At 71.9% G+C, this 451,028-nt stretch carries 427 protein-coding genes, 6 tRNA genes, 10 pseudogenes and 3 riboswitches (1 of these 446 cut by a window edge); of the genes and pseudogenes, 248 read left to right on the top strand and 195 right to left on the bottom strand.

Features of this window, described 5'->3' with window-relative positions; translation table 11 throughout:
- Both GA0074692_RS24700 and GA0074692_RS24695 read left to right on the top strand, forming a co-directional pair.
- On the top strand, positions 1-726 hold the 3' portion of the coding sequence (locus GA0074692_RS24700) for a C40 family peptidase (protein WP_091654040.1). It extends 291 nt beyond the left edge of the window; the window shows 726 of its 1,017 coding nt (coding positions 292-1,017); its start codon lies off the left edge, out of view; it ends in the stop codon at positions 724-726.
- Between the two features lie 310 nt (positions 727-1,036).
- Positions 1,037-1,168: riboswitch (cyclic di-AMP (ydaO/yuaA leader) on the top strand.
- Positions 1,169-1,310: 142 nt separating this feature from the next.
- A complete protein-coding gene (locus GA0074692_RS24695) occupies positions 1,311-2,222 on the top strand; it encodes a C40 family peptidase (RefSeq protein WP_245730441.1) in 912 nt (303 codons plus the stop codon).
- A gap of 121 nt (positions 2,223-2,343) precedes the next feature.
- Here GA0074692_RS24695 and dcd read toward each other — a convergent pair whose 3' ends face one another.
- On the bottom strand, positions 2,344-2,922 hold the full coding sequence (gene dcd, locus GA0074692_RS24690) for a dCTP deaminase (protein WP_091648060.1): 579 nt from the start codon (positions 2,920-2,922) through the stop codon (positions 2,344-2,346).
- A gap of 90 nt (positions 2,923-3,012) precedes the next feature.
- On the opposite strand from dcd, the gene GA0074692_RS24685 reads away from it, so the two are divergent.
- Positions 3,013-3,573, top strand: a complete 561-nt coding sequence (locus GA0074692_RS24685; protein ID WP_091648058.1) for a pyridoxamine 5'-phosphate oxidase family protein — start codon at positions 3,013-3,015, stop codon at positions 3,571-3,573.
- Positions 3,574-3,636: 63 nt separating this feature from the next.
- Here GA0074692_RS24685 and GA0074692_RS24680 read toward each other — a convergent pair whose 3' ends face one another.
- The gene (locus GA0074692_RS24680; RefSeq protein ID WP_091648056.1) at positions 3,637-4,617 is read right to left on the bottom strand and encodes a zinc metalloprotease; all 981 of its coding nucleotides are present in this window, start codon (positions 4,615-4,617) and stop codon (positions 3,637-3,639) included.
- A gap of 255 nt (positions 4,618-4,872) precedes the next feature.
- On the opposite strand from GA0074692_RS24680, the gene GA0074692_RS24675 reads away from it, so the two are divergent.
- A tRNA-Gly gene (locus GA0074692_RS24675) sits at positions 4,873-4,946 on the top strand.
- Positions 4,947-5,363: 417 nt separating this feature from the next.
- The gene (locus GA0074692_RS24670) at positions 5,364-5,807 is read left to right on the top strand and encodes a hypothetical protein (RefSeq protein ID WP_091648053.1); all 444 of its coding nucleotides are present in this window, start codon (positions 5,364-5,366) and stop codon (positions 5,805-5,807) included.
- Here GA0074692_RS24670 and GA0074692_RS24665 read toward each other — a convergent pair.
- Positions 5,797-6,573 (bottom strand): glycosyltransferase family 2 protein, encoded by a 777-nt coding sequence (locus tag GA0074692_RS24665; protein WP_245730440.1) that lies wholly within the window; start codon positions 6,571-6,573, stop codon positions 5,797-5,799. The two genes, GA0074692_RS24670 and GA0074692_RS24665, sit on opposite strands and share 11 nt — an antisense overlap.
- Before the next feature lie 173 nt (positions 6,574-6,746).
- On the opposite strand from GA0074692_RS24665, the gene GA0074692_RS24660 reads away from it, so the two are divergent.
- Entirely contained in the window at positions 6,747-7,100 is a 354-nt protein-coding gene (locus GA0074692_RS24660) for a hypothetical protein (protein ID WP_091648046.1), read from the top strand.
- An 85-nt stretch (positions 7,101-7,185) separates the two neighbouring features.
- On the opposite strand, the gene GA0074692_RS24655 is transcribed toward GA0074692_RS24660, so the two are convergent.
- Entirely contained in the window at positions 7,186-9,174 is a 1,989-nt protein-coding gene (locus GA0074692_RS24655; protein WP_176738567.1) for a cell wall-binding repeat-containing protein, read from the bottom strand.
- A 368-nt stretch (positions 9,175-9,542) separates the two neighbouring features.
- On the opposite strand from GA0074692_RS24655, the gene GA0074692_RS24650 reads away from it, so the two are divergent.
- From GA0074692_RS24650 to GA0074692_RS24640, 3 genes are all read left to right on the top strand, one after another.
- Positions 9,543-11,558 (top strand): cell wall-binding repeat-containing protein, encoded by a 2,016-nt coding sequence (locus GA0074692_RS24650; RefSeq protein WP_141725400.1) that lies wholly within the window; start codon positions 9,543-9,545, stop codon positions 11,556-11,558.
- 186 nt (positions 11,559-11,744) lie between these two features.
- The gene (locus GA0074692_RS24645) at positions 11,745-13,661 is read left to right on the top strand and encodes a cell wall-binding repeat-containing protein (protein WP_091648039.1); all 1,917 of its coding nucleotides are present in this window, start codon (positions 11,745-11,747) and stop codon (positions 13,659-13,661) included.
- A gap of 207 nt (positions 13,662-13,868) precedes the next feature.
- Positions 13,869-14,753 (top strand): LLM class flavin-dependent oxidoreductase, encoded by an 885-nt coding sequence (locus tag GA0074692_RS24640; RefSeq protein WP_245730439.1) that lies wholly within the window; start codon positions 13,869-13,871, stop codon positions 14,751-14,753.
- 84 nt (positions 14,754-14,837) lie between these two features.
- Here GA0074692_RS24640 and GA0074692_RS24635 read toward each other — a convergent pair whose 3' ends face one another.
- Positions 14,838-15,269, bottom strand: coding sequence for an ASCH domain-containing protein (locus GA0074692_RS24635; RefSeq protein ID WP_091648037.1), 432 nt, complete (start codon positions 15,267-15,269; stop codon positions 14,838-14,840).
- Between the two features lie 106 nt (positions 15,270-15,375).
- Positions 15,376-15,927, bottom strand: coding sequence for a phosphoribosyltransferase family protein (locus GA0074692_RS24630; protein ID WP_091648034.1), 552 nt, complete (start codon positions 15,925-15,927; stop codon positions 15,376-15,378).
- Positions 15,928-16,101: 174 nt separating this feature from the next.
- Between GA0074692_RS24630 and GA0074692_RS24625 the strand changes: the two genes are divergently transcribed.
- From GA0074692_RS24625 to GA0074692_RS24610, 4 genes are all read left to right on the top strand, one after another.
- Entirely contained in the window at positions 16,102-16,737 is a 636-nt protein-coding gene (locus GA0074692_RS24625; protein ID WP_091648032.1) for a septal ring lytic transglycosylase RlpA family protein, read from the top strand.
- Between the two features lie 95 nt (positions 16,738-16,832).
- Complete coding sequence (locus GA0074692_RS24620) at positions 16,833-17,960, top strand: PP2C family protein-serine/threonine phosphatase (protein ID WP_091648029.1); 1,128 nt, start codon at positions 16,833-16,835, stop codon at positions 17,958-17,960.
- 115 nt (positions 17,961-18,075) lie between these two features.
- Positions 18,076-19,932: an acyl-CoA dehydrogenase gene (locus GA0074692_RS24615; protein WP_091654036.1), complete on the top strand. Its 1,857-nt coding sequence runs from the start codon at positions 18,076-18,078 to the stop codon at positions 19,930-19,932.
- 246 nt (positions 19,933-20,178) lie between these two features.
- On the top strand, positions 20,179-20,448 hold the full coding sequence (locus GA0074692_RS24610) for a DUF6458 family protein (RefSeq protein WP_091648026.1): 270 nt from the start codon (positions 20,179-20,181) through the stop codon (positions 20,446-20,448).
- 92 nt (positions 20,449-20,540) lie between these two features.
- On the opposite strand, the gene GA0074692_RS24605 is transcribed toward GA0074692_RS24610, so the two are convergent.
- Positions 20,541-21,077 carry a SixA phosphatase family protein gene (locus GA0074692_RS24605; RefSeq protein ID WP_091648024.1) on the bottom strand — a complete coding sequence of 179 codons (537 nt, stop codon included), beginning with the start codon at positions 21,075-21,077 and terminating at the stop codon, positions 20,541-20,543.
- 118 nt (positions 21,078-21,195) lie between these two features.
- On the opposite strand from GA0074692_RS24605, the gene GA0074692_RS24600 reads away from it, so the two are divergent.
- Positions 21,196-21,474: a DUF6458 family protein gene (locus tag GA0074692_RS24600; protein WP_091654033.1), complete on the top strand. Its 279-nt coding sequence runs from the start codon at positions 21,196-21,198 to the stop codon at positions 21,472-21,474.
- A 118-nt stretch (positions 21,475-21,592) separates the two neighbouring features.
- Here the strand turns inward: GA0074692_RS24600 and trhA are convergent, their stop codons facing one another.
- Positions 21,593-22,270, bottom strand: a complete 678-nt coding sequence (gene trhA, locus GA0074692_RS24595) for a PAQR family membrane homeostasis protein TrhA (RefSeq protein ID WP_091648022.1) — start codon at positions 22,268-22,270, stop codon at positions 21,593-21,595.
- Positions 22,271-22,370: 100 nt separating this feature from the next.
- Between trhA and GA0074692_RS24590 the strand changes: the two genes are divergently transcribed.
- The 3 genes from GA0074692_RS24590 to GA0074692_RS24580 are packed head-to-tail and all read left to right on the top strand — an operon-like array spanning position 22,371 to position 24,710.
- On the top strand, positions 22,371-23,129 hold the full coding sequence (locus tag GA0074692_RS24590; RefSeq protein WP_091648019.1) for a 5-oxoprolinase subunit B family protein: 759 nt from the start codon (positions 22,371-22,373) through the stop codon (positions 23,127-23,129).
- Positions 23,126-23,974, top strand: a complete 849-nt coding sequence (locus GA0074692_RS24585) for a 5-oxoprolinase subunit C family protein (RefSeq protein ID WP_091648016.1) — start codon at positions 23,126-23,128, stop codon at positions 23,972-23,974. Before GA0074692_RS24590 ends, GA0074692_RS24585 begins: the two co-directional genes overlap by 4 nt.
- The gene (locus GA0074692_RS24580) at positions 23,958-24,710 is read left to right on the top strand and encodes a LamB/YcsF family protein (RefSeq protein WP_091648013.1); all 753 of its coding nucleotides are present in this window, start codon (positions 23,958-23,960) and stop codon (positions 24,708-24,710) included. Before GA0074692_RS24585 ends, GA0074692_RS24580 begins: the two co-directional genes overlap by 17 nt.
- 79 nt (positions 24,711-24,789) lie before the next feature.
- On the opposite strand, the gene GA0074692_RS24575 is transcribed toward GA0074692_RS24580, so the two are convergent.
- The gene (locus GA0074692_RS24575; RefSeq protein ID WP_091648011.1) at positions 24,790-26,628 is read right to left on the bottom strand and encodes an NHL domain-containing thioredoxin family protein; all 1,839 of its coding nucleotides are present in this window, start codon (positions 26,626-26,628) and stop codon (positions 24,790-24,792) included.
- Positions 26,629-27,143: 515 nt separating this feature from the next.
- Between GA0074692_RS24575 and GA0074692_RS34225 the strand changes: the two genes are divergently transcribed.
- The 3 genes and pseudogenes from GA0074692_RS34225 (at position 27,144) to GA0074692_RS34965 (ending at position 27,961) form a co-directional block, all read left to right on the top strand.
- Positions 27,144-27,362, top strand: coding sequence for a hypothetical protein (locus tag GA0074692_RS34225; RefSeq protein WP_141725399.1), 219 nt, complete (start codon positions 27,144-27,146; stop codon positions 27,360-27,362).
- Positions 27,363-27,542: 180 nt separating this feature from the next.
- Positions 27,543-27,635 (top strand): annotated as a pseudogene (gene thyX, locus GA0074692_RS34220) (FAD-dependent thymidylate synthase); the annotation flags it as partial.
- Positions 27,636-27,808: 173 nt separating this feature from the next.
- A complete protein-coding gene (locus GA0074692_RS34965; RefSeq protein ID WP_176738566.1) occupies positions 27,809-27,961 on the top strand; it encodes a hypothetical protein in 153 nt (50 codons plus the stop codon).
- A gap of 275 nt (positions 27,962-28,236) precedes the next feature.
- On the opposite strand, the gene GA0074692_RS24570 is transcribed toward GA0074692_RS34965, so the two are convergent.
- Both GA0074692_RS24570 and GA0074692_RS24565 read right to left on the bottom strand, forming a co-directional pair.
- A complete protein-coding gene (locus tag GA0074692_RS24570) occupies positions 28,237-28,482 on the bottom strand; it encodes a hypothetical protein (protein ID WP_091648009.1) in 246 nt (81 codons plus the stop codon).
- Between the two features lie 26 nt (positions 28,483-28,508).
- On the bottom strand, positions 28,509-28,886 hold the full coding sequence (locus GA0074692_RS24565) for a hypothetical protein (protein WP_091648007.1): 378 nt from the start codon (positions 28,884-28,886) through the stop codon (positions 28,509-28,511).
- 54 nt (positions 28,887-28,940) lie between these two features.
- Between GA0074692_RS24565 and GA0074692_RS34215 the strand changes: the two genes are divergently transcribed.
- Complete coding sequence (locus tag GA0074692_RS34215) at positions 28,941-29,924, top strand: hypothetical protein (protein ID WP_141725398.1); 984 nt, start codon at positions 28,941-28,943, stop codon at positions 29,922-29,924.
- A gap of 1,098 nt (positions 29,925-31,022) precedes the next feature.
- On the opposite strand, the gene GA0074692_RS24555 is transcribed toward GA0074692_RS34215, so the two are convergent.
- Together GA0074692_RS24555 and GA0074692_RS24550 are read right to left on the bottom strand one after the other, a co-directional pair.
- Complete coding sequence (locus tag GA0074692_RS24555; RefSeq protein WP_091648002.1) at positions 31,023-31,631, bottom strand: hypothetical protein; 609 nt, start codon at positions 31,629-31,631, stop codon at positions 31,023-31,025.
- A complete protein-coding gene (locus GA0074692_RS24550) occupies positions 31,628-31,879 on the bottom strand; it encodes a flavin reductase (RefSeq protein ID WP_176738565.1) in 252 nt (83 codons plus the stop codon). The genes GA0074692_RS24555 and GA0074692_RS24550 overlap by 4 nt, the downstream gene beginning before the upstream one ends.
- A gap of 457 nt (positions 31,880-32,336) precedes the next feature.
- Here GA0074692_RS24550 and GA0074692_RS24545 point away from each other — a divergent pair, with 457 nt between their 5' ends.
- From GA0074692_RS24545 to GA0074692_RS24530, 4 genes are all read left to right on the top strand, one after another.
- Positions 32,337-33,134 (top strand): helix-turn-helix domain-containing protein, encoded by a 798-nt coding sequence (locus GA0074692_RS24545; protein ID WP_091647999.1) that lies wholly within the window; start codon positions 32,337-32,339, stop codon positions 33,132-33,134.
- Positions 33,125-33,316 carry a DUF397 domain-containing protein gene (locus GA0074692_RS24540; protein ID WP_091647996.1) on the top strand — a complete coding sequence of 64 codons (192 nt, stop codon included), beginning with the start codon at positions 33,125-33,127 and terminating at the stop codon, positions 33,314-33,316. The genes GA0074692_RS24545 and GA0074692_RS24540 overlap by 10 nt, the downstream gene beginning before the upstream one ends.
- A 157-nt stretch (positions 33,317-33,473) precedes the next feature.
- On the top strand, positions 33,474-33,764 hold the full coding sequence (locus GA0074692_RS24535; RefSeq protein ID WP_091654028.1) for a hypothetical protein: 291 nt from the start codon (positions 33,474-33,476) through the stop codon (positions 33,762-33,764).
- 50 nt (positions 33,765-33,814) lie between these two features.
- Positions 33,815-36,745: a tetratricopeptide repeat protein gene (locus GA0074692_RS24530; RefSeq protein ID WP_091647994.1), complete on the top strand. Its 2,931-nt coding sequence runs from the start codon at positions 33,815-33,817 to the stop codon at positions 36,743-36,745.
- A 93-nt stretch (positions 36,746-36,838) separates the two neighbouring features.
- Here the strand turns inward: GA0074692_RS24530 and GA0074692_RS24525 are convergent, their stop codons facing one another.
- From GA0074692_RS24525 to GA0074692_RS34955, 6 genes are all read right to left on the bottom strand, one after another.
- A complete protein-coding gene (locus tag GA0074692_RS24525; protein ID WP_141725397.1) occupies positions 36,839-38,368 on the bottom strand; it encodes an LppU/SCO3897 family protein in 1,530 nt (509 codons plus the stop codon).
- Positions 38,369-39,866: 1,498 nt separating this feature from the next.
- Complete coding sequence (locus GA0074692_RS34960; RefSeq protein WP_176738564.1) at positions 39,867-40,010, bottom strand: hypothetical protein; 144 nt, start codon at positions 40,008-40,010, stop codon at positions 39,867-39,869.
- Between the two features lie 216 nt (positions 40,011-40,226).
- Positions 40,227-41,729 (bottom strand): dihydrolipoamide acetyltransferase family protein, encoded by a 1,503-nt coding sequence (locus GA0074692_RS24520; protein WP_091647990.1) that lies wholly within the window; start codon positions 41,727-41,729, stop codon positions 40,227-40,229.
- Between the two features lie 5 nt (positions 41,730-41,734).
- Complete coding sequence (locus tag GA0074692_RS24515; RefSeq protein ID WP_091647989.1) at positions 41,735-42,724, bottom strand: alpha-ketoacid dehydrogenase subunit beta; 990 nt, start codon at positions 42,722-42,724, stop codon at positions 41,735-41,737.
- Entirely contained in the window at positions 42,724-43,905 is a 1,182-nt protein-coding gene (pdhA, locus tag GA0074692_RS24510; protein ID WP_091647986.1) for a pyruvate dehydrogenase (acetyl-transferring) E1 component subunit alpha, read from the bottom strand. The genes GA0074692_RS24515 and pdhA overlap by 1 nt, the downstream gene beginning before the upstream one ends.
- 637 nt (positions 43,906-44,542) lie before the next feature.
- Positions 44,543-45,016, bottom strand: coding sequence for a hypothetical protein (locus tag GA0074692_RS34955; RefSeq protein WP_091647983.1), 474 nt, complete (start codon positions 45,014-45,016; stop codon positions 44,543-44,545).
- Between the two features lie 169 nt (positions 45,017-45,185).
- Between GA0074692_RS34955 and GA0074692_RS24500 the strand changes: the two genes are divergently transcribed.
- A complete protein-coding gene (locus GA0074692_RS24500) occupies positions 45,186-45,776 on the top strand; it encodes a phosphatase PAP2 family protein (RefSeq protein WP_091654026.1) in 591 nt (196 codons plus the stop codon).
- A gap of 58 nt (positions 45,777-45,834) precedes the next feature.
- Here GA0074692_RS24500 and GA0074692_RS24495 read toward each other — a convergent pair whose 3' ends face one another.
- The gene (locus GA0074692_RS24495; protein ID WP_091647980.1) at positions 45,835-46,521 is read right to left on the bottom strand and encodes an NUDIX hydrolase; all 687 of its coding nucleotides are present in this window, start codon (positions 46,519-46,521) and stop codon (positions 45,835-45,837) included.
- 72 nt (positions 46,522-46,593) lie between these two features.
- On the opposite strand from GA0074692_RS24495, the gene GA0074692_RS24490 reads away from it, so the two are divergent.
- Together GA0074692_RS24490 and GA0074692_RS24485 are read left to right on the top strand one after the other, a co-directional pair.
- On the top strand, positions 46,594-47,655 hold the full coding sequence (locus GA0074692_RS24490) for an SPFH domain-containing protein (protein WP_091647978.1): 1,062 nt from the start codon (positions 46,594-46,596) through the stop codon (positions 47,653-47,655).
- Complete coding sequence (locus GA0074692_RS24485) at positions 47,652-48,569, top strand: hypothetical protein (protein ID WP_091647976.1); 918 nt, start codon at positions 47,652-47,654, stop codon at positions 48,567-48,569. The genes GA0074692_RS24490 and GA0074692_RS24485 overlap by 4 nt, the downstream gene beginning before the upstream one ends.
- 106 nt (positions 48,570-48,675) lie before the next feature.
- On the opposite strand, the gene GA0074692_RS24480 is transcribed toward GA0074692_RS24485, so the two are convergent.
- From GA0074692_RS24480 to GA0074692_RS24470, 3 genes are all read right to left on the bottom strand, one after another.
- On the bottom strand, positions 48,676-49,887 hold the full coding sequence (locus GA0074692_RS24480) for a hypothetical protein (RefSeq protein WP_091647972.1): 1,212 nt from the start codon (positions 49,885-49,887) through the stop codon (positions 48,676-48,678).
- A 113-nt stretch (positions 49,888-50,000) separates the two neighbouring features.
- Positions 50,001-51,689, bottom strand: coding sequence for a GTPase (locus tag GA0074692_RS24475; RefSeq protein WP_091647969.1), 1,689 nt, complete (start codon positions 51,687-51,689; stop codon positions 50,001-50,003).
- The gene (locus GA0074692_RS24470; RefSeq protein ID WP_091647967.1) at positions 51,686-53,488 is read right to left on the bottom strand and encodes a GTPase domain-containing protein; all 1,803 of its coding nucleotides are present in this window, start codon (positions 53,486-53,488) and stop codon (positions 51,686-51,688) included. The genes GA0074692_RS24475 and GA0074692_RS24470 overlap by 4 nt, the downstream gene beginning before the upstream one ends.
- Before the next feature lie 196 nt (positions 53,489-53,684).
- On the opposite strand from GA0074692_RS24470, the gene dnaK reads away from it, so the two are divergent.
- From dnaK to GA0074692_RS24445, 5 genes are all read left to right on the top strand, one after another.
- Complete coding sequence (gene dnaK, locus GA0074692_RS24465) at positions 53,685-55,541, top strand: molecular chaperone DnaK (RefSeq protein ID WP_091647965.1); 1,857 nt, start codon at positions 53,685-53,687, stop codon at positions 55,539-55,541.
- 45 nt (positions 55,542-55,586) lie between these two features.
- Entirely contained in the window at positions 55,587-56,252 is a 666-nt protein-coding gene (gene grpE, locus GA0074692_RS24460) for a nucleotide exchange factor GrpE (RefSeq protein WP_091647962.1), read from the top strand.
- Positions 56,253-56,337: 85 nt separating this feature from the next.
- A complete protein-coding gene (dnaJ, locus tag GA0074692_RS24455; protein ID WP_091647960.1) occupies positions 56,338-57,516 on the top strand; it encodes a molecular chaperone DnaJ in 1,179 nt (392 codons plus the stop codon).
- Positions 57,517-57,552: 36 nt separating this feature from the next.
- Positions 57,553-57,987, top strand: coding sequence for a heat shock protein transcriptional repressor HspR (locus GA0074692_RS24450; protein ID WP_091647957.1), 435 nt, complete (start codon positions 57,553-57,555; stop codon positions 57,985-57,987).
- Between the two features lie 157 nt (positions 57,988-58,144).
- Entirely contained in the window at positions 58,145-58,459 is a 315-nt protein-coding gene (locus GA0074692_RS24445) for a hypothetical protein (protein WP_091647954.1), read from the top strand.
- A gap of 155 nt (positions 58,460-58,614) precedes the next feature.
- Here GA0074692_RS24445 and GA0074692_RS24440 read toward each other — a convergent pair whose 3' ends face one another.
- From GA0074692_RS24440 to GA0074692_RS24430, 3 genes are all read right to left on the bottom strand, one after another.
- Positions 58,615-59,040 (bottom strand): hypothetical protein, encoded by a 426-nt coding sequence (locus GA0074692_RS24440; protein WP_091647952.1) that lies wholly within the window; start codon positions 59,038-59,040, stop codon positions 58,615-58,617.
- A gap of 255 nt (positions 59,041-59,295) precedes the next feature.
- Positions 59,296-60,501, bottom strand: coding sequence for a cation:proton antiporter (locus GA0074692_RS24435; protein WP_091647949.1), 1,206 nt, complete (start codon positions 60,499-60,501; stop codon positions 59,296-59,298).
- 7 nt (positions 60,502-60,508) lie between these two features.
- Positions 60,509-61,009, bottom strand: a complete 501-nt coding sequence (locus GA0074692_RS24430; protein ID WP_091654023.1) for a cation:proton antiporter regulatory subunit — start codon at positions 61,007-61,009, stop codon at positions 60,509-60,511.
- Between the two features lie 35 nt (positions 61,010-61,044).
- Between GA0074692_RS24430 and GA0074692_RS24425 the strand changes: the two genes are divergently transcribed.
- From GA0074692_RS24425 to GA0074692_RS24360, 14 genes are all read left to right on the top strand, one after another.
- Positions 61,045-62,142: a beta propeller repeat protein gene (locus tag GA0074692_RS24425; protein ID WP_141725396.1), complete on the top strand. Its 1,098-nt coding sequence runs from the start codon at positions 61,045-61,047 to the stop codon at positions 62,140-62,142.
- Between the two features lie 99 nt (positions 62,143-62,241).
- Positions 62,242-64,833, top strand: a complete 2,592-nt coding sequence (clpB, locus tag GA0074692_RS24420) for an ATP-dependent chaperone ClpB (RefSeq protein ID WP_091647944.1) — start codon at positions 62,242-62,244, stop codon at positions 64,831-64,833.
- A 130-nt stretch (positions 64,834-64,963) separates the two neighbouring features.
- Positions 64,964-65,902 carry a hypothetical protein gene (locus GA0074692_RS34950; protein ID WP_176738563.1) on the top strand — a complete coding sequence of 313 codons (939 nt, stop codon included), beginning with the start codon at positions 64,964-64,966 and terminating at the stop codon, positions 65,900-65,902.
- Between the two features lie 86 nt (positions 65,903-65,988).
- On the top strand, positions 65,989-66,618 hold the full coding sequence (locus GA0074692_RS24410) for a DUF4178 domain-containing protein (RefSeq protein WP_091654021.1): 630 nt from the start codon (positions 65,989-65,991) through the stop codon (positions 66,616-66,618).
- Between the two features lie 2 nt (positions 66,619-66,620).
- Complete coding sequence (locus GA0074692_RS24405; RefSeq protein WP_091647942.1) at positions 66,621-67,157, top strand: DUF2617 family protein; 537 nt, start codon at positions 66,621-66,623, stop codon at positions 67,155-67,157.
- Positions 67,154-67,579 (top strand): DUF4247 domain-containing protein, encoded by a 426-nt coding sequence (locus GA0074692_RS24400; protein WP_091647940.1) that lies wholly within the window; start codon positions 67,154-67,156, stop codon positions 67,577-67,579. Before GA0074692_RS24405 ends, GA0074692_RS24400 begins: the two co-directional genes overlap by 4 nt.
- An 83-nt stretch (positions 67,580-67,662) precedes the next feature.
- Positions 67,663-68,085 (top strand): DUF350 domain-containing protein, encoded by a 423-nt coding sequence (locus GA0074692_RS24395; RefSeq protein ID WP_091647938.1) that lies wholly within the window; start codon positions 67,663-67,665, stop codon positions 68,083-68,085.
- Positions 68,085-68,858, top strand: a complete 774-nt coding sequence (locus GA0074692_RS24390) for a hypothetical protein (protein WP_091647936.1) — start codon at positions 68,085-68,087, stop codon at positions 68,856-68,858. Before GA0074692_RS24395 ends, GA0074692_RS24390 begins: the two co-directional genes overlap by 1 nt.
- Entirely contained in the window at positions 68,855-70,423 is a 1,569-nt protein-coding gene (locus tag GA0074692_RS24385; protein ID WP_091647934.1) for a polyamine aminopropyltransferase, read from the top strand. The genes GA0074692_RS24390 and GA0074692_RS24385 overlap by 4 nt, the downstream gene beginning before the upstream one ends.
- A gap of 88 nt (positions 70,424-70,511) precedes the next feature.
- Positions 70,512-71,567 (top strand): hypothetical protein, encoded by a 1,056-nt coding sequence (locus GA0074692_RS24380; RefSeq protein WP_425413356.1) that lies wholly within the window; start codon positions 70,512-70,514, stop codon positions 71,565-71,567.
- 73 nt (positions 71,568-71,640) lie between these two features.
- Positions 71,641-72,252: a hypothetical protein gene (locus GA0074692_RS24375; protein WP_091647932.1), complete on the top strand. Its 612-nt coding sequence runs from the start codon at positions 71,641-71,643 to the stop codon at positions 72,250-72,252.
- 10 nt (positions 72,253-72,262) lie between these two features.
- Positions 72,263-73,087: an SDR family NAD(P)-dependent oxidoreductase gene (locus GA0074692_RS24370; protein ID WP_091647929.1), complete on the top strand. Its 825-nt coding sequence runs from the start codon at positions 72,263-72,265 to the stop codon at positions 73,085-73,087.
- A 165-nt stretch (positions 73,088-73,252) separates the two neighbouring features.
- On the top strand, positions 73,253-73,792 hold the full coding sequence (gene pyrE, locus GA0074692_RS24365; protein ID WP_091654016.1) for an orotate phosphoribosyltransferase: 540 nt from the start codon (positions 73,253-73,255) through the stop codon (positions 73,790-73,792).
- 56 nt (positions 73,793-73,848) lie between these two features.
- Positions 73,849-74,226, top strand: coding sequence for an ArsR/SmtB family transcription factor (locus GA0074692_RS24360; protein WP_076468717.1), 378 nt, complete (start codon positions 73,849-73,851; stop codon positions 74,224-74,226).
- 1,389 nt (positions 74,227-75,615) lie between these two features.
- On the opposite strand, the pseudogene GA0074692_RS35440 reads toward GA0074692_RS24360, so the two are convergent.
- The 3 genes and pseudogenes from GA0074692_RS35440 to GA0074692_RS24345 all read right to left on the bottom strand — a co-directional run.
- Positions 75,616-76,317, bottom strand: a pseudogene (locus GA0074692_RS35440) (DedA family protein); the annotation flags it as partial.
- 307 nt (positions 76,318-76,624) lie between these two features.
- Positions 76,625-78,187 carry an LPXTG cell wall anchor domain-containing protein gene (locus GA0074692_RS24350; RefSeq protein ID WP_091647925.1) on the bottom strand — a complete coding sequence of 521 codons (1,563 nt, stop codon included), beginning with the start codon at positions 78,185-78,187 and terminating at the stop codon, positions 76,625-76,627.
- Between the two features lie 160 nt (positions 78,188-78,347).
- Positions 78,348-78,560 carry a hypothetical protein gene (locus GA0074692_RS24345; RefSeq protein ID WP_091647922.1) on the bottom strand — a complete coding sequence of 71 codons (213 nt, stop codon included), beginning with the start codon at positions 78,558-78,560 and terminating at the stop codon, positions 78,348-78,350.
- A gap of 216 nt (positions 78,561-78,776) precedes the next feature.
- Here GA0074692_RS24345 and GA0074692_RS24340 point away from each other — a divergent pair, with 216 nt between their 5' ends.
- Both GA0074692_RS24340 and fbaA read left to right on the top strand, forming a co-directional pair.
- Positions 78,777-79,148, top strand: a complete 372-nt coding sequence (locus tag GA0074692_RS24340; protein ID WP_091647919.1) for a phage holin family protein — start codon at positions 78,777-78,779, stop codon at positions 79,146-79,148.
- A 248-nt stretch (positions 79,149-79,396) separates the two neighbouring features.
- Entirely contained in the window at positions 79,397-80,422 is a 1,026-nt protein-coding gene (gene fbaA, locus GA0074692_RS24335; protein WP_091647917.1) for a class II fructose-bisphosphate aldolase, read from the top strand.
- A gap of 84 nt (positions 80,423-80,506) precedes the next feature.
- Here fbaA and GA0074692_RS24330 read toward each other — a convergent pair whose 3' ends face one another.
- The gene (locus GA0074692_RS24330; RefSeq protein ID WP_176738562.1) at positions 80,507-81,724 is read right to left on the bottom strand and encodes an SLOG cluster 4 domain-containing protein; all 1,218 of its coding nucleotides are present in this window, start codon (positions 81,722-81,724) and stop codon (positions 80,507-80,509) included.
- Positions 81,725-81,971: 247 nt separating this feature from the next.
- On the opposite strand from GA0074692_RS24330, the gene GA0074692_RS24325 reads away from it, so the two are divergent.
- On the top strand, positions 81,972-82,400 hold the full coding sequence (locus GA0074692_RS24325; RefSeq protein WP_091647915.1) for a DUF3151 domain-containing protein: 429 nt from the start codon (positions 81,972-81,974) through the stop codon (positions 82,398-82,400).
- Positions 82,401-82,570: 170 nt separating this feature from the next.
- Here the strand turns inward: GA0074692_RS24325 and GA0074692_RS24320 are convergent, their stop codons facing one another.
- The gene (locus tag GA0074692_RS24320) at positions 82,571-84,754 is read right to left on the bottom strand and encodes a MinD/ParA family ATP-binding protein (RefSeq protein ID WP_425413399.1); all 2,184 of its coding nucleotides are present in this window, start codon (positions 84,752-84,754) and stop codon (positions 82,571-82,573) included.
- Between the two features lie 495 nt (positions 84,755-85,249).
- A pseudogene (locus GA0074692_RS24315) lies at positions 85,250-86,244 on the bottom strand (diacylglycerol kinase family protein).
- 125 nt (positions 86,245-86,369) lie between these two features.
- On the opposite strand from GA0074692_RS24315, the gene GA0074692_RS24310 reads away from it, so the two are divergent.
- Complete coding sequence (locus GA0074692_RS24310) at positions 86,370-87,659, top strand: adenylosuccinate synthase (RefSeq protein ID WP_091654011.1); 1,290 nt, start codon at positions 86,370-86,372, stop codon at positions 87,657-87,659.
- Positions 87,660-87,770: 111 nt separating this feature from the next.
- On the top strand, positions 87,771-89,027 hold the full coding sequence (purD, locus tag GA0074692_RS24305; protein ID WP_091647913.1) for a phosphoribosylamine--glycine ligase: 1,257 nt from the start codon (positions 87,771-87,773) through the stop codon (positions 89,025-89,027).
- 19 nt (positions 89,028-89,046) lie between these two features.
- Here the strand turns inward: purD and GA0074692_RS24300 are convergent, their stop codons facing one another.
- From GA0074692_RS24300 to GA0074692_RS24290, 3 genes are all read right to left on the bottom strand, one after another.
- Positions 89,047-90,585 (bottom strand): N,N-dimethylformamidase beta subunit family domain-containing protein, encoded by a 1,539-nt coding sequence (locus GA0074692_RS24300; protein WP_091647911.1) that lies wholly within the window; start codon positions 90,583-90,585, stop codon positions 89,047-89,049.
- Between the two features lie 184 nt (positions 90,586-90,769).
- Entirely contained in the window at positions 90,770-91,123 is a 354-nt protein-coding gene (locus GA0074692_RS24295) for an acyl-CoA dehydrogenase family protein (protein ID WP_281199007.1), read from the bottom strand.
- Between the two features lies 1 nt (position 91,124).
- Positions 91,125-91,577, bottom strand: coding sequence for an SCP2 sterol-binding domain-containing protein (locus GA0074692_RS24290; protein ID WP_091647908.1), 453 nt, complete (start codon positions 91,575-91,577; stop codon positions 91,125-91,127).
- A 120-nt stretch (positions 91,578-91,697) separates the two neighbouring features.
- Here GA0074692_RS24290 and GA0074692_RS24285 point away from each other — a divergent pair, with 120 nt between their 5' ends.
- Together GA0074692_RS24285 and GA0074692_RS34945 are read left to right on the top strand one after the other, a co-directional pair.
- Positions 91,698-92,336, top strand: coding sequence for a TetR/AcrR family transcriptional regulator (locus GA0074692_RS24285; protein WP_176738561.1), 639 nt, complete (start codon positions 91,698-91,700; stop codon positions 92,334-92,336).
- 106 nt (positions 92,337-92,442) lie between these two features.
- The gene (locus GA0074692_RS34945; protein ID WP_091647903.1) at positions 92,443-93,714 is read left to right on the top strand and encodes a hypothetical protein; all 1,272 of its coding nucleotides are present in this window, start codon (positions 92,443-92,445) and stop codon (positions 93,712-93,714) included.
- On the opposite strand, the gene GA0074692_RS24275 is transcribed toward GA0074692_RS34945, so the two are convergent.
- From GA0074692_RS24275 to GA0074692_RS24250, 6 genes are all read right to left on the bottom strand, one after another.
- Positions 93,673-95,016 carry an adenylosuccinate synthetase gene (locus GA0074692_RS24275; RefSeq protein ID WP_091647901.1) on the bottom strand — a complete coding sequence of 448 codons (1,344 nt, stop codon included), beginning with the start codon at positions 95,014-95,016 and terminating at the stop codon, positions 93,673-93,675. The genes GA0074692_RS34945 and GA0074692_RS24275 overlap by 42 nt on opposite strands.
- Positions 95,013-96,020 (bottom strand): hypothetical protein, encoded by a 1,008-nt coding sequence (locus GA0074692_RS24270; RefSeq protein ID WP_091647898.1) that lies wholly within the window; start codon positions 96,018-96,020, stop codon positions 95,013-95,015. Before GA0074692_RS24270 ends, GA0074692_RS24275 begins: the two co-directional genes overlap by 4 nt.
- A 10-nt stretch (positions 96,021-96,030) precedes the next feature.
- Entirely contained in the window at positions 96,031-97,014 is a 984-nt protein-coding gene (locus tag GA0074692_RS24265) for a protein kinase family protein (protein ID WP_091647896.1), read from the bottom strand.
- Complete coding sequence (locus GA0074692_RS24260; protein WP_091647893.1) at positions 97,011-97,763, bottom strand: NUDIX hydrolase; 753 nt, start codon at positions 97,761-97,763, stop codon at positions 97,011-97,013. The genes GA0074692_RS24265 and GA0074692_RS24260 overlap by 4 nt, the downstream gene beginning before the upstream one ends.
- 95 nt (positions 97,764-97,858) lie before the next feature.
- The gene (locus tag GA0074692_RS24255) at positions 97,859-98,680 is read right to left on the bottom strand and encodes a MaoC/PaaZ C-terminal domain-containing protein (RefSeq protein WP_245730745.1); all 822 of its coding nucleotides are present in this window, start codon (positions 98,678-98,680) and stop codon (positions 97,859-97,861) included.
- Positions 98,681-98,913: 233 nt separating this feature from the next.
- Positions 98,914-100,320: a 3-oxoacyl-ACP reductase gene (locus GA0074692_RS24250; RefSeq protein WP_091647891.1), complete on the bottom strand. Its 1,407-nt coding sequence runs from the start codon at positions 100,318-100,320 to the stop codon at positions 98,914-98,916.
- 55 nt (positions 100,321-100,375) lie between these two features.
- Between GA0074692_RS24250 and GA0074692_RS24245 the strand changes: the two genes are divergently transcribed.
- From GA0074692_RS24245 to GA0074692_RS24225, 5 genes are all read left to right on the top strand, one after another.
- Positions 100,376-101,668: an acetyl-CoA C-acetyltransferase gene (locus tag GA0074692_RS24245; RefSeq protein ID WP_091647888.1), complete on the top strand. Its 1,293-nt coding sequence runs from the start codon at positions 100,376-100,378 to the stop codon at positions 101,666-101,668.
- Between the two features lie 220 nt (positions 101,669-101,888).
- Entirely contained in the window at positions 101,889-102,722 is an 834-nt protein-coding gene (locus GA0074692_RS24240; protein ID WP_091647886.1) for a glycohydrolase toxin TNT-related protein, read from the top strand.
- 31 nt (positions 102,723-102,753) lie between these two features.
- Positions 102,754-103,002 carry a hypothetical protein gene (locus GA0074692_RS24235; RefSeq protein ID WP_091647884.1) on the top strand — a complete coding sequence of 83 codons (249 nt, stop codon included), beginning with the start codon at positions 102,754-102,756 and terminating at the stop codon, positions 103,000-103,002.
- 126 nt (positions 103,003-103,128) lie between these two features.
- Positions 103,129-103,647, top strand: a complete 519-nt coding sequence (locus tag GA0074692_RS24230) for a SigE family RNA polymerase sigma factor (RefSeq protein ID WP_091647882.1) — start codon at positions 103,129-103,131, stop codon at positions 103,645-103,647.
- A complete protein-coding gene (locus GA0074692_RS24225; RefSeq protein ID WP_091647880.1) occupies positions 103,644-104,867 on the top strand; it encodes a hypothetical protein in 1,224 nt (407 codons plus the stop codon). Before GA0074692_RS24230 ends, GA0074692_RS24225 begins: the two co-directional genes overlap by 4 nt.
- A gap of 67 nt (positions 104,868-104,934) precedes the next feature.
- On the opposite strand, the gene GA0074692_RS24220 is transcribed toward GA0074692_RS24225, so the two are convergent.
- The gene (locus tag GA0074692_RS24220; protein WP_245730438.1) at positions 104,935-105,408 is read right to left on the bottom strand and encodes a hypothetical protein; all 474 of its coding nucleotides are present in this window, start codon (positions 105,406-105,408) and stop codon (positions 104,935-104,937) included.
- Positions 105,409-105,488: 80 nt separating this feature from the next.
- A complete protein-coding gene (locus GA0074692_RS24215; protein ID WP_091647877.1) occupies positions 105,489-105,842 on the bottom strand; it encodes a hypothetical protein in 354 nt (117 codons plus the stop codon).
- 418 nt (positions 105,843-106,260) lie between these two features.
- Between GA0074692_RS24215 and GA0074692_RS24210 the strand changes: the two genes are divergently transcribed.
- Both GA0074692_RS24210 and GA0074692_RS24205 read left to right on the top strand, forming a co-directional pair.
- Positions 106,261-106,794 carry a UTRA domain-containing protein gene (locus GA0074692_RS24210; RefSeq protein WP_091647875.1) on the top strand — a complete coding sequence of 178 codons (534 nt, stop codon included), beginning with the start codon at positions 106,261-106,263 and terminating at the stop codon, positions 106,792-106,794.
- A gap of 12 nt (positions 106,795-106,806) precedes the next feature.
- Entirely contained in the window at positions 106,807-107,538 is a 732-nt protein-coding gene (locus GA0074692_RS24205) for a GntR family transcriptional regulator (RefSeq protein WP_091647872.1), read from the top strand.
- Between the two features lie 206 nt (positions 107,539-107,744).
- On the opposite strand, the gene GA0074692_RS24200 is transcribed toward GA0074692_RS24205, so the two are convergent.
- Positions 107,745-108,614: an AraC family transcriptional regulator gene (locus tag GA0074692_RS24200; RefSeq protein WP_091647870.1), complete on the bottom strand. Its 870-nt coding sequence runs from the start codon at positions 108,612-108,614 to the stop codon at positions 107,745-107,747.
- Positions 108,615-108,863: 249 nt separating this feature from the next.
- On the opposite strand from GA0074692_RS24200, the gene GA0074692_RS24195 reads away from it, so the two are divergent.
- The 3 genes from GA0074692_RS24195 to GA0074692_RS24185 all read left to right on the top strand — a co-directional run bounded on the left by GA0074692_RS24195 (position 108,864) and on the right by GA0074692_RS24185 (position 110,729).
- Complete coding sequence (locus GA0074692_RS24195; RefSeq protein ID WP_091647868.1) at positions 108,864-109,334, top strand: GNAT family N-acetyltransferase; 471 nt, start codon at positions 108,864-108,866, stop codon at positions 109,332-109,334.
- Positions 109,335-109,396: 62 nt separating this feature from the next.
- The gene (locus GA0074692_RS24190; protein WP_091647865.1) at positions 109,397-109,933 is read left to right on the top strand and encodes a VOC family protein; all 537 of its coding nucleotides are present in this window, start codon (positions 109,397-109,399) and stop codon (positions 109,931-109,933) included.
- Positions 109,926-110,729, top strand: a complete 804-nt coding sequence (locus GA0074692_RS24185) for a MerR family transcriptional regulator (protein ID WP_091647863.1) — start codon at positions 109,926-109,928, stop codon at positions 110,727-110,729. The genes GA0074692_RS24190 and GA0074692_RS24185 overlap by 8 nt, the downstream gene beginning before the upstream one ends.
- 64 nt (positions 110,730-110,793) lie before the next feature.
- Here the strand turns inward: GA0074692_RS24185 and GA0074692_RS34940 are convergent, their stop codons facing one another.
- Genes GA0074692_RS34940 through GA0074692_RS24170 form a run of 3 tightly spaced genes read right to left on the bottom strand, consistent with a single transcriptional unit; the run spans position 110,794 to position 112,979 of the window.
- Positions 110,794-111,996, bottom strand: coding sequence for an MAB_1171c family putative transporter (locus GA0074692_RS34940; protein ID WP_091647860.1), 1,203 nt, complete (start codon positions 111,994-111,996; stop codon positions 110,794-110,796).
- A gap of 3 nt (positions 111,997-111,999) precedes the next feature.
- Positions 112,000-112,518 carry an ImmA/IrrE family metallo-endopeptidase gene (locus tag GA0074692_RS24175; RefSeq protein ID WP_091647857.1) on the bottom strand — a complete coding sequence of 173 codons (519 nt, stop codon included), beginning with the start codon at positions 112,516-112,518 and terminating at the stop codon, positions 112,000-112,002.
- Positions 112,515-112,979 carry a helix-turn-helix domain-containing protein gene (locus GA0074692_RS24170; RefSeq protein ID WP_091647855.1) on the bottom strand — a complete coding sequence of 155 codons (465 nt, stop codon included), beginning with the start codon at positions 112,977-112,979 and terminating at the stop codon, positions 112,515-112,517. The genes GA0074692_RS24175 and GA0074692_RS24170 overlap by 4 nt, the downstream gene beginning before the upstream one ends.
- Before the next feature lie 470 nt (positions 112,980-113,449).
- On the opposite strand from GA0074692_RS24170, the gene purB reads away from it, so the two are divergent.
- Complete coding sequence (gene purB / locus GA0074692_RS24165) at positions 113,450-114,874, top strand: adenylosuccinate lyase (RefSeq protein WP_091647853.1); 1,425 nt, start codon at positions 113,450-113,452, stop codon at positions 114,872-114,874.
- Positions 114,875-114,959: 85 nt separating this feature from the next.
- Here purB and GA0074692_RS24160 read toward each other — a convergent pair.
- Positions 114,960-115,482, bottom strand: a pseudogene (locus GA0074692_RS24160) (YbjQ family protein).
- A gap of 88 nt (positions 115,483-115,570) precedes the next feature.
- The gene (locus GA0074692_RS24155; protein WP_091647851.1) at positions 115,571-116,257 is read right to left on the bottom strand and encodes a S1 family peptidase; all 687 of its coding nucleotides are present in this window, start codon (positions 116,255-116,257) and stop codon (positions 115,571-115,573) included.
- 365 nt (positions 116,258-116,622) lie between these two features.
- Here GA0074692_RS24155 and purS point away from each other — a divergent pair, with 365 nt between their 5' ends.
- The 4 genes from purS (at position 116,623) to GA0074692_RS24135 (ending at position 121,219) form a co-directional block, all read left to right on the top strand.
- The gene (purS, locus tag GA0074692_RS24150; protein ID WP_091647849.1) at positions 116,623-116,886 is read left to right on the top strand and encodes a phosphoribosylformylglycinamidine synthase subunit PurS; all 264 of its coding nucleotides are present in this window, start codon (positions 116,623-116,625) and stop codon (positions 116,884-116,886) included.
- Entirely contained in the window at positions 116,883-117,566 is a 684-nt protein-coding gene (gene purQ, locus GA0074692_RS24145) for a phosphoribosylformylglycinamidine synthase subunit PurQ (protein ID WP_091647848.1), read from the top strand. The genes purS and purQ overlap by 4 nt, the downstream gene beginning before the upstream one ends.
- Before the next feature lie 73 nt (positions 117,567-117,639).
- Positions 117,640-120,444, top strand: coding sequence for a phosphoribosylformylglycinamidine synthase subunit PurL (gene purL, locus GA0074692_RS24140; protein WP_091647846.1), 2,805 nt, complete (start codon positions 117,640-117,642; stop codon positions 120,442-120,444).
- Between the two features lie 4 nt (positions 120,445-120,448).
- Positions 120,449-121,219, top strand: a complete 771-nt coding sequence (locus GA0074692_RS24135; protein WP_091647844.1) for a 2-phosphosulfolactate phosphatase — start codon at positions 120,449-120,451, stop codon at positions 121,217-121,219.
- Between the two features lie 95 nt (positions 121,220-121,314).
- Here the strand turns inward: GA0074692_RS24135 and GA0074692_RS24130 are convergent, their stop codons facing one another.
- Positions 121,315-123,447: a carboxypeptidase regulatory-like domain-containing protein gene (locus tag GA0074692_RS24130; RefSeq protein WP_091647842.1), complete on the bottom strand. Its 2,133-nt coding sequence runs from the start codon at positions 123,445-123,447 to the stop codon at positions 121,315-121,317.
- Positions 123,448-123,550: 103 nt separating this feature from the next.
- Here GA0074692_RS24130 and GA0074692_RS24125 point away from each other — a divergent pair, with 103 nt between their 5' ends.
- From GA0074692_RS24125 to amcA, 5 genes and pseudogenes are all read left to right on the top strand, one after another.
- Complete coding sequence (locus GA0074692_RS24125) at positions 123,551-123,913, top strand: sterol carrier family protein (protein WP_091647840.1); 363 nt, start codon at positions 123,551-123,553, stop codon at positions 123,911-123,913.
- A 157-nt stretch (positions 123,914-124,070) separates the two neighbouring features.
- Positions 124,071-125,636 (top strand): amidophosphoribosyltransferase, encoded by a 1,566-nt coding sequence (gene purF / locus GA0074692_RS24120; RefSeq protein WP_091647837.1) that lies wholly within the window; start codon positions 124,071-124,073, stop codon positions 125,634-125,636.
- Between the two features lie 94 nt (positions 125,637-125,730).
- Positions 125,731-126,887, top strand: a pseudogene (gene purM / locus GA0074692_RS24115) (phosphoribosylformylglycinamidine cyclo-ligase).
- A 130-nt stretch (positions 126,888-127,017) separates the two neighbouring features.
- The gene (gene amcB, locus GA0074692_RS24110) at positions 127,018-128,121 is read left to right on the top strand and encodes a cyclophane-forming radical SAM peptide maturase AmcB (protein ID WP_342672871.1); all 1,104 of its coding nucleotides are present in this window, start codon (positions 127,018-127,020) and stop codon (positions 128,119-128,121) included.
- Positions 128,090-128,326 carry a multiple cyclophane-containing RiPP AmcA gene (gene amcA / locus GA0074692_RS24105; protein WP_091647831.1) on the top strand — a complete coding sequence of 79 codons (237 nt, stop codon included), beginning with the start codon at positions 128,090-128,092 and terminating at the stop codon, positions 128,324-128,326. Before amcB ends, amcA begins: the two co-directional genes overlap by 32 nt.
- Before the next feature lie 145 nt (positions 128,327-128,471).
- Here the strand turns inward: amcA and GA0074692_RS24100 are convergent, their stop codons facing one another.
- On the bottom strand, positions 128,472-128,687 hold the full coding sequence (locus GA0074692_RS24100) for a DUF3073 domain-containing protein (protein ID WP_091647829.1): 216 nt from the start codon (positions 128,685-128,687) through the stop codon (positions 128,472-128,474).
- Positions 128,688-129,085: 398 nt separating this feature from the next.
- Positions 129,086-130,168, bottom strand: coding sequence for a Glu/Leu/Phe/Val family dehydrogenase (locus GA0074692_RS24095; RefSeq protein WP_091647826.1), 1,083 nt, complete (start codon positions 130,166-130,168; stop codon positions 129,086-129,088).
- A gap of 174 nt (positions 130,169-130,342) precedes the next feature.
- On the opposite strand from GA0074692_RS24095, the gene GA0074692_RS24090 reads away from it, so the two are divergent.
- Together GA0074692_RS24090 and GA0074692_RS24085 are read left to right on the top strand one after the other, a co-directional pair.
- On the top strand, positions 130,343-131,182 hold the full coding sequence (locus GA0074692_RS24090) for a DUF8083 family protein (RefSeq protein ID WP_091647823.1): 840 nt from the start codon (positions 130,343-130,345) through the stop codon (positions 131,180-131,182).
- A 252-nt stretch (positions 131,183-131,434) separates the two neighbouring features.
- Positions 131,435-131,644: a BldC family transcriptional regulator gene (locus GA0074692_RS24085; protein WP_007073996.1), complete on the top strand. Its 210-nt coding sequence runs from the start codon at positions 131,435-131,437 to the stop codon at positions 131,642-131,644.
- A gap of 246 nt (positions 131,645-131,890) precedes the next feature.
- On the opposite strand, the gene GA0074692_RS24080 is transcribed toward GA0074692_RS24085, so the two are convergent.
- A complete protein-coding gene (locus GA0074692_RS24080) occupies positions 131,891-132,268 on the bottom strand; it encodes a PPOX class F420-dependent oxidoreductase (RefSeq protein ID WP_091647821.1) in 378 nt (125 codons plus the stop codon).
- Between the two features lie 54 nt (positions 132,269-132,322).
- On the opposite strand from GA0074692_RS24080, the gene GA0074692_RS24075 reads away from it, so the two are divergent.
- The gene (locus GA0074692_RS24075; protein ID WP_091647819.1) at positions 132,323-133,102 is read left to right on the top strand and encodes a class I SAM-dependent methyltransferase; all 780 of its coding nucleotides are present in this window, start codon (positions 132,323-132,325) and stop codon (positions 133,100-133,102) included.
- 60 nt (positions 133,103-133,162) lie between these two features.
- Here the strand turns inward: GA0074692_RS24075 and GA0074692_RS24070 are convergent, their stop codons facing one another.
- Complete coding sequence (locus GA0074692_RS24070) at positions 133,163-133,444, bottom strand: hypothetical protein (RefSeq protein WP_091647816.1); 282 nt, start codon at positions 133,442-133,444, stop codon at positions 133,163-133,165.
- Between the two features lie 91 nt (positions 133,445-133,535).
- On the opposite strand from GA0074692_RS24070, the gene GA0074692_RS24065 reads away from it, so the two are divergent.
- Together GA0074692_RS24065 and GA0074692_RS24060 are read left to right on the top strand one after the other, a co-directional pair.
- Positions 133,536-134,393, top strand: coding sequence for a 3-hydroxyacyl-CoA dehydrogenase family protein (locus tag GA0074692_RS24065; RefSeq protein ID WP_091647813.1), 858 nt, complete (start codon positions 133,536-133,538; stop codon positions 134,391-134,393).
- Positions 134,394-134,517: 124 nt separating this feature from the next.
- Positions 134,518-135,225, top strand: coding sequence for an enoyl-CoA hydratase/isomerase family protein (locus GA0074692_RS24060; RefSeq protein ID WP_091647811.1), 708 nt, complete (start codon positions 134,518-134,520; stop codon positions 135,223-135,225).
- Positions 135,226-135,258: 33 nt separating this feature from the next.
- Here the strand turns inward: GA0074692_RS24060 and GA0074692_RS24055 are convergent, their stop codons facing one another.
- Complete coding sequence (locus GA0074692_RS24055) at positions 135,259-136,599, bottom strand: ABC transporter substrate-binding protein (protein ID WP_091647809.1); 1,341 nt, start codon at positions 136,597-136,599, stop codon at positions 135,259-135,261.
- Between the two features lie 185 nt (positions 136,600-136,784).
- Here GA0074692_RS24055 and GA0074692_RS24050 point away from each other — a divergent pair, with 185 nt between their 5' ends.
- Positions 136,785-137,189 carry a hypothetical protein gene (locus tag GA0074692_RS24050; protein ID WP_091647807.1) on the top strand — a complete coding sequence of 135 codons (405 nt, stop codon included), beginning with the start codon at positions 136,785-136,787 and terminating at the stop codon, positions 137,187-137,189.
- Here the strand turns inward: GA0074692_RS24050 and GA0074692_RS24045 are convergent.
- Entirely contained in the window at positions 137,183-137,593 is a 411-nt protein-coding gene (locus GA0074692_RS24045) for a hypothetical protein (RefSeq protein ID WP_091647805.1), read from the bottom strand. The genes GA0074692_RS24050 and GA0074692_RS24045 overlap by 7 nt on opposite strands.
- 179 nt (positions 137,594-137,772) lie before the next feature.
- Here GA0074692_RS24045 and GA0074692_RS24040 point away from each other — a divergent pair, with 179 nt between their 5' ends.
- On the top strand, positions 137,773-138,477 hold the full coding sequence (locus GA0074692_RS24040) for a DUF2786 domain-containing protein (protein ID WP_091647803.1): 705 nt from the start codon (positions 137,773-137,775) through the stop codon (positions 138,475-138,477).
- Between the two features lie 148 nt (positions 138,478-138,625).
- Here GA0074692_RS24040 and GA0074692_RS24035 read toward each other — a convergent pair whose 3' ends face one another.
- The gene (locus GA0074692_RS24035; protein WP_091647801.1) at positions 138,626-139,144 is read right to left on the bottom strand and encodes an SRPBCC family protein; all 519 of its coding nucleotides are present in this window, start codon (positions 139,142-139,144) and stop codon (positions 138,626-138,628) included.
- A 328-nt stretch (positions 139,145-139,472) separates the two neighbouring features.
- Between GA0074692_RS24035 and GA0074692_RS24030 the strand changes: the two genes are divergently transcribed.
- Both GA0074692_RS24030 and GA0074692_RS24025 read left to right on the top strand, forming a co-directional pair.
- Positions 139,473-139,793, top strand: a complete 321-nt coding sequence (locus tag GA0074692_RS24030) for a DMT family transporter (RefSeq protein ID WP_091654005.1) — start codon at positions 139,473-139,475, stop codon at positions 139,791-139,793.
- 48 nt (positions 139,794-139,841) lie between these two features.
- Entirely contained in the window at positions 139,842-140,168 is a 327-nt protein-coding gene (locus GA0074692_RS24025; RefSeq protein ID WP_091647799.1) for a hypothetical protein, read from the top strand.
- A 158-nt stretch (positions 140,169-140,326) separates the two neighbouring features.
- Here GA0074692_RS24025 and GA0074692_RS24020 read toward each other — a convergent pair whose 3' ends face one another.
- The gene (locus tag GA0074692_RS24020; protein ID WP_176738560.1) at positions 140,327-141,856 is read right to left on the bottom strand and encodes an alpha/beta hydrolase-fold protein; all 1,530 of its coding nucleotides are present in this window, start codon (positions 141,854-141,856) and stop codon (positions 140,327-140,329) included.
- A gap of 401 nt (positions 141,857-142,257) precedes the next feature.
- Between GA0074692_RS24020 and GA0074692_RS24015 the strand changes: the two genes are divergently transcribed.
- A complete protein-coding gene (locus GA0074692_RS24015; RefSeq protein ID WP_091647795.1) occupies positions 142,258-143,013 on the top strand; it encodes a FadR/GntR family transcriptional regulator in 756 nt (251 codons plus the stop codon).
- Positions 143,014-143,046: 33 nt separating this feature from the next.
- Positions 143,047-143,373: a hypothetical protein gene (locus GA0074692_RS24010; RefSeq protein WP_091647793.1), complete on the top strand. Its 327-nt coding sequence runs from the start codon at positions 143,047-143,049 to the stop codon at positions 143,371-143,373.
- A gap of 171 nt (positions 143,374-143,544) precedes the next feature.
- Here the strand turns inward: GA0074692_RS24010 and GA0074692_RS24005 are convergent, their stop codons facing one another.
- From GA0074692_RS24005 to crtI, 10 genes are all read right to left on the bottom strand, one after another.
- Entirely contained in the window at positions 143,545-143,835 is a 291-nt protein-coding gene (locus GA0074692_RS24005) for a hypothetical protein (RefSeq protein ID WP_091647791.1), read from the bottom strand.
- Positions 143,836-144,146: 311 nt separating this feature from the next.
- Positions 144,147-145,067 carry an RNA-guided endonuclease TnpB family protein gene (locus tag GA0074692_RS24000; RefSeq protein WP_281199135.1) on the bottom strand — a complete coding sequence of 307 codons (921 nt, stop codon included), beginning with the start codon at positions 145,065-145,067 and terminating at the stop codon, positions 144,147-144,149.
- A gap of 180 nt (positions 145,068-145,247) precedes the next feature.
- A complete protein-coding gene (locus GA0074692_RS23995) occupies positions 145,248-145,787 on the bottom strand; it encodes an NUDIX hydrolase (protein WP_091647786.1) in 540 nt (179 codons plus the stop codon).
- A gap of 131 nt (positions 145,788-145,918) precedes the next feature.
- Positions 145,919-145,992: transfer RNA gene (locus tag GA0074692_RS23990), tRNA-Phe, on the bottom strand.
- 62 nt (positions 145,993-146,054) lie between these two features.
- Positions 146,055-146,131: transfer RNA gene (locus GA0074692_RS23985), tRNA-Asp, on the bottom strand.
- A gap of 32 nt (positions 146,132-146,163) precedes the next feature.
- Positions 146,164-146,236: transfer RNA gene (locus tag GA0074692_RS23980), tRNA-Glu, on the bottom strand.
- A gap of 142 nt (positions 146,237-146,378) precedes the next feature.
- Positions 146,379-147,182, bottom strand: coding sequence for a polysaccharide deacetylase family protein (locus GA0074692_RS23975; RefSeq protein ID WP_091647784.1), 804 nt, complete (start codon positions 147,180-147,182; stop codon positions 146,379-146,381).
- Between the two features lie 38 nt (positions 147,183-147,220).
- Positions 147,221-148,189 (bottom strand): MerR family transcriptional regulator, encoded by a 969-nt coding sequence (locus tag GA0074692_RS23970; RefSeq protein ID WP_091647781.1) that lies wholly within the window; start codon positions 148,187-148,189, stop codon positions 147,221-147,223.
- On the bottom strand, positions 148,179-148,808 hold the full coding sequence (gene idi, locus GA0074692_RS23965) for an isopentenyl-diphosphate Delta-isomerase (RefSeq protein ID WP_091647778.1): 630 nt from the start codon (positions 148,806-148,808) through the stop codon (positions 148,179-148,181). Before idi ends, GA0074692_RS23970 begins: the two co-directional genes overlap by 11 nt.
- Positions 148,795-150,288 carry a phytoene desaturase family protein gene (gene crtI, locus GA0074692_RS23960; RefSeq protein WP_091654004.1) on the bottom strand — a complete coding sequence of 498 codons (1,494 nt, stop codon included), beginning with the start codon at positions 150,286-150,288 and terminating at the stop codon, positions 148,795-148,797. The genes idi and crtI overlap by 14 nt, the downstream gene beginning before the upstream one ends.
- 123 nt (positions 150,289-150,411) lie before the next feature.
- Here crtI and GA0074692_RS23955 point away from each other — a divergent pair, with 123 nt between their 5' ends.
- On the top strand, positions 150,412-151,350 hold the full coding sequence (locus tag GA0074692_RS23955) for a phytoene/squalene synthase family protein (protein ID WP_091647776.1): 939 nt from the start codon (positions 150,412-150,414) through the stop codon (positions 151,348-151,350).
- Between the two features lie 138 nt (positions 151,351-151,488).
- On the opposite strand, the gene GA0074692_RS23950 is transcribed toward GA0074692_RS23955, so the two are convergent.
- The 3 genes from GA0074692_RS23950 to GA0074692_RS23940 all read right to left on the bottom strand — a co-directional run bounded on the left by GA0074692_RS23950 (position 151,489) and on the right by GA0074692_RS23940 (position 153,248).
- Entirely contained in the window at positions 151,489-152,574 is a 1,086-nt protein-coding gene (locus tag GA0074692_RS23950; RefSeq protein ID WP_091647773.1) for a serine hydrolase domain-containing protein, read from the bottom strand.
- 78 nt (positions 152,575-152,652) lie between these two features.
- On the bottom strand, positions 152,653-152,946 hold the full coding sequence (locus GA0074692_RS23945; protein ID WP_091647771.1) for a hypothetical protein: 294 nt from the start codon (positions 152,944-152,946) through the stop codon (positions 152,653-152,655).
- A complete protein-coding gene (locus GA0074692_RS23940) occupies positions 152,943-153,248 on the bottom strand; it encodes a DivIVA domain-containing protein (RefSeq protein ID WP_091647769.1) in 306 nt (101 codons plus the stop codon). The genes GA0074692_RS23945 and GA0074692_RS23940 overlap by 4 nt, the downstream gene beginning before the upstream one ends.
- Before the next feature lie 381 nt (positions 153,249-153,629).
- Between GA0074692_RS23940 and GA0074692_RS23935 the strand changes: the two genes are divergently transcribed.
- A complete protein-coding gene (locus GA0074692_RS23935; protein ID WP_091647766.1) occupies positions 153,630-153,854 on the top strand; it encodes a winged helix-turn-helix domain-containing protein in 225 nt (74 codons plus the stop codon).
- Between the two features lie 118 nt (positions 153,855-153,972).
- Here GA0074692_RS23935 and GA0074692_RS23930 read toward each other — a convergent pair whose 3' ends face one another.
- A complete protein-coding gene (locus GA0074692_RS23930; protein WP_091647764.1) occupies positions 153,973-154,698 on the bottom strand; it encodes a DUF3800 domain-containing protein in 726 nt (241 codons plus the stop codon).
- 98 nt (positions 154,699-154,796) lie between these two features.
- Between GA0074692_RS23930 and GA0074692_RS23925 the strand changes: the two genes are divergently transcribed.
- Positions 154,797-156,323, top strand: a complete 1,527-nt coding sequence (locus GA0074692_RS23925) for a dihydrolipoyl dehydrogenase family protein (RefSeq protein ID WP_245730436.1) — start codon at positions 154,797-154,799, stop codon at positions 156,321-156,323.
- Between the two features lie 56 nt (positions 156,324-156,379).
- Here GA0074692_RS23925 and GA0074692_RS23920 read toward each other — a convergent pair whose 3' ends face one another.
- Together GA0074692_RS23920 and GA0074692_RS23915 are read right to left on the bottom strand one after the other, a co-directional pair.
- Positions 156,380-157,147: a crotonase/enoyl-CoA hydratase family protein gene (locus GA0074692_RS23920; RefSeq protein WP_091647759.1), complete on the bottom strand. Its 768-nt coding sequence runs from the start codon at positions 157,145-157,147 to the stop codon at positions 156,380-156,382.
- A 141-nt stretch (positions 157,148-157,288) separates the two neighbouring features.
- Positions 157,289-158,200, bottom strand: coding sequence for an EamA family transporter (locus tag GA0074692_RS23915; RefSeq protein ID WP_176738558.1), 912 nt, complete (start codon positions 158,198-158,200; stop codon positions 157,289-157,291).
- A gap of 72 nt (positions 158,201-158,272) precedes the next feature.
- A riboswitch (cobalamin riboswitch) is annotated at positions 158,273-158,468 on the top strand.
- A gap of 37 nt (positions 158,469-158,505) precedes the next feature.
- Between GA0074692_RS23915 and bluB the strand changes: the two genes are divergently transcribed.
- Together bluB and GA0074692_RS23905 are read left to right on the top strand one after the other, a co-directional pair.
- Positions 158,506-159,132, top strand: a complete 627-nt coding sequence (bluB, locus tag GA0074692_RS23910) for a 5,6-dimethylbenzimidazole synthase (RefSeq protein ID WP_091647754.1) — start codon at positions 158,506-158,508, stop codon at positions 159,130-159,132.
- 135 nt (positions 159,133-159,267) lie between these two features.
- A complete protein-coding gene (locus tag GA0074692_RS23905; RefSeq protein ID WP_091647752.1) occupies positions 159,268-160,122 on the top strand; it encodes a Rieske (2Fe-2S) protein in 855 nt (284 codons plus the stop codon).
- Between the two features lie 27 nt (positions 160,123-160,149).
- Here the strand turns inward: GA0074692_RS23905 and GA0074692_RS23900 are convergent, their stop codons facing one another.
- From GA0074692_RS23900 to GA0074692_RS23845, 12 genes are all read right to left on the bottom strand, one after another.
- Entirely contained in the window at positions 160,150-161,238 is a 1,089-nt protein-coding gene (locus GA0074692_RS23900) for a LysM peptidoglycan-binding domain-containing protein (protein WP_091647750.1), read from the bottom strand.
- A gap of 15 nt (positions 161,239-161,253) precedes the next feature.
- On the bottom strand, positions 161,254-161,622 hold the full coding sequence (locus GA0074692_RS23895) for a translin family protein (RefSeq protein ID WP_091647747.1): 369 nt from the start codon (positions 161,620-161,622) through the stop codon (positions 161,254-161,256).
- A gap of 140 nt (positions 161,623-161,762) precedes the next feature.
- Entirely contained in the window at positions 161,763-162,251 is a 489-nt protein-coding gene (locus GA0074692_RS23890; RefSeq protein ID WP_091647745.1) for a TadE/TadG family type IV pilus assembly protein, read from the bottom strand.
- A complete protein-coding gene (locus GA0074692_RS23885) occupies positions 162,248-162,691 on the bottom strand; it encodes a TadE family protein (RefSeq protein WP_176738557.1) in 444 nt (147 codons plus the stop codon). The genes GA0074692_RS23890 and GA0074692_RS23885 overlap by 4 nt, the downstream gene beginning before the upstream one ends.
- A 17-nt stretch (positions 162,692-162,708) precedes the next feature.
- Positions 162,709-162,900, bottom strand: a complete 192-nt coding sequence (locus GA0074692_RS23880; protein ID WP_091647741.1) for a hypothetical protein — start codon at positions 162,898-162,900, stop codon at positions 162,709-162,711.
- 20 nt (positions 162,901-162,920) lie between these two features.
- Entirely contained in the window at positions 162,921-163,793 is an 873-nt protein-coding gene (locus GA0074692_RS23875) for a type II secretion system F family protein (RefSeq protein WP_091654002.1), read from the bottom strand.
- On the bottom strand, positions 163,793-164,692 hold the full coding sequence (locus GA0074692_RS23870) for a type II secretion system F family protein (RefSeq protein WP_091654000.1): 900 nt from the start codon (positions 164,690-164,692) through the stop codon (positions 163,793-163,795). The genes GA0074692_RS23875 and GA0074692_RS23870 overlap by 1 nt, the downstream gene beginning before the upstream one ends.
- 100 nt (positions 164,693-164,792) lie before the next feature.
- On the bottom strand, positions 164,793-166,409 hold the full coding sequence (locus tag GA0074692_RS23865) for a TadA family conjugal transfer-associated ATPase (RefSeq protein ID WP_091647738.1): 1,617 nt from the start codon (positions 166,407-166,409) through the stop codon (positions 164,793-164,795).
- Positions 166,399-167,199, bottom strand: coding sequence for a CpaE/TadZ family protein (locus tag GA0074692_RS23860; protein WP_091647735.1), 801 nt, complete (start codon positions 167,197-167,199; stop codon positions 166,399-166,401). The genes GA0074692_RS23865 and GA0074692_RS23860 overlap by 11 nt, the downstream gene beginning before the upstream one ends.
- A gap of 2 nt (positions 167,200-167,201) precedes the next feature.
- On the bottom strand, positions 167,202-167,783 hold the full coding sequence (locus GA0074692_RS23855) for an SAF domain-containing protein (RefSeq protein WP_091653999.1): 582 nt from the start codon (positions 167,781-167,783) through the stop codon (positions 167,202-167,204).
- A gap of 74 nt (positions 167,784-167,857) precedes the next feature.
- Complete coding sequence (locus tag GA0074692_RS23850; protein WP_091653997.1) at positions 167,858-168,793, bottom strand: hypothetical protein; 936 nt, start codon at positions 168,791-168,793, stop codon at positions 167,858-167,860.
- A 56-nt stretch (positions 168,794-168,849) separates the two neighbouring features.
- On the bottom strand, positions 168,850-169,416 hold the full coding sequence (locus tag GA0074692_RS23845) for a hypothetical protein (protein WP_091647733.1): 567 nt from the start codon (positions 169,414-169,416) through the stop codon (positions 168,850-168,852).
- A gap of 540 nt (positions 169,417-169,956) precedes the next feature.
- On the opposite strand from GA0074692_RS23845, the gene GA0074692_RS23840 reads away from it, so the two are divergent.
- Complete coding sequence (locus GA0074692_RS23840; RefSeq protein ID WP_425413398.1) at positions 169,957-170,733, top strand: prepilin peptidase; 777 nt, start codon at positions 169,957-169,959, stop codon at positions 170,731-170,733.
- A 97-nt stretch (positions 170,734-170,830) separates the two neighbouring features.
- On the opposite strand, the gene GA0074692_RS23835 is transcribed toward GA0074692_RS23840, so the two are convergent.
- Entirely contained in the window at positions 170,831-171,469 is a 639-nt protein-coding gene (locus tag GA0074692_RS23835; RefSeq protein ID WP_091647729.1) for a phosphatase PAP2 family protein, read from the bottom strand.
- 156 nt (positions 171,470-171,625) lie between these two features.
- On the opposite strand from GA0074692_RS23835, the gene GA0074692_RS23830 reads away from it, so the two are divergent.
- Positions 171,626-172,918, top strand: a complete 1,293-nt coding sequence (locus tag GA0074692_RS23830; protein WP_091647726.1) for a glycoside hydrolase family 65 protein — start codon at positions 171,626-171,628, stop codon at positions 172,916-172,918.
- Here the strand turns inward: GA0074692_RS23830 and GA0074692_RS23825 are convergent.
- The 3 genes from GA0074692_RS23825 to GA0074692_RS23815 form a co-directional block, all read right to left on the bottom strand.
- Complete coding sequence (locus GA0074692_RS23825) at positions 172,828-173,862, bottom strand: hypothetical protein (RefSeq protein ID WP_091647724.1); 1,035 nt, start codon at positions 173,860-173,862, stop codon at positions 172,828-172,830. The genes GA0074692_RS23830 and GA0074692_RS23825 overlap by 91 nt on opposite strands.
- Positions 173,862-174,131 (bottom strand): hypothetical protein, encoded by a 270-nt coding sequence (locus GA0074692_RS23820; protein WP_091647722.1) that lies wholly within the window; start codon positions 174,129-174,131, stop codon positions 173,862-173,864. The genes GA0074692_RS23825 and GA0074692_RS23820 overlap by 1 nt, the downstream gene beginning before the upstream one ends.
- A gap of 114 nt (positions 174,132-174,245) precedes the next feature.
- On the bottom strand, positions 174,246-175,208 hold the full coding sequence (locus GA0074692_RS23815) for an L-threonylcarbamoyladenylate synthase (RefSeq protein WP_091653996.1): 963 nt from the start codon (positions 175,206-175,208) through the stop codon (positions 174,246-174,248).
- 151 nt (positions 175,209-175,359) lie between these two features.
- On the opposite strand from GA0074692_RS23815, the gene GA0074692_RS23810 reads away from it, so the two are divergent.
- The 3 genes from GA0074692_RS23810 to helR all read left to right on the top strand — a co-directional run bounded on the left by GA0074692_RS23810 (position 175,360) and on the right by helR (position 178,782).
- Positions 175,360-175,617, top strand: a complete 258-nt coding sequence (locus GA0074692_RS23810; RefSeq protein WP_091647719.1) for a type II toxin-antitoxin system Phd/YefM family antitoxin — start codon at positions 175,360-175,362, stop codon at positions 175,615-175,617.
- The gene (locus GA0074692_RS23805; protein ID WP_091647717.1) at positions 175,614-175,988 is read left to right on the top strand and encodes a type II toxin-antitoxin system VapC family toxin; all 375 of its coding nucleotides are present in this window, start codon (positions 175,614-175,616) and stop codon (positions 175,986-175,988) included. Before GA0074692_RS23810 ends, GA0074692_RS23805 begins: the two co-directional genes overlap by 4 nt.
- Before the next feature lie 649 nt (positions 175,989-176,637).
- A complete protein-coding gene (helR, locus tag GA0074692_RS23800; RefSeq protein ID WP_218106804.1) occupies positions 176,638-178,782 on the top strand; it encodes an RNA polymerase recycling motor ATPase HelR in 2,145 nt (714 codons plus the stop codon).
- 130 nt (positions 178,783-178,912) lie between these two features.
- On the opposite strand, the gene GA0074692_RS23795 is transcribed toward helR, so the two are convergent.
- Positions 178,913-180,109 (bottom strand): hypothetical protein, encoded by a 1,197-nt coding sequence (locus GA0074692_RS23795; RefSeq protein ID WP_141725394.1) that lies wholly within the window; start codon positions 180,107-180,109, stop codon positions 178,913-178,915.
- A 351-nt stretch (positions 180,110-180,460) separates the two neighbouring features.
- Between GA0074692_RS23795 and GA0074692_RS23790 the strand changes: the two genes are divergently transcribed.
- Positions 180,461-181,891 (top strand): 3' terminal RNA ribose 2'-O-methyltransferase Hen1, encoded by a 1,431-nt coding sequence (locus GA0074692_RS23790; protein ID WP_091653994.1) that lies wholly within the window; start codon positions 180,461-180,463, stop codon positions 181,889-181,891.
- Positions 181,888-184,470 (top strand): polynucleotide kinase-phosphatase, encoded by a 2,583-nt coding sequence (locus tag GA0074692_RS23785; RefSeq protein ID WP_091647711.1) that lies wholly within the window; start codon positions 181,888-181,890, stop codon positions 184,468-184,470. Before GA0074692_RS23790 ends, GA0074692_RS23785 begins: the two co-directional genes overlap by 4 nt.
- Before the next feature lie 74 nt (positions 184,471-184,544).
- Here the strand turns inward: GA0074692_RS23785 and GA0074692_RS23780 are convergent, their stop codons facing one another.
- Positions 184,545-185,381, bottom strand: coding sequence for an SCO4651 family lipoprotein (locus GA0074692_RS23780; protein ID WP_091647709.1), 837 nt, complete (start codon positions 185,379-185,381; stop codon positions 184,545-184,547).
- Between the two features lie 200 nt (positions 185,382-185,581).
- Here GA0074692_RS23780 and GA0074692_RS23775 point away from each other — a divergent pair, with 200 nt between their 5' ends.
- Complete coding sequence (locus GA0074692_RS23775) at positions 185,582-187,633, top strand: prolyl oligopeptidase family serine peptidase (RefSeq protein ID WP_091647706.1); 2,052 nt, start codon at positions 185,582-185,584, stop codon at positions 187,631-187,633.
- On the opposite strand, the gene GA0074692_RS23770 is transcribed toward GA0074692_RS23775, so the two are convergent.
- The gene (locus tag GA0074692_RS23770; protein WP_091647704.1) at positions 187,611-188,756 is read right to left on the bottom strand and encodes an RNA polymerase sigma factor; all 1,146 of its coding nucleotides are present in this window, start codon (positions 188,754-188,756) and stop codon (positions 187,611-187,613) included. The two genes, GA0074692_RS23775 and GA0074692_RS23770, sit on opposite strands and share 23 nt — an antisense overlap.
- A complete protein-coding gene (locus tag GA0074692_RS23765) occupies positions 188,749-189,171 on the bottom strand; it encodes a YciI family protein (protein ID WP_091647701.1) in 423 nt (140 codons plus the stop codon). Before GA0074692_RS23765 ends, GA0074692_RS23770 begins: the two co-directional genes overlap by 8 nt.
- Before the next feature lie 353 nt (positions 189,172-189,524).
- Between GA0074692_RS23765 and GA0074692_RS23760 the strand changes: the two genes are divergently transcribed.
- Together GA0074692_RS23760 and GA0074692_RS23755 are read left to right on the top strand one after the other, a co-directional pair.
- The gene (locus GA0074692_RS23760) at positions 189,525-189,806 is read left to right on the top strand and encodes a hypothetical protein (RefSeq protein ID WP_091647698.1); all 282 of its coding nucleotides are present in this window, start codon (positions 189,525-189,527) and stop codon (positions 189,804-189,806) included.
- Positions 189,803-190,213 carry a hypothetical protein gene (locus GA0074692_RS23755; protein WP_091647696.1) on the top strand — a complete coding sequence of 137 codons (411 nt, stop codon included), beginning with the start codon at positions 189,803-189,805 and terminating at the stop codon, positions 190,211-190,213. Before GA0074692_RS23760 ends, GA0074692_RS23755 begins: the two co-directional genes overlap by 4 nt.
- A gap of 322 nt (positions 190,214-190,535) precedes the next feature.
- On the opposite strand, the gene GA0074692_RS23750 is transcribed toward GA0074692_RS23755, so the two are convergent.
- Positions 190,536-190,607 (bottom strand) — tRNA-Lys (locus tag GA0074692_RS23750).
- Positions 190,608-190,726: 119 nt separating this feature from the next.
- On the opposite strand from GA0074692_RS23750, the gene GA0074692_RS23745 reads away from it, so the two are divergent.
- Both GA0074692_RS23745 and GA0074692_RS23740 read left to right on the top strand, forming a co-directional pair.
- Entirely contained in the window at positions 190,727-191,029 is a 303-nt protein-coding gene (locus tag GA0074692_RS23745; protein WP_091653993.1) for a hypothetical protein, read from the top strand.
- 118 nt (positions 191,030-191,147) lie between these two features.
- Positions 191,148-192,230 carry an NAD-dependent epimerase/dehydratase family protein gene (locus GA0074692_RS23740; RefSeq protein ID WP_091647693.1) on the top strand — a complete coding sequence of 361 codons (1,083 nt, stop codon included), beginning with the start codon at positions 191,148-191,150 and terminating at the stop codon, positions 192,228-192,230.
- Positions 192,231-192,368: 138 nt separating this feature from the next.
- On the opposite strand, the gene GA0074692_RS23735 is transcribed toward GA0074692_RS23740, so the two are convergent.
- Together GA0074692_RS23735 and GA0074692_RS23730 are read right to left on the bottom strand one after the other, a co-directional pair.
- Positions 192,369-193,118, bottom strand: coding sequence for a ZIP family metal transporter (locus GA0074692_RS23735; RefSeq protein WP_091653992.1), 750 nt, complete (start codon positions 193,116-193,118; stop codon positions 192,369-192,371).
- A 73-nt stretch (positions 193,119-193,191) separates the two neighbouring features.
- Positions 193,192-194,391 (bottom strand): GNAT family N-acetyltransferase, encoded by a 1,200-nt coding sequence (locus GA0074692_RS23730; protein ID WP_091647690.1) that lies wholly within the window; start codon positions 194,389-194,391, stop codon positions 193,192-193,194.
- 136 nt (positions 194,392-194,527) lie between these two features.
- On the opposite strand from GA0074692_RS23730, the gene GA0074692_RS35435 reads away from it, so the two are divergent.
- Positions 194,528-195,223: a TetR family transcriptional regulator gene (locus GA0074692_RS35435; RefSeq protein ID WP_218106705.1), complete on the top strand. Its 696-nt coding sequence runs from the start codon at positions 194,528-194,530 to the stop codon at positions 195,221-195,223.
- A 2-nt stretch (positions 195,224-195,225) separates the two neighbouring features.
- On the top strand, positions 195,226-196,047 hold the full coding sequence (locus tag GA0074692_RS23720) for a VC0807 family protein (protein ID WP_091647685.1): 822 nt from the start codon (positions 195,226-195,228) through the stop codon (positions 196,045-196,047).
- On the opposite strand, the gene GA0074692_RS23715 is transcribed toward GA0074692_RS23720, so the two are convergent.
- On the bottom strand, positions 196,034-196,753 hold the full coding sequence (locus GA0074692_RS23715; RefSeq protein ID WP_091647682.1) for a PP2C family protein-serine/threonine phosphatase: 720 nt from the start codon (positions 196,751-196,753) through the stop codon (positions 196,034-196,036). The two genes, GA0074692_RS23720 and GA0074692_RS23715, sit on opposite strands and share 14 nt — an antisense overlap.
- Before the next feature lie 86 nt (positions 196,754-196,839).
- Complete coding sequence (locus GA0074692_RS23710; protein ID WP_091647680.1) at positions 196,840-197,424, bottom strand: helix-turn-helix domain-containing protein; 585 nt, start codon at positions 197,422-197,424, stop codon at positions 196,840-196,842.
- 59 nt (positions 197,425-197,483) lie between these two features.
- On the opposite strand from GA0074692_RS23710, the gene GA0074692_RS23705 reads away from it, so the two are divergent.
- Entirely contained in the window at positions 197,484-198,695 is a 1,212-nt protein-coding gene (locus tag GA0074692_RS23705; protein WP_091647678.1) for a benzoate/H(+) symporter BenE family transporter, read from the top strand.
- 14 nt (positions 198,696-198,709) lie between these two features.
- Here GA0074692_RS23705 and GA0074692_RS23700 read toward each other — a convergent pair whose 3' ends face one another.
- The 4 genes from GA0074692_RS23700 to GA0074692_RS23685 form a co-directional block, all read right to left on the bottom strand.
- Positions 198,710-199,075 carry a hypothetical protein gene (locus tag GA0074692_RS23700; RefSeq protein WP_091647676.1) on the bottom strand — a complete coding sequence of 122 codons (366 nt, stop codon included), beginning with the start codon at positions 199,073-199,075 and terminating at the stop codon, positions 198,710-198,712.
- Positions 199,076-199,226: 151 nt separating this feature from the next.
- On the bottom strand, positions 199,227-199,460 hold the full coding sequence (locus GA0074692_RS23695) for a hypothetical protein (RefSeq protein ID WP_091647667.1): 234 nt from the start codon (positions 199,458-199,460) through the stop codon (positions 199,227-199,229).
- A gap of 79 nt (positions 199,461-199,539) precedes the next feature.
- Positions 199,540-200,013 carry a large conductance mechanosensitive channel protein MscL gene (gene mscL / locus GA0074692_RS23690; protein WP_091647665.1) on the bottom strand — a complete coding sequence of 158 codons (474 nt, stop codon included), beginning with the start codon at positions 200,011-200,013 and terminating at the stop codon, positions 199,540-199,542.
- A gap of 39 nt (positions 200,014-200,052) precedes the next feature.
- Entirely contained in the window at positions 200,053-200,733 is a 681-nt protein-coding gene (locus GA0074692_RS23685) for a FadR/GntR family transcriptional regulator (RefSeq protein WP_091647663.1), read from the bottom strand.
- A 49-nt stretch (positions 200,734-200,782) separates the two neighbouring features.
- On the opposite strand from GA0074692_RS23685, the gene GA0074692_RS23680 reads away from it, so the two are divergent.
- Positions 200,783-202,126 carry a CynX/NimT family MFS transporter gene (locus tag GA0074692_RS23680; protein ID WP_091647661.1) on the top strand — a complete coding sequence of 448 codons (1,344 nt, stop codon included), beginning with the start codon at positions 200,783-200,785 and terminating at the stop codon, positions 202,124-202,126.
- A gap of 19 nt (positions 202,127-202,145) precedes the next feature.
- Here GA0074692_RS23680 and GA0074692_RS23675 read toward each other — a convergent pair whose 3' ends face one another.
- Positions 202,146-202,499: an STAS domain-containing protein gene (locus GA0074692_RS23675; RefSeq protein WP_091647659.1), complete on the bottom strand. Its 354-nt coding sequence runs from the start codon at positions 202,497-202,499 to the stop codon at positions 202,146-202,148.
- A 163-nt stretch (positions 202,500-202,662) separates the two neighbouring features.
- Here GA0074692_RS23675 and GA0074692_RS23670 point away from each other — a divergent pair, with 163 nt between their 5' ends.
- From GA0074692_RS23670 to GA0074692_RS23630, 9 genes are all read left to right on the top strand, one after another.
- On the top strand, positions 202,663-203,535 hold the full coding sequence (locus tag GA0074692_RS23670; protein WP_091647657.1) for an STAS domain-containing protein: 873 nt from the start codon (positions 202,663-202,665) through the stop codon (positions 203,533-203,535).
- Positions 203,535-203,942 carry an STAS domain-containing protein gene (locus GA0074692_RS23665; protein WP_091647655.1) on the top strand — a complete coding sequence of 136 codons (408 nt, stop codon included), beginning with the start codon at positions 203,535-203,537 and terminating at the stop codon, positions 203,940-203,942. The genes GA0074692_RS23670 and GA0074692_RS23665 overlap by 1 nt, the downstream gene beginning before the upstream one ends.
- Positions 203,939-204,358: an ATP-binding protein gene (locus tag GA0074692_RS23660; protein ID WP_091647653.1), complete on the top strand. Its 420-nt coding sequence runs from the start codon at positions 203,939-203,941 to the stop codon at positions 204,356-204,358. The genes GA0074692_RS23665 and GA0074692_RS23660 overlap by 4 nt, the downstream gene beginning before the upstream one ends.
- Positions 204,355-205,365, top strand: coding sequence for a SpoIIE family protein phosphatase (locus GA0074692_RS23655; protein WP_091653990.1), 1,011 nt, complete (start codon positions 204,355-204,357; stop codon positions 205,363-205,365). Before GA0074692_RS23660 ends, GA0074692_RS23655 begins: the two co-directional genes overlap by 4 nt.
- Positions 205,362-206,708: a sensor histidine kinase gene (locus tag GA0074692_RS23650; protein ID WP_091647651.1), complete on the top strand. Its 1,347-nt coding sequence runs from the start codon at positions 205,362-205,364 to the stop codon at positions 206,706-206,708. Before GA0074692_RS23655 ends, GA0074692_RS23650 begins: the two co-directional genes overlap by 4 nt.
- A gap of 2 nt (positions 206,709-206,710) precedes the next feature.
- The gene (locus tag GA0074692_RS23645; RefSeq protein ID WP_091653989.1) at positions 206,711-208,249 is read left to right on the top strand and encodes a SpoIIE family protein phosphatase; all 1,539 of its coding nucleotides are present in this window, start codon (positions 206,711-206,713) and stop codon (positions 208,247-208,249) included.
- Between the two features lie 28 nt (positions 208,250-208,277).
- Complete coding sequence (locus GA0074692_RS23640; protein ID WP_091647649.1) at positions 208,278-208,850, top strand: TIGR03086 family metal-binding protein; 573 nt, start codon at positions 208,278-208,280, stop codon at positions 208,848-208,850.
- A gap of 191 nt (positions 208,851-209,041) precedes the next feature.
- A complete protein-coding gene (locus GA0074692_RS23635) occupies positions 209,042-209,467 on the top strand; it encodes a hypothetical protein (protein ID WP_091647647.1) in 426 nt (141 codons plus the stop codon).
- A gap of 4 nt (positions 209,468-209,471) precedes the next feature.
- Positions 209,472-211,616 carry a bifunctional polysaccharide deacetylase/glycosyltransferase family 2 protein gene (locus GA0074692_RS23630; RefSeq protein ID WP_091647644.1) on the top strand — a complete coding sequence of 715 codons (2,145 nt, stop codon included), beginning with the start codon at positions 209,472-209,474 and terminating at the stop codon, positions 211,614-211,616.
- A gap of 126 nt (positions 211,617-211,742) precedes the next feature.
- On the opposite strand, the gene GA0074692_RS23625 is transcribed toward GA0074692_RS23630, so the two are convergent.
- Complete coding sequence (locus GA0074692_RS23625; RefSeq protein ID WP_091647642.1) at positions 211,743-213,839, bottom strand: S9 family peptidase; 2,097 nt, start codon at positions 213,837-213,839, stop codon at positions 211,743-211,745.
- A 93-nt stretch (positions 213,840-213,932) separates the two neighbouring features.
- On the opposite strand from GA0074692_RS23625, the gene GA0074692_RS23620 reads away from it, so the two are divergent.
- Complete coding sequence (locus GA0074692_RS23620) at positions 213,933-215,441, top strand: FAD-binding protein (protein WP_091647640.1); 1,509 nt, start codon at positions 213,933-213,935, stop codon at positions 215,439-215,441.
- Between the two features lie 109 nt (positions 215,442-215,550).
- On the opposite strand, the gene GA0074692_RS23615 is transcribed toward GA0074692_RS23620, so the two are convergent.
- Positions 215,551-217,635: a SpoIIE family protein phosphatase gene (locus tag GA0074692_RS23615; RefSeq protein ID WP_091647638.1), complete on the bottom strand. Its 2,085-nt coding sequence runs from the start codon at positions 217,633-217,635 to the stop codon at positions 215,551-215,553.
- A gap of 274 nt (positions 217,636-217,909) precedes the next feature.
- Here GA0074692_RS23615 and GA0074692_RS23610 point away from each other — a divergent pair.
- Both GA0074692_RS23610 and GA0074692_RS23605 read left to right on the top strand, forming a co-directional pair.
- Positions 217,910-222,279 (top strand): annotated as a pseudogene (locus GA0074692_RS23610) (HAMP domain-containing protein).
- Positions 222,276-222,830 (top strand): response regulator, encoded by a 555-nt coding sequence (locus GA0074692_RS23605; RefSeq protein ID WP_091647636.1) that lies wholly within the window; start codon positions 222,276-222,278, stop codon positions 222,828-222,830. Before GA0074692_RS23610 ends, GA0074692_RS23605 begins: the two are co-directional and overlap by 4 nt.
- A gap of 126 nt (positions 222,831-222,956) precedes the next feature.
- Here the strand turns inward: GA0074692_RS23605 and GA0074692_RS23600 are convergent, their stop codons facing one another.
- Complete coding sequence (locus GA0074692_RS23600) at positions 222,957-223,292, bottom strand: STAS domain-containing protein (RefSeq protein ID WP_091647633.1); 336 nt, start codon at positions 223,290-223,292, stop codon at positions 222,957-222,959.
- A 151-nt stretch (positions 223,293-223,443) separates the two neighbouring features.
- Between GA0074692_RS23600 and hemL the strand changes: the two genes are divergently transcribed.
- The 6 genes from hemL to ccsB are packed head-to-tail and all read left to right on the top strand — an operon-like array spanning position 223,444 to position 229,645.
- On the top strand, positions 223,444-224,781 hold the full coding sequence (gene hemL, locus GA0074692_RS23595; protein ID WP_091647631.1) for a glutamate-1-semialdehyde 2,1-aminomutase: 1,338 nt from the start codon (positions 223,444-223,446) through the stop codon (positions 224,779-224,781).
- Between the two features lie 20 nt (positions 224,782-224,801).
- Positions 224,802-225,437: a histidine phosphatase family protein gene (locus GA0074692_RS23590; RefSeq protein ID WP_176738734.1), complete on the top strand. Its 636-nt coding sequence runs from the start codon at positions 224,802-224,804 to the stop codon at positions 225,435-225,437.
- Positions 225,437-225,997 carry a TlpA family protein disulfide reductase gene (locus tag GA0074692_RS23585; protein WP_091647627.1) on the top strand — a complete coding sequence of 187 codons (561 nt, stop codon included), beginning with the start codon at positions 225,437-225,439 and terminating at the stop codon, positions 225,995-225,997. Before GA0074692_RS23590 ends, GA0074692_RS23585 begins: the two co-directional genes overlap by 1 nt.
- Complete coding sequence (locus tag GA0074692_RS23580; protein WP_091647625.1) at positions 225,997-226,917, top strand: cytochrome c biogenesis CcdA family protein; 921 nt, start codon at positions 225,997-225,999, stop codon at positions 226,915-226,917. The genes GA0074692_RS23585 and GA0074692_RS23580 overlap by 1 nt, the downstream gene beginning before the upstream one ends.
- Complete coding sequence (gene resB / locus GA0074692_RS23575; RefSeq protein WP_091647623.1) at positions 226,917-228,659, top strand: cytochrome c biogenesis protein ResB; 1,743 nt, start codon at positions 226,917-226,919, stop codon at positions 228,657-228,659. Before GA0074692_RS23580 ends, resB begins: the two co-directional genes overlap by 1 nt.
- The gene (gene ccsB / locus GA0074692_RS23570; RefSeq protein ID WP_091647621.1) at positions 228,659-229,645 is read left to right on the top strand and encodes a c-type cytochrome biogenesis protein CcsB; all 987 of its coding nucleotides are present in this window, start codon (positions 228,659-228,661) and stop codon (positions 229,643-229,645) included. Before resB ends, ccsB begins: the two co-directional genes overlap by 1 nt.
- Before the next feature lie 65 nt (positions 229,646-229,710).
- On the opposite strand, the gene GA0074692_RS23565 is transcribed toward ccsB, so the two are convergent.
- Complete coding sequence (locus tag GA0074692_RS23565) at positions 229,711-231,066, bottom strand: hypothetical protein (RefSeq protein ID WP_141725393.1); 1,356 nt, start codon at positions 231,064-231,066, stop codon at positions 229,711-229,713.
- A 133-nt stretch (positions 231,067-231,199) separates the two neighbouring features.
- Here GA0074692_RS23565 and GA0074692_RS23560 point away from each other — a divergent pair, with 133 nt between their 5' ends.
- Positions 231,200-231,919, top strand: a complete 720-nt coding sequence (locus tag GA0074692_RS23560) for a M23 family metallopeptidase (RefSeq protein ID WP_091647616.1) — start codon at positions 231,200-231,202, stop codon at positions 231,917-231,919.
- 93 nt (positions 231,920-232,012) lie between these two features.
- Here the strand turns inward: GA0074692_RS23560 and GA0074692_RS23555 are convergent, their stop codons facing one another.
- The 3 genes from GA0074692_RS23555 to GA0074692_RS23545 form a co-directional block, all read right to left on the bottom strand.
- Positions 232,013-232,234, bottom strand: coding sequence for a hypothetical protein (locus GA0074692_RS23555; RefSeq protein ID WP_088981123.1), 222 nt, complete (start codon positions 232,232-232,234; stop codon positions 232,013-232,015).
- 186 nt (positions 232,235-232,420) lie between these two features.
- A complete protein-coding gene (locus tag GA0074692_RS23550) occupies positions 232,421-233,113 on the bottom strand; it encodes a hypothetical protein (RefSeq protein ID WP_141725392.1) in 693 nt (230 codons plus the stop codon).
- Between the two features lie 127 nt (positions 233,114-233,240).
- Positions 233,241-233,462, bottom strand: coding sequence for a helix-turn-helix transcriptional regulator (locus tag GA0074692_RS23545; protein WP_245730435.1), 222 nt, complete (start codon positions 233,460-233,462; stop codon positions 233,241-233,243).
- A 487-nt stretch (positions 233,463-233,949) separates the two neighbouring features.
- On the opposite strand from GA0074692_RS23545, the gene GA0074692_RS36170 reads away from it, so the two are divergent.
- From GA0074692_RS36170 to mqnP, 3 genes are all read left to right on the top strand, one after another.
- On the top strand, positions 233,950-234,228 hold the full coding sequence (locus GA0074692_RS36170; RefSeq protein ID WP_425413397.1) for a hypothetical protein: 279 nt from the start codon (positions 233,950-233,952) through the stop codon (positions 234,226-234,228).
- 158 nt (positions 234,229-234,386) lie between these two features.
- Positions 234,387-235,850: a menaquinone biosynthesis decarboxylase gene (locus tag GA0074692_RS23535; RefSeq protein WP_091647610.1), complete on the top strand. Its 1,464-nt coding sequence runs from the start codon at positions 234,387-234,389 to the stop codon at positions 235,848-235,850.
- Positions 235,847-236,749 carry a menaquinone biosynthesis prenyltransferase MqnP gene (mqnP, locus tag GA0074692_RS23530; RefSeq protein ID WP_091647608.1) on the top strand — a complete coding sequence of 301 codons (903 nt, stop codon included), beginning with the start codon at positions 235,847-235,849 and terminating at the stop codon, positions 236,747-236,749. Before GA0074692_RS23535 ends, mqnP begins: the two co-directional genes overlap by 4 nt.
- Positions 236,750-236,761: 12 nt before the next feature.
- On the opposite strand, the gene GA0074692_RS23525 is transcribed toward mqnP, so the two are convergent.
- Positions 236,762-237,736 carry a terpene synthase family protein gene (locus tag GA0074692_RS23525; RefSeq protein ID WP_245730434.1) on the bottom strand — a complete coding sequence of 325 codons (975 nt, stop codon included), beginning with the start codon at positions 237,734-237,736 and terminating at the stop codon, positions 236,762-236,764.
- Between the two features lie 102 nt (positions 237,737-237,838).
- Between GA0074692_RS23525 and GA0074692_RS23520 the strand changes: the two genes are divergently transcribed.
- Positions 237,839-238,468: a UbiX family flavin prenyltransferase gene (locus tag GA0074692_RS23520; RefSeq protein WP_091647603.1), complete on the top strand. Its 630-nt coding sequence runs from the start codon at positions 237,839-237,841 to the stop codon at positions 238,466-238,468.
- Positions 238,469-238,489: 21 nt separating this feature from the next.
- On the opposite strand, the gene GA0074692_RS23515 is transcribed toward GA0074692_RS23520, so the two are convergent.
- On the bottom strand, positions 238,490-238,759 hold the full coding sequence (locus GA0074692_RS23515) for a BldC family transcriptional regulator (RefSeq protein WP_091647601.1): 270 nt from the start codon (positions 238,757-238,759) through the stop codon (positions 238,490-238,492).
- A 240-nt stretch (positions 238,760-238,999) separates the two neighbouring features.
- On the opposite strand from GA0074692_RS23515, the gene GA0074692_RS23510 reads away from it, so the two are divergent.
- The 4 genes from GA0074692_RS23510 to GA0074692_RS23495 all read left to right on the top strand — a co-directional run bounded on the left by GA0074692_RS23510 (position 239,000) and on the right by GA0074692_RS23495 (position 242,169).
- Positions 239,000-239,452 (top strand): Lrp/AsnC family transcriptional regulator, encoded by a 453-nt coding sequence (locus GA0074692_RS23510; RefSeq protein WP_091647598.1) that lies wholly within the window; start codon positions 239,000-239,002, stop codon positions 239,450-239,452.
- Complete coding sequence (locus GA0074692_RS23505) at positions 239,449-240,273, top strand: SDR family NAD(P)-dependent oxidoreductase (protein ID WP_091653987.1); 825 nt, start codon at positions 239,449-239,451, stop codon at positions 240,271-240,273. The genes GA0074692_RS23510 and GA0074692_RS23505 overlap by 4 nt, the downstream gene beginning before the upstream one ends.
- A gap of 43 nt (positions 240,274-240,316) precedes the next feature.
- The gene (cds1, locus tag GA0074692_RS23500; RefSeq protein ID WP_091647596.1) at positions 240,317-241,411 is read left to right on the top strand and encodes an L-cysteine desulfhydrase Cds1; all 1,095 of its coding nucleotides are present in this window, start codon (positions 240,317-240,319) and stop codon (positions 241,409-241,411) included.
- Positions 241,412-241,524: 113 nt separating this feature from the next.
- Positions 241,525-242,169, top strand: coding sequence for a dihydrofolate reductase family protein (locus tag GA0074692_RS23495; protein WP_091647593.1), 645 nt, complete (start codon positions 241,525-241,527; stop codon positions 242,167-242,169).
- 57 nt (positions 242,170-242,226) lie between these two features.
- Here the strand turns inward: GA0074692_RS23495 and GA0074692_RS23490 are convergent, their stop codons facing one another.
- From GA0074692_RS23490 to GA0074692_RS23475, 4 genes are all read right to left on the bottom strand, one after another.
- Positions 242,227-242,853, bottom strand: coding sequence for a putative glycolipid-binding domain-containing protein (locus GA0074692_RS23490; protein WP_245730433.1), 627 nt, complete (start codon positions 242,851-242,853; stop codon positions 242,227-242,229).
- A gap of 131 nt (positions 242,854-242,984) precedes the next feature.
- Complete coding sequence (locus tag GA0074692_RS23485) at positions 242,985-244,718, bottom strand: DEAD/DEAH box helicase (RefSeq protein WP_425413355.1); 1,734 nt, start codon at positions 244,716-244,718, stop codon at positions 242,985-242,987.
- 227 nt (positions 244,719-244,945) lie between these two features.
- Positions 244,946-246,397 (bottom strand): hypothetical protein, encoded by a 1,452-nt coding sequence (locus tag GA0074692_RS36165; protein WP_091647591.1) that lies wholly within the window; start codon positions 246,395-246,397, stop codon positions 244,946-244,948.
- A 107-nt stretch (positions 246,398-246,504) separates the two neighbouring features.
- On the bottom strand, positions 246,505-248,064 hold the full coding sequence (locus GA0074692_RS23475; RefSeq protein ID WP_091647589.1) for a C40 family peptidase: 1,560 nt from the start codon (positions 248,062-248,064) through the stop codon (positions 246,505-246,507).
- 233 nt (positions 248,065-248,297) lie between these two features.
- Here GA0074692_RS23475 and mqnE point away from each other — a divergent pair, with 233 nt between their 5' ends.
- The 3 genes from mqnE to GA0074692_RS23460 all read left to right on the top strand — a co-directional run bounded on the left by mqnE (position 248,298) and on the right by GA0074692_RS23460 (position 250,356).
- Positions 248,298-249,467: an aminofutalosine synthase MqnE gene (mqnE, locus tag GA0074692_RS23470; RefSeq protein WP_091647587.1), complete on the top strand. Its 1,170-nt coding sequence runs from the start codon at positions 248,298-248,300 to the stop codon at positions 249,465-249,467.
- Positions 249,468-249,525: 58 nt separating this feature from the next.
- The gene (locus GA0074692_RS23465; protein ID WP_091647585.1) at positions 249,526-249,954 is read left to right on the top strand and encodes a hypothetical protein; all 429 of its coding nucleotides are present in this window, start codon (positions 249,526-249,528) and stop codon (positions 249,952-249,954) included.
- A gap of 96 nt (positions 249,955-250,050) precedes the next feature.
- Positions 250,051-250,356, top strand: coding sequence for a DUF4229 domain-containing protein (locus GA0074692_RS23460; RefSeq protein ID WP_091647582.1), 306 nt, complete (start codon positions 250,051-250,053; stop codon positions 250,354-250,356).
- 52 nt (positions 250,357-250,408) lie between these two features.
- Here GA0074692_RS23460 and GA0074692_RS36160 read toward each other — a convergent pair whose 3' ends face one another.
- Both GA0074692_RS36160 and GA0074692_RS36155 read right to left on the bottom strand, forming a co-directional pair.
- Positions 250,409-251,215, bottom strand: coding sequence for a C39 family peptidase (locus GA0074692_RS36160; protein ID WP_245730432.1), 807 nt, complete (start codon positions 251,213-251,215; stop codon positions 250,409-250,411).
- Complete coding sequence (locus tag GA0074692_RS36155) at positions 251,176-251,754, bottom strand: hypothetical protein (protein ID WP_245730431.1); 579 nt, start codon at positions 251,752-251,754, stop codon at positions 251,176-251,178. Before GA0074692_RS36155 ends, GA0074692_RS36160 begins: the two co-directional genes overlap by 40 nt.
- A gap of 214 nt (positions 251,755-251,968) precedes the next feature.
- Here GA0074692_RS36155 and GA0074692_RS23450 point away from each other — a divergent pair, with 214 nt between their 5' ends.
- The 4 genes from GA0074692_RS23450 to GA0074692_RS23435 all read left to right on the top strand — a co-directional run bounded on the left by GA0074692_RS23450 (position 251,969) and on the right by GA0074692_RS23435 (position 256,941).
- Entirely contained in the window at positions 251,969-253,669 is a 1,701-nt protein-coding gene (locus GA0074692_RS23450; RefSeq protein WP_091647579.1) for a M14 family metallopeptidase, read from the top strand.
- Positions 253,670-253,964: 295 nt separating this feature from the next.
- Entirely contained in the window at positions 253,965-254,903 is a 939-nt protein-coding gene (locus GA0074692_RS23445; RefSeq protein ID WP_091647576.1) for an ABC transporter substrate-binding protein, read from the top strand.
- Between the two features lie 32 nt (positions 254,904-254,935).
- On the top strand, positions 254,936-256,066 hold the full coding sequence (locus tag GA0074692_RS23440; protein WP_091647573.1) for a FecCD family ABC transporter permease: 1,131 nt from the start codon (positions 254,936-254,938) through the stop codon (positions 256,064-256,066).
- A gap of 56 nt (positions 256,067-256,122) precedes the next feature.
- A complete protein-coding gene (locus GA0074692_RS23435) occupies positions 256,123-256,941 on the top strand; it encodes an ABC transporter ATP-binding protein (RefSeq protein ID WP_141725485.1) in 819 nt (272 codons plus the stop codon).
- Between the two features lie 64 nt (positions 256,942-257,005).
- On the opposite strand, the gene GA0074692_RS23430 is transcribed toward GA0074692_RS23435, so the two are convergent.
- Positions 257,006-257,773, bottom strand: a complete 768-nt coding sequence (locus tag GA0074692_RS23430) for a VOC family protein (protein WP_091647571.1) — start codon at positions 257,771-257,773, stop codon at positions 257,006-257,008.
- A 117-nt stretch (positions 257,774-257,890) separates the two neighbouring features.
- Positions 257,891-259,960 carry a HelD family protein gene (locus GA0074692_RS23425; protein WP_091647569.1) on the bottom strand — a complete coding sequence of 690 codons (2,070 nt, stop codon included), beginning with the start codon at positions 259,958-259,960 and terminating at the stop codon, positions 257,891-257,893.
- A gap of 253 nt (positions 259,961-260,213) precedes the next feature.
- On the opposite strand from GA0074692_RS23425, the gene GA0074692_RS23420 reads away from it, so the two are divergent.
- Both GA0074692_RS23420 and GA0074692_RS23415 read left to right on the top strand, forming a co-directional pair.
- A complete protein-coding gene (locus GA0074692_RS23420) occupies positions 260,214-261,509 on the top strand; it encodes an MFS transporter (RefSeq protein ID WP_091647567.1) in 1,296 nt (431 codons plus the stop codon).
- Between the two features lie 33 nt (positions 261,510-261,542).
- Positions 261,543-262,394 (top strand): menaquinone biosynthetic enzyme MqnA/MqnD family protein, encoded by an 852-nt coding sequence (locus GA0074692_RS23415; RefSeq protein WP_091647565.1) that lies wholly within the window; start codon positions 261,543-261,545, stop codon positions 262,392-262,394.
- 166 nt (positions 262,395-262,560) lie between these two features.
- On the opposite strand, the gene GA0074692_RS23410 is transcribed toward GA0074692_RS23415, so the two are convergent.
- Complete coding sequence (locus GA0074692_RS23410) at positions 262,561-263,520, bottom strand: serine hydrolase (protein WP_091647563.1); 960 nt, start codon at positions 263,518-263,520, stop codon at positions 262,561-262,563.
- Positions 263,520-264,452 carry a hypothetical protein gene (locus tag GA0074692_RS23405; RefSeq protein ID WP_091647561.1) on the bottom strand — a complete coding sequence of 311 codons (933 nt, stop codon included), beginning with the start codon at positions 264,450-264,452 and terminating at the stop codon, positions 263,520-263,522. Before GA0074692_RS23405 ends, GA0074692_RS23410 begins: the two co-directional genes overlap by 1 nt.
- Positions 264,453-264,820: 368 nt before the next feature.
- Here GA0074692_RS23405 and paaA point away from each other — a divergent pair, with 368 nt between their 5' ends.
- Genes paaA through paaE form a run of 5 tightly spaced genes read left to right on the top strand, consistent with a single transcriptional unit; the run spans position 264,821 to position 268,568 of the window.
- Positions 264,821-265,891, top strand: coding sequence for a 1,2-phenylacetyl-CoA epoxidase subunit PaaA (paaA, locus tag GA0074692_RS23400; RefSeq protein WP_091647559.1), 1,071 nt, complete (start codon positions 264,821-264,823; stop codon positions 265,889-265,891).
- The gene (paaB, locus tag GA0074692_RS23395; protein WP_091647556.1) at positions 265,888-266,175 is read left to right on the top strand and encodes a 1,2-phenylacetyl-CoA epoxidase subunit PaaB; all 288 of its coding nucleotides are present in this window, start codon (positions 265,888-265,890) and stop codon (positions 266,173-266,175) included. The genes paaA and paaB overlap by 4 nt, the downstream gene beginning before the upstream one ends.
- Positions 266,172-266,924, top strand: coding sequence for a 1,2-phenylacetyl-CoA epoxidase subunit PaaC (paaC, locus tag GA0074692_RS23390; RefSeq protein ID WP_091647551.1), 753 nt, complete (start codon positions 266,172-266,174; stop codon positions 266,922-266,924). The genes paaB and paaC overlap by 4 nt, the downstream gene beginning before the upstream one ends.
- Positions 266,925-266,979: 55 nt before the next feature.
- Positions 266,980-267,453 carry a 1,2-phenylacetyl-CoA epoxidase subunit PaaD gene (paaD, locus tag GA0074692_RS23385; protein WP_091647548.1) on the top strand — a complete coding sequence of 158 codons (474 nt, stop codon included), beginning with the start codon at positions 266,980-266,982 and terminating at the stop codon, positions 267,451-267,453.
- Positions 267,450-268,568, top strand: a complete 1,119-nt coding sequence (gene paaE / locus GA0074692_RS23380; protein ID WP_091647546.1) for a 1,2-phenylacetyl-CoA epoxidase subunit PaaE — start codon at positions 267,450-267,452, stop codon at positions 268,566-268,568. The genes paaD and paaE overlap by 4 nt, the downstream gene beginning before the upstream one ends.
- Before the next feature lie 26 nt (positions 268,569-268,594).
- On the opposite strand, the gene GA0074692_RS23375 is transcribed toward paaE, so the two are convergent.
- Positions 268,595-269,467: a DUF559 domain-containing protein gene (locus tag GA0074692_RS23375; protein ID WP_245730429.1), complete on the bottom strand. Its 873-nt coding sequence runs from the start codon at positions 269,465-269,467 to the stop codon at positions 268,595-268,597.
- 191 nt (positions 269,468-269,658) lie between these two features.
- On the bottom strand, positions 269,659-270,561 hold the full coding sequence (locus tag GA0074692_RS23370; protein ID WP_176738556.1) for an ATP-grasp domain-containing protein: 903 nt from the start codon (positions 270,559-270,561) through the stop codon (positions 269,659-269,661).
- A 378-nt stretch (positions 270,562-270,939) separates the two neighbouring features.
- Between GA0074692_RS23370 and mqnC the strand changes: the two genes are divergently transcribed.
- The 20 genes from mqnC to GA0074692_RS23270 all read left to right on the top strand — a co-directional run bounded on the left by mqnC (position 270,940) and on the right by GA0074692_RS23270 (position 293,986).
- Positions 270,940-272,130, top strand: a complete 1,191-nt coding sequence (gene mqnC, locus GA0074692_RS23365) for a cyclic dehypoxanthinyl futalosine synthase (RefSeq protein WP_091647543.1) — start codon at positions 270,940-270,942, stop codon at positions 272,128-272,130.
- A 434-nt stretch (positions 272,131-272,564) separates the two neighbouring features.
- Entirely contained in the window at positions 272,565-273,779 is a 1,215-nt protein-coding gene (locus GA0074692_RS23360; protein WP_091647540.1) for a cell wall anchor protein, read from the top strand.
- A gap of 77 nt (positions 273,780-273,856) precedes the next feature.
- The gene (locus GA0074692_RS23355; RefSeq protein WP_091647538.1) at positions 273,857-274,567 is read left to right on the top strand and encodes a demethylmenaquinone methyltransferase; all 711 of its coding nucleotides are present in this window, start codon (positions 273,857-273,859) and stop codon (positions 274,565-274,567) included.
- Between the two features lie 60 nt (positions 274,568-274,627).
- On the top strand, positions 274,628-274,858 hold the full coding sequence (locus tag GA0074692_RS23350; RefSeq protein ID WP_091647536.1) for a hypothetical protein: 231 nt from the start codon (positions 274,628-274,630) through the stop codon (positions 274,856-274,858).
- Positions 274,859-274,994: 136 nt separating this feature from the next.
- Positions 274,995-276,269 carry a geranylgeranyl reductase family protein gene (locus GA0074692_RS23345; RefSeq protein WP_091647534.1) on the top strand — a complete coding sequence of 425 codons (1,275 nt, stop codon included), beginning with the start codon at positions 274,995-274,997 and terminating at the stop codon, positions 276,267-276,269.
- A gap of 90 nt (positions 276,270-276,359) precedes the next feature.
- Complete coding sequence (locus GA0074692_RS23340) at positions 276,360-276,725, top strand: NADH-quinone oxidoreductase subunit A (RefSeq protein ID WP_091647531.1); 366 nt, start codon at positions 276,360-276,362, stop codon at positions 276,723-276,725.
- Positions 276,726-276,737: 12 nt separating this feature from the next.
- Positions 276,738-277,415, top strand: coding sequence for a NuoB/complex I 20 kDa subunit family protein (locus GA0074692_RS23335; protein ID WP_091647528.1), 678 nt, complete (start codon positions 276,738-276,740; stop codon positions 277,413-277,415).
- On the top strand, positions 277,412-278,149 hold the full coding sequence (locus GA0074692_RS23330; RefSeq protein ID WP_091647526.1) for an NADH-quinone oxidoreductase subunit C: 738 nt from the start codon (positions 277,412-277,414) through the stop codon (positions 278,147-278,149). The genes GA0074692_RS23335 and GA0074692_RS23330 overlap by 4 nt, the downstream gene beginning before the upstream one ends.
- Positions 278,146-279,471 carry an NADH-quinone oxidoreductase subunit D gene (locus tag GA0074692_RS23325; RefSeq protein WP_091647523.1) on the top strand — a complete coding sequence of 442 codons (1,326 nt, stop codon included), beginning with the start codon at positions 278,146-278,148 and terminating at the stop codon, positions 279,469-279,471. Before GA0074692_RS23330 ends, GA0074692_RS23325 begins: the two co-directional genes overlap by 4 nt.
- Positions 279,468-280,571, top strand: coding sequence for an NADH-quinone oxidoreductase subunit NuoE (gene nuoE / locus GA0074692_RS23320; RefSeq protein WP_091647520.1), 1,104 nt, complete (start codon positions 279,468-279,470; stop codon positions 280,569-280,571). The genes GA0074692_RS23325 and nuoE overlap by 4 nt, the downstream gene beginning before the upstream one ends.
- Entirely contained in the window at positions 280,568-281,884 is a 1,317-nt protein-coding gene (nuoF, locus tag GA0074692_RS23315) for an NADH-quinone oxidoreductase subunit NuoF (protein ID WP_091647519.1), read from the top strand. The genes nuoE and nuoF overlap by 4 nt, the downstream gene beginning before the upstream one ends.
- Entirely contained in the window at positions 281,884-284,382 is a 2,499-nt protein-coding gene (locus tag GA0074692_RS23310; RefSeq protein ID WP_091647517.1) for an NADH-quinone oxidoreductase subunit G, read from the top strand. Before nuoF ends, GA0074692_RS23310 begins: the two co-directional genes overlap by 1 nt.
- Positions 284,379-285,734, top strand: a complete 1,356-nt coding sequence (nuoH, locus tag GA0074692_RS23305; protein WP_091647515.1) for an NADH-quinone oxidoreductase subunit NuoH — start codon at positions 284,379-284,381, stop codon at positions 285,732-285,734. Before GA0074692_RS23310 ends, nuoH begins: the two co-directional genes overlap by 4 nt.
- Position 285,735: 1 nt before the next feature.
- The gene (gene nuoI / locus GA0074692_RS23300; RefSeq protein WP_091647512.1) at positions 285,736-286,386 is read left to right on the top strand and encodes an NADH-quinone oxidoreductase subunit NuoI; all 651 of its coding nucleotides are present in this window, start codon (positions 285,736-285,738) and stop codon (positions 286,384-286,386) included.
- Positions 286,383-287,153: an NADH-quinone oxidoreductase subunit J gene (locus GA0074692_RS23295; protein ID WP_091647510.1), complete on the top strand. Its 771-nt coding sequence runs from the start codon at positions 286,383-286,385 to the stop codon at positions 287,151-287,153. Before nuoI ends, GA0074692_RS23295 begins: the two co-directional genes overlap by 4 nt.
- Before the next feature lie 118 nt (positions 287,154-287,271).
- Entirely contained in the window at positions 287,272-287,571 is a 300-nt protein-coding gene (gene nuoK, locus GA0074692_RS23290; protein WP_091647508.1) for an NADH-quinone oxidoreductase subunit NuoK, read from the top strand.
- Between the two features lie 13 nt (positions 287,572-287,584).
- A complete protein-coding gene (gene nuoL, locus GA0074692_RS23285; protein WP_091647506.1) occupies positions 287,585-289,510 on the top strand; it encodes an NADH-quinone oxidoreductase subunit L in 1,926 nt (641 codons plus the stop codon).
- Positions 289,511-289,574: 64 nt separating this feature from the next.
- Positions 289,575-291,107, top strand: a complete 1,533-nt coding sequence (locus GA0074692_RS23280) for an NADH-quinone oxidoreductase subunit M (protein ID WP_091647504.1) — start codon at positions 289,575-289,577, stop codon at positions 291,105-291,107.
- Entirely contained in the window at positions 291,104-292,660 is a 1,557-nt protein-coding gene (gene nuoN, locus GA0074692_RS23275; RefSeq protein WP_091647502.1) for an NADH-quinone oxidoreductase subunit NuoN, read from the top strand. Before GA0074692_RS23280 ends, nuoN begins: the two co-directional genes overlap by 4 nt.
- Positions 292,661-292,900: 240 nt before the next feature.
- Positions 292,901-293,986 carry a polyprenyl synthetase family protein gene (locus GA0074692_RS23270; protein WP_091647500.1) on the top strand — a complete coding sequence of 362 codons (1,086 nt, stop codon included), beginning with the start codon at positions 292,901-292,903 and terminating at the stop codon, positions 293,984-293,986.
- Positions 293,987-294,058: 72 nt separating this feature from the next.
- On the opposite strand, the gene GA0074692_RS23265 is transcribed toward GA0074692_RS23270, so the two are convergent.
- The gene (locus tag GA0074692_RS23265; protein WP_091653977.1) at positions 294,059-295,261 is read right to left on the bottom strand and encodes an MFS transporter; all 1,203 of its coding nucleotides are present in this window, start codon (positions 295,259-295,261) and stop codon (positions 294,059-294,061) included.
- Positions 295,262-295,446: 185 nt separating this feature from the next.
- On the opposite strand from GA0074692_RS23265, the gene GA0074692_RS23260 reads away from it, so the two are divergent.
- Positions 295,447-296,229: an IclR family transcriptional regulator gene (locus GA0074692_RS23260; protein ID WP_091647498.1), complete on the top strand. Its 783-nt coding sequence runs from the start codon at positions 295,447-295,449 to the stop codon at positions 296,227-296,229.
- Positions 296,230-296,385: 156 nt separating this feature from the next.
- Here the strand turns inward: GA0074692_RS23260 and GA0074692_RS23255 are convergent, their stop codons facing one another.
- Positions 296,386-298,500, bottom strand: coding sequence for a PhoX family protein (locus tag GA0074692_RS23255; RefSeq protein WP_091647496.1), 2,115 nt, complete (start codon positions 298,498-298,500; stop codon positions 296,386-296,388).
- A gap of 224 nt (positions 298,501-298,724) precedes the next feature.
- Here GA0074692_RS23255 and GA0074692_RS23250 point away from each other — a divergent pair, with 224 nt between their 5' ends.
- Positions 298,725-299,219: a sigma-70 family RNA polymerase sigma factor gene (locus tag GA0074692_RS23250; RefSeq protein WP_245730738.1), complete on the top strand. Its 495-nt coding sequence runs from the start codon at positions 298,725-298,727 to the stop codon at positions 299,217-299,219.
- Positions 299,216-299,899, top strand: a complete 684-nt coding sequence (locus GA0074692_RS23245) for an anti-sigma factor family protein (RefSeq protein ID WP_091647490.1) — start codon at positions 299,216-299,218, stop codon at positions 299,897-299,899. Before GA0074692_RS23250 ends, GA0074692_RS23245 begins: the two co-directional genes overlap by 4 nt.
- A gap of 122 nt (positions 299,900-300,021) precedes the next feature.
- Here the strand turns inward: GA0074692_RS23245 and rarD are convergent.
- The 4 genes and pseudogenes from rarD to eccE all read right to left on the bottom strand — a co-directional run.
- Positions 300,022-300,942 (bottom strand): annotated as a pseudogene (gene rarD / locus GA0074692_RS23240) (EamA family transporter RarD); the annotation flags it as partial.
- Complete coding sequence (locus GA0074692_RS23235; protein ID WP_091653976.1) at positions 300,939-301,382, bottom strand: GNAT family N-acetyltransferase; 444 nt, start codon at positions 301,380-301,382, stop codon at positions 300,939-300,941. The pseudogene rarD and the gene GA0074692_RS23235, both read right to left, overlap by 4 nt.
- A 74-nt stretch (positions 301,383-301,456) precedes the next feature.
- Positions 301,457-301,834: a phage holin family protein gene (locus GA0074692_RS23230; RefSeq protein WP_091653975.1), complete on the bottom strand. Its 378-nt coding sequence runs from the start codon at positions 301,832-301,834 to the stop codon at positions 301,457-301,459.
- 52 nt (positions 301,835-301,886) lie between these two features.
- Complete coding sequence (eccE, locus tag GA0074692_RS23225) at positions 301,887-303,797, bottom strand: type VII secretion protein EccE (protein WP_091647485.1); 1,911 nt, start codon at positions 303,795-303,797, stop codon at positions 301,887-301,889.
- Positions 303,798-304,031: 234 nt separating this feature from the next.
- Here eccE and GA0074692_RS23220 point away from each other — a divergent pair, with 234 nt between their 5' ends.
- Both GA0074692_RS23220 and GA0074692_RS23215 read left to right on the top strand, forming a co-directional pair.
- A complete protein-coding gene (locus GA0074692_RS23220; protein WP_091647484.1) occupies positions 304,032-304,349 on the top strand; it encodes a WXG100 family type VII secretion target in 318 nt (105 codons plus the stop codon).
- A 24-nt stretch (positions 304,350-304,373) separates the two neighbouring features.
- Entirely contained in the window at positions 304,374-304,667 is a 294-nt protein-coding gene (locus GA0074692_RS23215; RefSeq protein WP_091647482.1) for a WXG100 family type VII secretion target, read from the top strand.
- Between the two features lie 51 nt (positions 304,668-304,718).
- Here the strand turns inward: GA0074692_RS23215 and mycP are convergent, their stop codons facing one another.
- Entirely contained in the window at positions 304,719-305,909 is a 1,191-nt protein-coding gene (mycP, locus tag GA0074692_RS23210; RefSeq protein ID WP_091647480.1) for a type VII secretion-associated serine protease mycosin, read from the bottom strand.
- A gap of 151 nt (positions 305,910-306,060) precedes the next feature.
- On the opposite strand from mycP, the gene GA0074692_RS23205 reads away from it, so the two are divergent.
- Both GA0074692_RS23205 and GA0074692_RS23200 read left to right on the top strand, forming a co-directional pair.
- Positions 306,061-309,096 (top strand): SseB family protein, encoded by a 3,036-nt coding sequence (locus GA0074692_RS23205; protein WP_091653973.1) that lies wholly within the window; start codon positions 306,061-306,063, stop codon positions 309,094-309,096.
- A complete protein-coding gene (locus GA0074692_RS23200; RefSeq protein WP_091647477.1) occupies positions 309,093-309,458 on the top strand; it encodes a hypothetical protein in 366 nt (121 codons plus the stop codon). Before GA0074692_RS23205 ends, GA0074692_RS23200 begins: the two co-directional genes overlap by 4 nt.
- A 46-nt stretch (positions 309,459-309,504) precedes the next feature.
- Here GA0074692_RS23200 and GA0074692_RS23195 read toward each other — a convergent pair whose 3' ends face one another.
- From GA0074692_RS23195 to acs, 5 genes are all read right to left on the bottom strand, one after another.
- The gene (locus GA0074692_RS23195; protein WP_091647474.1) at positions 309,505-310,437 is read right to left on the bottom strand and encodes an alpha/beta fold hydrolase; all 933 of its coding nucleotides are present in this window, start codon (positions 310,435-310,437) and stop codon (positions 309,505-309,507) included.
- Positions 310,438-310,558: 121 nt separating this feature from the next.
- Positions 310,559-312,946, bottom strand: a complete 2,388-nt coding sequence (locus tag GA0074692_RS23190) for an immune inhibitor A domain-containing protein (RefSeq protein WP_091647471.1) — start codon at positions 312,944-312,946, stop codon at positions 310,559-310,561.
- Positions 312,947-313,202: 256 nt separating this feature from the next.
- Entirely contained in the window at positions 313,203-315,509 is a 2,307-nt protein-coding gene (locus tag GA0074692_RS23185; RefSeq protein ID WP_245730428.1) for an immune inhibitor A domain-containing protein, read from the bottom strand.
- Between the two features lie 392 nt (positions 315,510-315,901).
- Positions 315,902-318,694, bottom strand: a complete 2,793-nt coding sequence (locus GA0074692_RS23180; protein WP_091647466.1) for an immune inhibitor A domain-containing protein — start codon at positions 318,692-318,694, stop codon at positions 315,902-315,904.
- Between the two features lie 359 nt (positions 318,695-319,053).
- On the bottom strand, positions 319,054-321,018 hold the full coding sequence (acs, locus tag GA0074692_RS23175; protein ID WP_091647464.1) for an acetate--CoA ligase: 1,965 nt from the start codon (positions 321,016-321,018) through the stop codon (positions 319,054-319,056).
- 313 nt (positions 321,019-321,331) lie between these two features.
- Here acs and GA0074692_RS23170 point away from each other — a divergent pair, with 313 nt between their 5' ends.
- Positions 321,332-322,078, top strand: coding sequence for a Fic family protein (locus tag GA0074692_RS23170; protein WP_091647462.1), 747 nt, complete (start codon positions 321,332-321,334; stop codon positions 322,076-322,078).
- Positions 322,079-322,158: 80 nt separating this feature from the next.
- On the opposite strand, the gene GA0074692_RS23165 is transcribed toward GA0074692_RS23170, so the two are convergent.
- From GA0074692_RS23165 to GA0074692_RS23135, 7 genes are all read right to left on the bottom strand, one after another.
- Positions 322,159-322,791, bottom strand: a complete 633-nt coding sequence (locus GA0074692_RS23165) for a TetR/AcrR family transcriptional regulator (protein ID WP_091647460.1) — start codon at positions 322,789-322,791, stop codon at positions 322,159-322,161.
- The gene (locus GA0074692_RS23160; RefSeq protein ID WP_091647459.1) at positions 322,686-324,053 is read right to left on the bottom strand and encodes a methyltransferase; all 1,368 of its coding nucleotides are present in this window, start codon (positions 324,051-324,053) and stop codon (positions 322,686-322,688) included. The genes GA0074692_RS23165 and GA0074692_RS23160 overlap by 106 nt, the downstream gene beginning before the upstream one ends.
- A complete protein-coding gene (locus GA0074692_RS23155; protein ID WP_091647457.1) occupies positions 324,050-324,952 on the bottom strand; it encodes a hypothetical protein in 903 nt (300 codons plus the stop codon). Before GA0074692_RS23155 ends, GA0074692_RS23160 begins: the two co-directional genes overlap by 4 nt.
- 150 nt (positions 324,953-325,102) lie before the next feature.
- Complete coding sequence (locus GA0074692_RS23150) at positions 325,103-325,906, bottom strand: HAD family hydrolase (protein WP_091647455.1); 804 nt, start codon at positions 325,904-325,906, stop codon at positions 325,103-325,105.
- 407 nt (positions 325,907-326,313) lie between these two features.
- Positions 326,314-326,847 carry a hypothetical protein gene (locus GA0074692_RS23145; protein ID WP_141725391.1) on the bottom strand — a complete coding sequence of 178 codons (534 nt, stop codon included), beginning with the start codon at positions 326,845-326,847 and terminating at the stop codon, positions 326,314-326,316.
- 524 nt (positions 326,848-327,371) lie between these two features.
- On the bottom strand, positions 327,372-328,142 hold the full coding sequence (locus GA0074692_RS23140; protein WP_245730427.1) for an SDR family oxidoreductase: 771 nt from the start codon (positions 328,140-328,142) through the stop codon (positions 327,372-327,374).
- 111 nt (positions 328,143-328,253) lie between these two features.
- The gene (locus GA0074692_RS23135; protein ID WP_091647447.1) at positions 328,254-328,727 is read right to left on the bottom strand and encodes a DUF4279 domain-containing protein; all 474 of its coding nucleotides are present in this window, start codon (positions 328,725-328,727) and stop codon (positions 328,254-328,256) included.
- A gap of 167 nt (positions 328,728-328,894) precedes the next feature.
- Here GA0074692_RS23135 and GA0074692_RS23130 point away from each other — a divergent pair, with 167 nt between their 5' ends.
- Entirely contained in the window at positions 328,895-329,173 is a 279-nt protein-coding gene (locus GA0074692_RS23130; RefSeq protein ID WP_091647445.1) for a hypothetical protein, read from the top strand.
- A 15-nt stretch (positions 329,174-329,188) separates the two neighbouring features.
- Here GA0074692_RS23130 and GA0074692_RS23125 read toward each other — a convergent pair whose 3' ends face one another.
- The gene (locus tag GA0074692_RS23125; RefSeq protein WP_091653970.1) at positions 329,189-330,232 is read right to left on the bottom strand and encodes a sigma-70 family RNA polymerase sigma factor; all 1,044 of its coding nucleotides are present in this window, start codon (positions 330,230-330,232) and stop codon (positions 329,189-329,191) included.
- 82 nt (positions 330,233-330,314) lie between these two features.
- On the opposite strand from GA0074692_RS23125, the gene GA0074692_RS23120 reads away from it, so the two are divergent.
- The gene (locus GA0074692_RS23120) at positions 330,315-331,148 is read left to right on the top strand and encodes an alpha/beta fold hydrolase (protein WP_091647443.1); all 834 of its coding nucleotides are present in this window, start codon (positions 330,315-330,317) and stop codon (positions 331,146-331,148) included.
- Positions 331,149-331,250: 102 nt separating this feature from the next.
- Here the strand turns inward: GA0074692_RS23120 and GA0074692_RS23115 are convergent, their stop codons facing one another.
- Entirely contained in the window at positions 331,251-331,895 is a 645-nt protein-coding gene (locus GA0074692_RS23115) for a hypothetical protein (protein WP_141725390.1), read from the bottom strand.
- 285 nt (positions 331,896-332,180) lie between these two features.
- Between GA0074692_RS23115 and ssd the strand changes: the two genes are divergently transcribed.
- From ssd to GA0074692_RS23080, 7 genes are all read left to right on the top strand, one after another.
- Positions 332,181-333,281 (top strand): septum site-determining protein Ssd, encoded by a 1,101-nt coding sequence (gene ssd / locus GA0074692_RS23110; protein WP_091653967.1) that lies wholly within the window; start codon positions 332,181-332,183, stop codon positions 333,279-333,281.
- Entirely contained in the window at positions 333,278-334,528 is a 1,251-nt protein-coding gene (locus GA0074692_RS23105) for a TadA family conjugal transfer-associated ATPase (protein ID WP_091647438.1), read from the top strand. Before ssd ends, GA0074692_RS23105 begins: the two co-directional genes overlap by 4 nt.
- Entirely contained in the window at positions 334,525-335,547 is a 1,023-nt protein-coding gene (locus GA0074692_RS23100; RefSeq protein ID WP_091653965.1) for a type II secretion system F family protein, read from the top strand. Before GA0074692_RS23105 ends, GA0074692_RS23100 begins: the two co-directional genes overlap by 4 nt.
- Positions 335,548-335,720: 173 nt before the next feature.
- Positions 335,721-336,362, top strand: coding sequence for a type II secretion system F family protein (locus GA0074692_RS23095; RefSeq protein WP_245730736.1), 642 nt, complete (start codon positions 335,721-335,723; stop codon positions 336,360-336,362).
- Positions 336,363-336,398: 36 nt separating this feature from the next.
- A complete protein-coding gene (locus GA0074692_RS23090) occupies positions 336,399-336,554 on the top strand; it encodes a DUF4244 domain-containing protein (RefSeq protein WP_172900371.1) in 156 nt (51 codons plus the stop codon).
- A gap of 86 nt (positions 336,555-336,640) precedes the next feature.
- Positions 336,641-337,009, top strand: coding sequence for a TadE family type IV pilus minor pilin (locus tag GA0074692_RS23085; RefSeq protein WP_091653962.1), 369 nt, complete (start codon positions 336,641-336,643; stop codon positions 337,007-337,009).
- Positions 337,006-337,407 (top strand): Rv3654c family TadE-like protein, encoded by a 402-nt coding sequence (locus GA0074692_RS23080; RefSeq protein WP_091647433.1) that lies wholly within the window; start codon positions 337,006-337,008, stop codon positions 337,405-337,407. The genes GA0074692_RS23085 and GA0074692_RS23080 overlap by 4 nt, the downstream gene beginning before the upstream one ends.
- A 74-nt stretch (positions 337,408-337,481) precedes the next feature.
- Here GA0074692_RS23080 and GA0074692_RS23075 read toward each other — a convergent pair whose 3' ends face one another.
- The 3 genes from GA0074692_RS23075 to GA0074692_RS23065 all read right to left on the bottom strand — a co-directional run bounded on the left by GA0074692_RS23075 (position 337,482) and on the right by GA0074692_RS23065 (position 341,048).
- The gene (locus tag GA0074692_RS23075; protein ID WP_091647431.1) at positions 337,482-337,676 is read right to left on the bottom strand and encodes a DUF397 domain-containing protein; all 195 of its coding nucleotides are present in this window, start codon (positions 337,674-337,676) and stop codon (positions 337,482-337,484) included.
- A gap of 221 nt (positions 337,677-337,897) precedes the next feature.
- Complete coding sequence (locus GA0074692_RS23070; protein ID WP_091647429.1) at positions 337,898-338,476, bottom strand: LURP-one-related family protein; 579 nt, start codon at positions 338,474-338,476, stop codon at positions 337,898-337,900.
- 112 nt (positions 338,477-338,588) lie between these two features.
- Complete coding sequence (locus GA0074692_RS23065) at positions 338,589-341,048, bottom strand: DEAD/DEAH box helicase (RefSeq protein WP_141725389.1); 2,460 nt, start codon at positions 341,046-341,048, stop codon at positions 338,589-338,591.
- A 141-nt stretch (positions 341,049-341,189) separates the two neighbouring features.
- Here GA0074692_RS23065 and GA0074692_RS23060 point away from each other — a divergent pair, with 141 nt between their 5' ends.
- The 6 genes from GA0074692_RS23060 (at position 341,190) to topA (ending at position 349,330) form a co-directional block, all read left to right on the top strand.
- Positions 341,190-341,546, top strand: a complete 357-nt coding sequence (locus tag GA0074692_RS23060) for an STAS domain-containing protein (RefSeq protein WP_091647426.1) — start codon at positions 341,190-341,192, stop codon at positions 341,544-341,546.
- The gene (locus tag GA0074692_RS23055) at positions 341,546-341,980 is read left to right on the top strand and encodes an ATP-binding protein (protein ID WP_176738729.1); all 435 of its coding nucleotides are present in this window, start codon (positions 341,546-341,548) and stop codon (positions 341,978-341,980) included. The genes GA0074692_RS23060 and GA0074692_RS23055 overlap by 1 nt, the downstream gene beginning before the upstream one ends.
- A 386-nt stretch (positions 341,981-342,366) precedes the next feature.
- Positions 342,367-344,727, top strand: coding sequence for a sodium-translocating pyrophosphatase (locus GA0074692_RS23050; RefSeq protein ID WP_091647421.1), 2,361 nt, complete (start codon positions 342,367-342,369; stop codon positions 344,725-344,727).
- A 135-nt stretch (positions 344,728-344,862) separates the two neighbouring features.
- Positions 344,863-345,405, top strand: a complete 543-nt coding sequence (locus GA0074692_RS23045) for a hypothetical protein (protein WP_091647419.1) — start codon at positions 344,863-344,865, stop codon at positions 345,403-345,405.
- The gene (locus GA0074692_RS23040; protein WP_091647416.1) at positions 345,396-346,064 is read left to right on the top strand and encodes a hypothetical protein; all 669 of its coding nucleotides are present in this window, start codon (positions 345,396-345,398) and stop codon (positions 346,062-346,064) included. Before GA0074692_RS23045 ends, GA0074692_RS23040 begins: the two co-directional genes overlap by 10 nt.
- A 473-nt stretch (positions 346,065-346,537) precedes the next feature.
- The gene (gene topA, locus GA0074692_RS23035; protein ID WP_091647415.1) at positions 346,538-349,330 is read left to right on the top strand and encodes a type I DNA topoisomerase; all 2,793 of its coding nucleotides are present in this window, start codon (positions 346,538-346,540) and stop codon (positions 349,328-349,330) included.
- A gap of 92 nt (positions 349,331-349,422) precedes the next feature.
- On the opposite strand, the gene GA0074692_RS23030 is transcribed toward topA, so the two are convergent.
- Positions 349,423-350,739, bottom strand: coding sequence for a D-arabinono-1,4-lactone oxidase (locus GA0074692_RS23030; RefSeq protein WP_091647413.1), 1,317 nt, complete (start codon positions 350,737-350,739; stop codon positions 349,423-349,425).
- Between the two features lie 219 nt (positions 350,740-350,958).
- On the opposite strand from GA0074692_RS23030, the pseudogene GA0074692_RS23025 reads away from it, so the two are divergent.
- Positions 350,959-351,516: pseudogene (locus GA0074692_RS23025) on the top strand (TetR/AcrR family transcriptional regulator); the annotation flags it as partial.
- Between the two features lie 227 nt (positions 351,517-351,743).
- Here GA0074692_RS23025 and GA0074692_RS23020 read toward each other — a convergent pair.
- On the bottom strand, positions 351,744-352,952 hold the full coding sequence (locus tag GA0074692_RS23020; protein WP_091647411.1) for an amino acid deaminase/aldolase: 1,209 nt from the start codon (positions 352,950-352,952) through the stop codon (positions 351,744-351,746).
- A 308-nt stretch (positions 352,953-353,260) separates the two neighbouring features.
- Between GA0074692_RS23020 and tmk the strand changes: the two genes are divergently transcribed.
- From tmk to GA0074692_RS22990, 6 genes are all read left to right on the top strand, one after another.
- The gene (tmk, locus tag GA0074692_RS23015) at positions 353,261-355,324 is read left to right on the top strand and encodes a dTMP kinase (RefSeq protein ID WP_091653960.1); all 2,064 of its coding nucleotides are present in this window, start codon (positions 353,261-353,263) and stop codon (positions 355,322-355,324) included.
- Entirely contained in the window at positions 355,324-356,604 is a 1,281-nt protein-coding gene (locus tag GA0074692_RS23010) for a DNA polymerase III subunit delta' (RefSeq protein WP_091647408.1), read from the top strand. Before tmk ends, GA0074692_RS23010 begins: the two co-directional genes overlap by 1 nt.
- 129 nt (positions 356,605-356,733) lie before the next feature.
- Positions 356,734-357,063, top strand: a complete 330-nt coding sequence (locus GA0074692_RS23005) for a YbaB/EbfC family nucleoid-associated protein (RefSeq protein WP_091647405.1) — start codon at positions 356,734-356,736, stop codon at positions 357,061-357,063.
- Position 357,064: 1 nt separating this feature from the next.
- Positions 357,065-357,691, top strand: a complete 627-nt coding sequence (locus GA0074692_RS37035; protein WP_425413354.1) for a hypothetical protein — start codon at positions 357,065-357,067, stop codon at positions 357,689-357,691.
- On the top strand, positions 357,691-358,410 hold the full coding sequence (locus GA0074692_RS22995; protein WP_091647402.1) for a hypothetical protein: 720 nt from the start codon (positions 357,691-357,693) through the stop codon (positions 358,408-358,410). Before GA0074692_RS37035 ends, GA0074692_RS22995 begins: the two co-directional genes overlap by 1 nt.
- 176 nt (positions 358,411-358,586) lie before the next feature.
- The gene (locus GA0074692_RS22990) at positions 358,587-359,426 is read left to right on the top strand and encodes a PSP1 domain-containing protein (RefSeq protein ID WP_091647399.1); all 840 of its coding nucleotides are present in this window, start codon (positions 358,587-358,589) and stop codon (positions 359,424-359,426) included.
- 58 nt (positions 359,427-359,484) lie between these two features.
- On the opposite strand, the gene GA0074692_RS22985 is transcribed toward GA0074692_RS22990, so the two are convergent.
- Positions 359,485-361,224: a metallophosphoesterase family protein gene (locus tag GA0074692_RS22985; RefSeq protein WP_091647397.1), complete on the bottom strand. Its 1,740-nt coding sequence runs from the start codon at positions 361,222-361,224 to the stop codon at positions 359,485-359,487.
- A 250-nt stretch (positions 361,225-361,474) separates the two neighbouring features.
- On the opposite strand from GA0074692_RS22985, the gene GA0074692_RS22980 reads away from it, so the two are divergent.
- Positions 361,475-361,548: transfer RNA gene (locus GA0074692_RS22980), tRNA-Thr, on the top strand.
- 17 nt (positions 361,549-361,565) lie between these two features.
- Here the strand turns inward: GA0074692_RS22980 and GA0074692_RS22975 are convergent.
- Entirely contained in the window at positions 361,566-361,811 is a 246-nt protein-coding gene (locus tag GA0074692_RS22975) for a hypothetical protein (RefSeq protein ID WP_141725387.1), read from the bottom strand.
- Between the two features lie 41 nt (positions 361,812-361,852).
- On the opposite strand from GA0074692_RS22975, the gene GA0074692_RS22970 reads away from it, so the two are divergent.
- The 4 genes from GA0074692_RS22970 to GA0074692_RS22955 all read left to right on the top strand — a co-directional run bounded on the left by GA0074692_RS22970 (position 361,853) and on the right by GA0074692_RS22955 (position 364,338).
- Entirely contained in the window at positions 361,853-362,365 is a 513-nt protein-coding gene (locus tag GA0074692_RS22970) for a DinB family protein (RefSeq protein ID WP_091647392.1), read from the top strand.
- Positions 362,366-362,501: 136 nt separating this feature from the next.
- Complete coding sequence (locus GA0074692_RS22965; protein WP_091653957.1) at positions 362,502-362,837, top strand: PadR family transcriptional regulator; 336 nt, start codon at positions 362,502-362,504, stop codon at positions 362,835-362,837.
- Entirely contained in the window at positions 362,834-363,652 is an 819-nt protein-coding gene (locus GA0074692_RS22960) for an ABC transporter ATP-binding protein (protein ID WP_091647389.1), read from the top strand. Before GA0074692_RS22965 ends, GA0074692_RS22960 begins: the two co-directional genes overlap by 4 nt.
- Positions 363,649-364,338: a hypothetical protein gene (locus GA0074692_RS22955; RefSeq protein WP_245730426.1), complete on the top strand. Its 690-nt coding sequence runs from the start codon at positions 363,649-363,651 to the stop codon at positions 364,336-364,338. The genes GA0074692_RS22960 and GA0074692_RS22955 overlap by 4 nt, the downstream gene beginning before the upstream one ends.
- Here GA0074692_RS22955 and GA0074692_RS22950 read toward each other — a convergent pair.
- Positions 364,335-365,018 (bottom strand): GNAT family N-acetyltransferase, encoded by a 684-nt coding sequence (locus GA0074692_RS22950; RefSeq protein ID WP_091647387.1) that lies wholly within the window; start codon positions 365,016-365,018, stop codon positions 364,335-364,337. The genes GA0074692_RS22955 and GA0074692_RS22950 overlap by 4 nt on opposite strands.
- A gap of 194 nt (positions 365,019-365,212) precedes the next feature.
- Between GA0074692_RS22950 and GA0074692_RS37030 the strand changes: the two are divergent.
- Together GA0074692_RS37030 and GA0074692_RS36150 are read left to right on the top strand one after the other, a co-directional pair.
- A pseudogene (locus tag GA0074692_RS37030) lies at positions 365,213-365,503 on the top strand (alcohol dehydrogenase catalytic domain-containing protein); the annotation flags it as partial.
- A 347-nt stretch (positions 365,504-365,850) separates the two neighbouring features.
- The gene (locus GA0074692_RS36150; protein WP_245730425.1) at positions 365,851-366,192 is read left to right on the top strand and encodes an MDR/zinc-dependent alcohol dehydrogenase-like family protein; all 342 of its coding nucleotides are present in this window, start codon (positions 365,851-365,853) and stop codon (positions 366,190-366,192) included.
- 56 nt (positions 366,193-366,248) lie between these two features.
- Here GA0074692_RS36150 and GA0074692_RS22940 read toward each other — a convergent pair whose 3' ends face one another.
- A complete protein-coding gene (locus GA0074692_RS22940; RefSeq protein ID WP_141725386.1) occupies positions 366,249-366,890 on the bottom strand; it encodes a hypothetical protein in 642 nt (213 codons plus the stop codon).
- Positions 366,891-367,022: 132 nt separating this feature from the next.
- On the opposite strand from GA0074692_RS22940, the gene GA0074692_RS22935 reads away from it, so the two are divergent.
- Positions 367,023-367,352 carry a nucleoside triphosphate pyrophosphohydrolase family protein gene (locus GA0074692_RS22935; protein WP_091647383.1) on the top strand — a complete coding sequence of 110 codons (330 nt, stop codon included), beginning with the start codon at positions 367,023-367,025 and terminating at the stop codon, positions 367,350-367,352.
- A gap of 39 nt (positions 367,353-367,391) precedes the next feature.
- On the top strand, positions 367,392-368,036 hold the full coding sequence (locus tag GA0074692_RS22930) for a GNAT family N-acetyltransferase (RefSeq protein WP_091647381.1): 645 nt from the start codon (positions 367,392-367,394) through the stop codon (positions 368,034-368,036).
- Between the two features lie 17 nt (positions 368,037-368,053).
- Here the strand turns inward: GA0074692_RS22930 and GA0074692_RS22925 are convergent, their stop codons facing one another.
- On the bottom strand, positions 368,054-368,893 hold the full coding sequence (locus GA0074692_RS22925) for a class I SAM-dependent methyltransferase (RefSeq protein WP_091647379.1): 840 nt from the start codon (positions 368,891-368,893) through the stop codon (positions 368,054-368,056).
- Positions 368,894-368,995: 102 nt separating this feature from the next.
- Positions 368,996-369,196 (bottom strand): GntR family transcriptional regulator, encoded by a 201-nt coding sequence (locus GA0074692_RS22920; RefSeq protein WP_091647376.1) that lies wholly within the window; start codon positions 369,194-369,196, stop codon positions 368,996-368,998.
- A 565-nt stretch (positions 369,197-369,761) separates the two neighbouring features.
- Here GA0074692_RS22920 and GA0074692_RS22915 point away from each other — a divergent pair.
- Positions 369,762-370,055, top strand: coding sequence for a hypothetical protein (locus GA0074692_RS22915; RefSeq protein ID WP_091647372.1), 294 nt, complete (start codon positions 369,762-369,764; stop codon positions 370,053-370,055).
- A gap of 12 nt (positions 370,056-370,067) precedes the next feature.
- Here the strand turns inward: GA0074692_RS22915 and GA0074692_RS22910 are convergent, their stop codons facing one another.
- A complete protein-coding gene (locus GA0074692_RS22910; RefSeq protein ID WP_091647370.1) occupies positions 370,068-370,685 on the bottom strand; it encodes a pyridoxamine 5'-phosphate oxidase family protein in 618 nt (205 codons plus the stop codon).
- 170 nt (positions 370,686-370,855) lie between these two features.
- Here GA0074692_RS22910 and GA0074692_RS22905 point away from each other — a divergent pair, with 170 nt between their 5' ends.
- From GA0074692_RS22905 to GA0074692_RS22895, 3 genes are all read left to right on the top strand, one after another.
- Positions 370,856-371,362 carry a DUF2231 domain-containing protein gene (locus GA0074692_RS22905; protein ID WP_091647368.1) on the top strand — a complete coding sequence of 169 codons (507 nt, stop codon included), beginning with the start codon at positions 370,856-370,858 and terminating at the stop codon, positions 371,360-371,362.
- Positions 371,363-371,440: 78 nt separating this feature from the next.
- On the top strand, positions 371,441-372,085 hold the full coding sequence (locus GA0074692_RS22900) for an Hsp20/alpha crystallin family protein (RefSeq protein WP_091647366.1): 645 nt from the start codon (positions 371,441-371,443) through the stop codon (positions 372,083-372,085).
- 9 nt (positions 372,086-372,094) lie between these two features.
- Entirely contained in the window at positions 372,095-373,192 is a 1,098-nt protein-coding gene (locus tag GA0074692_RS22895; RefSeq protein WP_425413353.1) for a glycosyltransferase family 9 protein, read from the top strand.
- Positions 373,193-373,309: 117 nt separating this feature from the next.
- Here the strand turns inward: GA0074692_RS22895 and GA0074692_RS22890 are convergent, their stop codons facing one another.
- Positions 373,310-374,134, bottom strand: coding sequence for a glycosyltransferase family 2 protein (locus GA0074692_RS22890; protein ID WP_245730734.1), 825 nt, complete (start codon positions 374,132-374,134; stop codon positions 373,310-373,312).
- A 215-nt stretch (positions 374,135-374,349) separates the two neighbouring features.
- A complete protein-coding gene (rfaE2, locus tag GA0074692_RS22885; protein WP_091647362.1) occupies positions 374,350-376,419 on the bottom strand; it encodes a D-glycero-beta-D-manno-heptose 1-phosphate adenylyltransferase in 2,070 nt (689 codons plus the stop codon).
- A 186-nt stretch (positions 376,420-376,605) separates the two neighbouring features.
- On the opposite strand from rfaE2, the gene GA0074692_RS22880 reads away from it, so the two are divergent.
- Entirely contained in the window at positions 376,606-377,148 is a 543-nt protein-coding gene (locus tag GA0074692_RS22880) for a type 1 glutamine amidotransferase domain-containing protein (RefSeq protein ID WP_091647359.1), read from the top strand.
- Positions 377,149-377,176: 28 nt separating this feature from the next.
- Here the strand turns inward: GA0074692_RS22880 and GA0074692_RS22875 are convergent, their stop codons facing one another.
- Positions 377,177-378,475, bottom strand: a complete 1,299-nt coding sequence (locus tag GA0074692_RS22875) for an MFS transporter (RefSeq protein ID WP_245730424.1) — start codon at positions 378,473-378,475, stop codon at positions 377,177-377,179.
- 143 nt (positions 378,476-378,618) lie between these two features.
- Between GA0074692_RS22875 and GA0074692_RS22870 the strand changes: the two genes are divergently transcribed.
- Positions 378,619-379,506: a hypothetical protein gene (locus GA0074692_RS22870; protein ID WP_091647356.1), complete on the top strand. Its 888-nt coding sequence runs from the start codon at positions 378,619-378,621 to the stop codon at positions 379,504-379,506.
- 37 nt (positions 379,507-379,543) lie between these two features.
- Here GA0074692_RS22870 and GA0074692_RS22865 read toward each other — a convergent pair whose 3' ends face one another.
- Positions 379,544-380,035 carry an NUDIX domain-containing protein gene (locus tag GA0074692_RS22865; protein WP_091647354.1) on the bottom strand — a complete coding sequence of 164 codons (492 nt, stop codon included), beginning with the start codon at positions 380,033-380,035 and terminating at the stop codon, positions 379,544-379,546.
- 69 nt (positions 380,036-380,104) lie between these two features.
- Here GA0074692_RS22865 and GA0074692_RS22860 point away from each other — a divergent pair, with 69 nt between their 5' ends.
- The gene (locus tag GA0074692_RS22860) at positions 380,105-381,736 is read left to right on the top strand and encodes a fatty acid--CoA ligase (protein WP_176738728.1); all 1,632 of its coding nucleotides are present in this window, start codon (positions 380,105-380,107) and stop codon (positions 381,734-381,736) included.
- Positions 381,737-381,942: 206 nt separating this feature from the next.
- Here the strand turns inward: GA0074692_RS22860 and GA0074692_RS22855 are convergent, their stop codons facing one another.
- The 4 genes from GA0074692_RS22855 to GA0074692_RS22840 form a co-directional block, all read right to left on the bottom strand.
- On the bottom strand, positions 381,943-382,956 hold the full coding sequence (locus tag GA0074692_RS22855) for an NADPH:quinone reductase (protein WP_091647350.1): 1,014 nt from the start codon (positions 382,954-382,956) through the stop codon (positions 381,943-381,945).
- Between the two features lie 185 nt (positions 382,957-383,141).
- The gene (locus GA0074692_RS22850) at positions 383,142-383,789 is read right to left on the bottom strand and encodes an HAD family hydrolase (protein ID WP_091647348.1); all 648 of its coding nucleotides are present in this window, start codon (positions 383,787-383,789) and stop codon (positions 383,142-383,144) included.
- A 137-nt stretch (positions 383,790-383,926) separates the two neighbouring features.
- The gene (locus tag GA0074692_RS22845) at positions 383,927-384,751 is read right to left on the bottom strand and encodes an SCO6745 family protein (RefSeq protein ID WP_091653949.1); all 825 of its coding nucleotides are present in this window, start codon (positions 384,749-384,751) and stop codon (positions 383,927-383,929) included.
- A gap of 307 nt (positions 384,752-385,058) precedes the next feature.
- Positions 385,059-385,709, bottom strand: a complete 651-nt coding sequence (locus GA0074692_RS22840; protein WP_091647345.1) for an FKBP-type peptidyl-prolyl cis-trans isomerase — start codon at positions 385,707-385,709, stop codon at positions 385,059-385,061.
- Positions 385,710-385,870: 161 nt separating this feature from the next.
- On the opposite strand from GA0074692_RS22840, the gene GA0074692_RS22835 reads away from it, so the two are divergent.
- Positions 385,871-386,263 (top strand): PPOX class F420-dependent oxidoreductase, encoded by a 393-nt coding sequence (locus GA0074692_RS22835; RefSeq protein ID WP_091647342.1) that lies wholly within the window; start codon positions 385,871-385,873, stop codon positions 386,261-386,263.
- Positions 386,264-386,276: 13 nt separating this feature from the next.
- Here GA0074692_RS22835 and ku read toward each other — a convergent pair whose 3' ends face one another.
- The gene (gene ku, locus GA0074692_RS22830; protein WP_091647339.1) at positions 386,277-387,350 is read right to left on the bottom strand and encodes a non-homologous end joining protein Ku; all 1,074 of its coding nucleotides are present in this window, start codon (positions 387,348-387,350) and stop codon (positions 386,277-386,279) included.
- A gap of 114 nt (positions 387,351-387,464) precedes the next feature.
- Here ku and ligD point away from each other — a divergent pair, with 114 nt between their 5' ends.
- Together ligD and GA0074692_RS22815 are read left to right on the top strand one after the other, a co-directional pair.
- Entirely contained in the window at positions 387,465-389,288 is a 1,824-nt protein-coding gene (gene ligD, locus GA0074692_RS36145) for a DNA ligase D (RefSeq protein ID WP_245730732.1), read from the top strand.
- A 79-nt stretch (positions 389,289-389,367) separates the two neighbouring features.
- Positions 389,368-391,350, top strand: a complete 1,983-nt coding sequence (locus GA0074692_RS22815; RefSeq protein WP_091647334.1) for a family 43 glycosylhydrolase — start codon at positions 389,368-389,370, stop codon at positions 391,348-391,350.
- A 187-nt stretch (positions 391,351-391,537) separates the two neighbouring features.
- Here the strand turns inward: GA0074692_RS22815 and GA0074692_RS22810 are convergent, their stop codons facing one another.
- Positions 391,538-392,539, bottom strand: a complete 1,002-nt coding sequence (locus GA0074692_RS22810) for a 3-oxoacyl-ACP synthase III family protein (RefSeq protein ID WP_091647332.1) — start codon at positions 392,537-392,539, stop codon at positions 391,538-391,540.
- 256 nt (positions 392,540-392,795) lie between these two features.
- A complete protein-coding gene (gene map, locus GA0074692_RS22805; protein ID WP_091647329.1) occupies positions 392,796-393,614 on the bottom strand; it encodes a type I methionyl aminopeptidase in 819 nt (272 codons plus the stop codon).
- 90 nt (positions 393,615-393,704) lie between these two features.
- On the opposite strand from map, the gene GA0074692_RS22800 reads away from it, so the two are divergent.
- Positions 393,705-393,971 (top strand): helix-turn-helix domain-containing protein, encoded by a 267-nt coding sequence (locus GA0074692_RS22800; RefSeq protein WP_091647326.1) that lies wholly within the window; start codon positions 393,705-393,707, stop codon positions 393,969-393,971.
- Positions 393,972-394,011: 40 nt separating this feature from the next.
- Here the strand turns inward: GA0074692_RS22800 and GA0074692_RS22795 are convergent, their stop codons facing one another.
- Positions 394,012-395,691 carry a DNA repair helicase XPB gene (locus GA0074692_RS22795; protein ID WP_091647323.1) on the bottom strand — a complete coding sequence of 560 codons (1,680 nt, stop codon included), beginning with the start codon at positions 395,689-395,691 and terminating at the stop codon, positions 394,012-394,014.
- 190 nt (positions 395,692-395,881) lie between these two features.
- On the opposite strand from GA0074692_RS22795, the gene GA0074692_RS22790 reads away from it, so the two are divergent.
- Both GA0074692_RS22790 and GA0074692_RS22785 read left to right on the top strand, forming a co-directional pair.
- Positions 395,882-396,757 carry a L,D-transpeptidase family protein gene (locus GA0074692_RS22790; protein ID WP_091647320.1) on the top strand — a complete coding sequence of 292 codons (876 nt, stop codon included), beginning with the start codon at positions 395,882-395,884 and terminating at the stop codon, positions 396,755-396,757.
- A gap of 87 nt (positions 396,758-396,844) precedes the next feature.
- Entirely contained in the window at positions 396,845-397,150 is a 306-nt protein-coding gene (locus GA0074692_RS22785; protein ID WP_425413352.1) for a hypothetical protein, read from the top strand.
- A gap of 72 nt (positions 397,151-397,222) precedes the next feature.
- Here the strand turns inward: GA0074692_RS22785 and GA0074692_RS22780 are convergent, their stop codons facing one another.
- Complete coding sequence (locus GA0074692_RS22780) at positions 397,223-399,694, bottom strand: helicase-associated domain-containing protein (protein ID WP_091647318.1); 2,472 nt, start codon at positions 399,692-399,694, stop codon at positions 397,223-397,225.
- Between the two features lie 84 nt (positions 399,695-399,778).
- Here GA0074692_RS22780 and GA0074692_RS22775 point away from each other — a divergent pair, with 84 nt between their 5' ends.
- Both GA0074692_RS22775 and GA0074692_RS22770 read left to right on the top strand, forming a co-directional pair.
- Positions 399,779-400,393: an HAD family hydrolase gene (locus GA0074692_RS22775; protein ID WP_091647316.1), complete on the top strand. Its 615-nt coding sequence runs from the start codon at positions 399,779-399,781 to the stop codon at positions 400,391-400,393.
- Between the two features lie 36 nt (positions 400,394-400,429).
- A complete protein-coding gene (locus GA0074692_RS22770; protein WP_088980993.1) occupies positions 400,430-400,816 on the top strand; it encodes a cold-shock protein in 387 nt (128 codons plus the stop codon).
- Here GA0074692_RS22770 and GA0074692_RS22765 read toward each other — a convergent pair.
- The 6 genes from GA0074692_RS22765 to GA0074692_RS22740 all read right to left on the bottom strand — a co-directional run bounded on the left by GA0074692_RS22765 (position 400,777) and on the right by GA0074692_RS22740 (position 406,563).
- Positions 400,777-401,727 (bottom strand): 1,4-dihydroxy-6-naphtoate synthase, encoded by a 951-nt coding sequence (locus GA0074692_RS22765; RefSeq protein WP_091647314.1) that lies wholly within the window; start codon positions 401,725-401,727, stop codon positions 400,777-400,779. The genes GA0074692_RS22770 and GA0074692_RS22765 overlap by 40 nt on opposite strands.
- A gap of 127 nt (positions 401,728-401,854) precedes the next feature.
- Positions 401,855-402,283 (bottom strand): hypothetical protein, encoded by a 429-nt coding sequence (locus GA0074692_RS22760; RefSeq protein ID WP_091647312.1) that lies wholly within the window; start codon positions 402,281-402,283, stop codon positions 401,855-401,857.
- Entirely contained in the window at positions 402,280-403,146 is an 867-nt protein-coding gene (locus tag GA0074692_RS22755; protein ID WP_176738555.1) for a peptidyl-prolyl cis-trans isomerase, read from the bottom strand. The genes GA0074692_RS22760 and GA0074692_RS22755 overlap by 4 nt, the downstream gene beginning before the upstream one ends.
- 19 nt (positions 403,147-403,165) lie before the next feature.
- A complete protein-coding gene (locus GA0074692_RS34935; protein WP_091647308.1) occupies positions 403,166-403,996 on the bottom strand; it encodes a DUF8213 domain-containing protein in 831 nt (276 codons plus the stop codon).
- Between the two features lie 303 nt (positions 403,997-404,299).
- Complete coding sequence (locus GA0074692_RS22745) at positions 404,300-404,971, bottom strand: futalosine hydrolase (protein ID WP_091647305.1); 672 nt, start codon at positions 404,969-404,971, stop codon at positions 404,300-404,302.
- Positions 404,968-406,563: an MFS transporter gene (locus GA0074692_RS22740; protein WP_091647303.1), complete on the bottom strand. Its 1,596-nt coding sequence runs from the start codon at positions 406,561-406,563 to the stop codon at positions 404,968-404,970. Before GA0074692_RS22740 ends, GA0074692_RS22745 begins: the two co-directional genes overlap by 4 nt.
- Here GA0074692_RS22740 and GA0074692_RS22735 point away from each other — a divergent pair.
- A complete protein-coding gene (locus GA0074692_RS22735) occupies positions 406,562-407,488 on the top strand; it encodes a DUF3027 domain-containing protein (RefSeq protein WP_425413351.1) in 927 nt (308 codons plus the stop codon). The two genes, GA0074692_RS22740 and GA0074692_RS22735, sit on opposite strands and share 2 nt — an antisense overlap.
- Before the next feature lie 126 nt (positions 407,489-407,614).
- On the opposite strand, the gene GA0074692_RS22730 is transcribed toward GA0074692_RS22735, so the two are convergent.
- Positions 407,615-407,863 carry a DUF2530 domain-containing protein gene (locus GA0074692_RS22730; RefSeq protein ID WP_091647297.1) on the bottom strand — a complete coding sequence of 83 codons (249 nt, stop codon included), beginning with the start codon at positions 407,861-407,863 and terminating at the stop codon, positions 407,615-407,617.
- 91 nt (positions 407,864-407,954) lie between these two features.
- Between GA0074692_RS22730 and GA0074692_RS22725 the strand changes: the two genes are divergently transcribed.
- The 5 genes from GA0074692_RS22725 (at position 407,955) to thpR (ending at position 412,547) form a co-directional block, all read left to right on the top strand.
- Positions 407,955-409,433 (top strand): NCS2 family permease, encoded by a 1,479-nt coding sequence (locus tag GA0074692_RS22725; RefSeq protein ID WP_091647295.1) that lies wholly within the window; start codon positions 407,955-407,957, stop codon positions 409,431-409,433.
- A 116-nt stretch (positions 409,434-409,549) separates the two neighbouring features.
- Entirely contained in the window at positions 409,550-409,999 is a 450-nt protein-coding gene (locus GA0074692_RS22720; RefSeq protein WP_176738554.1) for a MarR family winged helix-turn-helix transcriptional regulator, read from the top strand.
- Between the two features lie 61 nt (positions 410,000-410,060).
- Positions 410,061-411,347, top strand: a complete 1,287-nt coding sequence (locus GA0074692_RS22715; RefSeq protein ID WP_091647289.1) for an MFS transporter — start codon at positions 410,061-410,063, stop codon at positions 411,345-411,347.
- Positions 411,348-411,460: 113 nt separating this feature from the next.
- The gene (locus tag GA0074692_RS22710; RefSeq protein ID WP_091647286.1) at positions 411,461-411,970 is read left to right on the top strand and encodes a hypothetical protein; all 510 of its coding nucleotides are present in this window, start codon (positions 411,461-411,463) and stop codon (positions 411,968-411,970) included.
- Between the two features lie 13 nt (positions 411,971-411,983).
- Positions 411,984-412,547, top strand: a complete 564-nt coding sequence (gene thpR, locus GA0074692_RS22705; RefSeq protein ID WP_091647284.1) for an RNA 2',3'-cyclic phosphodiesterase — start codon at positions 411,984-411,986, stop codon at positions 412,545-412,547.
- A gap of 181 nt (positions 412,548-412,728) precedes the next feature.
- Here the strand turns inward: thpR and GA0074692_RS22700 are convergent, their stop codons facing one another.
- The 4 genes from GA0074692_RS22700 to GA0074692_RS22685 all read right to left on the bottom strand — a co-directional run bounded on the left by GA0074692_RS22700 (position 412,729) and on the right by GA0074692_RS22685 (position 417,557).
- The gene (locus tag GA0074692_RS22700) at positions 412,729-413,715 is read right to left on the bottom strand and encodes an aldo/keto reductase (RefSeq protein ID WP_091647282.1); all 987 of its coding nucleotides are present in this window, start codon (positions 413,713-413,715) and stop codon (positions 412,729-412,731) included.
- 85 nt (positions 413,716-413,800) lie between these two features.
- Entirely contained in the window at positions 413,801-414,874 is a 1,074-nt protein-coding gene (gene sepH / locus GA0074692_RS22695) for a septation protein SepH (protein ID WP_091647280.1), read from the bottom strand.
- A gap of 184 nt (positions 414,875-415,058) precedes the next feature.
- On the bottom strand, positions 415,059-416,186 hold the full coding sequence (gene serC / locus GA0074692_RS22690; RefSeq protein ID WP_091647277.1) for a phosphoserine transaminase: 1,128 nt from the start codon (positions 416,184-416,186) through the stop codon (positions 415,059-415,061).
- Between the two features lie 264 nt (positions 416,187-416,450).
- Entirely contained in the window at positions 416,451-417,557 is a 1,107-nt protein-coding gene (locus GA0074692_RS22685; protein WP_091647275.1) for a citrate synthase 2, read from the bottom strand.
- A gap of 247 nt (positions 417,558-417,804) precedes the next feature.
- Between GA0074692_RS22685 and pdxH the strand changes: the two genes are divergently transcribed.
- The 6 genes from pdxH to GA0074692_RS22655 all read left to right on the top strand — a co-directional run bounded on the left by pdxH (position 417,805) and on the right by GA0074692_RS22655 (position 423,267).
- The gene (pdxH, locus tag GA0074692_RS22680) at positions 417,805-418,464 is read left to right on the top strand and encodes a pyridoxamine 5'-phosphate oxidase (RefSeq protein ID WP_091647273.1); all 660 of its coding nucleotides are present in this window, start codon (positions 417,805-417,807) and stop codon (positions 418,462-418,464) included.
- A gap of 167 nt (positions 418,465-418,631) precedes the next feature.
- A complete protein-coding gene (locus GA0074692_RS22675) occupies positions 418,632-419,939 on the top strand; it encodes an MFS transporter (RefSeq protein ID WP_091653944.1) in 1,308 nt (435 codons plus the stop codon).
- 67 nt (positions 419,940-420,006) lie between these two features.
- Entirely contained in the window at positions 420,007-420,936 is a 930-nt protein-coding gene (locus tag GA0074692_RS22670; RefSeq protein ID WP_091647271.1) for an aldose 1-epimerase family protein, read from the top strand.
- Between the two features lie 26 nt (positions 420,937-420,962).
- Positions 420,963-421,604, top strand: a complete 642-nt coding sequence (locus tag GA0074692_RS22665) for a nitroreductase family protein (protein WP_091647269.1) — start codon at positions 420,963-420,965, stop codon at positions 421,602-421,604.
- 148 nt (positions 421,605-421,752) lie between these two features.
- Complete coding sequence (locus GA0074692_RS22660) at positions 421,753-422,058, top strand: type II toxin-antitoxin system VapB family antitoxin (protein WP_091647267.1); 306 nt, start codon at positions 421,753-421,755, stop codon at positions 422,056-422,058.
- A gap of 42 nt (positions 422,059-422,100) precedes the next feature.
- Positions 422,101-423,267 carry an acyl-CoA dehydrogenase family protein gene (locus GA0074692_RS22655; protein WP_091647265.1) on the top strand — a complete coding sequence of 389 codons (1,167 nt, stop codon included), beginning with the start codon at positions 422,101-422,103 and terminating at the stop codon, positions 423,265-423,267.
- Between the two features lie 142 nt (positions 423,268-423,409).
- Here GA0074692_RS22655 and GA0074692_RS22650 read toward each other — a convergent pair whose 3' ends face one another.
- Entirely contained in the window at positions 423,410-424,045 is a 636-nt protein-coding gene (locus GA0074692_RS22650; protein ID WP_091647262.1) for an FMN-dependent NADH-azoreductase, read from the bottom strand.
- 103 nt (positions 424,046-424,148) lie between these two features.
- On the opposite strand from GA0074692_RS22650, the gene GA0074692_RS22645 reads away from it, so the two are divergent.
- On the top strand, positions 424,149-424,637 hold the full coding sequence (locus GA0074692_RS22645) for a MarR family winged helix-turn-helix transcriptional regulator (RefSeq protein WP_091647260.1): 489 nt from the start codon (positions 424,149-424,151) through the stop codon (positions 424,635-424,637).
- A gap of 154 nt (positions 424,638-424,791) precedes the next feature.
- Complete coding sequence (locus tag GA0074692_RS22640; protein WP_091647257.1) at positions 424,792-425,553, top strand: DUF4230 domain-containing protein; 762 nt, start codon at positions 424,792-424,794, stop codon at positions 425,551-425,553.
- A gap of 188 nt (positions 425,554-425,741) precedes the next feature.
- Here GA0074692_RS22640 and GA0074692_RS22635 read toward each other — a convergent pair whose 3' ends face one another.
- Positions 425,742-425,945, bottom strand: coding sequence for a PspC domain-containing protein (locus tag GA0074692_RS22635; RefSeq protein WP_091647255.1), 204 nt, complete (start codon positions 425,943-425,945; stop codon positions 425,742-425,744).
- 266 nt (positions 425,946-426,211) lie between these two features.
- Between GA0074692_RS22635 and GA0074692_RS22630 the strand changes: the two genes are divergently transcribed.
- The 10 genes and pseudogenes from GA0074692_RS22630 (at position 426,212) to GA0074692_RS22585 (ending at position 440,042) form a co-directional block, all read left to right on the top strand.
- A complete protein-coding gene (locus GA0074692_RS22630) occupies positions 426,212-427,582 on the top strand; it encodes an L-serine ammonia-lyase (RefSeq protein ID WP_091653942.1) in 1,371 nt (456 codons plus the stop codon).
- 78 nt (positions 427,583-427,660) lie between these two features.
- Positions 427,661-428,488 (top strand): ABC transporter permease, encoded by an 828-nt coding sequence (locus GA0074692_RS22625; protein ID WP_091647252.1) that lies wholly within the window; start codon positions 427,661-427,663, stop codon positions 428,486-428,488.
- Positions 428,489-428,509: 21 nt separating this feature from the next.
- Positions 428,510-429,244 carry an ABC transporter ATP-binding protein gene (locus tag GA0074692_RS22620; RefSeq protein ID WP_091653940.1) on the top strand — a complete coding sequence of 245 codons (735 nt, stop codon included), beginning with the start codon at positions 428,510-428,512 and terminating at the stop codon, positions 429,242-429,244.
- The gene (locus GA0074692_RS22615) at positions 429,241-431,247 is read left to right on the top strand and encodes a DUF5941 domain-containing protein (protein WP_091647249.1); all 2,007 of its coding nucleotides are present in this window, start codon (positions 429,241-429,243) and stop codon (positions 431,245-431,247) included. The genes GA0074692_RS22620 and GA0074692_RS22615 overlap by 4 nt, the downstream gene beginning before the upstream one ends.
- Before the next feature lie 37 nt (positions 431,248-431,284).
- Positions 431,285-433,516: a bifunctional glycosyltransferase/CDP-glycerol:glycerophosphate glycerophosphotransferase gene (locus tag GA0074692_RS22610; protein ID WP_091647247.1), complete on the top strand. Its 2,232-nt coding sequence runs from the start codon at positions 431,285-431,287 to the stop codon at positions 433,514-433,516.
- A gap of 154 nt (positions 433,517-433,670) precedes the next feature.
- On the top strand, positions 433,671-434,978 hold the full coding sequence (locus tag GA0074692_RS22605) for an ABC transporter ATP-binding protein (protein WP_091647245.1): 1,308 nt from the start codon (positions 433,671-433,673) through the stop codon (positions 434,976-434,978).
- A gap of 153 nt (positions 434,979-435,131) precedes the next feature.
- Positions 435,132-435,596: a DUF4442 domain-containing protein gene (locus GA0074692_RS22600; RefSeq protein ID WP_091647242.1), complete on the top strand. Its 465-nt coding sequence runs from the start codon at positions 435,132-435,134 to the stop codon at positions 435,594-435,596.
- A 57-nt stretch (positions 435,597-435,653) separates the two neighbouring features.
- Positions 435,654-436,409: a beta-phosphoglucomutase family hydrolase gene (locus tag GA0074692_RS22595; RefSeq protein ID WP_176738553.1), complete on the top strand. Its 756-nt coding sequence runs from the start codon at positions 435,654-435,656 to the stop codon at positions 436,407-436,409.
- Positions 436,406-438,777: pseudogene (locus tag GA0074692_RS22590) on the top strand (glycoside hydrolase family 65 protein). Before GA0074692_RS22595 ends, GA0074692_RS22590 begins: the two are co-directional and overlap by 4 nt.
- Before the next feature lie 674 nt (positions 438,778-439,451).
- Complete coding sequence (locus tag GA0074692_RS22585) at positions 439,452-440,042, top strand: dienelactone hydrolase family protein (RefSeq protein ID WP_245730730.1); 591 nt, start codon at positions 439,452-439,454, stop codon at positions 440,040-440,042.
- Between the two features lie 22 nt (positions 440,043-440,064).
- Here the strand turns inward: GA0074692_RS22585 and GA0074692_RS22580 are convergent, their stop codons facing one another.
- Positions 440,065-441,201, bottom strand: a complete 1,137-nt coding sequence (locus tag GA0074692_RS22580; protein ID WP_245730423.1) for an AI-2E family transporter — start codon at positions 441,199-441,201, stop codon at positions 440,065-440,067.
- Between the two features lie 131 nt (positions 441,202-441,332).
- Here GA0074692_RS22580 and GA0074692_RS22575 point away from each other — a divergent pair, with 131 nt between their 5' ends.
- Positions 441,333-441,515, top strand: coding sequence for an antitoxin (locus GA0074692_RS22575; RefSeq protein ID WP_091647236.1), 183 nt, complete (start codon positions 441,333-441,335; stop codon positions 441,513-441,515).
- Positions 441,516-441,636: 121 nt separating this feature from the next.
- Complete coding sequence (locus GA0074692_RS22570) at positions 441,637-441,864, top strand: ferredoxin (RefSeq protein WP_091647234.1); 228 nt, start codon at positions 441,637-441,639, stop codon at positions 441,862-441,864.
- Positions 441,865-441,886: 22 nt separating this feature from the next.
- On the opposite strand, the gene GA0074692_RS22565 is transcribed toward GA0074692_RS22570, so the two are convergent.
- The 6 genes from GA0074692_RS22565 to GA0074692_RS22540 all read right to left on the bottom strand — a co-directional run bounded on the left by GA0074692_RS22565 (position 441,887) and on the right by GA0074692_RS22540 (position 446,397).
- Entirely contained in the window at positions 441,887-442,495 is a 609-nt protein-coding gene (locus GA0074692_RS22565; protein WP_091647231.1) for a hemerythrin domain-containing protein, read from the bottom strand.
- Between the two features lie 282 nt (positions 442,496-442,777).
- Positions 442,778-443,260 (bottom strand): C39 family peptidase, encoded by a 483-nt coding sequence (locus GA0074692_RS37025; protein ID WP_141725484.1) that lies wholly within the window; start codon positions 443,258-443,260, stop codon positions 442,778-442,780.
- A gap of 525 nt (positions 443,261-443,785) precedes the next feature.
- Positions 443,786-444,205, bottom strand: coding sequence for a pyridoxamine 5'-phosphate oxidase family protein (locus GA0074692_RS22555; RefSeq protein WP_091647229.1), 420 nt, complete (start codon positions 444,203-444,205; stop codon positions 443,786-443,788).
- A gap of 270 nt (positions 444,206-444,475) precedes the next feature.
- Positions 444,476-445,261, bottom strand: coding sequence for a hypothetical protein (locus GA0074692_RS22550; protein WP_176738551.1), 786 nt, complete (start codon positions 445,259-445,261; stop codon positions 444,476-444,478).
- Between the two features lie 151 nt (positions 445,262-445,412).
- Entirely contained in the window at positions 445,413-445,787 is a 375-nt protein-coding gene (locus GA0074692_RS22545; RefSeq protein ID WP_091647226.1) for a hypothetical protein, read from the bottom strand.
- A gap of 256 nt (positions 445,788-446,043) precedes the next feature.
- Entirely contained in the window at positions 446,044-446,397 is a 354-nt protein-coding gene (locus tag GA0074692_RS22540) for a helix-turn-helix transcriptional regulator (RefSeq protein ID WP_091647223.1), read from the bottom strand.
- Between the two features lie 167 nt (positions 446,398-446,564).
- Here GA0074692_RS22540 and GA0074692_RS22535 point away from each other — a divergent pair, with 167 nt between their 5' ends.
- Positions 446,565-447,248, top strand: coding sequence for a carbonic anhydrase (locus GA0074692_RS22535; RefSeq protein ID WP_091647220.1), 684 nt, complete (start codon positions 446,565-446,567; stop codon positions 447,246-447,248).
- An 87-nt stretch (positions 447,249-447,335) separates the two neighbouring features.
- Here the strand turns inward: GA0074692_RS22535 and GA0074692_RS22530 are convergent, their stop codons facing one another.
- From GA0074692_RS22530 to GA0074692_RS22515, 4 genes are all read right to left on the bottom strand, one after another.
- Positions 447,336-448,346: a coiled-coil domain-containing protein gene (locus GA0074692_RS22530; protein ID WP_091647218.1), complete on the bottom strand. Its 1,011-nt coding sequence runs from the start codon at positions 448,344-448,346 to the stop codon at positions 447,336-447,338.
- Between the two features lie 3 nt (positions 448,347-448,349).
- A riboswitch (cyclic di-AMP (ydaO/yuaA leader) is annotated at positions 448,350-448,480 on the bottom strand.
- 165 nt (positions 448,481-448,645) lie between these two features.
- Positions 448,646-449,962 carry a YibE/F family protein gene (locus GA0074692_RS22525; protein ID WP_091647216.1) on the bottom strand — a complete coding sequence of 439 codons (1,317 nt, stop codon included), beginning with the start codon at positions 449,960-449,962 and terminating at the stop codon, positions 448,646-448,648.
- A gap of 99 nt (positions 449,963-450,061) precedes the next feature.
- Positions 450,062-450,295, bottom strand: a complete 234-nt coding sequence (locus GA0074692_RS22520) for a hypothetical protein (protein ID WP_091647213.1) — start codon at positions 450,293-450,295, stop codon at positions 450,062-450,064.
- Positions 450,296-450,297: 2 nt separating this feature from the next.
- Positions 450,298-450,816: a hypothetical protein gene (locus GA0074692_RS22515; protein WP_141725383.1), complete on the bottom strand. Its 519-nt coding sequence runs from the start codon at positions 450,814-450,816 to the stop codon at positions 450,298-450,300.
- Between the last annotated feature and the right edge of the window lie 212 nt (positions 450,817-451,028).

The raw sequence follows: 451,028 nt of genomic DNA, 5'->3' as shown, positions 1-451,028 counted from the left end.
CCGCTCGCGCTGCAGAGCGACATGGCCATGAACCGGATCGGTGCCCTGGCCGCCCGGCACTACATGACCGGCCCGTCCCAGGAGATCGGCGCGCTGCTGGTCAGCGCCAAGCCGGGCACCCTGGGCGAGCAGATGGGCATGCTCGACCGGCTCGCCGCCCACCAGCGCAGGGAACTCCAGGGCGTGGTGGCGATCCGGACCAAGTACGAGACCGAGAAGCAGAAGCTGGACACCATCATCACCAGCCAGGTCAAGCAGGAGAAGGACCTGGCGGCGAAGAAGACGAAGATCGACACCGAGATCAAGCGGCTGCGGGCGTCCATGCCGAAGACGGCGGTCAGCGCTCCCGGCTGTCCGCTGATCAAGGGCGTGATCAGCAGCGCCGCCAACACCGCGATCAGGACGGCCTGCGCCCAGGTCGGTGACCCGTACGTCTGGGGCGCCACCGGGCCGAACTCGTTCGACTGCTCCGGGCTCACCCAGTACGCCTACAAGGCCGCGGGTATCCACCTGACCCACTTCACCGGCGCGCAGTGGCGCGAGACCAAGGCGATCAGCCGCTCCGAGGCACGTCCCGGCGACCTGGTCTTCTTCTTCAGCGACCTGCACCACGTCGGCCTCTACCTGGGCAACGGCATCATGGTGCACGCCCCCCGTGCCGGTAAGCCGGTGCAGGTGGCCAGCATCAGCCACATGCCGGTCGCGGGCTTCCGCCGCCCCTACTGACCACACCTGACGAAGGAGCCCCGGCCGACGGCCGGGGCTCCTTCGTGCTGGGCCAATGTCGCCGGTCGCGATGCTGCTGCCGGTAGCTCCGTAGACGCCGGTGAACGACCGAGCCTCACTGTGGTTACTGTCGGAAATCGGCAGGTGGCACTGCGGCGAACCGTGTTGCGGACCGGTGACGCTCGTCTCTAGCCTCGGCACTTGCCGAGTCGGTGACAGGTCCGCCATTCCGAGGCGGAAACGGCTCGACACCGCCGAGTCGCCCGACGACACGTCGCCACGACAGAAACCACGACGGCGCGTCGCCACAACAGGAACATCGCCACAACAGAGCGAGCCGGGGAACCACCAGCACCATCGGGGTGAATCCGTACCCAAGGTAGGGCGCTCCCTTCCCGCCCGAACCCGTCAGCTAACCCGGTAGGCGGTCCCAGGAAGAAGGAGCAAGGAGCCCGGTGGCACACCATGCCCCGCGGCCACCGTCCGTCCGGCCGGCCCCGGCTGCCCGGACGACGGCTGCGCCGCGTCCATGTTGGTCCCGCTTCACCACCGTCGTCACCGTCCTCGTCGGAGCCGCCGTCATCGTGACGAGCGGGGCCGGCGTGGCCCACGCCGAACCCTCGGTCGCCGAGATCGAACGCCAGATCGACCGGGAGTGGAACGCCCTCGAACCGGTCATCGAACAGCACAACGCCACCCGACAGGCGCTCGCCGACAAGCGGGGACAGGCAGCAGCGTTGGCCGCCCGCATCGAGCCGCTACGACGCGAGATCGACCGAGCCATGACCAAGGTCGACGGAATCGCGGTACGGGCGTACAAGGGGGAGAACGCCTCCGCCCTCAACGCCATGCTGGCCAACCCGTCGCCGGCCGCCGTCGTCCAGCAGCTCGAACTCCTCGACCAGTTCGCCCGTCGGCAGCAGGCCGACATCCGGCACGTGGTCGAGCTGCGAAACCAGCTCACTGCCCGCAAGGACCCGCTGGACCGGCTGATCGTCCAACTCGGCCAGGTCGACCGCCAGTTGGACGCGAAGCGACAGCAGATCGACGCCACCATCGCCCGGCTCCAGAAAGCACGCCTGAAGGCGTACGGCACCGGTGGCGGCACCAGCCTGCGGCCCGCCCCCTGCCCGGCCGCCTACCCCGGCGGCGCCGCCGGCCGGGCGGTCAGCTTCGCCTGCGCGCAGATCGGCAAGCCCTACGTCTGGGGAGCCGAAGGGCCCAACGCGTACGACTGCTCCGGGCTCATGCTTGCCGCCTGGGCGCGGGCCGGGGTCGCCCTGCCGCACAACGCCGCCCAGCAGCGACGGGTGACCGCCCAGGTCGGCCGGAGCGAGCTACGCCCCGGTGACCTCGTCTTCTACTACTCCGATCTGCACCACGTCGGCATGTACGTCGGCGACGGCTGGGTGGTGCACGCCTCTCGGGCCGGCGTCCCGGTACGGATGAAACGCGCCGACGACGGCCCGGTGCACAGCTACGGTCGCCCCGGCTGAGCTGGTAGCAGGGGTCCCCTGTTACCGCTTTATGCGTAGCAGGGGACCCCTGCAGGCACCCGGCGAAGCCGAGCGCACACCACCACGGCAGGGCGAGTGTTACCGGAGAGGATGGGCCGGGTCAGCGGGTGGGCCAGGTGCGCCAGTTCCGCCAGGCCCGGCTCGGGGTGGGCCCGCGCTGCCCCTGGTAACGGGAACCGTAGACAGCGGAGCCGTACGGATGCTCGGCCGGCGAAGAGAGCCGGAAGATGCAGAGCTGGCCGATCTTCATGCCGGGCCAGAGCGTGATCGGCAGGTTGGCCACGTTGGAGAGTTCCAGCGTCACGTGGCCGGAGAAGCCCGGGTCGATGAAACCGGCGGTGGAGTGGGTGAGCAGGCCGAGCCGGCCCAGGCTCGACTTGCCCTCCAGTCGGCCCGCGAGCTGGTCGCCCAGCGAGATCACCTCGAGCGTGGAGGCGAGCACGAACTCGCCGGGGTGCAGCACGAAGGGCTCCCCCTCGGGCACCTCCACCAACGAGGTGAGATCGTCCTGCTGTTGCGCCGGGTCGATGTGGGTGTAGAGGTGGTTGTTGAAGACCCGGAAGAGCCGGTCCAGGCGTACGTCGATGCTGGAGGGCTGGACCAGGCTCGCGTCGAACGGCTCCAGCGCCAGCGTGCCAGTCTTGATCTCGCTGACGAGGTCCCGATCGGAGAGCAGCATCGCACCACCATAGCGAGCGGTGCGGAATCACCGGCGGGTGACCAGCGCGTCGGGATGCTCTTTCGTACGCTTGTTCGATAGGATGTCGGCATGGCTTCCTGGTCCGAGTTCGCCGCCGACGAGCCCCGACTCGCCGACGCGATCCGCCTTCTCATGCAGCAGTACGGCCCGGGCTTCGGCTACCTGGCCACGGTCCGGGCCGACGGTGGTCCCCGGGTCCACCCGGTCTCCCCGGTGATCACCGACGAGGGTCTCTTCTGCTTCGTCGTCGACTCGCCCAAGCGGCGCGACCTGGAACGCGACGGGCGCTACGCCCTGCACTCCTTCCCGCCTGAGGAGAGCGACGACGAGGCGTACGTGGCCGGGCACGCCCGCCCGGTCACCGACCAGGCCCGGGTGGCCCGGCTGGCGGAGAGCTTCCGGGCCGAGTCCCGGGCCGACTGGCGGTTGTTCGAGTTCACCGTCGACGTGGCCATGCTCGCCCGGCACCAGCGGGGCGGCATGGGCGACCTCGGCGTCGGGCACGGCCGACCGGCGGTGCAGGTCTGGCTGGATCCACGGGCGAGCGATCCCTCGGCGGCCGGGCACCCGGGCGTACCGGAGCGGCGGGCGGGGCGGCGTCGTCATGCCGCGCACCGGGCCGCCGCCTGATTCGGGAAACGCCGAGGCCGGCTCCGTGGGACGGAGCCGGCCTCGGTCGGTGTTCGGTGGGCGTCAGACGCGGTAGGCGTTCCACGCGGTCAGCATGCGGCTGGCCTGCCCAGGGGTGAACTGGTACATACACGAGTCCCACGTGTAGTCCATGAAGTTGGTGATCGGGTCCGCGCCGGGGGCGGTGCAGCTGTCCCGGCCGGTCGGGCAATTGAACGCCGGCGTCGCCTCCGCCGGAGTGTCCGAGACGCTGTCGCCGGAGCCGGAGCAGCCACCCTGGAAGGTGTGGTAGAGGTTCAGCCAGTGGCCGACCTCGTGGGTGCCGGTGTCACCCAGGTTGTAGTTGGTGGCCAGGCCGCCCGGCAGCGACTCGCTCAGCACGACGACGCCGTCCATGGTGCTGAGCCGGCGGGTCGGGAAGGTCGCCCAGCCGAGCAGGTCGTCGGTCAGCTCGCCGAGGTAGATGTTCAGGGTGCCCTTGCCGCCCTCACGGAGCGAGGTCTTCATCGACCGCTCCGCCGAGGAGCCCTGCTCGATCGGGTACCAGGCAGCGTTGGTGACCCGGTTGATCTTCTGCAGCTGGAAGGCGAACGCGGTGGCCGCGCCACCGGTCGAGCCGCTGAAGGACTGGTTCAGCACGCTGATCTGCGAGTTGATCATCGAGTCCGGGATGTTGCCCCCGGCGCGGGTGCTGTCCCGCTGGATCACGTGCACCACGACCGGAATCGTGATCGAGGCGTTGGCCACCATCCCCTGGTTCAGGTTGGCCTGCTTGCCCCGGGCGGCCAGCACGGCGGCGAGGTCCGCCTCGCGCTCACGGATCTGCTTGGCGGTCAGCTCGTTCGGCTCGTGCTTGGCGACGCCGCCCAGCTTGATCTTGGAGTGGGAGTGGGTGTCAGCCGGCTCGACACAGGCCTCGTCCGCGTGGTCGGCGTGAGCCGCCGCCGGCGCGACGCCGACCGCCGCCGTGCTGAGCAGCAGGGCGAGGGTCGTGGTTGCAACACCGGCGACACGCCGGGTCAGCAGATTGGGACGAAGTCCCATGTATCCACCTCTTTCTGCCGGTGTGACAGATGATGTGTCACCCCGTGCCTGACAACGTGTGGCAGACGTTACATCCGATCGACACATTTGAGAATGGCCATGTGTTGCCGGGCGGTAACGTTTTGGTACGTCAGGCCGGCTCTGCGTCCACCGTCGGCTTCCGACCCGCGCGTACGGTACGGCGACCCGGCGCCGGGCGGAAGGCGGGGTACCTTGGTGCGGACGGCGAGCCACTCAGGTACAGTGGTGCCGCCTGCGGGTGTAGTTCAATGGCAGAACATCAGCTTCCCAAGCTGACAGTGCGGGTTCGATTCCCGTCACCCGCTCCACCACGAAGGCCCTGGTCAGGACGCAAGTCCCCACCAGGGCCTTCGATGTATCCGGTGCCCGTGATCCGATCGACGCCGAGGGGCGGCTTGTTTGGGTCGTAGTCGGGGCTGAGTAGCCCGCTCGTAGCCGCGCCGGCCCGCCCGAGCACGTCAGGTGCCCGCAGTTCTCCGTGCAGACCGGCCCATCACGGCGGTGGCCACCGCGGCCGCTGCGTACGCCAACAGCACCGCCAGAATCCTCCAGCCGATCCCTACCGCCTCGACGCTGGAGGCCAAGGCCATAACGGCAGCCAGGCCGACGGCAGAGACGAGCCAAGGTCACGGCAGCCGGCTCATGAGCGCGACGACGGCGCCAAGCGCACGTCGAGAGCGAAGCGCGATCGCGGTATCCAGCGCGGCACGGGGTATAAGTGCACCATGTCGGACAAAAAGCAGGTGGGCGCGGTGGACGAGGAGCATTCTCGTCCGGCCGGTCTCGATGACACCACTGTTGAGGCCCTGGGTGAGCTGAGCAAGGCGCTGGAGACGATTCACCGGGTGCGGGGTCACCTCTACTCGGCTCACCAGCTGGTGGGCGGGGCGGATCTGACCCTTGATCGGGTGGTGAAGCTTCTGCGGGATGCGGGACACGACGAGGTCGCCGACCGGGTGGAGCACGAGTTGTTGGGGCGGAACGTCCTCCCAGGCCGGTGGACGTTCCAAATCGTGGAGGAGTTCGATGACGGCTACTACGCGGCGTTCCAGGAGATCGAGCGGGACGCGCGGGAGAAGCTGGCCGGTGGTCGCCGGCACATCTACGAGGCGGAGATGAAGGAACGTCGGCGTACCCACGGGTTGCCGGGGCACGAGGCTACGCCGTAGTGGTGGCCGGGAGTCCGTCGGGAAGCATCGAGGCCAGAGCCAACGCCCTGGCTTCGATGATTTTCATGCGTCCGTGGTACCCGACGGGTTCGCGGTGTACGGCCTGACTGGTGACCTGACCAGGCCATTTGCGGTAGAGCAGTCCGTGTTCGCGGGTCAAGTAGCCGTCGCTGACCGCGTTCGCGGCCAGGAGTAGGCCGGTGTCTTCGGATGCCGGTAGCGCCATCCAGCCGCCGAGGGCGAAGAGCAGGTCGCGTCGGAGGCAGAGGGTCGCGGGGTGGACCTGCGCGCGGTAGTCGTTCGCCCGCCAGAAGGCGAGGACATCACCGCGGCCGATGATCCCGCCGTCGGGGTCCTTGTCCCATCCGAGGGTGGACCCGTCCGGCATCAGGTCCAGGACGCGGGACGTGGCCCAGCCGATGTGCGGGTGTGCGGTGAACGCGGCGATGTCCCGCGCGAGGGCACCTGGGGTCAACTGGTCGTCGGCGTCGAGGACTTTGACGAGTTCACCGGTGACACGGGCAAGAGCGGAGGTGCGGGCGACACCCGGCCCGCCGGGGCGACCTGAGCCGAGGCTGATCCTCGGGTCATCGGGCAGGACGTCGACGAGCGCGCCGGTCTGGCCGTCCTCTTGGACCAGCCACTGCCAGTCCCAGCCGTCGGGCATCTCCTGCCCGGCCAGGGATTCGTACGCGACCGGCAGATACTCGATGCTGGGTGCGTGGACCGGGGTGATGACCGAGACGAGCTGCATCCCACGTTCCACCGCTTCAGTGTGCTCCGGCACCGAAGTGATCGTGACTCCGTCCGCACCTGTCCGACAGGCCAACCATCAGCGTCACGCTGTACACCCACGGGTGGCTGCCGAATGCGATGGTGTCGTTGGGTGAGCCGTCGGTACGTTCGGCCCTTACCAGAATTCCGAGCGATGAGGTCGACATGAGCAGCGGTGACGGCACGACGGTGCTGTGGCGTCCGACCGGGCCGGAAGAGTTGGCTCTCGTACGCGAGTCGGGGTGGCGTCGCTGGCCCCCGCGGCTGCCGGACCAGCCGATCTTCTACCCGGTCCTCAACGAGGATTACGCGGTCATGATCGCCCGGGACTGGAACGTACCGGCATCCGGTGCCGGCTACGTCACCCGCTTCCGCGTCGACTCCGAGTTCGTGAGCCGCTATCCCGTGCAGCAGGTCGGCGGGCAGACCATTCTCGAACTGTGGGTCCCGGCCGAGGAGTTGGACGAGTTCAACGAGCACATCGTGGGACTGATCGAAGTCGTCCACGAGTTCCATTAGCAGAGCCAAGACTTACCGCGCGCTTCGCCAACAGCACAGGGGCCCCGCCGGTTGGCAGGGCCCCTGTGGCTGATGTGGCGTGGCGTTACTTCTTCAGCCGCTCCTTGGCCGCCTTGACGGCCGCCTCCAGCTCGGCCCGGGTACGCGGACCGTCGACCGCGCCCGCGGTCGCCCGCTTGCTGGACGCCGCCGTCGTGGCGGCGGTGCCGCGGTAGACGTCGGTGACGTTGAACTGCGCGGTGAAGTTGGTGGGGCCGCTGATGATCGCGCCCAGGCCCTGCGCCTGGACCGCGTTGACCACCGGCTCCGAGCCGAAGACCAGGCCGGTGTGCACCGAGCCGCTCGTCTCGTCACCGAGGTACCACGGCTCGAAGCCGAAGTAGTTGGCGGTGCCCTGGGTCAGGATCAGCGGACCGTCGAGCGAGGCCATGAGCGCGCCGCCGGCCAGGGCGTCCGGCCAGTTCATGCCGGTGGCGAGCCCGATGTGGTTCTGCCCGCCGAAGAACGCCCACGCGGTGTACAGGGCCGTCTCGAAGCGGCTGGAGCCGTAGAGCGGCACCGAATCGTACGGCTCGGTCGCAGTCGCGCCCTGGAGGCCGATGCCGACCACCAGCGATGAAGTCGGCAGCGCGTCGAGGTAGCTCTTGGTGGACACCGGCAGGCGGTTGTCGTTGGTCAGCACGACCACCGCGGACGTCCCCTTGCCCGGCAGGTTCTGCGCCCCGGCGGCGGCACCGGCCGACAGGGCGTCCGGGAAGTTCATCCCGGTGGCCGCGAGCACGTAGTCGGGCGTCGGGTCGATGGCGTTGGCGATGGCCACCGACGTCGAGAAGCGGTCGGTGCCGGCGAGCCGGACCGTGTTGAAGCCGAGCGCCTCGACCTGCTGCTCCACCTCTGCCGAGATCGCGCCCGCCGCGCTGCCCAGCAGGTAGACAGTCTTGCCGGGGGCGAGGATGCGCTTGATCTCGTCGGCGGCCAGCGGGTCGAGGGTGGTGCGCGGGGTCATCAGCAGCGGACCCTGCTTGGCGGCGGCGAGCGCCGAGCCGCCGAGCGCGTCGGCGAAGGTGTCCGAGCGGGACAACACCACGGACTCGGCCGTGGCCCGCTTGTCGCCAGCGACACCGACGGTGGCCCAGTGCGAGCGGGCGATGGCGGCGGCGGTGCTGAACCGGTTACTGCCGGCGAGCCGGACCACCCGGTCCCGGTTGCGCGGCTGCACGTCCGGCTTTCCGACGAGCCCGACGTTGACCGGCGGGTTCGGCTGGCTGCCGTCGGCCAGCGCGGTGGCGGCCTCGAGGCCCTTGCGGAAGGCCAGGGCGTTGCCGGTCGGGTACCAGACCGGATCGCTGTGGCTGGCCGTGCTGTTGGTGACCTGGACGAGATTTCCGCCCGAGGTGTTGGAGACCCAGATTTCGCTGTCTCGGACGAAGGCCACCTTCGTGCCGTCCGGCGACAGCGTCGGGCTGGCGGCGTTCGTGGTGATTCGGGTGTACGTGCTGCCGTCCAGGAAGCCGATCTCCGGCGTGCCGGTGGGGTTGCCGTTGCCGTCGTCGGCCTGCCGCTGCACCACGATCCGCTGGCTGCCGTTCGTGTCGGGCTGACTGTAGTGGTGGCCGTCGTTCGGCGAGCGGCGGACGACGTCCCAACCGTAGGTGCTGACGGTCTCCTCGATGCTCCACAGGTCGCCGGGCGACTTGGTGGCCCACACCACGGTGGAACCGTCACCGACCCATTCGGGGTCGGCCCGATGCACGCCCGGCTCCGGTTCGGCGATGGGGTAGATGCTCTCGCCGTCATTCCAGCGGATGGTGGCGATGGCTCCGCCGTCGGCGACGAAGACCGCCCGGCTGCCGTCCGGCGACCAGGCGGCGTCCGTGATCGTGAACTCCTCGCTACCGACCAGCGAGCCGGTGGGGGAGAAGATGTGACCGGTGCCGTTGCTGACGGTGAGCAGGTGGGTGGGGGCCGCGTGGGTGGCGTGCGCCGTGCCTGCACCGCCGAAGAGGGTGGTGGCGCCGATGGCGAGCACGGTCGCGGTGACTGCGGATCGACGCGAAAAACTGGTTCGGGGCAAGAAGGCTCCTCGAAGATGGTGTGCCGCGCGAAGACGACGCCGGCGGCGGGGCCGGTCAGCAGCGGCGCAGCCCACTGTAGATGAGCCCTACGACAGCGTGCTGACCAGGACGGGTCGAGCCCGCCGGTCCCCGGTCACCTGTTTGGCCCGGGATGCGGATCCGGTCGGGCGGAAGGTACGACCGACACCGAACGGACGTCGTGTTTGGTTAGCCTTTCGGTCAGATCGTGTCATCGGTGGTGCCCCGGGGCAGCGCGAACGCGGAAACATCCATAAGGTTCTGCACAGCAGCGCCGCCCCGCGCCGGATCAGCCGGCGAGCGGGTGTACCCACCACGGCGCACGTCAATTCTTTAGCGGGGAGTCTCCTTGCCAGCATTCTTTCGCAGGTCCGTCGCGCTCGCGTCGGCCCTCGCGGTGGGTTCCAGTGCCCTGGTGGCCGGCGGAACGGGTGCCGCCGCCAGCCTGCCGGGCAGCAACAATGTCCTGACCACCAGCAACGGTGGTACCTCGATCGCCGTCTTCAACTCGTCGCAGACCGTGGTGCACAGCCCGGTTCCGGAGGCGATGAAGGAGGTGAGCTGGTCGCCGGACGGCAGCATGGCGTCGTACGTCGACCCGGACAACGGCATCAGCATGGTCCGCTGGAACGGGTTCAGCGCCTGGTACCAGGTCCCGCCCACGCCCAACGTGGTCCGGAGCAGCCCCGTCTGGCGGGGCACCGGCGGCAGCGTCGTCTGGGCCGAGAAGCCGAGCGGCGCCCCGTGGCGGATCCGGTACACCACCAGCACCTCCGGCGTCGACTTCGGCGCGCAGCTCTCGCCTGCGGACGGAAAGCACTACCGGAACCCGGACACCGGCCCCGACCTGCGGGTGGTGTTCCAGCGTCAGGACGACAACGGCGGTCAGCCCGGCGGGGTGCCGGCCGTGCTCCTCTACGACCCGTCGAAGCCGCAGGCCGAGCGGATCACCGTCATCGACGACAATGGCTCGAACCCGGCGTTCTCGCCGGACGGCACGAAGGTGGCCTTCGTCCGGAACGGTCAGATCGTCGTCTCCGACCTGGCCGGTGAGAACGAGGTCGTGGTCACCTCCAACGCCGCTGCGCACGACCACCCGACCTGGTCGCCCGACGGCAGGACGATCGCCTTCCGCCAGGGCAGCGGGGTGGCGCAGGCAGCGGCCGACGGCTCGCAGGCCGCCCTGCCCACCGTGGTCACCAGCAGCGGTAACGGGATTCCCGCGTACCGGCCGCAGAACAAGGACCGGGCGGCCCGGCTGGCCGGCACCAACCGGTTCACCACGGCCGTCCGGGTGTCCCAGTCGCACTGGAAGACCACTACCGACGCGGCGGACCGACGCGAGCAGGCCAGCTCGGTGGTGCTGTCCCGGTCGGACACCTTCGCCGACGCGCTGAGCGGTTCGGCGTTGGCCGCGGCAAAGCGGGGTCCGTTGCTGATGACGCAGCCGACCATCCTGGACGTGGACACCAGCACGGAGATCCAGCGGGTGCTCGCCCCCGGCGGCACGGTGTACCTGCTCGGCAGCCCCGGCGCCATCTCCACCGGTGTCGAGGACGCCGTCCGCGCGCTCGGGTTCACCGTCAAGCGGGTGGCCGGTCAGGACCGGTTCAGCACGTCGGTGGCGATCGCCAAGGAGATCGACCCGACGCCGGACCTGGTGCTGCTGTCGACCGGCATGAACTTCCCGGACGCGCTCGCGGCCGGGGCTGCGGCCGGTTCGTACAACACCCCGGGCTCCACCACCTCGGCGGTGGTACTGCTCACCAACGAGTCCGTGATGCCGGCGTCCACCAAGGCGTTCCTGGACACCCTGCCGGCGAACGACCGCACCATCTTCGGTATCGGCCGGTTCGCCACCCAGGCCGCGACCAGGTACGACGCGGACGCCGTGCCGGTCTGGGGCAACAACCGGTACGAGACCGCCGCCATCACCGGCTGGACGTTCTTCGGCGGCCAGCACTACGCCGGAATCGCCACCGGCCTCAACTGGCCGGACGCGCTCTCCGGCGGTGCGCTGATGGCGGTGCTCAACGGTCCGCTGCTGCTGACCCCGGGCACCGCCCCCGACCTGGGTCTGGACGCGGAGATCGCGCTGGACTTCGCCAGCGGCTCGATCCGTACCGCGCTGGTCTTCGGGTCCGCGCCGGTGGTCAGTGACCGGCAGCTCCAGCAGGCCGGCCAGTGGATCAGCGGCCCGCTCGGCGCGTCGGTGGTGGTCAACCCGACCGACGTGGGGCTCACCGCCCGTACCGGTGCGGAGTCCCGCGCGGCGGCCACCGCAGGGCAGCCGTCCGTGCGTACGCCGGAGGAGGCCGCGGCCGCGGCCCGCTCGCTGCCCAAGCGGCTGGGCACCGCCGGCTGATCGATCGGTCGTGACGGCGAGGGGCCCGGTCCGCTGGACCGGGCCCCTCGTCATTCCTGGCGTCGGTGTTGGTCACCTGCCGGAGAGGGGGCAGCGGATCAACAACCGACTCTCTATCGTGATTTCGCCGCGGCGGCCGGACCGGATCGGCCGGTCCCCTGGTCGCGCACTCTCGGGGGTTCTCGCGTGTCTTTCTCTCCAACTGTCCGTGGCCCGCTGGCGTTCGCCTCGACCCTCGTCCTCGGCGTCGGTGTCCTCGTCGGCGCCGGGCCCGCCGGGGCCAGCCTGCCCGGTCTCGGCAACGTCCTGAGCACCAGCGACGGCGGGACGTCGATCCGGTTCTACTTCAACCCCGGTTGGCCCGCCAGCTATGAGCACGACGACCCCGTACGGCACGCCTCCTGGTCGCCGGACGGCAGTGTCGCGGCCTACGTCGACCCGAGGGGCGGCATCGCCACTCTCCGGTTCACCGGTGAGGGCTACTTCCCCCGATTCCTGCCCGCCGGGAACGCCCTCCGGGAGAGCCCGACCTGGCAGGGGGACGGCGCCAACCTGTACTGGGCGCAGAAGCCGGCCGGCGAGCCCTGGCAGATCCGTACCGCGCCCAGCACGGCGTTCAGCGGCGACCGACAGGTCACCCCGGACGACGGCTCGCACTACCGCAACCCGGACGCCGGACCGGACCACCGGGTGGTGTTCCAACGCCAGGCGGACGACGGCACGGGCCAGCCGACCGGCCCGTCCAGCGTGGTGCTCTACGACCCGGCGAAGCCGGCAGCCGAGCGGATCACCGAGGTCGACCCGTACGGCAGCAACCCGGCGTTCTCGCCGGACGGCACGAAGGTGGCGTTCATCCGGGCCGGGCAGATCGTCGTTTCCGACCTGAGCGGGGCCAGTGAGCGCGCGGTGACCCGCAACAGCTACGTGTACGACAACCCGACGTGGTCGCCGGACGGCCAGACCATCGCCGCCAACATGGACGGAATCGGCGTGGTCACCGCCGCCGCCGACGGGTCCCAGTACGCAGCCCCGCCCCTGGTGGCCCGCGACAACGGGGTGCCGGCGTACCAACCACGTCGCTACGACCGGGTCGTCCGGCTCACCGGAGAGACCCGGTTCAGCACCGCCGCCGCGGTCTCCCAGTCCCACTGGCGTACCGCCGCGGACGCGTCGGATCAGCGGGAGCGGGCGGGCGCGGTGGTGTTGTCGCGGTCGGACACGTTCGCGGACGCGTTGGGTGGTTCGGCGCTGGCGGCGGCGAAGCGGGGCCCGCTGCTGATGACGCCGCCGACGAGTCTGGACGCGGACACCCGGACGGAGCTGCTGCGGGTGTTGGCGCCGGGTGGGACGGTGTACCTGCTGGGTAGCCCGGGCGCGATCTCCACGGGTGTGGAGAGTGCGGTTCAGGCGCTCGGATTCACGGTCAAGCGGCTGGCCGGGGCCGACCGGTTCGGCACCTCGGTCGCCATCGCGAAGGAGATCGACCCGACGCCCGCCAAGGTGCTCCTGGCGACCGGGATGGACTTCCCGGACGCGCTCGCCGCCGGGGCCGCCGCCGGGTCGCTCAACCGGTCGGGCGGCACCGGGTCCGCGGTGGTGCTGCTCACCAACGACGACGTCCTGCCCACGGCGACCCGGAACTTCCTGGACACCCTGCCCGCACAGGAGCGCACGATCTACGGCGTCGGCCGGTTCGCCGCCCAGGCCGCGACCGGGTACGACCCCGGCGCCGAGCGCCTGATCGGCCCGGACCGGTACGGCACGGCGTACCGCGTCGCCGAGGCGTTCTTCGCCGGCCCGACCCACGTGGGGCTCGCCACCGGTGTGGACTGGCCGGACGCGCTCGCCGGCGGTGCGCTGGTCGGCGCGCTCGGCGGCCCGCTGATGCTCACCCCGGGCACCGCCACGGACCTGGACGACGCGGCCGCCCAGACGTTGATCGGGGCGAGCGGCAGCGTTCGCGAGGTGCTGGTCTTCGGCTCTCCGGCGGTGGTCCACGAGCGGCAGCGCGCCCGCGCCGGGCAACTCGTCAGCGGTCCCATCGGCTACGTCACCGTCATCAACGCGACCGACGTGCGGGCGACCTCGGCAGTCCGGCCGTAGCTCCGGTCGTGGTGCGAATCCTCACGAGAGGCCGAACTGCACCGGGCCGACAGGTCCGCTGAGCGAAGAACCAACCTGCGGGGCCCGGTCGGATCGGCTGGGCCCCGCGTCGTACTTTCGGACGGGTCGACCGGCGGACTGGCCGCGCGGATCGACGGACCGGCCGCGCCGACCGACGGACCAGGCGAAAATCGCAGGCCGTAGGGTGTGATCATGCGTATCGGTATCGTGATTCTCCCCGACCAGCGCTGGTCCGAGGCACAGCGGCGCTGGCGGCAGGCGGAGGATTGGGGTTTCGACCACGCCTGGACGTACGACCACCTCGGGTGGCGGGAACTGGTCAACGGACCGTGGTTCGACTCGATGTCGACGCTGACGGCCGCCGCCCTGGTGACCTCCCGGATCCGGCTCGGCACCCTGGTCGCGTCGCCCAACTTCCGGCATCCGGCCGCCTTCGCCCGGCAGGTGACCACCCTGGACGACATCTCCAACGGCCGGCTGCTGCTCGGCATCGGCGCGGGGGGCATCGGGTTCGACGCCACCGTGCTCGGCGGGGACACCCTGCCCCCGCGTCATCGGGTGGACCGGTTCGGCGAGTTCACCGAACTGCTCGACCTGGTGCTCCGCCAGGACGGGGTGACCTGGCGCGGCGAGTGGTTCTCCGTCGTCGACGCCCGGAACAATCCCGGCTGTGTCCAGGTCCCGAGGGTGCCGTTCGTGGTCGCCGCCAACGGTCCCCGCTCGATGCGGCTGGTCGCCCGCTTCGGGCAGGGCTGGGTCACCACCGGCGCCGGTGGTGACGACCTGGCGGGCTGGTGGGATTCGGTGGCGGCGCTCTCCGCCCGATTGGACGCGACGCTGGACGAGGCCGGCCGTGATCCGGCCACCCTCGACCGGTATCTGTTGCTGGACGCCGCCCCGGTCTTCTCGCTGACCAGCGCGACCTTCTTCGCCGACGCGATCGAGCGGGCCGCCCGGCTCGGGTTCACCGACGTGGTGACCCACTGGCCCCGGCTGAGTAGTTGGTACGCCGGTGACGAGAACGTGCTCGCCGAGGTCGCGGAGCGTCTGCCCGAACTGCGCCGGGTCTGAAACCGCCGGCCGGCCGCCTCGTCGGGAGTGCCGGTCGGGGTCGGCCTTCCCTGGGTCGGCGGCCGGTCGGGAGCGGAGCGGCGGTCAGGTCCCCAGGTCGCCGGTGTCGGTGCCGCCCGCCCCGGCCGACACCAGCCGCATCCGGACGCAGACGACGGACGTGTCGTCGGTGACCGTGCTGCCCTCCCGGGCCCAGAAGTTGCGGTGACCCGTACGCCACTCGTCGAGGTCCCGGTCGCCCTCCCCTTCCGAGCGGGCGAAGTCCCAGGTCACGTCCGCGAAGCGGACCACCTCCACGCCGGTCACCTCGACCACGCCGACCAGCCGGTCGTGGTCGTCGACCAGGGCCAACCGTTCGCCGACGTACTCGAGTTCCTCGCCCTCCTCGGCGTACTCGCTGAGCAGTCCGGCCGTCGCGGTCTTCACCCCGGACAGCACGAGGGTGTTCAGTCTGCTCCGCATCTCGCCGGGCGTGCCGAGGGAGAGAGTGCGCAGGTCACCGATCCGAGGCCACATTCCGCCGAGGCTACGCGGCCGGCCGTCGGTCGTCGCCGGATTTCCCGCCGCCCCGGTCTGCCCCGGTCCGCCCCGGGCCGGGCCGGGCCAGCAGGGTCCGGTCTGGTCAGGGGTCGAGGCGGTCGGCGTCGAGCAGGGCCCGGACCCGTAGTTCGGCGCGTACCTGCGCCGGGCAGTCGGCGACCACCACGGCGCTGCCGAGCGGCTCCGCCCCCCGGGCCGCGCAGAGCTGGTAGAGCGCCCGGACCTGGGCGCCGGTGGCGAGCCAGTCGTCGACCACCAGCACCCGGTCGCCGGGTCCGAGGTGCCGGTCCCGGACGCCGAGGGTGACCCGGCGGCCCCGGAAGTCGGGTGCGCTCTGCGCCCAGGTGGTCGGGCCGACCGGCCGCCGTCCGTCCTCGGGCTTGTGCGCCGGGACGAACCCGACCCCGAGCGCGGTCGCCGCGAGCGGCCCGAGGAGCAGCCCGGTGACAGCGGGCGAGACCACCACGGTGGGGGCACCGGCGCGGAACGGGGCCACCAGCGCCGGCCCGATCTCGGCGAGGACGTACGGGTCGCGCCACCAGCCGGAGACGTCGCTGACCAGGTGGCTGCTCTCCGGGCCGGGGTCCGACCAGCGGAAGAGGTCGGCGAGGCGCTTGCTCAGCTCGGTGGGCATCCGCCCATCCTGCCCGCCGCTGCCAAGACCCGACCCGCCGAGCCACCCCGGGTCGGACGATCGGCTACACGTATGCCCGCAAATCACAACATATGCCTATGAGCAGGTTGACTTCGGAAGTGCTCCTCTCGATACGGTCCGAGACGTTTTGTTGCTAGCGGAAAGGACGGGTCGATGACCGGCAGGCACATTCGGGCCAGGATGTTCTCCTCGCCCGCCGGGATCGCGGCCACCGCCGCCGTCGCCGTCGCGGTGGCCGTCGGCGGTACGGTCGGCGCGGTGCACCTGACCTCGGCGACCTCGGACACCGCCCGCCCGGGGCCGGTTGTCGCGACGCCGGACCCGCTGCCGTCGGAGAGCGTCGCCCCGCCGTCAGCCGCTGGCACCGGCTCGCCGAGTGCGACGGCCAGCCCGGTACCCAGCCGTTCGACGGCAGCCTCCCGGAGCAAGCCCCGGGTGACGTCGACGCCGGCGAAGCGGGCCACCGCGAAGCCCACCACGGCGAAGCCGGCCGGCCCGAAGGTGGTCGACAGCGGCTCCTGCGGCGCGTCGTTCTACGCCGAGGGGCAAATGACCGCGAACGGCGAGACCTTCAATCCGGAGGCGATGACCGCCGCGCACAAGACGCTGCCGTTCGGCACCCGGGTACGGGTGACCAACCCGGCCACCGGTGCCTCGGTGACCGTACGGATCAACGACCGGGGCCCGTACATCGACGGCCGTTGTATCGATCTGTCCCGGGCGGCGTTCCGGGCAATCGCCTCGCTCGGCCTCGGCCACCTCACCGTCTCGTACGAGGTGCTCGGCTGAGCCGAGACGCGTATCGGCTGGTCATGGGGGTACGGGTGGACAGAACCGGCTCGGACGACGGGTCAACGTCATGCGCTGGTCAACCTCCATAGGGCATGCTGTGCTGCGTACGCACGCATCCCTTCCAGCGGCTTCGTAACCCGCTGAGCCCCGGATCCCGCGCCGGTCTCGGCGCGGCCCTCGTCCTGCTCGGTTTTCTCTCGGCGGTCGAGGCGGCCGACGGCAGCGGGGCGCACTACCTGGCGCTGATGGCCGCCGCCCCGGCCATCGCGGCGATCTTCGCCAGTTGGCGGGTGGTGGTCGGGGTAGGCGGGACGGCCACCGTCGCGGCGGTCGCCTTCGCGTTCTCCGAGCCGGCCGCCTCACTGGGCACTGCGACCAGCGTCGCCACGATCGTGCTGGTCACCGCGCTCGTGGCCGTCGGTGCCGGGGCGCGGCAGCGGCAGACCGAGCAGATCGCCGAGTTGTCGAAGCTGGCGTCGGTCGCCCAACAGGCGGTGCTGCGACCGATCGGCCCGCAGGTCGGGACGCTGGCCGTGGCCGCCCGCTACATCTCCTCCACCGCCACCGCGGAAATCGGCGGCGACCTGTACGAGGCGATCAACACCCCGTACGGCGTCCGCATGATCATCGGCGACGTACGGGGCAAGGGCCTGGACGCGGTCCGGCTGGCGAGCATCGTGCTCGGCTCGTACCGGCATGTCGCCCACGAACGGGCCGACCTGCGCGCGGTCGTCTCGGACCTGGACCGGGCGGTGGCCCGCAGCGTCGGCGACGAGGACTTCGTCACCGCCGCCCTGGTCGAGGAGCGGGGCGGGACGCTCACCATCGTCAACTGCGGGCACCCGCCGCCGCTGTTGCTGCGTCGGGGCTGCGTGATCCCGCTCGAACCGCCGGCCCCCGCGCCCCCGCTCGGGTTCATGCCGGTGGTGCAGCCCCGGGTGGAGCGACTGGAACCGGGGGACCGGCTGCTGCTCTTCACCGACGGCCTTGGTGAGGCGCGTCGGGATGGAGAGTTCTTTCCCACCGCCGACCGGGCCTGGCGGTTGCTCGGGCACGGGACGGTGGCCGACGGCCTGGCCTCGCTGGAGACCGCCCTGGTCGAGTGGGTGTACGGCCGACTCGACGACGACATCGCCCTGGTGCTGATGGAGTACGCGGGCCCGCGCAGCGAGGCCACCGTGGCCGTGCCGAGTTGGGAAGTGGGCACCACCGAGGGCTGAATGCCCGGTGTGTGGCCGCTGTCACTTTCATCAGTGGCTTGTCGCTGCCTACCCGCGAGTAATACAGTCGGAGTTACTGATCGGTAACACCTGTCCGGAAGCGGGGCCAGTGACCATGACCCACTACAAGAGCAACCTGCGGGATCTCGAGTTCAACCTGTTCGAGGTCTTCGGGGCGGACCGGGTATTCGGCCAGGAGCCGTTCTCGGAACTCGATGGCGACACGGCGCGCGACATTCTCGCCGAGGTGGACCGTCTCGCCCGCCAGGATCTGGCCGCCAGCTACACCGACAGCGACCGTAAGCCGCCGGTCTTCGACCCGGCCACCCACACCGCGCCCCTGCCCGAGTCGTTCAGGAAGTCGTACCAGGCGTTCATGGACTCCGAGTTCTGGCGGCTGGAGCTCCCGCCGGAGCTGGACGGCAGCAACGCGCCGCGGACGCTCGTGTGGTCCCTCGCCGAGCTGGTCCTCGGGGCCCACGCCGCCATCTGGATGTACGCCTCCGGGCCGTCCTTCGCGCATGTCCTGCACGTCGAGGGCACCGAGCAGCAGAAGAAGTGGGCCAAGCTCTTCGTCGACAAGCAGTGGGGCTCCACGATGGTGCTCACCGAGCCGGACGCCGGCTCGGACGTGGGAGCCGGCCGCGCCCGGGCCATCCCGCAGCCGGACGGCTCCTGGCACATCGAGGGTGTCAAGCGCTTCATCACCGCAGGTGAGCACGACCTGAGCGAGAACATCATCCACTATGTGCTGGCCCGACCGGTCGGGGTTGAGGGGGTCGGTGGCCCGGGTACCAAGGGCCTCTCCCTCTTCGTGGTGCCCAAGTACCACTTCGACGAGGAGACCGGCGAGCTGGGCGAGCGCAACGGCGTCTTCGCCACCAACGTCGAGCACAAGATGGGTCTGAAGGTCTCCAACACCTGCGAGATGACCTTCGGCGAGCACGGCATCCCGGCCAAGGGCTGGCTGCTGGGCGAGAAGCACGAGGGCATCCGGCAGATGTTCATGATCATCGAGAACGCCCGGATGATGGTCGGCACCAAGGCCATCGCCACCCTCTCCACCGGTTACCTGAACGCTCTGGAGTACGCCAAGAGCCGGGTGCAGGGCGCCGACCTGATCCAGATGGCCGACAAGACCGCGCCTCGGGTCACCATCACCCACCACCCGGACGTCCGCCGGTCGCTGATGCTCCAGAAGTCGTACGCCGAGGGCCTGCGCGCCCTGGTCTGCTACACCGCCTCCTGGCAGGACAAGGCCACCGTCGCCGAGGCGACCGGTGACGAGGCGGCGACGGAGACCGCGAGGCGGGTCAACGACTTGCTCCTGCCGCTGGTCAAGGGGGTCGGCTCCGAGCGGGCGTACGAGCTGCTCGGCCACGAGTCCCTACAGACCTTCGGCGGCTCCGGCTTCCTCCAGGACTACCCGGTCGAGCAGTACGTCCGAGACTCCAAGATCGACACCCTGTACGAGGGCACCACCGCCATCCAGAGCCTCGACCTCTTCTTCCGGAAGATCGTCCGGGACAACGGCCAGGCGCTGCTGACCGTCTCGGCCGAAATCCAGGAGTTCATCGCCAGCGAGGGCGGCAACGGCCAGCTCAAGGAGGAGCGCCTGGCCCTCGGCAAGGCGCTCGCCGAGTTGCAGAACATCCTCGGCGTGCTGACCGGCTGGCTGGGCGAGGTGCAGGCCGGTGAGTCCCGCGCCCTGTACAAGGTGGGCCTGAGCAGCCGCCGGTTGCTGTTGGCGGCCGGCGACGTGGTGGTCGGCTGGCTGCTCCAGCGGCAGGCGGACGTGGCGCTGCGGGCGCTGGCCGGCGAGGTCTCCGCCACCGACCGGGCCTTCTACACCGGCAAGGTGGCGGCGGCGAAGTTCTTCGCCCGCGAGGTGCTCCCGCGCATCGGCGCCGACCGGCGCATCATCGAGAACACCGACCTCGACCTGATGGACCTCCCGGAGGAGGCGTTCTGACCCGGATGTCCTGATCCTGCCCCGGCGGCCGGCACGCGTACCCGCGCGCCGGCCGCCACTGTTTGCCGGTGATCGTGGTGCCGAACGGCCCTCCCGGGGGCCCTCCGCCACCACGATCACGTGCACGATCACGCCGGTGGGGTAGCGGCTGGCATCGCGGGTATGCGTGCCGGACCATCGTCCGGGTACGCGACGGTGTCCGGCAGCAAAGGCCCAGAGCCACCGCACGTGGGGAGTGCAGCGCACATGGGCATTGGTAGCGGCATCTTTCTCATCGCCCTCGGGGCGATCCTGACGTTCGCCGTACGGGCCAACGTCTGGTGGGTCGACCTGCGTGCCGTCGGGTGGGTGTTCATCCTCGCCGGCCTCGCCGTCCTGCTCACCACGCTCTGGTTCTGGCAGGACCGGCGGAAGCGGGCGCGGACCCTCATCGTGGAGGAGAACCGCCTCTCCCATCCGACCGCGATGATGCCTCCGCCGCCCGACCCCCCACCGCCGACCTCACCACCCTCCTGACGCTGACCGCCGACGACCTTCGTCGAGGGCGACGACGTGGCACCGGGCTCAGGGGCGCGGCCCGGCGCCCGTGGGGCAGGCGGAGTCCGGGCTCAGGCGCGGGCGGTGTGGTGGGCGGTGACCGGTGCGGGGGTGGCGCCGAGGTCGGCCCAGGCGTCGGTGACCCGGTGCACCACGACACCGCTGGTCCGCAGTCCCTCCCGGTCCGCACCGATCCGGTCGAGGACGATCGACAGCAACGAGATGCCCGGGTTGTGGGCGACCAGCAGGACCGTGCCGGCGTCCGGCTCGGTGGCCCGGAGCACGTCCAGCAGGTCACCGGTCTCCGCCGCGTACACGGCTGACTCGTAACGGACCCGGGGCGCCGCGCCGGCCGGGCCGCTCTCGGCCGGCGCGCTGGCCATCCCGGTCTCCGCCGCGTGCCAGGTCTCCCGGGTACGCCGCGCGGGCGAGCAGACCACCACGTCGGGCAGGAAGCCGTGCCGGGCCAGCCACGCGCCGGCCGCGGTGGCGTCCGCGTGTCCGCGTTCCGTCAACGCACGTTCCCGGTCGGCGACGCCCTCCGGGCGTTCCGCCTTTCCGTGCCGGAGCAGTACGAGGGTGCGTTCAGCGAGGTGACCGTCCGTCATCACTACAGCTTGCCTGATTGGCGATCTTGGCGCTCGGGTAAGTCCGTGTGTGCCGCAACCTCATCCAGTGGCCGCGGCGGTAACCGAACGCCAGCAGAACGCCAAGGAGGGCGACACGATGGGCATCGGCAGCAGCATCTTCCTCATCGCGCTGGGCGCGATCCTCGCATTCGCGGTTGACGCCAACCTGGGTTGGCTCAGCCTGAACACCGTCGGCTGGGTGCTGATGATCGCCGGCGTGGTCGGACTGATCATGACCGCCTACTTCTGGAACACTCGTCGCCGTACCGTCGTCGCGCCGCGCGAGCGCGTCGTCGAGGAGCACGTGGTGCCGACGCGGGACGACCGCGTGGTCCAGGAGTACCGCGAGGTGCGTCGCCCCGGTCACCAGGTCTGACAGCCGCTCACCCGGGGGCTTTGCGCACGGCGCGAAGCCCCCGGAGCACGTCCGCTTGGGTGGTTGCAGGGGACCCCTGCTCGGCAAAAAGTGGTAACAGGGGACCCCTGCTACCACCTCAGGCGAAGAGCGCGAAGTAGATCGCGACGTGGTGGCAGATGGCCGCGACCAACGTGCAGGCGTGGAAGAACTCGTGGTGCCCGAAGACGGTCGGCCACGGGTTGGGTCGGCGGAGCGCGTAGCAGACCGCGCCGACGCTGTAGATCGCCCCGCCGACGGCCAGCAGCACCAGGGCGGTCACCCCGCCCCGGTGGAGGATGTCCGGGAGGATGGCCACGGAGACCCAGCCGAGCGCCAGGTAGAGCGGGGCGGAGACCCAGCGTGGCGCGTGCGGCCAGACCACCTTCAGCGCCACCCCACCCAGCGCCCCACCCCAGACCAGGGCGAGCATGATCGCCGCTGCACGGTCGCCGAGCAGCAGCAGACAGAACGGCGTGTACGTGCCGGCGATGAACACGAAGATCATCGAGTGGTCCATCCGGCGCATGACCTGGTAGCCCCGCTTCGACCAGACCCGCCGGTGGTAGAGCGCGCTGGTGCCGAAGAGTCCGCACACGGTGACGCTGTAGACCAGGCAGCTCAACAGCGGAGCCCACCCCGGACGGGTGGCCGCGATCGAGCAGAGGACGACGCCGCAGACCACGGCCACGAAGAACGCGTACGTGTGCAACCAGCCGCGCATCCGTGGCTTGCCGATGTCGACCGGCCGGAGCCGTACCTTCGTCGAGGTGGTCACGACCTCAGGTTACGGCACCGTAGGTTACTTCTAGGTAGTGCAGTTCGTCACGCCACGCCGAAGCATGCGTGAACACCCCCTCGTCGGCCAGGATGACCGCATGCGGATCCGCCCCGTCGGCGCGCACGCGCTGCTGCTCGACTGCGCCGAGCCCGACCCCGACCTCGACCCCGACGCAGGCGCGGAGCCCGAGCCTGGCACTCACGCAGGCTCCGAGCCCGAGCCCGAGCCTGGCACCGGCGCAGGTGCCGAGCCCGAACCCGGCACCTGTGCAGGCTCCGGCGCCGGGACGGACCCGGCCGGACAGGTCGAGGCGTGGCGGGCCGAACTGTGGCGACGCCGGGAAGCCGGTGAGCTGACCGCCGTCGAGATCGTGCCGGCCGCCACCACCGTCCTGCTCGACGGCGTACCCGACCCGGCGGCGACCGCCGCCCGGATCGCCGGCTGGACCCCACGCCCCACCGCCACCACCGGCAGCATCCGGACCGTCGAGGTGCCCGTCACGTACGACGGGGCAGACCTGCCCCGCGTCGCCGACCACTGGGGCGTGGACGTGCCGGAGGTGGTCCGCCGGCTCACCGGCACCCTGTTCCGGGTCGCCTTCTGCGGCTTCGCGCCCGGGTTCGCGTACCTCACCGGACTGCCGACGGCCTGGGCGGTGCCCCGCCTGCCCACGCCCCGACCCCGGGTGCCCGCCGGCTCGGTGGCCCTCGCCGGCCCGTACGCCGGCATCTACCCCACCGCCTCGCCCGGCGGGTGGCTGCTGGTCGGCCGGACCGACCTGCCCCTGTTCGACGTACGCGCCGACCCGCCCGCCACCCTCACTCCGGGCAGCCGGGTGCGGCTGGTGGCGGCATGATCGAGGTGCTCCGCGCCGGAGCGCTCACCACCGTTCAGGACCAGGGTCGGCCGGGCTGGGCGCACCTCGGCGTACCCCGGTCGGGAGCCCTTGACGCGGCGGCGCTGCGCCTGGCCAACCGGCTGGTCGGCAACCCGGAGTCCGCCGCCGGCCTGGAGATCACCCTCACCGGTTGCGTCCTGCGGTTCCAGCACGCGGGCACGGTCGCGGTCACCGGCGCGGAGGCCGACGTACGGGTCGGCCGGCGGCCGGCGGACCCCGGCCGCCCGCTGTCGCTGCCCGCCTCGACGGTGCTGACCATCGGCCCCGCCCGCCACGGGCTGCGCAGCTACCTCGCCGTCTCCGGCGGGATCGCGGTCGAACCGGTGCTCGGCAGCCGCGCCACCGACACGCTGTCCGGCCTCGGCCCACCCCCGGTACGCGACGGCGACCGACTGCCCCTCGGACCGGTCACCGGCCCACCCGCCCCGGTGGACTTCACCGCCCTGCCGGCACCCGCCACCGAAGTACGGCTGACGCTGCGCCCCGGCCCCCGGCAGGACTGGTTCACCCCCGCCGCCCGGCACCGGCTGCTGCGCACCCCGTACCGGGTCAGTCCGGTGAGCGACCGGATCGGTGCGCGACTGGTCGGCGCGCCCCTGCCCCGCGCGGTGGCCGGCGAACTGCCCAGCGAGGGAATCGTGCTCGGCGCGGTGCAGGTGCCGGCGGACGGCCAACCGTTGATCTTTCTCGCCGACCATCCCACCACCGGGGGATACCCGGTCATCGGGGTGGTGGACGACGTGACCCCGCTCGCCCAGGCCCGACCGGGGACTACCGTCAGGTTCCATGGACCTCAACGCTGACCTCGGAGAGGGCTTCGGCATCTGGCGGCTCGGCGACGACGAGGCGCTGCTGGAGCTCGTCACCTCCGCCAACGTCGCCTGCGGCTTCCACGGCGGCGACCCGTCCACCATGCGCCGGGTCTGCGCCGCCGCCGCCGAGCGGGGGGTCGCGATCGGTGCCCAGGTCGGCTACCGGGACCTCGCCGGCTTCGGTCGCCGGCACATCGCGTACGCCTTCGAGGAGCTACGCGACGAGATCATGTACCAGCTCGGCGCGCTCGAGGCGTTCTGCCGGCCGTTCCGGACCCGGGTCCGCTACCTCAAGCCGCACGGCGCGCTCTACCACGCCGCCGCGACGGAGGAGGCGCAGGCCGCCGCGGTGGTCGCCGCGGTCGGCGACTACGACCCCGAGCTGCCGGTGCTCTGCCCGTCCGGTTCGGTACTCGCCCAGCTCGCCACCGGAGCCGGGCTGCGGGTGGTGGCCGAGGGTTTCGCCGACCGGGGCTACCTCGCCACCGGTGCCCTGGTGCCCCGCTCCGCCCCCGGCGCCCTGGTCACCGACCCGCAGGAGATCGCCGACCGGGCCGTCCGGATGGCCGTCGAGCGGACCGTGACCACCGTCGACGGCAGCACCGTGCCCTGCCCGGTCGAGTCGATCTGCCTGCACGGCGACACTCCCGGCGCGGTGCGCGCGGCAGCCCTGGTGCGCGCCACGCTCCTCGACGCCGGAGTGTCGCTCCAGCCGTTCGCCCCCTGAGTGTCGAACCGGTCCGAGCGGCTACGCGTCGAACCGGTCCGAGCGGCTAGGCGTCCAAACCGGTTTCCTGTGGGAGCGGCTACGCGTCCAAGCCGCGCAGGACCAGCGGGAGCCGGGCCGCCGCGCCGCCGACCACGCGTACCGGGACACCCCAGTCCTGCCGGGTCAGGTGGCAGGCCCCGTGCTCGTCGTCCGCGTCGCAGGTGGCGGCCTGAGCGGTCACCTGGAGCACGCCCCCGGCCAGCTCACCGTTGACCACCAGCCGACGGGACAGGTCCGTGCCGTTGCCGGCACCCGACAGCAGCAGCTCCGGCGGGGACGCCGACACCACCAGCCGGGTCGACGGGCCGAACGTCTCGTCCATCTTCTGGCCGGGTGGCGGCGTGAAGATCACGTCCAGGGTGACCTCGCCCGGGGCGAGGTCGGAGGGCGGACGCTCCGTCCGGTGCCGGGGACCGTTCACCGTGCTCGCCCCGACCGCGGAGAGCGCACCCGGGGCCAGCCGGGTCACCCGGTGCGCCGCCGACTCGACCACCAGGACGTCCCCGGCCGGGGTCAGCACCACGTCGCTCGGCTCGGCGAGCCCGTCGGCGACCGTCGACACCATCCGGGTCGTCGGGTCGAAGCGGCGGACCGCCCCGTTGTACGTGTCGGCGACCAGCACCGAGCCGTCGGGCAGCGCGCAGACGCCCAGCGGGTGCTGGAGCAGCGCCTGCTCGGCCGGGCCGTCGACGTGCCCGAAGTCGAAGAGCCCCTGCCCGACCGCCGTGCCCAGGACGCCGTTCTCGACGTACCGGACGGCGCTGGTCTCGCTGTCGGCCACCCAGAGCCGCCGACCGTCCGCCGAGACGGAGAGCCCGGAGGGCTGCGCCATCCACGCCTCGGCCAGCAGACCGTCCCGCAACGCCTCGACCGTGGTGCCCGCGTACATGCCGGCGGTCCGCTTGATCGGGTCGAACCACCAGAGCTGGTGGATGCCGGCCATCGCGACGATGATTTTGTCGTCGTACCAGGCGAGGTCCCAGGGGGAGGAGAGGTCGACGGAACGGGCGTCGTGCGCGTGGTCGTCGACCGTGGAGCGCCACTGCCGGCCGGTGCCGGCGACGGTGACCACCTCACCGCTGTCGAGGCGTACGCCGCGCAGCAGATGGTTGACGGTGTCCGCGACCACCAGGTCGTACCCGGCGACCTCGGCGACGTGCGCGGGCAGCAGGCAGAGGCCCTGCGGCTCGGAGAAGGTGGCGGTGCCGGCCGGTCCGTCCGCGCTGCCCCGCACACCGGTGCCGATCCGGCGGACGACCGTCTCGCCGTCGGGGGCCAGCTCCACCAGCGAGTGCCGGGCCGAGTCCGAGACCAGCAGGTTCCCGCCGTCGAGCACCACGGCCTTGCCGGGAAAACGCAGGGTCGTCTCGGGTTCCGCCGGCGGCACGTACGGCCCGTCGCCCCGGTGCAGCGTGCCCTTGGCCTCGTGTACGCCGATCAGCTCGTCGATCAGCCGGGCCAGTCCGTCGGCGTGCCCCTCGCCGGCCATGGTGGCGACCACGTACCCCTCGGGGTCGACCACCGCGAGGGTCGGCCACGCCTTCGCCGCGTACTGCTGCCACATGTCCAGTTCGGGATCGTCCAGGACGGGGTGGTGCACCCCGTACCGCTCGACCGCCGCCGCCAGGGCGTCCGGGTCCTTCTCGTGCTCGAACTTCGGCGAGTGCACGCCGACGACGACCAGCACGTCGCCGTACTTCTCCTCCAGCGGACGCAGCTCGTCCAGCACGTGCAGACAGTTGATGCAGCAGAAGGTCCAAAAATCTAACAAGACGCAGCGACCTCGGAGGTCCTGCAATGTCAGTTTTTGTCCACCTGTGTTGAGCCACTGTCGGCCTCGCAACTCAGGGGCACGTACGCGCGGTGTCGTTCCCATATCTGTCAGCCTGCCATGCCAGCACGGAGCGAACGGGTGCCGTGATCCGGACGACACTCGGCCCGGCAGGCCGGTGAACTACCTTCGTCGGGCTTGCTCGCGACCGGGAAGCGGGTGGCGTGTGTTGCGAAAGGGCGGCTCGCGTACTGGTGGGCCGAAAGATGGCCCGGGGTACCCACCGGTCGGGCGGGCCCTCTACCGCCCGCCGTACCGGTCGAGGCTCATAGACGTCCGCTTTGCGCGGGCGTCTGAGCCGTCCGAAGCACAGCGGCTCGCCGAGATCGCTGCCCAAGAGGTCCTCGGCTGGCCGGATCACTCCGGCGGTCGAGGGCTTCTCCATGCCCAACGTCGGCAACCTGTCGATTCCCTGCGGGTCGCCAAGGGATGCGGGTTGCACAAGGAGTTCATCTCGAACCTCGACATGAATCTGCACAAGATGTTTGCCAACGAGCTAATCAATCACCGCCACTACTCGTGTGAGTGGGTCGTGGCGCGCTCCCCGAGGTGCCGGACAGGTGGATGGACGAGCTGACCGGCAAGAGCTTCGCGGACGCGCCTGGGAGCGGGACCCCGACGGACGCAACGGCCTGTTGCGGACGGCGGGCGTTCAGGTCCTCGTGACGCGCGAGCCTCGGCGGCGGGGGACGCCTGCGGACGTCCGCTTCGAGATGGGCGTCTTCGCCGGCCCCGAGGCGCACCGGCTTGCCGAGGTCGCGGCCGAGGAGTCCAGTTAGGTCAGTTGGTGTGCTGTCCTTACCCCTCGCTCCCAGAAAAGCCTGGGGTGGGGCGTTTTGCTTGCGCCCTGGACCCTGACGCCTGAGGTTCGGGGTGGGCGGAATCTGGCCTCAGAGCGGCCTGGTGGGCCGAACCAACGTCGGACGAGGGGAGGCACTACAGTCCGAAGAATGCAGGAGATGGTGCAACCCCAGGTCAAGCTCGTCGCGTGGACCCACTTCGAGGCACCCGACGACGTGCCGTGGTCGACCGACGCCGACGGCGGCCAAGCTGAAGGCTGAAACGCCGACGGCACCCGCGCCAACGGGTGCCGTCGTGAAGCGCACTCGCGCCAACGAGTGCTTGCAACCAGACGTCCAACCTCTGCCAAGAAGTAGGAGCTACTTGCATGCCCACTGTACGACGCTCTCGAAGCCCACGTAAGAAGGCCCCTGGAAGCGGCGACATGTCGCCTCGAGGACTCGCGCTGCTGGTAGCAGCCGGTTTCGCTGGCTACCTCACCCTCGAACACCCGCAGGTCGGAACGCCGGTCCTCGTCGCGGTGGGCGTTCTCACGGTGCTGAACCAGCTCGTGCGGCGGGACCGGGAGCAAGACTAGGAGTAGCCACGACTGAAGCCCTTGGCTACCGGATCACTTCGGCGGTCGGGGGCTTCTCCATGCCAACGTCGGCAACCTGTCGATTCCCCTACGGGTCCCGAGGGACACGGGTTGCGCACGGAGTCGAGGCGAAGCGGCTCCCGAGATCCTTCGACGTGGTGGTGGGCAGTCCGCCGTTCATGACCTATCGGGGCGGCCGAGGAAGCGTCGTAGGCGTGTAAAACGCCAATAGGCCCCGCACCGGAGATGATCCGGTGCGGGGCCTATTTGTTGGGCTACTTCAAGAGGGCGACGATGGCGGCCAGGGCGGCAACGGCAGCAAGGACCATGTTTGACCACGCGAGGCGGTAGGCACGCCGGGCGAGCCGGTCCGATGCTTCGATCGCTCGACGGCGCTCGCGGCGGTCCAACTCGTCCACGTAGTAGGCCGTGCCGACGACGGTATGACGGGCATGGCGGTCATGTTCCGCGATGAGTTCTTCATCGGTGGCGGCGCGAAGGTCTTCGATTTTCCTAACCACGCCTACACGTTAGGACAGTCGTGCGACTACTCGCGGCGGGCGCCGGGCCGAGGCCACCCCTCGGCGGCGGCCGTGGCGAGCCACGCGGGGAGCGCGTCGGCGAGCGTGTAGCGCGTCCACGCGAGGACGGCTCGGCGCTCCTCGGGTGTCTTGGCCCGGTTGCGGGCGACGTCGTAAACGGCCTCGCGTAGCTCCCACGCTAGGCGGTGGTGGCCGTCGTCGGCGTAGGCGGCGAGGAGGCGCTCGCGTAGGGCGCGGAAGCCGGGACCGTTGTCGGCCGGGTGGAAGGCGCGTCTGATCGGGACGGCGCGTAGGCCGAGGGCGCGGGGCGACCGGCATCGCAGGCGGGCTGGTGGGCCGGCGACGGCGGCCGGTGGTGCTGACGTGTACCGGTGAAGCCTCACGGGCTCTCCTTCAGCTATAGAGGCGAGGTTGCCTCAGCGAGGCAGAATTTAGAGATGCGTTTCAAACGGCCTCGCGGTCTGGATCTGGTCGTCGTCCTCGCAACGCTGGCGAGTGTCGCCATACTGCTCGCCGCACTCCCGTTCACGTCAGATGGGCTCGGCGCCTGGGGTGCAGGCGTGTTGGTCAACATTGGCGCGTCTGTACTTCTGGTAGTTCCGGTCTACGTGCTAAACAGGCGCTTGGATAACCGAATAGAGCGCGCCCAGGACGAGACTCGCAGCAGTGTCAATGCTTTGGCTGATCGCGTGTCCGGATTCGAGAAAGATGTCGAACGCCGCTTGGAAGACGTTGCCAAATCGGTAAGTGCCCGTCTCGCTGAGGAGCGAGAGCAGGACAGGGTGGCCTTCGATGGTCTTCTCGAAGGGGCATCCCGTAAGACTTTCGAGGATGCTCTTCGACGCGCCCACGATCTCGGCCTTATCCAGGCGAAGCGCGGGCCGCGCGTTTGCGTCTCCAGAGCTTGGGATCTGTACGTTCGTGTCGACTTTGACGATGAAAATGTGGTGAGGACGAACGGCGGGTGGGGGATCGGAAAGGGTGAACTGATCGAGTTCGTTGTAGAGCGATTGAACGGGAAAGTCCTTGAGGTCGTGCCCTGGCCCGCTGGCGAGGACCTTCGCGAGGTCATGGTCCGAGTCGGACGAGCCTTGGAGAGAGGTGGCTCAGGCGCAGAGTTTGACGTGCGTAAGTTGTTCCAGGGTTACAGGGAAGCCCTTGCGGTGGCTGGCTCACACCCGAGTCGACGGCCCGTGTGGGAGGTCTGCCCTCCGCAGTGGGTGGTGACGCCCCAGGGGATAGCAGCGTATGGCGACGGGCCGCCCTTTGTGGCCCCCGTCGACGAGCTTCGGCCTGTTAACTCCCTGTACCACGTCCAGGAGATTCAACGCAATTTAGGGAACCAGGTTATTGACAAGAAATCTTACTTCGCCGCGAAGAAAGCCGCCCTTGCATTGATCGGCGATCGGCTTCCCTTTTAGTGCTGTCAGCACTGGCGGACCGGCTTATCGCTCAACCGTGACCTCTATGCCCGTACGGAGGGTGGGACGCTATGCCGCTTCGGTGGGGGAAGAGAGCGGGAGGGGGCCACCCCCCACCACTACCGCGAGTGCATGTCGCGCCGCGTTACGGATTGTCAAGGTGCTGATTTATTTCTATTGCTTGCTTGAGTGTGCAGGGGGTGGGGCGGGGGCGGCGGGTAGTGGACGCACGGCGTGTGTAGGTGGCTCGGGTCGTGGTGGTCGCCGCGTTTGGTGTGATCGGCTCAGACCCCGGTACCGCAGCGCTCGCCCGCGCGGGCCACACAGAGGCGGGTACTCACCCGGGCAGCGCGGCCATTGGGCCCAGGGCCCGCTGTGTTGGGGGGTGGGTCAGTCCGACCCCTCCCAGGTCATCGCGACCCCCGTCGGGTCGCGGAAGGCCCGCAGCCTGGTCAGGGAACGCCGGGCGGTACAGGTCTCGCAGAGGGCTTCCCAGCCGGTCGGGTCGGTGGCCGGGGCCTCGGGCCGATCGGACGGCGGTCTCGGTCAGCGCGCCGCACCCGACGCCGAGCATGGTCGCGGCGTGGCAGCGCCAACCGGCGGCGTTTAGGGCCCGGCGAGCGGCGAGGCGTTCGCGGGGATCGGGAGCGGGGCTGTCCACGGGGCGTTCCTTTCGCGACATGGGGCGGGTACGGAAGCGGCCCCCGGAGGTATCCCGGGGGCCGCAACGGTGGGTGTTAGTCGACCTGGCGTACCCGCTGGGCGACGTTGGCCGGATCGAAGTCGTACAGGCTCTGATCCGCCGGAGCCAGGCCAGAGCGCAAGGCCGGCTTGGGGCTTCCGGCTTCGCCTCCCGGGCGGCGTCGGCCGCGCCGTGCTCGGCGCGTTCGACCGCTAGGCGGCGGGCCTCCCGTTGGATCTCGGCCGGACCGTTTCCCGTGATCTGCGCGGCCAGTTCGTCAGACAGGCCGTAGCGGTGCGCCGCATCGGCGACCAGGTAGGCGCGATCCGCCCTGGGCTGGGCGGCCTTCGCCCGCGCGGCCTCCTGTGCGGTGGCCACGGCGCGGGCTACGCGCTCCCGGATATCGCCGTGCGCGGTCACTTGGCGGCCTCGCTGTTGAACGGGTCCCGGGCGATCAGCTCACCTGGAATGCCGGTCGCGATGGCTTCGACGTCCCTCCACGCGAGCGGGAGCCGGACCCCGAGCCCCGGACGGTTCTCCAGGTGGGCCTGCTGCACGGCCTTCCGGTGCGCGTCGAACGCACGCGCCTGCTCAGGAATCGTGTCGCTGCGCCGAGAGCGGAGACTGTCCAGCGAGAAAAGCAGTTGGGCTAGGCCCTCACCCTCTCGGTATGCCTGCTGAGCCTCGCGGAACCTCGCGGCCGAGGTCGCGGCCAGCGCCGGCACACGCGCAGCGATGATCGGGCGCAGACCTTCGTGGTTCGCGGGAATGGATGCCTCGTAGGCCCGAGCAGCGGCTACCGCACGGTTTTTCGCGGCCCGTACCCGTAGCTCCCCTTGGCGGGTCTGCTCATCGGTGACTTCCTGGCTGATCGGGGCCGGCGGCTTCTTCCCGTCCCGGATTGCGCGGGCGATTGCGGCTCGGTTGTCGTCAAGGGCGTCGCAACCCTGCCACGCCGACCCCGGAAACGGCCCTCGGGGCTCGCGAATGGTAACGATCGCAACGGCCGTGACGTCCTGGGTCACTCTGTCCGGCGGCGGGGCGGGCGAGCCCAGCGGACGAAGCGATCCAGCAGGTTCTCGGTGTGGGACAGGTCGGGTAGTGCCGCCGCCATGGTCACGCCGAGGTCGACCATCAGGCCGAGCCGGTCGTCCGCGTACAGGTCCAGAAGTAACAGTTTCGCGGGCTGGCACGGCCATGGCGCACCGCACGCCCGGCACCGCCACGGCGGGCGGGCGGCGATGTGGTCACGCCCCGGGCGGTACGCCTTCATCCGGCCCCACCCCTTTCGCGAGCATCCGGGCGTCCGGTGGCCGGTGTCGTGAAAGGCCCGATCGGACGGAGGGGCGGCCAGGGAATCGTCGGCGGGACTGGCTTGGGCACAGGCGTTGGCTTGGGCTTCGGCTTCTCCCTGGCGTGATGAGGGCGGCCAGGATCAGGCGGCGCGGCGAGTGGACCGGGTGGGGTCGGGTGCCGGCGGTCCGGGCAGCGCCGCCACGACGGCAACCCACACGAGCAGGCGAGCCGCCACCGGCGAAGTGCCGGACGGTGACGCGGGGCGAACGGAACCGGAGATTGCGATCGTGACATGTCTGTCACTCTGCGTCGCTTAACCCTAAGCTCGAAAGGCGTTCGGCCACGATGGAGAGTCCTCGGCGGACCTCCTTTCAGCTGCTGAGGGCACCTGAGGAAAACGCGGACGAGATTTGGGGAGGTCTGAGGACGTGAGCATGACAGCCGCGGAGATACTCCTGGACGAACTACGTCACGCGCGCACCTCGCGTGGCATGAGCCAGGACGACTTCGGGAGGACGATCAGCTACTCGGGTACGCACGTGAGCGCCGTCGAGACCGGCAGCCGTCCGCCCACGAGCGAGTACGTGGCGGCTGTCGACCGGGCGCTGAAGACGGGTGGCCTGTTCGCTCGTCTGCTCGACCGGTTGTCGGACCTCGACGCCGCTCCACTCTGGTTGCGCGAGTGGATCACGTTTGAACAGCAGGCGCGGGCCCTGCGGTGGTACGAGGTCGCGTGGGTTCCTGGCTTGCTTCAGACTGAGCCGTACGCGCGCGCTGTCTTCGGCAGCGACGGCAGACTGGGCGCCGAGGAGGTCGAGTCGCGGGTAGCGGCACGGCTGGCCAGACAGAAAATCCTCTCTGGCAATGACCCGCCGCAACTTACTGCGGTTCTGGACGAGGCCGTCCTACGCCGTCCGGTCGGTGGAGCAGCGGTCATGCGGGAGCAACTCTTTCATCTTGCTCGGGTCAGCCAGGACAGCCGGCGGGTGAGAATCCACGTCGTTCCATCGATGGCTGGCGCGTACGCTGGTCTCGATGGACCGTTTGTCATCGCGACTCTGCCGGGCCTGGTCGACGTCGGTTACCTGGACAACCGCCTCCAGGGTCAGGTGATCGAGCGGACCGCCGAGTTGGGGGCGCTCCGTGAACAGTGGGAAGCCACCCTCGCTGAGGCGCTCACCTGGCAACAGTCGACCGAGTTGATATTGGAAGTGGCGAAGTCATGGACCTGACCGGCGCGCGGTGGCGCAAGAGCACTCGTAGCGGCAGCAACCAGGGAGCCTGCGTGGAGGTTGCCGACAACCTGGCCGGCGTCGTGGGTGTGCGGGACAGCAAGGATCCGACAGGGCCCTTGCTCGTCTTCGCCCCGGCCGCGTGGCGCGCGTTCGTCGCCCAGATCGCCGAGCATGCCTGAGCCAGTTTGCGAGCTTTGGAGCGCCTGTCCTGAGTTGGACGGGCGCTAGCTAGAGCCGTCTCGTCGGGGTAGGCGCGTCCCTTGCATCGTGCATCCAGCCACGGCCCTCGACCTGTCGGCTATGGCTGTGGTGGCGAGGTTGGCCGATGATGTGGTTATGCGTTCGCGACGCTGGGTGATCATCGGGGCGGGTGGGGTAGTCGCCGCCGGGTTGGTGGCGTCAGCGGTGGCGTTCGGTTTGCAGGGGGTGGAGGTCGCCAGTTGGCTGGCAGGGGCCGCCAGCCTGGTGGTCGCGGTCAGCGCAGTCGTGCTGGCCCCCTCGGGAACCTCGGCATCCGGCCCGGGCGCGGTGGAGCCACCGGCCGGGCAGAAGTCGATCGTCGTGGGTGGTGACCTAACGGGGATCGCTTCGACGGGTGACAACGCGACGAACAGCCAGCACCGGTGAGCTGGTGGCGTCGACGCGGGCGAGCGACGCCCGCGCACGCTGATCCCGCGATGCCAGCGCCGGCAAGTGATTCCGCGGTGCAGGTCGGGTCGGGTGCGATCACGGCCGGCAGTATCTCTGGTATCGCGTCGACGGGTGATCATGCGACCAACACCCAGCACGTCACAGTGTTGCCTGCGGAGGCATTGGTTGCGCCGGATGAGGTACCGGCCCCGGCCGGGCTGATGAATCTGCCGGTACGCCTGCGGCTGTTCGTGGGTCGTGAAGGTGCGCTGGGCTGGCTGGAAACAGCGGTGCAGGATCCGGGTGTGGTGGTCGTGCAGGCGGTCCACGGGCTCGGTGGTATCGGCAAGAGCACCCTGATCGCCCAGTGGGCGGCCACGCACCGCGACGACCACCGGCCGATCTGGTGGATTACTGCTGACAGTCCCACCGCCCTCGACGCCGGACTGGCCGCCCTCACGGTCGCACTGCAACCAGGTCTCGGTGCGGCCCTGCCGTCACCGGCCCTGCGTGAGTGGGCCGTGCGCTGGCTGGCCTGCCATGACGGGTGGCTGCTGATCCTCGACAACGTCACCGACCCCGGCCACATCACCGACCTGCTGGGCCGGCTGCCCCAAGGGCGGATTCTGGTGACCAGCCGCCGCGCCACCGGCTGGCCAGACATCGTGACCCCGCTTCGCTTGGACGTTCTCGAACCGCAGCAGGCGGTCGAGCTGCTGACCGGGATCGTGTCCCGTGCTGGTGCCGCCATCGACTCGGCGGACGCCGCTGCCGTGTGTGCCGAGTTGGGCTGTCTACCGCTGGCGGTGGAACAGGCCGGTGCCTATATGGCTGAAACCGGTGTCACCGCCGGTGACTATCTACGGCTCCTCGCCGGGCATCCCGCCCAGATGTACAGCGACGGTGGGGAAGGTTGGATCGCTGAACGGACGATTGCCCGGGTCTGGCAGGTCACCCTCGATGCCCTCGCCGACGACCCCCTGCCCGGACGGCTGCTGCGGACCTTGGCCTGGTACGCCCCGGAAGCCATCCCACGCGGCCTGTGGCACCAAATCAGCGGCGACCATGGGGAACCGGCGTTGGTTCGCGCGGTGGGCCGCCTGGCCGCCTACAACATGCTCACCGTCGATCGCACCACTCAGGCTGTCACGGTGCACCGGCTTGTCCAGGCCGTCGCCCGTACCCCCGACCCCGACGACACGCACCGCCAACCTGACGAAATCACCATCGCCCGTACCACGGCCGCCACGGCCCTGACCGCCGCGCTACCCGGGGACTGGCGCGACCCCGCCAGCTGGCCGGTATGGCGCACTCTGGCACCCCACATTGACGCGCTCGCCACCCACACCAGACCACATGTCACCGATACCGACCGCGTCGCTTTGGTGTACCTGCTCAACCAGGCCAGCCTGTTCCTCAACGAGCAGGGAAACCTTCCCCAAGCCATCGCCTACCTCGAGCAGACCCTTGCCAACTGTCGGCGGGCGCTCAGCGACGACCACCCGGACACGTTGGCCTCGGCGAACAACCTTGCCAGCGCCTACCGGTCGATGGGAGACCTGGGACGGGCGGTTCCGCTGTTCGAGCAGACTCTCACCGAGCGGCGTCGAGTGCTTGGTAATGACCATCCGGATACGTTGGCCTCGGTGAACAACCTCGCCAGCGCCTGCCAGGCGGTGGGGGATCTGGGGCGGGCGATTTCGCTTTTCGAGCAGGCCCTCGTCGACTGTCGGCGGGTACTTGGCAATGACCACCCACAGACGTTGACCTTGGTGAACAACCTCGCCGACGCCTACCAGGCGGCCGGGAACCTGGGGCGGGCGGTTCCGCTGTTCGAGCAGGCCCTCGTCGATTGTCGGCGGGTGCTTGGTAATGACCATCCGGATACGTTGGCCTCGGTGAACAACCTCGCTTACGTCTACGAATCGGTTGGTGATCTGGGGCGGGCGGTTCCGCTGTTCGAGCAGGCCCTCGTTGACTGTCGGCGGGTGCTCGGCGACGACCATCCGGATACCTTGGCCTCGGTGAACAACCTCGCCAGCGCCTACCAGGCGGTTGGGGATCTGCGGCGGGCGGTTCCGCTGTACGAGCAGGCTCTCACCGATCGGCGGCGGGTGCTCGGCAACGACCACCCACAGACGTTTACCTCGGTGAACAACCTTGCTTACGCCTACCGGTCGATGGGAGATCTGGGGCGGGCGATTTCGCTGTTCGAGCAGGCCCTCGTCGATTGTCGGCGGGTGCTTGGCAATGACCACCCACAGACGTTGATTCTGGTGAACAATCTCGCCGGTGCCTACCAGTCGGCTGGGGACCCGGGGCGGGCGGTTCCGCTGTTCGAGCAGGCGCTCGTCGACTGTCGGCAATTGCTTGGTAATGATCATCCGGTCACGTTGGCCTCGGCGAACAGCCTCGCCAGCGCCTACGAATCGGTTGGTGATCTGCGGCGGGCGGTTCCACTGCACGAGCAGGCTCTCACCGATCGGCGGCGGGTGCTCGGCAACGACCATCCGGACACGTTGGCCTCGGCGAACGACCTTGCCGGCGCCTACCGGTCGATGGGGGATCTGGGGCGGGCGGTTCCGCTGTACGAGCAGACTCTCGCCGGCTGCCGGCGGGTGCTCGGCGACGACCGCCCCGGCACGTTGGCCTTGGTGAACAACCTTGCCGGCGCCTACCGGTCGATGGGGGATCTGGGGCGGGCGGTTCCGCTGTACGAGCAGGCCCTTGCCGGCTGCCGGCGGGTGCTCGGCGACGACCATCCGGACACGTTGGCCATGGTGAACAACCTTGCCGGCGCCTACTGGTCGGTTGGGGATCTGGAGCGGGCGGTTCCGCTGTTCGAGCAGAACCTCACTGCCTGCCGGCGGGTACTCGGCAACGACCACCCGATGACACGGGCCGCCTACGGCAACCTGCAAGCTGCCAGGGAAGGCGACGAGAGTGGCGGGGCGGGGTCTGACGGCCGGCTCCCCTGATGGTGGGAGCCCGGTGACTCCGGGCTTCCGCCGGCCGGCGAAGCAACGTGCGGCGGACCAGGCGGTCCGCCGCACGTTCCGTTCGTTCGGTTGTCAGCCGGCCGTGGCCGGGGCCAGGCAGAGCACCCGGGTGGCGGAGTTGCCGGGGAGTTCCACGCGGGGCTGGGCCGGGTCGGTGCACTTCGCCTTGTCGTCGACCTTCGAGACGACCTTGAACGCGTCCTGTTCGTCGCAGTTGGCGGCCACCGCACCCTCGCCGGACTGCTTGACGCAGGAGCCGACGGCCGGGTTGAAGGCGGGCGCCTCCGAGCCGCCGAGCTTGCCGAGCGCCCAGAGCGAGCCGAGCGGGACGACCAGGATGAGCACGGCCGCAGCGAGCACGGCCATCAGCACCCGCCCGTTCCGGACCTTCGGGGTCGGCTGCTCGGCCGGCTTGCTCTCGGTCGCCTCCGGCTTGAAGGCGTCGAACCGGTTCTGGTCGCCGTGAGCCTGGTCGCCCAGGTCCCAGAGCGGACGCTCCGGCTGGTCACCCGGGGTCGGGAAGGCCGCCGGGAAGCCCCGGGTGGCGTCCGGCCCACCGTGGCCCGGGTCGTGGCCCATGGCACCGGGACTGACCGGTGCCGCTGGGCTGCCGTACCGGTCGCCGGCGTGCGGCTCGCCGTGCGGCTTCGTGCCGTTGACCGGGCGCTGGTTGGTCACCGGGTCGTTGAACGTGGGCACTCCGGGCGGGAAGGGGTGCAGCGCCGGATGCGGGACCGGCGGCGCGGACCCGGCGCTGGCCGGCACGTCGCCGAAGCCCGGCTGGTCGCGCTCGTCGAACCGGGCACCCGGCCCGTTGTCGAACCGTCCCGGACCGTCGAAGCGGTCCCCCGGGCCACCGTCGAACCGATCGCCGGGTCCACGGTCGAAGCGGTCCCCCGGACCACCGTCGAAGCGGTCCCCCGGGCCACCGTCGAAACGGTCGTCCAGGCCACCGTCGAACCGGGGCTCGGGCCTGCTGTCGAACCGACCGGGTCCGCCGTCGAACCGGGACTCGGGCTCGTCGTCGAACCGGCCACCGGCCCCGCCGTCCGGACCGAACCGGTGCGGCTCCTGCTGGCCACCGTGGTCGGCCTGCTCCGGACCATCGGCGGGCCGGGCCGGTCGGCCGTAGACCCGGGGCTGCGGGGTCGGCATGGCGGGCGGGTGCACGGCCTGGTCGGTCGGGGGCATCACCCGGCTGGAGACCGGTACGGAAGCGCTGGCCGAGATGCTGCCGCCGGCCTCGCCTCCGGCGGCCTCGGGTGAGTTACGCGGGTGCGGGATGCCAGGGCCGCCGGCCTCGGCTGCTCCCCACGGGCTGCCCTGGGCGTCGTGTCCGCCGTCGTGCCCGGCCTGCTCGCCGTACGGCGGCTGGTCGCCGGGCGCGGCGAACGGTGCCGGTGGCGCGAAGTCGGCGGGGGCGAAGCGGCCAGGCTGGCACCGGGAACCCGGGCCTCCTGCGGGGGCAGCGGTACCGAGTTGGCGGGCGAGATGCCCGGCCCCGGGGTCGGCTGGTACGGCGACGGACCGTCCGCGCGTCCCGGCTCCCAGCCGGCGGCAGCGGGCTCGGCCTGGGCCGGGTCGGACCCCACCTTGCCCCACACCTCGTCGGCCGACCAGGGCTCCCCTTCCGGCACGACCGGCCGGGGCGGAACGACGTCGTCACTGGGCCGTCCGGTGCCGGCACCCCAGGCCGGGACGTCCGCGCGGCCCACCGAGGCGGTGGCGCGGGCCGGTGGCGCGGGCGGCTCGGCCGGCGGCCACGCCTCGGCCGGTCGGGACTGGTCGCCGGGCGTGTCCCAGCCGGACTGCTGCGGCTCCGCCTGCTGCGGCATGGACGCGGCTCCCCAGGCGGCGGCCGGCGGCGGCTCGTCGGCCGGCCCCCACGGCGCGGGCTGCTGGCCACCCGGCTGCGGCGCGGGGGCTGCGCCCCAGGCGCCCGGCGCCTGGTCGCCCTGGGGACGGACGGATGCCGCGCCCCGAGCCGCCGGGGACTGCTCGCCCTGCTGCGGACCGGCGGCCCGGCCCCAGTCGCCCGGCTGCGGGTGGTCGTCCTGCGGACCCCAGCCGGCCGGCTGCTCGCCCTGCGAGTTCCACGTCGCCGCGGACTGCGGCTGGTCGTTCTGCCCCAGGGGGCGGGCGGCGCCTGCTCGTTCTGGTTGTTCCAGGTGGCGGGGGCCTGCTCGCCGGGCGGACCCCAGGGCGCGGGCTGCTGCGGGCCCCGGGCCGGCGGCTGCTCGCCCGGTGCCGGCCACGACTGCTGCGGGGCACCCGGAGTCGGCCAGTTCTGCGGGGCGGACTCGCCGGGCGGACCCCAGCCGGGCTGCCCGCCGCCCTGCTGCGGAGACTCGCTCTGACCCCAGGCCGGCGGCTGCGGCACCGGAGCGGCAGCGGCCCACGCGGTGGTCGGCTGCTGCTGGTCGGCCTGCGGGTTCCAGGCGCCCGGCTGCGGCTGTCCGGCCGGACCGCCCCACGGCTGTCCGTTCCCGGCCGGCGGCCCCCACTGGCCGGGCTGGGGCTCGCCGGGGGCCTTCCAGCCCACCGTGGGGGGTGCCTCGCCCGGTGCGCTCCAGGCCGGGGCGGGGGAGTTCGGTCGTGCGGCCGGCGGTGGCGGTGCCCAGCCCAGGTCGGGGGCGGCTGGGCCGTACCCGTGATCCTGCTGCGCTGACCGGTCGCTGTACGGCGCCGATCCACCGGCGCCCGGCGACACCTGGTCCGGCTCCTGGCCGGGGTGGTGCGGGCCCTCGGACGTCATGGCTGCGCCTCCTCCATCACATGTCGGCCGCCGACGCCGATCGGGTGCCGTCGGCTTGGTTGCCGGCGTAGCCGGCTCGCCGGCCGTGCCGCGCTCTCCGCACCGTATCGGGTGGCCGCCCGGGGGCGGTCGGGGAGCGTCGGCCGTCACTCCGTGTTGCCGTACGGTGTCGAGCGGTTTCTATCCGCCCGGCTCCCCGCGGCAGGGGCGAGAACGGCCGTGCCCCACCGTACCGGGCGGCCGCACAGGGGTGGAATCCCGGTGTCGACGGGGTCCGATAGCCGACGACCCGCCCGGGGTGCCCGGGCGGGTCGTTGGTCTGGAGGAGGTTGGAGAACCGATGCGTCAGCGGAGGTTCATGTGACGCTGGGCAATGGCGATGAGCTCGTCGCGCACCGCGGGGGAGTTGGCGGAACGCAGCGCGTGCTCGATGGCGCGGGCGCGGCGGTTGGCGTCGCGGCGGTTGCGGATTCGCTCGATCATGCTCATGGGTCTCTCCTCCTGGCTTATTCGGTTGTCAGCCCGTCGTGTCTCTATTGAAGCGCATCTTCGATGCGATCGCCAACGATTATTAGGTGAGCTGGGACACCGACCGAACGATCGAAGGTGGACGGAGGATTGAGCCGAGGTTTCTTGTGGTCATACGGTGACGGCCGGTGTGCCGGGAGTAACCCCGGCGCACCGGCCGTCGTGCTGGTGGACGGGTCAGGTCCAGGCGAGCAGCGCCGCCTCCGGGTCGGTCAGGAAGTCACCGATGTCCCGCAGGAACTTCGAACCGAGTTCACCGTCGATGATCCGGTGGTCGAAGGAGAGGCCCAGCGTGGTCACCTGCCGCGGCTTGACCTTGCCCTTGTGCACCCAGGGCATCTCCCGGACCGCGCCGAACGCCAGGATGGCCGACTCGCCCGGGGGCAGGATCGGCGTACCGGTGTCCACACCGAAAACACCGACGTTGGTGATGGTCAGCGTGCCGGCGGACATGTCGGCCGGGGAGGTCTTCCCCGCCTTCGCCGTCTGCACCAGGGCGGTCATCGCGTCGGCCAGTTCCCGCAGCGAGAGCCGGCCGGCGTCCTTGATGTTCGGCACGATCAGGCCGCGTTCGGTGGCCGCCGCGATGCCCAGGTTGACGTACTCCTTGACCACGATCTCGTCGCCGGCCCAGGTCGAGTTGACCATCGGGTGCCGCTGCACCGCCAGCAGCACCGCCTTCGCGACCAGCAGCAGCGGAGAGACACGGACGCCCTGCCACTCCCGCCGGGCACGGAGCCGGTCCAACGCCTTCGTCGCCCGCGTCATGTCCACGGTCAGGAACTCGGTGACGTGTGGGGCGGTGAACGCCGACGCGGACATGTTCTCGGCAGTGAGCTTGCGTACGCCCTTGACCGGGATCCGCCGCTCGCGGTCCGGACCGAAAGCCGCCGTCGTGGTCGTCGGGGCGGTGGCGACGGTCGCCGTCGCGGGCCCGTCCGCCGCCCGCTGGACGTCCTCCCGGGTGATCGAGCCGAGCGGACCCGACCCGGTCAGCGCGGTGAGGTCGACCCCGAGGTCCCGGGCGAACTTGCGTACCGGCGGCTTGGCCAGCACCAGTCCACCGGTCGTCGGCCGGCTGTTGGTGGCCGGAGCGGTGGGGGGCGCGGCGGGCACCGTCGGCGTGGCGGTCACGGGTGCGGCCGGCGCTGTCGCGGCGGCGGGGGGTGCGGCCGGTGCCGCCGGGGCGGCGGCCACGGGCGCGGGCTGGGTCGGGGTGGCCTGTGCCGGTACCGGGCCGGTCGCCTTACGCGGGCGGCGCTTGGCGACCGTGCTGCGCGGCCCGTAGCCGACCAGTACGGCGGTCCGGCCGCCCGGGGCCGGGCCGCCGATCAGACCGGGCTCGACCGCGCCCTCGCTCGGGGCCACGTCCACCGCCGCCAGCGCGGCGGCCGACGGGGTGGGCGTGGGCTCCTCCGCCAACGGTCCGGCCCCCGGGTCGGTGTCGATCGCGATGATCGGCGTACCGACCTCGACCGTGGAACCCTCCGGGTGGAAGATCGACTTCACCTGTCCGGCCCACTTCGCCGGGATCTCCACCGCCGCCTTGGCCGTCTCGACCTCGACGATCGGCTGGTTCAGCTCGATGGTGTCGCCCACCTTGACCAGCCAGGCCAGGATCTCGCCCTCGGTCAGCCCCTCGCCCAGGTCGGGCAGGTTGAACTCCTTGATCCGCGACATGCCGCTCACCAGCCGAAGGTGCGGTCGACGCCGTCGAGCACCCGGTCGAGGTCGGGCAGGTACTCCTCCTCGACCCGGGCCGCCGGGTAGGGGGTGTCGTAGCCGGTCACCCGCAGCACCGGGGACTCCAGGGAGTAGAAGCACTCCTCGGTGACCCGGGCCGCGATCTCCGCGCCCAGGCCCAGGTTGCCCGGGGCCTCGTGCACCACCACGCAGCGACCGGTGCGCCGTACCGACTCGTACACGGGCGCGAGGTCCAGCGGGGAGAGCGTGCGCAGGTCGACGACCTCCAGCTCCCGGCCGTCCTCGGCGGCGGCGGTCGCCGCGTCCAGGCAGGTCCGCACCATCGGCCCGTACGCCAGCACGGTGACGTCCGTGCCGGGCCGGACCACCCGGGCCGCGTGCAGCGGGTACGCCTCCGACAGCGGGGCGTCCACGTTTACTGGACCCTTCTCCCAGTAGCGTCGCTTCGGCTCGAGGAAGACGACCGGGTCGTCCGAGGCGATGGCCTGCTGGATCATCACGTACGCGTCCTGCGGGTTCCCGCAGGAGACGACCTTGAGCCCGGCGGTGTGCGCGAAGTACGCCTCGGGCGACTCCGAGTGGTGCTCCACCGCGCCGATGCCGCCGCCGTACGGGATGCGGATCACCATCGGGATGTTGAGCTTGCCGCGCGAGCGGTAGTGCATCTTCGCCACCTGCGACACGATCTGGTCGTAGGCCGGGTAGACGAAGCCGTCGAACTGGATCTCGCAGACCGGCCGGTAGCCCCGGATGGCCAGGCCGACCGCGGTGCCGATGATCCCCGACTCGGCCAGCGGCGTGTCGATCACGCGCTGGTCGCCGAAGTCCTTCTGGAGCCCGTCGGTGATCCGGAAGACGCCGCCGAGCTTGCCGACGTCCTCGCCCATGACGACGACCTTGGAATCCTGCTCCATGGCCCTGCGCAGACCGGTGTTGAGCGCCTTGCCGAGGGTGAGCGTCTCCGTGGCCATCAGTGCGCGCTCCCCTCGAACGAAGCCTGGTACTTCGCGAACTGCGCCCGCTGCTCGTCGAGCTCCGGGGACCCGTTGGGGTAGACGTGGTCGAACATCGTCACCGGCTCCGGGTCGGGCATGGCCAGCACCCGCTCCCGCAGGTGCACCGACTCCCGGCGGGCAGCCTCGTCGACCTCGGCGAAGAAGTCGGCGTCGACGATCTGCTGCTTCTCCAGGAACGCCTTCATCCGGGCGATCGGGTCCTTCGCCTGCCACGCCTCGACCTCGCTGGCGATGCGGTAGCGGGTCGGGTCGTCGGAGGTGGTGTGCGCGCCCATCCGGTAGGTGTACGCCTCGATCAGGCTCGGGCCCTGCCCGTTCCGGGCGTTGTCCAGCGCGTGTCGGGTCACCGCGTACGAGGCGAGCACGTCGTTGCCGTCCACCCGTACGCCCGGAAAGCCGAAGCCGGCGGCGCGGCGGTAGAGCGGCACGCGGGTCTGCCGCTCCAGCGGCTGGGAGATCGCGTACTGGTTGTTCTGGCAGAAGAACACGAGCGGGGCGTTGAACACGCTGGACCAGACGAACGCCTCGTTCACGTCGCCCTGGCTGGTCGCGCCGTCACCGAAGTAGGCGATCACCGCCTCGCCGTCGTCGCCGCCGGTCTTGCCGTCCATGGCGACGCCCATGGCGTACCCGGTCGCGTGCAGGGTCTGCGCCCCGATCACGATCGTGTACATGTTGAACTTGAACTCGTTCGGGTCCCAACCGCCCTGGTCGACACCGCGGAAGAGGCCGAGCGGCATGATCGGGTCGATGCCCCGGCAGTAGAGGACACCGTGCTCCCGGTAGGTCGGGAAGGCCATGTCCTGCGGGCGCAGCGCCCGTCCGGAACCGACCTGGGCCGCCTCCTGGCCGAGCAGGCTCGCCCAGAGGCCCAGCTCGCCCTGCCGCTGCAACGCGGTCGCCTCGGCGTCCAGCTTCCGCACTAGCACCAGGTCCCGGTAGAGGCCGCGGTACTCCTCGTCGGTGAAGTCGACGCGGTACTCGACGCCGTCCGGGCCGGTGACGCTCTCGATCCGCTCACCCTCCGGGGTGAGTAGCTGCACCAGCTCCGGGTCGGTGCCCTTCGCCGCAGCCCGCTTGGATCTGGGTGCTGCCCGTCTGCTGCGGGTGGTGACCCCGGGGTCGCCCTTTGCCATCCGTCTCTCCCTGTTGTGTCTGCGCCGGCACCGGGGATTGCCCGGCCGCGCAACTCGTGCGCCCGCCCGACAGGTGCCGGGGGGCTCCTGGCAGCCGCCCCTGGCCCCCTTGTGGGGGTTGCCGTGCGGCGTGAGCCGGATTCTGGCCGAACCCGGTTCGGGAGCGCCGGCCACCGGCCGGGCCCTCGCGGGTGTACGAGAGCCACGGCTGCGCCGCCGTCGTGGGTCCATATTCGCAGAGGGAGGTGAGCGGGCCCACACTATGCCCGCCTCGATCGACATTGACCTGTCGGATTGCCGATCTGGTGGTGGTCGCCACCCGCCCTCGACGAAAGGGTGTGTCGACACGCGGTGTGGAGTGGCGGACGGAGCGTGACTGGTCCAGGCTGAATCGAGGGAGAGATGGCCGCCTGGGGGCGGCTCGTCCGGATTGTCACACCACTCGACGGGGAGGGGCGGCCACGGTGTCCGAGAGCGACGGTCCCAGTCCTCCGCCGTTCGGCCGGCACCGCGCCGGCGCGGACGCCAACCGGCGCCGCGCCGCTACGGACGCTGACCGGCACCGCGCCGGCGCGGACGCCTACCGGCGGGTTGTCGGCGCGCACCGGGCCCCGGGTTCGTCCGGCCCGCCGAGGGGCTACCTGTTCACCGTCGCGCTGCTCGCCGGCACCGCCTCCATGCCGATCCTCGCTGCGATCAGCGCCGGCTCGGCCACCGTGGGGGGAACCTCGCTGCCGAACGCCGACGTCCCGTTCATCCCGACGCCCTCCCGGGGGCCGGTGGTGGTCGGGCCGGTCCGCCCGTCGTCCCCGTCCGTCGTGCTCGCGCCGACCTCCTCGCCGGTCGCTGGGGCCGTCACGGGCATGGGGCCGTCGCCGTCCGCGTCCCAGGGGCCGGATGTACCGCCGGGGCGGTCGCCGTCCCCACCGGGGGCTGTGCCGTCCCGGACGCCCCGCCCCACGACCTCCCCCACCCCGACGACGCCCACGCCGACCGAGTCCCCGGATCCGGTGCAGGAGCCCACCCCGACACCGAGTGACACCTCCTCCGAGCCGTCCGGCTCGACCTGCGTCCCGTCGTCCGGGCCGTCGCCGACCAGGGCTGCGCGCACCGGGCCGGGCGAACGCCCTTGCCGGGCATGAGAAACAGCCAGGGCGTGCGGATTGGCCGGGCGTGACGATTCGTGGGGCGGACGCCGTCGGTGGACGTGAGGAGCGGCGCTGAGCACGCCGGACGACCGAACCGGGACACCAGGCCGGATCGTGCCACCGGACCGTCCCGTGCCCTCCGGTGCGGGCGGGCGGTTGGCCCGGGTCGTCACCGAGGCCACCGCCCCGGCGGTGCTGGTCACCGTCCTGCTCGTCGCGGTCGGCTGGCACAGCGGCCGCCGTGGCCTCGGTGGATTGGGCTGGGGGCTGCTCGCCACCGTCTTCGCCAGTGGCATCCCGATCGCGTACATCCTCGGCGGGGTACGCCGGGGCCGGCTCACCGACCATCACGTCCGGGTACCCGAACAGCGCCGGATTCCGCTGCTCGTCGGGATCGCCTCGGCGGCCGGCGGGCTCGCCCTGCTCGCCGTTCTCGGCGCGCCCCGGCCGGTGCTCGCGCTGGTCGCCGCCGGGGTGGTCGGGCTGGTGGTGGCGGTGTCGGTCAGTCACTGGTGGAAGATGTCGATCCACTCGGCGGTTGCTGCCGGCACACTGGTCGTCCTGGCGTCGACCTTCGGTCCCCGGGTGCTGCTCGGCTCACCCCTGCTCGCCCTGGTGGGCTGGTCACGGGTCCGCCTGGGTGACCACACCGTCGGCCAGGTGGTGGCCGGCGCCGCCCTCGGCGCCCTCGTCGCGGTCACCGTCTTCACGCCCCTGCACTGAGCCGCCGGGGCTCGTCCGCCGGACGTCAGGCTTGGCGGCGAAGTCTGCCCCGGAACAGCTAGGCGGGCGGGCGGAGCATCGGCGGGTGGAGCAGGGTGGCGGGGCCACGCCGGAAGAGTTGGGCCGGACGACCCCGCTCGCCCTCCGTGTTCCGCCCCACGGACACGACGAAGCCGGGGGTTCCGGTCACCTTGCGGTGGAAGTTGCGCGGGTCGAGGCGGGTGTCCCAGACCGTCTCGTAGACCGCGCGCAACTGGGCGACGGTGAACTCGGCCGGACAGAACGCCGTGGCCAGCGGGGTGTACTCCAGTTTGGCCCGGGCGCGTTCCAGCCCGTCGGTCAGGACCCGGCCGTGGTCGAAGGCGAGCCGCGCCCGGTCCAGCCGGTTGACCGGCACCCAGTCGGCGGCGGCCGCGTCCGATCCGGCGACCGGGGTCGGCAGGCCGGGCAGGAGGGCGAGCCAGGCGACGGTGACCACCCGGCCGCGCGGATCCCGGGCCGGTTGACCGTACGTGCCGAGCTGCTCCAGGTGCCCGGCCGGCTCCGGTAGGCCGGTCTCCTCCGCCAGCTCGCGGGCGGCCGCGTCGGGCAGGTCCTCGTCGATGCCGACGAACCCGCCGGGCAGCGCCCAGCAGCCCTCGAACGGCGGGACTCCCCGCCGGACCAGCAGCACGTGCAGCTCGTCGGCGCGGACGGTCAGCACGACCAGGTCGGCGGTCACCGCGAACGGCGGGTACTCGGTCACGTGTTTATCACCACCTTGACGATAATCTAGCAGAGACTTTATCGTCGATGAGACGAAAAGGGGAGGACGATCATGGCTGACGTCTCGCGGCGACTCTTCCTGCGCCACCTGCGCGGCACCCCGACGAGCTGGGTGCGGCACACCACCGGCGGTCGGGTCCGCCGAGAGGGCACCGGGCTGTCCTTCTGGTACCGGCCGTTGAACGCGGTGCTCAGCGAGGTGCCGGTCGACGACCGGGAGCTGCCCCTGCTCTTCCACGCCCGTACCGGGGACTTCGCGGACATCACCGTGCAGGCCACCGTGACCTACCGGGTGGCCGACCCCGCGCTCGCCGCATCCCGGCTGGACTTCTCGGTCGACCCGCGCACCGGCGCGGCCCGGGCCCGGCCGCTGGACCAGGTGGCCACGCTCCTCGCCGAACTGGCCCAGCAACCCGCCCTCGACCTGCTCGCCCGGGTCCCGCTGGCCGAGGCGCTCACCACCATCGCGCCGGTCCGGGAGGCGGTCTCCGCCGCCCTCGGCGCGGAACCCCGGCTCGCTGACATCGGGGTCACCGTGGTCAGTGCCCGGGTGGTCGCCATCCGTCCCGAGCCCGAACTGGAACGGGCGCTCCAGACCCCCACCCGCGAGGCGGTGCAGGTCGACGCCGACCGGGCCACCTACGCCCGCCGGGCCCAGGCGGTCGAGCAGGAACGCTCGATCGCCGAGAACGAACTCCAGAACAAGATCGAGCTGGCCCGCCGGGAGCAGCAGCTCGTGGAGCAGCACGGGGCGAACGCCCGCCGCCGTGCCGAGCTGGACGCCGCCGCCGAACTCGCCGCCGCGCAGGGCAAGGCGGAACGCGAGAAGGTGACCAACGCGGCGGCGGCCGACCGTGCCCGGGTGCTCTCCACCGCCGAGGCCGAGAAGGAGCGGATCCTCGCGGCGGCGAAAGCCGACGCGGTACGCGCCCTCGGTCAGGCCGAGGCCGAAGCGGAGACGGCGAAGCTGGCCGCGTACGCGCAGCTCCCGGTCGAGGTGCTGCACGCCCTCGCGATGCGCGACCTGGCCGGGCAACTCCCGCAGATCAACCAGCTCACCGTCACCCCGGACCTGCTCACCGACCTGCTGGGCCGGTTGGGCGGTGACCGGTGAAGGGCAGCCTCGCACCCCGCGTCGTGGTGGTGAGCCGCCGCAGCGAGCTGGACGAACTGCTCGTCCGGCACGGCACCCGCGCCGCGGCGGCGTGGTACCTGAAGGCGCGCGGCGGCGACCTGGCCGAGGTGATCCACCGGCACGAACTCCTCCAGGCCGCGCTGACCACGGTCAGCGCGGCCGTGCCGGCCGACTGGCGGCGCGGTGCGGTCGACCGGGACGACCTGCCCCGGTTCCTCTTCGCGCCGGAGGACGTCGTGGTCGCGGTCGGCCCGGACGGGCTGGTCGCCAACGTCGCCAAGTACCTCGACCGGCAGCCGGTGATCGGGGTCGACCCCGATCCGGGCCGCAACGCCGGAGTCCTGGTCCGGTCCGCGCCCGGCGACGTGGTCGGCCTGCTGCGGGCCGTCGCCGCCGGGCGTGCCGTCACCGAGCCACGGACCATGGTGCGCGCCGTGCTCGACGACGGTCAGGAACTGGTCGGCCTCAACGAGGTGTACGTCGGGCACGTCTCCCACCAGTCCGCCCGTTACCTGCTCGCCGAGACCGCCGACGGGCGGACCCGGCGGGAACGGCAGTCCTCCTCCGGGCTGGTGGTGGGCAGCGGCACCGGAGCGACCGGCTGGTGTGCGTCGATCGCCCGGGACCGACCGGATCCGCCCCGGCTGCCTACCCCGGACGAGCCGGCGCTCTGCTGGTTCGTCCGGGAGGCATGGCCGTCCCCGGTCACCGGAGCCAGCCTCACCGCAGGTCGGTTGGGCACTGAGAACAGCCTCGAGTTGACCGCCGAGTCCGACGGCCTGGTCGCCTTCGCCGACGGTCTGGAGGCGGATCGGCTCAGCCTGGCCTGGGGCCAGCGGATCACTCTCTCCGTCGCCCCCCGCCACCTGGCCCTGGTGACCGGAGCCCACTAGCGACGGCGGGGGTGGATGCAGGTGTGGTTGGTTGCAGGGGACCCTTCCTCGGCAAAAAACGGTAGGAAGGGTCCCCTGCAGGCACCTCGGGCGCGTGTCGGGTGGGTCAGTCGTCAGTGAGGTGGTGCCGGTTGGCCTCGATCCAGGCGTTCAGGGCCTCCGGATCGTCCGGGTCGACGCCGTCGGCCATGAGCTGGGCCACCGCCGCCGTGGCCGGACTGCGCCGCTCGCCGGTGCTGTAGAGGCGGGCGAACTCCGGCACCATTTCCTCGATCGCGGTGTCCGTCTGCCGGGCCGCCGGGGCGGGCAGACCACGCCGCCGGGCGGCGTACCCGGCCCAGCCACGCAGCACCCGGGGGAGCATCGCGGCGTCGTCCATGTCCAGCACGGCCCGGCGGTGCACCCAGTCGAGCAGGAACAGCTCGGCCACCGTCGGACTCCACCGCAGCGGGTCGGCGTCCGGGAAACTCGCCGCGTGGTCCAGCAGCAGGCTCAGGCAGAAGTGCAGGGAGGCCAGCTCCGGGCCGTCCATGGTGTCCAGGCCGAACCGGGCGGCCTCCGGTGAGGCGAGGAACTGGCGTACCAGTTCGGTGCGCTCCGCCGGGGTGAGCGGCTCCGGGTCCACCGGGGCCCGTACGGGACGGGGCAGCAGGGCCAACCGGGCTCCGGCGATCGTCCGGTCGGTGGCGAGTGACCCCTCCCCGGGCAGCTCGCCCAGGTCGTCGGTGATCGCCAGGTGGCGGGACACCTCGCTGTGCATCCGGGCCGGGTCCTCCGTCCGGAACCAGGTCAGCTCGTCCCCGGCGCACATCTGCCGGACCTGCTCCATGATCCGCTCGGCCGGTCCGCCGACGAAGATGTCCTTGGTGATCCCGATGTTGTGGTCGACCAGGGCGACCATGGCGTGCTCCGGCCCGCCCGCCGCCTCGTCGTACGCGAAGGTGGCGAGGTAGGAGGTCTGGTCGCCGTACACGTCGCCGTAGGCCCAGCACCCGGTGACGTGCACCCGACCGATCTGGTCGGACCAGGTGGGAGCCTGCGCGCCGGGCTTGACCCGGTCGGCGCCCTCGGCGTCCGGCACGAGCCGGGCGAAGACCCGGCGGATGGTGGTGGACGAGGCGGTCCGCCGCCGGGACGTGGCAGCGAGGAAGCCGCTCACGAACTCCCGTACGGCCGCGCTGCGGTCGGACTCGGCGACCGCGTAGACACTGCCGAGCAGGGCCGTGCCGAGCATCTCGGCGTCGAAGGCGCAGTCGAGCCGGCTCACGTCGCGGGCTGCGTGCAGTACCGCGTCGTAGGGGGTGTGAGGCGTGGCCATGAATCGACCCTACGCCGCCTCGACCCCGCGGGGAGGAAGGGCGAGGTCACTTATTCGACGTCGCCGTCACTTCTCTCCGGCCGTCGTGGTCACCTTTCTCCCGGTGGTCGGGATCACTTCTCTCCGGCCGCCGACCGCAGCGCGTCCCGCGCGTCGGCGTAGGCGGTGAGCACCGCGCGGACCGGGGTCAGCACGTACTCCTCACCGACGCCCGCCACCGCGGCGGTGAGCCGGCCCTCCGCGCGGTGCCGGGCCCGGCGCGCCGCCCAGCCGACGACCGGCCGGGTCACCGCCGCGACCAGCAGGCCGGCGAGCAGCCCGCCGACCAGCAGCAGCGTCGGCAGCGGCACCGCACCGACCATCGGTTCGTCCGGGTCGGGCAGGCCGAGGACACGTAGCGCGTACCCGAGCAGCAGCCAGGCCAGCCCGCCGAGGGCGGCGAGGGTGACCAGCCACTGGACCCCGCCGACCAGCCGCCACCACCACGGTCGCTCCGGCACGCCGAGGTCGGTGCCGGTGACCGCCTGGTCCAGCGCGTCCGGTACGTCGCCGAGGCGGGACCGCGCCGCGCCGGTGACCGCTGTCGGCCACGGTGCCGGCAGGTCGGACGCGGCCTGCTCGGACACCGCCCGGACGGCCAGCCCCAACGCCGAGCGCTGGGCGGCGGTGGGATCGGGTACGGAGGTCGCGGCGACCGGCTGCTCCGCCGGCTCGTCGGTCGGGCTGCCCGTGCCGGGCAGATGCAGCCGGCGCAGCGGGTCTGGTCGCAGCCGACGCCAGCTCCGGACCAGCGGCCAGCCGGTGGCGCCCGCCGCCCGGTGCCGGTACGCCTGCTCGACCGCCGTGGCCACCGCCGGCACCCCGGCCGTCCCGGCGAGCGCGTCGGTCAGGGCGCGGGCGCCGGCGGCGTCCGGTCGGGTGCTGGCCGGCTCCGGGCCGACCAGGTCGGCCAGGCGTGCCACGACGGTGTCGATGTCGCCGGACAGCCGCCGCAGGACCGCCTGCCGTTCGGCGACCGTGTCCTCCAGGCTGGCCCGCAGTTCGGTGGTGCCGGCCGGGTCCACGGCGGTGGTGGCGAGCAGCGGCACCCCGGTCAGCCCGTCGGCGTCGAGCAGGCGGCACAGGTCGTCGAGGACCCGGGGCACCTCGGCCGGAGGCAGCCGGTCGGCCTGGTTGAGCACGACCAGGGTGACGTCCCGGTGCCGGTGGAACTCGCGCAGGTAGGCGGTGTGCACCAGCCGATCGGCGTACTTCTGCGGGTCGACCACCCAGATGACCAGGTCGACCAGGCCGAGCAACCGGTCCACCTCCAGCCGGTGGGCGTGCTGCACCGAGTCGAAGTCAGGCAGGTCGAGCAGGACCAGCCCGTGCAGGGCGGACTCGTCGTCGCCGTCCAGGGCGCTCTCCCGGATGAACCGGTGCCGGGGCAGCACCCCGATCCAGTCGAGCAGCCGGGTCGCGCCGTCCAGTGGCCCCCACACGCAGGCGTGCGCCACGCCGGTCGTCGGTCGGCGTACCCCGACCGGGGAGAGTTCGAGCCGGGCGAGCGCGTTGAACAGGCTGGACTTGCCGCTGCCGGTCGCCCCGGCCAGGGCGACGACGGTGTGGTCCCGGGAGAGGGAGAGCCGGGTGCCGGCCCGCTCGACCAGCGTGTGCGCCGGGACGAGCCGCTCGTCGGGGAGGTGACCGTCCACCGCGGCGAGGAATCGGCGGACCGCGTCCAGGCGGGCGATCAGATCGTCCGGGTCGACCCGCTGCCCGCCCCGGAACGCCTCCCGCAGCCGGCCGACGATCCCGGTCACCGGGCCACGTCCAGATCGGCGTGTTCCCGGGCCTCGGCCACCCGGCCGGCGGCGGCCCGCAGGCCGGCGGCGGTGTCCGCCTCCGGACGGACCGACGCGGTACGGGCGAGGTACCGGTCGGCCTCCTCGTCCAGCAGGACGTCGATCCGTTCCAGCAGGTCACCCCGGGCTCGCCGGGCGAGACTGCGGACCGCCTGGTCACCGAAGATCGCCTGGAGCACGGCCTGCGCGGCGACGGTGGTGCCCGCCCCGGTGGCGACCTCCAGTCCGGTCGGCACGAAGGCGGTCGAGGCGAACACGGCGATCATCACGGCGAGGCCGGTGGCGTTGACCGCGTACGCCGCCGTCCGGGCCACGAAGCGTTTGTCACCGCCCTCGGCGCGGACCAGTTCCAACACGCCCCGCTGCCAGTCGCGGACCAGCCGTTCGGCGCGGTCCGGCAGGTCGGCGGAGGGGTGCGCCAGCTCCGGTTCGAGCAGCGCCGCGCCGGCCGGGTGGGCCCGCCACCCGGTGTACGCGTTCTCGGCCGCCTCGGCGGCCACCCCGCGCAGCAGGGTGACCAGTTGGGACTCGATGGCGACGCGCAGCTCGCTGGCGGGGGCCGGACGCCCGGTTACCGTCGCCACGAGCCGGTCGCGGAGCCGGCCGATCCGCGCCTCCAGGGTGCGGAAGAACTCACCCGTGCCGACGAACTCCTGCCAGCGGGCCAGCACCTCGCCCCGGAGCAGCCGACCGTCGGAGAGGCCCTGCTCGACGGTACGCCGAGCGCCGCGGTACGCGGCCCGGACCCGGTCGTCGAGCGCGTCGGCGGCGGTGGCCTGCTCGTCGGCGGCCTCGGCGAGCGTCTCGGTGATCGGGGCGAGCGCGGCCAGCGCGCCGTCCAGGGTCTGCCGGACCACGGCGGCCCTGGCCTCGGCGTCGGCGGCGAGCCGGGCGAACCACTCGCCCAGCGGGGCGGTCACCCGCTCGGGCAACAGCCCCTGGCCGTCGACCTGCGTCTCCGGCAGGACGAAGAGCGGAGCCGCGCCGAGATCGTGGGTGGCGAGCATCTCGGCGAGGTGCGCGGAGACCTCCTCGGTGGCCTCCGGTGGCACCCGGTCCAGGACGAGGGCGATGGCCGCGCCCCGGGCCCGCGCGTTGTGCAGCAGTTCCCAGGGGACGGCGTCGGCGTACCGGGCGGCGGTGGTGACGAAGAGCCAGAGGTCGGCGGCGGCGAGGAGCTGCCCGGCCAGCGCCCGGTTGGCGTCGACCACGGAGTCGATGTCCGGGGCGTCGAGGAAGGCCAGCCCGGACGGGAGCGCGGGCGCGGTGACCAGTTGCAGGGTGCGCGGGTCCTCGCTGGGCTCGCTGGTCCGGGTCAGGCCGGGCAGCAGCTCGCCCTGGCGGAACCAGACCGAGTCGGTCGGGTTGCACACCAGCACCGGGGACCGGGTGGTGGGCCGGAGCACCCCGGCGGCGCTCACCCGGGCCTGGACCAGGCTGTTTACCAGGGTCGACTTGCCCGCGCCGGTGGAACCGCCGACCACCACCAACAGCGGGGCGTCGAGGCGGGCGAGCCGGGGCAGCAGGTAGTCGTCGAGCTGGTCGGTGAGGGCGGCGGCGTTGCGCCGGGCCGGCTCGGCGGAGGGCAGCTCGAGCGGGAACCGGGCGGCTGCGGTCGCGGCGCGCAGGCCGGCGAGCGCGGCCGGCAGGTCGGTCCGGGGTGTGCCGGACGGATCCTCCGCGGCGGTGGCTGGCTCGCTGCGGGCGGCGACGGCGGGCGCGCCGGAGTGGGTGGCCGATTCGCCGTGCGTCGTCACCGCTAAAGCGTGCCCGACCGGGGCAAGGGAAGACAACAGCGGGTCCCTGTGTTGCAAGTTGCGTCTGGTCGGCTCAACCCCGATTTGACGATCAGAGCGAGCATGGCAGTATTGAGTCAAGTCCACTCAACTTGCGGTGGGTGCTCTCCGGGCGGCGCCCGTCACCTGCTCAACGTCACGAAGCGAGGAAGCAAAGATGGCACGTGCGGTCGGTATCGACCTCGGCACGACGAACTCCTGCGTCAGCGTTCTCGAGGGCGGTGAGCCCACCGTCATCGCGAACGCTGAGGGCTCGCGTACGACCCCGTCGATCGTCGCGTTCGCCCGCAACGGCGAGGTGCTCGTCGGTGAGGTCGCCAAGCGCCAGGCGGTGACCAACCCGGACCGGACCATCCGGTCGGTCAAGCGGGAGATCGGCACCAACTGGACCGTCGACATCGACGGCAAGAAGTACACCCCGCAGGAGATCTCGGCCCGGACGCTGATGAAGCTCAAGCGGGACGCCGAGGCGTACCTGGGCGAGCAGATCACCGACGCGGTGATCACCGTCCCGGCGTACTTCAACGACGGCCAGCGCCAGGCCACCAAGGAGGCCGGTGAGATCGCCGGCTTCAACGTGCTGCGGATCGTGAACGAGCCGACCGCCGCCGCCCTGGCGTACGGGCTGGACAAGGGCTCCAAGGAGCAGACCGTCCTGGTCTTCGACCTCGGTGGTGGCACCTTCGACGTCTCCCTGCTGGAGTTGGCCGAGGGCGTCGTCGAGGTCAAGTCCACCAGCGGTGACAACCAGCTCGGTGGCGACGACTGGGACCAGCGGATCATCGATCACCTGGTGAAGACCTTCCGGGGCGAGCACGGCATCGACCTCGCCCAGGACAAGATGGCCCTCCAGCGGCTGCGTGAGGCCGCCGAGAAGGCCAAGATCGAGCTGTCCGCCGCCACCAACACCAACATCAACCTGCCGTACATCACCGCCGGCTCGGCCGGCCCGCTGCACTTGGACGTGACGCTCAGCCGCGCCGAGTTCCAGCGGATGACGCAGGACCTGCTGGACCGCTGCAAGGGCCCGTTCGAGCAGGCTGTCAAGGACGCCGGGATCAAGGTCGCCGACGTCGACCACGTGATCCTGGTCGGTGGCTCCACCCGGATGCCGGCGGTGACCGACCTGGTCAAGCAGCTCACCGGCCGGGACCCCAACAAGGGCGTCAACCCGGACGAGGTCGTCGCGGTCGGCGCGGCCCTGCAGGCCGGCGTGCTCAAGGGCGAGGTCAAGGACGTCCTGCTGCTCGACGTGACCCCGCTGAGCCTGGGCATCGAGACCAAGGGCGGCATCTTCACCAAGCTGATCGAGCGGAACACCACCATCCCGACCAAGCGGTCCGAGGTGTTCACCACCGCCGACGACAACCAGCCGTCCGTGCTCATCCAGGTCTTCCAGGGCGAGCGGGAGATCGCGGCCTACAACAAGAAGCTCGGCACCTTCGAGCTGACCGGCCTTCCGCCCGCGCCGCGCGGCGTGCCGCAGGTCGAGGTCACCTTCGACATCGACGCCAACGGCATCGTGAACGTGCACGCCAAGGACCTGGGCACCGGTAAGGAACAGAAGATGACCATCACCGGCGGCTCCTCGCTGCCGAAGGATGACATCGAGCGGATGCGCCGGGACGCCGAGGACCACGCGGAGGAGGACAAGCGCCGCCGCGAGGATGCCGAGACCCGCAACGTGGCCGAGGCGCTCCAGTGGCAGACCGAGAAGTTCCTCGCCGAGAGCGGCGACAAGCTGCCCGGCGAGAACCGCGACCAGATCAACGAGGCGCTCGGTGAGCTGCGCGGCGCCCTCGGTGGCCAGGACATCGAGAAGATCAAGTCGGCCCACGAGCGGCTCGCGCAGGTCTCCCAGCAGGCCGGTTCGCTGCTCTACGCTCAGCAGCAGACCGAGCAGGGCGAGCAGCCCGGCGCGGCCGGTGCCGCCGGTGGCCCGCAGGGCGGCGCCAAGGGCGGTGCGGACGACGTGGTCGACGCCGAGATCGTCGACGAGGACGGGAAGAAGTGACATCCCACCCTGTCACGAACCACGGCAGAGGATCGAGGTAGCCGCATGACGGACAAGCCACGCGCCGAGGGGTCGGAGGAAACCCCGGACTCGGTGCCGGGTGACTCCGGGACGCCGGCCGACTCCACCGGAGGCGGACCCGAGTCCGCCGCCGGCCTGGTCGAGGAGGCCGAGGTGGTGGTCGACGAGGTCGAGTCGACCGTCACCGAGACCGACGGCGCGCCGGTGGTGGACGCCCCGGCCAAGCCGGCCGAGGCCGCGCCGGCCGCCCCGCTCGGAGCCGAACTGGAGGCGCTCCGGGCGGAACTGGACGAACGCACCAAGGACCTGCAACGCGTCTCGGCCGAGTACGCCAACTACCGCAAGCGGGTCGAGCGGGACCGGGCCCTGGTCGGCGAGCAGGCGACCGGCGCGGTGCTCACCGCGCTGCTGCCGATCCTCGACGACCTCGACCGGGCGCGCGAGCATGGCGACCTGGTGGGCCCGTTCGGCACGGTGGCCGAGCAGCTCACCACGGCCCTGGGCAAGTTCGGCCTCACCGCCTTCGGCGAGCAGGGCGACCCCTTCGACCCGACCCGGCACGAGGCGGTCGCCCACCAGACCTCGGCCGAGGTCAGCGAGCCGACCTGCGTCCAGGTCATGCGCCGGGGCTACCAGCTCGGCGAGCGCCTGCTGCGGCCCGCGATGGTCGCGGTTGCCGATCCGGAATAGTGCACAACCGTGACCGGGTCCTCCCGTCCACCACGTACCGGTGGGCGGGAGGCCCGGTGCACGTCGGGTGGAAGGGGGTGGACCGGTGAGTTCCAAGGACTGGCTGGAGAAGGACTACTACGCCGTGCTCGGCGTGGACAAGTCCGCCTCCTCGGACGACATCAAGAAGGCGTACCGGAAACTGGCGCGGGAGTCCCACCCCGACCACAACCCGGACGACCCGAAGGCGGAGGAGCGGTTCAAGGCGGCCTCCGAGGCGTACAACGTGCTCTCCGACGACAAGCGTCGCCGCGAGTACGACGAGATGCGCACGCTGTTCGGGTCGGGCGCCTTCCGGCGTAACGCCCGGGGCACTGGCGGCGGCGGTGCGCCGTTCGACGTCTCCGACCTGTTCGGCGGCGGCAGCGCGGGCGGCGGTCGGTTCGCCGGCGGCAACTTCTCCGACCTGTTCGGCTCGATGTTCGGCGGTGGCGGTGGCGGTGGTCCAGCTCGGCCACGTGGCCCGGCCCGGGGCCGGGACGTCGAGACGGAGGTCGCGCTGGACTTCGAGGACGCGGTCCGCGGCGTCACCCTCCCGCTGACCCTGCGCGCCCCCGGGGTCTGCGACACCTGCCACGGGGACGGGGCCAAGCCCGGCACCCGACCGGTGACCTGTGCCCAGTGCCACGGCTCCGGCATGGTGACCCGCAACCAGGGGTCGTTCAGTTTCGCCGAACCGTGCCGCAACTGTCAGGGCGTCGGCACGATCGTCGAGGAGAAGTGCCCCGAGTGCCGGGGCACCGGCGGGGTCACCAAGACCCGTACCCTCAACGTCCGTTTCCCCGCCGGGGTCGCCGACGGCCAGAAGATCCGGCTGGCCGGCCGGGGCGAGCCGGGCGAGCGCGGCGGCCCGGCGGGCGACCTCTTCGTGCAGGTGAAGGTACGTCCCGACGAGCTGTTCGGGCGGGCCGGGGACGATCTGACCCTGACCGTGCCGATCACCTTCGCGGAGGCGACGCTCGGCACCGACCTGCGGGTGCCAACTCTGGACAGCGCGGTGACCCTGCGGGTGCCGCCGGGCACGCCCAGCGGCCGGGTCCTGCGGGCCCGGGGCAAGGGCGTTGTCCGCCGCGACGGGCAGGCCGGTGACCTGCTGGTCACCCTGGACGTGGTGGTCCCGGCCCGGCTCTCCGACGAGGCCCGTGCGGCACTCGAGACGTTCGCGGCCCACACCCCCTCAGCGGCGCGGGAACATCTTGACGCCCGGGTGCGTCGAGTGGGATAGCGGTTGCACGGTGGAGTACACGCGGAGGTGAGCGGGATGGCGGACGGGTTCGTCGGCTCGGGTGACCCTGCCTACGACGCCAAGGTACTGATGATCTCGGTCGCGGCGCGGATGGCGGGGATGCATCCGCAGACGTTGCGGCAGTACGACCGGCTCGGGCTGGTGCAGCCGGGACGGGCGGCCGGCGGCGGTCGCCGCTACAGCGTCCGGGACGTGGTGCTGCTGCGCGAGGTGCAGCGGCTCAGCCAGGACGACGGGGTGAACCTCGCCGGCATCAAGCGGATCATCGGCCTGGAGCAGCTCTTGGAGCAGGCCCAGGCCCGGCTCGCCGAGATGGAGGCGGAGCTGGACGCCGCCCACCGGCGGATCGCCGAACTGGAGGCGATGGCCCGCTTCCCGGGTCGGGACATCGTCCCGACCCGACGCACCTCCACCGCGCTGGTCGTCTGGCGCCCCCGTCGCACCTCCTGACTTTCCGCGCGATCGAGAAGTTCGCGTCAGCCGGCACGCCGGTTTCTGACGCGAACTTCTTGATCACCGCCCCAGAGGCGAGGCCGGTGGCTAGCCTCAGTGGGAGACAGGGTCCGCCCGCATCTCGTCGGACCTGCCGTGGGCGGGAGGGGAAGTCATGGCGGAACCGGCGAGCAAGGTGGCCCAGCAGGCGGAGGAGCAGCTGGACCGGCTAGCGGACACGGTGCGGAAGAAGTTCGACGCGATCACCGGAACCCGGTACGCCAGCCGGCCCCGACCGGTCGCTGTCGAACCCGTCCCCACCGCCCGGAACACCGGCGACCGCGCCGACGAAGCGCGGCCCGGCCCGGGACGGGCCACCAGAGGGCGGCCCACCGGGCAGGGCGCTGCCGAGGCGGCCCGGCGGCCCGGGCCAGACCGGGCGGCACCGTCGGGGCCGGGCGCGAAGAGCCGCCGCAACGAACGTCGATGAGCCACGGGCCGGGATCCACGGGGGCTCCCGGCCCGTCCCCCAGGCTGGACCGGTCCGGGCGCGGACGCCGAACCGGATCGGTCAGAGTTCAGACGCCGAGCCAGGACGGTTAGGGCGTGAACGCCAGACCAGGACGGTCCGGGCGTGGACCCCGGTCAGCCGATCCGGCGGTTCTCCCGGACCAGCCCGCCCTCGCACCAGTCGTGGTAGTCGAAGAGGCCGGGCCGGTCCATGAGCACCCGGGTGTTGTAGGCCCAGGTCCGGACCGGGTGGTCGCCGGTCAGTTCGGCCTGCTCGACCAGTTTGCGCAGCCGACGTTTCGGGTGGGCGCGGAACTGCGTGCGGATGCCGTCTGCGGCGTAGATGTAGAGGCAGTGCAGGGCGAACCGACGGGCCGGGCAGGCCGGGTCCATCGCCAGCTCGAACAGGGTCGACACCAGGTGGTCACCGGAGACGAGCAGGTCCCAGTCCGGTGGCATCGACGCCAGCGGCACCGAGTCCGGCTGGTACGCCCACGCCCGTAGCTCTGTCGGGGACGGGTCGACGGGGTTGGCGAAGCCGTGGAACGTCGACTCGGGCACCTACCGGCAGCCTTCCGCTCGGGCCCGCGGGGCGTACCGGATGTCCGCGGGAACCTGGTGTGCTGGGGCGAAACGGTAGCGCGGCCCCGCTCGGCGGCGGAAGACCTCGGTGGCACGATTCATGGCCGACGTGCCGACGTGCCGACTGATCGACCGGCCGGCGGGCCGATTGGCTTACGTGCCGACCGGCGCGGCGAGGGGACTCTCGGCCGGGCCGGCTCACCCGTACGGGCGAACCGACCCGGCGCGGGTCGCTCAGTCCGGGCTCGGGAGCGGTTCGAGCGGGCGGGCCGCTGCCCGACGCCGCAACCACTGCTTGAACCAGGCGAAATCCGGCAGGCGGGCCAGCATTGGGCCGGTCACCACCGTGATCAGCACGTACGCGGTGGCGAGCGCGGCCAGCCCCGGTGCGACTTGACCACTGGCCACGGCCAGCCCGGCGATGACGATGGAGAACTCGCCTCGGGGGACCAGGGCCAACCCGGCCCGCCAGCGACCGGGCTCGGCGATGCCGGCCCGGCGGGCGGCCAGGTAGCCGGTGAGGGTCTTCGTCCCCATCGTGACCACGGCCAGGGCGAGCGCCGGCAGCAGGACGGGCGGGATGTCCCGGGGATCGGTGACCAGGCCGAAGAAGACGAAGAAGACCGCGGCGAAGAGGTCCCGCAATGGGGTGAGCAGTTCGGTGGCGTGGTGTGCCACCGGACCGGAGAGCGCGATGCCGACCAGGAACGCGCCGACCGCGGCCGACACCTGGAGCTTGGCCGCGACGCCGGCCACCAGCAGGGTCATCCCGAGCACCCCGAGCAGCAGCGCCTCCGGGTCCTTGGCGGACATCGCGGTGGAGATGAGGTGGCCGTACCGGATCGCGACGACCAGGACCAGCAGTACCGTCCCGACCGCGACGGCCAGGGCGATCCCGCCGCCGAGCAGCCCGACCCCGGCCAGCAGCGCGGTGACCAGCGGCAAGTAGAGCGCCATGGCCAGGTCCTCGATGACCAGCACGGAGAGGATCACCGGTGTCTCCCGGTTACCCACCCGGCCCAGGTCGGCCAGGACCTTGGCGATCACCCCGGACGAGGAGACCCAGGTGATGCCGGCGAGCACCACCGCGGCGATCCAGTCCCAGCCGAGCAGCAGGGCGAAGGCCGCGCCGGGCAGCGCGTTGAGGAGGGCGTCGATCAGACCGGCCGGGGCGGCCGAGCGCAGGTTGCCGACGAGCTCGTTTGCCGAGTACTCCAGGCCGAGCATGACCAACAGGAGGATGACGCCGATCTCCGCGCCGACGGCGAAGAACTCCTCGCTGGCGTGCATGTCCAGGATGCCGCCGTGTCCGACGGCGAGGCCGGCGAGCAGGTAGAGCGGGATGGGGGACAGGCCGATCCGGCGGCTGAGCCGGCCGAGGAGGCCGAGCAGGAACAGCAGCGCGCCAACCTCGATGAGCAGTGTGGTGAAGTCGTGCATCCGCGCCTCAGCCGTCCGGGTCGCTGTCGGCCAGGATGGCTGTGACACCGTCGAGCCCCTTGCGGGTGCCGACCACGACCACCACGTCACCGGCCGCGAAGCGGAAGGTGGGGCCCGGCGAGGCGAACACCTCGCCCTCACGCAGGACGGCGACGATGGAGGCGCTGGTGCGGGTCCTCGTCTTGGTGTCGCCGAGTCGGCGGTTGACGTACTTCGAGCCGGCCGGGATCGCGATCTGCTCGGTGAGCAGCCCGGCGGCCTGGTCGCGCAGCCCGGTGAGCTGACCGAGCATCAGCGACGCGCCGAGGATGTCGGCCAGCGCCTCCGCCTCGTCGTCGGTCAGGGGTATGTCGTGCTGGCAGGAATCTGGATCATCTGGGTCATATAGGACAAGGTCCCGCCGGCCGTTGCGGTGGGACACCACGCCAAGTCGGCGTCCGGATTCCGTCACCATGTCGTGACGTACGCCAATTCCCGGTAGGGCAGTCTGTTCGACACGTACTCGCACCGCGCCACGGTACGTCACCGAGGTCAAGGAGGACCATGAGCAGGCGAGCTTCTCGGTCACTGGTCACTCTGCTGCTCGTCCCCGTGTTGGCAGGGTGCTCGATCGGTGACGTCCGGCGGCGTCCGCCAGTCGCACCGACCCCGTCGGCCGGGGTGGCGACCGCGGCGCTGGCCCCCACACCGGCGGCCTTCGACGAGGTACGCCGGGTGCGGATCGCCGTCGGCGAGCGGTACGACCAGCCGCACGTCGAGTTCACCGACGCGCAGCACGGCTATGCCCTCTTCGCCGCCTGCGACGGGAGGCCGCCGGACCCCGCCTGCCCGGCCCTGCTCTACGGCACCGCCGACGGTGGTCGGTCCTGGCGGAACCTGCGGCACCCCCGCCCGAGCGCCACCAACCAGCAGCTCTACACCGCCCCCAACCTCCTCGTCCTGCTCAGCGAACCGCACGGCTGGTACACCTCGACCGACGGCGGCGCCACCTTCACGCACTCCCGCTCCGTGCCCCCGGCCTGGGTCGGGGCACAGGGTCGGTTCCAGGTCGTCGAGGGCACCGGGAAAGTCGCCGAGTGGGACGGCCGCCGGCTGCGTCCGCTGGTCACTCAGCCGGACGTACTCGGGATCAACACCGTCGCCTCGCGGGACGAGCGGATCGTCGTGGCCGGAGTGCACGAGGGTCGGCCGTCCGCCGCGATGTCGCCCGACGGGGGTCGGCGCTGGTTTCGGCTGGCGGTGTCCCCGCCCGACGGCGAGGTGAGCGTGCTCCGCGCGGTGATTGACGTGACGGGCGAGGCGTGGTTGATCGGGGAACGCCTGGACCGGATGTCCTTCCCGGCGTTGTGGCGGCAGGGGGGCCAGGGCTGGAAGCTGGTGGATCCCGAGAACCGGCCGGAGCGGATCTCGTCGATGCTCCCGGTCGGCATGGGCATGGTGGTGGTAACCGGAGCGGGCGGGGCCGGGATGGTGACCAACGACCGGTACCACCGGATGGCGTGGCCGCTCGCGCAGGAGGACTACCTCACGATGCTGACCGACAGCACGCTCTTCGCCCGCGGGCTGGGACATGTCGTCCTGGCCAACGGCTTCCCCTTCGGCGAGCCGCGCTGGATCAGGGTCGTCATCGACCAGGACTGACGCGGACGTGTGACTCGGCTCACACCGTGGAAGTTGAGTGGAATAGGCTCAACTCTGGTTGTGTCTGTCCTAGTGGACACGCCGATTCCGGGGGAGCCCATGAACACGGAACGCCTCACCACCAAGAGCCGCGAGGTCATCACCGGTGCCGTCGCCCTCGCCAACCAGCGCGGGCACGCCACCGTCGAACCCTGGCACCTGCTGCTGTCACTGCTGGACACCGCCGGCTCCACCGCCGCCGGCCTGCTGCGCGCCGCCGGGTCCGACCCGGTCGAGCTGCGCCGGGTCACGGTACGCGCGATCGACGCCCTGCCCGCCGCGCGCGGCTCCAGCATCGCCGAGCCGAGCCTGTCCCGGGAGTTCGTCAACGCCATCGGGGCGGCCGAGCAGATCGCCCGGCCGTTGGGCGACGAGTACACCTCCACCGAGCACCTGCTCGCCGGCCTGGCCCGGGTCGGCGGCGCGGTGGCCGGTGCGCTGAAGTCGGCCGGGGCCACCGAGGAGAACCTGGTCGCCGCCTTCCCGACGATCCGGGGCGGAGACCGGCGGGTCACCACCGCCGACCCGGAGCAGAGCTACCAGGCCCTGGAGAAGTACGGCGTCGACCTCACCGCCAGCGCCCGCGACGGCAAGATCGACCCGGTGATCGGTCGGGACTCCGAGATCCGCCGGGTGATCCAGGTGCTGTCGAGGCGTACCAAGAACAACCCGGTGCTGATCGGCGAGCCCGGTGTCGGCAAGACCGCCATCGTCGAGGGCCTGGCCCAGCGGATCGTCGCCGGGGACGTGCCCGAGTCGCTGCGGGACAAGAAGCTCGTCTCGCTCGACCTCGGCGCGATGGTCGCCGGGGCGCAGTACCGGGGCCAGTTCGAGGAGCGGCTCAAGTCCGTCCTGGAGGAGATCAAGAACTCCAACGGCCAGGTCATCACCTTCCTCGACGAGCTGCACACCGTGGTCGGCGCGGGCAAGGGCGAGGGCTCGATGGACGCCGGCAACATGCTCAAGCCGATGCTGGCCCGGGGTGAGCTGCGGATGGTCGGCGCGACCACCCTCGACGAGTACCGCGAGCACATCGAGAAGGACCCGGCCCTGGAGCGCCGCTTCCAGCCGGTGCTGGTCGGCGAGCCGACCATCGAGGACACCATCGGCATCCTGCGCGGCCTGAAGGAGCGCTACGAGGTGCACCACGGCGTCCGGATCACCGACGCCGCCCTGGTCGCCGCCGCCTCCCTGTCGGACCGCTACATCACCGACCGGTTCCTGCCGGACAAGGCGATCGACCTGGTCGACGAGTCCGCCTCCCGGCTCCGGATGGAGATCGACTCCCGGCCGGTCGAGGTGGACGAGATCGAGCGGGCCGTCCGCCGGCTGGAGATCGAGGAGATGGCGCTGGCCAAGGAGCCGGACGCCGCCTCCGCCGAGCGCCTCGAACGGCTACGTAAGGAACTGGCCGACAAGCGCGAGCAGCTCACCGCCCTCTCCGACCGCTGGAAGCTGGAGAAGGGCCACATCACCAAGCTCTCCACCGCCAAGGAGGAGCTGGAACGGCTCGGCGGTGAGGCCGAGCGGGCCGAACGCGACGGCGAACTGGAACGCGCCGCCGAGCTCCGGTACGGCCGGATTCCCGCGCTCAAGGTCGACCTGGCCAGGGCGGAGGAGGAACTGGCCCGACTCCAGGCCGACGGCGCGATGCTGAAGGAGGAGGTCGGCGCGGACGACATCGCCGCCGTGGTCGCCTCCTGGACGGGCATTCCGGCCGGCCGGCTGCTGGAGGGCGAGACCGCCAAGCTGCTCCGGATGGAGGAGTCACTGGGTGACCGGGTGGTCGGCCAGTCCGAGGCGGTCGCCGCGGTCTCCGACGCGGTCCGGCGCGCCCGCGCCGGGGTCGCCGACCCGGACCGCCCCACCGGCAGCTTCCTCTTCCTCGGCCCGACCGGCGTCGGCAAGACCGAGCTGGCCAAGGCGCTCGCCGAGTTCCTCTTCGACGACGAGCGGGCCATGGTCCGCATCGACATGAGCGAGTACGGCGAGAAGCACTCCGTCGCCCGGCTCGTCGGTGCCCCGCCCGGCTACATCGGCTACGAGGAAGGCGGCCAGCTCACCGAGGCGGTGCGTCGTCGTCCGTACTCGGTGATCCTGCTGGACGAGGTCGAGAAGGCCCACCCGGACGTCTTCGACATCCTGCTCCAGGTGCTCGACGACGGCCGGCTCACCGACGGCCAGGGTCGTACGGTCGACTTCCGCAACGCCATCCTGATCCTCACCTCGAACCTGGGTTCGGCGGTGATCAGCGACCTGATGCTGGCCGAGGAGCAGCGCCGGGAGGGCGTACTCGCGGTGGTCCGGTCGCACTTCAAGCCGGAGTTCCTCAACCGACTGGACGACATCGTGGTCTTCGCCGCCCTCCAGGGCGACGACCTGCGGGCCATCGTCGACATCCAGCTCGGCCGGATGCGGAAGCGGCTCGCCGACCGCCGCCTCGGCCTGGACATCACCGAACCGGCCCGCGCCTGGCTCGCCGAGCACGGGTACGACCCGATCTACGGTGCCCGTCCGCTGCGCCGCCTGGTCCAGTCCGCCATCGGCGACCAGCTCGCCAAGGCCCTGCTGGCCGGCCAGATCCGCGACGGCAACACCGTCCAGGTCGACCTGTCCGACACCAAGGACGCCCTGACCGTCACCCCCGCCTGACCCTCTCCCGTTCGCCGTTGATCAAGAGCTCGCGTCACCGACCAGCCGGTTCGGTGACGCGATTCTCTTGATCTGTGAGTGGCTCGGACGGGGCAGCGGGCCTTCGCCACTCACCCGTACCCTGCCAGCCATGACCCTCCCCGACGCCGAGCCGGTACGGCCGGCCCGGCCCCGCACCGTCACCGTCGCCTTCTGGTTGCAGCTCGCCACGGTCGGGATGCTGCTCGTCCTGGTGGGGCTGGCGGTGGCGGCGGCGGTGCAGTTCGACGGCGAGATCACCAGAGCGGCGGAGGCTGTCCGAGACGCCGATCCGGACGAGGTGTCCGGCGAGCGGTTCGGCAACGTGTTCATGGCCGTGACGATCGCCCTGCCCGCGGTGTTCCTGGCGGTCTGGCTCGCCCTGACCGCCCGACCGGTCCGCAACGGCGGCACCGTCGCCCGGACGCTGCTCTACGTCGGAAGTGGCCTGCACCTGCTGACCAGTTGCGGTGCGGGGAGCTGCCTGGGTCTGGCGTTCATCCCCTTCGCCTTCGCGCCGGACGGCGCTTGGAGCGAGACCGATGACGGTGAACCGGTCTGGACCGAGTCGGAGTTCACCGAGGCCCTCTACGGCGACGCGTTCCTGACCAGCGACCTGCTCGGTATGGGTGCCACGGGCGTACAACTCCTCGTTGTCGCGCTCAACGTGGCGGTGGTGCTGCTGGTGACCCTGCCGCCGGCCAACCGGTACTTCGCGCCGCAGACCGAGCGGCCAGCCGGCCCGTCGTACCCGGTCCCCGTGCCCGGCTACGGCCCGGCGGCTGGTTACCCGGTCCTGCCCGGCTACCCCGTCCTGCCTGCCGGATATCCCGCCGCGCCGCCGCCCGGGTACCCCACCGCGCTGCCGGCCGGATATCCCGCTGTCCCGCCGCCCGGATATCCCGCTGTCCCGCCGCCCGGGTACCCCGCCGCGCCGGTGTACGCCGTTCCGCCGGGATACATGATCTGCCCCGACCCGTCCCGACACCTGCCTCCGCCGCCGAAGCCCGAGGAGCCGTCGGCCGACTCTTCGGAAACCGGCAGTAGCTGACCGACCACTCAACAAAGCCGCTGCTGACGCAGGTGCGTGGGGTTGTTACCGTCATGCGCCGACGTGATCGTGGGAGGCGGGCGATGGTGAGCGGGACACTGGCGTACCTGGTAGCGGGCCTTGGCTGCCTTGTCGGGGTGGCCGGGGTGGTCGTCGTTCTCGTCGCCCTGCGCCGGTCCCGCCGGCAGCCGTCCGCCCCGACCGCCGCCGACCCGTTCCGCGACCACGACGCGGACGCGCTGCGCGGCGACCCGCGCAGGCTGCGTCCCGGCGACCTGGTCGAGATCCGACAGGTGACGTACGCGGTGCGCGGCTCGCTGCACCTCACCGAGGGCGGCTGGAGCTGGGACGAGCACCTGCTGGACACGGCGGACGGCACGAAGCGCTGGCTCTCCGTCGAGGAGGACCCGGACCTGGAGTTGGTGCTCTGGACCGCCGAGCCGGATGCCACGGTGACCCCCGGCCCGCCCACGGTCGACTTCGACGGCCGCCGCTACCGCAGCGACGAGTCCGGCCAGGCCCGCTGGACCGCCACCGGCACCACCGGGCTCGGCCCCACCGGCAGCGTCCGGTACCACGACTACACCGCGTCCGGCGGGGCCCGGCTCTCCTTCGAGAAGTACGGCGACGCCGACTGGGAGGTGGCCCGGGGCGAACTACTGCGCCGGCCCGAGGTGATGATCTACCCGCAGGGCGGGCCGGAGAAGGTGGGCTGAGCGTGCTGGTCAGTCTGGACGCGCCGTACGTTGACACCAGCGCCGGTGACCTGAGCCTGGCGCTCGGGGGGCCGGAACTGCCCGCCCTGTACGTGCTGGACCTCGATCTGGCAGGTGGGCAGCGGCTCCGGCTGCGCCTGCTCGGCGCCTCCCACCAGGTGCTCCTGCACGCCGCAGAGGCGACGACCGGGCTCTCCGAGACCGCCGAGACCGTGGTGCTCACCGAGACCGTGGCCTGTCTGCCGGGGCGGCGACCCGACCTGCCGGCCACGGTGCACGAGCCCGGGAGCGGCTACACGTTCACCGCGAACGTGCTCCGGCCGGAGGCGGGCGGACTGAGCAGTCGGGTCGCCGCCCTCCGGGCGGAACTGGCCGACGACCCGTACGCGCTGGTCGGGGTCTTTCCCGGCGACCCGGACGCGGTGACCGCCCTCGCGGTCGTGCCGGACCCGGCCCCGGGCACGGTGCGCTGGCGCACCTGGCACGCGTATCCGCAGACCAATGAACTGGTTTTGACCGAGACGGTGGTGACACTGTGACATACCGCAGATGGTTCGTGGTGGGCGCGGCGTTCGCCCTGATCGGCGCGCTGGTCGCCGCCTTCGCGATCTTCTACGGCAACTTCTCCCCCCGGGGCTACGTCGAGGACCGGTACACCCGGGCCAGTGGCCAGGACATCGGCCGGGAGGCGATCGCATACACCTCGTACAAGTCGCCGAGCCACGTGGCGGCCGAGGTGACCAAAGCCTGGAAGCCGGCCGACCAGTTCGTCGACGGCAGCGGCGTCTACCTGCGCTACGACGACGACTCGGTGGTCATCCTGCCGGCGGCCGCCGGCTCGCTGATCCTGCTCGAAGGCGTCTCCACCGCCTATCCGCGCTACCACTCCACGGTGGGCAACAGCTGGGGCTGGGGACGCGGCAGCACCGTCCGTGGCGGCGGCCCCGGCAGCGGGAAGTGACCCGCAGCGGCACCTGATCCCACCGCCGCTGTCCGGCAGCGGCGGGACGACCCGACAAACCCCTCATCCTCCGGAGTCTCACCGTGCAGACCCTCGTCACCGATCTGCTGGTCACCCTCGCCTACGGGGTGGTCGGCGTCATGCTGATGGGCATCGGCTACGTCCTGGTCGACGTGGCCACCCCCGGCCGCCTCAACGAGCTGATCTGGACCCACCGCAACCGCAACGCGGCGCTGCTGCTCGCCTCCAACCTGGCCGGCGTCGGCATCATCGTGGTCGCGGCCATCGTCGCCAGCGACGACAACTTCGTGCTCGGCATCACCGGTGCCGCCGCGTACGGCCTCCTCGGCCTGGTCATCATGGCCGCGGCGTTCGTGGTGCTGGACGTGGCGACCCCCGGCAAGCTGGGCGAGATCCTGGTCGACCCTGAGTCGCACCCGGCCGTCTGGGTCACCGCGGTCATCCACCTCGCCACCGGCGCGATCATCGCTGCCGCGATCAGCTGATGGCCGGTGCCAAGCCCGCAGGCGCGGAGAAGAAGCCCTCGAAGGCGGCCCACATCTGGCTGGCCCTGATCAGCGTCGTGATCGTCGGTAGCTGTGTGGCCGCCGGGATCGTCAACGGCGGCTCCGACACCACCGTGCCGCCGCCGACCGCGCAGGAGCGGGCCGACACCGTGCCGATTCTCGCGCGCTCCACCGCCAGCCAGGGCATCTGCTACGGCTGGAAGTTGGAGGACTACGGCTACGACCCGATCAGCGTGGGCTCCAACCTCGGCGACGGGGTGTCGGTGGAGGACAACGTGAACTGCCCGCGCTGGCTCCAGGTGGAGGTCCTCGTCTACTACGCCTCGGCGAGCAGCGAGAGTGAGGACTCCGCCCGCATCACGGTGACCGGCTCGGAGGACATCCAGCAGAGCATCCTCTGGCATGTCGACAGCGGCCTGACGCGGATGGGACTCGAGCACGACGTCTTCGTCGACGACCCCGGCTGGGCGACCACCCGGGCCGCGACCGTACTGCCGCTGCTCGCCGTCGAGGCGGAGCTGGTCGAACCCGCCGCTGCCCCGGCCCCCGCCGGAGCCGCCCCGGCGCCGCTCCCGGCCGCCGGCAACGACCTGTGGCGGGACCGCTGGGCGTACGGGATCGCCGTCGCCGCGCTGTTGCTGATCACCGCGCTGTTGGTCACCGTCGGCCTCGTGCAGCGTCACCGGCAGCGGCAGGCCGCCGCAGAGACACCGGCGGCGACGAGCGCGGGGCGTACCCGGAACAAGCCGTGACCACCGACGCACCGGAACGTCCGCGCTGGCGGCTGTCCCGCGCGGCGGTTCTGCTCGCGGTCTTCGTCTGCGCGGCCTGCGGCCTGGTCTACGAGCTGGCCCTGGTCGCGCTCGGCAGCTACCTGATCGGCGACACGGTCGGTCAGGCGTCGATCGTGCTCGGCGTGATGGTCTTCGCGATGGGCGTCGGCGCGCTCGCCGCGAAGCCGTTCCAGTCCCGGGCCGCCGCCGCGTTCGCTCTGGTAGAGCTGGTGCTGGCGCTGCTCGGCGGGCTCTCCGTGCTCGGCCTCTACGCGGCCTTCGCCTGGCTGGACCTCTACGGTCCGGCGCTGGTCGGCACCGCGTTCGTGCTCGGGCTGCTGATCGGCGCGGAGATTCCGCTGCTGATGGTGCTGCTGCAACGCATCCGGGAACAGTCCGCCGGCAGCGCGGTGGCCGACCTGTTCGCCGCCGACTACGTCGGCGCGCTGCTCGGCGGGCTGGCCTTCCCGTTTCTGCTGATCCCGGTCTTCGGGCAGCTCAAGGGGGCACTCGTGGTCGGCGCGGTGAACGCCGTCGCCGGCCTGGCCCTGGTGGTCACGGTGTTCCGGCGGGAGCTGAGCCGGCGGGCACGCGTCGCGCTCACCGCCGGGTCCGTCGTGGTCGCGCTCTGCCTCGGGTACGCCTGGATCACCGCCCGGGACTTCGAGGTGACCGCCCGGCAGCAGCTCTACCGGGATCCGGTGGTGCACGCCGAGCGCAGCCGCTACCAGGAGATCGTGTTGACCCGGTCGGTGGCCGAGACCGGCCGGCAGGTCACCGACCTGCGGCTCTTCCTCAACGGCGACCTTCAGTTCAGCTCGGTCGACGAGTACCGCTACCACGAGGCGCTGGTGCATCCGGCGCTGCGCGGCCCGCATAGCGAGGTGCTGGTGCTCGGGGCCGGCGACGGACTGGCCGTCCGGGAACTGCTGCGCTACCCGGACGTGCGGCGGGTGACCGTCGTCGACCTGGACCCGGCGGTGGTGGCGTTGGCCCGGAGCGAGCCGCAACTGCGCCAGCTCAACGGGGACGCCTTCGCCGACCCCCGGGTCCGCGTGGTGCACGCCGACGCGTTCGGTTGGCTGCGGACCGCCGGGGAACGCTTCGACGTGGTGGTGGCGGACCTGCCCGACCCGGACGAGACCGCCACCGCCAAGCTCTACACCGTCGAGTTCTACTCCCTGGTCCGCTCGGTGCTCGCCGAGACCGGCCGGATGGTGGTGCAGTCCGGCTCGCCGTACTTCGCGCCCCGTTCGTACTGGTCGATCGAGGCATCGGTCCGGGCGGCCGGCTTCGCCACCCGGCCGTACCACGTGGACGTGCCGTCCTTTGGCGACTGGGGATTCGTGCTGGCCGCCCCCGGCCCGAACCCGCCCCCGCTGGAGTTGCCGGCCGACGCGCCGTCGCTGCGGTTCCTGGACGCCAGCACGCTTGCCGCGGCCGGGAACTTCCCCGCCGACCGGCGCCAGGTGGACGTGCCCGCCTCCACTCTGCTCCAGCCGAAGGTCCTCGAGTACGCCCGCGCGGAGTGGCGCGGCTACTGACGGGTTGCCGTCGCGGCCGAGTGGGTAGGGCACATCGAGCGTCGCCTCGGCGGTTCCGTCCCCGTACGACTGGCCGGATGCCGTTACGGTGTGGTGGCGATCCAAGGGAAGGAGAGTCGTGGCCGAAACCCACAGCACCCCGGCCCGGGTGCGCCCGGGCAGCGTGACGATATCCAGCTATCTGCTGATCCTGGTGGCCGGCATCCAGGTGATCAACCTGATCCTCACCCTCGCCACGCTCGGCGAGACCCGTCGGGTGCTGGAGGACGCCTACGCCGACAGCTCGGTCAACGGCATGGACGCCATCGCCGACTTCGCCATCGTCGCCGCCGTCGGGTCGGGGCTGATCACCCTGCTGATGGCGGTGGGCCTGGTCGTGCTGGCCGTGCTCAACAACCGGGGAAAGAACGGCGCCCGGATCACCACCTGGGTGCTCGGCGGCATCCTGCTCTGCTGCAGCGGCGGCAGCCTGGTCAGCGGTGCGGTCGGCTCGTTCAGTGGCCCGGTCGGCGGTTCCAGCGCCGACATGCCGAGCCAGGAGGAGATCGCGCGCCGGCTGGAGGATGCTCTGCCGTCCTGGTACACGCCGGTCAGCACCCTGGTGAACCTGGTCGCGGTGCTCGCGCTGATCGCGGCCCTGGTGCTGCTGGCACTGCCCGCGTCGAACCAGTTCTTCCGTAAGCCGCAGCCGGCCTGGGAGCCGTCACTTCCCGGCGCGTACCCCGGCTACCCGACCGGTACGCCGGGCTACCCGACGCACGGCCAGCCGGGCTATCCGACCTCGGGTCAGCCGGGCTACCCGGCCGCCCCCGGCTACCCGCCCCACGGCCAGCCGGGCTATCCGCCGGCCCCGGGTTACCCGCCGCACGGCCAGCCGGGTTACCCGCCAGCCCCGGGCTACCCGAGTCACCCCGGTCCGGGCTCCTCGGACCAGCCGGGCTACCCGCCGTCGTCCGGTACGGATCAGCCGGGGCAGCCTCCGGCCACCGGGTCCGACGGTCCCTACGGCGATCCGAGTCCGCGGCACGACAGCCCGGGATCGAGCCCGTCAGGCGACAGTCCCGGATCCAGCCCGTCGAACGACAGTCCCGGATCCAGCTCGTCGGGCGACAGTTCGGGTTCGACCCCGCCGTCGGGTAGCTGACCGCCGATAAGCGGGACGTACGACGATCCCTCCGAGTAGGTTCCAACGCGACGCCTACCCGGAGGGATCAGTCGTGTCGGAACACGTCCCGTCCCAACGGCCCGTCGCCGTCAGGTCCGCCGCCGGGCTGCTGGTCGCCATGGCGACCGTCGGGGTCGCGTACGCGGTCGCCGGCCTGCTCGCTATGGACGGTACGGTCGCCCGCTTCCGGTCGGCCACCACGGACCTGCCGGACCGGGGGGCGGTGGACGGGGTGGTGACCCTGCTCCGGGCCACCACGGCGCTCACGGCGGTGCTCGCGGTGGCGGTCGGGGCGCTGCTCGTCGCCCTCGCCCTCGGCCTGCTCACCGGCCGTGCCGGGGCCCGCGTGGCGACCTGGGTCGTCTGCGGGCTCGGTCTGCTCGCGGGGATCGGCGCGGTGGCCCTCCTGGTCGGGCAGCGACTGACCCCGTTTCGGCTGGACGTCGACCAGCACAGCACCGCCGTGCTGCTGAACGCTCTCACCGACGCCTATCCGGAGGGGTGGGTCGCGGTCAACGCGGGTCTTTCGATCGGCCAGGCGCTCGGATACCTTGTGGTGGCCGTGCTGCTGGCCCTGCCGTCGGCGAACGCGCACCACCGTCGGCGGCCGGTTTCCCGGCCTGCCTCACGGTCGTTCTTCGCGTACTCCACCCCGCCCGAGTGAGGATCCGCCCGTGCCCGCGACACCCGACCCGGTCGTCCCCGGCCCCACCAACCCACTCGCGGTGGTCACCGGAGCGACAGCCGGCATCGGGGCGGCGTTCGTCCGGCGGCTCGCCTGGGACGGGTACGACCTCGTCCTGGTCGCCCGGGACGCGGCCCGGCTCACCGCCTTCGCCACCGAGCTGACCGAGCGGCACGGCCGGACGGTGGAGACCCTGCCGGCGGATCTCTCCACAGAGGAGGGTTGTGTCGCCGTGGAGCGGCGGCTGACCGAGGGCACCCCGGTCGACCTGCTGGTCAACAACGCCGGGATCGCGCTCACCCGCTCGTTCCTGCGGACCAGCGTCGAGGACGAGGCCCGCCTGCTGCGGCTGAACGTCAACTCCGTGATGCGACTGACCCATGCGGTACTGCCGACGATGACCGCCCGCGGGCAGGGGGCAGTGATAAATGTCTCTTCCGTCGCGGGTTTCGGTGCGCCCGAGGCCGGCTCGACGTACTCCGCCACCAAGGCCTGGGTGACCAACTTCAGCGAGTCGGTGGGGCAGGCCGCGCGCCCCTACGGCGTACGGGTGATGGCCCTCTGTCCAGGGTTCACCCGCACCGAGTTCCACCAGCGGGCCGGCATCGACACGTCGTCGATGCCCGGCTGGATCTGGCTCGACGCCGACTCGGTCATCGATGAGGGTCTACGTGACCTGCGGAAAGGCCGTCTGGTGAGCGTTCCCGACTGGAAGTACAAGCTTGCCGTGGTGGCGTTGCGGCACACCCCGCTGCGAGTGCTGCACCGACTCACCCGAAAGTCCAAGGTCCTCGTCGGACGCGGGGGTCGCTGACCGCCGCCACCGTCCGGCGCACCGGCCCGACCTGGCGGGAATGACCCGGACGCCAGAATCCCGTCGCACAGCGTAAGTGAACATCGCCACTCGTCGTCGCCCACAGGGCTGATCGGGGTGGACCCGAGCCACGGCTCCCAGACTCGCGCAGTACCCTTGTGCGCCATGGGGGACCGCGACGACCTGCGTAAATTCATCTCCGACCTGGCCGTGGTCCATGGGCGGGTGGTGCTCTCCTCGGGGCGCGAGGCAGATTGGTACGTCGATCTGCGTCGCGTCACGCTCCATCACCAGGCCGCTCCCTTGGTGGGGCGCGTCCTGCTGGATCTCACCGCTGACTGGGAGTTCGACGCGGTCGGTGGCCTGACCCTGGGTGCCGACCCGGTCGGGCTGTCGATGCTGCATGCCGCAGCGACGGTGGGACGACCGCTCGATGCCTTCGTCGTGCGCAAGCAAGGTAAGGCGCACGGGCTGCAACGCCGCATCGAGGGGCCTGATGTATCCGGTCGCCGGGTATTGGCGGTGGAAGATACCTCAACGACCGGTGGGAGTGTACTCAACGCAGTTGAAGCGTTACGTGAGGCAGGGGCTGAGGTCGTCGGTGTAGCGGTTATTGTTGATCGAGGCGCCGGCGACGTCGTGCAAGCAGCCGGACTGGCCTACCGGGCGGCCTATACGTTGGCTGACCTCGGCCTTGTGGCCTAAAAGTTTACCGATTCGGATTGCGGATATGCAGGCGTTTCGATGCTGCTGGTGGAAGGATGGAAAACGTGGGAACTGCGTTGGCTGAAATGACTATGCCTCAGATCTCGCCGCTTGCCGGCGAGCCGATCGAACGTGCCGATGCCGAGCGGCTCGCGGGGGTCCTCAAGGCCCTCGCCGACCCCGCCCGGCTGCGGCTGCTCAGCCTGATCCAGTCGGCCCCCGAGGGCGAGGCGTGCGTCTGCGACCTGACCGCGCCGCTCGGCCTCTCCCAGCCGACGGTCAGCCACCACCTGCGTATCCTCACCGAGGCCGGCTTGCTGGAGCGGGAGAAGCGCGGCGTGTGGGCGTACTACCGGCTGGTGCCGACCGCGATCGCCACGATCGCCGACCTGCTGACTCCGCCCCGTAAGCGCGCCACCAAGAAGGCGCGCTGACCCGTCCCGGTCGTCTGGTGCCGCTTCCCCGGGAGAGGCACCAGGCAACCGAGTGGGTTCGACCGGTGCGGTGCCGACCGGTCGCCGGACCCCGGCGACCGTCTCCGGAATGCCCGCCGCCGGTCGGGACGGCCCGGCTCCCCGTGACCAACGGGGATGCCGCCGTGGGCCGCCACCCGACCGGCCCGTCCGGGCTGGTCTCCGACCACCCCGAATCTCCGACCATCCGAATCTCCGACCGCCCCGAACGAGCGCGCCGAGCGCCCGGACGGGTGGCGACGGATGGCCTGACGGGTACGCGACGGGCAGTCTGACGAGTACCGGCAGGCCGGGCAGCCGTACGGGCTGTCCACTGACGGTTGTCCCGGCCACCGGCCGGGTCCACACGCGGGTTCACCGCGCCCCGGAGTCCGCCGTGTCAATCGGGCCGGAGTCGGCGATCTCGCCCGGCCCGAGTCCACCGCGCCGCCCGTCGGTCACGCGAGCCCAGACGGGGAGGCCGTCCGGCTGCGACCGTCGGTCCCGAATGTCGCGGTGAGACGTCACCGGCCCATCGTGGTCTTCAGGCCGCCAGTGGCGTCCGAGGCTTGGTCCCGGTGTCGCGGTGACGGCTCCCGGTGCCGGCCGGTGTGGTCCGACTCCGGGAGCAGGCAACCGGTACGGCGCTCAGTGCCGGCCGTACTGCTGACCGCCGTGGTGCGGCTGACCGCCGTAGGGCGGTGGCGCCGACCGATTCTCGTGCGACTGACCGTTGCCCGGCGACTGCTCGTCGCGGTAGGTCTGCTCGTCGCCGTAGGTCTGACCGGTCCACGGCGCCTGCCCGCCACCGAACGACTGGGTGGGCTCGTCGTAGCTCTGCGGGTTACCGCCGTAGGGCTGCTGTCCGCTGTACCCAGGCTGTCCGCTGTAGGGCTGCTGTCCGCCGTACCCCGGCTGGGTGTTCGGATATCCGGACCGCTGCGGCTCCCGGCCGTCGTACGGGGTGTCCGGGTACTGCTGTCCCCCGCTCTGGTGCGGCTCGCCCTGGTACGGCTGGCCCGGGTATGGCTGGCCGCCCTGGAACCCGCTGTTCTGGTACGGCTGCCCGTTCCCGTACTGCTGCCCGTTCCCATACTGTTGCTGCCCACCGGAGTGGGGCTGGCCGCTCTCGTACGGCTGGCCGCCGTAGGGCTGCGGGTTCTCCCGGTACTGCTGACCGCCGTACTGCTGGCCGCCGCCGTAGACCTGGCCGCCCGGGGGCTGCTGCGCACCGCCGTAGACCTGACCGGTTCCCGGCTGGGGCTGCCCGCCGTACGGCTGCCGTCCCTCGTTCGGGTACGACTGCCCGCCGTACGGCTGCTGGCTCTCGCTCTGGTACGACTGCCCGCCGTACGGCGACTGCTGGTCCGCGTGCTGCTCCCGGACCTCCCGGACGGCCTCGTCGGCGGCGGCCTTCTCCTCGGGGCTGGTGCCCCGCTTCGCCGCCATCCGCGCCCGGAGCAGCTCGATCCCGATCGGAACCACCGAGACCACCACGATAAGGATCAGGATCATCTCGATGTTGGCCTTGACGAACGGGATCTGCCCGAGGAAGTAGCCGAGGACGGTGACCCCGGTGCCCCAGAGGATGCCGCCGACCACGTTGTAGATCACGAAGGTGCGGTAGTCCATCCGGCTCACCCCGGCCACGATCGGGGTGAAGGTCCGCACGATGGGCACGAACCGGGCCAGCACGATCGAGCGGGCGCCGTACTTCTCGAAGAACTCGTGCGCCTTGAGCACGTTCTCCTGCTTGAACAGCTTGGAGTTGGGCCGGCGGAACAGCGACGGCCCGACCTTGCGCCCGAAGGCGTACCCGACCTGGTCGCCGGCGATGGCCGACAGGGTGATCAACAAGCAGACCAGCCACAGCGGGTAGGTGATGTACTCGCCGTCGGCGGTGAGCAGACCGGCGGTGAACAGCAGCGAGTCGCCCGGCAGGAAGAAGCCGATCAGCAGGCCGGACTCGGCGAAGACGATGGCCAGGATGCCGAGCAACCCGAACGTCGAAATCAACCACTCTGGGTCGAGCCAGTCCGGCCCCAGGGCCAGGGTGGTGGTGGGCGTCGGCACGAGGTGACCTCCGGGATCTGCCAGTTGGGGGTGGCGAGCACGCCACCGGCGACGGCTCCGGTAAGTCTAGGTCGCCCTCCACGGCTCCCGGTGCTCGACGTCACAGGCCCGCCGGGCGGTGGCCGTGTCGACCCACCCATCGTCGGGGCGGAGCTGACCGTCCGACGTCGGCCACGTCGACGCCCACCCGCGCCCGGTCCGCGCGGCAGCGACCGGATGCCGTGCCACGACTCGTGGTACGGAGACGACGGTGCCCCGCCGACCCGGTCGGGTCGGCGGGGCACCGGTGGTGTTGCCGGAAGGGAGATCAGGCCACGAAGCGGGTCCGCCGACGACGGGCCAGCACGAAGCCACCGACGCCCACCGCGAGCAGCAGCCCGCCGACGCCCGCGATCAGGCTGGTCTGGGCACCGGTGATGGGCAGCGTGCCGCCATCCCCGTCTTCGCCCCCGCCGCCTCCGCCGCCGCCCGTCGCGTTCACCAGGATCGCGGCGGTGTCGTTGGCCGGCTTCAGGTCGTCGTAGAAACCGCCATCACACTGGCACGGCACGTTCACCTCGACTGGGCCCTTGGCGTTGGCCACGACCTTGTCGACGCGGAGCGTGAACTCGTAGGTCTCCTCTTCGCCCGCGATGCTCAGCGTGCTGGCATAGCAGTGGTAGTTGCTCCCGCCCGCCTCGCCGGGCTCGCCGAACTCCTCGCCCTTGATCGGTACGCACCACTCCGGAGCCCCGATCACCGTCGTGCCCTGCGGCACGCCCACCCGGAGGTGGGTGACCGGCGAATCGGACCGGATGTGGTTCAGCGTCGCCGGGCCGTTGTTGCGGAAGCCGACGGTCGCGGTGACCTTGTCGCCGGCCGCCCCGGTCAGCTTGTCGCCGATGGCCGCCAGGTCGGTGCCGTTCGTGCCGGTGACGGCCACCTCGTAGGAGGACCAGTTGTTGTCAGGGTCGGTGTCGGCCTGCGGAGCGCGCGCCCGGTCGTCGACCGCCAGGGTCAGCTCGGGGCCGGTCCCCGGCTTGCCCGGGGAGATGCCGCGGCTCTCCAGGTAGGCCGCGAAGTCCTCGTACTCGGCGCTGGTCATCCAGTTGGTGTAGGTGTAGACGTCGCCCGGGGCGTAGGTGTCCTTGCCGAGCACGAAATCGACCGAGGCCCGGTAGGTGGTACCGGGGGCCAGCTCCTGGTCGAAGTGGCAGAACCGCAGCTCGTCGCCCTCGTAGGTGCAGTTGCTGTATTTCTCGTCGGCACGTAGCTCATAGTCGACGTCGAAGAGTGCGGTGCTGCCCTTCACGGTGGTGGTACCCGGGTTGCGGACGGTCAGCGGCAAGCTGAGCGCCTCGCCGGGCCGCGCGGAAACCTTGACGGTGTCGGTGGCGCCGGCCAGGTCCACGCCCTCGCCGACGCGGACCGTGGACTCCCAGGTCAACGGGTCCACACCGGCTGCGGAGAAGGTGACCTTCAGCTTGCCGGTGGCGTCGTCGGTCCCGTCGGTCGCGGCGATCACCACCTGGAAGAGGCCGGCAAGGCCCCACTCGTCCAGCCCGATCTCGAACGGATCGGTGCAGAGCAGCACGCCGGGTTCCGGCTTCGTGCAGTAACCGAAGTCGTCGTCTTCGGTCACGTTGACCTTGCCGGCCAGGTCGGAGAAGTCGTATCGCATGGTGGCCTCGCGCAGCACGACCGGCTCGGAGGCGGACATGACGGGGCTTTCGACCTTGCCGGCGGTGTCAGCGGCGACGGTGACGTCGGGGAAGTAAAGATTGATCTCGACGTCAGCCGGGGCGGCCGACGCGGGGATGGCGGTGGTCGCGACGAGCGCGCCCACGACGCCGAGCCCGGCGAGCAGACGCCGGGTGCTCGTGTTGAGCATGTAGAGGTTCCTCCCGTGGAATGACCGTTGGGTCGGGTGGGAGCTTAGGTGCCCACCGATGTCCAGGGAGTCCCGCCAGGTCAGATCGAACCGAACGGATGAACGAGATCAGGTCTTCGTGCCGACCTGTGGCGTTGGGTGAGACGGAAGTGCTGGTGACTCAGCGGTAGTCGTCCTCGTCGACCGTGACCACCCGGGACTGCTCCACCGCGTCCCAGTCCGCGACCTCCAGGCCACGGTGCGGCTCCGTGTCGCCGTCGACCGGACCGGCCACCGTCGCCTGTTCGACGGCGTCGGCGGGCGGGGCCTCGGGATCCCGCTCGTCGGGAGTGAGGTGGTCGCCGGGGGCGAACTCCTCGTCGGGCTGACCCATCGTCCCTCCTTCACGTCGTGCCGGCGCTACTTCCACACCGTACGGGCTGACACTCCTGCCCACCGGCGAGCCGCGCCAAACAACCGCCACCTGTCCGCCGGCCTCCGGCGCGTGGCTGCACCGCCGGCCACCGGCGTACGGCCACCCCGCCAGCCGCCGGTGCGGAGTCGGCGGATTGGCCCACCCGGGGCCGACGCTCGATGCCAGGATGGAACCGTGGGCTTCCTGATCCGGTTGGTCACCAACGCGGTGGCGCTGTGGGCCACCACGCTGATCGTGCCCGGCGTCGACGTGGGCGGACGGTCCGGGACGAACACCGCCCTGACCCTGCTCGCGGTGGCCCTGATCTTCGGCGTGGTCAACGCGGTGCTCAAGCCGGTCATCCAGGTCGTCGGCTGCGTGTTCTACCTGCTGACCCTGGGTCTGTTCGCGCTGGTCGTGAACGCGTTGCTCTTTCTGCTGACGGATTGGATCGCCGGTCAGCTCGACCTGCCGTTCCGGGTGGACGGTTTCTGGCCGGCCTTCTGGGGAGCGATCGTGATGGCGGTGGTCAGTTGGCTGATCAGCATCGTCGTCCGGGAGGGGTAGGCGGACCGGTGGACGAGCGGACGCCACCCCGGGCGGAGCGACGCCACCTCGGGCGGAGCGACGGCCGCGACGGCGGAGCGTCGACGGCGACGGGCGGTGCGGACACGTCGACCAACTGGTCGCGTTCCGGGTCGGTTGTGCCTGTACCGGGCGTCTACGGGATACTGCCCGCGGAGGACAGCGCGGTCTCGCAACCATGGAAGACAGTCGGCCGGCACGGCCGAAAGCGGTAGTAAGGAGCGTTTGACATGCCCATCGCTTCCCCTGAGGTCTACGCGGAGATGCTCGACCGTGCCAAGGCCGGCCGGTACGCGTACCCCGCCATCAACGTCACGTCCTCGCAGACCCTCAACGCCGCGCTGAAGGGCTTCGCCGACGCGGAGAGCGACGGCATCATCCAGGTCTCGACCGGTGGCGCCGAGTACCTCTCCGGGCCGTCCGTCAAGGACATGGTCACCGGTGCCGCCGCGTTCGCCGCGTACGCCCGCGAGGTGGCCAAGAACTACCCGGTCAACATCGCCCTGCACACCGACCACTGCCCCAAGGACAAGCTGGACAAGTTCGTCCGGCCGCTGATGGCGATCTCCAAGGAGCGGGTGGCCCGGGGCGAGGAGCCGCTGTTCCAGTCGCACATGTGGGACGGCTCCGCCGTGCCGGTCGCCGAGAACCTGGAGATCGCCGCCGAGCTGCTCGACCGGGCCGCCGAGGGCAAGATCGTCCTGGAGATCGAGGTCGGCGTGGTCGGCGGCGAGGAGGACGGCGTCGAGAACGCGATCAACGACAAGCTCTACACCACCGTCGAGGACGGCCTGGCCATGGTCGACGCGCTCGGTCTCGGCGAGAAGGGCCGCTACATGGCGGCGCTGACCTTCGGCAACGTGCACGGCGTCTACAAGCCGGGCAACGTCAAGCTCCGTCCCGAGGTGCTGAAGAGCATCCAGGAGGCGGTCGGCGCCAAGTACGGCAAGGAGAAGCCGCTCAGCCTGGTGTTCCACGGCGGTTCCGGCTCGCTGCTCTCCGAGATCCGCGAGGCGCTGGACTACGGCGTGATCAAGATGAACATCGACACCGACACCCAGTACACCTTCACCCGCCCGGTCGCGGACCACATGTTCCGCAACTACGACGGGGTGCTCAAGGTCGACGGCGAGGTCGGCAACAAGAAGCTGTACGACCCGCGCGTCTGGGGCAAGGCCGCCGAGGCCGGCATGGCCGCCCGGGTCGTCGAGGCCTGCGAGCACCTCCGCTCGACGGGCACCACGCTCGCCAAGTAGCCACACCCGGCTCGCCCAGCGTTTAGTGGTAGCAGGGGTCCCTTGTTACTCATAAATGAGTAACAAGGGACCCCTGCTACCACCTCAGGCGGGTGCGCCGATCAGCGCCCGGGCCGCCTCGGCGACGTCGTCGGTGAGGTGGATGGTGCCGGAGAGGTCCCCGAACGGCGACGCGGCCAGCAGCGGACGCAGCAGCGACTCCACCGGCAGTTCCCGGGTCCAGTACTCCCGGTTCAGGAAGACGTACGCTCCGCTCGCGCCGTCGGTGCCGTAGAACGTCTTCGTCGCCGCCTGGAAGACCTCCTGCACGGTGCCGGCCCGTCCCGGCGCGAAGACGATCCCGCCCCGGGCCAGCCGCAGGATGGTGTCCTCCCGGATCGCGTTCGAGAAGTACTTCGCGATCTTCCCGGCGAAGAGGTTCGCCGGCTCGTGCCCGTACAGCCAGGTGGGGATGGCCAGCCCGCCGGTACGGGCCCAGTCCAGACCGGAGACCTCGCCGGGGGACCGGGGTAGCGTCTCGGTCGGGGCGTACCGCTGGCGTACCTCGAGCGCCACGGCGGTGTACCGGTCGTGGTCGGTGAAGTCCGGCGCGACGGCGAGCAGGTCGATCGCCGTCGCCAACGCCTCCGCCGGGTGGGAGGCCAGGTAGGCGCCGAGGTTCGCCGCCTCCATCACCCCCGGCCCGCCGCCGGTGACCACCAGCCGGTCGGCGCGGGCCAGTTCCCAGCCGAGCATCGCGGCCATCCGGTACGGCACGCTGCCGCGTGGCACGGCATGCCCGCCCATGACGCCCACCACCGACTGCGGTCCGTGCGTGGCCAGCCAGGCGCGGGTGGCGTCGGCCAGCGCGTTGTCCACACCGTGGTCGTGCAGCCGCTGGCCGAGCGCCTCCCTGACATCCGGCAGCGCGCCGCCGTGCGACCGGAAGTGCTCGTACACCCGGGTGTCGTACATGCCGGCGAAGCCACCCTCGGCGAAGCCGCCAGCCAGATCCTCGGGGGTGTAGAGGTGCGCCGGCTGGGTCGGGTACGGCAGCCCGGAGAAGGGCGGCACCACGTTGGCGCCGCGCCGGACCAGGTCCGCGCCGACGTCCCGGGAGGCGAACCGGCAACCCACGAAGAGCGTCCCGGCGACGTCGGTGCCAGCCAGATCGGGTACGGGGTCCAGGTCGAGCCGGAGTCCCTGCACGGTCAGCCCGGCCAGGCTGCCGCTGGCCAGCCGTCGGTCGAAGGCGGCGCGGGTCTCGATCTCGTCGGGGGCGGTGTGCGGCTCGATGACGTCCGCGGGTGGTGGGGTCGGCACGAGGTCATCCTGCCCAGCCCGGTCAACCCGGCAAACCAGCCGGCCGTGTCCGATCCCATGGCGTTCAGGGCACGGATTCCCCGGGCGGCTCCGGAACATCATTCGTAGTCGAGGTGAACAGTTGGCACCGACGCGAACCTCTTCATCGACGCGTACCGTCGTGACCTGGACCGGGGTTGCGCCGGTTCGTCGACGAGCTGGGCGGACCCGCTCGCGGGCCGGTCGTCGGAGCGGGTTGAATGAGGCGATGCAGAACCTCTTGCCTGAGCCGCCGGCAACCCTACTGCCCGTCCACGAGGAGGCCGAGGCCGAGCTGGCCGCCGCCGAACAGGCGGGCACCGACGAGGCGTACGCCGAGGTGGCCGCCCGATTCCCGACCTTCAGCGCCGGTTGGGGCGCGCTGGCCACCCGGGCCCTCGCGCAGGGCCAGGTCGTCCCGGCGTACGCGTTCGCCCGCACCGGCTACCACCGGGGCCTGGACCAGCTCCGCCGTAACGGTTGGCGCGGGCACGGGCCGGTGCCGTGGGCGCACGAGCCGAACCGGGGCTTCCTCCGCTGCCTGTACGTGCTCTCCCGCGCGGCCGGCGAGATCGGCGAGGCGGACGAGGCGGCCCGCTGCGCCCAGTTCCTCCGGGACTGCGACCCGGCCGCCGGGGACGCCCTGGCCAGCGACTGACCGCAACCGGTCGATGGCCGGACCGGCGGGCGGTGCTCGTCGACCTGCCGGCGCGGGGCGGGTCCCTCCCGGACCGGGGAGAGACCCGTCCCACCCGGCGTCGTACGAGGCCGGGCCGGCGTCGGACGACAGCGGGGAGACGCCCGACCGGATCAGCGCCCTAGGGCCACTCAGAGCCCTTCGGCCACCGCGGCGGCGATCTTCAGCCAGGCGTCCCGGGTGGCCGAGGAGAGCTGCCCGTACCGGATCGGCTCGCCGGTGTCGATCAACCGCTCGTACGGCGCGAGCAGCACCGCCCGGGTGCGGGCCGCGAAGTGCTCCTGGATCGCCGGCAGGTCGATCTCCTTCCGGGACGGCGGCATCGACACCACCGTCACCGCCTGCCGGACCAGGCGCTGCCGTCCGCTCTGCTCCAGGTGGTCGAGCATCCGCGCGGCGGTCTCCGCCGAGTCGTTCCGAGCCGACATGGTGACCACCAGTTGGTCGGTCGCGTCCATCGCGGCCTGCCAGTTCTGGGCCCGGACGTTGTTCCCGGTGTCCACGAAGATCAGCTTGTAGAACCGGCTCACCACGTCCCGGATCTCCGCGAACGCCGAGGCGGTGAGCATCTCACCGCCGGTCGCCGACTCGTCCGAGGCCAGTACGTCGAACATCCCCTCGCCCTGCGAGCGGACATACTGCGACAGGTCGCCGACCCGCCCGTGCGCGCCCTGGAACTGGGCGAGGTCACGCAGCATGTCCCGTACCGTCCGGGAGTGGAAGTCCTGCTGGGCCCGCATACCCAGGGTGCCCTGGGTCTCGTTGTTGTCCCAGGCCAGGACGTAGCCGCCGCGCTTCTGACCGAAGGTCATCGCCAGCAGCAGGATCGCCACGGTCTTGCCGGCACCGCCCTTCGGGTTGACCACCGTCACCTGACGGAGGCCACCGAAGTTGCGGCGGACCATCTCGATGTCGTGCTTGACCTCCTGCTCGTGCCGTCCCGGCGGCAGCTTGACCAGTCCCAGCGTCGAACGGTTCAGCACGGCCCGTACGCCCATGGTGGCCACCGGGTCGGCCGGCCGCGCCTGCCGGCGCCGGGCGAAGTCCTCGGCGGTCGGCGTCGCGCCGTCGGACCAGAGCGGTTCCGAGTAGGTCGCGGGCGGCGGCGGGATCCGGGACGGTGCCGGCTCCGCCGCCATTCCGCCCGGCTGGCCGGTCGGCGGGAGCTGCGGGTCGGCCGTCGGTCCCGGGGCTGCCGTCGCCCAGCCGCCGCTCGCCGGCCAGCCGGACGTCGGGTCGGCCGGCCCGGCCGGCAGCGGTGCCCAGCCGGGCTGATCACCGGCTGGGGCATGGGTCGGGACACCGTTGCCCGGGTACGCCCCGCCGCCCTGCCCGCCCGCCCAGGCCGCACCCGGTCCGGCCGCCGGCCCACCGGTCTGGCCCGGCCCGCCGCTCTGGTACGGCCCGCCGTCGAAGCCCTGGACATCCGGCGGCAGGTTCGGCGGCAACTGCCCGCCTCCTGCGACCGCGCCTTCGCCCACCTCGTAGTGAGCGCCGGCCGGGGAGTGTGGTGATCCAGCGTCACCCCCCGGCGCACCACCGTTCGCCGGCCAGCCGCTCTCCGTCGGCCAGCCACCGTCCGCCGGAGCGTCGTCTGCCGGCCAGCCACCCTCCGTCGGTCCGCCACTCTCGGTCGGTCCGCCACTGTTCGCCGGCCAGCCGCTGGCTGTCGGGTTCTCGCTGGCCGTGGGCGTGTTGCCGGTTGCCGGCCAGCCCTCGCCCCCCGGTGTCCAAGTGCCCTCGGGCACCTGCGGACCGGCCGGCACGCTTCCGGCGTCAGCGGTCGCCGGAGCGCTGGTCGGGTGCGGCTCGCCGCTGGGCGGGAGCTGGTTGCCGGTGCCGGTGCCGGGGGTCGGGGGCAAGTCGCCGGGGACCGGGGGCAAGTCGCTGGGCACCGGGGGCAACGAGTACCAGCCGGGGGCGGTTCCGGCGCTGGGCTGCTGTCGTGGCACCGCCGGCTGAACGGGTTCGGCCGGTACCTGCTGTGGCCGGCCGGCCTCGGCCGGTACGTGCAGCCGTTGGCCGGACGCGGCCGGTACCTGGTGCGGCTGGCCAGGGCCGGCCGGTATCTGCTGCGACCGTTGCGGCGGGTACGCCCACGGCGACTCGGCCTGCCCCCGTGACCCGCCCGCCGGGCGGGCCGGATCGGGCGGACCGTCGTCCGGATCGGGCTGCCCACCCCGGCCAGCGGCCAGGTCGTCGGGCCGGTCCACCGGCGGTGGCCCGATGGTCGCGGGCGGGGGCGCGGCTTCCGGGTGGCCGGCGGCTGCCGGCTCCGGGAGGCTGGTCGTTCCGTCGCCGGCTGGATCGTCGATCGGGTCGCTGTCGACCGGTGCGCCGCTGTCGACCGCTACGGCGCCGGCCGCGCTGCCCTCGGCCGGTGCGGTGCTGCTCGGGCCGCTGCTCGGGCTGCCGTCGGGTCCCGTCGTAGCGGACGACAGTGGGACCGGCGGCCAGTCAACCGGACCGTTCGGGGCCCACGCCGCCGGGTCGTCCGCCGACACGGGTTCGGCGGGCTCCGGGCCGGCGGGCCGGGACGGCGGTCGCGACGCCGGTGTGCCGGGGACCGGGGCTGGCGGGACCTCCGGCGGTGCCCACTGCTGGGCGGCGGGGGGACGGGGTACGGAATCAGCGCCCGGCTGGTCCGGGTCCGGCGGCCAGAGCGGCTCGACGTCCCGTTCGGGTACCGGTCCCCCCTGCTGACCCGGCAGACGGACCCGGTCGGCGTTCTCGTGCACCACGGTTCCTCCCCCTGTCCTCCTGCCGAGGATAGGCCCTGAAAGTCGCCCAACCGGTGCTCAACGGGGCGATCAGGCGGTGTAGACCGCCCACGCTCCCGGCTCGGTCCACCATGACCGTTTCCGGGTCAACTCACCCTCGGCACCGTCGTCGAGGAACGGAATCCGCTCGTCCCGGGGCACGACGGCGACCGCCCGGCCCCGGGCCCGGCGTACCTCGAACCGGACTCGCTTCCGGCCCAGCACCGTGCGGCTCACCACGGGAATGGCCACCGCCACCTCGACCACGCCGTCGGTCGGGTCGGGGGCGTTGAGCAGGGGGAGCCCGTCGAGCCGCGCGTACCCACCGGCGTTGCCGATCGCGCAGGCCAGCAGGGGATCCTCGCCCCTGGTGAGGATGGCGTCGTCGACCTCCACCCGCCCCGCCAGTAGAGCGGCCGGCCGGACTCGTCCGAGGCGCCCAGCAACGCCCCGTCCAGGGTCACCGAGCCGCCGTCGTTGCGGAGCAGGTCGAGGCGGCGTACCCGGCCGTCCAGCACTGCGGCGGCCACCGCGGCCGGCTCCCGAGGCAGCCCGAGCTGCGCCGCGAGGTCACGCTGCGTGGCGGCCCGCGCCGGATCGAGCGGCAGTACGCCGACCGGCGGCAGATCCGGCACCGTACGGTTGCCGGCCAGCTCGGCCGGGCGGCGGCTGGGCGGTGGGGCGTACCGGCGGACGAGCCGGCGCAGGACGGCGCGCAACTGGGCGTCACTGGCCGTGGCGACGACCAGCCGGGTCTTGGAGTCGGGGTCGGGCCAGGTGAGACCGTCGGGTCGGGCCGGGGCGTCGAGCCGGGTCAACACCTCGTCGATCTCGGCGTCCGACCGGGCGGTGACCGTCTCCACCCGGGCGCCCCGTTCGGCCAGGGCATCCGCGCAGGCCAGCACCGGTACGCGTGGTGTCTCGCAGCGCTCGGCGGGTGTCGGGCCGGCCTTCTCGTCGGCTCCGCCGCAGCATCCGCCACCGCTGCCGCACGCCCCGGCGGCGTCACGCTCCGAGCCGAGGGTGAGCAGCACCACGTCGTACACGGAAGAGGGCCTCCTGCCTCGTCGCGCAGCCCCTGCGGGCTGCGCCTACACCACTTGTTAGCCTGACACCTCGGGCTCGCCACGCGGTCGCCACCTGGCACCCGAGCCCCCTGGAGGCGGTGAAGATGCCAGCGATCGTGCTCCTCGGTGCTCAGTGGGGCGACGAGGGCAAGGGCAAGGTTACCGACCTGCTGGGCGAGCGGGTCGACTACGTCGTGCGTTACTCGGGCGGAAACAACGCCGGGCACACGGTGATCACTCCGGACGGCCAGAAGTACGCCCTGCACCTGATGCCCTCCGGCGCGCTCTCGCCGAGCGCGATGATCGTCATCGGCAACGGTGTGGTGGTCGATCCGAAGGTGCTGCTCGGCGAGATCGACGGGCTGGCCGAGCGGGGCGTGGACGTCTCCCGACTGCGGATCTCCGGCGACGCGCACCTGATCATGCCGCACCACCGGGCGCTGGACCGGGTGGTCGAGCGGTACCTCGGCTCGTCCCGGATCGGCACCACCGGCCGGGGCATCGGCCCGGCGTACGGCGACAAGGTCGCCCGGATGGGCATCCGGCTCCAGGACCTTCTCGACCCGGGCATCCTGCGCAAGAAGCTGGAACTGGCGCTGCGCGAGAAGAACCAGATCCTGTTCAAGGTCTACAACCGCAAGGCGATCGACGTCGAGGCCACCGTCGAGGAGTACCTCGCCTACGCCGAGCGGCTGCGCCCGTACATCGCCGAGACCCGGGTGATGCTCTGGGACGCCCTGGACCGGGGCGAGACGGTCCTGCTGGAGGGCGCCCAGGCCACCATGCTCGACATGGACCACGGCACGTACCCCTTCGTGACCTCGTCGAACCCGACGGCGGGCGGGGCGTGCGTCGGGGCCGGCATCCCGCCCACCGCCATCACGAAGGTGATCGCGGTGAGCAAGGCGTACACCACCCGGGTCGGCTCCGGGCCGTTCCCGACCGAGCTCTTCGACGACAACGGCCAGCACCTGCGCAAGGTCGGCCACGAGTACGGCACCACCACCGGCCGGGAACGGCGGTGCGGCTGGTTCGACGCGGTCGTCGCCCGGTACGCCTGCCGCCTGAACGGCGTCACCGACCTCGTCGTCACCAAGCTGGACGTGCTCACCGGCCTGCCGAAGGTGCCGATCTGCGTCGGGTACGAGATCAACGGCAAGCGGTACGACGACATGCCGATGACGCAGACCGACTTCCACCACGCGAAGCCGGTCTACGAGGAGCTCGACGGCTGGTGGGAGGACATCACCAAGGCCCGGACCGAGGACGAGCTCCCGGAGAACGCGCGTCGCTACGTCGCCCGCATCGAGGAGCTCTGCGGCACCCGGGTCAGCGTGGTCGGCGTCGGCCCCGGCCGCGAGGAGAACGTCCTCTACCACCCCCTGCTCCCCTAGGCCCTTTCTCGGCGTTGATCAAGAAGTTCGCGTCACCGGGGACGTCCACATCCTGGCGCGAACCTCTTGATCAACTAGAGCGGCCGGTGGCGGTCGGTAGGATCGGGGCCTGTGCGGGTACTTCTTGTGGGATCGGGTGGACGGGAACACGCGCTGGCGCTCGGGCTGGCGGCTGATCCGTCCGTCGAGCGGCTGATCGCGGCACCGGGGAATCCGGGGATCGCGGGTGTGGCGGAGCTTCGGCAGGTCGACATCGGGGATCCGGCGGCGGTGGCTGGACTGGCCGTCGAGGAGAACGTCGACCTGGTGGTGATCGGGCCGGAGGCTCCCCTGGTCGCCGGGGTCGCCGACGCGGTCCGGGCCAAGGGTGTGGCCTGCTTCGGTCCGTCCGCCGAGGCCGCCCGGCTGGAAGGGTCGAAGGCGTTCGCCAAGGACGTGATGACCGCGGCCGGGGTGCCGACCGCCCGCGCGTACACCTGCACCGACGAGGCGTCCACCGCCCGGGCGCTGGACGAGTTCGGGCCGCCGTACGTGGTCAAGAACGACGGGCTCGCCGCCGGCAAGGGCGTGGTGGTCACCGACGACCGGGCCGCCGCGCTGGCCCACGCCGCCGAGTGCGGGCGGGTGGTGGTCGAGGAGTACCTCGCCGGGCCCGAGGTGTCGCTCTTCGTGGTGACCGACGGCGAGGCGGCGGTGCCGCTGCTGCCGGCACAGGACTTCAAGCGGGTCGGCGACGGCGACAGCGGCCCGAACACCGGCGGCATGGGAGCGTACGCCCCACTGCCCTGGGCGCCGCCCGGCCTGGTCGACCAGGTGATGCGGGAGGTGGTGCACCCGACGCTGGCGGAGATGCGCCGCCGGGGCACCCCGTTCGCCGGCCTCCTCTATGTCGGCCTGGCGATCACCGCCGCCGGTCCCCGGGTGATCGAGTTCAACGCCCGGTTCGGCGACCCGGAGACCCAGGTCGTGCTCGCCCTGCTGGATTCGCCGCTCGGTGCGTTGCTGCACGCGGCGGCCACCGGCGCACTGGCCGTGCACCCGCCACTGCGCTGGCGCGACGGTGCCGCGGTGACCGTGGTGCTGGCTGCGGCGAACTACCCCAGCCAGCCGCGTACCGGTGACGTGATCAGCGGCGCGGATAGGCCGGGCATCATCCACGCCGGCACCCGTCGCGCCGACGACGGCACGTTGGTCTCCGCCGGGGGCCGGGTCCTCTGCGCCACCGCCACCGGCGTAGACCTGGCCGCTGCCCGGGATGCCGTGTACGCGCTGGTCGACGACGTGGAGTTGCCCGGCTCGCACCACCGGCGGGACATCGCCGACGCGGCGGTACGCGACGCCATCCCCCTGCTACCACCAAAGGGCTGACGTGGGCCGGGGCAGGCTGTCAGTCGCGGATCATGCGGTCCAGCAGGTTGGCGGTGGCCCGCTCGACGCGGGCGTCCCGGTGTTTGGGGCGGTCCAGGGCCATCGTCCAGAACAGCGTCCCGGCGGCGAAGACCAGGCCACCCTGGGGCGTCTCGTAGAGGTGGGTCCGCTGGAGTCGCTGCTGCCCCTGCCGGGTCCGGTACGGCGAGGCGGCGAGCGTCGTCGCGACCCCGGTGGGCCGGGGCAGCCCCGAGTACCGGCCGTCCGCCTCACCCCCGACGAGGCCCGGAATCCGGTCGCCGTCGGCGAGTCCGGTGCCCGACCAGAACCAGTGTCCGGCCGAGCTGACCACCAGCGGCTGCGGGTCGGTGACGATGCCGTTGTACTGGATGCCGAGCAGCCCCTGCTCGGCGCGGCTGCCGTCGTGGGCGACTTTACGCCAGTACGTCGTCGGGCCGGCGGTGTCCGCCCCCGGGTCCGGTGCCGTCTTGTGGCAGGTGATCAGCCGTTCGGGTCGTCCGTCGGCGGAGGGGTTCAGCCGGATGTGCCAGTAGACGCTGTTCGCGGCAAAGAAGGCCAGGCTGGTTCCGGCCGCCACCGCGCGGTCCGCTGCGACCCGCATCGGCTCCGACCAGTACTCGTCGTGACCGCAGAACACGATCCCCTGGTGCCGAGCCGGGTCGAGGCGACCGCTGTGCAGGTCCTCGGTGGTGGCGTAGGCGACGTCGTAGCCCTGCCGTTCGGCCCAGCGGATGAAGTGGTGGTCGCGGTCGAGGTGCTTGGGCCGGCCGTCGTACGCGTACGGGCGGTCGAAGGAGACGGTCAGGGAGCGCCGCTCGTAGTTCAGCGCACCGTCCTGGTAGCCGTAGTAGAGGCTCCGCCCGATGGTGCCGTCCATCGGCCACTGGTTGTACGCCTGGTACGTGGTGAACGGCAGCACCACGCAGAGCGCGGCGGCTCGCCGGTCGTCGCGTACCACGAAGGGCGCGTACCCGCGCCAGCCCTCGGCCGAGGTGAAGATCGCCTGGTAGAGCCCGGAGGTCCAGTCGTCGGGGACGCGTAGCGTCCAGGAGACCGGCCACCGACAGATCAGCGCCCCGCCGTCCGGCTCGGGCAGGGGCACCGGCTGCGGTCCGCCGGTCAACTCGGGGCTGGTCAGCAACTCGCGAGCGCCGGCCCCGCCGTACCAGCCGAGTCGGACGATGGTGATCCGGTACGGTCCGGCCGGGTCGACCGCGATGTGGAAGTCGATGGCCTGGCCGGGGGCGACGCTGGTCGCTGAGGCGTACCCCTGGATCTGCCGGTGGCGGTCGTCGACGCCCGGCCGCCGGCTGCCCTTGGGCGGCCAGGCGGTACCGGTGGCCTCGTTTTCCCCGATGACCGGAGCGGGACCGGCGGGACCAGCGGGGGCCGGTTTCGGTGTCGGCGCCTTCCCCCAACCTGCGGCTACCGGCTCGGCACCCGGTGGCGACGAGGTGTGCCAGAGCGCTCCGGCCGTCGCGGCGGACGCGCCGAAGGCGAGCAGGCCGAGGGCACGACGACGACGCACACCTGCCATGGCAGCTCCTGAGCGGATTCCGGACGCGGGGAGGAAGCGCCCGAACATACCACTGTGGACGCAGACGCCCGTCGGTTCGTCGGGATGACGACTGCTTCCCTGGTCACGACCTTGACGGTGGCGTTGTGGCGGCGCTTTTGTCGGTGGCCGACGGGCCGGCAAGAGATCGGCCGGGGACGTGGTGTCAGCGCACCTGGATGCCGGAGATGGCACGGGAGATGACCAGCCGCTGGATCTCCGACGTGCCCTCGAAGATGGTGTAGATCTTGGCGTCCCGGTACCAGCGTTCGACCGGGTGGTCACGGAGGAAGCCGGCCCCGCCGAGCAGTTGCACCGCCTTCTCGGTGACCGCGACGGCCACCTCGCCCGCCTTGAGCTTGGACATCGAACCCTCCCCGGCGGCGAACGGCTTGTCGTTACGGCCCATCCAGGCCGCCCACTCGGCTGCGGCCGGGCGCACGACCTCGGTGGCGAAGCCGTGCACCCAGTCGCGGAGATCCCGCTGTTCCTCGTTCAGGTCGAGCGAGAACTCGGACATGTCAGCCCTTGGGGATGTCGAACAGGTTGGGGATGTTGGCGGCCAGACCCAGGTCGCCCTTGGCCTTCAGCTTGCCGGTCATGAACATCATCGCCGGGTTGGCGGCACCCGCGACGATCTTGAGGAACTCGACCGGGCCCAGGGTGAGGGTCAGCTTCGGCTCCCGCTCCGGGGTGGAGTTGACCGTGCAGGCGCCGTTCTCGATGACGACCTCGTAGGTGTCGGAGCTGCCGTCCGGGCCGCCGGTGATGTTCCAGTGCAGCACCGCGTTGGTGTTACCGGCCTTCTCGGCCCGGAACAGCGACGGCATCCGGCTGAACACCTCGTCGAGGACCTTGCCCCGCAGCTCGCCCGACATCACCTCGGCGATCTTCTTGTCCGGGGTGGACTTGACGAGCTTGGCGAACTCCTTGGGGCCGTACGAGGAGAAAGTGGCCGGATCGAAGTCAGTCATGGGGAACCTTCCGGACGTCGTGTCGCCGCCGTACCGCGCGGGTTTCGCGTCGGGCCGGGACGCACGGATCGACTTGCCTACTCTGGCGTAACCTTACGTACGAGTAGGTATGCTCGCAAGGTGTCCAGCACACCCGCGTTCCGCCGTCTCCCACGGGCCGTCCGTGAGCAGCAGATGCTCGACGCGGCCGTCCGTGCCTTCTCCCGCCGGGGGTTCCACGCCGCCAGCATGGACGAGATCGCCGAGGATGCCGGCATCTCCAAACCGATGGTCTACGCGTACCTCGGCACCAAGGAGGAGCTCTTCGTCGCCTGCCTGCACCGGGAGGGCACCCGCATGGTGGAGGCCATCGCCGCGGCCGCCGCCCCCGACCTGCCGGCCGACGAACGGCTCTGGCGGGGACTCCGGGCGTTCTTCGGGTTCGTCGGCGCGCACCGGGACGGCTGGATCGTGCTCTACCGGCAGGCCCGGGGCGAGCAGCCGTTCGCCGGGGAACTGGCCACCATGCGCAGCCGGCTGGTCGAGGTGGTCGCCGGCATGCTCGACGACGCACTGCGCGCGCAGGGCCGCGAGGTCCGCGAGACCGACCTGGAGGTGATCGCGTACGCCCTGGTCGGCGCGACCGAGTCGCTGGGCGACTGGCTCGCCGACCACCCGGAGGCCGACCCGGCGAAGACCGCCACCCGGATGATGAACATCGCCTGGCTGGGCGCGGACCAACTGCTGCGCGGCGAGACCTGGCGCCCGACCGGAGAGTGAGGGCAGGCCAGCAGCCGCGCGGAAGCCTCGCGTGCCGGTACCGGCGTACGGATCGCCGGGGTCGCGGCCGGCTCGGTCGGTCGGTGGGGTGCGCGAGGATGGGCGGGTGCTCGACCGGATCGACGACATCGACTGGCGGCGGCTCGGCCACGCCTACGGGCCGGCTGCGGACGTCCCCGACCAGCTCCGCGCGCTGTGCTCAGCCGACCCGACGGAACGGGAGGCCGCCTTCGGTGACCTCTACAGCAACATCTTCCACCAGGGCAGCCGGTACGAGGCGAGCGCGTACGCGGTGCCGTTCCTGCTCGCCATGGTCGCCGACCCGGCCACGCCGGACCGGGACCTGGCGCTCCACCTGCTGACCTGCCTGGCGATCGGCTACGACGAGAGCTGGCTTCCGGACGGCTTCCCGGTGGCCGAGTACCGCCGGGCGACGGAGGGCGGGCGGGAGCTGGCCGCCGCCAAGCCGCCCAGCTCCGACGAGGCCGACGACGCCGAGGCGGAGTACCTGCGCGGGCTGGCCGAGGCCGATCGAAACCGCCTCTTCGCCTACTACGAGCTGGCCGCGTACGACGCGGCGCGGGCCGGGGTGCCGGTGTTGCGCGCCCTGCTCACCCACCCCGAGCCGGGACCGCGCATCGGAGGGGCGTACGCCCTCGCCTGGTTTCCGGAGGAGGCGGCCGACAGCTTGCCGGCGCTGCTCGCGGCCGTCACCACGGCACTCGCGGCCGACGGGCGGACCAGCGCGGGCCCGGCGGCGGACGCGGCCGACGGGAGGGCCAGCGCGGCGGGTGACCGGGCGGCGGACGTGGCAGCGACCGCGCTGGTGGCCGCCGGTCTGCTCGGGTCCGCGCCGGACTCCGCCCTGCTCACCGATCCGCGTCCGGTGGTCCGGTGGGCCGCTGCGGTCGCCCGGGCCCGGGTGCTCGGGCCGGACGCCGACGACGCCACCGTCGAGGAGCTGCTCCGCTGGACGACCGCCACACCGCGCGGTCGACGGCGGTCGGCCGACGACGTCTGGGTGCCGTTCCTGGAGGGCGACCTGGCCGGGTACGCCGCGCTGGCGTTGCGGCAGGTCGGGCCCCGGCACGCCGACCGGACGTACGCCGCGCTGCTCGACCGGCTGCCGGCCGTCGACGGCGTCGAGGCACTGACGGTGGCGACCGAAGCGCTGCGCCTGGCCTTTCCCGACGGCCCGCTGCCGGCGGGGACGCCACCGGAGGCGCTGACCGGCCGGCAGCGGCGGCTGGCCGAGATGCTGGCCCGGTCGCCGCTGCCGTGGTCGATCGACGGCAGCCTGTTCGGGAACTTCTCCCTGCTGGTTGGCGAGTACGGCCTACCCCGCAGCCGGGAGGAGCTGCGCGGCTACCTCGGTTGACCCCGACCGCTCCCCTCCGGCGGTCGGGGCCGGCCAGGCCGCCCCGTCGGCCCGGCTTGCTCCGGTGGACAGCCCGGACACCGGCCGCTTGTCCTCGGCCGTGGGGCCGTGCGAGGTGAGCACCACCGGGACGGCCAACGCGTCCTCGACCGCCGCCACCCAGTCGGCTGGCGCGTCGTCGTCGTACACCGGTCGGGCGGCCAGCAGCCGGGCGGTGAGCGCGGCCTGCCGGTCCAGGTCGCCGGGCGGACCGACCGGCAGCCGGTCGGCGGTGTCGTAGCGGCGGCAGATCCGCAACCCCCGGTCAGCCAGGTCCAGGTGGGTGAGGACCAGCCCGTCCACCCCGCCGGCCACCTCGAGGGCGTACCGGTGGGCGACCGCGTCGAAGTGGCCGAACCGGAACCGGCCCTGCCACGGGTTGGTCGGGTTGCGCGGGTCGGTCAGCGGCAGCGTTCGGTCCTCGGTGACCAGCGGGCCCGGCCCGTGCCGGGTGGTCACGGTACGCAGTACGCCCAGCCGCTGGGCGGTGCCGGCCAGGCCCGCCTCGGCGAGCAGCGCCTCCGCATTGGCGAAGGTGGTGGTGCTCCACGTCGTGTACGGGTGGAAGCCGTGCCACTCGTCCAGCAGCACCCCCTGCGCGCCCTCGAAGACGCAGGTGCCCGCCCGCAGCACCCCGGCCAGGTACGACCCGTCCACGATCGCCACCCGGGCGGCGAATCCGGTGAACGCGGGCAGGCAGTCCTCGACCGGCGGCGCGTCCAACGGGCCGAGTTCGGCGGTCAACCGGTCCCGCAGCCGGGTCAGCCGGTCCCGCAGCAGTTCCGGGTCGCGGCAGTCGGCCACCCGGGGCGCGTCGTCGGGGTGGGCGAGCCCGTACGCGACGGTCTCGCCCACCCCCAGCCCGCAGGAGCCGTGCCGGTCGGCACCCCGGGCGAGTTCCCGGGCCCGGTTGGCGGCCCGGTGGTACGGCGTGGCGAGCAACGCCCCACCGTCGACGGTGAGCCGGTCGAGGGCGTCCGGCACCCCGACCGAGGCGAGGTGGTCGGCTTCGGCGGCCAGCGCCAGCGGGTCCACCACCACGTGCCGGGACAGGTGGGTCCGCACGCCGGGGCGGAACGTACCCGCCCCGAACTGCGCGAACGTGTGCTGCCGGCCGTCGGCGAGCACCACGTTGTGCGCCGCCTGCGCGCCCCCGTTGAACCGGACCACGGTGTGCACCGGCCGGGTCGCGCAGAGCCAGTCCACGACGGTGCCCTTGCCGGCGTCGCCGTAGCCGAGGTCGACCACCACCACGTGGTTCACAGCCGGGTGACCCCTCCGGTCGAGCCACCACGCGGGGCCGGCAGGGTCGAGCCACCGCGCTGGGCCGGCAGGGTCGAGCTGTTGGGCAGCGACGACACGACCGTGCGCCGGCCGCCGCCGACCCGGGCCAGCGCCTTCGAGACCGTGCCGGTGGCCGCCGAGCCGTGCCGGTCCAGGTCCCGAAGGCCCTCGTCCAGGTCGATGGCCTCCTCACCGAGCCCGACGGTGAGCGCGATGGTCTCGCAGACCGCGTCCAGGTCGTCCAGTTCGATAGCGTTCTGCCCGAGCAGGTCGCGCCAGAAGTCGAGCACCTTGCGGTTGCCGGAGTAGTGGCTGCCGGCCGGGAGAAGGTAGTACGTGTCCCAGCGGCGGGTCACCTCGTCGACGACCTGCCGCAGCGGCACGTCCTCGCCCAGGTTGTCGCCGATCAGGCGGGCCACCTCACGCTGCTTGACCTTCGCGTACGCCAGCTCGTCGCCGATGATGAACAGGTAGCCGCGCCGGCCGCGCTTCTCCCAGGAGTCGGTGACCGTGTGCCGGGCGACGAAGTACATCGCCAGCTCGTACGACTCCATCATCTGGCCGCCACCGCCGCCCTCCAGCACGATCTTGCCGAGGTCGTCGTCCATCCGGTTGTCCGACTCGAACTGGCCGACCTGCAACGGCACCCGGTCGCAGGTGGCGTCGCCGATCGCACCGAACATGATCTGCGGGTCGCGGGCGTAGCCCTGGCGCAGCAGCAGCCCGAGCAACTGCGGCAGCTTGGCCTGGAGGGTGCGCGGGACGTGCCCCATCGAGCCGGTCACATCGAACAGCACCACGATCGGTGTCGACTGCGGGTGCTCGGCCGAGTCGCGGCTCTCCCGGGTCGCGCCGCGCGGGTCGAGGTCGGGGTGCACCGTCCGGGCCCCGCTGTCGCTGTACGAGAAGGCGCTCTTCCCGGTGGCCTTCCGGTAGCTCTTGGCGGCGTCGTACACGTCGGTGGACCAGATTCCACTGCCCATGGCAGCCTCCCTAGGGGTTGAGGGTGAAGGGTCGGAAGGTGCGCGGCCCGTAGAGCCGTTCCAGCACCTCGTCGAGTTCGCCGAGCAGTCGCCAGGCGTCGTCGGGTCGGGCGTGCAGCGCCGGCAGGCGGCAGCCGTCGGCGAAGGCGCGCAGCTCACGTGGGGCACGGTCGCCCATCAGCCAGGTCATGCAGCGGGCGGCCATCGCGAGGTCGGTGCCCGGCCCGCAGGGCCGCTTGGCGGTCACCTCGGCCGGATACCAGTCCTCGTGACCGGGGACCAGCGCCGGCACGACGCCGTCGCCGACCACCGCGAAGCACCAGTCGACCAGCACCACGCCGTGCGCGTCCGGCTCGATCAGCACGTGCCGGGGGAGCACCGCGCCGTGCACCACGCCGGCCCGGTGGGCCAGGCCGAGGGCGACCAGCAGCCGCCGCCACATCCAGGCCGCGTCCCGGCCGTCCAGCCCGCCGGGGTACGCCCGGCGCACCTCGTCCAGGCTGTGCAGGTTTCCGACGGCGGCCAGTACGTTGACCCGCCGCTCGGCGCCGGTGGCCGCGTCCCGGTGCCGGAACGAGTCGACCAGCCGGGGCACGTACGGCAGGTGACGCGGGTCGCCCCGCTCCTCGAGCGTGCGCAGGGCGTGCGCCTCACGGGCCATCAGATCGTTGTCGCCCGGCTGGCGGGGCAGCTTGAGTAGCCGGTCCGCCCCGACGTCGTACAGGTCGGTCAGGTCGCCGGAGTACGCGAGCCGGCCGAGCCGGTAGTCGCCGAGCAGGATTCCCGGGCCCTGGGTGGCCGCCCGCCAGCGGGTGGTGACCTGGACGAACGCGTCGGTGGCGGCGGCGCGTACCCGCTCGTCGGCCCGGCCGAGCCGGTCCGGGTGCAGGGCCGCGACCAGCTCGCGGTACCGGTGGGCCGGCGCGTCGACGCCGAACAGGTCGTCGTCGGTGTGGGCCGCCGCGACCAGACGGATCGCCTCCTCTGTCCTCACCGGATCTCCTCCTCCCGGGCGGGGCGCAGCAGCGCCGGGTGGAGCAGTCGGGCGTCGCCGGCCCGGTAGAGCTTCGCGCGCGGGCCGCCCCGGGCCCCGCCGCGCTCGGTGGTCGCGCCGGTGCTCTCCACGAAGCCCGGTACGGAGAGCACCTTGCGGTGGAAGTTGCCGGCGTGCAGCGGGTCCCCCCAGACCGTCTCGTAGACGCCGCGCAGCTCGCTGATGGTGAACTCGGGTTCGAGGAAGCGCGTGGCCAGCGGGGTGTACTCCAGCTTGGCGCGGGCCCGCTCCAGCCCCTCGTCGATGATTCGGGCGTGGTCGAAGGCGAGCTGCCGGTTGCCGAGCTCGGTCACCGGCAGCCAGGCCGCCTCGGCGGCGTCGCTGGCGGCCACCGGGTCGGGCAGGTCGGGGGCGAAGGCCAGGTGGGCGATGGAGACGATCCGCATCCGAGGGTCCCGGCCCGGGTCACCGTAGCTGCCGAGCTGTTCGAGGTGGACGCGGTGCATCCGCTCGTCGCCGAGGCCGGTCTCCTCGGCCAGTTCCCGGCGCGCGCCGGTGGCCAGGTCCTCGTCCGGCTGGACGAACCCGCCGGGCAGCGCCCAGTGCCCCGCGTACGGCGGCTGGCCGCGCCGGATCAGTAGCAGGTGCAGCGACCCCTCGCGGATGGTCAGCGCGACCACGTCGGTGGTCACCGCGACCGCCGGGTACGCCGAGGGGTCGTACCCCGCCAGGAACTCCTGCTCGTCCACCGCGTTCCTCTCCGAGCGAGAACAACTCAACTTGAGAACAACTCAACCTGAGAAGAACTTACCACCCGATCGAGTGACTGTCGACAGGAGGGCGGTCAGTGGATGGTGCCGACCAGGTGGGGGTGGCCGGTGCGGGCGTCGTTCAGGAGGAAACCGCCGTCGGGGATGGCGCTGAAGTTGACCGTCGAGGGGAGACGGATCGGCAGCTTGAACGCCACCTCCACGGTATAGGCCTCGGGCAGCCGGGGCGCCAGCGCGGCCAGGCAGCGGGCCTTGCTCCACATGCCGTGTGCGATCGGGCGCGGGTAGCCGAGCAGCCGCGCGCCCAGCCGCGAGGTGTGGATCGGGTTGTGGTCACCGGAGACCCGGGCGTAGTCCCGGCCGGTGCGCGGACCGACCCGCCACAGCGCCGGGCCGGTCGGAGCCGGGGCCCACTCGCCCTGCTTACGCGGGCCGCCGGTCGCCGACTTGTCCCGCCCGAGGTACGTCGACACGCCCCGCCAGACCTCCTGCCCGTCGACCGAGGCGACCAGCACCACGTCGAGCTGCCGCCCCCGTGGGTGCGGACGCAGGTTCTCCGCGTACGCGGTGAAGTCCAGGGTCTCGCCCGCGTCGATCGCCCGACGTACGGTGATCCGGTTGCCCACGTGCACCACGCCGGTCAGCGGAATCGGGAAGTCCGGGGCGCTGATCAGCCGCAACGCCAGCGGGAACCCCATGACGTGCGGGTACGTCCCGGGCAGCGCGTCGGTCAGCCGGAACCCGCAGACCCGGTCGTAGTCGGCCAGGTGCGCCCGGTCCACGGTGACGCCCCGGACGGTCAGCGCGACGTTCGGCAGCTCGGCGGAGCGCCGGCGGCCCACCCAGGGCAGCGACCCGAGCACCGCCCGCCGGTAGAGCGGCCCGGAGGCCGGCATCCGAGGCAGCTCCGTCCGGGCACGGCCGGCCCGCGCGGTGTACGCCGACAGGTCCGTGGTGGCGTACGCGGACAGGTCGTGCGTCTCCTCGACGCTGATGTCGTGCTGGTCCCCGGCGATCTGGTGCCCGGTGGCGCGGACGGCGGCCAGGTCACGGGCGGAGATGACCTCGGTGGGCCCGTCGATCAGCTCGTGGACGGTGAGGTCGTCGTTCGGTTCCTCGCGCCGGACCATCACGCCCCCAGCAGGCTCTGGCCGCAGACCCGGACCACGTTGCCGGTGACCGCACCCGAAGCGGGCCAGGCCAGCCACCCGATGGTCTCGGCCACGTCCTCCGGCAGGCCGCCCTGGGCCAGGCTGTTCATCCGGCGGCCCGCCTCGCGCAGCACCAGCGGGATCCGGGCGGTCAGCCGGGTCTCGATGAAGCCGGGCGCCACCGCGTTGACGCTGATCCCCCGGTCGGCCAGCGCCGGGGCGAGCGCGTCGACCAGCCCGATCACGCCGGCCTTGCTGGTGGCGTAGTTGGTCTGGCCCCGGTTGCCGGCGATCCCGGCGATCGAGGAGACCGAGACGATCCGGCCGCCGTGCGGGATCAGCTCCCGCTCCAGCAGCACGTCGTTGATCCGTTCCTGACTGGACAGGTTCACGTCGATCACCTGGTCCCAGCGGTCGGCGTTCATCCGGGCGATGGTCTTGTCCCGGGTGATGCCGGCGTTGTGCACCACCACGTCCACCCGTCCGTGCCGGGCGGCGAGGTGGTCGGCGAGCCGGGTGGCGGCGTTCGGCGCGGTCAGGTCGAGCTGTACGGCGCTGCCGCTGATCTCGTTGGCGACGGCGGCCAGCTCGTCCCCGGCCTCCGGGATGTCCAGCGCGACCACCTGCGCTCCGTCGCGGGCCAGCACCCGGGCCAGCGCCGCGCCGATGCCCCGCGCCGCCCCGGTGACCAGGACGACCTGCCCGTCCAACGGCCGCTCCCAGTCGGCCGGGGCGGTCGCCGGTCCGGTGCCGACCCGGATCACCTGCCCGGAGACGTACGCGGAGCGCCCGGAGAGCAGGAACCGCAGAGTCGCTTCCAGGCTGGTTTCGGTGCCGGCGTCGGCGACGTACACCAGTTGCGCGGTGACACCCCGGCCGAACTCCTTGCCGATGCTGCGGGTCAGTCCTTCCAGGGCCCGCTGGGCGGTCGCCTCGCGCGGGGTGGCACACCGCTCGGGCGGCGTGCCGAGCACCACCACCCGCCCGCTGGCGTGCAGCGACCGGGCGTACGGGTGGAAGAAGTCGTAGAGCTGCCGCAGTTCGGTCGAGTCGGTGACGCCGGTGGCGTCGTACACCAGGGCCCCGAAGCGGGTGTCGGCGGACGCGGCGGCCGCGTCGCCCACGGCGGCCGGATCGTCGGTGGCCAGCTCGACCCCGGCGGCGCGGAGGATCCGGCCGACCGGCTCGACGAGTCGACTCCCGGTCGCGGCTCGACTTCCGGTCGCGGCTTGGCTCCTGGTCGCGGCGCCGAGCAGGGCGGGGCCGGGCAGCAGCGGATCACCCGGGCGGTGCCGCCGCAGCCGGGGCGGGTCGGGCAGTCCGAGACGCTTGACCAGAGTGCGGCCGGCACCAGACTGGACGAAGCTCGCGTACCTGTCGTTCATGGGCGTAGCCTACTTGCGAGTAGGGTGGGGGCAAGGGTTTCGAGGAGGCGGGATCGTGCAGAGTATCCGACGGGTCGCGGTGATCGGCGGGAACCGGATCCCCTTCGCCCGGTCCAACTCGCGGTACGCCGACGCGTCCAACGCGGACATGCTGGGCGCGGCGCTCGACGGGCTGGTCGCCCGGTTCGGCCTGGCCGGACAACGGCTCGGCGAGGTGGTCGCCGGGGCGGTGCTCAAGCACTCCCGGGACTTCAACCTCACCCGCGAGGTGGTGCTCGGCTCGAAGCTCGACCCGCACACCCCCGCGTACGACATCCAGCAGGCCTGCGGCACCGGGCTGGAAGCCGCCATCCTGGTCGCCAACAAGATCGCCCTCGGTCAGATCGACGCCGGGGTGGCCGGCGGGGTGGATACCACCTCGGACGCCCCGCTCGCCGTCAACGAGGAGATGCGGCGCACCCTGCTCCGGCTCGGCGCGGCCCGGACGTTCGGCCAGCGGCTGCGCATCGCGGCGAGGCTGCGCCCGCACCACCCGTTCCTGCCGGAGATCCCGCGCAACGCGGAGCCGCGTACCGGGCTGTCGATGGGGGAGCACGCCGCCCGGACGGCCCTACGCTGGCACGTCGACCGGCAGGCCCAGGACGAGTTGGCGCTGCGTTCGCACCAGCGGCTCGCCGCCGCGTACGACCGGGGGTTCTTCGACGACCTGATCACGCCGTACCTGGGGCTGACCCGCGACCAGAACCTCCGTCCGGACACCAGCCTGGAGAAGCTCGGCAAGCTCCGCCCGGTCTTCGGCACGAAGGGTGCGGACGGCGGGCTGGCCACCATGACCGCCGGGAACTCGTCCCCCCTCACCGACGGCGCGTCGGCGGTGCTGCTGGCCAGCGAGGAGTGGGCCCAGGAGCGGAGCCTGCCGGTGCTCGCCTGGTTCTCCTGGTCGGAGACGGCGGCCGTGGACTTCGTGCACGGCGACGAGGGGCTGCTGATGGCCCCCGCGTACGCGGTGCCCCGGATGCTGGCCCGGGCCGGGCTGACGTTGCAGGACTTCGACTACTACGAGATCCACGAGGCGTTCGCCTCGCAGGTGCTGGCCACCCTCGCGGCCTGGGAGTCGCCGGAGTTCTGCAAGGAACGCCTGGGCCTGGACGCGCCACTCGGCCCGATCGACCGGGACCGGCTCAACGTCAACGGCTCGTCGCTGGCAGCCGGGCACCCGTTCGCCGCGACCGGCGGCCGGATCGTCGCCACGCTGGCGAAACTCCTCGCCGAGAAGGGCAGCGGCCGAGGACTGATCTCGATCTGCGCGGCCGGTGGCCAGGGCGTCACCGCGATTCTGGAACGCTGAGCGGCTGCCCGGAGCGCGTTGAGCGGCTGCCCGGAGCGGGCTGAGCGGCCGTCCGAAGCGTGCTGAGCGGCTGCCTGGACCGCTCTCGGCGGCGATCCGGACAAGCCGCTACGGAGTCGGTACTTCCTCCTTTCAGGTATGAAAGGAACAACCACTCACATTCACCTTCAAATCTCCCGACGATGAGATTCCCTGATCCATCGTCTCTAGGAGGTTTGCCATGGCGATCAACCGTCGACTTCTGGCACTACTGGCGGGGGCAGCGTTCGTCCTGCTCCCGCTGCCCGCCCAATCGGTGGGCGCGGTCACCGGGCAGCCGCTCACCACACCCGTTCCCCTACCCCGGCCGGTGCCCACCGCCGTGCCGACTCCGTCGCCCTCGGGCGCACAGCCCGGCGGGCAGCAGCCGGCCAGCCCGACGTCCACCTCGCCGTGCCGACCGGGTACGCCCCCGAACGCGCCGACGAGCACCGCGTACGACAACAACCAGCTCCTCGGGCCGTCCCAGGCGCAGACCGTCGACCCGGTCGGACCGCTGCTCACCGATTACAAGCGGTTCGGTGCACTCACCACGCAGGAGTTCCTCGACCAGTACACGAACGCCGCGCAGAAGTCGTACGTGTACCCGCCGGCCGGCGGGTTCGTCGTCGGACCGGACGGCCGCCCGGTCAAGGCGGCGCAGACCCTGCTCCCCGGCTACCGGCTCGACCGCTTCGGCTTCTCCGGCGGCGCCTACCTCGCCCCGCTCGGCACGCCGTTCAGTGCCCGGTCGCTGCCACCGGCCAACCTGAGCACCCCGGAGTCCGCGCCACTGGCCAACTACCACGTCTACTGCGTGCTCAAGGCGTTCGCCGTCGACTCCGGACCGACCGCGCCCTGGTTCGGCCAGCCGGGCATGGGCACCCAGTTCAAACTGGACCAGCGGCACCTGCCGGAGGCCGGCGGGCAGCTCAGCATCACCTGGCTGGTCGAGAACGGGTACCTGGTGGAGGAGGATCTGACCACCAGGCCGAACGGGCAGTGCGGGGCCACGGCCGGCGCCACCATCTGCTGAACGATGGCGGCCTGAGGACAGGAGACGGCGGGTGGACCGGCACGAGTTACGTAACGTCCTGCTGCACACCGGGCTCTCCCCGGATGCGTTCGAGTTGGCGGACGTCCACGAACACGTGCCGCTCCCGCCGGACTTCTGGTTCCTGCGCCGGTCACCCGGCGGCCGGTGGGAGATCGGCCTCTACGAGCGTGGTGTCTACGACGTCCGGGAAACCCACGACACCGAGGACGCCGCCTGCCGGGCTTTTTACCACGCCCTGACCGGCCGCCCCGCGCCGTGAAATCGGTTCGCGCCGTGGATCGTGGTGGCGAACGGCCCTCCTGGCCGTTCGCCACCACGATCGAAGCAACCTCGGGGGCGACACCCTCCGTTCCCTGGGCATGACGGTAAACGCGGGTTCCGCGCGGTGAGACGCGCGGACGAGGAGGAGTACCGGCAGTTCGTGGTCGCCCGACTGGAGTCGCTGCGCCGGACGGCGTACCTGCTCTGTCGGGACTGGCACACCGCCGACGACCTGGTCTCGATCACCTTCGCCAAGCTCTACCGGCACTGGCGGCGGGTCCGCACGGTGGAGAACCTCGACGCGTACGTGCGAGGCATGCTGACCAACGCCTGGCTGGACGAGCGACGCCGGCCGTGGCGACGCGAACGCAGCGTCGACGAGGTCCCCGACGAGGTGGACCTGCACCGGGCCGAGCCTGTCCTTGCCGACCGGGAGATGCTGCTCGACCTGCTCGGTCAGCTCCCCGCCCGGCGTAGGGCGGTGATCGTCCTGCGCTTCTACTGCGACCTGTCCGTAGAGGAGACCGCCGCGATTCTCGGCATCAGCCCCGGCACGGTCAAGAGCCAGGCCGCACGCGGCCTCGACGCGCTGCGCGCCCTCGCCACCAACTCGTCCGGACGCCCTAGGGAGGAGTGGGCATGAGCTACCGACAGGCACTCGACGCGGCGATCGGCGACTCCCCGGTCTCCACGGTCGACGTCGACCGGATCATCTCGGGACAGCGGCGGGCCAGGAAATTGCGGATCTGGGGAGCCAGCGGAGCCGGCGCGGCGGCCGTCCTGGCGGTGACCCTCACGGTGGCTCTGTTGCCGGGATCGACGACATCGAACGTCCATCCGGCGACCGGGCCGGAAGTCACCACCACGGTCGGCACCACGGCGGACCTGCTACGCATGGAGAGCGCCGTCAACACGGCACTGATGCGGGAAGCTTCCAACATCACCTTTCTCCCGAGGCCCCAGCCCGGCAATCCGGTCGGCGATCAGACCAGCCATCTGACCCGGCGCGAAATCGAAGTCGATGGTGTTCGCGGTACCCTGACCGTCCGGGTGACCCGATACATGTCGGTCCGGTTCACCTGTTCGCCACCGCCGGCCTCCCTGGTCTGTCGGCCGGACGGCACCCTGATCAGAACCGCCGAGAACACCCGATCAGCCGGGAACCAGCCGCACCTGTTCCGCAGCGCGACCGCACTGCGAGAGAACGGGGAAATGGTCACCGTGTACCTGGCCGGCGACGACGCACAGGGGCGGCTCTCACTGACGGCAGAACAACTGACCGCCGTCGCGACCGACCCCGCCGTCCGTCCCGGCCTGCTGCCGCCCGGCGTGGAGCCTAAGCCGGCACCGACCGACCTACCCACGGCTCCCCACGACGAGGCACAGCAGGAACGGATCGACAACGCGGTCCTCACCGCGCTCCGGAGGCAGGCACCCGGTGTCGGAGCGCTGGGCGTCGACGGGAACGCCGCAGACCTGAAGTCACAGTGGACCGGCGACCCCGCCGAGAACACCGTCGATCATTACCAGGGCGAGGGGCGGATCACCATCGGCGGTGTCCCCGGACTCCTCGCGGTCCGGATCGCCCGGATGGCCTTCTTCCCGGGCTGTGGCGAACCGAGCACGTCGCAGCGTTGCGCGGAGAGCGAGGGACCGGGCGGCGAACGGATCAACGTCACCACCGACACCGCCCGGCAGACCGCGGAGATTTCCGCCGAGCGGCATGTGTGGGTGATGCGCAAGGACGGCCTCTGGGTCATCGTGCTGCTCACCAGCAACCGACCGGACGGGACGTTCGCGCTGACCGAGCAGCAGCAGAAGGCCATCGCCCTGGATCCCGAGATCACCCTCGGCATCAGGTGACCGACACGCCGGCCGACCGTAGTGGCGCGGAAACCAGGAGGGTCCACGCCACCACGGCCCGGGGCGGTCACAGACGGCGGGGCAGCCAGCCCAGAAATTGGGCGCGCAGCTCCGTCGGGGAGAGGTCGGGCCGTTCCGCGAGGGCGTCCAGCATGTACGAGGCGAGCAGCATCGCCAGTCCAACTTGGTTGCCGGCGTAGTCGACCAGGAGACGGCGACGCCGGTCGACGCAGGGCCAGTCCTTCCCGCAGCCTGCACAAACCCAGCTCGGACGGACCGGCACGTGCAACTCCGGCGTACCCGGTCGGCGTGACACGGGTGTTCGTCCGGCGCGATGGTCCCGACCGCGCTTAACGGCGACAGCGGCGAGCCGGACGAGCACCCGGCGCTGACGCAGGCGTACCCCGTCGGGTTGCCTGATCTCGACGCCGCGCAACTGGAGCCATAGGCCGTCGCTGTGCCGCTCCCGACGGCCGATCTCGATTACCTCCAGGACCAGCCGGCCCAGCCCGAAGCAGTAGTGGCCCTCGTCAGCAGTCACGATGTCGCCGATCCGAATGCTGGGCGGTCGCCACCGGCCGGCGTTTCTCGGTCGTGGCGGCTCGGCTGGCTGCCGCCGGGTCACGCGGCGAACCAGGCGAAGGCCGGCGGCCGGGCCACCGACCCGCCGAAGCGGAGCCGCCAGACGTGGGTGATCAGCGGAGCCGTCCGGTACCGGCCCCGGCGGTGCGGAAACCACCGACTGCGCCAGCCGGCCGGCCGGGTCGGCGGCGGATCGTTCGGCAGCACCGGTCTACCCAGCTCGACCAGGCGATTCGCCGCCGCGTTCGCCGGGCGGCAGGGCGCGGGTTCGAGGCAGACCGCGCAGAGGCCGCTCTCCGGATCGGGTACGTGGTTGGCGAGGACCGTGTGCGCGGCCCGCGCGTCGGTCTCGTCGCGGTCCGACAACCGGTGGACCGACCGGTAGACACCCATGGGAGCCCTCCTGCCGTTGGGCAGGGGCGGGCGTACGGCTGGCGCGGGCGACCGCGGGGATTGCGGTCGATGCGCTGCCGCTGCCGTACGCCCGCCCCCGGTGGGCCGGTACGCGCGCTGGTGGGGGTCAGCGCGGGGCACCGGCCGGGGACGGGGAGCGGGTACGCCGACCGCGCCGCTGTCACCACCGGGTGGTAGACAGGAGGGGAGTCGATCCCCGGGCGCGGTCCAGCGTGGCTGCTCCCTCCGGCTTGCCGGGCCGGGATGGGTACGAGGCCGCCAAACCACAGCACCCGTCCCGGCCCGCTTACGTGGAGTAACCTTACTGCGTATCGAGTAAGGCATCAAGGGTTGATGCGGTGTTGTCCTGGGCCTGCCTACGCTGTTCAGGCGAATCGACGTGACTTGGAGGTTGCCCATGGCTGACCAGGGTTGGCTGAGCGTCTCCATGCCCTACGTCACGGCTGGGGCGTCCGATGCCTGGAAGGCCGAGGCCGCCGCTGGCGGGGGTGTCGGGAGCCAGCGACTACTGGAGGTCGCGGAGGTGGTGGCTCCGGCCGAAGTTGCTGCCGCTCTGGGCGTCGAGCCAGGCGGCATGGTTGTCATGCGCCGTCGGCTGATGCTGTTCGATGACCGGCCCGTCGAACTGGCGGATTCCTACTATCCGCTTGCCGTCGCTCGTGGCACAGCACTTGCCGAGCCCAAGAAGATACGGGGTGGAGCGGTGGCGCTGCTGACCGAGCTGGGCTACCGGCCACGTCACACCGCTGAGGACGTCTATGCCCGTGAACCCACGGATGAGGAACGGAAGGTGCTTGCCCTCGGCGGTCATCGCTGGGTGTTGGGACTGACCCGCCTTCTGACAGCGGAGGACGGGATGCCGGTCGAGGTCAGCATTATGACGATGGTGGCCGAAGGCCGTCGGCTGCGGTATGAGATGGCGATCGACTGAACGGGAGGTGCAGTGGCTACCAGAGGTGACCGTCGTTCCCGGCACGAGCAGATTGCGGCCGAGATCAGAGCGGCGATCATGGCTGGCGACCTGTCTCCGGGAGAGCAGCTACCATCCATTCCCACTCTGGTCACCACCTACTCGGCGGCTACAGCGACCGTCCAACGCGCCCTCGCTGCCCTGAAGGATGAGGGTTATCTGATAAGCGCGGTCGGCAAGGGTGTCTACGTCCGTGAGCGCGAGCCGCTTCTGGTCGAGGTGGCCGCGTACTGGGATCCGGCGCGGAGCCGGTACTCCTATCGCTTGCTCGACGTGGCCGAGACGGAGGCTCCGCCCGAGGTCGGTCGGGCGCTTCAACTTGCCGAGGGAGAGCGGGTCATCGTTCGGCACCGGTTGGCGCTGTACGACACCGATCCCGTCGAGTTGTCTTGGTCGTACTACCGGATGTCGATTGCGGCCGGCACGGAGTTGACGCAGCAGCGACGGATTGTCGGCGGGGCACCGAGGGTTCTGTCTGATGCCGGCCTGCCGATGGTCATGTTCGCCGACCGTGTCTCGGCGCGCATGCCCACGCCCGAGGAGACAGAACTGCTGGCGCTCCCGCCGAACGTGCCGGTCATCCGGCAGTTCCGTGTGGTGGCCTCGCGGAACGATCGCCCGGTCGAGGCGTCGATCCTGGTCAAGGGAGGACACCTGCACGAGCTGCACTACCGCCAAACGGTTGACCAGGGTGACGGCCGCTGACGGGACCGTGCGGGCGTTGACCGGCCGGATTGCCGTGTGTATGCCAACCCGGACGAGCAGTTTGACCTCTTTCGCATGCCCGGCCCCGTGCCCCGTCGATCATGGAGTTGTGGTGCCATGATTGGTGGCTTTTGCCAGCTTTGGGCGGCGCCCAAAGTCCATGATCGACGGGGCGGTGGGGTGGGGGTCGGGTGTTCGTAGGGTGGTTAGGTGGGCTCTACGGGGAGCCAGAGTTCGCAGGTCGCGGTGCTGAAGTCCTCGGCGCGTTCGAGCACCGCCACGATCGACGGACCCGGCCGCAGCCGCCAGCGGTTCGAGGGGAACCACTCGGTGGCGGTCGCGGCCCAGGTCTGCTGGAGCGCGCTCGGGTACGGCCCCGAACTACGGAAGATCGCCCACGTGCCGGCCGGGACCTCGATGGCGTCCAGCCCGTCCGGTGGCGGGGTGTCGCCGGTGACCGCGACGCCGTGCAGGTAGGTCAGTTCGCTGCCTTCGGCGGCGTCGGCCTCGAGGTCGTCGCTGACCGCGAGGATCCCGGCCGGCTCGGTGTTGCTCATGGCCTTCAGCCGGAGGTGCTCCTCCGGCGGGAACGAGGTGACATGCCGGTGGATGTGCGGGTTGACGCCCTCGTAGATCAACGGAACCCGGACGGCGTGTCCGACGAGCCGGAACGCGGGGCGGTCGACGATTCGGGTGTCCATGGGTGTGCTCCCTTCGACGGTCAGGCGGAACCTGAGCTGTGGTTGTGTGCGAAGGGGGCCTCCGTCACGGCGTACCTCGCTGGGGCTGGCACCATGCACGGCCCGGAACGCCCGGCCGAACGCCTCGGTCGAGCCGTACCCGTGCCGGACCGCGATGGACAGCAGGTCGTCGTCGCCGCTGACGACGTCAGCCGCGGCGACGGTCATGCGGCGCCGGCGCACGTACTCCGAGAGCGGCATGCCGGCCAGCGACGAGAACATCCGGCGCAGGTGGTACTCGGTCGTGCCGAACGTCCTGGCCAGCCCGTTCAGGTCGAGTTCCTCGGTGAGGTGCTGCTCCACCTGGTCGACCAGCCCGTTGAGTGCCGAGATCAAGAGGACCTCCCTTCCGGCATCAACTCTGGGCTTTGACACCTCGTCCGTGCCCGACCGCTGCGGTTCGATCCGATCATCCGGTTACGGCGTCGGGCCAAACAGCCCGCTTGACCGGTGTCGTGCCGCCGGCAATTCGGTTCTTGTCGAGGTCCGCCGTCGTTACGCTGGCGCCGCCCTGGCGGCGGGGACGGCTCCCGCATGACGCACCGCCGCTGGCGATGCGATCGGCTGCGAGGGAAGGGGCGGCGCATGGAACTGGTGCGGTTCGACGGAGCGTACGCCGGGACGGTGGCCGGCTGGGCGGCGTCGGTCGAGGAGACCCGGTGGTGGTGTTCCCGGGACGAGGTCACCGCGGAGACCGTCGCCGGCTGGGTGGCGCAGCCGGACACCGAGGCGTACGGGCTGGTGGAGGCGGGTGAGCTGGTCGGGTTCGGCGAGCTGTGGGTGGACGAGGACGACGCCGAGGCCGAGCTGGCCCGGCTGATCGTCGCGCCGGGGCACCGGGGACGGGGCGTGGGGCGTGCGTTGGTTGCCGCGCTGACCGAGGAGGCGCTGCGCCGGAAGCGGGCGGTGTGCTTGCGGGTGAACCCCGCCAACGCTCCCGCACTGCGCTGTTACGCCGCCGTCGGGTTCCGGGCGGTGCCGCAGGAGTTGGCCGACGAGTGGAACCGGGACCAGCCGGAGGCGTACGTCTGGCTCTGCCACGAGCCCGCAGCCTGACCACGGTCGCCCCTCCTGGGCGGCTTGACCCTCACGGTCCGTGAGGCCGGAGGGTGGGGTGCATGAGTGACTACTACGACGCTTTCGAGATGAGTCCCGTGCCCGATCCCGGCCCGGATGCGGTTGCGCCGGAGCTGTGCCGGGGCATCTATGGAATGCCCGCGTTCGCGACGGTTCCCACGAGCGACCTGGCGGCGTCGGTGGACTTCTGGATTCGTGGGCTCGGGTTCTTCGAGCTGTTCAGCATCCCCGGCACGCTCGTGCATCTGCGTCGGTGGGCGTTCCAGGACGTACTCCTCGTCTCGGCGGCGAACGTTCCGGCGCAGGCACCAGCGATGAGTCTCAGTTTCGCGTGCGTGCTCAGCCAGGTCGATTCCCTTGTCGAGGCCTGCCGTGCGTTGAGCCCGAACTCGGTCGACGGCCCACGGGACACTCCCTGGAACACCCGCGATGTGGAGGTGATCACTCCCGAGAACGCACGGATCGTCTTCACTGCGGCGAAGCCCTTCGATCCGGCCAGTCAGGAGGCGCGGGACCTTGCCGCCATCGGGATCACCCCACCGGGCGCCGGCCGCGGCGACAATGAGGAGCATGCCTGATCCCGCCGGCGCCGATGGCCTGACCGTCGGTCAGGTCTCGACGCGTCTGGGCGTGACGGTCCGCGCGCTGCACCACTGGGACGACATCGGTCTGGCGCGGCCGTCGCTGCGTACGGCTGCCGGATACCGGCTCTACACGGCTGGCGATCTGGAACGCCTGCACCGCATCGTCGTCTACCGGGAGATCGGCCTCGGCCTGGACCGGATCCGGGTCATCCTGGACGACTCGAACGCGGACGTGCCCGGCGCGTTGCGTGCGCAGCGCACCCAGGTTGCCCAACGGATCGACCGCCTCCAGCAGCTCAGCGCCGGCCTGGATCGGATGATCGCCGCCCACGAGCGCGGCCTGCTGCTGACCGTCGAGCAGCAGGCCGCGATCTTCGGCCCGGAGTGGAACCCGGACTGGCCCGTCCAGGCCCGTCAACGCTACGGAGACACGACGCAATGGCAGCAGTACGCCGAACGCTCAGCCTCCCGCAGCCCGGAGGAATGGGAGGCCATCGCCGACAGCGTCACCGACCTCGACCGTGCCCTCGCCGACGCGATGGACGCCGGTGTCACCCCTGGCAGCCCGGAAGCGAATCAACTCGTCGAGCGGCACCGTGAAGTGTTCAGCTCGTATTTTCCTCTCACCCGGCAGATGCAGGTCTGTCTCGGCCGCATGTACGAGGCTGATCCGGGATTCGCTGCCCACTACGACGGCATCCGCGCCGGCCTCGCCACGTGGTTCCGGCAGAGCGTCGACGCCAGCGCACGCGCCCACGACATCGACCCCGACACCGCCACCTGGCAGTAGCGCCTGGGCTGAGGTGGTTGCAGGGGTCCCCTGCTCGGCAAAATGCGGTAACAGGGGTCCCCTGCTACCACCCAACCCCTGCCGTGTCGTTGGCGGTCTCCTGGACGGCGGCGCCGACCAGGGGCGAGGAGGTGAACGCGCGGGCAACCCGGGCGAGCTGCTCGACCTCGCGTACCTCGTCGAGGGCCGGGTCGGGCGGGCCGGGCAGCTCCGGGCGGCACGGGCGGACGTCGGCGCGCATCGCGGCCAGCGCGGCCCGCAGCTTGGCGGCCTCGACCACGGCGGCGAGGTCGTCGCCGCCGAGGCCGTCGGCCTCCGCGCGCTGGCGGGCCCGGTCGCCGACGGCTTCGCTGAGGTACGGCCGCAGCACCAGTCGGGCGTCGTAGATCTCGATCACCCGACGGTGCAGCCGGTCCGCCGGCCACCACGAGCGCCGGTCATGGGCGAGGCGCACGGCCGGTACGGCGGCGCAGAGCGCGGCCCAGAGCGGACGCAACTGCCGGAGCAGCCGGATCCGATGGGCGGTGCCGGGCACGGCGGCGAGCCGGGGACCCCAGGCGGGCATGGTGAGTCCGCCGATGACCAGCAGTGCTCCGGTGCTGGCGGCGATCGGCACGAGCCATTCCAGCCGGGGCAGGTCGTCCCAGCAGAGGGCGGCGACCACGTCGCGGACACGGGCCAGGGTGTACACCAGCCCGAGGGCGGCGCCGACCGCCGTGGTGCGCAGCCCTCGGCGCAGCCAGCCGGGGCCGACCAGCCGGGCGTACGGCCAGCAGATGCGGATGATGTCGACCAGCCCGGCGGAGAAGGCGGCGAGGTACATCAGCAGGTAGGCGGCGAGCTGTGGCCGGTTGGCGTAGGTGGCCACGAAGTCGGTGCTGTGCGTGTCGGTCGGGCCGATGCCGCAGAACAGCGCCCCGAGCACCAGGACGACCACGGCCAGGGCGACCAGCCGGTACCGGCTGTGCCGGCCGGCCCGCTCGGGCGGGTTGGTCCACCAGAGCAGCAGGACCTGGATGCTGGTGGAGAAGCCGACCACGCAGAGGTGGGCGATGAGGGCGGCGATGTTCTCGACGCCGATGGCCCGGTCGGCGAGCGCCCAGACGGCCGGCGTGGAGACGGTGAAGGTCAGCGCCAGCAGGGCGAACGTGCCGGTGACCGCGTGTCGGGCCGGGTTGCCGGTGCCGTCGCGCAGGGTGGTGGCCAGCCGTACGCCGGCCGTCGTCCAGGCCAGGACGGCCAGCCCCGGGTAGAGGATGTCGTGCACGGCTCACGGCCCGCCGAGGGACTGCCGGATCCGGTCGACGACGGCCGCGGTCGAGGGGTCCGCGTCGACGGTGGGCGGGGTCTTCCGGCGGGCGGCGTGTTTGCGGAGCAGTCCGGCGATGACCTCGGCCTCCCATTCGGCCCGCTCGCCGTAGCCGGGCACCCGGCCGAGCACCGAGGTGACCATGTCGGGGTCGAGGGTCGGCATGAGCAGGCGGGTCAGGTCGCTGGCGTCGACCGGTCGGGCGGCGTGCCCGGCGAGCAGGTGGCCCAGCTCGTGGGCGACGATGTGCCGCTGGTGCAGTGGGCTGGTGCGGTTGTCGTACGCGACGTAGTGGCTCTGCGGCGTGGAGATCACGATGCCGCAGGGCGCGTCGGTGGGCAGGGGCAGGGGGAGGAGTTGGATCGGCCGGTCGAGGCGTTCGGCCACGGCACCGCAGAGCGCCGCGCTGTCGGCCGTCGCCGGGACCCGGATACCGCTGGTGAGGCGCGTCAACCGTCGTTTGGCACGCCACCCGGTCATGACGCTCCGTCCTCCGTCGTCCCGGTCTCCCGCCCGGCCAGCCCCTCCAGTTCCAGGCAGCGGTCCACCATCTGCTGGATGACCTGTTGACTGGCAGGGGAGAGCCCCTTGTGCTGGAGCACGGTACGCAGCGACACGTGCTGGACCTGGAGTTTGCGCAGCGCGTCCAGGGTGCGGAGGTCGGCGATCGTGTGTCGGGCGTGTTCGTCGTCGAAGAAGTACGCCGGGCTCACCCCGAAGAACTGGGCCAGCGCTTCGATGTGCTCTTTGGTGGGATTCGTCCGGCGACCTGTGCGTAATTGCCAGATATATACGTCGGAAATGGATCCCCCGGCTGCCCGAACTGCGCTCGCCACATCCTTGTTGCTGTGCGGGTTGTCGCGGCCCGCCGGCCGGATCGTGTCGAAGAGCAGGTTGAGCCGGTCTGCGAACGACGTGCCGCCCTCGGCTGTGCTGCTCAAGGCGTTCCACCTCCGCGATCCGGAAAAGCTCAGGTTAATTGCTGTTCGCCAGACATTAACGTCAGTTGACGCCTTCCGCGCATCCATCGTAAGCTCATCGATGTTGGCGGGTAGCTGGACCTTGGTCGCCATCTCTCATGCCGGTTCCGCGTCTGGGGGGATTAGCGTGCCGGCCCGGGTAATGCAGAGGCCGGCATCCACGGGGGGAGATGCCGGCCTCTGCCACGCACCTTAGCGACGCGCCCCGGTCGGTGCAACGGGTGGCGGGAGATTTGCCATCGTCGTTGGCCCATCCGTCCGTCGGGGGCGTTCCGATCCCGTCCGGGGTGCGGCCGGACGGGATTCGACGACTCTTCGGCGCGAGGGCCGGCGACTCGGCGGCCAAGGGGCCGGTGGCCCGGCTTCGACGACCGTCACGAGGGCTCTGACCTGGGTGGGACGGCGCTCCGGGCGTACCGGAGAATGGCCGGGTGACGACGATCCCGAACGTGCTCGCCAACCGGTACGCCTCACCCGAGCTGGTCGCCCTCTGGTCCCCGGAGGAGAAGGTACGCATGGAACGGCGGCTCTGGCTCGCCGTGCTCCGGGCGCAGCGCGACCTCGGCATCGCAGTGCCGGACGGCGTGGTCGAGGCGTACGAGCGGGTGTTGCCGGACGTCGACCTGGCCTCGATCGCGGCCCGGGAGCGGGTCACCCGGCACGACGTGAAGGCCCGGATCGAGGAGTTCAGCGCGCTCGCCGGGCACGAGCACGTGCACAAGGGGATGACCTCGCGGGACCTCACCGAGAACGTCGAGCAGCTCCAGGTCCGTCGCTCGCTGGAGCTGATCCGGGACCGGGTGGTGGCCGCGCTGGCCCGGCTCGCCTGGCTCGCCCACGAGCACTCCGGCCTGGTGATGACCGGCCGGTCGCACAACGTCGCCGCGCAGGCGACCACGCTGGGCAAGCGCTTCGCGTCGGCCGCCGAGGAACTGCTGATCGCGTACGAGCGGCTGGCAGACCTGATCGACTGGTACCCGCTGCGGGGCATCAAGGGCCCGGTGGGCACCGCCGCCGACCAGCTGGACCTCTTCGACGGGGACGCGGAGAAGGTCGCCGAGCTGGAGCGGCGGGTGGCCGAGCACCTCGGGTTCAGCCGGGTGCTGGACAGCGTCGGGCAGGTCTACCCGCGTTCGATCGACGTGGCGGTGCTCGCCGCGCTCTCCCAGGTGGCCGCGGCGCCGTCGTCGCTGGCCACCACGATCCGGCTGATGGTCGGCCAGGAGTTGGCCACCGAGGGCTTCAAGCCGGGTCAGGTCGGCTCCAGCGCCATGCCGCACAAGATGAACACCCGGTCCAGCGAGCGGGTCAACGGCTTCGCGGTGATCATCCGGGGTTACCTGTCGATGGTCGGCGAGCTGGCCGGCGACCAGTGGAACGAGGGGGACGTGTCCTGCTCGGTGGTGCGCCGGGTGGCCCTGCCGGACGCCTTCTTCGCCGCCGACGGGCTGTTCCAGACCTTCCTCACCGTGTTGGACGAGTTCGGGGCGTACCCGGCGGTGATCGACCGGGAGCTGGAGCGCTTCCTGCCGTTCCTGGCCACCACGAAGATCCTGGTGGCGGCGGTACGCCGGGGGGTGGGCCGGGAGGCGGCGCACGAGGCGATCAAGGAGCACGCGGTCGCGGTGGCGCTGGCCATGCGGGAGCGGGGGGTCGCCGGGAACGACCTGTTCGACCGGCTCGCCGCCGATGCCCGGCTCGGCCTCACCCGGGCCGAGATCGACGCCCTGGTCGCCGACCGGGCCGCCTTCGTCGGTGCCGCCGAGGCCCAGGTCGCCTCGGTCACCGCCCGGATCACGAAGATCGTGACCCAGCACCCCGAAGCCGCCACCTACTCCCCACCCCCCATCCTCTGACGTTCGCGTTGATCAAGGAGTTTGCGTCAGGTTCCGGCGCTCCCGGTGACGCAACTTCCTGATCAACCGCGACAAGGCGGACGGGTCAGGAGCGGGGGGTGGGGGTTTCGGCGGCGGAGGAGAGGTTCGGGGCGCTGGGCGGTTCGGCGATGCCGCCGGGAGCCTCCGCGATGCCCGCCTCCTGGGCCGTGCCCGCCGCGACCACCGGCTGGTCGGGGGGCATGGGTTCGGGCGCCCGGGCTACGACGACCACTGCCGTCCCGTAGGCGCACACCTCCATCCACATCTCGCCACAGTCGCGGCTGTCGAACCGCATCCCCAGCACGGCGTTCGCGCCGAGGCGGCGGGCCTCCTCGCCGAGCCGGGCCACCGAGTCGGTACGCCAGCGGGTCAGGTTGTCCGGCGCCATCGGGTCGTACGCGCCGCCGCGCAGGTTCTTCACACCCTCGCGGTAGGGGTTCCGCGTCCTGGCCATCGATGACACCACTTCGCCGAGGACCTGGCGGATCTCGTAGCCGGGCAGCGTATCCGTCGTCACGACCAGCACGTCATCGATGCTGGCATCCGCCCCGGCGGGCGGTTCGTGAGCTGTGTTCACCTCGCCGCATGCTGCGAAACGACGCGGCGCGGACGGCCGGCGCGAGCCGGGCCGTCCGCACCGAGTCGGTACGGCGGGTCAGAAGGCGGTCACCAGGGTCAGATTCCGGTGATCGAGGTGATCCACGCCCGGTTGTACGCGACGCTGCCGTAGTTCTGGATGTTGAAGCCGTTGGCGGTGGAGGCGACGCCGACCTGAAGGCCGTTGTAGAACTGCGGGCCGCCCGAGTCGCCCCGCCAGGCGTTGCCGTTGATCCGGGTGCTCTGGATCGCCTGGCCGCCGTACGCGTCGGTGGTGAGGCCGGTCACCTGGACGCTGGCGGTCTTGAGCTGGCTGGAGGCGGAGCAGCCGCTGTAGCAGGTCATGCCCCAGCCGTAGATGCTGTTGGTGGAGCCGTTGGGCGGGTTGCTGCTGGCCAGCGAGACGTACGAGGTGCTGACCGGGCTGGACAGCCGCATCAGCGCCAGGTCGTAGCGGGTGTGGGTGGCGCTGATGGTGCGGGTGGTGCCGCCGGAGGCGTAGTAGACGCTGCCGATCCGGACCGACATCGAGCCGCTGACGCAGTGCCGCGCGGTGAGCACCCAGTCGGCGGAGATGACACTGCCGGAGCAGGTGAACGAGCCGTTGCTGAACACTGCGGCGGCCCACGGCGCGGAGGAGACGTATCCCCCACCGATGATGTACGGGGTGACCGGGGCCGGGTCGGCGGCCGCCGCGGGCGAGCCGAAGCCGATCATGCCGACGAAGGCGGCGCTGAGCGCGGCGACGAGGGAGCGGATTCGCATGGCGGGGGACTCCTTCACGGGGGTTGCGGGAACCGGGTCGGGAGAGCCGTCGACGGGGCTGCCGGACGGCGGGCTTGCCATCGATATCTGTCGACGTACCGTAGGGGCGCGGCGCGTCCACCGACAAGAGTGTTATCGATATCGATAGATACATATCAGGCTGCCCGGGCGCTCCCCGGGCGGACGACCCGCCACGGCCGGCGCGACCCGTCCGGTGCTGGCCCCCGGCCGTTGCGCTCGGTAATATGGATCATCGCGCCTGCTGCGGCCGGCCGGTGCGTCCGGACCGCTTCCTGCCAGGTAGGCTGGCTGCGCTCGCCCGTTCAGGGTCGGCACCCAACTGCGTACACAGTCAGGAGTGCCCAGTGCCTCGCGTCGTCGTCGACGTCATGCTCAAGCCCGAGATTCTCGATCCGCAGGGCCAGGCCGTCGCAAACGCGCTGCCACGGCTCGGCGTCACTGATGTCGCCTCCGTCCGGATCGGTCGGCGTGTCGAGATCGAGTTCACCGGTGAACCGGACCTGGACCGGGCTCGGGAAATCGCCGACAAGCTGCTCGCCAACCCGGTCATCGAGGACTTCACCGTCCGTCTGGTCGAGGCCGACGACGCCGTGGAAGCCCGGCCGTGACCGCCCGCGTCGGTGTGGTGACCTTCCCCGGCTCGCTCGACGACGGGGACGCCGCCCGGGCCGTCCGGATCGCCGGCGGTGAGCCGGTCCGACTCTGGCACGGCGACGCCGACCTGCACGGCGTCGACGCCGTGGTGCTGCCTGGTGGCTTCTCCTACGGCGACTACCTGCGCTGCGGGGCGATTGCCCGGTTCGCCCCGGTGATGGAGACGATCGTGGACGCCGCCCGGGGCGGGCTTCCCGTCCTCGGCATCTGCAACGGCTTCCAGATCCTCTGCGAGGCGCACCTGCTCCCCGGCGCGCTCACCCGCAACCAGCACCTGCACTTCCGCAACCGGGACCAGGTTCTGCGGATCGAGACGACCGGCACCGCCTGGACGAACACGTACCAGACCGGTCAGGAGATCCTGATCCCGGTCAAGAACGGTGAGGGCTGCTACGTCGCCGACGCGGCCACCCTGGACCGGCTCGAGGGCGAGGGACAGGTCGTCGCCCGCTACCTCGGCGGCAACCCGAACGGGTCGCAGCGGGACATCGCCGCGATCACCAACTCCGCCGGCAACGTGGTCGGCATCATGCCGCACCCGGAGCACGCGGTGGAGGCGCTCACCGGCCCGTCCCTGGACGGCCTCGGCTTCTTCACCTCGGTCCTCAAGCACCTGGTGGGAGCGCCGGCGTGAGCCAGCCCCACCGGATCATCGGTCGGCTCAGCCACCCCCGACGCGGTGGCCACGAGCGCAGCGAGGAGAGGTCATGACCACCCACCCGGACCCGGCGGCGCACCCCAACACGGGCGCCCCGGCCGAGCCGCGTCCGGTGGCCGACGCCCCGGCCAGCCCCGCCACCCCCGCCGGGCCGTTCGGTCGGCTCGACACCGTGCCGCGGGCCGCGGACACCGCGGGTGAGTTGCAGCCCTACGCCGAGCTGGGGCTCCGGGACGACGAGTACGAGCGGATCCGGCAGATCCTCGACCGTCGCCCCACCCAGTCCGAGCTGGCCATGTACTCGATCATGTGGAGCGAGCACTGCTCCTACAAGTCGAGCAAGGTGCACCTGCGCCAGTTCGGCGAGAAGGCCCCGCCGAGCGACCGGCTGCTCGCCGGCATCGGTGAGAACGCGGGCGTGGTCCAGGTCTCCGACAAGCTGGCGGTGACCTTCAAGGTCGAGTCGCACAACCACCCGAGCTTCGTCGAGCCGTACCAGGGCGCGGCGACCGGCGTCGGCGGCATCGTCCGGGACATCCTCGCCATGGGCGCCCGCCCGGTCGCGGTGATGGACCCGCTGCGCTTCGGCGCGGCCGACCACCCCGACACCGCCCGGGTGCTGCCCGGCGTGGTGGCCGGCGTCGGCGGCTACGGCAACTGCCTCGGCCTGCCCAACATCGGCGGCGAGGTGGTCTTCGACCCCTGCTACCAGGGCAACCCTCTGGTCAACGCGCTCTGCCTCGGCGTGCTGCCGGTCGACCGGCTGCAGAAGAAGGAGGCCGCCGGCCCCGGCAACGTCGTGGTGCTGATGGGCGCCAAGACCGGCCGGGACGGCATCGGCGGCGTGTCGGTGCTGGCCAGCGCCACCTTCGACGAGGGCAGCGAGCAGCGCCGCCCGTCGGTACAGGTCGGTGACCCGTTCATCGAGAAGCTGCTCATCGAGGCCTGCCTGGAGCTGTACGACGCCGAGCTGGTCGTCGGCATCCAGGACCTCGGCGGCGCCGGGCTGACCTGCGCGCTCACCGAGACCGCCGCGGCGGCCGGCACCGGCATGCGGGTCTGGCTGGAGCGGGTGCCGCTGCGCGAGCCCTCCATGGAGCCGCACGAGATCCTGGCCAGCGAGTCCCAGGAGCGGATGCTCCTGGTGGTCGAGCCGGAGAAGCTCGAGGCGGTGCTGAAGACCTGTGACAAGTGGGGCGTGCTCGCCACCGCGATCGGCGAGGTCACTCCGCCGGCCGAGGACGGTCGCCCGGGCCGGCTGCTGATCACCTGGCGCGACCAGCTCGTGGTGGACGTGCCGCCCGGCTCACTGGTCGACGATGGGCCGGTCTACGCCCGCCCGATGCGGGAGCCGGCCGACCTGATCCTGCTCCAGGCCGACCGGGCCGAGACGCTGCCCCGACCGGCCACGCCGGACGCGCTGCGGGAAACCCTGTTCCGCATGATCGCCTCGCCCAACCTCTGCGACCGCACCTGGGTCACCGAGCAGTACGACCGGTACGTGCTGGGCAACACCGTGCTCGCCCAGCCGGAGGACTCCGGCGTGATCCGGATCGACGAGCGCTCCGGGCTCGGCGTCGCCCTCTCGGTCGACGGCAACGGCCGGTACGCCCGCCTGGACCCGTACCAGGGCACCAAGCTGGCGCTCGCCGAGGCGTACCGGAACGTGGCGGTGACCGGCGCGAAGCCGATCGCCGTGACCAACTGCCTCAACTTCGGCTCGCCGGAGGACCCGGGCGTGATGTGGCAGTTCGCCGAGGCCGTGCGCGGCCTGGCGGACGGCTGCCAGGAGCTGGGCATCCCGGTGACCGGCGGCAACGTCAGCTTCTACAACCAGACCGGCGCGGCGGCCATCCACCCGACCCCGGTGGTCGGCGTGCTCGGCATCCTGGACGACGTCGCCGAGCGGGTGCCGATGGGCTTCGCGCTCCGGCCGGCCGGCGAGCACGACCTGATCTTCCTGCTCGGCGAGACCCGCAACGAGCTGTCCGGCTCGGAGTGGGCCTGGGTGACCCACGGTCACCTCGGCGGCGTACCGCCCCGGGTCGACCTGGCCCGTGAGCAGGCGCTGGGTGACCTGCTGGCCGAGGCCGCCCGGGTCGGGCACCTCAACTCCGCGCACGACCTCTCCGACGGCGGTCTCGCGCAGAGCCTGGTCGAGTCCTGCCTGCGGCGCGGCGTTGGCGCGCGGATCGCCCTGCCGGACCGGTTCACCACCGGTTCGCTGCCGTTCGTCTACCTCTTCAGCGAGTCCGCCGCGCGGGCCGTCGTCTCGGTGCCGCGTGGGCACGAGAAGGCGTTCACCGCCCTCTGCGCCGAGCGTGGGGTGCCGGTGGAGGCGATCGGGGTCACCGACTCGACCGCCGGCGTGCTGGAGGTGCGTGGGCAGTTCGAGATCGGCCTGGACGAGCTGCGAGACGCGTACACCGCGACCCTGCCGCAGCTCTTCGGCGGTGCCGAGGTGGTCGACGTGCCCGCCCCGGCGACCGGGGTGGCCGGGGCCGTCGAGGCGGTACCGGTGGCCGAGATGGCACCGATCGGCGGCACGCCGGCCGGGCCGACCGCCTCGGGTGAGGCTGCCGGTTCCGTGCCGACGGTCGCCGGCTCCGTGCCGACGGGTGATCTCGAGGCCGCGTCGGCCGGCGGGACCACGCCGGCCACCGAGCGCGCCGCGACCGGGGCCGACCCGGTCGACCGCGCCCCGGTGCCGACCGAGGCCGAGCCGGCGGCGGACGCCCACAGCAAGCCGACGGCTGCCGGCGACGGCACTGCTGCGGTGGACGCCCAGGGCGCTTCCGCAGCCGACGGCGACACCGAGGGGTCCGGAGAGAACGCCAGCACCGACCGGCGCTGAGGCGGTGTCCGCGCCGGTCTTCACCCAACCCGGTTCGGGGGCCCGGTTCGACTGGGGCCTCGCCGGGGCGGCGGAACTGGGCCGGGTCTGCGCTGTCCTGGTGGTGGTGGACGTGCTCTCCTTCACCACCTCGGTGGAGGTGGCGGTCGCCCGAGGGGTCCGGGTCCACCCGTTCCCCTGGGGAGAGCAGGCCGCCGACTACGCCCGCCGGATGGGCGCGGCGGTCGCGGTGGGTCGACGGCAGACGAGCCGGGACAATCCGTGGTCGCTCTCCCCGGCGGCGCTGCGGACCGCGCCGGCCGTGCCCGACCTGGTGTTGCCATCCCCGAACGGCTCGGCGATCTGCGCGGCGGCCAGCGCGACCGGTCGGCCGGTGGTGGCGGCCTGCCTGCGTAACGCCGCCGCCGTCGGGCGCTGGCTGCGCGAGCAGGGGTACGGCACCGTCGACGCGCCGATCGGGGTGGTCGCCTCGGGCGAGCGCTGGCCGGACGGCTCGCTGCGCCCCTCCGTGGAGGACCAGTTGGGCGCGGCGTGCGTGCTCGACGAGCTCTCCGGCGTCCCGGGCGGGCTCTCCGTGGAGGCGGCGATGGCCCTCGCCGCGCTGGCGAGCACCCCCGACGTGCCGGCCGCCGTGCGGGGCTGTGTGTCCGGGCGGGAACTCATCGAGCAGGGGTTCGGCGATGACGTGGAGATCGCGGTGGAGGTCGGCGTCTCCCCGGTGATTCCGCTCCTACGCCAGAACAGTTTCTCCCCCGCCGGACCCCACTCTTCTTGATCGACGCGATGGGGTGGCGGAGGGGCAAGAGGGGTCGGAAACGTACGAGCGGCTGACCCCTGTCGGGGACAGCCGCTCGTCGGGTCGTCGGGTGGTCAGTCGTCCAGCCAGTCCAACCGGCGACCGCCGCGGTCCTGCTGCGGGGGCTGGCCGTCTCGGCCCCGACCGCCCTGGTGTTGGTCGTAGTCGCCGTAGCCGCCGCTCTGCTGCTGGCCGTATCCGCCGTAGCCGCCCTGCTGCGTGGCGTCCTGGCCGCCGTATCCGCCGTGCTGCGGGTCCTGGCCGTAGCCGCCGCTCTGTTGGCTGCCGTATCCGCTCTGCTGGTCGTAGCCGCCGCCGGAGCCGTAGCCGCCGCTCTGCTGCTGGCCGTATCCGCCGTAGCCGCCCTGCTGCGTGGCGTCCTGGCCGCCGTATCCGCCGTGCTGCGGGTCCTGGCCGTAGCCGCCGCTCTGTTGGCTGCCGTATCCGCTCTGCTGGTCGTAGCCACCACCGGAGCCGTAGCCGCCGGTCGGCTCCTGGCCCCGGCCGTAGCCCGGGTCCTGGCCGTAGCCGCCGTCGGCCGGCTGGTAGGTCGAGGTGGGGTACGGGTCGGCGGCCGGGGTGTAGGCCTGCGTGCCCTCGGTGTAGCGCCCGGTCGGCTCGTCGTACCGCTCGCCGTAGCCGCCACCCTGGTTCGGCGGGGTGTAGCCACTGCCCTGGGCGCCGTAGTCCTGCTGGCCGCCGTACCCGGCGCCGGACGACGGGGCACCGTACGGACTGCCGGACGAGGGAGCGTTGCCGTAGCCGCTGCCAGAGGAGGGGGCACTGCCGTACGGACTGCCGGACGACGGGGCGTTGCCGTAGCCGCTGCCAGAGGAGGGCGCGTTGCCGTAGCCGCTGCCGGAGGTGTTGCCGTAACCGCTGGCACCGTAGCCACCGGCCACCTGGGTGGGGGCCGCGTCGTCGTAGCCGGCACCGGCCCAACCGCCCTGGCTGGCCGAGCCGTAGCCCTGCCCGGCCTGCGGCGGCGGAGCGCCGTACGGGTCCGGCGGGACGTCGTCGACGAGCGGCCGGTTGTGCATCATCGTCGGCGCGTCCGCGATGGAGGCACCACCCACCCGGGTCGCGTCGGGGCCGACCCGGTTCACCACCCGGGTCGCGTCGTCCATGCCGCCGCGGTACGCCCCGCGGGCAGCCGGGGTCGCACCGGCCGCCGCGGCGCCAACGCCATCGACGTCCTCGTCCTCCGGGTTCTCCCGGCGCCTCATCCAGAGCAGCACGATGGTGCCGACGCCGATGGCCACGAAGAGGCCGCCAAGAATGATCAACAGCCAGGAGCCGAACCCGCCGGAGTCCTCCTCGGCGGCGTTGGTCGCCGCTCCGGGGCTGGCGCCGGACTCCTCGGTGGTCTCCTCGGTCGGGTCCTCCGTCGGCACCGTCTCCTCGGAGGCACCCGGCGTGGGGGTGGCGGTCGCCTCGACGGGCAGGGCGAGCGAGAGCCGCTGTCCGGTCACGCTCTGTCCGGCGCCGGCGTTGATCGTGACAGTCTTGCGGACGTCGCCGACGCTCGCACCAAGAACGATCGCGCCGGGGGTGATCGGCTTCGAGGTGGAGCCGTCGAACCGCCAGTCGCCGTCCTCGTCGGTGGTGGTCGTGTACTGGTGACGCTGCGAGTCCATCAGCGCCACGGTGGCGTTGGGCACCGGCTTGTTGTTGGTGGAGTTGGTCACCTTGCCGGAGACCCGCCGCACGGTCTGGTCTTGCGGGGGCGTGGTGGGCGCGGCCCCGACCAGCGTGACGCTGGTGCTGGCCTCCTTGCTGTCGCCCGACCCGACGGCGTCGGTCGCCCGGACGGTGATTACCGCAGTGCCGCTGCTCGCGTTGGAGGCCAGCTGGAACGTGGCCTCCTGCCGGCCGCCATCGGTGATCCGGCTGAAGGAGCAGCCGTCGATGCAGGTCAACTTCCCGTTGTTCGAGGAGACCTGGACATTCGCCGGCATGGGCTCGCCGCCGAAGTCGAGCGAGAACCGGACCTTGGTGGTCTTGCCCGCCTCGACCGAACTCGGCGACGCCGACACGTTGTTGATGTCCGGGGCGGCCAGGGCGGGTGTGGCGGGGACCGCGATCAGGGCGCCGGCAACCAGCGCTACGACCACACCGGCCCGCTGCTTCCAGGCACGTCGGTGTGTTGACACGTCCACCGCCTTCCGGTCTGACTTCCCCGCCGGCGGAACCGGGCCGGGGATCATCACGGTTTGAAATATGCCGTCGGCAACTATGCCTTGTCGGGCCGGATGTGCGCGACCCAGGGCCAGAGTCCCCAACCCTACTGGCGAGTCGTATCGTCCCGTCGTGTCCTCTCCGCACATAAAGTCCGCCGTGGTCACGGCGGCGCTCACGGCGCTCGACGACGGGCGTACGCCTGAACGTCCGGTCCTCCGGGAGGCGGTCCGGACGCTGCTGGCCGTCCTCGCGGAGCGCGCCCCCGGCCGATCGGTGGAGGTTCGGGTTCCACCGTACGGCGCGATCCAGTGCATCGCCGGGCCACGACACACCCGCGGTACGCCACCGAACGTGGTGGAGATGTCACCCGAGGTGTGGTTGGGGCTTGCCTCGGGGCGGCTCGAATGGGGCGCGGCGGTCACGGAGGGTCGCGTTCGGGTGAGTGGTGTCCGGGCGGACCTCGCCGCCCATCTGCCGCTGGAGCTGGGATGATCACCATCCGTCGATGACCGTTAGGTACCGGTTCGTGACTGTCGGTATTGCTATGCGCTCGCGTACACTGTGAGTCGACGACGTCCCGGCAGACCGCGCGGATCCACGTGCGCGACAGACCACCCCACCAGTCAGAACAGCAACGAGGGAGCGGCAGGTGCCCCGAGGCGACGGCCGGCTGAGCCACGACCTGGACCCGCAGCGACCCGGCCCCCAGGACGCCTGTGGCGTCTTCGGGGTCTGGGCTCCGGGCGAGGAGGTCGCCAATCTCACCTACTTCGGGTTGTATGCGTTGCAGCACCGTGGCCAGGAGGCGGCGGGCATCGCGGTGAGCGACGGCTCCAGCGTCGTGGTCTACAAGGACCTCGGCCTGGTCGCCCAGGTCTTCGACGAGCCGACCCTGGCCAGCCTCCGTGGCCACCTGGCCATCGGGCACACCCGTTACTCGACCACCGGTGGCTCGACCTGGGAGAACGCCCAGCCGACCATCCGGTCCACCAGCGCCGGCACGACGGTCGCCCTGGCCCACAACGGCAACCTGGTGAACACCGCCGACCTCCAGCGCGAGGTCGCCGAACGGGGCCTCGGGTCGGACGGCTCGACCAACGACACCTCCCTGGTGACGATGTTGCTGGCCAGTTACCCCGACCTCTCCGTCGAGGCGGCGGCGCTGAAGGTGCTGCCTCAGCTGCGCGGGGCGTTCAGCTTCGTCTTCATGGACGAGGCGACCCTCTACGCGGCCCGGGACCCGCACGGCGTACGTCCGCTGGTGCTCGGCCGGCTGGAGCGGGGCTGGGTGGTCGCCAGCGAGACCGCCGCCCTGGACATCGTCGGCGCGAGCGTGGTGCGCGAGGTCGAGCCCGGCGAGCTGATCGCCATCGACGCCGAGGGGCTCCGGTCCAGCCGGTTCGCCGCGCCGGAGCCGAAGGGCTGCCTCTTCGAGTACGTCTACATCGCCCGCCCCGACGCCAACCTCGCCGGGCGGAATGTGTACGCCACCCGGGTGCAGATCGGCCGGCAGTTGGCCAAGGAACACCCGGTCGAGGCGGATCTGGTCATTCCCGTGCCGGAGTCCGGCACCCCGGCCGCGATCGGGTACGCCGAACAGTCCGGCATCACGTACGGCGCCGGCCTGATGAAGAACCCGTACGTCGGGCGTACCTTCATCCAGCCCTCGCAGACCCTGCGCCAGCTCGGCATCCGGCTCAAGCTTAACCCGCTGCGGGAGAACGTCCGCGGCAAGCGGATCGTCGTGGTGGACGACTCGATCGTGCGGGGCAACACCCAGCGGGCGATCGTGCGGATGCTGCGCGAGGCGGGTGCGCTGGAGGTGCACGTACGCATTTCCTCACCGCCGGTGAGCTGGCCCTGCTTCTACGGCATCGACTTCGCCACCCGGGCCGAACTGCTGGCCAACGGGCTGGACAACGAGGGCATCCGCCGCTCGATCGGCGCCGACACCCTGGGGTACGTCTCGTTGCCCGGGTTGATCGCCGCGACCGAGCAGCCGAAGACCCGACTCTGCCGGGCTTGTTTCGACGGGGAGTACCCGATCGAGCTGCCGGCGGGCAACCTGATCGGTAAGCACGTGCTCGAAGGCGTGGGACGTCGGGTCACCGGCGCCACGCCGGAGGCCACCCGTCCCGCGCCCCGGGGCGCGGAGCCCGGGGGCACTCCGCCACTCGCCGCCACTCCGGGCGGCGCGACCGTACACCGCCCATAGGCACGATCCGGCGCGGCGCGCCGGTGGCAGTGATCGACGGGTCGACCGGACCCGCCGCGGTGTCGGCACCGCGAGGACCACAAAGGGGAGAACCGTGACGCACGTGTCCGAGCGCAGCGGCGCAGCAGGCAGCAGCCCGACCGGCGCCGGTGGCGACCGTCAGCCCTGGACGGCCGGGACGGGTCGTCCGACCCGCAAGCGGTCGACGTCGTACGCGGACGCCGGGGTCTCGATCGAGGCCGGCGACCGCGCGGTGGAGCTGCTCAAGTCCAAGGTGCGGCAGACCCGGCGGCCCGAGGTGCTGGGCGACCTGGGCGGCTTCGCCGGCCTGTTCCGGCTGGACACGAAGAAGTACACGAACCCGATCCTGGCCTCGTCCACCGACGGGGTCGGCACCAAGCTGGTCATCGCCCAGCAGCTCGACATCCACGACACGATCGGCATCGACCTGGTCGCGATGGTCGTCGACGACCTGGTGGCGTGCGGGGCCGAGCCGCTGTTCCTGCTCGACTACATCGCCTGTGGCGAGGTCGTCCCGGACCGGGTCGCCGAGATCGGGGCCGGCATCGCCGACGGCTGCCGGTACGCCGGCTGCGCGCTGCTCGGGGGCGAGACCGCCGAGCACCCGGGGTGCTCCGGCCCGACGAGTACGACGTCTCCGCGACCGGCGTCGGCGTGGTCGAGGAGAGCAACATCCTCGGTCCGGACCGGGTCGAGGTGGGCGACGTGGTGATCGCGATGCGTTCGTCCGGTCTGCACTCCAACGGGTACTCCCTGGTCCGGCACGTGCTGCTCGGCGCGGGGCGGATGCGGCTGGACGTGGTGATCGAGGACTTCGGCCGGCAGCGCACCCTCGGCGAGGAGCTGCTCACCCCCACCAAGATCTACGCGCAGGACTGCCTGAAGCTGATCGCCGAGGCCGAGGTGCGGGCCATCGCCCACGTCACCGGTGGCGGCATCCCCGGCAACCTGGTGCGGATCCTGCCGGAGACCGTCGACGCGGTGGTCGACCGGGCCACCTGGAAGCCGCAGCCGATCTTCGACCTCATCCAGGCCAAGGGCCGGATCGAGGACCCGGAGATGGAGGCCACCTTCAACATGGGCGTCGGCATGTTCGCGATCGTCTCCGCCGAGGACGCCGACCGGGCGCTGGCCACCCTGGCCGGCCGGGGCGTCGACGCCTGGCAGGCCGGCGAGATCATCGAGGGCACCGGCAACGTGCGGATGGTGGGTCAGCACACCCGGGGGTGACCGCCACCTCGGGATGATCAGTCGTACACCCGATGAGGGGTTCACCCGAGCAGCCATCGCCGCCTAGCCTGAAGGTCCCTCAGGACGTCGAAGGAGAGCGATGGCTGCCCGGCAGCGGACGTTCAGCGGGATGCGCGGGATCGCCGCCGTCCCGACGTACGTCGTCATGCAGCCGACCACGCTCTGCAACCTGGACTGCCACTACTGTTACCTACCGCTGCGGGCGGCGGACCGTCGGATGCCGGTTGCCGTAGCCGAGGCGGTGGCCCGGGCGGTCGACCCCTGGGCCGACCGGGGGCGGTTCTCGGTGGTGTGGCACGGCGGGGAGCCGCTCGCGGCCGGCCGGGAGCACCTCGCCGCGCTGATCGCGCCCTTCGGCCCGCAGGTCGAGCACCACGTCCAGACCAACGCCACGATGATCGACGACGACTGGTGCGCGTTCTTCGCCGAGCACCGGGTGCGGGTCAGCGTGAGCGTGGACGGCGGGCGGGAGCGCAACGCCGAGCGGGTCACCCGGGGCGGGCGGCCGGCGTACGACCGGATCGTGCGCGGGGTGGCGGCGCTGCGCCGGCACGGGCTGCCCTTCTCCGCGCTCGCGGTGGTCAGCCGACCGGAGCCCGGGCTCGCCACCGAGCTGTACGACTACTTCCTCGACCTGGGCTGCGACGTGCTCGGGGTGAACATCGAGGAGACCGAGGGGGTGAACGTCCGGGGCAACGCCCGGGACGCCGTCACGGTGACCGCCTTCTGGGCCGAGCTGGTCGCCGCCTGGCGGCGTGACCCGCGTATCCATCTCCGAGAGGTGGAGTGGTCCCTGCGGTACGCCTCGGCGGTCCTGGCCGGGACGGCCGACGACGTGCTGCCCCGGCGACTGGACCCGATCCCCACCGTCGGGTACGACGGTTCGGTGACCCTGCTCTCCCCCGAGCTGGCCGGCTTCTCCGACCCCCGCTACGGGGACTTCAGCAGCGGAAACGTGCTGGACACCCCACTGACCCAGATCCTGGCCGACGCGGAGCGGGCGTCCTGGGTGGGTGAGTTCCTCGACGGTGTCGAGGCGTGCCGCGCCTCGTGCCCGTACTTCGGCTTCTGCGGCGGCGGTCACGCCGCCAACCGCTACTTCGAGCAGGGGCGTTTCGACGGTACGGAGACCGAGCACTGCCGCAACAGCAAGATCCGCCTACTGGAGGGAGTGTTGGAACATGCCCGAGACCACCAGTCACCGGCTGCCTGAGCCGGTCGGAGGGAAGCCCGTCGACCCGATCGCGGAGCGGGTACGCGAAGCCGAGGCGGGCCTTACCGCGCTGCTCCATGAGGCCGAGACGGCACGCCGGTCACGGACGGAGGTCTCGGGCAGCGACGGGGCCAGCGCGGTGTGCGCGTGGAACCACTTCGAGAACATCCCGACGTTCTACAACTGGAACAACCGGCCCAGGTGAGGGCACGGAAGGCCGATCAAGGACCTGCCTGGGCAGACCGGATGGCCGGCACGGCAGGTCCTTGATCGTCAGTTGGTACGCCGGGTCCCCTTGGGCACATACGCGAGCACGCGGGCCTTACCGCGTGCTCGTACGTGACCGTGGGTCAGCGGGCAGGACGGACCCAGGGATCCGAGTCGTCGTCCGGATGGTCCTCGTCGTCGTCGTCGACGTACTCTTTGTAGTCGTCGTCGAAGTCGTGGTCCGACTTACCGCTGCCGCCGAGTTCTCGCTGCAAGGCGGCGAGGTCGGTGTTCGGGGAGTGGTACTTCAACTCCCGTGCGACCTTTGTCTGCTTGGCCTTAGCACGGCCGCGCCCCATGGCTCGACCCCCTCGCACAGAATTCGGGGCAGCCCGAAGGCGGGCCCCGATGACGTCAGGCATCTCTCGTAGCTCTTACGGTACATGGGGATGCCCACGTTCGGCACCTCGGGTTACCGTCGACCGGCCTGCGCGTCGCAGTCAACCAGCCGTTACGAAGTGTACCCGGTAAGGAGTGCCATCGGACGCGAGCGTGACGCTCGTCGACGCGGCCCCGCCAGCAAGGCGTCAGCTCCGTGCCCGGCCGGGCCGGCCGTCGCCCCGGCACGGGTCCGGGGTCGGCGTCGCGCCGGATCCGGGGGCCTGGTGGGCACCGGATCCGGCGAACGTTCACATACGTGCCGAACGGCTTGTCCGGGGCGGTCGACCCGCACCCGCAGCCCCGGGGAGCCGACGGTTCAGGGCAGGAGGATCGTCCGGAGCCGCCCGACGTCGGCCATGCGCCGCTCGGCGAGCCGGTCCGCCGCCTCCGCCGGGGGCACCCCCTCGGCGTCGGCGAGCTGGAGGATCTCCCGGGTGGTGTCGTAGATCCGGGTGGCCCGTAGCTTGGCCCGCTCGAAGTTGAAGCCCTCGATCTCGTCGGCCACCTGGATCACCCCGCCGGCGTTCACCACGTAGTCGGGGGCGTAGAGGACGTCCCGCTCGGCGAGGAGCTTCTCGATGCCCGGGTGGGCGAGCTGGTTGTTGGCCGCCCCGGCGACCACCTTCGCCCGCAGCGCCGGCACCGTGTCGTCGTTCAGGGCGCCGCCGAGGGCGCACGGGGCGTACACGTCGATGTCGGCCGTGATCAGCGCGGTGGCGTCGGCGACCAGCTCGACCTGCGGGTAGGTCTGCCGGGCCCACTCGCGGGCCTGCGGGTTGACGTCGGTGGCCACCACCCGGGCCCCGTCGTCGATCAGGTGGCCGGTGAGGTGGCGGCCGACCTTGCCCAGCCCGGCCACGCCGACGGTGCGCCCGGCCAGCGACGGGGTGCCCCAGACGTGCTCGGCGGCGGCCCGCATGCCCTGGTACACGCCCCAGGCGGTGAGGACGGAGGAGTCGCCGGCCCCGCCGTGCGCCACGCTGCGGCCGGTGACGAAGCGGGTCTCCCGGGAGATCACGTCCATGTCGGCGACGTAGGTGCCCACGTCACAGGCGGTGTAGTAACGGCCGTGCAGCGACTCCACGAAGCGGCCGTAGGCGCGCAGCAGCGCCTCGCTCTTGATCCGCTCCGGGTCGCCCCAGATGACTGCCTTGCCTCCGCCGAGGTCGAGCCCGGCCAGCGCGTTCTTGTACGCCATGCCGCGGGACAGGTCGAGCACGTCGGCGAGGGCCTCGGCCTCACTGGCGTACGGGTAGAAGCGTGTCCCGCCGAGTGCGGGGCCCAGCGCGGTGGAGTAGATCGCGATGATCGCCCTCAGCCCGGTCTGCTTGTCCTGGCAGAAGACGACCTGTTCGTGTCCGGACGACCCTGGGTCGTCACTGCTCGCGAATACGCCCATGACTGCTCCTGGTCTCGGTGTGTGTCCTTGTGGGACACGGAACCTGGCGGTGGCCGGCGGGATGTGGCCGACCTGCCGAGCCTAGTACTCGATCGTCACCGTGGCGCCTCCCACAGTTGCGCGGATCAGGGACGTCGACGCGGTCCGGCCGGGCTTTCGTGGGAGGATCGCGCCGTGCCGTCGCTCTTCGCCTCATACCTACGTGTGTACGAGCCGCTTACCGCGTTCGACCGGGATCGCCAGGCCTACTGGCGCCGGTACGCGCAGGAGGGGCGGGCGGTGACCCCCCAGGAGGGGCCGGTCCGGCAGCGGACAGCGGTGATCGAGGCGCTCGGCGCGGGCTGGACCCGCCTGCCCGACCTGCCGGACGAGGCGTACCTGCTGGAGACCGGCGAGGGGATGCTGGTCTGCCCGTGGAACCTGCGGATCCGGGTGGCCGAGGCGGCGCTCAGCGCGCGGGACGGGGTGCCGGCGGTGCTCGCCGACGCGTTCGTCCCGCCGGTGCTGGCCGGTCAGGCGAAGGCCGCGGTGGAGGACTGGCGCAGCGGTGCCCGGGTGCTGGAGCACGGGGTGCCCCGACTGCACGAGCAGATCGCCACCTGGGGCGTGCCGCTGCGCTGGTTCGTCCTCGTCGACCCGCCGGAGCGGGAGTTGGTGGTCGAGCCGGGGCAGCGGATGCTGCGGTACCGGACGGAGATCTCCAAGGCGCGGCGACGCTCCTCGCGGGCCCTGTCCGTGCTGCGTAAGTCGGTGGGAGAGGCTCCGATCACCCAGGCTGTGGAGGAGGTCGCCCGCTGGTTGGAGGAGTTCCATCCCCGGTCGATGGTGGAGCTGGACTACGGCGGCCTGGTCGACCGACTTTCCGAGGAGACGCTCCGGGGGGACGACTCGCCGGCCCTGGTCGGGGCGGGGCTCGCCGGACTGGCCCGAGGGGAGGCCGAGGAGGCCTCGGCAGCGTACGACAAGCTGGTCGCCCGGTGGCGGGCGATACAGCTCCTGGAAAGGTGCAATTAGCACCAAAGTCCCCCAGCAAGGGCCACAAATCGGAGCTACCTTCGTAGTTGGCGCATCACGAACCGTGATCATGAGTCCGAATAAGGTGGGTTCTGGGGCGTAAAGGTCGTATAAATCGGGCATGGTTCATCCGTCCGTCTAGGGACCTTCGGCCGTTCGGCCCATGTCGGACATCGGGGACTAGCCGGACCATGGGAGACGCGTCGGCCGGCGGGACCCCGGCCGATGTCTATACATGTGGAGGAGTGACCGATGGCATCGCGAACGCACGAACCAGAGCCGCTGCTTACACCGGCCGAGGTGGCGTCGATGTTCCGTGTCGACCCGAAGACCGTGACCCGGTGGGCGAAGGCGGGCAAGCTCAGTGCGATCCGCACCTTGGGCGGGCACCGTCGTTACCGCGAGTCGGAGGTACGCGCCCTGCTCCAGGGGCAGATTCCCCAGCAACGCCAGGGAGACTGACCCGGACGGCGACAGAGACGTTTCAGATAAGGGGCGGCGGACGAGGGTCCGCCGCCCCTTATCGTGTCCGGGCCCCTTCCCCGCCCCCGGCCGGGCCGACTCGTCGGTGGACGTGGCTCCGGGCCGGCGCGCTGGGCCCGGCTCCGGGCCGGCGGTGGACGTGGCTCCGGGCTGGCGCGCTGGGCCCGGCTTCGGGCTGGCGGTGGACGTGGCTCCGGGCCGATGGTGGACGCGGGCGGCGTGCGGTCAGCCCAGGGTCACCCGTACGCCCACCGTGCCCTGCTCGCCCCGGCGCAGCCGGCTGCCGAGCAGGGTCAGCCGACCGAGCAGCCGGTACTTCTGCTTGAGTAGGCTCCGGATGCGCCGGGTCTCAAGCGGGCCGCAGAGGGTCGCGGAACCCTTGACCGCCGGACCGTGCGGATGTCCCCGGACGTCGCAGGGTGCCACGGTCACCATCGGGTTCCGTCGGATCCGCTTGACCTTGCCGGAGTCGGCGACCGTCCACAGGGCCAAGGCGTCGCCGTCGCGGACCGCCCAGACCGGGGTCGGCACCGCGCGACCGTCCCGCCGGTACGTGGTGAGCAGGACGTACTTCTCCGCCGCCAGGTCTTCGAGATCAGTCACGCCGCCACGATACGGCTGGTCAGGCCCTCTGGTACGCCGGATAGCGTGTTGCCTATGCGTGGCGAACCCCGGATCGGTGACGTCTTCGGCGAGATGCTCACCGACGCGTACGCGGTCCAGACAGGGACCGGGACCCGGCCGCTGGCGGGCGGGCGGCTGCCGCGTCCGGTCATCGAGATCATCGAGCGGGACGACGGGCTGATCAACGGCGCCCCGACCGCGCACTACTTCGCCGGCCCACCGGACTGGGAACCGTACGACCAGCGGGCGGTGGCCCGGGTCCAGGGGGCCACGCTGGACGTCGGAGTCGGCGCGGGCCGGGTCGCGCTGTTCCTCCAGAAGCAGGGGATCCCGGTCACCGGCCTGGACACCTCAGCCGGGGCGTTGGCGGTGTGTCGCCGACGTGGCGTACGGAACCTGGTGCACGCCACGGTGGACGCGCACGTCGCCGACGGGCGGCGGTACGACACGTTCCTGCTGCTCGGCAACAACGTCGGGCTGCTGGAGGGCCCGGAGCGGGCGCCCGCCTTCCTGGCCGCGCTGGCGGCGATGGCCCGGCCGGGAGCCCAGGTCATCGCCCAGGGCACCAACCCGTACGGCACCCGGGATCCGGTGCAGACCGGCTACCACGAGGAGAACCGACGGCAGGGCCGGCTCGGCGGCCAGCTGCGGCTGCGGCTGCGGTACCGGCAACTCGGCACCGACTGGTTCGACTACCTGGTCTGCTCGGCCGAGGAACTGGCCGCGATGGTCGACGGCACGCCCTGGCAGCTGGTCGACGTCGACGACCGCGACGCCCCGTACTACCTCGCCACCCTGCGCCTCGCCGCCTGAGGTGGTAGCAGGGGTCCCCTGTTACTCAAAAAGAGGTAACAGGGGACCCCTGCTCGTATGTCAGACCTGGACGGTCGGGGGGAGCTGTCGGGGCGGCAGGCCGCCGTCGCCGTCGACCACCTCGTCCGGGGTGCCGTCCTCGTCGATGTCGACCATGGTGATGTCCACCTTGCCGTCGTGGTCGGTGTCGAACTGGAACAGGTCGGCCCGGCCGTCACCGTCCGTGTCGATCACCCAGACGTCGGTCTGCCCGTCGTTGTTGGTGTCCGCGCGGAGCAGTTCCACCCGCTGGTCACCTCGGGTCTCGACGGTCTCCGGCGTGGCTTCGGTCGCCTCGTTCATCGATCGTCCCTTTCTTCGGCTGCGGGCGCAGTACCCGGTTTCGATTGCCCCCACGCATGACGGATGCTACGAAACTGCATAGGGTCGCGGCATGAACGATCGTTTCGTCGTCGTCGGAGCCGGCACCATGGGGCTCGGTATCGCGTACGTGGCGGCCGGGGCGGGCCACGCCGTGGAACTGGTGGAGGTCGACCCGGGCCGGGCCGCCGAGGCCCCGGTGCGGCTGGCGTCGCTCTGGGACCGGGCGGTCCAGCGCGGGAAACTCGACGCCGACGAGGCGGCGGCGAACCGGGAGCGGCTGGTGGTACGCACCTCGCTCGCCGAGGTGGCGGCCGAGCCCGGAGTGCTCGTCGAGGCCGTACCGGAGCGGTTGGAGCTGAAGCGGGCGGTGCTCGCCGTGGCGGCGACGCTGCGGCCGGCGCTGCTGGGCAGCAACACCTCCAGCATCTCGATCGGTGAGCTGGCGGTCGGCCTGCCGCAGCCGGAGCGCTTCCTGGGGCTGCACTTCTTCAACCCGGTCTGGGCGATGGCGCTGCTGGAGGTCGTGGTCGGCCCGGCCACCGCGCCGGAGACCACCGACACGGCCGTCACGCTCGCCCGTCGGCTGGGCAAGGACCCCGTCGTGGTACGCGACCTGCCCGGCTTCGCCACCTCCCGGCTCGGGGTCGCCCTCGGGCTGGAGGCGATCCGGATGGTCGCCGACGGGGTGGCCAGCCCCGCCGACATCGACAAGGCGATGGTGCTCGGCTACCGGCACCCGGTCGGGCCGCTGGAGCTGACCGACATGGTCGGCCTGGACGTGCGGCTGGACATCGCCCGCACCCTCCAGACCGCGTACGGGGACCGCTTCGCGCCGCCGCCGTTGCTCGTGGAGATGGTCGCCGAGGGCCGGCTCGGCAAGAAGTCCGGCCAGGGCTTCTACCGCTGGGTGGACGGGGTGAAGCAGTGAGCGCGAGGAGTGAGCTTGCGAGCCCCGCGGTCGCGAACGGAAGGCGGGCACAGCAGTGAGCGACGGGACCGGGGCCGCAGACGCAGGGCGAGCGAGTCTGCGGATCGAGGAACGGTCGGACCGGATGGTGGTGACGCTGGACCGGCCGGAGAAGCGCAACGCCATCGACGTGGACCTGATCCGGCAACTGCACGAGGTGTGCGCCGAACTGGAGGCTCGTCCCCGGCTGCTGCTGCTCACCGGCGGCACCGACGGGATCTTCGCCGGTGGCGCGGACATCGGTCAGCTCCGTGAGCGGGGTCGGCTGGACGCGCTCGCCGCGATCAACTCGGCGGCCTTCGCCCGGATCCGGGCGCTGCCGATGCCGACCGTGGCGGCTGTGGACGGGCCCGCGCTCGGCGGCGGCGCGGAGCTGGCGTACGCCTGCGATCTGCGGGTGTGCACGGCGCGTGCGGTCTTCGGCCAGCCGGAGGTGCGGCTGGGCATCCTGGCCGGCGCGGGCGCGACCCACCGGTTGCCGGCGCTGGTCGGCGAGGCGCGGGCGAAGGAACTGCTCTTCACCGGCCGGCGGGTGGACGCCGAGGAGGCACTGCGGATCGGACTCGTCAACCGGGTGGTGCCGGAGCCGGAAGCGCTGCTGGCCAGTGCGCACGAACTGCTCGACGAGATGGCGAAGGGCTCGGCGTTGGCGCTGCGGCTGACCAAGCTGGCGGTCGACGCGCCGGCGGCGGCCCACCCGCACCTGGACCTGGTCAGCCAGGCGGTGCTCTTCGAGGACGACGAGAAGTACCGGCGGATGACCGACTTCCTGGAGCGACGACGATCCCGGTAGCCGTGGGCTGGGGGCGGACACCCGCCCCCAGCGTCACTGCTGGATCCGTACGCCCGCCTCGTGCAGCGCGAGGATCACCGCGGCCGACTCGGCGTAGCCGATGAGCAGCACGGCGTCCGCGCCGAACTCCTTGATCTCCCGGGCACCGGCGGTGAAGTCGACCGGCGGGGCGTCGGAGTCCGCCGGCGGGTCGTAGGTGAGGAGCTTGACCTTGTCGCCCCCGAGACCGGCCCGCTCCAGCTCGGTGCGGACGTAGCCCTGGAGGCCCTCGCCGTAGGAGTCCTTTCGGGCGATCAGGGCGACCTTACGCGGCCCGTCACGCATGATCACGTCGGCGAGCGCCTGGCCCTGGAGGCTGTCCGGCGGGGCGGTGCGGAAGTAGAGGCCCTTGTCCTCGATCGTGGTCAGGCTGGCGTCGGTGTTCGCCGGGGAGAACATCACCAGCCCGGCGGCCACCACGTCCGGCAGGATCGCCTTGGAGACGCCGGAGGTACCCGCGCCGATGATGACCTGCACGTTCTTCTTGACGTGGGCGGCCAGGGTGGCCCGGGCGACGTCGGGGTTGGTGCCGTCGTCCCCGTCGATCCAAACCACCGGCTCGTCGAGCACGCCGCCGGCGGCGTTGATCTCCCGTACCGCCAGGGCGGCCCCGGTGGCCTGCGGCGGGTAGGCCCCGGAGGCCGGCCCGGTCCGCGGCAGCAGGCCACCCAGGGTCAGCGGCGCGCCGGTGTCGCCGCGCGGCTTGCGTCCCTTCGGTGGGGCCGTGGTGCTCGCCTGGGAGTCGTCACCCGCACCGACGAACTCGGTCTTGGCGTCGTTGAGCTTCTCGTCGTCGAAGTGCACGGTGGCGTAGCTGGCGGTGGCCGGCTCACCGGCGTCGGTGAAGCCGGCCCGGGTCAACGAGACACCGCGGTACTCGATGTCCTGCCCGGCCCGGGCGAGCTTCAGGCAGTTGACCGCGTCGTCGCAGCGCTGGCCCTCGTTGGTCACGCCGATGACCTGCTTGGCGATGGCAGCGGGGTCGGTGGTGCCGGCGAGCTGGGTGGCGAGCGCGCTGATCATCACCGCGTCGTACGCCTCGGCGGCGTAGAGGAAGTCCCGCAGGTCCGGGTTGACCGCGCGGAGCCGTGTCTTGAAGTCCTCCGGCAGCGGGGTCATCGGGGTGGTGCCCTTCATCCCGTTGACGAGGTCGGCACGGTCCTTCAACTCGTTCGGGAACGTGTTGAGCATGTTGCCGTCGTTGCCGTAGAGCCGTACCTGCTGGCTCTCGTCGCCGGCCTCCTCGGGCTGCTCCGTGCCACACGCGGCGGCGGAGAGCAGGAGCGTCACGCAGGCCGCCAGCGTGGCGACTCGCGAGCCGCGTGATACGCGCATCATCGTCGTTCCCCTCAGGCGAAGGTCCGCTGCGCACATTAGCGTGCGTTCCCGATCGGCGGGACTGTCAGGCCGGACCGTTGAGGCCGGACCGTTGTACTGCTCTGTCAGGTACGACACGGAGGGTGGTCGACCCGTCGGCACTGCGTGGTGATCACTTGACGCAGTCCCGTACTGTTCGCCGCGTGACCGACTTGCCCCAGCAGACGCATGACGACGCGGCAGCCGTCCTGCGCTCCGCCCTTGCCGGAGACGGTGACGCCGTGGTGGGAACCTTCGATGCCGTGGTCGACCGGTCCGGTGTGGCCGGGGTGTACGGGGTGGCCTGGTGCCTCGCCGCCACGATGGTCGGGGACGACGTGCCCGCCGGTATGGCCGCCCTCGACTTTCCCGGCATCGACCAGGCCAACTACGACACCCGCTGGGTGGCCCGTTTCCTCAGCGCGTACGCCAACCGCGACCCGGAGACCGGCGAGGCGCTCTTCGGCGCCGCGATCGCCGACGGGCTGCTCCCCGACTGCCTGCTCACCCTGGCCGGTTCGGCGGTGGCCACCCTCTACGGCCCGAAGCACCCGCCCGCCGGTCAGTAGGCGTGGTACGCGATCAGCGGTTCGTACTCATACTTGCTGTTCGAGAAGCGGACCTTGAAGTTGACCCCGTCCTTGACGTTGGTCGCGACCGTCGTCCAACCGGAGTTGGCCGGTAGGTACGTCCAGTAGTTGCAGTTGCTGGTCCGGTCGATGAAGATCACGCAGGCCTGGGTGCCGAAGGCGCTGGCGTTCCGGACGTTGATGTCGACGCAGCGGGTGCTGGTCCGGTAGGGGCCGGCCTGACCGCCCCAGCCGCCGGTCTGGAAGTAGGACCGGCTCGTGGTGCCGTAGCAAGTTGCCTGGCTGCCGAGGTTGGCGGCGGGGGCGGCCTGGGCGGGTGCGGCGACGGCCAGCAGCGCGACCGTCGTCGCGGCGGCCAGTAGGGGAGCGACCGGGGATGACATGGGCTTCTCCAACCATGGACTGACCGGGGGCGGTCGATCCTGCGCGAACCGTGACGATGCTACTGATCAATGTGCTGGACCGCTGCCCCGCCGGCCGCCAGGAAGTGGGTCCGCCACCGTTCGGTGTGGTGGCTGGTGGGAGGCGGGTCGCCGCCGGCCGGTGTGATAGCTGTGGTGACATGTCCGACGCCATGCTCAGCAAGGTGCGCAAACTGCTCGCCAAGGCGGAGGACCCGGCCTGCACCCCCGCCGAGTCGGCCGCCCTGACCGCCAAGGCGACCGAGTTGATCGCCCGCTACGGCGTGGACCGGGCATTGCTTGCCGCCCGCGATCCGGCCACCGACCCGGTGGGTGACCGGGTGGTGGACGTCGTCGCCCCGTACGCCCGGGACAAGGCCGGGTTGCTCGCGGCGGTCGCGGACCCGCTGCGGTGCCGCTGCGTACGGCGGCGCGAGGGCAACGGCTTCACCATGCACCTTTTCGGGTTCGCCAGTGACCTGGAGCGGGTCGACCTGCTCTTCACGTCGTTGCTGGTGCAGGCCGCGCACGGCCTGGCCGGTACGGCGGTGCCGGCCGGCGCGCACCCCGCCGCCTTCCGCCGGTCCTGGCTGGCCGGGTTCGCGCAGTCGGTCGGGGAGCGGCTGCGGGCGGCCGAGGCGGCGGCGGTCGAGGTCGCGGCGGCGGACGGCCCCTCGGTGGCCCTGGTGCTCGTCGACCGGTCGGACCGGGTGCAGCGGCGACTCGCCGAGGTGTACCCCCGGCTGCGTACCGCCGGGCCCCGGCGGTTGGCCGGCACCGGTTACTCCGCTGGGGTGGACGCCGGCCGCCGGGCCGATCTGGGCACACCGACGGTCGGCCGGCCGGCCCACCGCGCACTCGGATGACGCTGACCGGGTCGGCCCGCCGCGCGCTCGGACGGCGTTGACCGGGTCGGTCCGCCGCACGCTCGGACAGCGCTGACCGGTTCGTTCACGCCAGGCCGTCCGCGGTGCGGCGTGGGCCGGCGTGGCCGGTCAGACCAGGTGCAGGCGGTCAGGCCAAGTGCGGGCGGCGCCGGACGGAGTGCAGGTAGCGGGTGAGCATGTCCTGCCACCCCTCGGTCATCGCCTGCCGGTAGCCCTCGGCGGCGGTGCCGTGCCGGTCGAACTTCCGGTGCTCGACGGTGACCCGGGTGCGGCCCGGACCGTCCACCTCGAGCACCACCTCGACCTCACTGGCCCGGGAGGGGTCGGGTACGGGGACCCGGTCCGGTCCGATCTGCCAGACGAAGAGCAACCGGCGGGGCGGATCCCAGGTGATGACGCGCCCCCAGTCGGCCCGGAATCCGTGCGGGCCGATCTCGTAGAGCATGCCGCCGGCGCGGGGCTCGATGCCCAGCTCGGTGAGGAAGTCCGGCCCGGACCAGGTGTACTCGGCGACCCACCAGTTGGCCAGCTCGGTGAAGGCCGTGAACGCCTCCTCCGGTGAGGCGGGGACGAGAAGAGTGCTGCGAAGGGAGAATCGGTCGACGTCCTGACGGACGGCGTCCGGCTCAGCGATCTCCTGCCCCATAGGCCCGGACCCTACCGGCTGCCGCCGCGACGTGCAGCGACCCTCGTGCCCGAAAAGGTGTCGGGTGGCCTGCCGAAACCCGGATAAAAAGCATCAAGAAAGCACCCCCTTACGCTGTCGCCGAGGCGACCACGCTTGTCGATCACAAGTACGTAAACCACCGCCCCGGACTGCCGCTGTCCCCTCGACGGCATGGGAACACCACGGGTGTCTCCCGGCCGGCCCCGCCGGGCGATGCCAGCCGGGTCACCCGTCGGCGACCGGGCACGTCTGCCCCGTACTCGTCTGCCCGGTACCGTCTGCTGCGTCGTTGGGAAGGGAAGTGGTGGTGGCGTACCTGTTTCTCCTGGGCGCGATCACGGCCGAGGTGATCGGGACGAGCCTGTTGAAGGCGACCCAGGGATTCACCCGGCTGGGGCCGACCGTCGCGTTGGTCGTGGCCTACGTGGCGGCGTTCGCCCTCCTCTCCCAGGCGGTGAAGGAGATCCCGGTCGGCGTCGCCTACGCCATGTGGTCCGGCCTCGGTACCGCCGCCATCGTCGGCATCGGCGCCGTCTTCCTCGGGGAGCCGCTCAGCCCCGTCAAGATCCTCGGCGTCGGCCTGGTCATCGCCGGGGTGGTCATCCTCAACCTCGGCGGCACGCACTGAGGGTCGGGCGGGCCGGCCAACTTGACGCCACTTTGGACGATGGGCCACATGAGCGTGACAGACCCGGACCCGTTCTGGATCGCCTTCCGCCTCGTGATCGTGGCCCTCAGCCTTGCCATGGTCGTGTTCGGGGCGCGCGTGGCCGCGTCACGACGGTTCCCCGCAGCCTGGATCCGGGTTGCGCGCCTACCGGCGAGCCAACGGTCCCAGCCCGTCCGCATCGGCGGCGGCCAGGCGCTGATCGGTGCGAGCCTGCTGATTCAGCAAGCACCGTTCCTCGTTCCTATGCCCTTCCCGGTCGGATTCGCATTGCTAGTGGTGGCCCTGTTGCTCGCGGGGGCTTCGTTGGGGTGGTACCTCCTGCGGCGGGACTAGTTACGCGTGGTGATGTGCCGGGACAGCCGTGCCACATGGGGCGATGTCGCGACCACATCTGCTCGACCATCGCCGATGTGATTACGGTGGATATGGTGACAGCGGCCCGTGGGGGCACCCGTTGAGGGTGCCACCACGGGCCGCGTCCGGGCGTCGGGTCAGCTGGCGTTCGCCGCCGTGCTGTCCGATGCGTTGTACAGGCTGTCGCCCTGGTAGCGGGCGGTCACCGGCTGGTCCAGGCCGCCGCTGACCGTGCCTTTGAACTGGGCGACCCCGTCGCGGACCGGTGCGGAGCCGAGGTACCTGTCGCCCGCGTAGAAGTCGACCTTGCCGGACGGCGCGCGGTCGCTGGTGCTCACCGGGTTCACCTCGGCGGTCGCGGTGACCCCGGTGCGGTGCGAGTTGCCGGCCGGGGTGGTGTCGACCGCCAGGCTGGTGGTGGTGGTACGGAACGCCACGGTGCGGAGGTAGTCGTTGAGCATCTGCCGCCAGATGTCCCAGACGTGCACACCGTCGACGTTGTGCTCGGTGACGTCGATGCCGGCGGCCCGCCAGTTCTCGGTCCGAGCGAGCGAGTTCGGGGCGATGTCGATCAGCCAGTCCTGGAGTCCGGTGCCGACGTGGATGCCACCGGTCACGGCCTTCATCCGGTCGATCTGCTCCTGCGTCGGCGTCACCGAGCCGCCGGCCGCGCCCCAGGCGGCGTGGTAGCCGACCAGGTCGGTGTTGTCGTAGAGGAGCGTGACGGCGCGGGCGCCGCCCGCGGACAACCCACCGAAGGCGCGGTCGGCGGCGCGAGTGGAGACGTGGTAGTTCTGCTCGACGAAGGGGATGACGTTGTCCCGCAGTTCGTCGACGTAGCCCTGATTGCCGTTCGGCAGGCCGTTGAAGTCGGTGGAGACGATGACCATCGACTGTGCCGCGCCGTCCCGGACGGCGTTCTCCAGGATCTGGTGGGCCACGCCCTCCACGGTCCAGTCGGTGGCGTTTCCGCCCCCGCCATGGCTGAGGTACAGGGTCGGGTACGGGGTGGAGCGGTTCGGGTCGTAACCGTGCGGGAGGTAGACGACGATGTCGTGCTTGCCCACTGGACTGGTGGACAGCGGGGAGTCGTACCACCGCTGCTCCAGCTTGCCCGCCCGGTTGCCGGCGACCGGCGCCTGGTAGTCGTTGTCGTAGGTGGGGAAACGCCTGCTGTTCGGGACGTAGACGCGGCTGAGCCGCGCGCCGGTGGCCTCGGCGTGGGGCAGCACCTCGAGCGGGTTGACCGGGTCGGGGTGCAGGGTGCAGCCGCTGGCGGTGGGGCTGGCGCAGTCGTGCGCGAACGCGTACCGGAAGGTGCCGGAGGGCAGCGGCGTGGTGAACGTCCACACGCCGTCCGCTCCCTTCTCCATCGGCAGTGCGCGCCATGGGTCGGCCAGGATGTCACCCGGCTGCCACTGACCGCCGGGCCGGGCGTCACCGCAACCCTGGCAGGTGACGCTGTCCGCCTTCGAGAACCACCACTCGCCGTAGATCTGGACCGACTCGACGCCGGCGGGTGCCTGGTACCTGAAGGTGACCGAGTGGCCGGTCGGCGCCTGGTTGGTGTGGACGACCTTCGGTCCGAGATCCGGGGCCGGTGCCGCGGTCGCGGCGGGTGCGGTGACGGCACTGGCGGCGACTGTCAGACCGGTAGCGAGCGACACGGTCAGTCCTTGGCGGAGCCGGCGTATCGGCGCTGTTCGGGGGTGTGTAAGGGGCATGTGCTTTCCCTTCATCGGCTGGTCGACGAAGCGTTCGGAGGAGGCCGCTCCGGTGACCGGCGGTGGACGTGGCGAGGTGACGGTTCGCCCCCGGCCGTGCGTGAGCCGGTCCACATCGTCCGGTGTGGGGATGGGCGGCCGTCGCCGTCGGACTCGTCACGGTGCGCGGCCGTGTCGGGTCGTCGCGCGTCGTCCACCTGGTGGTTGACGTGATCGTCACACAAAGGTGATATCTTTGTAAATAGATTGGTCACACCTTTGGGGATGCTGGAGCCGGTCGCCGACCGGGACGCGGCGGGTGCCCGCTAACCTCTCAACAGGACAAAGTGATCGGGGATCCCTTGATGGCCGAGGCGAGTCGCGACGCGGCGCGGGCCGCGGCGCCCGTGCTGCACGGCGCTGTGCTCGACGCCCTCGGGCTGGAGATCACCGGCGGGCAGCACGCTCCCGGTACGGCACTCACCCTGGAGCAGCTGCAACAGCGCTTCGGCGTCTCGCGGACCGTGATGCGGGAGGCGATGCGCGTCCTCGAATCGCTGAACCTGGTCGCCTCCCGCCGCCGCGTCGGCCTAGTGGTGCAGCCGATGCACCGCTGGCGGGTGCTCGACCCACGGGTCATCCGCTGGCGTCTCGACGGCCCCGGCCGCGCCGACCAGCTACGTACCCTCACCGACCTGCGGGTGGCCGTCGAGCCACTCGCCACTGCGGGCGCCGCCCGGCACGCCACCGCAGACGAGCGCGAGCGGCTGCGCACGCTCGCCACGCGGATGCGACAACTCGGCGAGGCGGGCGAACTCGACGCGTTCCTGGCTGTCGATGTCGAGTTCCACTCGCTGCTGTTGCAGGCGTGCCTCAACGAGATGTTCACCGCGCTGACCGGCGTGATCGCCGAGGTGCTCGCCGGACGGACCGAGCACGGCCTGATGCCGAAATGTCCCCGGCCGGTGGCGCTCGACCTGCACGACCAGGTCGCGAACTGCGTTGCGGCCGGCGACGCCCGGGGCGCCGAGACCGCGATGCGTGAGCTGGTCGAAGAGGTACGCGACGCGATCAGCACCACCCCGTCAGCCGCCGACACGACGCCTGGTACCGGCACATAAACTCCGCCTTGACATTGCTTGCATGATGGCCGCATGAGCGTGGATGGCCCGGATCCGGTGTCGATCGCCCTGAGCCTCGGCACCGTGGTTCTCGGCCTTGTCATGGTCACACTCGGCGTGCGTGTCGCGGTGACGCGACGGTTTCCGGTGGCCTGGGTGCGGGGTGCGCGCTTGACGACGCGCCAGCGACCCCAGCCCGTCCGCTACGGTGGCACGCTCGCCCTGATCGGTGCGAGTGGGCTCATCCAGCAGGCACCGTTTCTCCTCCCCGTGCCCGTCGCGGTCGGACGTGCCCTGTTCGCCGTGGCACTACTTCTCGCCATGACTGCGTTGGGATGGTCCGTCCGGGTCCGGCACTGACCATCGCCTAGCTCCGCATGGTGATGTGCCGGGGCAGCCGTGCAGCCAGGGTCGCCCCGGTCTGCGCGGCGAGGATCTGCCCGGTGTGCCGCAGATCGTGGAAGCTCAGGTGATCAAAGCGGGCCGCGGGTGGCCATGGTCCGAGCGTATCTTCCTAGGTTGCTACGGCCGTCACTCCTGCTGCCAGCCCGCCTTCCCGAGGAGTCCTAGAACGGTCTGCGTCAGCGCAAAGAAAGCCCAGAGGAACGCCCAGTACTGCATGGGGATCGAGTACAAGCTGTGTTCATTGTGGTAGGTCTTTGGGTCGTCGGTGCGGTTCATCCGCCGCCCGACGAACCACGTCGCGATGCCGGCCACGAGGAAGCCGACGGGTACGCCGGGGTAGCCGCCGAGCTGGTATCCCACGGCGACCGTGACAGCAGGCAAGATGACTGCCAGGATGCCGGCGCCCGACCACCACATGTCGTCTCCAGCGCGATCGACTGCAGGATGGGCCTCAGCCTATCGAGACCCCGGACCGGACGGCGATCTCGGCGACGGTGCGTACTGATAGCCGTCGACGTAGATCACGGCACTGGAACCGCGACTGGCTGGTCCCGGCCGCCGAGTAGCCGCAGCCACCGGGTTCTCTCTCGGGCCCTGAAGGTGGCGCACCGGCGCGGCCGGACCGCCCGGAACGTATGCGGTTTGATCGGCGCACCCGACGGCACGGCCAAGCGCAGTTTCTCGGCACCTATCCGGGAATGGGACCAGTGTGGCTAGTGCTGTGTCCACTAACGTTCACCGGGTTTCCGGTGGGTTGTTGTGGATCCTCGCTGGTTGGGCGAGCGACTCCCCACCGATTGGTGGGGCGGGCCACAGCGGGCCATTCTGACTCTCGCGCTGCCGGGTGGGCGGCGGGGGTCACGTCGGGACCGACCAACGCCGGGTAGGTGCCGGCCGACTCGACGGTGCGTGACCACCCCCGGCAACACAATGCGCGTGCTGCTGGGGGTGGTGGGTCCGCCGCCCGGTGTGCGGGTGGCGATGCTGGCCGCCGCGACCACGTCACGGTGACCGGAGAACTGGCAATGCGGGCACGACAGCGTCCGCCCACGCGGCTTCGGCACCCGCTTGCGGCAGGCGGGGCAGGTCGAGGACGTGCCGCGCTCGTCCACCAGGTGCACGGTGATACCCGCGAGGGTGGCCTTGTCGGTGAGGATCTGTAGGAGGCGGCCGATCTGCCATTGCCGTAGCCGCAGGTTGTGCCTTCGCCCGGCCTGGAGGTCGAGGACGCCGCGCGGGTCGCCGACCTTGAGTACCCCGGCCCGCTGGTTGACGGCCCAGGTGATGACGGTGCGGGCGGCCTCGTGTTGGGCCTGCCGCACCCGCCGCCGATGCCGCCCCTCCACCCGCCGGACCCGAGCCCGGTACTTCCGCCATCGGCGTGATCCGCGCTGGCCGGGTTTCGGTGCTCGGCGGGCGACGGCACGTTGGCGGGCTTTGGTGTCGGCGAGGTGCATGCGGTGCTCGGCGCGGATCGCCCGCCCCGACACCAACAACGCCTCCCCACCAGGACCAGCCACCGCGAACGGATGGATGATGCCCACGTCGATGCCGGCCACCCGGCCGGGGTCCGGCCCCTCACCAGGCGGGTAGACCGTGATCGGGACTTCGGCGGTCACGTCGAGGAACAGGCGGCCACCCTCACACAGCAGGGTGCGAACGCAGCAACCCGAAACACCGCCGCCGCTGCCCCGACGTCACCCGCAACCCGACACGGGCAGTGCGATGCACCACCCGCAGCGCACCAGGATCCCGACGACGAGGCATAGGACACAGCCAACACCACCGGTACGACACTTTCCGGAGCCGGCCGATTACACGATCAACGTTCAAGGCGAGGCACTAGCGATCGTCTGGCTGGGCCATCCACTGCCGGACATTGTCAGCGCCTCGTGCTGCTCACCAGGGCGAGCGAACCAGGCGCCCTCAGGGTTGGCGAGGGTAGTTTCGATCCGGAGCTTGGCGGTCGGTTCCGTCTCTGGCAGCGCCCGGACAGGAAACCACCGGACGGCCAGACCCTCGTCGTCGTTGACCCGGGCTCGGCCAGCGACCGGACGGCAGCGGAACCAGACGTTCATGTACTGGCAGATATCGCCGTTGGGGTAGGTGCGAGGGTAGAGCGCGACGCCCGCGATGCTCTGGACGACGACTTGTACCCCGGTCTCTTCCTGGACCTCACGGATGACGGCGACTGCGGGTTGCTCGCCTGGCTCGACCGCTCCTGCTGGCAGTGACCAGCACCCGTTGTCGGCGCGTTGCACGAGGAGGATTTCGTCTTCGTCGAATACCACGCCACTGACCGAGGGCAGCATCAACAGCTGTTGCCCGACCTTCGTACGTAGACCCCGGAGGTAGGGAGAGATAGCCATCGGCGGAGCATAAGCGGGATTCCGGGGTCAACAAGGGGCAGACCAGACAGCCGGCCACTTTGGGGCGCAAAGCAAAACGCCGACCGGCGTTTCCGCTGATCGGCGTTGCTGTAGCCCGGCGAAAGGCTATGTGGCCAGGGGCGGGGTCGAACCGCCGACCTTCCGATTTTCAGTCGGACGCTCGTACCAACTGAGCTACCTGGCCGTACCCGGGTGAGTTTACTCCCCCGACGCAGAACGCCGCGCGGTGAGACGCGGCGTCGGCGTTGGCGGTCCTGACGGGACTTGAACCCGCGACCTCCGCCTTGACAGGGCGGCGAGCACTCCAACTGCTCCACAGGACCTTGCTCGTACTGCCTCCGGCTGAGCCGGATCGTGCCCCCAACGGGATTCGAACCCGTGCTACCGCCTTGAAAGGGCGGCGTCCTGGGCCGCTAGACGATGAGGGCGGCCCCGCCATCATTGCACACTCGCAACTCTTAGCGGACTTGCTCCCATCCGGCCCCGCCGGAGGCCTGCAAAGCATATGTCATGAGCCAGTGGTCGACAAAATCGGTATCCCCGTCGCCTGGAACCGCAGGTCAGCGGGGGTCAACGCAGCCTGGTCACGCCGTACCGCCGCTTGATGTCGGCGATCATCGCCGGGCAGGCGGCCACCGTGGCGGCCCGGTTCCCGCCCCCGTCGTGCAGTAGCACCACCGAGCCGGGACGGAGTCCGCTCCGTACCCGCGCGGTGATCGTCGCGGCTGTCGGCTTCGCCCAGTCCCTCGGGTCGACGGTCCAGTGCAGCGGGGTCATGCCGAGGTCCCGGGCCACCGCCACCACCTCGGGTGTCCACCGGCCGCCCGGCTGGCGGTAGAAGGGGACCTTCGCGCCGGGCGCCGCCGCCCGGATCGCCCGGGTGGTGCGGTCCAGGTCGGCGCGGATCGCGGATCGGGATCGGCTGCCCAGGTCCACGTCGTGCCGCCAACTGTGGTTGCAGAGCTGGTGTCCCTCGCGCACGATCCTGGCCACCAGACCGGGGTGCTGCCGGACCTGGGTGCCCACCACGCAGAAGGTGGCGGTGACCCGGTGCCGGCGCAACTGGTCCAGCACCTTCGGCGTCCAGACCGGGTCCGGGCCGTCGTCGAAGGTGAGCGCGACCCCTCGGGTGCCGGTGCTCCGGCGCAACCCCGTCGGCAGCGCGGTGCGGGTCGGCTTCGGACTGGCCTTCGGCGTGGACGGCGAGGGGCTCGGCACGCCGGACGGCGTCGGGTCGCCGGCCGGTGGTGTCTCGGCGGGCTGGGAGAAGACCGGAGCGGCCGGACCGACGGAGTGGACCCCGGTCTGCTCGCCGCAGCCGGCGAGGAGGAGCAGCAGGGCGGCACCGGCCGCGGCCAGGGCACGTGGCGTCATCGTCGTCGCTCCCGGGAGGGGTGTCGGGGGCCCCGACGTTACGCCCCGTCCGCTGGGGGTGACACCCCCGGTCGGTCGAGTGGCGACCGGTCCAGCGAGTCGCGTACTGCGAGAGCCAGCGAGACCGCCTCGACCAGGGACACCGGTCGGACCACCCCCGCCGGGAGGGCGTCGTCCCCCCAGCCAGGACCGGCGGCGAGCACCAGCAGGGGCCGGTGGGGCACCGCGAGCGCCGCGGCGAGCTGGGCCGGATCGGCGGTGTCGTGGAGGTGTGACCAGAGCACGAGGGCGTCCGGGGCGGTCCGGGTGACCGCCGCGACCAACGCCGGGACCGGTACCCGCGCGCCGAGCATGCGGCAACCGACGCCCGCCTCGGCGAGTGCGGCGGCGAGCGCCTCCAGGGGCAGGGTGTGCTGTTCCTCGTCGGCGCAGGAGAGCAGGAGCCGGGGCGGTCCGCTGGTCGGGGCGGCCCGGGTGACCACCGCCAGCGCCTCCGACACGCAGCGGGAGAAGAGGTGCTCCACCTCGATCAACGCGGATGTCGCGCCGTGCCGCTCGCCGATACCGACGAGCACCGGCCGGAGCAGCCCATCCCAGGTGCCGACCACGCCGTCGGTGGCGAGCGACTCCTCGATCGCCCTGCGGACGGCGGCCGCGTCCAGCCGCATGGCGGCGCGGGCCAGCCCCCGGGCGGCTGGACCGGCCCGACCGACCGGGATGGTCGCCCCGCCGCCGTCCCGGACGTTGGTGGAGCTCCGTTCCACCGGCGGCGCTTCGGCCGGGGACCGCCGGGCCCAGCGGGCCGCCTCGGCCGGGGTGACCCCCTCGGTGGTGAGCCGGCGCATGATCTCCAGCCGGGCGAGGTCGGCCGTGGTGTAGCGGCGGTGGTGGCCGGGGACGTGCTCGCTGGGGCCGAGGCCGTAGCGCTGGTGCCAGGTGCGCAGGGTGGTCACCGCGACCCCGAGGCGACGTGCCACGGCTCCCGCGCTCAGCGCTTCATCGGCCACCCGGCCACTCCGACGCGTCGTCGGCCGGAGCGCCGGCTTCGTCAGGCCCGGGGCTGCTGGCTCCGGCCTCGTCGGGTCCGGGTCCGCCGGGTCGCAGCAGACGGTTCACCACCCCACCGAGCCACGGCGCGTACGCGCGGGGATTGGCGTCGAGTTCCGCCGCCAGGCGTACGGGGTCGACCCAGTGGACCTCGGCGACCTCGGCGGTGTCCGGCCGGAGCGGGAGGTCGGCGGGCACCTCGGCGCGGAGTACGTGGTCGTACTCGAACTCGACCCGGCCGGTGGCCGGATCCTCCGCGTAGTAGACGTACACCCCGACCTCGGTCAGCTCCACCGGGCCGGTGCCGAGCTCCTCGCCCAGCCGCCGATTGGCGGCCTCGGTCAGCGACTCGCCCGGGGCCGGGTGACCACAGCAGGAGTTCGCCCAGCGCAGCGGGAAGCGGGTCTTGGCGGCGGCCCGCCGTTGCAGGAGCACCCGCCCGGACGGGTCGACCAGCAGCACCGAGAAGGCCCGGTGCAGCCGGCCCGGCGGCTGGTGGGCCTCGGCCACGGTGGCCGTGCCGACCGGGCTGCCGTCCTGGCGGACCAGTTCGACCAAATGGGTCTCACGGGAGGTCACGGGGGGCACCTCCAGTGATGCGGCTGGCGGCGAGCTTGCCGGAGATCAGCACCATCGGCACCCCGACGCCCGGCTGGGTGCCTGATCCGACGAAGACCACGTTGGGCAGGGTGCGGTGCAGGTTCGACGGCCGGAACGGGCCGGTTTGCAGGAAACTGTGCGCGGCGGCGAACGGGGTACCGGCGGCCATGCCCTGCGCGGCCCACTCGGCCGGGGTGACCACCTCGCACACCTCGACGCCGTCGGTGAACCCGACGTAGCCGCGCTCCTCCAGGGTCGCCATCAGTTGGTCGGCGTAGCGGCGGGCCAGACCGCCGCGCCAGTCGAAGGGTGCCCGGTCGAGGTTCGGCACCGGGGCGAGCACGTAGTAGGTGTGCCGGCCGGCGGGGGCGACCGAGGGGTCGGTCCGGCTCGGGTTGGTGACCAGCAGGGACGGGTCGGTCATCAGCTCGCCCCGCCGGATCACCTCGTCGAAGGTGCCCTTCCAGGGACGGCCGAAGTGGATGTTGTGGTGGGCGATCCGGCCGTACCCCTGCTTCGACCCGACGTGCAGCACCACGCAGGACGGCGAGTAGGTGAGCCGGCGTTGGCGGCCCGGGGGGAGCAGGTCGCGGTACGCCACCGGCAGGTCCGGGTTGAGCACGACCACGTCGGCCGGGATCCGCTCGCCGTCGGTGGTGCGTACCCCGGTGGCCCGGCCGCCGGCCGTCTCGACCCGCTCGACGGTGGTGCCGTACCGGATCTGGACGCCGTGCTTCTCGGCGGCGCCGGCCAGCCCACGGGAGACCGCGTGGACGCCGCCGCGCGGGAAGTACACCCCGGCCACCGAGTCGAGGTACGCGATGACCGTGTAGATGGCCAGCGCGTCGTGGGGGGCGAGGCCGGCGTACATCGCCTGGAAGGAGAAGATCCGCTGGGTACGGGGATCCCGGAAGAACTGGCTGATCTTGGTGTGGAGTCGGCGGAACGCCCCGTTGGCCAGCAGTTTCAGCAGGTTGCCGGTGAGCAGGTCGGTCGGGGCGTCGAGGTTGCGCTCGATGAAGTCGGCCCGTTCCAGCCGCCACAGCTCGCGGGCGTAGTCGACGAAACGGAGGTATCCGTCGGCCTCCCGTGGACCGCAGACCCGGGAGATCTCCGCCGCCATCCGGGTGGTGTCGGTGATCACGTCGAGCGTCGAACCGTCCGGGTAGTACGCGCGGTACGCCGGGTCGAGCGGAGTCAGCTCCACCCAGTCGGCCAACTCCTCGCCGACCGCGCCGAGCGCCTCGGCGATCAGCTCGGGCATGGTGAGCACGGTCGGGCCGGTGTCGAACTCGTACCCGTCGACGCCGAGCCGGCCCGCCCGACCACCGGGCACCGGCTCGCGTTCCAGCACGGTGACCTGCCGACCGCTGCCGGCCAGGTGCAACGCGCAGGCCAGGCCCCCCAGCCCCGCGCCGACCACCACGACCCGGTCGGTACGTCCGTCCACCGTCCGCACCCTCATCCCCTTTCGGCCGTGCTGTCGAGGGCGTTGCCGGCGACCGCGTCGTTGGTCATGGGGGCGAGCGTACCCTAGGGTTACGAGTTGCGTCGATTGGCGCGTCGATTCCGAGGAGGGTCGGTGGACACGGACCTCGCCGCCGCCTACGACCGGTGCCGTGAGGTGCACAGGCGTCACGGCCGCACCTACTATCTCGCCACCCGTCTGCTCCCCGCCTGGAAACGGCGACACGTCCACGCCCTGTACGGGTTCACCAGGTACGCCGACGAGATCGTCGACCGCACCGACGAGCTGTCCCCGGCCGAGCGCGCCGCCCGGCTCGACGAGTGGACCGCCCGGTTCCTCGCCGGCCTGCACGGCGAACCGGTGGACGACCCGCTGCTACCGGCCGTTCTGCACACCATCGCCGTCTTCGACCTGGACCGGGCCGACTTCGCGTCGTTCCTGCACAGCATGACGATGGACCTGACCGTCACGTCCTTCCGCACCTACGACGACCTGCTCGACTACATGGAGGGCTCGGCCGCCGTCATCGGCACGATGATGCTGCCGATCCTCGGCAGCTCCGACCCGGTCGCCGCCCGCGAACCGGCCCGCCAGCTCGGCCTCGCCTTCCAACTCACCAACTTCGTCCGGGACGTCGCCGAGGACCTCGACCGGGGCCGCACCTACCTGCCCGACGAGGACCTGACCAAGTTCGACGTGACCCGGGAAGACCTGGTCGCGGCAAAGACCCAGGGCCGAGCCACCCCGAGGATCCGGGACCTGATCGAGTACGAGGTCAGCCGCGCCCAGGCCCACTACGCGGCCGCCGCACCCGGGATCGTGCTGCTCGACCCTGCCTCACAGGCGTGCCTGCGGACCGCGTACGCCCTCTACGGCGGCATCCTCGACGAGGTCGCCGCCCAGGACTACGACGTGTTCAGCCGGCGGGCGCTCGTGCCGCAGCGGCGACGGTTGGCGGTGGCCGCGCGGTCGCTGCTGACCCCGGCCGGCACCCCGGTCGTCGTACCCGGCCCCCGGGCCTTGCCCGCCGGCCAGCCCGTCCCGTCCGGCTGAGGTGGTTGCCGAGGTGCTCGCCGAGGTGGTCGCTGAGGTATTTGCTGAGGTGGTTGCAAGGGCACCTTGCAGGTGATTTTTGAGTAACAGGGGTCCCCTGCTACCACCGCAGCGGGCTAAGCGGCAGGAGGCACCGCCTCACAGGCAGGAGTGCAGGGCGTCGACGAGCGCCTCGACGCGGTCGAACGCGGCGAGCCGGCCGGTGGTGTACGCCAGGGTGTAGCCCCGGACCGGGTCGGCCCAGGCGCAACTGCCGCCGATGCCGCCCATGCCCCAGCTTCCGTCCTCCTCGCACTGCATGCCGAGGGTCCACCGGGTCCGGCTCTCCAGCAGCAGGTCCGGGCCGTCGTACTGCACCCGGGTCGCCTCGGCCACCAACTCCGGGGTGAAGAGGCGCACCCCGTCGAGGGTGCCGCCGGCCAGCAGCCCGCCGTAGAGCCGGGCCAGCCCGGTCGCGGTGGCGTGCAGGTTCACCGCCGGGATCTCCGCGCCACGCCAGAGCGGACCGTTGAGCACGGCCAGGTCCCGGCAACCGGCGGGGTTGCCGAGTGCCCGCGCGCGAAGCGATCCCGGTACGCCCACCGTCGTCACCGGCCAGTCCGGCGTGCCGTACGACAGGTCGGCGCAGCGCTGCTGGTCCGCCGCGTCCAGCCCGAAACCGAGGTCCAGCCGCCACGGGCCGGCGATCTCCTCGGCGAGGAACCGGCCGACCGGCCGCCCGTCCACCCGACGGACCAACTCGCCGACCAGGTGGCCGTAGGTCAACGCGTGCTCGGCCGCGACGGTGCCCGGCTCCCATTCCGGCTCGGCCGCCGCCAGGTCGCCGGCGAGCAACGCCCAGTCGCCCAGCGCGGCGGTCGGGCGGGGCACCGGGAAGACCGGCAGGCCGGCGGTGTGGGTGAGCACCTGCCGGACGGTGGCCGGGGTACGGAACTCCGGCCAGTGCCGGGCCACCGGATCATCCAGGTCGAGTCGACCCCGGTCGACCAGCAGCAACAGGCAGAGGGCGGCCACCGGCTTGCCGACCGAGTACACGTTGACCAGGGTGTCCGATCGCCACCCCGACCCGATCGCGTCCGTCGGATCGGTGGGCCGCGTCGAACCGCCGACCAGGTCGACCACCGGTTGGCCGTCGTACCGGATGGACAGCGCTGCGCCGGTCTCCCGGCCGGAGTCGAGCAGGTCGTGGAAGCAGTCGTGGACCCCTGCGAAGCGTGCGCGCATCCGGCCACGGTAGGCGGCTGTCCTATCGGCCGGCACCGGCATTTCGGGCTGCCCGACCTCGGCTGGCTGCTGGTCCGCCTACTTGCGCGGACGCCGGACGAGGCCGGTGGTGAGACTTCGGCGGGCGCAGGGCGTGGTGTGATCGGTGGGCAGGGTGCATCGGCCGCCGCCGGCCAGTCGTCGGTCGCAGAAAACCCGGTGCCGTACGCCCTGGGCGTCCTCGGTCGAGACGGTCACCTCTCCGGCGTCGATGCGGGAGGTGAGCAGGGCCAGGGCGCGCGTCGCCGTGCGGGCGAAGATCCGGGCCCGGTTCAGATCGGGTACGACCACCGGTACGTGGATCACCCAGCGTTCTTCCTCGGGTGCGGTCATCGCGGGTCCTGCCGGGATGCCTGCGTGGTCTGCCAGTCGCGTAGCGCGTCCTTGATTCGCTTGTTCTCGTCGAGGACGGCGTCCAGCGCGGTCTGTGCGACGGTCAGTTCGTCGGCGACCCGGTCCAGGAAGGCGCGGATCTCGTCGGGGTCGAGGCCGCGTCGGCGGGTGGTGAAGCACCGCGCGCGGATCTGCCAGGGCCGCAACGGCCGGTACGCGGACGGTGGAGCCGCGTTGACCGGACGCCGGTGCGTTGGCTGGCGGTGTTGCCGGCCGAGCAGGTGACGCAGGAGTGTGCGCATCGGGTGACCGCCCTTCGTGGGGTGTCTGCTCTCGTCTCCGGTTCGTCGTTCCGATGGAGGGGTGGTCTCCGGCGTTCGGGTCCGCCGGAGACCACCCGGCCCGACCACCGCAGCCTCGATCGGCGAGTACGGCAACCGGACAGCGTGCGCAGTCTGGTGAGGTCAGGTGCCGGCACGGCTGACGAGAGGAATCAGCCGTGCCGGCGCTGTGGGTGCCCAACCGGGAGGCCGGTTGCCTACCAGGCGTTCCGCTGCCAGGAACCCGCGAACAACTTACAATGGTAACCATGCAAAGTTCAAGACTGAGCATGCTTACCACGCAAAGTCTTGGCTGCCGGGTGGCGAGCGTGGGAAGATCTTGGGGCCTACCAGGAGTTGCCCATGCCCCGAATCCCAGACCGTCAACGCATCGCCCAGGACATTCGCGACAAGATCGCCTCTGGCGAGTACGGACCCGGTGCCAAACTGCCCTCGCTGCGGGAGATGAGTGCGCAGTACGGCGTCTCGGCGGAACCGGTTCGTTCCGCGTTGCTCATCCTCCAGTCAGAGGGCTTGGTGGAAGGGCATCAGGGCAAGGGTGTGTTCGTGGCCGAGAAGAAGGCCTGACCTCCCGGTATCCAATGAAGTCAGGCTGAGAGCTTCTGTGTGTGAGACACAAATTCCTGCTAGCCTGGGCTGTGCAGGAGGCCCCGGCCGGGGTTCCCGCAGCCGCCTTAGGGCCCGCTCACGCGGGCCCTTCGTGCATCTGCCGGGCAGTCGGGGACCAGCACCAGGAGTGGTATCGGCGTGGCTCGACCCATGACCACAGCCCCTCGTTCGCTGCCGCCTCCCGTCGGTCGAAGACTGTGCCGCACTCCATCCGGCGGAACAAAAACGTCACCAGGTCCACAGCCTGTACCAGCCGGGACGCGTGTGACGGGGCGAAGTGCAGGGTGTCGACGATGCGTGTGAGTCGCCTCGACCGGTAGCCGCCCGTGCCGTCGATTCGGTAGCGGCTCAGGTCGGAGCGGTGGGTGGCCGGGTTGTCCACCTCGTCGGCAATGACCAGGGCCAACTCTTCGCGCATCGCGGCGTACCCGTCAACCTGCTCAAGCAGATGTGACAGCACCACCTCATGGGCCGGCTTCGGGGAGGCATAGCGGCGGGCCAGGCCATGGCGGTCGACACCCCGCAGGATGATCGTCACGTCATGCGTGCCGATGGCCTTGAGAGCGGCGTTGTAGACGGCGATGCGGGCCCGGGGCGGCAGTTTGTTCCACGGCACCCGTCCCTGGAAAAGGTCGTAGCCGTGTAGCTCCGCCTCCGCCGTGACGCCGTACGTCTTTGCCGCGTCCAGCACCACCTCGTCCAGCGCAGTGCTCAACGGAATGGCCACCGTGTCGGGAACCAGCAGTGCGCCGATCCAGTACCAGCGGTCGGTGTATGACTCGTCCACGTAGGCCAACAGCACTCGCAGAGGGTAGGGGTTGCGTCACTCATTCGTGGCGTGACGCGCGGGCTGGTCAGCCTCGTTGGCTGCCCACCGGAGTGCTGGGAGATGCTGTCCGGGTGACGGAACCGCAGCAGGTGGACGTGGTCGTGGTCGGGCTCGGGGTGGGCGGCGAGGAGGTGGCCGGGCGGCTCGCCGAGGCGGGCCTCGACGTCGTCGGCGTCGAACGGGGGCTGGTCGGTGGCGAGTGCCCGTACTGGGGGTGCATCCCCAGCAAGATGATGATCCGGGCGGCGAACGCGCTGGCCGAGGCGCGGCGGGTCGACGGGCTGGCCGGGTCGGCCGAGGTCCGGCCGGACTGGGCTCCGGTGGCCCGGCGGATCCGCGAGGAGGCCACCGCCGACTGGGACGACACCGCCGCCGTCGAACGCTTCACCGGCAAGGGCGGTCACTTCGTCCGGGGCACCGGGCGGCTGGCCGGCCCGGGTCGGGTCAGCGTCGGCGACCAGGTTTTCCAGGCCCGGTACGGGATCGTCGTCGGGGTGGGCACCCGCCCGTCGGTGCCGCCGCTGGACGGGCTGGCCGGGACGCCGTACTGGACCAACCGGGAGGCGATCGAGGTGGCCGAGCTGCCGGCGTCGCTGCTGGTCCTCGGCGGCGGGGCGATCGGGCTGGAGCTGGCCCAGGTCTTCGCCCGGTTCGGGGTGCGGGTGACGGTGGTCGAGGCGGCCGACCGGGTGCTCGCCGTCGAGGAGCCCGAGGCGTCCGAGCTGGCCGCCGCCGCGCTGCGCGCCGATGGCGTGGAGATCCACACCGGGGTCCGGGTGGACCGGGTCGACCACGACCAGGACGGCGGGTTCACTCTGCGGGCCGGCGACGGCACCCGGTTCACCGGTGAACGGCTGCTGGTGGTCACCGGCCGTCGGGCCCACCTCGATGAGTTGGGACTGGACACCGTCGGCCTCGACGCCGGGCGATACCTGCCGGTCGACGACCGGATGCGGGTCGGCGACGGGATCTGGGCGGTCGGTGACGTCACCGGCGAGGGGGCGTTCACGCACGTCGCGATGTACCAGGCGGAGATCGTCGTCCGTGACCTGCTCGACCACGTCGCGCGGGAGCGGGGTCGGGCGGACGCCACCGGCACCGGCAGCGCGGCCGGCGCAGCGGTCGGTGCGGCTGGCACGGTTGGCGGGGCGGGCCGTGCCGTCAGCGCGACCGGCGGAGTGGTCGGCGCCGCTGGCGCGGCCGGCGGGTCGGGCGGGGCCGGTGACCTGCCCCGGGCGGACTACCGGGCGCTGCCCCGGGTCACCTTCACCGACCCCGAGGTGGGTGCGGTCGGCCTGACCGAACGCCAGGCCCGGGAACGGGGGCTCAACGTCCAGGTCGGCTTCGTGCCGCTCTCCTCGTCCACCCGGGGTTGGATCCACGGGGTCGGCGACGGCGGGTTCATCAAGCTCGTCGCGGACGCCGACCGGGGCGTGCTGGTGGGGGCGACGTCGGCCGGGCCGGCCGGTGGCGAGGTGCTGTCCGCGCTGGTGGTGGCGGTGCATGCGGCCGTGCCGGTGAGTCGGCTGCGGCACATGATCTACGCGTACCCGACCTTCCACCGCGCGATCCAGACCGCCCTGAACGACCTCGGCTGAGCCCGGCCCGATCGTGGTGGGAAGCGGCCCCCAGAGGGGCCCTTTCCCACCACGACTCACGGGGAACCGGGGTTGGCACCACCCCGGCCGGCACCGGCGACGAAAGCGGCGACGCCGGAGGACATCTCGGTCAGCGAGTCGAGGCCGTAGGTCAGCTCGACGGCCATCGCCTCCGCCTCCGGGCGGCCCGCGCCGGCCCGTACCGCAGCCCGGTCGTTGCGCAGGCAGCGCTGCGGCGCGCGGGCGATCCCGGCGGCGAGCCGCTCGGCCTCCGCGCGGGCCGTGCCCGGCTCGACCAGCCGGTTCACCAACCCCATGGCGTACGCCTCGTCGGCCGGCACCGGACGCCCGGTGAGGATCAGGTCCATCGCCCGGCTCTCGCCGATCAGCCGGGGCAACCGCACCGTCCCGCCGTCGATCAGCGGTACGCCCCACCGTCGACAGAAGACCCCGAGCACCGCGTCGGACTCGGCGACCCGCAGGTCGCACCAGAGCGCCAACTCCAGGCCGCCGGCGACGGCGTACCCGGAGATCGCGGCGATCACCGGCTTGGTCAGCGACATCCGGGTCGGCCCCATCGGGCCGTCCCCCTCCGCTTCGACGCGGTTGCCGCTGGGCGTACCGATGGCCTTCAGGTCGGCACCGGCGCAGAAGGTGCCGCCCGCTCCCCAGAGCACGGCCACGGCGGCGGTCGGGTCGGCGTCGAAGGCGCGGAACGCGTCGGCGAGCGCCCGTGCGGTCGGGCCGTCGACGGCGTTGCGGGCCGCCGGCCGGTCCAGGATCACCGTGGTCACCGGTCCGTCGCGTTCGACCCGTACGCCCATCGGACCAGGATGCCGCCCGCCGGCACACCGCGCCAGACGCCCCGGTCGCGGTCGTCGCGACGCTGCGAGCCGGGAGCCGGGAGCCGGTAGCCGGTAGCCGGGCGCTGGGAGCCGCGCGCCGGTAGCCAGGAGCCGGGCCGGTCAGGCCCGGTCGGGGCGGACCAGGGTGGCGCCGAGCGCGGCACCGACCACGCCGGCCACCCCGAGGAACTGCGGCCAGGCCAGCAGCTCGTCGAGGAGGACCAGGCCGACCAGCGCGCCGATCGCCGGTTCGAGGCTCAGCAGCACCGCGAAGACCCGCGCCGGCATCCGACGCAGCGCGGACATCTCCGCCGAGTACGGCAGCACCGACGACAGCAGGGCCACGCCGACCCCGAGCAGCAGGACCCACGGGTCGACCAGCGCGGCACCGCTCCCGGCGATACCGAACGGCAGTACGGCGAGCGCGCCGACCGCCATGCCCAGGGCCAGCCCCCGGGCGCCGGGCACCCGCTTGCTGACCGCCCCGCCGAACACCACGTAACCGGCCCAGCCGACTGCGGTGCCGAGGCAGAAGAGCAGCCCGAGGCCGTCGACCGCCGAGCCGCCCAGGCCACTGATCAGCAGAACGCCACCCCCGGCCAGCACCGCCCAGAGCGCGTCGAGCAGCCGGCGGCTGCCGGCCAGCCCCACCAGCAGCGGCCCGGCGAAGCCGATGGTCACCGCCACGCCCAGCGGTACCCGGTGCAGGGCGGCGTAGAAGCTGAGGTTCATCAACGCGAGCATCAGCCCGAACCCGACCACCAGCCCGCCGGTACGCCAACCCAGCCGCAGTCCCGGCCGGACGACCGCGAGCAGGATCAGCGCGGCGAAGCCGAGCCGCAGGGTGGTCGTGCCGCCGGGGCTGGTGCTGCCGAACAGGTGCTTGGCCACCGCCGCGCCGAGCTGGGTGGAGAGCATCCCGAGCAGCATCAGCAGCGGCGGCGGTACGGCGTCGGGGCGTCCGACCACACCGACGAGCCGGGCGACGGTCGGGGCGGGGACCGGCGTGGGACGGAGGGTGTGCGCGTACATGCGCAACACCATGCCGTTTCGTCCGTCGACGGGGCGACCGTAATCCCGTCCTCCGGCTACCCTGGTCGACGGCACGACACAGTGAGGTGCCCCGCGCGAGCGGGGAGAATCGGGAAGCCGGTGTGAATCCGGCACGGGCCCGCCGCGGTGACCGGGGAGCCACCGTCCAGGCGCGAACAGCGCAGCCACTGGTCCACGAGGGCTGGGAAGGCGGACGGCACGGCGTCGATCCGGGAGTCCGAAGACCGGCCTCGCGTCACGCGCCCATCCGCCACGGGTGGGCCGAGCGCAGCGGGAGCCTGCCCATGGACCTGTACGACGTCATCCACCGCCGCCGGGACGTACGCGCCCAGTTCACCGGAGAGCCGGTGCCCGAGGACGCCCTGCACCGGGTGCTGACCGCGGCACACGCCGCACCGAGCGTCGGCTACTCCCAGCCCTGGGACTTCGTGGTGGTGCGGGACGCCGACACGCGCCGCCGGTTCCACGAGCACGTCCGCACCGAGCGGGACGTCTTCGCCGCCACCCTCCACGGGGAGGCGGCCGAACGGTTCGCCCGGATCAAGATCGACGGGGTGCTGGAGTCGACCCTGTCGATCGTGGTCACCCACGACCAGTCGCGGGGCGGGCCGGCGGTGCTCGGGCGGCACGCCATCGCCGACACCGGTCTCTACTCGACCTGCCTGGCCATCCAGAACCTCTGGCTCGCCGCCACCGCCGAGGGGCTCGGCGTCGGCTGGGTCTCCTTCTATCGGGAGCCCTGGCTGGCCGACCTGCTCGGCATTCCCACCGGTATCCGGCCGGTCGCCTGGCTCTGCCTCGGGCCGGTGACCCATTTCGAGGCCGTACCCGACCTGGTCCGGCACGGCTGGCGGCAGGCCCGTCCGCTCGCCCAGGCCGTCCACCACGACCACTGGACGCCCTCCGCCTGACACTTCCCGCCGCCGTCGTCCCGCCTCGCCGCGTCGCGCGGTCGCGGGGCGGGGCGCCGGGCGGGTGGCGGTGGCGGCGGGGAATTCGTCACTGTCGCCCGGTTTGGCGGCTGCCGTACCGGGAAGTCGGCAGGGGTGCGAGCACTCCTGACGAAGATCGAACAGGCGGCCGGCCTGGACCGGGTCGGTGACCGCCTCCAGCGGGCGGTGCAGGCCGCCCTACGGCCGCAGCGCGTCCGTGACCTGCTGCACGGGGTGTGGCTGGGGCACCCGCTGCACCCGGCGATGGTGCAGGTGCCGGTCGGCGCGTGGATGAGCGCCGCCCTCCTCGACGCGATGCCCGGCCAGCGGCGTGCCGCGACCGCGCTGGTGGCCGTCGGTACGGCCAGTGCCGTGCCGGCGGCCGTCGCCGGGCTCAACGACTGGGCTGCCCTGGACCGGGAGCAACGCCGGGTGGGGCTGGTGCACGCCGCCTCGAACACCGTCGGCCTGGCCTGTTACGCCGGCTCGCTCGCTGCCCGGCTGAGCGGCCGGCACAACCTGGGGCGGACGCTGGCGTACCTCGGGCTCGGTGCGGCGAGCGCCGGCGCGTACCTCGGCGGGCACCTGGCGTACAAGCAGGGGGCGCAGGTCAACCAGAGCATCTCCGAGGCGCACCGGATCGGCGACGGCTGGCACCCGGTCGGCGACCTGGCCGCCCTGCCCGACCGGGAACTGGTCACCCGCGAGATCGACGACGTCTCGGTGATCCTCTACCGGCACGGCGACGACGTCACCGTCATGCTGGAACGCTGCCCGCACCAGAGCGGACCGCTCGGCCAGGGCGAGGTACGGGAGATCGACGGCCACCCGTGCGTCGTCTGCCCCTGGCACGGCAGCACCTTCCAGCTCAACAGCGGTGGCAAGGTCGTCCACGGGCCGGCCGCCAACGACCAGCAGGTGCTCGCCACCCGGGTCGTCCACGGCGTCCTCGAGACCCGCCTGCCCTGACCCGTCCCGGACGGCGCGGCGAACCGCCTAGTCGCGGCGGTGGCGGCCGCTGCCCAGGGCGGCGCGGGTGTTCACGGACGGGGCCGGCCGTCGGCGCAGGCCGAGCACCGCCCCGATCTGCGCGCCGACGATGCTCGCCACGGCCAGCACGGCGGAGACCGCCAGCGGCCGGTTGACCCGGTCGTCCTGACCCGGCCGGGCTGCCCCGACGGTCATCGGCGGTGCCTCCTCGTGCGGCCACTCGGTGGTCGGCGGCTCCGGCGTGACCTGACGCGGACCCTGGTCGGGCGCCTGCTGGGGAGTCTCGTCCGGCACCTCGTCCGGGACGGGGGAGGCCGGCGGCGGGGCCGGACGCGGGGATGGCTTGTTCACCAGACGGCCGGTGGCGTGCGGCCGGGTACCGCCGTCGTTGGCCCGGTCGGGCAGCCTGAGCGTCTGTCCCGGGTAGATCCGGTCCGGGTCGCCGAGCTTGTTCAGCTTCACCAGCACCCGGTAGCTCTGGAAGTCCTCCAGATAGCGTTCGGCGACCTCGCCCAGGTAGTCGCCCTTGGCCACCCGGTACACCTGGGCCTGGTCGGTGGTCGTGGTCCACTCCACCGCGCCGACCACCGGGGCCACGCCCCGGGCCAGTGGTGAGGCGGTGGTGGGCAGCGACGTCGTGGCCGGCCCGGTCGCCGTCACCGGGGCCGACATCGCGTACGTGGTGGGGCTCCCGTAGGTGGCGGAGGTCGCGGCCGCCGCCGGGCTGGCCACGACCATCAGGGCGATCGAACCGACCAGCGCTGCCGCCGCACGCTGCTGACTGCGCATGCCGGGCAGCTTCGGCGCGGGCCGGCGCAGCACCTGCGCGACCAACTCCACCAGGACGGAGAAGGCGAAGGTCGCCCACCCGAACCAGCCAAGCACCGCCAACGCCCGGAGGAAGAGCTGCCCGTCGTCCCGGCTGGTCAGGACCGTGCCGATGGTGTCCAGCGTGGGCACCTCGGCCGGCAGCGGGTTGCCGGCGAGGGCGACGAGGGCGACGGGGCCCCCGACCAGCACCGCGCCGAGCACGACGAGCGCGCCGAAGCCGGTGAGGACCTGACCGGTCCGCCGGGCGGTACGGGATGCGGCCATGGGCGGCCTTCCTCTCTACGGTCCGGTGATGGCGCGTGCGGTGGCCTCGCCGGAAACGGTCACGGAGTCGGTGAGGTCGAACAAGCCGAGCAGGTACCTGTCGTAGGTGAGGGTGAGTTGGACAGTGATGCGCTTCTCGCCGTCGACGACGGGGAAGCTCACGGTGTGGTCGGTGACACCGGCGGCGGTGAGGTAGTTGTGGACCGCAGCGGTGGCGGCCACCTCGTCGATCTCCTTCTTGCCGCCGTTGATCGCCTGCGCCCGGTCGATGGCCTGGCCGCCGGTCCGGGCCGCCTCGGCGGCGAGGTTGTCCGCCCGGTGCATGGTGCGCAACTGTCCGGCCCCGTCGAAGGCCAGTCCGATGACCATGAGGACGCCGGCCATGCTCGCCGCGAGGAAGAGGCTGACCCGGCCCTCGTCCCCACGGACGCCGCGTCCCCGGCCAGGCCCGGCCGACCGCCAGCCGCCCGCCGCAGACGTGGGCAGCCGGTCGCCTGTCCCTGGCGTCGGGAGCCACCGGCCGCTCATTCCCGGCTCCGGTAGCTGTCCAGGGGCGAGGTGAACCGCGCCGACACCAGCCGACCGGCCGGCATTCCGGGCAGGCTCGACAGGTGGATGTCGGCGAACGAGACTGTGCAGCTGACCTGCACCGACACCGCCGCCGGTTGCCCCGGCGGGGCCGCGTACGCCGCCGCGAAACTGGTCGGCGTACCGCCCACCGAACCGGTGAAGGCGAAACTCGGTGGACCGACGCAGTTCAGCCCCTGCCAGTTGAGCTGTTTTTCGGCGGCGGTGGTGGCTGCGTCCTTACCCGTGCCGGCGTCCCGCGAGATCGACGCCGCCCGGGCCGCGTCGTGCGCGGCGGCCTGGATCGCCTCCGCCCCCACGGCGGTCCGGCCGGCCACCCCGGCCAGCACCATCAGCGCGATGAAGGCGGGCGCGAGGACGGCCACCTCCACCGACACCGAGCCCCGCTCGCCGGTCCGCCCCCGTCCGAGGAGTCGCCGGTTCACGGGGTGGTCTCCGGGGTCCAGCGCTCCACCGTGCCGTGGGCGGTCTGCGACACCGTCAGGCGCACGCCGGGGACCAGCGAGAGCGACTTGCCGGTCACCGTGCAGGTGACCTCGGTGGCGGTGGCGGTGCAGCTCGGCTTCGGGTCGGCCAGCCAGTCCCCGGCGGCACTGAGGAAGGCGTTGGCCCGCTCCACGCCCACCCCGGCCGGGGCCTGGTGGACGCGTTGCGCGTTCACCCCGCTCTGTGCGGCGTGCAGCGCCGTGCTCCGGGCCAGGAACCCGGCGGCGACCTGGATCGAGCCGAAGAGGAGCAACAGCACCGCCGGCATGACGACGGCCAACTCCACCGGGTTGGCCCCCCGGTCGGGCCCGTCGGACACGAGCCGACGCCGGATGGCGGCGACCATCCGGCGACCGGTCAGAGAGAGGCGTCGACGCATGTCGGTCAGGGCGTCGACTACGGGCCCTGGATGGAGTTCATCCATGCAGTGGCCTTGGTGCTGACGATCGCGGTGACGGCCACGGCAGCGGTGACCAGACCGGCGATGATCACCGCAGTGGGGACCGGGCTGTCGCCGCGCTCGCCGTCGCGGCGAAGCTCGGCCAGGCGTGTGCTCAGGGCCACGTGCAGGTACGTGAAGAAGGCCATGACGGTGCTCCTTGTCGGGGTCAGAGTCGGGCGACGAACGGGTAGGCGACGAAGCCGAGCAGCACGAACACCAGCAGCGAGCCGGGGATGTCGAGCCGGCTGGTGATGCCCTCGGCGTGGGCCAGGTTGTCGGTGCGGATCTGGTCGCGCAGCGCGTCGGCGCGGCTGCGCAGTGTCTCGTGTACCTGCGCGCCCTCGCTGCCCGAGGAGCGCATGATCGCGCCGACGTCCCCCAGCTCCGGGATGCCGATCTTCTCGGCGAGTTCGCGCAGCTCGTCCCAGGGCGAGTGCATCTGCATCTGGGCGATCCGCAACGCCTCGCGGATCCGGTCGAAGACCCAGCCGTCGCAGACCTCCGCCGCGCGCTCCAGGGACTGCACCGGCCCGTGCGCGGCGGAGAGTTGCAGGGCGACCAGGTCCAGGTAGGTGCAGACCGCCTGGCGGAACTCCGCTCGCGCCCGGTCCGCCTTCTCCAGCACCGCGCGGTGCGCCATCAACGCGGACAGGAACGCCATCCCCAGGCTGCCCAGCACCGGTACGACGAACGGCAGCCGTAGTCCGAACATCGAGAGCGCGACGGTCAGCAGGGTCGGCGAGGCGAGCCCGATCAGCGCGGAGAGCAGCACCGAGAGGGCGTACTGCTCGGGGGTCTGGCCGATCAACGCGAGCTGCCGGTGCGGCGGGCGCAGCCAGCGGGAGGTTCCGGTCAGCCACTCCAGGTTCTGGCCGGTGGAGGCGGTCACCGTACGGGCGGCGGTCGGCGGCTGGTGCAGCCGGCGCAGGGCCGGCCCCAGCGCCGGGGTGGCCGGCAGCATCTCCCAGACCACCAGGAACACCCCGAGCCCGACCGCCGCGCCGCCGGAGACGGCGAGGGTGAGCTGCCAGTTGAGGATCATGCGAGGGCGTCCTCCGGATCGGGGGCGGGCAGGAAGCGCGCCGGACGCGGAGGCTGGCTCATCGACCGCACCCAGGCCAGCAGGGCGATGAAGAGGCCACCGAGCACGGCCATCACCACCTGCCCGGTCGGGGTGCCGTACGGGCGGATGTAGTCGGTGTTCAGCAGCCCGTACGCGAGGGTGGCCAGGGTCATCCCGGTGAGGAAGCGGACCGCGAACCGGGGCTGGGTGCGCTTCGCCTCGATCTCCCGGCGGGTCGCCACCTCGGCCGCCGCTGCCCCGGCGATCGCCCCGAGCACGTCGCCGAGGCGCTCGCCCCGGTCGGTGAGGTGCAGGATCAGCGCCGCCACCACCTGGTCGGCGACTGGGTCGCCGATGTCGTCGGCGAAGGCGAGCAGCGCGGGACGGGCTAGCCAGCCGGCCTGGAGCCGGGCGGCGAGCAGCCGTACCTCCTCCTCGATCTCCGGCGGCGCGGTGGCGATGGTGCCGACGATGGCCTGCTGGAGGCCCTGGCCGGTGGCGGAGATGTCCTTGAGTCGGCGGGTCCACTCGCCGACCGCCTCGATCCGGGCGATGGCCCGCTGCTCGGCCCCGCCCACCGAGAAGAGCCACGGCGTGCCGGGCACCGCCACGGTGACCAGCAGCCCCACCACCGGCAACCCGGTGAGCAGGAACGCCAGCGCGCCGGCCACCGCCGCACCCACCAGCAGGGCCTGGTGGCGCTGCTGCTCGCGACGGCTGGTGCCGGAGCCGAGCCAGAGCCGGCGCAGCCCCGACCCGCTGCCCGGTCCCGGTCCCGGTGGGCGGGTGGTGCCGACCAGGGCGACCACCGCCAGCACCAGCCCGGCCACGCAGGCCGCCCCGGAGACCGTGGCGATCAGCTCGACGTTGGCGATCACCGCGCCACCCCCGTCCGCGTCCGACGGGGCCGCCCGATCAGCAGGCTCATCCCCGTCCGCGTTCGCAGGGTCCGCTCGAACGGTCCGGTCACCGGGCTCACCGCCGACCCAGCCGGGTGTGCCGGGGCCGCCGCCACGCGCCGGTTCCGGCCTCGATGTACGGGCTGAGCACCCGGGCGTCGTAGCCGATCCGTAGGAGCTGCTGGCGGACCCGCTCGGGCAGGTGCTTCGGGACCGCCCGGCCGTCCGGTCCGGGCCCGAAGATCTCGGTGGTGGTGATCCGGTTGCCCTCGCCGGCCCCGATCACCTCCTCGACGTGCGAGACGAAGCGGTGCTTGCGGCCCCCGATCGCGGTCTCGTCCTCGACGGTGACATAGACGATCAGGTCCAGCGCGTTGCCGGCCATCCGGCGGGCCTGGTCGACGGTCATCTCCCGCCCGTGCGAGAGCGCCAGTTCGATGATCCGCTCGGTAACTCCGGCTGGGGTCCGGGCGTGGATCGTGCACATCGAGCCCCGGCTGGTGGTCATCGCCTGGAGCATCGGCACGATCTCCCGGGACCGCACCTCACCGACGACGATCCGCAGCACACCCATCCGCAGCGAGACCGGGATCAGGTCGGCGATGGTCACCTCGCCCGCCGGCCGGCCGTCGAGGCCCCGCTCGCCGTGCCCCTCCCGCGCCTCGAAGCTCATCACCGCCCGGTGCCGGAGCTGACGGCGGGCGGGGAGCAGCTCCCGGCTCTCCTCCAGCAGCACGAACGGCTCGTCCGGCGGGATCTCGTCCATCAGTGCCCGGACCACGGTGGTCTTACCCGCGCCGGCCAGCCCGGCGACCATGATGTTCAGCCCGGCGCGCATGGCCGCGCGGAGGAAGTCCCGGAGCAGGACGTCGACCATCTCGTCCAGGTCGGCGCGGAAACCGGCGATGTCGTCCAGGGTCACGTCGAGCGTGTTGTGCTTCCGGATCACCGCGTACGGGCGGCTGCTGACCAGGTAGACGGCGGCGAGTCGGCTCCCGTCGGGCAGTTGCAGGTCCAGGGTGGGCTTGGCGGTGGAGAGCGACCGCTCGGTCGCCCCGGCCCGACGGGCGGCGGCCTGGAGGATCTCCACCAGCTCCTCGTCGCTGTCGGCGATCGGGTCGGCCCAGTCCACGCCGCCGCCGTGCCGGGTGATCCGCACCTGGTCGCAGCCGAGGATGTGCACCTCCTCGATCGTCTGGTCGACCAGCAGGGTCTGTAGTCGACCGAGTCCGACCAGCTCGGCGGTCACCTGCTGGAGCAGTTGCCGCTCCTCGTCGGCCGGCATCGGCGTACCGGCCCGGCGCACCGAGTCGGCGTACCCGGAGACCACTTCCACCGCGAGCCGGGCCCGCTCGGCGTCCTCCTCGTGGACGGTGAAGTCCCGGCCACGCTGCCAGAGGGTGAGCCGCTCGCTCAGCTCCCGGCGCAGTTCCCGGACGACGGTGAAGTCGACCCGGGCGCGCGGCGGCGCAGTCGGCGCCACAGCCACCCCGGCGTGCTGATGTCCGTTCGGCCCGGCGGCGTGGCCGTTGGGCCCGGCCGGGTGCGGGCGGCCGTTCGAGGCGGCCGGGTGCGGTTGGCCGTTGGGCCCGGCCGGGTGCCGGTGGCCGTTCGCGGGGGCCAGCGGCGGGGCGACCGAGGTGGCCGACGACTGCACGGCGCGCGGGTCGTGGGAGACCGGTTCAAACCGCATGCGGCACCCCCTGGCCGGTGGGCCAGCTAAGGCGGGCACGCCGCCGGTCCAGCAACGCGCCGATCGGCACCTCCAGCGCGCCGGCCGCCCGCATCAGCGGCCGGGTGGCGCGGACGTTGCCGCCGGTGCTGAGCACCTGGGCGGTACGCGGGTCGTCCGGAAGCCGGGCGATCACCGGCAACCCGAGCGCCTTGCTGATCTCGCTGGTGCCGTGGCCGTCGCCGACCACCAGCAGGCGTAGCGAACCGGGGGCCACCCGGTGCTCGGTGAAGTCCCGCCCGATGGCCCGGACCAGCGATCGGGTCGCGGAGATGTCCGGCAGGGTGGCCCGGGTCACCACCAGCACCACCGCAGCGGCGCGCAGCACCGGCCAGGGTGGGCCGACCACCGCCAGCCGACCGCAGTCGACCAGCACGTCGTACGGGGGAGTGCCGTTCTCCAGGGTGGTGAAGAAGTCCGCGAACCGCTGCCAGAGCGGGGTGACGCTGCCGGCCTGGGCCGGGTCGACCACGCCAGGCAGGAGCAGGCGCTCCCGCTTCGGGGCGTCCAGGTCGACCAGCTGCGACCAGAACAACGCCTCCATGTTGCCGTCGCGCAGCTCCCCGACGGCCAACTCGCCGATGCCCCGGGGTCCGTCGAGCGCCCCGGTCAGGTAGCCGGCGAGCACCGAGCCGCCGGCCGGGTCGCACTCGGCCAGCACCAGCCGGCGGTGCCAGCTCAGCGTGCAGGCCAGCGCCGAGGTGGTCACCCCGGGCGAGCCCTTCGCCGAGACCAGCGCGATGATCGCCATACTCAGACCGATCCGGTCAGCACAAGGGCGATCCGCTGCTCGGCGGCGAGCGCCACCACCGCCGGTACGTCCCGGACGGCGACCGCCAGGTAGACCACGACCGTGCTGCTCTCCGGGCGGTCGCTGTCGATGACGGTCGCGGTGAACCGGGTGACCGACGTGGTCGTCCGGCCGTCGGTGCTCTTCTCCGGGGTGCTGACCAGCAGCACCTTGTCGCCGGGGCGCAGCGTGCGGGCCGGCACCTCGCTCGGCTTCAGGCCGAGCGCGAGCTGCTGCTGGCCGGTGCCGAGCAGCGGCTTGTCGGTGAGCTGCGCCTGGGTGACCAGGGTGCCCGGGGTGAGGGTGACCGCCGCCCGCTTGCCGATCACGTCGTCGATCTCGCCGGCCGGCACCGGCCGCAGGCCTTGGCCGCCGGCCACCTGGACGGACATCAGGTCGTCGGCGCTGAGCACCGTGCCCACCTCGACCGGGCGGGCGACCGCGAGGTACGTGCCGGTGGCGCGGACCGAGGTGACCGCGAAGGCCGCGCCGAGGCCGCCCAGCGCGATCAGGAGCACCGCCAGACCGAGCAGGCCGGGCCGCATCCGTCGTTGCCGGACCACCTTGGGCGGGGCGACCGGGGCGTCCACCGGCCCCGGTCCCTTGTGCGTCACCACACTCACTCGGTCACCACCTGGAGTTCGTTGATCTGGATCTGTACGCCGTCGCTGGTCCGGGAGACCGGGATGGTGCCGCTCTGACCGCCGCCGTCCCACTCGACGGTCCAGTACGTGGTGGCGCTGACCACGTACGTGTCGGCCTTCGGATAGCCGTTGTCGTAGCCGCAGTCGGGGGAGGGCTGCCCGGCGAACGGGCCGGAGGGCGAGTACGCCGTGCCCGGCTTGGTGCAGGTGACCTTCTCGCCGTTGCCCATGTTCCAGACGGCCCGGTCCACCTTCGCCGTGATGCTCACGGTCACGCCGCGCTCCGAGGCGGAGGCTTTCAGCGGCCCGAAGTAGTTCAGGCCGGGGCTGGCCCACATCCAGACCGGGAGCCCGACCAGGCCGGGGCCCTGGCTCTTGCGGGGAGCCACCGAGATGCGCGGCTTGAGCAGGTCGATCGAGGCGAGCGCCCGGAACGCCAACTCCTCCGGGTCCGGCGGCGCGCCGAACCCAGGCGGCGGAGTGTCCAGCACGACTTCTTGTGTCGAGCCGAGGCCACCGCCGGGATTGATGCAGGTCTTGGCATACGACTGCTCGCCCTCATCGAGTCCCGGCGGTTGGGGCTGGGAGAGCTTGTAGTAGCAGCCGTCGCTGTTGTTGAACCAGCCGAGAACGTCGTCGTAGCACTTGACGGGCTTGCCGTCCCACTGGCACTTGGCCGGGCCGCCACCCCCGCCGCCGTCGCCCCCGCCCCCGCCCCCACCGTCGTCCCCACCGCCGCCCGGGTCGCCCGGGGTGCCGGGGTCGTCGTCCCAGACGCTGCAGTCGGTCTGCCCGACCGGGCACTCGGCCCCCGGGTCCGCGACGGCGGGCGTGGGGACGGTGAGTACCAGCGCCAGCCCGGTGAGGGTGGCGAGCAGGGTCGCGGCGAGCCGGCCCGCGGGCCCGGCCAGCGCGGGGCCCGCCCAAGTCCGGGTGCCCTCCTGGCGCAGCGGGGTCGCCTCCCGGGTCAGCACGGCTGATCCTCGTGGGCGACCCCGGCGCTGATCAGCCAGCGCCCATCGGGGTAGCGGGTGGCGGTGGCCGTGGCGAGGTGGCGTCCGGCGCCGGTGCCGGGGACGACCTTGCGGGTCTTGGCGTAGACCAGCTTGTAGCCGGTCGCGTCGAGACAGTCCTGGATCTCCACGGAGGCCGGTACGGCGTCCAGGCTCACCAGGGTGACGGTCGGGTCGGAAACGAGCTTTCCGGTACGCATGGCACCGTGCTCCTTCGTCTCACGAATTGCCAGCCGAACCCTGGTCAAAAGTGGATCTGCCAGGTATTTGGCCAGGTCGGGATGGTGTGGATCACTGCGTGCGCTGGCTGCTCGGGAAGCGTCCAGATATCCGGCGTATGCCGCGAGAGCCGCCTTTCCGGCCGCCTCCTCCGCAGCTTTCCGGTCCTCGGCGGCGACGGGATGTCGTTCCTCCGTGGCCCGGCTGGGCCGTTCCGGATCCGCCCCGCAGGCGGCACCGGTGCCGAGCAGCGTGAGCGCGACGAGGCAGGTCGTCCAGCGCCGGGGATGCCGTGCTCGCAACGCCGCCCTCCTCGATGCGGAGCCCGTCCGGCCGGTTCCCGGGCAAGCGGCAGCGCCTCCGGATGCCCCGGTCCGGATTACTCGATCTTGAATCTGTATTTACTGTTGCGGATATATGCCAGTTCTCAAGCGGGCCTTTTGCCCGATCATCGGTCGACCTGTGCCGTCGACAGTTGCGTCCCACCCAAGGGGCGAGCATAGGCTGACGACAGCCGATGCAACAGAGCTAATTGGCGTGAATACTCTGCGTTACCGGGGTGGTGGGGTGAGGCAGTGGGGCGATCGGCGACGAGGTGGGCCATCCCGCCCCCTTGCTCGCCGGGTTGTCGAGGGCGGGGCCACCGGTTCGTCCGGCCACGGGATTTGGTGCCTGTCAACGGATTCGCAGCCGGTGGCGCCTGCGGTACGCCCTGACGGCAGGGAGCGGCGGGCGGTTCGACGGCCCGCATGTCGACCGTCGCGTCGGGCGGCAGCAACCCTCGAATGTGATCTTTCGGCGATCGTGAAACTACTTTCCGTATTCAGGCCTTCGGCCTGTGTCTGGAGATCGACATGACGCTGACCCGGCCGTCGGCCGCGCGACCGGCCACCCGACCCTGGGTACGCCTCGCCGCTGTCCTCGCCCTCACCCCGCCCCTGCGGCTGGCCGCGCTACGGCACGCCGTACCCCCGGGCACCCCGCGCCGGAGCAGCTGTGCTGCCTGCGCCGCCCCGATCGGCCTGGACCGGCCGGTGCCGGCGCTCACCCCGGTCGCCCGCTGCCCGCGCTGCCGGGCCCGGGTCGGGCCGCCGCCCGGCAGCGTCGAGGTGGCCGTGGTCGCCGCGCTGGCGCTGCTCGCGACGCTGGACCTACCCCCGTTCGCCCTGCTCGCGGTCGGCTGGTGGCTCGGCTGGGCGGTGCCGCTGACCCTGGTGGACGCGGCGGTGCACCGGCTGCCCGACCGGCTCACCTACCCGGCCGCCGCCGGCACCTGGTTGCTGCTCGGAGCCGCCGCGCTGACCGGCGCGGGACCGGGCCCCTGGGTCCGGGCGACTCTCGTAGGCTTGGCCCTGGCCGCCGGCTTCGCCGCCACCACGCTGCTGTTCGGCCGGCACGGCTTCGGCCTCGGGGACGCCAAGTTGGCGCTCGGCGCGGGCGCGCTGCTCGGCTGGTACGGCTGGGCCGCGCCGGTGCTCGGACTGTTGCTGACCTTCCTGCTCTCCGCCCTGGTCAGCGGGATCCTGCTGGCCGCCCGACGGGTCCGCTGGAGCAGTCACCTCCCGTTCGGGCCGTTTCTGGTCGTCGGCACCGCCGTCGCCCTGGCCCTGCTCGGCTGAGGCGGCCGACACCCGGTCGGCCCCGGGCAGTGCGGCTAGCGGCGGTCCGGGCCAGGTGTCGGCCAGTTCCACCCCGGTCGGCCCCCGGGCAGTAGTACTAGCGGGCTCCGGTGGGGGTCCGGGTCCCGGCCGGTGGTCCGGTGCGGCGACGGTCGAGGAGGTGGGCGACCGGGCCGGACAACGTCACCAGCAGGACTGTGCCGACCAGCGTGCCGAGCAGCAACCCGCCGACCACGTCGTGCGGGTAGTGCACCCCGACGAAGGTGCGGGAGAACGCGGCCAGCAGCGCCAACGGGACGGCCAGCAGCCCCAGCCGGGGCCGGAGGAGGAGGGTGGTGGCCGCCAGCGCCCCGGCGATCGTGGAGTGGTTGCTCGGGAAGGACCAGTCCCCGGGCGGTGGACAGTGGCCGGCCACGATGACCAGGTCGGTCAACGCCCGGCAGGGACGTTCCTGGTCGACCAGGGTCTTGATCCACTCGCTGAGGCCGTAGGCGAGGACCACCGCCACCGGGGCGACCAGCGTCGCCGCCCTGTCACGGGACGTCCCGCCGAAACGCCGCCCGGAGGCCAGCAGGAACAGCAGGACGAGCAGGACGATCGATCCCTCGGTGAAGTGCGCGGCGAACCACCGCACGGGTTCGGGGGTACGGCCGGCGAACTCGACGATGTCCCGGTACCACTCCTCACTGAACCCCGGCACGCCCGTCCAGGTGTCTACCGTCTGTGACGTCACCATCTGCTCATACCTCCTCCAGTCCCTACGGATGGTAGAAATCGGCGGAGTCCGGCACAGTGTGCGAAGGTGAGATCTCGCCCCTGACCTTCGTCTCAGTCACCCCACAGCCGGATGTGCTGGGATGGCGTCTCGCGCACCTGAGTACCGGGAGGCCGTGTGCCCGACACGACCGTCAGTGACCACCAGCCCGGCCACGACCACCGGCCGGCGGGCCGCACCACCGGCCACGACCACCAGCCGGCCGACCACCCGGCCGGGGACGACGGCTGGCGGATCCGGCGGACCGAGGCGGACGCCGACCGCCTCGGCGAGACCGAGTCGGTGTTCGCGTTGAGCAACGGTTGGCTGGGCTGGCGTGGCAACCTCGACGAGGGTGAGCCGTACGGCATGCCGGGCAGTTACCTCAACGGCTTCTACGAACGGCGGGGCCTGAGCTATCCCGAGGACGGGTACGCCTTCCCGCAGTTCAGCGACACCGTGGTCAGCGCACCGAACGCGGCACTGATCCGCCTCTGGGTCGACGGCGAGCCGCTGGACGTACGCACCGGCACCCTGCGCCGTCACGAGCGGGTGCTCGACCTGCGGGCCGGGCTGGTGGAGCGGCACACCGAGTGGGTCTCCCCGGGCGGGCACGCCGTACGCGTCCGCAGCATCCGGCTGGTCTCGCTCGCCCGCCGTCCGGTCGCCGCCGTCCGCTGGGAGGTGGAGCCGCTGGACGGGCCGGTCGAGGTCCGGGTCTGCTCCGACCTGGTCGCCAACCAGCGTGTTCCGGAACGCTCCGACGACCCTCGGGCCGCCACCGTGCTGGACGAACCCCTGGCCGCCGAGTACCGCCGCGCCGACGGACCGGACGGGGTGCTGGTGCACCGCACCGAGCGCAGCGGACAGCGGGTCGCGGTGGCCGTGGCGCACCTTGTCGAGGCCCCCGACACCACCGCCACCGACACCGGGTGCCAGGCCGACCGGTTCCGGCTCGCCCTGAGCGGCCCCCTCCGCCCCGGCCAGCGGCTCCGGCTGACCAAGTTCGCCGCGTACGAGTGCACCCGCACCGACGCCGCCGCCGACCCGACCGCAGCGGCGGCCGACGGGTCGGCGCGTACGGTCGACCGGGCGGTGGACGCCCCGACCGCGGAGGCGGCGGAAAGCCCGGCGGATCTGGCCGACCAGGCGGCGCGCGCCGCCGCCGAGGCCCGTACGGTCGGCTGGGACGCCCTCGTCACCGAGCAGCGAGCCTCCTCGACGCGGCCTGGACGACGGCCGACGGACGTTGCGACGTTGCGGCGTCAGGTGGTTGCAGGGGACCCTTCCTACCGCTTTTTGATGAGCAGGGGTCCCCTGCAACCACCCGGCGCGGCCGATCAGGCGTATGGGCTGTTCGCGTACGCGGCCCGCAGGGCGGCCAGCCCGGTGTCCCTCGGGTCCAGCGTGCCCCAGCCCGAGTTGAAGTAGTTCGTCCGGACGATCCGGGGGCCACCCTCCCGGTTGAGTCGCCGGATCGCGTCCGGCACGGTGGCGATCCACGCCGCCTGGTCCGGGAACTCCGCCTTCCGGACGCCCCACTCGGCGATCAGCACCGGCCGGGAGAGCGCCACCGGCCCCAGGTCGGCGACCGCCCAGTCCTTCGTCCGGCGGAACCGGCCCAGCGCGGTGTGCGCCGGGTCGGTGGCGTAGACGTTCCACTGGAGGAAGTCCAGCCGGGTCATCAGCGTCTCCGGGTGCGTCCGCCGGAAGCCGGACCGGTCGAAGCCGCCGGAACCGACCGAGAACGTGGTGCCGGCCGGGAGCGACCGGGTCCGGAACCAGTCGACGACGTAGGACATCGCGGCCACCGCGCGGGCGTCCGACTCCGCCCAGGTGTACGTCGTACCGGCCTCGGTGGTGCCGAACTCGTGGTCGGTGTCCAGCTCGGAGGCGAGTTGGACGTTCACCGGGAAGCCCATCGTCCGGTACTGGGACAGCGCGCGGGCGAGGAGGCCGTCGCAGTGCCCGGCGAGGACCTGGCTGTACCCGTACGCCCTCGGCCAGGTCGTGCCGGGACGCTGCTGGATGGTCATCGACGGTGCCGGCACGGTGTAGGTCACCCCGTCGACCGTGAACGTCTGCGCCCCGAGGTTGGCGGTGCCGTAGTGCTTCAGCTCCAGCACCATGTTGACCCGTACGCCCGCGCGGCCGAGGGTGAGCAGCCAGTCCTTCTGCCAGCCGGGGAAGATGTACCCGTCGGCGAAGCTGCGGTACTGGGTCAGCGACCGGAAACGCCCACCAACCATGTCGGCCGTCGGGTCGGCGTTGCCAGCCAGGTAGTACCCGCCCAGCACGGTGACGACCTGGTAGTCCAGGGCGGCGGTCGCCGCCTGACCGGCGGCGTCGCGGACCCGCACGGTGACCCGGGGCATCACGCCACCGCCCGGAACACGGCGACCGCGCCGGTGTCCGACACCCGGGTCCAGGTACGCCCCGAGTCGTCCTGCACCGTCACAGCCAGCGGGTCGACGACGACTGGGACGGTCACCGGGGCGCTGTGGTTGCCCTGGGCGTCGGTGACCGTGATGGTGACGGTCAACGGCTGGGTGTCGGCATCGGCGTACGCGATGGTCAGGAGCATCTCGTCCCCCGGCGCGTACGTCGTCGCGTCCAGCGACGCGGTCACGGTCGGCACGGCCATGGCGGGTCCTCTTCTCCGGCTCGAACCCTTTCCCGTGCCAACGATGGACGTCGCTTTCAGGAATCGACCATCGTCAGTCGCGTTCCTGGTTGCGCCGGACCCGCCGATGGTGGACTATCCGGACGTTTGCCAGGTGGCGGCGGCGCGTCGCAGCCGATCGTTGATAGCCCGGCCGAGGCCGCTGTCCGGCACCCGCTCGGCGACGATCTCGGTCACCCCGGTCGCGTCGAGCCGGTGCAGGGCGTCGAAGAGTCGGGCCGCCGCCCCGGTCAGGTCGCCGTCGGGGGCGAGCACCTCCACCGCCCCGTACGCCCCCTCGGGCGCTTCGCGTAGGGCGAGGTAGCCGCGCGTCCCGTCGTCCGGCCGGGCCGGGACCGGGGCGTCGACCACCCGCAGCGGTGTCCGGGGCGCGTAGTGCGCGGCCAGGGTGCCGGGCGCGACCGGCTGGCCGGAACTGCCCGGCCGTACGCTGACCGGGCCGACCGCCTCGACCAGCGCCTCCACCGCCAGCGAGCCGAGCCGCAGCACGACCGGCTGGTCACCGCGCGCGTCGACGATCGTGGACTCGATGCCGCACCGGGTCGGCCCGCCGTCGAGGATCAGGTCCACCGCGTCGCCCAACCCGGCCACCACGTGCTCGGCCCGGGTCGGGCTGAGCATGCCGAACCGGTTCGCGCTCGGCGCGGCCACCGGCAGCCCGGCCCGGCGGATCAACTCCCGGGCCACTGGGTGATCGGGGATCCGCACCGCCATCGTGTCCAGCCCGGACGTGACGATCGGCGGTACGGCCGGCGGCCGGTCGACGATCAGCGTCAGCGGGCCGGGCCAGAACCGTTCGGCGAGGGCCGCCACGATCGGCGGCAGCGCGCCGACCAGCGCCGTCAGGTCGGCGACATCGGCGAGGTGGGTGATCAGCGGGTCGAAGCTGGGTCGCGCCTTCGCCTCGAAGATCCGGGCCGCCGCCCGCGCGTCGAGCGCGTTTGCGCCCAGGCCGTACACGGTCTCGGTGGGGAAGGCGACCAGCCCGCCGGACCGCAGGACGGCGGCGGCCTCGGCCACCCCGCTGGCCGCCGGCAGCACCGGCGCGGACTTCGCGCTCATGCCCCCGACGCTAACGTCCCCGGTACGGCCCGGGTCGTACCGGGGGCTGGTTCACGGTCGGTGGGCGATCGCGTAGGCGACGGCCGGCCCACCAGGGATGGGCTAACCTCTTAGCTAAGGAGGCGCGATGTCGAGCGAAGCCGCAGCCCAGTTCAACATCCACGAGGCCAAGACCAACCTGTCGAGGATCATCGACCGGGTCGAGCATGGCGAGGAGATCATCATCAGTCGCGCCGGTCAGCCGGTGGCGAAGGTGATTCCGCTGGTCCGGCGGGTTGCCCGTACCGGACGTGGTTCACTGCGCGGCACGCTGGCCGTCACGGCGGACTGGGACGCTCCCGAGGTCAATGAGGCCATCGCGGAAGACTTCGGCTCGATCTCATGAGGCTCCTGCTGGACACGCACATCGTCATCTGGTGGTTGGCCGACGACCCAGCCCTCCCCGACGACCTCAAAGACCAGCTCGACCACGAGCCGGACGTCTACGTCAGCTCAGCGACGATCTGGGAAGTCGCCATCAAGCAGGCGATGGGCAAGATCAAGGAGCCGAACGACCTGCCGGAACGGATTCGGAACAGCGGTTTCCGGGAACTGCCGATCACTGCCGAGCACGCCATCGTGGCCGGGCGACTCCCCCTGATCCACCGCGATCCGTTCGACCGGATGCTCATCGCCCAGGCGCTCTGCGCGGACCTCACTCTCGTTTCGCGGGACGTCGAGGTGCGGAAGTACGACGTCGCTCTCCTCGCGGTCTGACCAGCCCGCCCGCGTCCGGTGACGGAGGGACGACGCGGAGGCCGGCCGGCTGGACGAAGATCGAGCGTCGCCAGTCTGGCGACCATGCAGCGTGCCGTGATCATTTTGCAGGACCGTGGTCTGGTCGTGGGCCTGCAAGGGCGCGGTCTGTGGGTGGCGGAAGACCAGGTTCGCTGACCCGAGCCGCCGACCGTCTCGGGAGGCGAAGCCAAAACCGCCTCGGATATGTGCGTCACGGTGGTGGTGATCTGACGTCGGTTCCGCCCCGACTGGTATTAGGCGTCCGAGCGAAGCGTTGTTTGGGAGCCAACTCCCGCGTAGTGCTCTGCGGCGCGGCGGCGAGTTCCACGGAAGGTGTCGTACTGGACGACGTTCGAGCCAGTCCTGCTCAAGAGGCTGGTGAACCCGTTGCGGCTGCGTACGTAGGCCGGTGGCATGCCCTTGGCCGGTGCACGGTCGCACCCCACGCTGATTTGCGAGGAGATCGCCCCATTTGAAGGGAAACTATTCGGTGGAAGGCGATTACCTGCTCCCTGCCACTCTCAACATATAGCGCACCAGGGGGCTTGCGGCAAGACCCGGGTGGTGCCGCAGAATCGCCGGCCGGAGCCAGAAACCCGAGGGAAACGAGAGCCGCGACGTGAACCCACTGACCACCAGCGCGTTCGATCTTCCCGATCGCCTTGCCGCCAAGGCCGCCCCGAAGCTGATCGCCGCCGATGAGCGCCATTTCGCGGCCATCGCGGAGAGCCTCGAGCAGTCGGCCGCCGACCTGTCCGACCGGCTCGACACCGAGCGCAGGGCGTCCGGCGGCATCGGGCAGGCGGCGATGGACCGGGACATGGAGGTCTACCGGCTGACCGCTCGCCTGCGCGCCCTGCGTCGCTTCGGTCTGGACCTGTGCCTCGGACGTATGGTCCTCGCGGACAACTCCGAGCCCGTCTACGTCGGACGACTCGGCCTCACGGACGGCGCGGGTCGCCGGCTGCTGCTCGACTGGCGTTCCCCCGCGGCTGAGCCGTTCTTCGGGGCGACCCACGCCAACCCGATGGGCCTGGCGAGCCGCCGCAGGTACCGCTGGACCCGCGGCCGGATCAGCGACTACTGGGACGAGGTGTTCACCTCGGACGGGCTTGCCGGCCATGCCGCGCTCGACGACCAGTCGGCCTTCATCGCCAGCCTGGGCAGCAGCCGGTCGCCCCGGATGCGGGACGTGCTCGGCACCGTCCAGGCCGACCAGGACGCCATCATCCGTGCGGGCTCCAGCGGCGCCCTGGTCGTCGACGGCGGTCCGGGTACGGGAAAGACCGTGGTCGCGCTGCACCGCACCGCGTACCTCCTCTACGCCGACCCGCGCCTCGGTCACCGCCGAGGTGGCGTGCTGTTCGTCGGTCCGCACCAGCCCTATCTGGCCTACGTCGCCGACGTCCTGCCCAGCCTCGGTGAGGAGGGCGTGCAGACCTGCACCCTGCGGGACCTCGTCGCCGAGGGCGCTACCGCAGCGGTCGAGGCCGACCCGGACGTGGCCCGGCTGAAGTCGTCCGCGAACCTGGTGCGGGCGATCGACGAGGCGGTCCGGTTCTACGAGGAGCCGCCGACCAGGGGGATGACGGTCACGACCCACTGGTCCGACATCTGGCTGAGCGCCGACGACTGGGCCGAGGCGTTCGACGCACCAGATCCCGGTACGCCGCACAACGAGGCGCGCGACCAGATCTGGGCGGCACTGCTCACGATCCTGATCGACAAGCACGACGGCGATGCCCCGACCCAACTCCTGCGCAGGTCGCTGCTGCAGAACACGGAACTGCTCACGGTCTTCAACCGTGCGTGGCCGCTGCTCGAAGCGGCCGACCTCGTCGGGGACCTGTGGTCGGTGCCCGCCTACCTACGCAAGTGCGCGCCCTGGCTCAGCCCCGACGAGGTCCGGAAGCTGCAACGCCCGGACGCGCAGGCCTGGACCGTGTCCGACCTGCCGCTGCTGGACACGGCCCGGCAGCGGCTCGGTGACCCGGAGACGTCCCGACGCAAGCGTCGGCACGAGGTCGCGGTCGCCGCCGAACGCGAGCGGATGACCAGGGTCGTGGACGACCTCATCGCGGTCGCCGACGACGAGTACGGCACCGGGCTGGTCACGATGCTGCGCGGCGAGGACTTCCAGGACGCCCTGGTGGACGAGGCCGCCCTGTCCCACACCGACCCGGACCGGCTCGCCGGCCCGTTCGCACACATCGTGGTGGACGAGGCGCAGGAACTGACCGACGCGGAGTGGCAGATGCTGCTGCTGCGCTGCCCGTCCCGAAGCTTCACCATCGTCGGGGACCGCGCCCAGGCCCGGCACGGGTTCACGGAGTCGTGGCGGGAACGGCTCGAGCGGATCGGCCTCGACCGGATCAACCTGGCCTCCCTGACCATCAACTACCGGACGCCGGAAGAGGTCATGGTGGAAGCTGAGCCGGTCATCCGGGCCGTGCTCCCGGACGCCAACGTGCCCACCTCCATCCGCAGCAGCGGCATTCCCGTCGTACGTGGGTCTGCTGCGGAACTGGGCTCGATTCTCGACGCCTGGCTCGTCGCGCACGCCGAGGGAACCGCCTGTGTCATCGGCGATCCCACCTTCCGGGCGACGCCCCGTGTCCGGTCACTGACCCCGGAGCTGGCGAAGGGGCTCGAGTTCGACCTGGTCGTCCTCGTCGACCCCGACGCGTTCGGCGAGGGCGTCGAGGGAGCGGTCGACCGCTACGTCGCGATGACCCGGGCGACCCAGCAACTCGTCCTCCTTACCAGTTCTTGACGTCGCCCCGTCCAGTTGATGATCGTGTACGAAGTGGGAAAGCAGTAATACGGAGCATCCGCTCGGACGGTGGAATCGACGCGGACCCTCGTCGACCCCCACGGCCCGAGCGGATGAACACGTACGGCTGCTACATCTTGGTTTCGTCGAGCGGGTCGACCGTCACACTGATCTCGACCAGGTCGTCGTCGCCGGGGACATCGACGACATTCATGCCCTTGTACTGGCGGACCATCGCGAGCACCCGGCTGCCCACGTCGAATCCGGCGGCGAGCCCCCGACGGGTGCCCAGCACCGGGTTGTCACGCAGCAGTTGCACCGACTGCGACCAGGCAATTCCGGGTACGCCATTGGTGAGTTCGAGAACACCCGTGTTGCTCTTGGCGATAGCACCCATCAGCGCGCCGAAAGTGTGGTGCATGGTCGAGAAGACCAGGCCGGCAGTACGGTTGTTGAGCTTGTCGAGACCCGGCACGTTGTTGCGGCCACCGCCGACGGCCATGAACGTCGTGGTCTTGTCGGACTTGTCGTAGACCTGCATCCACAGGGCCTCGCCGTCGAGGGCGTGCACGTCCGACGTGCTCATCAGCGAATACCGGACGACGTACTGGTCGTTTTCCAGGATGCTGGCCCGGCTGGCCTTGACGAAAACGTTGCCCAGCGCGATCGGCCCGGATACCGGAACGTTCTCCGTCAGCCGCTTCTGCCGGTACTCGATGAGCGCGTTGTCGCGCTCGATCTCCTTGCTCAGGTCACCCTCGGCCATCGAGTCGTCGATCACCACGTGACCGAGCCGCGATACCTCCGGCACCTCACCGCCGACCGGCGGGAACACCGACAGCAGGGCGCGGAAAGGCATCCAGGACTTGATGTTGGCGAACGGCGACTGGAACGGTACGGGAACCGGCACCGCGTTGCTGACGTGGGTGTACATGTGGAACTTCTCACCCGACAGGCAGTCGGTGAAGCCGGTCGCCCCCAGCCTCTTCTCCTTCTTGCTGTAGGGCGTGGCCTCCTTGACGAATTCCATCACCTTCTCGCCGTTGTTGGCGGTCAGGTCACGGACCGACTGCTCCGGGTTGTCGTAGTCCCACTTGATGATCGAGCTGCCGAGAGATGCGGTGTGGAAGCGATCGCGCTGGTGCTTCCGAATCTTGATGCCGGTGAACAGATCGAAGTAGCGCATCGAGATCCGCGCGTAGAACATGAGGTTCTTCTGGACGGCGTCGCTGATCGTCAGGGTCGACGGCTTCGGGTCTTTCGGCTGCTCTGGCTGCATGATTGTTTCCTTTCGCACCGGGCGCGGCCCCCACGGCTCGCGCCCCAAAACTGAACCCCGACAAGCATGCGGCAGGAATGGGAATTTGGACGAAGCGAGGACTACTCAACTCTCGCTGTCAACGTGTCGGGTTTCTTGCACATCTCTTTGGCGTTGCGGTTCACGCAAATCCCAGCCCAAGCGAAACAGCAGATCAGGCCGCTGGTAATGCCAGTGGATATCAATATGCGGCGCGAGGCCGGCATGGCTGCCGGCTCGCGTAGGGGTTGTGGGAACCGTCAACTGCCGGGCAACGGCAGGCAACCGCGCGATCATCGGTGGTCCGTGGGGCGGCGCACGGTTGCCGGCGTGCCCCCGAATGGGCTGGCTGTCCGGGGGGTTGGCTGCGAAGCTGTGGCGATGTTCCTGACGATTACCTCGACTGCGCCGGCCGCCGCGGACCTGGGGTTTCTGCTGCACAAGCATCCGGGCCGGGTGCAGAGCTTCGAGGTGTCGGTGGGGCAGGCGCACGTCTTCTACCCGGAGGCGACAGAGCAGCGCTGCACGGCGGCGCTGCTGTTGGAGGTGGATCCGGTCGCCCTGGTGCGCGGCAAGGGTACGGGCGGGCCGGACGGGTTCACGCTGGCGCAGTACGTCAACGACCGGCCGTACGCGGCGTCGTCGATGCTGGCGGTGGCGTTGGGCCGGGTGTTCCGTACGGCGATGGCGGGCCGCTGCGATGCCCGCCCGGAGTTGCCGGCGCAGCGGCTGCCGTTGGAGGTACGTGTTCCGGCACTGCCGTGCGTGGGTGGGGCCGAGGTGGCGCGCCGGGTGTTCGAGCCGTTGGGTTGGTCCGTCGAGGCGGCGACCGTACCGCTCGATCCGCAGGTGCCGCACTGGGGACCGTCGCGGTACCTGGACGTGCGCCTGACCGGTCGGGTGCGCCTGGCGGAGGCGCTGAACCACCTGTACGTCCTGCTGCCCGTGCTGGACAACACCAAGCACTACTGGGTCACCACGGACGAGGTGGACAAGCTGGTCCGCGCAGGGGCGGGCTGGTTGCAGGAGCACCCGGAGCGGGATCTCATCCTCCGCCGCTACCTGGCGCACAGGCGGGCCCTGGTCAGCACCGCCGTGGGTCGACTGGCGGAGGTCGACGACGCCGAGCCGCAGACGCTGGACAACGCCGTACCGGACGGGGACGGCGACGACGTGCCGCAGCGTTCGGTCTCCCTCGCCGAGCAGCGCCGGGGTGCGGTCCTGGCCACCCTCCGGGCGGCCGGTGCGACCCGCGTGGTCGACCTCGGCTGTGGCGACGGAACGCTGCTGCGGGCCCTGGCCGCCGACCCGGTCTTCACCGAAGTGGTCGGGGTGGACGTGTCGGCCCGGGCGTTGCAGATCGCGGCGCGCCGGCTGCACCTGGAACGGATGTCCGAGCGGCAACGCGAGCGGGTGGGGCTGATCCAGTCCTCGCTGACCTACCGGGACAGCCGGATCGCCGGGTTCGACGCGGTGGTGCTGATGGAGGTCGTCGAGCACGTCGACCCGCCCCGGCTCGGGGCGCTGGAGCGGACGGTGTTCGCCCATGCCCGCCCCGGCACGGTCGTGGTGACGACACCCAACGTCGAGCACAACGTCCGGTACCCGGATCTGCCCGCGGGCCGGATGCGGCACCGCGACCACCGCTTCGAGTGGACCCGCGCCCAGTTCCGATCCTGGGCGGAGGCGGTCGCCGCCGCGTGGGGCTACTCGGTGCGCCTCCTACCGGTCGGGGTCGACGACCCCGAGGTCGGGCCGCCGACCCAGATGGCGGTGTTCACCCGCCACGACGCTCCCGGAGACGCCCGATGACCGACACCGAACAGCAGCTCGCCATCCCACAGCTCTGCCTGGTCGCGCTGGTCGGCGTGTCCGGGTCCGGCAAGTCGACCTTCGCCGCCACCCGCTTCAACCCCTTCGAAGTGATCTCCAGCGACTTCTGCCGGGGCCTGGTCAGCGGCGACGAGAACAACCAGGCGGCGAGTGCGGACGCGTTCGACGTCCTGTACTACATCGCCGGCAAGCGGCTGGCCGCCGGGCTCCTGACCGTCGTCGACGCGACCAACATCCAGCCGGACGCGAGGAAGAAACTCGTCGCGCTGGCCCGCGCGCATGACGTGCTGCCGGTGGCGATCGTGCTCGACGTACCCGAGAAGGTCTGCGTCGAACGCAACGCGCAGCGGGCGGACCGGGACTTCGGCGCGCACGTGGTCCGTCGCCAGCACGACCAGCTCCGCCGGTCGCTGCGTGGCCTGGCCCGGGAGGGCTTCCGCAGGGTCCACGTGTTGCGTGGGGTCGACGAGGTGCAGGCCGCGACGATCGTCCGGGAGCCGCTGCTCAACGACTACCGCCACGAGACCGGCCCGTTCGACGTAATCGGTGACGTGCACGGCTGCCGCCGGGAACTGGAGACCCTGCTCGGCCAGCTCGGCTACGCAATGGTCCGGGACGAGGCGGGGCGGGCCGTCGACGCGGTGCACCCCGAGGGGCGCCGGGTGGTGTTCGTCGGTGACCTGGTCGACCGGGGGCCGGACTCGCCCGGGGTGCTGCGCCTGGCGATGGGCATGGTCGCCGCCGGGCACGCCTTCGCGGTGCCCGGCAACCACGAGAACAAGCTGGTACGCGCTCTGTCCGGCCGTAACGTGCAGGTCACCCACGGGCTGGCCGAGACGCTGGCCCAACTCGCCGACGAGCCCGAGGAGTTCCGTAAGCAGGTCGAGGTCTTCTGCCGCGATCTCGTCTCCCACCTGGTCCTCGACGGTGGGCGGCTGGTCGTCGCCCACGCCGGGCTCAAGGAGGCGTACCACGGCCGGGCGTCGGGGCGGGTACGCAGCTTCGCCCTCTACGGCGAGACCACCGGGGAGACCGACGAGTTCGGCCTGCCCGTGCGTTACCCGTGGGCCAACGACTACCGGGGCCGCGCGATGGTGCTCTACGGCCACACCCCCACCCCCGAGCCGGAGTGGATCAACAACACCATGTGCCTGGACACCGGATGCGTGTTCGGCGGCCGGCTCACCGCCCTGCGCTACCCGGAGAAGGAACTCGTCGCGGTCCCGGCCGAGCAGATCTGGTACGAGCCGGTCAAGCCGTTCCCGCCCGCAGAGCCGGCCGCGTCCACCGCCGATGGTGTCGCAGCCCGGCGGGAACCCGACCTGCTCGACATCACCGACGTACTCGGCAAACGGGCCGTCGAGACCGGCCACCACGGGCGGGTCACGGTCCGGGAGGAGCAGGCCGCCGGCGCGCTGGAGGTGATGAGCCGCTTCGCGCTCGACCCGCGATGGCTGCTGTACCTGCCGCCGACCATGGCCCCCTGCGCCACCTCCCAGCGCAGCGACCTGCTCGAGCACCCCGCCGAGGCGTTCGACGCCTACCGGACCGACGGTGTCGCGCAGGTCGTGTGCGAGGAGAAGCACATGGGATCGCGCGCCGTCGCGCTGGTCTGCCGAGACGCCGCGACCGCCCGGGCCAGGTTCGGCGCCACCGACGGTACGACGGGTGCCGTGTACACCCGTACCGGCCGGCCGTTCTTCGATCCCGGGTTGACCGAGCAGCTACTGGAGCGACTGCGTACCGCCGTCACCGCCGCCGGGCTGTGGACGGAACTTGACACCGGATGGCTGCTGCTCGACTGCGAGCTGCTCCCGTGGTCCGCCAAGGCCGAGGACCTTCTCCGCAACCAGTACGCCGCAGTCGGCGCGGCCGCGCGGGCGGCACTGCCGGTTGCCCTGGACACCCTACGGATGGCGCAGGCATCGGGGCTCGACGTCGACGTACTGCTCGACCGCACCCGGGCCCGGGCCGACAACAGTGAGTTGTTCGCCGAGGCGTACCGCCGTTACTGCTGGCCCACCGACGGCCTGGACGGCGTGCGACTGGCCCCCTTCCAGGTGCTCGCCACCGACGGGGCGACCTACCACGACCGGGACCACGGTTGGCATCTGGCGCTCGCCGACCGGCTCGCGGACGCCGCACCCGATCTCGTCCAGACCACCCGTCGGCTGGTCGTCGACACCACGGACCCGGAGTCGACCGCTGCGGGTACCGCCTGGTGGGAAGAGCTCACCGGCGCTGGCGGTGAAGGCATGGTCGTCAAGCCGTACGCCAACCTCGGCCGGGGCCGGCGTGGGCTGCTCCAGCCCGGCATCAAGGTGCGTGGCCGGGAGTACCTGCGCATCATCTACGGCCCCGACTACACCGAGCCGGCCAACCTGGAACGGCTGCGCCAGCGCGGTCTCGGCCACAAGCGGTCGCTGGCGCTGCGGGAGTACGCCCTCGGCCTGGAAGCACTCGAACGCGCCGCCCGAGGCGAACCCCTGTGGCGGGTCCACGAACCGGTCTTCGCCGTACTCGCCCTCGAATCAGAACCCGTCGACCCACGGCTGTAGTCGCTGGTGCCTTCCTGAAACGGCAGTGCCCGGCCGGTGCGGACATCCACCGGCCGGGCACACCCTGACTCTGGTCAGCTTTCCTTGGTCAGGTCCTGCAGCTCCTTCATCATCTCCGCGAAGTCGGTGGTGTCCGCCGCCGGCGGCGTCTCGACGGTGACCGGCTTGCCGTAGTCGGTGTAGTCGATCGTCAGGTCGCTCATCGTGCCCATGACCATGCGGGCCCGACGCGGCTGGTACTGCTCGTCGACCCAGAGGTCGACCTTGACCTCCTTGACGCCGTGCTTGGCCAGTTCCTGCTCGACGCCCTTCCGCATCTCGGCGTCGAGCTGGCCGAGGTAGGTGGCCAGCGGAGTGGTGACGGTGTAGTGGACCGTGGCCGCCCCGTTCACCGTCTCCTCACCGACGGCGGTGACCCCCTCGGTGGCGAGCAGCGTCTTGACCTGCTTGGTCGGGTCCATGTCGTCGAACTGCTTGGTGACGTCCATGCCCGCCGCCTCGCCGACGGTGGACAGGTCCATCTTGAGCCAGCTCTTGCCGCCCATGCTCGCCCGTTGCGCCTCCGGCACCTGGACGTAGACCGCGGTGCCGATCATCCGGACGGTCGTCGAAGTACCGTCCTCGCCCGGCATCGTCATATCGAACTTGACCGGGTTGCCCAGGTCCATGACGCCCTGCATCGAGATCTTCTCGCCGGCCGCCGTGCCCTCCATCTTCACGGTCACGGACTCGGCCTTGTCGGTGGTGTCGACCACCTTCTGCAACGAACCCTTGAGATCGCTGGCCAGCAGCTTCAGCACGCTCGGCGGCTGCGGAGCATCCGACGAGCCGGACTCCGAGCCGCAGGCGGTGACCGCGAACGCCGTGACCGCGGTGACCGCGAGAACAGCAGACCTCTTCCACAGTGACATGTGGTTTTCTCTCCCCGTAGGACGGACGCCGGGGGTGTCCCCGGATCGACGGACACGCTATCCCAGCCGACCAACCTGGAACGGCGCGGCTGGGTGGGCCCGGACCTTCGCGGGTGAGTCCGGGGCGGAGCTGGCCTGAGTCGACATGTCGACAGCGGGCGGGTAGGGCGACGACTGACGCGTCGGGAACACTTGCGAGGGTGGCGAGCGACGAGGGCGACGACCCGTACCTGTGGCTGGAGGACCTTGACGGCGACGATGCCGCCCGGTGGGTGCGGGACCGCAACGCCGAGACCGTCGCGGCGCTGACGGGCAGCGAGACGTTCCCCCGCTTGCAGGCCGAGATCCGGCAGGTGTTCGACTCCGACGAGCGCATTCCCTACCCGGGATGGTGCGGGGACGGCTTCTACTACGACTTCTGGCAGGACGCGACGCACCCGCGTGGACTGTGGCGGCGTACGACGTTGGACCAGTACCGCCGACCCGAGCCCGAGTGGGACGTGTTGCTCGACGTCGACGCGTTGGCCGCGCAGGAGGAGGAGAACTGGGTCTGGAGCAACGTCCAGCGGCTCCGTCCCGGTCACCAGCGCGTCCTGGTCAGCCTGTCCCGGGGCGGTGCCGACGCGGTGGTGGTTCGGGAGTACGACCTCGACCGCCGTGCGTTCGTGACGGACGGCTTCGAGGTGCCGGAGGCTAAGAGCCAGGTCTGCTGGATCGACCCGGACCACATCTACGTGGCCACCGACTTCGGGCCCGGGTCGCTGACCACCTCCGGTTATCCCCGGATCGTCAAACGGTGGCGACGCGGCACCAGGCTGTCGGAGGCCGAGGTCGTCTACGAGGGGCGGGCGGAGGACATGGAGATCCGCGCCTCGCACGACTCGACGCCTGGGTTCGAGCGTGACTTCGTTGTCCGGAGCCTGGACTTCTACCGCTGCGAGGGCTATCTGCTGACGACGGCCGGCGAGCTGGTCCGGATTCCGGTGCCGGAGGACGCCCGGTGGAATGTACACCGGGAATGGCTGGTGATCGGGCTTCGTTCGCCCTGGACGCTCGACGGGGTGACCCACCCGGCCGGCGCGCTGCTGGCGACCAGGTTCGACGCGTTCCTCGCCGGCGCGCGGGAGATGACCGTGCTCTTCGAGCCCGACGCCCGCACCGCGTTGAGCTACCACGTCTGGACCCGGAACCACCTGATCCTGGCCACCACCGTCGACGTGCGGAGCCGGCTCGAGGTGTTGACGCCCGGCGACGCGGGCTGGCAGCGTGCGCCACTCGCGGGCGTGCCGGAGCACGAGCAGAGCTTCGTCATGGACACCGATCCCGATCACAGCGACGCGTACCTGCTCGTCTCGGAAGGCTTTCTGCAATCGAGGACGCTCCGGCTCGGCGAGGTGCAGGGCCTGGTCGAGACGCTCAAGCGGGAGCCGGCGTTCTTCGACGCGGACGGCCTGGCGGTACGCCAGTTCTTCGCCACCTCGGCCGACGGCACGAGGGTGCCGTACTTCGTGGTGGGGGATCCCGGCGCCACCGGCGTGCCGGCTCTGCTCACCGGCTACGGCGGATTCGAGCAGTCGCAGAAGCCGTACTACAGCGGCACCTTCGGCCGGGCCTGGCTGGCCAGGGGCGGCACGTACGTCGTGGCGAACATCCGTGGTGGCGGCGAGTACGGCCCCGAGTGGCACCGCGCCGCGCTGCGGGAGAACCGGCCCCGGGCGTACGAGGACTTCGCGGCGGTGGCGGCCGACCTGGTGACGCGCGGCATCACCACGCCGGAACAGCTCGGCATCATGGGCGGCAGCAACGGCGGGCTGCTGATGGGGGTGATGCTGACCCGCTACCCCGAGCTGTTCGGCTCGGTGGCCGCCCACGTGCCGCTGCTCGACATGCGGCGGTACCACCGGCTGCTGGCCGGCGCCTCCTGGATCGCCGAGTACGGCGACCCGGACCGGGAGGCCGACTGGGCCTACCTGCGCGAGTACTCGCCGTACCACAACGTCCGCGCTGGTCGGCCGTACCCGCCGCTGCTGCTCGCCACCTCGACCCGGGACGATCGGGTGCACCCCGGGCACGCCCGCAAGATGGCGGCCCGGCTACGCGAGCACGGCTACGACGTGTCGTACTACGAGAACGTCGAGGGCGGGCACGGTGCCGCAGCCAACAACGAACAACGGGCCTTCCACTGGGCGCTGACGCTGGAGTTCCTGTGGCAGCGGCTGGCGCCTCCCGTCAGCGACGCCGTCGGGCGTTGAGCCGGGCGGCCTGGCGGGTCAGGTGGTCGCGTTCGGCGAGGTTGGGGGCCTTGTGGGCCGCCTCGGCGTACAGCCGTGCCGCTGTCGCCAGGTCGCCGTCGCGCTCGTGGAGGTACGCCGCCACCGCCGTGTGGCGGGGCAGCGAGTCGTCCAGCGCCGCGAGCGCCGCCAGTCCGGCGCGCGGTCCGTCGGCCTCGCCGACGGCCACCGCCCGGTTAAGCCGGACGACCGGGCTGTCGGTCAGACGTGCCAGCTCGTCGTACCACTCGAGGATCTGCACCCAGTCGGTCTCCTCGGCGGCGGGCGCGTCAGCGTGGAGTGCCGCGATGGCGGCCTGGGCCTGGAACTCGCCCAGCCGGTCACGGGCGAGGGCTGCCTGCAGGATCTCGACGCCCTCAGCGATCGACCTGGTGTCCCACCGGCTGCGATCCTGCTCGGCCAGCGGCACCAGGCTGCCGTCGGGCGCGGTGCGGGTCGCGCGCCGGGCGTGGTGGAGCAGCATGAGGGCGAGCAGCCCCGCCACCTCGGGGTGGTCGATCGCGGCCGCGAGCTGCCGGGTGAGCCGGATAGCCTCGGCGGCGAGGTCGACGTCGCCGGAGTAGCCCTCGTTGAAGACCAGGTAGAGGACGCGCAGCACGGTGGCGACGTCGCCGGGCTGGTCGAACCGTACGCCGGAGACGGTGCGCTTGGCCCGGCTGATGCGCTGCGCCATGGTCGCTTCGGGCACCAGGTAGGCCTGGGCGATCTGACGGGTGGTCAGCCCGCCGACGGCGCGCAGCGTGAGCGCGACCGCGGACGACGGCGTCAGCGACGGGTGGGCGCACAGGAAGTAGAGCTGGAGCGTGTCGTCCACCGTGGACACGGGTCCGGGTGCCGGCTCCTCGTCGACGAGGTCCTCACGCCGGCGGCGGGCGGCGTCGGACCGGGTCGCGTCGAGGAACCGGCGCCAGGCCACGGTGACCAGCCAGCCCTTCGGATCCTGCGGCGGGTCAGCCGGCCAGACGCGGACCGCCTCGATCAGCGCGTCCTGCACGGCGTCCTCGGCCGCCGCGAAGTCAGCTCCGCGGCGGACGAGGATCCCGAGTACGTTCGGCGTCAGGCTCCGGAGCAGAGCCTCATCCATGCGCGAGGCACTCCGTGGTGGTGGACGGCGCGCCCAGGAACGGGCGCAGCTCGAGCCACTCGTGGATCGGCTTCCCGCCCGCTCCGGGGGCGGCCGACAACTCGCCGGCCAGTTCGACGGCGCGCTCGTAGCTGTCGACGTCGATCACCATCCAGCCGGCGATGAGGTCCTTGGTCTCGGCGAACGGACCGTCGGTGACCGGCGGACGCCCCTCACCGTCGTACCGGACGAACGTCCCCTCGGGGGCGAGCGCCTGACCGTCGACGAACTCGCCGCTCTCCTGGAGCCGGGCCGCGAAGTCGTTCATGTACTGCACGTGCGCCGAGATCTCCTCCGGCGTCCACTGGTCCATCGGCACGTCGTTCACCGCAGCCGGAGCGCCGCGGTAGTGCTTGAGCAGCAGGTACTTGGCCATCGTGGTTCTCCTCGGTGCTGGTGCGACCCATTCTGGTCACGTTCCACCCCAGGGACGGAGCCGCTCACCGATTCTCGACACCCCCACCAAAGTTTTCCCCAAGCCGCCGTCGATCATGGGATTGTGGCGGATGATTGGTGGCAATTGTGAAGTTTGCGTGGTGCCCGAACTCCATGATCGACGGGTGTGGTGACGCGAGCGCGGCATCCGGGTGGAGTGGGGGCCAGGGACTGGAACCCAGGCGGTTCGTGTGGCTCGCAGACGATTGGATCGAGGCGCCGGGGGTGGCATACCAACGCGTGGCGTGACTGTCCGGGCGCATAGCGTCAGTATGCAGCAGATATGCTGAGAGTATGACTCGGCGCATCACCATCAGCCTGCCCGACGACGTGGCCGCGTACGTCGAGCGGACCCAGGGCAACACGTCCGGTTTTATCGCCGGAATCCTCCGCCGCAAGATGCGTGCCGACAGTCTCCGGGCGAGGTGGGCGCAGCTCGGTTACGTGGTGACGGACGAGGACGTGGAGCGCACACGGGCTCGGCTGGCGGCCCTCCCACCGATCAGTGACGAGCAGCAGGCTCGCAACCTCGAGTGGCTTCGTCAGTTCGACGACGAGGGGACCAGTGCCGCGTGAACGGCCTGGTTCTCGACACGTCTGCGTTGCTTGCCTACGCCTCGGGGACCAGCGTCGAGCCTGGCGCCATGCTGACTCTCGCCGAGGAGGACCCCGAGCAGCAGGTGTGGATTCCCGCTCTCTGTCTGGGGCAGGCGCAGCTCGAATTGGCGGGCACCGCAGCCGCCACCATGCTTGACCTGTTGTTCACCGAGGACCGTGACATCCAGGTAGCGGTCTACGACGCTGCCACAAGTCGCCGAGCTGCCCGCATCGCCGCCCGTTTCCACGTGTCGCTGGATGTCGCGCACGCCGTCGCCACCGCCGTGCTCTACCGCTGCTACATGGTCACCCGAGACCCGAAGACCGTATCGCCGGCGATGCCCCCTGGACTGGAGATCCTCGACATCAGCGAGACCTGGGACTGACGCGGTGGCGTGTTGCTCGACGTCGATGCGCTAGCCGCCGCTGTCAATGACGCGCGGCAAGCTCGACGTGCCGAAGGAGCGTTTTCATCTCCCACCCGCAAGCGAGCCGGGACAGCGATGGCAGTGAACTGCAAGATTCTGTCGCAGTTGGGTGAAGTTCACGGTCCGCATTACCACCTCCAGGACAAGTACAGGGAGTTGTACCTCAGGTGGTTCTGCGTCTCACCCCTGGCCGACCTGGCGGCATACCCACGGGTACTGCCGTACGAGCCGGGAGCGCGGCTCAAGCGGCCTCGCCAAGGGGCGCTGACCTGCGGAAGAGTGGGCCGCCAGGGACTCGAACCCTGAACCTATGGATTAAAAGTCCACAGCTCTGCCATTGAGCTAGCGGCCCGCGCGCCCAGGCTACCGGACGACGCGTGTTGATCGCTCGTCGCTTTCCACGGGGTGTCGATGGACGTCCGGCAGGGGCGGCCGGCATGCTCGGCCGGCAAACCGGGAACCGTGGGCAGCATGAGACTGACCAGGACCCCGGCTGTGGCCGCGTCCAGCGAGGTGGTCGACGCCGACGGCGTACGCCAGCCGGGCGGCGAGGTGCACGCCTGGCTGCCGGGGCAGAACCAGACTCTCTGCGGGCTGCCGTTGAGCCGTACCCGGTTGCGTCGTTTTCCGCACGTGTCCTTCGACTACTCGGCGATCGACCAGCTCACCGCAGCCGACCCGGTCGGGCGGGTCTGTCCGCGCTGCCTGGCCGCCGCCGGCGGTCGTGGCGGCCGCCACCGCCAGAGCTGGGAGCGCCAGAACCCGCGTCCCTGAGCGCTGCCCCGCGACCCGGAACCCTGCGGACCGCGGGCACCGGCCGGAGCGCCGTCGGGCAGCGGCCGGAGCGGCGTCGGGCACGGTTGGAGTGGGGTATAGCGGGTACGGGGCCGGCATGCGGATCGTGGTGGTGGGGGCCAGCGGGAACGTCGGAACCGCCCTGTTGCGCCGGTTGCGTCGGGAGTCGGGGCTGGAGTTGGTCGGGGTGGCGCGTCGCCTGCCCGAACCGTCGGCGGGAGCGCCGTACGACGCGGTCGAGTGGCACTCCTGCGACATCGCCGAACCGGGTGCCGTCGACCAGCTCGTCGGGATCTTCGCCGGCGCCGACGCGGTGGTGCACCTGGCGTGGCAGATCCAGCCCAGCCACGACCAGCGGCGACTGCACAAGACCAATGTCGGCGGCAGCCGTACAGTGGTCGACGCGCTGCTCCGGGCGAAGGTGCCGGCCCTGGTTTACGCCTCGTCGGTCGGCACGTACGCGCCCGGCCCGAAGGACCACCCGGTCAGCGAGCGTTGGCCGGCCACCGGGGTGCCCGGTTCGTCGTACGGGCAGGACAAGGCGCAGGTGGAGGCGTTGCTCGACCAGGTCGAGCGGGAGCACCCGGAGCTGCGGATCGTCCGGCTCCGGCCGGGGCTGGTCTTCCAGCGGGACGCGGCCACCGAGATCACCCGGTACTTCCTCGGGCCGTTCGTGCCGGTCCGGCTGCTCCGGTACGGCCGGCTGCCGCTGGTGCCCACCCACCGTCGGCTGCGCATGCAGGCGGTGCACGCCGACGACGTCGCGGACGCGTACGCCCGAGCGGTTCTCTCCGACGCGCGCGGCGCGTTCAACGTGGCGGCCGACCCGGTGCTCACCCCGGAGCTGGTGGCCCGGCACTTCCACGGCTGGACAGTGCCGGTGGCCGCCCCGGTGCTCCAGATGGCGGCGGCGCTGACCTGGCGGGCCCGATTGCAACCGGTCGACCCGGGTTGGGTGCGGCTCGCCCTGGACGTCCCGCTGATGTCCAGCGAGCGAGCCGAGGCGGAGCTGGGGTGGCGGCCGGCGCGGGACGCGGTGACCGCGCTGCGGGAACTCTTCGCCGGGATGGCTGCTGGCGGACACACCGACAGTCCGCCGATGTCCCGCCGCAACGATCTCGCTGGTCGCCCCGGTGGGCTGCTGGTGGGCCGCCCGGCCGGACAGGGCAACCCGTACTGACCGGCGCCTTGGGTGGTAGCAGGGGACCCCTGCACGACAGAAACAGGTAACAGGGGTCCCCTGCTACCACCTCGGCCACGAGCAACCGACTGGTGATCGGCGGGCTGGGGCGGCAAGCAGACCGGCCGGGGACGCCGCTCAGGTGTGGGAGAGGGCGAAGGCGGTGAGGAAACCGGCGACGGTGACCAGCCCGACCAGCAGGTGCGCGTCCTCGAACGCCTCGGGGACCATGGTGTCGGTGATCATCGCGAGGATCGCTCCGGCGGCGAGCGCGGTGGTCGCCGCCAGTACGGCGGGCGGCGCACCGCCGAGCAGCGTGTAACCGGCCACTGCGGCGATCCCGCTGACCAGCGCGATCGCGGTCCAGAGCAGGAAGACGTAGCGCCGGGGACGACCGGCGCGGCGCATGCCGGCCGCGCTGGAGAGCCCTTCGGGGACGTTGCTGAGGAAGACCGCGACCACCGTGACGAGGCTGACCGGCCCGCCGCTGAGCAGGCTCGCCCCGATCACCACCGACTCGGGTATGCCGTCCAACAGCGCGCCGACCGCTATCGCGGACCCGGAACCGGGCCGCTCCCGCTCGGTGGGCTGCCGTTGGCCGGAGCGTTTCCGGTGCCGGGCACCCCGCCGGGCCAGCGCCAGGTTGGCCAGCGTGTACGCGACCGCGCCGGCGGCCGCGCCCAGCGCGGTGGGCACGATGCCGCCCTGCTCGTGGGCGTCCTCGATCAGGTCGAAGGAGACCGCCGAGAGGAGCACCCCGGCCCCGAACGCCATGATCGACGCGATCACCCGCTGCGGGACGGGCAGGTACCAGCCGGCCAGCGCGCCCAGCAGCAGCGCCGATCCGGCCAGGAGTCCCCAGCCACCTGCCTGCGACCATTCCGGCACCCGTGCCACCTGCCCCGTCGGCCAGGCGGCGAAACCCGGATCAGAAACCTTCGGCCAGGCGACGAAACCCGGATCAGAACCGGGCGTGCAGGTACGGCAGTTCGCGCGGGAAGAGGCGGCGTAGCTCCAGCATCGCGTCGACCGGCATGTCGCCGAGCCCGCGTACCACCACCTCGGCCGGGTCGAGTGCCCCGTACACCAGGGCGGAGAGCCCGGCAGCGGTGAGCGTGGCGGTGGGCGGGTCGACCGCGCCGACCGACGCGCCGGACCGGATCTCCAACTGCCCGGTCGTCCCGTCCAGCAGGTACGTCCCGGCCAGCCACCGGTCGCCGGTCAGTTCGACCCGGCAGCACCCGACGTCGGCGGGCAGCCCGGCCAGCGCCTCCATCGAGAGCACCCGGGCCATCGGAAGGCACTCGTCCGGCCGGGTCACCCGGGTCTCGCAGACCACCCCCAGGTCGGTGGCCCAGAGTTCGGGCAGGTCGTCCGGGGCGACCACCACGCTGACCCGGTCCACCTGGTCGACGTGCCGGGCGAGGAACTGCAACAGCAGCGCGCGGCCGAGTGGGCTGGCGGTGACCAGGTCGTCGCCGTGCAGGGTGCCGCCGTACCCGTCGATCCGGTACGTGAGCAGGCCCTCGGTGACCCCGTCGACCCGCGCGGTCACCAGCCAGCGGTTGTCGTCCTCGCGTACCCGGACCTGGCGGTACTCGGGGAGCATGGCGAAGCCGTGCCGCTCGCGCAGGCGGCGTTCGAGGAAGGCCGAGTACTCGTCGTACCCGGTGCCGGTCCGCTGCCAGACCAGCTCGCCGGGCAGGTCCGCCCGCAGCAGCGCGGCCAGGTCGCCCGGCGGGAAGGTGGCGGTACGCGGCGCGGGGAGGCCGGTGTAGCCGAACCGCTCGTAGAAGGAGGGCCGGAACGGGTAGAGCGCGGAGAGCAGGTGCCCCTCGTCGCGCATCTCGTCGAGCAGTCGGTGCATCAGGTCCCGTACGTGCCCCTGGCGACGGGCGAGCGGGTGGCTGGCGATCCCGGCGACGCCGACCATCGGCAGCACCGCGCCGCGCAGGTTCTGCCGCATCGGGATACCGGAGACGCAGGCCAGGGTGGTGCCGTCGGCCTCGGCGACGAGGGTCCGGTTGCCCTCCTGGTGCGGCAGCCAGTCCCGCATCGACTCGGCGTCCCCCGCTGGGCGGGGCGTCTCGTCGAAGGAATACGCCTGGATCGGAAAACTGGTGGTCAGGCGTTCCTCGGGGTCGAGGCGACGGATGCTCATCCGTCCATCCCAACCCCGCTGCCGGAGCCCCGCAACCTGGATTCGCCCCGTCGGGCGGGAGCGGGGCTGACCGGCCGAGCTTGCTTGGTCGTGCTAATTTTTGCTCATGCGAGCAAAGAGCGGTGCCGCTCGATCGGTGACCGAGCAGGCCAGGCGGACGCAGATCATCGCCGCGACCATCGAGACCATCGCCGAACTGGGCTACCGCCGTGCCTCCTTCGCCGAGATCGCCCGGCGGGCCGGGCTGAGCAGCACAGGGATGATCTCGTACCACTTCGCCGGCAAGGCCGAGTTGATGACCGAGGTGCTCACCGAGATCCACGGTGGCGTCGGGGCGTACCTGACCGAGCGGGTGGCCGCCCAGCCCGACCCGCCCCGGATGCTCCGCGCCTACATCGAGGGCATGGTCGAGTACCTCGACCGCAACCGGGCCCCGATGCGCGCCCTGCTGGAGATCTTCCTCAACGCGGCGGGCGACGCCACCGCCCCGACTCCCGAGAGCGGTGGCGCCCCCAGTACTCCCGACTCCGGCCAGGCGGCCGACGGGCAAGGGGCCGCCGCGCAGGGGGCCGACGGACAGGCGGCTGATGGTTACGCGGCCGATGGGCAGGGGGCCGACGGGCGGGCCATCGGCTTCCTGGAGCGGATCCTGACCGAGGGGCAGCGGCGGGGCGACTTCCGCGACTTCGACGTCCGGGTGATGGCGATGGCCGTCCAACGCTCGGTCGACATGCTCCCCTTCGCGCTGGTCACCGACCCGGGGCTGGACCTGGCCCGCTGCGCCCGTGAACTGACCGTCCTGTTCGACCTCGGCACGCGGCGGGAGCCGTGACGATGGCCGGCGCGGCGGAACACCCGCCGCCGGTGGACCGTCCGCCGCCGGTCGATGGCCCGGCCCTGGACCGTCCGGCGTCGGTCGAGGGCCCGGCGTTGGCGGAGCACCCGCCGTCGGTGGACCGCCCGGCCTCGATGGACCGTCGGGCGTCAGTGGGGCGTTCCTGGGCGTCGGCGGCGCTGCGTGGCATCTCCTGGCGGTCGCTGCGCCGGGCGCTCGTCGGCCTGCTCGGCCCGTTGCTCCTGTACTACCTGCTCCGCCGGTTCGGCGTGGCACCTGCCCCGGCGGTCGTGCTGAGCAACACCCCGGCGGCGCTCTGGACCGCGTACGGCCTGGTCACCGGTCGGTCCGTGGACAAGTTCGCGGTCGCGGGGCTGGCCACCACCGCGCTCGGTGCGGCCCTGACCCTGGCCGCCGCCGATCCGCGGCTCGTCTTCGCCCGCAGCGGCCTGGTCACCGGCGGGGTCGGGATCTGGTTCCTGACCACCGCGCGTGGCCCGCGCCCGGCCGCGCTTCGTCTCACCCGGCCGCTGCTCGCCCGGTTCGTCCCCTGGGCCGACTGGGACGACCTGTGGACGCGGGAGCCGGCGTTCCGCCGGATCTGGCGGGTGACCACCGTGCTCGTCGGGACGGTCCAGATCCTCGACGCGACGCTCCGCGCGACGTTGGCCTGGACCGTGCCGCTCGACGTGCTTCCCGCCGTCACCACCGCGACGAACCTGACCCTCTCGCCCGTCCTGTTGGCCCTGGTCAACGCCTACCACGTACGCGCCGGCCTCTACCGGATGCTGGGCGTGGGCGGTCCGTTCAGACCTCGGTGACGTCGGAGACCACGACCGTGACGTTGTCCGGCGCGCCGGCCTGGTGGGCCAGCTTCACCAACTGCTCGGTGCACTGCTGCCGGTCCCCGTAGGTGAAGATGGTGGTCGCGATGGTGGCGTCGTCGACGTAGTCGGAGAGCCCGTCGCTGCACAGCAGCAGCCGGTCGTTGGGCAGGACCGTGTACCGGGCGACCGTCGGCGGCGCGTCGACCCCCTGCACCGCCCGGGTGACCAGGGCGCGTTGCGGGTGCTGGCGGGCGGCGGCGGGGGTGAGCGCCCCCTGGTCCACGAGGGCCTGGACGAAGGTGTCGTCCTTGGTGAGCTGGTGCAGCGACCCCTCCCGTAGCAGGTAGCACCGGGAGTCCCCGACCTGGGCGACGACCAGGATGTCCTCGGCGAGCAGCGCGGCGGTCAGCGTGGTGCCCATGCCCTCCCGCGCCGGATCGGCGTCGATGGCGGCCCGGATGCGCTGGTTGGCGGTCTGCACGACGGCGCGGAGCGCGTTCTCCCCCTCGTCCGGCGTCTCCGGCGGTATCAGCTCGTCCAGGATCCGGATGACGATCTCACTCGCCACCTCACCGGCCGGCAGTCCGCCCATCCCGTCCGCCACCGCGACCAACCGTTCCCCGGCGAGGGCGGAGTCCTCGTTGTTGGTCCGGACCAGGCCGACATCGTTCAGGATGGCCGAGCGGAGGATCAGCGTCATGGGGGAAGTGTGCCAAGAAGACCGCCTCCGCGTCTCCACCCACCGCCGCTGATCGGCGTGGATCGGTGTGCGGCGACTGTTTCCGGTCAGTCGCGCGGGTAGCGGAGCAGGAGGCTGGCGGTGACCTCCTCGTCGCCGACCGCGACGTAACAGTGCGGGACGTCCGAGGTCCAGCGCAGGTGACCACCGGCGGCGGCGGTCAGCGGCGCGTCGACCGGGCCGGCGCGGAGCACGCCCGCGAAGACGGTGACGTGTTCGGTGACCCCGGGTCGGTGCGCGGGGGACACCTGGCCCGGCCCCGGGGCGACCCGCATCCGGTACAGCTCGTAGGTCGCCCCGGCCTCGGTGAAGACCTCGAGCAGGGTGGCCCGCACCGCGGCGCCGCGCACGGACGGCGCGCTCGCCGGCCCGGCCAGCACCGCACCCAGCGGTACGCCGAGCTGCGCGGTCACCGCGTAGAGCGTCTCCAGGGTCGGGTTGCGGGTGCCGTTCTCCAGCCCGGAGAGGGTGGCCTTGCCGACCCCTGCCAGCCGGGCCAGGGCGGAGAGCGAGATGCCCCGCTCCTCCCGTAGCAGTCGCACCCGGCGGCCGATGGCGACGGCGCCCTCCTCGGGGGGATCGGATCCGGCGGGCTGCCGGTGGGGGCCCGGTGGGCTGGCGGCTGGCGGCATGCCGCTATGGTGCATCAAACTTCCGTTCCGTATACGGAACGCCCGGGGAGGGGGACGGAATGACCGGCGTACTGCAACCCGTGCTGGCGGGCGTGGTGACCGCCCTGGTCGGCTTCGCCAGCTCGTTCACCGTGGTCCTGGCCGGGCTGCGGGCGGTCGGTGCCACCGAGACGCAGGCGGCGTCGGGACTGCTCGCGGTCTGCGTCGCCTCCGGGGCCAGCGCGGTCTGGCTCGGGTTGCGGCACCGGCTGCCGATGAGCGTCGCCTGGTCCACGCCGGGCGCGGCGCTGCTGGTGGCGACCGGGCCGGTGGCCGGCGGGTGGCCGGCTGCGGTCGGCGCGTTCGTGCTCTCCGGCCTGCTGGTCGTGGCGGCCGGTCTCTTCCCGCCGCTGAGTCGCGCGGTCGCGGCGATCCCGAAGCCGATCGCGGGCGCGATGCTGGCCGGTGTCCTGCTGCCGCTCTGCACCGCACCGGTCCGGGCGTTGGTCGAGGTGCCCGCGTTGGCCGGACCGGTGGTGCTGGTCTGGCTGCTGCTGCACCGGTACGCCCGCCGCTGGGCGATACCGGGAGCGCTCGCCGTCGCGGTGGTGGCGATCGCGCTGACCACGCCGTCCGGCCGGCTCGGGAGCGCCGGGCTCTGGCCGGTGTTCGACCCCACGCCGCCGGCCTGGAGCCTGCCGGCGCTGGTCGGAGTGGCGCTGCCGTTGTTCCTGGTCACCATGGCCGCGCAGAACGTACCGGGCATGGCGGTGCTCACCGGGTACGGCTACCGGCCGCCGTTCGGGTCCGCGTTGCGGGCCACCGGACTGGCCAGTGTGGCCGCGGCCCCCGTCGGTGGGCACGCGGTCAACCTGGCGGCGATCACCGCCGCGCTTGCCGCCGGCCCGGACGCCCACCCGGACCCGGACCGCCGCTGGATCGCCTCGGTGACCGCAGGCCTCGGGCTGGCCCTGCTCGGCCTCGGCGCGGGGGTGGCCACCACGCTGGTGCTGCTCTCGCCCCCAGTGCTGATCGAGGCGGTAGCCGGCCTGGCGCTGGTGGGCGCGCTCGCCACCGCCTTGACCACGGCCGTCGCCGAGCCGGACGCCCGGGAGCCGGCGGTGGTCACCTTCGTGGTCACCGCTGCCGGGGTGACCCTGCTCGGGATCGGTGGCGCCTTCTGGGGGCTGCTGGCCGGCGGGGCGATGCTGCTTCTCTTCCGCCGCAAGTCCCTCCTCCCGCCGCAACAGCGGCGGGAGGAGGGTGCCGGTGTCCCGGCAGCGCGTACCTGACGCCGCCGGGCGGCCTACTCCTCGGGCGCGAGGTCGGCGGTGGGGACGGAGAGGCGTACCTCCCGGTCGGCGACGGTGTCGATCTGCTCGGCGAGCGCGTAGACCGCCCGGCCGGAGTCGGTGATCTTCAGGTAGCCGCTGCGCAGCAACCGGGCCGCCAGGTCGGCCGGCACGTCCGGTTCCTCGACCGTCACGGACTCGATCAGTTCGTCCAGGCTGCTGCCCGGGTCAGCGGTCGGCGCCTGCACCGTCACCGCGTTCGGGTCACCGCGTTGCACGAGGTCGACCGTGCCGACCTCGGCGCCGGCCGCGTCGACGACCCGCATGCCGGTGGTGACCCGTCCGATGACCGTCTGCGCCTCGGTGTCCTGTCGCGTCATCCTGGCGCGGTTCCCAGCCGGCCCGGCCGCTAAACGCCCTGGCGCCGGCCCTGGCCGGCCCGGCCGACAGACGCCCCGGCCGGCCCGGCAGCGCTGAACGCCGAGCGGGCGTGGGGAGTGCAGGGGGCGCGTCCGACGGCACCGAGGCGGGCTAGACGCCGGGCGGGCGCGGGGAGAGTTCACGCCAGGTGTCGGTGCCGTCGAGCAGGGCGCGGACCGTCTCCTCCGCCTCCTCGGCGCTGTCGTACTCGTAGAACCGGGAGACGCCCTCGGCGCCGCCGGCACGCTGCTCGACGTGCCACCGGTCGGCGTCCACCCGGAGGAAGACGTCCCGCCGGGCCAGCCGCCCCCACTTGCCGTTCCACCAGTGCTTTCGCTGCTCCATGGCGGCACGATATCGAACACGCGTACGAAAGATTCCGGCCCCTGCGGGAATCCCACAGGGGCCGGTGTCCGTCGGTGGGTCAGCGTGGGGCCGGCGGCTCCGGCCGACGGCCGAGCACGTCGTCCAGCGCGCCCCGTTGCTGCCCGGGGGTGGTGTGCCCGGCGGCGAGCAGGGCGTCCCGGATCTCGGTGAGCAGCTTGACCTCCTCGCTCGGCGCCTTCGGTGGCGGCTCCTCGCCCCGCTTGCGCCGCTCGGCCAGCTTGTTCATCGGGTAGACCACCAGGAAGTACAGCGCCGCCGCGGTGAGCAGGAAGGTGATCAGCGCGTTCACGAACGCCACCCAGTCGAAGGGGATCTTCCGGACCAGCGGAATGGAGCCCTCGAGGCCCTCCTCGTTGCCGGTCATCAGCACGATCAGGAGCCGGACGAAGGGCTCCAGGAACGACTTGGTGAGCTGCGTGACCACCCCGGTGAACGCGGCACCGATGACGATGCCGACCGCCAGGTCGACGACGTTGCCCCGCATGATGAAGTCCTTGAAACCTCTGAACATCTACCCACTCCCGCTGTCCGGTGCTCGATTCCGGACAACCTATGCCCCGGCCTGATGCTCCAGGAACGCGCCCGCCTCGTGCGCCGCCCGTACCGGGTCGCCCGCGTGGATCGCCGCCACCAGGCGGCTGTGGTCGACGTACCGCTCGGGCTCGATCGACCCGACCGCGTAGGCGACGGAGGCCCGCATCGCGGCGCCCACCGAGGCGTACAGCTCGGCGAGCATCGGGTTGTGGGCGGCGGCCACCACCACGACGTGCAGCCGGGCGTCGGCCTCGACGAACTCCTCGAACCGGCCGTCGTGCCAGGCCGCCTCCCGTTCCGCCAGCGCCGCGTCGAGCGCCGCCAGGTCTTCCGGGGTACGCCTCAGCGCGGCCAGTCGGGCGGCCTCCACCTCGAACGCGCGGCGCACCTCGACCACCTCCGCCATCCGGTCGTCGGTGAGGCGGCGGGCCACCACCGGGGCCAGTTCGTCGGTCGACACCACGTACGTGCCGGAGCCCTGGCGGCACTCCAGCACCCCGGCGTGCACCAGCGCGCGGACCGCCTCCCGGACGGTGTTCCGCCCCACACCGAGGGCGGCGACGAGCTGCGGCTCGGTCGGTATCCGCCCGCCCAGCGGCCACTCCCCGCCGAGGATCCGGGTCCTGAGCTGCTCGATCGTCTCGCTCACCCGCCGGCCGCGCGGCGGCACCGGCGGGGAATCAACAGCCGGTGTCACTGGTTACAGCTTCGGCCGAAATTCATCCCATGATTGTAGGTTCGAGCTCATGACCCCGCCAACAGCCGCCCTCGCGGGACCCGCCGTGGCCCCCGACGTCCCCCTGGCGACACCCGCCCCCGACCAGCGCCCCGCCCCCGCCCCAGGCTCCGCCGCCGGACCCGCCGGACCCGCCGGACCCGCCGGGAGCGCCGCTGCCGCCGGACGGCCGGGGACCGGCGGGCTGCTGGTCCTCGCCGGGATGCTCCTGGTCGCTTTCAACCTGCGGGCCGCCATCACCAGCCTCGGCGCGCTCCTCGACGAGGTCCGCACCGGTCTGGGGCTCTCCGGCACGCTGGCCGGGTTCGTGACCACCCTGCCCACCATCGCGTTCGCCGTCTTCGGCGCCTGCACCCCCTGGCTGGTCCGGCGGTTCGCCCCTGCCCGCGTGCTGGTGGTGGCGATGGTCGCCCTTGCCCTGGGACAACTGCTGCGGGTGCTCACCGGCTCGGCCCTGGTCTTCCTGCTCACCAGCGCGCTCGCATTGGCCGGGATCGCGGTGGCGAACATCCTGCTGCCGATGCTGGTCAAGCAGCACTTCCCGCACCGTACCGGGATGGTCACCGGGGTCTACACGGTGGCGTTGACCCTGGGCACGTCGGTGGCCGCCGCCGCGGCGGTGCCGGTCGCCCACGCGTTCGGGTCGTGGCGGGTCGGCCTCGGGGTCTGGGCCGGGCTGGCCGCGGTGGCCGTACTGCCGTGGGCGCCGCTGGCGCTGCGGGCCGGGAGCGCCGCACGGCGGGCGGGGCGGACGGCGGACGCGTCAGCCCGGCCACGGATCCGGCCGGGACGCACCCGGCTCGGGTGGGCCATGGCGCTGTACTTCGGGGCACAGTCGCTGAGCGGGTACGTGATCATGGGCTGGCTGGCCCAGCTTTTCCGGGACGCCGGCTACCAGCCGCAGGACGCCGGGCTGCTGCTCGCCGGGGTGACCGCGTTCGGGGTGCCGGTGGCCCTGGTCATGCCCACCATCGCGACCCGGCTGCGGACCCTGCGCCCGCTGATCCTCGTCCTCACCCTGGCGTCGACCCTGTCCTACCTGGGGCTCGCGTTCGCGCCGCACGACCTGGCGCTGCTGTGGGTGATCCTGCTGGCCGTCGGTCAGGGCGCGTTCCCGCTGATCCTGACCACCATCGGCCTGCGGGCCCGTACGGCGGAGGGCACGGTGCAGCTCTCCGCGTTCGCGCAGAGCACCGGATACCTGATCGCCGCGCTCGGCCCGTTGCTCGTCGGCGTCCTCTACGAGGCGACCGGAGGCTGGCAGGCGCCGATCGCCTTCCTGCTCGCCGCCCTCGTCGTGCAGACCGGCGCCGGCCTGGCGATCTCCCGTCCCCGGTACATCGAGGACGAGTGAGCCGGCGGGAACGGACGGCTCAGGAGGCCGGGGTCGGCTCCCCCGCCACCGCCTCGTCGACCGTCGGGTAGGTCTGCAACACCTCGACCAGCCCACTGACCTCGAGGATGCGCAGGACGCCACGCTGCGGTGCGGCGAGTCGCACCACGCCGCCGGCCTCGTCGCAGCTGTTCTTGGCGCGTACGAAGACCGACAGGCCGGTCGAGTCGCAGAACGAGACCTCCGCCAGGTCGAACACCAACCGGCTGCGGCCCTTGTCGAGCAGGTCGGTGATCTGGTCCTGCAACTGCGGAGCGGTCGCCATGTCCAGCTCGCCCGCGACCGACACCACGACGACGTCGCCGCGCTGTTCCGTGTGCACCGTCAACGACATGCGGAGACCTCCTGTTGTCGGTGGAACCGTATCCCACCACGGGGGTACCACGCAGAACGGGAGCCGCCTCCGAAGGCGGGGCGAGAATTCTTTGTCGTGCAACAACTAGTGTCACCGGGGCCGGTGATAGAGTCCGCCCCGGTCAGGGGTGGAGGAGGAACCGATGGCGCTGAGCGCGGAAGCAAGCGGACGGCTCGCCGACCTGCTCACCGAGCATGCCGAGCAGATCATGCAGCGCTGGACCGAGGTGGTCGCGGCCTCGCTGCGGGGCCGGCTGAGCCAGGCGGAACTCCGTAGCCAGGTGCGGGACCTGCACCGCGGCATGGTCGCCGCCGGCGAGGGTGGCGTCATCGACCTGGAGTCGGAGCAGGCCACCGAACTGCGTGCCGTCCTCGCCGAGTTGTCCCGGGGGCGGGCCCGGCAGGGCTTCAGCGCCACCGAGACGGCGATCAGCATCTACGCCCTCAAGGACGTGCTGCTGGAACTCCTGGAGAGCCTCCCCGACGACGAGGGCACCCACCTGCGTGACTTCGTCGCCTACTCGGCCCTGATCGACAAGATGGGGCTGTTCACCTTCGAGAGCTACGTCCGCACCCGGGAGAGCCTGATCGCCGACCAGGCCGAGCAACTCCTCGAACTCTCCACTCCGGTGGTGAAGCTCTGGGAGGGCGTGGTCGCCGTGCCGCTGGTCGGCACCCTCGACTCGGCCCGCGCCCAGGTGGTGATGGAACGGCTGCTCCAGACCCTGGTCGACACCTCCTCGCCGTACGCGATCATCGACATCACCGGTGTGCCCGCGGTGGACACCCAGGTTGCCCAGCACATCCTGAAGACCGTGGTGGCCGCCCGGCTGATGGGGGCCGACTGCATCATCTCCGGCATCCGACCGCAGATCGCCCAGACCATCGTGGCGCTCGGCATCGAGTTCGGTGACATCGCCACCAAGGCCACTCTCGCCGACGCGCTGCGTCACGTGCTGCGGCTCTCCGGCGTCGAGACCGCCCTCGCCAACCGCCGTGCCCGCCGGGAGGTCTGATGGAACGGGTGCCGGTCCTCAAGATCGGTGACATTCTGCTGGTCTCCATCCAGGTCGACATGGCGGACCAGACCGCTCTGCAACTCCAGGAGGACCTGGCGGAGCGGATCGTCGCGACCGGCTGCCACGGTGTGATCATCGACATCACCGCCCTGGACATCGTCGACTCGTTCATTGGCCGGATGCTCTCCAGCATCGCGTCCATCTCCAAGGTCCTCGACGCCGAGACCGTGGTGGTCGGGATGCGCCCGGCCGTCGCCATCACCCTGGTCGAGCTGGGCCTCTCCCTCAACGGCATCCGGACCGCCCTGAACGTCGAACGCGGCATCGAACTCATCGCGGCGGCCCGGGGCGAGGACGACGACCTCGACATCGACCTCACCGACGCCGAGCCGGCGTCAGCATGACCACCGGTATCGACCTGGGCCGTCCGCAGGCGCAGGCGATCCGGAGCGACGAGGACGTCGTCCGTGTCCGTCAGTTGGTGCGTACCGTCGCGGTCGCCGTCAAGCTCTCCCTGGTCGACCAGACCAAACTGGTGACCGCCGCCAGCGAGTTGGCCCGTAACACGCTGGTCTACGGCGGCGGCGGCAACGTAGAGGTGATGACCGCCGACAACGGCGTACGACGCGGGGTGCGGATCGTCTTCGCCGACTCCGGCCCGGGCATCGCCGACCTGGACCTGGCGCTCACCGACGGCTACACCACCGGCGGGGGGCTCGGCCTGGGGCTCAGCGGCGCCCGCCGCCTGGTCGACGAGTTCGACATCGAGACAGCGGTCGGCAAGGGCACCCGGATCACCGTAACCAAGTGGTCCCGATGATCGCGGACCCCGTCTCCGACCAGGGGATCTGGTTCCGGGTCGAGACGAGCAGCACGGCCAGCGCGGTGCGCCGGGCCGCCGAGCGGCTCGGCGAGCAGTTGTCCCTCGGCGACCGGCGCACCGCCGACCTGGCGATCGTCGCCGCCGAACTGACCAGCAACCTGGTCAAGCACGCCCAGGACGGAGTGCTCCTGCTCCGTCCGGTACGGCGCGGCGGCGAGGCCGGGGTGGAACTGGTTGCCGTCGACTCCGGACCGGGCATGGCCGACCTCACCGTCTCCTCCCGGGACGGGCACTCCACCACCGGCACCCTCGGCATCGGCCTCGGCGCGATCTCCCGGCAGGCGAGCTGGTACGACGGCTACTCGCAGTCCGGCCGGGGCACCGTGCTCGCCGTGCAGGTCTGGCCGTCGGCCGTGCCGTCGCCCGGCTGGGCGGCCGGCATCACCCGGCCGCTGACCGGGGAGACCTGGTGCGGTGACGGTTTCGCCGTGCGGCTGGCCGGCGACCGTCCGCAGGTGCTGGTCTGCGACGGGCTCGGACATGGACCGCTGGCCGCCGCCGCGACCGACGCCGCCGTCACCGCGTTCCACTCCGCGCCCGCCGGATCGCCGAAGGCTGTGGTGGAGCACCTGCACCGGTCGATCGCGCACACCCGGGGCGCCGCGCTCGCCGTCGCCGAACTCGACCCGACGGCCGGTCGGCTGCACTACGCCGGGCTGGGCAACATCGCCGGCTCGGTGGTCGAGCAGGGCCGGCGGCGCGGGCTGGTCTCGCTGCCCGGTATCGCCGGCCACCAGCGTCCGGTGATCCGACAGTACGAGTACCCCTTCGGCCCGGACGCCCTGCTGGTCATGCACACCGACGGGGTGAACGACCGGTGGCAGCTCACCGACTACCCGGGCCTCGCCGGCCGGGCGCCGCTGCTGACCGCCGCCACCATCCTGCGCGACTGCGGCGTACGTCGGGACGACGCCGGAGTCCTCGTCGCCCGGGCACCGGCATGAGCAGCCTGTTGTTGCAGATGGCGCTCCGTACCGAGTCGGACATCTTCGTGCTCCGGCAACGGGGTCGGGAGGTGGCCACCGCCGTCGGGCTGGAGTACCAGGACCAGATTCGCATTGCCACCGCGCTCAGCGAGGTCGCCCGGGACCTGGTCGGTGCCGTCGGCGGCGCGGACGTGACATTCCACATCGCCGGGGTGGAAGAGGGCCGTCCCGCCCTGCGGGTGGACCTCGCCCCGCTGCGCCCGCTCGACGAGTCCAGGTGCGAACCGCAGTCCGGCGCGGTGGCCCGGCTGGTCGACAGTCTCGAGCTGACCGAGGACGAGGGAGTTACCGTCATACGGATGTCCCGACGCGTTCCGGCCAACGCGGAGACGCTGACTCCGCAGCGCCTCGCCGAACTTCGTGCCCAACTCGCGCTGAGCGCGCCGGCCAGTGCGCTGGACGAACTCACCGTCCAGAACGAGCAGCTCATCGCCGCTCTCGACGAGGTACGCAGCCATCGTGACGAGCTGGCCGTGCTCAACGAGGAACTCCAGGAGACCAACCGGGGCGTGCTGGCGCTCTACAACCAGCTCTCCGAGGAGCTGGAGGAGACCAACCGGGGCGTGGTGGCGCTCTACGCCGAGTTGGACGAGAAGTCGGTGCAGCTCAGGGCGGCCAGTGAGTCGAAGAGCCGGTTCCTGGCGAACGTCAGCCACGAGCTGCGCGCCCCGGTCACCGCCGTCATCGGGCTGGCCCGCTTGCTCGCCGACTCCGCCTCCGACCCGCTCACCGACGAGCAGGCCCGCCAGGTGGGGCTGATCCGTTCCTCCGCGACCGACCTGCTCGCCCTGGTCAACGACCTGCTGGACCTGGCCAAGGCCGAGTCCGGCCGGATCGAGCCGGACTGGGCGACGGTCGACCTGCGGGTGGTCTTCGGTCAGCTCCGGGGCACGCTGCGGGCGCTGGCCACCCGACCCGAGGTGGAGCTGGTGGTGGAGGAGCCGCCGGCCCCGGCGACCGTACGCTCGGACGAGGCCCTGCTGAGCCGGGTGCTGCGCAACCTGCTGCACAACGGGCTCAAGTTCACCGAGCAGGGTGAGGTGCGGCTGCACGCCGACCTGGTCGACGGACGGTGGCGGATCGTCGTCTCGGACACCGGCGTCGGCATCCCGCCGGAGCTGCACGAACGGATCTTCGAGGAGTTCTACCAGGTTCCCGGAAGCGCGAGTGGTGCCGGCACCGGTTTGGGTCTGCCGTACGCCCGGCGGCTGGCCATGCTGCTCGGGGGTGCCCTGCGGGTGGCCAGCGAGCCCGGCCGGGGCACCGTGTTCACCCTGGACCTTCCCGTGGACGGGGCGTGACGGTGGAGGACGGTCCGGCGACAGTGCTGGTGGTCGACGACAGTCGCACCAAGCGCTACCTGCTGGTGAGCTGGTTGACCCGGGCCGGCTTCGCGGTGCTGGAGGCGGAGACCGGCCGGGAGGCGTTGGAGCGGGTCGGCACCGACGGGATCGAACTGGTGGTGCTCGACGTACGCCTGCCCGACATGAGTGGCTTCGAGGTCTGCGAACAGATCAAGGCGACTCAGCCGGCCCTGCCCGTCATCCACGTCTCCGCGCACGCCGTGGACGTGGTCGACCGGGCGCAGGGCCTGACCCGGGGCGCGGACGCGTACCTGGCCGAGCCGATCGAACCGGACGAGCTGGTCGCCACCGCCCACGCGGTGCTGCGCTACTTCCGGGCCCGGAAGCGGGCCGAACTCTTCGCCGAGCGGCTCGCCCGGCTGGCCGAGACCACCGTGGCGGTGCACGCCGCGCCGAACTTCGCCTGTCTGCTCGAGGAGGCGGCCACCGGCGCGGCAGAGATCTTCCGGACGCCCGCCGCGGTGGTCGCCGAGACCGTCGACGGCGACTGCCTGGCCGGCATCTGCCCCGGCCTTGGCGCGTCGGGCAGCGTCGTCCCGTGGACGGTGGACGACACCGGGGTGCCGACCGGCACGACGGTACGGATCGACGAACCGTCCGACTGGGGCCTGCTCGACTGGCCGGCCGACGACCGGTTGGCGGTGGCCGCGGCCCGGCTGCGGGAGGACCGTGCCCCGGTCTACGTGGTGGTGCCGGCGGGCGTGCACACCCCGGGCATGCCGGTGCTGGTGCAGCTCGGCCAGGCGGTGGCGGCGGCCGTGGAGGCGCAACGCTCCTACGACGAGGAGCACCGGATCGCCGTCACCCTCCAACGCAGCCTGCTGCCGCGCCGGATCCCGGTGATCGACGGACTGGATCTCGCCGTGCGGTACGAGCCGGCGAGCGCGCAGACCGAGGTGGGCGGCGACTTCTACGAGCTGGTGATGCTCGACGGGCATCTGCTGATGGCCATCGGCGACGTCGCCGGGCACTCGCTGCACGCCGCCACGGTCATGGCGGAGCTGCGCCACGCGGTGCGCGCGTACGCGGTCGAGGGGCACCAGCCGGGGGAGATCCTGCACCGGGTCAACGAGCTGATGCGGCGGCTGCTCCCGGACGAGCTGGCCACCATCTGCGTACTGCTGCTGGACCCGGTCACCGGCCAGGTCCGGATGGCCAGCGCCGGCCACCTGCCCCCGCTGCTCGCCGTGGACGGACGGGTGGATTACCTCCAGCACTCCGCGCCGCTGCTCGGCGTCCGGGCCGCCCGCCCGCCGGACCTGGAGTTCGTGGTGCCGCCCGGGGCGACGTTGGTGCTCTACACCGACGGGCTGATCGAGCGTCGGGACGCCACCATCGACGAGGGACTGGACGCCCTCGCCGCCCATGCCGTCGACATCGGGGCCGACCTGGACGCCTTCTGCGCCCGGCTGCTGCGTGAGCTCGCCCCCTCCGAGATCCACGACGACGTCGCGGTGCTCGCCCTCCGCCGGCACTGAGCCGGCCGACGCCTCCTAGGCTCCCGGTATGTCGACGAAAACTAGTGACCTGCTGACGGCCGCCGCCCCGCAAGCCGTGACGGTGGTCCGGGGAATCTCCGACGACCAGCTTGACCTGCCCACCCCGTGCCAGGAGTACACCGTCCGTGACCTGCTCAACCACCTGTTCCAGGTGGTGGTCAACTTCCAGGAGCTGGCCGCGCGGCGCTCCGTGGACTGGTCGGCGCAGCCGGACTTCGTCACCGACGGGTGGCGGGACCGGTTCGCCGACGAGACCGGACGCGTCGTCCAGGCCTGGTCGGACCCGTCTGCGCTGGAGGGGGTGTCCGCCGGGATGGGCATGCCGCAGGAGGTCGTCGGGGGCATGGTGCTGCTCGACGTGACCGTGCACGGCTGGGACCTGGCCCGCTCGACCGGCCAGCCGTACCAGGTCGATCCTGCGGTGGTGGCGGAGCTGACCGCCCTGGCCGCCCGGCTCGCGCCCACGGCCCGCGAGCGGGGCGTGTTCGGCGCGGCGGTGGAGCCCGCCGACACCGGCGACGACCTCGCCCACCTCCTCTGCCTCACCGGCCGCGACCCGGCCTGGTCGCCGGCGGTCTGACCGTCCACCGGGGCCCGGGCCACTCACCCCGGTCCGGGCCCACACCCTGCGTGTGCGTCCGCTTTCTGAAATGTGCCTGAAGCGTGTAACGCGGTCGGGGAGACCGTCGCTGTTCGCGCGGTAGGCCCGGCGAACGGGCCCGTACGGCGGCCGGTGGTCGCCGTACGTGTGGCAGCGGGAGACGTGAGTAGATGCACACCAAGCCGGGCGGCACGCCGCCGGTGTTCGTGGACCGGACCGGACGGCGTCGCCGCCTCAGCATCCTCGCCGGCACAGCGCTGGGCCTCGGGCTGCTCGCCAGCCTCGGCCTGATCGCCGCCGGACTCTTCACCGGCTCGTCGGTGTCGCTGCCCGGCTGGTCGGACGACCGGAAGCCCGCGAGGCCGGTCGAGGCCGGCGTCGAAGGGGTGGACGGTCTCAGGTCGTCGCCCACCGTGTCGGTTCGCCCCTCGCCGACCAGCACCGCCACCCCGGCCACGCCAACGCGGACCGCGACCCCCAGCGCACCGGCCGCCACCAAGGTGGGCGGCCCGCGGGTGACCGGCACCGACCGGCCGGGCCAGGGCGACGAGCGGCGGACCAGCAAGCCGAGCCGGTCTCCCGGTCGGCCGGGTTGACGTCATGGCCCGACACGTCGCCCGCCCCGACCCGCGGGCCCACTGGGTGCTGCTCCTGCTCGGCCTGCTGGTGCTGCTCGCGGCACTGAGCTTCCACGGTCTGGTCACCGGGGTCTCCGGTGGTTCGGGGCGGGCGGCCGGGGTCGCCGCGCCGGCCCCCGAGGAGGTCACCTCCAGCGGTCCGGTGCTGAGGCTGGACCGGCCCGAACCGGTCTCCCGGGCCATGCCGGACCGGACGATCGCGTTGACCTTCGACGACGGCCCGGACCCGCAGTGGACCCCCCAGATTCTCGACCTGCTGCGACGGCACGACGCACGGGCCACCTTCTTCGTCGTGGGAGCACGGGTCAACGAACATCCCGACCTGGTCCGGCGGATGCTCGCCGAGGGACACGAGATCGGCTCGCACACCTACACCCACGCCGACCTGTCCGCCGTGCCCGGCTGGCGGCGTGAGCTGGAGCTGTCGCTGACCCGCAAGGCGATCGCCGGGGTCACCGGGCGGGAGGTGACGCTGTTTCGGCCGCCCTTCTCGTCGCAGCCCGCCGCGTTGACCGCACCCGAGTACGCCGCGCTCCGCGAGGCCGCCGGCACCGGGCACGTGGCCGTACTCACCGACCGGGACACGAAGGACTGGCAGCGTCCGGGCGTACCGGAGATCGTGACCGCGGCCACGCCGGAACGCGGCCGGGGCGCGGTGGTGCTGATGCACGACGGCGGCGGCGACCGGAGCCAGACCCTCGCGGCGCTGGACACCCTGATCCCCGCCCTGACCGGGCAGGGTTACCGCTTCACCACCGTCTCGGCGGGCATCGGGGCACCGGCCTCCACCGTTCCGGCGGCCGTCGACTCCCGGATCGGCGGTACGGCGCTGCGCTGGACCCAGACCGGCGCGGGCTGGGTCGCCGGCGGGATGAACCTGCTGCTCGTCGTCGCCCTGCTGCTCGGTGTCGGGCGGCTGGCGGTGCAGGTGGTCTGTGCCCAGATCCACGTCCGCCGGGTCCGCCGGCCACGCGGACCACGTCGGGTGGTCGACGCCCCGGTCTCGGTGATCGTGCCGGCGTACAACGAGGCCGCGAACATCGCCGCGACCGTGCGGTCCCTGGTCGCCAGCGCCTACCCGGCGCTGGAGGTGATCGTGGTCGACGACGGCTCCAGCGACGGTACCGCCGACATCGTCGAGCGGCTGGGGCTGCGGGGAGTACGGGTGATCCGGCAGGCCAACGCGGGCAAGCCGGCCGCGTTGAACACCGGCATCCGGGCCGCGCGGGCCAACCTACTGGTGCTGGTGGACGGGGACACCGTCTTCCAGCCGGACACCGTGCACCGGCTGGTGCAGGCGTTCGCCGACCCGACCGTGGGAGCCGTCTCCGGCAACACCAAGGTCGCCAACCGGCGGCGGCTGCTCGGCCGCTGGCAGCACCTGGAGTACGTGATCGGCTTCAACCTCGACCGCCGGATGTACGACGTGCTGGAGTGCATGCCGACCATCCCGGGGGCGATCGGCGCGTTCCGCCGCGAGGTGCTGCTCACCGTCGGTGGTGTCCCGTCGGACACGCTGGCCGAGGACACCGACCTGACCATGCAGGTGCTGCGGGCGGGCTGGCGGGTGGTGTACGAGGAGCGCGCCATCGCCTGGACCGAGGCACCCTCGTCGCTGCGGCAACTGTGGCGGCAACGGTACCGCTGGTGCTACGGCACCATGCAGGCGATGTGGAAGCACCGGCACGCCCTGCGCGAGCCGGTGGTCGGCGGCCCCACCACCGTCGGCGCGGGTGGGAAGCTGGGCCGGCGTGGGCTGCCGTACCTGACCGTCTTCCAGATCGTGCTGCCGCTCGCCGCGCCGGCGGTCGACGTCTTCGCCCTCTACGGCCTGATCTTCCTGCCCTGGTCGTCGCTCGTCCTGGCCTGGGCCGGGCTACTGCTGCTCCAGACGTTCACCGCCGCGTACGCCCTGCACCTCGACGGGGAGCGGTACGGCCCACTCTGGACGCTGCCGTTCCAGCAGCTCGTCTACCGGCAGTTGATGTACCTGGTGGTGGTGCAGTCCACGGTCACCGTCCTGCTCGGCAACCGGCTGCGGTGGCAGCGGATGATCCGGACCGGGGACGCGGCGGCCCTGGTCGGGGCGACCCCGCCGGGCCGCTGACGCCACGCCGGGCGGGCGGGCAGGATGGCACCCCTGACGTCCTCGCCCCCGGGAGTGCTGCCAGCGTGATCGCCGGGGCCTCTCCTGACGCGTGGCGAACAGGAGAGGCCCCGCCTACCTGTGGGTTCAGCGGTGGCCGAGGCGGTCCAGGACCCAGGCGTTGACGAACGCCTCCTCTTTCCAGGCGTCGTACCGGCCGCTTGGGCCGCCGTGGCCCGCGCCCATCTCGGTTTTGAGCAGGTAGTCGCCCTGCGGGGCGACCGCGCGCAGTCGCGCGACCCACTTGGCCGGCTCGTGGTAGAAGACCCGGGTGTCGTTGAGGCTGGTCACCGCGAGGATCGGCGGGTAGTCGGCGGCCGTGACGTTCTCGTACGGGGTGTACGACTTCATGTACGCGTACACCTCCGGGTCGGCCAGCGGGTTGCCCCACTCCTCCCACTCGGTGACGGTCAGCGGCAGCGACGGGTCGAGGATGGTGGTGAGCGCGTCCACGAAGGGCACCTGCGCGACGATGCCGGCGAACGCGTCCGGGGCCTGGTTCGCCACCGCGCCCATCAGCAGACCACCGGCGGACGCGCCCCGGGCGACCAGCCGGTCGGAGGCCGTCCAGCCCGCCTTGACCAGGTGCCGGGCGCAGGCCACGAAGTCGGTGAAGGTGTTCTTCTTGGCCAGTAGCTTGCCCTCTTCGTACCAGCGCCGGCCCAGTTCGCCGCCGCCCCGGACGTGCGCCACCGCGAACACCACGCCCCGGTCGAGGAGGGAGAGCCGGGGGATGGAGAACCACGGGTCGACGCTGTTCTCGTACGAGCCGTACCCGTAGATCAGGCAGGGGGCGGAGCCGTCGCGCGGCGTACCGGCCCGGCAGACCAGGGAGATCGGTACGCGGGTGCCGTCGTCGGCGAGGGCCCAGTCGCGGTGCTGCTCGTAGCTGGCCGGGTCGTACTCCCGCCCGTCCGGTCCGGGCAGTACCGGCTTCCGCTTGCGGAGCACCATCTCCCGGGTGACCAGGTCGAAGTCGTAGACCGACTCGGGGCTGACCAGCGAGCTGTAGCGGAACCGGATCTGCCCGGTGCGGTACTCGGGGTTCGCGTCGAGGCCGACGCTGTAGAGCGGCTCCGGGAAGTCGATGTCGTACCAGTCGGTGCTGCCGTCGGTGAGCACCCGCAGCCCGGTCAGCCCGTTGCTGCGCAGCGAGATGACCAGGTGGTCGGCGAAGGCGTCGACCGACTCGAGCCGGGTGCCGGGGGAGTGCTCGATCATCGGCACCCAGTCGCCCGGGGCGTCCGCCGAGGTGTACGCCAGCGCGAAGTCCTCCGCGCCGTCGTTGTGCAGGATCAGGAAGCGGTGGCCGTGGTGCTCGACGGAGTACTCGACGCCCTGCCGGCGCGGGGCGACGACGGCCGGTTCCCCGGTGGGGTTGCTGGCCGGGATGACCCGTACCTCGCTGGTGAGCTTGCTGTGGATGTCGATCAGGATGAACCGCTCCGAGCGGGTCAGCTCGACGCCCACCCAGAACCGCTCGTCGGCCTCCTCGTGGACGATCACGTCCTCGCTGGCCGGGGTGCCGACGATGTGCCGCCACACCCGGTTCGGCCGCCAGGAGTCGTCCACCGTGACGTAGAAGAGGACGGAGGCGTCGGTCGACCAGGCGGTGCCGTAGAAGGTGTTCGGTACCTCGTCGGTGAGCACCTCGCCGGTGCTGAGGTCCTTGACGCGCAGTGTGTACCGCTCGTCGCCGGCGAAGTCCGTCGAGTAGGCCAGCCAGCGCCCGTCCGGGCTGATGTCGTACGCGCCGAGCGCGAAGAAGTCGTGCCCCTCGGCGAGCTGGTTGCCGTCGAGCAGCACCTCCTCGCCCTCCAGCGGCGCGCCGCCGACGCTGACCGGCGGTTCGGTCTCGCCGTCGCGAATCTCGCGCCGGCACTGGATGCCGTACTGCTGGCCCTCGACACTGCGGCTGTAGTACCAGTACCCACCCTTGCGGGCGGGCACCGACAGGTCCGTCTCCTGGGTGCGCTGCCGGGTCTCCTCGAACAGGGCGGTGCGCAGGTCGGCCAGGTGGGCCGTACGCGCCTCGGTGTAGCTGTTCTCGGCCGTCAGGTGGGCGATGGTCTCCGGATCGTCCTTGTCGGCGAGCCAGGCGTACTCGTCGACGACCGTGTCACCGTGGTGGACACGCTCGGTGGGGACACGCTTGGCGACGGGCGCGGGGGTCTCGGTGGTCACGTCGCCACGTTACCGGCCGGGACCTCGAGATCGGGGTACGTGCGATGCCCGGTTTCCGCCCGCGACTGTTCGTACACATGTACGATAACCGCCATGTCGGGATCCCTGCGTTCGACCCACCGGTCCGGTTCGACCGACGTCACCCGTCGCCTTGTCGAGATCTGCGGTCCGTCCTTCGCCCGTCCCGCCGGCCCGGCCGACGAGGTCGCCGGCCGGCTGGCCGACTGGGTGGCGGTGCCGGGTGACGCCCGGGCCGCCGCCGACGTGCTGCGGCTGGCCGCCGCGCACGATCTGACCGTGGTGCCCCGGGGCGCCGGCACCAAGATCGACTGGGGTGCCGCGCCGGAGCGGGTCGACATCCTGCTCGACACCGGCCGGCTGGCCGGCATCCGGCACTCCGGCGGGTTCGGGCCACACCGGCCGACCGGCGCCGTCCGGCCCGGGTCCGCCAACAGCGGCCCGCGTGGCTCCGTGAGCGCCGGCCGACACCACCGGACCGAGCAGGACGGATCGGTGGTGGAGATCGGCGCGGGTACCCCGCTGCGCGCGGTGCAGGCCGCGCTGGAGCGTACCGGCCGACGGCTGGCGTTGGACGCCCCGTCGCCGGAGGCGACCCTCGGCGGTGTGCTCGCCGCCGACGAGGCCGGCCCGCTGCGGCTGCGCTACGGCACCCCCGGCGACCAGCTTGTCGACCTGCGTTACCTCACCGCCGAGGGGGAACTGGTCGACGTCCGCGGGGACGCGTCCGGCCCGGAGCAGGCCCGGCTGCTCTGCGGCTCGTACGGAGGGCTCGGCGTGCTCGTCTCGGCCACCCTGCGCACCCAGCCCCTGCCGGCCAGCCGGGCCTGGGTGACCCGTCCGGTCTGGACGCCACTGGAGGTGCACGAGCTGATCCGTGCCGTGCTGGCCGCCGGGCTCCGGCCCGCCGCGATCGAGCTGGACCTGCCCGCCACGCGCCGACCGTCGACACCCGCCTCGGGTCCCGCCTGGTCGGGCCATCCGGCGGGCTCGGCTCGGGCCGCGCACCCGGCCGGTTCCGCCCGGGCCGCCCACCCGGCCGGCTCGGGACGCTTCGGCCGGTTCAGCCGATCGTCCCCGCCCGCCGCCGGTGACCTGGTGGTGCTCCTCGAGGGTGGCCCGGCCGACGTGGCCGAGCGGGCGGTTCAGCTGGCCCGGCTCCTCGGCGACGGGGCCACCGTCGCCGACTCCCCGCCCGAGTGGTGGCGGCGCTACCCGTTCCGCCCGGACGACATCGCGCTCCGGGTCGACGTCCCGCTCACCGATCTGTACGCCGCCATCTACGCGCTACGTGACGCGGTGGGCACCCCCGTGCCGGTACGCGGCTCGGTCGGGCTCGGGGTGGCCCACGCCGTACTGCCCGGCGGCACACCGGTGGACCGGGTGGCCTCGGTCCTCACCGCCGTCCGGCAGGTGCTCCTGGCCCGGCAGGGGCGGTGTGTCGTGCTGGCCGCGCCGCCCGCCGTCCGGCAGGCCGTCGACCTCTGGGGTGAGCTGCCGGTCCGGTCCCAGCTGCGGGCCGCCAAGGAAAACCTCGACCCGCACCGTCGACTCGCCCCCGGCCGACTCCCCGGCGGACTCTGACCGGCGGCAAGCCCGGCAACTCCCGTGTCTCTCGGCTCAGACCGACGGGCGCACGGCGGCGGCTCTCGATTCAGACCGACAGGCGCGCGGCGACTCCCGGGCTCCCGACTCAGACCGCGTCGTTTCGGATGATCAACACGGCGATGTCGTCCCGGGGCGGCTCGGCCGAGAAGTTGATCGCGGTGGAGCGCAGCCGGGCGGCGACCACGTCCGCCGAGTAGCCGGCGAGTGGGGCGGCGGCCTCCCGCAGTCGGTCCGGGCCGAAGAGTTCCCGGCCGCGTCGCCGCTCGGTCACCCCGTCCGTGTAGAAGATCAGCGCGTCCCCGGGGTCGAGCGGAACCATCGACGTGGGAGAGGTGATCGTGTCGAGCAGGCCGAGCGCCGTCCCCCCGGCGCCGACGAAGGACGCCCCACCGGCGGTGCGCAGCAGCACCGGCCGGTCGTGCCCGGCGAGGTGCAGCGACACGTCGAGCTGGTTGCCCGCCCCCGGCCCGACCGCGGCCAGCGCGAGCGTGCAGTACCGTCCGCCACCCCGCTCGACGAGGGTCTCGTTGAGCCGGGTCAGCGCCTCCGGCAGCGGCTTGCCGTCGCCGACCAGCACCCGGATCACGTCGCGGACCAGCCCGGTCACCGCGGCGGCCTGGACACCCTTGCCGGAGACGTCCCCGATCACCACCAGCCAGCGACCGTCCGGCAGCGGCAGCACGTCGTAGAAGTCGCCGCCGACCTCGGCGTCGTCGCCGGTCGGGACGTACTCGGCGGCGAAGCCGATGCCCTCGATCACCGGCAGCACCGGCGGAAGCAGCGACTGTTGCAGGGTCTGGGCCACCCGGCGGCGCTCGGCGTGGATGCGGGCGTTCTCGATCGCCAGCGCGGCCCGACGGGCCACGTCCTCCAGCACGGCGACCTCGTCCGGGTCGTGCCGGTGACGCTGGTGCCGGCCGACCGCGAGGGTGCCGAGCCGCTGCCCCCGGGCGACCAGCGGCACCGCGAAGCCCTCCATCAGCCCGTTGAGCGGCACCTGCGTGCCGATCCGGATCGCCTCGCGAAGCCGGGCCTGGATCGAATCCTGGCCGGTCTCCCGGAGCACCTCGTGCAACTGCGGCAGGACCGACTCGTCGGCATGGCTGGCCGCCGCCAGGTTGAGCCGCCCCCACTCGTCGGTGATGTGCACCGCGCACCACTGCCCGAGCCGGGGCACCACGAGCTGCGGGATCAGCGCCATGGTCAACTCGACGTCGAGGGACTGGGCGAGCAGTTCGCTCGCCTCCGCCAGGAAGGTCAGCCAGGCCTGCCGGCGGACGTCGGCCCGACGCAGCCGGTCGTTCTCGAGGTGCAGGGAGAGCCGTTCGGCGGCCAGTGCGGCGAGCGGGTGAGCGTACGCCGAGGGCACCGCGTCAAGTTCCAGCTCACCGGAGTACGGCCGCTGCACCGCGAGCGGCACCCGGAGCAACTCGCTGTCGGTGCGGGGCTGCCGACCGTACCGGGCCAGCACCTGGGCGCCCTGCCCGTCGCCCCGATCCAGCCGGACCAGCCCGCCGGTGGCTCCCACCATTCCGGCGACCCGGGTGAGCAGGTCGGTGGCGAAGTCGGGGAGGGGATCGTCGGCGTACGGCTCGGGGCGGGTCTGCATCAGCTCGCTCATCGCGGCCGCGCTGGGCCCGCTGGCCTCCGCCGGGTTGCCGTCGCCGTCGCCCGGGGCACAGGGAGCGAGCCGGCGGCCCTCGGCGAGCGCGTCCCGGCGTTCCGCGGCGGAGACCGGACGGTCCAGCCGGAACCAGACACCCTTGCCGGAGGGGAGGTAGGTCGTCCCCCAGCAGGTCGCGAAGTGGTCGACCAGGAGCAGGCCCCGCCCCCGCTCGGCGACCTGGGCGATGTCGGCCGAGTCGTTGCGCACCCCGACGGTCAGCTCGTCCACCGGTCCGGGCGCGAAGTCGGAGACCATCACGCTCAGCCCGACCCGGTCCGCGACCACCTCGATGTCCAGCTCGGTCTGCGCGTGCTCCACCGCGTTGGTGGAGAGTTCGGTGGTCAGCAGGAGCGCCTCGTTGAGCAGTTCCTCCAGGTGCGCCTCGGCGAGCACCGACCGGACGACGGCCCGGGCCGTGGCGGGCGTACGGCGGTCGGCGGGGAGCCGAACCCGCCGGACATGCTCGTCTGGACCGCCAGTCGTCGGCCCCGCCTCCGCTGCCATTCCCGTATCCTCCCCTCCCATTTGCCCGAAAGCCAAGCGGCCAGGCCGCTTGCGGCCCCCGGGCGCGTCGCCCTCCCGTACGCCGACCCAGCCCGCCCCGCACTCCAGTCAGCCTGTTCCGCACGCCGTTGTGGCCCGTCCCGTTCCACCGCGCGGCGCGACAGCGCATCGACGGGCGGGAGTGCCCGGAGCGGCGCGGAGATGCGATGTACGGAAACGGGCACAATGATGGGATGGCCGGCACGAGCCTGGAGGCCCCCGAGCTGAGCGAGGAATGATGACGACGGCGAGAAACCCCGCCGGCGCGGACACCGCGACGTGCGACCACGATGCTGTGCTCGGCGAGCTGGCGGCGGCGCTGCGTCGGGTCGGTCAGGGCGACTTCAAGGTCCGGCTGCCCCGGCGGGCGGGTGCGGCCGGCGACGTGGTCGACGCCTTCAACGACGTGGTGTCGTTGCAGGAACGGCAGTACCTCGACCAGCGCCGGATCAGCCGGATCGTCGGCCGGGAGGGCCGGCTCACCGAGCGGCTCGACGAGGAGGGGCTGGACGGCTCCTGGGCGGAGGGGCAGCGCGCGGTCAACTCGCTCATCGACGACCTGGGGCGGCCCACCACCGAGATCGCCCGGGTGATCGTGGCGGTCGCCGACGGCGACCTCTCCCAGCACATGGCGCTGGAGATGGACGGCCGACCGCTGCGCGGTGAGTTCCTGCGGATCGGCAAGACCGTGAACACCATGGTCGGCCAGCTCTCCTCGTTCTCCAGCGAGGTGACCCGGGTGGCCCGGGAGGTGGGCACCGAGGGCAAGCTCGGCGGTCAGGCCGACGTGCGCGGCGTCGCCGGCACCTGGAAGGACCTCACCGACTCGGTGAACACCATGGCGTCGAACCTGACCCACCAGGTGCGGTCGATCTCGCAGGTCTCCACGGCGGTGGCCAAGGGCGACCTGTCGCAGAAGATCACCGTGTCGGCGAAGGGTGAGGTCGCCGAGCTGGCGGACACCATCAACTACCTGACCGACACGCTCCGGCTCTTCGCCGAGCAGGTGACCCGGGTGGCCCGGGAGGTGGGCACCGAGGGCAAGCTGGGCGGCCAGGCGGAGGTGCCGAACGTCGCCGGCACCTGGAAGGACCTGACCGACAGCGTCAACTCGATGGCGTCGAACCTGACCGCGCAGGTCCGCAACATCGCCCAGGTCTCCACGGCGGTGGCCCGGGGCGACCTCTCCCAGAAGATCACCGTTGCCGCCCAGGGCGAGATCCTGGAGCTGAAGGACACGGTGAACACGATGGTGGACCAGCTGTCGTCGTTCGCCGACGAGGTGACCCGGGTGGCCCGTGAGGTGGGTACGGAGGGCAAGCTGGGCGGTCAGGCCCAGGTGCGCGGGGTCTCCGGCACCTGGCGGGATCTCACCGAGAACGTGAACCAGCTCGCCGGCAACCTGACCAGCCAGGTGCGGAACATCTCCCAGGTCTCCACGGCGGTGGCCAAGGGCGACCTGAGCCAGAAGATCACCGTGGACGCCCGCGGCGAGATCCTGGAACTGAAGAACACCGTGAACACGATGGTGGACCAGCTCTCGTCGTTCGCCGACGAGGTGACCCGGGTGGCCCGTGAGGTGGGCACCGAGGGCAAGCTCGGCGGTCAGGCCCAGGTGACGGGGGTCAGCGGCACCTGGCGGGACCTGACGGACAACGTCAACTCGATGGCGTCGAACCTGACGTCGCAGGTGCGGAACATCGCCTCGGTCACCACCGCCGTGGCCAAGGGTGACCTCTCCCAGAAGATCACCGTCGACGCCCGGGGCGAGATCCTGGAGCTGAAGTCGACGGTGAACACGATGGTGGACCAGCTGTCGTCGTTCGCGGACGAGGTGACGAGGGTCGCGCGTGAGGTGGGCACCGAGGGCAAGCTCGGCGGTCAGGCCCAGGTGCGCGGCGTCGCCGGCACCTGGCGGGACCTGACGGACAACGTGAACTCGATGGCGTCGAACCTGACCGCCCAGGTCCGGAACATCGCCCAGGTCTCCACGGCGGTCGCCAAGGGTGACCTGTCGCAGAAGATCACCGTCGACGCGCAGGGCGAGATCCTGGAGCTGAAGTCGACGGTGAACACGATGGTGGACCAGCTGTCGTCGTTCGCGGACGAGGTGACCCGGGTGGCCCGTGAGGTGGGCACCGAGGGCAAGCTCGGTGGTCAGGCCCAGGTCAAGGGCGTCAGCGGTACGTGGCGGGACCTGACGGACAACGTGAACTCGATGGCGTCGAACCTGACGTCGCAGGTGCGGAACATCGCCTCGGTCACCACCGCCGTGGCGAAGGGCGACCTGGGCCAGAAGATCACCGTCGATGCGCAGGGCGAGATCCTGGAGCTGAAGAACACCATCAACACGATGGTCGACCAGCTGTCGTCGTTCGCCGACGAGGTGACCCGGGTGGCCCGGGAGGTGGGCACCGAGGGCAAGCTCGGCGGCCAGGCCCAGGTGCGCGGGGTCTCCGGCACCTGGCGGGACCTCACCGAGAACGTGAACCAGCTTGCCTCCACGCTCACCACCCAGCTCCGGGCGATCTCCCAGGTGTCGACGGCGGTGACCCGGGGCGACCTGACCCAGGCGATCCTGGTCAAGGCGCAGGGCGAGGTCGCCGAGCTGAAGGACAACATCAACCAGATGATCGTCACCCTCCGGGAGACGACGAAGAAGAACGCCGAGCAGGGCTGGCTCGACTCCAACCAGGCCCGGATCAGCGGTCTGCTCCAGGGGCAACGGGACCTCGGCGAGGTCTGCCGCATGATCATGATGGAGGTGACGCCGCTGGTCGACGCCCAGCTCGGCGCCTTCTTCCTCGCCGACACCGCCGACGGCGTCACCCGACTGCGGCTGACTGCCTCCTACGGGTACGTGGCCCGGGGCCACGAGGTCACCTTCGGCCCCGGCGAGGGCATGGTCGGGCAGACCGCCCTGTCCCGCCGTACGATCCGGATCAGCGCGGTGCCGGACGGCACGATCACCCTCCGCTCCGGCCTGGCCGAGACGAACCCGGCCGACCTGGTCGTCCTCCCCGTCCTCTTCGAGGGGGAACTGCTCGGGTGATCGAGTTCGCCAGTGTGGCGGCCTTCTCCGACCTGCACCTCTCCTTCCTGGAGCGGCTGGTGCTGACCATCGGCATCGCGGTCAACACCATCCAGGCCAACCGGCGTACGGAGGAACTGCTCGCCCAGTCGCAGCGGCTCGCCCTCGAGTTGCAGGAACAGTCGGCGGAGTTGCAGCGCACCAACGCCGAACTGGAGGACAAGGCCCAGCTCCTGTCGGAGCAGAAGGGCAACATCGAGACGAAGAACCGGGAGATCGAGCTGGCCCGGCTCGGCCTGGAGGAGAAGGCGCAGCAGCTCACCCGGGCCTCGGCGTACAAGTCGGAGTTCCTGGCGAACATGAGCCACGAGCTGCGTACGCCGCTGAACTCGCTGCTGCTGCTGGCCCGGCTGCTCGCCGAGAACTCGGAGCAGAACCTCACGCCGAAGCAGACCGAGTTCGCGCGGACGATCCACAGCGCCGGTTCCGACCTGCTCTCGCTGATCGACGACATTCTCGACCTGTCGAAGATCGAGGCGGGCCGGATGGACGTCCAGCCGACCGAGATGCGCTTCTCCGACATCCGCGGCTACGTCGAGCAGGCGTTCAAGCCCCAGGCCGAGGAGAAGGGACTCGACTTCCAGGTCGAGGTCAGCAAGGACCTGCCGACCACCGTGGTCACCGACGCCCAGCGGCTGCAGCAGATCCTGCGCAACCTGCTCTCCAACGCGGTCAAGTTCACCGACGCCGGGACGGTCACCCTGCGGATCGGCCCGGCGGCGGAGAACGTGGTCTTCGACATACCGGCGTTGACCAACGCCCGGCAGGTGATCGCCTTCACGGTGGTCGACACCGGGATCGGTATCCCGGACGACAAGCTGTCGCTGATCTTCGAGGCGTTCCAGCAGGCGGACGGGACGACCAGTCGCCGGTACGGCGGCACCGGTCTCGGGCTCTCCATCAGCCGGGACCTGGCCCGTCTGCTCGGCGGCACGATCACCGTCGCCTCCATGCCCGGCCAGGGGTCGACGTTCACCCTCTTCGTACCCGACGTGCTGGCCCCGGACGCGGTGGTCGCCCCGCTGCCGCCCTCGCCGGCCCGGGCCGGACTGCCCTCCTCGCTGCTGATGCCCCCGCCGGAGATGCCCAAGCCCCCGGAGGGACCGGCGACGCCCCGGCTGGAGGGCGCCACCGTGCTGATCGTCGACGACGACGTCCGCAACGTCTTCGCCCTGACCAGCGCGTTGGAGCTGCACGGCATGACCGTGCTCTACGCGGACAACGGCGCGGACGGCATCCGGCTGCTCGCCGAGCACCCGGAGGTCGACATCGTGCTGATGGACGCGATGATGCCCGACCAGGACGGGTACGAGACGACCCGTTCGATCCGGCGGAACCACCGCTTCGTCGACCTTCCGATCGTCTTCCTCACCGCGAAGGCGATGCCCGGGGACCGGGAGTCCGCACTGACGGCGGGCGGCAGCGACTACATCACCAAGCCGGTCGACCTGGACCAGTTGATCGAGCTGATGTCGTCCTGGATCAGTGGCAGCCGACACGAGGAGAACCAGTGACCCAGATGGCGAAGGCGCTGCTGGTCGACGACCGACGGGAGAACCTGATGGCCCTGGAGGCGATCCTCCAGGGACTGCCCGTGCAGTCGGTGGCCGTGGAGAGCGGCGAGGCGGCCCTGAAACAGCTCCTGGTGGACGACTTCGCGGTGATCCTGCTGGACGCCCAGATGCCGGACATGGACGGGTTCGAGACGGCCGGGCACATCAAGCGCCGGGAACGGACCCGGCACATCCCGATCATCTTCCTCACCGCCGCCGACCGGGACGCCCAGCTCGCCCTGCGCGGGTACGCCGTCGGCGCGGTCGACTACCTGACCAAGCCGTTCGACCCGTGGGTGTTGCGGGCCAAGGTGTCGGTCTTCGTCGACCTGTGGTCGAAGACCCGGCAGCTCGCCGCCCAGTCCGAACTGGTCCGCGAGCGCGAGACGCAGTGGCGGGTGCTCACCGACGCCGTCGACGAGGCCACCGCCCTGCTCCGCTCCGACGACCCCGACGCCCGCGACCGCGCCGTGGAACTCCTCGAACAAGCCCGCTGGGGCACGCCCCTCTGAACCCGCCCCGCCTCCCGCGTGCCGCGTCGCCCCCGCCCGCTGACCCCGATCGATTAGAGGTTCGCGTCAGGCCGCGGCCGTTTCGGTGACGCAGACCTCTTGATCAACCCAGAAACGGGGGCGGGGTCAGGGGGCGGACTGGTTGTTGCGGATCATCAGGGCGGAGCGTAGGCCGGTGATGTCCAGGACCCGGAGCAGGAAGTCGCCGACCTGGGTGAGCACCAGCAGGCTCTGTGCGTGACTGGCCTTCCGGCTGAGCACGACGAGGGTGCCGAGCCCCTGCGAGTCGCAGAAGGTGACCCCGCCGAGATCGAGGACGATGCGTGGCGGCGGATCGGTGAGGATCTCGTTCACCGCGCTGGAGAGCTGGGCTGCGGTGAGCATGTCGATCTCACCGACCAGGCGCAACACCACTTCGTCGGCCGTTCGGTGTACCGTGATGGCAAGTTCAGCACGATCCACCGGGCCAGCCTAGCGCGATCCGGGTCACCTGGCTGGGCGAGGCCGATCCGACCCCCTGCCGGGCGTGGCGGCCGGAGCCGGGGTGAGTCTGGTAACCCTGGTCAGGGGTGGTTGTCGATCGGGCCCCCGACGCTGACACAATGGCCGCATCGTGACGGATACGAACCCTGCCGGAACCGGCCGTTACCCGGCCGACGCACCGGCCTCCGAGGCCCTGTTCGACCGCGCCCGCGCCATCGTGCCGGGCGGGGTGAACTCCCCTGTGCGCGCATTCCGTGCCGTCGGTGGCACCCCGCGCTTCATGGCCCGAGGGGAGGGCCCCTGGCTGTACGACGCGGACGAGCGACGCTACGTCGACCTGGTCTGCTCCTGGGGGCCGCTGATCCTCGGTCATGCGCACCCCGGTGTGGTCGAGGCGGTGCAGGCCGCCGCCGCGCGGGGCACCAGCTTCGGTACGCCGACCCCCGGTGAGGTCGAGTTGGCCGCCGAGATCGTCGACCGGACCCCGGTCGAGCAGGTCCGGCTGGTCAACTCGGGTACCGAGGCGACCATGTCGGCGATCCGGCTGGCCCGGGGCTTCACCGGCCGGTCCAAGATCGTCAAGTTCGCCGGCTGTTACCACGGGCACGTCGACGCGCTGCTGGCCGCCGCCGGCTCCGGGGTGGCCACCCTCGGCCTGCCCGACTCGCCCGGCGTCACCGGCGCGGCGGCCGGCGAGACCATCGTGCTGCCGTACAACGACCTCGCCGCCGTGGAGGAGGTCTTCGCCGCCGAGGGGCCGCACATCGCCGCGGTGATCACCGAGGCCGCCGCCGGCAACATGGGCGTGATCGCCCCCCGCGAGGACTTCAACCAGCAGCTCGCCCGGATCGCGCACGCGCACGGCGCCCTGCTGATCCTGGACGAGGTGATGACCGGTTTCCGGGTCTCCCGTTCCGGCTGGCACGGCCTCGACCCGGTCGACGCTGACCTGTTCACGTACGGGAAGGTCATGGGGGGTGGGCTCCCCGCCGCGGCGTTCGGCGGGCGCGCGGAGATCATGGCCCGGCTGGCCCCGGCCGGCCCGGTCTACCAGGCCGGCACCCTCTCCGGTAACCCCCTCGCCTGCGCCGCCGGCCTGGCCACCCTGCGGTTGGCCGACGACGACGTCTACCGCCGGCTCGACACCACAGCCGCCACCGTGGGCAAGCTCGCCGGTGACGCGCTCGCCGCCGCCGGGGTTCCGCACCGGCTGTCGTACGCGGGCAACATGTTCTCGATCTTCTTCACCGACGCCGAGGTGGTCGACTACGACAGCGCCCGCACCCAGGAGGTGCCGGCGTTCACGGCGTTCTTCCACGCGATGCTGGCCGGCGGGGTCTACCTCCCGCCGAGCGCGTTCGAGGCGTGGTTCGTGTCGGCGGCGCTGGACGACGCCGCCCTGGAGCACATCGCCGCCGCCCTACCGACGGCGGCGAAGGCAGCGGCAGCAGCAGGCCACGGGGGGTAGGTGCGGTGAGCAGCAAGACGGTGGTCCACGTGCTGCGGCACGGCGAGGTGCACAACCCCGACCAGATCCTCTACGGCCGGTTGCCCGGGTTCCGCCTCTCCGAGTTGGGCGTGCAGATGGCCAAGGCCGCCGCCCAGGGCCTGGCCGACCGGGACGTCGTGCACGTGGTGGCGAGCCCGCTGGAGCGTGCCCAGCAGACCGCCGAGCCGATCGCCGCGCAGTTCGGCCTCCCGATCGGGGTGGACGAGCGGCTGATCGAGAGCGCCAACTGGTTCGAGGGCAAGAAGGTCTCGCCAGGGGACGGCTCCTTCCGTGACCCGCGCAACTGGTGGGTGCTGCGGGACCCGATGACCCCCTCGTGGGGCGAGGCGTACCGGACGATCGCCGAGCGGATGTTCGCCGCGCTGCACGCCGCCCGGGTCGCCGCCGAGGGACGCGAGGCGGTCTGCGTCTCCCACCAGCTCCCGATCTGGACACTGCGCCGGCACGTCGAGCGCAAGCGGCTCTGGCACGACCCGCGCCGCCGGCAGTGCGGCCTGGCCAGCCTCACCTCGTTCCACTTCGAGGGGGCGAAGATCGTCGGCGTCGGCTACTCCGAGCCGGCCGCCCACCTGATCGCCATGTCGCCGACCGCCCGGACAGCCAAGGGGGCCTGATGGACGCCCGGAGGTGGACCGCCGGTCTGCTCGTCACCGTCGCCACGGTGGCGCTGGCCGGGTGTACCGCCGAGGGCGCCGAGCAGCGCTGCGTCACCCGGGACGGCTTCCTGGAGTGCGCCCCCGACCAGCGCGGCAACGCACCCGACGTCACCGGGGAACTCCTCGGCGGCGGCAACTACGACCTCGACCAGGACCGGGGCAAGGTCGTCGTGATCAACTTCTGGGGTTCCTGGTGCAACCCCTGCCGGGCCGAGGCCGACGACCTGGAGAACACCTACCAGGCGACCAAGGGCTCCGGGGTGACCTTCCTCGGCATCAACGTGACCGACAGCCGGGACAAGGCGAAGGCCTTCGAGAAGAACTTCGGGGTCACCTACCCGAGCCTCTTCGACCCGCCCGGCCGTACCGCCCTGGACTTCGACATCGCGCCGAACGCGATCCCGGCGACCATCGTCCTCGACCGGGAGGGACGGATCGCGGCGCTGCGCCGGGGCGCGGTCCTCCAGGACGACCTGCAACCCGTCGTCGAGCGGGTCGCCGCCGAAGGCGCCCGCTGATGGGCGAGACCTTCCGCACCCTTGCCGAGAGCGGCCCACTGCTGCTGGCGATCGGCGCGGCGGCGCTCGCCGGGCTGGTCAGCTTCCTCTCCCCGTGCGTCCTGCCGCTGGTTCCGGGCTACCTGTCGTACGTCACCGGCCTGGCCGGCGCCGACCTGGAGGGCCGGGGTGGTAGCAGGGGACCCCTGTTACCGGATTCTGCCGAGGAAGGGTCCCCTGCAACCACCCCATCCGGTGGCGGCACCACCTCAGCCGGCACCACCTCAGCCGGCGGCACCCCAGTCGGCGGCGGCACTGCGGTCGGGGTGCGACAGCGACAGCAGACGTCGTCGACCGCCGCGGTGAAGGGGCGGGTGCTCGCCGGGACGCTGCTCTTCATCGCCGGTTTCACCGCGGTCTTCACGGCCACCGCGATCCTCTTCGCCAGCGTCGGCAAGGTCCTCTTTGCGTACGAGCGGGCGCTGGAGATCGGCATCGGCGCGTTGGTCATGGTGCTGGGGCTCGCCTTCGTCGGGGTGCTGCCCGGTCTCCAGCGGGAGTTCCGGATCCACCGGCTGCCGTCGGCCGGCCTGGCCGGCGCACCCGTCTTCGGCGCGGTCTTCGCGCTGAGCTGGATGCCCTGCACCGGCCCGACCCTCGGCGCGGTGCTCGGCATGGCCGCCGCCGGTGGGCAGACCGACCGGGCGGTGGTGCTCGCCGTGGCGTACTGCCTGGGGCTGGGCCTGCCGTTCGTGGTCTTCGGGCTGGCGTTCCAGCGGCTGCTCGGGGTCTTCCGGCTGATCCGGCGCAACAGCCGCTGGGTCACCCGGGTCGGCGGGGTGCTGCTGGTTCTGATCGGGCTGGCCCTGGTCACCGGGGGTTGGCAGAGCTTCGTGATCTGGTTGCAGACCACCTTCGGGGTGGGCGAGGTGAGCATCTGATGGCGATCGTCGACGACCGGCCGGCGACGCCGTCCCCGCCGGCCCCGCGCCGGCCCAACCCGCTGCTGGCCCTGCTGCGCAACTCGTGGCGGCAGCTCACCAGCATGCGTACCGCGCTGGTCCTGCTCTTCCTGCTCGCGGTCGCCGCCGTCCCCGGCTCGGTGCTGCCGCAGCGTGGGGTCAACCCGGAGGACGTGGACGACTTCTTCGCCGAGCACCCCGACCTGGCCTCGACGCTGGACCGGATCGGCGGGTTCGAGGTCTTCGGCTCGGTCTGGTTCTCCGCGATCTACCTGCTGCTGTTCACCTCGCTGGTCGGCTGCATCGTGCCCCGGCTGCGCGACCACGTACGCGCGCTGCGGGCCGTACCGCCGGCGGCGCCGAAGCGGCTGGAGCGGCTGCCGCAGCACACGGTCCTGACCGACCACGACGGCGACCCGGAGGCCATCGCGGCGGTGCTGCGCCGCCGCCGCTGGCGGGTGGTGGTCCGGGGCAACGAGGTCTCCGCCGAGAAGGGGTACCTCAAGGAGACCGGGAACCTCCTCTTCCACACCTCGATGATCGCGGTGCTGATCGGTGTCGCGCTCGGCTCGTGGTACGGCTGGAGCGGCAACCGCCTCCTGGTCGCCGGTCCGGACAACGCCTTTTGCAACACCCAGTTCCAGTACGCCGAGTCGAAGTTCGGTGCCCGGGTGCAGAGCCCGGACCTGCCCCCGTTCTGCCTGACCCTGGACAAGTTCGACGCCCGGTTCCTGGAGTCCGGTCAGCCGGAGTTCTACAACGCCACGGTGACCGTCTCCGAGGACGGGAAGGCGGACCGCCGGGAGGAGTTCTCGGTCAACTCGCCGTTGCGCCTCGACGGGGCGAACGTCTACCTGCTTGGCCACGGGTACGCGCCGGTCATCCGGTACACCGACCGCAACGGCGACTCGCAGACCTCGACGGTGCCCTTCCTGACCATGGACAACACGCTCACCGGCGAGGGTGTGGCGATGTTCCCGGACATCAACGTCGACCCGGCGACCGGCAAGCGCGACCCGGACCTCCAGATCGCCTTCGAGGGGCTCTACCTGCCCACCGCGCCGGACGCCCCGCCGTACGTGCGGTCGGAGCACCCGACCGAGCGGAACCCGGCGGTCTTCCTGGTCGCGTACCGGGGCAACCTGGGTGTGGACGCCGGCATCCCCGGCTCGGTGTACCAGCTCGACCAGCGGCAGGTCCGCAACGGCAAGCTCAAGCAGCTCGGCGACGCGAAGCTGCTCAAGCCGGGTGAGAAGTGGACGCTGGACGACGGCACCTCGGTCGAGTTCCTCGGCACCGAGCCGTTCATCACCCTCTCCGTCCGCTACGACCCGGGCTCGACGCTGATGCTGGTGAGCTGCGGCGTGCTCCTGGTCGGCCTGATGGGTTCGCTCTTCGGCCGCCGGCGACGGGTGTGGTTCCGGGTGCTCCCGGCCGGGACGGGCGGCACGGTTCTCCCTGCCGGCACGGGCGGCCCCGGCGGCGCGGTCCTTCCGGCGGGAACGGGCGACCCCGCCGCCGCGACGACGAACAGCACCGACGACCCGGCCGGAAGATCCACGACGGGCGGTAGTAGTTTGGTGGAGGTCGGTGGGCTGCCGCGCACCGAGTACCCCGGGTTCGCCGCCGAATTCATGCAGCTCGTCGACGAGGTCCGAGGCGCCGGCGGGGCAGGTTCCGCCAGTCGGCCCGCCCCGGGCTCGCGAGAAGGGACCGAGTGATGTCCGCGCTCTCCGATCAGCTGGTGACCTTCGCGATCCTCACGTACCTGGTCGCGATGATCTGCCACGCCGTCGAGTACGCCCTCGGCAACGCCCGTACCCGGGCGATGGCCGCGACGCCCGCCCGCGAGCTGGTCGGTGCGGGGGTCGGCGGATCCGGCGGCGGCCCGGTCGTCACCGAGGCGGGCTCGGACGCTGGTGTGAAGCCGCCGGCGCGTCCGGGTGGGCGGGGCCGGTTGGCCGGTCGGATCGCCGTCGTCGCCACCGCGGTCGCCGCCCTGCTGCACCTCGCGGGCCTGGCCAGCCGGGGCGTCGCCGCCGACCGGATGCCCTGGGGCAACATGTACGAGTTCGTGCTGACGGTCTCGTTCATCGGGGTCGCGAGCTGGCTCGCGGTGCTCTGGAAGCGCCCCTCGCTGCGTCGCCTCGGGCTGTTCCTGACCCTGGTCATGGTGCTCCTGCTGGCCACCGCCGAGCTGGTGCTCTACGTACCGGTGGTGCCGTTGGTGCCGGCGCTCAACTCGTACTGGTTCGTCATCCACGTCTCGACGGTGGTCTTCGCCTCCGGTCTCTTCCTGCTCGGTGTGGTGCCGGCGGTGACCTACCTGATGCGCGCAGGGTACGAGCGGGGCAAGCGGAGCTTCCCGTACACCCTGGCGAAGCGTATGCCGTCGGCGGAGAGCCTGGAGCGGCTCACCTTCGCGCTGCACGCGTTCGCCTTCCCGGTCTTCACCTTCGCGGTCATCGCGGGCGCGATCTGGGCCGAGGCGTCCTGGGGTCGGCCGTGGGGCTGGGACCCGAAGGAGACCTGGTCGTTCATCTCCTGGGTGATCTACGCCGGCTACCTGCACGCCCGCGCCACGCCGAGCGTGAAGCGCAACGTGGCCACCTGGATCGCCGTGCTGGGCTTCCTGACCATGCTGATGAACCTGTTCGGCGTGAACATCTTCTTCGAGGGCCTGCACTCGTACGGCGGCCTCGACTGATCCACGGCCGGTAAAGGCGACCGCCGGCGCCCTGACGGGCAGCCGGCGGTCGCGTCGATTCGGGATCAGGAGATGGTCACGGGGGCGCTGTCGTTCGCCGGGTTGTCGTCCGTCCGCGGGTAGCCGTACGGGATGCGGACCTCGCCTGCGGCGTCGAGTGGGCCGTCGATCCGCAGGTCGAAGCCGACCAGGAAGGTCTCGCCGGCCGCGAAGACGCCACCCGGCTTGGTGCAGTACCAGGTCACCGGCTCCTCGCCGCCCTCTCCGTCGCCCGTGGGCGAGCAGCCCGTCGGCTGGTTGGCAACGACCGTGCCGGCCGGCGGGACGAAGGCGAAGAGAGCCGCATGCCCGCCGGAGATGGTGCCGTCCGGGACGCCCGGGCCGTCGTTGCGGATGCCGACCTGGACCGTCACCGTGTCGCCCACCGAACCGGTGGCGGCGGCACCGAGCGCCACCACGTCGAACGCGCCGGGGACGTCGCGCAGGTAGTACTGGCCGGACGGGTACTGGTGGTCGGCGCTCAGGACATCGACCGGCACACCCACCTGGCGGAGCCGGAGGGCGCTGTCGGCGGGACGTCGCTCCAGTACCACACCCTCAGGCGGCGGGCCGGCGGTCGTGGCCGGCTCCACCGTCTGCACGATCCGCTTGTCACCGAGGGCGGCCGGGCCGACCGTGGTGGCGAAGCCGCCCGGAACCTGGTAGCTCAGCCCGGGGGAAAACGTGCCCGGGATGACGCAGACCACGATGGTGCTGAGCTGGCCGCCCGCACCGTAGCCACAGTTGCGGTAGGCGGCGGGCTCCAGCCCGACCGGGAACCGGATGGTGAGCCGGAGACCGGACACCGCCACGTTGCCGGCGCTGGTCAGGGCCACCTGCATGGCGAGGGTGTCGCCGGTGTCGACATCGTCGACGTACTCGTTGACCAGGCTGACCACGTCCGGCCCGGCGTGCACCGAGACAGCGGCCTGCTGGGTCTCGCCGTCGACGCCGTCGGCCAGCACGGTGTAGCCGATCGTCCCGGCCGCGCCGTCGGCGGCACCGGGGACGCCCCGCAGCACGACCGGCACGGTGCCGTTCAGCGTGCCGAACTCGTCCGGGGTGGCGGTGGGCGGCATCGGGCACGTGACCCCGGCGCCGGCGGTGACACACCAGTCCGGGAAGGTGGCGGTAGCGACTCCGGTCAGCCCGCTCAGGTCGAAGACGACCCGGGGATTGGTCGCTCCGCTGCTGCTCAGGCTGAGAGCAGCGGTCCGGCCGGGGGCACCGGCGGCACCGACGGTGGTGTCGCTGAGCCAGCCACTGACCCAGCCGGGGTCGGTCTCCGCCGCTGCGGGGTTCGCCGCCATGCCGACCAGGGTTGCCGCCGCGAGCGCCGCCGCGCCGACCTGGAACGTGCGGGTAACACGCACAAGTGCCATGGGACTCCTCAGGGAGGGTGAGCCGCTCGGACCGTTCGGCCGAGCAGCGGACTGAATCCTATGAGGAGGGTGTGACGGGCTGGGGGCGGTCAGTGACGGACGGGGACTGGTCCGGCCTGGCTAGGCTGTCGCCGTGGTCGAGAAGGAGTCTTCGCGGCACCCGGAGGTCGCGCTCTCGCTACCGTTCACGGGGCTGTGGCTGGCCCGGAACAGTCCGGCCCGGCGGGTCCCGAGCCACGGGACGGACCTGTTCGGTGAGCGGTACGCCATCGACTTCGTCGGGGTGGACGAGCGCCGCCGGACCGCCGGCCACCGGGACTGGCGGACCTTCCTCGCCACCGAACCGGCGGACCGGTTCTTCGCCTACGGTCGACCGATCCTGGCCCCCGCCGACGGCACCGTCGTCGAGGTGCACGACGGCGAGATCGACCACGCCGGGCGGCGCTCACAACTGGCCCTCGTGCCCTACATGCTCGGTCAGGCGGCCCGGGTCCGGCAGGGCGTACGTGCGGTGGCCGGCAACTACCTGGTCATCGCGCTCCCCGGTGGCGCGTTCGTCGCGCTCGTCCACCTGCGGGCCGGTTCCGTCCGGGTCAGCCCCGGGGAAGTGGTGACGGCAGGGCAGCACGTCGCGGCCTGTGGCAACTCCGGCAACTCGACCCAGCCGCATCTGCACATGCAGGTCATGGAGACCCGGGACTTCTCCGTCGCGCGAGGCGTCCCGATGGCGTTCCGGCACTTCCGCGAACGGCCGCGCGGCGCGAGGCAGTTCCACACCAGGGAGTACGGCGTCCCCGCCGAGGGCGCGGTCGTTGAGCCGCTGCCGCTACCAGGGGCGCACTCGACTTCCTGACCGAGTTCCCGGCCAGACAGATGCCCGCTGCGTACGTCACGCCGGACCGACACCTGTCAGCAAAATGTATAACCACAGTTATAAGAAGTGTAGTTATACATTCTGCGGTGCCGACTGAGCGGCCGGAGACCAGGTCGCCAGCGTCCGTTCCACCTGGCGGGTGATCTGGTAGGCGACCTCTGGTACGGCGTCGAGTTCGATCCGCTCGGCCCGCAGGGCGAGCTGCGCGTGCAGCTCCCGGGAGATGGCGTCGCGAAGCGCGACCAGCAGCGGGGAGAGCCCGTCCGGATCCCCGACGACGTAGGCGTCCGACATCTCGCCAGCCTGGCAGCGCGGCCAGATCTTGTCGAGCCTCAGTCGCGCGCCGCCAGTTGGACGGGGCCCTGGCAGCGGGAGTGCCAATCAACCCGGCCGTACGCATTACTGCAGAAAAGTTCTGCCTCGACGAGCGGTCTGTTGGGTGGTCGGGCTGTACGCAGAGCTGCAGGGGCTGCATGCTCGTCAGGAGGGCCAGGGAGCTTCGTAGTACCTGGTCCACGAGGAGATGGTGACGAGATACTGGTGCCTTTGCAGCGGACCAACCCGCAGTGCGTCGAGGTCGACCGGTTGGGCCTCGACGAAGACGGTCGGCCAGGTGAGGTCCGGGACCGATTGACTGTTCAGCGGGTCGCTGACCTGCGACCACCCGACCCAAATCGGCGAGTCGTGCCCAGGGGCGAAGTAGCTCAACCCCGGTAGGGGCAGCAGTAGCCCGTCTTCGGTCCTGCCGTTCGCCGCGTAGTACCTCTCGACATCTTCGATGGCCGAGGTGGTGGCTGGCATCAGACCGGAAGCCTTGGCGCCCTTGTCGACCTCGCGCAGCACATCCAGAAGGTCGCTGCCAGTCCCGAAGTACCTGGTCTCGCTGAGGCGGCAGGTGAGGCGGTACTCGTCGTGGCCCCACAGGCCATTGGTATCTCCGGCGTGGCAGATGTCGAGTGTTGCTGTGGCGACCGGTTTGAGCGGCGACGGCTGGGCCGCGGCGGAGAGCACCGTGCTGATCTGCTCGGCCTTCGACGCGCTTGCCTGTCGGACTGCGGCCGATTGCGCTTCCCGGGTGGCTTCGTCCCGCGTGGGCGCGTCTGACCCGCACGCCGCCAGCATGAGAACCAGAGCTGCGACCGTTGCCAGCTTTATCAGGCGACGAGGAGCCATGGTCACAAGGGTGCTGGCCAGCGGTACGAAGAGGATGAGTTGTCGTACTCATCTTCTGCCGCGAGCAGTGGAACCGAGCCCAGAGCACCTGCGTAGATCAGGTGCTCCACCCACCCGTCGCAGCGCGTCAGCCCGGCTCGTCTTCGTCGGCTGGGGGGCGGGGCTGGCGGTACTTGGCGATGTACGCCTCCACGTCCGACCGCAGCCACACCGAGCCGGCCATGAGCGTCTGGAACGGGCGGGGAAAGTTCGGATGCACGATGATCTGCCGGAACCGCGAACGGCCCACGCCCAACATCGCCAGAATCTCGCCTGGCCCGACGAGCGGTCCCGGGACCTCCTCACCCATGACAAGAACGGTAGGCATGGTGCGGCCTACCCCATGTTGCCCGCCTCAATCGGTCCGTGCGTAAGAGTCCGTCAGATTAAGCGCGCCTATATTGACAGGGGGGTCGCACGCGTGTTGGATCGGTTACGCGGTGCCCCCGGTTCGGTGGAGGTGTAGCCCGGCGGGCCGGGGTGCCGCGAAGACCCAGCTCAGCCCCGGGAAGGCGATCGGCCATGACGCACAGGGAACCCGTACTCGTCCGGTGCTCCTGGCTCGTCCTGACGTACCACCGTCACCGACGGTGCGGGTCGTGCCGGCTCGGCGGCGGGTGCCCCCGGGTCGAGCTGGCCCGACGGCGCATCCGCGCCTGGCGGCGGTTCGGCGCGTGAGCGCTTTCGCTCGGGCCGGCAACAGGGCGGCGAGGGCGGCCCCGGCCGAGATACAGCTCAGGGCGGGGGACGTCCTCCACCTGACCCGGGCCGCGAGTGTCCAGTTCCACCGGCCGATCATGTTCCGGCTGATCCGGGTGAAGGACGACTGGACCACCTTCGACGGCTGGGTCTGGCTGGACGGCTACGAGTTGGACAAGAAGGGCAACGCCGTCGCGCGGCGAAGCGTCTTCGTCCAGTGGGCCGGGCTCCGGGTAGTGCCGCAACCCCGACCCCTTCCGCCCACCCAGAACGCGCCACCCGCTCAAAACGGGCCACCCGCCCAGACCGGGACGCCCATCCGGAACGGGCGGCAGTACCCGCCGAACTCGCGTCGGCTGCCCTCGGCCCGGCCCTGATGTCCGGCGACGCCGTCGGACTTTCGCCGATATGGCGGTGTCCAGCGAACGGGATACCGCGATATCGCCGAAGAGGAGTGGATCACCGAGGGGGCGGCGACCGGCTTCCGTGCGGACCGGGTGGGATGGGGTTCAGGGCGGTGCGGGAGACTGGGGGCATGGCGGTTCGTGGCTTCCCGTACACCGATCTCAAGGACTTCCTGACGGCGCTGGAGCGCGCGGGCGAACTGCGGCGCGTGAGCGTCCCGGTGGACCCGACGCTGGAGATCAGCGAGATCGTCACCCGGACGGTACGGGCGGGCGGGCCGGCGCTGCTCTTCGAGCGTCCCACGCGGGGCGAGATGCCGGTGGCGGTCAACCTCTTCGGCACCGAGAAGCGGATGGCGATGGCGCTCGGCGTCGAGTCGCTGGACGAGATCGGCGACCGGATCGGCGCGATGATCAAGCCCGAACTGCCGGTCGGCTGGTCCGGCATCCGGGACGGGCTCGGCAAGGTCATGCAGCTCAAGTCGCTGCCGCCGCGCAAGGTGAAGACCGCCCCCTGCCAGCAGGTCGTCTACCGGGGTGACGACGTCGACCTGAACCGGCTGCCGGGGTTGCAGGTGTGGCCCGGCGACGGCGGCATCTTCCACAACTACGGGCTGACCCACACCAAGCATCCGGAGACCGGCAAGCGCAACCTCGGGCTCTACCGCCTCCAGCAGCACAGCCACAACACCATCGGCATGCACTGGCAGATCCACAAGGACTCCACCGCCCACCACGCGGTCGCCGAGCGGCTCGGGCAGCGGCTGCCGGTGGCGATCGCGATCGGCTGCGACCCGGTGGTCAGCTACGCGGCCAGCGCGCCGCTCCCCAGCGACATCGACGAGTACCTGTTCGCCGGTTTCCTGCGCGGAGAGCGTACGGAGATGGTCGACTGCCTGACGGTGCCGCTCCAGGTGCCGGCGCACGCGCAGGTGGTGCTGGAGGGCTATATCGAGCCCGGCGAGCGGCTGCCGGAGGGACCGTTCGGCGACCACACCGGCTTCTACACCCCGGTCGAGCCGTTCCCGGTGATGCACGTCGAGACGATGACCATGCAGCGCGACCCGGTCTACCACTCGATCGTCACGTCCAAGCCGCCCCAGGAGGACCACGGCCTGGGCAAGGCCACCGAGCGGATCTTCCTGCCCCTGCTGCGGATGCTGATCCCGGACATCGTCGACTACGACATGCCGGCCGCCGGGGTGTTCCACAACTGCGTGATCGTCTCGATCCGCAAGCGCTACCCGAAGCACGCCCAGAAGATCATGAACGCGATCTGGGGGGCCCACCTGCTCTCCCTGGCCAAGCTGATCGTGGTGGTGGACGAGGACTGCGACGTGCACGACTACCACGAGGTCGCCTTCCGCGCCTTCGGCAACGTCGACTACTCCCGGGACCTGCTGCTCACCGAGGGGCCGGTGGACCACCTGGACCACTCCTCGTACCAGCAGTTCTGGGGCGGCAAGGCGGGCATCGACGCCACCCGCAAGCTCCCCACCGAGGGCTACACCCGGGGCTGGCCGGAGGAGATGACCATGTCGCCGGAGGTCGTCGCCCTGGTCGACAAGCGCTGGAAGGAATACGGAATCCGATGACCGCGGTCGCCGAACGGCCCGGTCGGGTGAAGTCGTTCCTCCGGCTCGTCGCGATCGAGCACTCGGTCTTCGCACTGCCCTTCGCGTACCTGTCCGCGCTGACCGCGATGCGGCTCGAGGGCGGTCGGGTGCGCTGGGTCGACCTGCTGCTGATCACCGTGGCGATGGTCGGGGCGCGGACGTTCGCGATGGCCGCCAACCGGATCCTCGACCGGCGGATCGACGCGCGGAATCCCCGTACCGCCGGGCGGGAGCTGGTCACCGGGGCGGTGAGCGTGCGGACGGCCTGGACCGGCGCGGTGGTCGCGCTGGTGGTCTTCCTCGCCGCCGCCGCGCTGCTCAACCCGCTCTGCCTGGTGCTCGCGCCGCTCGCCGTGGTGCCGCTGGTGGTCTACCCGTACGGCAAACGGTTCACCGACTGGCCGCACGCGATCCTGGCGGTCGCCCAGGCGGTCGGCCCGGTCGGCGCGTGGCTCGCCGTCACCGGCACCTTCGCCGGCTCGTGGCCGGCCTGGCTGCTCGGCGTCGCGGTCGGCCTGTGGATCGGCGGGTTCGACCTGATCTACGCCTGCCAGGACGCCGAGGTGGACCGCGAGATCGGGGTACGCAGCGTCCCGGCCCGGTACGGGCTGCGCTTCGCCCTGCACGCCTCGACGGTGGCGCACGTGGTGACCTTCGCGCTCTTCGTCTGGTTCGGGGCCCTGGTCGGGTACGGCTGGCCGTGGTGGGTCGGGCTGGCGCTGACCGCGCTCGCCTTCGGCTACCAGCACGTGGTGGTCAGCCCGACCGACCTGAGCCGGGTCAACCGGGCGTTCTTCACCGCGAACGGGTTCGTCGGGATCGCGCTCTTCCTCTTCGCCCTGCTCGACCTGGTGCTCCGGCTGGACCTGCGGCCCTGAACTCAGCGCGCGTCAGGGCACCAGGTAGCGGGCGCTCTCCAGGGACCAGTCGATGGTGCCGCGTACCGAGTTCGCCACCCCGTCCAGGTGGACGGCGACCGCCCGGTCCAGTTCCGGCCCGAACGACGGCACCGTCGCGCGTAGTGCCACGAAGTGATCCATCGCCGCCCGCCACCTGTCGGTCACCAGCGACATGGCGGTCTCCACCGGCACCCCGTGCTCCCGCGCCGTGGCCAGCACCAGGTTGTGTCCACCGGAGTTGGTCCGGTCCCGGTCGAGGGAGATCACGTCGTTGAACCAGGAGAGCAGGTCGTTCGCGGTCTCGGCGATGCGGACCAGGTGCGGGTGGTGGTGGACGGCGTCCGGCAGCACCTGCCCGGTGGCGAACTCCACCAGCGCGTACGCCACGTACGCCGCCGACGTGGCCCGGCGCAGCGGAACGTACTCGGCGAGCGTCGGCACCCGGCCGGCGGCCTTGTCGGCCGACTCGCGCCACACCCCGTCCAGGAAGTGCGCCATCGCGTCGACGAAGCGGACCCGCCAGTGGGCCGGCATCCGGGCCCGGGGAGCCCGCCAGACGTCCACCAGCATCCGGCGCAGCGGGCCGGTGAAGCCGGGATGACGCGAGCGCGGACCGGCCCGCAGCAGCTTCAGCACCCCCTGCCGGAGCCCGTCGACCTGCTGGGGAGTGGAGTTCCGTGGCCGGTCGCAGAGGTCGTCCACCAGGAAGAACCAGGTGAACAGGGCGGCGAGGGCGCGCAGCTCGGTCGCGCCGACGTCTGGGCAGATCCGACCCGCGTACCGGGCGATGCCGGTGCGGTGCAGCCGGTCGAGGGCGGGCGGGTCCAGCGGCAGGTCGAAACGGGTGAGCCAGGTGGAGAGCCACTCCTGCGTCGCGTCGGCGTGCGGTGACAGCCGTGGCGGGATGGGGCAGTCGAACCGAGGCAGGCCGACGAAACCGCCGGGCATCACCGATTCCTTCCCCACGCCGCGCAGCATGACAGGCGTGAGCGCTCTCCCGGCACCCGCCCCCGTGACCACACCGGGGCGGTGGACGCTCCGGGTCAGTGACCAGGCACGCTTGTCGGTATGCGCGAACCATGGGTGGTCGGGGTCTCCGGAGCTTCCGGTACGCCGTACGCGGCGGCGGTCCTGCGCGGGCTGCTCGACGCCGGGACGGGCGTCGACCTGATCGTCTCCCGGGCAGCCCGGCTCACCGTCCTCGACGAGACCGGCCGCCCCTTCCGGGACGCGCACTGGCGCGACGATCTGGGCGCCTGGCTCGGGCGGGACCTGGCCGGGGACGACCTGCGGTACTGGCCCGCCGGGGACCTGGCCGCCGGTCCGAGCAGCGGCTCCTACCGGGCACGCGGCATGGCGGTGGTGCCAGCCAGCACCGCCGCCTGCGCGGGCATCGCCATCGGACTCTCCAAGGACCTGTTGCAGCGCGCCGCGGAGGTCAACCTCAAGGAGCGGCGGCCGGTGGTGGTGGTGCCACGGGAGACCCCGGTGACCCGCAGCCACCTCGAACATCTCATCGCGTTGCACGACGCCGGGGCGGTGGTGCTGCCCGCCAGCCCCGGCTTCTACGGCGCCGGGGCGTCCGCCTCCGCCCAGCAGTTGGTCGACTTCGTCGCCGGCAAGGTGCTGGACGCGCTGGGCGTACCGCACACGCTGTTCCGCCGGTGGGCCGGGGAACTGGGCGCGGCGGTGTGGTGACCCGATCCAGGCCGGCGTCCGTCAGTAGAGGCCGGCGTTGGCCGGACCCGGGCCGGTGGAGGCCGTCGGACCGGCGTTGCGTGGCCGGTTCGCCGGATCCTCCCCCTCATCGAGCATGCCCTCCCCCTCGAGCAGTGCCCGCACCTCGGATTCCCGGAAACGGCGATGCCCGCCTGGCGTTCGGATGCTGCCGATTCGGCCGGCCGCGGCCCATCTCGTCACGGTCTTCGGGTCCACTCGAAACAGCGCGGCCACCTCGCCCGGTGTCAGCAGGCGATCTCCAGTGTCCACAGCCCCCTCCTCGCGTCGACGAAGCCCTCGGCTGAACACACTGCCCCCGGCTGGTGCGAGCCCAGAGCCGTCATGAGGGACGTATGGCAATTACAGCACCAGCGACGTGACGCGGTCCGCCAAACGCGAAGAAAGCACTGGTTGGGCACGGAGGAGTGGCGGGGCACCCGTGTCGTCCCGGATCCGGTGACGGCCAGGCCGCCGACTCCCGCCGGATCCGACGACTAGGGTCTACAGTCCGTGGACGCCATCGACCTGAGGCTCGTGGAGCTGTTGCGGGGCAACGCTCGTCTGTCGTACGCCGAACTGGCCCGGCAGGTGGGTCTTTCCGCTCCCGCCGTACACGAACGGGTCGGCAAGTTGGAGTCGGGCGGGGTCATCCGGGCCTACCGTGCCGAGGTGGAGCCCGAGTCGATCGGGCTGGGCGTCACCGCCCTGATCGGCATCGTCGAGGACTCCGCCGCCGACACCGACGACCTGCTGGAGGCCCTCCGGCGGATGCCGGAGATCGAGTCCTGTTACTTCATGGCCGGCGTGGAGTCGTTCCTGCTCAAGGCCCGGGTGGGCACGATCGCCGAGTTGGAGCGGCTGATCGTCCGGCTGAACCGTACGCCCGGGGTGGCCTCCACCCGGACCGGCATCGCCCTGTCGACCAAGTGGGAGAACCGCCCCCAGCCCGGCACCCCGCGGTGACTCTTCCGGTGTCCGGAGCGGCGGTGGTGACCGGCGCGGCCGGGGGACTCGGGCAGGCCGTCGCCACCGCCCTCCACGCCGACGGTTGGCCGGTGCTTCTCACCGACCTGGACGCCGGGGCCGTGGCCGCCGTCGCCGCCCCGCTGGGCGGCTGGTCCCGTCCGCTGGACGTCCGCGACGAGGCGGCCTGCGCGGCGGTGGTCGCCGAGGCCGCCGACCGTGCTGGCGGGCTCGGGCTCTGGGTGAACAACGCCGGCCTGCTGGTGACCGGCCCGTCCTGGAGTCACGACGCGGCCACCCGCCGTCGGGTGGTCGAGGTGAACACCTTCGGCGCGATGAACGGCACCCTCGCCGCGCTGGAGCTGATGCGGGCACAGGGGTGGGGACACGTGCTGAACGTCGTCTCGCTCGCCGGCCTGGTCGCCCCGCCCGGCGAGACCATCTACGCGGCCAGCAAGCACGCCCTGCTCGCGTTCAGCCTCGGCACCCTCGCCGACCTGCGGCTGGCCGGGCATCGGGACGTACACGTCTCGTGTCTCTGCCCGGACGGTATCTGGACGCCGATGCTGCACGACCGGCTGGACGACCCCGGCGCGGTGGCGTCCTTCACCGGGACGCTGCTGTCGCCGCAGCGGGTGGCCCGGCGGGCCGCGCGGCTGGCCCGGCACCCCCGGCCGGTCGTCACGCTGCCCCGCTGGCGGGGCGCGCAGGTCCGACTGCTCGACGCGCTGCCCGGGCTGGCGATCCGGCTGGGTCCGCTGGTCCGGGCCGCCGGCCGGGTCGGGCAGCGCCGCCAGCGCCGCCGGCTCGAGCGCGGGTGAACGGCCGCTACCGGCCGGACGTGAGGATTGCTAGTTTTTCGGCGTGACTCATCTCGACCGGTGCGACGAGGTTGTCCGGGCGTGGGTGACCGAGGCGATCGCCGCCGTGGAGGCCGACGCGAACCGGTCGGCCGACACCCACCTGCTGCCGTTCCCGCTGCCGAAACAGTGGGGCATCGACCTCTACCTCAAGGACGAGTCGGTGCACCCGACCGGCTCGCTGAAGCACCGGCTGGCCCGCTCGCTCTTCCTCTACGGGCTGTGCAACGGCTGGATCGGTCCGGACACCACGATCGTCGAGGCGTCCTCCGGCTCGACCGCCGTCTCCGAGGCGTACTTCGCACGGATGCTGGGGCTGCCCTTCGTCGCGGTGATGCCCGCCTCCACCTCACCGGAGAAGATCGCCCAGATCGAGTTCCAGGGGGGCCGCTGCCACCTGGTCGACGACCCGGCGAAGGTGGTCGTCGAGGCCCGCTGGCTGGCCGAGGACGCCGGCGGGCACTTCATGGACCAGTTCACCTACGCCGAGCGGGCCACCGACTGGCGGGGCAACAACAACATCGCCGAGTCGATCTACGCCCAGCTCACCCTGGAACGGCACCCGGTGCCGGCCTGGATCGTGGTGGGCGCGGGCACCGGCGGCACCGGCGCCACCATCGGCCGGTTCACCCGGTACCGCCGGCTGCCCACCAAACTCTGCGTGGTCGACCCGGAGAACTCCGCGTTCTACCCGGCGTGGCAGGCGGCCGACTGGTCCGTCCGCACCGGTCGGGGCTCCCGGATCGAGGGGATCGGCCGGCCCACGGTCGAGGCGTCCTTCCTGCCCAGCGTGGTCGACCGGATGGTGCAGGTGCCCGACGCCGCCTCGCTGGCCGCGATGCGGGCCGGCTCGGCGGTGCTCGGCCGTCGGGTGGGCGGCTCCACCGGCACCAACCTCTGGGGCGCCTTCGGGCTGATCGCCGCCATGCTCGCCGAGGGGCGCACCGGATCGGTGGTGACGCTCATCTGCGACGCCGGCGACCGGTACGCCGACACGTACTACGCCGACGACTGGGTGGCTGCCCAGGGCCTGGACCTGACCCCGCACCTCGCCACCGTCGAGCGCTTCCTCGCCACCGGAGCCTGGCCCGTCGACTAGGTTCGGTCGCAGGCGGTAGACGAGTCCGGGGTCGAGTGCCGGCGCAGCGACGGGTCTGTCGGTGCCCCAGGTCTACCGCCCGACCGAGACGACCAACTCATCGGGAGTAGGGCATGGGCCTCGTCCACATCGAGCTGTTCGCAACCCTCGACCTCGTCGGCCAGTCGCCCGGCGGCCCCGAGGAGGACCCGTTGGGGTTCCCGTTCGGTGGCTGGCAGGCGCCCCTGCTGGACGAGGTCACCGGGGCGCAGGTCGGTGCCGCGTACGAGGGCACCGACGCCCTCCTGCTCGGCCGGCGGACGTACGACATCTTCGCCGCCTACTGGCCGTACCAGGAGGGTGGCGCGGACAACGACATCGCCACGCTCTTCAACCGCGTCCCGAAGTACGTGGCCTCCCGTGGCCGGCCCGACCTCTCGTGGGCCGGGTCCACCCAGCTCGGCCCGGATCTGGCCGGCGCGGTGCGCGAGATCCGGGACCGGCACGAGCATGTGAAGGTGGTCGGGAGCCTGAACCTGGTGCAGACCCTCCTGCGCGAGAAGCTCTTCGACCGTCTCGACCTCTGGGTGCACCCGATCGTGCTCGGCGTCGGGAAGAAGGTGTTCGACGGTGGTGCGGTGCCCACGAACGTCACGCTTCTCGAACCGCCGGTGGCCGGTCCGAAGGGCACCGTGTACCTGCGCTACGGGCTCGCCGACGGCACGCCCGGGACGGGGGACATGAGCGCACCCGATCGCGGTGCCGGGCGCGGCGACTGAAGCCGCCCCGCGCCCTGGTCCGGCCGCGCCGGGGCCGACGGGTCGGTCGCCGTACGGTCAGCGACCGACCCGGTCGACGAGCCCCGGGTAGTGGCGTACGAAGCCGTCGGGGTCGACGTCCAGGTCGGCGGTGAAGTCGCCGCTGGCGAACCGGACCCGGCCGGCGCCGAGCGCCGTGTACGTCTGCGTGGCGGGCAGCACCAGCAGGCTCGGCACCTGCACCCAGGCGACCTCGATCCGCCGTTCGGTGCCCGGCGCGGCGTCCCGTAGCCCGAGTCGGCGTACCGGAAGGGTGTTGAACAGCGCCGACGCGCCCAGGTCGACGTCCACCGCGTCGGCCAGCCGGCCCGGGTCGTCCGTGCCGGGCAGCCCGACCGGGGGTCGACCGGCCGCGCGGAGCGCGACGTCGAGGTCACCCTGCTCGCTGGTCACCACCCGCCAGCGGTCCGGCTGCCGTTCCAGTCGGACCCCGCGTGCCCAGCCCGACCCCTCGACCTCGACCTCCAGCCGGACGGTCGCCCACTCCGGCGTGGTGGTCAGGGTGTACCGGCAGGTGTACGGGACCGGGTCGACGGCCTGCACCTGGCCCCGGGCGGTAAGGCCGCGCGCGTCGTCCAGCAGCGTGTGCTCGCAGCCGGTGGTGTCCAGGCGGCTCCAGAACAGCGACTTCGGCATGGTCGGCATGAGCCGGACACTACGGCAGGCCGGCACCTCGGGCATTCGATCGCGGCGACCCGGCCGCCGTCGGCAGACAGCGACGCCACCCCGACGCAGCCCTGGCGGGTTCTCCACCACCAGGGCGGCGTCCGGCTGGGTCAGTAGCTGCGCGCCGAGGCCCGGCCGCCGAAACCGCGCCGGTCGTCGGTCCGGCTGCGGTAGCCCGGTCGATCGTCACCGACGCGCCGCTCGTCGCGGCCAGCGTGGCGTCCCCCGTCACGGCTGGTGTGGCGCTGCTCGCCGGGACCGTGCCGGTGTTCGGGCCGGCCGCTGTAGCCGCGTCCGCCCCGGCCGTCGCGGTCGCCGAAGCGGGCCTCCCGCTCGGGGTACGGCCGTCCGCCTTGGCTGTCGCGGTCGCCGAAGCGGGCCTCCCGCTCCGGGTACCGCCGTTCGGCCCGGCCGTCCCGGTCGCCGAAGCGGCGGTCGCCCGATGCGCGGTCACCGAAGCGGCGGTCCCCCTGGTCGCGGTCGCCCGAGCGGTGGTAGCCGCCCGGCCGGTCGCCGAACCGTCGCTGGCCGCCGGGCCGGTCGCCGTGCCGGCGTGGCTCCTGCAGCTCGTTGGACACCGGTACGCCACTGGGCTGCCGGGCGCCGGTCAGCTCGGCCAGCTCCGGGTCACCCGCCCGCACCCGCAGTTCGGCCGGCTCGACCCCGGCCTTCTCCAGCATCGCCAGCGTGGTCCGTCGCTGTTTCGGCAGGACCAGCGTGACCACCGCGCCGGACTCGCCGGCCCGCGCGGTACGCCCGGCCCGGTGCAGGTAGTCCTTCGGGTCCTTCGGCGGGTCGACGTGCATCACGAGCGAGACACCGTCCACATGGATGCCCCGGGCGGCCACGTCCGTGGCGACCAGCACGTTCATCCGTCCCTCACGGAACTCGGCCAGGGTGCGGGTACGCATCCGCTGGGTCTTGCCGCCGTGCAGGCCACCGGCCCGGACGCCCACCGCGCCGAGCTGCTCGACCAGCCGGTCCACGCCGAGCTGGGTACGGGCGAACATCATGGTCCGACCGGAACGGGCCGCGATCGACGCCGCCACCGCGAACTTGTCGTGCGGCGGGATCAGCAGCAGGTGGTGGTCCATGGTGGCGACAGCAGCGGTGGCCGGGGCGGTGGAGTGCGTCACCGGGTCGGTCATGAACCGCTTGACCAGCGAGTCCACGTCGTTGTCCAGAGTGGCCGAGAAGAGCAGCCGCTGGGCACCGGCCGGCGTCTTCGCCAACAGCTCGGTGACCTCCGGCAGGAAGCCCATGTCGGCCATCTGGTCGGCCTCGTCCAGCACGGTGACCTCGACGTCGTCGAGGTGGCACACCTGCCGCGAGATCAGGTCGCCGAGTCGGCCCGGCGTGGCAACGATGATCTCCACGCCGCGCCGGAGGGCGTCGATCTGGCGGTCGTAGGGGACCCCGCCCACGGCGGTCTTGAGGAAGACCCCGACCGCCTTGCCCAGCGGCACGAGCGCGTCGTTGACCTGCATGGCGAGTTCCCGGGTGGGCACCAGGACCAGGGCCCGGGGGTGCAGCGGCCGGGCCCGCTCACCGTCGGCGACCCGGGCCAGCAGCGGCAGGCCGAAGGCGAGGGTCTTGCCGGAGCCGGTCTGGCCCCGGCCGAGGACGTCCCGTCCGGCGAGGGCGTCGGGCATGGTGGCCCGCTGGATCTCGAACGGGGTGGTGATGCCCTGCCGGGCCAGAGCCCGGACGAGCGGCTGGGGGAGCCCCAGACCGGCGAAGTCGACGTCGTCGGTGGTGGTGGGGGGGACGGTGTCGTCGCCGGTGGTCACCGGCGGGGTGTCGAAGGCGGACGGGGACGTGCTGAGGTCAGCAAAGGTCGTCAAGAAATACCTCTCCAGCGGGGCGCATCTTCGCGATGGCCCGCCGCGAAAGTGACGCCGCCGGTTCGCCCGCAAGATCGCCCATGGGCACGCGACGACGCGCACCAGGTCAGTGATCAATAACAGTGTACGGCGAGCCGGCCGATCGGCCAGCACGCCGCGACAGGGTAGTGGGCGGGCTCACCCCGGCCGGTCGCCGGCCCCCGGACGACGGTGCCCGGACTGACGGCTCACCCGTTGATCAGGTTTTCCATCAGGCCGCCCATCGCGTCGTTCGCCATCAGCACCAGCACCAGGCTGATCGCGACCAGCAGCCCGAGCGAGGCGATCAGCACGAGCACCACCCTGGTGGTGCGGGACCGTTCGACGGGGGTGTCGGCCCAGCCCTGGGCGAGGATGTGCCCGGTCAGGGAGCCAGTGTTCTCGACCGGGTTCCCGGGCGGCAGGGCGACCGTGGCGAAGCCGGGCCCCTCGGTGACGGAACCGCCGTAGACGGTCCCGGGGCGGCCGGGCGTACCCGCCGTACCGGCGGTACCGGCCTGGCCGGTGGTGGCCGGGGCGGCGGAGACCCCGTTCGGCGGTAGGTGGTGCACGGAACCGCCCACCGGTGTCCCGCCGCTGGTGGGCGCGAGTGGCGAGGGCCCGGCCGGCGTCGACCACGGGGCAGTCGCACCCGGTCCGCCCGCTTCGGTCGGGGTGGGCCAGGTCGGCCTGGCCGGCTCCGGGACGACCGGCGGTGCCGGCGGGCCGGACGTCGGGGTGGTCCACGGTGCTCCGGAGGCCGGGGCCGACGGTCCGGGGACGGTGGCGCTGCCGGTGACCCGTACCGGCGGCGGTCCGCCGGGCGTGGCGGGGCCGGCGACCCGGGTGGCGGCGGCCGGCGGCGGTGGGAACGGCGGAGCCGGCATCGGCCCGGGTGGTGGCGGAGGGGACGGGATCGGCGGGCCGGGCGGCGGTGCCGGCGGACTCGGCGTCGGTGGCACCGGACCGGGCGGGGTGGGGGACGGTCCCGGCGGCGTGGGTGACGGCTTCGGCAGGGGCGGCGTCGGCGTCGGTACGGGTGGCTCCGGCAGCGGCCCGGGTTTCGGCGTGGGCGCAGGTGGGGTCAGCGGCGCGGGTTCCGGAGCCGGGACCGGTGCGGGACCGGGCGAGGGTGGCTCGGCCGGTGTGGGCTCGGTGGGCGGGGTGGGTTCGGTGGGTGGGGTCTCGGTGGACCGGTACACCTTCGTCCCGCCGGTACGCACCCCGGCGGCGATGCCGGCCTCCTGCGGCGACACCCGGTGCAGTGCCGGTACGGCGGCGCTGGCCCGTGCCCAGGAGGGACTGCGCTGGGCCGGCACCAGGGGCGTGTTCGGCGCGCCCCCGGCTGTGCCGGCAGCGGCGATGCTGGCCCGGCCACGTGCCGGGGCGGTGGTGGCTGCCCTGGCTGACTGCTGCCCGGCGTCGGCGGCCGGCTGGCCATCCGGATTTCCGGCCCCGGCCGTAGCGGCGTTGGCCGAGGCGGACGTGGCCGGCGTGGCTCCGTCGGTGACCAAGGTGGACACGGCCGGCGGGCTCTCGGCGGAGCCCGGTGCGGCGGTGGCCGGTCCGGCGGTGGCCGGTCCGGTGCCGGCTGGATCGGTCAGCGGGCGGGGCTCGGGGCCGGATTCGACGGTCTCAGCGGGAACCTGCTGCTCGCCCATGTTCGTCCTCCGCGCTCGCACCCGGACCCGTGGCGCCGAGCCGGGAGTGCCTGGCTCTCACGGTGCCACATTCTGGTCCGGCCGCACAGCCGGAGTCGGGTTACCGGTCAGCCCTCGGCGTCCGGGCTCGCCGACCCGCTCTGCGCCGGGCTCCCGCCGGGCTCGCCGGTGCCGCTGACCGAGGCGCTCGGGCTGCCACCGCTGGTGCTGCTCTTGCTTGGCGACGGCGAGGTCGTGTCGCTCTCCGACGGGGCCGCGGTGGGGGTGGGGGTCGGCGTGGGGGTCGGCGTCGGCGTTGCGCTGCCGGTCGGCGTCGGGCTGGCGCTGCCGGTCGGCTTGGGCGTGGCCGAGTTGGTCGGCTTGGGCGTGGTGGTGTTCGTCGGCTTCGGGGTGCCGGTCTTCGTCGGACTCGGCGTCGGAGTCGGAGTCGGCGTCGGGGTGGCACCCGGGGCCGGGACCGCGTCGATGACCCGGGTGGCGGCGTACAGCCGCGACCACCGGACGTTGGAGATCTTCACGACGTCGCCGGTGGTCGGGGCGTGCACCATCTTGCCGTTGCCGATGTACATGCCCATGTGGTGGATCGTCGTCCAGCTGCTGCCCGAGGCGTAGAAGACCAGGTCGCCGGGGAGTAGGGCACTCCGGCTGACGGTCTTGCCCTTGGTGGCGTTGTACTGGTCTCGGGAGACCCGGGGCAGGCCGGAGTAGTCGGCGCCCTTCGACCGGTACGCGGCCCAGACCAGGCCGGAGCAGTCGAACCGGTCCGGCCCTTCGGCCGCCCAGAGGTACGGGTCGCCGAGCTGTGCCAGGGCGTACCGGACGGCGGCCATCGCGCGCGGGTGGGAGGTCAGCCCGTTGGCAGTCGCACCCTGCAGGTACTGCTCGCCGAGGCGCTGCTCCTCGGCCTCCTGCTGCCGTTCGATCTCGGCGAGCTGGGTGGCGTTGTCCTGCTGCAGCTTGAGCAGGGCCGCTTCCTGGGTGCGGTAGGTCTTCTGGGTGGTGGTGAACTGCTCCGTCGCGGTACGCAGCCGGGTCTCCGCCGCCGCGTACGCCTGACTGGCGGCCTGCTCGCCGGTGCGGGCCCGGTTCAGCTCGCCGGTCGCGGCGGTGGTGGTGCCCTCGACCTCCTCGCCCCGGTAGATCCGCTCCAGCACGCTCAGGCCGTGCAGTTCGGACGCGAAGTCGCCGGGAGGCAGCTTGGCGGCGGCCTTGATCGCCTCGGCGGCGGCGGCGTCGGCCTCCCGCTGGGCGCGGGCGAGGGTGTCCTGGGCGAGCTTCCGGTCCCGGTCGGCGGTGGCGAGCTGCGTCTTCGCGTCGCTCTGGAGTTGTTCGAGTCGGAGTAGCTCCTGGCCGAGCAGCCCGACCTGGGCCCGCGCGGCGTCGATCTGCGCGGCGAGCGGGCCGTTGCCGACCGGGGTGATCGGGGTGGTGCCGGACTGACCACCGCCGCCGGTGGGGCCGCCGGGCAGGTACACCGGCCCGGCCGCGACCGGACGGGCGCCGGTGTCCGGGACGGTCTGGGGCAGCGTGGGGTCGGCGAAGACCGGGGTGGCGATGGCCGCCGCGGCGACCATGCCGAGCAGCGCGGACCAGAGCCTGGGGCGCAGGACCGGGGAGACGATCGGTGCCCGTCGTCGTGTCCGTCGCGTGCGCTCGTTGTCGCTCATCCCGCTCCCGTCCGACGTGGCGAAGCCGCGCCCTCGTGGAGCGCGGCGTCCGGCCGCAGTGTTGCGCGTCCTACTTTGTCTTACCTGAATGTTTCGCCGGTGTCGATGGTGCGGCGGTAACGACAGCCTGAGAGTCCGGTGAACTACGTCGCTGCGTCGGCCCGCCCCGGACGACCGGCCGACCCCGCGACGTAGGCTCGACCCGGAACCAGGTGGAAGGGACGGGCTTTTCGATGGATGCCGGACTCAAGCGCGAGCTCGAAGCCAAGGTGTACGCGGGTGAGCGGCTGACCCGGGAGGACGGCATCGCCCTCTACGACAGCGACGACCTCACCTGGTTGGGCCGGTTGGCGCACCACCGGCGGACCGAGCGCAACGGCGACCGGGTGATGTTCAACGTCAACCGGCACCTCAACCTGACCAACGTGTGCAGCGCGAGCTGCGCGTACTGCTCGTTCCAGCGCAAGCCGGGCGAGAAGGACGCCTACACGATGCGCATCGACGAGGCCGTCCGCAAGGCCAAGGAGATGGAGGACGAGCAGCTCACCGAGCTGCACATCGTCAACGGTCTGCACCCGACGCTGCCCTGGCGCTACTACCCCAAGGTGCTGCGCGAGCTGAAGGCGGCGCTGCCGAACGTCACGCTCAAGGCGTTCACCGCGACCGAGGTGCAGTGGTTCGAGAAGATCAGCGGCCTGCCCGCGGACGCGATCCTCGACGAGCTGATGGACGCCGGTCTGGAGTCGCTGACCGGTGGCGGCGCGGAGATCTTCGACTGGGAGGTCCGGCAGCACATCGTGGACCACGCGTGCCACTGGGAGGACTGGTCCCGGATCCACCGGCTGGCCCACAGCAAGGGGATGAAGACGCCGTCCACCATGCTCTACGGCCACATCGAGGAGCCTCGGCACCGGGTGGACCACGTGCTGCGGCTGCGGGAACTCCAGGACGAGACCGGCGGCTTCGCGGTCTTCATCCCGCTGCGCTACCAGCATGACTTCGTCGACTCGGCGGACGGCAAGATCCGGAACCGGATCCAGGCCCGGACGACGATGGCCTCGCCGGCCGAGTCGCTGAAGACCTTCGCGGTGTCCCGGCTGCTCTTCGACAACGTCCCGCACGTCAAGTGCTTCTGGGTGATGCACGGCCTCTCGGTGGCGCAACTCTCGCTCAACTTCGGCGTGGACGACCTGGACGGCTCGGTCGTCGAATACAAGATCACCCATGACGCGGACTCCTACGGCACGCCGAACACCATGCACCGCGACGACCTGCTCCACCTGATCTGGGACGCCGGGTTCCGCCCGGTCGAGCGGAACACCCGCTACGAGGTAGTCCGCGAGTACGACCCGGCCCCGGCGCTGGCCGAGCGGCGGGCCGAGCCGCAGCAGGTGTGGGCCTGACCGCCGTCGGGCCGGTCGCCGTCGGTCGACCGGTCTGCTCACGTACCCTGCAAGCGTCATGAGCGAGCGCGAGACACGGGACAGCTTCCCCCGACGGGACGCCGAGGGGCGGGTCGTCGCCCTGGGCGACCTGCTCGGGGTGACCCTGGCCGGGGTGGTCATCGGGGTGTTGGCCCTGATCCTGTTCGACTGGGCGTTCGAGCTGATCGGCTCGGGCGACTTTGGCCAGGCCAACGGCTGGCTCGCGGTGATCCTGCCGGCCTGGCTCTTCCTGGAGGACTTCCGGGCCTGGAGCTTCGGGGCCGCCCGGGTGGTCGCCGCGCTGGTGGCCGTGGTGCTGGGGGTGGCCGGTGGCCTGCTGGTGGCGGGGCTGACCGACGGTCTGTCGCCGTTGGCCTCGGGCACGCTGGCGGCGACGGTCTTCACCGTCGTCTACGCCGTCGTCTGGTTCCAGGGCGTGCACTGGCTGGCCCGACGCACGGGCTGAACGGCTGGCCCGGCATTCTGGCTGAACGGCCGGCCCGGCGGACGGGCTGAACGGCCGGCCAGCGTGCCGGCTGAACGCGGAAGAAGGAGTGGGAACGTGAGCGCGGGCGTCAAGTACACGCTGGGCAGGATCGGGCTCTTCGTGGTGGTGCTGCTCGCCCTCTGGCCGGTCGGGCTGAACGTCTACCTCAAGCTGATGTTGGCGTTGGCCTTCTCCGCCGGGCTCTCCTTCTTCTTCCTGCGGGGCTGGCGGGACGAGATGGCCGAGGATATGGCCGTCACGGCCGATCGCCGCCGGACCGAGAAGGAGCGGCTCCGCTCCGCCCTGGCCGGCGACGACGAGTCCGACAGCACGTCCGAGGCCCCGCCGGGGAGCGATGCCCCCGACGGGCCTCGGCGCTGACCGGCGTACGGGTAAACGCGACGCGCGTCGCCGGGTCAGCCGACCTTCTGAACTACCAGTTGGTGGAACCGTCCGGGCGTACCGGCCAGGGGCGGTCCACCGGCTTGATCAGGTAGGCGACGCCCCCGGGGCCGCTGGCCACGCCACCACTGGCCGTGGTCCGCTTGGTCCGCAGCCAGATCTGCTCGAACTGCTCCCGCGGGTAGACGTTGCGCACCACGTCGTTGCTGGACGAGGCCGGGTCGTTGACGACCACGTCGCCGTCGGCGGTGAAGCCCACCACCACGAAAAGGTGGCCGGAGGTGCCGTAGTTCGAGCCGTCGAGTTCGCTGGCGAGGAACGACTGGCTGGTCACCACCGGGATGCCGGCGGCGATGAAGCGCTCCAGTTCGTCGAGGGAGTGCAGCCGGGTGACCCGTCCCTCCAGGCCGGGGAAGCTGGCCGCGTACGCGGTGTTGAAGGGCCAGTTGCCGGCCCCGGAGTAGGTGTAGTCGTAGACGCTCCGGGCGGCGTGGTTGACCGTCGGGTCCGGGTACGTCGGGTCGACCCAGGCGGTCTCCTCGGCGGTCGGGCGGCGCCCCCAGTACTCCACCACCATCTCGGTCGAGGTGGGGGAGCACCACGCCTGACCACCGCCGTCGTACTCCGGGTAGTGGCCGGAGTGGATCATCTGCGAGTAGCGGGGCACGGGTAGCTCGACGCCCCAGGCGATGCCCCCGGCGCTCGGGGTGACCGTGAACCGGTCGGGGACGTCCGAGCTCATCGCGCCGACCATCCGGACCACCGGGGCGGCCTGCTGGTCGGAGGCCCGGTACAGGGTCAGCCGGAGCTGGTACGCGCGCAGCAACGGTCCGGCCACCTTGTTCCGTACGGAGAGGGTGTCCGTCCAGACGTCGGAGCGTCCGTCTCTCTGCTTGTCGACGGTGGTCCGCCGGATGTCGGCGTCCCCGAGGCCCAGCGGCCCATGACGTACCACGGGGTCTGGACGCCGTCGGTGTAGCGGCCCTGCAACTCGACCTGGAGCCAGGTGCCGGCCGGGGTGGCCGCGTTCCAGGAGGCGATCATCTCGCTCGCGTCGAACCCGATCGGGGTGACCGGCGAGGTCCACGTTCCGTACGCCCAGGCCCGTTTGATGCCGGTGTGCGGATCCCGGTAGGTGGTGGTGCCGGCCGGGACGCCGAGGGTGAGCCCGGTGGGGGTGGTGACCGTGCCGGCGGCCGTGCCCTGGCTCCAGTCAGTCGACCCGGCCCAGTCCTGCCAGGTGATCTGTTCGTCGTGGGTGGCCTTGCCGCGCGAGGCGGAGCCGGGGGACGCGACGGTGGCGGTCGCGGTGGTCGCGAGGAGGGCGAACGCGGTGACGCCGACGACGGCGACCGCGCGTAGACGTGGTCCGGCCATGGAAGCTCCACTGCTGGTAGGGAGTTATGCATCGCTGTCTTTCACTATCTCGTTTGGTGGGAAGTTTCGCCAGATGTCCACTGGGGGAAGATTTTTGCCGATGTGAGGATCCGCTTGGCATGAAAGAGAAGGCCGTCGATGTTGCTATGACTATGTGGCCGGTGGTGAAGTGTGGTCCACCAGCGGAGACGCTCCGCACTGTCAGGAGGTTGGCATGGCCTTCCGAAAATCCGTCACACTCCGGCGTGGGTTGGTGCTCGCCGTCAGCGCCGCGGTGGGACTCTTCGCCGTGGTCTCCGGGCCGGTCTCAGCGGAGCCGCGAGGTGACCGTTCAGAGTCGGTCGCCACGCAGTACCAGGTGCACGGCCCGCGTACGGTCGACGACCGCAGCGCGGTGGCCCGTACCGGGGCCAGCATCGACGGCATCGAGCACGGCCGGCTGGTCGTCTCGGCCACCCCGGCCGAGGCCGCCGAGATCAAGAAGCTCGGCTTCCGGCTCGACCCGATGGCCGCCCCGCACGACCACGCGGACGAGTCGTCGGAGGTCGGCCCGGCCGCCTTCCCGCCGGCCGACTCGAACTACCACGACTACGCCGAGCTGACCGCCGTGGTGAACCAGGTGGTCGCCGACCACCCCACCCTCGCCCGCAAGATCAGCATCGGTCAGTCGTACGAGGGCCGCGACCTGATGGCGGTCAAGATCTCCGACAACGTCGCCACCGACGAGGACGAGCCGGAGATCGTGTTCAACTCCCAGCAGCACGCCCGGGAGCACCTGACCGTCGAGATGGCGATCTACCTGCTCAACCTCTTCACCGACAGCTACGGCACCGACTCGCGGGTGACCAACGTGGTCAACAGCCGGGAACTGTGGATCATCCCGACGGTGAACCCGGACGGCAGCGAGTACGACATCGCCACCGGCTCGTACCGGTCCTGGCGGAAGAACCGGCAGCCGAACAGCGGCTCGACGGCGGTCGGCACCGACCTGAACCGGAACTGGGGCTACCAGTGGGGCTGCTGCGGCGGCTCGTCCAGCTCGCCCTCGTCGGAGACCTACCGTGGCCCGTCGGCGTTCTCCGCGCCGGAGACCGCGGCCTTCCGGAACTTCGTCAACAGCCGGGTGATCGGCGGCGTCCAGCAGATCAAGGCGAACATCGACTTCCACACCTACTCGGAGCTGGTGCTCTGGCCGTTCGGCTACACGTACAACAACACCGCCCCGGGGATGACCACCGACCAGTACAACACCTTCGCCGCCATCGGCCAGCAGATGGCGGCCCTCAACGGCTACACCCCGGAGCAGTCCAGCGACCTGTACATCACCGACGGCGACAGCCTCGACTGGATGTGGGGGCAGCACAAGATCTGGGCGTACACCTTCGAGATGTACCCGAAGAACGCCTTCAGCGGCGGCTTCTACCCGCCCGACGAGGTGATCAGCCGGGAGACCACCCGGAACAAGGACGCGGTGCTGCTGCTCAGTGAGTACGCCGACTGCCCGTACCGGGCGATCGGCAAGCAGGGCACCTACTGCGGTGGCGGCACCCCGCCGCCGGACCCGACCGGCTGCACGGCCACCAACGGCACGGACGTCGCCATCCCGGACGGCGGTACGGCGGTGACGAGCGCGATCACCATCGCTGACTGCGGCCGGGCGGCCTCGGCCACCGCCAGCGTGGCCGTGGACATCCCGCACACCTACCGGGGTGACCTGGTCATCGACCTGCTCGCCCCGGACGGCACCGCCTACCGGCTGAAGAACAGCAGCAGTTCGGACAGCGCGGACAACGTCAACACCACCTACACGGTGGACGTGTCGGGCGAGACGGCCGACGGCACCTGGCGGTTGCAGGCGCGGGACATCTACACCACCGACACCGGCTACATCAATACCTGGACCCTGACGGTCTGACCAGCGACGGTGGGGGCGGGCCGGGCACACCGGGCCGCCCCCACCGTCCGTGGTGCGCTACCGTTCCCCCGGACCACCCGCAGCGAAGCCGGTCCGAATCCGGCGCTGTCCCGCAACTGTGACGCCTTCCACCCCGGCCGCCGGTCGGGGACGCGCCGGCTCCACGCCGGACGGAAGGACGAGCCAGGCCGCCTGCGGACGGTCGCGACACGCGCTCTCGAGGAAGGGCGCCTCGCGGGCGGTCGGGCCCAGGCCCCTGTCGGCGAAGCACACTCCTCGACCGACAGGAGGTCAGATGTCCAGACGTACCCCTCGACTCCTCACCGTGGCGCTCGCGGTCACCGCGCTCGCGCTCGGTGCCTGCGCCGAACAGACCACCGACGAGCCGACCGCCGGCGCGAGCAGCGGGGCTGGCCAGTTCCCCGTCACGGTCGGCAACCTGACCTTGGAGAAGCGGCCCGAGAAGATCGTCTCGCTCTCCGCCGCCGCCACCGAGATGCTCTTCGCCATCGGCGCGGGCCCGCAGGTCACCGCGGTCGACGACCAGTCGAATTACCCGCCGGAGGCGCCGAAGACCGACCTGTCCGGCTTCCAGCCGAACGCCGAGGCGATCTCCGCGAAGAGCCCGGACCTCGTCGTGCTCTCCGACGACAGGAACAAGATCGTCGACCAGCTCGCCGCCCTGAAGATCCCGGTCCACCTCGTGCCGGCGGCACAGACCCTGGACGACACGTACCGACAGATCACCGAGCTGGGCCAGCTCACCGGGCAGGCCGACGAGGCGGCCGACGTGACCCGCCGGATGAAGGACGACATCGCCAAGCTGGTCGAGGGCCTGCCGAAGCGCACCGAGAAGCTCACCTACTACCACGAGCTGGGCCCGGAGCTGTACACCGCGACCAGCAAGACCTACATCGGCTCGCTGTACGCGCTGGTCGGGCTGGAGAACATCGCCGACCCGTCCGACGCCGACGGCAAGAACGGCGGCTACCCGCAGCTCTCCCAGGAAGTGATCGTCAAGGCCGACCCGGACTTCATCTTCCTGGCCGATACCAAGTGCTGCCAGCAGAGCGCGCAGACCGTGGGCGCGCGCGGCGGCTGGGCCGGTCTCACCGCGGTGAAGAACAACCAGGTCGTGCCGCTCGACGACGACATCGCCTCCCGGTGGGGGCCGCGCGTGGTCGACCTGCTCCGCGCCATCGTGGACGCCGTCGCCAAGGCCCCGGTCGCGTGACCGTACCGAGCTGGTAGCAGGGGTCCCCTCCTATGCAAAAAGCGGTAACAGGGGACCCCTCCTCACACCTGGGCGGGGCGGGCACGGGCAAGGGCACGGCTCCTGCGCTCGGGGTGACGCCCCGGCCGGCCGGGTTGCGGCTGACCTGGCTGGCCACCGGGATCCTCGCGGTGCTCGTCGCGCTCGTCGCCGGGGTGTCGTTCGGCGCGGTCAGCCTGCCGCCCGGCAGCGTCGCCGTCGAACTGCTCAACCTCGTTCCCGGGGTACGCCTCGACAGCGGGCTGACCGAACGCGAGATCGCGATCATCACCGAGCTGCGCCTGCCCCGCACCGTGCTCGGTCTGCTCGTCGGTGGGATGCTCGCCCTGGCCGGGGGCTGCTACCAGGGCGTCTTCCGCAACCCGTTGGCCGACCCGTACCTGCTCGGGGTGGCGGCCGGGGCGGGCCTCGCGGTCACCGTGGTGATCGCCCTCGGGGGCACCGACGGCACGCTGACCCGGTTGCCGCTCACCATTCCGCTGGCCGCGTTCGTCGGCTCGCTCGGGGCGGTGGCGATGACCTACCTGCTCGGTGCCGCCGGGGGGCGCGACCGCTCCACGGCCACCCTGATCCTGGCCGGGGCGGCGGTCTCGGCGTTCCTCTCCGCCGGCCAGACCTACCTGCTGCAACGCCACTCCGACAACATCCAGCAGGTCTACTCCTGGCTGCTCGGACGGCTGGCCACCGCCGGCTGGCACGACGTGCTGCTGGTCCTGCCGTACTTCGCGGTGACCGTCGTGGTGGTGCTGCTGCACCGGCGGGAACTCGACGTGCTCGCCCTCGGCGACGACGAGGCCACCAGCCTCGGCCTGCATCCGCAGCGGTCCCGGTACCTGCTGATCGCCGCCGCGTCGCTCGGCACCGCCGCTGCCGTGTCCGCGTCCGGTCTGATCGGCTTCGTGGGGATCATCGTGCCGCACACCGTACGGCTGCTCGCCGGCTCCAGCTACCGGGCGATCCTGCCGCTGTCGATGCTCTTCGGCGGGGCGTTCCTGGCCCTGACCGACGTGGTCGCCCGGACCGCCGCCGCCCCCGCCGAGGTGCCGATCGGCGTGGTCACCGCCCTGCTCGGCGGACCGTTCTTCGTCCTGGTGCTGCGCACCGCCCGGCGGGTGATCACGTGACCGCCGACCGCCCGGCACCTGATCACGTGACCGCCGACCGCCCAGCGCCTGGTTACCTGAGCGCCGACCGCCCGGCGCCTGCTCACGCGGGCGTCGCCGTCGAGGTCCGGGGGTTGCACGTCAGTCTGGACCGTGTCCCGATCCTCACCGGGGTCGACCTGACCGTCGCGGTCGGCGAGTGGGTCACCGTGATCGGCCCGAACGGCGCGGGCAAGTCCACCCTGCTGCGCGCCGTCGGCGGCCTGCTCCCCGCGACCGGCGCCATCTCCCTCTTCGGTACGCCGAGCGCCGCCCTGCGCCGCCGGGACCGGGCCCGGGTGGTCGCCACGGTGGCCCAGTCCCCGGCCGTCCCGGCCGGCATGTCCGTCTTCGACTACGTGCTGCTCGGGCGCACCCCGTACGTCCCGCCACTGGGCCGGGAATCCGCCACGGACCTGGCCGCCGTGCGCGAGGTCCTCGACCGGCTCGACCTGACCGGCTTCGCCCGCCGCGAGCTGGCCACCCTCTCCGGTGGGGAACGGCAGCGGGTCTTCCTGGCCCGGGCCCTGGCGCAGGGAGCCACGCTGCTGCTGCTCGACGAGCCGACCAGTGCCCTGGACATCGGCCACCAGCAGGAGGTGTTGGAGCTGGTCGACCAGCTCCGCCAGGCGCACGGGCTGACCGTGCTCGCCACCATGCACGACCTCACCGTCGCCGGCGAGTACGCCGACCGCCTGGTGCTGGTCGCCGGCGGCCGGGCGGTCGCCACCGGCACCCCGCGCGAGGTGCTCACCGAGGAACTGCTCGCCACCCACTACCGGGCCCGGGTCCGGGTCGTCGACGGCACCCACGGCCCGCTGGTGGTTCCGGTCCGCCCCATGCCGGCCACGCCCTGACGCCGTACCTCGGTGCCGGCCACGCCCTGATGCTCCACCTTGCTGCCGGCCACCGGTTTGATGCCTACCCCGGGGCGAGGGCGACGACGGAGAAGAGGGCGCCCTGTGGGTCGCGGAGGGCGGCGTGCCGGCCGGCCGGGCTGTCCCGGGGCGGCACCAGGACCTCCCCACCGAGCCGGACTGCGCGGTCAGCCGTCGCGTCGGCGTCGTCCACCGCGAAGTACACCGTCCAGTACGCGGGCATCTCGGCCGGGAAACCGTCCCCGAGAGGCGGCATCATCCCCGCGACGATCCGCTCCCCGAGCCGCCAGCCGGTGTAGGGCCCGTCCATCGGCTGCTCCTCCGGATGCCAGCCGAAGACCAGCTCGTAGAAGGCCTTCGCCCCCTCCGGGTCGGGGGTCACCAGCTCGTTCCAGGCCATCGCGCCCGGCGTGCCGAACAGTTCCGCGCCGGGCATCGCCATCGGCTGCCAGACCGACAGCACGGCTCCCGCCGGGTCGCTGAAGACCGCCATCCGGCCCTGGTCGAAGACCTCGAACGGCGGGACGAAGACCCGACCACCGGCGGCGGTGACCCGGCCGGTGAGCAGGTCCGCGTCGTCCGTGGCCACGTACGTGGACCAGATCGGCACCTGGCCCGGGGCGGCCGGCGGCCCCGCACCGGCGACCGCCCGGCCGCCGCAGCGGAAGGTGGTGTACCCCTGCGCGTCCGGCTCCGGCGCGACGTGCGCCGTCCAGCCGAACAACTCCGGGTAGAAGCGCCGCGCGTCCGCCAGTTCGGGCGTGGCCAGGTCGGTCCAGCAGGGCGTACCCGGCGGAACGGAACCGTGCACCGCGCCCCCTCTCGGCAGGGGCCCGCCCTGTCGGCGCGCCCTGCCGGCATCCTGGCACCGGCGGGCCGGTCGTGTCCGGGGATCCGGCCAGAACCCACCCGAGGTCGACCAGCCGGCCTACCCCGCTTCGGTGAGCAGGGTGGGCAGAGGGGTGGCGTGCAGGACGGCGAGGCGGGAGACCGCCCGGGTGAGCACCACGTAGAGGCGGTGCAGGCCGCGCGGCTCGGCGGCGACGATCGCCGCCGGCTCGACGACGACCACGTGGTCGTACTCCAGGCCCTTGACCAGGGTGGCGGGGACGACGGTGACCCGCGCGGCGGCCTCGACGTCGTCGGCACTGCCGGTCGGGACACCCGCCGCGTCCAGCGCGGCGCGTAGCCCGTCGACCGTGTCGTCGGCAGCGATCACACCGACCGAACCATCGTGGGCCAGCGCCGCGTGTACCTCGGCGACCGTCGCCGCCGTCAGGTCGGTCACGGTACGCACATCGAGCGCCCCGTCGTGCCGCAGCGACTCGGCCGGCGGGACGTCGACGGCGAGCGCCGGGAGCAGCCGGTTGGCGAAGGCCACCACCACGGCCGGTACCCGGAAGCCGACGGTCAGCGGGACCACCGCCGCGCCCGGCTTGCCCAGGTGGGCCAGGCTTTCCCGCCAGTCGGTGGCGGCCCACGGGGCGGTGCCCTGCGCCAGGTCGCCGAGGAGGGTGATCGAGCCGTGTTCGCTGCGTCGGGCGATGGCCCGGCACTGCATCGGGGAGAGGTCCTGGGCCTCGTCCACCACCACGTGTCCGTAGCCGCCGGGGCGTTCGATCAGGCCGGCGGCCTCGTCGACGAGCACCGCGTCCGCGGCGCTCCACCGGGTGGCCTTCGGGGTCCGGGCTGGCTTCGCCCAGGTCAGCAGGGCCTGTTCGGCCGGGGTGAGCAGGCCGTCGGCCGCGTCGGCCAGGAACTGCGGGTCGGCGAGCAGCCGGTGCACCAGCCCTTCCGGGGTGAGTGCCGGCCAGACCGCGTCGAGGTAGGCGGTGACCGGTCGGGACTTCCCCATCCGGCGTAGCCAGGCGTCGCTAGGTGACTCACCCCGCCGCGCCTCGGCCTGCCGTTGCAGCAGTCCGACCACCCGGGCCCGGACCCGTTCCCGTCCGGTGGCGTACGGCAGCCGCTCCCGGTGGATCTCCTCGACCAGCCGGTGCAGCGGGTTCAGTCCGATCCGCCAGCGGTACGAGCCGTCCGGGACCACCATCGGCTCGGTCGGTCCGACCACGTGCGACTCGACCGCCCGGCGCAGCACCGCCGCCATCCGTGGATCGTGCTTGAGCGTCGCCACCGCCGGGTCGTCGACCGCCCGGACGGTGACCCGGCCGAGCAGGTCCTCCACGGTGGACTGGTCCACCTCGACCTCGCCGAGCGCCGGCAGCACCGCCGCGATGTACGACAGGAACGCCCGGTTCGGCCCGACGATCAGGACGCCGGACCGGCGCAGCCGTTCCCGGTGCAGATAGAGCAGGTACGCGGCCCGGTGCAGGCCGACCGCCGTCTTGCCGGTGCCCGGCGCCCCCTGCACACAGATCGAGTCGGCCAGGTCGGCCCGGACCAGTTCGTCCTGCTCGGGTTGGATGGTGGCGACGATGTCCCGCATCGGCCCGACGCGCGGCCGCTCGATCTCGGCGGCGAGGATCCGGCTGGCCGTGCCGAGTTCCTCACCCCGGTCGAGGTGCTCGTCCTCGAAACTGGTCAGCGTGCCGCTGCTGAAGCCGAACCGGCGTCGGGTCGTCACACCCTGCGGGTCGCGGGCGCTGGCCCGGTAGAACGAGCGCGAGACCGGGGCCCGCCAGTCCAGCACCAACGGTTCGCCGGCCTCGTCGGTGACGTGTCGCCGCCCGACGTGGTACCGGTGCCCGGCGTGCTCCGAGTCCGTGTCGCCGCCGTGCTGCTCGTTGGCCAAGTAGCCGAAGTCGAGCCGGCCGAAGAAGAGCGGGGTGGTGGGGTCGTCGGCGAGTTCGGCGACCCGCCGGGCCATGTGCCGGCCGAGCTGCTCGGCGGTGTAGGCGTCACCCGCGACCTTGTCGCCACCGGCGAAGAGGGCCTCGGCGCGTTCGCGCATCCGGCGCAACGCCGTGCGGGACGCGGCCAGGTGGGCCTGTTCGGCGGCGAGTTCGTCCGCCAGGGACACGGGGGCGTGCAGGGACATCCGACGTACTCCTCGACGCGGGGGAGAAGACACTTCCGCTCGCGTTTCCGACCAGGTGGGTCGGCGCGGGACGTCCGCTGCGGTGCTCGATCACCGCGGCCGTCGGCGGGAACGACAGAGTCTACGCCCCGGCGGCCGCCGACGTTGCGGGTTTTCCCCGACGCGCCCGGGAGAGCCGGCTCGGTCAACCGGTTGCCCCGGGCGGACGTTAACCGATTGACCGAGCCGAACGCCCGTGACTACGTTCCGCGAAATGCCCACCACCTCCGCCCTGCCGGCGGGCCCGCCGACCTCACGCTGGACCGACGTCGGGTTCGCGACCGCCGCCCGGGGAATCTCCATCTGCGGGGACTTCCTCGCCGCCACCGCGCTGACCCTGGCTCTCCAGTCCGCCGGCGCCGGTGGGCTGGCGGTGTCGGCGCTGCTGCTGGCCGCGACCCTGCCCCTGGTGGTCCTCGCCCCGCTGACCGGACGGCTGGCCGACCGGGTGGACAGCCGGACCCTGTTGGTCGGTGCCGGACTGGCCCAGGCGGCGGTCTGCCTGGGGCTCGCGTACGCCGGGCACCCGGTCCTGATCGTCGCGTTGGTGGCGCTGCTCGCCAGCGGTCTCGCGCTCACCCAGCCGGTGCTGGCCGCGTTGCTGCCCGCGATGGTCCGGACCGAGGACCTGCCCCGCGCCAGCGCCTTCAACCAGACCGCCGCCACCATCGGGATGCTCGGCGGGCCGGCACTGGCCGGGCTGCTGGTGGGCCAGTTCGGCACCCGGGTGCCACTGCTCGTCGACGCGGCCAGCTACCTCGCGCTGGTGCTGGCCGGGCTGGTGATCCGTACCCGTCGGGGTGGGGCCCGATCCGCGACGACGGCCGCACCGGGAGACGAACGCCCGGTGGTGCGGGCCTGGCGGCTGCGGAGTGACCCGTTGCTGGTGGCGATGGTCGGCACGATGGCCACGGTGGTCGGTGCGCTCGGCGCGCTCGGGGTGGTCGAGGTCTTCTACCTGCGGGAGACCCTGGACGCCTCCGCGACCCTGTTCGGCGTGGTCACCGCGGCCTGGCCGTTCGGCATCCTGCCCGGAGCATGGCTGCTCGCCCGGCTGGCCCCGAGATTCGCCGACGACGCCGCGCTGCTGTGGGGCGGACTGGTCCTGCTGGCGGTCTGCTGCCTGATGGTCCTGGTCGGGGCGGTGGTGCCGACCGCGCTGCTGGTGGTGCCGTGCTGGCTGCTCGGCGGGATCGCCAACGGCGGCGACAGCGTGCTGAACAACCTCCTGCTGACCCGCCGGGTGCCCGAGGCGGCCCGGGGCCGGGCCTTCGCGGTCTTCGGCGGGGCCACCCAGGGCGCGGCGATGGTCGGCTACCTGATCGGTGGGCTCGCGCTGGAGGCGACCGGTCCGCGTCCGCTGGTCGCTGCCTGCGGTGTGGCGGGCCTGCTGGTGGTGGCCGCCTTCGTGGTGCCGGCCGCCCGCGCGGTACGGAGCGACCGGCAGTCCCGGTCGGCCCCGGACGGTGCCGCCGGTGCTGGGTGGGCCACTCCCACCCCCGTCCGGTGAGCCCGCCGGTTCCGGCGGGGATACGGTCGGGGCATGGTTGACCGCGTCGCGCGCCCCCGGGTCGGGCACATCCAGTTCCTCAACTGTCTGCCGATCTACTGGGGGTTGATGCGCTCCGGCGCGCTGCTCGACGTCGACCTGCACAAGGACTCGCCGGACCGGCTCAGCGCCGCGCTCGTCGCCGGTGACCTGGACATCGGCCCCATCTCGCAGGTGGAGTACCTGCGCCACGCCGACGAACTGCTGCTCCTGCCCGACCTGGCGGTGGGCAGCGACGGTCCGGTGCTCTCGGTCAACGTCGTGTCGACCCGGCCGCTGGCCGAGCTGGACGGCCGCCGGGTGGCGCTGGGCTCCACCTCGCGGACCGGGGTGCTGCTGGCCCAACTGCTGCTCGGCGAGCGGTACGGGGTGCGGCCCGAGTACTTCCGCTGCCCGCCCGACCTGACCCAGATGCTGCTGGAGGCCGACGCCGGGGTGCTGATCGGCGACGTGGCGCTGCGCGCCCTCTACGAGGCGCCGCGCCGAGGGCTGGCGGTGACCGATCTCGGGCAGGCCTGGCGGGAGTGGACCGGCCTGCCGATGGTCTTCGCCGTCTGGGCGGTACGCCGGGACTTCGCCGCCGCCCACCCGGGCCTGGTCAAGGAGGTGCACGAGGCATTCCTGCGGTCGCGCGACCTCTGCCTGGCCGAGTTGGACGAGGTGGCCGTTGCCGCCGCCCGCTGGGAGCCGTTCGACGCGGCGACGCTGGCGTCGTACTTCCGGGTGCTGGACTTCTCCCTCGGCGAGCGCCAGGTCGCGGGGCTCCAGGAGTTCGCCCGACGCGCCGCCGGGGCGGGCGAGGCGCCGGCGCTGCCGTCCGGCGGGCCGGAGTTCTTCGCCGGCTGAGTTTTCTTCGCGGGCTGGGTTCTTCGCGCCGGCTGACTCGCGGGCCGGCCTGCCCCACCGGCGGATTCGTCGGCGTTCAGAATCGGGCTGCCCACCGGCGGATTCGCCAGCGTTCAGGACCGGCCTGCCCACCGGGGACGCGCCCCGGCGGGCAGGCCGGCGGGGATCAGGTGGCGGCTGCCCGGAGCTGCTCGGCGATTTTCTCGCAGTTGTTCATGCCGTACTCGTAGCCCAGGTTGATCGGGTAGCGGACCATCACGCCCATGGTCCAGCCGTCGCCGATGGCCAGGCAGTTGACGTGGATCTCCTGCTCGCGGGTCCGGTCGACCCAGCCGTTCTTGATGGCGATCTGCTTCTGCTCGGCCGCCGGGAACGCCTTGCGGATGCCGAAGTCACCGGTGCCCCGGACCAGCTTCATCTCGTTGAGCAGCCAGTCGGTCCACTCCGGCCCGGCGGCCCGGCCGTCGGCGATGCAGGCCCCCATCCGGGCGGTGTCCCGCGCGGAGAGGTTGGTCCGGCTCCAGCCGCCGTCGGCGGCCGGGCTGCTGTCGGTCAGCTTGCAGGTGGAGATCAACCGCTTGATCGAGGGCACGCCGCCGAGCGCCTCGTAGAACTGCTGGGTCCGGGTGTTGTCGCTGTCCCGAATGATCTTGGTGGCGTCGGCGAGCTTGGCCTTGCTCACCGTACGGCCGGCCTCGTCCGCGCGGCGCAGGTAGTCCGCGACGATCCAGGCCTTGATCAGTGAGGCGGTGGTGTTGGTCTCGGTCATGGTCTCCGACCCGGCGATCTCGCCGGTCCGGGTGTCCAGCAGACTCCAGCTCCACCAGCCCTCGGCGTCCAGCTCGACCTCGGTCGGGCGGACCGGCAGCGGCTCCAGCGTGGGCGAGGGGGACGGCGACGGCGACGGGCTCTGCGTGCTCCGCGCGCTGCGGTCGGTGGCCGCGTCGGTGGTCCGGCTGGCCTGGTCGCTGGTGCCCCAGCGGACTGCCGCGTCCGACTCGAACGGCGAGCCGGGCAGCAGCCGGAGGGAGACCAGTACCAGCCCGATCAGGACGACGGCGATGCCGATCAGCCGCAGCGGCGAGGGATCGCCGCCCTTCCGGCCGGTTCGAGGGGTGCCGGCCATCAGGGCTTCGCCACCGGCGGCGGAACCTTGAGCGCGGCACCCGGCTGCGGGGTGACGAGCTGCGTGGTGACGCTCTGGCAGACTTCCGCGCCGTAGTCCAGACCGTGGTCCTTCGGATACCGCATCATCACCGCGAGACTCCACTTGTCGGTCACGGCCAGACAGTTCAGGTGCCACTGGAGGTCAGCCCAGAGCATCGTCCAGCCGTTCTTGATGCTGACCGGCCCCTGGGTGGTGATCGACGACGGCAGGCCGTCGATGATCCCCCACCGGCCGCCGCCCTCCTTGAGCTGCTGGTCCTCGGGAGCCGTGGTACCCCGGACCTTGCTCATCTCGTCCAGCACGTACGACGTCCACTTCGGGCCGGCGGCCGTGCCGTCGGCGATGCAGTCGCCCATCCGGACCGCGTCCCGGGGCGACATCTGGGTGTACGCCCACCCCTGCGCGTTGATCTCGGTGTCGGTCAGCTTGCAGGTGCTGATCAACCGCTCGATGACGGCCCGGCTGCCGCCGGCCTTGTAGAGCGACTGGGCGGCGGTGTCGTTGCTGTCCCGGATGGCGGTGCTGGTCTGCTTGCGCCGCTCGGCGGTCAACGGCTTGTCCCCGAGGCGGCGCAGGTAGTCGGAGACGATCCAGACCTTGATCATCGACTCGGTGGAGTTGGTGGTGGTGAGGTTCTTCGCACCCGAGATCGTGCCGGTCTCCCGGTCCATCAGGGCCCAGGAGAAGTACTTTCCGTCGAAGGGCACCGACACGGCGGCGTTCGCCAGCGTGGGCGGCTGCGGTGCGGCGGGCGGCGGGGCCGCGACGCTCTCCGTGCCGCCGTCCGAACTGTCGTCGGCGGCGAGCCGGGCGTATGCGGTGGGGACCAGCATGCCGCCACCGAGCAGAACCGCCAGGATGGCGAGCACCAGGGTCACGCGGGGACGCATGAGTGGGTGAACTCCCAGAAGTCAGGGCCGGGGGACCAACTTTTCCGATGTACGTCGGTGGACGGCCGAGGCCTGGGATGCGGCCTGTCGGGGACGGCGATCGTCCGGAACCGATCGGTGTGACCGGCAAAGTCTACGTCCGGAACCGGGACACGCCAGAACCCGAGGCTCGCCGAGTCGCCCCAAAATCACGACATATGGCACATTAGCGCAGCTTTTCCTGCCTGGCGGATGTGATGTCTCCCACTCGCGTGCGGATCGCCCCGTCCGATGTCGCTGGCGGTGCTCGGTTCGGCCGGGAGCCGCCTGCTCTGGATCGCTGTTACATGCCTCTAGCGCCCGCTGTGGTGAGCTGTAACACTTGACCTGTGTACGGCAACGACTTCGCGAACCCGGACGAGGCTCCCGGCGGGGGTCTGCTCGATCAGGTCGAGGCGGCGGAAGCGGCCCTGCGGGAGGCCGCCGCCCGGGGGCGTCCCGACGGTGCCCCACCCGGGACGGACCTGGCGGCGTACTTCGCCGAGGTGATCGAGGCCGACCAGAAGATCGAACCCCGCGACTGGATGCCCGAGGCGTACCGGAAGACGCTGATCCGGCAGATCGCCCAGCACGCCCACTCCGAGATCATCGGCATGCAGCCGGAGGGAAACTGGATCAGCCGCGCCCCCTCGCTCAAGCGCAAGGCGATCCTGCTGGCCAAGGTCCAGGACGAGGCCGGCCACGGCCTCTACCTCTACTCCGCCGCCGAGACCCTCGGGGTCAGCCGGGACGAACTGGTCGAGATGCTGGTGACCGGCCGGCAGAAGTACAGCTCGATCTTCAACTACCCGACGCTGACCTGGGCGGACGTCGGCGCGATCGGCTGGCTGGTGGACGGCGCGGCAATCGTCAACCAGGTGCCGCTGTGCCGCTGCTCGTACGGGCCGTACGCACGGGCGATGATCCGGGTCTGCAAGGAAGAGTCCTTCCACCAGCGCCAGGGCTACGAGATCCTGCACGTCCTCGCGCACGGCACGCCGGCACAGAAGGCGATGGCCCAGGACTCCGTCGACCGCTGGTGGTATCCGTCGCTAGCGATGTTCGGCCCGCCGGACGGCGACTCCACGCACTCCGCGCAGTCCATGGCCTGGAAGATCAAGCGCTTCTCCAACGACGAGCTGCGCCAGCGCTTCGTCGACATGTGCGTCCAGCAGGCCGAGATTCTCGGCCTCACCCTGCCCGATCCCGACCTGCGCTGGAACGAGCAGCGGCAGGCGTACGACTACACCCAGCCGGACTACGCCGAGCTGATGCGGGTGATCAAGGGCGACGGGCCGTGCAACCGGCAACGGCTGGAACACCGCCGCCGCGCCCACACCGAGGGCGCCTGGGTGCGCGAGGCCGCCGCGGCGTACGCGGCCAAGCAGGCGGAACGGAAGAAGGAGCGGGTCGCCGCATGAGCCAGGAACTGTCCCCGCTGTGGGAGGTGTTCGTCCGGGCCCGGCGCGGGCTGTCGCACACCCACGTCGGCAGCCTGCACGCCCCCGACGCCGAGGTCGCCCTCCGGCACGCCCGGGACCTCTACACCCGGCGACAGGAAGGGGTCTCGATCTGGGTGGTCCCGGCCGGCGTGATCACCGCGTCCAGCCCGGACGAGAAGGACGCCTTCTTCGACCCGGCGGCCGACAAGGTCTACCGTCACCCCACCTTCTACCAGGTGCCAGACGGGGTGGCCCACCTGTGAACCGCGACCTGCACGAGTTCACGCTCCGGGTCGGCGACGACGCCCTGATCGCCGCCCAGCGCCTCGCCGAGTGGACCAGCCGGGCACCGGAGATGGAGGAGGACGTCGCGCTGTCCAACATCGCCCTCGACCAGCTCGGCGCGGCCCGGCTGCTGCTGACGTACGCCGGTGAGCTGGAGGCCGCCGGGCGGGACGAGGACGCGCTGGCGTACCTGCGCGACGATCGCGAGTTCCGCAACTGCCTCCTGGTCGAGCTGCCGAACGGCGACTTCGCGGTGACCATGGCGAAGCTGCTCTTCCTCGCCGCCTACCAGCATCTGCTCTACGAGTGGCTGGTGGCGTCCACCGACGAACGGATCCACGCGATCGCCGCGAAGGCCCGCAAGGAGTCCGCCTACCACCTCGACCACGCCGCGCTCTGGGTGCGCCGGCTCGGCGACGGCACCGAGGAGTCGCACCGGCGGATGCAGGCGGCGGTGGACGAGATCTGGCCGTACACCCACGAACTCTTCGCCGCCGACGAGCTGACCGCCCGGCTGGACGCGGCCGGGCTGGCCGCCGCCCCGTCGACCCTGCGGGACCAGTGGCTGGAGACGGTGGAAGCGGTGCTCGCCGACGCGACGCTGACCCGCCCGGCCGACGGCTGGGCCCCGTCCGGCGGTCGCGACGGCGTACACACCGAGCACCTGTCGTACCTGCTCGCCGAGATGCAGGTGCTCCACCGCGCCCATCCCGGAGCCGTGTGGTGAGCGCGAGGAGTGCAGCGCAGCGGAGCCCCGCAGTCGCGAACGAAAGGCGACACCGTTGAACCCACGGGTCGTCGTGGCGGCGGTGGTGGACCCGGAGATCCGGGTGCTCACCATCGACGACCTCGGCATCCTGCGCTCGGTCGAGGAGGACCCGGCCACCGGCCGGGTGGTGGTCACCATCACTCCCACCTACACCGGCTGCCCGGCGATGGACGTGATCCGCGCCGACATCCGCCGCGCACTCGCCGCCGCCGGCCACCCCGACGCCGAGGTCCGCACGGTGCTCATGCCCGCCTGGAGCACCGACTGGATCTCCGAGGCCGGGCGGGCCAAACTGGCTACCGCCGGCATCGCCCCACCAGCGTCAACCCGGACCGGCGGTGCGGTGCCGCTGACCCTGGCCGTCCGCTGCCCGCGCTGCGGGTCACCGGAGACCGAGCAGATCAGCCGGTTCGGCTCCACCGCCTGCAAGGCGCTCTGGCGCTGCCGATCCTGCCGTGAACCCTTCGACCACCTGAAGGCGCTGTGACTGTCACGATCACCCGGCCGGTCCGTCGCCGCCCGGTCTTCCACCCGCTGCCGGTCGCCGCCGTCGACCGGCTCACCGACGACGCCGTGGCGATCACCTTCGCCGTACCGGAGGAACTGCGCGCGACGTTCGCGTTCCGCGCCGGCCAGCATCTCACCGTCCGGCGCCCCGGCTCCGCGGATGCCGACGACGGCGACGTGCGCCGCTCGTACTCGATCTGCTCGACCCCGGACGACCTGGCCCGGCACGGTCGGCTGCGGATCGGGGTGCGGGAGGTCCCCGGCGGCGCGTTCTCCACCTTCGCCTGCGGGGCGCTGCGCTCCGGCGACACCGTCGAGGTGCTGCCGCCGCTGGGGCACTTCACCACGGCGTTCGCGCCGGACCGGGTCCGCCACTACGGCGCGGTGGTGGCCGGCTCCGGCATCACCCCGGTGCTCGCGCTGGTCGCGACCGCGCTGGCCGTCGAACCCACCAGCACCTTCACCCTGGTGTACGGCAACCGTACGGCGAACAGCGTGATGTTCGCCGAGGAACTGGCCGACCTGAAGGACCGGTACCCCACCCGGCTGCACCTGGTGCACGTGCTCTCTCGGGAGCCGGGGGAGTCGCCCCTGCTCTCCGGCCGGATCGATGCCGACCGGCTCGGCCGCCTGCTGGCCAGCATCGTTCCCGGTGACCAGATCGACGAGTGGTTCCTCTGCGGCCCGTACGGCATGGTGGTCGACGCCAAGGCGGTACTGACCGACCGGGGTGTCCCGGCTTCGGCGGTGCACACCGAGCTGTTCCACGTCGACGCGCCCCCGGAGCCGCCGCGCCGACCGGCCGACGTGCCGGGAGCCGGTGCCGAGGTCACCATCCTGCTCGACGGCCGGGCGTCGACCTTCACCATGGGACGCGAGCAGCGGGTGCTCGACGCCGCCCTGAAGGTGCGCGGCGAACTGCCGTACGCCTGCAAGGGTGGGGTCTGCTCGACCTGCCGGGCGAAGGTGGTGTCCGGCGAGGTCTCGATGGCCCGTAACTACGCGCTCGAGCCGGACGAGGTGGCCGCCGGGTACGTCCTGACCTGCCAGTCCTCCCCGACCACCGACCAGGTCGTAATCGACTACGACGCCTGAGCCCAGCCGCCACCCCGTCCCGGTCGTCAACTCCCCGCCACCAGCCCAGGCGAGAGGGCTCGACGGACCTCCTGGACGATGTGATCCGGGCGACGGTAGAGGTCCCGGTCGGTGAAGTGCCGCATGGTCCAGCCGCGGGCCGACAGCCAGTTCATCCTGGCTCGGTCGTTCCGGAGGCGCTCGCGGGTCAGGTGGGAACTGCCGTCGTACTCGACGCCGACCCGGTGGGCGCGGTAACCCAGGTCGAGCCGGAAGGCCGGGTGCCCCCACTCGTCGGCGATCCAGATCTGCGGCTCGGGGCGGGGCAGGCCGCCGTCGACGAGCACCAGACGTAACTGGCTCTCCTGCCGACACTCCGACCTGGCGTCCGCCAAGGACACGAGCTCGCAGGCCTGCCGTACGCCGCGCAACCGGGCATGTCGCGTCACCTCCTGCGCAAGGTCGGCCGGCAGGCAGGCACCGGACCGCAGCGCGAGATCGAGGAGGGGCAGCACGTCGATCCGCCGCAGCGTGCGGGCCAGGTCGACGGCACAGCGGGCGGCCGGGGCAGCCGGCACGCCGGAGAGCAGCACCGGATCGCGTACCGGCAACATCGCCTCGTGGACGGTCACCCCGGCGATTTTCGGCACTACCGAGCCGGCTGGCACGATCACGTGCAGGACATCCTGCGGCACGTCACCGAATCCGTGCAGGCGGGCTCCGGTATGGAAACCGACCACCGCCCCGGCCGGCAGCCGCATGAACAACGCCCGTAACTCCGCGCCAAGCTCGCGGTCCGAGCCGGCGTAGATTCCCCGGGTCACCCGGCGAAGGCGCCCAGCATCGACAGCGTGCCGGACGGCACCTCGGGTCTTGCCGCCGGAGAGCAATTCGGGATAGCGATACAGGTCATCGGCCACCCCGCTGATGCTCGCCGCCCTCCCCACCCTCCTCCACCCCGTCACCCCAACCTGTGGACAACCCCGCCCCCTGTGGAAAACCCCCTGATCAACCCCCCATCTGCTAAGCCCCACCCGTCTCCCCGTCTCCCCGCCCCCACCCACCCCGTCGATCATGGACTTTGGGCACCGCTCAAACTTCGCAATCACCACTAATTGGGCGCCACAACTCCATGATCGACGGGGCGGTCAGGGGGCGTGGGGTGGGGGGTGGGGGTGGGGGGTAGCAGTGGGGTGAGTAGGCGGGCTGGGGTGATGGTGGCGGGGCGGTCGCTGACCTGGGCGTCGCCCAGCTCGACCACGCGCCAGACGCCGTCGTCGCGCTGCGCTAGGTCGACGGTGACGAAGGGCAGGGAGAGGGCGGCCACCAGTGGCGTGATGGTGGTCAGGTCGGGGGTGGTGTCGGGGGGCAGGTTGGGCGTGTCCGGATGTGGGCCGACCAGGACGCACTGGCCGTCCCGCCACCAGGTGCGTACCTCTGCCGAGGTGAACTGCTCGAAGCGGCGGAGCACGAAGCCACCGACGAAGTCGTCCTCGCGGAGTTCCCGGAAGCGGCGAGCGACCGCCCAGGCCGCCTCGGCGTCGGCCAGGTCGGGGATGAGGGTCGCCTCGTGCCAGTAGTGCTTCATGGACTTGCAGTAGTCGCGGAGCACCGCCGGGCCGTCACCGAGTTCCGTGCGGGCCTGGTCGAAGGCGTCCCGTCCGTCGCCGGACGTCCAGACGGTCACCGGGGTCACCGGGGCCAGGTCCGCGTACCAGCCGGGCAGTTCGTGCGCGCGTCGGTACTGGTCGGGGCGGGTGCGTAGGGTGACGCCCCGGGTGGCTAACGCCTCGGCGAAGGCGGCGTACCGGTCGGCGTGGAGCATCCAGCCTCGGTAGACCGCCTCACCCTCGCCGGGCAGGCGTCGTAGAGCGGCGTCGGCGTCGCCTCGGGCGAGCGCGTCGTGGTCGACCAGCGCGACTGGTACGCCGGCCTCCCGGGCGGTCAGGGCCTCGGGGGCGAAGTGCGGGTCCGGGTGGCGGGGGCGAAGCGGGTCGGCGGGTACGAGCAACATTCCGCCATCATGATCAGGTCACGCCACCCGGTCGGGCCGGTCAGCTCGGGACCCTGAGTAGGCGATGCTGCGCCACAGGTCGAACGACGGTGCCGAGGCGGTAAGGCTCGTGGAAGTCGGCTGTCGGAGTGCCTCGTCCCCTACCTGCCGTCGTACGGATTCACGATCACGCCCGGTCGTAGGGTCGGTGCCGAGATCTCGCGAAGCGTGGGGGAGGCGAGGTAGTACCGGCCCCGTGTCTGGCCGTGCTGCTCCACCAACCCGGCCCGGACGAGCGTACGCAGATCGCGGCCAGTTGGAGTGGGTGGCGGATGCGGTCTGCGTCACCTGGTCGGAGGCGCGTGCCGGTGGTCGGACCGCCGACGTAGGCTCGCGGGTGTGAGTGTGAGCCGGGAGATCGACGACATCCTGCAGCGTGGTGCGGACGGCGGGCGGATCACGCCCGAGGAGGCGCTGCTGCTCTACACCGAGGCGCCCTTCCACGCCCTCGGTGAGGCGGCCGACGCGGTACGGCGGCGGCGGTACCCGGACAACATCGTCACGTACCTGATCGACCGCAACATCAACTACACCAACGTCTGCGTGACCGCGTGCAAGTTCTGCGCCTTCTACCGGGCGCCGAAGCACCAGGAGGGGTGGACCCACCCGACCGAGGAGATCCTGCGCCGCTGCGGCGAGGCGGTCGAGTTGGGCGCGACGCAGGTGATGCTCCAGGGCGGCCACCACCCGGACTACGGCGTCGAGTACTACGAGGAACTGTTCTCCTCGGTGAAGAAGGCATACCCGCAGCTCGCCATCCACTCGATCGGGCCGAGCGAGATCCTGCACATGGCGAAGGTCTCCGGCGTCGGCCTGGACGAGGCGATCGCCCGGATCAAGGCCGCCGGGCTGGACTCGATCGCCGGGGCTGGGGCGGAGATGCTGCCGGAGCGCCCTCGGAAGGCCATCGCGCCGCTGAAGGAGTCCGGCGAGCGCTGGCTGGAGGTCATGGAACTGGCCCACCGGCAGGGGGTCGAGTCGACGGCCACCATGATGATGGGCACCGGCGAGACCAACGCCGAACGGATCGAGCACCTGCGGATGATCCGCGACGTGCAGGACCGGACGAAGGGCTTCCGCGCCTTCATCCCGTGGACGTACCAGCCGGAGAACAACCACCTCAAGGGGCGCACCCAGGCGACCACCCTCGAGTACCTGCGCCTGGTCGCGGTGGCCCGGCTCTTCTTCGAGACCGTCCCGCACCTCCAGGCGTCCTGGCTGACCACCGGCAAGGACGTCGGCCAGCTGGCCCTGCACATGGGGGTGGACGACCTCGGCTCGATCATGCTGGAGGAGAACGTCATCTCCTCGGCCGGTGCCCGGCACCGGTCCAACCTGCACGAGCTGATCGCGATGATCCGGTCCGCCGACCGGATCCCGGCCCAGCGCGACACCCTCTACCGCCGCCTGGCCGTGCACCACACGCCGGCCGACGACCCGACCGACGACCGGGTCGTCTCGCACTTCTCGTCGATCGCCATTCCGGGTGGCGGGATCGGCCGACCGCTGCCATTGGTTGATGTCAAGTAAACGCTGAGTAATCGCTGCCCGTTCGGTCGGATCGACCGAACGGGCAGTCGTCGTTCGGCACCCGGGCCGATTCCGGTGCCCGTTGGGGCTACCGTGGCCGAGGGTCCGCCGCGCAAGCGCCAGCAATTCGGACAATCCTTAAGTGATTCTTAGCCGGGCAGCTCACCGCCGATTCGCCGACGGGGTAGCGGGCCTGAACGCGGACCGCTAGCGTGCGATCGGAAATTCCCGGACGGGTGGCATACCCGGACGCGCTGGCGCTTCGTCCCCGCCGGGGGATCCTTCGTCCTCAACCGGCCCGTGCGGGCCGTCTACATAACGCACCGCAGTGGGGGCGGGATGGGTGACCGTCCCGCTCCCGCCGTCTTCCGGACAACCTTTTTCGGGCTGTCCCGACGTTCCTTCCATCCATGTCCGCAACATCGAGGGAACCCATGAACCTGTTCACCCGTCCGGCGTTGGCCCGGGCCGGCGCCGCGACCCTGCTCACCGCGGGGCTGGTCGCGGTCGGTGCCCCGGCGCAGGCGGCCGACCAGGCCGACCTGGCACTCATTCCGGTCAGCAGCCAGATCGCCAAGGGCGTCACCGAGGCCAAGGCCAAGCCCTTCAAGTTCACCGTGGACAACACGCGAGGCGCGGTCGACGCCCGGAACGTCACCGTCAAGGTGGACGCCCGGAAGGTCAAGCAGAAGAAGGTCGGCTTCTTCGCCCCCGAGGGCTGCCAGGTGCAGGAGGCGGCCGTCTACTCCTGCCTTCTCGGTGACCTGACCGCCGGGACCAGCGAGGACTTCGGCATTCCGCTGTTCAGCACCGGTACGCGCGGTGCCGCCGGCACCCTGGTGGTCACCATCAGCGCGGACACCACCGACCCGAACCTGGAGGACAACACGGTCGAGGTCGACCTCACCGTGACCAAGCCCGGTTACGACCTGGTCACCTGGGCGCAGGACGTCTACGCCGACGTCGTGGTCGACGGTGACGAGGAGTCCGAGACCGGTCTGCGGCCGGTTCGGCCGGGCGAGACGGCCCCTCTGGACTGGGCTGTCTACAACGGTGGCAGCCGGCGGGCGACCGGACTGTTCTACGGCATCGTCCTGCCGGCCGGGGTCAGCTTCGCCGAGCTGCCCGAGAACTGCGTCCAGGAGGACTTCCTCGGGACCGCCCGGGCCTTCTGCGAGGACCTCTCGGTGCTGATCAAGCCGGGCCAGTTCTACACCGACGTCGTGCGGGTGAAGGTGTCCGAGGAGGCCACCCAGCCGGTGCTGCGGGTCGGCGAGATCTTCGCCTACGGCCTGGACGGGCTCCTCGAGGGCGAGCCGGAGGAGGAGCCGCAGCCCGTCCGTGAGGCGCAGCGCCGGACCTTCGTCGAGGCCGACGACTCCGACAACCAGGCGGTCTTCGACGTCTTCGTCGACCTGACCGCTCCGACGCAGGGCCCGACCACCTCGCCGACGGCGTCGCCGACCGTCCCGCCGGCCGCCGGTGGTGGCGGTGGCGGCGAGGGTGGGCTGCCGGTGACCGGTGTGCAGGCCGGCCTGATCGGCGGCGTGGGCGGCAGCGTCCTGCTCGTCGGTGGCGCGCTGCTGCTGCTCGCCCGGCGGCGTCGGGTGCTGCTGGTGACCCCGGCCGACGAGAAGACCGTCAACTGACGAACCACCCGGGGCCGGGTGGGATGGGCGACCATCCCGCCCGGCCCCGTCGGGCTTGGTGCTGGCAGAGTGGGGGCGTGAGCCGTACCCCGCAGGGCCAGCGCGCCAGTCTGGACAAGCAGCCGCACGAGGTCGCCGCGATGTTCGACGGCGTGGCCGCCCGATACGACCTGACCAACACCGTGCTCTCCTTCGGGCAGGACCGGGGATGGCGCCGGGCGACCCGGCTCGCCCTCGCGCTCGAGCCCGGCGAGCGGGTGCTGGACGTGGGGGCGGGCACCGGGGTGTCCACCGAGGAACTGGCCCGCTCCGGGGCGTACGCCGTCGGCGCCGACCTGAGCCTGGGCATGCTCGCCGCCGGGCGGCGGGTCCGGCCGGAGGTGCCGCTGCTGGCCGGGGACGCGCTGCGGCTGCCGTTCGCCGACGCCACGTTCGACGCGGTGACCATCTCCTTCGCGTTGCGCAACGTGTCGGACCCGGATGCGGCCCTGCGCGAGTTCGCCCGGGTCACCCGTCCCGGCGGGCGGCTGGTGGTCTGCGAGTTCAGCAGCCCCACCAACCCGGCGTTCCGCACCGTCTACCTGTCGTACCTGATGCGTTCGCTGCCGACGGTGGCCCGGACGGTCTCCAGCAACCCGGACGCCTATGTGTACCTTGCCGAGTCGATCCGGGCCTGGCCCGACCAGCCTGCGTTGGCCGCGCGGATCGGCGCGGCGGGGTGGGGTCGGGTGGCGTGGCGCAACCTGACCGGAGGGATCGCGGCGCTGCACCGGGCAGTCCGCGACTAGCCACTCTCACGTTCCCTGTTATCCCTTTTTGGCGGCCTTTGCGCCCGTAGGCTGTCCGCCATGACGGGAGCAGACGAGGCGCACCGGGTGGCCGGTGACGAGGACGACACACGCGAACTCGTCGCCCAGCTCAGGCAGCTCGCCGGCGCCGATCCGGCCACCGTCCGGCAGGTGGTGGCGGAGGTGTTGACGGCGCTGGACCGGGTGGCCGGTGGGGCGCTGCGCGACCAGTTGCCCGAGGCGATCCGGCTCGATGTGGGGCTGGACCGGGCGACTCCCGGTCATTCCTGAGTGGCCACTCAGTCGCCGGAGAGTCCCCTTCAGGCAAGTTAGGGTCACCTAACCCTGGGTGGGGGTAATGACGGTCATAGACTCCTCCCCGATGGGCTTGTGAAGTGTTTCACGAGCGTATGGGGAGGAGGCCCGGATGACGACGGTGGAGCAAGACGCCGACGTGATCGTCGTGGGCGCCGGTCCCGGCGGCTCGGCGACCGCGTACCACTTGGCGCGGCACGGGGTGCGGGTGCTGCTGCTCGAGAAGACCGAGTTCCCCCGGGAGAAGGTCTGCGGCGACGGGCTGACCCCGCGCGCAGTCCGGCAGCTCGTCCGGATGGGTGTGGACACCTCGCCCGAGGCCGGCTGGCTGCAGAACCGGGGCCTGCGGGTGATCGGCGGCGGCCTCCGGCTCGAACTGGACTGGCCCGACCTGGCCAGCTTCCCCAACTACGGTCTCGTCCGCACCCGGCTGGACTTCGACGACCTGCTCGCCCGGCAGGCCGTGTCCGCCGGCGCCGAGCTGCGCACCGGCGTGAACGTGGTCGGCCCGGTGCTCGACGGCAGCGGCCGGGTGACCGGCGTCGAGGCCGAGGTAGGCCCGGACAAGGCCCCGGCCACCTTCCACGCCCCGCTGGTGGTCGCCGCCGACGGCGTCTCCGGCCGGTTCCCGCTGGCGCTCGGCCTGGCCAAGCGGGAGGACCGCCCGATCGGGGTCGCGGTCCGGCGCTACTACCGCTGCCCGGCCAAGCACGACGACAACTACCTCGAGTCCTGGCTCGAACTGCGCAGCAAGGGCAGCGACGCGCTGCTGCCCGGGTACGGCTGGATCTTCGGCCTCGGTGACGGCCGGGTCAACGTCGGCCTGGGCGTGCTCAACTCCTCCTCCGCCTTCGGCAAGACGAACTACCGGCGGCTGCTCACCGACTGGCTGGCCAACACCCCGGACGACTGGGGCATGACCGACGAGGCGAACGCCGAGGGCCCGATTCTCGGCGCGGCGCTGCCGATGGGCTTCAACCGGGTGCCGCACTACACCCGGGGCGTGCTGCTGGTCGGTGACTCCGGTGGCATGGTCAACCCCTTCAACGGTGAGGGCATCGCGTACGCGATGGAGTCCGGCGAGCTGGCCGCGGAGATCGCGGTGCAGGCGCTGGCCCGTCCGGCGGGCGCGGAGCGTGAGCGGGCGCTGTCGGCGTACCCGACGGAGTTGAAGGCGCGGTTCGGCGGCTACTACCGGCTCGGCGGGATCTTCGTGAAGCTGATCGGCCGACCGGAGATCATGCGGCTCGCCACCAAGCACGGCCTGCCGCAGCCGCTGCTCATGCGCTTCGTGCTGAAGCTGTTGGCCAACCTGACCGATCCGCGCGGCGGGGACGCGATGGATCGGGTCATCAACGCGATGACGAAGGTGGCTCCAGCGGTCTAGGTCACACCCCGGCGCAAGTTGCCGGAGGTGAAGTTCGTAGTGTGAATTCGCCAACCATCGAGGGCAGGGAAGGACGAGCAGGAGACAACCATGACGCTCTCGCCTTACGCACCCATCATCGGGCTGTTCGCCCTCGCCGCAGCGTTCGCGCTCTTCTCGATCGCCGGCGCCCGCCTCGCCGGCCCGCGCCGCAACAACAAGGCCAAGCTCGAGGCGTACGAATGCGGCATCGAGCCGAGCCCGCAACCGGTCGGCGGTGGCCGGTTCCCGATCAAGTTCTACCTGACGGCGATGCTCTTCATCGTCTTCGACATCGAGATCATCTTCCTCTACCCCTGGGCGGTCTCGTTCGACGCCCTGCCGATCTTCGGCTTCGTGGAGATGGTCCTGTTCATCGTCGCGGTCTTCGTCGCGTACGCCTACGTGTGGCGGCGTGGCGGCCTGGACTGGGACTGAGGGAGGAACCACATGGGAATCGAGGAGAAGCTTCCCGCCGGCATCCTGCTGACCTCGGTGGAGAAGCTGGTCAACTGGTCGCGGAAGTCGTCGGTCTGGGGCGCCACCTTCGGCCTGGCCTGCTGCGCGATCGAGATGATGGCCGCCGGTGGTCCGCACTACGACATGGGCCGCTGGGGCATGGAGGTCTTCCGTGCCTCGCCCCGTCAGGCCGACCTGATGATCGTCGCCGGCCGGGTCAGCCAAAAGATGGCCCCGGTCCTGCGGCAGATCTACGACCAGATGGCCGAGCCCCGCTGGGTGCTCTCGATGGGCGTCTGCGCCAGCAGCGGCGGCATGTTCAACAACTACGCCATCGTCCAGGGCGTCGACCACGTCGTCCCGGTCGACATGTACCTCCCCGGCTGCCCGCCCCGGCCGGAGATGCTGATCGACGCGGTCCTCAAGCTTCGCGAGAAGATCGGGCACGAGCCGCTCGGCCCGAACGGCCGCAAGATGCTCGAGGCCCGCAAGGCCCGCGGTGACGTGCCCGTCGTTCCGTACGGCTCGATGCCGTCGTCGTACCGCGAGGACCGGGCCCGCCGCGCCGAGTGGACCCAGGCGGTCCGGGAGGGGCGCGAGGAGCAACTCCGGATCGAGAACTGGATGAAGGCCCAGAACCACCTCCACCCGTACGGGGGCATCAAATGACGGCGCCACACGACAAGCCGAACGACGGGGGCGTTCCGGTACCGGTGACGCCGGCCGGCGCGAGCACCACCGCGCCGGCCGAGTACCCGCCGGCCAGCCCGGCTGGTCGGGGCATGTTCGGCATTCAGGGCTCCGGTGACACCTCCGGCTTCGGCGGCCTGGTCCGGCCGCGCCGGCCGATCGAGGAGGCCAGCCGGCCGTACGGCAGCTACTTCGACGAGGTCCGTGACGCGCTGGAGGAGGCGTACCCGGGATTCGACGAGGCGATCGAGAAGGTCGTCGTCGACCGGGGTGAGCTGACCCTGCACGTGCGCCCGGAGAAGATCGCCGAGGTGTGCCAGGTGATGCGGGACGACCTCGCCCTCCGCTTCGAGCTCTGCTCCTCGGTCTCCGGGGCGGACTACCTCGGCGCGGACGAGCGCCGGCTGCACGTGGTCTACCACCTGACCTCGATGACCTACCGCCGTCGGGTGCGCCTGGAGGCCGCCGTTTCGGCGGAGAACCCGCACCTGCCGAGCGTGACCAGCGTCTACCCGACCGCCGACTGGCAGGAGCGGGAGACGTACGACATGTTCGGCGTCGTCTTCGACGGCCACCCCAGCCTGACCCGGATCCTCATGCCGGACGACTGGGAGGGGCACCCGCAGCGCAAGGACTACCCGCTCGGCGGCGTTCCCGTCGAGTACAAGGGCGCGGAGATCCCACCGCCAGACCAGCGGAGGTCCTACCAGTGAGCACCCCGAGCTACGCCACCGAGCGCGAGACGACCGAGGGCAGGGTCTTCACCGTCACCGGCGGGGACTGGGACCAGGTCGTCTCCGGCACCGATCCGATCAACGACGAGCGGATCGTCGTCAACATGGGTCCGCAGCACCCGTCCACGCACGGCGTGCTGCGGCTGATCCTGGAGCTGGAGGGCGAAACCGTCCGCGAGATGCGGTCGGTCGTCGGTTACCTGCACACCGGGATCGAGAAGAACCTCGAGTACCGCAACTGGGTGCAGGGGTCGACCTTCGTGACCCGGATGGACTACCTCGCCCCGATCTTCAACGAGACGGCGTACGCGCTGGCGGTGGAGAAGCTGCTCGGCATCGAGGAGCAGATCACCGACCGGGCGACCACCATCCGGGTGCTCATGATGGAGCTGAACCGGATCTCCTCGCACCTGGTCTGGCTGGCCACCACCGGCATGGAGCTGGGCGCGATCTCGATCATGCTCTACGGCTTCCGCGAGCGGGAGTACATCCTCGAGATCTTCGAGCTCATCACCGGCCTGCGGATGAACCACGCGTACGTCCGGCCCGGCGGGGTCGCCCAGGACGTGCCGGACGAGGCGATCGTCAAGATCCGCAGGTTCCTCAAGGAGATGCCGAAGAAGCTCAAGGAGTACGAGGACCTCCTCTCCGGTCAGCCGATCTGGGTCGAGCGGACGAAGAACGTCGCCGTGCTCGACGTGACCGCCTGCCTGGCGCTCGGCGTCACCGGTCCGGTGCTCCGCTCCGCCGGGCTCCCCTGGGACCTGCGTAAGACCATGCCGTACTGCGGCTACGAGACGTACGAGTTCGACGTGCCGACCCACCCGGACGGCGACGTCTGGGGCCGCTACCAGGTTCGGCTCGCCGAGATGCGGGAGTCGCTCAAGCTCGTCGAGCAGGCGCTGGACCGGCTGAAGCCGGGCCCGGTGATGGTCGCCGACAAGAAGATCGCCTGGCCGGCGCAGCTCGCCATCGGCGTCGACGGCATGGGCAACTCGCTGGAGCACGTGGCGAAGATCATGGGTCAGTCGATGGAGTCGCTGATCCACCACTTCAAGCTCGTCACCGAGGGCTTCCGGGTTCCGCCGGGCCAGGTCTACGTGGCGATCGAGGCGCCCCGTGGCGAGCTGGGCGTGCACGCGGTCTCCGACGGCGGCACCCGGCCCTACCGGGTGCACTACCGGGAGCCGAGCTTCGTCAACCTCCAGGCGCTCCCGGCGATGGCCGAGGGCGGCCTGATCGCCGACGTGATCGCCGGTGGTGCCTCGCTGGACCCCGTGATGGGTGGTTGTGACCGATGACGACGACTTTCACCGACGAGACCCGGGCTCGGGCGCGGGAGATCATCGCGCGCTATCCGGCCGACCGGTCGCGTTCCGCGCTGCTCCCGCTGCTGCACCTGGTGCAGTCCGAGGAGGGGTACGTCTCCCCGGCCGGGGTCGAGTTCTGTGCCGAGGTGCTCGGCCTGAACAAGGCCCAGGTCGGCGCGGTCGCCACCTTCTACACCATGTACAAGCGCCGGCCGACCGGTGACTACCTGGTCAGCGTCTGCACCAACACCATGTGCAACGTGCTCGGCGGCCAGGAGGTCTACGACACCCTCGCCGAGCACCTCGGCGTGGGACACGACGAGACCACCGCCGACGGGAAGATCACCCTGGAGCACGCCGAGTGCCTCGCGGCCTGCGACTACGGCCCGGTGATGACGGTCAACTACGACTTCTTCGACGGGGTCGACCCGCAGGCCGCTCTCGGGGTGGTCGAGGAGCTGCGCGCCGGGAGCCGGCCCACGCCGAGCCGGGGGGCCCGCCTGTGCACGCTGAAGGAGATGTCGGTCCAGCTCGCCGGCTTCGCCGACGAGCGGGAGGGCGCGGTGGCCGACGGCGTGCCGGGCGAGCCGACCCTGCGCGGGCTGCGCCTGGCGCAGCAGCACGGCATCTCGGTGCCCGGCTTCGACCCGAGCACCCCGATCCGCAGCAAGGCCGAGGCCGACCGGGCCGCTGCCGAGGCCAAGGCGAAGGCCGAGGCCGCCAAGCCGGCCCCGGCACCCGAGCCGAAGCCGGCGACTGCGCCGGCCGCCTCGACCGGCAACGCCGGTGCGGGTGAGCCGGCCCGACCCGCCGAGGCGACCGGCAGCACCGCCCCGGACGTCAAGGCACCGGACGACAAGTCGCCCGAGGTGCGCGCCGCCGAGACTCGGCAGCCGGACGCGAAGACCGCCGTCGCGGACGCGCCGGGCACCAAGGTGCCGGTCGACACCGCGCCGCCGGCCCCGCGCGACGCGCGGGCCGCCGAGGCGGAGGGCGCGGCGGCCAACGCGCCGGCTGGCGACGGCAAGCCCGCCGGGGACGACGCCGCTGCGCAGGAGCGCTCGCTCAAGGAAGCGGAGGCCAACAAGTGACGACTCCTCGGCCGGAGACGCTGGCCAAGCTGACCCCGGTACTCACCAAGCGCTGGCTCTCGCCGGACGCCTGGCAGATCGACACCTACCAGAAGCTGGACGGCTACGCCGCCCTGCGCAAGGCGCTCAAGGCCCACCCGGACGACCTGATCCAGCTCATCAAGGACTCCGGGCTGCGCGGTCGCGGTGGTGCCGGCTTCCCGACCGGCCTGAAGTGGGGCTTCATCCCGCAGGGCGACGGCAAGCCGCACTACCTCGTGGTCAACGCCGACGAGGGCGAGCCGGGCACCTGCAAGGACCTGCCGCTGATGACGCACGACCCGCACTCGCTGGTCGAGGGCGTGATCATCGCGTCGTACGCGATCCGGGCCGACCGCGCGTACATCTACATCCGTGGTGAGGCGGTGCACGCCGCCCGCCGGCTGCGCAACGCGGTGCGGGAGGCGTACGACCGGGGCTACCTCGGGCGGAACATCCAGGGCTCCGGGTTCGACCTGGATCTGGTGGTGCACTCCGGCGCGGGCGCGTACATCTGCGGCGAGGAGACGGCACTGCTGGACTCGCTGGAGGGCTTCCGGGGTCAGCCCCGGCTGCGTCCGCCCTTCCCGGCGACCCACGGCCTGTACGCCAGCCCGACGGTGGTCAACAACGTCGGCACCATCGCCAGCGTGCCGTATATCGTGCTCGGCGGGGCCGACTGGTGGAAGACCATGGGTACGGAGAAGTCCTCCGGGCCGATGATCTACTCGCTTTCCGGCCGGATCGTCAACCCCGGCCAGTACGAGTGCTCGATGGGCATCACGCTACGTGAGCTGCTGGAGTTGGCCGGTGGCATGCAGCCCGGTCACAACCTGCGGTTCTGGACGCCGGGCGGGTCGTCGACGCCGCTGCTCACCGCCGACCACCTCGACGTGCCGCTGGACTTCGAGGGCGTGGGGGCGGCCGGCTCGATTCTCGGCACCACGGCCACCCAGATCTTCTCCGACCAGGACTGCCCGGTCTACGCGACCTACCGGTGGCTGGAGTTCTACCACCACGAGTCGTGCGGCAAGTGCACCCCGTGCCGGGAGGGCAACTACTGGATGGTCCGGGTCTACCGGCGGATCCTTGCCGGCAAGGGCACCCACGAGGACCTGGACACCCTGCTCGACACCTGTGACAACATCCTCGGCCGCTCGTTCTGTGGTCTGGGTGACGGTGCGACCAGTCCGGTGACCTCGTCCCTGAAGTTCTTCAAGCAGGACTACCTCGACTACATCGAGGGACGCACTGCTCCCAAGTTGTCGGAGAAGACCCTGGTAGGGGCGCACTAATGACCGACGTAGCGAAGCAGACCGAGACCGTCACCCTCACCATCGACGGCATCCAGGTCACCGCTCCGAAGGGAGCACTGCTGATCCGGGTCGCCGAGCAGATGGGCATCGCGATCCCCCGGTTCTGCGACCACCCGCTGCTGGCCCCGGCCGGCGCGTGCCGGCAGTGCCTCGTCGACGTGGAGGGGCAGCGCAAGCCGGTTGCCTCCTGCACCCAGACGGTGGCCGAGGGCATGGTGGTCCGGACCCAGCTCACCTCCCCGGTGGCCAAGAAGGCGCAGGACGGGGTGATGGAGCTGCTGCTGATGAACCACCCGCTCGACTGCCCGATGTGCGACAAGGGTGGTGAGTGCCCGCTGCAGAACCAGGCGATGTCCAGCGGCCGCAGCGACTCCCGCTTCCACGAGCACAAGCGGGAGTACGAGAAGCCGCTGAACATCTCCAGCCAGGTCCTGCTGGACCGGGAACGCTGCGTGCTCTGCCAGCGGTGCACCCGGTTCTCCGAGGAGATCGCCGGGGACAAGTTCATCGACCTGATGGGCCGGTCCTCCGCCGAGGAGATCAACATCTACCGGGACGAGGCGTACGGGGTGGAGGAGGGCGAGGAGACCGGCGACGTGCCGTTCAACTCGTACTTCTCCGGCAACACCGTGCAGATCTGCCCGGTGGGTGCGCTCACCGGTGCCCAGTACCGCTTCCGGGCCCGCCCGTTCGACCTGGTCTCCACCCCGAGCGTCTGCGAGCACTGCTCGGCCGGCTGCGCACAGCGCACCGACTGGCGGCGGGGCAAGGTGCTGCGCCGGCTCGCCGGTGACGATGCGCAGGTCAACGAGGAGTGGAACTGCGACAAGGGCCGCTGGGGCTTCCAGTACGCCCGCGCCTTCGACCGGATCACCACCCCGCTGGTGCGGGACGCCAAGACCGGTGAGCTGCGCGAGGCGTCCTGGAGCGAGGCGCTCACGGTGGCCGCCGAGGGGCTGGCCGCCGCCCGGGACGGCGGGCAGGGCACCGCGGTGCTCACCGGTGGCCGGCTGACCGTCGAGGACGCCTACGCGTACGCGAAGTTCGCCCGGGTCGCGCTGAACACCAACGACATCGACTTCCGGGCCCGTCCGGTCTCCCGCGAGGAGACCGAGTTCCTGGCCAGCAACGTCGCCGGGATCACCGAGGTCACCTACGCCGACGTCGAGAACGCCTCGGCGGTGGTGCTGGCCGGCCTGGAGCCGGAGGAGGAGTGCCCGATCCTCTTCCTGCGGCTGCGCAAGGCGTACCAGAAGAAGAAGCTGAAGGTGTACGCGCTGGCGCCGTTCGCCACCCGCGGCCTGGAGAAACTCGGCGCGAAGCTCGCCCGGGTGGTGCCGGGCGAGGAGGCGCTGCTGCTGGCCGAACACGACACGGTCCGCGAGGCGCTCAGCGCCGAGGGCGCGATCCTGGTCGTCGGCGAGCGGCTGGCCAGTGTCCCGGGTGGCCTCAGCGCCGCCGCCGACGTGGCCCGGCGTACCGGGGCGAGGTTGGCCTGGGTGCCGCGGCGCGCGGGTGACCGGGGTGCGGTCGACACCGGCTGCCTGCCGAACCTGCTTCCCGGCGGTCGGCTGGTCACCGAGCCGGCGGCCCGCGCGGAGCTGGGCGAGGCGTGGGACATCGCGGCCGGGGTGATCCCCAGCCAGGCCGGCCGGGACACCGACGGCATCGTCGCGGCGGCGGCGGCCGGTCAGTTGGGCGCGCTGGTGGTGGCCGGGGTCGACCCGGCCGACCTGGCCGACCCGCGCCTGGCCGAGCAGGCCCTGGACGCGGTGCCCTTCCTGGTCAGCCTGGAGCTGCGGATGAGCGCGGTGGCCCGCCGGGCGGACGTGGTCTTCCCGGTCGCCCCGGTGGTCGAGAAGGCCGGCAGCTTCCTGGACTGGGAGGGGCGGCTGCGTCCGTTCGACGCGGTGCTCCAGACGCCGGCGATGTCCGACGGCCGGGTGCTCGACGCGCTCGCCGACCGGCTCGGCGTCCAGCTCGGCACCGGCGACGTGCTGAGCGTCCGCCGCGAGTTGGGCGCCCTGCCGGCCACCCGCACCGACCGCCCGACGGCCCCGTCGGTGGAGCCGCAGCCGGCGCCCCGACCGGGCGACGGCGAGGCGGTCCTCGCCACCTGGCACCAGCTCATCGACCTGGGCAGCCTCATCGACGGCGACGAGCACCTGGGCGGCACCGCCCGGCCGCCGGTGGTGCGGCTGGGCAAGGGCACCGCCGAGGCGCTCGGCGTCGCCGACGGTGACGCGGTGACGGTGGGTACCGACCGGGGGGCGCTGACCCTGCCGGCGGAGATCACCGAGATGCCGGACGGCGTCGTCTGGCTGCCGACCAATTCACCCGGTTCGACCGTCCGGCGCAGCCTCGGCGCGACGTCCGGCACGGTGGTACGCGTCCAGGCCGCCGCGACCGCTCTGGTCGCCGCGGACGCCGCTGACCGCCCGGGTCCGCTCCTCAACACCGGGGGTGTATCCCAGTGAACGCGGTCTACCTCGCGCAGGACCCGACGCTGGCCGACTTCGGCCGGGACCCGTGGTGGCTGGTCCTGGTCAAGATCCTCTTCGCGTTCGTCTTCGCGGTGCTGGCCACCCTGCTCGGCGTCTGGTTCGAGCGGCGTGTGGTGGGTTACATGCAGGTCCGGCCGGGCCCGAACCAGATCGGCCCGCTCGGTCTGCTGCAGACCCTCGCCGACGGCCTGAAGATGGCCTTCAAGGAGGACATCCTCCCGAAGGCTGCGGACAAGGTCGTCTACTTCTTCGCCCCGGCGGTGTCGGTGATCTGCGCGGTCACCGCGCTGTCGGTGATCCCGTTCGGCCCGATGGTGAGCATCTTCGGCCACCGGACGCCGTTGCAGGTCACCGACGTGTCGGTGGCGGTGCTGGTGGTGCTGGCCTGCTCCTCGATGGCGGTCTACGGCATCGTGCTCGGCGGCTGGGCCTCCGGCTCGACGTACCCGCTGCTCGGTGGTCTCCGCTCCAGCGCCCAGATGATCTCGTACGAGGTCGCGCTCGGGCTGAGCATCGTCGCCGTCTTCATGACCGCCGGCACGATGTCCACCAGCGGGATCGTCGCCGCCCAGGCGCACGGCTCCCAGCTCAACATCTTCGGGATGGAGTTCTCCGCCCCGGGCTGGTACGCCATCCTGCTCATGCCGAGCTTCATCATCTTCTTCATCGCCACGGTCGGCGAGACCAACCGGGCGCCGTTCGACCTGCCGGAGGCGGAGTCGGAGCTGGTCGCGGGCTTCATGACCGAGTACAGCTCGCTGAAGTTCGCGCTCTTCATGCTCTCCGAGTACGTCGCCATGGTGACCATGTCGGCGTTTACCGTGACGCTGTTCCTCGGCGGCTGGCGGGCCCCCGCGCCGATCACCACCTTCTGGGAGGGCGCGAACTCCGGCTGGTGGCCGATGCTGTGGTTCTTCGCCAAGGTCATCATGCTGGTCTTCGTCTTCGTCTGGCTGCGGGGCACCCTGCCCCGGCTCCGGTACGACCAGTTCATGCGGCTGGGCTGGAAGGTCCTGCTGCCGATCAACCTCGTCTGGATCCTGGTGCTGGCCTGGCTGCGCTCGATCGAGGACTGGGAGGGCCAGAGCCGGCTGGTCGGCATCGGCGTGCTGGCCGGTGTGCTGCTGCTGGTCGTACTGCTCTGGCCGAACCGCAAGCCGGAGCGGAAGCTCACCCCGCAGGAGCAGGTCGACAAGCGACCGCACGGCAGTTTCCCGGTGCCCCCCATGGACCTGCAGGTGCCACCGAGCCCGCGCACCCGGCGCGTGGTGGCCGAGCGGGAGCCGGCCAACATCGGTACCGGCCCGGACTCGAAGGAGGTGTGACGTGGGCGGGATCACCGGAACGTTCAAGGGCTTCGGCGTCACCTTCTCGCACATGTTCAGGAAGGTCGTCACGACCGACTACCCGTTCAAGCCGCCGACCCCGGCGCCGCGCTACCACGGGCGGCACATCCTCAACCGGCACCCGGACGGGTTGGAGAAGTGCATCGGCTGCGAGCTGTGCGCCTGGGCCTGCCCGGCGGACGCGATCTACGTCGAGGGTGGCGACAACACCGACGAGCAGCGCTTCTCGCCGGGTGAGCGGTACGCCAGCACCTACCAGATCAACTACGCCCGCTGCATCTTCTGCGGGCTCTGCATCGAGGCCTGCCCGACCCGTTCGCTGACCATGAGCAACGAGTACGAGCTGGCCCGGGACAGCCGGCAGGACCTGATCTTCACCAAGGAGCAGTTGCTCGCGCCGCTGCTGGCCGGGATGGAGCAGCCGCCCCACCCGATGCGACTGGGCGACAGCGAGAAGGACTACTACGTCGGCGCGCTGGAGAACCCGGGCACCTCGGCCGGGGCCGAGCGCTCCCCGATGGGACCGGGCCGGTACGCGCTCGACGAGACCCCCGGCGTGACCTTCCCCGGCGCCGAGCAGGCGGCCCAGCGGGCCGAGGCGGCCAAGGGCAGCAAGGGAGACAGGGCATGACCACGCAGACGGTGCTGGCCGCGGCGGGCGAGGTGTCCGGCGGCGAGGAGGTCACCTTCTGGATCCTCGCCCCGTTGGCGCTGCTCGGCGCGATCGGCATGCTCTGGGCCCGCAACGCGGTGCACTCGGCGCTCTGGCTGGTGCTGACCATGCTCTGCCTAGGCGTGTTCTACGTGCTCCAGGCAGGCCCGTTCATCGGCATGGTGCAGATCATCGTCTACACCGGCGCGATCATGATGCTGTTCCTGTTCGTGCTGATGCTGGTCGGCCGGGACTCGTCCGACTCGCTGATCGAGACGTTGCGCGGGCAGCGGGTCGCGGCGATCCTGCTCGGCCTCGGTTTCGCCGGCCTGGTCGCCGGTGGTCTGGCCCGGGCGCTCGACGGCACCACCGCGGTCGGCCTGGACGAGGCCAACGCCGAGGGGAACGTGCAGGGCATCGCCCGGCTTCTCTTCACCAAGTACGTCTTCGCCTTCGAGTTGACCTCGGCGCTGCTGATCACCGCCGCGGTCGGGGCGATGGTGCTGGCGCACATCGAGCGGCGACGCGAGGACAAGGTCGACCAGATCGCGACCATGAAGGCCCGGTTCCGGCCCGGCAGCTACCCCGGCCCGAAGCCCGGTCCGGGTGTCTTCGCCACCTCCTCCTCGGTGGCCACCCCGGCCCGCCTGCCCGACGGCCGGCTGACCGAGCGCAGCATCCCCGAGATCATGCCGGTCCGGGAGCTGAGCGCGGAGGAGACGACGCTGAAGGGGACCGACCGGTGAGCGCGAGGAGTGCAGCGGAGCGGAGCCCCGCAGTCGCGAACGAAAGGCAGGCATCCGTGAGCGCGAGGAGTGCAGCGGAGCGGAGCCCCGCAGTCGCGAACGAAAGGCAGGCTCAGGGATGACGCCGGACAACTACCTGATCCTGGCCGCGGTGCTGTTCACCATCGGTGCGGTCGGGGTGCTCATCCGTCGCAACGCGATCGTGCTGTTCATGTGCATCGAGCTGATGCTGAACGCGGCCAACCTGACCCTGGTCACCTTCGCCCGGATCAACGGTGACCTGAACGGGCAGATCATGGCCTTCTTCGTGATGGTGGTGGCCGCCGCCGAGGTCGTGGTCGGACTCGCGATCATCATGTCGATCTTCCGGACTCGACGCTCGGCGAGCGTCGACGACGCCAACCTGCTCAAGTACTAGAGGGGCCGACGCAGTGGAAGAAACTGTGCGTTACGCAGAGGCCACGGGTTTGCTCGGCAGCGTCTGGCTGCTGGTGGCCATCCCCCTGGTCAGCGCGGCGATCCTGCTGCTGCTGGGCCGGCGGGCCGACCGGTGGGGGCACTGGCTCGGCGTGGCCGCCATCGGTGCCGCCTTCGTCCTCGGTCTCACCTACTTCTTCCAGCTGCGTGGCCTGGAGAACAAGTCGGTCGAGCGGAGTCTCTGGGACTTCATCGCCGTCGGTGACTTCCGGGTGGACTTCGGCCTGCTCTTCGACCCGCTGGCCGCGGTCTTCGTCCTGCTGATCACCGGCGTGGGCTTCCTGATCCACCTGTACGCGGTCGAGTACATGGCGCACGACGCCGGGCGGCGGCGCTTCTTCGCGTACTTCAACCTGTTCGTCGCCGCCATGCTCCTGCTGGTGCTCGGCAACAACTACGTGATGCTCTACTTCGGCTGGGAGGGCGTCGGTCTGGCGTCGTACCTGCTGATCTCCTTCTGGTACGACCGGCCGAGCGCGGCCACCGCCGGCAAGAAGGCGTTCCTGATGAACCGGGTCGGCGACGCCGGCCTGGCCATCGGCATCTTCATCATGTTTGCCACCCTCGGCACCACCCAGTACGACGAGGTGTTCAACGGGGTCGGCGGCCTGGCCGGCGGCACCGTCCTGGCCCTCGGCCTGCTGCTCCTGCTCGGCGCGACCGGCAAGTCCGGTCAGTTCCCGCTCCAGGCGTGGCTGCCGGACGCGATGGAGGGCCCGACCCCGGTGTCGGCGCTCATCCACGCGGCCACCATGGTCACCGCGGGCGTCTACCTGATCGCCCGCTCCAACCCGGTCTTCTCCGCTAACGAGACGCTCCAACTCGTGGTGGTCAGCGTCGGCGCGCTCACCCTGCTGATCGGCTGCCTCATCGGCGCGGCCAAGGACGACATCAAGCGGGTGCTGGCCTGGTCGACGGTGAGCCAGATCGGCTACATGTTCCTCGGCGTGGGCCTCGGTGGCGCGGCGTACGCGCTGGCCATCGTGCACCTGCTGGCGCACGGCTTCTTCAAGGCCAACATGTTCCTCGGGGCCGGCTCGGTCATGCACGGCATGAAGGACCAGGTGGACATCCGGCGCTTCGGCGGACTGTCCACGCACATGAAGATCACCTGGCTCACCTTCATGATGGGCTGGCTCGCCATCATCGGCATGTTCCCGTTCTCCGGCTTCTTCTCCAAGGAGCCGATCATCGTGGCCGCCTTCGAGCGGGAGGACTGGACGGCCTGGCTGTTCGGCGGGGCGGCGCTGCTCGGCGCCGGACTGACCGCGTTCTACATGACCCGGCTCTTCGTGCTCACCTTCCACGGCCCGAAGCGGTGGACCGAGGACATCGAGCACCCGCACGAGTCGCCGGCCCTGATGACGATCCCGCTGATCCTGCTGGCGGTCGGCTCGGTCGCCGCCGGCTTCCTGCTCGCCACCTCTGTGCCGGACTGGCTCACCGCCACCGCCGGGCTGGGCGGCGAGGAAGGCCACCACGAGTCGGTCCTGCCGCACAGTGTGCTCACCGTGCTCTCCCTGCTGGTCACGGTGCTCGGTGCCGGGCTGGCCTGGATGCTGTTCCGCAACGGCACCGCCACCACGCCGCAGCCGGCCGGGGTGCTGGTCACCGCCGCCCGGCGGAACCTCTACACCGACGCGTTCAACGAGGCGGTCTTCGAGAAGCCGGGCATCTTCCTCACCCGGGCGCTCGTCTTCCTGGACAACCGGGGCGTCGACGGGCTGGTCAACGGCCTCGCCGCCGCGGTCGGCGGGGGCTCCGGCCGGCTCCGGCGGCTCCAGACCGGCTTCGTCCGGTCGTACGCGACGTCGATCCTGACCGGCGCGCTGCTGGTGGTGGCGGCGTTCCTGGCCGTACAGGCGGGGTGGTTGGCGTGATCGACCTCTTCCCGGCCGCCGCTGCCGGCGGACCGCGCAGTAACGACGGAGGTAAGGCCGAATAATGTCCGACTTCCCCTTCCTCTCGGTGCTGACCGTGGCGCCGCTGGTCGGCGCCCTGATCGTGGCCTTCCTGCCGCGTAGCCGGCCGGAGTTCGCCAAGCAGGTCGCGTTCGTCTGGTCGCTGGCGGTGCTGGCGCTGACCGTGGTCATGTGGGTGGCCTTCAAGACCGGTGGCGAGCGGTTCCAGTTCCGCGAGTCCTACACCTGGATTCCGCAGTGGGACGCGCGGTTCACCTTCGCCGCGGACGGCATCGCCCTGGTGATGCTGATGCTCATCGCGGTGCTGGTGCCGCTGGTGATCCTGGCCTCCTGGCACGACGCCGAGCACTCGAAGCGGTCCGTGCCGGCCTACTTCGCGCTGCTGCTGGTGCTCGAGAGCACGATGATCGGCGTCTTCGCCGCCGCCGACGTCTTCCTCTTCTACCTGTTCTTCGAGGTCATGCTGGTGCCGATGTACTTCATCATCGGTAGCTACGGCGGTCACCAGCGCCAGTACGCCGCGGTGAAGTTCTTCCTCTACTCGCTGGTCGGCGGTCTGTTCATGCTCGCCGCGGTGATCGGCCTCTGGGTCGTCGGCGGGAAGACCTTCGACTGGCAGGCGCTGGTGCAGGCGGACATCTCCGCCGGCACCGAGCGCTGGCTCTTCCTCGGCTTCTTCATCGCCTTCGCGATCAAGGCGCCGTTCTTCCCGTTCCACACCTGGCTCCCGGACGCCGGTGGCGCGGCCCCGGCCGGCTCCGCCGCGCTGCTCGTCGGCGTCATGGACAAGGTCGGCACCTTCGGCATCCTGCGCTACTGCCTGCCGATGTTCCCGGAGGCGTCGAAGTGGTTCGCGCCCTGGGCGCTGGCGCTGGGCGTGATCGGCATCATCTACGCCGCGCTGCTGGCGGTCGGGCAGAACGACCTGAAGCGGCTGGTGTCGTACACCTCGATCGCGCACTTCGGGTTCATCGGCGTCGGCATCTTCGCCTTCACCACCCAGGCCGGCACCGGCGCGGTCCTCTACATGGTCAACCACGGCCTCGCCACCGGTCTGCTCTTCCTGGTGGTCGGCATGTTGATCGCCCGGCGCGGCTCGGCGCTGATCAGCGACTTCGGCGGTGCGGGCAAGCTGGTCCCGGTCCTGGCCGGGGTGCTCTTCTTTGCTGGTCTCGCCTCGCTGGCGCTGCCCGGCACCGCGCCGTTCATCTCCGAGTTCCTGGTGCTGATCGGCACGTTCACGGTGAACAAGCCGGTCGCGGTGATCGCCACGCTCGGCATCATCCTGGCCGCGGCGTACGTGCTCTGGATGGTGCAGCGCACCACGCAGGGCACCCTGAACCCGGCGTTGACCGAGGTCGAGGGCATGAAGCGGGACCTGAACCTGCGGGAGAAGGTCGTGGTCGCCCCGCTGATCGCGCTGATCGTGCTGCTCGGCTTCTATCCCAAGCCGCTCACCGATGTCATCAACCCCGCCGTCCAGGCGACCATGCAGGACGTCGGCAAGACCGACCCCGCTCCGACGGTCGGCAGCGTCCAGGAGGCAGCAAAGTGACCGAGCAACTTGAGTTGCCGTCGATCGACTATCTGGCGCTCCTGCCGATCCTGACCATGCTGGGCGCGGCCCTGCTCGGCGTCCTGGTGGAGGCGTTCGTGCCGCGCCGGGGCCGCCACCCGGTCCAGCTCATGCTCGCCCTGCTGGCCGTGTTGGTCGCGTTCGTGGCGGTGGTCGCCGCCGACGACCACAAGGGCATCACCATCGGCGGGGCGATCGCGGTGGACGGGCCGACCCTCTTCCTCCAGGGCGGCATCCTGATCCTCGCCGCGGTGGCGCTGCTGCTGATCGGCGAGCGCACCGTCGAGCGGGGCGGGGCGTTCGTGGCCCAGGCCGCGGTCCGGGCCGAGTCGACCGACGACCGCCGGCAGGCCGAGGGGCAGCACGGGGCGACCGAGGTCTACCCGCTGACCACCTTCGCCATCGCCGGCATGCTGATCTTCGTGGCGGCGAACGACCTGCTGACCATGTTCATCGCCCTCGAGGTCTTCTCGCTGCCGCTCTACCTGCTCTGCGCGCTGGCCCGGCGGCGCCGGCTGCTGAGCCAGGAAGCCGCGCTGAAGTACTTCATGCTCGGCGCGTACGCCTCGGCGTTCTTCCTGTTCGGCGTGGCGCTGATCTACGGCTTCACCTCCGGCATCCCGAACCGGGAGGCCGGGGTCGACCTGAACACGGTCGCCGCGGCGGTGACCGAGTCCACGTCCAGCCGGGTGCTGCTCTTCGCCGGCATCGCGCTGCTCGCCATCGGCCTGCTGTTCAAGGCCGCGGCGGCTCCGTTCCACGTCTGGACCCCGGACGTCTACCAGGGCGCGCCGACCCCGATCACCGGCTTCATGGCCGCCTGTACCAAGGTCGCCGCCTTCGGGGCCCTGCTGCGGATCTTCCACGTCGCCTTCGGCGGGGCCGCCTGGGACTTCACCCCGGTGCTCGGCGGGGTGGCGGTGCTCACCATGCTGGTCGGCGCGGTGTTGGCGGTCACCCAGACCGACATCAAGCGGCTGCTGGCGTACTCGTCCATCGCCAATGCCGGTTATCTGCTGGTCGGCGTGCTCGCGCCGGGCAGCGAGGGCCTCTCCGGCACGATGTTCTACCTGGTCGCGTACGGCTTCTCGGTGCTCGCCGCGTTCGCTGTGGTGACCTTGGTCCGGGACGCCGACGGCGAGGCCACCCACCTGTCGCGCTGGGCGGGTCTGGGGCGCCGGTCGCCGTTCTACGCCGGTCTGTTCACCCTCATCCTGCTGGCCTTCGCCGGGATCCCGCTGACCAGCGGCTTCATGAGCAAGGTCGCGGTCTTCGGTCCGGCGCTGGACGGCGGGCAGGCGTGGCTGGTGATCGCCGGTGTGCTGACCAGCATGGTGCTCGCCTTCCCGTACCTGCGGGTCGTGGTGATGATGTGGCTCTCCGAGCCGGGCGACTCCACCCCGACGGTCACCGTGCCCGGTGGACTGACCGCCGCCGCACTGATGATCGGGGTGGCCGCCACGGTGTTCCTGGGCGTGGCCCCGGCCCCGCTGCTCGACCTGGCTGACGGCGCCGCGCAGTTCATTCGATAACCCTCACGGCCGGTCCCGGCCACCGCCGTCGCCTCCGGTTCGCCGGGTGCCACGGCAGTGGCCGGGACCGGCCGTTTCCGTACCCTGGCTCCGCTTCTCCGCCCCACCCCGCCCTCGGGGCGCCCGTTTTCCGGATGCCTGCCGGGTCGGTGGTCGGCTGAGCGGTTTTCCGGTCGACGGTGACTGTGCCCGGGATTGCACCGGCGCCGCCCCGACCGGAACAGGTCGAGGGGGTGTGGCATGGTTGAGGGCGTGGAGAAAGCGGCTGGCCAGCGAACAGGTGCCCTCGGCTCCGGCGGTCGTCGGACCCGTCCGGGAGCGGGACAATTCGACTCGCTCGGCCTCTACTTCGCCGACGCCCAGATCGAGGCGTCCGTACTTGGCCTGCTGGAAACGGTCGAGGCCGAGCTGAGGTCGAGCGTCGCGAGTGCCGACCCGCTCGTCACCGAGGCCGCCCGGCACCTGGTCGAGGCCGGCGGGAAGCGGTTCCGGCCGTTGCTGGTGGCACTCGGTGCCCAACTCGGCGACCCGACCGCCCCGCAGGTGGCGCCGGGGGCGGTGGTGATGGAACTCACCCACCTGGCCACGCTCTACCACGACGACGTGATGGACGAGGCGTCGGTGCGTCGGGGTGCGCCCAGCGCCAACTCCCGTTGGAACAACTCGATCGCCATCCTGGTCGGCGACTACCTCTTCGCCCGGGCCGCGGACATCGCCGCCGACCTGGGCACCGAGGCGGTCCGTCTCCAGGCACGCACCTTCGCCCGCTTGGTGCACGGCCAGATCGCCGAGACGGTGGGGCCGCGCCCCGGGGACGATCCGGTCCAGCACTACCTGCACGTGATCGCCGAGAAGACCGGTTCGCTGATCGCGACCTCGGCCCGGTTCGGTGCCAAGTTCGCCGGTGCCCCGGCCGCGTACGTCGAGGCGCTCGCCGGGTACGGCGAGACCATCGGTCTGGCCTTCCAGCTCTCCGACGACCTGCTCGACATCTCGTCCGAGTCGGTGCAGTCGGGCAAGACCCCGGGCACGGACCTGCGCGAGGGCGTCCCCACCCTGCCGGTGCTCTACGCGCTGGCCTCGGACGACGCGGACGCCTCCTCGGTGCGGCTGCGGGAGATCCTGGCCACCGGACCGGTCACCGACGACGACCTGCACGCCGAGGCGCTCGGTCTGCTCCGGGAGAGCCCGGCGCTGAAGCGGGCCCGGGAGACGGTGCACAGCTACGCCGAGGAGGCCCGGGAACAGCTCTCGCCGCTGCCCGAGGGTCCCGCCCGCCAGGCCCTCGAGTCCCTCTGCGACTTCGTAGCCGACCGCACCAGCTGACCCCTGTTTTACGGCACCCCGTCCCTGGTTCCGTCTTACGGCGTCGGTCAGTCGGTGCCGCCGACTCCTTGTTCAACCCGCTGAGGCCGGGGCCGGCGGGGTGGGAAGGGTGCGGGTGGCCAGGAGCATCAGGGCGGCGGCCAGGAGCATGGCGGCTGCGCCGGTGGCCCACATGGTCGGGTAGCCGAGGCGGCCGGCCAGGAGACCGAGCGCCAGCGGACCGAGGCAGCCGCCCGCGTACACGCCGGTCTGGGTGATCGAGGTGGCGACGGCCGGTGTCTGCGGGTACAGCCGGACCACGGCGAAGTTCATCACCCCGGGCCAGGCCCAGCCCAGGCCGAAGCCGAGCACCACGCCGACCACCAGCGGAACCGTTCCGGCCACGGCGAGCAACGCCAGCCCCAGCGCGCCCACCCCGAGCATCCCGGCGATGACCGCGACGTGGCTTCCGGTTCGCCGGTCGGCGAGCCAACCGGACCCCACGCGGGCGAGGACGCAGACGGCGCTGCCCAGGGTCAGTGTCAGTCCGGCCAGCCCCGGATCCAGTCCACGGGCGGCGGCGGAGTCGACCAGGAAGGTGCCGAGCGCGTTCGCGGCGGCGGCGGCGAGCGTCCCGGCCACCCCGACCAGCACCAGCGGCACCGGTGGTCGCCCCCGCTGACCACGGCCGGTCCGTCGGACGGGCTCGGGTTCCCGCCCGGGTACGGTGCCCAGCGCCGCCACGGCCGCACCCGCCGCGATCACGAATGCCCAGCGCCAGCCGGCGGTCAACGCGACAGCCGGTACGGCGGCACCCGCCAGCAGGGTGGCGACCGGGATCGCGGCCTGCTTGGCCCCGAACGACAGCCCCTGGCGACGGGTGGGCACGTGCCGGGCCAGTGCGGCGTTGCTGGCGATCTGCCCGAGCGCGTTGGCAGCGGCGCTGACCGCCAGCAGGGCGACCAGCACCGGGTACGACCGCGCGAACGCCGCCACGGCGAGCAGTGACCCGGCGGCCAGCAGGATGCCGGCGCGGGCGACCCGGGTGGGGCCGTACCGCTCCACGAGTGCCCCGGAGGGGATCGAGGCGACCGCGCTCACGCCGAAGTAGACGGCCACGGCCACCCCGAGTCCGGTGGGGGAGAAACCCAGCTCGGCACCCATCTGCACGGCCAGGCCACCGAGCAGGAAGACGGGCAGCACGCAGGCGACGGTGGTGGCGATCGCGCCGACGCCGACGCGTACCGGACGGGCCGGAGCAGGGGAAACGCGGGTGGCGGGGGTGGTGTCGGTCATGGTGCGGCCAACGTACCCAGCGGCGGTCACCGCAGGGTTAATTCGGGCGCAGATCACAGTCGATCAACTCACTGTGTCTGTCGGTGCACACACAGTCGATGGATATCTGGCATCCTCGATCGGGCAGGCATTTCGTACGAGGCCTGTTTTTCATATGGTGTAGATCCCCGGCGGCGGAGGTGGTTGTGCGCGACCCCTTGGCGGAACCTTCCGATCTCATCCGGAGCGTGTCCCGCGCGCTACGAGTGCTCGAGGCGGTCGGTCGTGCCCCGAAGGGCCTGACCGTCAAGCAGATCGCCCGGCGCTGCGAGTTGACGGTGGCCACCACGTATCACCTGGTCCGGACCCTCGCCTACGAGGGATACGTGATCCGACGGGAGGACGGTACCTACATCGTCGGCCTGGAGATCGCCGACCGGTACCGGGAACTGGTGACCGCCTTCCGAGGTCCCCCCGTGGTCGGCGAGACACTGCGCCGAGCGGCCCTGGACAGCGGGTACAGCCACTTCCTCGGCCGGTTCGTGGGCGGCCAGGTGGCGATCACGGCGGTGGCCGAGGGGGCGCGGTCGCCGTACCTGGAGGATCTGATGCCCGGCTTCGACGAGGCCGCCCACGCCACGGCGCTCGGCAAGGGCATGCTGGCCACGCTCACCGCCGAGCAGCGCTTCCGCTACCTGCGGGAATACGGCATGCGCCCGTTCACCTCCGGCACGCTGACCACTGTCGAGGCGTTCGAGACCGACCTGGCCGCCGGCGACCGGCGGGGCATGCAGATGGAACTGGGCCAGTTCCGGCCGGGGGTGGCGTGCGCGGCGGTGCTCGTCGCCCCGGACAAGGACATCGAGCGTCGGGTGGTGCTCGCCTGTGCCATGCCGATCGGCGAGCTGATGACCTCCGCCCGGGCGGTCCGCGCCAAGCTGCTCACCGCGGCCCGGACCGTCGCCGAGGGGCTCACCGCCGAGCAGTGAACCACCGAACCCCTGGGCCGGCGAGCACGATGCCACCGAGCGCGATGCCACCGAGCAGGATGCCACCGTGTGCCGAGGCGTCGCGCCGCCGGCCCAGGTGGTAGCAGGGGTCCCCTGTTACCGCTTTTTGGGTAACAGGGGACCCCTGCACACACCTCAGGCGCCGATCGGGCCGCCGTCGACCCGCCAGGTCACGACCACGCCCGGCTTGGCGAAGTCGCCGTCCGGCCAGTTCGAGGCCGGGTTCTCCAGGCTGGCCCCGCTGATCTCACCGGGGTGCTGCACCGCCACGAAGACCGAGCGGTCGTCGGAGGTGATGAACGGGCCGCAGGTCTCCCCGCCGACCGGCACGGTGAGGAACTGCTTCAGGTGGCCCTTCTCCGGCCCCTCGATCGGCGTCACGAAGAGGCCGTCGTTGCTGCCCAGCGCGTTGCCGTCGGTGGAGATCCAGAGGTTGCCGACGCTGTCGAAGGCGACGTTGTCCGGGCAGGAGATCGGGGAGACCTTGGTCTTGTCGTACCCGGAGAAGTAGGTCGCCGGGTCGGCCGGGTCGCCGCAGACGATCGGCAGCGACCAGGTGAAGGTCAGGGAGGTGTTGTCGCCACCGTCCTCGACCAGCTCCAGGATGTGCCCGTGCCGGTTGCTGGTACGCGGGTTGGCCTCGTCCGCCTTCGGGTTGCTGCCGGTGCCCCGAGCGGTGTTGTTGGTCAGCGCCACGTAGACCTTGCCGGTGGCCAGGCTCGGCTCGACGTCCTCCGGGCGGTCCATCTTGGTCGCCCCGACCTTGTCACCGGCGAGCCGGGTGAAGGTGAGCACCTCGGCGGCGGTCATCCCCTCGACGAACGACTGGTCACCGCTGACCAGCTTGATCCACTGGCCCTGGCCGTTGAACGCGCCGTCGCTGGGGAGCTTGCCCGAGCCGTCGATCTCGGCGGCGCTGGTGTAGCCCAGCTTGGCCACGTAGAGCGTGCCCGACTCCAGCAGGGTCAGGTTGTGCTCGCGGGCCTTGTTGGAGTTGCCCTTCTCGAACTTCTTGTCCGAGACGAACTTGTAGAGGTAGTCGAACCGCTCGTCGTCACCCATGTACGCGACCACGTGGCCGTTCTTCGCCACGATGACGTTCGCGCCCTCGTGCTTGAACCGGCCCAGCGCGGTGTGCTTGCGCGGCCGGCTCTCCGGGTCGAACGGGTCGACCTCGACGATCCAGCCGAACCGGTTCGCCTCGTTCGGGTGCTTGGCCAGGTCGAAGCGCTCGTCGGCCCGCTCCCACTTCCGGCTGCCCGACGGGTAGCGGTTGGTGGTGTCGATGCCGTAGCGGGACAGCTTCGCCTTGACGTCCGCCGACGCCTCGTTGCCGCCGACGAAGTACTGGTTGAAGTTCTCCTCGCCGGAGAGCACCGTGCCCCACGGGGTGATGCCGCCGGCGCAGTTGTTCAGCGTGCCGATGACCGTCCGGCCCTTCGGGTCGGCGGCGGTCTGCAGGTACGCCGAGCCGGCCGCCGGGCCGGTCACGTCGAACTTGGTGGCCAGCGCGGTGATCCGCCGGTTGTACTTGCGGGAGCCGTTGTCGCGTACCCGGTACTCGCCGGTGTCGTCGACCCGCTCCAGCTCGACCACGGAGAGGCCGTGCGCGGCCATGGCCGCCTTCACCTGCTCGACGGTGAGCGCGTCCTGGCTGGTGAAGCCGGGGAACATCAGGTCCTCGTTGGTGTACTCGTGGTTGACCACGAGCAGCACCCGCTTGCCGCTCGAGGTCAGCGGGAGCACGCCGACGAAGTCGTTGTTGTAGCCGAACTGCTTCGACTGACGGGCACCGGTCTGGTTGTGCACGTCCAGCGCGGGCGCGCCCGGCACGACCTCGTCGCCCCAGCGGAGAACCACCGAGTGGTCGTACCCGTTCGGCACGATGAGGCTGTCCAGCTTGTTCGGCGGGACCGCCTTGAAGGTCAGCGCCCGGCTACCGGACTGCTGCCGGGCCGCGAAGTCCACCTCGGGCACGTCGGCGGTGGTACCCGCCGGGGCGGCGGAGGCCGCGCCGGCTCCGGCGAGCGAACCGCCGACCCCGAGGACGAGCGCCCCGATGGCGCCGGCCCGGACGACCCCGCGCCGGGAGACCTCGGTGCTGATCATGTCACCGAGGTACTGGTTGTCGGAGGTGTTGGGGACCGGGTGGTCGCACGCGTTGCCACACCGGTAGAGACAGGTCATCGAGTCGCGGCTGCCGTGGCGGTTGGCGCCCAGCAGGGGAAGCAGCCGGCGTCGGTCGCTCATGTGGAGGAGCCTCCTGGAAGGGTGGGGGCGCGCCGGGAACCTCTCGGCGGCGCGCGTACCTGCCGCACGCTAAGAGGGCTGGTTGAGCGGGCGTCGGCCTCGACATGAACCGCACGTGAACACCTCCAGGTCAGTGAACCGATCCGGGTGGTCGCGCGTATCTTCCGACGTACGACCGCTGCGGCGACGGCGAGGAGACCGCCATCAGCGACCACGACGCCCACCTGCTCCGGGCCATGCACGACGAGCACGCCGAGGCGCTGCACGCGTACGCCCTGCGCCTGGTCGACGGTGACCGGCAACGGGCCGAGGACCTGGTCCAGGAGACCCTGCTCCGGGCCTGGCGCAATCCCGCGTCCCTGGACCCGGAACGTGGTTCGGTGCGCGCCTGGCTCTTCACCACCGCCCGCAACCTCGCCATCGACGCCTGGCGGCGACGGTCCAGCCGGGTCGGCGAGGTGGTCACCGACGCGCTGCCCGAACCCCCGCCGACGGTCGACGAGGTCGAGCGGGCGGTGGAGGCGTGGACCATCGCCGAGGCGTTGTCCCGGCTCACCCCGGACCACCGGGAGGTGCTGGTGGAGTGCTTCTACCGGGGACGGTCGGTGGCCGAGGCGGCGGCCCGGCTCGGGGTGCCGCCGGGGACGGTCAAGTCTCGCACCCACTACGCGTTGCGGTCACTACGGTTGGTGCTGGCCGAGATGGGAGTGACGACGTGACGGGCTGCGAGTTCGCGTACGACGACGGTGCGTACGTGCTCGGCGCCCTGGCCCCGGCCGAGCGGGCCGCGTACGAGCGGCACCTGGCTGGCTGCGCGGCCTGCCGGGCGGCGGTCGCCGAGGTCGCCGTCCTGCCCGGGTTGCTCGGTCGCCTCGACCCGACCGAGGTGGCGCACCTGGTGCCGGCGCCGGAGGAGCCCCGGGTGCCGGCGCTGCTCGCCGCCGCCGAACAGCAGCGCCACGCGGAGCGGCGGCGGGTCCGCTGGCGGTACGCCGTGACCGCGCTGACCGCCGCCGTGTTCACGCTGGTCGTGGGCTTCGGTGTGACCACGCTGCGGTCCGCCTGGCAACCCGACGACCGCGCCCGGATGGTGGCGATGCGGCCGGTCGCCGGGACCGCCCCGGTGCACGCCGAGATCGGGCTGACCGGCACCGAGTGGGGCACCGAGATCACCATGCGCTGCGGGTACGACGCGCGCCCCGACTACGTGAAGGCGTACGTCTTCCGGCTGGTCGCGTACGGCCCGGGGGGTGAGTCGGAGCAGGTCGGGTCGTGGCTGGCCGCCCCCGGCGACGAGGTCCGGTTCACCGGGACGACCCGGTTCACCGACGCGGACCTGGTCCGGCTGGAGCTGCACCGCGCCGACGGCACCCCCGTGCTCGGCTACGACGTCCGCTGAGCCGGCCAGGGCGGCGGCACGTCGCGGGAGCCCCCGGCGGAATCGACGACGGCTGGATCGGCGGCGGTCGAGCCTGCGGCGGCGGCCGAGTCGGCGGGGGCGGCTGGGCCTGCGACGGCGGCCTGGCCTGTAGCGCCCGGCTCGGGGGCGGTTCGTGCGGCCGTGGCCCGGCGGCGGGCATGCCGGAGGGCGTCCACGGTGAACACCACCAGCGCCGCCCAGACCAGCGTGAAACCGGCCAGCCGGACCGGTGGCATCGGCTCGTGCAGGATCAGCACCCCGCAGGCGAGCTGGAGGGTCGGGGTGAGGTACTGCATCATGCCGAGCGCGGTCAGCGGCAGCCGGTTGGCCGCGCCGGCGAAGCAGAGCAGCGGGGCAGCGGTCGCCGCGCCGGTCAGCACCAGCAGCGTGGTGTGCCCGGCCGAGACCCGGCCGAAGGTGAGCCCGCCGGCGGACCAGAGCCAGCCCAGATAGCCGAGGGCGGGCAGGAACAGCACCGCCGACTCGACGAAGAGACCCTCGGCGGCCGGCAGCCCGAGCCGCTTCTTGACCAGCCCGTACCCGCCGAAGCTGAGCGCCAGGATCAGCGCCAGGTACGGCGGGCGGCCGTAGTCGACGGTGAGCACGCCCACCGCCAGCCCGCCGATGCCCACTGCCGCCCACTGTGCCGGCCGCATCCGCTCCCGCAGCACGGTCACCCCGAGCAGCACCGACACCAGCGGGTTGACGAAGTACCCGAGCGCGGTCTCCACCACCTGGTCGGTGTCGACCCCGTAGGCGTAGACCCCCCAGTTCACCGCGATCAGCACGGCGGCGAGGGTGACCCCGGCGAGGGTGCGGGGGCGGCGCAGCAGGTCCCGCAGGACGGTGATCCCGCGCAGCGCGGCCAGCAGCACTGTCACCAGGAGCGCCGACCAGACGATCCGGTGGCCGAGGATCTCGACCGGACCGGTCGGGCGCAGCTCCCGCAGGTAGAGCGGGAAGAACCCCCACACCAGGTACGCCCCGAAGGCGTAGAGGTAACCCAGCCGCAGCGGGGTCACGACAGGCCGCGCCGGTCGAGCAGCATCCAGCGGTCCGGGTCGGTCATGGGCAGGAAACCCACCTTCGCGTACACGCCGTGCGCGTCGTTCGTGGCCAGGAGGATCCGGCGTACGCCGAGGTCGTCCAGGTGGTCGCGGACCGCCTCGGCCAGCCAGCTGCCCAGCCTGCGGCCCCGCTCGGCCGGGTCGACGTAGACGTCGCAGAGCCAGGCGAAAGTGGCCCGGTCGGTGACCACCCGGGCCACCGCCACCTGACCGCCGTCACCCGGCCGGTACACGCCGAACGGCAGGGAGTTGGCGAACGCCCGGGCCACCGTCTCCCGGTCCCGCCCCAGCGCCCAGTACGCGTCGGTGGAGAGCCAGTGGTGGATCCGGTCCAGGTCTAGGCGGTCCGGGTCGGTGCAGAGTTGGTAGCCGTCGGCGCGGGTCAGGGTCAGCACGTCCGTGAGGCTAACCCCGGTCACCGGGCCGTTCAGCAGCCACTTCCCGGGATGCGGCCCACGACACCCAAGGGTCAGTCCCGGTCGAGGAGGGCGCCGAGCAGCCAGGTGACCACGCTGACCAGGAGGGCGCCGAGCACCGCCGCCGGCCAGAAGCCGTCCACCTCGAACGGCAGCCCGACCCGCCCGGCGATCGCGCTGGTGAGCAGGAAGAGCAGCCCGTTGACGACCAGCGCGATGAGGCCGAGCGTGAGCAGGTAGAAACCGCAGCCCACGGTCTTGATGATCGGCTGGAGCACGGCGTTGACCACGCCGAAGATCACCGAGACGAGGACCAACGTGGTCACCGTCTCGACGAGGGAGTCGGAGTCGAGGGTGATCCCGGGAATCAGGAGGGTGGCCAGCCAGAAGGCCAGCACCGTGCTCCCCAGCCGGATCAGCAGAGAGGTCATGGCGGCGATGGTGCCATGCCCGGCCAACCGGGGGAACCCGCCCGAAACCGGATCAACGGCGGGTGGGTGGGCCGATCAGTTGCGCCTCGACCAGGGTCGGGGCGACCAGCGCCCAGCGCAGCGCCCGTCGGTTGACCACCGCCACCATGTCCTCCCGGATCCGGGTCAGCCACTGGGCGGAGCCGCCCAATCCGAGCGCCGTACCGGCGACGGTGGCCTCGGCCGCGTCCAGCGGTTGCAGCACCGCCAGGTCCGCCCGGGCGAGGGCGTCGGCGTCCGCCGTGGTCAGCTCGTCCCGGACGACCAGGGTGGCCTGCCAACCCGGTTCGGGCGTGGGATCGGCGGCCACCGGGCCGGCGTCCACCACCAGCAGCAGCGGGCGCAGCGGCGAGCCCGCCCCGCCCACCGGCCGTCCGGGCGGGACCATCACGATCGCGCCTCCCGGCACACCGACCCCCCGGACGAACGGCTCCCAGGCCCGGGGGCGGGCTGTCTGCACCACGATTCGGGCCCCGAGCGCCATCGCGCGCACGGCGACCAGTTGCGCGACGCGTACGCCACCGACCAGGACGATCCGGGTGGCCTCGGGACGGAACAGCCGCAGGGTGACCGGCAAGCCGTGCCGGTTCAAGCCGATCATCAGCCCGGCGGTGCCGAGGGGCAGCTCCACCGCGTCGAGCGGGCCGGCGACGGCGGACACCCCGCCTCCGGCGCGGGCCAGCGGCAGGGTGCCGGTGAGTCCGGGAAGCTGGTCGCCGTCGAGCCGACGTACCGCCCCGCCCAGGCCGTGGACCAGGCGGCGGAGCGCCTGCTCGGCCACGGAGAGGTCACCCGGGGTGCCGGCGGCCAGCCGTACCGACAGCTCGAGCGACGCCGGGTCGCCGCCGCGCGGCCTCGCCGGGTCGCCGCCGTGCGGCCCGGCCGAGAGCAGGACGGTGATCGCCGTGGCGGGCAGCCCCAGCAGCCTCGGCACCAGCCGGCGACCACCCTCGGTGCGCGGGTCGGGCCAGCGCCGCAGCCGGTGGGTGGACTGCACCAGACCACCCAGGCGGAGGGCTCGCCAGCTCTCCCGGGCCGGCTGGCCGCCGTCGTGATGGGCCAGTTCCCCCAGTACGCGCAGCGCGGCCTCCTCGCCGAGCGGACGGGCGGTGACCGGGGCGAGACGACGAACCACCTTGCGCAGCGCCCCGGCGAGAGCGCGCCGGAGCTCCTCGTCGGACCAGCCGTCGACCCGCAGCGCCCGAACGGCCAGCACCGCCCGCTCGTACCCGGGCACCCGCCCCTCGGTGAGCTGCCGGTACGAGGTCGCCACCTGGCTGCCACCCGCCCCGGGGACGGGCGCGGGCGCACCGGCGAGCAGTAGCTGGATCCGTACCGGTGGCGCGTCCGGGCCGGCCGGCGGCAGCAGGGCCGCCGGGGTGGGCAGGTGCCGTTCCCCGTCCCCGAGCAGGCCACCCGGGTCGGTCAGCTCGAGCAGGACGGTCAGCCCCTCCGGGTCGCCGACGACCGCGGTGAGGTCGCCGGCCAGTTCGGTGCCGTGCACCGAGGCGTCCGGCGCGACCAGGGCGAGCAGCGCGGCCGGGTCGGTGGACGGAGCGAGGACCCGCCGCCGGGTCAGATGTCCGGTGGCGGTGCCCAGCCACTCGAAGAGCCACCGTCCCCGGAGTCGCACCCAGGCGACCGACAGCAGCAGCACCGCGACCAGCACCGCGCCGGCGGTGGCCAGGACGCCCCGACCCAGGGCGGCACCGACCAGGGCGACCGCCACCTGCGCGGCGACGATCTGGCCGGCCCGTACGCCGAGCACGGGGCGGGGCCGGCGCGCGGGCCACCGGGCCGGCGACGGGGGTCGGGACGCGGCCGCGACGCCCGGCGTGGCTGCACCCCGGTCCGGCCGGTCGGCCGGGGCCGGATCCCCGCTCCCGGTCGCCGCAATGGGCCGCCCGGTCGTCGCCACCGTCACCGTGCGCCTCCTTCGCCGTCACCGCCTGGTACAGCGGCCCATGGTAGGGGTCGGGCGGGGGCGTCTGTCCACAGGCGACCGGGGCGGGGTAGCAGAACCAGATGGAGCCCGCTACCGTCGGCGACGAACTCCGCTGACCCGCTCCGTGTCGCTCGCCTACCCGGCGGGCGACCGACGCGTCCACGCCCGACGTCGGCGGGCAGCCCCGACCACACGAGACGAGGTGACGTCCGGGTGTCCCAGACCCAGGCAGAAGCCGCGGTGATGCAGCAGACCGCCGCGAAGTTCGAGCAGGTCGACCAGTCGTTGCAGACGATGCTGACCCAGCTTATGACCGAGCTGGAGGTGTTGCAGCAGGCCTGGCGCGGGGCAGGTGGCCGGTCGTTCGAGCAGGTCAAGCAGCAGTGGTCGCAGGATCAGGCGGCGTTGCAGCGGGCCCTGCGGGAGACCGCCCAGGCGATCCGCACCGCCGGCACGCAGTACGACGCGTCGGACGCCGAGGCGGCCAGCCGCGTGGCCGGCACCAATCGCGGCATCCAACTGCCGCTCTGACCGATCTTTGGAGGGGACAATCCCATGAACGACGGTGTGCTGGTCGTCAACTTCGCCGCGCTGCAACAGGCCAGCGCGGACATCCAGCGGGCGCTGAGCACGCTCGACTCGCAGCTCGGCCAGTTGGAGCGGGACGCCGCCCCGCTGGTGGCGAGCTGGACCGGTGAGGCGCGCGAGGCGTACTCGGTGCGCCAGACGCGGTGGCGCTCCGCCTCGGCGGATCTCCAGGCGATGCTGCGGGACATCAAGGTCGCCGTCGACGACTCCGCCGCCGACTACCTGAACACCGAGAAGCGCAACGTCAACCTCTTCCAATGACGCCGACGGTCCCGGCGGGGCACCCCGCCGGGACCGCCACGGCGGTCGGGGTCAGCCTGGCCGCCAGCGGCGGCGGAAACCGCGGGGCACGACCACCGCCAGCAGCAGGGCGGTGATGGCCAGCGCGACGGTCCCGGCGGCGACCAGCAGGGCCCGTCGGCGGGCGTCGGCCCGTCGGGCGTCCTGGGCCACCCGCACCGGGTCCACCCGCTCGGCCGGGAGCGCCCCGGCCCGTCGGGGGCCGCCGGTCGTACCGGCCCCGGTCTCGGTGACCGCCCGGTACGGATTGAGCACCCCGGCGCCGTACCCGGCCGCCCGCCCGGGGGCGGGATCGGCGGTGGCCACGATCCGCTGCGCGACCTGCGCGGCGGTCAGTTCGGGGCGGTACTCCCGCAGCAGCGCGGCGGTGGCCGCCACGAAGGGGGTGGCGTAGCTCGTCCCCTCCGCCCGTCGGTGGCCCCGACCCGGAGCGGCCATCAGCACGCCGCTGCCCGGGGCGACCACGTCGACGTACCCGCCAACCTGGGAGAAGTCGGCCCGGACGCCGTTCTCGGCGATGGCACCCACGCCGACCACCCCGTCGTAGGCGGCCGGGTAGGGGCGGGGATCGCCCTCGGCGTGCAGGTTGCCGACGGCGGCCACGACCACCACGTCCCGCTCGAGCGCGTACCCGACGGCGGCCCGGACGGCCGGCTCGTCGGCGTACAGCACGACGGAGAGGTTGAGCACGTCCGCGCCCCGGTCGACGGCCCACCGGATCGCCCGGGCGAGGACCGCCGCGCTGACCGTACGCCCCGACTCCCGGCCGTCGACGACCTGCTGTTCGCTGACCCGTACCGGCAGGATGCGGGCCTCGGGGGCCAGCCCCCGGAAGGCGACTCCGGCTCGTGGCGTGGCGGCGATGACGCTCGCCACGCCGGTGCCGTGCCCGGCGCAGTCCCGACTGCCGTCGTCGCCCGGGTCGAGGTAGTCCGTGCCGTCGAGAACCCGTCCAGCGAGCTGCGGGTGCCGGCGGTCCACCCCCGAGTCGATCACCGCGACGACCGTCCCCGCCCCGGTCGCCAGTGGGGCCAACCGGTCGGGGGCGTACCGTAACTGTGGCCAGGGTGCCTCGGCGACCGGTCGGGTCGGCGCGAGCGGGGTGGTGCATCCCGGTGCGGCCGAGGCCGGTACGGCCGGGAGCGCGGCCATGAGGAGGGCGGCCAGTGCGGCGGCGATCGGACGTGGAGTCGGTCGGGGCATTCGTCGCCTCCGTATCGTGTCGGCTCCAGGACGGCATGCTATCGGCCTGAAGTCATCGACATGGATCGCACCGGCCAGACATTGTGATCTTGTTACAACCTTGTAGGTTGTACGCGATGCCTATGGCCTGTTCGCGGGAGGAGAGGTGGCCGTGACCGACTGGGAGCCGGCTACCGAGGCCGAGGCGGCGATGCGGGACGCTCTTCGCGCCCACGACCAGGAACTCTACTTCCGGATCCTGGCCCGGACGGATCTGCTGCTGCCGGTCTCCGCGGAGGCCCTGGCGGGGCAGGCGCCGATGGGCTGGGGTACCTGGACCACCAACGGCCGAACCCACGTGCTGGCCTTCACCTCCGAGGCCGCGCTCCGCGCCTGCCTCGGCGGAAGCAACGGTTCGAGCCGGCGTTGCGCGTACCACGACCTGGCGTCGGGTTGGCCCAACCACGAGTGGTGGCTGGCGGTCAACCCCGGCCTGCCCATCGAGGGCTACCTGCCGGCCTGGTTCGTGTCGCAGCTCTCCCGGGGCGACGTCCGGTTGCCCGGCCGCACGCTGGGCGCACGGGCTCGGCTGGAGCAGGTGGAACAGCTCGCCCGGAGCAGGGCGGCCGGGGCTGAGGCACCCGCGCCGGAGCCGTCCCGGCCGTCACCGCCCGCGTCACCGTTGTCACCGCCCGCGTCACCGTTGTCACCGCCCGCGTCACCGTTGTCACCGCCCGCGTCACCGTTGTCACCGGCCGCGCCACCCTTGTCGCCGCCCGTGGCGCCCTTGTCGCCGGCCGCGCCGCCGGAGCCCGCCCGGCCGTCGTCGCCCGCCCCGCCGTACGGAGCCAACCGGCCATCCGCCGCGACGCCACCCCGCCGGGGAGTGCCTGACCAGTCCGGCGCGGCCACCGAGCCGCCCCGGGCGGCACCACCCGACCCGCGCGGCGTGCCGGAGTCGCCGCCGTCGGGCGGGACCGCCGAGCCGGCCTCGAACTGGCTGACCAACCCGCGCCGCGCGTCCCGCCCCGAGCCGGGACCGACCCCGCCGGCCAACGGCCAGTCCGCCGGCACCACCGGCCGGAACTCCTACTTCGAGCCGGCACCGCCGGGGCGTAGCGCCGGTCCGGCACCGATCTCCCCGCTGCGGCAGGAGCGGGCGGTTCCCCCGTCCCGGCTGGGTGAACCGGGCCGCGCCTTTCCCCGGCGGCGGCCCTACCGGCCGGAGCCGACCGGCAACGAACCCACCCGGGCGTTCCAGTTCACCGACTCCGCGCCTGCTCCCACCGAGCAGCCCGCCACGCCGTCGAACCGCTTCCCGTCCGGGCCGCCGGCCGCCGAGCCTACCCAGACACTGCCCCGGCGGCAGCCGCTCCAGGACCCGGTGGTCGGCGACCAGACCCAGGCGCTGCCCCGCCGGATGCCGACCCCGCAGTCCGGTGAGTCCACCCAGCCGTTGCCCCGACGGGTACCACCGGACGCGGGCGAGTCGGTGGCTCCGGAGCCGACCCAACCGATCCCGTACGCCGGGCCGCCGGATGCCGCCGACCCACCGCCGCTGACCGAGCCGACCGGGTACGCCGGGCCTGAGGGCGGGTACGCCGGGTCTGAGTCGCACGTCGGGTACGCCGGACCCGAGCCGGCCGGGTATGCCGGACCCGAGCCGGCCGGGTATGCCGGACCCGAGCCGGCCACCGGGTATGCCGGGTCTGAGCCGGCCACCGAACCGGCCGGGTATACCGAGCCCGAGCCGGCCCGATCGCCGTCGCCGTCGCCGTTGGTCATCGAGGGGACCGTCGTCGAGTCCCGCGACCTCGTCGACCCGGCATCGGCGTACCGGACGGGCCCGGACGTTGGTGCGTCCTATCCGCCGGGCACCGCCGACCAGCCGAGCCAGCCCACCACCTCGCGGCACGACCCGGCCCCGGCCGGGTACGAGCCCGCCGGGTACGACCCGGCCACGGCCGGGTACGAGCGGGCCGGGTACGAGCCGGCCACGGCCGTGTACGAGCCCGCCCCGGCCGCGTACGGGGCCTTCGCGTCTCCCTACGAGGCCGCCGGGTCGGGACAGGAGACGGCTGGAACGGGGTTCGGGGCCGCGGTACCGGAACACCAGCCCGTCGCGGCACAGTCGCCGGAGCCGGGGTACGGGTCGGCCTCGCCGTCGGGGACGGAGCCGCTGGACGCGCCCGGTGCCGGATCCCCGGCGTCGACGTCCCCGGCGGTCGACTTCGATCCGGCCAACGACGTCGAGGAGGAGTTGCTCGACGCGGCCGGTACCGGCAGCACCGACACCTTCCTGTCCACCCTGCTCCTGGCCCGGGTGCTGTTGCCCGTCGCGCCCGACAGCTCGCCGGGCGCCCGTCCGGGCGAGAGCGGCTTCGTCTGGCGGACCGAGCAGCTCGACGGTGAGCCGTACGTGGTCGTCTACACCTCGCCGGAACGGCTGGCCGATCACGTCGTCACCACGGTCGAGACGGTGCAGGTCAAGTTCGTGCAGCTCATCCGGAGGTGGCCGGACGAGCAGTGGTCGTTCGCCGTCAATCCGGGCACCCCGGTCGGCGCGAAGCTGCCCGGTGAGCAGATCGTGGCGCTGGCCAACTGGGCCGCCGAGGTCGGGCTGGGCGACGACGTCGAGCCGGAGCCGGTGGAACCGGTCGCCACCCCGACGGCCGAGGAACCGGAGACCCCCACCCGGTACGCCACGACGCCGGAGGATCCGAACCGCCCGCCGATGATGCAGAAGGCGGTCGCCCCCAGTCAGCTTGCCTACTACCTGGAACGGGGCTACGACCGGGTCTCCGGGTTCGTGCACCGGGCCGGTGAGGTCGCCCACCTGAACACCCCGGCCAGGCTGCACGCGGCGCTCGGGCTCTGCTATCCCGGCTCCCCGTTCTCCCCCGACGCGGACGAGATCTACGTGCTGCGCTGGCCGGCGTACCGGCCGAGCCTGTACCGGATTCCGTACGGCGGGCAGAACGAGAGCGCCATGCGGGCCATGGAAGGCTGGGTTATCGAACGGCCACCGTTCCGGGGCAACGGGTTCGCGCCGGGAGAGAGCAGCGACGTGGTGGCCGAGTTCAAGGTGGACAGCGCCCGGCTGCCGCACGGCGCGCAGCTCTGGCGGATCGGCGCGGACGGCAGCGAGCGGGTGGTCGCCACCCTGGACACCGACGCCCTGCACTGGCGACAGGTCGGGGAGTTGTGATGCGCGACGGGTACGTGGCCCGCTGGCGCGGGCGGGAGTACCAGGCCAGTCCGGACGGCAGCGACGTGCGGATCTACCAGCCGGAACCGGGGGACGGCTTCGAGGAGGTCCGGCCCGGCCGCTACGTGCGGGTGCTGCCGGTGGACGAGGTGGACGACCTGGCGTACATCCGGACCACCTGTAGTTGGCAGGGGCAGCCATTCATCGTGCTCGCCGAGCACGACGGCTGGCTGCGGGTGGAGTACACCGGCGGACGCTGGCCGGTGGCGCAGGCGATGGGGCTGGAGGTCTTCGACTTCGGCGTGTACCAGGGCTGGGCCCCCGCCGCCGAGGTCGCCGACCTGCGGGAACACCGGATCTGACCCGGCCGGCGGATGCTGGACCGGCTCTGGGCCGACCGGGGCAGGATCAGGACTTCGCCCAGCGGAGGATCTCGCCGAGCACCAGGTCTGGTGCCTCCAGGTGCGGGAAGTGCCCGACACCGTCGAGCAGCCGCCACTCGTACGGGGCCAGCACGTAGCGGCCGGAGCCCTGGGCGGTCCGCGGCAGCGAGGCGATGTCCTCCGCGCCGTGCAGTTGCAGGGTCGGAGTGACCAGGGGCTTCTGCATCAGCTTGACGAAGCGGTAGCCGTGCAGCCGCAGCACCGAACGGAACGCCCACCGGTACATCTCCAGGGCGCAGAAGGCGGCCTGCGGGATCCGCATCGCCTCCCGGCAGCGGGCCGCGTAGGGGGCGAAGTCGGGGCTGTTCACCCAGCGTCGCCCGCCCCACCGGCGCAGCATCTGCTCGACCCGGACCGCGTCGTTCCGGGTGAGCGTGTGCTCGTAGCGGGGCACCTGGAACTTCAGGGTCGGGGTGGCGGCGCTGAACTGGCCCCGGGGGTCGGCGAAGATGCCCGCCCGCAGCCGCAGCGGGTGCGGTGCGCCGAGCACCACCAGTCGGCGGACCAGCCTCGGGTGGAACGAGGCGGCGGTCCAGCCGAGCAGGCCGCCAGCTCCGGTGCCGACCACCGTCGCGGAGCGTTCGCCGAGCGCCCGGATCAGGCCGGCGACGTCGGCAGCGAGGGTGTAGCCGTCGTACCCCCGGGGTGGTTTGTCGGTCGCGCCGTAGCCGCGCAGGTCCACCGCGACCGCCCGGAAGCCGGCGTCGGCGATGGCGGGGAGCATCTCGTGCCAGGCCCACCAGAACTCGGGGAATCCGTGCAGGAGGAGGACCATCGGCCCGGCACCGGCCTCCACCACGTGGAACCGGCTGCCGTTCGCCCCGACGAACCGGTGCGTCCACGGCCCGTCGGTCAGGACGCAGGACTCGTCGATCGGTCCGTCATGCTGCTCGGTCATGTCCCACAGCCTAGGACCCGGGCGCGTCCTGCCTGCTCGTGCGGGGTCGGCGGGGTGTCCGGCGGAAACGGGGACGGCGCCCGGGGCGAGTGCCCCGGGCGCCGTCGGATGACCGGTCGGATCAGGAGAAACGGACCTTGATGGAGGTGCCGTCCTGCTCCAGCACCTTGATCTTGGTGCCGGTCGCGGGGAGCTTGACGCCGTGGTTCGGCAGCTCCGGGTACCAGTACTGCTTGGTGTCATCGAACAGCGGCTGTGCCGCCTGGCCGCGGATGTACTGCGGCTGGCTGTTGTGGCGCAGCGTGAACGAGTCCGCCTTCTTCAGGCTGAACGGCGCGTCGTAGACCTGGACGCGGGCCCGCCAGGGCTGTCCGGTCAGGTTGTAGATCGGCCGCGGGTGCGCGTCGATGATCATGTTCCGACCCTCACCCGGGTGCTCGAACGTGTCGTTGTCCGGCCACCGCAGGTTCCAGTAGGAGATCAGCAGACCCTCCTGGTACGCGTAGTGGTCCACGTAGTCCGGGCGGGTGTTCGCGTAGCCGAAGTAGTACGGCCCGGTCTTCAGGTACTTGTCGTACGACACGTACGAGCGGTGACCGGCGATGTAGTAGTTGTCGAAGAGACGGGTGTAGGTCTCCTCGACGACCGACCAGCCGGCGAGGGTCCACGACCCGGCGCCGTTCTCGCCACCGTCGACCGAGACCGGCTGACCGTCGGCGGTCACGGTGAGCGCGTCACCGTAGAAGCCGCCCTCGGCGACGCCGCCGTCGGTCTGGTAGCGGAGCCGGAACTGCACCGTCTTGCCGGCGGCGAAGTCCAGCGGGATGTTGATGTCGACCCACTGGCCGCCGCTGGACCCGTCCAGCGCGGGGCGGCCCGGGGTGACCTCGGGGAGCGGCTCGCCGTCGACGGTGCCCGGCAGGGCGGTCCAGGTCTGGCCACCGTCCTCGGACGCCTCGAAGAACAGGTAGTCGTACCCGGCCTCGATGCTGTAGCGGCCCTTCATGGTCAGCGCCGCCGACGACTTCCCGGTCAGGTCGATCGTCCGGGTCATCGTGTTGTTCAGGTCGTCGTCGTTGCCCGAGAAGAACTGCTTGGTGCCCTCGAACGGCTTGCCGTTGTCGAAGCTGTACGCCCGCTGCGGGAGGACCACCACGGCGGCCTGCGGCTTGTCGGAGTTGTACTCCTGCGGGCCGAGGGTCATGGTGCGCTTCTGCCCGGCCACGACCACCTCGTAGTCGAGCCAGCCGAGCTGGAGCTTGTTCCACGCGCCGAGGTCGCCGCCGCGGTTGCCGATGTCCTGTGCGTCCTTGGCGCCGAGCCGGCTCTGGGCCATCAGGGTCCAGTGCTCGTTGTTGTTGTCGCCGCCGTTGGTGACGTTGTAGTCGTCCGGCAGGCCCAGGTCGTGGCCGTACTCGTGGTAGAAGACGCCCCGGCCGCCGTTCTCCGGCTGGATGGTGTAGTCGCCGATCCAGATGCCGGTGGTGCCGATCTGGGCGCCACCCGCCGGGAAGTTCGGCGGGCCGGTGACACCCTGGTCGCTGGCGAAGGCGTACCAGCGGTGGCTCCAGATGGCGTCCTCGCCCTGCCACGGGTCACCGTCGGCCTGGTCGCCGCCGGAGTGGACGATCTGGAAGTGGTCGATGTAGCCGTCCGACTCGTTGAAGTTCCCGTCGCCGTCGTGGTCGTACCGGTCCCACTTGTCGAAGGACTTCATGTCGGCGGCGATCTGCGCGTCGGTGCGGCCGGCGGCCTTCTGGTCCGCCACCCACTGGTTGGCGGCGTCCCGGACCAGCGCCCAGGTGTTGGAGCAGACGTTCGAGGCGCACGGGTAGCCGTTGGACCGGCCGTAGCGGGCCTCGTTGTAGTTGACCTTCACCCAGTCGGTGACGGTGCCGTCCACGCTGTAGCGACCCGAGGACTGGGCCTCGTAGTACTGCTTGAGCGACTCGTCGCCCTGCCCGGTGCCGAAGTACATCTTGCGGAAGTGGTCGGCGTTGTAGTCCGCCTGCCAGACGGTGGAGTTGTCCACCGCGCGGTTCGGCTCGGGGATCTCGTTGTGCAGCGGTCCGTCGAACCGGGCCGGCCCGGGGGTGCCCGGGTGGGTGTCCTGGTCCGGGTAGCTCGGGTGCCGATCGTTGCCGAACTCGGCGAGGATCACGAAGATCCGGTCGGTCTGCTCGCGGGCCAGCTCGACGTACTGGTCCTGGGTCTGGCTGGTGCCCTTGGCCGACCGGGCGGCCGGCCCGGTGGCCTGGGTCTTGCCGACCTTGACGACCGTGCTGCCGTTGATCCGCTCGGCCTTGGCCCGGCCGGAGAGGACCTCGCTGAGGCCCTCCTGGCGCAGCGCGCGCCGCTTGTTCTCCAGCGGGTTGGGCAGGTCGTGCTCGGCGTGGGTGGACTCGGCGGCCGACGGAGCCGCTCCCGGCGTGTTTGCCGGGGGCGCGGCGTTGACGGCCGTGCCAACCGTCAGGCCGGTGGCCGTCAGCGTCAAACCGAGCAGACCCACTGCGACTTTGCGCACGTGGTACCTCCGGTGTAAGGGAAACCGACCCGATCGGGGTTCGGGGTCGGCGGAAGGGGTCCCACGAGTGGGACCACTGTGAACATAGACACTGCTGGGACGGCTGGGAAGACGCTGAAGTCGATTTGTTGCACAAGCCGGACGCGAACGCGGGTCAATGTCACATCCATGCTGGTCCCGCCCGGATACGGCCCGGGGCCGGTGGCGTGATCGCCACCGGCCCCGGGTCGGGAACCACCGGTCAGTTGCTGATGCGGACGACCATGTCGTCGTTCGGGCCGGTGCCCTGCTCGATGATCTCGATGCGGGTGCCGGTGCCGGCCACCTTCACCGAGTTCTGCGGGTTGTTGGCGTTCCAGTAGCGGTTCGAACCGCTGTCGCTGAACACCGGGTTCGGGTCCAGCGCCGGCACGGTGACCGGCACCCCGTTGAGGTGGAAGGTCTGCGCTGGCTTGGCGAACTTGCTGAACGTGGCGTCGAAGCTGCTCCGCCGGTTGGTGATGGTGCCCTGGCCGGGGACCTTGATCGCGCTCGGGCGGACGTCCACCGGCAGGTTCAGGCCGTAGCCCGGGTGCTGCGAGGTGTTGTTGTCGCCGTAGGCGGTGTTGACGTACCAGACGAGCATGCCCGGCTGGACGGCGAACCGCTCCACGAAGTCCGGCCGGGTGTTGGCGAACCCGAAGTTGTAGCCACCGGTACGGAGGGCGTCGTCGTACCCGAGGTAGGTACGGTTCTCCGCGATGTAGTAGCGCGGGTACGAGTCGGTCACCGAACCGGTGCTGCGGGTCCAGCCCCGGGCGGTCCACTCCGCGGCCAGCGTCTCGGCGTCGTCGGTCCAGACGGTGGCGCCGCCCTTGACCAGCGAGACGTTGTCCAGGAAGACGCCGGCGAGGTGCACGCCGCCGTCGGTCTGGTAGCGGTAGCGGAACTGCACGGTCTGCCCGGCGTACGCGGACAGGTCGTAGTTCAGGTCGACCCACGCGCCGTTGGTGGAACCGTCGATGCCGGTCTCGCCGGCGTCGATGGCCGGGGTGCCCAGCGGGGTCCAGGAGGAGCCCCCGTTGGTGGAGACCTCGGCGTAGAGGTAGTCGTAGTCCTCTTCGATGTCGTACCAGGCCTTGGCGTTGATCGACGCGGACGTCGTCCCGGTCAGGTCCAGCGTACGGGCCAGCGTGGTGTTCAGGTCGTCCGCGCTGCCGCCCCACCACTCGTACGAGCCCCCGTACGGGGTGTTGTACGAGGTGGTCTGGGTCTGCGGGGGCAGGTTGACCACGACCGCTTGGGCCTTCGGCCCGTTGTTGTCACCAGCCGGGCCGAGGGTCACCTGGGTGGTGCCCTGGCCGTACTCGACCGTGGAGTAGTTCAGCCAGCCGAGGAAGAGCTTCGAGTACGGGTCCATGTAGCCCGGGGTCGAGCCGATGTCGTCCGTACCGTGGCTCAGCCAGGAACCGGAGGCCATGACGCTCCAGAACCCGACGCCGTTGTCGCCGCCGGCGGTGTCGTAGTAGTCCGGCAGACCGAGGTCGTGGCCGTACTCGTGGACGAACACGCCCAGGCCGCCGTTCTCCGGCTCGGTGGTGTAGTCCCGGATCCACAGCCCGGTGTCACCGATCTGGACGCCACCGGCCTTGTTGTCCGCCGGACCGGCGCTGCCGGCCAGGTTCGGGAACGCGGCCCAACGGTGCGACCAGATGGCGTCCGCGCCCTCGGCGCCGCCACCGGCCTCCTCGCCGGCACCGGCGTGCACAGCCTGGAAGTGGTCGACGTAGCCGTCCGGCTCGTTGAAGTCGCCGTCACCGTCGAAGTCGTACCGGTCCCAGGTGTCGAACTGAGCCAGGTACTGCTTGATCTGGTCCGGGGTCTTCCCGGCAGCGACCTGGGAGTCGTACCACGAGGTGGCGGTGTCCTTGACGAAGTTCCAGTACCCGTCGGACTCGGGGATCTCGTTGCTGCCGTACCGGGCCTCGTTGAAGGGGACCTTCACCCACTCGCTGACGTCGCCGCCGACGGTGTAGCGGCCACCGGACTGGTCGAGGTAGAAGCCCGCCATCGACTCGCCGGCACCGTAGAACAGGTTCTGGTAGTGGGCCCGGCTGAAGTCGGACCGCCACAGGGTGCTGTTGTCGTCGGTGGCGCTGCCGTCCCAGTTGCGGTCCGGCTGGGGGATCTGGTTGCGTACCGGGCCGTCGGTGCCGCCGGTGCGCGGGTCCTTCTGGTTGCCGAACTCGACCAGGATCGTGAAGATCGGGTCGGTCTTCGGCGCCTGCTGGTACTCGACGAACAGGTCGTCCTTGACCTGGATGACCTTCGAGCCGTTCTTGTTCTGCAGCTTGGCCTTACCCGAGAGAAGGTCGGCGATGGCCTGCTTGCGGACCTCCCGCTGCTGGCTGGCCAGGGCGTCGGGAAGGTTGTCCGTGCGGTGCTGGGCCCGGTCGGAACCGGGGGCCGCGTCGGTCGCCGGGGCGCCGTTGGCCGGCGTCGCCGCGACTCCTGCCGCCAGCAGCGCGGCCGTGGTGGTGGCCAGACCGGCTGTGACTCGTCTCCTCAAAGGTCTCCTCCTTTGTGGATGTGACATGCCAGGGCAGCCTGTGGCGCTCACTGTCATGTAATGCGGCACTCACCCTTGCAGAACGGTTGGTGCTTGTCACTAGTCCGTCGCCGATGCGTGGCTCTTCTACTGGCTGACCAATCAGGACAAAATGCTGCCAACGCGCCACCTGTTGGGGCAATCTGTAACGTTAAGTTTTTGTCACGATCACCTGGAGTGATTGTGCTTATGTGGATCCCATGAGGGAGCGTCGGAGCGTGGCAAAACGTCACACGGCGGCCGGTTGAATCCCCGGCGGAAACGGTGCGGCCCGCCCGGAGCGGGTGCTCCGGGCGGGCCGCTGACGGGTGGCCGGACGGCCTCCGTCGGGGTGCCCCTTCAGGGGGCGGGCGTCACTGCCGGGCCGGCGTGACGTACACCGAGGCGTACGCGTTGTCCCGCGCGGTGTGCTTGATGGTGATCGAGACGCCGTAGCTCACGCCCTGGTCACCGGGGTTGCCCGTGCCCAGGATGGTGAAGCCGAGGTCCTGCCCGTACAGGCTGGTCGCCGGGGTGCCGTCCGGGTTGACCACCCGGGTGGTGTACGGCGCACCGTCCCGCGACGGGACGACCACCGAGGCGTCGCTGTCCCGGGCGAACAGCTGCGAGCCGTTGCGCACCTCGATGCCCGGGTACCAGCCCTTGGCGTCGGTGAAGGCCTTCACCGCCGGCTGCGCCGGGAAGTCGGTGCAGTACTCGCTGAACGGCTCGCCGGCCGCCTCCAGGCACTCGGTAAACGGGGACGTCGGGTTCAGCCCGAACGCCGCGTTCGACGACTGCGGCCGGCTCGGCAGGTTGTCCAGCGTCGACGGGTCCTTCACGGCTGCCTCGCCGGTGCGGCGCAGCGGGTCGAAGTGCGAGTCGACGATGAGCAGCCCGCCCTTGGCCCCGTAGCTGGGCAGCGCGGTGAGCTGCGCGGTCACGTGGTTGACGTCGCCGAGCATGGTGTCCCGGTACCAGACCAGCATGCCGGGCGCGTTGTACGCGACCCGGTCGACCTTCCAGGCGTCGTTGGAGTACACCGTGTCGTAGGTGTACTTCAGGCCCTTGTCGAAGCCGTCCAGGTTGCGCCACTCGGCCAGGTAGTAGTGCGCCTGGACGCGGGTGCCGCCGTCGGTCCGCCAGCCCCCGCCGGTGGTGTCGGTGAACGTACCGCCGGTCTGGGTCCAGCCGGCCGTGCCGCCCTCGACGTCGTCGCTCCAGGTGGTGGTCCCGCCGCCGGTGACCGAGAAGTCGTCGGCGAACCAGCCCCGCTCCACGAACGCGGCGTCGGTGGCGTAGCGCAGCCGCACCTGGACAGTGCTGCCCGCGTACGCGGACAGGTCGACGTAGTCGTGCCGCCAGCCGTGCGAGTCACCGTGCAGGCCGTACTTCTTGTTGCCGTAGTCGGCCATCCGGCCGTTCGGGTCGGAGTAGTTGTCGCCGGTGCTGACCAGGTTGCCGGCCTCGTCGTAGACCTTCAGCTCGGTCCAGGACGCGCCGCCGTTGGTGGACACCTCGACGAAGCCGTAGTCCCAGTCCGCCTCGATGGTGTAGTTGTTCCACATCCAGAACTTGGCGTCCGCGGCGGCCGGCACGGCCACCTCACGGCTGAGCTTGACGTCCGCCCAGTCCTGGTCGTTGCCGCTGTGCCACATGTTCGCCCCGCTGTGCGGGGTGGCCAGGGTGATCACCTTGTCCGGCAGGTTGATCTTGATGCCGTCCTGGGTGCCGCGCGGGGTGCGGGAGGTCTGGCCGAGCTGCACCGTCCGCGGGTCCGCGCCGACCGGGATGTCCAGCGGGTCGGCCCAGCCGAGCACCCACTTGTCCCAGAGGCCCATGTGGGTGGGGAGCGCCTGGAACACCTCACCGGCGTGCGATCCCGAACCCATCAGGTCCCAGAAGTCGATGTCCGAGTCGGCGTTGCCGGAGGTGTCGTAGAGGTCCGGCAGACCCAGGTCGTGGCCGTACTCGTGGGCGAAGACGCCGACCCCGGCGTCCTCCGGCTGCACGATGTAGTTCGAGATCTGGAGGTTGGTGCCGGGGATGGAGTAGCCGCCGGCCACCGCCGAGGAGTGCGCCCAGATGGCGTAGGTGCCCTGCGCGCCACCGCCCCGGGACTTGCCCTGTCCGGCGTGCACCAGCACCAGGTGGTCGATCACGCCGTCCGGCTCGTTGACGTTGCCGTCACCGTCCCGGTCGCCCTGGTCCTCGATGTCGTAGTCGGCCCACGGGAAGCTCGGGTCCATCTGCGCGAGCGCGTCGACCGCGTCGGTGGCGAGCCGGCCCGCGCCCAGCGGGTTGTCCGGGTGGCCGTTGTGCGACTGCTCGCGGCCGGCCACCCAGTTGCCGTTCTCGTCCTGGAAGCAGCGGGACGCGGCGTACCAGCCCTCCGAGTGCGGCAGCTTGATCCACGGGCTGGCCTGCCCGTCGACCGTGTACGCCCCCTTCGACATCTCCAGGTACATGTTCCGCATGCTGCGGCCGGAGATGTCGATGCCCGGCTTGCCGTCCGGCCCGGTCAGGTCGGTCCGAACCCGCTGGGTGATGCCCTCGGTGCTGTAGAGCATCTTGTTGTAGTGGGTGGGCGAGAAGTTCGGCACCCAGAACGAGTTGTTGTCCTCGTGGGCGTACGAGGCCGGGTTCGGGATGTTGTTGTGCAACGGGCCGTTCTGCACGGTGCCGGGAACGCAGCTCCGGTCCCCGAAGACCGTCTTCGGCACCATAGTCCCGGTGAAGTCGTCGTTCGCCTGGTCGTTGAACTCCACCAGCAGGGTCAGCAGCTTGGCCGTCTGGGTCTGCGGGGCCTTCTTGAACTGCCGGGGGCTCTGGCCGGTACGGATCGCCTTGGCCTCGTTGCGGGCCAGCTCCCGGGCGGCGATCGGGTTGCCCCGGGCGAACTTGCGGTCGTACGCGCGGGCCGACTCGACCACCGGCGCGTGGATGCCGTTGGCACCCTTGACCTCCCGACCCTTGGTGTCCGGTTGCACCGCGGGTTCGGCGTAGTTGATGTAGTACTCGTCCGCGCCGATCTCAGCACGGACAGGCCCGGCCGACTCGGCCGAGGCATTGCCCGGCACGATGAGCGCCGAGGCGGCGAGCGCGATCGCGGGCAGGGCGACGACCAGGCGTCGTCGTGATCCGCGTTGCGGGACAGATTGGTGCATGCCACTCCAATTCTCGGGCATGAGGGGAGAGCGCCGGGTTCGTCGCCGCCCGTAGAGCGACGGGCGTCAACAGATCCGACGGCGTGAACGTAATTCATAAATCGACCAGGGGACAGGTCCCCGGCCGCTCTCCACCCGATCAGCCTCCTCCGGCCTCCCCCAACCGTCCGAAACGGAGCGATCGCCTGGCTCGGGGTGGGGTGGTGTGGTGTGGTGTGGTGTGGTTGCAGGGGTCCCCTGCTACCGCTTTTCGCGTAGCAGGGGACCCCTGCAACCACCTGAGGAGCGTGGCCGGCCCGGAAACGCCGGTGGGTGACGGCCCGTCGGACCGTCACCCACCAGAACGAGTACGTGTTGCGTCAGTCCTCGTCGGACTTGCCGCCGCTCATACCCGAGGAGATCAGCTCCATCACCGAGGAGTCCTGGAGCGTGGTCACGTCACCGAGGGAACGGTTCTCCGCCACGTCCCGCAGCAGCCGGCGCATGATCTTGCCGGACCGGGTCTTCGGCAGCTCCGCCACCAGCATGATCTGCCGAGGCTTGGCGATCGGGCCGAGCGTCTTCGCCACGTGGGTGCGCAGGTCCGCGATGAGCTGCTCGCCCGCCTCACCCGAGGTGTCGGTGGTGCCACGCGGGATGGCGAACGCGACGATCGCCTGCCCGGTGGTCGGGTCGGTCGCGCCGACCACCGCCGCCTCCGCCACCGCCGGGTGCGACACCAGCGCCGACTCGACCTCGGTGGTGGAGATGTTGTGCCCGGAAACCAGCATCACGTCGTCCACCCGGCCGAGCAGCCAGATGTGCCCGTCGTCGTCCCGCTTCGCGCCGTCCCCGGCGAAGTACATGCCCTCGAAGCGCGACCAGTACGTCTCGATGAACCGGTTGTCGTCACCCCAGATGGTCCGCAGCATCGACGGCCACGGCTCGCGCAGCACCAGGTAACCGCCGCCGCCGTTCGGCACCGACTGGCCCTGGTCGTCCACCACGTCCGCGCTGATCCCCGGCAGCGGCGTCATCGCGCTGCCCGGCTTGGCCTCGGTCACCCCCGGCAGCGGCGAGATCATCATCGACCCGGTCTCGGTCTGCCACCAGGTGTCGACGACCGGCAGCTCACCCCGGCCGACGTGCTGGCGGTACCAGATCCACGCCTCCGGGTTGATCGGCTCGCCCACGCTGCCGAGCAGCCGCAGCGACGACAGGTCATGCTGCGCCGGGATGTCCTCGCCCCACTTCATCATGGTGCGGATCAGCGTCGGGGCGGTGTAGAGGATGGTCACCCCGTACCGCTGGACGATCTCCCAGAACCGGCCCTTGTGCGGGGTGTCCGGGGTGCCCTCGTACATCACCTGGGTCGCGCCGTTGGCCAGCGGGCCGTACACGATGTAGGAGTGCCCGGTCACCCAGCCGATGTCGGCGGTGCACCAGTAGACGTCCGTCTCCGGCTTCAGGTCGAACACCGCGTACGTGGTGTAGGCGGTCTGGGTCAGATAGCCGCCGGTGGTGTGCAGGATGCCCTTCGGGCGGGCGGTGGTGCCGGAGGTGTAGAGGATGAACAGCGGGTGCTCGGCGTCGAACGGCTGAGCGGTGTGCTCGGTCGACGCGGTCTCCACCGTCTCGTGCCACCAGTGGTCCTTCTCCGACCAGGCAACCTCCCCACCGGTACGGCGGACCACCAGCACGTGCTCCACCGACGGGCAGTTCGCCAGCGCCTCGTCCACGGTCGGCTTCAGCGCCGACGGCTTGCCCCGCCGGAAGCCGCCGTCGGCCGTGATCACCACCTTGGCGCTGGCATCCTGGATCCGGTTGGTCAGCGCGTCGGCGGAGAAACCGCCGAAGACCACGCTGTGCGTCGCACCGATCCGGGCGCAGGCCAGCATCGCGACCGCCGCCTCCGGCACCATCGGCAGGTAGATCGCCACCCGGTCACCGGCCACCACGCCCAGGTCGGTCAGGGCGTTCGCCGCCTGACAGGTCAGTTTGTGTAGCTCGGCGTAGGTGATGGTGCGGGTGTCGCCCGGCTCGCCCTCCCAGTGAATGGCGACCCGGTCGCCCAGGCCGGCCTCGACGTGCCGGTCCAGGCAGTTGTACGCCACGTTCAACTGCCCGCCGACGAACCACTTCGCGAACGGCGGGTTCGACCAGTCGAGCACCTGGTCCCACTCCCGCGTCCAGGTCAGCCGGCGGGCCTGCCGCTCCCAGAAACCGAGCCGGTCGGCCTCCGCCTCGGCGTACGCGTCGGCCTTGACGTTGGCGTTCGCGGCGAGCTCGGCCGGCGGCGGGAACTGCCGCGTCTCGTTCAGCAAATTGGCCAAGGCCTCGCTCATGGGCGTGACTCCTCGTTGCTCGGGTGACCTGCGTCTCGTTGCAGAGAGGTTAACTTTGTCGGCCAGCCGCCGCGACCACGATCGTCACCCCGACGCGCCCAGTGGCCCGCCCAGCGCGCCCACCGGCGCTGCGCTCGGCTGCTGACGGGGATGTGCGCGTGGTTGCAGGGGACCCTTCCTACCGCTTTTTGCCGAGGAAGGGTCCCCTGCAACCACGTCAGCGGCGTGCGGCGTACCGCGACCGGCCCAGCGGGTGGGGACGTCAGGGGGAGTGTCGGGACGGGCGGCAATGTCCGGTCGATAGCGTGACGGGGTGACCTCCGACCCGCTCGCCCCGCTCCTCGCGCTCGCCGACGTCGCCCCCGCCGTCGAGCAGGCCCGCGACCACGTCGACCAGGCGATGCGGCACCGCGCGCTACGCCGGCACGGCGGCCAGGTCGCCGCCGAGGTGAGCCTGCGCTCCGCGGTGGCCAGCGCCGCCCTCGAGGGGTACGCCCACGAGCGCGAAGCCGTCCGGGCCGGTACGGTCACCGACCCGGTGCTCCAGGGGGCGCTGCGGGTGGCCGGGGCGCTGCCCGGACTGGCCGACCGCTGGCTGCGGGCGCCCCGGCAGGTGCTGGCGAGACTGCACGTGCTCGCGGCCCGGGACGTGGTGGCCGAGGAGGCACTGGGACGACCGGTGGCGGACCCGGTGGTCGGGGCCCGACTGGACGGCCTGGCCGGGCTGGTCGCCGGGGGCACGAAGGCCCCGCCGTTGCTGCTCGCCGCAGTGGTGCACGGAGAGCTGCTGGCGCTGCGGCCGTTCGCCGGCCCGTCCGGGGTGGTGGCCCGCGCCGCCGCCCGGCTGGTGCTCATGTCGACCGGTCTCGACCCGCGCGGCCTGGTCGCGCTGGACGTCGGGCACCAGGAGCGGGAACCCGAGTACGTCGGCTCGGCCGGGGCCTTCGCCACCGGCACCCCGGACGGGCTGCGCTCGTGGCTGCGCCACTACATGACCGCCACCGAGGTGGCCGCCACCCAGCTCACCCTCATCGGCGACGAGATCCTCGCCGCCTCCTGACCCCGGCCCCCCGGTGCGGCCTGCGGCGCCGGCGGCCTGCGGCGCCGGCGGGCAGATAGCCGGCGGGCAGGGAGCGGGCGTCATGGGCGGCGGGTGGCTCGGCTTATCTTCCGGTGCAGGAGCTGCCGGGTGACGGGGCCGAGCTCGTCCACGATCTCGATGAGTACGCCGAGTTGGTCGAGCGCGGCCATTGCCTGCTCCGCGCCGTCGGCGTCCACCCCGTCGTAGAGTTCCAGCCCGACGAACGCGGCGGACACGGCGCGGGCGAGCCCGGGCACGTCGGCGACCTCGGCGAAGGGCGATCCGGCCAGCAGTCGGCGCAGGACGACCTCGATCTCGTCCACCCAGAGCTGGAGCGCGGCGGCGGTCGGCGCGGCGAGCCGCTCGTCGGTCTGCGCGCCGGCCAGCATCTGCGCCAGGAACGAGACGTTCCCGAGCGCCCGTTCCTCGGTGTGCAGGGCCCGCCCGACCGCCAGCAGTTCGCGCAGGCTGCGTACCTCGGCCAAGCGGGCCGACCAGCTCGCGACCCGCTCGGCGGTGCCGGCCCGGCAGGCTGCCGCCAGCAGTTCGTCCACGCTGCCGAAGTGGTAGAACACCAGCGCCTGGTTCACCCCGGCCGCGGCGGCGATGGTACGTGCCGAGACCCCGGCGATGCCGTGCTGGCGGATCGCCGCCATCGCCCCGTCGATGAGGCGGCGCTTGGTGTCGGACATCGCTCTCCTCGAGGCCGCGACGGGTGGGGTGGTGCGATCATCGCATCGGTCACGAGTTGCGCCAGCCAGATGATCCCGGGTAGTCGCAGAATCCAGCCCACCCAGGCCCAGCCGAGGTGCACGTGTTCGAGCGCGCGGGCGACGGCGGCCACCCCCCGTTCCGTGTGGCCGTCGCCGCCCGCGTACCCGGCCCGCCACAGCACTTCCGTGGGGTGCCGTGCGGCGGGCGCGATCGTGAGGCTCACCGGGCGGCGGCGTTCCAGGAACCGCCGGACCGCCGCACACGGCCCGCAGTCGTCGTCCAGCCAGAGCACCGCCGGCTCCCCGGGCAGGTACGGCCGCCACCGGGGCCACCAGGGGCGGACCCGACGGCGGTGGTCCCGCCAGCGCCGTCCGTACCGGTGGTCCAGGTCGTGGTCCTCGTGCGGCCCGGCCACCGCGACACTGAAGGCCACCGCGAGCACCGCCCCCACCGCCAGCACGGCACTGCCGGCGACCAGCGCGGTGAGCAGCATCAGCGCCACCGCGCCGGCCTGCATCGGGTTGGCCAGATAGGCGTACGGGCCGGTGGTGACGAACCGGCCCGGCGGATCCCACGGGTACGGTGTCCCGCCGCCCCGGACGGCGAATTCGTGCACCGCCGTCACGGCCGGCGTGGCGACCAGCAGGGCCACCTGGGCGAGGAGCAGCAGCCGGGACGCTGACAGCCCGTCCAGCCACGTCCAGGAGTCGCCGGCGAGGGTGAAGGCCACCGTGGGCAGGAACCACAGCAGCAGGACGCCGAACAACCCGAGTTGGAGCAGGACCCGTGCGGACAGGTGCCGCCGGTCGGCGCTCCACCGACCGAGCAACTGTGCCGGCAACGCCACCCCGAGCAGCCCGGCCACCTCCCCGGTCAGCCAGTCCGGTCCGAGTACGAGCAGGGGACGCAGAGCGGGCATGGTCACCACGTCCAGCCAGCCCAGCAGGCCGAGGGCGACCGGCAGGGGCAGCACCCGACGCAACAGCACCGGCAGCGGCCCCCAGAGCGCCGCCCAGCCGAGCCACAGGTCCACCGGCAGCCCCCGGTACGCCCCGTCGACCGGGGCGAAGGCGTACCAGCCGGTCGTCCGGGCCACCTCGTGCAGGGCGGCGACACCGACGAAGGCGGCCACGAAGGCCAGCAGCGCCGCTGCGCGGGCGGCCCGGTCCCGGTCCCACCGGGCTGCGGCCAGCACCGCCAGCAGGGGCAGCCCCAGGCAGAGGTACCGGGCGGCGGTCACCGCAGCGCCAGCATGTCGAGCAGGTGCCCGCCGCCCTGGTCGAGCAGGACGTCCTGGAGCGGACCGAAGTACCAGGAGGGGTCGAGGCCCCGCCGGTAGTCCACGGTGAGGCGTACCTCGGTGGTGCCGGCGTCCACCGCCTGCCAGCGCAGGTCGGCCTGCCGCCAGGTGAACCAGCGGCCGTTGATGGTCGTGTCCTCGGGGAAGCGGAAGGTCAGGTGCCCGGGTTCGCTGGTGGCGACCTCGGCGACGAGGTGGCCACCAGGCCCGTGCGCACTGCCGTGGTACCCGAACGTCCACCGGTCGCCCGGAGCGAGGCCGGACCCGGCGACGTGCTCCGGCAGGGGCGCTCCCAGTAGCCGCAGCGCCGGCGACTGGACCGGAACGGGTCGGGGACCGGCTGCCAGGCGGGCGGCCACCGCGTCGGCGGAGAGCGCGACGACCCGGGTCACCTCGACCGACTGCTCCGGGGCGATCCTCGGCCCGATCCCGCTGCCCTCCAGGCCGGGCAGGAGCAGCAGCGGCACGAGGATCACCGAGTAGGTACGGGAGGAACGCCGGACCAGGTTGATGAACCCCATCGTGCCGTGCGCCACCGCGTAGACCAGGGGCGCGGCCAGTACGACGCAGATCGCCCCCTCGTGCAGGGCCACCGCCGCCAGCAGCAGGGCGATGGTGGTGGCGACGAAGACCCGGCCGTGCGAGGTCCGCCCGGGGGACAGGGCCAGGGCCGCGGCCAGCAGGACCGGCAGCGCTACGAAGAGCAGTGCGCTGTCAGCCCGCCCGTCGCGTACGGCGATCACGAAGACCACCAGCCCGAAGACCCCGATCAGCCCGGCCAGGATCCAGTTCGCGCTGGTCCGGCGCGGCCGTGGTGCCGCTGCTGCCTGCTCCGTCATTGACCCGCCCCCTCGGTTTTGAGCGCTCGCTCAAAACCGAGGGTAGGGGAATTTGAGCAGTCGCTCAAGAGGGGTGGGAGTCCGTGACACGACGAAGCCCGGTACGGCTCTTCCGTACCGGGCTTCGGGAGTGCGGAGGTGGGTGGTCGGTCAGGCGACCGGGGCGATCCGAGTGCGGCGGTGCCGGCCGTACCAGGCGATGCCAATGGCGACCCCGACGCCGACACCGAGCGCGGCGGCGGCCACCGGCACGGCCGGGCGCTCCCGGAGGCGGCGGCCCAGCGGGATCGGGTGCCGGAACTCCAGCACCGGCCAGGAGTTCTCGGTGGCCAGGCGGCGCAACTGTCGGTCCGGGTTCACCACGGTGGGGTGACCGACGCACTCCAGCAGCGGTCGGTCGCTGTACGAGTCGGAGTACGCGTAGCACTCGGTCAGGTCGTAGCCCCGTTCGGTCGCCAACTCGCCGACCGCCTCGACCTTGCTCGGGCCGGCCGCGTAGAACTCCACCTCGCCGCTGTACCGGCCGTCCTGCACCGCCATCCGGGTGGCGATGACGTCGGTGATGCCGAGCAGTTCGCCGATCGGGCGGACCATCTCCTCGCCGGAGGCGGAGACCAGGACGACGTCCCGGCCGGCGGCCTGGTGTTCCTCGATGAGGGCGGCGGCCTCGGCGTACACGTAGGGGTTGATCAGCTCGTGGAGGGTCTCCGCGACGATCTGGCGGACCTGTTCCACCTGCCAGCCCTTGCAGAGGGTGGCCAGGTAGTCCCGGGTGCGGGCCATGGTCTGCTCGTCCGTGCCGCCCAGCCGGAACATGAGCTGGGCGTACGCGGACTTGACAACGTCCCGTCGAGTGATCAGGCCGTCCCGGTAGAACGGCCGGCCGAACGCCAGGGCGCTCGACTTGGCGATGACGGTCTTGTCCAGATCGAAGAAAGCGGCACCTCGGCCCACGGCGCGAAAGTCTAGTCCGATGGTCTAGGGTCGGCGGCTACCCGGGGGCGATCAAGGCCACTCACCTGCGAACACGCCCCGCCACTCGGGGCGATTGTGACGACGGTCACATGCGCGGGTTGGAAATTCGCAGGGAGTGGACGTTACGCCACTCGACGTGAGCAGGTCTGCTACGGCATGCTTGTACTTACGACGACTTTTCACATCTGTACAAACCCCGGACCTCGGCGGTTGCACCCCCCGTAACCGCTGAGCGGGTTCGGCTCAATCCCCCCCGGAGCCGAACTCCCCGACGACCCCCGTCTCCCCCGACGGGGGTCGTCCCTATTCCCGGTTTGGCCCGCGCCGGCGGCCGTCGAGACGATCGCCCAATGCCGGGGCGGCACAGCCGGGAGCAGAGACGGTGGTCAGTCGGCCTGCTCGGGTGGGAAGTCATCGGCGAAGGCGGCCTCGGCGGCTGCCGCAGGCACGCAGTCGTGATCGTGGGCCCAAGTGCCTGCACCGTGCAGCACGGGATCGGGTCCATCGTCAGTGACGAAGGTGAAGTCGACGCGTTGAGGCAGGGTACGCAGCCAGCACTGTCCCTCGATCGGCCTGAGCGGCTCCCACCGACAGCCTGCGGCGGCCAGGGCGTCGGCCACCTGAACGAAGGTCAGTCTTGAGGGCAGGACGATGACTTCGCCCGGCCGTGCTTCGCTCGGCAACTCGACCGTCCCTCGCCAGGTCTGGACCATCACTGAGGTGATGATCCGGCAGCGGCATAAGACAAACTCGACATCACCGTAGGAGTACAGGTGCGGCCATCTGTGGCGTTTTTCGATCCGCCCGATGTCCCACGGCATCCCGTAGGCTGCGGCGACTCCTCGTAGGCGGGCGCCGGGACGAAGAAGACCGACCCGGCCAGTTGCGCCGAACTCTGCCAGGACATCGAGCGCATCCATGTTCCCAGCCTCCCGCGGTAACCGACTCCCTAGCGACGATCGCAGCATGACCAGTCAGGAAGGTAAGCCCTGGCCCGCGTGCGGGCATGCACCTCAGGTGCACCCGAGGCCAGACGGTCGAGACCTCTCCATCTGTGCGATCTGTGTCTACGAAGAGGATGAAGGGCTGTGTGACGTCGAAGCCATGTGTACGCGGGCCTTCCCAGCGACGTGAGTGGGTGGGTGGGTGACTCACCGGGTGACGACGGGCGTGTCCGACGGTGGACACGCGTGGACAGTGACCGACCGTTCGGCCAGCTCGACATTGTTGCCGTGCAGCTCACCGACAACCGATCATTCCTGCACACCGAAACGGTCACGAGCCTCCGTCGGAGGCAGCAGGGCTGACGGCCCAGATCGCACCCCGGGTCCCGCCCATTACCGTGCGGACGACCCTGCTGCCTGCCAGTCAGTCTCCCATGCACTGGTCCCCGTGCCGGCTCTCCGGCGCACCTATGCCTCTCGTGGTTGAAGCGGAACGCTGCTCAGGAGATGCCGCCGTCGCTGTGCAGGAGTTGGCCGTTGATCCAGCCTCCATCGGGTGAGCACAGGAACGCGACGAGGTTTGCGCAGTCCTGTGGGCGCCCGAGTCGCCCGAGCGGCGTGGCCTGCAGGGCCGCCGCCTTGATCTCTGCGGTCATCCAGCCGGTATCGGTTGGACCTGGATTGATGGCGTTGGCGGTCACGCCGAGATGGGCCAGTTCCTGGGCAGCGGCCAGGGTGATCCGATCCAGGGCACCCTTGCTCGCTCCGTAGGGAAGGTTCCCGACGGTGGCGTCACTCGTCAGGCTGATGATGCGTCCGGTGCCGTGGGGCCCTTGGAACCGTTGGGCGTACTCGCGAATCAGAAGCCAGCTCGCCCGGGTGTTGACCGCGAAGTGCAGGTCGAAGCTTTCGAGGCTGGTGTCGACGAGGCCCGAGTCGACACTCTCGCAGTGAGCGAGGATCAGTGCGGTGACCTGACCCAACTCGTGCTCAACCGTCTCGAAGACTGCACTTGTGGTGTGGGGGTCACTGAGGTCCACCTGGATGGCCACAGTTCTGGCCCCGTGTTCGCCGGCCTGGTCGCTGAGTTGCGTCACGGCCTCGGGATCTGCTCCCCAGGGCATCTTCGCGTCGTACGGAGTCCAGTAGGTGAACCCGACATCCCACCCGGTCTGAGCCAACTTCAGCACCACTGACGCGGCAATGCCGGCGCTGCGGCCGGCACCGGTAACCAGCGCGACGGGTCGATGCTGGTGATCCATACCATCCATGAGCGCCATCCTTGCCGCCCATCGAAGGACCGTCACCATGATTACGTCGCCGAGACAGCGGAGCCGGGCCGTACATTGTTGCAACGTCAAGCATGTCTGGGCCGCGTCCCGCTAGTATCCGTACTCGTCTACGTCCAGCTCGGCTCCCGTGTTCTGAAGGAACTCCAGGACACGGCGGTCGAGGTGCCAGCCGAGAAGCTGATGCTGGCTGGGTAGACGGACCAGGTCAGTGTCATCCGGCTGCGGATTCTCTTCTTCGCTGTCTTCGTCACCGAAGTAGCGCACCACTTGGAGCGTTGCGGCAGGCCATTCCCCCTCCGACGCGTCGATCTCCCGGGCGAGCGCCGCGATTCGATCGGTGATCGGCTGGAGTCGACCTATTACCTGATCGATCTGCTCATCTACCGTCAGGCCGTCATCACGGCAAACAACCTTCCACGCGTGACAACGCGGCACCGGAGGATTCGCTCTCCTGCTGGCCTTGACCTTGGCTTCGTCTGCCTCCATGTCCAATCGCGCCGCCATCTCGTCCGCCGGCATCTGATCCGACTGCAACGAGAAGTACACGTACTGACGAACCCGCATGGCTCCCGATCATGGCAGCCGGCCGGCGCGACAGAGCGCCGGCAGCCCCGCTTCGTGCCCGACACAGCGGCCGACATGGGGCAAGGGTGGCATGTCACGCTCGTTGCTACTTCAGGTTGACTTTCCGACGAGGGTCGCCCTCTGGTCGGCCCGGGAGAGGAGCATGAGTGTCGAGCGAACCGGAGCCGGGTCTCGTGCCCGAGCACCTGCGTACCAGATATCAGGGCGACCCGGTGACGCTGACGGTCGACGGGCAGGAGTTTCGCGTCCGTACCCGGGCCGGCGCGCCCGGCACGTACGACTTCGACTGGCTCACCGGGCCGCACGAGTACGGCTTCGCGCTCTCCGGGCCTGCCGAGCCCGCGATGAGCCGTGCCGAGATGGAGCGCCACATCCGTGACTTCCTCGCCGACATCGACCCCGCTACGGGGTACCTGGCGGAGTAGCCGCGGAGGCCCGGGTCAGGGGAGGCTGGCCGGGAGGCCGAAGTGGCCGAAGACCTCGGGGTCCAGGAACGAGGTGATCGCCGCGACGCGGTCGCCACGCAGCGTCAGCACGTCGATCGACCAGGCGCGGTGCGTACCGCTGCCGTCGGGGTCGAGGTAGCTGGCCACGGCGGGCTGCCCGTTGGCGTGCGTGGGCAGGTGGCGCCACGTCCCGCACGTGCTCAGCGGCACCCGTACCGCGAAGTCGGTGACCGCCCGGCGCCCGGTGTACCAGGCGGGCAGCGGCGGCATGGACCAGGTGACGTCCTCGGTCAGCAGCGCCACCAGGGCGTCCGCGTCGGCGTTCTCCAGCGCCGTGGCGTACCCGTCGACGATCTGCCGCAGCCGCGCGTCACCGATTTTGCGCAGCGTGTGCTGCTGGCTGGCCGGGCCGACCCGGTCCGCGACGAGCCGGCGGGCGCGGGCCAGCGCCGAGTTCACCGACGTGGTCGAGGTGTTCATCATGGTGGCGATCTCGGCGGCCGAGAAGCCGAGCACCTCGAAGAGCAGCAGCGCCGCCCGCTGGTTGCCCGGCAGGTGCTGGAGGGCGGCGACGAACGCGAGTTCGACGGCCTCCCGCTGCTCACAGCGTGCGTCCGGGTGCGCCGGGCCGTCCGCCAGATCCCGATCCGGGTACGGCCCCAGCCAGGCGATCCCGTCCAGCGGCGCGTCACCGACCACGGCACTGTCACTGGCCGGGCCGAGGTCCACCGGCAGGGCGCGCCGCCCCCGGGCCGCCACCGTGTCCAGGCAGACCCGGGTCGCCACCGAGTACAGCCACGAGCGCAGTGAGCTGCGCCCCTCGAAGCGCGGCAGCCCCCGCCAGGCGCGCAGCAGGGCGTCCTGGAGTGCGTCGTCGGCGTCGTGGGTCGAACCGAGCATCCGGTAGCAGTGGGCGTGCAACTCCCGGCGTAGGGGTGCCACGAGGTGGTTGAACGCCTCGTCGTCGCCGGTCCGGGCCCGGTCCAGGACCGAGTCGGCCGCCACCTCCGTGGGCCGGCTCGGGACCGTCCGAAAAATGTCCCCCACGAGCGACGATTCTGCCCGACAGCGGGAGTCACCTCTTCGACCGAACGATTCATCCCGTACCACGGAGGACCTGATGAGCCCCACTGCGACCACTTCCGCCACCGTCGGGACCCTGCGGGTCGCCGACGCCACCCTCCACTACGAGGTACGCGGACAGGGCCCGCTGGTGGTGCTGGTCGGCGCGCCGATGGACGCCGCCGCGTTCGTACCCCTGGCGGACCTGCTCGCCGTCGACCACACCGTGCTCACCACCGATCCCCGGGGCATCCACCGCAGCAGGGTCGACGACCCGGACCGGGACTCGACCCCGGAGATGCGCGCCGACGACCTCTCCCGGCTGGTGGCCCACCTCGACGCCGGGCCGGCCGTGGTCCTCGGCTCCAGCGGCGGCGCGGTCAGCGCGCTGGCGTTCGCGCAGGCCCACCCCGGCCAGGTGCACACCGTGATCGCCCACGAGCCGCCGCTCGACGAACTGCTCGACGACCGGGAGGAGTTGCGGGCCCGTACCGAGGAGATGGTCGCCACGTACCTGGCCGGTGACCCGGTCGGCGCGTGGCGGCAGTTCCTGGCGGTGGCGAACATCCAACTGCCCGAGGAGGTGACCGAGGCGATGTTCGGCGGGGAACGCGACCCGCAGGCGGTGGCGGACGAGCACTTCCAGTACGCGCACATGCTGATCCCGACTACCCGCTGGCAGCCCGACCTGGCCGCCCTGCGCGCCTCGGCGACCCGGATCGTGGTCGGCATCGGTGAGGAGTCCACCGGTCAGCTCTGCGACCGTACGTCCCGGGCGCTCGCCGCCGGCCTGGGCCTCGCGCCGACCATGTTCCCCGGCGACCACATCGGCTTCGTCGACGCCCCGGAGCGGTTCGCCGTCCGGCTGCGTGAGGTCCTGGGCGAGGGGTGAGCGACCCCTCGGCCCGGGCCGTCCACGGTGACGGGGGAGCGGCCGGACGCGGGTGCTCGCCGGGCCGCGCCCGGACGCGGCGTGTGGTCGTCGTCCGGCGTGCTACCGGATGACGGCCCGGGCCGGCGACGCTACCGGCTGGAAGACGGCCAGCGCCCGGCCGCTGCCGTCGGTGACCACGAAGGGATACCCGACGTTGGTGTCCTCCCGGTGGGACTCACCCGGTGACAGCCGCTCGATGCGCACCCGGTAACCCCAGTGGTTCAGCCAGTACACGATCACGTGTCCGTCCCGCTGGTTGACGAACTCGACGGTGGTGTCCGCCCCACCGTTCACCGAGTGCAGGTCACGTTCCTGCTCGGCGGGGAGCGGGGTCAACTCCACGACGCCCGGCGAGGCGGACCGGGTCGGGGAGGGTTCGGGCCGGTCCCCGGTGGAGGCGCTCGGGTCGGGGGACGGGGTCGCGGCGGTCGGTGACGGGGAGGGGGACGCGGTGGCGGAGGTCTTCGCCGCGGTCCGCCCGGGTGCCGCTTTCGGCGTCGTGTCCACGAAGGTGGGCAGCGGGATCGCCGCCACCGACGGCTCGGCCGCCGGCCGGCGTACGGGCGTGACGGCGGTGTCGAGCGCCCAGACCACCGCGACGGTCAGCCCGCCGACCACGAGCGCGACCAACGTGTACGCCCACCAGGCCAGACGGGGCCGTCGTCGGCCCTCGTCCTCCGGCCCGGACCCTGCTGCACGAGTCATGGATGATGATCTCCGCTCCGGGTGCTGCCCGGATGGGGCGGCACGGATCCACGATTATCCGTAATGAATTTTTGCGCGCGTCAATAGACCCCCGTCGGGGCGGTCAGTCGCGATCACGGGCGCGGGCTGCGCGGACACCGTTCCCCATAGCAGATCGACTGCCGTGGCGGGCGTTGTCCACAGGCGCTCCGGTTGTCCACAGGTACGGCGGCTCCGTCAGCGCGTCCGGTACGCGCCGGCGCAGTCTCTCGGGAGCACCCCCGAGCCTGACTGTTGGAGGCCGCGATGCCACCCCGTACCGATGTCCGGCCGCACCGACGGCTCCCCCTGGTCGTCACTGCGGACGTCGACCTCCTCGACGACCTCCTCCGGCTCGCCGCAGCCGGCGGTACGGAGGTCGAGGTGGCCGCCGACCCGGCGGCGGCGCGGTCCCGGTGGTCGCCGGCCCCGCTGGTGCTCGTCGGTGGTGACCAGGCGCAACCCTGCCTGCGCGCCCGGCTGCCCCGGCGGGCCCGGCTCGTACTGGTGGCCCGCACCGATACGGCCGATCCCGGCTGGGAGGTCGCCGAGCTGATCGGGGCGGAACACGTCGCGACCCTGCCCGCAGCCGAACCCTGGCTCGTCGACCGGTTCGCCGAGTGCGTGCCGCAACAGACGACCGCCGACGCCCGGGTGGTCGCCGTGCTCGGCGGACGAGGTGGGGCGGGTGCCAGCGTCTTCGCCGGTGGCCTGGCGGTCACCGCCGCCCGGGCACGGCTCCGGACGCTTCTCGTCGACGCTGACCCGCTCGGTGGTGGCCTGGACCTGGTGCTCGGCTGGGAGCAGTTGGAAGGGCTGCGCTGGCCGTCGCTCACCGACGCCGACGGCCGGGTCGATCCGCCCACCCTGGTCCGGGCCCTGCCCAGCCGGGGCGACCTGGTGGTGCTCTCCGGGGACCGGGGCGACCCGTTGCCGTTGCCCGCGCCGGCGATGGCCGCCACCCTCGACGCCGCCCGCCGGGGCCGGGACATGGTCGTGGTCGACCTGCCCCGACAGCTCGACGACGCGGCCGTGCTCGCCCTACAGGCCGCCGACCGGGTGTTCCTGGTGGTCCCGGCCGAGCTGCGGGCCACCGCCGCCGCAGCTCAGGTGGTCGCCGCCGCCGGGCCGCACTGCACCGACCTGGCGGTGATCGTCCGGGGGCCTGCGCCGGGTCGGCTCAAGGCCGGCGAGGTGGCGCGGGCGCTCGGCCTGCCGCTCGCCGGCACGCTGCGGCCCGAGCCGGGCATCTCCCGGGGGCTGGAACGGGGCGAGGCGCCGGCGGCGACCGGCCGTGGCCCGCTCGCCGCCCTCTGCCAGCGCATCGTCGCCGACCTGACCGGCCTGTCCGTCGAGGGCGCCGCATGACCGACCAGTCCCGCGCCGCGCGACACCTGTCGGACCGTCCGGCCGCCGTCGTCGGCGACCTTTCTGCCCGCGTACGCCAGCGCTTCGCCGCCGAGGCCACCCCGGTCACCCCCGCCGCGGTCGTCTCCGCAGTCCGGGCCGAGCCGGCCGCCGCAGTGCTCGGTGACACGGTGGTGCTGCGGATGGCCGACCGGGTCCACGACGACCTCGTCGGTGCCGGGCCACTCGGGCCGCTCCTGGCCGATGCCCAGGTCACCGACATTCTCGTCAACGGAACCCGGGTCTGGGTCGACCGGGGCGACGGCCTGCGACAGGTGGCCGTCCCGGTCGGCACCGTGGACGACGTACGCCGGTTGGCGCAGCGCCTCGCGGCCGGTGCGGGCCGTCGGCTCGACGACGGATCCCCGTACGCGGACGCGCGGCTCGCCGACGGCACCCGGCTGCACGCCGTCCTGCCCCCGGTGGCGACCAGCGGGCCCTACCTGTCGCTGCGCACCTTCCGACAGCGTCCGTTCACCCTCGACGAACTGGTGGAGCACGGCACCGTGCCCCGGCCGGTCGCCCCGCTGCTCGCCGCCATCGTGGCGGCCCGGCTGGCGTACCTGGTCAGCGGGGGTACCGGCTCCGGCAAGACCACCCTGCTCAACACCCTGCTCGGGCTGGTTCCGGCCACCGAGCGGATCGTGTTGGTCGAGGACGCCGCCGAACTGCGCCCGGTGCACCCGCACGTCGTCGGGTTGCAGGCGCGCACCTCCAACGTGGAGGGATCGGGGGCGGTGGGCCTCGCCGACCTGGTCCGGCAGGCGCTGCGGATGCGACCGGATCGGCTGGTGGTGGGCGAGTGTCGGGGCGGCGAGGTGGTCGACCTGCTGGCCGCGCTGAACACCGGCCACGACGGCGGCGCCGGCACGCTGCACGCCAACGCCCCGTCGGACGTACCGGCCCGGCTGGAGGCGCTCGGCCTGCTCGGCGGGCTGCCCCGCGCGGCCCTGCACGCCCAGGTGGCCGCTGCCCTCCAGGTGCTGCTCCAGATGCGGCGCGGCCGCAGCGGCCGGGTGCTCGAATCGATCTCCCTGCTCCTGCCCGACGGGCCGGAGCGCCTGGTCACGGTGGTGCCCGTGTGGGTACGCGGGCGTGGTCTCGGGCTCGCCGGCCGAGCCCTCGGCGTGCTGCTCCAGCAGCGCGGCGTGCCCCTGCCACCGATCCTGTCCCACCCGTGGACCGGTGCCGAGGGGACGCCGGCGTGAGCGCGACCGCCTGGCCGGTGGTGCTGCTGGTGCTCTCGGCCGCCGCCGTCATCGGCTGGCCGGCGGGCGGGGTCCGCGCCCGGTATCGGGACCTGTTCCGATCTGGGCAGCCCACCACCCCTGACCCGACGGCGCGTCCTCGGTACGTCCGTCACGTCCCGAGGTTCCGGCTGCCCGGGCCGATCCGGGCCACCGGTCGGCGGCCGTCAGGCGGGCCACCCACCCGCCGGGACCCGTCCCGGCCGGCCGGGGGGTCCGAGGAACCAGACCTGCTCGTGCCCGGCGGCCGGGACGGCAGCCTCCGAGCCGCCGCAACCCTCCTGGCCGACCGGGGCGTGCCATCAGGCACGGCCACCGGCACCGCCGGGCAGGTCGACGACGCCGATCGCGGCAGCACCCGCCGTTGGGCGGTGTCACCGGGGCGGGGCGTCCTGCTGGGAGCCGCTGTCGGGGCGACCGGCGGTGGCCTTGTCGCCGGCCCGGTGGCCGCCGTGGTGGCCGCCGCGTACGCCGCCCTCGGCGTGCGGGCGCTGCTCCGGCGTCGGGCGACCCGGTCGGCGGACCGCCTCTGGCGGCACCGGCTGGACCAGCTCGGCGCGCTCGCCGCCGACCTGCGGGCCGGACTGCCGGCCCCGGTCGACCGGCCGGAACGTTCCGCCGCCGAGCTGGTCGGCCTCGACCGGATCGACCGGTTGACCCGGTCAGCGACCCGCCTCGCCGACCGTACGGGTGCGCCGTTGGCCGAGCTGGTGGAGCGGATCGAGGCCGACCTGCGGGCGATGGACCGGGGCCTGGCCGCCGCTGCCGCCCAGGCCGCCGGGGCCCAGGCCACCGCCTGGCTGCTTGCCGGGTTGCCGCTCGGCGGCATCGCCCTCGGGTACGGCATCGGCGTCGACCCGCTCCGGGTGCTGCTGCACACCCCGATCGGCGCTGGCTGCGTGGTTGCGGCCACCGTGCTCCAGGTCGTCGGACTGCTCTGGGCCGAGCGGCTCGGCGCCACGCCCGGGCGGGCCGTCTGATGCCCGCCCCGCTCACGGCCCTGGCCGCTGGTTCCACGGTGCTCGCCCCCGGTCCCGTGGCAACGGCCGGGTTGGTCAGCGTCGGTGCCAGCCAGCTCGTCGCCGCCGGCTGCCTGGTCGTCGCGGCACTGGTCGTCGGCAGGGCGCACCGCCGGTCCGGCCGCCTGTCGGCCCTGCTGGCACGACCGCGCGACCGGGCCACGGCGGCGACGCCACAGCGGCGACCGGACGTCATCCGGCTCACCGCCGGTCTGGCCGGGGTCGCGGTCGCCGTGGTCGTCGGCGGTTGGCTCGGGCTGGCCGGCGGGGTGGTGGCCGCCGGGGCGCTCGACCGGCTGCTCCGGCGGATCGAGCCGCCGACCGTCCGGGACCGCCGGCTCGCCGAGGTCGCCGATCTGCCGCTCGCCGCCGACCTGCTGGCTGCGGCGATGCGGGCCGGCGCACCCGTCGACCGGGCGGTGATCGCCGTGGCGGAGGCGCTCGGCGGGCCGCTCGCCGACCGGCTCGGTCGGGTCGGCCGCACCCTCCTGCTCGGCGGAACACCGGAGGAGGCGTGGATGCATCTCGCTCCGGTGGACGGGGCGGACCGACTGGTGACCGCCGCCGTCCGCTCGGCCCAGAGCGGCGCGGCACTGGCCGGGGCACTGGCCCGCCTCGCCGACGACCTCCGGACCGATCGGGCGCTCGCCGCCGAGGCGTCGGCCCGCCGGGCGGGCGTGCTGATCGTGCTGCCGTTGGGGCTCTGCTTCCTGCCGGCCTTCATACTCGCCGGCCTGGTGCCGGTGATCGTCGCCGTCCTCGGCGACGTGCTCTGACAACCGTCGAGAAAGGACCAGACCGTGCGCAAACTGATGGCCCGCCTGCGCGGGGACGCCGGGATGAACACCGCCGAGTACGCCGTCGGCACCCTCGCCGCCGTCGCCTTCGCCGGCATCCTGTTGAAGGTGCTGACCAGCGGCAACGTGCAGTCGGCACTGACCGCGGTGATCGACCGGGCACTCAAGTGACCGGGCGCCGGTGGGCCGGCCGTGGTCCGCGTGTTGCCGGGGCGGCGGTCGGTGCGCTCCTCGGGCGGCCCGGTGGCCGCGCTGAGGTGCCCGGCCGCACCCCGGACACCGCCGATCGAGGCTCCTTCACGGCTGAGCTGGCGGCCGGCCTGCCGGCGCTGATGCTCTTACTCCTGGCCGGGTTGACTGCGGTCAACGCGGTGACCACGAAGGCCACCTGTCTGGACGCGGCCCGGGAGGCGGCGCTCGCCGCCTCCCGGGGCGAGAGCGGGCGGACGGCCGGCGCCCGGGTCGCTCCGGCCGGGGCCGACATCGCAGTTCAGGTGGGCGAGGAGCGGGTGACCGTGACGGTGCGGGCCCCGGTACGGGCGCTCGGCGCGAACCTGCCCCGGGTCACCGTGGCCGCCACGGCGGTCGCCGCCGTCGAGCCGGGCACACCCGCTCCGGCGTCATGACGGTGATCCGGGAAGGGAGGCGGTCACAGGTCGGGCGAGGTGAGCAGGCGCTGGCGGGGGACCGGGGTGGGGCGAGCGTCCTGCTGCTCGCAGTGGGGCTGGTGTTTCTGCTGGTCGGGGTCTTTGGTGCAGGGGTGGGTGCCGCGCGTACGGCCCGCCAGCAGGCCCGGGTGGCGGCCGACTTCGCCGCCCTGGCCGGCGCCGGCATCAGCCTCCGGGGCGAGCAGAGCGCCTGCCGCCGGGCCGGCGAACTGGCCGCCGCGAACGGTGCCCGCTTGACCCGGTGCCAGTTGGACGGGCTGGACCTCCAGGTGACCGCGGAGGTGACCGTCGAGCCGCTGCCCGGGCTGCACCGGAAGGCCGCCGTCACCTCCCGCGCCGGCCCGGTACGCGGCTGAGCCGGGTTCGACGGTGACCCGGCTACCGTTCGGCGTCAGCGACTCTCGAGGGTGTCCAATCCGATGCTTGCTGCTCAGGCGTTGAACGTGCCGGACTTGATGCCCTGGACGAAGCCGGTCCACTGGTCGGCGGTGAAGGAGAGCACCGGCCCCTGCCGGTCCTTGCTGTCGCGGACCTGGGCGGTGGCGTCGGCGTACCGGGCCTCTACGCACGCGCCGTTGCCGCCGCTGCGGCTGCTGGTGCGCCACTGGTGGTCGAGCGCCTTCATGGCGTCTCCTTGTCGGTCGATCTTCGTGCAGCCGGCGGGGCTACGGAGACTGGTAAAAGCTCCACAACCCCGCCGCGCACCGAGGACGACTACCCACGCTTGATCAGCGAGGCCACCACCGGAACAGGCCGGACGCGGCCTTGATGATCGCTGCCCGATCCTTGGACTCTGCCCCTCCGAGGGCGATGCTGGCTATCGCTTCGGTCGGCTGCCAGGTGGCGTCAACGGCTCTGGAGGGCGTCCAAGCCGATGGCCATCGCGATGACGAGGCGGCGGTCGATCTGCGGGTGCGTCACCTCGACGGTGTAGCGGTCGCGTAGTCCCCACTTCTTGACCACCGAGAAGATCGGCTGACCGTCGGCGACGAAGTCGAAGTGGTACGGCAGCCAGGACAGCGAGTCGACGAACCGCCGGAGCAGGGCCACCGGCATGCTGCGTTCCTGGCCGGTCGTCGGCGGCAGGCCGGGCTGCTCGACGTGCCAGGTGGAGCGCAGCAGCGACTGGGCGAAGTCCTTACGGAACAGGCCGATCGGGTTGCCTACGGCGTCGGTGACGTCGTAGGTGGCCCCGACGTCGAGCCGTTGCCGGGCCTTGAAGCCGAGCAGAGGCTGCTGCTTGCTGTCGTCCGTGTAGATGGTCACCTGCTCCTTGAACGCGAGCCGCTTCTGCTGCGCGAAGGCGAGCAGGCCGCCTTCCGAGCCGTCCGGCGCGACCGCGTGGACCTCGTACTGGTTGACCATGAACCGCAGGCGTTGCCGGATGTGGAACCGCTGTTGGGCTTGGAGCTGGTCGGGCTGCATGAGGGGTTCCTTCCGTCTGATGCGGCAGACTCTCGCACATCCCCACTCCACCGGCAGAATTGATCATGAGGTTGCCGCCCCGCCACCGGGGGGAGGAGCCCCGACGGGAGCGCTATGCCCGTGATTCGTCGGGCAGGTGGGTCAGGACCACCTCGAGGACCTTCACCGCGTCCGCCTTGCCGAGCGGGTTGTTGCCGTTGCCACACTTCGGGGACTGGACGCACGACGGGCACCCGGTCTCGCAGCCGCACTCGACGATCGCGTCCCGGGTGGCGCGCAGCCACGCCGCCGCCGTCCCGTACGCCCGCTCGGCGAAGCCCGCCCCGCCGGGGTGTCCGTCGTACACGAAGACCGTGGGCGCCTCGGTGTCCGGGTGCAGCGCCGTGGAGAGCCCGCCGATGTCCCAGCGGTCACAGGTCGCCATCAGCGGCAGCAGCCCGATCGCGGCGTGCTCGGCGGCGTGCAGTCCGCCCGGCACGTCGGCCGGTTCCACCCCCGCCCCGGCCAGCGCCTCGGGCGTGACGGTGAACCAGACCGCGACCGTCCGCAGCTCCCGGGCCGGCAGGTCCAGCGGCCGGGTGTCGATCACCTCGCCGGAGGAGAGCCGCCGCCGCTGGTACGAGACCACCTGGCTGGTCACGTCGACCTCGCCCAGGAACAGCCGGACCGGGCCGGCGTCGACGGACGACCGGACCGACACCACCGACAGGGAGATGACGTCCCGGGCGTGAGTGGACCAGTCCGGCTCCTCGGCGTGCACCAGTGCGCAGCCGTCGGCCAGGTCCAGCTCGTCCACCACGTACGAGACGCCCTGGTGCAGGTAGACCGCGCCGGGGTGGACCAGGAAATGCGACGAGCCACCGTCGACCGTGCCGAGCAGGCGCCCGGTCGCCGACTCGACCACGCAGATAGGGGCGCCCCCCTCGCCGCGCAGGTCCACCTCGGGCCGCTCCCGGTGCCGCCAGTACCAGCCGGTCGGGCGCTGCCGCAGCGCCTCCGCCGCGACCAGCGCGTCCACCGCCTCCTTCGCCCCGTCCCCGAAGAGTTCCAGGTCGGCGGCGGTCAGCGGGGACTCGGCCGCCGCGCAGGCCAACTGCGGGGCCAGCACGTACGGGTTGGCCGGGTCGAGCACGGTCGCCTCGACCGGCGTACCGAACAGCGCCTCCGGGTGGTGCACCAGGTAGGTGTCGAGCGGGTCGTCCCGGGCAACCAGCACGGCGAGCGCCTCGCCGCCGGAGCGTCCCGCCCGTCCGGCCTGCTGCCAGAGCGAGGCCCGGGTGCCCGGGTATCCGCAGATCAGCACCGCGTCCAGCCCGACCAGGTCGACGCCGAGTTCCAGGGCGTTGGTCGAGGCCAGCCCGAGCAGTTCGCCGTCGAGCAGCGCCCGTTCCAGCTCACGCCGCTCCTCTCGTAGGTAGCCGGCCCGGTACGCGGCCACCCGCGCGCCGAGCCCGGGCACCGCCTCGTCGAGGGCACGGCGCGCGCTGCTCGCCACCACCTCGGCACCCCGCCGGGAGCGGACGAACGCGAGGGTGCGTACCCCCTCGACGACCGCGTCGGCGAGCAGGTCGGACGTCTCCCGCAGCGCCGACCGGCGGACCTGGGTCAGGTCCTGCGACGTGTCGTCGGCGGTGGCGGGCAGCAGCGGTGGCTCCCAGAGCGCGAAGGTCACCCCGCCGCGTGGCGAGGTGTCCTCGGTGACGGCGGCCACCGGCAGCCCGGTCAGTCGGCCGGCCGCCGTCGCCGGGTCGCCGGAGGTGGCCGAGGCCAGTACGAACGTCGGCGTCGGGCGGGCGGTGCCGGCGGTCGGCGTGGTCGGGGCGTTCACCACCGGCCCGAGGTCGGAGCGTCCCGGGCCGAGGTCGGACCGGCGGCGGGGCGCGGGTGCGGCCGAGGGACGCAGGGTGCCCCCGCACTGGCGGCGCAGCCGACGCAGCACGTGGGCGACGTGCGAGCCGAAGACACCACGGTAGGTGTGGCACTCGTCGACGATCACGTACGTCAGCCGGCGCAGGAAGCCGGACCAGTGCGCATGCCCGGGAAGGATCCCGTGGTGCAGCATGTCCGGATTGGTCAGCACGAAACGGGAGTGCCGACGGATCCACTCCCGCTCGGCGCGCGGGGTGTCCCCGTCGTAGCAGGCGGGGCGTACCCCCTCGAGTTCCAGTTCGGCGACGGCCCGGAACTGGTCGGCGGCGAGCGCCTTGGTGGGGGCGAGGTAGAGCACGGTGGCCCGGGGGTCGGCCAGCAGGGTGGCCAGCGCCGGGAGCTGGTACGCCAGGGACTTGCCGGACGCGGTGCCGGTGGCGACCACCACGTGCTGGCCGTCGTACGCCAGGTTCGCCGCCTCGGCCTGGTGCCGCCACGGCGCGACCACGCCGCGTCGCTCGAACGCCGCGCGCAGCTCCGGCGGAGCCCACGCCGGCCAGGGCACCGGTACGCCCGACCGGGGCGGCACCCGCTCGACGTGGGTCACCGGGTCGGCGGCGGTCCGGGCCCGCAGCCGCCGCAGCAGCTCGGCCGGGGAGCGCCCGGGGCCGGAGCCGGTCGACACGATGGCGGCGGAGGTCACCCTGGCACTCTCGCACCGGAAAGCGGCATTCGACCACCCGGGTCTGGGTAAGGAGATGCGCGCCGCCGGTGACCTGCTCGGTACGGCGACGGGGATGGTTAGATGCCCAGGAGAGTTTGCGGCTCTTGCGAGGGAGGACCGATGGAGCTGTCGCTGGCGACTCACGGCGAGGGCGAGCACACGGTGCTCGAGGTCGGCGGTGAGGTCGACGTCTACACCGCTCCCCGCCTGCGCGAACGGCTCATCGAGCTGATCGACGGCGGCGCCCGCAAGGTCGTGGTCGACCTGGGCCGGGTCGACTTCCTCGACTCCACCGGTCTCGGGGTGCTGGTCGGGGCGTTGAAGCGGCTCCGGTCGGTCGGCGGCACCTTCGCCCTGGTCTGCGACAAGGAGCCGCTGCTCAAGATCTTCCGGATCACCGCGCTCGACCAGGTCTTCCCGCTGCACCCGACGGTCGCCGCGGCGATCGCCGCCGACCCGTCCGCTCCGGGCGCGTGATGGCCACGGTCCGGCTCTCCTTCTCACCCGCTCCGGTCCACGTCCGTACCGCCCGCCTGGTGGGCGTGGCGGTCGCCCGACGGGCCGGGGTCCGCGAGGATCTGCTGGACGAGGTACGCCTCGCCATCGGTGAGGCGTGCACCCGGGCGGTCGCCCTGCACCGGCAGTACGACATTCCCGAGCCGGTGCTGGTGGAGATGTCCGACCGTGGGGCGTACGCGGTGCGGGTGGTCGACCGGGCGCCGATCGAGGCCGGTATCGGGCTCGCCGCGCTCCCGCCGGACGAGTTGGCCAACGAGTCGCTCACCGACGAGGCGCTCACCACGGGCGTCGGGTTCGCCCTGCTCGCCGGGTTCGTCGAGGACCTCCAGGTGCGGCCGGTCGACGAGGGCATCGGCACCGAGGTCCGGATGGTCTGGCCGGTCGGCCGCTGACGGCTTCGCGCAGAAGGCCGGTCCCGCCGGAGCGCGTTCGGTCCGGCGAAGATTCGGTCCGGCGCAGAACAGCACATCAACGAAGGTCGTGTCCCCGTCGCGGGGCGCGGCCTTCTTACTGTGAGCACCGCCTATATCAGATTTCCTCGCATACCACAGCGATGAAGATCATCCACCCGACGCGTACCCTCGGTGTGACCTCCGACACTGGTTAGGGCTACAGTACGCGGGTTGTCAGCAAGCGTCCCGCCCACCACCAGCGGCTATAGGTGATCTTCGCTGCTCGCGTGCCCGATGGTGGGTCGGCTCCGCTTGTGAGTCCGCATCCAGGCGTCGGCGGGTACGTCCCACCAGCCGACGCGAGTGTTCGGTTCAGGAGGACACAGATGTCCGGGATCTTTGCCGCCGACGGCGGCGAGCTCTCCCTTACCGGCGCCAACGTGTCGTACGTCGTCATCGCCGCGGTCATCGCGCTGGTGGCGCTCGTCTTCGCCGCCGCCTTGACCAAGGCGGTACTGGCAGCCGGTAAGGGCACCACCAACATGCAGGAGATCTCCGGGGCGGTCCAGGAGGGCGCCTCGGCCTATCTGCTCCGGCAGTTCAGGACACTCGCGGTGTTCGTGGTCATCGCCGTCGTACTGCTCTTCCTGCTGCCGGTGCACGGCACCGACGGCAGCGAGACCATGGTGAAGATCGGCCGGTCGGCCTTCTTCGTCGTGGGCGCGGGTTTCAGCGCCTTCATCGGCGGCGCCGGGATGTGGCTCGCCACCCGGGCCAACCTGCGGGTCGCCGCCGCCGCTCGGGAGCGGCAGGGCGGTCGTGAGGCGGCGATGAAGATCGCCTTCCGCACCGGCGGTGTGGTCGGCTTCCTCACCGTCGGCCTCGGCCTCTTCGGCGCGGCGCTGGTCGTCCTCATCTACCGGGGCGACGCGCCGACCGTGCTGGAGGGCTTCGGCTTCGGCGCCGCGCTGCTGGCCATGTTCATGCGGGTCGGCGGCGGCATCTTCACCAAGGCCGCCGACGTCGGCGCGGACCTGGTCGGCAAGGTCGAGCAGGGCATCCCCGAGGACGACCCGCGTAACGCGGCCACCATCGCCGACAACGTGGGCGACAACGTCGGCGACTGCGCCGGCATGGCCGCCGACCTGTTCGAGTCGTACGCGGTCACCCTGGTCGCCGCCCTGATCCTCGGCCGGGCGGCGTTCGGCGAGGAGGGCCTGGTCTTCCCGCTGATCATCTCCACCATCGGCGTGCTCATCGCGATCGTCGGCGTCTTCATCACCCGGCTGCGCGCCTCGGACCGCTCCGGCCTGACCGCGATCAACCGGGCGTTCTACCTCTCCGCGGTGATCTCGGCGGTGCTGGTGGCGATCGCCGCCTACGCGTACCTGCCGGCGAGCTTCGCCGACCTGGAGGGCGGTCTCACCGACGCGGACCAGAACCCGCGTCTGGTCGCCATCGGCGCGGTGGTCATCGGTATCGTGCTCGCCGCCGCCATCCAGGCGCTGACCGGCTACTTCACCGAGACCGACAAGCGCCCGGTGCAGGACATCGGCAAGAGCTCGCAGACCGGCCCGGCCACCGTCATCCTCGCCGGCATCAGCGTCGGCCTGGAGTCGGCGGTCTACTCGGCGCTGCTCATCGGGGCCGGTGTCTTCGGCGCCTTCCTGCTCGGCGGCAGCTCGATCACCCTCTCCCTGTTCGCGGTCGCGCTGGCCGGCACCGGCCTGCTCACCACCGTCGGCGTGATCGTGGCCATGGACACCTTCGGCCCGATCTCCGACAACGCGCAGGGTGTGGCCGAGATGTCCGGCGACATCGACGAGCACGGCGCGCGGACCCTCACCGAGCTGGACGCGGTCGGCAACACCACCAAGGCGATCACCAAGGGCATCGCCATCGCCACGGCGGTGCTCGCCGCCACCGCGCTGTTCGGTTCGTACACCGACACGCTGCGCACCGCGTACTCCGACGCCGGGGTCGGGGACGTCGGCGCGGAGATCCTGAACGCGCTCAACGTGGCCAACCCGCGCAACCTGGTCGGCCTGATCATCGGCGCGGCGGTGGTCTTCCTCTTCTCCGGCCTGGCCATCAACGCGGTCTCCCGGTCCGCCGGTGCCGTGGTGATGGAGGTCCGCCGGCAGTTCCGCGAGCTGCCCGGGATCATGGACCGCACCCAGCGTCCCGAGTACGGCAAGGTCGTCGACATCTGCACCCGGGACGCGCAGCGCGAGCTGATGACCCCCGGTCTGCTCGCCATCATGGCCCCGATCGCGGTCGGGTTCGGCCTCGGGCCGGGCGCGCTCGCGTCGTACCTGGCCGGGGCGATCGGCGCCGGCACCCTGATGGCGGTCTTCCTGTCCAACTCCGGTGGTGCCTGGGACAACGCCAAGAAGATGGTCGAGGACGGCGCGTTCGGCGGCAAGGGTTCCGAGTCGCACGCCGCGACCGTCATCGGCGACACCGTCGGCGACCCGTTCAAGGACACCGCCGGCCCGGCGATCAACCCGCTGATCAAGGTGATGAACCTGGTCTCGCTGCTGATCGCCCCGGCCGTGGTGGCCTGGAGCATCGGCGACGACCGGAACACCCCGCTGCGGGTGACCATCGCGGTCGTGGCGACGCTGGTCATCGTCGCGGCGGTGCTGGTCAGCAAGCGCAAGGGCGTGACGATGTCCGACGGCGACGGCTCGGGCGGTGCCGCCGCCGGCAGCCCGGACCAGCGGCCGGAGCCGGCTCGCGCCTGAGTCCGACGCCCACGGAGTCCCCGGTCGGCACACCGTCGACCGGGGACTCCGTGGGCCCGCCCCCGCCGGGCGTGACCTCGGTGATCCGTCGATGGGTGGGTGGCGGATCACGACAGAGGCCGTACGCTGCAACGCATGCGTACGTGCCGGGCGGCAGCCGCCGGAAAGCTCACGGTGCTGCTGGCCACGATCGTCCTCGTGGCCGGCGCGTGCGGTGCCGGACCGACGCCCCGGGTCTGGGCCGCGGCGGTCTGCGAGGCGCTCACCCCCTGGCGTGCGGAGATCAACAAGCTGACCAGCAGCACCCAGCAGCAGATGACCGCGCAGACCACCCCCGCGCAGGCCAAGGAGAACCTGGTCCGGCTCTTCTCCGGGGCCGAGGAGGCCAGCGAGACGGCCCGTGGCAGGGTCGAGGCGGCCGGCGTTCCGGACACCGACCGCGGCGAACAGGTCTCCGCCGGGTTCCTCGACTCCCTGACGAAGGTCCGGGACGCCTACGGCCGGGCCCGGAGCACCATCGCCGGCCTGGGCACCGGCCAACCGACCGAGTTCTACGACGGGGTGCGCGGCGCGGTGGACACCCTCAACAAGGAGTACGACGCGAGCGCGCTGGACACCAGCAAGCTCAACTCGGAAGAACTCAAGCAGGCCTTCGCCGAGGTCCCGGAGTGTCGCTGACACCGCCACCCGACGCGCCGGCCGGTCCCGGACCGGTCCGCCAGCTTTCCCTTTTCGGTACGGAGGCGGCCGACCCGTCCCCCGCCGACCTGGCCGGGCTGCTCGCCGGACCAGCCGAGATCGTCCGGATGGGCGGCACTGCCCGGCTGTCGGTCGTGGTGGACGCCGCCTGGCGGGTGCACGTGCTCGTCGCCGAGCTGGCCCGGCGCGGGCTGACGGCGGCCTGGGAGGCGATCGAGGACCGGCACCGGGTCCGCACCTCCTACACCAGCGTCCTGGCCCCGCTCGCGCTGGCCTGGCTGCCCGACGGACCCGACCGGCCGACCGATCCGCCGGTGGGCCGGGACGAACCGGTGGTCAAGCGGCCTCCCGCCACCTTCCACCTCAACGGTCGCCGGCTGCGGCTCTGGCTGGCCGCGGCGGGTGTCGTCGAACCGTCCGGCTTCCGGCTGCGCCTCGGCGCGGCCGACGAGCACTGTCGGGAGCCGGTCCGCCGGGCGCTGGCCGCCGTCGGACTCCCCGGAGCCTTCCTCGACGCGGAGCCGGACGGGCCGGCGTTCCGGATCAGCGGGCGACGTCGGCTGGCCCGCCTCGCCGAGCTGGTCGGTGACCGTCCGCCGGCCGCCCCGTCGGCGGAGTGGCCGCCCGGCACCACCTGACATCCCGGTCGGCGGAGCGGCCGCCCACTACCACCCGACATCCCCGACGGCAAGTTACTGAGAGTAGTCGGTCGCCCGCAGAAAGTGCGAACCGGACCGGGGTGGCCCGACCGGCGCGCCTTCCGGGCGATCTTCTCCGGCCTCCCTCGCATGCTCTGGCCTGCTGTCGGGTAGGGGACAGCGGGTGGCCGGGAGGCGGCTACGGGTGATCCTCTGGGATGCCGGTCGCGGGCCGACGTTCGACACAGTGGCCCGCCCACAGGTGGATTCGCGGTGTACGGTGACGCCGTCCGGCACATGTGTCCGCACCGCGTCGGGAGGCGACCGCCGCTGTCGGGTGGCTTCGCCGCCCACGAAACCCCGAACGCGGACGGCGCGTTACGTTGGACATCCGGACCGCTGGCGGCCCGGAAGCACGGCGGTGCCGCTCGGTGGGCGGCCGGGCCACGAGCAGGAGTGAGGTCGCAGGAGACGTGCCGAGCAACGCCAGGACCACCCGTCTGGTCATCGTCGAGTCACCGGCGAAGGCCAAGACGATCTCGGGCTACCTCGGCCCGGGGTACGTCGTGGAGGCCAGCTTCGGGCATGTCCGCGACCTGCCGCGTAACGCCGCCGACGTGCCGGCGAAGTACAAGGGCGAGCCCTGGGCCCGGCTCGGGGTGGACGTCGACAACGGCTTCCACGCCCTCTACGTGGTCTCCGCCGACCGCAAGCAGCAGATCACCAAGCTGACCCGGCTGGCCAAGGAGGTCGACGAGATCCTCCTCGCCACCGACGAGGACCGCGAGGGCGAGGCCATCGCCTGGCACCTGGTGGAGACGCTCAAGCCCAAGGTGCCGGTCAAGCGGATGGTCTTCCACGAGATCACCAAGCCGGCGATCCAGGCGGCGGTGGCCAACCCGCGCGAGATCGACCGCGCCCTGGTCGACGCCCAGGAGGCCCGGCGGATCCTCGACCGGCTCTACGGCTACGAGGTCTCCCCGGTGCTCTGGAAGAAGGTCATGCCGAAGCTCTCGGCGGGCCGCGTCCAGTCGGTGGCCACCCGGATCGTGGTGGAGCGCGAGCGGCAGCGGATGGCCTTCCGTACCGCGGAGTACTGGGACATCCTCGCCACCCTCGCGGTGGCCGACCCGGGCCAGGGGCCGCGCACCTTCCACGCCACCCTGATCGCGCTGAACGGCGACCGGATCGCCACCGGCAAGGACTTCGAGCCGACCACGGGTCGCGTCCGGCCGGGCGCGGGCGTGGTCCACCTCGACTCCGGTGGGGCGCACGGGCTCGCCGCCCGCCTGGCGGGGCGGCCGTTCACCGTCACCCGGGTCGAGGAGAAGCCCTACCGCCGTCGCCCGTACGCGCCGTTCATCACCTCCACGCTCCAGCAGGAGGCCGCCCGCAAGCTGCGCTTCTCGTCGCAGCAGACGATGCGCACCGCGCAGCGGCTCTACGAGAACGGCTACATCACCTACATGCGTACCGACTCGGTGAACCTGTCGGAGACCGCCATCGCGGCGGCCCGCCGGCAGATCGCCGAGCTGTACGGCGAGCGCAGCGTGCCGCCGGAGCCGCGCCGCTACACCGGCAAGGTGAAGAACGCGCAGGAGGCGCACGAGGCGATCCGCCCGGCCGGGGACAACTTCCGCACCCCGGGCGACGTGGCCAAGGAGCTGCCCGCCGAGGAGTTGAAGCTCTACGAGCTGATCTGGCGGCGCACCATCGCCTCGCAGATGACCGACGCGGTCGGCTCCAGCGTCTCGGTGCGCATCCGTGCGGTCTCCAGCGCGCAGGAGGAAGCCGACTTCGGCGCGACCGGCAAGACCATCACCGACCCGGGCTTCCTGCGGGCGTACGTCGAGTCGAGCGACGACGAGAACGCCGAGGCCGAGGACGCCGAGCGCCGGCTGCCCAACCTGGTGAAGGACCAGCCGCTCACCGCCGACGAACTGGCCGCCCAGGAGCACCACACCCAGCCGCCGTCGCGGTACACCGAGGCGTCGCTGGTGAAGGCCCTGGAGGAGCTGGGCATCGGCCGGCCGTCGACGTACGCGTCGATCATGCAGACCATCCAGGACCGGGGGTACGTCGTCAAGCGCGGTCAGGCGATGATCCCGTCGTTCCTGGCGTTCGCGGTGATCGGGCTGATGGAGCGGCACTACCCGCGCCTGATCGACTACGACTTCACCGCCAGCATGGAGAACGAGCTGGACGAGATCGCCGGTGGCGACCACGCGGCGGTCGACTTCCTCACCGCGTTCTACTTCGGCAGCGCCAACGGCGCCGGCGACCGGGACATCGCCCGTTCCGGCGGGTTGAAGAAACTGGTCACCGAGAACCTCAGCGAGATCGACGCGCGCAGCGTCAACTCCATCCCGCTCTTCGCCGACGACGAGGGCCGCGAGGTCGTCGTCCGGGTCGGCAAGTACGGGCCGTACCTCCAGCGGACGGCGCCCGGTGAGGCCCCGGCGGCGCACGCCGAGGGCGAGGAGGGCGGCGCGCCCGGCGACCGGGCCCCGATTCCCGAGGGGCTGGCCCCCGACGAGCTGACCCCGGAGAAGGTGCACGAGCTGTTCCTCGGCGGCGGCGGTGAGCGCAAGCTCGGCGACGACCCGGCGACCGGGGAGCCGATCCTGCTCAAGTCCGGCCGCTTCGGCCCGTACGTGGCCAGCGGCGAGCGGAAGGCGTCGCTGCTGCGTTCGCAGTCACCGGACGCCCTCACCTTCGCCGACGCGTTGAAGCTGCTCAGCCTGCCCCGGCTGGTCGGCGTCGCCCCGGGCGGCGGGGAGGTCTTCGCCAACAACGGGCGTTACGGCCCGTACGTCAAGCAGGGCGAGGAGTTCCGGTCGCTGGACTCCGAGGAGAAGATGTTCACGGTCACGCTGGACGAGGCGCTGGCCCTGCTCGCCGCCCCGAAGACCCGCCAGCGTCGGGCCGCCGCGCCGCCCCTGCGGGAAATGGGCGCCGACCCGCTGACCGAGAAGCCGCTGGTGATCAAGGACGGCCGGTTCGGCCCGTACGTCACCGACGGCGAGACCAACGCGTCGCTGCGGCGTGGGCAGACGCCGGAGGCGCTGACCCTCGAGGAAGCCTCCGAGATGCTCGCCGAGCGGCGGGCGAGGGGCCCGGCGCCGAAGAAGACGGCGAAGAAGACGACGACCGCAGCGAAGAAGGCACCGGCGAAGAAGACGTCGGCCGCGAAGACCACGGCCGCGAAGAAGGCCACTCCCGCCAAGAAGGCCGCCCCGAAGAAGGCTCCGGCCGCTCCTGAGTGAGCCGACCATCCGTGATCGACTCGAATTGCGGCATGTCGGGGCGTCCCACCAACTCGGACACCCCGACATGCCGTATTCCGGGTAAGTCCCGGTCAGGGGCCGAGGACGCGGGTCAGGTAGGGGTTGCTGAAGACGCGGGCGGGATCGAGGGTGTCGCGGAGGGCCTGGAAGTCCGCGAAGCGCGGGTAGACGGGGGCGAGGGACTCGGCGTCGCGGTAGTGCAGCTTGCCCCAGTGCGGCCGACCCGCCAGGCCCCGGGCCACCTCCTCGAACGCCCGGAAGTACGGCTCGTACGGCATGCCCACGTACTGGTGGACGGCGAGGTACGCGGACTCGCGCCCGTACCCGTGCGACAGCCAGATGTCGTCCGGCGCGGTGAAGCGCACCTCGACCGGGAAGAGCACCGGGAACGGTAGCCCGTCGACGATCCGGCGGAGCGCGTCCAGTGCCTCGCGGAGCGCGGCACGCGGCACGGCGTACTCCATCTCCACGAAGCGGACCCGGCGTGGGGTGCAGAAGATCCGGTCGGAGCGGCCGGTGTAGCGGCGTTCGGTCAGCGCCCGCGCGCTGACCGCGCTGATCGCCGGGACCAGGCGGGGCGATGCCCGGCCCAGCCGACAGGCCCGCTCGAAGACGGTGTTCGCCAGGAACTCGTCGTCCAGCCAGCCCCGGATCGCCGACAGCGGCCGGTCGTCGGCGGCCACCCGGTCGTTGGTCTTGACCTGCACCCGGTCGGTGTACGGGAACCAGTAGAACTCGACGTGGTCGTGCCCGTCGACCAGCGTGGGCAGGTCGGCCAGCACGTCGGCCAGCCGCGCCGGGCGTTCGTGGGCGAGCAGGGTGAAGGCGTCCACGCAGCGCAGCGTCACCTCGGTCAGTACCCCGAGCGCGCCCAGCCCCACCCGGGCGGCGGCGAACACGTCCGGGTGCTCCCCGGCGGAACAGCGCAGCACCTCCCCGGTCCCGGTGACCAGCGTCAACGCCTCGACGGCGGTGGCCAGGCAGCCGAGCCGCGCGCCGGTGCCGTGGGTCCCGGTGGAGATCGCCCCGGCGACGGTCTGCGCGTCGATGTCACCGAGGTTGGGCAGGGCCAGGCCGTGCCCGGCGAGCAGGTCGTTGAGCGTCCGTAGGGTCATCCCGGCGGGGACGGTGACCAGCCGGTGCTCCCGGTCCACCCGGACCGGCTCGGCGAGGTCGGCCAGTTCCAGCCGGTGTCCGTCGGTCACCGCGATGCTGGTGAAGGAGTGGCCGCTGCCCACCGGCCTGATCCGTACGCCCGCGTCGGCGGCGGCCCGTACCGCCGCGACCACCTCGGTGGTGTCGCGTGGGCGTGGCACCGCCCCGGCGACGCCGCGCTGGTTACCCGCCCAGTTCGTCCAGGCGGTGCCGACAATGACCGTCCGCGTCATGTGCGCCTCCCGTGCGCCAATGGAACCATCAGAACGTCGTGCCTGGTAAACACCACAATGCCGGTCCGCTCGTTAGTACCGGTAGCGTCACGCTTCCGTGACGTGCAGGAATGTTTATCCGTCGAAGGGGGGTGGCGTCGAGTGTCCACACCAGCCGCCACGACCGGGCCGCTGCGCCGGGTACCGGTGCAGGGGCGAAGTGTCGCGCGGGTCCAGCGGATGCTGGACGCCTGCGCGGAGCTCGTCGACGAGGTGGGGTACGAAGGGTTGACCACCACGCTTCTCGCTGAGCGGGCCGAGGTGGCGATCGGGTCGGTCTACCAGTTCTTTCCGGACAAGCGGGCGATCGTGCAGGCGTTGACCCTGCGCACGATGGAGTCCTACCTCCAGCGACTCGACACGCGGTTCGCCTCGGACGACCTGGCCGACTGGTGGGACGGTGTCGACGCGGCGATCGACGAGTACATCACGATGCACCGCACCGTTCCCGGCTTCCGTACCTTGCACTTCGGCGACGTGGTCGACCTGCACCTGCTGGACGAGCAGCGGGACAACAACGGCGTGATAGCCGACCAGTTGGCCCGGGTGCTGACCGAGCGGTTCGGGCTGACCGACGAGCCCCGGCTGCGTTTCATCCTGGAGATCGCCGTGGAGGCGGCCGACGCGTTGATCAAGCTCGCGTTCCGCCGCCAGCCGGAGGGGGACGATCGCGTGCTGGCCGAGGCCAAGGCGTTGATCCGGGAGTACCTGCACCGCCAGGTCCACGCCACCGCCGGCAGCAGCACGGCCGGCAGCGCCACCGCCGGCAGCGGCGGCACGACCGGTAGTGCCCCGGCCGACAGCGGCACCGGGGACGACGGTGGCGCCGATGCGGACGGGGTCGACGGGCGTACCGGCGCAGCGGCCGGCGCGGTGGCCGCCGACGCAGGCTGACGCCCGCTCGGCTGAAGCCCACGCGGCCGACGCCAGCCCGGTCGACGCCCGCTCGGCTGACGCCAGCCCCGTCACAGGAACGCCCATCCCTCGCCCCGGTAGGTGGGGACGCTCGCGACCACGGCGTCCCCGTCCACCAGGTGCAGCTCGTTCACCCGTTCGCAGACCTCGCCGGCCTTGGCGTGGCGGAACCAGACCCGGTCACCCATCCGGAGCCGGTCGGCCGCCGCGCCGGTCAGCGGGGTCTGCACCTCGCCCGCCCCCTCGGTGCCCACCAGCCGCAGCCCGGCCGGCAGCCACGGCTGGGGGAGTCGGCTGTGCTCGGCGGTACCGGAGGCGATCCACCCGCCGCCGAGCACCGTGGCCATCCCGGGCGCGGGCCGGCGGACCACCGCACAGGCGAAGAACGCCGCCGGGATGGGCCGCCAGGCACGGTACGCGTCGAAGAGCGTCGGGCCGTACAGCCCGGATCCGGCGGTGATCTCGGTGACCGCCGGGTCGGCGCTGGTCGCGGCCACGCTGCCGGTGCCGCCACCGTTGACGAACTCCAGGTCGGCCTGCGCCCGGACGGCGTCCACCGCCGCGCCCCGACGGGCCAGCAGTTCCCGGTACGACCGGCGCTGCGCGGCCCGGATCGCGGCGCCCCGTAGCGCCTGCCCTGGCGGGGCGTCGCCCAACCCGGCGATCTGCGCCTCGTACGCCATCACCCCGACCAGCCGGAAGCCACGTCGTGCCGCGACGGCGGCGGCGAACGCCCCGGCCGCCGCCGCACTGTGCACCGGGGAGCGGCGCACCCCGACGTGCACCCGCCCGCGCAACGGTCGCCAGGAGGCGTCCAGGTCGAGGCAGACCCGCAGTTCGGGGCGCTGCCCGGGGGCGCGTACCGCGTCGACGAGATCGAGCTGCGCCGGGTCGTCCACCATGAGGGTCACCGCCGCGGCGAGGCCCGGATCGCCGGCCAACTCGGTCAGAGCTGCCCGGTCGGCGGTCGGGTACGCGACCACCACGTCGTCGCTGATCCTGGCGCGGACCAGCCGGATCGCCTCGGGGAGGGTGAACGCCAGCACGCCCCGCCAGCCCGGCCGGCCGAGGACCCGACGGAGCAGGTCCCGACTGCGGACCGACTTGCTGGCGACCCGTACCGGTTTGCCGGCGGCCCGGTCGACCAGCGCGGCGGCGTTGGTGTCGAAGGCGGCCAGGTCGACGACGACGAACGGCGGATCGAGGTGGGCGGTCGCCCGGTCCAGGCGGTCGCGGAGTAGATCGCGTTCGATGGCCACGTGAGCACGCTAACTGTGGGAACGGGTAATGCGAAACACCCTCGCGTCTGCCCTTGCTGGTGACCCTCGTGCGCCGAGGACCTAGGCTCGCGAGCAGCGGAATGTCACTGGGTGGGATGACTCCCCACCGCGACTAGAGTGTGACACCGGGGGACGCCCAGGGATGGGCCGGCACTGGAGGTACGGCCATCGAAAGCCAGAAGAACGGCGAGTCGTCCGGCGTGTCGTCGACGGGCCAGGTCGATCGGACGGGCTATGCCGCCCTCCGCTCCGTACTGCGCATCCGGCCGTTCCGCCGGCTGTGGATCGTGCTCGGCGCGGCCTCGTACGGTGACTGGCTCGGTCTGCTCGCCACCTCCATCTTCGCCGCCGACCAGGTCGAGGGCAGCACCGCCAAGGGTGCCGCGTTCGGCACGGTGATCGCGGTCCGGCTGCTGCCCGCACTGGTGCTCGGGCCGCTCGCCGGGGTCTTCGCCGACCGGTTCGACCGGCGCTGGACGATGGTCATCTGCGACGTGCTCCGCTTCCTGCTGTTCGCCTCCATCCCCCTGGTCGCGATCCTCGGCGCCAGTGGCGGCGTGGTGGTCGGCTGGGCGACGGTGGCGACCTTCCTGATCGAGACGATCACCCTGCTCTGGATCCCGGCCAAGGAAGCGGCGGTCCCGAACCTCATCCCGCGCGCCCGGCTGGAGATGGCCAACCAGCTCACCCTGATCACCACGTACGGCATCACCCCGGTCCTGGCCGCGCTGAGCATCGCGGTGCTCGACGCCAGCGTCCGGGCGGCGACCGGCGGCGTGGTGCCCTCCTGGTCCGAGCCGGCGCAGCTCGCGCTCTGGTTCAACGCCCTCTCCCGGCTGGCCACCGCGCTGGTGGTGGCCTTCGGTATCAAGGAGATCAGCGACGGGCAGGCCGACCGGGATGCCCGTACCGAGCAGAGCATGCTCCGGCAGTTCAAGGAGGGCTGGCGGTTCATCGGCCACACCCCGCTGGTGCGGGGCCTGGTGCTCGGCATCTTCGGGGCGTTCGCCGGCGGCGGCATCGTGATCGGCACCGCCCGCTTCTTCGCCGCCTCGCTGGGCGCCGGTGACGCCGCCTTCTACCTTCTCTTCGGGGCGATCTTCGTCGGCCTGGCGATCGGTATCGGCGGCGGTCCGATGATCGTCCGCGACCTGTCCCGACGCCGCTGGTTCGGCATGAGCATCGTGCTGGCCAGCGCGTCCGTGCTGGCGCTCGCCTTCGCCATCCACCTCTCCATGGCGATGCTCGGCGCGGTTCTGGTCGGCGCGGGCGCCGGCATGGCCTTCCTCGCCGGCACCACCCTGCTCGGCGGGGAGATCGCCGACGAGGTCCGGGGCCGGGTCTTCGCCGTGGTGCAGATCGGCACCCGACTAGTACTGATCTTCGCGATCGCGCTGAGCAGCCTGCTGGTCGGTGTCGGTGGCTCGCGGGAACTGCGTATCGCCGACCTCGGCATCTCGATCTCCTCCACCCGGCTGCTGCTGCTCGCCGCCGGCCTGGCCGGCATCTTCGCCGGGATCAGCGCCTTCGGCCAGATGGACGACAAGAAGGGCGTCCCGGTCCTGGCCGACCTCTGGGGCTCGATGCGGGGCCGCCCGCTCACCCCCGCCGAGCCGTTCGTCTCCACCGGCCTCTTCGTGGTCTTCGAGGGCGGCGAGGGCGCCGGCAAGTCCACCCAGGTCACCCGGCTCGCCGAGACCCTGGGCGGGCAGGGGCGCGAGGTGGTGACCACCCGGGAGCCGGGAGCCACCCCGGTCGGCCAGCGGATCCGCGCGCTGGTGCTCGGGGCCCCCGGCTCGGACACGCCGTCGCCGCGCGCCGAGGCGCTGCTCTACGCCGCCGATCGGGCACACCACGTGGCCACCGTGGTCCGGCCGGCGCTCGTCCGGGGCGCGGTGGTGGTCAGTGACCGGTACGTCGACTCCTCCCTGGCGTACCAGGGGGCCGGGCGGACGCTGCCGGTCGACGAGGTCTCCTGGCTCTCCTCCTGGGCCACCGGCGGACTCAAGCCCGACCTGGTGGTGCTGCTCGACGTGGAGCCGCGGGTCGGCCTGAGCCGGGTCGCCGCCCGGGGCGAGGAGACCGACCACGTGGAGGCCGAGTCGCTCGCCTTCCACGAGCGCGTTCGGTACGCCTTCCTCGACCTGGCCGCCGCCGACCCGAAGCGTTACCTGGTGCTCGACGCATCCCGTCCGGCCGACGAGATCGCCGCCACGGTGGCCCGCCGGGTCGAGGAGATGCTGGTCGACCCGTCCGCGATCGTGCACCCGGCCCCGGCGAAGCAGCCGGACACCTCGGTGCAGCCGGAGTTATCCGACGCGGAGCTGGTGACGATGGAACAACCCCGCTGATGCCGGAGGTCTTCGCCGAGCTGGTCGGGCAGGACGAGGCGGTCGACACGTTGCGCCGGGCCGTCGCCGCGGCCGCCGCCGTACTGCGCGCCGCCGGCACCCGCCCCACCGCCGCCTCCGACCCCACCGCAGCCTCCGGGCCGGAGGCCGCCTCCGGCCCGGATGGTGCGGACGCCGGGGCGGGGCCGGACCCGGGTGCGGGGATGACCCATGCCTGGATCTTCACCGGCCCGCCCGGTTCGGGACGGTCGGTGGCCGCCCGTGCCTTCGCCGCCGCCCTCCAGTGCCTGCACGGGACCGGCTGCGGCGGGTGTGCCGGCTGCCACACCACGATGGCCGGTACGCACGCCGACGTCCGGCTGGTCGTGCCCGAGGGGCTCTCCATCGGCGTCAACGAGATGCGGGCGCTGGTGCTGCGCGCGGCGAGCACCCCCTCCGGCGGGCGCTGGCAGGTCGTGATCATCGAGGACGCCGACCGGCTCACCGAGGCGGCCGGCAACGCGCTGCTCAAGGCGATCGAGGAGCCGCCGCCGCGTACCGTCTTCCTGCTCTGTGCCCCGTCCACCCACCCGGACGACATCTCGGTGACCATCCGGTCGCGCTGTCGGGTCGTACCGCTGCGGCAGCCGCCGTCCGGCGCGGTGGCCGAGGTGCTGGCCCACCGGTACGGGATCGCCCCCGACACGGCCGAGTGGGCGGCGTCGGCAGCCCAGGGCGACGTGGGCCGGGCCCGGCTGCTCGCGGCGGACCCGGAGGTCCGCGCCCGGCGGGACGCGGTGCTGGCCGTGCCGCGCCGGCTGACCGGGGTGGGCGCGGCGTTCGACGCGGCGTCCGCGCTGATCGAGGCGGCCGAGGCGGAGGCCGCGGCGGCGGTCGCGGAGACCGACGCCGCCGAGAAGGCCGCATTGCAGACCGCGCTCGGCGCGGGCGGCACCGGCCGGGGGGCCGCCGGGGCGGCACGCGGGACCGCCGGTCAGATCAAGGAACTGGAGAAACGGCAGAAGTCCCGGGCCACCCGGGCGCAGCGGGACGCGCTGGACCGGGCCCTGGTCGACCTGGCCGGTTTCTACCGGGACGCCCTGGTTACGGCGCTGCGGGCGCCGGTCGCGCCGGTGCACGCCGACGCTGCGGCGATGGCGCGCGCCGGCGCCGAGAAGTGGGACGCCGAGGGGGCGCTGCGCCGACTGGAGGCGGTGCTGGAATGCCGGGCCGCGATCGACGCCAACGTCAAGCCGAAGATCGCGGTGGAGGCGATGATGCTCGCCCTGTGGAAGGGCTGAGCCCCACCGGGTACCGCTGGGCCGGCGCTTCTCCTGCATCGACAGTGCCGATTGATTGCGGTACCGTCCGTGTGCCGTGGTGACGGCGACGGCACCCTCAGTGATACCGCTTGCGGGAGGAGTCCGCCCATGCCGCGGGGGGAGATCGACGAAGCCTGGATCGAGGAGGCCGTCCGGCGCTACCGCCGGATCGAGTCCCTCCAGGCCGAGTTCGACGCGGCGGTCGCCACCGTCCAGGTCACCGTCCGCTCCCCGGACGGGCTGGTGGAGGTGGTGGTCACCGCCGCCGGCACGATCACCGACGTCCGGTTCCTCGGGCCGCTGCACAACCGCCACCCCCGGGACGTCGCCCAGTCGGTGCAGGCGGCGGTCACCGCCGCAGCCGACGCCGCGCAGTGGGCGCGGGAGAAACTGCACAACGAGACGTTCGCCGCGTACCGACCGCTGGCGGGGGCCTGAGATGGACCGCCTGCCCGCCGTGGCCGCCCGGCTCGACGAGGCCAGCAGCACGCTGACCGCCGTGGCCCGCGCGGTGGCCGCCGCCGGCCCCGCCCCGACCGACTTCGGCGCCGACGGGCCCGGCCGTCCCGGTGACCTCGGTCGTGCCCTGTACCGCCTGTGGGTCACCGCCACCGACAACCGGGCCCGGGAGGCGACCGCCGCCGCCGCCCGGCTCGACGCCGCCGCGTCCGCGATCCGCGACGCCGCCGACCGGTACGCCGACACCGACGACGCCGTCCGGCGCCGTCTCACCGCCCACCACGCCCCCGACCGGTACGCCCCCGACCGGTACGCCCCCGACCGGTACGCCCCCGACGGGTATGTCCCCGACCGGTACGCCCCCGACGGGTATGTCCCCGACCGGTACGCGCCCGACCGGTACGCGCCCGACGGGTACGCCGCTGGCGGGTACGCCGATACCGACGCCGCCGATTCGTGGTTCGACAGCGTCCCGGCCGGCCTGGGCGGGCCCCGGTTCGGTGCCGACGCCGTCCCGGCCGGTCGCACCGGGTCCGGTTACCCGTTCCCCGCCGACGACCCGCTCCGCGTGCCACGGGTGCCCCGCCCCCGGCCGGGTGACGGCTGATGGACCGCCTCGACCGGCTCACCGAACCCGGCCTCGACCTGCTCGGCCGGGTCGACACGCTGCTCGCCGCCGGGGTGCCGGAGGGGCACCCGGTCTGGCCGCTGCTGCGCCGGATGCGGGCCCTCCCGGGCGAGGCCGTCCGGACCTTCCTCGACCTGCACCCGGCCCCGCTGGCCGAGGCCGGGCGCGCGGTGCGCCAGCTCGTGCGCCGGTACGACGACGCCTGCGCCGCGCTGACCGACCAGGCCGCCTGGTCCGGCCCGGCCGCCTCCGCGTACGGGGAGGTGCGGGCTGAGTTGCTGCGCCACCTCGACGAGGGGCCGGACAGCCTGGTCGGGCGGCTCGAGTCGACCGCCGGATACGCCGACGCGCTCGCCGACTGGACCGAGCGCAGCCGGCTGGCGCTGGCCCGTACCCTCGCCGACGTGCTCGGCTCCGCCGAGGCGGTGACCGTGGTGACGGCCACCGGCGGTGGTCAGGCCGGTGCCGGTGGCAGCGGCAGTGGTCAGGCCGGTGCCGCTGGCCCCGGCGGTGGCGCGTCGGCCCGTGCCGCCGCCGAGATCGCCGCCCGGGTCCTGGCCGTCCTCTCCGTCGCCTACGACGGGGCGGAGACCCTGCTGCGCCAGTGGGCCCCGAGCCTCGCCGAGGCGTCCTGGCGTTCCCGGCCCCGTGGGTCCAGCGGGTCGGACCCGCTGCGCGTCCGCTGGCGGGACGATTAGTGCTGTGTCCACTAACGTTCACCAGGTTTCCGGTGGTGTGTTGTGGATCACTAGCGGGTCGGACCCGCCGCGCGTTCGCTGGCGGGATGATTCGCCGGTGGTCGATGGCTGCGCCGGGTGACCGGGTGACGACGACGGGGTGGGTGGGGGCCCTCACTTGGTCGTAGGGTGACAGCATGGGCATGCTCTGCGCGGTCAGCTTCAACCGGTACGGCCGCCTCTACTACCTCGATCCGGGCGAGTTCCGCCCGCAGGTGGGCGACCGGGTGCTGGTGCCCACCGACGACGGTCCCGAGGTGGCCGAGTGCGTGTGGGCGCCGCAGTGGGTCAGCGAGGACACCGACGGGTTCCCGAAGATCGTCGGCCTCGCCGACGAGGAGGACCTGCGCCGTGACGAGCTGCTGCGCAAGCGCAAGGCCGAGGCGAAGGTCGCCTCGAAGCGGCTGATCCGCGAACACGGGCTGCCGATGAAGGTGGTCGCCGTCGACCACGTGCTGGGTGCCGAGTCCGGGGGCAGCGGCCGCACCACCATCTACTTCACCGCGCCGCACCGGGTGGACTTCCGGGCCCTCGTACGGGATCTCGGCGCGACCCTGCACTGCCGGGTCGAGCTGCGTCAGCTCTCCGCCCGCGACTCCGCCCGGGTGCAGGGCGGGATCGGCTCCTGCGGCCGTGACCTGTGCTGCGCCACCTTCCTCAACGACTTCGAGCCGGTGACCATCCGGATGGCGAAGGACCAGGATCTCCCGCTCAATCCGCTGCGCATCTCCGGGGCGTGCGGCCGGTTGATGTGCTGCCTGAAGTACGAGCACCCGCTCTACCAGCGCTTCCATGAGTCGGCCCCGGCGGTGGGCAGCCGGGTGTCGACCCCGGCGGGCGAGGGCAAGGTGGTCGGCCACAGCGTTCCGAAGGACTCCGTGACGGTCCGGCTGGACGCCGACGGCTCCCGCTCCATGTGCTCCCGTGCCGACGTCTGCGGCTCCCGCCAAGCCCACGACCAGCACTACACCCCCTGACCCGTCCGGGGCCCGCCGCGCCTGCGGCGCTGGGGGGCAACGCGGCGCTGGGCGGACGCTACGGGGCGAGGGTGATGGGGGGTTCGGCCAGGCGGGGGGTCAGGGGGGCCTGCGGGGTCAGCCAGGAGGCGGTGGGGGACTGGTCCGGGTTCACCTGCCAGCGCCGGGAAACCCGGTCGACGGCGATCGGATAGATCGTGAGAGTGCCGTCCGGATCGATCCGCAGACGTAGGAACGACTTCGCGTCCTCGATGCCCTGACCGGCGAAGAGTTCGTTCACGTTCACCCCGAAGCCCGACGCGACCAGCAGGTACAGGGCGGTCAGCTCACTCGCCACCAGGCCGAGCACCGGCCCGTAGAGCACTGCGGCGGCCACCACGGGCAGCGGCCACGGCCAGTCGTGGAACGGCAGCCGCAGCCAGACCCAGGTGCCCCCGGCGGCCAGCGCCACGTGCGCCAGCCCGTGCGTGACCCCGAGGATCCAGTGCCGGGCGTGACGTTTGCCGTCCACGCTGGGCGGCTTGGCGAACAGGCCCGCGCCGACGACCGTCACCAGCAGCATCGCCACCAGCGGAAGGCTGAACAACCGCTGTTCGACGCTGTCCACCCCGTTCGCCGCCACCCCGACCATCGCCAGCATCAGCAGCGTGTGCAGGGTGCCGAGCAACGCGCCGAAGCCGGGGTTGCGGAACGGCAGCCGGCCGAAGATCCCCCAGCCGTACCGTCGGGAGCGGGCCGCGTCGGGGTAGCGGCCCGCCAGGTCGTACGGCTCAGAGCGGCTGGCCCGCCGGGCGAGGGTGTCACGCGGCGGCACCTCGATCCGCTCCGGCAGCTTGTGCGTCGGGTAGAGGTACGCCCCACCGCCGCCGCAGGTCACCAGTTGCCGGCCCGGCCCCGCGTAGCGGGCGTAGTGGTGCAGGTCGCCGGTGATCACCAGCCGAACCGTCGCCCCGCTCGGCGCGACGACCGTACGGATGAAGTAGTCCAGCGAGTCGTACGCGGTGGGGTTGTCCACGGCCCGCACCCAGGTCGGCGCCGGCACCGCCAGGATCACCCGCGACTGCGGGCCGAGCCGGGCCGCCGCCGTCTCGAAGTAGGTGAGCTGCGGATCGTCCAGGTACGACCCGGACTGGTCGTCCAGGCCGAACAGCCACCAGTCGGCGGGCAGCTCGACGGCGAAGTAGGAGCGGGACTGTTCGGTACGCCAGCCGCCGAAGTACTGGTCCCGGGAACGGACGAAGAGCCGTAGGAACGCGGTCAGACCGTCGTACCAGTCGTGGTTGCCGGGCACGGCGAACAGCGTCGGCCCGCCGGGCGTGGCCAGCGGCAGCGCCGCCTGGTACGGCCCCTTGCAGCGGTCCTCGTACGCCTCGTAGCCGGCCGAGGGGTAGACCTGGTCACCGCCCATGACCAGGGCCTGCGCCCGGGGCAGCCGGTGTCCGTCGACCTCCAGCTCGGGCTGGGCGATCAGGTACGCCACCGAGTATGTGGCGTCGAAGCCGTCACCGAGGTCGGCGACGTAGTCCAGCCAGAGCCCGCCGTCCGGTCCGACCTGACGGGACACCCCGTTCCCGAACGCGTTCTGCAACTCCCGTTTGTCCAGGTACGCCCCGAAGAACATCGCGAGCAGCGTACGAATGCCGGTGCTGATCAGCAGGAACGGCGCGAGCCACGGCACCGCCCGGCGGGGCGTGAAGCCCAGCTCCTGGGGATCGGTGCTGCGCGGGCGGCGGGGATGAGCCTCCTCGGCGCTGGTCGCCTCGGGCGGAGTGGTGGGCGAGGGGTGATCGTCACTCACAGCCGGAGCGTAACCGGCATGGATGGGAACCGCTGTCTGCTGCTGGACGGTTCGGCCACCCTTGCCCCGGGATGATCACCTGTGCGGGGGTTGGGTGGTTGCAGGGGTCCCCTGCTACCGCTTTTTGCGTAGCAGGGGACCCCTGCAACCACCTCCACCCTGTGGAGGACGGCGGCCGACTCCGCACGGACGGCGACGGGGGATCCCGGGAGACCGGAGCGGGTGGCGTGCCGTACACTTGACGATCGTTGCCGCCTTAGCTCAGTCGGCTAGAGCGACGCACTCGTAATGCGTAGGTCGACGGTTCGATTCCGTCAGGCGGCTCGGTGAAGAAGCCCAGGTCAGCGACCTGGGCTTCGCCGTTTTCCGAGGTCGACCACACCGCCGCCGGCCGTGCCTTCCACCAGTTCCCCGCTGACCTCCGCGAGGGTGACCGCCACGGGTGCCCGACGCCGCAGCAGGTCCAGCCGGGAGGCACGCGGTGCCGACGCCTCGCCCCAGCGCAGCCCCGTGTAGGCGCGGAAGCGCACGGGCAGCCCGTAACGCCCGCACTCCATCACCACCGCGCATGCCAGAACCCTGCTCACCGTGCATGAGCGGCCGTCTGCGGGTGCGGGAGAATCAACAGATGGATGACCTCGTGGCCGGTTCGGCGCCCACCGCTCATCACGCCTTCCTGCTGCAAAGCCTTGCCTGGAAGCGTTCGCACGTTCTCGAGGCGATCGAGGGTCTCGACGACGAAGCGCTCAACCGAGCCCACGTCGCGTCCGGCTGGACCCCGCTTGACCTGGTCCGGCATCTCACCGTCGACGTCGAGCGATACTGGTTTCAGGCGGTGATGCTGGCGGAGCCCGACGCGGTCGCCTTCGCGTCCGGCGACAGCTCCGGATGGCAGGTCGGCGTGCCCGAGGCATACGACGACGTTGTGGCGGCGTACCGCGACGAGATAACCCGATCCGACCGTGTGCTGGCATCCCTGGCGCCAGAGGCGAAACCACGGTGGGTCGAGGGAGCGGTGGGACGGGCCGACCTGACCTCCGTCATCGTGCATGTCCTCGTGGACACCGCCACCCACGCCGGCCAGCTCGACATCGTGCGTGAAGGAATTGACGGCCGACAGTACTTAGTCGTTCACCCCTGACCGCAGACCAAGCGGGACCCCGGACGCTCCTGCGGGTGACCTGGGTCTTCTTCATGCCCCGTGGTGCCGGCAGGTGGGCGAGTGGCATCCCACTAGGTGGCTACCCTATCTAGATAGTTGTGCTACCTTGCTGTCCGTGGATCAGGATCGGCGTGGGCAGTGGCTGCGTGGCGTCCTCGACGTCTGCGTGCTGGCGCTGCTGTGTCGGCGGGAGTCCTACGGCTACGAGCTGGCGCAGGCCCTCGACCAGGCCGGACTGGGGCAGATCCAGGGCGGCACGCTCTATCCGGTGCTGCTGCGGTTGCAACGCTCCGGGCTGATCACCGCCGAATGGCGTGAGGGCGAAACCGGCCCGGCGCGCAAGTACTACCGCCTCACGACGTCCGGCCAGCAGACCGTACGCCGGCTGGCCGCCGACTGGACCGCGTTCGCCGGCCGGGTGGACGCCATATTCCGGGAGGAACTGCCGTGAACAACGACAGCTGGCTACACGCGCTCGGCCAGGAGTTGGCCAGGCACCAGCTCGGCCCGGACGTGACCCGCCACGTCATCGCCGAGGCCGCCGCGCATCTGCGCGACAGCGGCCAGCCGGCGCTGCGGGCCTTCGGCACGCCGCAGGGGTACGCGGCCGCCGTCGCGGACAGCCTCGCCGCCCGGCGCCCACCGCGCCGTCCGCCCGGCCGCGTCCGGCTCGACGCGCGTGGGGTGACCAAGAGGTACGGCCGCCGCACCGTCCTGCGGGACGTCGATCTGACCGTACGCGCGGGCGAGGTGGTGGCGGTCGTCGGCGCCAACGGGTGCGGCAAGAGCACGTTCCTGCGGGTCTGCGCCGGTCTGATCTCCGCAGACACGGGAGAGGTGGTGGTCGACGGCGTGCTGGGTTACTGCCCGCAGGACGCCGGGACGTACGACTTCCTCCGACCCGACGAGCACTTCGTCCTGGTCGGTGCGGGTCGGGGCATGGACCGGGCCCGGTCGCGGCGGCTGGGGCGGGCCGGTGCCGCCGCGTTGCAGTGGGACCCAGCGGAAGGAACGCAGGCCCGGCACCTGTCCGGCGGTACCCGGCAGAAGCTCAACCTGGTGATGGCCTCGATGGGCGACCCCGACGTGCTGCTGCTCGACGAGCCGTACCAGGGCTTCGACCGGGGCACGTACCTCGACTTCTGGCAGCACGTGTGGCGATGGCGCGACGAGGGCCGGGCGATCGTCGTGGTCACCCACCTGCTCAGCCAACTGGACCAGGTCGACCAGGTGCTGGACCTGACCGTGCGGGAGGTGGCCGCGTGAAGATCACTACGGTCGCCGACATGGCGCTGCGCGAGATGCTGCGGCGCCGTGGCGTACTCGTTCTGCTGCTCGCCCTTCCCCTGGCGTTCTACCTGGTCCGACGCGGCGACCACGTCGGACAGTCGATCCGGTTCCTGCTCCTCGGGATCGCCTGGGCGGTGAGTACTGCGGCGCTCTTCGCCAGCGGCGCCAGCCGGCCGATCGAGCCCCGGCTGCGTCTGTCCGGCTACCGGAGTCATCACCTCTACCTGGGCCGGCTGGCAGCGATGTGGGTGCTCGGCGTGTCGATCGCCGTGCCGTTCTTCGCGCTGGTCGCGGTCGACCACGGCGACCAGGTGCGACTCGGCGCCGTGGCCCTGGCGATGCTGCTCGCGGTCACCGTGGCCGCGCCGTTCGGGCTGCTGATCGGCGCGGCCGTGCCGCGTGACCTGGAGGGGACGCTGCTCCTGCTGGTCGTGGTCGGCGTGCAGATGATGATCGACCCAGCCGACGCGATCACCCGGCTCCTGCCCTTCTGGTCCAGCCGGGAGATCGCCACGTACGCCGTCGACCACACCGGGTCCGAGTACCTGACGCGGGGCCTGGTGCATGGCGTGCTGTTCGGCGTACTCGCCACCGCCCTGGTCGCTGTGCTGGCCACGATCCGCCTCCGCCGCCGCCCGCACGTCCGCTTCGTCACCCGCTAGCGGTGAGTGGACGGGTTGCTCCCGCCGACCTGCGTCCGGTCCCAGCTTTGGACCATGGTCTGCTGGTGGAGTCGACGGCCACCGTCGCGGACACCGGGCACCAGCGGTGTCGGCCCGTACGGGGCGAATCCCATCCGGGTGAAGAACCGCACCGCCCGGGTGTTCTCCACCAGCGTCTGTAGGTGACACCCGGGCGAGCCGGCCTGCTCGAGCTGGTCGAACCAATGGCTCATCAACTGCGCGGCGGCGCCGGTGCCCCGGCCTTCGGGCGCCACGTTGATGTGCAGGTGCGACGGCCATCGTCGGTCCGTGAAGTCCCCTGCGGTGGGTTGCCGCCGGAGGGCGGTCAGGATCCCGTCCGCCAGGGCCCGGCCGAGGAACGGCGCGGTCGTGGGACGCAGGGGAAGCCGATACCGGCGGAATGCCGCCCCGATGCGCTCCTCCTCGCTGGGGAAGGTCGAACTGTCCAGGCACCCCGTCAGGTAGCCGACCAGCGTCCCCCGGTCGGTGGCGACGAACAGCGATCCCGGAGCCAGATCCAGGTACGGGTCCAGGTAGACGGCCGCTGCGGATTCGGCGTGCCCCCACAGCGACGAACCTGGGGCACCGGCACCGGCCCGTGCGAACAGATCACGCAGTGCGGCGCGGTCCGCCTCCGCGTACGGCCGGGCCTCGATCATGGCCGCACCGTAACACCGGGAATCCATCGGGCCCGCTGTCCAGCGAGCCCGGGTGGTCGCGGCACGTCGGGACCAGGAACCCTCGCGTCGTCGCCGGGAAGTGATGGCGCCGCCTGGTGGTTGGCCCCAGAGCAAGCCACGGTCTCACCAGAGGTCGTACGCGATGGCGGAGCCTGTGTTGGAGGAACGAGTCGATGCGCGCTGTCTGGTACGAGCGGCCAGGTCCTGCCGCCGAGGTCCTCGAGGTCGGGCAGCTTCCCGACCCGGCACCCGGCCAGGGGGAGGTCCGGGTGCGGCTCACCCGTTCCGGGGTGAATCCGGGGGACGCCAAGAAGCGCGGTGACTGGGCGGGGTACGGGATGCCGTTTCCGCGCGTCATTCCGCACAGCGACGGTGCCGGAGTGATCGAGTCGGTCGGCGAGGGGGTGGACCGGGCCCGGATCGGTCAGCGGGTGTGGGTGTTCGGGGCCCAGTCCTACCGGCCGTTCGGCACGGCCGCGCAACTGACGGTCGTACCTTCCTGGCAGGCGGTCGACCTTCCGGACGGGGTCAGCGACGAGCTTGGCGCGTGTCTGGGCATCCCGGGGATCACCGCTCATCGGGCGGTGTTCGCCGACGGCGCGGTCGATGGCCGGACCGTGTTGGTGCAGGGTGTGCTCGGTGGTGTCGGGGCGCTGGCGGCGCGGCTCGCGCAGTGGGGTGGCGCAACCGTGATCGGGACGGTGCGTCGCCGGGGCGACCTGGCGCAGGTGGACCGCTCGGCCGTCCCGCACGTCGTCGCGCTCGACGCCCCCGACCCGGCCAGCGCCATCCGTGAATATGCCCCGAGGGCGTGGACCGCATCATCGAGGTCGCCTTCTCCGAGAACGTCGACCTCGATGCCGCGGTGGCGAGGAACCAGGCCGTCATCGCCGCTTACGGCACCCGGCGCGAGCGCCCGGACTTCCCGTTCTGGCCGATGTTGTTCGACAACGTTACCATCCGCCTGCTGGGCAGCGACGACTTCCCCGTCGAGGCGAAGCGCCGAGCCGCGGCCGACCTGACCATCGCTGCCCAGGACGGAGCGCTGTCCGTCGCGATCGGTGACCCGCTGCCCCTCGAACGCGTAGCCGAGGCCCATGACCGCGTCGACGCGGGCGTCCGGGAGCGGGTGCTACTGGCCATCCCCGACTGACGGACCGGCATTCCCGCTAGCCGTACGCACCGGTGCAGGCCAGGTTTCGCCTGGGTTCAATCCAGCCAGTGCCAGCCGTCGCCGAGCGACCAGCGCACCCGGCAGGGCTCCGCGAAGCAGTCGAAGCGTGTGTCGCCCGGCGTCCCGGCAAAGTACGCGTAGCCGGCTGCGCCGTCCGGCCTACCGACCCGGACCGGCAGGAGGATGCCCGTAGGCCCGCTGCCCTCGGTGCCGATCCGCACCGCCCGCCCCTTGGACGACAGGTGCCACAGATCCTTCGGCAGCACCTGGCCGTACCGGTCGCCGTACCTGGCGGTGACCTGGTCGGCGAGCGTGGCCGCAGCCTGGAAGTCGGTCCGGTGGAGGCGGTAGAAACCGTGGACGAAGGTGGACGTCCAGTCGACGGCCAGGATCGCCACCGGGGCCAGCACCCCGGGGATCAGCACCAGCGACAGCACCGGGACCGACCGAGTCCGGCGCCACATGGCCCTCAGGGCGAGCCCGGTGGCGGCCAGCGCCACCAGCCAGCCCAGCCCGGTGAGGAGCAGGCCGAACACCCACAGGTTGGCCAGCCGCAGGCCGACCAGGTGCAGCCCGGCGACGATTCCCCACGCCGCCAGGACGCCCGCCACCCAGCCGACGAGGGCGCGGCCACGAGGAGGTACGGCTGATGTGGTTCCACCTGCGGCGACGGACATCCGCTCATTATGGCGACGGACAGCAACCTGGCTCCGAGGCTCCGGCCGACGTCGGAGCCTGGACCCGGCGCTCCGGCCGGCGGTGGAACCTGGTCCGGGGCTCCGGCCGACGGCGGACCGTAGGCTGCCCGGGTGGAGTTGAGCGAACTCACCGACGCTGTCGAGACGGTTTCCCGCAACTACGCCCGGCGGCACGGGATCACCCAGGACGCGACCTGGTTCCTGCTGAAGCTTCAGGAGGAGGTGGGCGAGCTGACCCAGGCCTTTCTGATGCGTACGGGCCAGGCCCGGGACAAGGGGCTCAGCGCGCAGGAGATCGACGAGAGGTTCCGGGCGGAACTGGCCGACGTGCTGTGCCAGGTGCTGGTCATGGCCCGGCACCATGGCGTCGACCTGCGGACCGAGGTCGAACGGAAGTGGCTGCGGTGGAGGCCGCTTCCCGCCTCGGAACCCGACCGTTAAACCCGATGCGCGACCGGCCGCCACTGGCCACAATGCCTCGTGCTCATCGATTACTGGCCGCTGCTGGGACTGCGGGTCCGCACCGCCCGGCTCGAACTCCGACTGCCCACCGAGGACGAGTTGGCCGAGCTGGCAGAGGTTGCCGCCCGGGGCGTGCACGAGCCGGGTGAGCGACCGTTTCTGCTGCCGTGGACGGAGGGCACCCCGATCGAGCGGGCCCGCGCCCTGCTCCAGGCCCACTGGCATCGGCGGGGCGAATGGACCCCGCAGTCGTGGAAACTCGACCTGGTCGTCTTCGCCCAGGGCCGGCCGGCGGGCGTCCAGGAGGTCTGGGCACGGGAGTTCGCGGTACGCCGTGAGGTGGCGACCGGCTCCTGGCTCGGTCTGGCGTACCACGGTCAGGGAATCGGCACGGAGATGCGCGCCGCCGCGCTGCACCTGGCCTTCGCCGGGCTCGGGGCCGCGCACGCGACCACCGCGTCCTTCGTCGACAACGCCCCGCCGCTCGCGGTCTCTCGCAAACTGGGGTACCAGCCGGACGGGATCAGTCGGGACGTCCGCGACGGCGAGGTGCTCGTTTCCCAGCGACTGCGCCTGACCAGGGAAGACTGGGCACGGACAGATCGTCCGGAGGTCGTACTCGATGGCCTGGCCCCCTGCCTGGACCTGTTCGGCGCGGTCTGAACCACCCGTCCGGCCGGTCAGCTGGAACGGGCGATCAGCAGGAGTTCGCCGTCTCCCGCCCCGACAGGCTCGCGCTGCCATCCACCGTGCACATGTTCGACGGCGAACCCATGTGCGTGCAGCGAGGCGCGGAGCTGGGCCTCGGTCCGGAACCGCAGCATCGCCGAGCTTTCGAGCTCCAGGCGGGTGTCCTCATGCGGAGATCCACTCCGTTTGCGGCATGTCGGGGTCTCCGGTTCATTGGAGACCCCGATATGCCGTAAGTGGTGTGGATCACCGGCCGGTGAGGGCGGGAAGCGGTAGTGGTGAGTGAAGGAGACCAGGTCACCCCGGATCTCGGTGACCTCGGTCCACGCCTCGACCGTCCGGCCGTCGGGTAGGCGCGGGTGGCGTCGTGAGTCGACCGGGTTCCACCGTTCCCAGCGTCGGTCGGCGGGGTCGCGCGAGTCGAAGACCAACCGCCCACCGGGTACGAGCGCCCGGCGCAGATCGGCGAGGACCGCATCCCACTCCTCGTCGGTGGTGAAGAACTGTGCGACGTGGCTGGTCATCACGGCCACGTCGAAGGACCGGTCGGGCAGGTCCGTGGCGGTGCCCTCGATCCAGGTCACCCGGTCCGCGCCCGGCTTGGCGCGGGCGGCGTCGAGGGAGGCACGGGCCGGATCGATGCCGGTGACCCGGTGGCCGGCGTCGGCCAGGGCGAGGGTGAGCCGCCCGGTGCCGCAGCCCAGGTCCAGTACGCGGGCCTGCGGGGTTTCGCCGACCACCGCGAGGAAGAAGTCGTCGTCGGGCCCCCACGGGCACTCGGCGTCGTAGACGGTGACGAGCCGAGGATCCTCGAACTCCCCGTGGCGCATGACGAGATCCAATCAGCTCAGGAAATCCGATCAGCTCAGGAGGACCGTGGTGGGAAATGGCCCCAGGAGGGCCAGAAGCCACCACGATCCCGTCCTACCCGGCTACTTCTCGGCGACGAAGACACCCCGTCCCGGCCGCCCGACCAGAATGCCCCGTTCGCGCAGGGTTGCTATGGCCCGCTGGATGGTCGAGTGAGAGACGTCGTATTCGGCGGCGAGGGTCCGGCCGGATGGCAACTGGGAGCCGGGCGGATACGAACCGTTCTCGATCTTGCGCAACAGGCTGCCGAGCAGCTCATCCATGGTGGGTGGGATAGGCACGTCTGGTCCCTTGCGGTCGGTTGGCCTCCCAGTATCGATCGATGTCTCGAAGCAGGCAATGCATGTAATGACATAGGTGACGGTGCTGATGGTGCAGCAACAGCTGCATTGAACGTACTTGATGTAGGTACGCCAGTGTCGATGGCGTTACACACGGCGATGCCGTACTGGCGGTCGGTTGGCACCTTCGTGAGGACGGCATCCGTGGCACACCACGTACCTGCCCTGGTCGGGGTGGTCGGTCTACTTCCCCCGGCTGGCTGCCCGCTTCCCCGCGATCGGGGCGGCCCTGTCGTCGTACCGCCGATGAGCTGCGCGGACAGGGCGGGGGTGTCCCTGCCGGACCCGAACCAGCAGGGGCACCCCCGAACACCAGGAAACACCACTTCGGCGAACATCACCTGACTTCCGAAAGGCGGTCACTCGTGCGCGTACTCCTGCGCCATCCCCGGCGACCGGGCCGACACCACCTCCGACCCCCGTCCACCCGCGACACTGCCGCCCGTTGGCAGGCCGCCCAGGCTCCGACTGCCCAGGAACTGGCCCGATGGTGACCGGCCCGCGGAACCTGAGCCGCTGGGTCATCCACCTGCCCATCGTGGTGCCCGACCTGACCCGGGCGCGGATCTTCGCCCGGACCGCCGCCCGGGCGCTCGCCCAGATCACCGGCTGCGTGGACGCCGGTGAGGTGACCGTCTCCGAGGAGGACGCCCGGGGCGTACGGCACCGGGTTTTCTGCGACCGGCTGCTGCCCGGCGGCGGCCGGTGCGACCTGCCCACCGAGCACACCGCGCCCTGGAGCGCACGACGCCGACGGCCGAACCCGGACCGGTTTCGCTGAGCGGCGTCCGCGTCAGGCGTACAGCTTCTTGAGGTACGCCGGGCCGTAGTACTGCTCCAGGTCGGTCAGTTCGGACTCGGGGGTCTCGATCGTCTTGGCGATCCGGGCCCGGGACGGCAGCGCGTCCGGCTGCCAGGTCTCCGGTTTCCACAGCTCGGAGCGGAGGAACGCCTTTCCGCAGTGGTGGAACACCTGCTCGATCTCCACGACGGTGGCGAGTGCCGGACGGTGTCCCTTCACGACCATCCGGTCGAAGAACGGCGCGTCCCGGAGCAACCTTGCTCGGCCGTTGATACGCAGTGTGTCCGTCCGGCCGGGGACCAGGAAGACCAGCCCGACGTGCGGATTTTCCAGGATGTTGTGGAAGCCGTCGGCCCGCCGGTTGCCGGGACGCTCCGGGATGGCGATGGTCCGCTCGTCCAGCACCAGGGTGAAGCCGGGCGGGTCGCCCTTGGGCGAGACGTCGCAGGTGCCGTCCGCGCCGGAGGTGGCGATGAGGCAGAACGGCGAGGCGGCCAGCCACTGCCGGTCCAGCTCGTGCAGGACGCGGCGCTCCTTGCCGGCCGCCCGGGCGTTCGGCTGGCCGAGCAGCTCACGTAGCTCCTCAGCCGAGGTGATCTCCGTCGTCACGTTGTCCTCCCCCGTGCGTTGACCTCGGTGACAGCACCCGCGCCGAGGGGGCAGGCGCCAGCGCCAGCGTACGCCGGGCGTGCCACGGCGAGTTTGTCCACCGAGGGCGGGGGTACCGCCTCAGGGCGCCCTGCGCGGGCGCTCGTTCCGGAAGACCCTGGAGGCCGGAAATGGAGAGCCGACTCAAGGTGCTCGGGCACCCTGTGCACCCCATGCTGGTGATGTTCCCGTTCGCCCTGCTGGTGACCGCGGTCTTCTTCGACTTCGTCGACACGCTCGGCGGGTCCGCCGTCTTCGGGGAGATCGCGTACTGGAACATCGCTGTCGGACTGGTCATGGGTCTGCTCGCGGCGGCCGCCGGCTCGGTCGACCTGCACGCCATCCCGGCCGGCACCCGGGCCAAGCGGATCGGGCTCACCCACGCCGCCGCCAACCTGGCGGTGGTCCTGCTCTTCGCGGCCGTCTGGGTGGTCCGCTTCAACGCTGACTCGCGGGCGGCCGGCGGCGCGCTCATCGCCATCGAGGTGGTCGCCCTGGCCATTCTCGGCATCAGCGGGTGGCTCGGCGGTGAACTGGTCGACCGGCTCGGCGTCGGGGTGTACCCAGAAGCCGATCTGAACGCCCCCAGCTCGCTGCGGCACGAGACAGCCACCCCGCGGCGCGGGGAGATGCGGTGAGTGTCAGGGTGGCCGTCCGGTGGATCGGAGCGGTGCGGTGAGAAGTCGGGGCGGCCGTCCGGTGGATCGGGCGAGGCGATGAGTGAGCAGCCGGGCGGCGGTCCCGGTCAGGGCTGGCGGGAACGGTCGCCGGGCTGGGATCCGATGGGCGAGTTGCAGGCGCTCCGTGGCGAGCTGGCCCGCCTGGTCGGCGGCCCGTCCGGACCACCCGAGGTGGAGCTGACCGAGACCGCCGAGGGTTGGGAGGTCGTCGTCCGGCTGCCGGGGGTGGCCCCGGAGGAGGTGGCCGTCGAACTCGACGACCGGGAACTCTGTGTGCGGGCCCGCTCGGAGGCCGAGGTCAACGCCGACCACGGTATCCCCGGCGGGTTGGAGACCCGGGGTTTCGAGTACCGGGTGGACCTGCCGTCCCGGGTGGACCCGGACGCGATCGACGCCGTCATGGACCACGGACTGCTCCGGGTGCGGCTGCCCCGGGCGGCCCGACCCGCGCCGCGCACCATCACCGTCGGCCCGTCACCAACTGTTCGGCCGGGACCATCGGCACCGCCGCGCCCCGTCGACCGCCGCGCCGGTCAGGGTGGGAATCCCGTCGACCCGGCCGCCGACCGGGAGCTGCACCACCCGGACGTGGGCACCGGCTCCGGACCGGCCGTCACCGACCGACCCGACCCTGCCCGACCCGAGCCGGCCGACGGTTCGGACGAGATCGACCGGCCGTAGCGGATGGTCGTGCTGGGGCCGGTCAGCGGGCGTGTGCCGGACGTCGAGCGGATCGCCGTGCTGCGCGCCAACGCGCTCGGTGACTTCATCTTCGTCCTGCCGACGCTGGACGCGCTGCGGGCCGCGTACCCGGAGGCGGAGCTGGTGCTGCTCGGCGCGCCGTGGCACGCGAAGCTGTTCGGCGACCGGCCGGGCCCGGTGGACCGGGTGCTGGTGGTCCCGCCGGCACCGGGGATCCGGGGCCGCGACCCGGGCGAACCGGAGTCGTCCATGGACGACTTCCTGGCCGCCGCCCGGGCCGAGCGCTTCGACCTGGCGTTGCAGGTGCACGGTGGCGGGGCCAACTCGAACCCGTTCGTCAGTGGGCTCGGCGCGCGGGTCACCGCCGGGCTGCGGGCCGAGGACGCGCCGCCGCTGGACCGCTGGCTCCGGTACGTCTACTACCAGCACGAGGTGATCCGCTACCTGGAGGTGGCCGCGCTGGTCGGCGCACCCGCCACCACCGTCCTGCCCACCCTCGCGGTGACCGACACCGACCGGCTCGAGGCGCGGGCGGTGCTCGGTGCGCCGAGCCGGCCCCGGGTGGCGCTGCACCCGGGAGCGACCGACACCCGCCGTCGCTGGCCGGCCGAGCGGTTCGCCGAGGTCGCCCGGGAACTGGTCGCCGACGGGTACGAGGTGCTGGTCACCGGCACTCCGGCCGAACAGGAGGTGGTGGACCGGGTGGTCGCGGCGGCCGGCGTGCCGGTCCGCCCCCAGGTCGGCACGCTCAGCCTCGGCGCGCTGGCCGCCTGCTACGCGGACTGCGCCCTGGTGGTGTCGAACGACACCGGTCCGCTGCACCTGGCGGCGGCGGTCGGTGCGCCGACGGTGGGCGTCTTCTGGGTCGGCAACCTGATCAACGTGGGGCACCCGCTGCGCGGCCGGCACCGGCCGATCATGTCCTGGCGGGTGCACTGCCCGGTCTGCGGCGTGGACTGCACCCCCGGCGTGTACCCGGCCCGGCCGGGCGACGGCGACTGCCCGCACCGAGACTCGTTCGTCACCGACGTGCCGACCGTCGAGGTCGTCGAGGCCGCCCGCGAACTCCTCACCACCGCCGGGTGACCGGGGCTGGGGTGGTAGCAGGGGACCCCTGTTACCGCTTATTGCCGAGGAAGGGTCCCCTGCAACCACCTCAGCAAGCACTCGGGCAGCCGAGCAGCCGGGCAACGGGCAGACACCTCAGGGGGTGTGGGCGGGGTCGGGTTCGGCGAGGACGAGTTCCCACGCTTCCACGTCCCGTTCGGTCACCGTGGTCGGCGACTCCAGGTGGTACGCCCCGCTGGGCAGGATGCCGGCCCCGCCGTACCGGGCCAGCACGGCGAGCTGCGCCGCCACGTCCTCGCCCTGGTGGCGCTCGGGCAGCCGGTGCCAGAAGTCGAAGCCGCCCGCCTCGACCAGTCGCGTCCGGTCGTAGAGCACGCAGCCGCCGATCCAGGAGATCTTGTACGCCCGCCAGGCGTCCGGCGGCAGTTCCAGCCGTCCGGTCACGTGCAACAGGTTCGCCGCCGAGTGGATGGTCGCGCGCTGCCATTCGCGGGTTCCGGGGCGGACCGTCTCCGGGACGGGTGGACCGGTCCACTCCTCGTAGTGCCGGTGGGCCTGCGGCCGGACGTCGTCGAGGTAGGACAGGCCGTGCACCCCGTTGCCGACAAAGCCGCAGCCCAGCTCGCTGATGGCGGTGACCAGCCGGGGCAGCGCACCCGGCTCGAGCCAGATGTCGTCGTCGAGGCAGAGCACGTACCGGGCCGCCGACCGGTCCAGCAGGTACGCCCGGTGTTCGGCCAGGCCGCGTCGGGGCAACCGGCGGGTGAGCAGCACCGGATGCCCCCGGTGCCGCAGCGCCCGGACCATCGTGGCGACCGCCGGGTGCTGGAACGCCGGTTCGCCGTCGGACTGGTCGCTGACCACCACCCCGAACCCGGGTACGCCCTCCTGGGCGGCCAGCCCGGCGAGGGTGACCGCGAGTTCGGCCGCCCGGTTCCGGGTGGGGATCAGCACGTCCAGGTTCCGCTCCCGGCGGAAGCCGTCCGGCGAGCCGGGATCGAGCGGCCGGTTCCCGGCGTCGGACGGGTTGGCGGCGGCCTCGGGTCGGTTCGCGGCGGCGTCGGGTCGGTTCACGGTGGGGTCGGGCGGGTTGGCGGCGGCGTCGGGTCGGTTCACGGTGGGGTCGGGCGGGTTGGCGGCGGGGTCGGGCCGGTCCACGGCGGGGTCGGGCCGGTTCACGGCGTGTGGCCGGTGAGGAAGGGGCCCCGGTTCCCCTTTCCGTGCCCGCTGCCGTTCGGATGGTCGGTGGCGGTCGGCCGGCGGTTGCCGGTCGGCTTCCCGGCTCCGGTGCTGTTCCGGGAGACCGCCCCGACCTGCTGGGCGCGAATCCGTTCGATGATCGCCGAGGTGGAGCGGTCGGGGACGTAGCCGAGGGTGCGCACCTCACCGCCGAGCCGGCGGACCAGGGGTGCCTCGGGCACCATCTCGGGCGGGTAGTCGCCGCCCTTGACGTACACGTCGGGCTGGACCGCCTCGATCAGTGTCGCCGGGGAATCCTCCGCGAAGACCACTACATGGTCGACGCAGGCCAACGCGGCGAGCAGGGCGATCCGGTCCTCCACCGGGTTCACCGGCCGGTCCGGGCCCTTGAGCCGGCGGACGCTGTCGTCCGAGTTGACCGCCACGACGAGCAGGTCGCCCAACTCGGCAGCCTGTTCGAGGTAGCGCACGTGACCCGGGTGGAGTACGTCGAAGCAGCCGTTGGTGAAGACCACCGACCGGTCGGCCCGCCGGTGTGTGGCGACGATCGCGGCCAGGTCGTCCGGGCCGATCAGCACCGGCTGGTCGCCGCCCTCGGCCGTCACGCCGAGCGCGGCGAGCAGGTCCTGGCGTCGGCAGACGCAGGTACCGGTGTCCGAGACGGTGATGGTCGCGACGAGTTGGGCCAGGTGGGCGGCGGTGGGCAGGGGCGCCTCGGCGGCGAGGGCCAGCGTCATGGCGGCCAGGTACGCGTCCCCGGCCCCGACCGCGTGGCTGGCCGGCACGGGGGTGGCGTGGCTGCGTCGGGCCGTACCGTCGGCGTCGCCGACCACCGCGCCCTCGGTGTCCAGGGTGACCGCCACCACGTCCGCCCCGGTGTGCGCGCGCAACTCGGCGAGTCGGGACTCGGCCAGCCGCGCCCGGTCGGTGCCGATGCCGTTGGCGGAGACGGTGATGCCGGCGCCGGTGACGGCGACTCCGTCCCCGGTCAGCGCGACCCGGTCCTCGCCGGGGGTCGGCTCACCGGTTGGTCCGGTGGGCGGCACACCAGCCGGTACGCCACCTGTGCCGTTGGCCGGCAGGCCGGTCGCGCTGGCGGGCGCCGTACCGTCCGGGCCTGGTGCCGGTACGCCGAACGCGCCTCGGGGTGGCGGGTCACCGCCGGCGGTGGTCGGGCCGCCAGGGTGTGGCGGCCGGTTCGGGACGGTGCCGACCTGTGGGGCGAGAGTGGCCGTCCGGGTGGTCCGGCCCTCGCCCGGGGCGGTGCCGACGACGAGTTCGGAAGGGCCGTCCGGCGGGTCGGGATGGTCGATGTGCAGTTCGTCGACGCCGCCGGCCGGGGCGGTGACACCGGCGGCGGTGGCGCGGGCGAGCAGCCGGGTCGCCTCGGCGAAGCTTGGCGTCACCACGGTCGGGGCGAGTCCACGCCAGTCGGCGAGGTCGTGTGCGTCCAGGGCGACGGTGGCGAACCGGTGCCGGTTGGCGACCAGCCAGGCCCGGATCGGCGCGGGTAGCGCGCCGAGACCGTAGTCGCAGACCACCAGGGTCGGCGCGGCGCCGCCCGACGCGGCACGCAACTCCTCGACCGCGCAGGACACGGCGGTCAGCAGCCGGGTCACCCCGTCGTCGGTCAGTACGTCGTCCGGGTCGCCGGAGTCCTCCCGGAGCAGGATCTGGTTGCCGGCGAGCATTCGGCGCTTGACCGGGGTGGGCCTGCTGGACTGGTTGACCGTCCGGTCCCAGACGCCCGCCCGGTCGAGACAGTCGTGCAGTTCGTCCCCGGCGACGTCGGCGCCGACCGGGGCGACCAGCGCGGCGAGGCCACCCAGGGCGGCCAGGTTCACGGCGGTGTTCGCCGCCCCGCCGGCCGCGGAGATCCGCCGCCGCAGGGTGAGCACCGGGGCGGGCGCCTCCCGGCAGAGCCGGTCGGAGTCGGCGAACCGCCACTCGTCGAGCATCGCGTCGCCGATGACCAGGACGGGCCGTCCCCGCCAACTCTCCACGACGGTGGCGAGCCGGCGCTGTTCCGCTGCTGCTCCTGCCATGTTCTGCCGGATCCCCCTGCCCTGGCAGGTCAAACCCGACCCCGCCCGCTGTGGCGGGGCCGGCGCGTCCGCTATGGCGGGGCCGGCGCGTCCGCTATGGCGGGGCCGGCGCGTTTCGTCCCTCCCGCCCCGGGAACACCAGCAGTACGTACCAAAACAGGACGAGACGGAGAGGAGGACAGGCTGATGTCAGGCCGAACACTCAAGGGCAGGCGGATCGCGTTCCTGGCCGCCGACGGCGTGGAGGAGGTCGAGTACGTCCAGCCCCGTGAGGCGGTGGAGAAGGCCGGGGCCCGGACGGAACTGGTCTCGCTCAGGGGCGGGGAGATCCGATCGTTCAACCACCTCGATCCGTCGACCAGTTACCACGTGGACGTGCCGGTGGCCCAGGCGGACGTCGGGGCGTACGACGCGCTGGTGCTGCCGGGCGGGGTGGCGAACCCGGACTTCCTGCGGTCCGACCCGGAGGCGGTGCGGTTCGTGCGGAGCTTCCGCGAGCAGGGCAAGCCGATCGGGGTGATCTGCCACGGCCCGTGGACGTTGGTCGAGGCGGACCTGGTCCGGGGCCGGCGGATCACCTCCTGGCCGAGCCTGCGAACCGACCTGGTCAACGCCGGGGCGGCGTGGGTCGACGAGGAGTGCGTGGTCGACGGCGGCATCGTCAGCAGCCGGAAGCCGGACGACCTGCCGGCGTTCTGCGCGACGATCGTCGAGGAGTTCGCCCGCTGACGCCAGCGGGGTGCAGGGGAGGCTCGGATCAGGCCGGGGCGCGGTCGGCGGCGGTGGCCGCCCAGGCCGCGTCCTCGGCCTGTTTGCGGGCCAGCCCGTCGCGGCCGTCGTAGCGGACGAAGGTGGGCAGCAGGGCGGCGAGCGCGGCGGTGCCGACGACGCAGAGGATGCCGCCGGAGATGATCGAGCCGTTGACCCCCATCCAGCGGGCGGCCAGGCCGGAGCGGAGTTGACCGAGGAGTGGCCCGGTCGAGTAGGAGAGCAACTCGATGCCGGCGAGCCGGCCGCGCAGGTGGTCGGGGATGGTCTGGTTCCAGATGATCATGCGGAACAGGCCGGAGACCATGTCCGCCGCGCCCGCCAGGGCCAGGAAGAACAGGGCCAGCCAGAGCGAGTCGACCAGGCCGACGCCGATGATCCCCAGACCCCAGGCCCCGGCGGCGAGCACCACCATGAGCCCGTGCCGGTGCACCCGGGCGGTCCAGCCGGAGCCGACGGTGGCGATCATCGAGCCGACCGCCGGTGCGGCATAGAGCAGCCCGAGCACCGACGGCCCACCCAGCTTCTCGGCCATGAACGGGTAGAGGGCCTGCGGCATGCCGAAGAACATCGCGTTGATGTCGACCAGGTAGGTGCCGAGCAGCTCGGGGCGGCTGCGGGCGTACCGCAGGCCGGTCACCACCGAGCGCAGTGACGGTCGGTCGGCGGCCGGGGGCGGCGGCACCGCGCGGACCGCCGCCAGGCAGACCAGCGATACGGCGAAGGTGGCCAGGTCGATCGCGTACACCCAGGCCAGGTCGACGGTGGCGATCAGGATGCCGGCGACACCCGGCCCGCCGAGCTGGGCGAGCTGCATCCGCAGCGAGTTCAGCGCGCTGGCCGCCGGGATCTGGTCCGGGGCGACGATGCGCGGCGTGAGCCCCTCCATGGCCGGTCGTTGCAGTCCGTCCAGCGCCGCGGTCAGCGCCGCCACCAGATAAAGCAGCCAGAGCTGCGGCTGGTCGCCGAGCGAGTTGACCAGCAGCACACCGCAGAGCAGGGTGAAGCCGATCTCGCCGCCGAGCACCAGCAGCCGGCGGTCCAGGTAGTCGGCGAGCGCGCCGCCGACGAAGGCCATCACCAGCAGGGGTACGAGTTCACAGACGCCGATCAACCCGACCAGCAGGGGATCCCCGGTGATCTGGTACACCTGGTATGGCAACGTGACGTAGGTGATGAACGACCCGAAAGCCGACACTCCCGCCCCGGTGAAGACCAACCGGAAGTCCCGGGAGGTGCGCAGCGGTCCGAGGTCGATCGCCGCGCGGCGGAGCAGGCTGAACAGCACGTGCGGGATGCTCGCCGGTTCGCCGCGTCCTGTCCAGGGGTTTCCCGGTCCGGCGTCGACGCGGGCTCTCGGGTGATGTAACGAAAACGGCCGCGACGGCGTCCTCCTAAGTGGACTGACCATCGACACATGGGGGATGACACATGTCGTTACGCCGTACCCGCCCGTTCCGGGCCGGGCTCGCTCTCCTCGCCGTCGCGGCCGGGGCGCTGCTGCCGGCTCCGGCCGTCGCCGCCCCGTCGCGGCCCGACCTCCGGCTCACCATGTCCGCCACCGTGATCATGACAGGCGACACCCGCGCCCAGACGGTTGTGTCGGCTGTCGTCGACAACATCGGCACGGTCGCCGCGCCGGACGTCACCATCGCGTTCCAGCTTCCGGCCGGGGCCTGGATCATCGGTGACCCGTCCTGGCAGTGCGACTACGTGACCTTCGTCTGCACCGACGTCTATTACGGGGGCCCGGAGGTGCCGGCCGGCGGCTCCGCCGAGCCGCTGAACATCTACTTCGGGATGCCGGTGCAGCCGATCGGCACGGTCGAGACGATCAGCGCCACGATCTCGACCAGCGCCCGCGAGTCGACCACCGCCAACAACACCGGCCAGGTCCAGACCACCCACTCCCTGGTGCCGGAACTGCAACTGGTGGCCGCCCGGGACGACAGCGTCTGGAGGGACATCGCGGTGCCGGCCACCGGCGGGCAGTTCCTGCCAGAGTTCCTCGTCACGAACATCGGTTCGGGGCCCACCGAGGACCTGCGTCTGGTCGTCCAGTGGCCCGCCGGGGTCACGAACGACGGAGCGCCCACCAGCGACACCGGGACGATTTGGCAGTGTGACTTCTCGCCCGGCCTCGGGGTGTGTACGGCCGGTCCGCTCGCGCCGGGTGGCCTCGCGTCGATAACGATCCCGATGTCGGCCCCGGCGGGCACGCCGGGCACCACGTTCGCCATCGGGAGCGAGTTCTCCACGTCCACGCCGGAGTGGCGGGACGAGGCGTCGGCCATCGCCCGTACCTGCCGGTACGTCTGACCGGCCGGCCGGCTGGTCCTCGGGTGCCCGTCCGGGGCTACTTGAGGATCAGCCGGTCGGTCTGCTCGAAGACGGCCAGGTCGGCGAGGGTCTCGACGACCGAGGGGGAGAGCGGGGCGGGGAAGGCGTTCGGGTGGAAGAAACCGGCGTCGGTGGTCTCGTCGGTGATCCGCAGCAGTTCGCCGTCCCATTCGTCGACCTGGAACGCGGCCGTGAAGACCTGGTACGTGTGGCCGTACATGTTGGTGTGGGTGCGGTCCGGGCCGGTGTAGAGGGCGAAGGCGCTGACCCGCAGGGCCCGTAGCCCGGTCTCCTCGCGGACCTCCCGGACGGCGCAGTCGGCGATCGACTCGCCCAGCTCCATCGCGCCGGCCGGCATCGACCAGTGGCCGTTGTCCGAGCGCTGGATGAGCAGCACCCGTCCGCGCCGGTCCCGCAGCACGGCCCGGGCGCCGACGAACATCAGGGTGCGGTCGCCGGCCAGCGCGCGCAGTTGTCCGACGTACGACTCGGCCCAGGAAACGCTCACCGGCCCAATCTACGGGGTTCCCAATGTGATGTCCGCGACACTAGTTTGTTACCCATGCGTAGCACCATGATGGACACTCCGCTCCAGGTTGCCCGGATCCTCGAGCACGGCGCCACGGTGCACGGCACGGCCGAGGTGGTCACCTGGACGGGCGCGGAGCCCCGCCGGATGACGTACGCCGAGGTGGCCCGGACGGCCGCCCGGCTCGCCCACGCGCTGCGCAACGAGTGCGGGGTGACCGGTGACGAGCGGGTCGGCACCTTCATGTGGAACAACAACGAGCACCTGGTGGCGTACTTCGCGGTGCCCAGCATGGGCGCGGTGCTGCACACCCTGAACATCCGGCTCTTCCCGGACCAGGTCGCCTACGTCGCCAACCACGCCGAGGACCGCGTGGTGCTGGTCGACAGCACCCTGATCCCGCTGCTGGCCCGGGTGATCGGCGAGATGACCACGGTGCGGCACGTGGTGGTGGTCGGCGGCGGCGACCCGGCGCCCCTGCTGGCGGCGGCCGGCGACCGGATCGTCGTACATCACTGGGACGCGCTGCTGGCCGACCGCCCGGAGGTCTACGACTGGCCGGCGGTGGACGAGCGCGACGCGGCGGCGCTCTGCTACACCTCCGGCACCACCGGCCACCCGAAGGGGGTGGCCTACTCGCACCGCTCGATCTACCTGCACTCGCTCCAGATCTGTCTGCCCGAGGCGTTCGGGCTCGACCCGTCCACCCGGGAACTGGTCATCGTGCCGATGTTCCACGCGATGTCCTGGGGCCTGCCGTACGCGGCGTTCCTCTCCGGTGCGTCGTTGGTCATGCCGGACCGGTTCCTTCAGGCCGCGCCGATCGCCGAGATGATCGCCACGGAACGGCCCACGCTGGCCGCCGCGGTGCCGACCATCTGGACTGACCTGCTGGCGTACCTGGACACCCACGAGGTCGACGTTTCCGGGCTGCGCGAGGTCATCGTCGGCGGCTCGGCCTGCCCGCCCGCCCTGATGCACGCCTTCGCCGAGCGGTACGGCATCGAGCTGGTGCACGCCTGGGGAATGACCGAGATGTCACCGCTCGGCTCGGTGTCCCGCCCGCCGGCCGGGGCGACCGGCGAGGACGCCTGGCGGTACCGCTACACCCAGGGACGTGTCCCGGCCGGGGTGGACGCCCGGATCGTCGGTCCGGACGCCACGGTGCTGCCCGCCGACGGCACCTCCGTCGGTGAGCTGGAGGTACGCGGCCCCTGGGTGACCGCGCGTTACCTCGGTGACGAGGCCCCGGACGGGGAGAAGTTCCGTGACGGATGGTTGCGCACTGGCGACGTCGGCACGCTCTCCCCGGACGGCTTCATCGTGTTGACCGACCGGTCCAAGGACGTGATCAAGTCCGGTGGCGAGTGGATCTCGTCGGTGGAGTTGGAGAACGCCCTGATGGCCCACCCGGCCGTGCTTGAGGCGTGTGTGGTCGGGGTGCCGGACGAACGGTGGGACGAGCGACCGCTCGCCACGGTGGTGTTCCGCGAGGGGGCCTCGGCCACCCCGGAGGATCTGCGCGAGTTCCTCGCCGGGTCGGTGGCGCGGTGGCAACTGCCCGAACGGTGGGCGTTCATCGAGGCGGTGCCGAAGACCAGTGTCGGCAAGTTCGACAAGAAGGTCGTCCGGGCTCGTTACGCCGACGGCGCACTCCAGGTGCACGAAGTGACGGTGTAACAGTTCTCGGCACCCCGGCGCATGAGGGGGTAGGGCGGAAGACTGCTACCCCTCCCCCCAAGAGGCGGCCCCGGCGTTCGCACCGCGCCGGGGCCGCCCACTAACGCGGGTCCTGCCCGCACCTGAATTGTTGCGAAGCCTTCTCGCGTTTACCGCCGGTCGACGTGTTCGTCCCCCGGTCGGCGGAAACCGCGGCGATTCGCCGGTCAGGCCGCGCTGGTGCTGAGCAGCACCTTGCCGACCACCGACTCCTCCACGCTGCGGTGCGCCGCCGCCGTGGCGTCGAGCGGATAGTGGTGCAGCGGCAGACCGGCCTCCTCGCCCACCCGTACGTGCCCCTGGGCGACCGCCGCCGTCACGTCCGTGATCGCCTGCTCCTTGGCCGACCAGGGCATGGTGTAGACGAGGACGAACTGCCAGCGCGCGTTCGGCAGCATCAGCGCCCGGATCGGCAGGCTCACCTGGTCGCCGCCGTCGTCGGCGTAGACGCTGACCACCGCGCCGGCCCGCAGGATCCGTACGTCGGTGGCGGCGTTACGGGCGGCGGAGACCTCCACGATCGCGTCCACCCCGTCGGGCGTAACCCGGCGGACCTCCGCCACCACGTCCTGCTCCCGATAGTTGATCACGTGGTCGGCGCCGGCCGCCGCCGCGAGCAGGGCCTTCTCCGGGCTGCTGACGGTGGCGATCACCGTGGCGTCGGCCCAGCGGGCGAGCTGCACCGCCGCGTTCCCCACCGCGCCGGCCCCGCCCTGCACCAGCACCACCCGGCCGGTCAGCGCCCCGGCGTGCAGCCGCTGCGGCGTGGTCTCCCCGGCGGTCAGGCAGCGGTGCGCGGTGAGGAACGGGATGCCCAGGCAGGCCCCCAGGTCGAAGGAAGCGTCGCCGAGCGGCACCGCCTGCCGTGCCGGCACCACCGTGTACTCGGCGGCGGTGCCCCACGGGCGCCGCCAGGCCGCCTCCCACACCCAGACCCGCTCGCCGATCAGGTGCCGGTCCAGCCCGTTGCCGACCGCCTCGATCACCCCCGCGCCGTCCTGCCCCGGGGTCTGCCAGCCCTCCGGCAGCGACCGGTCGCGACGCGCCTTCCAGTCGGTCGGGTTCACCCCGGCGACCGCCAGCCGTACCAGCACCTCCCCGGGACCGGGTTCCGGCACCGGCCGGTCGACCACCCGGAGCACCGAGGGGTCGCCGTTGCGCTCGTACACGATCGCCTTCATCCCGTCCCCTCTCCTCCCGGTCGGGCGCTGCCGTACCCGACCGTGCCCCGATCATGCCGGTTTCGGCAGCAGGCCGGGGGGTCAGCCGGCCGCCGTCGCCCGGCTGACGTAGTCGATCAGTCCCGGCGTGGGGGCCGCCGGTGGGAAGAGGCCTGGTCCGACCGGCGTGGCCGTGGTGGGAACCATCAGCCGGCGACGACCTCCGGGGTGAGCGCGCCGATCGACGGGAGCACCACGGCGGCGAGCCGTTCGGCGTCCGGGTCCAGCGGGTACGCCCCGTGCGGCACCGCCACCACCCGCATTCCCGCCGCCGCGGCGGACCGTACCCCGTTGGAGGAGTCCTCCACCGCCACGCAGCGCGCCGGTTCCACGCCGAGGCGCGCGGCCACCGCCAGGTAGACGTCCGGAGCCGGCTTGCCCTGCGCCGTCTCCTCGGTGGAGAGGGTCGCGCCGAAGGTGTCGGTCAGGCCGGTCGCGGCCAGCGCCGCCGCGATCAGCCGGGTCGGTGAGGAACTGGCCAGCCCCAGGGGCCAGCGGGTGGCTAGCTGACGCACCACGTCGTCGGCCCCGTCGATCAGCGGGACGTGCTCGGCGTACCGCCGGGTCATCTCCTCGACCACCTCGGCGGCCACCTGCTCGGCGGTCCGGTCGACGCCGAGGTCATCGCTGAGGTAGCGGGACCACTCCCCGGTGCTCATCCCCATCAGCCGGCGCTGGGTATCCGGCTGCCAGGTGCCGCCGTGCGCCGCCACGTACGCGCGGCGGACCTCCTCCCACACCGGCTCGGAGTCCACGATCACGCCGTCGAGGTCGAAGACCACCGCATCCGTCACAGCTCCCCATCCTGCCGTGTCCCGGGCCGGTCAGCCGGGCGGGGCCGGCAGACCCCGGATCGCCCGGCGGGGCCGGCAGACCCCGGATCGCCCGGCGGGGGCCGGCAGCGGCCGGATCAGTCCGGCAGGGCCGGGGGTCAGTCCGAGAGGGTCGGCAGGCCGATCGGGTTGTCCGGGGGGATCATCGTGTGGCAGCGGCGGGCCAGTGGTTCGAGCAGTTCCCGGAGCCGTTCGACGCGCTGGGCGCCGAGCGCCTGCCACGGGTGGGCGGCGGCCCGGTTGGTGGCCTCCTCGACCGCCCGGAAGCCGGCCCGGCCCTCCTCGGAGGGCTTCCCGTCCGGGGTCAGCCAGCCGCGCTCGACCAGCCGGGCCTGGGCCGCGTGCCACTGCTCCTCGGACCAGCCCCGGCCGGTCAGCATGATCGGCTGTAGGCCGTCGGCGACCCGCCAGGCCAGCGTCTCCACCGGGTCGAGGCCGGCGGCGACCAGCGCCGCCACGTGCCCGTCGCCCCGGTGCTCGCGCAGGGTGGTGGCCGCCTGCCAGAGCCGGGCGAGCGGGTACTCGGCGCGGGGCAGGGCAGCGTTCGCCGCGCCCAGCACCCGGCCGCCCGGCTCCACCGCCGAGGCGGCGGCCTCCAACAGTTCCGCCGCCTCGGCCAAGTGTGCCTCGGGCAGTTCGTACGTCAGCTCGGCGAGCGCCTGCACCGCGCCGGTGAGCCGGGCCCGCAGCGCCTCCGCCGGGGTGGCCAACTGCCAGACCGCCGGCAGCGCCCGACCGACCACCTGCGGGGCGAAGGTGAAGAAGGCCGCGACGACCGGGGCGGCCTCGGTCGCGCCCAGCGGCGCGGTCCGCCCGGCGAAGTAGCCACGCCAGTACCCGCGCAATCCGACTGCCTCGAACGCGGCTCGGGAGCGGGGATGGAAGTAGGTCACCACGTGCAGCGGCTCGTAGTGGGTCCACATCGACCGGGCGGTTCGCCCCGGATCGTCCAGTGACGTCACGTGCACCTCCGCGTCCGGCGGGTGGTCGCCACGCGGCGCTGCGTGGCGGATCCTGAACCTACTGCCACCGGTCAAGCCGCCGGAAGGCTCCTGTGGTCCACACCGCACGAACCGTCCACCCGTCCCACCACGATTTCTTCCCGCCAATACCGGGCGATGATCCACTCCAGTTACGGCAAATCGGGGTGTCCGATCGACCGGATACCCCGACATACCGCAAACGGAGTGGATCACCGCCCGGGCGGACGCCACCGGCCGACGGCACTGGTCACTGGGCGGCGAGGACGTCCACCACGAAGCGCAGCGGGCCGGCGGGGCCACCGTTGGCACCGTCGCGATACGCCAGCTCGGCCGGGATGTCGAGCTGTACCCGGCTGCCCACGTTCACCCCGACCAGGCCCTGGTCCCAGCCCGGGATCACCCTGCCCGCGCCGACCGGGAACTCGAACGGCTGGCCGGTCTTCCAGGAGGCGTCGAACTCCTCGCCGGTGGCGTAGAACACCCCGACGTAGTTGACGGTGAGCTGCTGGCCCGCCTTGGTGGCCGGGCCGGTGCCCTTGATCAGCGGGGTGACGGTGAGTTTCTTCAGCTCGCCCGAACCCTTGGTCACGGCCGGCTTGGTGCCCAGCGCCGGGTCGGCGCCCTCGGGCAACTGCGGAGTGTCCGCCGCCGGCGCGTCCGCCGAGGCGCTCGGCGAGGAGGTCATGGCCTGGTCCGCCGGCTCGTCGTTACTCCCGAAGACCACGAACGTCCCGACGATCACGCCGACCACGACCAGGCCGGCGAGCGCGCCGAGCATCGACTGTCGGCGGCGCTTCGCCTCGGCGGCCTTCTGTTCGGCCAGCTTGGCGGCGAGCCGCCGCTCCGACTTACTCGCCGTGCTCTGGCTCGAGGACCGCTTATCCGTGCGCTCACTCACGTCGAGGACTCCCTGTCGCGATGGAAGGTGGGTCGGCGCCGGTGCCGGGCCGAAGTCGACGCAAACGGTACCCGGATCGATGCCCTGCGGGCAGGGGTGCCGGCGGCCCCGACGCCGGTCATCGGGCTGTGGGTGGGCGGGGCCGACGGTAGATTCGGCGCATGGCGTTCCTCACCGCAGACGACATTGCCCTCCTGAACGAGCCGCAGCTGGCCCACGTGGCCACGATCGACGCCGACGGCACCCCGCACGTCACCCCGGTCTGGGTGGACACCGACGGCGAGCACGTCATCTTCAACACCGCCAAGGGCCGGGTGAAGCACCGGAACCTGGAGCGCAACCCGGCGGTGGCGATCTCCGTCTCCGACCGGGCGAACGACTACCGGACGCTCTGGATCAAGGGCACCGTCGAGCTGGTCACCGAGGGCGCCGACGAGCACATCGACAAGATGACGAAGAAGTACCTCGGCCAGGACACCTACCCGTTCCGCAAGCCGGGCGAGGAGCGGGTGATCGTCAGGGTCACCCCGACCCAGCGGCTGCGCCAGGGCTGACGTACGACCGGGGTCAGGCGGTCTTGCGTGCCGCCTTCTTCGGGGCGGCCTTCCTGGCCCCGGTCTTCTTCGCGGCGGCCTCTTTCTCCGCCGGCTCGGCCTTCTTCACCGCCGCCTTCTTGGGGGCGGCCTGCTTCGCCGTGCTCTTCCCCGCCGCCTTCCTGGCCGGGGCCTTCTTGGCTGGCGTCTCGTTCGCCGCCGTCTTCTTCGCGGGGGCCTTCTTCGCCGGAGTCTTCTTCGCCGGGGCCTGCTTCGCCGACCGGGCGGCGGAGATCGGCGTCGGCTCGCCGCCAGCCGGCGGCTCCTCGCCCCGCGCCGCCCGGGCCCGTTCCACCGACGCCCGGAGCGCGGCCATCAGGTCCACCGCGGCGGCCGGGACCTCCTCGACCTCCTCCGGCTGGACCACCTCCCGCCCCTCCACCTTGGCGTCGATGACCTCCTGCAACGCGGCCCGGTAGTCGTCGGTGAAGGCATCCGGCTGGAACTCGCCGGCCATCGAGTCGATCAGCGAACTGGCCATCGCCAGCTCCGGCGGCCGGACGGTGATCTCCTCGTCCAGGAAGCCGAAGTCCGGTTGGCGTACCTCGTCCGGCCAGAGCATGGTGTTGAGCAGCAGTACGCCCTCCCGGACCCGCAGGGTGGCGAGCTGCTCCCGCTGGCGCAGCGCCACCTTGACGATCGCCACCCGCTCCGAGTCCACCAGGGCGTCGCGCAGCAGCACGTACGGCTTGGTCGCCGCCCCCTCCGGCTCCAGGAAGTACGCCTTGTTGTAGAGGATCGGGTCGACCTGCTCGGCCGGGACGAACTCCAGTACGTCGATCGCGTGCGAGGTGCTCAGCGGCAGGTCGGCGAAGTCCTCGTCGGTCAGCACCACCATCTCGCCGCCGCCGATGTCGTACCCCTTGGCGATGTCGTCGTAGTTGACCTCCTCGCCGCAGACCGAGCAGGTGCGCTTGTACCGGATCCGGCCGCCATCGGAGCGGTGCACCTGGTGGAACCGGATGTCCTTCTCCTGGGTGGCGGAGTAGAGCTTCACCGCGATCGAGACCAGCCCGAACGAGACGGCGCCCTTCCAGATGGCCCGCATGCTGGCGCTCCTCTCCCCGCTTCTGACCAGGATCGCAAATGATCGAAGGTGACGCGAGGCGTTCACCGGCGAACTACAGTCGGTGTCGTGCCGGGCCGCCCGCCGCTGAAGCCGATGCTCGCGACGAGCGGGCCGCTGCCGACGGGCCCGGACTGGACGTACGAGTTCAAGTGGGACGGCGTACGCGCCCTGGCCGACATCACCACCGCCGGCCAGCGCCTGTACGCCCGCTCGGGGGTGGAGATCACCGCCGCGTACCCGGAGCTGGCGGGCCTGCGCGAGCAGGTGGACGACGCCCTGCTCGACGGGGAGGTGGTGCTCCTCGGCGCGGCCGGGCAGCCCTCGTTCACCGCGCTGGCCGAGCGGATGCACGTACGGGACCGGAATCGGGCGGCCCGGCTGGCGGCGGTCGCCCCGGTGACGTACATGATCTTCGACCTGTTGCGGTTGCGCGGCGCGGACCTGACCGGCTGGCCGTACGCCCGGCGGCGGGCGGAGTTGGAGTCGCTGGCGCTCGGCGCGGCCCGGTGGGCGGTGCCGCCGAGCTTTCCGGACGGCCCGGCCACCTACGAGGCGGCCGGCGAGCACGGGTTGGAGGGGGTGCTGGCCAAGCGGCTCGACGGGCCGTACCGCGCCGGGGTGCGCTCGCCGGACTGGGTGAAGGTCAAGCTGGAGGTGACCGGGGACTTCGTGGTGGGTGGCTGGCGGCCCGGCGCGCGGAAGATCGGCGGGTTGCTGGTCGGGGTGCCCCGCCCGGACGGCCCGCTCACCTATCGGGGGCGGGTCGGTGGCGGGATCGGAGCGGCCCTGGAACGGGCGCTCCTGGCCGAGCTGGAACCGCTGCGTACCGCCGGATCGCCGTTCGATGGTGGCGTGCCCCGGGAGGACGCCCGGGGCGCGATCTGGGTGGAGCCCCGGGTCGTGGTCGAGATCAAGTACGGCCAGCGCACCCCGGACGGTCGGCTGCGCTTCCCCCGGGTACTCAGGCTGCGTCCGGACAAACCCCCGAGGAGGTCGACGATGCCGGGTGAGCGGCTGCGCGTGGAGGTGGCGGGACGCTCGCTGGAGCTGTCCAACCTGGACAAGGTGCTCTACCCGGACGCCGGCTTCACCAAGGGTGAGGTGATCGACTACTACACGCGGGTCGCCCCGGTGCTCCTGCCGCACCTGCGGGACCGGGCGCTGACCCGGATCCGCTACCCGAACGGGGTGGCCGACAAGTCGTTCTTCGAGAAGAACAAGCCTGCGGCCACCCCTGACTGGGTGCGCGTGGCGACCCTGCCCGCGCCCGGTTCGACCAAGGGACGGGAGACCATCGACTACGTGGTCGCCGACGACCTGCCGACCCTGGTCTGGCTGGCCAACCTGGCCGCGCTGGAACTGCACACCCCGCAGTGGCGGATCGGCGCGCACCCGGACATGCTGGTCGTCGACCTCGATCCGGGGCCACCGGCCGGACTGCGGGAGTGCTGCCAGGTGGCGGTGCTGCTGCGCGATCGGCTCGCCGACGACGGGCTGGACAGCTACCCGAAGACCTCGGGCAAGAAGGGCATGCAGTTGTGCTGCCCGGTGGCCGGCACCCAGTCCGCCGACCTGGTCTCCGACTACGCCCACCGGGTCGCCCGGGAGTTGGAGAGCGCCCACCCGAAGCTGGTCGTGTCGCGGATGGCGAAGAATCTGCGCCCGGGGAAGGTCTTCATCGACTGGAGTCAGAACAACGCGGCGAAGACGACGGTGGCGCCGTACTCGTTGCGGGCCGAACCGGTCCCGTCGGTCTCCACGCCGCTGACCTGGGACGAGGTGGAGGCGGCGGCCTCTGCCGGCCGGCGCGACGGGTTGCGCCCGTTCATCGCCGCCGAGGTCCTGGCCCGGGTGGATGAGTACGGCGACCTGCTCGCCCCGCTGCTCGACGGCGGCCCGGAGCTGCCCACCCGCTGACGCCCCCGGTTGCTATTCGATGTCCATCGATGCGACGCTGGCGGAAATCTCAGTCGGCGCCTCGAGTGGGAGATCGTCCATGAAACGGCTCATGTCCCGCCTGCTGGCGGCCGCGTTGCTCCTGCCGCTGCTGGCCGTGCCGGCCCAGCCGGCCACCGCCTCCACCCCGTTCCGCAACCCGCTCAACCCGGGCGCGGACCCCACCATGACCTACTTCAACGGCGCCTACCACCTGGCCACCACCCTCGGCGACCGGATCGGCATCTGGAGCTCGCCGACCCTGGCCGGGCTGGCCACAGTCCCCGAACGGACCGTGTGGCGGGATCCGGACCCCAGCCGCAACAAGCAGGTGTGGGCCCCCTCGATCCACCGGTTCGTCCGGCCGGAGGGACCCCGGTGGTACATCTACTACACCGCCAGCGACGGCGTCGACGCCAACCACCGCAACTACGTCATCGAGTCCGAGGGCGACGACCCGCGCGGCCCGTACCACTTCAAGGCACGGATCGCCGACGACGGGGAGTACGCGATCGACGGTGAGCCGTTCGTGCACAACGGCACGATGTACTTCGCCTGGTCCGGCCCGGGGCGGGGGATGGGCGGGCCGCAGCAGCTCTACCTGCGCCGGATGACGAGCCCGTGGACCACGACCGGCAACCGGGTGGCCCTGCCCGCCGACGGCGGCTGCCACGAGGTACGCGAGGGACCGACCGGACTGCGCGGCCCGGGACGGCTTTTCCTCGTCTACTCCACCTGCGACACCGGCAAGCCGGACTACCAACTCTGGATGAAGTCCATCGCGGACGGCGCCGACCCGCTGGTGCTGTCGAACTGGCGGCAGCACCCCGGGCCGGTCCTCGCCCGCAACGACGCGGCCGGGGTCTTCGGGCCCGGCCACAACGGCTTTTTCCGCTCGCCCGACGACACCCAGGACTGGATCGTCTACCACGGCAAGACCACCTCGGTGTACACCTACGAGGGGCGCACCACGCGCGCCCAGCCGGTCACCTGGAACAGCGACGGCACCCCGAACTTCGGCCGCCCGCTCGCCCTGTCCGCCACCCAGGCGCCACCGTCCGGGGACCCGTGGGCCAGCCAGGAACCGGGTGCGACCCGCAGTTACGTCTCCGCCGAGCAGCGGCACCACTTCGACCGCGCTCCCGACGGCATGCTCACCCACTGGTGGTGGGACCCGGTCGACCGGACGGTACGCCGGGACGTGTGGGGCGGTCCGATCGCGGGCCGGCCGGTCGGCTACCCGGTCGGTGCCGAGCAGCACGTCTTCGCCCGTACCCCGGACGGTCGGCTGCGGCACTGGTGGTGGGCGCCGGGCGGGAGCGTACGCCAGGAGGACTGGGGGCCGGGCCTGGCCGGCGATCCGACCGGCATGGTCACCGCCAACGGGCAGAAGCACGTCTTCGGCCGCGCCCCGGACGGCCGGCTGGCGCACTGGTGGGCGGAGCCCGACGGCAGCGTCCACCGGGACACCTGGACCGGCGGGGACGTGGTCGGCAACCCCGTCGCGTACGCCTTCGGCGACGAGCAGCACGTCTTCGCCCGGGGCAGTGACAACTCGCTGCGCCACTGGTTCTGGTTCCCCGGAATCGCGAACAACCTGCCGGGTCTGGACGATTGGGGAGCGGTCGGCCGGGTGCACTCCGACCCGACCGGGTTCGCCTTCGGCGACCAGCAGCACGTCTTCTACCGGACCGCCGACGGCAGCGTCGAACACCGCTTCTTCGACCACGGCGACTGGGCCCTACGGACCGACAACTGGGGTGGCGCGGTCGTCGGCTCGCCGTTCGCCATCCGGCAGGGCCAGACGCAGCAGGTCTTCGCCCGGGGCACCGACGGCGCGCTGTGGCGGTTGGTGTGGCGGCCCGGTGGCTCGGTGACCGCCGACCGGGCGACCGCCGGTGCCACCACCGACCCGGTGGCGCTGGCCTGGCGCGACGAGACGCACGTGCTGGCCCGGGGCGCGGACGGAACCCTGGTCGACTGGCACTGGCAGCCCGCCGGCGGCGCGGCGCCCACCTCCTGGGGCGGCCAGGTCGCCCCCTGACCAGCCGGCACGCGCCGGCCCGCAGCAGGCGCGCTGGCTCGTGTCCGGACCGCGTGCCGCCCCTTGGCCTGGCGTCCCTGACGCTGGCGCGCCGGCTCGCGCCCGGACCGCCGGCCGCCCCTCGGCCCGCAGATCGTGGACACTTACCGTCCTGACTGGACGGTAAGTGTCCACGATTCGGCCAGGTTCAGGGGCGCCAGCGCACGGCGGCGGCTGCGGCGAGGTCACCGGCGTGGGCGAAGCCGGCCAGCACCACCAGATCGCCCGAGCGCGGCCGCCCCTGCCTCAGCGTCTCGTGCAGGGTGATCGGCACCGCCGCGCCGAAGAGGTTGCCGTACTCGTCGAAGGTGTCCGGATGCCGGGCCGGGTCGATGCCCAGGGACCTGCGCCAGTTGGTGAGGAAGAGCCGGTTCGGCTGGTTGGTGACCAGTAGGTCGATCGCCGAGGTGGTTACGCCGAGGCGGTCGCAGAGCCGGCCGACCACCTCCGGTACGAGGGCATTGCCCCGCTCGATGATCGCCCGGACCTTGTCGGGGGTGAACGACACGTCGAGCTGGCTGTGCCCCGGCTCCCAGTAGCGGCGGCCGTCTTCCAGCCGGACGCCCATGTCCCCGGCGAACTCGCCGATGTTGCGCAGTTCGATGTCGAGGATCGGCGACTCGTCCCCCACCCGCAGGTAGCCGATCCCGCAGCCGTCGCCGGGCACCGAGGCGTGCGAGCGGCGGCGGACCTGGGACTGGGCGAACATCTGCCCGGCGGTGTTCTGCACGCAGCAGACCAGCGCGGTGCGGGCCTCGCCGGTGCGCAGGATCTGTCGGGCGGTCCGGAGCATGTGGACGAAGGAGACGCAGCCGCCGTTGTGCACGTCCAGCACCCACCCCGGGTCGACCCCGAGCCGGTGCGCCACCGCGGCTCCCGCGCCGGTCCACGGCAGGTCGGGCAGTTGGACGTTGGTGAGCAGGACGTCCAGCGGCCCGTCGCCCTGTTCGGCGGCGCGGTCCAGGACCGGGCGGGCGGCCTTCTCGATCATGTCCACGGCGGTCTCACCCGGAGCCACGTGCCGCCGGTGTCGGGGCGACCGGAACATCACGCTCTCCCGGAGCGCGTCGTCGTCGCCGCCGTAGAAGTCCACCGTCACCCGTCGTTCCGGCAGGTAGCTGCCGATGTCCACCAGGCTGACCGGGTTCACGCGGCATCCCCGGCTCGGTGGGATTGACTGACCAGCCGGAACCGAGGATCGGGTCTATCCATCGAAGATCGCCCCTGTCATGCGGGTGGTGCGGACGTCCTTCGCTCGCGGCTAATCGTCGCCGGGAATTCGTCCCCGCACAAGTGGACCGCTCGTCCGGCTGTGATCGACTCCGTTCCGGCGAAATGGGGCTGTCACGGGCGCCCGAGACCGCGGTTTCGGCGAAGTGGGGCTGTCCAGGAGGGCCCGGACGTGCTCAGGAAGCGGTGGTGGGCTTCTGGGTGGGGTCGGCCGCAGGGGAGTCGTCAGTGGGGCGGCGGGTCAGGACCTGGGGGCCGGCAGCCGTGATGGCGACGGTGTGTTCGGAGTGGGCGGTGCGGGAACCGTCGGCGGAGCGGATCGTCCAGCCGTCCTTGTCGAACTTGATCTTGTCGGTGGAGCGGCAGAACCAGGGCTCGATGGCGATGGTGAGGCCGGGGTCGAGTCTCAGGCCGCGGCGGGGGCGGCCGTCGTTGGAGACGTGCGGGGCCTCGTGCATGGTGCGGCCGATGCCGTGGCCGCCGAACTCGGCGTTGACGCCGTAGCCGTAGGAGTGGGCGACCGCCCCGATCGCGGCGGAGATGTCGCCGAGGCGGCCGCCGGGCTGGGCGGCGGTGATGGCGGCCTCCAGCGCGACCTCGGTGGCCTCGATCAGCTTCAGGTCGGCCGGGTCGGGGGTGCCGACGATGACGGAGAGCGCGGAGTCGGCGACCCAGCCGTCGATGCTGACCGCCATGTCGATGCTGAGCAGGTCACCGTCCCGCAGGACATAGTCGTGCGGCAGGCCGTGCAGCACCGCGTCGTTGACCGACAGACACAGCACGTTGCGGAACGGACCGCGGCCGAACGAGGGAGCGTAGTCCCAGTAGCAGGATTCGGCGCCACGTTCGGAGATCCGGCGGCGGGCGTGGTGTTCGAGGTCCATCAGGTTGACGCCGACGGCGGCGACATCGCTCAGTTCGGCGAGCAGTTCGCCGACGAACTGGCCGGTCACCGCCATCCGGCCGATCTCCTCGGCGGACTTGAGCTCGATCACGGCAGCCTCCCTCTCCGGGCCCGGTATTCTTATACCGGCATTTTTATACCATGCCAGGTCGGGGATGGTCCGGCGGGATATCCTGCTGGCATGGTTCGCCAACCACTCACCGCCGAACAGATCGCAGCGGGCCAGCGCCTCGGAGTCGCCCTCCGGGCCGCACGTTCCGGCCGCAGCCTCGTCGAGGTGGCCCTGGCGGCCGGCATCTCCCCCGAGACGCTGCGCAAGATCGAGGCGGGCCGCCTTCCCGCACCGGCGTTCGGCACCGTGGTCTGCCTCAGTCAGGCCCTCGACGTCCCCCTCAGCGACCTGGCCGACGTCTGGCTGGCCGACATGCCCGTCCGTCAGGCGTCCTAGAGGCCGTTTGTCAGGCGTCCTGAGAGACCAGTCCTGCTGTTCAGTCGACGGTCGGGAGCTTGGGGCCGAGGACGTCGTCGGCGTCGACGATCGTGTACGCGTACCCCTGCTCGGCGAGGAAGCGCTGCCGGTGGGCGGCGTACTCGGTGTCGATGGTGTCCCGGGAGACCACGGTGTAGAAGTGCGCCTGGCGTCCGTCGGCCTTGGGGCGGAGCACCCGTCCGAGCCGCTGGGCCTCCTCCTGCCGGGAGCCGAACGTGCCGGACACCTGGATCGCCACCGCCGCCTCGGGCAGGTCGATGGAGAAGTTGCCGACCTTCGAGATGACCAGGGTACGGATCTCGCCCGACCGGAACGCGTCGAAGAGCCGCTCCCGTTCCTTGTTGGTGGTCGAGCCCTGCACGATCGGGGCGTCCAGGTATTCGCCGAGCTGGTGGAGCTGGTCGATGTACCCGCCGATCACCAGCACCTGCTCGTCCGGGTGCCGTTTCACGAGGGCCCGAACCACCGGCAGCTTCGTCCGGGCGGTCGCCGCCATCCGGTAGCGCTCGTCGGGCTCGGCGGTCGCGTACGACAGCCGTTCGGCGTCGGTCAGGGTGACCCGTACCTCGGTGCACTGGGCGGGGGCGATCCAGCCCTGCGCCTCGATGTCCTTCCACGGTGCGTCGTACCGCTTCGGGCCGATCAGGCTGAACACGTCGCCCTCCCGGCCGTCCTCGCGGACCAGGGTCGCGGTCAGGCCGAGCCGGCGACGGGCCTGGAGGTCCGCGGTGAACCGGAAGATCGGCGCGGGCAGCAGGTGTACCTCGTCGTAGATGACCAGGCCCCAGTCGCGGGCCCCGAACAGGTCCAGGTGGGTGAACGCGCCACCGCGCCGTGAGGTGAGCACCTGGTACGTGGCGATGGTGACCGGGCGGATCTCCTTGCGCTCGCCCGAGTACTCGCCGACCTCCTCCTCGGTCAGCGAGGTGCGGGCGATCAGCTCGCGCTTCCACTGCCGGCCGGCGACCGTGTTGGTGACCAGGATCAGCGTGGTGGCCTTCGCCTCGGCCATGGCCGCCGCGCCGACCAGGGTCTTGCCCGCGCCGCAGGGCAGCACCACCACGCCGGACCCGCCGGCCCAGAACGCCTCCACCGCCTCCCGCTGGTACGACCGCAGCGTCCACGGGCGGATCCCGTCCTTGCCGGACTCGGCCAGCTCGATCGGGTGCGCCTCGCCGTCGACGTACCCGGCCAGGTCCTGGGCGGGCCAGCCGAGCTTCAGCAACGCCTGCTTGAGCCGACCGCGCTCGGACGGGTGCACCGCGATCGTGTCGTCGTCGAGCTTCGCGCCGAGCATGCCGGCCAGCTTCTTGCTCTTGGCGACCTCGATCAGCACCACCCGGTCCAGCGCGTGCAGCACCAGGCCGTGCACCGGGTCGTTGACGAGCTGGAGCCGGCCGTACCGGTCCATGGTCTCGGCGACGTCGACCAGCAGCGCGTGCGGCACCGGGTAGCGCGAGTACTTGAGCAGGGCGTCGACCACGCCCTCGGCGTCGTGGCCGGCGGCTCGGGCGTTCCACAGTCCCAGCGGGGTGAGCCGGTAGGTGTGCACGTGCTCGGGAGAGCGTTCCAGTTCCGCGAAGGGCGCGATCGCCATCCGGCAGGCCTGGGCGTCCGGATGGTCGATCTCCAGTAGCAGGGTCTTGTCCGACTGCACGATCAGTGGTCCACCGTTCACGCCGGGTCCTCCCGCTCTCACCAGGTGTTTCGCCGTCTGCGTCACTGTCGGCTCCACCGAGCGGCGGAATCTGGGCGACCCTCCAGTCTTGCACGAAAGGGGGACGGCCAGAAAAATTCACTACAGGGTGCAACCTTCGCGGCACTCACATACGTCTAGCGAAGGGACGGCTGTGCCCCAAGGAGGACGCATGAACAGAGTTCGGTCCACCATCCAGGTCGCCGCCCTGGCAGTGGTCACGCTGGTCGGTGCGGGCGCGTGCGCGCTCGACCCGCAGGCTGATCCGGCCGGCGACGACCTCGCCCCGGTCAGCGTGTCGGGACGGTTATCGGGGGAGAGCGCCTCGCTCGGCTCCGACCAGCTGGCCGCCCCAATGCCCGCCAACAAGGCGGCCACGACCCTCGAGACCACCCGTACCCCGGTCCAGAAGACCACGACCAAGACCAAGGCCAAGACCACGACGACGGCGGCCAGTTCCTGCCCGCAGGGCGAGTACCAGAAGGCCGTCGAGACGTACCTCGCCAAGCTGGGTACGTTCGGCAAGGTCATCGTGGACGGCAAGCAGTCCGCCACCGACTGCGCCGCGATCAAGAAGTTCCAGCAGCGGTACGACATCCGGCCGGTCCAGGGTCGGGCCGGCCCCACCACGTACGACGTGTCGAAGCGGCTGGCCACCACGAGCGTCAGCAGCTGCAAGGCCGGTTCCGGCGTGACGTTCTGCATCGACCTGACCCGGCAGACCACCTGGGCGATGCGCGACGGGAAGGTGGTCATCCCGCCGACGGTCACCCGGACCGGGATGCGCGGCTACGCCACCCCGACCGGCACCTACAAGATCAACAAGCGGAACATCAAGGAGTGGTCCGACCCGTACGAGGTGTGGCTGCCGTACTGGCAGCGCTTCGTGGGTGGCATCGGGTACCACCAGACCACCACCTACCTGCACGACAAGTCCATCGGCTCGCACGGTTGCATCAACCTGCTCCCGTACGACGCCAAGCGGTTCTGGGACTGGGGCAAGATCGGTTACCGCGTCGTCGTGTTCGGCAAGCGGCCCGGCACCTGATCCGATCCGTCCGCGTCCACCCTGTCACTTCGTTCCCACAGGTGACAGGGTGGACGCAGGGGGCGGCGACGGGGAGGTCAGCAGCAGATGACGGTCGACCGGGACGTGACCACCGAGGACGGCCACCGGCCCGCCGCACCCACCCTGTCCGGGGTACCTACCCCGTCCGGGGCACCCACCCCGACCGGCAGCCCGGCCAGGAAGCCGGTGTCCACCGCGACCGTGGTGGCGTACGCGCTGGCCGGCACCGCGATCCTCGGCTGGTTCCTCTTCGGCTGGCTGGTCCTCCAGCAGGGCTTCGTCGACTCGGTCGGCGAGTCCGCCGGGGCGGCGTTCGCCCTGCTGCTGGTCATCTCGATCGTCGGCACCGTCCGACGCAGCCGGCGCCGCTGACGACTCCCGCACCGCGCCGCTGACGCCTCCCGGGCCGCCGCTGACGCCTCCCGCAGCGCGCCGCCGGACGACTCATTCCTCCCGCACGGCGGCGGTGATCCGGTGCAGCGCGAAGGTGTGCAGCATCTCCGTCCGCTCGTCCTCGGCGCGCAGGTAGCCCGCCCCGATCGACACCGGACGCACCAGCCGGGACACGGCCGCCCCGTGCGCGTCCACGTACCCCACCCAGACCAGGGCCTTGTCCCGGACCGCCTGTTGCAGCACCGCCAGCGCGTCCCGGTGCCCCGGCACCGCGACCGGGCCACCGCCCTCCGGCGCCACACCGCGCAGCACCGACGGGGCCCGCCGGGCGGCCCGCGCCGCCGCCTCGCCCCGCCGGATCTGCTCCACGATGCCGAGCAGCCGGGGCGGGGTGAGCCGGGCGGCGGCCAACGGGTCGACCGACCGGGTGGCCACCGGCATCCGGGACGGTGCGCGGCGTGCCTTCGGCCGGGCCAGCACCGCCGCGCCGGCCGCGTCCTCCGGCACCGGCGCGTAACCGTTGTCGCGCAACGCCACCATCAACCGGCCCACCTGGTACGGGGTGACCAGCACGGTCGGGGCCAGTCGGCGCAGCGACAGCCCCTCCAGCCGCCGGTCGGCGAGCACCTCGGCCAGCAGCGCCTCGTCGTCGCTGCGCAGGTACGCCCCGGCCGCCCCGGTCCGCAGCCCGCCGTGCCGGCGGGCCACGTCGTCCACCAGGTACGTCAGCCCCTGCGGAATCGGGGTCCGGGACCGGATCCGGAACAGCGAGTGCAGGTCTTCGGCGGACCATCCGGCGTCCAACGCCCGCCGCACGCTCGCCGTGGTGATCCGGTGCACGCTTGCCCCACCGGCCGACTCGTGCTCGGCGACCACGTCGAGTTCGGCGGCGAGCGTCGGCTCCGGCGGACCCGGCACCACCACGGTCAGGTCGGCCTGGACGAGGAAGTGGTCGACCGGCTGGGGGAGCAGCGCCTCGAGCGCCCGGACGGCGGTCGACTGCTCGTCCGGGTCGGTCCGTACCCCCAGCGGGTCGTCGGTGCCCGTCACCTGGGCCTCCGCGTCGGCCACCAGCAGTCGGCCGTACGAGGTGAGCGCCCCCAGCCCGGTCACGCCCAGCGTGGCCGCCTCGACCAGCATCTCCCGGTGCGCCGCCTCGCGTCCCCGGCTGCGGCGCGGCGTCCGCCAGTCGAGCAGTTCCAGCACCTCGTCCGGGGTGGGGGCGGTCGCCGGGGGCAGGTCGGCGAGAACGGTGAGCACGGCCCGCCGGGCGGCCGGCGCGCCGGCCCGCTCCGCCTCGGCGGAGAGCACGCCGATCGGCCGGTCCCGGTCATCCCGCTGCCCGACCAGCCCGGCCTGGCGGGTCATGGTCAGCCAGGCGCGGGTCAACTGCTCCCAGCGCCGGGCGAGGGAGACCGCCCGCCACACCTCGTACCCGCCGGTGGGCAGGACCTGCTGGTCGGCCCCGTACCGGGTGGTGGTGACCCCGGGCAGGTCCAACTCGCCGATCAGGCCCGCCGCGTGGGCCGTCTCCAGCAGCAGTGCGGTGGTCGTCTCGTCCAGCCCGGTGACCTTGGCCAGCCGGCGCAGGTCCCGTACGCCGATCCCGCCGGTCTTCAGCACCGCGGCCGGGTCGGCGGCCAGCGCCTCCAACAGCGTCTCGGTGTGGCGGACCACCTCCATGGTCTGTCCGGCCCCGGCGTTGTCCACGACCTTCGGGTCCCGGGACGCGGCGGTCACCGCCGGCGGCTCCGTCCGGAGCGGTCCGAGCGGTCCGGTCTCCCGCCGCAGTAGCAGGCCGATCTCGCGGGGCAGTTCCACCGCGCCCGCCCCGCCGGACTCGGCCCCGGAGATCGGCACCAGCAGCCGGTGGTCGACCAGCCAGCGCACCGGGGAGCCGGTGGGCGGGCCGCCGTTGGTCGGGTCGGCGGGCACGATGTCCTCACCCCCGGAGGCGGGAGCCCGCAGCGCGCCCGGGGCCACCGTGCCGACCGGTGGTCCGGCGGCGAGCCGGTCCAGGATCGCCCGGGCCGAGGGGGGCGCGGCCAGCAGCGTCCGCCGCAGCTTCGCCGGGTCCGCACAGAGCGCGGCCGTGGCCGGGTCCAGCTCCGCCGCCGGTCGGCCCAGCCCCGCCGGGTACGCGGACACCTCGTCCACACTCGCCACCACGTGCAGGTCGTGCTCCGGGCCGTACAGCAGGAAAAGCTCGCGCAGCCGCAGCAGGGCGGCGCGGATGGCGGTCGGCGCGGGCGGACGCGGCCCGGCGGTGGCCATCGCGAGCACCGCCTCGACGGAGGTGCCGCCGCCGGGGCCACGGGTCAGCCGGGCGGCGTCGAGGATCTGGAGGGTGAAGTGGTCCAACCCGTCGAGCGCGCGGGCCACCGAGACCCGCGACTGCGCCCGGGCGGCGAGGGCCGAGAGGTCGGCGGGCACCGGTACGACAAGGTCCGGCCGCCGCGCGAGCAGCGCGGCGAGCGCCTCGTCTCCGAGGGTGCGCAGGTGGTCGGCGAGTGAGGTGGCCATCGTCGTACCACGCTAGCCGCCCGAGAGGCCATTGCGCCCCTCGGACGTCCGGCCGGTAACCCCGGTGGCGGTAGGTTCGCGGGCATGCCCCCACTGACAGTCGGATTCGATCTCGACATGACCCTGGTCGACTCGCGGCCGGGGATCGCCGCCGCCTACCGGGCGCTCACCGCCGAAACCGGGGTGCACGTAGACGCCGAGGTGGCGGTCGCCCGACTCGGGCCGCCGCTGCGCACCGAGTTGGCCCACTGGTTCCCGCCGGAGGACGTCGAGTCGGCGGTCACCCGCTTCCGGGAGCTCTACCCGGCGTACGCGATCACCCCGGCGGTGCCGCTGCCCGGCGCGCTCGACGCCGTCGCGGCGATCCGGGCTCACGGTGGGCGGGTGCTGGTGGTCACCTCGAAGCTCGGCCGGTTGGCCCGGCTGCACCTGGACCACCTCGGGCTGGTCGTCGACGAGGTGGCCGGCGACCTGTTCGCCGAGGAGAAGGCGACCGCGCTGGTCGCGCACGGCGCGACCCACTACGTCGGCGACCACGTGGCGGATATGGTGGCCGCCCGGACGGCCCGGATCCCCGGCATCGGAGTGACGACCGGTCCCTGCTCGGCCGAGGAACTGCGCGCTGCCGGGGCGGAAACGGTTCTCGATGATCTCACCCGTTTCCCAGCGGCGCTGGAACGGTGGATCCGGCTAGCCTGAGGGGAGTAGACGTCTCAACGAAGCAGGGGTTCTCAGGTGCCGACGGGTCGAGTGAAGTGGTATGACGCGGCCAAGGGATACGGGTTCGTCACCAGTGACGAAGGTGGCGACGTGTTCCTGCCCAAGGGCGCGCTGCCGACAGGGGTCACCGATCTGAAGGGTGGTCAGCGCGTCGACTTCAGCGTCGTGGACAGCCGCCGGGGCGCGCAGGCGATGGGGGTCAAGCTGCTCGACGCCCCGCCGTCCGTGGCCGAGCTGCGTCGCCGGCCGGCGGAGGAGCTGCACGGCCTGGTCGAGGACATGATCAAGGTGCTGGAGGCCAAGGTCCAGCCGGACCTGCGGCGGGGACGCTTCCCCGACCGGAAGACCGCGCAGAAGATCGCTCAGCTCGTCCACGCGGTCGCGCGCGAGCTGGAGGTCTGAGGTACGAGCCCGGCGTCGGCGGCCCGGCGCAGCAACCCCTCGACGGCGGCGAAGCCGGCCTCACCCAGGTCGGCGGTGAACTCGTTGACGTAGAGGCCGATGTGCCGGTCCACCACGTCGGGCTCCATCTCCTGGGCGTGCGTCAGTACGTAGTCCCGGGTGGCCGCCGGGTCGGCCCAGGCCCGCTCCACCGAGGCGCGGATCCAGCCGGCGGCGGCCTCCGGGTCCACCACGCCCCGCCGGGCCAGGATCGCCCCGAGCGGGATCGGTAGGCCGGTGGTCGCCTCCCACCACTCGCCGAGGTCGACCAGGGCGGTCAGCCCGTGCCGGGGGTAGGTGAACCGGGCTTCGTGGATCACCAGACCGGCGTCGTACCGACCGGCGGCCACACCCGGCATGATCTCGTGGAACGGCACCACCTCGATCCGGGCCGGCGGCCGCTCGGCCGACCAGAGCCGGAACAGCAGGTACGCCGTCGTCCGGTCACCGGGTACGGCGACCGTCGCGCCGCTGAGGTCCCCCCGCCGAGGGCTGGCCGGGCCACCGTTCCCGGCGCTGGCCGCGTCGCTGTTGTCGGTGCTGGCCGCCTTGCTGTTTCCGGTGCTGGCCGCGTCGCCGTTTCCGGCACTGCCCGCCGTGCCGTTTTCGGGGCGGGTGAGCAGCAGGGGGCCGCACCCCCGGCCGAGCGCCCCGCCGCAGGGCAGCAGGTGGTAGTCGTCCAGCAGCCACGGCAGCGCCCCGTAGCTCACCTTCACCAGGTCGAACGCGCCCCGCTCGGCGGCGTTGTTGGTGACGTCCACGTCGGCGTACGTGACCTCGACCGGCGGTGCGCCGGGAACCAGACCGTGCACCAGCGCGTGGAACACGAAGGTGTCGTTGGGGCAGGGGGAGATCGCCAGGGAGAGCGCCACGACCCCACGGTAGTCCCTGGGCCTGATCCCTGGTCAGGACGGTACGTGTCCACCGGTCGGAGCAGTTGTCCACAACCTTGTCCACAGGGCTCGGCAGCCTGTTGAGAAGAGTGTGCCGGCCCGCATGTCACTCACCCGGGTTGCCGGTGGCCGCCACGCGCCGCGAAGGAATCGTGGCTACCGCCGCCATCCCCAGCAACAGGGCCGGAACGACGAACCAGAGTCCGATGCCGAGGCCGAGGATGAGGCCCCAGACCAGCATCACCAGCGCCCCGACCGTCGTCGTGATGCCCACCGCGCGGCCGGTCAGGTCCGCGACGAGAGGACCCACGGCCGCCACCACGGGCACGCCCAGGAGGTAGCCGGCGGAAGCGCCACTGTCCCTGAGCGTGGACGGCAACAGCGCAATGACGATCGCCGCCGTGGCGGCGAACGCCAGCAGTCGCAACACCCGACCGACGACGTTGGGTGTCGTACGGTGCCTGCTCAGGTACATGAACGCTGCCGCGGTGACGAACAGCGCGAGAAATCCGCCTACTATCGTGGCCATATTCATTTCGGGGGCTCCTCTGTCGCGGCAATGTCAGCGAGCCGGGTCTCGTACACGTGGACCGGCCACTTCTTCCGCAACGATTGGGCGAGCCGGCGCAGGTGTTCCTCCTGGCGATACGTGGCCATCGCCGACTTTACTTTGTAGGCCAGCGTCGCGTCCCAGTTCAACTGCTTGAAGGAGATGCGCTCGACGCGGACCACCCACCATCGGTTGTTCGCCGGGTCCGCGGACAAGCCGACTCCACCGGCTGCGCCCACTGCGAAGGCCGCGCGCGAGATCATCGGATCGGCGCCTTCGCCATGATCGTCAATGGTGGCCGTGTCGCTGACCTTCGCACCGCCCTCACGCACCATCCGTTGAAACGTCGGCTGATCGGTGTCAATCGCTTGCTCCAGCGCCATCTTAGCCTGGGCGGCGTCCGAGAACTCGCCCCAAGCGACGTCGGCCTGTGCCACGTTTCCAAATACCCTGCGGTGCTCCTGGTACCAGGCTTGCGCCTCCTCGTCCGCGATGCTTTCGGCGGTGAGGCCGGCAGCATCACGCTGCTCCTGCGTGATGAGTGTGGCGATCTGTTGGGCCCTGGTCGACCCGCTGATGCCCCGGCGAGCGGCTTCACGCCCCAGTAGCTCGTCCCGGATCGCCAGCTCCAGCGCCTCCGGCCACGGGCCGGAGTAGCCGCCGGCTACCAATACCGCCGGCAGGGGACTGTCGGGGATCAGCGCCTGAACCTGCTCGACGGTGACTGGTTCGTCCGCCACGGTGGCCAGAACGTTTGGCGGCGGGTCCACGGACTGGTCCGTGGACCCGCAGCCGGACGCCAGCAGTGCCAGCGCCACGAACGAAACGGTGAGAAGAAGTCGTTTCATCGTTCGAGAGGACCCGACTCTAACCGCACTGGTTCGTCGACCAGAGGAAGTCGTCGTCCGCTTCCCAGTACTCGTCGCCGCACTCGCTGTCCCAGGGGTCCGTCGACCCACCGTGGACGCGGCCACAGCGGTCGTGGTCAGCGCAGTCGTAGGTGTAGCCGGTGATGATGAAACAGCCACCACCGCACTTGCCCATGCAGTCGTACGAGGCCGGGCCGACATAGACGCTCTCGCCCATGATGCAGTGGTCGGCCGCATCGTGGATTACCCACTCGTTCACGTTGCAGCGCGTGTACCAGATCCCGTCCTCGTTGGGTTCTTGGCACGCGGCGACCACCGCTTTCCGTTCCGCGCTGTTTGCCACGGTGGCGTGGGTGCCCTCCTGCAGGCACGACTCCACCTCGGCAGCGCCTTCCGGAAGCTTCCGCTCGCCGTACCGTTCCGCCGGACGGGGCACATCCTGGGTCCCGATCCTGGTGCCGGGGGGCGCCTCGGCGAGAAGCATGGCAAGGCGGATGGTCAGGTCTCGATGCAACGAGATCGGCGCTTTCGTGGCACTGGCCGGCTCGACCCACTCCGACTCGAGGGCCTTGGCGAAGGCGTCGAGTGCCAGACTGTCGTCCGGGTGCAGTGCGAGGCCCGCACCGGACCACTGGGCGGAGCCTTCCGCGATGTTCTTGGTGGCGGTGAACTTCTTACCGCCGACGGTGAGCGCCACCTCCGTCGATACGGCACTCTCCGCCGTGGCCGCGAACTCGATCACCGTGGCCGAGCGGGCGAACGTGCCGCTGTCATGGCCGGCGGACGACGCGGTGATTCGGAAGTCGTTGCTGGCCAGCGGCTGTGCCATCGGCACCGGCGCTGCGGAGGCCGCTGGCGCGGCTGATGTCGCAACCAGGACGAGTGCGGCGCCGACCACCAAGATCTTGGAGTGGCGAAGCGGTGAGGAGGTCCTACGTTTCATGCATTTCCCCAATCGGAGTCCGGTGGGGCACGCATCAATAGGGATCGCTCCTGTGATGGCTGGACGAAGCGATCGCCGCGATGGCACCCGGGTTGCCATTGGCGATATCGATCGTCAGCGATGGATGTAACAGTTGTCAATGCCTGAAAGGCAAAGATCTTAATAGTTGTCCTGGTTTCCGCCGTGTGCTCAGCGTGTGCCGGTCCGGAGGGCGTCGAGGGCGGTCGCCGCCGTACCGAGGGCGGCGAGGGCCTCCCGGAGTCGCCACGCGCCCCGGTCCCGGGGACCGATCGGGTTGGAGATCGTCCTGAGTTCCACGAAGGGGAGCCCGGCCTGAGTGGCGGCGACCGCCACGCCGTACCCCTCCATCGCCTCGGCCACCGCGTCGGGGTGCCGTTCGGCGAGCGCCCGGGTGCTGGCGGCGGTGCCGGTCACGGTGCTGACCGTCAGCACCGTGCCGACCACCGCTTCCGGTAGTGCTGACCGCAGGGTGGCGAGCAGGGCGGGATCCGCGTCGACGGCGATCGTGCCGCCGAGCATCTCGGGGGACATGCCCAGCTCGTCGACCGGGACGAACCCCTCCGGTGACTCCGCGCCCAGGTCCGCCGCGAGGCTCCGGCCGGCGAGCACCGTCCCGCCCACCGCCACCCGGCCGGCGAAGCCGCCGGCCACGCCGGCGCTGACCACACCTCCGTACGGCCGCCCAGCGGCCTCGGCGAGGGCCAGCAGGCGCGCGGTGGCCGCCCCCGCCAGGGCCGGGCCGACCCCGACCGGCACGACCGTGGCCGTGGGATCGGTCAGGCCGGTCCGGACGGCTTCCGCCTCGGCGGGGACCGCGGTGACCACGAGCAGTCCGGTCACGCCACCGGCCCCGGGGAGTCCTGGCGGTCCTCGTCGTCCGAGCGGCTCCTCGCCGACGAGGGGCGGTAGACGTGGTAGCCGGGCAGGTCCGACGGCTCGTCCTTTGGCTCGGCGGGTCCGGGCGGTCGGGCCGGTGCCGGGGTGGGGTCGGATGGCTCGGGGACGCTGGCGGACGCCGGGGCGGGCTCGGCGAGGTCGTCGTCGCCGAGTGGTCGGCCGACCAGGCGTTCCCCGCGCAGCCGGCTGGTGACCACCATGCCCCGGATGGCGGCGAGCGTCCCGACGGCGGCGGCCACACCGATGCCGATCCGCCCGTCGAACGGCACCAGCCCCAGGCCGCCGCCGGCCACGAAGGCGAGCATCAGCACCGTCTCCGAGTGCGCGAACGAACTGGCCCGCAGTCGCTCCGGGATGCGTTCCTGGATCGACGCGTCCACGGCGAGCTTGGCGACCCCGCTGACCAGGGCGGCCACCAGGCAGAGCGCGGCCACCATCTCCAGGGAGAACCGGATCGTGGCGAGCACCGCCACCCCGGCCACGATGACCATGCCGCTGGACTGGATCAGCGCCGGGTGGTGGATGCGCAGCCGGGTGCCCACGGCGGTGGCGAGGAAGGTGCCCAGGGCCAGTGCCGCACCGACCAGGCCGAGGGCGGCCTCGTCCCCCAGCTCCCGCCCGAGCAGGACGGTGGTCAGGTCCCCGGCCTTGATCGCGAAGGCGAGGAAGAGCAGCAGGAAGCCGTACACCGCGCGCAGGGTGGCGGAGCCGATCAGGGTGGCCAGCACCAGCCGTCCGGCCGGACGGCCCCGGCCGAGCGGGCGTTCGCCGTCGCGGCCGAACGCCCGGCGCAGCGGACGGGGAACCCGTTCCGGTGGCTCGGAGTCGGCACGGGGCGGTAGGCGCAGGGAGATGACCATGCCGGCCAGGAAGATGAGCGAGGCGACCCGGAGCGGCCACTGCGGGCCGAACCAGAACGCGGCCAGTCCGATCGGCGCGACCAGGCCGCCGGCGATCGTGCCGTAGACGCTGGCGCGTGCGCCGACCTGGGAGAGGCCGAGCCCCTCGGGAAGCAACCGGGGCACGGCGGCGGACCGGGCCACCCCGTACGCGCGGGAGAGGGCGAGCACCCCGAACGCGGCGGGATAGAGACCGAAGCCGTGGATGTAGTCGGAGATCAGCCAGGCCAGGAACGCCCGACCGAGCATGGTGGCGGCCAGGGCGTAGCGCCGGCCGTGCCGGAAGTGGTCGAGCAGCGGGCCGACCACCGGTGCCAGCATCGCGAACGGCACCATCGTCACCAGCAGGTAGAGCGCGACCTTGCTGCGGGCCTCGCCGAGCGGGACGTTGAAGAAGATCGTCCCGGCCAGGCCGATGGCGATCAGGGTGTCCCCGGCGCACGAGACGGCGTGCAGGTCGAAGAGGCGGACCATGCCGACCTCGTTCCCGGCGCCGCGCGCCCGGGCCCGGCCGAACCGCCGCCCCATCCACCGGCCGCCGTTGACCGAGCCACGGAAGAGCGTACGGGTGGCGCGGACGCCCGCGCCGGCGGTCGTCCCCAGGACGGACCGCCCGGAGCGGGAGAACAGCGGCATGTGCACCATCCTCGCCCATCGTCCCGACCGCCGTCGCCTCTGCCCGCGAAGACGTGTGTCGGGGAGTCCCTGTCGGTCGGCGTCGCGCATGGGGGACAATGGAACGGTGACCAGGCCCGCCTCCGCTCGTGCGCGTCTCGACCAGATCTGCGCCACCGCCGTCGAGGTGGCCCGTGACGGCATCACCGAGGTGGAACCCTCGGATGTCGGCGACCACCTCAAGGCGGTCGCCGAGGGCGACCGGATCGTCACCCACTACTTCGAGTGTCGGCTGACGGGTTACCAGGGCTGGCGCTGGGCGGTGACGGTCACCCGGATCCCGCGCAGCCGGAACGTCACCATCTGCGAGACCGTCCTGCTGCCCGGCCCGGACGCGCTGCTCGCGCCGGGCTGGCTGCCCTGGCAGGAGCGGCTTCAGCCGGGCGACCTCGGCCCCGGTGACCTGCTGCCCACCCCGCCGGACGACGAGCGTCTGGCCCCGGGCTACCTGCTCTCCGACGACCCGGCGGTCGAGGAGACCGCCTGGGAACTGGGGCTCGGCCGGGCCCGGGTCTTCTCCCGGGAGGGGCGGATCGACACCGCCCAGCGCTGGTACGACGGTGACCACGGCCCCTCGGCGGCGATCTCGGTGGCCGCTCCCGCCGCCGCGCGCTGCGGTTCGTGCGGGTTCTACCTGCCGTTGGCCGGGACGATGCGGCAGTCCTTCGGCGCCTGCGGCAACTTCTACGCCCCGGACGACGGCCGGGTGGTCAGCGCCGACCACGGGTGCGGCGCGCACTCCGAGGCGCTGGCCGAGGCGGTCGAGACGCCGGTCGACGAGCTGCCCACCGTCTACGACGACAGCGCGGTCGAGGAGCTGTCGGTGAGCCGGGCGCCGGGCTCCGTCGAGGCGACCGAGCCGGCGGAGCCGTACGGGCACTCCTGAGCCGCCCACCGGCCACGGTCTGGCCGGGGTCCGACATGGGCCGGGCCGCCGGTCACGGCCGGTCGTAGGACGCCAGCCGGCCACGTCCCGGCCGGAGACTGGCATGAGTCGGGAGTGGCGGCTCGCTCAGCGGCCGGCGCGGCGGCGACGCCGGTTCGCGTCGTGCCGCATCATCACCGCCAGACCGGGGAATCCCCAAAGGAAACCAGCCAGGCAGGTCCAGAGCCAGTTCTCATGACCGTGGGTGGCGAGCCAGTCGCGGAAGAAGAGCAGCAGGGTCAGCCCGGCCACGGCCCAGATCGCCAACCCGGCGAGGGCGAACGGCACCATCGGCGGGTCGAGCGGCTCGGGCCGCGGTGGCTGCTGTCTGGGCACCTGGGAAGCGTACCGCGATCAACTTTCCCTGGTAGCCCCTGATCTGCGACGATGCGGCCCGACAACCGGAAGATCATCTGCGAGGAACCGAATGGACACAGCGCCCCCCGAGCCCGCCACACCCTCCGACGCCGCCCGCCCTCGCAGTGGCTTCGACCGGTTCTTCGAAATTTCCGCCCGTGGGTCGACCCTCGGGCGGGAGATGCGCGGTGGCCTCGCCACGTTCTTCACGATGGCGTACATCGTGGTGCTGAATCCGTTGATCATCGGCGGGGCGGTCGACGGCGCGGGCGAGCGCCTCGCGATTCCCGCCCTGGCGGCGGCGACCGCGCTGGTCGCCGGTGTGATGACCCTCCTGATGGGTGTGGTGGGCCGGTTCCCGCTGGCGCTGGCCGCCGGGCTCGGCGTGAACGCGCTGGTCGCGTACGAGATCGCGCCGCAGATGACCTGGGCGGACGCGATGGGCCTGGTGTTCATCGAGGGTGTGATCATCGCCATCCTCGTGCTCACCGGGCTGCGGACGGCGGTCTTCCGCTCCGTCCCGACCCAGATGAAGACGGCGATCGGCGTCGGCATCGGCCTCTTCCTGACCATCATCGGCCTGGTCGACGCCGGGTTCGTGCGCCGGGTGCCGGACAAGGCGAACACCACCGTCCCGGTCGGGCTGGGCATCGGCGGCAAGCTGGTGAGCTGGCCGATGCTGGTCTTCGTGATCGGCCTGCTGGTGACCCTGGTGCTGGTGGTGCGCAAGGTCCGGGGTGCGATCCTGATCGGCATCCTGACCTCGACGGTGCTGGCGATCGTGGTCGAGGCGATCGCGAACGTCGGCCCGTCCGTGGTGAACGGCCAGCCCAACCCGAAGGGCTGGGCGCTCAACGTGCCGGAGCTGCCGAAGCAGGTGGTGGACGTGCCGGATCTCTCCCTGCTCGGCAACTTCAACGTCCTCGACTCGTGGAGCCAGGCCGGCTGGCTGGTCGTGCTGATGTTCGTCTTCACCCTGCTGATCACGGACTTCTTCGACACGATGGGGACGATGGTCGCGGTCGGCCAGGAGGGGAACATGCTCGACGAGCGGGGCACCCCGCCGCGGGCGAAGGAGATCCTGCTGGTCGACTCGATCGCCGCGGCGGCCGGTGGTGCGGCGAGCACGTCGAGCAACACCTCGTACATCGAGAGCGCGGCGGGTGTCGCGGAGGGTGCCCGGACCGGCGCGGCGAACCTGGTCACCGGCGGGCTCTTCCTGCTGGCGATGTTCCTCGCGCCGCTGGTGGTGATCGTGCCGTTCGAGGCGGCCTCGACCGCGCTGGTGGTGGTCGGCTTCCTGATGATGACCTCGGTGCGGACCATCGACTGGACCGACTACGAGATCGCCATCCCAGCGTTCCTCACCATCGTGCTGATGCCCTTCACCTACTCGATCTCGAACGGGATCGGCGCGGGCCTGATCACGTACGTGGTGGTGAAGCTGGCGAAGGGCAAGGCCCGCGAGGTGCACCCCCTGCTGTACGGGGTGGCCGCCCTCTTCGTGGTGTACTTCCTGCGGGGGCCGGTCGAGGCCGTGCTCCTGTGACACCCGCTCGGCCCGGAACGCCTTACGGCTGTTCCGGGCCGAACAGGGACGAACCTCCTGGTGAGGCTGCTCATATCGGATGTCGTTAGCCCGGCTTATTAGCTAGGCTAACCAATGTGACGGAGCGGACGGTGACGACGAGACGCGTGCCACCGACGCAACTGGCGCAACACCTGCGTGATGCGCTCACTCGGCTCAATCGACGGGTCCGCCAGGCCCGCCCGGTGGGTGACCTGACGGTGACCCAGCTCTCGGCCCTGACCAGCCTCCGGCTGGCCGGTGCGCTCACACCCAGGGAGCTGGCCGACGTCGAGCGGGTACAGCCTCCGACGATGACCAAGATCGTCGCGAAGCTGGAGGATCGCGGGCTGGTTCGCCGTACCCCGCACCCGACCGACGGCCGGCAGGTCATCCTGACGGTCACCGACGGGGGGCAGGCCGTGCTCGACCAGTTCGAGCGGGCCCGCGACGGATGGCTGGCCACCCGGCTGGCCGACCTGACCGAGGAGGATCTCGACGTCCTCGATCGGGCCGCCGAGATCCTGCAACGGATCGCCCGCGGCTGAAACGCCACCGGGTCCGCGCCGTCCACCGTGGATGACGCGTACCCGAGGAGGCGCACCGAGCGTGCGGACGAAGCTGAGCACGATGTTCCAGTCCCTACGAATCCGTAACTACCGGCTCTTCGCATCCGGACAGTTGATCAAGTTGATCGGCGTCTGGATGATGTTCATCGCCCAGGACTGGCTCGTCCTCGAACTCTCCGACGACTCCGCCACCGCGCTCGGCATCGTCACCGCGCTCCAGTTCACCCCGGTCCTGCTCCTCACCCTCCTCTCCGGCCGCCTCGCCGACCGGTACGACAAGCGCCTCCTCCTCTTCGTCGCCAACGCCTTCTGGAGCGTGCTCGCCCTCGGCATGAGCCTGCTGGTCGTCACCGACCTGGTGCAGCTCTGGCACGTCTTCGCCTTCGCCGCCCTGCTCGGCGTCGCCAACGCGGTGGAGACCCCGGTCCGGCAGGCGTTCGTCTCCGAGCTGGTCGGCACGCCGCTGCTGCCGAACGCGCTCGCCCTCTCGGCGGCCACCTTCAACAGCGCCCGGATCATCGGGCCTGCCGTCGCCGGGGTCGCCATCGCCATCGTCGACGTCGGCCCGGTCTTCCTGGTCAGCGCGCTCAGCTCGCTCGCCCCGCTGGCCAACGTGGTCCGGATGAACCCCGCCGAGCTGCACCGGGAGGCACTGCCTCCGATGGCGGAACGCGGCTCGGCGAAGGTGGTCGACGGGCTGCGGTACGTCGCCAAGCGCCCCGACCTGCTGCTGCCGATGGCGCTGATGTCCGTCATGGGGATGAGCCTGTTCAACTTCCAGCTCACCCTGGCCGCCCTGGCCAAGACCGTCTTCAACACCGGTGCCGCCTCGTTCGGCCTGTTCACCACCACGCTCGCGGTGGGCTCACTCGCCGGTGCGCTGGCCGGCAGCGGACGGCGCAGCCGTCCGTCAGTCTGGGTGGTGCTCGGCGCGGCGGTCGCCTGTTCGGTGTTCGGCACCCTGGTCGGGCTCGCGCCCGCCTACTGGCTGGTCGTCGCGCTGCTCATGCCGACCGGCTTCTTCCTGATCTACTTCGCCCAGGCGGCCAACCAGCGGGTGCAGCTCGGCACCGACGCCGCCTTCCGGGGCCGGGTGATGTCGCTCTGGGTGCTCGTCTTCCTCGGCACCAACCCGGTCGGCGCGCCGCTCATCGGTTGGGTGGCCGAGACGTACGGTGCCGGCGCGAGCATCTGGGCCGGCGGGCTGATCTCGCTCACCGCCGCCGGACTGGCCCTGACCTGGCAACTGCGCCGCTCCGGTGCCCGGATCCGGCTGCGGATCCTCCCGCTGCCCCGGTTCTACGTCGTCTCGCCCTCCGACTGCTGAGCCGTCCGGTCGAGCCCACAGCGGGCCATGGAGGCCGGTGTCCGGTGGAACATCCCCGACCGGATACCGGCATTCCGCTGGCACGGCGCGGTGTGCGGGATTAGCGTCGATACGTGGAGATCGGTCGGGCGATGCTGCTCGCACTGGTGATCCTCCTCGTGGTGTGTCTACCGGCCGCGGTCGTTCTGGTGTGCTGCGGAGACGACCGCCTCGAGCGGATCGCCGGTGTCTGGCCGCGTTGGCGTGCCCGCCGCCGGGAGCGGCGGACGATCGCCGGGCTCGACCGGGCCGTCGACGCCGACACGCTCACCCGGGACATCGACCTCACCGAGTTCGATCGGCCGGACCGCCGGCCGGTGGAACAGCTCGCCGCCGACCTGTGGCGGCTCCGCGCGTACCGGCTGGGGCGTGGGGGACGGCCCGTCGTCTGGCCCCTGCTGCTGATCCAGGCGTACGACGAACGCCTCCGGCTGGCCTGCCGGTGCCTCGGCGTCCCCGAACACCTGACCGAGCTGGACGGGGTCGACCGGGAGATCGAGCGGATCCGTGTCGAGGGGGCGCTGCACGCTGCCGGGCTGCTCCTGCCGGCCGCCACCACCGACCACCGCCAACGGCACCGGTGACCCGCGCTCGCGGATGAGACTGTTCGTCGCGATCCACCCACCCCCGGAGGCGCTGGCTGACCTCGCCGCGCAGGTCGCCCGGCTGCGGATCGGGCTGGCCGCCACGGCCGGCACCAACGTGCGGCTGGCCGACCCGGCGAACGCGCACGTCACCCTGGCCTTCCTCGGCGAGGTGGAGGACGACCGCCTGGCCGCCGTCGAGGACGCGCTGGGCCGGGCCGTTGGCTCGTGCCAGGGACCGGAACCGCCCCGACTCCGGCTCGGCCGCGGCGGCCAATTCGGGCGCGGCCGGAGCACCGTGCTCTGGGTGGACGTGCTCGGCGAGGTGGAGCGGCTGCGAACGCTCGCCGAGCGGATCCGGGACGAGCTGCGCGCCGCCGGACTGCCGCACGACGACCGTCCGTTCCGGCCCCACCTGACCATCGCCCGCCCCGGCGACCGGCTGGACGTCGAGGAGGACCGGATCGCCCTGAATGGCTACCTCGGGCCGAGCTGGCCGGCGACCGAGATGGCGCTGGTCCGCAGCCACCTCGGTCCGGACCGCCGGTACGACCACCGCGCCACCTGGCCGCTGTGACCCCGCCGGCGGGCGGGTGGGGCTGGGTTGGGCTGGGGTTGGGGTGGTAGCAGGGGTCCCCTGCAGGCACATAGTCACTGCAGGGGACCCCTGCTACCCAGCTGACGCGCCGGCCCCGGCCGACGTCCCGGCCCAGCCGCCCCGCTGACGCCCCCGGCCCGGCCGCCGGGCGGTGCCGTGGCTACCAGGCCCACGCCTCGGGGGCGGGACCGCCACTGCCCACCGGTGGGAAGAGCTCGTCGAGCCGATCCTCGGTCGCCTCGTCGAGGCGGACCGCCAGGGCGCCGAGGGACCGGTCGAGCTGCTCGACGGTCCGGGGGCCGATGATCGGCGCGGTCACCCCCGGACGGGAGAGCAGCCAGCCCAGCGCCACATCGGCCGGATCGTGGCCGAGGTCCGCGCAGAGCCGCTCGTACGCCTCGATGGTCTCGCGGTGCTCGGCCAGCGCGTCGCCGGAGCGGCCGGTGGTGCCGCGCGCCGCCCCGCCGGCGGCCATCTTGGCCAGCACCCCGGCGAGCAGCCCGCCGTGCAGTGGCGACCAGGGGATGATCCCGAGGCCGAGGTGCTGGGCGGCCGGGATCACCTCCAGTTCGACGAACCTGGTGAACAGGTTGTAGATGCACTGTTCCGAGACGAGCCCGAGGAAGTTGCGCCGGCCGGCGGCGGCCTGGGCGACGGCGAGGTGCCACCCGGCGAAGTTGGACGATCCAACGTAGAGGACCTTGCCCTGCGCCACCAGGGTCTCCATCGCCTGCCAGATCTCCTCCCACGGCGTGCTCCGCGAGATGTGGTGCATCTGGTAGAGGTCGATGGTGTCGGTCTGGAGCCGGCGCAGCGAGTCCTCGCAGGCCCGGACGATGTGCCGGGCGGAGAGGCCCTGGTCGTTCGGCCAGTCACCCATCTTGCCGTAGACCTTGGTCGCCAGCACGACCTTCTCCCGGCGGCCGCCGCCCTGGGCGAACCACCGGCCGATGATCTGCTCGGTGACCCCCTCACCGGTCTTCCAGCCGTAGACGTTGGCGGTGTCGAAGAAGTTCAGGCCGTGCTCCAGCGCCCGGTCCATGATCGCGAAGCTGTCGGGTTCGCTGGTCTGCGGTCCGAAGTTCATGGTGCCGAGGCAGAGCCGGCTCACCGAGAGACCGGTCCGGCCGAGGTTCGTGTACTCCATGGGCTCACCCTGCCACGGCCCGGTTCACCGCACCGGACAGCGGTGCGGTGAATGGGTACTCCCGGCAGCCAGTCGGCCGGTCGGGTCAGGAGGACTCGCGGGCCGCCGGACCGGAGCCGAAGAGAACGTCGTCCCAGCTCGGCAGCCGCTTGCGCGGCTTGCCGGTGGTCTCGGCGGTGGTCTCGGCGGCGGGCGCGCCGGTGCGCCGGGGCCGGAGCACCGCCAGCGACGGCACGGCCGGCACCTCCTTCGGCGCGTCCGAGTCGTCGTCGAACGCCGAACCCTGGCCACCGCCGAGCAGCGCCGCCGCGCCGCCGCTGATCGCCCGCTGGCGGGGCGTCTCCTGGTCGCCGAGGGCGGCCGGGGTACGCGGTTCGAGGCCCCGGCCGGAGGTCGAGCCGAGCGGTCGGTCCAGCGAGGCGAGCAGGGCGTCCCGGCCGGCCCGGATCGGGTCCCGGGTCGGCCGGGCCCGCTCGACGGGGGCCGGCAGGCCGTGACCGCCCCGGCTCGGCTCGGCGCGCGACGGGCCGGGCAGCGCGTGACCCCGCTCCGGGGCCAGCTCCTGCCCGAGGATCGGGGTGGGCCGCTCGGCGCAGAGGTACTGTGCCATGTCGTCGTGCGGGGCGACGCTCTGCCGGGTCTTGTCGAGATCCCAGATCGCCTGCGCGGTGGCCTTGCCGGACGGCCAGGTGGCGATGATCCGCCAGGTGCCGTCGTCGCGCCGGTACGCGTCCCAGGAGATCTTCTCGGTGTCGATGCCGTGCTGGGCCAGCCGGCCGTTGACCACCTCGGCGAGCGGGGTGGGCTTCTCGGCGCCCTTGAGCCGGGTCCGCCGGGCGTGCTGGGCGAGCATGGCCCGCTCCTGGAGCACCGGGCCGGCGTAGCGGAGCACCCGGTCGACCGGGACACCGGCGATCCGGGCGACGTCCTCGGCGGACTCGCCGGAGCGGATCCGGGCCTGGATGTCCCGCGGGGAGAGCGAGGGGATCGGGTCGGGGGCCCGTTCGGTCGCGACGGTCAACGGCGGCGCGCCCGGTTCGGCGTGCAGCACGTGGGTGACGCGCTCGTCGATGGGCAGGGCGAGCAGCCGCCCGACCTCGTCGGCGAGCACCAGGGCCTGGCCGTCCTCGGAGAGGGCGACGAAGCGTACTGGGCGCATGACGTTGCCTCCGTCCCGCTTCGCTGGCCGCACGCCACGAGTCAGCCACCCGGGCGTCTGGTCAACACGGTACGCCCATCCGCCGGCGGGGTGGGGGATGCCACGCCCGCATGTCACGGCTGAGCTGGTCAGGAATCACAGTCGTAGGGACGCCGCTGGTCAGCGACGTCCCCCACCATAGCGGTTAGAGCCGCTCGACGACGTAGTCGATCGAGGCGGTCAGCGCCTCGACGTCCGCCGGCTCCACCGCCGGGAAGAGCGCCACCCGGAGCTGGTTGCGGCCGAGCTTGCGGTACGGCTCGGTGTCGACGACACCGTTGGCACGCAGCGCCTTCGCGATCGCCGAGGCGTCCACGCCGTCGGCGAAGTCGATGGTGGCGACCACGTTGGAGCGCAGCGCCGGGTCGCTGACGAACGGGGTGGCCACCGCGGACCGCTCGGCCCAGCCGTACACGATGCCGGCGCTCTCGGCGGTGCGCTTGGCGGCCCAGGAGAGCCCGCCCTGCGCGTTCATCCAGTCGGTCTGCTCGGCGGCCAGGAAGATCGTGGCCAGCGCCGGGGTGTTGTAGGTCTGCTCCAGCCGCGAGTTGTCGATCGCGGTGACCAGGTCGAGGAAGGCCGGGATGTACCGACCCGAGCCCTTGATCTCGGTGGCCCGCTCCAGCGCGGCCGGCGACATCAGCGCGATCCAGAGGCCGCCGTCGGAGCCGAAGCACTTCTGCGGGGCGAAGTAGTAGACGTCGGTCTCGCCGACGTTGACGTCCAGGCCGCCGGCACCGGAGGTGGCGTCCACCAGCAGCAGCGAGCCGGGGTCGGCCCCGCCCACCCGGGCGATCGGCACGGCCACGCCGGTCGAGGTCTCGTTGTGCGGGGTGGCGTAGACGTCGACGCCGGCCTCGGCGACCAGGGACGGCGCGCTGCCCGGGTCGGACTTGCGGACGGTCGGCTCACCGAGGAACGGCGCCTCCTTGACCGCCTTGGCGAACTTCGCCCCGAACTCGCCGAAGCTGGCGAACTGCGCCCGGTCACGGACCAGACCGAAGGCGGCGACCTCCCAGAAGGCGGTGGTGCCACCGTTGCCGATCACGACCTCGTACCCCTCGGGGAGGGAGAAGAACTCGGCGAGGCCGCGACGCAGCCGAGCGACCTGGTCCCGGACGGTCTTCTGCCGGTGCGAGGTGCCGAGGTAGCTGGTCGCGACGTCGGCGAGCGCGGACACGGCCGCCGGACGGACCTTGGACGGCCCGCAGCCGAACCGGCCGTCGGCGGGCTTGATCTCGTCGGGAATCCGGATGGTCGAAACATCAGCCACGGTGATCAGGCTTCCTTCTGTGGGCCACTTGACCGGGGTGCGGTGCGGTTCGCCGGCGGCGTTGCCGAGGCCCCCATCCTTCCATCCGCGCCCGCGTGGAACGCCTTCAGCCTCTCGTCCATCGGTGAGGCGCTGCCCACATCCCCGGCCCCCCTGCCAACCCCCCTGCCCCGTCGATCATGGACTTTGGGCACCTCTCAAGCCTCGCAAACGCCACTAATCGGGCGCCACAACTCCATGATCGGCGGAGTGGGGGGTGGGGGGTTAGACGCCGTGGGGGATGGCGCGCCAGCCTTCGACGTCCTGCGGCTTGCGGGGGCCGTGGCCGACGTAGTGGGCGGACGGGCGGACCAGCCGGTTGAGTCGCTTCTGCTCGAGGATGTGCGCGCTCCAGCCGCCCATCCGCGCGCAGGTGAACATCGAGGTGAACATGTGCGCCGGCACCTCGGCGAAGTCGAGCACCACGGCCGACCAGAACTCGACGTTGGTGGCCAGGACCCGGTCCGGACGGCGGGCCTGGAGCTCGGCCAGAGCGGCCTTCTCCAGCGCCTCGGCCACCTCGAAGCGGGGCGCGCCCAGCTCGCGGGCGGTGCGGCGGAGCACCCGGGCGCGCGGGTCCTCGGCCCGGTAGACCCGGTGGCCGAAGCCCATCAGCCGCTCGCCCCGGTCGAGTACGCCCTTGACGTACCCCTCGGCGTCGCCGCTGCGCTCGACCGCCTCCAGCATGGTCAGCACGCGGGACGGGGCGCCGCCGTGCAGCGGGCCGGAGAGCGCGCCGATGCCGGAGGAGATGCAGGCGGCGGCGTCGGCGCCGGTGGAGGCGACGATCCGGGTGGTGAACGTGGAGGCGTTCATGCCGTGCTCGGCGGCCGAGATGAAGTACGCGTCGACGGCCTTGACGTGGCGCGGGTCGGGCTCGCCCCGCCAGCGCTTCATGAACCGCTCGACGATGGTGGACGCCTTGTCGATCTCCTTCTGCGGCACGGCCGGCAGGCCGAGGCCCCGGGCCGACTGGGCGACGAAGGAGAGCGCGGTGACCGAGACCCGGGCCAGGTCCTCGCGGGCCTGCTCGTCAGAGATGTCGAGGAGTTGGCTGAGCCCCCAGTACGGGGCGAGCATCGCCACCGCCGACTGCACGTCCACCCGGATGTCGCCGGAGTGCACCGGCACCGGGAACGGCTCGGCCGGCGGCAGGCCGGGACCGAACCGCCCGTCGACCAGCAGCGCCCAGACGTTCCCGAAGGAGACCTGGCCGATGAGGTCCTCGATGTCGACTCCGCGGTAGCGCAGCGACCCGCCTTGGCGGTCCGGCTCGGCGATCTCGGTCTCGAAGGCGACGACGCCCTCCAGACCCGGTTTGAAGTCGGCCATGTCGTCTCCTGGATCTGCTCGGTGCGCCCGCCTGGGCTCATCCGGCCAACCGGCCGGGCGCCGTAGGCGACCCTCAGGGATGTTTCGGAACATCTTGCCTGGTGGGTAACCGGGTCTGCGACCCGCAACCACTGTGCTACAGCCGACATCCTTCCGGGCGGTCAACCGCAATGTCGTGGTGACACGGGGCACAAGCCGCTGGTCAGCGCTGTGTGGCACCGTATCGGCAGGCGAGGAGGAGGGGAACGTGACGGGAGACACAGCGGTCCCGGACGTCGGGCCGGCCGGGAACGCCGAGGAGAAGGGGCTTTCCCGTACGGATCTGGCGGTCGACTGGTGCACCCAGTTCGACCGTTGGTTCCGCGACGTGGTCGCCGCCGGCCTGCCCGAGCCGACCGCGATGGTGCTGGGCACCGCCGACGCGACCGGCCGGCCGAGCGGGCGCACCGTCCTGCTCAAGCGGTACGACTCCGAGGGCTACGTGTTCTTCACCAACCACACCTCGCGCAAGGGCGTCGAGGCGCTCGCCAATCCGTACGCCAGCCTGGTCTTTCCGTGGTTCGCCCTCGGCCGGCAGGTGACGGTCACCGGACGCGTGGTGCCGTTGGAGCGGGCCGAGACGGAAGCGTACTTCGCGAGTCGTCCGCGTGGTTCCCAGCTCGGCGCGTGGGCCAGCCCGCAGTCGCAGGTGATCCCCGACCGGGACTACCTGGTGGCGCGCGAGCGGGAGGCGGCCGAGCGGTTCGCCGGCACCGACCCGGTCCCGCCCCCGCCGCACTGGGGCGGTCTGCGGGTCGTACCGGACATGGTGGAGTTCTGGCAGGGACGGACCAACCGGCTGCACGACCGGTTCCGCTACCGCCGGGACGGACAGGGCGCCTGGGTCGTCGAGCGGCTCGCGCCGTGACCGGGGCGGAGACCGGCCCCGGGGCGACCGCCGTGACCGGGTCGGAGACCGGCCCTGGGGCGACCGCCGTGACCGGGTCGGAGACCGGCCCTGGGGCGACCGCCGGGGCCGGGGTGAAGGACGAACCGGGGGTGAAGGACGAACCGGGGGTGACGGCTGGGCCTGCGGTGAAGGCTGAGGCCGGGGTTAAGGAGGCCCGGTCGGGTGCCGGGCGGCGCTGGGCGATCGACCTGCGTCCGCTGCGCGTGCCGGCGTACCGGCGGCTCTGGACCGGCAACAGCGTGGCGATGTTCGGCTTCCAGTTCACCGCCGTCGCGGTTCCCGTCGAGATGTACGCCCTGACCCGCGACTCGTTCTGGGTCGGTCTGATCGGGGTGGCCGCGTTCCTGCCGCTGCTGGTCTTCGGGCTCTGGGGCGGGGTGATCGCCGACGTCCGCGACCGCCGCCAGGTGCTGCTCGCCGGCTCGCTGCTGCTCTGGGCGGCCACCCTCGGGCTGCTGGTGCAGGCGCTGCTCGGGGTACGCAGCCCGGTGCTGCTGCTGGCCCTGGTCGCGGTGCAGTCGGTCGGGTTCGCGATCGCCTCGCCGGCGCGCAGCGCGATGCTGCCCCGGCTGGTGCCGCTGGACCTGGTGCCGGCGGCGAGCACCCTGAACTACACCACCAACACCGCGGCCACGGTGACCGGACCCATGGTCGCCGGGTTGATCTTCGGCATCTGGGGCACCGACACCGGCCTGCCGATCGCGTACGCGGCGGACGCCCTGCTGCTCACCGCGCTGATCTGGGCAGCCCGTGGGTTGCCGGCGCTGCCTCCCGAACCGGACCCGGCGGGGGCCGGGCCGCGTCGGCGGGGACTGACCGGCGTGGTGGACGGGTTCCGCTACCTGGCCACCACCCCGGTCCTGCTGCTGTCGTTCGGCATCGACCTGATCGCCATGATCCTCGCCATGCCCCGGGCGCTCTTTCCCGAGATCGCCGAGGAACGTTTCGGCGGTGGCGCGGCGGTCGGCTGGCTGTTCAGCGCGATCGCGATCGGGGCCCTGCTCGGCGGGCTGACCTCCGGCTGGATCGGCCGGATCCGGCGGCAGGGGCTGGCGCTGGTGGTCGCGGTGGTCGGCTGGGGTGTCGCGGTCGCCGCCGCCGGGCTCGCCGGGAACCTCTGGCTGGCCGTCGGGCTGCTCGCCGTGGCCGGTGCCGCCGACCTGGTCAGCGCGGTGCTCCGGCAGTCGATGCTGCTGGTGTACGCGCCGGACCGGATGCGCGGTCGGCTCCAAGGGGTGAACACGGTGGTGGTCGCCGGTGGACCACGGCTGGGCGACCTGCGGGCCGGGACGATGGCCGCCGGTCTGGGCAGCGGGGTCGCCTGGATCGGCGGCGGGTTGGCCGCGGCGGTGTTGGCCGTGCTGCTCGCGGTCAGCTTCCCCGCCCTGGTCCGGTACCGGACCACCTCGACCGACGACACCCGACAGCCATAGGACGGCTCGATCCGTCCCCCAGGCGGCGACCGGCGCGGAGCCGGGCCCAGGCACTAGGGTCGCCGGCATGCAGACCACCCACCCGCAGCCGCCCTCCGGGGCACAGTGGACCATCGCCGCCGCCGGCCACCAGGCCGTCATCGTGGAGGTGGGGGGTGGACTGCGGGCGTACCGCCGGGACGGCGTCGACTACGTCGACGGCTACGCCGCTGACGAGATCTGCCCCGGTTGCGCCGGGCAGGTGCTCGCCCCCTGGCCGAACCGGGTACGGGACGGCGCGTACACGTTCGACGGGCGGTCGTACGCGCTGCCGCTGACCGAGCCGAGCCGGCACACCGCCATCCACGGCCTGGTCAACTGGGTGCCGTGGCGGCTGGTCGAGCAGGCCGACGACGCGGTCATCGTGGAGTACGAGTTGGCCCCGCAGCCCTGGTACCCGTGGCGGCTGCGGCTGCGCACCCGGTGGAGCGTCGGGGCGGACGGGCTGCGTGCCGAGCACGAGGCGACCAACCTCGCCGCCGAGCCGGCCCCGTTCGGCCTCGCCGTGCACCCGTACCTGCGACTGCCCGGAGTGCCGGTGGACGACCTGCTGATGCGGGTGCCGGGGCGCAAGCGGCTGGTGGTGGACGGCCGGCTGCTGCCGGTCGGGGCGGCCCGGGTGGCCGGCACGAAGTACGACTGGACCACGCCGCGCCCGATCGGCGACGCGATGCTGGACAACACCTTCGGTGACCTCGTGCGGGAGGCCGACGGCGGCTCGGCGGTCACCCTCGCCGCCCCGGACGACACGGACTCGGTACGCCTCTGGGCGGACGCGGAGTTTGGCTGGTGGCAGGTCTTCACCGGCGACGCCCTGACCGGCGAGCGGCACCGCCGGTCGGTGGCGGTGGAGCCGATGACGTGCCCACCGGACGCGTTCCGTTCCGGGCGGGACCTGATCACGCTGGCCCCGGGCCAGACCTGGCGGGGCGCCTGGGGCATCCGCCCCGGGGCCTGAGCCGACCGATGGAGAGGAAGGCGCACATGGAGTTCGCGGAGGTTGTCCGGCGGCGACGGATGGTGCGCAACTACGACCCGGACCGTCCCGTCCCGCCGGAGGTGGTCGACCGGTTGCTCGACCACGCGGTCCGCGCCCCGTCGGCCGGGTTCGCCCAGGGCTGGGGGTTCCTGGTGCTGGACGACCCGGCCGACCGCGAGCGGTTCTGGTCGGCGGCCACCCCGGAGCGGGGCGGCCGGGACCGCTGGCTGACCGGGATGCGGCGGGCCCCGCTGATCGTGGTGCCGCACGCCAACCGGGACGTCTACCTCGACCGGTACGCCGAACCGGACAAGGGTTGGACGGACCGCGCCGAGGAGCGCTGGCCGGTGCCGTACTGGTACGTCGACACCGGGTTCGCGGCGCTGTTGATGCTGCTCACTGCCGTGGACGAGGGCCTGGGCGCGTGCTTCTTCGGCATCCCGCCGGAGCGCACCGCCGCGTACCGGGCGGCGTTCGAGGTTCCGGCCGAGTTCACCCCGATCGGCGCGATCACCATCGGTTACCGGGCGTCGGACCAGCGGTCACCGTCCCTGCGTCGGGGACGTCGTCCGGTGGACGAGGTGGTGCACCGGGGACGTTGGGGACGAGTGCCACCCACTCGTGACATCGGGGCAGCGGCTGAGTAGCGAAACTGACAAGAGGGAGCAAAATGCGAAGTGGCGGGGGCGGCTAGGCTGACAAGGTCATCGAATACCGCTGGGTCGCGGTGTCACGCCGCGGCCCTCGGCTGGCGGGGTGCCGGCCGACTCGGCAAAGGGAGGGGAGCGTGCTGTCGTGATCTTCAGAGCGGTCCGGGACGGGCGTCCCTACCCGGAGCACCACCTCACCCTCAAGCAGTGGGCCGAGATCCCGCCGCGTCCGCTCCGCCTCGACCAGCTCATCACCACCAAGCGGGAGTTGGCGCTGGACAAGCTCCTCGCCGAGGACTCCACCTTCTACGGCGATCTCTTCCCGCACGTGGTGCAGTGGAACGGCGGGCTCTACCTGGAGGACGGGCTGCACCGGGCGCTGCGCGCCGCCCTCCAGCAGCGCAACCAGATCCACGCCCGGGTGCTCGTCCTGAGCGGTCACTCCGAGTAGTGGCCGTCGCGGCCGCGCCTGAGGAGTCGTTAGGGTGACGGCATGACCACGCCCTCCATCGACCTGCTCGACCTGGACTCGTCGCTCGGCGAGGAGGACCGGCAGATCCGCGCCGTCGTGCGCCGGCTGGTCGACGACCGGGTACGCCCGTACGTCGCCGAGTGGTACGAGCGCGGCGAGGTGCCCGCCCGCGAACTGGCCCGGGAGTTCGGCAAGCTCGGCCTGCTCGGCATGCACCTGACCGGGTACGGCTGCGCCGGCTCCACGGCCGTGGCGTACGGCCTGGCCTGCCTGGAGCTGGAGGCCGGCGACTCGGGCGTCCGGTCCCTGGTGTCGGTGCAGGGCTCGCTGGCCATGTACGCCATCTGGCGCTACGGCAGCGAGGAGCAGAAGCAGCGTTGGCTGCCCCCGATGGCGACCGGCGAGGCGATCGGCTGCTTCGGGCTGACCGAGCCGGACCACGGCTCCGACCCGGCGTCGATGGCGACCCGGGCCCGCCGGGCCGGCGACGACTGGGTGCTCAACGGCGGCAAGATGTGGATCACCAACGCGCCGGTCGCCGACGTGGCGGTGATCTGGGCCCGCACCGAGGAGGGCGTGCGCGGGTTCGCCGTACCGATGGACACGCCCGGGGTGACCACCCGGGAGATCCGGCGGAAGATGTCGCTGCGTGCCTCGGTGACCGGGGAGATCTCGCTCGACGACGTCCGGCTCCCGGCGGACGCCCTGCTGCCCGAGGCGGCCGGGTTGAAGGCCCCGCTGAGCTGCCTCACCGAGGCCCGGTACGGCATCGTCTGGGGCGCGCTCGGCGCGGCCCGCGAGTGCCTGGAGACGACCCTTCGGTACGCGACCACCCGTACCCAGTTCGGCCGCCCGATCGCCGGTTTCCAGCTCACCCAGGCCAAGCTCGCCGACATGGCGGTGGAGTGGCAGAAGGGGTACCTGCTCGCCCTGCACCTCGGCCGGCTGGCCGACGCGGGCGGGCTGCGCCCGGAGCAGGTCAGCGTCGGCAAGCTGAACAACGTCCGGGAGGCGCTGGCCATCGCCCGGCAGTGCCGCACGATCCTCGGCGCGAACGGCGTCTCCGGGGAGTACCCGGTGATGCGGCACGGCGACAACCTGGAGAGCGTGCTCACCTACGAGGGCACCTCGGAGATCCACCAGTTGATCGTCGGCCAAAAGCTCACCGGCATCGCCGCCTTCACCTGACCCTCGTTCGCCCCGTCCCGAAGACCCACCCCGTCGATCATGGAGTTGTGGCGCCTGATTGGTGACGATTACGAGGTTTGGGCGGTGCCCTAACTCCATGATCGACGAGGGCGGGGGGTGGGGCAGGGGTGGGGTCGGGCCTTCAGCGCAGGGCGCGGCCGTGCGAGCGGGCCAGGTCCTCGGCCTGGGTACGCAACTGGGCGGCCAGGTCCTTGAACTCGTCCAGGGCGGGGTTGACTCCGACGAGGGTGAACTCGGCCTCGACCACCTTCAGGTCGAGCTGCCACACGTCGGCGAGGATGCGGCGCATCCACGGGGTGGCGTGGTCCCAGCCCTCCCGGGGAGTTCCGCTTCCGTAGGCACCCCCGCGCACCGTGACCAGCACGGCCGGCTTGCCGGCGAGGAGCGGCGTGGCGCCAGGGCCCATGCGCGGGTCGGTGATCACCGTGTCGACCCAGGTCTTGAAGTGCTGGGAGACACCGAAGTTGTAGAGCGGGACCGCGAACAGCAACGCGTCAGCGGCGGCCAGCTCGTCGGTGAGCTGTGCCGCCAGCGCCACCGCCGCCTGCTGCTCGGCCGTGCGCTTCTCCGCCGGGAGGTAGCCGGCCGTCACCGCGTCGGCCCAGGTCGTCGAGGGCAGCGGCTCGGTGCCGAGATGGCGGCGCACGATCGTGTCGTCCGGGTGTGCGGCGCGCCACTCGTCTTCCACGATGTCGGCGATCTCGCGGCTGTGCGAACCCTCTACCCGGATGCTCGCGTCGAGCCGGAACAACGACATGGTGATCTCCTCGAATCATGGTCGTCAGCAAATTGCTGATGCGTCAGCGAACCTACGACGGAAGATGCTGATGCGTCAACAAACCGGGGGTAGAGTGTGATGTATGACCGAGCCGCCCTGGCTGGACGAGCAGGAGAGCCGCATGTGGCGGGCCTACCTGCGGATGCATCGCGTCGTGGAGGTCGCCGTCGACCGCCAGCTCAGTGAAGCCGGCATCTCCCGTCCCGACTACGAGGTGCTGGCGCTGCTCTCCGAAGCCGAAGGGCGGACCCTACGCGTGCGGAACCTGGCCATCTGGCTCGGGTGGGACCGTAGCCGCATCGCCCACCAGCTACGCCGCATGGAACAACGAGGGCTGATCACCCGCTTCGAATGCTCCGCCGACGCCCGCGGCACCATGGTCCGACTGACCGACCAGGGTTACGCCGCGGTCGCCGCAGCCGCGCCGGGCCACGTCGAAACCATCCGCGACGTCCTCGTCGACCAGCTCGACCAGGACGAGATCGCCCAGTTGACCGCCATCGCCGAACGGGTTGTGGCCGCCGCTGGCTGGTGCCAGCTACCCCACCCCGGGCCCGCCCAGAGCTGCTGACGGGACGGCGCCCACGTGCGCCGCACGCGTAGCGGACCCGAACGAGGCCACTGTCGGGCGCTGGTTCCCGAGTTCCGCTCAACGGGCGCTCGTCGTACCCGGGACGTACCGTCATTCTCAGGTAGCGATGTCACGACCGAGGACGGTGAGGGCGATGTCCGGTAAGGGCGATGTCAACCAGCCCACGCGTGAGTTCCCGGAGTTTCCGGCCAGCACGTCGTCAACGGAGCCGGCGCCGGCCGTCGGGACCGAAGAGCCCGCCGACGCCGGTCGCCGGGGCCTGTCGCGCGGGCTGATCCTGGTGCTGGGGGCCGCCGCGCTGGCCGTGGTGGTCCTGCTCGGCACCCAGGTGACCGGCCTCTGGCCGAGCTGGCGCAACCCGTTCGCCGAGGAGACGACCGACCGTTCCCAGCCGCCCCTGCTGAAGTCGATCCAGGACCTCAGCCGGTACGTGGCCGCCGAGGGCAACTTCCAGGTCGTCGTCGACCTGGAGTCCGACCGGAAGTACGTCCCAGACTTCCTGGTCAACGAGCGCACCCTCTTCGTCGGCGCGGGCAGCGTCGAGGCGTACGTCGACTTCTCGAAGATCGGTGAGGGGGCGGTGAAGCAGTCGGCCGACGGAAAGTCCGTGGAGATCGTCCTGCCTGCTCCGCAGCTCGGCGACACGAACCTCGACATCGAGAAGAGCTACGTCTTCGCCGAGAAGCGCGGCCTGCTCAACCGGCTCGGGGACGTCTTCGCCAACGACCCGAACCGACAGCGGGAGGTCTACCGTCTCGCCGAGGAGCGGATCACCGCCGCCGCCCGGGACAGTGGGCTCGCCGCCCGCGCCGAGGCAAACACCCGCAAGATGCTGGAGGGGTTGCTCCGTTCGCTCGGCTACCAGACGGTCACCGTCACCTACGCCGCGCCCTGAGCCCGAGCCGGTCGAGCCGGTCTGAGCCGCCAGTCCGCGACGGCCAGAGCCGGTCGAGCCGACCGCAGCCGGACCGGGAGCAGCCGCAACACAGGAGCAACCGCGAACGGCACGGCGCCCGCCCCGAATCACCGGGGCGGGCGCCGTTGGTCGTTGGAGTCGTGCCACGTCGTCGTGGCGGCGGGGGGTCAGTACTGGACGGCGTACCGGTCCTCGTTGGGCATCAGGAGCCAGAGCACCAGGTAGACGATCACCTGGGTGCCGGGCAGCAGCACCGACAGCACGAACAGCAGTCGGACCATTCCGGCGGACATGCCGAACCGCTGACCCAGGCCAGCGCAGACACCGGCGAGCATGCGCCCCTGTCGGGGCCGGACCAGTTTGCGACTCATCGTCGTCTACTCCCACTTCTGCGGCGCTTTGGCCGCCTCTGTAATCCACGGTAGGTGGGGCGTGCCACCGCGCCCTCAGTCCCGAGGTGGATTGCCACCGGCGTACCCGTAGGTACTTACCCGTCCCGGAATGGGGTGACGCGCCCCGTACGGCATCGATCGCAATGGGTGTGGCGATGACCGACCTGGGTAACCGCGACCAGGGCGGGTACGCTCGCCGGCGGCCCCGCCGACGTCATTGGGGGCCGATGGGAGAAGTGCGGATCATGATCAGCGTCTTCGATCTCTTCAGTGTCGGCATCGGGCCGTCCAGCTCACACACGGTGGGTCCGATGCGCGCCGCGCGGACTTTCGTGGGTGGGCTCAAGGCTGACGGGCTGCTCGCCGACACCGCGCGGGTGCGGGCCGAACTGTTCGGGTCGCTCGGCGCGACCGGACACGGCCACGGCAGCGACCGCGCGGTGCTGCTCGGCCTGGCCGGCGAGTTGCCGGAGACGGTCGACACCGACGGCGTCGGTCCCCGGGTCGACCAGGTCCGTGCCGACCGGCGGCTGAGCCTGTTCGACGTACACGAGATCGACTTCGACCCCGACCGGGACCTGGTGCTGCACCGGCGGCGGTCGCTGCCGTACCACCCGAACGGGATGACTTTCAGCGCGTACGACGCGGACGGCCGTGAGCTGCGTACCCGTACGTACTATTCGGTCGGCGGCGGGTTCGTGGTCGACGAGGCGGCGGCTGGCGCGGACCGGATCCGGACGGACACCACCCGGGTCCGGTACCCGTTCTCCACCGGCGCGGAGCTGCTGGACGTCACCACGGCCACCGGGCTGTCGATCAGCGAGGTGATGCTCGCCAACGAGCTGTCCTGGCGCAGCGAGGCGGAGGTCCGTACCGGCCTGCTGGAGATCTGGCGGGTGATGCGGGAGTGCGTCGCGCAGGGCTGCGCCCGCGACGGCGTACTCCCGGGTGGGTTGAAGGTCCGGCGGCGCGCGGCCGAGCTGCGCCGGGGCCTGGAGGCGGACGCCGGCAGCGCCGACCCGCTGCGGGTGATGGACTGGGTGACCCTGTTCGCCCTGGCGGTGAACGAGGAGAACGCGGCCGGTGGGCGGGTGGTGACCGCGCCCACCAACGGGGCGGCCGGGATCATCCCGGCGGTGCTGCACTACTACGCCCGCTTCGTGCCCGGCGCGAACGACGAGGGTGTGGTCCGGTTCCTTCTGGCGGCCGGCGCGATCGGGGTGCTGTTCAAGGAGAACGCCTCGATCTCCGGGGCCGAGGTCGGCTGCCAGGGCGAGGTCGGGTCGGCGTGCTCGATGGCGGCGGCCGGGCTGGCCGAGGCGCTGGGTGGCACCCCGGCGCAGGTGGAGAACGCCGCCGAGATCGGCATGGAACACAACCTCGGTCTGACCTGTGACCCGGTCGGGGGTCTGGTGCAGATCCCCTGCATCGAGCGGAACGCGGTGGCTAGCATCAAGGCGATCACGGCGGTCCGGCTGGCGTTGCGGGGCGACGGGGTGCACGTGGTCTCCCTGGACAAGGTGATCAAGACGATGCGGGAGACCGGCGCCGACATGAAGGTCAAGTACAAGGAGACGGCACGCGGGGGTCTCGCGGTCAACGTGATCGAGTGCTGAGCCGGAGCGACCGGCCACCCGCGTAGCGACATCACGGCGAGCCGGTCGCCGGGATGCCCGCCGGGGCGGGAGGCGACGGTGGCGACCGGTGTCGCGGCCCTGTGGTCGCACCGCAACGCCCTGCGCATCCTGGTCCACCGCGACCTGGCGGTGAAGTACCAGCGATCGGTGCTCGGCTACCTCTGGTCGCTGATCGAACCGCTCGGGCTGGGCGCGGTCTACTACTTCGTCTTCGGTGTCCTGTACGCCCAGGACACCGGCCGTCACCTGGGCGAGGCGGCCGGCTCGTACCCGCTGTACCTGATCGCCGGCATTTTTGCCTGGCAGTGGGCCAGCTCGGCGTTCAGCGAGGCGACCGGCGCGCTGACCGGGCAGGCCCGGTTGATCACCGTGCTGAACGTGCCCCGGGAGATCTTCCCGGTCGGCCGGGTCGCCGGCCGGTTCGCCGAGTACGTCGCCGGCCTGCCGATCCTGGTCGGCGTCGCAGCGGTCTACGCCCTGCGCGGCCGGATCGACCCGGGCGTCTCCCTGCTCGCCCTCCCGCTCGCCCTGCTGGTGCAGGCGACCCTGCTGGTCGGCGTGGCGTTGCTGCTCTCCGCGGTGAACGTGCTGATGCGCGACGTGGAACGGGTGATGCGCCTGGTGATCCGGCTGCTCTTCTACGCCACGCCGATCATCTACCCGCTGAGCCTGGTCCGGGACTCCTCGGCCCCTGGCTGGTTGAAGGCGCTCTACGAGCTGAATCCGCTGGTCGGCATCATGCAACTGCACCACGCGGCCTGGTACCCGGACGAGTTCCCGGACGCCCGGCTGCTGGTCACCTCGATCGTCGGCAGCCTGCTCGTGCTCGTCGCCGGCTGGCTGGCGTTCCACCGGCTCGAACCGGCCGTACTCAAGGAGCTGTGAGACGTGCGGGCCGGGACCGCGATGATCGAGGCGGACGGGCTGGGTATCCGGTTCGTCCGCAACCGGCGGCGGCAGCTCCGCCTCCGTGAACTGGTCTTCCACCGGCGTGACCGGAACCCGGCCGCCGGCCGGTTCTGGCCGCTGCGGGACGTGTCGTTCACCGTCGCGCCCGGGGACCGGGTCGGGGTGCTGGGGCGCAACGGCTGCGGCAAGAGCACCCTGCTGCGGCTGATCGCCGGGGTGCTGATCCCCGACGAGGGACGGGTCCGGGTCCGTGGCGCGGTCGCTCCGCTGCTGGAACTGAGCGCCGGGTTCGTGGGCGATCTGACCGGGCGGGAGAACCTACACCTCGTCGGTGGACTGCACGGACTCTCACCGGTTTACCTCCGGCGACACTTCGATGACATTATTTCCTTCGCTGGCGAGCAGGTCGAGCGGGCGGTCGACACCCCGGTACGGCACTACTCCTCCGGGATGAAGATCCGGCTCGGCTTCGCGATCATCAGCCGGCTACCGCACCCCGTGCTGCTGATGGACGAGGTGACGGCGGTCGGGGACGCGGAGTTCCGCGCGAAGTGCTACGCCACGATCGACCGACTGCTCGCGGAGGGGCGCACCTTGGTGCTGGTGTCACACAACGAGAAGGACCTGACCCGGTTCTGCCGTCGGGGTCTCTACCTCGACGGTGGCCGGTTGACCGTCGACGGGTCGCTGGACGAGGCGCTCGCCGAGTACCACCGGTCGGTCGCGCGGTGACGCTGGCGATCGTGCTCGCCGCCGGGGACCCGGCGACGAACCTCTCCGACGACACCGTCCGCCACCTGGTCGACCAGTGGCGGGCCGCCGGGGCGACCGAGGTCCGGGTCGCCGCCGACCTGCCCGAACTGGCCGCGCTGGCCGAGCGCGCGACCGGGTCGGTGCTGGTCTCCGGAACGGACCTGGTGGCCCACACCGCCGTGCTCAAGCACCTCGCCACCAGCCCGGTCCCGGGTACGGTCGCGCTGGTGCTGGCCGACCCGCCGGCCGCTCGGCACGCGGTGGTCCACGAGGAACGCGGCCAGGTGGTGAGCGCCGGCTCCGCCGGGGAGCTGCCCGACGCGACCGGTAGCTTCGGCGGGGCGCTGCGCGTCGTCCCGGCCGACCTGCCCGCGCTGGCCGCCGCCGCCCGGACGGCCGCCGCCACGCCCACCCCGGCCGATGCCGCCGCCACGCCCGCCGGTACGACCGGTGGGCCGGGCACTCCGGTAACCGAGCCGACCGGTTCCGTGGGCGCGGCCGCGCTGGTCGGAACCGACCTGGACCGGCTCTTCGCCGCGTTCACGGCCACCGGGGCGTTGACCTTCGCCCACCGGGTACGGCTGCTCGTCGCGCACCGGGCCGTCGACCCGGCCGGGCTGGCCGCCGCCCGCGCCGAACTGGCCGGGGTGAACGAGGACGCGGCCGAACTGCGGCTGGCGGTGAAGGAACGGGACGACTTCTTCACCACGTACTTCGTCAGCACCTGGTCGCCGTACGTGACGAAGGTCTGCGCCCGGCTCCGGCTGACACCGACCGGGGTCACCATGATCTCGGTGCTCTTCGCCGTGGTGGCAGCGGTGCTGTTCGGCGTCGGCGGACGGCCGGCGCTGGTGGCCGGCGGAGTCCTGCTCTACCTGGGGTTCGTGCTGGACTGCGTGGACGGGCAGCTCGCCCGGTACACCCGCAACTTCAGCCCGTGGGGCGGCTGGCTTGACACCATGGCCGACCGGGCCAAGGAGTACGTCGCCTACGCCGGTCTCGGCTTCGGGATGACGCACGCCGGACTGGGCAACGGCTGGGCTCTGGCGCTCGCCGCGATGACCCTCCAGACCGTCCGGCACCACACCGACGCCTGGTACGGGGTGCTGCACGACGAGGCGGCCCGCCGCCCGAAGGCCGCCAGCTCCGGCGGGGGTCTCGGCGACAAGCTGAACGCCGCGTCGAACCGGGTGCAGGCCGACACCGGCTCCCTGTCGTACTGGCTGAAGCGGACCGTGGTCTTCCCGATCGGGGAGCGCTGGGCGCTGATCGCGCTCACCGCCGCGCTGTTCGACACCCGGGTCGCCCTGATCGCCGTCCTGGTCTGGGGCGTGCTGGCGTTCGCGTACACGGGGGCGCTGCGCACCCTGCGGGCCCGGTTCATGCGGGTGCCGGTGCTCGGCACGGTCGACGCCGGCCTGCACCGGGACGACGGCCCGCTGCTGCGCCGCCTCGGCGGCCGGATCCCGGCGCAACTCCCGCTCGCGATGCTCGCCGCGTTGGCCGCGACGGGCCTGCTCGGGGTGGCGCTGGTCGGCGGGGAGACCGCCCGCTGGGCCGCCCCGGTGGCGCTGCTGGTGCTGCTTGCCGCCGGTCTCGGTGCGCGGGGCCGGGCCGAGGGCGCGTTGGACTGGCTGGTGCCGGCCGCGTTGCGGGCCGCCGAGTACGTCTTCGCGATCGCCGTCGGGGTGGCCGGTGACGTGCCGCTGCCGCTGGTCTTCGGGTACGTCTTCGTGCTCACCCTGCTGCACTACGACCTGGTGGCGCGGTTGGAGAAGCGACAGCCGGCCCCGCCGCTGCACGACGCGACGCTGGGCTGGGAGGGGCGTTCGGTGCTGCTGACCGTGGCGCTGATCGCCGGATTCGCGTGGGTCGGCATGGCTACACTCAGTGCGTACCTTTTCGTGGTTTTCGTGATGAGTGTGGTCGCCGCCTGGGTGACCGTCCCGGCCCGCGTGGCGCGTACCGCCCCGGCGCGGTGAGGGGGCGCGCGGCGGGCTGACCGGGGGGTGGCCCGGGATGGCGCTGATCAGCTTCGTCGTCCCGGTCCACCGGGTCCAGGGCTACCTGCGGGAGTGTCTGGACTCCCTGCTCGGGCAGGCGTTCGACGACGTCGAGGTGATCGCCGTCGACGACTGTTCGCCGGACGCCAGCCCGGAGATCCTCACCGGCTACGCCGGTCGGGACCGCCGGGTCCGGCTGGTCCGGCTGACCGGGAACGTGGGGCTCGGTCCGGCCCGCAACGTGGGACTGGACCGGGCCACCGGCGAGTACGTCTGGTTCGTCGACGGTGACGACTGGCTCGCCCCCGACTGCCTGCCGGTGATCGCCGAGCGGCTCCGCACCACCCGGCCGGACGTGCTCCTGGTCGACCACGTCCGGGTGCACTGGGACGACACCACCACCCGCAGCGCGCTGCGCGACGTCCACCCGGAACCGGTCGGGGCGGAGACGTTCCGCCTGCGGGACCGGCCCGAGACGGTCGGACTGCTGCACACCGCCTGGAACAAGCTGGTCCGGCGGGAGTTCCTGGTCGGGCTCGGACTGCGCTTCGAACCCGGCTGGTACGAGGACGTCTCGTTCAGCTACCCGGTGCTGCTGGCCGCCGAGCGGATCGGCCTGCTCGACCGGGTGTGCGTCAACTACCGGCAGCGGCGGGCCGGCGCGATCACCCGTACCCCGGGGGACCGGCACCTCGACGTCTTCGCCCAGTGGGAGCGGGTGTTCCGGTTCCTGGCCGACCACCCGGCCGCGATCGGGGCGGACGAACTGCACCCGGTGCTGTTCGAGCGGATGGTCTGGCACTATCTGACGGTGCTCGGCAACGGGGAGCGGATCGCCCCGCACCTGCGGGCGGCGTTCTTCGACCGGATCGTCGCCGACCACGCCCGGTGGCGGCCACCGGACGGTCACCGGGTGCCGGACGGCGTCGAGGGGCTGAAGCACCGCCTGGTGGCGGCCGGCCGATGGCGCACCTTCAGCGCGCTGCGCGGCGTCCACCAGGCCGGGGTGGCGGCCCGCCGGACCGTCCGGGCGGCCCGGCGGCGGGGCACCCCGGCGCTGTGGGGCGCGGCGCGACTGACCTGGGACGCCGTGCTGCGGGCCGAGTACCACGCCGAGCTGCGCCGACCGGTCGATCCGACGCTCGCCGTCTACGCCGCGTACTGGTATCGGGGGTACGCCTGCAACCCGGCCGCGATCCACGCCGCCGCCCGCCGGTTGGCGCCGCACGTGCGGGGGGTGTGGGTCGTCCGGCGGGACCGGGTGGACGCGCTGCCGCCCGGCGTCGAGTACGTGGTGGCCGGCACCCGCGCCTACTTCCGTACCCTGGCCCGGGCCCGCTGGCTGGTCAACAACGTCAACTTCCCCGACTACGTACGCAAACGCCCCGGCACGGTGCACGTGCAGACGCACCACGGCACCCCGGTCAAGGTGATGGGGCTGGACCAGCGGCGGTACCCGCTCGGCGCGTCCGGGCTGGACTTCGACGCGCTGCTGCGCCGAATCGACCGGTGGGACTACAGCATCTCCTCTAACAGCTTCTCCACCCAGATGTGGGAGCGGGCGTACCCGGCCGCGTACACCACGCTGGAGGTGGGCTACCCGCGCAACGACCGACTGGTCACCGCCACCGCCGACGAGATCGCCGAGCTCCGGGCGGGGCTGGGTGTCCGGCCCGGGGAGCGGGTGGTCCTGTACGCGCCGACCCACCGTGAGCACCTGCCCGGGTACCGTCCCCCGTTCGACCCGCACCGGCTGCTGGACGCGCTCGGACCGGCCGGGCGACTACTGGTGCGCAGCCACTACTTCCACGACCGGGAGTCGGGCGAGGTCACGCCCGGCTGGCCGTCCGCCGACCCCCGGGTGACCGACGTCAGCGGGTACCACCCGGTGGAGGACCTCTACCTCGCCGCCGACGTGCTGGTCACCGACTACTCGTCGGCGATGTTCGACTACGCCGTCCTGGACCGGCCGATCGTGGTGTACGCACCGGACCTGGCGGCGTACCGGTTGGCGCGGGGGGTCTACCTCGACGTGACGGAGGAGTCGCCGGGGGCGGTGGCGACCACCTTCGCCGGACTGGTCGACGCGTTCCGCTCCGGGGCGGTCGACTCGGCCGCCGCCACCGCGCGCCGGCAGCGGTTCCGGGCCCGGTTCTGTGTCTGGGACGACGGGCACGCGGCCGAACGGGTGGTCCGCCGGGTCTTCCTCGACGAGCCGGTCGGCGACGGGCCCGGGGACGTCGGCTGATCCCGGCGGCTGATCCGGGCGCCGGCCGGCGGGAGGGACGGTCGACGTAATAGACCTGTCACGAGCCGAACATGGCACGTTTACCCGATGTCCGGATCCCTTGGCGCTGGTCAGAGTCATTGAGTTGTCCGCGACGAACAGCGGGAGGTGACGGGTGGCCACCGTCGCGTTGAAGGATGTCTCCAAAGTGTTCCCGAACGGAACGCTCGCGGTGGACAATGTCAACCTCGATGTGAACGACGGCGAGTTCATGGTGCTGCTCGGGCCGTCGGGCTGCGGAAAGTCGACGGTCCTGCGCATGGTCGCCGGTCTGGAGGACCCGACCAGCGGCGCGGTGATGATCGACGGTGAGTACGCCAACGACCTGACACCGCGTGACCGGGGGATCGCGATGGTCTTCCAGGACTTCGCGCTCTATCCGCACATGACCGTCGAGAACAACATCGGCTTCCCGCTCAAGCTGGCCGGCATGGAGTCCACTCCCCGCGAGGAGCGGGTGGCGAACGTGGCCGGCGCGTTGGGCATCGGGGACGTGCTGGGCCGTCGGCCGAGCCAGCTCTCCGGCGGGCAGCGGCAGCGGGTGGCGATGGGCCGGGCGATCGTCCGTCGCCCCCGGCTGTTCCTGATGGACGAGCCGCTCTCCAACCTCGACAGCGGCCTGCGCGCCGAGCTGCGGGCGGAGATCTCCGGGCTGACCCGGGAACTGGGCGTGACCACCCTCTACGTCACCCACGACCAGGCCGAGGCGCTGACCATGGCCGACCGGGTCGCCATCATGCGCAAGGGGGTGCTCCAGGACGTCGGCACCCCGACCCAGGTGTACGGCCGTCCGGCCACGCTCTACGTCGCCGCCTTCCTCGGCAGCCCCAAGATGAACCTGCTGGAGGCGTCGGTCTACGTCCACCTCGACCGGTACGTCGCGCTGAACCTCGGCGAGCAGTCGCTCTACCTGCCCTGGGACGACATCCGCAGCCGGACGGTGGCGCACTACCACGGTGAGCGGATCGTGGTCGGGATGCGCGCCGAGGCGCTGACCCCGGTCGCGCCGGACGCGCCGGGCGACGTCCTCCAGGGCCGGATCCGGTTCCTCGAGCACCACGGGCACGAGTCGCTGGCCTTCCTCGACGTCGGCGCGACGGCGGTGGTGGTGGACGAAATGGGCGGCCCGGTCGGTGACACGGGTACCGGGTCGCGCGGTCTGCGCCGGGGGTTGGGGCACGTGGTGCAGCGGCTCACCGGCCGGTCGGGCGAGGCGCTGCCGGAGGAGCCGGTCCGCCGCGACAACCGGACGAGCGTGCTCGGCGAACCGGGCCGGCACCACCGGCGTCCGGCGGAGCTGTCCGTCCGGCTGGCCCCGTACCCGGGGGTCACCGCCGGTCAGCCGCTGGCGGTCTCGGTACGGATGGACGCCGTGCACTTCTTCGACGAACGCGGCGACCGGATCGACGTGGGCTGGCGCTGAACCGGTCCGGTCGCCGGGCCGCCCTCGGGACCGGCCCCGGCGGTCCGCCGGCCGCCGCATGATCCCGGACGTGCCCTCGGCGATCGCCGCTCGAACCGAGCCCGAGCCCTACGGTCTTGCCCAGAAAGTTACCGAACAGTAGCCTCTGTGGGCATGTCGATTGACTCGCGTCAGGTGGCTGCCGGTCTGCTGGCGGCGGTGCCGTTCGTCCGTACCCTCGATCTGGAGGTCGTCGAGGTCGCGCCCGAGGCCGACGGCGGGATCCGGGCCGTGCTGCGGCTGCCCGACACCCCGGCGACCCACAACCACGTGGGCGGCCCGCACGCCGGGGCGATGTTCACCCTCGGCGAGAGCGCCTCCGGCGCGGTGGTGCTCGCCGCCTTCGGTCACCTGCTCGACCGGGCGACGCCGCTGGCCGTCAAGGCCGAGATCGGCTACCGCCGGCTGGCGATGGGGCCGGTCACCGCGACCGCCCGGCTCGGTCGCCCGCTCGACGAGGTGATCGCCGAGTTGGACGCCGGCCGCCGGCCGGAGTTCCCGGTGCCGATCGAGATCGCCACCGCCGACGGCACCACCACCGGCACGATGACGGTGATCTGGACCCTGCGTCCCAACTGACCGCCGTTGGGCGCCGAATCGGGTTTGCCGGCTGTTTCCGCTGGTTAGATTCATGGGGTGCTACTGGGGCTACCCGATCATGTGACCGCCTGTCTCTTCGATCTGGACGGCGTGCTGACGCAGACCGCCCGGGTGCACAACGCCGCGTGGACCGAGACCTTCGACGCGTTCCTGCGGGCCCGGGCCACGGCCACCGGCGAGCCGTACCGCCCGTTCGACCCGGGGGACGACTACAACCGCTACGTGGACGGCCGCCCCCGGGCCGACGGGGTCCGCACCTTCCTCGCCTCCCGGGGGATCGTCCTGCCCGAGGGGACGCCGGACGACCCGCCCGGGGCGGAGACCGTGTACGGGATCGGCAACCGCAAGAATGTCGTCCTGCTGGAGCGGCTGCGCACCAACGGCGTCGACGTCTACCCCGGCTCGGTGGCGTATCTGGAGGCGGTGGCCGCCGCCGGGTTGCGCCGGGCGGTCGTCTCGGCCAGCGCCAACTGCCGCGAGGTGGTCGCCGCCGCCGGCCTGGAACACCTGCTCGAAGTCCGGGTGGACGGGCTGGTCGCCCGCGCCGAGGGACTGCGCGGCAAGCCGCACCCGGACACCTTCCTGGCCGGGGCGCGGCAGCTCGGCGTCGTACCGGCCCAGGCGGTGGTCTTCGAGGACGCGCTGGCCGGGGTGGCCGCCGGCCGGGCGGGCGGCTTCGGCTACGTCATCGGCGTCGACCGGGCCGGGCAGGCCGACGAACTGCGCGCCCAGGGCGCCGACGTCGTGGTCCGTGACCTCGGTGAACTGCTCGACGAGGAGGCCGGCGGGTGATCCGGGAACGGGCGTATCCGGTCGAGCCGTGGCACGTCCGGGAGGTGCTGCTCGACCTGGACGTGCTGGCCCAGTCGGAGTCGATCTTCGCGCTCTCCAACGGGCACATCGGGCTGCGCGGCAACCTCGACGAGGGCGAGCCGCACGGCCTGCCGGGCACCTACCTGAACTCCTTCTACGAGCTGCGCCCGCTGCCGTACGCCGAGGCCGGGTTCGGCTTCCCCGAGTCCGGGCAGACCATCGTCAACGTCACCAACGGCAAGCTGATCCGGCTTCTCGTCGACGACGAACCGCTCGACGTCCGGTACGGCGAACTCCTCGAGCACGAGCGGATCCTCGACCTGCGCGCCGGGACGCTGCACCGGTACGTGTACTGGCGCTCCCCGGCCGGGCGGGAGGTGAAGGTCCGCAGCACCCGGCTGGTCTCCTTCCGCCAGCGCTCGGTCGCGGCGATCAAGTACGAGGTCGAGGCGGTCAACGGGCCGCTGCGGCTGATCGTCCAGTCCCAGCTGGTGGCCAACGAGGCGCTGCCCGCGCAGAGCAGGGATCCCCGGGTGGCGGCCGTGCTGGAGTCGCCGTTGCTCGCCGAGGAGCAGCTCACCAGCCGTGACGGCGGACTGCTGATCCACCGGACGAAGGTGAGCGGCCTGCGGGTGGCCGCCGCGATGGACCACGAGGTGCGGGCCCCGGCCGACGTGACGGTCAACACCGAGGGGTACGAGGACTGGGTCCGGACCACCATCGGCTGTGTGCTTGAGCCGGGGGAGAAGCTGGAGGTGGAGAAGCTGCTGACGTACAGCTGGTCCAGCCAGCGGTCGCTGCCGGCGCTGCGCGACCAGGTCGGCGCGGCCCTCGCGGCCGCCAAGCTGGACGGCTGGGACGGCCTGCGCCGCGAGCAGCGGGAATACCTCGACGAGTTCTGGGACGCCGCCGACGTGCGGGTCGAGGGCGACCCGGAGGTGCAGCAGGCGGTCCGGTTCGGCCTGTTCCACGTGTTGCAGGCCGGTGCCCGCGCCGAACGGCGGCCGATCGCCGCGAAGGGACTGACCGGCCCCGGGTACGACGGACACGCGTTCTGGGACACCGAGATGTTCGTGCTGCCGGTGCTCACCTACACGCAGCCGAGCGCCGTCCGGGACGCCCTGCACTGGCGGCACGCCACCCTCCCACAGGCCCGGGACCGGGCACGGACGTTGTACCTGGAGGGGGCGGCCTTCCCCTGGCGCACCATCGAGGGGCCGGAGTCGTCGGCGTACTGGCCGGCGGGAACGGCCGCCTTCCACATCGCCGCCGGCGTCGCCGACGCGCTGCGCCGTTACGTCGTGGTCACCGGGGACACCGAGGTGGAACAGTCGATCGGGCTGGAACTGCTGATCGAGACGGCCCGGCTGTGGCGGTCGCTCGGGCACCACGACCGGCACGGCCAGTTCCACATCGACGGCGTGACCGGTCCGGACGAGTACACCGCGGTCAAGGACGACAACGTCTACACCAACCTGATGGCCCAGCGGAACCTGCTCACCGCCGCCGACGTGGCGATGCGCTACCGCGACCAGGCGATCCAGCTCGGGGTCACCGAGGAGGAGGCCGCGGCCTGGCGGGATGCCGCCAACGCGATGCACATCCCGTACGACGACGAGGTCGAGGTGCACGAGCAGGTCGAGGGGTTCACCCGGCAGGAGGAGTGGGACTTCGAGCACACGCCGTCGGACAAGTACCCGCTGCTGCTGCATTACCCGTACTTCGACCTGTACCGCAAGCAGGTGGTCAAGCAGGCGGACCTGGTACTGGCGATGCACTGGCGGGGGGACGCGTTCACCCCCGCGGAGAAGCTGCGCAACTTCCTCTACTACGAGCGGCGTACCGTGCGCGACTCGTCCCTGTCGGCCTGCACCCAGGCGGTGCTCTCGGCCGAGGTGGGCCATCCCGAGTTGGCACACAGCTACCTGCGCGAGGCCGCGCTGATGGACCTGCACGACCTCAACGAGAACACCCGCGACGGCGTGCACATGGCCTCCCTGGCCGGGGCGTGGATCGCGCTGGTCGCCGGCTTCGGTGGACTCCGCGACCACGACGGGGAGATGACGTTCTCCCCCGGCTCTCCAGCCGGCTCAGCCGCCTGGAGTTCTCCCTCCAGTGGCAGCAACTCCGGCTGCGGGTGGACATCCGGGCGCACCAGACGACGTACTCGTTGCGGCACGGCGGACCGGACTCGGTGCTGGACCTACAGCACTACGGTGAGCGGATCCGGGTCACCTGCGACCAGCCAGTCACCATGCCGGTGCCCCCACCCCATCCGCCCGGTCCGCCCCCCACGCAGCCGCCCGGCCGCACGCCGCTCCGCCAGGCCGAAAAAATCCGCGAGTAGCACCCCGGGTGCCACCACCGCTCCGTCGATCATGGAGTTGGGGCACCATGCAAACCTCACAAACGCCATTATCTGGGCACCACAACTCCATGATCGAGGAGTGGAGCCGGAGCGTCGGGTCAGAGGTGTCCGCCGGTGGTCGGCTTGCCCGCCGCGTCGTGCGGGGCCATCGCCCTCGGGTCGTCGGCGGTACGCGCCTGGGCCGCCTCGTCCGCCCAGTCCCGGCCGCGTTCCTCGTCCTCCCGACGTCGCTGCTCGTCAGTGCCCTGCTTGCCGGACTTCTGCTGCTGGCCCATGCCGGTCCTCCCCGTCTGGTGGCGGACGCGGTCCCGCCCGCCGGTCACCCGCGGCTACCCGGGCCCGACACCGGCAAACCCGACCGCCGCCGGCCGGGCAGCTCCCCGGCGCGGGCTCCCGGCGGTCGCTGACGGCCGGCGACCCGGTGAGCGCGAGCGGCTCGTCCGGGTGCGGTGGGAGGGCCGGAGTGATAGTCGCCGAGTCGCGGGCGGCTCGTCCGGGTTGCGGTGGGAGTGCCGCCGTCCGGCCCGGGTAACCGACGGCATCGGAGCCGGCCGGGTGGCCGGCGGTTGCGGAGGTCGGGCCATGGACGTACGCGCCACCGAGACGGCGATCCCGGTCGCGGGCGCACCCCGGGAGTCGCCCTCACCGCAGACCTGCTGGTGCCCGCCGACCCGGTCGGCGTGGTGCTGTTCGCGCACGGCAGCGGCTCGTCCCGGCACAGCCCACGCAACGTGGCGGTGGCGCACACGCTCAACGACCGGGCGCTCGGCACCGTCCTGGTGGACCTGCTGACCCCGGACGAGGAGCAGGTGGACGAGCTGACCGCCGAACTCCGCTTCGACATCGACATGCTCGCCGGCCGACTGGTCGGCATCGTGGACTGGCTGGCCGCCGATGCCACGCTGGGGCGGCTGCCGATCGGCCTGTTCGGGGCGAGCACCGGCGCGGCCGGGGCGCTGGTCGCGGCGGCGCAACGGCCGGACCAGGTCCGGGCGGTGGTCTCCCGGGGCGGTCGCCCCGACCTGGCCGGTGCCGCCCTGTCCCGGGTACGCGCACCGAGCCTGCTCCTGGTCGGCGGCCGGGACGAGGAGGTGATCGCGCTGAACGAGTCCGCCATGTCCTCCCTCGACGGGGTCGGCGAACTGCGGGTGGTGCCCGGCGCGACGCACCTCTTCGAGGAGCCGGGCACCCTGGAACGGGTCGCCGACGAGGCCGCCGGCTGGTTCACCACCCACCTGCCCTGAACTCCTGCGGGCGGACGGCGGGTCAGGCCGGGCCGGGCTCGGGCTCGGGGCTGGCCGATTGGTGGGCGGCCTGCTGACGGTGCCGCTGGACGGTGTCGACCACCCGGTAGGCGACGGCGGTGATCGGCACCGACACGAACGCGCCGGCGATGCCGGCGACCAGCGTGCCGGCGGTCACCGCCACCAGGATCACCGCCGGGTGCAGCCGTACCTGGCGCTTCATGATCAGGGGTTCCAGCAGGTTGCCCTCGGCCTGCTGGACGGCGATCACGGCGGCGAGCACCAGCAGCGCTGTGCCGGGGCCGTTCGCGGCGAGCGCCACCAGGACCGCGACCACGCCGGCCACGGTCGCCCCGATGATCGGCACGAACGCGCCGATGAAGGTGATCAGCGCCAGCGGGAAAGCCATCGGCACGCCGAGCAGCACCAGGGCCAGCCCGATGCCGACCGCGTCGATCAGGGCGATCATCATCGTCCCCCGGCTGTACGCGCCGAGAGTGCGCCAGCCGGCCCGTCCGGCGGCGGCAGCCGTCGTCCGGTTCCGCTCGGCGATCCGCCGCACCACCCAGTGCCACATCGACCGGCCGTCCTTGAGTAGGAAGAAGAGCAGGACGAGGGAGAGCAGCACCGAACCGGCCACCTCGGCGGCGGTCCGCGCCCCGGCCAACGGATCCGGCGAGCCACGCTCCAGGCCGGCCTGCGCCTGCTCGGTCAGCCGGTCGAGTTGGGCCTCGCTGACCGGCAGCGTCGAGGTGACGAAGTCCCGGGTCCGCTCCACGCCCTGGTCGAGTTCACCGGCCAGGTCACGGAACTGACCGGCGGTCAGGCTCCAGACCAGTACGGCCGTACCGAACAGCACGCCGAGCAGGAGCAGTACGGTGAGCAGCGCGGCGAGCGACCCGGGCAGCCGGAGCCGGCGCAGCAGGCGGGTCACCGGGTCGAGCAGCGCGGTGAGGAAGAGGGTCACGGCAAGCGCGATCGCCAGCGGGGCGAGCAGCACCGCGATCCGTCCGAGCAGATAGAGGGCGGTGACCAGCACCACCAGGCAGGCGCTCCACATGACCACCGAGCGCACCAGCCAGGGCAGCCGGTCCCAGGTTCCCCGCAGTCCGCCCGGCGCGGTCCGGTCCGGCGGACGCCGCTCGTCATCCTCGATCACGTCAACCCTCCTCGATCCCAGCCCGGAGGTACCCGTCCACCGTGTCTCCGACACCCGACCCCGGCGCGGGTCCGTTTGCCCCGCTGGGGCGAGGGAAGGCAGGAGGGACCGACATGGGAGGGAGAGACCCGGTGAGTGAATTCATGGACAAGGTCAAGGACTTCGCCGACAAGCACGACAAGCAGGTCGACCAGGGGATGGAGAAGGCCGGCGACATGGTCGACCGGCGCACCGGCGGCCGGTACGACGAGCAGATCGACCGGGCGGTGGACCAGGCCCAGACGCGGACGGGCGAGGGCGACCAGGCGCGCTGACCACGCCGGGGTCACACCGGGGGCTCTGGTCAGGATCGACCACTCTCGCTACTATCCGCATTCGGGGCATGACTCGACGTCGGGTCGTGTGCCGCGCGGACGCCGACGAGAGGAGACCCCGGTGACCCCGTCGTGGCGGGTTAGCGTCGACCCCACCCGGTGTATCGGTTCCGGCATCTGCACGGGTGCCGCACCGGAACACTTCGTTCTCGTCGACGGCCTGTCCTGCCCTCGCAAGGAGCTGATCGAGCCGGCGGACCCGGTGATCGATGCGGCCGAGTCCTGTCCGATGGAGGCCATCCGGGTTTCCGACGCGACCAGCAACCGGAAGATCGCCCCGGAGCTGTGAGCCGGGCGCCGGCACCGTCCGGTCAGCGGTGAGGCTGCTTCTGGCGTAGCTCCGCCAGGCTCGTCGGACGGCCGCTGAGCGCGTCGCGTATCCGGTCGACCAGGCCCGCGCCGGGAGCGAGCAGCTTGTTCGCGGGCGGGTGGTCCGGTGTGGCCGGGTGCGGGCGGGTCGGCGCGATCCGCTTGACCGCCTCCACCTTCTCCGCGAGATCCACCAGTTCCTCCTGCGCGACCGCGGCCCGCAGCCGGGGGAAGAGGTCGGCCTCCTCCTCCTGCACGTGGTGCCGGATCGCACTGGTCAGGTGGGCGAGCAGTTGGTCGAAGCGCGGGTCGGCCGAGTCCACCGACTCCAGCTCCTTCATGGTCCGTTCGGCCTCGGCATGCTCGGCGATCTCGTGATCGGCGATCTGGTCGCCGTCCGGGAGTGCCTTCCGGGCGGCCGGGTAGACGTACGCCTCCTCGGCGACGCTGTGCCGCACCAACTCGGCGATCACCACGTCGGCCAGCCGCCGGCGGTGCTCCGGGGTGCCCTGCCGGCTCTCCAGTTCGACGAAGAGCGCCTCGACCTCGCGGTGGTCAGTGGTCAGGATGTCGATGACGTCCCGGCCCCTGTCGGCTTGTGGGGTGGTCATGTCGCTGCTCCCTACCGGGGTGGATCGTTGCGGATGTTCCCTCCGGTACCCCGCGTTCCGTCGATCAATCGGTGACGCCGGGTGAATCTGGCGCGGCGCCGGCCGGGGGCGCGGTGCTGCCGCTGCCTGAGGACGCGGTGCTGCCGCTGGCCGGCGGACGGCGCAAGCCCGGCCGTGGAACGACGCGGGCCGGCCGGGGGATGACGGGGGCGGCCGTGGAACGACACGGGGCCGGCCTCCCCGCAGGGAGACCGGCCCCGGTCATGTCACACCACCGTCGGGTCAGGAGCTGTAGCCGCGCTCGGCGATCCAGTTGGCAAGCGCCCCGGTGGTCATCCAGTACTCGCCCATCGCGTCGGCCGGGTCCGCGATCCGGACCACGTCGCCGCCGTCGCGGTAGCCCACCACGGTCACGTAGTGCCCCGGGAACGCGTGCAGCCGGCCATCGGTGTCGACCGCGCTGCCATTGACGTTCGCCACCACCGGGTCCCCGGCGTCCAGAGCGTCGACCACGTCGGCGCGCAGTCGCTCGATCTGCTCGGGGCTGGCCGCCGACTCCCGGATCTCGGTGGTCCGGTAGCGACCGCCGCCGGTCAGCTCGTTGAGCACTCGGGTGACATCCACGGCCGAGTCGGTGCCACCCTCATCGGTGCCCAGCTTCGCGGCCAGGTCGTCCTGACTGAGGTACTTGCCGGCGGCGCTGAGGGCGATCCGGGTCGCGGCGGGCCCGCAGTAGTAGTAGTTCGGCTGGGCCTGGTACTCAATGCCGACCGAACGCTCCCGACGACCCCGATCACCCTTGTCCCGATCGCTCTTGTTCTGGTCGCCCTTATCCCGGTTTTCTCGGCGCTGGTCGCCCTTGCCCTGGTTGTCCTGGTTGTGATCGTCCCGGCTTCCGTTGCCCTGGTCGCCCTGGCCGTGGTCGCCCTGGTCGGCGCGAGGTGCGGTGACCGGGAACCGCTCGGTCGACGGGGGCGCGGCCTGGGCGGCCACGGCAGGCCCAGCGACGGCACCGCCGGCCAGCACCAGCCCGGTGACCGACAGCATGCTCTTGCGCAGCATCCAGTTCATGTCGAAGCTCCTTCGGGGGTCGTGACGTCCGCGCCGGGGGTTCGGGGAGGGCCGACGTCAGCACCGAGTCAGGTGCTCGGCTGTCCAGGAAGTTGCCCCTGCCGGGGCGTACCGGGATGTCAACCACCCACCCCCGCCGGTCATTCCGCCCTGCCCCGACCGGCGGCGACGCTCATGAGTCGGGAACGTCCTCCCCCACGCCTGTCGGCGGGGCGGCGGTCAGAGGGTGCCGAGGAGGCGGGTGACGGTGATCTCGATGACCACGCGGGCGGGGTTGGGTCGGGGTGCGCGGTACCGCTCGGCGTAGCGACGTTCCGCCTCGGCCACCGCCGGGGCGTCGGCCCGGATCACGGCCCGGCCCTCGATGGTGAGCCAGCGCCGGCCGTCGACCTGGCTCACCGCCACCGGAGCCCCCTCCGGCCCGGCGGCGGCGACATGGTGGGCCTTGTGCGAGGTTCCCGAGGTGATCACCCGGGCCAGGCCGGCCTCCGCGTCGAAGGTCACCCCCACCGGTACGACGTGCGGAGTGCCGTCCGGGCGCAGCGTGGTGAGGGTCGCGAGGTGCCGTTCCCGGCAGAACGCGGCGACCCGTTCGTCGTACGGGTCAAGCCGGTGTCCACCCCCCGTCCGCTGCCCCACCGTCCGCCCCCCCCGTCCCTGTTCCTGTCCCCGTCCCTGTTCCCGTCCCCCCGCCTCCCCGATCATGACACGCCCCTCCCGCCCCGCCCCGAAACCACCCGCCCGTCCCGCCCCGCCCGCCTCGTCCCGCCCCTCCGCCCCGTCGATCATGGAGTTGTGGCGCCTGACCGGTGACGATTGCGAAGTTTGCGCGGCGCCACAACTCCATGATCGACGGAGGGGTGGGTGGGGCGGGGCTGGAGTGGGGGTGGGAGGGGAAGGGGGAGGGGGCTAGGCGACGGCGGTGCGGCTTTGGGCGAAGTCGGTGCGGGGTGGGCGGTTTGCGGCGGGCGTGGGGTGGTCGGTGCCGGGGAGGGGGAGCAGGTTCGGGGTCTCGGGCTCCCGGCCGGCGGCAGCGAACGCCTCGTCCCGGAGACTGCGGGCGGACGCGGCGGCCAACTCCGCGTCGTGCCACGCCGAGCGCTCCCGCTCGGCGGCGGCCCGGTGCTGGGCGAGCAGGTGATCGCGGACGGCCCGCCGCAGCACCAGCTCCTGTTCGACCGGGTGCCGCCGGGGATCCCATCCGTTGCGGTGCGCGAGGGCGTCACCGAGCTGCTGCTCCGACAGCTCCTGGCGCTCGTACGCGGCCCGGGCGGCCCGGTGCAGGTAACGCTCCCGGTCGGCGTACTCGGCCGGGGTCTGCGGGGTACGCGGCAGGGGCAGGGCGGTGGCGGCGGCGAGTCGGCGCAGGTCCACCTCGATGTCCTGGCACGCCTGCCAGGCCGCCTCGACCGCCTCCTGGGCGGTGAGCCACTCGGCCCGGCGACGCTCGGCGGTCACCCCGGCACGCTCGGCGGCGACCGCCACCTCCTCGGCGTACCGGTGGAGTTCCTGTCGCTCCGGGGTCACCTCCGACTCGGCCGGCAGTGCCGCCTGTCGGATGCGGCGACCGACGCGGAACAGGTCCGGGCGGACGATCAGGGTGGCCACGGCGGCCACGATGACGCCGAGCAGGGCCAGCCAGATGACAGCGGCCCGGGGGACGTCGAGCAGGACGGAGGAAAGGACGGTCTGCATCACCAGCACCTCGTGACGGGACGGAGGGGACAGGGTTCGACGGGGTGCCCGGTCCGGACGGGCACGGGGCGCGCGAGCGCGGTGGGAGCCCCTAGGGCGTCGGCCGGTCGGGAAGTCCGGAGCGTCCGGGCCGGTCGCCGGGGGCGGTCGGTCAGGCCCGGGGCGGGGCGCGCCGGCCCGGGAAGCCCTGTCCGGGGTCGGCGGCCGGGGGCCGGAGCGGGGTGACCGTGGGGATGGTGCGCGGGTCGCTGGCCGGGAGGGCCGATGCTCGTCCGTGGCCGTCCTGCTCGTCGACCGGCCGGGACGCCACCTGCGTCACGATCGGGCGGGTGGCCGGCTGCGGGAGGACGGTGGCGGAAGCCGGCCTGAGTTGGTACGCGCTCGGGGGCGTCGCCTCGGCCGAGGCGACGGTGGGCCCGTTGAAGGTCAGCGTCAGGACCAGGGCGGCCATCGCCAGACGGGTCAGGCTACGCAGGGCGCGCAGCATCGTCGGCCGGAGCGGGCGGACGATGGCGGGCGGCTGCACGTATCCAACCTAACGCCCGGTCCGTGCCCTCGCCCGTCGAAAAGCGTGGTGTGACCCGGTCCACCGGCTGTCCCCGGAGGTATCGCCGCTGGTCGCCCCGCGTTTCGCGGGATCGGTACCCCGACGCCTTTTCGCTCCGGCAAGGGCTGCGATCGGCTGGACGGTGCAGAGTGCGAATGGAGGTCGCGCCCTCAGCCTCGGGTCCGCAGGCGGCCAGCACGGCACTGTGGACGGTGGAGAGTGGCCGGAACGGGCGTCAGGTGGTGAGCGGGGGAGCGGCGGCTGGCGGCGTGTCGTGCTGCTCGGTGAAGAGCGCGAGCAGGGCGCCCACGTGCTGGTACGCCTCGGCGGGGTGCCGGAAGCGTCCGGCTGGGTTCACCGTGTACTCGTTGCGTCGACCGACCCGGGTGCGCTGGAGGTAGCCGCCTGCCTCCAGGTCGGTCACGATCGCCTGCGCGGCCCGTTCGGTGACGCCCACCTCGTCGGCGACGTCACGCAGCCGGGCGGTGGGATTACGGGCGATGGCGAGCAGTACGTGTGCGTGGTTTGTGAGGAACATCCAGTTTCGTTGGCTCCCGTTCTCACGCTGTGGTGTCGCCATGACCGTCATGTTATGACCCTGCCTTCGCATTCACCCTCGCCACCCTCCGGCGTCAACACCTGAAACGCATATCACGTATCCCTTGACGGGGTTTGCGCTGCGTGTGAACGTGGTGGCGAGCCGTGGTCACCCTCGTCACGCCGAGCGGACCCGGCCCGGAGAAGGGGTGAGGAGTCATGACCGTTCCCGGGGCACAGCAGCCTCCGACGAGTCCCGTGCAGGCGCTGGCCGAGCTACAGGCGGGCAACCGGCGCTTCGTCACCGGCAGCCCGTTGCATCCCAACCAGGACGCCGGTCACCGGGCGGCGGTCGCCGACGGGCAGCATCCCTTCGCGGTCGTCCTCGGCTGCTCCGACTCCCGCCTGGCCGCCGAGATCATCTTCGACCGGGGCCTCGGTGACCTCTTCGTCGTCCGGACCGCCGGGCACGTCGTCGGCGCCGAGGTGCTCGGCAGTGTCGAGTACGCGGTGACCGTCCTGGACACGCCCCTGGTGGTCGTCCTCGGTCACGACTCGTGCGGAGCGGTGCAGGCCGCCCGGGAGGCCGACGGCACCGGGACGACGCCCCCCGGTTACCTCGGCGCGGTGGTGGGCGCGGTGGTGCCCAGCGTCCGTCGGGCCGCCCGGGAGGGCACCACCGACGTCGACCGGATCGTCGACATCCACATCGAGCACACCGTCGAGGTGCTGCTGGAGCAGTCGGTGACGCTGAACCGGGCCGTGCAGGAGGGGCGGTGCGCCGTGGTCGGCATGTCGTACCGGCTGGCCGCCGGCGGGGTGCGGGTGGTCCACTCGGTGCCGGCCGGCGACGACTTCGCCCTGGCCGCCGGCGCGGCCCCGCTGGCGCCTGGTCGGTCCTGACCGGCGAGCTGGCGCCTGGCTGGCCCCGAACTGCGAACGGGCCCGCAACCGGTCGTCCGGTTTGCGGGCCCGTTGTCGTCGGCTCGGTCAGAGCATGGACACGTGTACGTGGTCCGTGTGGTTGGACGGGCCGCTGTACGACTTCCAGCCGGTCGCCGGGAACCAGATCTGCCTGTTCCAGATCACGTAGTAGATGCCGAGGCGGTCGGCGTTGCGGACCAGGAACGCGGTGAGGTTGTTGCCGTACATCCGCTCCGCCTTGGTGTCCCAACTGCTGAAGCCCGACTTCTGGAGCGACCAGTCGCAGGCCCGCCCCTTCGGGTGCTCGTACGGCCCGCCCAGCCGGTGGCACCCGACGAACATGTTGAAGCCGGCTCGCTTGACCTCTTTGTACATGTGCAGCGTGCGCGCGGTGATGCAGCCGCCGGTGGTCGGGTCGTCCTCGGTACAGCCCAGCGGACGCCAGTTGCCGTTGCTGTCCCGGCCGGGGCCGGGCCGGGCGATCGGGGAGGTGGCGTCCACCAGGCCGCCGGTCAGGCCGACGCCGCCGACCAGCGAGAGGGACTTCTCCGCCTCCCGCTTGCGCTTCTTGAGGATGTCCGCCTGCTTCTGCTGCTCCATGACCTCGGCGTCGAGCGCCTTCTTGGCCAGTTCCGCCTGCTTCTTGACGGCGGCGACCGCGGCGACCTTCTTGCCGTTGACCATGTTCATCTCGTCCAGCGCGCTGGCGCGCTCGACGAACGAGTCGGGGGTGTTGCTGTTGAGCAGCATGGAGGTCGCGCCGACCCGACCGGTCATGTACGACCGTACGGCGATCGTGGCCACCTGCGGGGTGAGCGCCTTCAGTTCGTTCTGCGCCCGCTCGACCTCCAGCGCGAGGGTGAGCTGCCGCTTCTTCGACGCGTCCAGTTTCGCCTGGGCCTGCGTGTAGCTGCGGTTCGTCTCCTCGATCACCTCGTTGAGGAGCTTCGGCTGCTCTCCGTCGTGCCCGGACGGGCTCGACGGCTCCGCCATCGCTGGCGCGGGGCCAGCGGCCACGGCGAAGGCGGCGAGTACGGCCACGACAGGTTTCAGCCAGCGGCGTGAAGGTGCCGTCACAGTTGTCCCTTCCATCGACCGCCGACCGGGTTAGCTGACGGGTTCAGGGCGGAAGTGGCCCCTACCGCTGACGCGGATGCACCCCATGAACCTGGTTCCCCGGTTCGCCGCAGGCGATTAGGCGGTGGCCCCGCTGGCGCCGGTGCGCGCCTTCGGCGGTAACCGGCAGCGAGGTTACCCGACAGTGGGCACCGGGTTCTACGCCCGGATACCGACCAAAAGCGTCATTTCCCCATTGCGTTCCGTCACTCCCGCCACATTTGTCAAGATCAGGCGATTGATGATAACGCTGTGCGATTTCACCATGTCGATTCCGTGTTTCCCGGTCGACCGGGTCCGTCGGGGATATTGTTCGGTCCGGTGGCGACCCGGGGGCCGCTGAGGGCGGCCAGCGCCTCGTCCCGTTCCCCGGCGGGCCGGCGCGGGCGAGGGGTCGTCGTACCGCCCCGCCCGGCGGTGGTGACCAGGGCGGCCAGGCCGGTGGTGATCGGCACGGCGGCGATCAGCCCGAGCGTCGCGACGATGCTGCGGACGATCTCCTGGGCCAGGAACTCGCTGGTCACGATCTCGGTGACGCCGCGGGTGTCGGCGGTCAGCAACAGCAGCAGGGGCAGCGACGCCCCCGCGTACGCGAGCACGATCGTGTTGACCGTCGAGGCGATGTGCGCCCGGCCGACCCGGGTGGCCGCCCGGTAGAGCTGGAGCCGGGTCAGGTCCGGATTGGCGTGGGCCAACTCGGTGACCGTGGCGGCCTGGGTGACCGTGACGTCGTCCAGCACGCCCAGCGAGCCGATGATGATGCCGGCCAGGAGCAGTCCGTGCAGGTCGACGTCGGCCTGGAACATCGAGAGCGTGGTGGCGTCCTCGGAGCCGTACCCGGTCAGATGGGTGAACGCGGTCGCCAGGCTGCCGAGAAGGCCGGTGAGCACCAGGCTGGCCAGGGTGCCGAGGACCGCGACGGAGGTCTGCGCGGTGACCCCGTGGGTGAGGTACAACACCACGAACATGATCAACGCGGCCCCGGTGATCGCCACTGGCAGCGGCGCCTGCCCGGCGCTGATTCCGGGCAGCACGAAGGTGAGCAGGATCGCGAAGCTGGCCGCCAGCCCACCGAGCGCGGCCAGCCCGCGCCACCGGCCGAACGCCACGATGGCGACGGCGAAGACCAGGGCCAGCCAGATCAGCGGCTTCCCCCGCTGGTGGGCGGCGATGCTGTAGCTGCTCACCGTCGGGTCGGCCGGATCGGTCAGTACGACCAGGACCACCTTGTCGTCGACTTCCACCGAGGGGGATCCGGCACCGGTCGGCAGGGGCGTCTCGACCCGCTGTCCGGCGTCGGGCCCGGTCTCGACCGCGATCGTGGCGATGCCGCACGGCCCCGCCGTCGTCCCCTCCGGGGTTTCCGGGGCGGGCGGGCAGGCCTCGGTCACCACCCGCTCGACCGTGCCGTGGTAGCGGGGAGCATCCTCGCCGCCGCCGACCTCCGGGGCGTCCCGGGGCCAGAGCACCAGCGCCGCGACCAGCGTTACCAGGAAGAGCGGGACCACGGTCGCGATCAGGACGCGCCGTACGCGCGGCGGCGCGGCGACGGCGGGACGGCTGTGGTCGTGACCCATGCTTCTCCCAACGGTCCTGGTGTGGCGGTTGCCCCGGCCGAACCATTCTGCCGGGTCCGAAGCCGCAGCTCGCGGCCTGCTCACCGATCCGGCCCGGGCTCACCGGCACCCGCCGTCGTGCGCGAGCGGCAGCTCACACCGCTGTCCGCCGCCCAGTCGCGCGTCACACCAGACCCGGGTACGCCTCGACTGGTCGTCCTCCGCGCTGACCGTGGCCTCCCCGAAGTCGAGGGCCGGCACGTGCCCGAGGGAGTCGCGCAGCGCGACCACGAGGACGACGGCGTCCACCCGGCGGGGCAGCGCCACCGGCAGGTGCAGCACCCAACGACCCATCGTCACCACCGCCTACGTCCCGGGTCCGCCGCGACGGCGGGGAACTGCGCCGTGAGGGCGGCAACCGTCTCCCGTAGGCCGGCGGCGGTCAGTTCGATCTGCCCGGCGGCCCGTGCCCATTCCCAGGTCGCCGCCTTCACGGCCGGGCCGTCCTCCCCGGCGGCCCGGAGCTGCTCCTCGGCCACCCTGATCCGGTGCGGGAACCGGTCGATCCGGTCCGCCGCCGCGCGGAGCCGGACGACGACCGCCCCCACCGTGGCGGCCAGATCGTCGACGGGCGCGTGCCGTCCCGGAGCCGTCCGCAGGCGCTGGACGCCCAGGCCGAGCAGCCGTTCCGCCTCGTCGGCCAGATCCAGCGCCTGATCGGCACCCCGCTGCGCCGCGCGCAGCGCCGGATGCGCCGCACCACCGCCGACCCGTTCCAGCAGGACGACGGCCGCGCCGACCGCGACGTACGCCTCCCGCAACTCGTCGGCCACCCCGGCCACCGCCCACGCGGCGCTGGCCGTCGGCACGCTCACGACCTGCGGGTACGCGGGCGACGTCGGCGCGGCGGCCGGCTCGACCGGCACCGGCAGGTACCGGTCCGGGCACGGCCAGGCGCAGCCGCAACCGCAGCGCCGCCAAGCCGTACGCCAGTCACGGCGGTGACGCGGAGCGAGCGGGACCGGATGGTGTCGGGGCACGGGGACCTCCCTCTTTCGGCTTATCGGCCATATCGCGGTGACCGTGG

The sequence above is a fragment of the Micromonospora pallida genome, assembly GCF_900090325.1.
Taxonomy (GTDB): Bacteria; Actinomycetota; Actinomycetes; order Mycobacteriales; family Micromonosporaceae; genus Micromonospora; species Micromonospora pallida.
The sequence above is the reverse complement of the archived record's forward strand: the minus strand, read 5'-3'. Positions and strand labels throughout refer to the sequence as shown.

What these genes read in the sequence shown, in the direction of transcription:
- GA0074692_RS23760 (WP_091647698.1), top strand. Translation starts at nt 189,525, where the DNA reads ATGACTCGGCGCATCACCATCAGCCTGCCCGACGACGTGGCCGCGTAC.
- GA0074692_RS23495 (WP_091647593.1), top strand. Translation starts at nt 241,525, where the DNA reads ATGGGCCTCGTCCACATCGAGCTGTTCGCAACCCTCGACCTCGTCGGC.
- GA0074692_RS23765 (WP_091647701.1), bottom strand. Translation starts at nt 189,171, where the DNA reads ATGGCCAAGTACCTGCTGCTCAAGCACTACCGCGGCGCTCCGGCTGCG.
- GA0074692_RS23945 (WP_091647771.1), bottom strand. Translation starts at nt 152,946, where the DNA reads ATGACCGCACCCGAGGAAGAACGCTGGGTGATCCACGTACCGGTGGTC.
- clpB (WP_091647944.1), top strand. Translation starts at nt 62,242, where the DNA reads ATGAACACGGAACGCCTCACCACCAAGAGCCGCGAGGTCATCACCGGT.
- GA0074692_RS24065 (WP_091647813.1), top strand. Translation starts at nt 133,536, where the DNA reads ATGAACGATCGTTTCGTCGTCGTCGGAGCCGGCACCATGGGGCTCGGT.
- fbaA (WP_091647917.1), top strand. Translation starts at nt 79,397, where the DNA reads ATGCCCATCGCTTCCCCTGAGGTCTACGCGGAGATGCTCGACCGTGCC.
- GA0074692_RS22920 (WP_091647376.1), bottom strand. Translation starts at nt 369,196, where the DNA reads ATGGATGAGCTGCTCGGCAGCCTGTTGCGCAAGATCGAGAACGGTTCG.
- GA0074692_RS24210 (WP_091647875.1), top strand. Translation starts at nt 106,261, where the DNA reads ATGGCTGACCAGGGTTGGCTGAGCGTCTCCATGCCCTACGTCACGGCT.
- GA0074692_RS22535 (WP_091647220.1), top strand. Translation starts at nt 446,565, where the DNA reads ATGACCGTTCCCGGGGCACAGCAGCCTCCGACGAGTCCCGTGCAGGCG.
- GA0074692_RS23810 (WP_091647719.1), top strand. Translation starts at nt 175,360, where the DNA reads ATGTCGAGCGAAGCCGCAGCCCAGTTCAACATCCACGAGGCCAAGACC.
- GA0074692_RS22725 (WP_091647295.1), top strand. Translation starts at nt 407,955, where the DNA reads ATGGACACAGCGCCCCCCGAGCCCGCCACACCCTCCGACGCCGCCCGC.
- GA0074692_RS23420 (WP_091647567.1), top strand. Translation starts at nt 260,214, where the DNA reads ATGCCCACCACCTCCGCCCTGCCGGCGGGCCCGCCGACCTCACGCTGG.
- GA0074692_RS23005 (WP_091647405.1), top strand. Translation starts at nt 356,734, where the DNA reads ATGCCGCGGGGGGAGATCGACGAAGCCTGGATCGAGGAGGCCGTCCGG.
- amcB (WP_342672871.1), top strand. Translation starts at nt 127,018, where the DNA reads ATGCGCGGGATCGCCGCCGTCCCGACGTACGTCGTCATGCAGCCGACC.
- GA0074692_RS23450 (WP_091647579.1), top strand. Translation starts at nt 251,969, where the DNA reads ATGGCCTTCCGAAAATCCGTCACACTCCGGCGTGGGTTGGTGCTCGCC.
- GA0074692_RS23640 (WP_091647649.1), top strand. Translation starts at nt 208,278, where the DNA reads ATGTCGACGAAAACTAGTGACCTGCTGACGGCCGCCGCCCCGCAAGCC.
- GA0074692_RS22610 (WP_091647247.1), top strand. Translation starts at nt 431,285, where the DNA reads ATGGCGCTGATCAGCTTCGTCGTCCCGGTCCACCGGGTCCAGGGCTAC.
- GA0074692_RS22880 (WP_091647359.1), top strand. Translation starts at nt 376,606, where the DNA reads ATGTCAGGCCGAACACTCAAGGGCAGGCGGATCGCGTTCCTGGCCGCC.
- GA0074692_RS24580 (WP_091648013.1), top strand. Translation starts at nt 23,958, where the DNA reads ATGGACCTCAACGCTGACCTCGGAGAGGGCTTCGGCATCTGGCGGCTC.
- GA0074692_RS23030 (WP_091647413.1), bottom strand. Translation starts at nt 350,739, where the DNA reads ATGACGCGGACGGTCATTGTCGGCACCGCCTGGACGAACTGGGCGGGT.
- GA0074692_RS24215 (WP_091647877.1), bottom strand. Translation starts at nt 105,842, where the DNA reads ATGGGTGTCTACCGGTCGGTCCACCGGTTGTCGGACCGCGACGAGACC.
- GA0074692_RS22790 (WP_091647320.1), top strand. Translation starts at nt 395,882, where the DNA reads ATGAACAGAGTTCGGTCCACCATCCAGGTCGCCGCCCTGGCAGTGGTC.
- GA0074692_RS24075 (WP_091647819.1), top strand. Translation starts at nt 132,323, where the DNA reads ATGCGTGGCGAACCCCGGATCGGTGACGTCTTCGGCGAGATGCTCACC.
- GA0074692_RS23045 (WP_091647419.1), top strand. Translation starts at nt 344,863, where the DNA reads ATGCGTACGTGCCGGGCGGCAGCCGCCGGAAAGCTCACGGTGCTGCTG.
- GA0074692_RS23900 (WP_091647750.1), bottom strand. Translation starts at nt 161,238, where the DNA reads ATGGCCGCATCCCGTACCGCCCGGCGGACCGGTCAGGTCCTCACCGGC.
- GA0074692_RS24600 (WP_091654033.1), top strand. Translation starts at nt 21,196, where the DNA reads ATGGGCATCGGCAGCAGCATCTTCCTCATCGCGCTGGGCGCGATCCTC.
- GA0074692_RS24130 (WP_091647842.1), bottom strand. Translation starts at nt 123,447, where the DNA reads ATGATCCCCGGCCCGGTTCCGCCGGCGGGGAAGTCAGACCGGAAGGCG.
- GA0074692_RS23255 (WP_091647496.1), bottom strand. Translation starts at nt 298,500, where the DNA reads ATGAGCGACCGACGCCGGCTGCTTCCCCTGCTGGGCGCCAACCGCCAC.
- GA0074692_RS24615 (WP_091654036.1), top strand. Translation starts at nt 18,076, where the DNA reads ATGACCCACTACAAGAGCAACCTGCGGGATCTCGAGTTCAACCTGTTC.
- GA0074692_RS23865 (WP_091647738.1), bottom strand. Translation starts at nt 166,409, where the DNA reads ATGCGGTTTGAACCGGTCTCCCACGACCCGCGCGCCGTGCAGTCGTCG.
- GA0074692_RS23535 (WP_091647610.1), top strand. Translation starts at nt 234,387, where the DNA reads ATGGCGGTTCGTGGCTTCCCGTACACCGATCTCAAGGACTTCCTGACG.
- GA0074692_RS23550 (WP_141725392.1), bottom strand. Translation starts at nt 233,113, where the DNA reads ATGGCTCCTCGTCGCCTGATAAAGCTGGCAACGGTCGCAGCTCTGGTT.
- ku (WP_091647339.1), bottom strand. Translation starts at nt 387,350, where the DNA reads ATGCGGGCCATCTGGAAGGGCGCCGTCTCGTTCGGGCTGGTCTCGATC.
- GA0074692_RS24085 (WP_007073996.1), top strand. Translation starts at nt 131,435, where the DNA reads ATGGCATCGCGAACGCACGAACCAGAGCCGCTGCTTACACCGGCCGAG.
- ccsB (WP_091647621.1), top strand. Translation starts at nt 228,659, where the DNA reads ATGTCCGCGCTCTCCGATCAGCTGGTGACCTTCGCGATCCTCACGTAC.
- GA0074692_RS23670 (WP_091647657.1), top strand. Translation starts at nt 202,663, where the DNA reads ATGGCGCTGAGCGCGGAAGCAAGCGGACGGCTCGCCGACCTGCTCACC.
- GA0074692_RS24010 (WP_091647793.1), top strand. Translation starts at nt 143,047, where the DNA reads ATGAGCGTGGATGGCCCGGATCCGGTGTCGATCGCCCTGAGCCTCGGC.
- GA0074692_RS22670 (WP_091647271.1), top strand. Translation starts at nt 420,007, where the DNA reads ATGCAGACCACCCACCCGCAGCCGCCCTCCGGGGCACAGTGGACCATC.
- GA0074692_RS24015 (WP_091647795.1), top strand. Translation starts at nt 142,258, where the DNA reads ATGGCCGAGGCGAGTCGCGACGCGGCGCGGGCCGCGGCGCCCGTGCTG.
- GA0074692_RS23360 (WP_091647540.1), top strand. Translation starts at nt 272,565, where the DNA reads ATGAACCTGTTCACCCGTCCGGCGTTGGCCCGGGCCGGCGCCGCGACC.
- GA0074692_RS23060 (WP_091647426.1), top strand. Translation starts at nt 341,190, where the DNA reads ATGGAGCTGTCGCTGGCGACTCACGGCGAGGGCGAGCACACGGTGCTC.
- GA0074692_RS24295 (WP_281199007.1), bottom strand. Translation starts at nt 91,123, where the DNA reads ATGTCCGAGTTCTCGCTCGACCTGAACGAGGAACAGCGGGATCTCCGC.
- GA0074692_RS23055 (WP_176738729.1), top strand. Translation starts at nt 341,546, where the DNA reads ATGGCCACGGTCCGGCTCTCCTTCTCACCCGCTCCGGTCCACGTCCGT.
- GA0074692_RS23295 (WP_091647510.1), top strand. Translation starts at nt 286,383, where the DNA reads ATGACCACGCAGACGGTGCTGGCCGCGGCGGGCGAGGTGTCCGGCGGC.
- GA0074692_RS24480 (WP_091647972.1), bottom strand. Translation starts at nt 49,887, where the DNA reads ATGGCCACGCCTCACACCCCCTACGACGCGGTACTGCACGCAGCCCGC.
- GA0074692_RS24225 (WP_091647880.1), top strand. Translation starts at nt 103,644, where the DNA reads ATGAGCTACCGACAGGCACTCGACGCGGCGATCGGCGACTCCCCGGTC.
- GA0074692_RS22640 (WP_091647257.1), top strand. Translation starts at nt 424,792, where the DNA reads ATGTCCGGTAAGGGCGATGTCAACCAGCCCACGCGTGAGTTCCCGGAG.
- GA0074692_RS23555 (WP_088981123.1), bottom strand. Translation starts at nt 232,234, where the DNA reads ATGTCGGACGCCTACGTCGTCGGGGATCCGGACGGGCTCTCCCCGCTG.
- GA0074692_RS24095 (WP_091647826.1), bottom strand. Translation starts at nt 130,168, where the DNA reads ATGGGCGTATTCGCGAGCAGTGACGACCCAGGGTCGTCCGGACACGAA.
- acs (WP_091647464.1), bottom strand. Translation starts at nt 321,018, where the DNA reads ATGAGCGAGGCCTTGGCCAATTTGCTGAACGAGACGCGGCAGTTCCCG.
- GA0074692_RS22990 (WP_091647399.1), top strand. Translation starts at nt 358,587, where the DNA reads ATGGGCATGCTCTGCGCGGTCAGCTTCAACCGGTACGGCCGCCTCTAC.
- GA0074692_RS24100 (WP_091647829.1), bottom strand. Translation starts at nt 128,687, where the DNA reads ATGGGGCGCGGCCGTGCTAAGGCCAAGCAGACAAAGGTCGCACGGGAG.
- GA0074692_RS22665 (WP_091647269.1), top strand. Translation starts at nt 420,963, where the DNA reads ATGGAGTTCGCGGAGGTTGTCCGGCGGCGACGGATGGTGCGCAACTAC.
- GA0074692_RS24620 (WP_091648029.1), top strand. Translation starts at nt 16,833, where the DNA reads ATGCTGTGCTGCGTACGCACGCATCCCTTCCAGCGGCTTCGTAACCCG.
- GA0074692_RS23075 (WP_091647431.1), bottom strand. Translation starts at nt 337,676, where the DNA reads ATGAAGGCGCTCGACCACCAGTGGCGCACCAGCAGCCGCAGCGGCGGC.
- grpE (WP_091647962.1), top strand. Translation starts at nt 55,587, where the DNA reads ATGACGGACAAGCCACGCGCCGAGGGGTCGGAGGAAACCCCGGACTCG.
- GA0074692_RS23785 (WP_091647711.1), top strand. Translation starts at nt 181,888, where the DNA reads ATGACCGACACCGAACAGCAGCTCGCCATCCCACAGCTCTGCCTGGTC.
- ssd (WP_091653967.1), top strand. Translation starts at nt 332,181, where the DNA reads ATGCCACCCCGTACCGATGTCCGGCCGCACCGACGGCTCCCCCTGGTC.
- GA0074692_RS22950 (WP_091647387.1), bottom strand. Translation starts at nt 365,018, where the DNA reads ATGATCGAGGCCCGGCCGTACGCGGAGGCGGACCGCGCCGCACTGCGT.
- GA0074692_RS34950 (WP_176738563.1), top strand. Translation starts at nt 64,964, where the DNA reads ATGACCCTCCCCGACGCCGAGCCGGTACGGCCGGCCCGGCCCCGCACC.
- GA0074692_RS24300 (WP_091647911.1), bottom strand. Translation starts at nt 90,585, where the DNA reads ATGGCAGGTGTGCGTCGTCGTCGTGCCCTCGGCCTGCTCGCCTTCGGC.
- GA0074692_RS23700 (WP_091647676.1), bottom strand. Translation starts at nt 199,075, where the DNA reads ATGACGCGACAGGACACCGAGGCGCAGACGGTCATCGGACGGGTCACC.
- GA0074692_RS22855 (WP_091647350.1), bottom strand. Translation starts at nt 382,956, where the DNA reads ATGAAGGCGATCGTGTACGAGCGCAACGGCGACCCCTCGGTGCTCCGG.
- GA0074692_RS23010 (WP_091647408.1), top strand. Translation starts at nt 355,324, where the DNA reads ATGCCGGAGGTCTTCGCCGAGCTGGTCGGGCAGGACGAGGCGGTCGAC.
- GA0074692_RS23825 (WP_091647724.1), bottom strand. Translation starts at nt 173,862, where the DNA reads ATGCCCCGGGTCACCGTGCGGGTCCGCGACGCCGCCGGTCAGGCGGCG.
- GA0074692_RS24195 (WP_091647868.1), top strand. Translation starts at nt 108,864, where the DNA reads ATGGAACTGGTGCGGTTCGACGGAGCGTACGCCGGGACGGTGGCCGGC.
- GA0074692_RS23730 (WP_091647690.1), bottom strand. Translation starts at nt 194,391, where the DNA reads ATGAGCATCCGTCGCCTCGACCCCGAGGAACGCCTGACCACCAGTTTT.
- GA0074692_RS22740 (WP_091647303.1), bottom strand. Translation starts at nt 406,563, where the DNA reads ATGCCGCTGTTCTCCCGCTCCGGGCGGTCCGTCCTGGGGACGACCGCC.
- paaB (WP_091647556.1), top strand. Translation starts at nt 265,888, where the DNA reads ATGAGCCAGGAACTGTCCCCGCTGTGGGAGGTGTTCGTCCGGGCCCGG.
- dnaK (WP_091647965.1), top strand. Translation starts at nt 53,685, where the DNA reads ATGGCACGTGCGGTCGGTATCGACCTCGGCACGACGAACTCCTGCGTC.
- GA0074692_RS24550 (WP_176738565.1), bottom strand. Translation starts at nt 31,879, where the DNA reads ATGAAGGCGTACCGCCCGGGGCGTGACCACATCGCCGCCCGCCCGCCG.
- GA0074692_RS23545 (WP_245730435.1), bottom strand. Translation starts at nt 233,462, where the DNA reads ATGGGTGAGGAGGTCCCGGGACCGCTCGTCGGGCCAGGCGAGATTCTG.
- GA0074692_RS24240 (WP_091647886.1), top strand. Translation starts at nt 101,889, where the DNA reads ATGGCGATCAACCGTCGACTTCTGGCACTACTGGCGGGGGCAGCGTTC.
- GA0074692_RS23265 (WP_091653977.1), bottom strand. Translation starts at nt 295,261, where the DNA reads ATGACCGACACCACCCCCGCCACCCGCGTTTCCCCTGCTCCGGCCCGT.
- GA0074692_RS23975 (WP_091647784.1), bottom strand. Translation starts at nt 147,182, where the DNA reads ATGACGCCACGTGCCCTGGCCGCGGCCGGTGCCGCCCTGCTGCTCCTC.
- GA0074692_RS36170 (WP_425413397.1), top strand. Translation starts at nt 233,950, where the DNA reads ATGTTCCGGCTGATCCGGGTGAAGGACGACTGGACCACCTTCGACGGC.
- GA0074692_RS24025 (WP_091647799.1), top strand. Translation starts at nt 139,842, where the DNA reads ATGAGCGTGACAGACCCGGACCCGTTCTGGATCGCCTTCCGCCTCGTG.
- GA0074692_RS34935 (WP_091647308.1), bottom strand. Translation starts at nt 403,996, where the DNA reads ATGGCACAGCCGCTGGCCAGCAACGACTTCCGAATCACCGCGTCGTCC.
- GA0074692_RS24070 (WP_091647816.1), bottom strand. Translation starts at nt 133,444, where the DNA reads ATGAACGAGGCGACCGAAGCCACGCCGGAGACCGTCGAGACCCGAGGT.
- GA0074692_RS23335 (WP_091647528.1), top strand. Translation starts at nt 276,738, where the DNA reads ATGGGAATCGAGGAGAAGCTTCCCGCCGGCATCCTGCTGACCTCGGTG.
- GA0074692_RS23415 (WP_091647565.1), top strand. Translation starts at nt 261,543, where the DNA reads ATGGTTGACCGCGTCGCGCGCCCCCGGGTCGGGCACATCCAGTTCCTC.
- GA0074692_RS24325 (WP_091647915.1), top strand. Translation starts at nt 81,972, where the DNA reads ATGCAGAACCTCTTGCCTGAGCCGCCGGCAACCCTACTGCCCGTCCAC.
- pyrE (WP_091654016.1), top strand. Translation starts at nt 73,253, where the DNA reads ATGGGGGACCGCGACGACCTGCGTAAATTCATCTCCGACCTGGCCGTG.
- GA0074692_RS23715 (WP_091647682.1), bottom strand. Translation starts at nt 196,753, where the DNA reads ATGACGCTGATCCTCCGCTCGGCCATCCTGAACGATGTCGGCCTGGTC.
- GA0074692_RS24045 (WP_091647805.1), bottom strand. Translation starts at nt 137,593, where the DNA reads ATGTCATCCCCGGTCGCTCCCCTACTGGCCGCCGCGACGACGGTCGCG.
- GA0074692_RS24520 (WP_091647990.1), bottom strand. Translation starts at nt 41,729, where the DNA reads ATGTCGCGGATCAAGGAGTTCAACCTGCCCGACCTGGGCGAGGGGCTG.
- GA0074692_RS24055 (WP_091647809.1), bottom strand. Translation starts at nt 136,599, where the DNA reads ATGCGCGTATCACGCGGCTCGCGAGTCGCCACGCTGGCGGCCTGCGTG.
- GA0074692_RS22755 (WP_176738555.1), bottom strand. Translation starts at nt 403,146, where the DNA reads ATGAAACGACTTCTTCTCACCGTTTCGTTCGTGGCGCTGGCACTGCTG.
- mqnP (WP_091647608.1), top strand. Translation starts at nt 235,847, where the DNA reads ATGACCGCGGTCGCCGAACGGCCCGGTCGGGTGAAGTCGTTCCTCCGG.
- GA0074692_RS23650 (WP_091647651.1), top strand. Translation starts at nt 205,362, where the DNA reads ATGAGCAGCCTGTTGTTGCAGATGGCGCTCCGTACCGAGTCGGACATC.
- GA0074692_RS22700 (WP_091647282.1), bottom strand. Translation starts at nt 413,715, where the DNA reads ATGGAGTACACGAACCTCGGCCGGACCGGTCTCTCGGTGAGCCGGCTC.
- GA0074692_RS23710 (WP_091647680.1), bottom strand. Translation starts at nt 197,424, where the DNA reads ATGCCGCCAGCCGCCAGCCCACCGGGCCCCCACCGGCAGCCCGCCGGA.
- GA0074692_RS24540 (WP_091647996.1), top strand. Translation starts at nt 33,125, where the DNA reads ATGGACCTGACCGGCGCGCGGTGGCGCAAGAGCACTCGTAGCGGCAGC.
- GA0074692_RS24035 (WP_091647801.1), bottom strand. Translation starts at nt 139,144, where the DNA reads ATGGGGCAGGAGATCGCTGAGCCGGACGCCGTCCGTCAGGACGTCGAC.
- GA0074692_RS23620 (WP_091647640.1), top strand. Translation starts at nt 213,933, where the DNA reads ATGTCGGGATCCCTGCGTTCGACCCACCGGTCCGGTTCGACCGACGTC.
- GA0074692_RS24605 (WP_091648024.1), bottom strand. Translation starts at nt 21,077, where the DNA reads ATGACGGACGGTCACCTCGCTGAACGCACCCTCGTACTGCTCCGGCAC.
- GA0074692_RS34965 (WP_176738566.1), top strand. Translation starts at nt 27,809, where the DNA reads ATGTCGCCTCGAGGACTCGCGCTGCTGGTAGCAGCCGGTTTCGCTGGC.
- nuoK (WP_091647508.1), top strand. Translation starts at nt 287,272, where the DNA reads ATGACGCCGGACAACTACCTGATCCTGGCCGCGGTGCTGTTCACCATC.
- GA0074692_RS34215 (WP_141725398.1), top strand. Translation starts at nt 28,941, where the DNA reads ATGCGTTTCAAACGGCCTCGCGGTCTGGATCTGGTCGTCGTCCTCGCA.
- GA0074692_RS23895 (WP_091647747.1), bottom strand. Translation starts at nt 161,622, where the DNA reads ATGGCCGGCGTCCTCATGGTCATCGGACTGGCCTTCGACGGGGCCGGA.
- ligD (WP_245730732.1), top strand. Translation starts at nt 387,465, where the DNA reads ATGCTCGCGACGAGCGGGCCGCTGCCGACGGGCCCGGACTGGACGTAC.
- GA0074692_RS22735 (WP_425413351.1), top strand. Translation starts at nt 406,562, where the DNA reads ATGTGCACCATCCTCGCCCATCGTCCCGACCGCCGTCGCCTCTGCCCG.
- GA0074692_RS22970 (WP_091647392.1), top strand. Translation starts at nt 361,853, where the DNA reads ATGGATGACCTCGTGGCCGGTTCGGCGCCCACCGCTCATCACGCCTTC.
- GA0074692_RS23580 (WP_091647625.1), top strand. Translation starts at nt 225,997, where the DNA reads ATGGGCGAGACCTTCCGCACCCTTGCCGAGAGCGGCCCACTGCTGCTG.
- GA0074692_RS24515 (WP_091647989.1), bottom strand. Translation starts at nt 42,724, where the DNA reads ATGGCCACGGAGACGCTCACCCTCGGCAAGGCGCTCAACACCGGTCTG.
- GA0074692_RS24190 (WP_091647865.1), top strand. Translation starts at nt 109,397, where the DNA reads ATGAGTGACTACTACGACGCTTTCGAGATGAGTCCCGTGCCCGATCCC.
- GA0074692_RS23180 (WP_091647466.1), bottom strand. Translation starts at nt 318,694, where the DNA reads ATGCACCAATCTGTCCCGCAACGCGGATCACGACGACGCCTGGTCGTC.
- GA0074692_RS22900 (WP_091647366.1), top strand. Translation starts at nt 371,441, where the DNA reads ATGAGTGAGCAGCCGGGCGGCGGTCCCGGTCAGGGCTGGCGGGAACGG.
- GA0074692_RS24660 (WP_091648046.1), top strand. Translation starts at nt 6,747, where the DNA reads ATGAGCAGCGGTGACGGCACGACGGTGCTGTGGCGTCCGACCGGGCCG.
- GA0074692_RS23280 (WP_091647504.1), top strand. Translation starts at nt 289,575, where the DNA reads ATGTCCGACTTCCCCTTCCTCTCGGTGCTGACCGTGGCGCCGCTGGTC.
- GA0074692_RS23490 (WP_245730433.1), bottom strand. Translation starts at nt 242,853, where the DNA reads ATGCCGACCATGCCGAAGTCGCTGTTCTGGAGCCGCCTGGACACCACC.
- GA0074692_RS23425 (WP_091647569.1), bottom strand. Translation starts at nt 259,960, where the DNA reads ATGTCCCTGCACGCCCCCGTGTCCCTGGCGGACGAACTCGCCGCCGAA.
- GA0074692_RS24040 (WP_091647803.1), top strand. Translation starts at nt 137,773, where the DNA reads ATGTCCGACGCCATGCTCAGCAAGGTGCGCAAACTGCTCGCCAAGGCG.
- GA0074692_RS23215 (WP_091647482.1), top strand. Translation starts at nt 304,374, where the DNA reads ATGAACGACGGTGTGCTGGTCGTCAACTTCGCCGCGCTGCAACAGGCC.
- resB (WP_091647623.1), top strand. Translation starts at nt 226,917, where the DNA reads ATGGCGATCGTCGACGACCGGCCGGCGACGCCGTCCCCGCCGGCCCCG.
- GA0074692_RS23935 (WP_091647766.1), top strand. Translation starts at nt 153,630, where the DNA reads ATGCCCCGAATCCCAGACCGTCAACGCATCGCCCAGGACATTCGCGAC.
- GA0074692_RS23695 (WP_091647667.1), bottom strand. Translation starts at nt 199,460, where the DNA reads ATGGAGCAGCGAAAGCACTGGTGGAACGGCAAGTGGGGGCGGCTGGCC.
- GA0074692_RS23520 (WP_091647603.1), top strand. Translation starts at nt 237,839, where the DNA reads ATGCGCGAACCATGGGTGGTCGGGGTCTCCGGAGCTTCCGGTACGCCG.
- GA0074692_RS23860 (WP_091647735.1), bottom strand. Translation starts at nt 167,199, where the DNA reads ATGGCGATCATCGCGCTGGTCTCGGCGAAGGGCTCGCCCGGGGTGACC.
- GA0074692_RS23350 (WP_091647536.1), top strand. Translation starts at nt 274,628, where the DNA reads ATGACGGGAGCAGACGAGGCGCACCGGGTGGCCGGTGACGAGGACGAC.
- GA0074692_RS22620 (WP_091653940.1), top strand. Translation starts at nt 428,510, where the DNA reads ATGATCGAGGCGGACGGGCTGGGTATCCGGTTCGTCCGCAACCGGCGG.
- dcd (WP_091648060.1), bottom strand. Translation starts at nt 2,922, where the DNA reads ATGCTGCTCTCCGATCGGGACCTCGTCAGCGAGATCAAGACTGGCACG.
- GA0074692_RS23115 (WP_141725390.1), bottom strand. Translation starts at nt 331,895, where the DNA reads ATGACTCGTGCAGCAGGGTCCGGGCCGGAGGACGAGGGCCGACGACGG.
- bluB (WP_091647754.1), top strand. Translation starts at nt 158,506, where the DNA reads ATGGACCTGTACGACGTCATCCACCGCCGCCGGGACGTACGCGCCCAG.
- GA0074692_RS24255 (WP_245730745.1), bottom strand. Translation starts at nt 98,680, where the DNA reads ATGCCGGCCTCCGGGCCGCTCTACCGGCGGGCGGTGCTCGGGTCGCTG.
- GA0074692_RS23660 (WP_091647653.1), top strand. Translation starts at nt 203,939, where the DNA reads ATGACCACCGGTATCGACCTGGGCCGTCCGCAGGCGCAGGCGATCCGG.
- GA0074692_RS23805 (WP_091647717.1), top strand. Translation starts at nt 175,614, where the DNA reads ATGAGGCTCCTGCTGGACACGCACATCGTCATCTGGTGGTTGGCCGAC.
- GA0074692_RS23070 (WP_091647429.1), bottom strand. Translation starts at nt 338,476, where the DNA reads ATGCAGCCCGACCAGCTCCAAGCCCAACAGCGGTTCCACATCCGGCAA.
- GA0074692_RS23080 (WP_091647433.1), top strand. Translation starts at nt 337,006, where the DNA reads ATGACGGTGATCCGGGAAGGGAGGCGGTCACAGGTCGGGCGAGGTGAG.
- GA0074692_RS23780 (WP_091647709.1), bottom strand. Translation starts at nt 185,381, where the DNA reads ATGTCACTGTGGAAGAGGTCTGCTGTTCTCGCGGTCACCGCGGTCACG.
- GA0074692_RS24435 (WP_091647949.1), bottom strand. Translation starts at nt 60,501, where the DNA reads ATGCACGACTTCACCACACTGCTCATCGAGGTTGGCGCGCTGCTGTTC.
- GA0074692_RS24250 (WP_091647891.1), bottom strand. Translation starts at nt 100,320, where the DNA reads ATGAACGACAGGTACGCGAGCTTCGTCCAGTCTGGTGCCGGCCGCACT.
- GA0074692_RS22760 (WP_091647312.1), bottom strand. Translation starts at nt 402,283, where the DNA reads ATGAATATGGCCACGATAGTAGGCGGATTTCTCGCGCTGTTCGTCACC.
- GA0074692_RS22800 (WP_091647326.1), top strand. Translation starts at nt 393,705, where the DNA reads ATGGTTCGCCAACCACTCACCGCCGAACAGATCGCAGCGGGCCAGCGC.
- GA0074692_RS23855 (WP_091653999.1), bottom strand. Translation starts at nt 167,783, where the DNA reads ATGCGGCCCGGCCTGCTCGGTCTGGCGGTGCTCCTGATCGCGCTGGGC.
- GA0074692_RS23950 (WP_091647773.1), bottom strand. Translation starts at nt 152,574, where the DNA reads ATGCGCGCACGCTTCGCAGGGGTCCACGACTGCTTCCACGACCTGCTC.
- GA0074692_RS22685 (WP_091647275.1), bottom strand. Translation starts at nt 417,557, where the DNA reads ATGGCCGACTTCAAACCGGGTCTGGAGGGCGTCGTCGCCTTCGAGACC.
- GA0074692_RS23655 (WP_091653990.1), top strand. Translation starts at nt 204,355, where the DNA reads ATGATCGCGGACCCCGTCTCCGACCAGGGGATCTGGTTCCGGGTCGAG.
- mycP (WP_091647480.1), bottom strand. Translation starts at nt 305,909, where the DNA reads ATGCCCCGACCGACTCCACGTCCGATCGCCGCCGCACTGGCCGCCCTC.
- GA0074692_RS22525 (WP_091647216.1), bottom strand. Translation starts at nt 449,962, where the DNA reads ATGGGTCACGACCACAGCCGTCCCGCCGTCGCCGCGCCGCCGCGCGTA.
- GA0074692_RS24345 (WP_091647922.1), bottom strand. Translation starts at nt 78,560, where the DNA reads ATGGGTCAGCCCGACGAGGAGTTCGCCCCCGGCGACCACCTCACTCCC.
- GA0074692_RS24390 (WP_091647936.1), top strand. Translation starts at nt 68,085, where the DNA reads ATGGCCGGTGCCAAGCCCGCAGGCGCGGAGAAGAAGCCCTCGAAGGCG.
- GA0074692_RS23940 (WP_091647769.1), bottom strand. Translation starts at nt 153,248, where the DNA reads ATGCGCACACTCCTGCGTCACCTGCTCGGCCGGCAACACCGCCAGCCA.
- GA0074692_RS23465 (WP_091647585.1), top strand. Translation starts at nt 249,526, where the DNA reads ATGAGCGAGCGCGAGACACGGGACAGCTTCCCCCGACGGGACGCCGAG.
- GA0074692_RS23345 (WP_091647534.1), top strand. Translation starts at nt 274,995, where the DNA reads ATGACGACGGTGGAGCAAGACGCCGACGTGATCGTCGTGGGCGCCGGT.
- GA0074692_RS23135 (WP_091647447.1), bottom strand. Translation starts at nt 328,727, where the DNA reads ATGCGGGTTCGTCAGTACGTGTACTTCTCGTTGCAGTCGGATCAGATG.
- GA0074692_RS23675 (WP_091647659.1), bottom strand. Translation starts at nt 202,499, where the DNA reads ATGTCGTTGACGGTGCACACGGAACAGCGCGGCGACGTCGTCGTGGTG.
- GA0074692_RS22905 (WP_091647368.1), top strand. Translation starts at nt 370,856, where the DNA reads ATGGAGAGCCGACTCAAGGTGCTCGGGCACCCTGTGCACCCCATGCTG.
- GA0074692_RS23155 (WP_091647457.1), bottom strand. Translation starts at nt 324,952, where the DNA reads ATGACGGAGCAGGCAGCAGCGGCACCACGGCCGCGCCGGACCAGCGCG.
- GA0074692_RS23475 (WP_091647589.1), bottom strand. Translation starts at nt 248,064, where the DNA reads ATGAGCGACAACGAGCGCACGCGACGGACACGACGACGGGCACCGATC.
- GA0074692_RS23105 (WP_091647438.1), top strand. Translation starts at nt 333,278, where the DNA reads ATGACCGACCAGTCCCGCGCCGCGCGACACCTGTCGGACCGTCCGGCC.
- GA0074692_RS24590 (WP_091648019.1), top strand. Translation starts at nt 22,371, where the DNA reads ATGCGGATCCGCCCCGTCGGCGCGCACGCGCTGCTGCTCGACTGCGCC.
- GA0074692_RS23745 (WP_091653993.1), top strand. Translation starts at nt 190,727, where the DNA reads ATGAGACTGACCAGGACCCCGGCTGTGGCCGCGTCCAGCGAGGTGGTC.
- GA0074692_RS23680 (WP_091647661.1), top strand. Translation starts at nt 200,783, where the DNA reads ATGACCCCGCCAACAGCCGCCCTCGCGGGACCCGCCGTGGCCCCCGAC.
- GA0074692_RS24625 (WP_091648032.1), top strand. Translation starts at nt 16,102, where the DNA reads ATGACCGGCAGGCACATTCGGGCCAGGATGTTCTCCTCGCCCGCCGGG.
- GA0074692_RS24535 (WP_091654028.1), top strand. Translation starts at nt 33,474, where the DNA reads ATGCGTTCGCGACGCTGGGTGATCATCGGGGCGGGTGGGGTAGTCGCC.
- GA0074692_RS23740 (WP_091647693.1), top strand. Translation starts at nt 191,148, where the DNA reads ATGCGGATCGTGGTGGTGGGGGCCAGCGGGAACGTCGGAACCGCCCTG.
- mqnE (WP_091647587.1), top strand. Translation starts at nt 248,298, where the DNA reads ATGGATGCCGGACTCAAGCGCGAGCTCGAAGCCAAGGTGTACGCGGGT.
- GA0074692_RS23340 (WP_091647531.1), top strand. Translation starts at nt 276,360, where the DNA reads ATGACGCTCTCGCCTTACGCACCCATCATCGGGCTGTTCGCCCTCGCC.
- GA0074692_RS23635 (WP_091647647.1), top strand. Translation starts at nt 209,042, where the DNA reads ATGCACACCAAGCCGGGCGGCACGCCGCCGGTGTTCGTGGACCGGACC.
- GA0074692_RS22780 (WP_091647318.1), bottom strand. Translation starts at nt 399,694, where the DNA reads ATGGCCACCTCACTCGCCGACCACCTGCGCACCCTCGGAGACGAGGCG.
- GA0074692_RS24270 (WP_091647898.1), bottom strand. Translation starts at nt 96,020, where the DNA reads ATGGGCAGTGGAATCTGGTCCACCGACGTGTACGACGCCGCCAAGAGC.
- GA0074692_RS23370 (WP_176738556.1), bottom strand. Translation starts at nt 270,561, where the DNA reads ATGTTGCTCGTACCCGCCGACCCGCTTCGCCCCCGCCACCCGGACCCG.
- GA0074692_RS24670 (WP_091648053.1), top strand. Translation starts at nt 5,364, where the DNA reads ATGTCGGACAAAAAGCAGGTGGGCGCGGTGGACGAGGAGCATTCTCGT.
- GA0074692_RS24680 (WP_091648056.1), bottom strand. Translation starts at nt 4,617, where the DNA reads ATGGGACTTCGTCCCAATCTGCTGACCCGGCGTGTCGCCGGTGTTGCA.
- GA0074692_RS23885 (WP_176738557.1), bottom strand. Translation starts at nt 162,691, where the DNA reads ATGCGTCGACGCCTCTCTCTGACCGGTCGCCGGATGGTCGCCGCCATC.
- GA0074692_RS23270 (WP_091647500.1), top strand. Translation starts at nt 292,901, where the DNA reads ATGGTTGAGGGCGTGGAGAAAGCGGCTGGCCAGCGAACAGGTGCCCTC.
- GA0074692_RS22540 (WP_091647223.1), bottom strand. Translation starts at nt 446,397, where the DNA reads ATGACGGTCATGGCGACACCACAGCGTGAGAACGGGAGCCAACGAAAC.
- GA0074692_RS24545 (WP_091647999.1), top strand. Translation starts at nt 32,337, where the DNA reads ATGACAGCCGCGGAGATACTCCTGGACGAACTACGTCACGCGCGCACC.
- rfaE2 (WP_091647362.1), bottom strand. Translation starts at nt 376,419, where the DNA reads ATGGCAGGAGCAGCAGCGGAACAGCGCCGGCTCGCCACCGTCGTGGAG.
- GA0074692_RS22785 (WP_425413352.1), top strand. Translation starts at nt 396,845, where the DNA reads ATGACGGTCGACCGGGACGTGACCACCGAGGACGGCCACCGGCCCGCC.
- purL (WP_091647846.1), top strand. Translation starts at nt 117,640, where the DNA reads ATGACCACCCACCCGGACCCGGCGGCGCACCCCAACACGGGCGCCCCG.
- GA0074692_RS24450 (WP_091647957.1), top strand. Translation starts at nt 57,553, where the DNA reads ATGGCGGACGGGTTCGTCGGCTCGGGTGACCCTGCCTACGACGCCAAG.
- GA0074692_RS23165 (WP_091647460.1), bottom strand. Translation starts at nt 322,791, where the DNA reads ATGTCCGACACCAAGCGCCGCCTCATCGACGGGGCGATGGCGGCGATC.
- GA0074692_RS23615 (WP_091647638.1), bottom strand. Translation starts at nt 217,635, where the DNA reads ATGGCAGCGGAGGCGGGGCCGACGACTGGCGGTCCAGACGAGCATGTC.
- GA0074692_RS23230 (WP_091653975.1), bottom strand. Translation starts at nt 301,834, where the DNA reads ATGACCTCTCTGCTGATCCGGCTGGGGAGCACGGTGCTGGCCTTCTGG.
- GA0074692_RS23835 (WP_091647729.1), bottom strand. Translation starts at nt 171,469, where the DNA reads ATGGTGACGTCACAGACGGTAGACACCTGGACGGGCGTGCCGGGGTTC.
- GA0074692_RS24005 (WP_091647791.1), bottom strand. Translation starts at nt 143,835, where the DNA reads ATGTGGTGGTCGGGCGCCGGCATCCTGGCAGTCATCTTGCCTGCTGTC.
- GA0074692_RS22995 (WP_091647402.1), top strand. Translation starts at nt 357,691, where the DNA reads ATGGACCGCCTCGACCGGCTCACCGAACCCGGCCTCGACCTGCTCGGC.
- sepH (WP_091647280.1), bottom strand. Translation starts at nt 414,874, where the DNA reads ATGCGCCCAGTACGCTTCGTCGCCCTCTCCGAGGACGGCCAGGCCCTG.
- GA0074692_RS24350 (WP_091647925.1), bottom strand. Translation starts at nt 78,187, where the DNA reads ATGCTCAACACGAGCACCCGGCGTCTGCTCGCCGGGCTCGGCGTCGTG.
- GA0074692_RS23820 (WP_091647722.1), bottom strand. Translation starts at nt 174,131, where the DNA reads ATGGCCGTGCCGACCGTGACCGCGTCGCTGGACGCGACGACGTACGCG.
- thpR (WP_091647284.1), top strand. Translation starts at nt 411,984, where the DNA reads ATGAGACTGTTCGTCGCGATCCACCCACCCCCGGAGGCGCTGGCTGAC.
- GA0074692_RS23120 (WP_091647443.1), top strand. Translation starts at nt 330,315, where the DNA reads ATGAGCCCCACTGCGACCACTTCCGCCACCGTCGGGACCCTGCGGGTC.
- GA0074692_RS23050 (WP_091647421.1), top strand. Translation starts at nt 342,367, where the DNA reads ATGTCCGGGATCTTTGCCGCCGACGGCGGCGAGCTCTCCCTTACCGGC.
- GA0074692_RS22645 (WP_091647260.1), top strand. Translation starts at nt 424,149, where the DNA reads ATGACCGAGCCGCCCTGGCTGGACGAGCAGGAGAGCCGCATGTGGCGG.
- GA0074692_RS22925 (WP_091647379.1), bottom strand. Translation starts at nt 368,893, where the DNA reads ATGCGCCACGGGGAGTTCGAGGATCCTCGGCTCGTCACCGTCTACGAC.
- GA0074692_RS34960 (WP_176738564.1), bottom strand. Translation starts at nt 40,010, where the DNA reads ATGAGCATGATCGAGCGAATCCGCAACCGCCGCGACGCCAACCGCCGC.
- GA0074692_RS22600 (WP_091647242.1), top strand. Translation starts at nt 435,132, where the DNA reads ATGTCGATTGACTCGCGTCAGGTGGCTGCCGGTCTGCTGGCGGCGGTG.
- GA0074692_RS24175 (WP_091647857.1), bottom strand. Translation starts at nt 112,518, where the DNA reads ATGACCGGGTGGCGTGCCAAACGACGGTTGACGCGCCTCACCAGCGGT.
- GA0074692_RS24155 (WP_091647851.1), bottom strand. Translation starts at nt 116,257, where the DNA reads ATGCGAATCCGCTCCCTCGTCGCCGCGCTCAGCGCCGCCTTCGTCGGC.
- GA0074692_RS24575 (WP_091648011.1), bottom strand. Translation starts at nt 26,628, where the DNA reads ATGGGAACGACACCGCGCGTACGTGCCCCTGAGTTGCGAGGCCGACAG.
- GA0074692_RS23920 (WP_091647759.1), bottom strand. Translation starts at nt 157,147, where the DNA reads ATGGGCGTACGGGTCGAACGCGACGGACCGGTGACCACGGTGATCCTG.
- GA0074692_RS24635 (WP_091648037.1), bottom strand. Translation starts at nt 15,269, where the DNA reads ATGTGGCCTCGGATCGGTGACCTGCGCACTCTCTCCCTCGGCACGCCC.
- GA0074692_RS24425 (WP_141725396.1), top strand. Translation starts at nt 61,045, where the DNA reads ATGAGCAGGCGAGCTTCTCGGTCACTGGTCACTCTGCTGCTCGTCCCC.
- GA0074692_RS23915 (WP_176738558.1), bottom strand. Translation starts at nt 158,200, where the DNA reads ATGTACGCGCACACCCTCCGTCCCACGCCGGTCCCCGCCCCGACCGTC.
- pdhA (WP_091647986.1), bottom strand. Translation starts at nt 43,905, where the DNA reads ATGGCAAAGGGCGACCCCGGGGTCACCACCCGCAGCAGACGGGCAGCA.
- GA0074692_RS23995 (WP_091647786.1), bottom strand. Translation starts at nt 145,787, where the DNA reads ATGGCTATCTCTCCCTACCTCCGGGGTCTACGTACGAAGGTCGGGCAA.
- GA0074692_RS23405 (WP_091647561.1), bottom strand. Translation starts at nt 264,452, where the DNA reads ATGCGTCCCCGCGTGACCCTGGTGCTCGCCATCCTGGCGGTTCTGCTC.
- GA0074692_RS23440 (WP_091647573.1), top strand. Translation starts at nt 254,936, where the DNA reads ATGCAAAAAGCGGTAACAGGGGACCCCTCCTCACACCTGGGCGGGGCG.
- GA0074692_RS22650 (WP_091647262.1), bottom strand. Translation starts at nt 424,045, where the DNA reads ATGTCGTTGTTCCGGCTCGACGCGAGCATCCGGGTAGAGGGTTCGCAC.
- GA0074692_RS23445 (WP_091647576.1), top strand. Translation starts at nt 253,965, where the DNA reads ATGTCCAGACGTACCCCTCGACTCCTCACCGTGGCGCTCGCGGTCACC.
- GA0074692_RS22870 (WP_091647356.1), top strand. Translation starts at nt 378,619, where the DNA reads ATGTCGTTACGCCGTACCCGCCCGTTCCGGGCCGGGCTCGCTCTCCTC.
- GA0074692_RS23665 (WP_091647655.1), top strand. Translation starts at nt 203,535, where the DNA reads ATGGAACGGGTGCCGGTCCTCAAGATCGGTGACATTCTGCTGGTCTCC.
- GA0074692_RS24585 (WP_091648016.1), top strand. Translation starts at nt 23,126, where the DNA reads ATGATCGAGGTGCTCCGCGCCGGAGCGCTCACCACCGTTCAGGACCAG.
- GA0074692_RS24490 (WP_091647978.1), top strand. Translation starts at nt 46,594, where the DNA reads ATGGCTGACGTCTCGCGGCGACTCTTCCTGCGCCACCTGCGCGGCACC.
- GA0074692_RS23330 (WP_091647526.1), top strand. Translation starts at nt 277,412, where the DNA reads ATGACGGCGCCACACGACAAGCCGAACGACGGGGGCGTTCCGGTACCG.
- GA0074692_RS23410 (WP_091647563.1), bottom strand. Translation starts at nt 263,520, where the DNA reads ATGGCCGGCACCCCTCGAACCGGCCGGAAGGGCGGCGATCCCTCGCCG.
- nuoE (WP_091647520.1), top strand. Translation starts at nt 279,468, where the DNA reads ATGACGACGACTTTCACCGACGAGACCCGGGCTCGGGCGCGGGAGATC.
- GA0074692_RS23310 (WP_091647517.1), top strand. Translation starts at nt 281,884, where the DNA reads ATGACCGACGTAGCGAAGCAGACCGAGACCGTCACCCTCACCATCGAC.
- GA0074692_RS24060 (WP_091647811.1), top strand. Translation starts at nt 134,518, where the DNA reads ATGGTGGTGACGCTGGACCGGCCGGAGAAGCGCAACGCCATCGACGTG.
- GA0074692_RS23705 (WP_091647678.1), top strand. Translation starts at nt 197,484, where the DNA reads ATGACCGGCGTACTGCAACCCGTGCTGGCGGGCGTGGTGACCGCCCTG.
- GA0074692_RS22775 (WP_091647316.1), top strand. Translation starts at nt 399,779, where the DNA reads ATGCCCCCACTGACAGTCGGATTCGATCTCGACATGACCCTGGTCGAC.
- GA0074692_RS23630 (WP_091647644.1), top strand. Translation starts at nt 209,472, where the DNA reads ATGGCCCGACACGTCGCCCGCCCCGACCCGCGGGCCCACTGGGTGCTG.
- amcA (WP_091647831.1), top strand. Translation starts at nt 128,090, where the DNA reads ATGCCCGAGACCACCAGTCACCGGCTGCCTGAGCCGGTCGGAGGGAAG.
- GA0074692_RS23790 (WP_091653994.1), top strand. Translation starts at nt 180,461, where the DNA reads ATGTTCCTGACGATTACCTCGACTGCGCCGGCCGCCGCGGACCTGGGG.
- GA0074692_RS24310 (WP_091654011.1), top strand. Translation starts at nt 86,370, where the DNA reads ATGCCAGCGATCGTGCTCCTCGGTGCTCAGTGGGGCGACGAGGGCAAG.
- GA0074692_RS24290 (WP_091647908.1), bottom strand. Translation starts at nt 91,577, where the DNA reads ATGACTGACTTCGATCCGGCCACTTTCTCCTCGTACGGCCCCAAGGAG.
- GA0074692_RS24685 (WP_091648058.1), top strand. Translation starts at nt 3,013, where the DNA reads ATGGCTTCCTGGTCCGAGTTCGCCGCCGACGAGCCCCGACTCGCCGAC.
- GA0074692_RS22845 (WP_091653949.1), bottom strand. Translation starts at nt 384,751, where the DNA reads ATGTGGACCCACTACGAGCCGCTGCACGTGGTGACCTACTTCCATCCC.
- GA0074692_RS24360 (WP_076468717.1), top strand. Translation starts at nt 73,849, where the DNA reads ATGGAAAACGTGGGAACTGCGTTGGCTGAAATGACTATGCCTCAGATC.
- GA0074692_RS23145 (WP_141725391.1), bottom strand. Translation starts at nt 326,847, where the DNA reads ATGGATGCGCTCGATGTCCTGGCAGAGTTCGGCGCAACTGGCCGGGTC.
- GA0074692_RS22565 (WP_091647231.1), bottom strand. Translation starts at nt 442,495, where the DNA reads ATGACCACCCCACAAGCCGACAGGGGCCGGGACGTCATCGACATCCTG.
- GA0074692_RS23880 (WP_091647741.1), bottom strand. Translation starts at nt 162,900, where the DNA reads ATGGCCTTCTTCACGTACCTGCACGTGGCCCTGAGCACACGCCTGGCC.
- GA0074692_RS24445 (WP_091647954.1), top strand. Translation starts at nt 58,145, where the DNA reads ATGGCGGAACCGGCGAGCAAGGTGGCCCAGCAGGCGGAGGAGCAGCTG.
- GA0074692_RS23770 (WP_091647704.1), bottom strand. Translation starts at nt 188,756, where the DNA reads ATGGATGAGGCTCTGCTCCGGAGCCTGACGCCGAACGTACTCGGGATC.
- GA0074692_RS22520 (WP_091647213.1), bottom strand. Translation starts at nt 450,295, where the DNA reads ATGGGTCGTTGGGTGCTGCACCTGCCGGTGGCGCTGCCCCGCCGGGTG.
- GA0074692_RS22550 (WP_176738551.1), bottom strand. Translation starts at nt 445,261, where the DNA reads ATGCAGACCGTCCTTTCCTCCGTCCTGCTCGACGTCCCCCGGGCCGCT.
- GA0074692_RS36155 (WP_245730431.1), bottom strand. Translation starts at nt 251,754, where the DNA reads ATGGCCGGACCACGTCTACGCGCGGTCGCCGTCGTCGGCGTCACCGCG.
- GA0074692_RS36165 (WP_091647591.1), bottom strand. Translation starts at nt 246,397, where the DNA reads ATGGGCGAGCAGCAGGTTCCCGCTGAGACCGTCGAATCCGGCCCCGAG.
- GA0074692_RS22915 (WP_091647372.1), top strand. Translation starts at nt 369,762, where the DNA reads ATGGTGACCGGCCCGCGGAACCTGAGCCGCTGGGTCATCCACCTGCCC.
- GA0074692_RS23140 (WP_245730427.1), bottom strand. Translation starts at nt 328,142, where the DNA reads ATGGATGGTATGGATCACCAGCATCGACCCGTCGCGCTGGTTACCGGT.
- GA0074692_RS24185 (WP_091647863.1), top strand. Translation starts at nt 109,926, where the DNA reads ATGCCTGATCCCGCCGGCGCCGATGGCCTGACCGTCGGTCAGGTCTCG.
- GA0074692_RS22860 (WP_176738728.1), top strand. Translation starts at nt 380,105, where the DNA reads ATGGACACTCCGCTCCAGGTTGCCCGGATCCTCGAGCACGGCGCCACG.
- GA0074692_RS23090 (WP_172900371.1), top strand. Translation starts at nt 336,399, where the DNA reads ATGGCCCGCCTGCGCGGGGACGCCGGGATGAACACCGCCGAGTACGCC.
- GA0074692_RS23195 (WP_091647474.1), bottom strand. Translation starts at nt 310,437, where the DNA reads ATGACCGAGCAGCATGACGGACCGATCGACGAGTCCTGCGTCCTGACC.
- mscL (WP_091647665.1), bottom strand. Translation starts at nt 200,013, where the DNA reads ATGTTCAGAGGTTTCAAGGACTTCATCATGCGGGGCAACGTCGTCGAC.
- GA0074692_RS22655 (WP_091647265.1), top strand. Translation starts at nt 422,101, where the DNA reads ATGACCACGCCCTCCATCGACCTGCTCGACCTGGACTCGTCGCTCGGC.
- GA0074692_RS22835 (WP_091647342.1), top strand. Translation starts at nt 385,871, where the DNA reads ATGGCGTTCCTCACCGCAGACGACATTGCCCTCCTGAACGAGCCGCAG.
- GA0074692_RS22630 (WP_091653942.1), top strand. Translation starts at nt 426,212, where the DNA reads ATGATCAGCGTCTTCGATCTCTTCAGTGTCGGCATCGGGCCGTCCAGC.
- GA0074692_RS24630 (WP_091648034.1), bottom strand. Translation starts at nt 15,927, where the DNA reads ATGCCCACCGAGCTGAGCAAGCGCCTCGCCGACCTCTTCCGCTGGTCG.
- GA0074692_RS24610 (WP_091648026.1), top strand. Translation starts at nt 20,179, where the DNA reads ATGGGCATTGGTAGCGGCATCTTTCTCATCGCCCTCGGGGCGATCCTG.
- GA0074692_RS23585 (WP_091647627.1), top strand. Translation starts at nt 225,437, where the DNA reads ATGGACGCCCGGAGGTGGACCGCCGGTCTGCTCGTCACCGTCGCCACG.
- GA0074692_RS22940 (WP_141725386.1), bottom strand. Translation starts at nt 366,890, where the DNA reads ATGTCCGTCGCCGCAGGTGGAACCACATCAGCCGTACCTCCTCGTGGC.
- GA0074692_RS37035 (WP_425413354.1), top strand. Translation starts at nt 357,065, where the DNA reads ATGGACCGCCTGCCCGCCGTGGCCGCCCGGCTCGACGAGGCCAGCAGC.
- GA0074692_RS24530 (WP_091647994.1), top strand. Translation starts at nt 33,815, where the DNA reads ATGCCAGCGCCGGCAAGTGATTCCGCGGTGCAGGTCGGGTCGGGTGCG.
- GA0074692_RS23720 (WP_091647685.1), top strand. Translation starts at nt 195,226, where the DNA reads ATGGCCGGCGCGGCGGAACACCCGCCGCCGGTGGACCGTCCGCCGCCG.
- GA0074692_RS22815 (WP_091647334.1), top strand. Translation starts at nt 389,368, where the DNA reads ATGAAACGGCTCATGTCCCGCCTGCTGGCGGCCGCGTTGCTCCTGCCG.
- GA0074692_RS23565 (WP_141725393.1), bottom strand. Translation starts at nt 231,066, where the DNA reads ATGGCACTTGTGCGTGTTACCCGCACGTTCCAGGTCGGCGCGGCGGCG.
- GA0074692_RS22635 (WP_091647255.1), bottom strand. Translation starts at nt 425,945, where the DNA reads ATGAGTCGCAAACTGGTCCGGCCCCGACAGGGGCGCATGCTCGCCGGT.